This is a genomic window from Acidobacteriota bacterium, from assembly GCA_016716905.1.
In the GTDB taxonomy this organism is placed as follows: Bacteria; Acidobacteriota; Vicinamibacteria; order Vicinamibacterales; family SCN-69-37; genus SYFT01.
Genome location: JADJUS010000004.1, coordinates 1,095,058 through 1,556,430 on the forward strand (window position 1 = coordinate 1,095,058; position 461,373 = coordinate 1,556,430).

The window sequence follows — 461,373 nt, forward strand, 5'->3', positions numbered from 1 at the left end:
CACCAAAGGCGTGCACCGGTTATTCAAGAATGTCGCCCAGTCGATGACCGGCGTGTCGGCCACCACCGCCTTTTCCAGTGTCGTGATCGGCGCCATGGGCGTGATCATCATCACCATCGGGGGCGACGCCATTGTGGCCGGCACGATGACGGTTGGCGACCTGATCGCCTATATCTTCTTCACAGGCTTGATGGCCGCCCCGATCGTGCAGATCGCGTCGATTGGTACGCAGATTACTGAGGCCTTCGCGGGACTCGATCGGATTAGGGAACTGCTCGATACACCGCGTGAAGACGCGGCCGACGCCTCCAACGCCGGCGTCTCCGAATTGCGCGGCGAGGTCACGTTTGACGATGTCTCGTTCGAGTACCAGCCGGGCGTGCCCGTGTTGAAGGCCATTTCGTTCACGGCGCCCGCCGGCAGCACCACCGCGCTCGTCGGATCGTCGGGCTCGGGCAAAAGCACCTTGTTGAGTCTCGTGATGGCGTTTAACCGGCCGACCAGAGGGCGCGTGATGGTGGATGGGCGCGACCTGAATGGCCTGCGTCTGGGCGAATACCGCCATCACCTGGGTGTGGTGCTGCAGGATAATTTCCTGTTCGATGGTCCGGTGGCCGACAACATTGCCTACGGCCGGCCTGATGCGACAGACGACGATATCCGCCGGGCGAGCCAGGTGGCGCATGCCGACGAATTCATCGAGGGTTTCGAGAAGAAGTACCAGACGGTGGTGGGTGAGCGCGGCGTGCGGCTCTCAGGAGGGCAGCGGCAGCGCGTGGCGATTGCGCGCGCAATCCTCGCGGACCCGCGCATCCTGCTGCTCGATGAGGCCACCTCGAGCCTCGACAGCGAGAGCGAGGCCATGATTCAAGACGGCCTAAGGTCATTGCGTCGCGGCCGTACAACCTTCGTCATTGCACATCGGCTGTCCACCATCCAGTCGGCCGATCAGATTCTGGTGCTCGAACACGGCGAGATTGTGGAGCGCGGCACACACACTGAGTTGCTGGCGCGCCAGGGCCGCTATCGCCAGTTGTACGACAAGCAGTACCATTTCGAAGCCGATCGTTTCATCAATCCTGGCGAAGACTTCACACCAGAGCCACCCAAGGCGCCGGTGGAAAAACCGCCCGCATCCCGGGGCTTCCGGGCAGAATAGAGCACGCGTCGCGTTATGGCCCAATTCATCTACACCATGAAGGGCCTGGGCAAGGTGTACCCACCTGACCAGGTCGTGTTCAAAGACATCTGGCTCTCCTTCCTGCCCGGCGCGAAGATCGGCGTCATCGGCAGCAACGGCACCGGCAAGTCCACGCTGCTCAAGATCATGGCGGGCATGGACCCGCACTATCTCGGCGAAGCGTTTCGTGCCGAGGGCACCACCGTCGGGTTCCTGCAGCAGGAGCCGCAGCTCGATGAAACCAAGACGGTGCTCGGCAACGTGGAAGAGGGCGTGGCGTCCACGCGAGCGTTGCTGACACGCTTCGACGAGATCAACGAAAAATTCGCGCAGGAGATGTCCGACGAAGAGATGGACAAGACCCTGGCGGAGCAGGCGCGCGTGCAGGACGCCATCGAAGCCGCCAATGCCTGGGATCTGGACGCGCGCGTGGAGCAGGCCATGGACGCCTTGCGCCTGCCGCCGCCCGACGCCGACGTCAGCAAACTCTCGGGTGGCGAACGCCGTCGGGTGGCGTTGTGCCGGCTGTTGCTGCAGTCGCCGGACCTGCTGCTGCTCGACGAGCCGACGAACCACCTGGACGCCGAATCAGTCGCCTGGCTCGAACATTTCCTGCACGCCTATCCCGGCACCGTCGTGGCAATCACCCATGACCGGTACTTCCTCGACAACGTGGCGGGCTGGATCCTGGAACTCGACCGTGGCAAGGCCTATCCGTGGGAGGGCAACTACTCGGGCTGGCTGGAGCAGAAGCAGGCGCGATTGGCGCTTGAGGAAAAACAGGAGTCCAAGCGGCAGCGCACCCTGCAGCGCGAACTCGAATGGATTCGCATGTCGCCCAAGGCTCGCCACGCCAAAGGCAAGGCGCGCCTGAACGCGTATGAACAGCTGCTGGGCGAGGACACGACCGACAAACTCGAGCGCGTGGAAATCTACATCCCGCCCGGCCCCCGTCTGGGTGACGTGGTGGTGGAAGCGCGCGATCTGAAGAAGGCCTACGGCGACCTGCTGCTCATCGAGGGCATGAACTTCACGTTGCCGCGTGGCGGCATTGTGGGCGTGATCGGGCCCAATGGCGCCGGCAAAACCACGCTGTTCCGCATGCTGGTGGGGCAGGAGAAACCCGATGCCGGCGTTCTGCGCATCGGGGAGACCGTCCAGATCGGTTACGTAGACCAGTCGCGCGATGCGCTTGTGGCCGACAAAACCGTGTATGACGAAATTTCCGAAGGCAACGATGAAGTCGCCCTGGGGAAACGCACCGTCAACGCGCGCGCCTATTGTTCGTGGTTCAATTTTCGCGGCAAAGATCAGCAACGAAAAGTGGGCACGCTCTCAGGCGGCGAACGCAATCGCCTGCACCTGGCCAAACTGCTGAAACGCGGCTGCAACCTGCTGCTCCTGGACGAACCGACGAACGACCTCGACGTTGACACCTTGCGCGCGCTCGAACTGGCGCTGGATGAATTCGCCGGCTGCGTGGTGGTCATCTCGCACGACCGCTGGTTCCTGGACCGCATCGCCACCCACATGCTCGCATTCGAAGGCGACAGCCACGTGGAGTGGTTCGAGGGCAACTACCAGGAATACGAGGACGACAAGAAACGCCGCCTCGGTGTGGACGCCGACCAGCCCCACCGCATCAAATACCGCAAGCTGACACGATGATCACGACGGATCACAGGAGGCGCCGAGACGCCGAGTTCTTTTTCTTGGAAGACCTTGCCCTCCATACCTCAACGTCTCCCTGTGATCCTGCGTCGATCATGATCACGACGGATCACAGGAGGCGCCGAGACGCCGAGTTCTTTTTCTTGGAAAATCTTGCCCTCCCTATCTCTGCGTCTCCCTGTGATCCTGCGTAGACATGTTTACTGACCTGCGTGCATTCCTCGATCAGCTGCGCCGCGACAACGATCTTGTCGAAATCGATGCGCAGGTGGACCCCGTGGAGGAAGCCGCCGAGATTCATCGGCGCGTGATCGCCGCCGGCGGGCCGGCGTTGTTGTTCCCCCGCGTCAAGGGCGCGGCGTTTCCGCTGGTCACCAATCTCTTCGGCACCCCGCGCCGCGCCGAGATGGCCTTCGGGCCCAGGCCCCTCCACTTCATCAAGCGTCTCGTGCACCTGGCCGAGACGATGCTGCCGCCCACGCCCGGAAAACTGTGGGACGCGCGCGACGTGGCCATGCAGGCCCTTCGCGTCGGGATGAAGCGGCGATCACACGGGCCAGTCACCGAGGTGGTGACGAACGACGTTCGCCTCGATCAACTCCCGGCGCTCACGTGTTGGCCCGAAGACGGTGGCCCGTTCGTGACGCTGCCGCTGGTCTACACCACTCACCCGGACAAAGGCGGGCCGAACCTCGGGATGTATCGCTTGCACGTGCACGACCGCACGTCCACCGGCATGCACTGGCAAATCGGCAAGGGCGGCGGTTTTCACTACGCCATTGCCGAGGCGAAACAGCAGTCACTGCCGGCCACCGTCTTTCTGGGCGGTCCGCCGGCGTTGATGCTGGCGGCGATTGCGCCGCTGCCCGAGAACGTACCCGAGATGTTGCTCGCCTCACTGATCGCCGGTGAGAAGATCGCGCAGGTGCCGGGGCCCAACGGCCATCCGCATCCGCTTGTCGCGCGTGCGGAATTTGCGCTGATGGGCTCGGTCGCGCCGGGCGTCCGCAAGCCCGAAGGGCCGTTCGGCGATCACTACGGCTACTACTCACTCGAACACGACTATCCCGTGTTCCAGGTCTCCCAGGTTGCCCATCGGCGCGACGCGATCTATCCGGCAACGGTGGTGGGAAAGCCGCGGCAGGAAGACTTCTTCATCGGCGACCTGTTGCAGGATCTGTTGTCGCCGCTGTTTCCGCTCGTGATGCCGGCCGTCACCGAGTTGTGGTCGTACGGGGAGACGGGTTACCACTCACTCGCTGCCGCGGTTGTGAAGCAACGCTACCGGCGCGAAGCGATGGCCAGCGCCTTCCGTATCCTCGGCGAGGGCCAGTTGTCGCTGCAGAAGTTCCTGCTGGTCACTGACCAGGCCGTGAACCTGCGCGACTTCCGCGCGACGCTTGCACACGTGCTTGCGCGCACGAATCCCGAGACGGACCTGTACGTCTTTTCGAACTTGTCCATGGACACGCTCGACTACAGCGGTCCGTCGGTCAACGAAGGGTCCAAGGGCGTGTGGCTGGGACTCGGCGACCCGGTACGCGACCTGCCGCGCGAATTCCGGCCGCCCGTGCCGCCGTCCTCAGACGTGCGCGACGTGCGCGTCTTCTGCGCCGGCTGCCTTGTGGTGAGCGGGCCGACGTTTGCCGCCGACGCCAGGGCCGCAGCCCGGTTGGCGGCAGACCCCGCATTCGCGGGATGGCCGCTCGTGGTGCTGACAGACGACGCGGATCGTGCGACGCGCAGTGACATGAATTTCCTGTGGACGACGTTCACGCGATTCGAGCCAGCTGCCGATATTCACGCGTCGGCGACGCGAGTGGTGCGAAACCACATCGCGTATCAGGGGCCGGTGCTCATCGACGCGCGAATGAAGCCCTGGTACCCGAAAGAGGTGACATGCCGGCCGGAAGTGGCGGCGACCGTGACCAGGCGGTGGCGCGAGTACTTCCCGCACCGCGACGTCCGGATGGGCGATGCAGAGAAGGGCCACCTTGATTAGCCGGGGGATGCGCCTTGTGGCCGCGTCGGGCCTGATCGCACTGGCAGCAGCCTGTGAACAATCGGGACCGCAGGTGCAGTTCCTCTCCATCGCGACAGGCGGCACCGGCGGCGTGTATTACCCGTATGGCGGCGCGCTGGCTCGTGTGCTCACGTCGAAACTCCCGAACACGCAGGTCACTGCAGAGGTGACGGGGGCGTCAGTGGACAACCTCAAACTGATGCAACAGGGCCGCGCCGACCTGGCTTTTACGCTGGCCGATACGCTGCATGAAGCCGCGAAGGGTACGGGACCATTTGCGGCAACCGGGCCCGTTGACGCGCGAACCGTCGCGGTGCTCTACACCAACTACACACATCTGGTGACTCGGCAAGGCAGCGGCATTGCGCGCGTGGCAGATCTGAAGGGGCGCGTGGTGTCCACCGGTGCGCCCGGGAGCGGCACTGAACTCATCGCGGACAGGTTGCTGCAGGCGGCCGGCATCGATCCGCGCCAGGGGATTACGCGCCACGCCTTGGGCGCCAGTGAATCAGCCGGTGCGCTCAAGGACGGCAAGGTCGACGCGTTCTTCTGGAGCGGCGGACTGCCGACGTCGGCCATTCAGGACCTGGCGGCGTCTGCTGGGCTGACGATCGCACTTGTGCCGCAGGATGATCTGTTGCCGGCTCTCCAGGCGCGTTACGGCAAGGAACTGTATCGCGCCGTCTCTCTTCCTGGCGCCACGTACCGCGGCAATGCCGATTCCGTGTCCGTGATCGGCGTCAGCAATGTGCTGGTGGCGTCGAGCCGGCTGTCGCCGGATCTGGTGGAGGCCATCACCGCCGCCTTGTTCGATGCCAAGGCCGACCTGACCGCCGCGCATCCCGAGGCACGGCACCTGGAGCGTGCCACGGGGCCTGACACCGCGCCCGTGCCCCTTCATGAGGGTGCACTCAGGTATTACCAGGCCCGGGGCTGGCGCTAGACGATTGACCGCCTCGTGACCTAGACTCTGGGGTCCATGAGGTCCGGAGCGCTCCTGACGGCTGTTCTTCTGACGACGGCGGCGTGTGGCCGGCCGACGAGCCCGAGCGAAGCTTCGCCCAATCGCTTCGCGATCATGGCTCCCGCCAGCGCGTCGTCGGACTTGGCCGCGATGTTTACTGAGAGCGGGGCCGCAGAGTGGGCCCAGGCCAGGGGCCGCCTGCGAGGTTTCCAGTTTTACCAGCAGATTCTGAGGGGATTCTGCCCGACGTGTGGACCCAACAACGGTGCGCGGCTGGTGGATGCGCGGCCCGAAGGCGCCTTTGCCTGGTTGTCGCGTCAGGGCATCCAGATTGGTGTGGAGGCCGGCGCTGTCAAGGAACACACCTGCGACGGACGCGAATTGGGCAATGTCGTCAACAACGACATGCGCGTGGTCTACAACTCGGGCAGTCACGTGACGTTCATCGCCATGGACGAGCCGTTCACAGCGGCGTTGCCGGTCCGGGAAGGCGGAACCTCCGCGCGTTGTGACTTCTCGGTCGATCAGACCGTGGTTGAGGTCAAGGCGTTTATCGACCGCGTGCACTCGATGTACCCGTTGATTCGGGTTGGACTCATCGAGCCTTATCCGTACTTCTCGGTAGACGACATCACCCTGTTCATCGAGGGGCTTGAGAACGTTGGTGTACGACTGCCGTTTTTCCGGCTGGACTTCGACCTGCGCCACCGGAGAAATGTCGATGCCAACGCCCCTCACGATTTGAAGCGCTTGCGGGCCTTCCTCGACAGCCGTGGGATCGACTTTGAGTTGATCGTGACCGGGTACGACGGCAAGACGGATGCAGGCGCCGTGGCGTCGGCGATGGCGCTGGCCTATGAAGTGAGCGGCGCCGTTGGCACGCCGCACAGCGTGGTGTTTCAGGACTGGTCGGCGGATCGACAAGGCGTCGGCAGCAGCGCCGTCAATCTGCCGGAGGATCAGGTGGGCTCGCTCGCGTGGCTCGTCAACAACGGCGTGACGGTGTTTCAGTGATGGAGATGACCTGGAGAACCGCCAGCGCGTCGGTGATGCTGGTGTTGGCGGTTGGCGTTCCTGCCGCCTTCGCCGACGACCCGCCGCAGGCCGTTGGTGATCGGGCGCCCCTTTGGCATCTGTCGGTGCGCGCCCTGAAGCCGGTCACGTCCACCGACCCACAACACACGGGCGTGGGCGTGGGGCTCGCTCGCACTGGCACTTACCGCGCGGCCGTTCATTTTCAGCCTGCGGAACGGGGCGGGCTCGGCATGGTCCACGGCGCGCTTGGGCTCCGCGTGTTCGATCGCGCCACCTGGCAATTGTCCATGGACCTGGAGCACACCCAGGTGCGTGCCAATCGGCGCCTGTTTGTCGGCACGGGGTGGCAGCTTGACGGGCACGACCGGCAGCAAGTGTCGCTGCTCACCGGCGCCGTCCAGTGGCATGAGAAGCGAGTCTGGGGCCTGATTCGCGGCATCGAAGCCGGCGTGGGCCGCATGCAGGTATGGCGACTGGTGTCGGCGCGCGCCGGCAGCGATTTGTTGAACTCGTCACCCGATCCGATTCTGGAGTCGGGAGCGCCGGTCGGCGTCCTGGGCATTTTCGCAGAGCGATCGCTCGGGTGGGGATTTTCCGCAGAGGCGCGCGTGCGTGTCATCGGCGCCGGCCACTCACCGGGCGGTGAGGTGCCGTTTGCGCACGTGGCTGCTCACTGGGACCTGACGCGGCCTGTCTTCGGTTCCGCCGGTTCCCGGCGGATGGAATTTGGATTGTCGGGCAGCCATGCCAGCAGCCCGCGCGCGGTGTCGTACTACCAGAACGGCCTCGGTCTCGCGCTGCGAGTCGTTTTTTAGCTCGTGTCTCTGGACAACCGTCTGCGCGGCGTTTCCTCCGCATCCGTCCTCGCGTTCCTGCTTTCCGCGCTGTCGCTGGCGTGGGTGCTCTTCGTCATTCCACCTCAGACCTATCGGCCACTGATGTTGCTTGTCGGCGTCTGGGCCACGCTTCGCCTGAAGCCATCGGCGGGGCGATGGGGGCCGGCGCTCGACCTGGTGTGGGTGGTGGTGACGATGTTCGGGTTGGGGTGGCCACTCGCGCAGGGTGAGGCGTTCTGGTACCGCGCGGCCAATCCGACCGGTGGCGACGTGGTGGCCGGCATGGCCGCGTTGCTCGTCATCACCGAGGCCGTGCGTCGCACCACGGGCTGGGCGCTGCCGATCGTCACCGTGGGTTTTTTGGCGTACGCCGTGTTCGGTCCAGCGCTTGCGTCCATCGGCCTGGCGGACATCGCCCATCGTGGATACGACCTGCCGCGGCTGGTGGGCAACCTCTACATGACACTTGAGGGCATCTACGGCGTGCCGCTCGATGTGGCGGTGACGTACATCACGCTGTTCAGCATTTACGGCGCCGTACTCGAAGCGTCTGGCGCCGGCACGTTTTTTCTGGATTGGGCGTTGTCCCTCTCTGGTGGTGCGCAATCGCCTGCGGCGACGGGCCGGTCCGTCTCGCTCGCGGGTTTTCTGCTGGGCACGGTGTCGGGTTCCGGTGTCGCCACCACCGTGACGCTCGGGTCCATGGCATGGCCACTGTTGCGCCGTGCAGGATTTGAAGCGAATACGGCGGGCGCGATGCTTGCCGCATCGGGCATCGGCGCGTTGCTCTCGCCGCCCACGCTGGGCGCCGCGGCATTTCTCATCGCCGAGTACCTGCGAGTCTCGTACCTCCAGGTACTGGTGATGGCCACCATTCCCACCGTGCTCTACTACGCGTCGATCGTGCTGATGATCGATGGCGACGCGCAGCGCATCGCGCTGCCTGCGACTGGTGTCGCGACTGGCGTACCACGCGCTCGATTGCCACTGCATTCGTACTGGCACTTCACCTCACTCTTCCTCGTGGCCGTGCTGATGGCGTTGAGCTTCACGCCGTTCCGCGCGGTGTTTTGGGCCACCCTGGCGGCGGTCGGCATCAGCGTGGTGACGCGCACACCGCTTGGGCCCAGGCGTCTGGCATCGGCGCTTTCGGAAGGCGGCAAGGACACCTTGTCGGTGCTTTCCACCACCGCCATTGCCGGCGCCATCGTCGGCGTCGTCACACTGACGGGGTTCGGCCTCAAGGCGGCGGGCCTCATCGTGGCGCTGGCGGGTGGATCGCTGCCGCTGACCGTGTTGTTCGGGGCGCTCGCGGTGTGGATTCTGGGTCTTGCCGTGCCGGTGACCGCGTCGTACATCATTGCGGCCGTGATGGTGGTTCCGGCGCTGACCACCGTGGGCGTCGCACCGATCGCCGCGCACATGTTCGTGTTTTATTACGCGGTGTTGTCGGAGGTCAGTCCGCCCACCGCGCTGGCGCCGTTTGCCGCCGCGGCGCTGACTGGCGGTCAGCCGTTCCGCACGATGATGCTGACGTGGAAGTACTCGTTGCCCGCATTCCTGGTGCCCATTGCGTTCACGCTTGAGCCGCGAGGCATGGGGATGTTGATGCAGGGGCCCTGGGGCGACGTAGTGGTGGGATCGATCACCGCGCTCGTGGGTGTCGCGGCGCTGGCGTTCGCGATGACGGGCTCCCAGGGCCTGCTGGCATCGCCTGGATCTCGCGTCGCGCTGGGGATTGGCGGCCTGTTTCTGGTGCATCCTGCACCGTGGGCCGACATGACCGGCACCGCTCTGGTAGCCGCGGTCGTGGTGGGACGCCGTGTTATCTTTAGCCCGTCCCGGAGGACGCACACATGAAAACTCTCAAACAACATTGGATTCTGGCCACGGTAATCGTGGCGGTCGCGGCCGGCTCCACGCTGGCCGCACAAACTCGACAGTCCCCAGCCCCGCGAACCGCTCCCCAGACGCTCGCCGCGGTCACTTCGCCGAAGGCGGAACTGGGCAATAACATTGGCGACGACTACTACCTCGCCAACTACACCCAGTTGATGGCGTACTGGCGCAAGCTCGAGAAGGAATCGCCGCGCCTGAAGGTGGTGGAGATCGGCAAGACCGCTGAAGGGCGGCCGCACCTGATGACCATCATCACGTCGCCCGAAAATCATCGCCGCCTCGATCGGTTCCGCGAGATCTCAGCCCGGCTGGCCACCGCTGAGGGCCTGACCGACGAGCAGGCGCGCGCGCTGGCGAAAGAAGGCAAAGCCGTGGTCTGGATCGACGGCGGCTTGCACGCCACCGAAGTCCTGGGCGCACAGCAGTTGATGGAAACGGTCTACCAGTTGGTGAGCCGCACCGACGAAGAGACGATGCGAATTCTCAACGACGTGATCATCCTGGCCGTGCACGCGAATCCGGACGGGATGGAACTGGTGTCCAACTGGTACATGCGGAATCCCGTCCCGGAGCAGCGCTCCACGGGCGGCATTCCGGTGCTGTACCAGAAGTACGCCGGTCACGATAACAACCGCGACTTCTACATGTCGGCGCTCGACGAATCCACCAACATGAATCGCGTGATGTACAAGGAGTGGTTCCCGCAAATCATGTACAACCACCACCAGACCGGCCCCGCCGGCACGGTGATGTTTGCGCCGCCCTTCCGCGATCCGTTCAACTACAACTTCCACCCTCTGATTCCTGCAGGGATTGACCTGGTGGGCTCGGCGATGGCGACGCGTTTCCTGGCCGAGAACAAGCCTGGCGTGACGTCTCGCGCGGGCGCGGCGTACTCGACGTGGTGGAACGGCGGCCTGCGTACGACCGCGTACTTCCACAACATGATCGGCATCCTGACCGAGACCATTGGCAATCCGACGCCGACGCAGATTCCGTTCACGGCGAGCAAGTTGCTGCCCAACTCGAGCCTCTGGTCGCCGATTGCGCCGCAGCAATGGCACTTCCGCCAGTCGATCGACTACTCGTTGACGGCGAACTACGCCATTCTCGATCTGGCATCGCGGTATCGCGAGACGTTCCTCTTCAACATCTACCAGATGGGCCGCGACAACATTAAGCGGTCGAGCGAAGACTCGTGGACGATGACGCCGCGGCGCGTGGCGGCGATTCAGGCGAAGATGGCGGCGGCCGGTGGAGCGGGCGGCGGCCGTGGTGGACGCGGTGGTGCCGCGGTGGCTCCGGCTGGCGCGGCTCCGGCTGCGGGCGGCGGTCGTGGTGCCGGTGCGGGTGCGGGCGCGCCCAATCCCTACTGGACAGAGTTGCACTCTCCCGAGATGCGCGATCCGCGCGGGTTCATCATGAGCGCGGACCAGCCGGACTTCGGCACGGCGACGCGTTTCATGAACACCCTGATCAAGACGGGCGTCACGGTGCATCGCGCGACCGCGGCCTTCACGGTCAACGGCAAGCAGTACCCGGCCAACTCCTACGTCGTCAAGACGGCGCAGGCGTTCCGGCCGCATGTGATGGACATGTTTGAGCCGCAGGATCACCCGGATGACTTCCCGTATCCCGGTGGCCCGCCGAGCCGTCCGTACGACAGCGCCGGCTACACGCTCGCGATGCAGATGGGTGTGCAGTTCGACCGTATCCTCGACGGCTTTGATGGTCCGTTTGTGAAGGTTGTCGGCATGGCCGTCACACCGGCAGGCCGGGTCATTGGCGGCACGACGGGCGCCGGCCAGGCCGCGGGTTATTACTTCACGCACAAGGCCAACGACAGCTACATCGCCGTCAACCGCCTGACGAAGGCCGGCGAAACGGTGTCGTGGCTGGCGGATGGCCCCATGGGCGCCGGCACGTTCTACGTCACGGCCAAGGCCACGACGCGTGCGACCCTCGAAAAGCTCGCGGTGGATCTGGGACTGACGTTCCAGGCCGCCACGTCGGCGCCCACCGGTCGCATGACCGTACTGCGCGCGCCGCGCATCGGCCTGTTCGATCAGTACGGCGGGCAGATGCCTTCTGGGTGGACGCGGCTCGTCTTTGAGAACTTCGAGTTCCCGTACACCGTGGTGTACCCGCCGATGCTTGATGCCGGCAACCTGATCGACAAGTTCGACATCCTCATCTTCAACGATGGCGGCATTCCTGCTGTGGGTGGCGGTGCGGGTGGCGGCCGCGGCGGCGGGGGTGGTGGTGGCGGTCGTGGCGGTGGCGCGGGTCCTGAAATCCCCGAGGAGTTCCGCAACCGGCAGGGCAGCGTGACTGCCGAGACGATGAACAAGATCAAGGAGTTCGTGCGTGCGGGCGGCACCGTGCTGACCATCGGCGGCGCATCGTCCAGCATTGCCGCGCACTTTGACCTGCCGATCGAGAGCCACCTCACCGAGCGTGGCGAAGACGGCCGCCTCGGCCCGCTGCCGGGAACGAAGTTCTACGTGCCTGGGTCGGTGTTGCGCGCGGCCGTGGAGCCCAACTCGATTCTGGGTCACGGCACCGGGCCGGAGATCGACGTGTTCTTCGACAACAGTCCGACGTTCCGTCTTGGACCGGCTGCCACCTCACGCGGCATCAAGACCATCGCGTGGTACAACACGCCGACACCGCTGCGCAGCGGCTGGGCGTGGGGACAGCACTATCTGGAGAACGGCATCGCGGCGTTCGAGGCCGAAGTGGGCAAGGGCCACCTCTACGTGTTCGGCCCCGAGATCGCCTTCAGATCTCAGCCGCACGGCACGTTCAAGTTCCTGTTCAACGGGATTCTGCTCAGCGCGACGGAAGGGCTGCGCTGAAGGAACACACTCGGGCTTGAGAACCAGCCCGAGCTACGTACCGGATCGATATGAACGTAGCTCGGTTCGATTCACGCGGTCGATGCAACGGCCGCCGCTAGTCTATCCGCAGGCGTTTCATAATCGAGCGTTTTGCGCGGACGCGTATTGAGCCGATCCGCAATCCGGTTGAGTTTCGCCTGGCTGAAGGTGCGCAGGTCCGTGCCCTCGGGGAAAGCATTGCCGGAGCAGCCCATTGGTGTTTTCGTGCCGCGCTGCCACGGGCTCTGCGGATCGCAGAGCTTACCTGGACGTTGGTGGCCATCGTAAATTGCCGATGGGCCGCCATCTCCGACCCTCGATCCCAGGTGAGCGAGCGTCGCAGTTGTGGCGGTAGTTGGCGAATGTGACGCGCGGTGCGCGCGACGCTGGGCGCATCGATCTGCGGCGTGCGCACCAGCATCACGAACCGCGAGTGCCGTTCGACCAGCGTGGCAATGTGGGAATGGTGCGCCCCGCGGAGCAGATCGCCTTCCCAGTGACCCGGACGGCGCGATCGGTCGCCTCGGCCGGCCCCGGAATCGAGACCAGATCCGCAATGCGCGAGTGCGTCAGGGCGGGCCGGCCCGTGGGCGTCGTAACGCCCCGCGCGTCGTAAATGCTGCACGAGGGCGCGCTTGAGGACGCCGCGGGCCTGGACAAACAGACTGCGATAAATCGTCTCGTGTGAGACTTGCATCTCGGGATTATCACGGTAGCGTCGCCGCAACCACGCGGCAATCTGCTGCGGCGACCAATCCTGCGTCAGGGCGGCCGCGACGACCGCGCGTAAGCGCGGCTGCTGGGCCAACCGACAGGGTTTCGGTCGCCGGGCCCGCCGCCACGCCGCGTGGTCGGCGGTGGCCGCGCGATACCGCGTGCGTCCGCCATGCCGATGCACTTCGCGGCTGATGGTCGACGTCGGACGGTGCAGCCGTCGGCCGATGGCCGCGAAGCTGTCGTGGGCCGCCACCCCACGCGAAATCTCCTCGCGCTCCGCCGCCGTCAGCGTCCGCGGGGCGCGACGCCGGGCGCGGCGGGATGCCGCCCCACTCGCGAATCACGCTATGGATCGTTTGGCCCGACGCGCCGACCGCCGCCCCATCGCCGCGACGTTTCGCCCCGCTGTCGCCGCGCCCAGATCTCTGCTTTCAGGACTTCGCTCATGTCGAATGCTTGCACGCTCCACCTCCGTGGACCGTTGCAATCACCGCTTGAATTCACCCGGGCTGTTCCTCAAGCCCGAGAAGCTGAACGTAGCTCGGCCTGTTCCTCAAGGCCGAGGCCGACCCGCACCGACCACAACGCGTGAAGGCCCTGAAGGATGAGTCATCCTTCAGGGCCTTCCGTCTTACTGGTTCGGAGCCCCGCCGCCTCGACCAGTACCAGGCGCGGCAGGCATCGCGGCCTTGTCGAAGCGCGGCAGCATCTGCTCGCGCATCGCGATGTGATAGACCGCCGACGCCACCGCAATCGCCGACTTCTTCACGTCGTCCACCACGATGCGCTCGTAGGTGTCGAGGTTGGTGTGCCACGTGTGGCTGTTAATATCAATCGGATCCTGGCTGGCGCCGATGCCGGGGATGCCGGCCGCGTTGAAGATGGTGCTGTCCGTGCCGCCCGCCGCACGGCTGGCTGACGCCGTGGCGCCATAGACGCCGAAGTCTTCAAACTCTTTCAAGTACGTTGCCACAATCCGCGCCGCTTCAGGCGGGCCAAACACGGACATGCCGCGGACGCGGCCGGTGCCCGAGTCGATGTTGAAGTAGCCGTTGAACTTCGAGAACTCGGGGAGCGGGTCTTCGGCGGAGCCGAAGTGCGCGGCCACGTAGGCACGCGAGCCCAGCAGGCCCTGTTCTTCGCCGCCCCAGAGCGCGACGCGAATCGTCCGTCGCGGCTTGACGCCGATGGCCTGAAGGATGCGAGCCGCCTCCATCATGATCACGCTGCCGGCGGCGTTGTCCGTGGCGCCGGTTGCCGAGTGCCACGAGTCCGGTGGCCGCCCAGCATCACCACTTCATCGGCTTTGTCCGTGCCGGGAATCTCGGCAATGGCGTTGTAGGACGTCCGGCCCGCCGGATAGTCGCGGTTGACGATGGTGAATTCGAGCTGCACCGGCGTGCCGTCAGCCATGATGCGCGTGATGCGGCCGTAGTCTTCGTTGCGCAGCACCACGGTGGGGACGGTCTTGGTCGTGTCGTACGCCGAGTAGTTGAACGCACGAATCTGGCCGTGTTCGCGAGCGGCGTCATTGACGCGCAGAGCGGCGCCTGCGGTCATCAGGAACGCGTTGACCCGTGTGGCCACGTCAGCCGCACTCAGTCGCGCTGGACCTGCCGGCGCCGCCGGTGGACCACCGCGTCCGGGGGCATTGCCGCCTCGCCCGCCTCGGCCCGCGCCACCAGGCGCCGCATTCGGATCCGGGTTGAACTGCGCTTTAGTCTGTTCGTCGTCCCGCCGTTTGGCGGGTGGGTTTTCCTGGAAGGCCACCTGCGTATGGGCACCCACAAACACGATGCCGCCGCGCACTTTGGCTTCGATGGACTTGAAATACGCGTTGAGTTCGTCCTCGGTCGGCCCCAGGCGCTGGGGCGCGTTGCCACGCCCGGCGCCGCCGCGGCCGGTCACGTCGGCCGCAATCGGAGCGTCGACCACGGGCCCCATGGGCGTGATGAGATGGACGCCTTCGGCGGTGACCGTGCCGTTGGTGGACGGCGTCCACGCGAGCACTTCAAACACCAGATTGTCTTTCACCGGCGAGAGGATGTGGCCGCTGGCCTTTTCGTTGAGCCAGCCGGCCCGGCCGAAGTCCCACGGCTCGAGCTTGCCGTTCTTGAACCCCCACTGTTCCATCTGCTGCACGGCCCACTTCGCCGCGTTTTCGTGGTTGGGCGAACCGTCAGCCTCGGTCCATACACGTCCGTCAGGAAATGCATGGTCCGCATGAGTTGGGAGTTGTCCCAGCCTTCTTTGCGAATTCGGGCGTTGACGTCCTTGTCAATTGTTTCCTGTGGGGCCTGGGTGGCCTGCGCGATGGGGTACGCCACCGCAAGACCGAACATGAGCAACGGAAGAAGCAGCCTGCGCCTCATATCTGAGCACTCCTCAAAGGTTGGGAATCGGACCCCTCGCCAGTCGTGTTCTGATAGGCGGTGAGCAAGCGGATCATACATGACGCACGAGACTTGGACCTATCCGGAGGAGCTGGCGCAGGCGCTGCTGATGTATGGGCTGAAACCCACGAGCGTGACGCCGCCGCTCATGGTGCGCGACGCCGTCAACGACCTGTACCGGTACGAAATCCGGCGCCTGCGGCAACGCCGTCACGACGGACTGGTGGAAAAATCGAGATACGTGGACGAAGTGATCCTGCTGCGCAAGCGCTACTGGCCGCTCACGCTGCAGCCGGAACACTGGGAGAAGATCTGCGCTACCCGTTCTTCTCGGGTTCCCAGCGCAGACCAGCCCTGAGAATGCGCTGAATCAGGGCCGGATAGTGGACCCCGGCCATGTCGGCCGACCGCGCGAAGTCTTCCCCGATGGCAATCTGGGGATTCGGGTTCGCCTCGATCACCCAGACGCGTCCCTGGGCATCAGTTCGCATGTCGATGCGCGCGTAGCCGCTCAGTTGCAGCGCCCGATACACACGCTTACACATCGCGGGATGCGTTCCTGCACACCTTCGGTCAACGGCTCGGCCACTCCCGTCATGATGCCGGCCTTCTCCTGATAACTGCCGCTCCACTTCACGCGCGAGGTCGCAATGCGATGTTGGCGGTCGGTCATCTTCTGGAAGAACATCTCCCAGACCGGAAACACCTGCAACCGGTCGTTGCCGACGATGGCGCAGTAGAGTTCGCGGCCTTCGATGTATTGCTCCACGATGGCTTCGGTGTGGATGGAGTCGTGAATAAACTGGATGCGCTCCAGCATGCGCCGTTCGTCTTCCACCACCGAGGCCTGCGAAATGCCGATCGAGGCCTCCTGCGTCAGTGACTTGACAATCACCGGATAGGTCATCCGCTTGGGAAGCTTGAACTTTCGGCGCCGGTACGCCACGGCAAAATCGGGCGCGGAGATGCGGTGGTATTGCAGCAGTTTCTTCGACAAGGCCTTGTCGCGCGCCAGAATCATGCCCCGCGGATTGCAGCCGGTGTACGGCAAGCGCAGCAGTTCCAGGTACGACACCACGTTCTGGTCGTAGGTGCCGACCTCGTGAAACGCCTCGAGAAGATTGAAGACGATGTGCGGTTTGAATTCTTCAGCCGCTTGTTTGATCGGCGTCAATTCGTCCGCGATGCCAAGCACACGCACTTCGTGCTTGAGATCGTCGCGAAGCGTTTGAGAACGTCGTATTCCGTCCGCCATGGAGCTTTGTCGGTCTCAATACCCGACACGTCGTCTGGCGGGACGAGGTAATGATGAATAAGGAGGAGGACGCGAAGTCTCCTCATGCGCGGTGCCACCTCATTGCAGAGGAATCATAAACGGATCTCGCGCTGGAACAAAACGCGACGCGTGTTCCGACGTCGTCGTGAGCACATCGCGGAGGTACCAATCGACGCCGCGATCCTGATGCCAGTCGCGCGGATACCCGAGCGACACCTCTTCATGTCTGACGCCGTGTCTGACGATCGTCGTGCGCATGTGCAGGTGGCCCGATACAACTGCGCGCGCGCGAAAGCGCCTCGGCCAGTCTTCAGTGCGCGTCGTGCCGCACCAAATCGAGAAGCGCGGTACTCGTGGTGGACGAGCGAGGTCGTAGCGCAAGGGCCAGTGATTGATGAGCACCGTCTCGGCATCTGCCGGCAAGGCGGACAATCTGGCTTCTGTTTCGTCGCACCGCGCAGCACACCACGCCGAGCGCGATGGCCAGGGTGTGGGGTCAAGCATCTGTTCGTCGCCGCAGACCACGCCGCTCTCGCGGGCCCAGGCCAGCGCACCTTCGCGCGTCACGTCTGGCGGACGAAACGAGTAGTCATAGAGCAAGAACATCGGACAGATGTAACTGGCGGAACTGGCGGAACTGGCGGAACTGGCGGAACTGGCGGAACTGGCGGAACTGGTGGAACTGGGGAACTGGGCGTAGGGGTCTTCTGGGGTTAGTACCCCGTAGCTGCGGCAGGTTTCGACGAGTTGGTCGTAGCGGGCCTGGCCGCGGGTGCGGTCGGTGGCGTCGGGCGGGCACCAGAGGTCGTGATTGCCCGGAGTCCAGATGACCTTGGCGAAGCGGGGTGTGAGCTGATCGAGCGCGAAGCGCAGGTGTTCAACCCGTTCGCCCACGTCACCGGCCACGATGAGCCAGTCTTCGGGATACTGGCCCAACGCCTCGATCCCTGCGCGATTCAGCTTGTGGCTGAGGTGGAGGTCGCTGATGGCAAGGAGGCGCATCAGCGGGCGGTTAACGCGTCAAGCGTCACTTCGCTTACGGCAATGTCGGGCCGGGGCAAGCCGGCCGGCTGTGGCACGGCCACCGAGAGCAGATATCGAGGCGTCGGCTCAAACAACGCGAACGCCCAGTCCTGGCTGGTGCCCACGAGCGAGTCGCGGAAATGTATGGTCGGGTGCTCGCCAGCCACACTGAACTCCAGATCGGCCAAGTGGACGGCGATACCGAGGCCGCGCGCCTTCAAGTAGGCCTCCTTCAAGGTCCAGTAGGTCAGAAACCGGTGGGTCTGTGCGCCTTCCGGCTGCCGCTCGATGTCTGCGACTTCGGCCGGCGCGCAAAATCGCCGCGCCAGATCCCGCGTCAGCGGCTGGCGATCCAGATCCTCGAGATCCACGCCCACCGGGCCACCGACGACAACACACACGCCACCAGGTTGCCGGAATGAGCAAGGTTGAACGACCAGGGCGATGACGGCGCCGCAATTTCAGGGCGGCCCCGCTCGCCCTCCTTCAGTTCCCACACCGCCGCGGGCGTCCCCGACAACGCCTCGAGCCAGCCACGAATCAGCAGTCGACCGACCAGAAACTGGTGCGCAGAGAGCGGATGACGGTAACGGGTGTATCGATCGCGTTCGGTCTGCGGCAGACGCGCCACCCAGGTCGCCGCGTCGCCTGCGCTGACCGCCGACACGTCGACCCAACAGACGCTGACGGCGGAACCCGCAGGATGTGGAAAGGACACGTCTGGTGATTGTAGCAATGGCGCTTGGTGACTGTGGCAATGGCGAAATGTCACAAATGTCCGAAATGGCGAAGTGCGGACAAACCATTGCAGGGAAGAATGTTCGAATGTCCTTGGTCGTCTATGGTTGAATCTGCCGCTCCAAGGTCATTCGCTCATTGCGCGTCTTGGACATTCGAGGGATTTGGCCACTCTCGCATTGCAGACATTTCGCCATTTCGGGCATTTGTGACATTTCGCCATTGCCACGATCACCAAGCGTCATTGCTACAATCACCACATGGTCATCTGCTTGTTTCCAGGACAAGGGTCGCAGTCAAAAGGTATGGGCGCTGAGTTGTTCGATCGGTATCCCGATTGGACGGCACAGGCCGATGATGTGCTTGGGTTCTCGATTCGCGAGTTGTGTGTCGACGATCCGCGCGAGGAACTTCGGCGCACCCAGTTCACCCAACCGGCGTTGTTTGTCGTGAATGCGCTGACGTATCGGGCGCGGATCGACGACGGGAAGACGGTGCCGGACTTTGTGGCCGGGCACAGCCTGGGCGAATTCAACGCATTGCTCGCGGCAGGCGTATACGACTTCGCCACAGGGCTGGCGATGGTCAAGCGGCGTGGACAGATCATGGGGCAGGTGAGTGGCGGCGGCATGGCGGCGGTGATTGGCATGGAGCCGGCCGCGATTCAGGCCGTGCTCGAGACCACCGAAGCCGGGCGCCGGCTCGACGTGGCGAACTTCAATTCCTACGATCAGACGGTCATCGCGGGGCCGCAGGAAGACCTGGCCTCGGTCAAGGAGCAGTTTGAAGCCGCGGGCGTTCGCGCGGCCATCCCGCTCAATGTGAGCGCACCGTTCCATTCGCGGTATGCGCGCGGCCGAGGCGGAGTTCAGCGAGTTCCTCGCCGGCGTCGAATTCAGCCGCCCCGGGATTCCGGTCATCTCCAACGTCACCGGCAAGCCCTACGACGACGCGCGTGCGCGAGACCTTGTCAGAACAGATCGGTCACTCGGTCCGCTGGCTGGATTCGATGGAGTTCCTGCTGTCGCAACCCGAGCCTGCGTTCGAGGAAGTCGGACCTGGCACTGTCTTGTCAAAGCTCGTCGCGCAAATAAAGAAACGGCGACGAGCGTGAGGGCGATTCGCGTAATGGCGAAATGTCACAAATGTCCGAAATGGCGAAGTGTCTGCAATGGGTGAATTCTTGAATTGACGAATGGTCACCCATTCAATGAATGGCTGAATGTCTCACCCTACTTCGAGCTGCTTGGTTCCTTCTCCGGGAAATACCGCTCACGTGTCGTGGCGCGGGCCCGGCCAAAGATATTCCTGAGTTCAATGGCTTCCTGAAGCGCTCGCTCAATGGGGCCCCTGAGCTGCGCGTCGCGATTGGTCGCCTTGAGTTGTGCCAGCCAATGCGCGCTCTCATCGGCCTCTTCGTGAACGATTTGGAGCTTGGCCGCGAACTCCCTGGTTGAACGGGCGCGGCCTGCGGAGCGGTGGTTTGCGGCAACGCTCCCAGCCGCGCGGTTCAGCTGGTCGCAGGCCGGCCGGAGTTCCGGCTGCACACGGACTCTTCGCACGATATCCACAACATCAATCGCAAAGCGGCTGCTACGGGTCTCAAGGGCATCGATGCGGGCACGATCGGTCATGCCGCTCTGGGTGAGCAAGCGGCATGCCAGGCTGTTCTTGCAGGAAGTCAGGCCCTCGCACAGCGATCATTGCAGTTTCTTCAACGACCGCTCATTTGGCGGAAGCAGAATCTGCCAGACATTCAGCCATTCAATAAATGGGTGGCCATTCGTCAATTCAAGAATTCACCCATTGCAGACATTTCGCCATTTCGGACATTTGTGACATTTCGCCATTGCCACCGGCTGTCAGCGACCCCTGACAGTGATGGCGCCGTTCGTGGTCTCCAGCCGGATACGTGCGCCTCCAGTGCCCATGCGGCCGTCCAGGCGGCGGCGCGATTCTTCCGACACCTGAAGCGTCAGGTTGTCGCGTTCGATGGCGCCGTTTGTGACGCGGGCGGAGAAGTCGGCATTGGTGCTATTCGGCAACGAGAGCGTGATCATGCCGTTGGTGGTTTCGGCAGCAATGCCTTCGCCTGAGACCGACTCGAAGCCGAGATCGATGACCCCGTTTGTGGTTGAGACTTTCGCGCTCTGCTTCAGGCCAGTCGCGGTGACACTGCCGTTACTGGTTTCCGCCGAGAAGTGGCCGCCGATGTTTGTGACCACAATTTCGCCGTTGGAGTTGACCAGCGACAGCGAGGCGCCTTTCGGCATCGTGACCGTGTAGTTCACGCGGCGCGACACATTCATCATGATCCCGCGGCTGGTGCTGTCGATGCTGACCCGGTCGGGCTTCACATCTTCCTTCATTTCGAACAGCGCCAACTGCTGCTTCGCGACATCTTCGGTGCCGGCTTTGACGATGCGCTCGGCGGTGACGGTGACCGTGTCACCGTCCCCGGCCGTCACATTAATGCCGCCATTGGAGCTGTTGATGATCAGCTGGCCGGTGGGCGTCAGTGGATAGGACCGGGTCCACTGGTCCTTCGCTTCGACATCAGTGGACAGCTGCAGGTTGCAGGCGGCGAGGGGCGCCAGCGCGACGAGCAGCGCCGGGGGCGCCGAGCAAGGCCAGAGTGCGTGGAAAGCGGCGCGCGGGGAGTGTGCGATATCGCATGACGCATGATACGCGCGCAGGGCGCCGGCGGTTCGCGGCGCCGCGGGCGCCGCCGCCATTGCGCCCATTGCGCCCATTGCGCCGCTCTTGGCGCCGCTATTGGCGCCGCTTGTAATGGCGAAATGTCACAAATGACCGAAATGGCGAAATGCCGGACACACCAATTGCAGGGAAGAATGTCGGAATGTCCTTGGCCGTCAATGGTTGAATCTGCCGCTCCAAGGTCATTCGTTCATTGCGCGCCTTGGACATTCGACCATTCCCGGGATTTGGTTTGTCCAACATTTCGCCATTTCGGACATTTGTGACATTTCGCCATTTCAACCTGGGCCGTCAGCCGGGGCTCGTACCAGCTTCTGCCGTCAACGCATTCCGAATGTCCCAAAGTGGTTGGAAGTAGCGAACGTCGAGCCGCCGGCCCAGCACCTCGACTGGCGTTCCCTGAGTGCCAATGACGTGTCCCCCAATGACGCGCTCGACGAGCTTAAGGTGAAGCGTCCGCCACATGACCAGCCGCTGGTCCCAGTCCAGCATCCGTTCGGCCAATTCGAAGAGATCGACGTGCTCGTGGCTGAAGCGGTAGATGTCGCGCAACGTAATGCCGCGCTGGGCCACGAGTTCGTTAAAGGCCTGTGACAGGCGCGGCGAGAGTTCGTGGATCTGGCGGAAGCCAGGCGAATCAAACCCACTCCCATGTCCCAGCTGCGTGCGGACGCCGTGGTAGTCCCACGGCGCCAAATGCTCCAGCATCATCGTCGCACCCTGGACCTGGTCGAGCGCAGCCACAGCCCGGCGCATCAGGCCGGATGGCGTTCGACAGTCGGCCTGCCTGCACGTGGGTGATCACCGTGTCGAGTTCGAAACACGCGAGCTTCATCCACAGTTCCGATGATTGATGGATGGTCTGGAAGAGCAGTTCATCGCGGTGCGCCATCTGTGCCGGAGTCTTCTGCAGCGCCAGGAGTTCGTCGGTGCGCAAATACCGTTCGTAGTCGGTGGCGCCGGGGCCCGGCAGAATAGGGTCGTTGAGTCCGCTCATCCGGTGAGCGTAGCAGAGGCCGGATGCTTTCGTAAGAACGCGAGCATGCGCTCGCGGTGTTCGATGCTGCGAGCGGTCGGCATCGTTCGAGCGGCACTCAACCGTCGAGCAAATTGATCCGGGCGATCAAGGTGATCAAGTAGCGGCATCGGCCGGTCGCTTGGCCTCGTGGCCCGAAACGCAGCGATCGACACAATCTTGCCCTGGGTCTCCGTCTGAGTCTCTGTCATGCATCCAGCATCTCGCGCGGGTGTGACAGGCCAGGTCACAGCCCTGTAAGATGGCCGGGCATGTCGCGCCAACAATTTGACGAAACGGCAGCGCTGGTCGGTGCGCTGCAGCGGGAAGTGGAACGAGTGATCATCGGGCAGCGTCAGGTGCTGCGCGAAGTGCTGATTTGCCTGCTCGCCGGTGGCCACGTACTCCTACGGGGTGTGCCGGGACTGGCCAAGACTCTGCTGATCAAGACCCTGGCCCAGGCCGTGGATCTCAAGTTCAGCCGCATCCAGTTCACGCCAGACCTGATGCCGTCCGACATTCTCGGCACCGACATCATTGAAGAGGACGTGGCCACAGGCAAGCGCGAGATCCGATTCATCCCCGGACCCATCTTCGCCAACATCATCCTGGCCGACGAGATCAACCGCACCCCGCCAAAGACGCAGGCGGCCCTGCTCGAAGCGATGCAGGAGTATCAGGTGACGATCGGCGGCGTGCGATATCCGTTGGCGCGACCGCTGTTTGTGCTCGCCACGCAGAACCCGATCGAGCAGGAGGGCACACACCCGTTGCCCGAGGCGCAGCTCGACCGGTTCATGTTCAACGTGGTCATCGACTATCCGGCGGCTGATGAAGAACGACGAATTCTGGCAGAGACCACATCGCGCGCAGCGGCCGAGATCACGCCAGTGGCCGCCGGCGCGCAGTTGGAGGCCGCTCGTACGCTCGTGCGCGATCTGCCTGCGGCCGACAATGTGGTGTCATCGCCCTGCGACTGGTTCGCGCCACGCGACCTGCGGACGAGAGCGCGCCTTCGGTAATACGCGAGTGGGTCAAGTGGGGCGCTGGTCCGCGAGCTGGACAGGCGCTGCTGCTGGGTGCCAAGGCGCTCGCCTTGATTGACGGCCGGAGTGTGCCGGCGCCCGAAGACGTCCGCGCGATCGCTGCCCCCGTGCTCCGCCATCGTCTCCTCCTGAACTTCCAGGCCGAGGCAGACGGGATTGATACGGACACGGTTGTGACACGGCTTCTGGAAAGCGTCGCGCCGTAGGCACCACTGGTAATTGAGGATTGAGCGGTTGATGCCTAGCGCTCTCTCGCCCGCACTCGTCGCTGCCGTCGACGACCTGGAGGTCGTGGCGCGGCTGATTGTCGAAGGCATGCGCAGTGGGCAGCATCGCAGTCCGTTCCACGGCTTCAGCACCGAGTTCAGTCAGTGCCCGCGCGTATCGTCCCGGCGACGACCTGAAGTATCTGGACTGGAAGGTCCTCGCGCGCACCGACCGTCTGTATACCCGGCAGTTCCGCGAGACCACGAACATGTCGGCGGTGATCTGTCTCGATAGCAGTGCGTCGATGGCCTATCCGGACACCGGCCTTTCGAAATTCCGCTACGCGCAGATGATGGCCGCAGCGCTGTCGCATCTCATCGTGACCCAGGGCGACGCTGTCGGGTTGATGACGATGCAGGCGGGGCGATTGGTGTATGTGCCCGCCCGGGGTGGGCGTGGGCACCTGCGCACGGTGCTGGCGCAACTTGATCGGCTCGAGCCCGCAGGGGCGTGGGAACCACAAACCGTGATTACGCGCGCGGCAGACTTGCTGCGGCGCCGTGGGTTGGTGTGTGTGATCTCCGATTTTTACGATGCGCCCGAGGCCACGCAGGTGGAACTGCGCAGGGCCAATCGACGCGGGCATGACGTCGCGCTGTTGCAGGTGGTGTCGAAGCAGGAAGTGGATCTGCCGTTTGTGGGCGATCTTGACTTCGAGGATCTTGAGACGGGCGCGCGTGTGTTGCTCGACCCTCGCGCCACCAGAGCAGCGTATCGCGATCGCATGGCGGCCTTTCTGCAAGGGTGGCGCTCAGTCTCGAAGCGCGACGGCTTCGACTATGCGCTGATGACGACGGATGAGTCGCCGGCCGAGGCGTTGCGTGGCTACTTGCTCCGCCGCGGGGCGACGCCATGATGTGGATGGCGCCCTGGGCGTTTGCCGGACTCGTCGCCGTGGCCGCACCGGTCCTGGTGCACTGGCTCGCGCGACAGCAGGCCGACCGTTTGGCTTTTCCAACGCTGCAGTTCCTGGTGCGCACGCCGCCGGTGTCTGTGCGACGACATCGTTTGCGCGACCTGCCGCTGCTGCTGGTTCGTGTGTTGATCGTGGTGTCAGCGGTCGCCGCGCTCGCGCAGCCGGTGTGGGTGCGGCCGGCCGCGCCTGCGGCGCGACCGGCCCGCGCCATTGTGGTGGACACCAGCGCGAGCCTCGGGCGCGCGCTGGCAGATGGGCGCGTGGGCCGGGACGTGGCGCGTGAGGCGGCGGCGGCGTTCGCCGCCGAGGCCGGCGAGCCACCCGCGATGGTGATTCCGGCGGAGCAGCTCGCGGATGGTGTGGCGCAAGCGGCGGGGTGGCTGGCACGCGAGGAGGCGCCGCGCGAATTGATGGTGGTGTCGGATTTCCAGACAGGTGCGCTGGTGGCGTCCGACCTGGACGCGGTGCCGCCGGATGCGGGTGTGCGCCTGGTGCCGGTGGCTGTGAGCGGGCCGGTGCCGGCCGAGCCGGCACCGGCCCGCGGACGATTGCGGGTGGTCGCGGGCGCCGCTGGTAGCGAGGCCGCGCGCCGTGCGGCGGCGTCCGAAGTGGCCGCGCGCGGACTTATGACCTCTGAGGTCGTTTCCGGTGATCGCGCCGGAAACGACCTCAGAGGTCGTTTTGAGATCCCGCTGATCTTTCGCAACGCACCGGACCATGCGGCGTTGCGGGCCGCCAGCCGCCCGATCGATACACCTGAACTATTCGGCTGGGTTGCTGACATCCGTCACGAACTGCGCCGCGCCGGCTGGGCTGCGGAAAAGACGTCGGGTGTCTTTTTCGCGAAAAAGACACCCGACGTCTTTTCCGAGACCGGTATCGCCGTCTTCACCGACGCCGACCCCGGCAGCCTCGAGGCCGCCACCTTGATGGCGGCCATCCTCCGCGTCGCCGGGCCCCAGGCCCTGACACCCGCCGAGCGCGAGCCCGACACCCTCGCGCCTGCCACGCTCCAGGCGTGGCAGCGCGATCCCGCGCCACGGCCGGCGCTCGGCCGCAACAGCGGCCGCAGCGACGGCCGCTGGTTCTGGGCGCTGGCGCTCGCACTGCTCGCGCTCGAAACAGGGATGCGGCGCTCGACCCGCGTCGCGTCATCCGAGGTGGCCCATGCCGACGCCGCCTGACGTCCGCGTCCGCGCGCTGCTCGCACTTGTCCCCAGGCGTCTTGGCCTGCAGGCTGCCGCGCGCGCCATCGCCCTCGGCGCTGCCGTCGCCGTCGTGCCGTTCGTCTTCACCCGCCACTTCGGAGTGACGATCGGTGTCGGCATCATTGCCGCCGCCGCGCACTTCTGGGCTACACGAGGGCGCGCGCCCACAGCGCGGCCCTCATCGAAGCCAAGGCACCCCAGTGCCGAAACGTCCTGGTCACCGCCGAGGCCCTGCTCGAGGGGCGGCTCTCGGCCATCCCCGCCGTCCAGGCCGTGGTGATCGATGATGCGGCGCGGCAGGCCGACGGAATCGCGCCGGCGACGCTCTGGCCCTGGGGGCGTTCGGTGCTCGCGGTCGCGGTCGCAGTCCTGTTGTGGGTGCTGGTCACGTTCCTTCCCGCCGATCGCCTCCCGGGTCTGGCGCCCGGTGCGGTCATCGCCTCTTCCGCTGCTGTCGTCGATCAAGTCGAGATCGTCGTCACGCCGCCCCCGTACACGCGTCGTGCGGCAGAGACTGTGCGCAATCCTGAGCGCATCTCCGTGCTCGTGGGCTCGCGCGCCCGCGTGCAGATCACATCAGGCGCGGCCGCTGTCACGATCGAGTCGAGTGCGGGGAGCCAGCGCGTCAATCGTGGAGACTCCGCAGTGTTTGTCGGCGACGTGATGGTGGAGAGCGATGGCTACCTGGCCATCACGCCACTCGATGCCACCGGCACCGCCGGGCCGCGGCGACTAATCGGTGTGACCGCGGTCGTGGATCGCGCGCCCGAAGTGCGCGTCACCGAGCCCGCCAAGGACTTGTATCTGACGGATGGCAATACGCGCATCACCGTCCGCCTCCAGGCTGGCGACGACCTGGCGCTGCAAAGCCTGCGGTTGGCGTATACCAAGGTTGCCGGCGCCGGCGAGTCGTTCACGTTCACTGAAGGCGAAGTGCCGGTGACGGTCACGCGCGCCAGCGACCGTGAATGGACGGCTGTTGGCGTATTGCCGCTCGACACGATGGCGCTGGATATCGGCGACATGGTCGTATACCGAGGTGTGGCGACCGACGGCCGGCCCGGCGCCCCGCCGTGGAATCCGATGCCTTCTTCGTCGAAATCGTTTCGGCGAGCGACGCCATGGCGGAAGGGTTCTCGATCGACGATCGCCAGGACAAATACGCGCTGAGTCAACAGATGGTGATCATCAAGACCGAGCGCCTGATCGCGCGTGCGCCCGGCCTCTCCAGGGACGCGTTGATCGATGACGCCATGTCGATTGCCGCCGAGCAGCGGTCGGTGCGCGCCGAAATCATGTTCATGATGGGCGGCGAGTTCGAAGACGAATTTGTGGAGGCCGAACACGAGCACGAAGTGACCGACGGCCGGTTCGACAATACCGGCCGCGCCGATCTGGCACTCGCCACGCGGTCGATGAGCCGCGCCGCCACGCAACTGACGGAAGCCGATTTGAAGGCCGCGCTCACCAGCGAGCGAGTGGCGCTCGCCGCCATGCAGCGCGCCTTGTCGCGCCGCCGGTTCATCCTGCGCACCCTCACTGAGCGCAATCGCATCGACACGGCCCGCCGGCTCCAGGGAAAACTGGCGGACCTCGGCCGCGGCATGCGAAGTGTTGAACCCGCCGAGGCCGGCACCCTTGTGGAAGCCGTTCGCGCGGCACTGCTCGCGGTGAGCGATGTCTCCCGCGCGGCCACGCTCACGCCGGCTCACGCGGATCTGCTGTCGAATGCGGCCGCGCGCTTGCTCGTGGCCGACGGGCGCGGGGCGCCCGTCGTGGATATCGCCTCCAGACTCAGTGCGGCCGCAGAGGCGATCGCCGCCGCCAACGCAGAGGTCGCGCGGCGCTCTCTCGGCGACGCGGCGGCCCGGCTGACGGCCGTCGCTTCGGCGGAACTCGCCACTGCGCCCGCCGCCGGGCCGGATTCCGCGCGCGCCCGCTTGCTCGGAGCCCTCGCCGACGCGCTTCGCTCAGGAGGCGGCCGGTGACGAGCGAGCGCATCCTTCGCGCGGCAGCCGTACTCATCGCCGTTGCCGCTGTGGTCGATCCCGCCTTCCTCAGGTCCACCCAGGTGCGACCGACGGTGGTGGTGGCGCATGCGACGGCGTCCGACCGCGATCTGGCCGCGCGGGTTGCCGCGGCGCTTGAATCGACATTTGCGGTTTCCCGAGTTGATGTGGCGGGCGCCGCCGCCTACGTCCTGGCTGGTTCCGACGTCCCCGAAGAATGGCGGCCTCCCCAGTCAGCCGTGGTCTTTGCGGTCACGCCCGGCGGCGGCACGCTCGGCCTGCGTGTGCTTGACCTCAAGGTCCCGGCACAGGCCTCGATCGATTCGGTGGCACCGGTCGTGGCGACGGTGTCCGTTGACGGCTCCGGCGATCGCGAAGTGACCGTCGCGCTCGTGGTTGATGGCCTGCGGATGCAGGAGGTGAAAGCGCGCGTCGCGGGCGATGACACGCGCATCACCGTGCCGCTGACGTTTGTCCCGGCACGGCCCGGGCTCGCGCGTGTGCGCGTGGAGGCCACCGCCACCGGTCGCACTGATGCCGCGGCCGATGCGGTGCTCGATGTGACCGCACGTGTCTGGCGCGTCCTCGCGTTTGACGGCCGTCCCACCTATGCCGCCACATTCGTGCGTCGGGCGCTCGAAACGGATGCGCGCTTCCAGGTCACCACTCGTATCGTCACGTCGCGCGCATCCGCGGTGCAGACCGGACCGGCACCGGCATCGCTGACAGACCCGCGCGCGCTCGACGGCTTTGATCTCGTGGTTGTGGGCGCAGCCGATGCGCTCGGAGCCAGTGAAGCGGCGTCCCTCGAGCGGTATCTGCGAGAGCGCCACGGCGCCGTCGTTCTTCTGCCCGAAGGCACAGACGACCCCGTCCTGTTTCGACTGACGGGTCAGGCCACGTGGCAGGAGGACCGTCGCGCAGAACCGGTTCGGGTTGAGGGTGGCGAGGGCTTCACGGCGAGCGAGTTCTTCTGGCCGTCGCGTTGGCCACCGCTCGCCGCACCGCTCGCGACATTTGGCCAGGCCGACCCATCAGCTGCTCGCCGATTTCCTGTGGCAGATGCCTGTCGGCAGCGGGCGAGTCGTGGTGAGCAGCGCGATGGACGGGTGGCGCGCGCGTGCGGGCGCCGCCATTGGATTCTCGGCGTTCTGGCGGTCCACCGCCGCCGCTGTAGCCAACGCCACACCTCCGCTCGTGAGCGTTGCACTGGCTCGGCGAGTCCTGGTGCCGGGGCAGTCGACGAGCGTCGGAGTTCTGTCGTTCTCGAGCGGTGTCCCCACCGCGCAGATGCGCGCCACCTCGGGCGCGGTGTCGCCTGTTCGGCTCTGGCCGTCATCATCGCCATCTGCGAATGGGGTCGCCGAGTGGCAGGGTGAATTCCGCGCGCCTGACGCGCCGGGACGGTACCGGCTCGACGTGACCACCGAAGGCGACGCCGCGGGCGCGGCCGAACTACTGGTGGTGGGCGCCGATGGCGATGCCGACGCATGGGTGGCGCCGGCGAGCGATGGGGACGGCCTGGCGGCGATGGCCGCCTCGGCCCATCGGGGCGGCGTGGTGCCAGAGGCGCAGTTGTCGGCACTACCCGCGCAACTGGCTGCCGCACTAAAGGTCGCGCCGGTGCAGCAGCCCTGGCGTCCCATGCGTTCAGTCTGGTGGCTCATTCCGTTCACTGCGTGTGCAGCGGGCGAGTGGTGGCTGCGCCGCCGCCGCGGACAGCGCTAGCGCACTCGGGCTTGAGGAACAGCCCGAGCTACGTACTGGTTCCCTGTGTTCCCAACGTAGCTCGGCCGTTCCCAACGTAGCTCGGGCTGATCTTCAAGCCCGAGGCCTGTGGCGTCAGCGCGAGGGCGCGCAGCATCTGACGGCGGATGACATGAACGTGTCGATCGTGTAGACCTGATTGCCGGCGCGTGGCCGCGTGTCGGCCAGAAAAACAGGTGTACTGACCTTCTGGTGGAACACCAGTGACGCGTCCGCCAGCCCGCCGAGCGGCGTGTTCTTGAAACGCGCTCGGAACCGCTCGACTTCCCACTCTTCAAGCAGGATGTACACGTCGTGGTTGCGGTCGTTCAACCAGCGCACCACATCGTCAAGCCGGTGGGGCTCAATCCAGTCATAACGCAGGGACCGGCGGCCGCCGTAATAGGTCACTGAGCCGGAATGCTGGCTCGAAAGAATCACGCTGCCCGGCCGCGTCATCGCGCGAACGGCGTGCGCGGCCGACACATAGCGAAGTTCGCCCCAGCCGACCCGGAATGAATCGTGTCCGTACGCGTATGCAGGCCCCAGCCTCCGCAGAGGACCAGCGCCAGAATTCCGGCGCGGCCGTATGCGCGGCCGGTGGTGTTTGTGGCGAGCCACGCGGTGCCGATGGCCAATGCCGGCCAGGCCGGAAGGAGAAACCGCAGGTACCACCAGTCGATAAACACCTGGTACGGCAAGTAAATCGCCAGCATGCACGCCGCAACACACACGAGCACGCTGGCCTGCATCAGGCCATGCGATTTTCGCAGCCATCCCGCCGGTATGGCCAACGCCGCCAGGCCCAACGCCACGAGCGGTGTGTGACTCTGCAGCAGCCAGGTCGAGTAGTTCCAGATGTTGGGGCGATATACGACCACGAAAAAAAGCCATCGAGGTCGCCATAGCCGGACGCCGTCGGTGATCCGTACACCGATTGGTTGAAGAGGGCCATGCCGATCGCGCCGGGCGCCGCGCCCGCGCAGAAGATCGCGCATCGCATGGCGCGAGCCCGCCAGGTGGGGACCTGACGATCGGCGAGAAGCAACCACACCCCGAGGACGCCGACCAGTGGCGTGAGATTCGGCCGCATGAGCACCACGACGGCCATGGTGATTCCGGCCAGCAGTGCGCGGGTGCGTGACGTGTGCAGGCACCCCAGAATCGCCACCGCGCACAGTGCCGCCGCGGGCACATCGCTCATCGGTGACGCCATCATGTGGATGACGACGGGGCTGGTGGCGACGATCCACGCGGCGGCCGCACCGACCTGCGGTGAGCCCATGCGCCGGCCGATCCTGTACGTGGTGGCCACCAGAAGGCCCGCCATCAGGGCCACCAGAGCCACGCTGCCGCATTGCCCGAGCAGCCACTTCGCTCCCGCGAAGAGCAGCGGCAGGCCCGGTGGATAGACCGGCACACTCGAGAGACCGCCGGCCGCCGGCCGGTAGCCCAGTGGCGCGGCGATGCGCGGCAGGTGCGGCCACGGCGCGTCGCGCAGCCACTCCTGATCGATGGTCAAGTCCCCGGCGAGCCATCCGTCGGCTTGTCTGACGTAGCCGAACGCGTCGGAGCCACCTGCGGCACCGTGGTTGATCTGGAGCGACGTCCCTACGATGAGCACGGTGAGGGCGGCCGCGATCACCGGGGGCCTGAACAGGGCCCGCATCGCTGTCACGTCGGTGTTGACGCCGTGCCACCGCAGTCCGATGAGTCGGATGACGAAGAGCGCCGCGGCCAGGCCCAGCGGTCTCAAGGGATCGGTGGCTCGAATAGGGAGGCCCAGTATGTCTGCCCTGATGCCTCCCGCGAGCCAGGCCACCACGCTCGCAGCCACGAGGACCACGCCCGCGAACGTACACCATGCAAGAACCGACCGCATCACGTTCTGGAGGATAGCCGATCGCAGTTGCGCCGACGCGGCGGACAGCGGTAACCTTCGCATCACCATGTATTCACGCGATCAGGTCAAGGCCATCACCGACAAGATCTTCAACATGTCCGGCGCGGACAACATCGAGGTGAATTTTTCCTCCTCGGAACGGTCGGGCACGCGCTTCGCCAACTCGTCAATCTCCGCCAATCTCGTGCAGTTCGATCAACAGTTGACGATCACGACGCACGTGGGCGCGAAAGTGGGCACGTCCGCCACGCGCGACTTCAGCGACACCTCGCTCAAGTTGACATTCGACGAAGCCATGACCAATGGCAGGGGCGCCCCCGATCGCGCCACACCACCCGTCCTGATGGGGCCGCAGGAGTACATTCCGGTGGACGCCGCGCTGCCGAGCGCAAAGAGTTTTGGTCCCGCCGAACGCGCGCGCATGGTGCGCACCAGCATCGACATCAGCAAAAAGATGGGCACGGTCGGGTCGGGCTTCATCCCGAAGAACCATCAGACGACGTGTGAAGCCAACACCAAGGGGCTGTTTGCGTTTTATGAAGTGGCGGACGCGAGCTTCATCCTGACGTGCCGCATGCCCGATGGCTCGGGCTCAGGCTGGGCGGGCATCACGGGTATCAAGGACATCGGCATGATCAACCCGGTGGAAATCACCGAGGTCGCGTCCAAGAAGGCGCTCGACAGCCGAAAGGCACGAGCGCTGGAACCCGGGCGCTACACCGTGATTCTTGAGCCGCGCGCGAACGCGCGATTCCTGTCGCTCATGACCGGCATCTTCGGTGGCGGTGGCGGCCAGTTCATGCAGGGGAAGAAGCCGGGCGACAAGATCTTCAGCGACTTGTTCACGCTCAAGAGCGACATCGGCAATCCGATCCTGCGGCAAACCACCATGCTGGGCGACAACACACCTGCGGCACCGGTGACCTGGCTTGAGAAGGGTGTGCTGCGTAACCTCACCGGCGGCCCCAATAGCACCAGCCCGAAGGCCAACGTCAACATGAGCCTGGTCATGGAAGGGTCTGACCTCAGCACGGCCGACATGATCAAGCAAACCAAACGGGGCCTGCTCGTGACGTTCTTCTGGTACATCCGCGGCGTGGACAACGCCACGCTGCTCAACACCGGCATGACGCGCGACGGGCTGTTCCTCATCGAGAACGGCGAAATCACCATGCCCGTCCAGAACTTCCGGTGGAACATGTCGCCGCTCGTGGGCTACAACAACGTGTCGCTTGTCGGTAAACCCGTGCCCATGTCGATGGGCGAATCGTACGACGGCGGCAACAGCGCGCTGATTCCACCTGTGCGCATCGAAGACTTCTACATGACGTCGATTTCACCGGCCGTCTAAGGACACCATCATGGCTTTCACCCGCAGAGACTTCATCAAAACGGTCGGCGCCTCGGGCGTTGTCCTCGCGTCCCATGACCTCATCGGCGATCTGCTCGCGCAGACGCCCGCAGGCAATCCCCTGCAGTCCAAGTTCAAGGGCCTTGGAGACATGGTCCTCGCGCAGGCCAAGCTTGCGGGCTGCACCTACGCAGACGTGCGCTTCACGCGCCAGGCATCGATGTCTGTCAACGCCAACGGCAGCAACAACGCCGGTCGCGGAGGCGGCGGTGAATTCGGCGGCCGCGGTGGCGGAGGCGGCGGCCGGGGTGGTGGTGGCGGCGGTCGCGGCGGCGGTCGTGGCGGTGGCGGCTTCGGCGGTCCGCAGGGGATTTGCGGCCTTCGGCGGGCGCGAAGGTTCGCGCGGTCCGGCGGGATTCGGCGTCCGCGTGATTCACAGCGGCGTGTGGGGCTTTGCGTCCAGCCCGATCGTGACCGAAGACGAAATTCGTCGCATCACGAACGTGGCCATCGACGTGGCCAAGGCGAGCGCGGTGGCCAAGACGTTTGATGTGCGGCTGGCGCCGGTGCCGGCCTACACGGCCCACTGGGTGTCGCCGATGAAGAAAGACCCGACCACGGTGCCTGTCACCGAGCAGCAGCAGCTCGTCCAGCGGGTCGTCGACATCGTCATGAAGAACCCGCAGGTCACGAACGTGAACTGCAGCGTAAATATGGGCTACGAGTGGAAGTACTTCGCGTCGTCTGAAGGGTCGTACATCGAACAGGAGATCTACGACACACAGCCGAGCTTCAGTGTGACGGCGCGGGTGGGTGAGGTGACGCAATCGCGGCAGTTCACGGCCGTGCCGAAGACCGCCGGCTGGGAAACCGCCGAAGAGTCGGAGATGATCGAAAACGCCGAGCGCATCGCGTCGGAAGCGGTTGAGTTCTGCACCGCGAAGCCGATTGGCGTCGGCGTGAAGGATCTGATCCTGTCTCCGTCACATGCGATGCTGACGCTGCATGAGATCGTGGCGCACCCCACCGAGCTCGATCGCATCATGGGGTATGAGGCCAACTACGCCGGCACGAGCTTCATCAAGGTGTCGGACCTTCGGCAAGCTGAAGTACGGCTCCAAGCTGTTCAACATGACCTGCGACCGCACCATGCCGGGCGCCATGGGCACCGTTGGGTATGACGACGACGGCGTGAAGACACAGAGCTGGCCGCTCATTCGCGAAGGCATCCTGGTGGGGCTGCAGACCAACCGTGAGACCGCGCACTACATCGGCGAGAAGGAAAGCCGAGGCTGCACCGGCGCCGGGTCGTGGCGCGACTATCCGTTCCTGCGCATGCCCAACGTCCATATGGACTACGACCCGAAGGGGCCCTCGCTCGCGGAGATCATCGCCGACACGAAGGACGGCGTGATGATCGACGGACGCGGCAGCTACTCGATTGACCAGCAGCGGTACAACGGGCAGTTCGGCGGCAACGCGTTCTGGGAAGTCAAAAACGGCAAGGTGACCCGCATGGCCACCAACGTCACGTACCAGGCCATCACCACGGACTTCTGGGCCAACCTCAACGCGGTGGGCAACCAGTCCACATGGAAGATGTTCGGCACGGGTGGCGATGCGAAGGGCCAGCCGACCCAGACCAACAGCATTTCGCACGGGTCGCCGTGGATGCGGATTGGGAAGATCCTCGTGGGCGCCGCGTTCTCGTAAACCGATCAGGACGGGTGATGCGCCTGCGCTGGCACCAGCCGATCGTGGCGCTTGGTGCCTATCTGGGCATCACCCTGGCCTTTCTCGCGCCCGTCCTTGGGCGCCTCGGCTCGGGGCTCATCACATCGCCGACGGCGATCCAGCCCATGGATCACCTGCAGGTGCTGTGGAATGCATGGTGGATCGAGCGGAGCCTCTTCGCCGGCGCCAACCCGTACTTCACCGACATGCTGTTCGTGCCGTACGGCACGCCGCTCGTCTTCCACTTCCTGACACCGATCCAGACGTCGGCGATCGTCCTGCTGTCGTCGGTCTTCTCCACTGGACTCTCGTACAACCTCGTAATCATCGCCGGCTTTCCCGTGGCCGGCCTCGGCGCGTACGCCCTGTGCCGCGTGGTCACCCGGCACCATTGGGCAAGCGTGGTGGGCGGGGTCGCCTTCATGTTGAGTCCGTTCATCGTGAGCAAGGCCGCCGCCGGCTGGACCAACATGCTCTACAGCGGGGTTCTTCCGTTGTATCTCGCGTGCCTGCTGCACGCCACGTCCGGCTACGCCGGCGCGGCGGCGACTGTCGAAGGTGCTGTTGGCGCTGAGTGTGGTGCTGTTGCTGTTTACCGGCGACGTCACTGTTGTGTTTGCCGCCAACGTCACCGTCTGCGTGTTTGCCTGGCGATGGTGGACGTCGGGGCATCTGGCGGCCACGGTTGCCGGATTCGGCCGTGCGCTTGCATTCTCAGCCCTCGTGGCGGTGCCGTATTTCGCCATGGTGGCGTACGTCTTCAGCTATGGCTTCGAGATTGATGTGGGGCGCAGGCTCGACTTCATTCCTGACCTCTGGTCATATCTGCTGCCGTTTTCGCCGACGTCGATCTACAGCGAATCGCTGAAGGGGCTGCACCTGTCCCCGACGGTGTGGACCGATCTCGGCCGTGTCGGGACGGCCTGTTATCTGGGGATCGTGGTCCTGCCCCTTGCGTTGGCGGGTTTCTGGTCGGGCCGCAAAGACCCAACGGTCCGATTCGTCGTGGTGCTGTTTTTCCTGTTCCTCGCGTTGTCGATGGGACCGCGGCTGCTAATCCTGCGAGAGGAGGTGCGGGTCGGCCCATTCCCGTTCGCCCTGCCCTTCATGCTGTGGGCAAAGATCCCGCTGTTGGGCTCGGTGGCCCAGTCTGGCCGCTATCTGGTGATTTCGTACATGGCGATGAGCGTCGGCGTCGCCGTGCTCACGGCCGCTGTCGCTGGTCGGGAGGGCCGGACACGGGCACTCCTCGCCGGGGCGCTCCTTCTGCTGCTCGTGTGCGCCGACTTTGCCTTCCAGATGGGAGTCAGGCCGCTGCCGCCCATGCCGAGCCTGGCCGGTACCGGCGGCGTTGTGCTTGACCCGCGCCTGCGAAGCAGTCAGACGATGTATTACCAGACGTCGCACGAACGGCCGCTCGCGGGCGGGTACCTCTCAAGGCGACCGGAGTTTGCGTTGCGAAAGTACCGTGAACTTCCCGGGTTCAATTGTTTGTACTTCGGCGTCCGTTCGGCCGATTGCGACAAGGACGCCATGTTGTCGTCGTTGCGTTCGCTGGATGTGACTAATGTCCTGCTCGACCCGCGTGACTGGCGTGGCGAGATGCTGGCGCGCTACGGCTTCCGCCAGCACTACGCCGATGTGTGGACGGTGGTGTGGGAGGTGCCGCGCTGACACGTGTCAGCGAGACAGCAGATGCACGCGCGCGACGTCATGCATGTAGCCGCCGACACGGGCGTAGGCGGCGGACGCCGCCAGACGGATTTCGGCAAGACCGCGCGCAGTGTCGCCCGTGGATTCCAGATACAGGCCGACATAAAGGTGAGCGTAAAACTCGGCTGACGGACTGCCAGCGGCCGCCTTCAGCACGTCGGCCGGATCGAGTCGCCCCCGAAACATCAGATCGATTTCACGCATCGGTACGCGCCCGTCGGGGCCCACCGGCAATATCTTCGCCCTCGCCGCAGCAGGTGACTCGGCTTTTGCGACGCACAGGAAGTGCCACGCCGCATTCTCGACGTCGGCGGGATTGACCGTGCGATGCGATTCGAACTGCAGCCGGCATGCCTCGAAGCGGCCCGCGTAGTACAGCGCGATGCCCCGTTGCCAGAGCTGCGGCGCTGCCTCCGGCTGGAGCGCCGCCACGCGATCGAAACCCGCCACGGCCTCGGTGATTCGACCGGCCCGAAAGTGCGCGACCGCCAGGTCCAGGACTTGCCCGACCGACTGGCCGCTTGCGGAAAGCGGTGCGGCGGTCAGCACCACCAGCGCGATGGCCATCGCCCTCATCGTGGGGCCCGCAGATCCAGGCACACCAGGGTGTCGTCGTTGCGCACGAAGAGAAACCCGCCCGCGATCGCTGGCAGCGCACGGACCGTACCGGGCAGGACGCGTGCTGACGCCTTCTGTCGGAATCCGTCCGGTGAGGCGTCGGCGATCACCAGTTCGCCCGATTCCCGCATCACCACCAGAAGGTCGCCGGCCAGCGTGATGCTTCCGGCGCGAAACTGATCGACCGTCCAGCGGACCTTGCCCGTAGCCAGCTCCACTGCGCGCAGGCTCGGCCCCTGTTCCTGGCGTCCGTGATAGCCGAACAGGATGCCGGAGTGGTGAACGCTGGTCGCGTAGTGCGTCGTGAGCGCGTCATTCGATGACCACAGTTCGGTGAGGGCCCCGTCGCCCATGCGGAAGACGCCCGCGCCAGGGCCGTACTCTGCCGAGATGAACACGCGGTCGCCAACAACGAGCGGTGAAGCGGCGTTGACCGACGACGCCGACCGCGATCGCCACGGCCGTTGCAGCACCACCTCGCCAGTGGCCGGCGCGAGACCAACCAGGCCCGCCCGGGTCAGGAACAGCGCGAGTCGTCGCCCGCCGACCGTCGTCATCACCCCGGACGAATAACTGGCCCCGTCCGTGGTGGCGGTCCAGAGTTCGCGCCCGGTCTTTGCGTCAAGGGCGACGATGCCGGCGTTGGGGCCACCGATGTTGGCGATGACGCGCCCATCTTCAACGACGGGTGATCCGGCGGCGCCGAAGAAGTTCTTGGGCACGTGATATCGCGCCATGGTGTCCACATGCCACAGCGCTTTGCCGCTCGCCAGGCTCACGGCGTGCAACTGGCCTTCAGCGCCGAAGGTATAGACCACGTCATCGGCCACCACCGGCACCGCCCGAGGGCCATCGTCGAACCCGAAGTCATCGCGGTAGGTGGTGGCATAGTCATGGCGCCACTGGGTGACGCCGGTCGTGGCATCCATCGCCTCGACCACCTCACGATTGCCGAGCCGCTGGAAGAGGATGACGCGGTTGGCCACGACGACTGGGCCGCTCAGTCCGTGTCCGACTGGTCTTCGCCAGACGGCCTTCGGGCCCTGGGCGCCCCAGCTTGTGGCAAGCGGCGGGCCGGCATACGCGCCATTCCTGGACGGGCCAAGCACCTGCGGCCAGTCTTGCGCCTGCACGGCAGACAGCATGGCCAGGGCCGCGATCGCCACCCTCGCTGTGTTTGCCATGCTGTTCCTCCCTGACATCGAGGCCGCAAGCGTAGCAGGGACGGCATTGGGGCGAAAGAGGCGCGGTAGAATCGCTCGATGACTCACCACATCCGTGGGCTGCACCATGTGACAGCAACCGTTGACGATGCCCAGAGTGACCTGAACTTCTGCCTCGACCTGCTGGGCATGCGGCTGGTGAAGAAGACCGTCAACTTCGACAATCACCACGTCTATCACTTCTATTACGGCAACGAGCGCGGTACTCCCGGCACGATCTGGACGACGTTTCCGTACAAGGGACACGGCGTGCGAGCGGGCGTCAAAGGCGTGGGCCAGGTGGTGACCACGTCGTTTTCCGTGCCCGCTTCGTCACTCGGGTTCTGGCGCGATCGCCTGAAGGCCTACGGTGCGGAGGTTCGTGACGTCACGACCCGATTTGGCGAAGACGCCGTGGCCACCGTGGATCCGTCGGGCTTGTGGTTCGAGCTCATCGGAACGGTAAATGACGCCCGTGCGCCATGGACCGGAAATGGCGTTGACGCGGCCGAGGCCATCTGCGGCCTTCATAGCGTGACGATGACTGTGCGCGCGGCTGGGCCGACGCTCGAACTGATGACCGGCGTGCTCGGCTACAAGGTGGTCAGTCAGGAGGGCACGCGCACGCGGGTGGCCGCTGGTGGAAACTCGCCAGGTCACTTCATCGACATTGTCGAACAACCCGATGCCGCAGCCGCGATCAACGGCATCGGGACGGTGCATCACGTGGCGATGGCGATCGCCACGAGCGACGAGCAGGTTCGACTGCGTGAGGAACTCCTCCAGATGGGTGTGCGAGTGACCGATGTGCGCGATCGTTGCTACTTCCAGTCGATCTACTTTCGCGAACCCGGTGGCGTGCTCTTCGAAGTGGCCACGATGCAGCCCGGGTTTGACGTCGATGAGCCGCTCGCCTCCCTCGGCCGCGACTTGAAGTTGCCGCCATGGGAGGAGCCATACCGGAGGCAAATCGAACCCGGCCTCGACACGGTGGAGTACTGACGTGTTGCCACACGAAGGTCAGCCCGTAGTCGAAGCCGGAAGCCCGCTGGGGCAGGCGCCAGGCGCCGTCATCATGGTCCACGGCCGCAACGCGGCTCCTGAAAACATCCTGGAGTTGGCCACTCGCTTCAATCGGCCTCATCTCACATACCTCGCGCCTGCGGCGGCCGGAGGCACCTGGTATCCGTTCAGCTTCATGGCCGACGTGGCGAGCAATGAACCAGGCCTGTCCTCAGCCCTCGACGTACTGGCGGGGCTGGTTCATCGGATCGAGACCGCCGGCATTCCGCGGTCACGCATTGTCCTGATGGGATTTTCCCAGGGCGCGTGCCTGACGGCCGAATTCGCGATTCGCCAGGCGTCCCGCTTCGGCGGCGTGATCATCTTCAGCGGCGGCGCCATCGGTCCGCCCGGAACGACATGGCACTCCACCGGACGGTTCGATGGCACGCCGGTGTTTCTCGGGTGCAGTGATCGTGACTCACATGTGCCTGAACTGCGGGTCCTCGAGACCGCTGACGTGTTCACGCGCCTCGGTGCGACAGTGACGACCCGGATCTATCCCGGCATGGGGCACCTGGTGAACGACGATGAGATCGAGTTCGCGCAGGGTGTGCTCGACGCCGTGGCGGTCTGAACATGTCTCAAACGCCCCCGCGCGTTGTGTTTGGCGCCGGGTCAATTGCGCGCATCACCGCCGAACTTGATGCGATCGGCGTTTACCGGCCGCTCCTGATCACAACGCCTGGGCGAACAGACACTCTGGAAACTGTCCGCCGCCACCTGGGCGATCGGCTGGCGGGCGTGTGCGACCGGGCGGCTCTCCACGTTCCCGTGGCGCACGTTCGCGAGGCCATTGAGGCCGCCGACCGGTCCAGGCCTGATGCGTTGTTGTCGATTGGCGGCGGGTCGGCGGTCGGCCTGGCGAAGGCCGTCGCCCTCGAGCGAGGCCTACCGATCGTCGCCGTTCCCACGACCTATGCCGGCTCGGAGATGACAAGCATCTGGGGCCTGACGGAGGGCGAGCACAAGCGGACGGGACGTAACCCCGCGGTGCGTCCCCGGCTCGTCATCTACGATCCCGAGTTGACGCTGGACCTGCCGGCCGGCGTAAGCGCGGCGAGCGGCATGAATGCGATGGCGCATGCGGTGGAGGCGATGTGGGCCGCCCGCGTCAGCGTGGAGGCTATCCTGGCGGCGGGCACCGCCATCCGGTCGCTGGCCCAGGCGCTGCCTCGAATCGTGGAGCAACCGTCTGACGTCGACGCGCGCCTGCTGGCGCTCCGGGGTGCGCACGCGGCAGGGGTGGCCCTTGAACTCGCCCAGATGGGCCTGCATCACAAGATTTGTCATGTGCTCGGGGGCACGTGTGGCCTGCCGCATGCGCAGACTCATGCCGCGGTCCTGCCGCACGTGGTGGCCTTCAATGCGCCCGCAGCGCCCGAGGCGATGGCGAGAATCGCGAGCGCGCTGGGAGTGGAGGACGCGGCTGTAGGCCTGACGGCCCTCAATCGTGCACTTGGCCTCACGGCCTCGCTCCGCGATCTCGGTCTTCGCGAAGCGGACCTGGACCGCGCGGCCGACCTTGTGGCCTCATCGTCGTATGGGAACCCACGGCCGGTGACCGTGGCCGACGTGCGGGGGGTGCTGGCACGGGCGCTTGATGGTTGACCAGAGTCAGCCGGTCACGGATAGGTATACGGTGTAGCCCATGAAGACTCCCTCTCGGTCCTTCGTGTTGACGATTCGCCTGTCAAATGAACTCGACCGCAGGCTCTCGGCAGAGGCTGGACGCCAAGGCCTGACGCGTAGCGCGACCGTGTGCGCGATTCTGGACCACGCGCTCCGCAAGCCGCTCCGAGTTCCGGCAGCCGCCGCGCGTCGCCAGTCGATCCTCGCCAGTGGCCACGGCGCCGATAGGGATACGGAGACCTTCATCGAACAGCTCGCCGACGACCGGGATTGGCGGTGAAACGCGGCGACCTACAGCGTTTTCCGTTTGCTGGTAGACCTCGGCCTGGAAAACCAGGCCGAGCTACGCACGGGAGCATATCGACCGGGCGTAGCTCTCGTGCCGTGCATCACCGCTTGAATTCACCCGGGCTGGTTCTCAAGCCCGAGTGTGCACTGCACACAAGCAAAAAACCTTCTAGTCGGTGAAGTGTGCCGCGATCGGCGGTGAGTCGGGCCGTTGGGCGGTGCGAGGGCGAGGAGCTGGGAGCCGTGACCGACGCCCTCAATCGCTGGCTCGACCCCTGATCCGCCATCGTCCTAAGGGCCGACTGAAGGATATGATTCCCCGGCCGCCACTGATGCACCTTGCCGCCGGTACGCGAATCGGTCCTTACGAAGTCACCGGCCTGCTCGGGGCGGGCGGTATGGGCGAGGTGTATCGCGCCCGCGATGCGCGCCTGAATCGTGATGTCGCCCTCAAGGTGCTGCCCGATGAATTCGCCGCCGATCCCGAACGGCTGCAGCGCTTCACCCGCGAGGCGCAGGCGCTGGCCGCGCTCAATCATCCGAATATCGCGGCGATCTACGGAATAGAAGAGTCCGGGGGCCAGAGTTCTGGGCCCAGGGTGCAGGCGCTGGTCATGGAACTGGTCGAAGGGGAGGACTTGTCGGCGCATATCGGTCGTGGCCCGGTCTCTGTGGCCGATGCGGTGTCGATCGGGCGGCAGATTGCGGATGCGCTTGAAGCCGCCCACGAGCAGGGCATCATCCATCGCGACCTGAAGCCTGCCAACATCAAGGTCCGCCCGGACGGGACAGTGAAAATCCTGGACTTCGGCCTAGCGCGGACGCTGGACCCTGGAGCCGGGACGCGGGACGTGTCGAACTCTCCCACCCTGACCGCCCGCGCGACGCAGATTGGGATGATCATCGGCACCGCTGCCTACATGGCGCCCGAGCAGGCCAAGGGCAAAGCGGTCGATCGTCGCGCCGACATCTGGGCCTTCGGCGTCGTCCTCTACGAAATGCTGTCCGGCCGGCGGGCGTTTGACGGCGAAGATGTGTCCACGACGCTCGCGGCCGTGCTGATGAAGGACCCGGAGTGGAGTGCACTGCCGGCCTCAACACCCGCGGCGCTGCGGCGCCTGGTCTTGCGGTGCCTTGAGCGCGACCCTCGGCTGCGGCTTCGCGATATCGGTGAGGCGCGCGTGCTGCTCAGTGACGCGGCTGCGGTTCGCGATCAACCCGCGAGCGCCGCGGCCACGCCCGGGCAGTCGGCGCGCCCATCAATCGTACCTTGGGCGATCGCCGTACTTGCGGCCGTGGCCGCTGCGGTGTTTGCGATCCTCCCGATGGTGGGCTCCGAACCCGAAGGAGTGCCGGTTCAGTTCAATGTGTCCTTTCCCCCTGGGATCCGTCCGTTGTCAGCCGGGAGCGACTATCACGGCGGCGCGATTTCTCCCGACGGGCACAACGTTGCATTCAGTGGCGCTGACGAGAAGACCGGTCGGGTCGCCATCTACGTCCGGTCCATCGATTCCGTGGAAGCGACGATGGTCAGGGGCACGGACGGGGGGCGATACCCGTTCTGGGCGCCGAACAGCCGGACCATTGCGTTTTATGCGCGGGGCAAGCTGAGTCGCGTGGACATCGATGGCGGATCGCCGATGGTGATTTGCGACGCGCCCAATGGCGGATGGGGCGGTGCGTGGAACCGCGACGACATCATCCTCGCCGGTGTCACCGACCCGGGCCCGCTCGTCAGAGTCTCGGCAAGGGGCGGAGATACCCCTGTGCCGGTGACCAAGGTCCTGCCAGGAGACAACGATCACGACTGGCCGCAGTTCCTTCCCGATGGCCGGCATTTTGTTTACACCGCCTGGGGCAACAGCTTCACCGGTGCCAACAATACCTACATCGGATCGCTTGATTCCCCCGACAGCAAACTGCTGGTCAAGGACCTGTTTCATCCGGCCGCGTATGCCGATCCTGGTTTTATTCTGTTCATCCGGGACGGAACGTTGATGGCGCAGGAGTTCGATCCTCGGTCGCTGGAACTCAAGGGAGTCCCATCGTCCGTCGCGAGCGACGCCAAGGGGCCCATCACCGTCGCCGCGAATGGCGCGCTGAGTTACACGTCAACGCTGATGGACAACACGAGCCGGCTCGAGTGGATTGGCCGCGACGGTACCGGTGGGCGGCCTCTTGCGCCGTCAGGGTTCTATGCCGATCCAGCGATTTCGCCCGATGGGACCAAGGTGGCCTATGGGAAGAAGGAATCCCTCAGCGGCACGTTCGATGTCTACATTCTCGACCTCACGACCGGAGCAGAGCGGCGACTCACGTTTGATCCAGCCGATGACCGATCCCCGGTCTGGTCACCTGACTCGAGGGACATCGTGTTCAGCGCCGGCCGTCAGCCCGTCGGCTTGTATCGAAGACAGGCGAACGGCGCCGGCGCGGAAACGATGATTTCTCCGAGCGGCACCAGGCAGGTCTGGTCGGGACAGTGGAGCAAGGATGGATTTATCCTCTCGTACGGCGACGCCGACGGGTCGTGGGACATCTTCACGCTCTCGCTTCCCGATCTGAAGTCGACGCGCATTCTGGGCTCGCCGACGCTGAACGAATCACGTGGGGCTGTGTCGCCCAATGGGAAATGGCTTGCCTACGACGCAAGAGAAACCGCCAGGTTCGAGGTGTTTCTGACGACGTTTCCGCCTTCGGTGGACAAGTTGCCCGTGACGACCGAAGGCGGAGCCGAGCCGAAATGGAGCCATGATGGTAAAGAGTTGTTCTACGTCAACTCCACGACCGGCGCGCTGATGTCGGTACCGGTGACACTCACTGACCCTCCCACGTTCGGCACCCGCCGGCAGGTCCATCCCGGTCCGCTCGATTGGGGCTGGAACTCCAGCCACAGCTTCGACCTCGATCAGAAAACTGGTCGCGCGCTTGTAGAGGTCGTCGAGGCAAGAGCCGACCTGACCTTGGTGCTCAACTGGCGGGCACTGCTGAAGAGGTGACCATGGACGCGCCGACAAAAAATAAGACATGGAGTGCTGCGGCACTCGGCATCGCGCTGATCGTCGCGGTGGCGATCGCGCGGCCGCTGTCGCAGGCCCCGCCGCGCCCGAACATCATCCTCATTCAGGCTGATGATCTGGGCTACGGCGACCTCAGTTCCTACGGCCAGGCGCAGTTTGCCACGCCGGGCCTGGACCGGCTCGCCCGCGAGGGCATTCGCTTCACGCAGTACTACGCGGGCAGCACCGTGTGTGCACCGTCACGTGCCGTCTTGATGACCGGGCTGCACACCGGCCACACGTGGATTCGTGGCAACGGCGAGTATCCCCTGCGCGCAGAAGACGTCACCGTCGGTATGTCACTTGAGAAGGCCGGCTATCGCACTGCGGTCATCGGCAAATGGGGACTGGGTACGCCAGGCACCACCGGTCAGCCAGACCGCAAGGGCTTCGCGTATTCATTTGGCATTCTCGATCACTCGCACGCCCATCGGCAGTTCACCGACCATCTTTACCGCAACGCCGAGCGTGTGCCGGTGGATGTTGAGAAGGACTACGTCAACGACCTGTTCACGGCCGACGCTGCGTCATTCATCGAGCGGCCCGATGCGCGACCGTTCTTCCTGTATCTCAACTACACCGTTCCCCACGCTGAACTCCGCGTTCCGGAGGATTCCCTGGCGCCCTTCCGAGAGCGGTTCCCGGAGACGCCGTTTGTGAACGCCATTGCGGACGCCAAACCCGTTGTTGGCCAACCCGACCGGCCGTCGCTTGGGTACCGTTCGCAGGCGAGTCCTCGCGCCACCTTTGCCGCAATGATCACGCGCATGGATCGCGACATCGCCAGGCTGACCGACCTTTTGCAGGAGCGAGGCCTCGATCGACAGACCCTGATCATGTTCATCAGCGACAACGGCCCGCATCGTGAGGGTGGTGCGGATCCCGTGTACTTCAAGAGTTCAGGTGGACTGCGTGGTATCAAACGCGACCTCTACGAGGGCGGCATCCGCGTGCCGATGATCGCGCGCTGGACGGGCACCATTCCCGCCGGGCAGGTGAGTGGACATCCCTGGGCGCATTGGGACATCTTCCCGACGCTCGCCGAGTTGTCTGGCGCATCCACGCCATCAGGTGTGGATGGCATGTCGATGGCCAATGCCCTCCGCGGCCGCGAACAGCCCGGTCACCCGTTCATGTACTGGGAGTTCCACGAACGCGGATTTCAGCAGGCGGGTCGCATGGGCTCCTGGAAGGCCGTTCGGATGGCGAAAGACGCGGCACTCGAACTGTACGACCTGTCAACGGACCCGTACGAACAGCAGAACGTCGCGGCAGCCAACCCTGAGGTGATTGCCCGAATGGAAGCGCACTTCCGGACCGCGAGGACCGACTCGGCCCTCTGGCCCGTGAAGTAGCCGCAGGTCGCGCGTCGCCTACCGGCCGTCGCCGTCGAGCAGTCCGCCCAGGGCTCCCAGCACTGAACCCTCTTCCTTGCGGCCGCCTGTCAGACCCGGCACCGCTGCCACGATGCGGTTCGCCAGCCGGCTCAGCGGCAGCGACTGCAGCCAGATCTTGCCGGGGCCCGTCAGCGTGGCGAAGAACAGGCCCTCGCCGCCAAACAGCGCCGTCTTGATCTTGCCGACGTACTGAATGTCGTAGTTCACCGACGGCATCATCGCCACGATGCAGCCGGTGTCGACGCGAAGGATCTCGCCCGGCTCGAGCGTGCGCTCGTGCAACGTGCCCCCGGCATGCACAAACGCCCAGCCGTCGCCCTCGAGCTTCTGCATGATGAAGCCTTCACCGCCGAAGAGCCCGACGCCCAACTTCCGCTGGAAGGCGATGCCGACGCTGACGCCTTTGGCTGCGGCGAGGAACGAGTCCTTCTGCGCGATGAGCACGCCGCCGATTTCAGACAGATGGACGGCAATGATCTTGCCTGGGTAGGGCGCGCCGAAGGCCAGCTTGCGCCGGCGGGTGGTGCGGTTCTGGAACACGGTCATGAACAGCGACTCACCGGTCAGCAGGCGTTTGCCTGCGCCCATCAGTGCGCCCATGATGCCGCTCTTCTGCTGCGCCGACCCGTCACCGAAAATGGTCTCCATCTCGATGCCGTCGTCCATATACATCATGCCGCCGGCTTCGGCCACGGTCGCTTCGTTGGGGTCCAGCTCCACTTCGACGAACTGCATGTCGTCGCCGAAGATCTTGTAGTCAATGTCGTGCATGTTTGCCATGTCTGCCCTTTACGCTCAGTTCTTCCAGATCGCGCCGTAGCCGAGATCCCACAGCTTCTTGTTCAACGCCGGAAGGTCGGTGCCGAGGATGTCTTCGGAGCGGCGCCTGAGCGCCGTCCATTCGGCGTTCATCTTCTCGAGCATGTCGAGTGACGACTGGTTCACCCGGGGCACATCGCTCTCGGTCTGGTTGACCAGGAACAGGTAGTTGGCCGTGAACATGTTCACAAAATTCTCCACGTCGTCGTAGGCCTTGGCTTTGCGCTGCACCATGGCGTCGTCCCACGCCTTCATCTTCTTGAGGAGCGCGTCGGCATCGCGCTTGACGGCCGCGAACTTGTCACCCGCGGGTAGTGCCGCGTGGATGGCCTCGAGCTGTTTCTGTTTCTCGTAGAGACTGTTGACGGCCTTGTGCATCGCGGTCACGTCAGTCTCCATCTGCGACATGATCGCGTGATACTCCCTGTAGCCGGAGGCGGTGGTGGGGTAGAGCGGATTGGGTTGGATCTCCGCTTCGGTGACGGCCGACTGCGTGCCCATCTTGAGGGTGAATCGATACGTGCCGGGAATGGCCTTGTGCCCGTCATAGCTCGCCTCGATGTAGACCCCAGGCACCCCGGGGATGAGGGGATACCGCATGTCCCAGACAAAGCGGTTCAAACCTTTGCCCTTGGGCAGCGTGGCATCAGCGTCGGGGCCGCCGTCCCATTTCTTAAAGTCGGCCTTTTTAGAGGAGAACGTGCGCACGGCCTTTCCCGCCGCATCCACGATCTCAAGTGTGATGTCGTCGGTCTTTGGCACTTCGGGCAGGTGGTAATAGAGCACGATGCCGTTGGCAGGATTCACGCCACGGAACTTGTTGGCTCCGGTGAACTCTTCGTCCGACTCATTGAGTTCGCTCCCGCCATTGGCGAGCAGCGCTGGGGCCGGCTGGAAGATCGAGAAGGCTGCCGTGTCCTTCTTGTACTGTCGAATCAGTGCGAGGTCGTCGAGGACCCAGAACGCACGGCCCGATGTGGCCGCGATCAGGTTCCCCTTGTGCACCCGCAGGTCGGTGATTGGCGTCACCGGCAGGTTCAACTGGAAGGGCGACCACTCCTTGCCGCCGTTCCACGAGACGAAAACGCCGAGTTCCGTGCCCGCGAAGAGCAGGTCACGTCTGACGTCGTCCTCGCGTACGACGCGGGTGAAGGCGTTGCCCGGGATGCCGTTGTCGATCTTCGTCCACGTCGCGCCATAGTCGGTGGTCTTGTAGAGGCCGGGCGCGTGATCGTTGAATTTGTATCGCGTGGTGGCGATGTAGGCCGTCGCTTTGTCGAACGGGGAGACCTCGATCGCATTGATCAGGCACTCGGCCAGGCCCGGCGGGGTGACGTTCTTCCATGTCGTGCCGCCGTCCCTCGTCACCTGCACCAGTCCATCGTCGCTGCCGGTCCAGATGACGCCTTTTTCGTGCGGCGATTCCATGACGTAGGCGAGGGTGCCGTAGTTCTCGGCTCCAACGGCTTCGTTGGTGTACGGGCCGCCGCCTTTGCCCTGCTTCTCTGCGATGTTGCGCGTCAGGTCGGGCGAGACTTCCTTCCAGGTCTTGCCCATATCCGAGGTCTTCAGCAGGAACTGTGCGCCGTGATAGTAGGTGTTCGGCTCGTGTTTGCTCCAGATGATCGGCGCGTTCCAGTTGTAGCGATACTTCATGTCCCTGGCGTCCATGCCAAGGTACTGAATGGGCGCCGCCATGACGTTTGTGCCGGCCGAGGCTTTTGTGTCGAGCACTTCAATCGTGCCCTGGTAGCTGCCGCCGAGCACGAATCTCGGGTTGTCGGGATCAAACGCCAGAAACGCGCTCTCGCCTCCGGCCGACGATGTCCAGCCAGCGGCGGTGATGCCGCCGGCGCCAAACTCCCGACTGGCAATCGACACCGACGAGTTGTCCTGCTGGCCCGCATAGATGCGGTAGGGGAACTGGTTGTCCACGTTGATGCGGTAGAACTGCGCGGTGGGCATGTTGCTTTGCACACCCCAGCTCTTGCCCCGGTCAAACGTGATCGAAGCGCCGCCGTCATTTGAGACGACGAAGTTGTCCGGGTTCTGCGGGTTGATCCACAGGTCGTGGTAGTCGCCATGCGGCGCCGACATCACGGTCCAGGTCTTTCCGCCGTCGTCTGAACGCAACATCGGCGCGCTCAGGACGTAGATGGTGTTTTCGTTTTTCGGATCGATAAAGAGTTCGATGTAGTACCACGCGCGCTGGACCAGGCGCGAGTCGCCCGAGACTTTACTCCAGCTCTTGCCGGCGTTGGTCGACACGTACAGGCCGCGCTCGTCCTTGTTCGAGTCGCTTTCGATCAGTGCGTACACCTTCTCGGGGTTGGACCGGCTGACGGCGATCGCCATCTTGCCCATTTCCTCTGGAAGGCCCTCCTTCATCCGTTCCCAGGTCTCGCCGCTGTCGATGGACTTGTAGAGGCCGCCACCGGGGCCGCCGCTGATGACTTTCCACGGCAGACGGCCGTATTCCCACATCGCCGCATACATGATGCGTGGGTTCGTCGCGTCCATCGAGAGCTCCGAGGAGCCCGTCCGCTCGTCGACGAAGAGCACGTTCTTCCAGGTGGTGCCGCCGTCCGTGGACTTGAACACGCCGCGCTGTTTCGACGAACTGTACAGCGCGCCCTGCGCCGCCACGTACACGATGTCGGGATTCTTCGGGTGCACGATGATGCGGGAAATGTGCTGCGTCTCGGCCAGGCCCATGTGTTTCCACGTCTTGCCCGCGTCGGTGGAGCGGTAGACGCCGTCCCCGTGGTGCGTCATGACGCCGCGCACGGCGTGTTCGCCCATGCCGACGTAGACGACGTTCACATCGCTTTCGGCCACGGCCACCGCACCGACCGATCCGGTCTTGAAGAAGCCATCCGACACGTTGCGCCAGCTGATGCCCATGTCGTCTGTCTTCCACAAGCCGCCGCCCGTCGTGCCCATGTAATAGGTCTTCGGGTCGCCAGGTACGCCGGTGCTGGCCACGGAGCGTCCGCCGCGAAACGGCCCGATGGACCGCCACTTCACCGGTTTGAAGAACGCGTTGAGGTCGTCGGCCGTGGGAGATGCCACCTGGGGAGGGGCCTGCGCTGACACCGTCACGGCCGCGCCACAGAGAACAAGAAGGAGCAGGAGTCGTTGAGTCATAGGTAACCGCCGCTCAGAATTATGAACGAAGACGAGGGGGAGGGGGACAGGTGAAATTGAGGATTGAGGATTGAGGGATTGAGGATCGGGATGGGTCGCAGCGATCGGCTATCCCCCGATCTCACAATTCGCCAATTCCCATCAGCGATCCTCAAGCAGCAATCCGTAAAATCCCGATCCTCAATCGCTCAATCCTCAATCCTGAATTGAACTGACGGGAGTTGGGCCCTCAATTGAATTGACGCGAATTGCCCGTCTGTTGCGGCGGTTGACCTGTGGCATGGCGGCGCCGACAATATCGGCGGGCCATGCTCAACGATCTTCGATACGCGTGGGGGCAGCTTCGACGGACGACGGGATTCACGGTGGTCGCCGTCGTCACGCTCGGGCTTGGGATCGCTGCCAACACCACATTCTTCGGGCTGATCGACGCGGCCGTGTGGCGGCCCATGCGCGCGATCAGTCTCGAGGATACGTATGACGTGCAGGTGGTCCGCCCACCTCGACCCCGTGTACCCGGCCAGAAGGGGTTCTTCGACTGGTCGCAGCGCCCCTTGACGTTGCCGCAACTGGAGTACCTGAAGTCGGTTCCCGAGTTGGGCATCGTCGCGGTCGGTGGCATCAGTGGGCGCAAGGTCACCGCGCAGACCGCCCACGACGCCGGGCGCCTGGCAATGGAGATCACGCGGGGTGACTACGCCGGCGTGACCCGTATGCGGCCGATCCACGGACGGCTCGCTGGCCTCGCGAATGATGGTCCGGGCACCGGGGCGCAGCTCGTGATCAGCGAGCGAATCTGGAGGCTGTGGTTCAGGGCTGACGTTGCGTCCGTTGGCCGCGACACGATCAGGATCAACCAGCAGGCGTTTACCGTGGCCGGCGTGGTGCCGGCTGCCCAGTCTCATCAGGGCACAGACATCTGGATGGCCGCAGAGACCTGGACGGGCGCTGACCCAACTATGGCAGATGGATTCGCCTCTTCGCTGGTACGGTTCCGCCCGGGCGCCGATCCCGAACGCCTGCGTCAGATGATTGACCAGTCGCTGGCGGCGGGCCCAGCGCCACCGCTGTCTGAATTCAGGACGCGCCTGGGTACTTTCGCTCCGGCGCTGGCGCAGGCGTCGACGGTGCGAATGACCTGGCTTGTGATGGCGCTCTCGATACTGGTGTTGTTCGCCGCATGCGCGAACCTGGCGAACATGCTCTATGCGCGTGCGGCGGCGCGGACCGGAGAGATTGCCGTTCGGCTGGCGCTCGGCGCCAGCCCGGCCAGGGTGTTCAGGCTCTTTGTGTTCGAGGCCGCCATCATCGCCGGCCTCGCGGCACTTGCCGGCGCGACGCTGGCCTGGCTGGGGCTGCGATATGTGAACAACGCCCTGCCAGGCGCGACGCTGGATCGCTATACCGGGATGCCTCTCGACATTTCACCCGACTGGCGCATGTTCGTGTATGCCGTTGCCGCGGGTGGCTTCGCGGCGCTCGTGGTGGGTGGGCTGACGGCGTGGCGGGGCAGCCGCACATCGCCCCTCCGCTTGTGTGGTTCGTCTGGCACCGCTCAAAGCACGAGTAGCGGCGGCACATGGACGCGCACAGCACTGGTCGCGGTGCAGGTCGGCGCAGCCGTCGTCTTGCTGCTTGGGACCGGGTTGTATTTGATTCGTGCGCTGTCGGAAGACGCGGCGTCCCATACGTTCGAGACCAGCAGACTTGCGACGGCGCAGATCGTGTTCGATGGGGATCGGTTCAATGCGACCCAGGTGCCGGATATGTTGCAGCGCGTGGTGACAGCCGTCGAGCAGCTCGAGGGAATCGACGCCGGCGCAATTGCCGATGGCATGTTCGGAGCGATGTATGCGCGGGCCAACGGCATGCTGAGTCTCACGGCCGAGGACGAGCGGGAACCGGGCACGCTGAGCCGTCGCCGGCTGTTGACGGGGTTGCAAGCCGCTGTATCTCCTGGTTTTTTGGACGTGCTTGGCCTCAAAGTGCTGAGTGGGCGCAATCTTCGCCCCACTGATCTTGATGGCGCACCCGAAGTCGTGTTGATCAGCGAAACCGCCGCCCGGACACTGTGGCCGGAGATGGACCCGCTTGGCAGGCGCGTTCGCCTTGCGGGCGATCGCCGGTGGTTCACCGTGGTTGGCACATTCGAAGATCCGATGCGTCAGGGGCAGGCGGCCTCGTCGACGTGCAGTCCGTGTGTGGCCCTCACGTCATGGGCGCAAATGAAGGGGCACCGGGAATGGCTCGTCGTCTTGCGAGCGGAACGGCCTGGCGTCGCGGTGCAGCAGTTGAGGCCGGCCGTGGATGCCATCAATCCGGACGTTCCCGTCTTCAACGCGACCGTGGCGGACCGTTCGATCTTCAGCGCAACCAATGCGGCGATTGCGCTCAGCGGCCTGGTCGGAGTGCTCGGACTGGTGTCGCTCGCCATCGCGGCACTCGGCGTCTACGGCGTCATGTCGTATTCGGTGAGCCGCCGCACAAAGGAGTTCGGCATTCGCCTCGCCCTTGGCGCCACGCCGTCTCGCATCGTGCGTGCGGTGGTAGACGACGCGGTGCATCTGGTGCTGGTCGGTCTGCTGCCGGGCGTGTTGCTGGCGAGCTGGGCCACACGTGCGTTCGAGGCGCGAATCGTGAATCTCATGCCGAATGACATCCCGACATGGTTCGCGGTGCCGACGCTCATCTTGATGATCGGCATCTTCGCCGCCTGGATCCCGGCGCGCCGCGCGTCGCGCGTCGACCCGAACGTCGCGCTCCGAGAGCTGTAGGCGGGCGGACGCCTCGGGCGCCCTCGGCGCCCGTCTCGCCCGCTTCAATTGAGGGTTGAGGATTGAGCGATTGAGGATCGGGATGGCACGGATGGCTGATTGCTGATGGTCGATCGGCAATTGTGGGATTGAGGGATCGCGGGATCTCTGGATTTCGAGATGGCGCGATCGAGCCATCGCACGATCGCAGCGATCAGCGATCCCGCGATCCCCCCATCCGCCAATTCCCATCAGCGATCCTCAATCAGCAATCCGTAAAATCCCGATCCTCAATCACTCAATCCTCAACCCTCAATTGCATGCCGGCTCCCGGTGTCATCGGCGCTGGATCGCGAACTTCTGCACCCGCCGCCCCGTGGACGCCTCGCCCACGTAAAGGTTGCCTTGCGAGTCCACGCTCATGCCGTGTGGGCGCAGCATCTGTCCCACTTGCCGGCCGCCGTGGCCGAATTCGCCGACGACCTCGAGCGTGGAACGCCGAAGGACCCACACTTTGTGATTCGTGCCGTCGGCCATGTAGAGCCACTGCTGTTGGGCATCCGGTGAGAGCACGATCACAAAGGCCGACCCAGACGAGAGCGTGGCAGGGGCGATCACTTTCTCGGCCAGGAACTTGCCCGACTGATCGAACACCTGGATGCGGTTGCCGCGACGGTCGGCCACATAGATCCGGCCGTCGTTTGAGCCCGTCAGACCGTGCACCGTCGAGAACTGTGTCGGCAGGGCGCCGCTCATCATGGATTTCGGGTCGAACTTCGCGGTGTCGTCGGGAGGCTTGCCGTAGGCGCCCCAGTGGCGGAGATACTTGCCCGTGGCGCCGTCCACCACAATCACGCGCCGGTTCCGGTACCCGTCGGCGATAAACGCCTCGTTGGTTTTCGGGTCCACCCAGATGCCGGCCGGACCGCCCATCAGGGTCGTGTCGGCGCTTCCGGCATTTTTGTCATGCTGGCCGATGGTGAGCAGGAGTTTGCCGTCGCGCGTGAACTTCATCACACGGTGGTGCTGATAACTGCCAATCCAGACATGGTCGTTGTGATCCACGAAGATGCCGTGCGGGTTGCGCGGCCAGTTTGACGTGTCGTCCATCGGACCCGTGCCCCAGCCCTGGACGATCTTCCCAGTCGCATCGAACTCCAGCACTGTGGGTGCCGCTTGGCAGCACGTGGCGATGGGCGGCGTCTGCGTCATGGACGTCTCTTCCTCGGTCAGCGTTTCGGGAAGGTGCGTCACCCAGACATGATTCTTCGCGTCCACGAACACGCCAGTGACGGCGCCAGGATCCAGTTGTTGGGCATCTCGAGCGGCCAGCTCGGATCCACCTTGAAGACCGGCGCCCCGGCCACCGGCTTGGCCTGGCCCGCAAGGGGAGGCCCCGTCAGGACGACGGCGAACGTGGCGGCACAGGCGACCAGCGCGAGCGAACGTGCAAGGGGGGTGGTTCAGCATGCGCACACGATACTCATTCACCCGCCCGGCCGCAATCGGTCAGCCGACCTTGCCAGGCCAGCCTGGAGGCGTATTATCTCGCCCATGACGCTCTTCAATCGCTTCCAGAGTCTTGACGCCCCATTCGCCTTCGTCGGCATGCTGGCGGTGGGGTATCTGTCGCTGTCGGGCCAGTACGTGATCATCGGCCGCGATACGCTCGCCACCTAGCCTCGTCGTGCGATCCCGGCGATCGGCCGGAATGGAATGGCAAGGCGTGGGAGTGCGAGCCCCGCGGCCTGGCGCCGCTCAAGCGGTCTGGCCCGGGCACCGTGTTTGAAGCCGGGTCAGAGGCCGAGCCGTCCACAGCCAAGTACGCCATGACGGTGGTCGATCATCCGTTCGAATCGCCGTTCCCCTACATCGACAAGACCATGCAGCTTGGCTACAACTCCAAAGACGGCCTCCGGAACAGCTCGACGGAGGCTGCGGTGTATCTGCAGTTCGAAAGCAAATACCAGCTCAACAATTCTCCCGACCCCGGCCAGAAGGTCTATGAGACGCACCTGACAGGCGTAGACACGAAGGGCGTGGAGCATCGCCACTACTCCAACGCATCCGCCTGGGATGGGTCGTTCGGCATCACCTCGATTGCCGCGACGACGCTGAATTTCATGAACTGGAATGACGTGCTGCTCGCACAACTGCTCGACAGGAGTTCGCCGCGAATGTGCCCCTGGTGAATGCGACCGACGCGAACGTGAAGTTCCAGGTGACCAACGCAGACCGGTCGGCCACGAATTTCCGGATCGCAGACTCGGGCAACTCCATGCGGCACGCGTTGACGATCGATGCGGGCACCAGGGACGCGCTGAACATCACCAACACGGATGGCAACTCAACCCACCTGACGATAAGGTCGGGCGCAAGCAACGCCAACTTCGCGCAGCTGGTGCAGGACGCGACAGCCACCGGCGACTTCGCCATCGTCACCGGCGTGCCGGCGGCCGCCATCAAGATGCTCACCGGCACGGCGGGTTCAAGGTGCAGACCCCGACGTTCGGCGCGGCGCTGGAAGTGACAGACGATGGCGTCACGCGGGCCGGGGCCTTGAGGTGACCGGGGCGGTCTATAGCGGATCCACCAGCGGGCCGTCGTGGACGTCGGGCGCCGGGAGTCCCGAGGGCGTGTTGGCCGCACCGGTTGGCAGCATGTATTCGCGCACGGACGGCGGTCCTGGTACCACGTTGTACGTCAAAGAGCAGGGCACGGGGAACACGGGCTGGGTGGCCAAGTAGAAACTTGTCAGCGCGTTACAGAATCGACGCTTGCCTCGGGTTGCCCGCGACATTAGAATGGCCGCCACCCTTTCCCGCAATCCGTAGGAGTCGGTCATGCGTAACAGGTTAGTTCTCAGCTTGGCGCTGGTGGCGGCAGCTCTGTTTACGAGCTCCAGCCTGCGGTCGGCCGCGTTTACAGGCACTATTGCCGGCACGGTGACGGAGGATAGCGGGTCAACGCCGCTGGTGGGGATCACTGTCACGGCGTACAACTCAAGCGGGAGCTGGATGGGCTCCGATACGACGATCGCCGGTGGTGTTGATGACATTCCCGGCCTGGCGCCGGGCACCTACTACGTCCGGACGTCCAACAGCGCCGGGTATGTGGACGAGGCGTGGGACGACCAGGAATGTGTGGCTTGCAACGTCCAGACGACCGGCGCGCCGGTCGTGGTTGTTGACAGCGCGACCACGACCATCGACTTTGAGCTGGCGCTGGGCGGCACCATCTCCCGGAACGGTGCTCGGCGCGGGAAACCCACTTGAGCAGAACGTCCCCGTGGGCACCAGCGTGTTTGTGACCATCGCCGATGCGGGGAACCAGTTCGTCGTCGGCGTCTCCACACCATTGCCGGCGGCCTGTTCACCACCCCGGCGCTGCCGGCGGGCACGTACTTCGCCAGAGTGTCGACCAACCTTGGCTATATCAATGAAATCTGGAACAACGTCCAGTGCCAGTTCAGCTGCCAGCTGACCAGCGCCGCCCCCATCGTCGTGACCGCGGGCGGCACCGCGTCGGGCATCAATTTTGACCTTGAGCAGGGCGCCCGGTTTTCGGGGTCCGTCGAGAACGGTGGGTCGACCGCACTGGCCGGTGTCCAAATCGACGTCCGGAATATCGCCAACCAGTCGGTGGCCTCAGCCACCACGGCCGCAGACGGCACCTTTACGACAAGCCCCGGCGTCCCGGCCGGCGACTACTTCCTGAAGACGTCGAACGCGCCGTCGTACATCAACGAAACCAACGACGGCCAGCCGTGTATCGGCTTCTGCGACCTTGAGGGCCGGACTCCGGTCACAGCGGCTGCAGGCTCCCTGACCACCGGCGTCGATTTTGTGCTCGACCCTGGCGGCAGCATCTCCGGCACCGTCCTCAACGCACTGTCAGCCCCGTTGCAGAACGTGACCGTCAACGTGGTGTCGATTACCGGTTCCACGATTACCTCTGGTTTCACGAATGCGGCAGGGCAGTTTACGTCGCGCGACGGGTTACTGCCCGGCACCTACTACCTGACAACCACCAACGGCCTTGGCTACATCAACCAGGTCTACCCGGCCATTCCGTGCCTGCCGAGCTGCACGGTGTCGTCGGGCACGCCCGTCAATATCGTGGGGACCGGCAGCGTGACCGGAATCAACTTCTCGATGGTGGCAGGTGGGCGTATCACCGGCCATGTCACCGGCGCCGGCGGCGTTGACCTGTCGGGCGTCACGGTATCTGTCATCAATGCGGCAGGCACCACGTTCTCAACCGGTTTCACGGACGCCAACGGCAACTACACCACCGGCACCGGGTTGCCGAACGGTTTCACTACCTCCGCACAGGCAACTCGCGGGGTCTGATCAACGAGGTGTACCCGGACGTCCTCTGCCAGGGCACGCTGTGTCCGTCACCGGTGGGCGTTGGCGTTCTGGTTGCGGTCACCGGAGGGGTGCTGCCGTTCGTCCCGGTCACCGTCGACATGGACCTCTCCGCAGGCGGCCGTATTTCCGGAACCGTTGCGGATGCGGGCTCATCGGCGGCAGTTGTCGGTGCTAACGTGCAGGTCTATTCGCTCACGGGGCAGTCACTCGGGTCGGCCACAACAGACGGCCTCGGTAACTACATCAGCAGCGCTGGCCTGACCACGGGGCAGTTCTACGTAAGAACCAGCAACGCACTTGGTTATATCGACGAACTCTATGACAACGTGGTGTGCGGCTTCTCGTGCCAGCTCAGCCTCGGCACCGATGTCGGCGTCACCACCGGCGCCGTGACGTCAGGCGTCGACTTCGGCCTCTCCTGGGCGGCACCATCACTGGCACGGTCACGACCGGCGGCGGGGCCACGCCGCTCGGCAACCTGAACGTGCAGATTGTGAACGCGGCGACCAATGCGATCACGGGTGATACGACCGACGCCTCGGGCAACTTCAGCGTGAAAGGCCTGCCCGACGGGCATACTACGCTCGCACAAGTAATGTGCAGGGCTACATCAATGAGGTCTACAACAACCTCCAATGTCCGCTCAACTGCACCAATATTTTGGCGCACCGCTCGTGATCGCGGGTGCCAACACCGTGGCGGGCGTGACCTTCGACCTTGAGGTCGGTGCGCGTATCGCTGGCGTGATTACTGATGACGTAAGCGGGCTGCCGATTCCCGGCGTGTCAGTCTCGATCGTTGAACTCTCGGGCTTGACGGTCGCGAACGGGACCACCAACTCGTTGGGCGAGTACATCAGCGGCGTCGGCCTGCCGACAGGCAGCTACTACGTCCGGACGAACAACAGCCTTGGCTATATCAACGAGCTGCATAACAACATCAGCTGCGCCACCGGGTGTTCCCTGGCAACAGGCGCGACGGTGCTCGCAACCGCTGGGAATGCACGACAGGCGTCAACTTCGGCCTGTCGGCGGGTGGCAGAGCATCGGGCCAGGTGATCGATGCCGGCACGGGTAACCCGCTTCAGGGCATCTTCGTGCAGATCTACGACGCCTCCGGCCGATCGGTCGGTGGCTCAAGCACTGATGCCTCGGGCAACTTTGTGACCGGCTCCGGCCTCTCCACCGGCACCTACTACGCGCGCACGACCAACAGTCAGGGGTACCTCGACGAGCTCTTCAACAACAAACCGTGCGTGGGTAGTTGTTCCGTGCTCGCGGGGGATGGCTTCGTGGTCACCGTGGGCGCGACCACGCCGAACATCAACTTCAGCCTGACGCAAGGTGGACGGATTTCAGGCACGATCACCGACGCCACGACGAGCGCGCCCCTCACCAGCGTCAGCGTCAGTGTGTATGACAGCACCGGCAGGTTCGTGGCGAGCGGTGGCACGAACTCGTTCGGCGTCTACACCACCAGCCAGGCCTGGCGACAGGCACCTACTACCTCCGCACGAACAACGGATTGGGTTATATCAACGAGCTGTTCGGCGGCACCGCGTGCGTGGGCAACTGCGTGGTCACGGCCGGCACGGCGATCTCGGTGACCAGCCCTGCGACCACAAGCGGTGTGAACTTCCAATTGTCGGCCGGTGGCCGCATCAGCGGCACCGTCACCGAGTTCGGCGGTGGAGTGCTCTCCGGTGTCTCAGTGACCATCTACAACTCCGCCGGTGTGGCAGTCAGCGGCAGCAGCACCAATGCGCTCGGCATTTACCGGACCACCGCTGGCCTGCCTGACGGGACGTATACCGCACGCACGTTTAATGGCCAGGGGCTCATCAACCAGCTCTACAGTGGCACGACCTGCCTTGGCCAGTGCGATGTGACACTGGGCGCCGGAATCACCATCGCCGGCCTTGCGGAAGTGTCGGGGGTCGACTTCGCTCTGACGCGGGGCGCCCGGGTTTCAGGCACCATCACGAACGGGGGCAATCCCGTTCCTGGGGCGTTGGGCTCGGTCTACAACAGCGCCAACGTGCGGGTGGCCACTGGCCAGGCCGACGGCAGCGGCAATTTCGTCACCAGTGAGGGACTGCCGCCTGACACCTACTTCGCGAGGTCCGACAACAGCGTGGGCCTGGTCAATCAGGTGTACTCCGGTATCGACTGCTTCGTGGTGTGCGACCCGACCACCGGTACAGGGATCGCTCTCTCCGGAACCGGCATCACGGGCGGCATCAACTTCGCGCTGACACCAGACGCCGACGGCGACGCAGACGGTATCGTCAACACCATCGACCCGCTGCCCGCCGCGTTCTCGAACGACTTCAACGACCTGCTCCAGGGCGGCACCAGCGACGGAACGATCTCGAACCGCGACACGTGGACCATCAAGGTGGGCGACGTTAGCCCGAGCGGTATCCAGATTGACCTGTCCGGGGTGGGCGGCGCCGCAGCCACCTTCGACGTCTGCGCCCTCAACGGGACACAGCGCATCCTGCTGGATGTTGCCGGTGAAAGCGCCGTCTACGCGTGCGACGCGACGACGGGCAGCACGTCGGTGCGCGCGCTCAATGCGCTTCCGATTGTCGAACTGCGCGACCCGGCTACCGGGCCGGGCATCATCATCCAACTGGGCACCGGACAGGGCGCAACGACGGGCAGCCCCGTGACGGCGCTCTCCAGCAACACGGACGCCATCACCGTCATCATCGTTGATGGCACCGGCTCGCCGATCGGGTCGTTCGAGCTCGACGCCGGCGAATCCGCGCTTGTGGTGGTCAATCCCGACGGCAGTGCTGATGCCGAAGTGATCGAGGGCGTCGTCGAAATCACCGTGCGTGGTGAATCGGTGGTCCTTGAACCTGGTGAGACGTACGACTTCCCGCCGCCGGTGGGACCGGGCTACACGTTCACCGGCTTCTTCTCGCCGCTGTCGAATCCGCCGGCCGTCAATATCGAGAACGCGGGCCACGTCATCCCTGTGCTCTTCAGCCTCGGCGGTCCGCAGGGGCTGGACGTGCTGGCGCCTGGATTCCCGAAGGCGCAGCCGATGTCGTGCACGGATTGGACACCGCTCGGGCCGGCCGTGTCGACGAATGCGTTCCTGGGTGTGGGCCTGACCTATCTGGCGGGACCCGACCGCTACGCGTACCTCTGGAAGACAGACTCGGCGTGGACGGGCACCTGCCGGCAGCTGCAGGTCATGCTCGACGACGGCTCGACGCACGTGGCGAACATCAAGTTCAAGGGCTTCACCTTCACGGGCTTCTTCTCGCCGGTGAAGAATCCGCCATTCCTGAACAACGAGAACGCAGGGTCCTTCGTCCAACTGCACTTCTCGCTGGGCGGCTTCGAGGGCTTTGATGTCTTCGCGGGTGGGTCACCGACGTCTCAGCAGATCAACTGCTCGACCAAGGCGCCCATCGGTGTACCTCAGGCCATCGGGTCACCAAGCGGCCTGCTGTACAACCCGTTCAACGGGCGCTACACCTACGTCTGGAAGACCCAAAATTCCTGGAAGAACACCTGTCGTGAATTCCAGGCTACGTTCGACGACGGCACCACCAAGACCGCTTGGTTCAAGTTCAAGTAGTCCGGAAGTGAGTCAACGACCCCGGTCGGGGCGGCACGCGCCGCCCCTTCCGGGGTCTTCGTTTGTACGGCCTACTCGCCCTGGCCCTTGAACTGATCCCGCTCGTCCGCAAACAACAGGTTAAAACTGGTGAGCGAGCCGTAGCAGCCGGTGATGTACGCCTGCAGCTTCACCTTCCCATCGTCGGGCAGGTCCGACGCATTGATGTGTTGTTCGAGCGTCCTGAGACGATTGCGAAGCATCACGACCTTGTGAAAGAACGTTTCGATCGGCCAGGTCTTTTCCTGAAGGGAGGCATCGGCCGGCCGAAGCACCATGGTGCCGCCGCGCCACTTGGCCGCCGGCGTGACGGTGGTGGCCCCGTTCTCCTCGCGAATCACACGACGAAGCAGCAGCTCCAGATCTTCGGGATGGTCGACGGGTGTCATCGGGAGGGTCCTTTCACGTTCACTGACGATGGGAAATGGGGCCGCGGCCGCGGCCGCGGTCGCGGTCCGTGGCGCGCCTGAGTGAGAGGGCGCTCGCGACGCCATCGCGCCGGTGTCGGCATCCACTCGCGGACCACCGCGGAAGTTGTGTTCGCTGTCGCAATAACCGCAGCGCACGCGCAACGGCACACACTGCCCGTCGGTGGCGACGATGGTGTGCATGCGGTCGGTCTTGCAGGCGCGGCAGAAGTCTTCGATGTCCTGACCAGCTCTGGGCACAATGATCAGATTGTAGAGGTATATTCACGTCCGATGACACGCCGTGCCTCGCTCCTGGCCGCAGCCCTGTATGTGGTGCTCGCCGTAGGGATGACGTGGCCGCTGGTCACCGTCATCGATCGCGAGATCGCCTGGGACATGGGGGATCCGGTGCTCAATGCCCGGATCATTCAGTGGACCGGCGGCCAGGTGCTGGCGTTTCTGAGCGGTGATCTCGGTGCACTCGGCCGCTATTGGCACGGCAACATCTTCTACCCGGAACCACTAACGATCGCCTACTCCGAGCACCTGACGCCGCAGATGCTGCAGGCGCTGCCCATCCTCGCAGCCACCGACAACGTGATTCTTGGGTAACCTGGTGTTCCTGGCCACGTTTGTCCTGTCAGGGCTCGGCATGTTTCTGTTGGTGCGCGATCTCACCGGCCGGCCTGTCGCCGCGCTCATCGCAGGAATCGCGTTTGCATTCGCGCCATCCGAATCTCACAGCTTTCCCACGTGCAGGTGTTGTCGGCCCAGTGGATGCCGTTTGTGCTCTACGGATTCCGCCGGTTTCTTGAGACAGGCCGACGGCGGTCGCTGGTTGGAGGATCAGCGGCCCTCGTCGCGCAGAACCTGTCGTGCGGCTACTACTTGTTGTTTTTCTCCCCGTTCGCGGCGGCGTATGTGGTGTACGAACTTGCGGCCAGACGGCGTCTTCGAGACTGGGCGACCTGGCGCGCGTTTTCAATCGCCGCAGTTGTTGTCGGAGCCATGACGCTTCCGTTCCTGCTGCCGTACCTCAGCGTCAGGGACAGCGGCGTCGGCGTCAGGTCGCTCGGCGAGATCTCGATGTTTTCCGCCGACGTGCACGCGTTCGCGACGGCGCCCGGCTGGTCGTGGCTCTGGGGTGAACGATTGGACACTTTTCTGCGGCCCGAAGGGGAGGCGTTCCCCGGATTGTCAGTGCTCGGCCTGGCTGCCGTCGGCATACTGGCGGGACTCGCCGGCCGGTGGCCGTCGATCCGCCAGGCTCTCGTGAGAGGCATCCGCCGGTCGACAGGTGGCAATCGGCGCGCTCCTGGTGTTGACGGCCGTCCATATCTTCGCCACGGTCATCGTCCTGACGACCGCGGGATTCCCGGTGCTGATCCAAGGCGTCTGGGCTGGAGTCTCGGGAAGCGGGCGGCGTGTTGCTACGCACGGTCCTGTTGGCGGCGGCGCTTGTGACCGTGGTCATGCATCCGTTCCGGCGGCGCGAAGGCATCGAGGCTTCTCCCTGGTTGTTTTACGCAGTGGCGGCTGTTGCAGCCGCGGTGCTGGCCCCTGGGACCCAACATCGCTGTCGCAGGATTGGTGGTCTCACCGGGACCGTACGCCTTGCTCATGCAATACGTCCCGGGCTTCGACGGCTTGCGGGTGCCGGCACGCTACGTGATGCTCGTTGCGTTGTTTCTGGCGGTATTGGCCGGCCTGGGCGCATCGGCGCTCATCGCCCGCGCGCGGAGGTTCGGCACCGCGTGTGTCATCGCCGCCGGTGTGTTCATGATGGTGGAGGGATGGGCCGGACCCTTCCAGACGGATGTTCCCATCGACGCGTACGACATGAACCTGACACCCCGGCCTCTGCCGGTTGGGCGGCGTATCCCGCCTGTCTATCGCATCATTCGCGATTCGTCCGAGCCCGTGGTACTGATCGAGTTTCCGTTCGGAGTCCCTGCGTGGGACCTGTTTGCCGCGTTTAATGCCGGGTATCACCGGAAGCCTCTGGTCAACGGGTATTCCGGATTTTTCCCGGAGAGCCAGCATCGGCTCATCGGTGCGTTGAATGCGAGGACCAGGGATCCCAACCCGGCGTGGCGTGCGCTGGTGGACACTGGTGTGACACACATTTTGGTGCACGAGGGGGCGTTCCCGGTTGAGCGGGGCGCCGGAGTGTCCGACTGGCTGAGGACATCCGGCGCGCGTGAACTCGTCACCGACGGCACCGATCGGCTCTTCGCCGTGCGATAGAGGCGCGTCCCGGGCTGAAGCCCGGGACCTCCGCCAGCTCGTGACCGGTGATCAGGGAGGGCATGCGGCTGCCTCAGCCCGTGCCGTGCGCTAACTCGTCATCGCGTAGACGACGACGTTGACGGCGAAGCGAGTGTTGTCGTCGGTCCTGAAGCGTTTGTTGCGCCAGTCGTAGTCCCACTCGCAGCCGTAGTCTTTGTTTGAGTACAACACCGCCACGCGGCCTTTGCGGTCCACGGCGCGCAGGTAGTCGTGTACGAGGTCGTCGCCCCAGCCGTTGAGTTCGTGGGAGGTCTGCGGGGACCGTCCGGAAAGTCGAAGAACGACGAATAGAGGGCGTGGCGGTTGGGGAGCTTTGGCATCGCCGCAGCCTTCGGGTCGTCGGCAAACACCCGGCGCATTTCTTCTTCGAAGGTCCTGGCGCACAGGCCGTCGATGTCGTGGTTGCAGTCGTCGGAAAACAACAGGCCGCCGGTGTCGGCGAAGTGCCGCAGGCCCGTGCGTTCGCGTTCGTTGAGCCGCACCAGTTTGTGACCCGTCATGAAGAGGAAAGGGAAGGCGAGCAACTCTTCCGGAGTCGAGCGTGATGACCACTTCATCGGGGTAGACCGGGATGGTGGTGTATTCCACCACCGAGTTCAGCACGTTGGCCGCCACCTTCGGGTTGTAGTCCCAGTCGCCGGAGTCGTAGCGCACGCGCGCGAAGACGAACTCCGAACCGCGCGGTCCGGCATTTCGCGGCTTGGCCGGAGGCAACTGAATCACGACCCGATCTTACTTCCTCAATTCCCATCCCCAAATCAGCCATCAGCAATCAGCCATCCCGACCCTCAATCCTCAATCCTCAAGCCTCCATTTCAGCGGGCCCCCGTCTACCTTTGTCCGGGCCTCGCGTATTAGCTGGCAGGAGATTCCTGATGCGACTGATGCGATCGACGAGACTGGCCGTGAGTGTGGGCGTGGTGATGCTGGCAGTGGGTGGCGGGTGGGTGACGACCGCGACGGTTGGGGCCCAGGCGCGCACGGCGGCGGCACAGGCCTCCCAGGAGACGCAGGGCGCCGATGATATCCGGCGCGAATTCAGGGCGATACTCGAGCAGTTTCCACCGGCCCTCGGCGTGGTGCTCAAATCCGACCCCACACTGTTGACCAACCCCGCCTATCTCACGCCGCACCCGGCGCTGGCGAAATACCTGTCGGATCATCCGGAGATTGCGCGCAACCCCACGTATTTCCTTGAACACGTCGAACTGGTCCAGTGGATGGACTCCCGGTATGGCGGTCGACGGGCTGCGACGCCGATGACGATCGACGAACAGATGAGGCTTGAAGCCATCAGCACCTGGCGCGAGACGATGAGTAGCTTCCTGTTCCTTCTCGGATTCGTCGCCGCTGCCTCGGCACTTGTCTGGATCTTCCGCTACATCGTTGAACACCGGCGGTGGCTGCGCGCCACCCGCATTCAATCTGAGGCGCACAACAAATTGCTGGAGCGCTTCTCGTCGAGTGCGGAACTGGCCGCCTATATGGAGTCGCCCGCCGGGGGCAGTTCCTGGCGTCGTCGCCGCTCTCGGTCGAATCAGCCACCCGCCGCGCGCCCGGTGCGCCGTTCAGTCGAATCCTGTGGTCGGCACAGGCGGGTGTCGTGCTGATCGCCGCGGGGGTTGGGTTCATGCTCATCCAGTGGCGGATGGTGGATCGGGCGGATGAAGTGGCGCAGATGCTGGGCGCCTGGGGCACGTTCTCCATCGCGGTCGGTGTAGGATTTGTGATCTCCGCCGCGATGTCTTACGTCATCTCTTCCAGAATGGGACTGCTGGGCGAACCAAAAGCATGAGCATCCGCCAGACCACCTTCGACGCGGCATCGACGGTTGATATCACCGCCGACGTGACGTTCCAGATGGACGAGGAGGCGTTTGGCGGGTTCTACAACCGGACCTCGCGCCTGCTGTGGGCTTACCTCGCGCGGATGACCGGAGACCGTCAACTGGCCGACGACCTGCTGCAGGAGTGTTACTACCGGTTCCTGCGCGCAGACGCGCGGCTCGAGACCGAATCACATCGTCGCCACTACCTCTTCCGCATCGCGACCAATCTGGTGCGCGATGGTGTGCGTCGCCGGCGCACGCAGCCGTCCCCGGTGTCACAGGAAGTCACGCCAGAGGCCATGGGCGACCCACAACACGTGGAAGAGCTGAACCGGCGCCTGGATGTGACGCGCGCCATGGACCGCCTCAAGCCCCGGGATCGCGCGATGTTGTGGCTGGCCTACGCGCAGGGCGCCTCGCACGATGAGATTGCCCGCATGGTGGGTGTGCGGCCGTCGAGCATGAAGGCGCTGTTGAGCCGCGCCCGTCGCAAACTCGCGAGTGCATTGGGTGCCGCGCCAGCCGGGGGAGGCAGCGCGTCATGATCGGCCCCACCTGCACGCATGAGCGCGACGTCCTTGATCTGGTGGCCGTGGGCCAATGGCCGCAGCGGGCCTCAACCACGCTTCGCGCCCACGTGACGTCGTGTTCCTCGTGCGCCGAGGTGGCAGCCATTGCCGCCGCCGTGCGGGAGTGGGACGACAGCGAAGCGATGCCGCACGTGCCGGACGCCGCGGTCGTGTGGCGCCGGGCGCAGATGCGGGCGCACGAGGCCGCGGCGCGCACAGCGTCGCGACCGATCTGGGCCGCGCAGGTGGCCGCGGTTGCGGGCTTTGTCGCAGCGCTTGTGTGGATAGGACCCAGTGCCGGCTGGTATGGATCGGCCTGGCAATCGCTCACCGGGGCCGTGCCGCAGATGGCGAGCATGCCCACGGTGTCGCTCTGGCCCGATGGACTCAGCCTGAGCAGTCTGATGTCGGGCTGGGGGCGCGTGGCGTTATTGACGCTCGGCGGCGTCGCCCTGCTCGCGTCACTCGTGGCCGGCGCCGTCAGAATGTCCGAGCGCGCCGAAATTTCAGACCGGTAGCGTTCCGTACGTAGCGCGGCCTGGGTCTCAAGGCCGCGGACACCGGCGCGCTTGAAGCCCAGCGCGCCCTACGAAATACCGGATGAACGAAACCGCCTTAGCACCGGTCGCGCATCGAGATTGAATTGAGCGTGATGCTGATGGCGTTGCCGGCATCATCCACGGCTGTCAGGATCACGCGGCCCGTGGAGTCTTCCACGTTGACGCCACCCGGGTAGCCCGACTCCACCGTCACCGTCCGGCTTGCGCCAGGGCCCACGATGTTTGAACCCGCGAGTGCCGACACGTCGGCCGCCGAAAGCGCGCGATGGTAGCGCTGCACGCCGTTGATGTCCGTCATCGTGATCTCGAGCAGCGTGATCCGGAACCCGATGTTGTTGCTCGATTCGCGGATCACCACAGCCATCTGCGCGCGATTCGGTGAACAGAGTCTGGCGAACGTCGGCGTGACCTCAGCCGTGGCGCGCATCGCCACGGTGGCGGCAAGCGAGCCGACCTGGCCCAGGTGCGTGGCCGTGATGGTGGTGGCCCCGTTGGTCAACGCGGTGACCAGGCCCGTGCCCGAGACTGTGGCAACCGTGGAAGCACTGGATGCCCAGGTGGCCGTGCCCGTGACGTCGGTGGAGGTCCCGTCGGTCAGCCGTGCGGAGGCCGCAAGCTGCGACGTCTGGTTGCGGTTGGCAAACGACACGGATGTGGCGCCGGCTGCCGCGGTGACCGTGACGGTTTGAACGGTGGGCGAGGGGGTGCCTTTGCTGGCCTCGCAGGAAGCCGCGATCAGTCCCAGCGCAAGAATGGTGAGCAGTTTTCGCGTCATGCGGAACATCGTATACTGGAGGTGCTTTTCCCTCCACCCCGGATTTCCCGGGGCACCCCCTCTCGGGATCCAAGAACATTCAGGGAAGTCAGGATACTCTTCGTGCCTTTTAGTGCTCTCAAACTTCACCCCAGCTTGCTCAAAAGCGTGAAAGAGATGGGCTTTGCCCGTCCCACGCCCATCCAGCTGGATGCCATTCCTCCCGCGCTCGAAGGGCGCGATGTGCTGGCCTGCGCCATGACCGGCAGCGGCAAGACGGCGGCGTTCCTGCTGCCGTTGATTCACCGTCTGATCGACACGCCCCGCGGCAACACGCGTGCGCTGGTGCTGACGCCCACGCGTGAACTCGCCGCGCAGATTCTTGAGGACCTCAAGGATCTGGCCGTGCACACGCCTATCACCGGGGCCGTGGTCATCGGTGGTGTGGGCATGGGCCCGCAGGAACATGCCTTCCGCAGCGGGGCAGACGTCATCATCGCCACACCCGGCCGGCTCATGGATCACATGCGCCAGTCTTACGCCAAACTCCAGCACCTGGAATACCTCGTGCTCGACGAGGCGGATCGCATGCTCGACATGGGGTTCCTGCCGGAGATTCGGAAGATCCTCAGGCAGCTTCCGTCCAAGCGCCAGACACTGTTCTTCAGCGCCACCATGCCGCAGCCGATCATTCAGCTCACGCATGAAATGCTGAAGGACCCGGCGCGTCTGCAGATCGAGCGCAAGGCCGCCCCAGCCGTGGGCATTACGCAGGCCGTGTATCCGGTGTCGCAGGAACTCAAGTCGCAGTTGCTGCTCACACTCCTCCAGCGCGGGGAGATGGACGATGCGCTGGTGTTTACGCGGACGAAGCACCGGGCGAACCGCCTGGCTGACTTCCTCATTCGCAACAAGATCAACGCGGATCGCATTCACGGCAACAGGTCGCAGCCCCAGCGCATGGCGGCGCTGGCGGCGTTCAAGAACGGAAGCGTGCGTGTGCTCGTGGCCACCGACATCGCTGCGCGCGGTATCGATGTGCAGGAACTGGGCCACGTCGTGAACTTCGACGTGCCGCTGGTGCCTGAGGATTACATCCACCGCGTCGGCCGCACCGCGCGGGCCGAAGCCACGGGTGATGCGTTCACGTTTGTGGCTCCGCAGGAGGAGTCGGACTTGCGCAGCATCGAAGCGGCCATCCACAAGCGCTTGCCGCGAGTGACGGTGCCCGACTTTGACTACAACGCGAAGCCGCCGGCGGCGCTTGAGATTCCGCTGGCCGAGCGCATCAAGGCCATTCGCGAGCGCAAGGCGGGCGAGCGCGCACGCGCGGCCGACAAGCAGCGGCGTCGCGGCGGCAGTGGTGGCGGCGCACCTGCGCCGCGGTCGGGCGGTCCCTCCGGATCGCGTCCGGGTGGCGGATCGTTTTCGCCCCGGCGTCCCGGCGGCGGTTCCTCACGCGGCCCGGCTCGGCGCAGGCCCTAACGAGTCCAGGGTCCAGAGTCCAGGGTCCAGAGTCCAGAGTCCAGAGTCCAGGGTCCAGAGTCCAGGGTCCGTACGGAGGCCGGGTCTTCAGACCCGGCTACATTGTTCAGGTGGTGGTTTTCAGCCTCCCGCCCAGAATGGTCATCGGCACGAGCGGCGCCGTGAAGACCACGTGATACCACAGCGGCACGTACGGCCAGGACATGCGGCGTCAGCGCGAGTGTGCCGAAGTGCTAATCGGGATTTGCCAGGGTGGCGAAGATCTTTCCGCCGACACGGAAATCCGGGTGACCCATGTGCGCCTTCTCCTCGGCACCCGGCAGCGCGACGGCCGCACGACGAAACTCGTTCGGAGTCATGACGGGCGAGTGAGCGGCGGCAACGCCGCCCTTCAGACCGGTGTCACCGAGCGCCGCCGCTTGGTGTAGTGGTAGGCGCTGAGGAAAACCGGAAACAACACGATTTGCGACATTCGATCGGCGGCTGATTCCGCGAGACCGAACATGCCGCCGACGAGTACGACCACGACGCTGAGGCTGACCGCTGGAATCAACGCAATCCCGACGATTTTCCAGTCAATGTTTTTCTTGAAGGTCATAGCGGCTCTCCCGTGATCTGACAGCTTAGCAAACACTCTCCCGGTGGTGGTCAACGTCAGGCATCAGCCGCGGCGGCACCAAATGCTTGCATTTGCCTGAAGTTCCTCGGGAGAGCGTCCTCCCCGAACATTTCTTGCCAGAAGTTGGCGTTCTGTGACGAATTTCAGTCGCCAAGGTGAAACCGTCGTGAAGGGAGCGCTGGCCCTTGTGGCCGACCAGGGCTTCGTGCGTGAGTGATCAGCGGAGGTGCGTGGACGATCTCAGGCGACCGCAGCCGGCATGACCAGTCGTTCACGATACTCGCGGCGAAGGAACCAGAGGTTCATCGCCAGCTGCAGCCCGATCGTGCTGACCGCGAGCCACCAGATCCACGTCAAGCTGAAGCCAGGCCAGCGCGAGAGCGTGACGATCAGCGCCACCTGAAGAATCGTGCGGGTGGCGGCAGAGATAAGAGGCGGCACACTGTTGCCCAGCCCCTGGAAGAGGCTCGACGTCACGAACGTGATGCCTGATGGCACGAAGCTGAACGACACGATGCGCAGGTATGTGACGCCCGCCGCCAGCACGAGCGGGTCTGTGGAAAACGGCCGGATGAACGACTCCGGAAAGAAGTGCGCGACCGAGGCGAAGATGAGCATGGCGCCGCCGGCCATGCCCGCCGCGTCGCGGAACGTGGCCTTCACGCGATCGAACTTGCCGGCGCCGAAGTTCTGTCCTGCCACCGGACCCACGGCAAACCCCAGCGCCACCACCGGCAGGAAGCCCGACTGGAGCACGCGCATGCCGATGCCGAATCCGGCTTGCGCCGCCGCGCCAAACGGCCGGGCCACCGAATACACCACCACCATGTAGGCGGCCAGGAACGCGAACTCCGCACCGGCAGGAATGCCGATCCTGAGGATCGCCCGCCACCGCGGCAGGTCGAGCTTCCATCGCACCGTGGCAAATCGCAGGTACGCGTCCTGCGGCAGGAAATACCACGCCATGCCGACCGTGCCGGCGGCCACAGACACCAGTGTGCCCAGCGCCGCACCCGCGATCCCCATCGGTTCACCAATACCCCAGCCGAACATGAAGATCGGACTCAGGATCATGTTGAGCGCCACCGAACCGGCGTGCACCCACATGCCGGGACCGAAGCGCCCGGTGCCGCGCAGCGCCGCGCCCATCGAGACCAGTGGGAACTGCAAGGCCATCGCGGGCAGGAAGAAGCGCAGGAACTCATGCGCCATCGCCGCGGTGGCCGCGTCGGCCGCGAGCAAGGTGACGTAGCTGTCAAGAGCGACGAGCGAGACCAAAAAAAACGCAGTGCCGATGAAGACGGCCATTAACTGCGACTGTCCGAACACATGCGTGGCTTCGACCGCATCCTTGCGGCCCGCCGCCTGCGCGATGAGTGACGTGGTGCCGACCCCAAGCGCCTGCGTGGCAGCCAGCACGATGAACGCCACGTTGCCTCCGATGCCGGCGGCCGTGACGGCGGTGGTGCCAAGGTGTCCCACCCAGTAGAGGTCCACCAACACGTACAGCGTCTGCAGGACCATGCCCACCAGCATCATCGCGGTGGTATTCAGCAGGTGCCGCGACACCGACCCCGTAGTCAGGTCTTTCATAAATGCACTTTCAAATCGGACTCTGGACCCTGGACCCTGGACCCTGGACTGTTACCGGGGTTCCAAATGCTTGCCCGTCACCAAGTGGTCCACCACGTATTCGCGCACCGCGTCTTCCACGCTCGTGGCCGCAGCCGTGTAACCCGCAGCGCGCAGCTTGGTCATGTCCGCGCACGTGTCGTACTGGTACGCCTTCGCGATGGCCTCCGGCATGTCGAAGTACTCGATGACTGGCGGCAGGTTGAGCGCCGCGAAGATGGCGCCCATCAACCGGTTCCAATCCGTGGACACGCCGCTGCCGACGTTGAAAATGCCGTGGTGTTCCGGATGGTCGAGCAGCCACAACGTCATGGCCACCGCGTCTTTCACGTAAAGGAAATCGCGTCGCTGGCCGCCGTCCGGGAACTCGGGCCTGTCGCTCTTGAAGAGCTTGACGCGCCCGGTGTCGCGAATCTGTTCATACCCCTTGCACACCATCGAGCGCATGTCGCCCTTGTGCCATTCGTTCGGGCCGTAGACGTTGAAGTACTTCAGCGATGCGATTGTGTTGAGCGCTCCGTTGTCGCGGGCCCACAAGTCGAACTCATGTTTGGACCGCGCATACAGATTCAGCGGCTTCAGCGCATCGAGCCCCGCGTGGTCGTCTGAGTACCCCTGTGCACCGTCACCGTACGTGGCCGCGCTGCTGGCCTGGATGAACCGCGCACCTCCCTCGAGCGCGGCCTGGCACAGCGTCTTGGAATACTCGAGGTTGTTCTCGCGAAGGTAGTCCCAGTTGGTTTCTGTCGTGCTGCTGCAGGCGCCCAGGTGAATCACCGCCGCCAGCCGGCCCTTGTAAGACCCTCGGGCCATGGCGCCCAGAAATTCGTCGTGGCACAGATACGCGGCATATCGCAGGGGCTTCAGGTTTTCGTACCGGTGGGCCGAAAGGTCGGTGTCGACACAGAGGATGCCGCGTTGCTCTCGCTGGTTCAGGCCCCAGATCACCGCACTGCCCAGAAAACCCGCCGCCCCAGTGACTGCAATCATGGCGTTGATTATAGGCGCGGGTGGCATGCTGAATCGGGCCGAATGGTGTCCAAGTGTGCGGCATACTGGCGGCCACTATTCGCGGTTGCTTGAGGTCCATCGTCTCGGGCGGGAGGTAGGCATGGTCAAGTCTGTGATCGTTGGTGCCGTGTTCATGTGCGCCGTTGTCGCGCCCATCAGCGGGGCCACGCAGGTTGTCACCATGCTGGACCTCGGCCAGCAGTCGCCCACCCCCCCAGAGGAACCGCCCTCGTCTTGGGGCAAGTGGTTGACGCCCACAGCGGCAGCCCGGCACCTGGGGCCTTCGTCCGCTTCGTCGTCCGGCGGCGGCCAGGACCAGGCGTCGCCCAGGAGCCCGCGAACATCAGGAGCGTCCTGACAAACGCCGAAGGCCGGTTCATGTTTCACGGCGTGCCAGCCGGGTATATCGGCCTGTCCGCGAACGCTTCAAGGTACATCTCCGCCAGTCCCGGGCAACGTCGTCCGATGGGGCCGTCACAACCGCTCCTGCTCGCCGACGGCGAAAGTCTCGCCTCTGTCACGATCAGGATGTGGAAGCACGCCGCAATTGAAGGGCGCGTGGTGGATGAGCACAATGAACCGCTCGTGCGTCGCAGCGTTCGAGCATTGCGCCGCGAATGGTCCGGTGGACAGGTACGCCTGACGCTCGGTCCGCAGGTCTCCACCGACGACCGCGGCACCTTCCGTCTCTGGTCGCTGGTGCCGGGCGACTACTTCGTGGTTGTCCCTTCGGCGCAGATCACGATGCCGGTATCTGTCGCCGCTGAATATCAGAAGCTGACTCGATGGACCCAAAGCTGCAAACCTGCAGACAGATCTGGTCCGCCGCCTAACGTTTTCAGGTGCACCATCGGCCGGCATCGGCGGTCAGCGCATTGGGGAGCATGTCCTTCAGGCCGGACGCGCGATTGCTGGACTTTCGAGGCCTGTTGGCGGCGGTCAGCGCGTGCTCGTGTATCCGACTGCGTTCGAGCCCCAACTCGATCAGGAGCCCATCAACCTGAATTCAGGTGACGAACGGCAGGGCATCGAGGCCATCGGTCCGCCTCGTTCCAGCGTCCCAGGTGTCGGGTGTCGCGACCGGCCCCGACGGGGCCCGTCGCATACCTGGGTCTGCGGCTGGTCCAAAGCCGCCTGGGCAACGGTCGACGCAGTGCTGGGACTCGAAGCGGCGATGACCGCGACCGACGCCGCAGGGCGCTTCACCTTTCTCGGCATTCCGGGAGGCTACACACTCCCCGGGCTGTATGTGCCCCGTGCCGACCTGGGTGGCGCCACCACCATCATCACCAGCGGCAGCGGGACGACGGCGCTCGTTCGCACCGGCTCAGGGGCGCCCGGCCGAACGATGCCACCCTCTTCGTCGAGGCCGAGATGGACTGGCGGTAGGGGACGACGATCTGGCGGCCTGATGTGCGGGTCATCGTGGGTGCCGGCATCTCAGGTTCAGTGGAGTTCGAAGGCGCCACGACGCCGCCCACCGCCCAACAAATTGCGAGGATGTCGATCAACTTCCGTTCCGTCGGAGGCACCGGCGATATCCTCGCCCGCCCGCGTTGAACGCGGGCAGGCAGATTCGGACACCCGGCCATCCCGCCGGCCGCTATTTCCTGACCGCGTCCTCGCAGGTGCCGGGCTGGACGATGGCGTCGGCGATGGAAGGTGCGCGCGACATCAGCCAGACCGGGGTCGAGCTTGAGGACGCCGATGTCACCAGCTGTGGTGGTGACATTCTCCGACAAGCGCACTGAAGTGCGGGCACGGTCCGCACCACCGAGGGTCGATGGGAGACAACGACGCGATCGTTGTCGTTGTTCCGTCTGACCTGCGTGGCTGGGTGACTGGAGGGATGAACTCGCGGCTGAGTGCGACTGTTCGTACCTCGCCGACCGGCAGCTACACCGTCGCTGGTCTACCGTCTGGTGACTATCGGATCGTTGCGCTCAGTGAAGACGTGGCCATTGAAGCGCGCGACCCTGCGTTCATGAAGCAATTGGCGCAACTGGGCGACGATCTCGTTGCGACAGGGGGACAGCGGACACAGGACCTGCGCACCGAGACGCGGCCTCTGGCGCGCCATTGGCGGCATCGCGTTCGCAGGATCAGACCGCCGCAGATTTCGGCCCAGCGGCGACGAGCGTGCTGGCGGCCCGCTTGTTCCGACTTCCCCTCGCCCCACCCAACCGCCACGCCCGAGGCGTCACGCACAGCCCGCCTACGACCGGCACAGGCGCGATCTGCGGAGTTGTTGTCCACCGAGGAAGCCATCCGGAAACCACTTCGTCGGGCCACGGTGCAGTTGAGCGGCGTGGGCCTCATCCCTTCGCGTGTGGCCACGACGGATGACGAGGGACGGTTTGTGTTTCGCGATTTGCCCGAAGGGCGCTTTAGTCTTTCAGCCAGCAAGCCACCATTTGTGGATGCCGCTTATGGCGCCACGCGACAAGGCCGCTCGGGTGCGCCTATTGCACTCACGGCCGGGCAGCACGTGACGGGAGTCTCCATCCGGATGATCCGCGGCGCGGTGATCGAAGGCACCGTACGGGATGGGTTCGGCTTGCCAGAGGAACAAGCCCAGGTATCCATCTTCCAGCGGCGGCCAGGCGCCAATGGCCCCCTGCAATTGGTATTGACGTCAGCGACGCCGCTGCCAAGTGACCGACGACCGCGGCCTGCAGGTTCTACGGGTTGCCTCCCCGGCGACTACATCATCGGGGCGTAAGCAACCGAAGCTCGGCCGGCCAGGACCTGAGGGCGCACACGGACGCAGAGATGCACTGGGCGGCCGCCGCCCTCACGCCCCCTGGACCACGGGCCACGCCACCGCCAGCATCTCAATCACTGGGCAGTGCGCCCGTGTATCTCCCGGGTGAGCCTCCGGCCAATGCGGCCCGACCACGGTGGCTGGCGGGAAAGAGCGGACCGGCGCGGACTTCACCACCATGGACCGTCCCGGCTGCCAGGGTCGGAGGACGCGTCGTTGGCCCGGACGGTGCCCCGGCGCGCGCAGTTGCAGATGAACATGGTCCGAGAGGGCGGATGGTGGTGATCCTGTTCGGAGCCGATGGTCGCCAGGCCGCTTCCCTGACGGGTCATTCTCAGCTGTCCGGTGTGCCTCCCGGTCGCCATGTCATCGCCGGCCCAGGCAATCGTCTCGTCGCCAGTGCCGGGGAGGGGGAGTGCAGCGCGTCTCGACCTATGGGCGATGGGAACAGTCGAGATCGACCAGGACACCACCGTGATCGCTGGCACTGGCGGCGGATGAGCGTGCGCGGACGCATCGTGTTTGAGAAGACGACCGCAACTCCGCCCAAGGACGGGTCGAGGCGTCTCGGTCCGCCTGCGCCCACAGCGACAACCAGGGTGTCTCTCGGCGCATCACCGGCCACCGCCGCACCTGACGCCACGTTTGTCTTGCCAGGCGTCCCGCCTAACGACTATCGAGTCAGCGTGAACGTGCCCGGCGGACGGCTGCGTTACCCACCTGGGTGATGAAGTCCGTGGTGGCGGGAGGTCGGGACCTCTCGGATGTTCCACTCAGAGTGCTCGCTGATTCCGGGATCGACGACCTCGTCATCACTCTCACCGATCGCGTGACTGAGATCACGGGATTGCTCACAGACGCCGTGGGGCGTCCGGCTCCAGAGTTCTCGATTCTTGTCTTTCCCGTCGATCGGACTCAGTGGGGGCAAGGGTCGCGTCGTCGCTTGCCCGCGACGCGACCGGCCAGTGATGGCCGGTATCGTGTGGCCGGCCTGCCTCCCGGCGAGTACTTCATGGTCGCCCTCACGGAAATTGATGCGAACGAGATGTACGACGTGGCGTTTCTGGAGTCTCTGATTCCCGCCGCGTTGAAGTTCGCGCTCGCAGAAGGCGAGAAGAAGGTGCAGGATCTGAAACTGTCCGGCCGGTAGAAAGCCTCTGCGTCTCTGCGCCTCCTGTAGTCCTGCGTGACTGCAAGCCTCAGTGCCTCCCCGCCTCCCGTGATCTTTCGTGCAACGTGCGATACATTCTCGGACACCATGAGAATGTTGCGGCAGATTGGTATGTGCGCGGTGATGGCCCTCGGGGCCATCGCGGCTGTGGGCGGCACCCAGGCCGCGCCGCCCCAGGCGACAGCCCAGGAATACCTGCTGAAGCCCGCGCGGGTCTTCGACGGCAACCGGGTGCGCGAAGGCTACGTGGTGCATGTGCGAGGCGAGCGGATCATCGCCGCGGGGCCGGAAGCCGAGGTGAAAGCACCAGGCGCGGAAGTGATGGACCTGCCCGGCATGACGCTGTTGCCGGGGTTGATCGACGCGCATTCGCACGTCCTGCTGCACCCCTACGACGAGGCCCCGTGGAACACCCAGGTGTTGAACGAGCCGCAGTCGCTTCGAGTGGCGCGTGCGGTCAATCACCTCAAAGCCACACTTGAAGCGGGCTTCACGACCGTGCGGGATCTGGGCACCGAAGGGGCCGACTACGCGGACGTGGGATTGAAGCAGGCCGTGGCGCAGGGCATCATCCCCGGCCCGCGGTTGCTCATCGCCACACGTGCGCTGATCGCCACCGGCAGCTATGCGCCAAAGGGCTTTGCGCCCGAGTGGTCCATTCCTCAGGGCGCACAGGAAGCCGACGGCGTGGATGCGCTCGTGCGGGCCGTGCGCGAACAGATCGGCAAGGGCGCAGACTGGATCAAGGTCTATGGCGACTATCGCTGGGGCCCGCGCGGCGAAGCCCAGCCCACCTACTCCCTCGACGAAATGCGCCTCATCGTCGAAACCGCCCGCAGCAGCGGCCGTGCGGTTGTCGTCCATGCGTCAACACCAGAGGGCATGCGCCGCGCGGTGCTGGCCGGCGCCGAGACCATTGAACACGGCGATGGGGGAACACCGGAAATATTCCGGCTGATGGCCGAGCGCGGCGTGGCTCTGTGCCCGACCCTGGCGGCAGGCGACGCCACGGCGCAGTACGCGGGCTGGAAGAAGGGCGCCGCACCCGAGCCTGCCGGCATCACGCGCAAGCGCGAAAGCTTCAAGGCCGCTCTGGCTGCCAAAGTGAAAATTGCCAGTGGCTCCGACGTCGGCGTGTTTGCCCATGGCGACAACGTCCGCGAACTGGAACTGATGGTGGCCTATGGCATGCCGGCGCTCGACGCGCTGCGCGCAGCCACGTCAGTAGACGCCGACGTGCTGCACATGGAAACCCAGATCGGCCGCATCGCGCCCACCCTGCTTGCCGATCTCGTGGCCGTGACCGGCGATCCGACGATGGATATCGGTGCGCTGCGGAAGGTGTCGCTTGTGATGAAAGGCGGGCGCATCGTGCGCCGATAGGATGGCCGTGCGCTTGCTGCTCGCCGTCGTGCTGTCGGCGATGATCCCGGCCTCGATCGGGGCCCTGCCGCAGAACCCGGTTGTGTGGTCCATTGAGCGCGCCGACACCGCGCTCCTCAAGCCCGGAGCCACGTTCACGGTGCTGGTCAAGGCCGAGATCGAATTCGGCTGGCATCTGTATGGCACGACGCAGCCCTCCGGTGGCCCGATTGCGACGCAGGTGTGGGTGGCCGACACGGCACCGTTTTCGCAGGCCGGCGCGCTCGGCGCCGAAACCACCATCGAAGGCTTCGATCCGAACTTCAACATCGTCACGCAGTACTACGACGACCACACGGTCTTTCGCGTGCCCGTCACGATTGCCGCCGGTGCGAAGGACGGCCGCTACACGCTGACTGTGAACGCACGCTACCAGAGCTGCAACGACACGTTGTGCATTCCGCCGCGGACGCAGGCGCTTCGCCTCGCGTTAGTGGTGGGCAACCCCGCAGCGTTGCCGCCGGCCGTATCTGCGCCCACCGCTTCCGAAGCCGCGCCGGCATCGGAGGCGGTATTGACTCCATCAACGGCTGCAGCGGCGGCTGTTGCCGCGGAAACGTCTGCGGCTCCGAAGCGGAAGGTGCCGGACCTGGCGGCTGCCGACGCGGCGACGACGCTGAGCGCGTATGTGGGGTTGGCGGCACTGATGGGCGCGCTGTCGTTGCTCACGCCATGCGTGTTTCCCATGGTGCCAATCACGGTGTCGTATTTCACGAATCGGGCGGGGCGAAGCCGTCGCGACTCGATCGCCCATGCTCTGGTCTATGGCCTTGGCATCGTCCTCACGTTCACCGCGCTCGGATTTGCGCTGGCCATTCTATTCGGCGCCTCAGGGCTGAATCGATTCGCATCGAACCCGTGGCTCAACATCGGCATCGCGCTGCTGTTCGTGACGTTCGCGTTCAGTCTGTTCGGTGTCTACGAAGTGGCGCTGCCGTCGCGGGTGGTCACCGCCGCGTCGAAGGCCTCCAGCGGCGGAGGATATGGCGGCACGTTGCTGATGGGCCTCGCGTTCACGCTGACGTCATTCACCTGCACGGCGCCGTTCCTGGGCACACTGCTGGTGGTGGCGGCGCAGGGAGACTGGCAGTGGCCGATGGTCGGCATGCTCGCGTTTTCAGCGGTGTTCGCACTGCCGTTCGTGGGGCTGGCGCTCGCGCCGCGGCTGCTGGCGTCACTGCCGCGATCGGGTTCCTGGCTCGTGGGCGTGAAGGCCACCATGGGCCTGCTCGAACTGGCCGCCGCGATGAAGTTCATTTCAAACGTCGATCTGGTGTGGGGATGGGGCGTGTTCACGCGCGATGTCGTGCTCACCACATGGATCGCCATCGCCGCCGTGCTGGCGGTGTACCTGGCGGGGCTCGTCCGGCTTGGCCATGCCCCTCGCATGAGCCGCCCGGGCGTGGGCCGGCTGGTGGCGACCGCCGCTGCGGTCACGCTCGGTGTCTGGCTCGCGCTTGGCGTGTCAGGCCGGCGACTGGGTGAACTGGAAGCATTCCTGCCGCCCGCTGACGCGGCGCACCTCGCGGAAGGTGGCGAGCTGCCGTGGCTGGTCAACGACTACGACGCGGCGCTTGCGCAAGCCGCCGCCACCGGTCAGCGCATCCTGGTGGATTTCACCGGCTACACCTGCACCAACTGCCGGTGGATGGAAGCCAACATGTTTCCGCGGCCCGAGGTCGCGCTCGAGATGTCGCGCTTCGTGCGCGTGCGCCTCTATACAGACGGCCAGGGGGAGTTGTACGAACGCTTCCAGAAAATGGAGGAAGACATGCTCGGCACCGTCGCGCTGCCGTACTACGCCGTGCTCGATCCAGACGGCCAACCTGTGGTGGCGTTCGGAGGGCTGACCCGCGACGCGCAGCAGTTTGTGCGGTTTCTGCAACGGGGGCAAACCGACACGATCACGCAGGATTACAGGAGGCGCTGAGGCACCGAGGCTTCGCAGTCACGCAGGATTACAGGAGGCGCGGAGACACAGAGGCTTTGGGTCAACGCAGGATCACAGGAGCCGCGGAGACGCAGAGCTTTGGATTTCAAAGAAAGAAGAAGGAATTCCTCCCTGTCTCGGAGTCTCCTGTGATCCGTCGTGGTCGCGGATGCGGCGTGTTATTGCCGCGCGCTGGCAGGCGCGGCGATTACGTCGGCTCTGGCAGCCTGCAGGATTTTCCTATTCGGCGCCTGCACGAATGCGACGGCGACGAGTTCCCCGGGATTGATCTTCGTCATCGCCTTGTCTTCGGCGGCGAATGTCTGGGGCGCGCCGGCTGCGGCGCCACGGCGGCGCGCGATGTCCGTCGCCAGGCTGCGCGTGATCGACTGGCCAATCGCAGCCAGATCAAACGTGTGCTGCACCGAGCCAGTCGCGGCGATCGGAAGTCCCTCGCTTTTGTCGCCAGCCACTCCCCGCACCACCATGTGGTGGCTCCTGATACCGTTCTCGCCGCCGAACATCAGCTGTTTCTCCGCCAGCACCACCACCAGCCTGAGGTCCGCGGTGTTCGCCGGCAACTTCGAGACGTCCGCGGTCACCATCACCTTGGTGCCCTGGATGGTCGCACGCACGGAGACCGCCGCGTCTGATGCCACTTCAAGCGCGCGGTCGATCAGGCCCACGTACTTCTCGTACACCTCGGGCGCGCGGTTCCTGCCGCCGCCACCCAGATTCTCTCCAGCCGGATTCGCCGCCATCGCGCCACTAATCTGCATCGTCGGCACGCCGTTCACGGCGTAGAACAGCCGCCGGGCATTGCTCTCGGGTGTGGTCATCGGATCCGGCCCCGGGATGTGCACGTGGTACGCAAGCGGGATGACGATGTCGGCGGGGTAGCGGTCGAGGGTGGTGTCAAAGGCGAGGTCGGCGGCCACGCAGGGAGGGCAGGCCGAGCCGGTAAACATCTCAAGGACCACGACGCGGTCGGTGCGGCGCGCGGTCGGCACGTAGGGTTCGGCCTTCATCATCTTCGGCAGGGCGCGATACCGTTCGTTGATGTCTGCGTCGAGCTTCGCCTCCAGCGCCGGCGTCATCACATCGGAGTTGCCGTGCTGCTTCGCGTACAGGGAACGCAGAGCCTCGCCATCGGCGCCGCGAAGGAATGAGAGCGCGGCCGCTTTCATGTAGTGGTCCAGCGCTTCGGCCACCGCGCCACGGTCATGTTCGAGTTTGGCCAGTGAGATCAGGGCGCCAGGCAACAGCGGATCGCGGCCGACTGCATCGAGCAGGATCGCTTCGGCCCTGGCCGGCTCGGCTTTGTACAGGTTCGTGAGTGAACTCAGCGCGGCCATGTTCACAGGGGCCGTTTTGATCACGTCGAGCAGGAAGCTCTCGGCGCGGGCCCGCTCATTGCGATCGACGTACAAGCTCACGAGGGCCGCGACGGCGGCGGGGGATTCCGACGCCGCTGCGCGGTATTCCACCTCGGCGCGCGCGGGGTCGCCCTTTGCCGCGTAGAGGCGGCCCAGCTGATAGCGGCCGGTCGCGCGGTTCTGGCTGGTGAGCGTGGGCGGCGCCATCGCGTCCACAAGCACGGCTTCAGCGCGGTCCAGCAGGACCTTGCGCGTCACCAGGCGCGCCGCCGCGCCGATGGTCTCGGTGAAACGCGCATCGGGCGTTGCGTTGGCCGGAATCCTGGCCAGCATGCGGTTGAGCACTTCGTTGGCGGAGCCTTCAGCATCGGGCATCTGCAGGACGGCCGAGAGTACCTGTGAATCAACGACATTCAACAGGGACGAACCCGGGTATCCAATCCGAATCTTCTCGAGTGCAGTGAGCCGATCGGCCAGTGTCGTGATGCGCAGCGCGGCGTCGAGCGCCTTCTGTTCGGGCAGCACCACGGCCGGTGCGGAGTCGTCGGACATTTCGCGCAACGACGGGTCCTGCGCCGGCGCCTGTTGTGCGCGGCCACTGGTCGTGACAAGGCCCATGCCGAACACGCCGGCAATGACGATCAGCGGCGCGACGATTCGCGAGACAGACATTCCGGCCCCCTTCAGGTCTACGTGATGGGCCTCATTGTAGATCACTCAGTTAGACTAGCCGGGCGATGTCTCTAGCCACCTTGCCCAGGCCGTTACGGCCACCGCTCAAGTGGGCAGGGGGCAAGCGTTGGCAGGTGCCGCACCTGCGTCCCTTGTGGGAGCCACATCGCCAGCGCCGCCTGGTCGAACCGTTCTGCGGCGGACTGGCTGTCGCGCTGGGCCTGATGCCGGAGCGCGCGGTCCTGAATGACGCGAATCCACACCTCATCAACTTCTATCGGTGGCTTCAGCGCGGCTTGCGCATCAAGCTGCCGATGGAAAACGATGAGGCGCTCTTCTATCAGCATCGGGAGCGCTTTAACGCCCTGTTGGAAGCGAACAAGAGCGACACAAGCGAAGCCGCGTCGCTGTTCTACTACCTCAATCGGACCGGCTACAACGGACTGTGCCGTTTCAACAGTCGTGGTTTGTTCAACGTGCCTTTTGGCCGGTATGCCCGCATCGGCTACGTCACGGATTTCGCCGCTTACAAGGAGACGTTCGCTGACTGGGTGTTCACCCTGGGCGATATCGAAGACCTCGCCTTGGAGCGCCGCGACTTCGTGTACGCGGACCCGCCGTATGACGTGGAGTTCACCACCTACTCCAAGGGCGGCTTCTCGTGGGACGACCAGGAGCGCACGGCAAGCGCGCTGGCGCGACATCGGGGTCCGGTGGTCCTGGTGAACCAGGCGACAGAGCGCATTGAACAGCTTTATAGGAAGCTCGGGTTCGCCGTCCGGTTCCTCGACGCCCCTCGCCGCATCAGTTGCACGGGGGACCGCACGCAGGTCCGGGAGATCCTGGCGACACGCAACTTGTGACGACGCGTGTCCACGACGGATTACAGGGAGGAAAGGAGGCCGGGAGTATCTTCCTTAGAAGGCGAAACCTCTGCGCCTCGGCGTCTCTGTGTGATCCGTCGTTGTCTCGTTCCCTCCGTGCCTCCTGTGATCCGTCGTGGCTGCGGTCGTGTAAGATTGCCCGTAATCCGACATGGTTGGGCACTCCCGGACCCGAATCTGGCGCACGCTTCTCTCGGTGGCGCTCGTGTGCTGTGTGGGAACCGGTGGCACAGGTGATCGCGTTTCCGCGCAGGCGCAGCCGCAGTTCGCGGACACCGGGACCATTCCCATTCGTGTCGTCAACGGCCGTGTGATCGTGCTGACGGACCTGGTGGGTCTGCGTTACACGAACGAAGCGAGCTTCGAGATTTCCTTCGAGTATCCGGATGCGCTGACGCTGCATCCGGATCAGTACGGCTGGCTGGGGCTGGATCCCAATGACCTCGGCCTGGGCGAGTCGCCACTGATTCACATCCTCATCTCGCCTGGGATCAAGTTGTCGATCCCCGCAAAAGAGGTGGTCGCCGAGACCTCAGAAGAACGTGTGGCGTTCCAGAACGCGATGACCAAGCTTCACTCGGCCGACATGGGTGAGCGCAAACTCAAGGGGACCATCGGCATTGGGTTGCTGAAGAAGTACTTCGTCACGCTCGACCTTGTGGAGAAGCAGCTCATCCTGGCGCCCCCCAAAGACACTGGCGAGGCGTCTGCCACGGCCGACCTCGCGGATGTGGTCATCACCCCGTTTGAGTACGCCAACAACCGTATCCAGGTCGGCCTCAGCTACGGCGACGACCGCCGCGGTGTTCTCGCCATCGGCGGCGCCAATTACGACACCGTGATCGATTCGCGCGTGACGAAGCCGCTGGGCAAGCCCGCCGGTGACGTCAGTCCGCTGTTCGTGGCGGACTCGGGCACCGCCGGCAAGCGCCTGGATCTGTCGCGGTCGCTGGCGTTCCGCCCGCGTGCGTTCGGGCTGGCCGCCACGCCCGGGGTCGATAGTCCGCTGGTCATCACCGGCGTCAACTTCCTTGAGCAGTTTCGCATCGAACTCGACTGGAACAACCAGCGCCTGGCCCTCACGCAGAAGGGCATCCCCAGGTATCCCCAACAGGACTTTGCGTTCTTCGAGGCTGAAAGCCGAGGCACGCCCGAGGCCCTGGAAGGCTACCTGACGAAGTATCCGAAAGAGCGGCTGAGCGCTGATGCTGCTGCGCTGCTGGTGAAGTCGCGGCTTGATGCCGCCGGGTCTGCAGACGCGGACGTCCTGAAGGCTATGCAGTGGGCTGTCAACACAGCCGGCGTCGGCCGCCGCACCGAGACGTGCCTCGAGTACGCGATGAGCTTTGGTGAAATGCCCGGCCGCACCGACCTGGCCATCGCCGCGGGGAAAGAGGGGTTGAAGTACTCGCGCGAAGCGTTTGACGCCCGCGTGGTGTACGACCTGCACCACCTGCTCGGGCAGCTTCACATGAAGCAGTCGAAGTGGACCGACGCCTGGAAGCACCTGCTCTCGGCGGCGTTCATGGCGCCTGACGATCTGGAAATCGCGCTCGATTTGGCGCGCGTCTATGACAAACAAGGGCAGAGCCGGCGCGCCTACGCGCGCTACAAGCGCGTGGCAGCCGCGGGCGGGGTGCCTCCCGAGATCGCCGTCGAAGTAAAAAGCGCGATGGACCGCATCCGCGTGTTGCTGCCGAAGGATGATCCTCTGCTGCGCGACGAAAAGGCTGCTGCTGGAAAAGGTGGAGGCGGCCGCTGATGGCGCAGGGACCGGTCCTTCAACAGCAACTCAATGCACTGGCCACGCGCGCTCAGCGCAGCCTCGGCCGGTGGGCGTTCGCGCGCGACCTTCGCATGACCGTGCGCGACTCACTCGTGTGGCTGCTGGTTGCACCCATCCTCCTGTTCAGCGCGCAAGTCGTGATGCTGCTCGTTGGTCGCGGGCCTCTGGCATGGCCCGCCATGGTGTGGGTGCTGCTCGCAGTGGCCGGACCGGTCGCCTATGTGGCCGTTCGCATGGCATCGCTCGCGAAGGGGCGGCACCTCGACCGTCGCGCGTGCCTTGGCGCGTTTGACCTGCAGCTCACCAGCAACGATCGGCTGGTGACCGCCGATGAATTTCTCGCCGCCGGCGCATCCGACCACTTCCGGCAGGCGGCGATTGACGATGCCGCGGATCACATCGCTCGGGCGGGCGCCACGACGCTCGAAGAAAAGGCGCTGCCGGCATGGGCCATCTCGCGGCGCAGTTGGGCGGCCACAGTCGCCGCCGCGGCTCTGATCGTCGGCGCGTTGTGGCTTGGTGATGTGGCGTCGGGCATCCGGAATGCACCGGATGCGGAAACGGTTTTGACCACCGCCGACCTGCAGACGGTACCGGCGCGTGTGGCGGCGGCATTGCTCGATCTGCGGCCCAATCCGCCGAGGCCCGATCGCCCCGAGGCCGCCGAGGCGGTGCCGGCGAACGCCTCGCAGCCCTCGGCTGATGCGTCGCCGAAGACGCCGAGGACGGATCAGGAGGCCGATGGCCAGTCACACGCCGGCGGTCAGGCGAGCAGCAAATCGGCGAGCCAGGCGATGAGCAGCAGCGGAACGCCGTCCAACCAGCAGACACCATCGCAGCCCCTTGAAGAAGACCCGCCACAGCCGCAGGACGCAGCGGCCACCACGCAGGCGAAAAAGGCCGAGGGGAAAAAAGGCCAGCAGCAGGCGTCGTCTGCCACGTCAGGCCAAGGCCAGTCCAAGTCATCCAGCAGCGATTCAAATTCCATCCCCGCCACCGACCAGCCCGATCGCGCCGGCGCGAACAAGGATGACGGGAAGGACGAAGAGGGGATGCAGGACGAGGAAGAGGAAGAGAAGACGAGCGGTGTGGAGCGGCCGTCATTGCGTCGCAACAAACCGCCGGTCGATCGCAACCTCTCGAATCGCCCTGCCACCGACCAGGCGGGTCCCAACGCGAACGGGCGTAGCGGACCCGGCGGTCGCAAGAAAACGCGCGGCGTGCCCGCGATGATCCTGGGTGTGCCAACGCCCGACCGCATTCAGGGGATGACCAACCCCGGCCGCTCGAAGGTGACACAGGAGAACTCGACGCCGAAGGAAGAACCGCAGTCGGCGCTGACCGCCGAGGAGCGGGCCGCGCGCGAAAATCCCTTCGGCTACATCGAGCACCCGGTGCTGCGGCCATGGATGCAGACCCTGGTCGAGAAGTATTTCCTGCAACTGCGTGGGAAGACTGAGCTTCCCCCAATCAGAAAAGAGTGACGTGATGACAACCACAACAGGCGCGGCCGAGGCGCGTGAAGCGGCGGCGCGGTTCCGCACGGTGTATGCGGATATCAAGCGGCGCGTGAACCAGATGATGGTGGGCCAGGACGAGATCGTGGACGGCGTCATGACCGCGCTCCTCGCCGGCGGCCACGTGCTGCTCGAGGGCGTCCCCGGGCTGGGTAAGACGATGCTCGTGCGGTGCCTGAGTTCGGCAATTGAAACCAAGTTTTCGCGCATCCAGTTCACGCCCGACATGATGCCCGCCGACATTCAGGGCACCTGGGTGCTGATGGAGAACGATCAGGGACGCCACGACCTGCGATTCCAGGAAGGTCCGCTCATCGCGAACCTGGTGCTGGCCGACGAAATCAACCGCGCCACGCCCAAGACGCAGTCGGCGTTGCTCGAAGCGATGCAAGAGCGTCAGGTCACCGTGGGCAAGCGCACGATCAAGCTGGACGAGCCTTTTTGCGTGCTCGCGACCCAGAACCCGGTGGAGCAGGAAGGCACGTATCCGCTCCCGGAAGCGCAGCTCGACCGTTTCCTGCTGAAGCTTGTCGTCGGTTACCCGAAGGAAGAGGACTACAGCGCCATCCTTGACCGTACGATCGGCGACCACGAAGTGACGATTGAGCCGGTGACCAATGCCGCGGAAATCGTGCGGCTGCGGCATATCGTCCGCGCGGTGCCGGTGCCGGCGCATGCGCAGCAATACGCCATTCAGGTGGTGATGGGCACGCAGCCTGGCAGCCCGTATGCGCCCAAGAAGGTCAACGAGTATGTCGCGCTCGGCTCCAGCCCGCGTGGCGCGCAGTCGCTGTTGCTGGCCGCCAAGGTGCGGGCGCTGGTCAACGGCCGATTTGCCGTGAGCATCGACGACATCAAGCACCTTGCGCTGCCGGTGCTGCGTCACCGGTTGCTCATCAATTTCCATGGGCAGTCCGATCGCGTGACCGATGCAGATATTGTGGCGGCGGTGCTGGCGGCTGTCAGAGAGCCGCTCGAAGTTGCTTCATGAGCGCGGCCCCCATTCCGTTCGACAAACTCTTTGACCCGGGTTTCCTCGCCTCGCTCTCGCACCTGAGCATCACCGTGCAGCGCGTGGCGGCGGGGGGCCGGTTTGGAGATCGCCTGTCGAAGGACCTGGGAGCCGGCATCGAATTCCGTGACTATCGCGGCTATTCCCCCGGTGACGACCCGCGCGCGATCGACTGGAACATCTACCGGCGGCTCGGCAAGGTGTTCCTGCGGCTGTATGAAGAGCAGCAGGACCTGCCGCTGTATCTCATGCCCGACGTCTCCACGAGCATGTTTCACGAGCCGGAGCCGCGCGCACTGACGGCGCTGCGCACGGCACTCGCGCTGGCGACCATCAGCCTGTCGCATCACGACTCGACGGCGCTTTTTCCGTTCGCGGAAAAAATGGAGATGCGCGTGAAGTCCATGTCCGGCAAGGCCAGCACCATGGCATTTGCCGAGCATCTGGCCCGGTTGTCGCCCCCGGCTGAGGCAGGCACGAATCTGTCGGCCGCACTTCGAAGGCTGGCCGATATGAACCTGCGCCGCGGCCTGCTGGTAGTGATCAGTGACTTCTTCGATCCGGCCGGCCTCGATGCCATCCGTGATGCGCTCAGGAGCATCCGGCACCGGATGTTGTTCGTGCAGCTCGTCCGCCCCTCCGATGAACAGCCCAACCTGGACGGCGATCTCAGGCTCGTGGACTGTGAGACGGGCGAGGCGGCCGAGATCACCATCACGCCTCATGTGCTGGAGCGGTATCGCGACGCGTACGCGCAGTTCAATCGCGACCTCGCGGCGCTTGTGAAGTACCACCACGGTGGGTTGCTGCGTCTTGATGTGGAAGAGGACCTGGTCACGCAGCTCAACACGCTGTTTGCCGCCGGAAGCCTCGTGGTATGACCTTCGCGAATCTGTCGGCGCTCGGGGTGGTGGCGGGCCTGGCCGGGCTGGCCGCGCTGCTGTTCGCGTTGCAGCAACTTCGCACCCGCTACCGCAACGTGACCGTCGTCACCACCTTGTTCTGGAAGCAGGTGGTGCACGAAGCGCCGGTCAGAAAACTGCGTGACAAATTTCGCCACCCGCTCGCCTACGCCCTGGTGCTCGCGATTTGCTCGCTCCTGTGGCTCGCCGTGGCCGAGCCGCAATTCGGTCGTCGGCCGGATCAGACATTCCACATCCTGGTGCTCGACGGATCGGCGGGCATGGCCGCCGGAAACCGGTTCGCCGACGCTGTGGACGCGCTCGAACGGCAGGTCGCCCGTTTGCCCAGCGACCGGCGCCAGGTGATCTGGAGCGGCGCGGACACTCGACCGTTGCTCAACCCTGGTGAACACGCGCTGCTCTTGCGCGCGCGCCTGGACCGGTTGGCGCCGCAGGCCGCCCCGGCGTCGCTTGAGCGGCTGCTGCGGCAGCTCAGTGCGACCTCGGCCAATGGCGGCAGTGAGTCGCCCACATCGATTCTGGTGTTTGGAGACGCCCCCGTTCGGAAACAGGTACTGGACCTGGTCCCCGCGTCGATGACGGTGAAGCGGGCCACCGCGCCGGCGCCGCTTGCGGGCAACAGCGGCATCACGGCGCTTGGGGTGTCTGATGCCGCTTCCGGCGCCTGGGACAAGGTGGACGTCTTCGTGCAGGTGCAAAGCACAGGCGACCGCCGCGCGGCACCGGTCGTGACGGCGGCGAATGCGCCCGGTGTCCGAATCGAAGTCAACGGACAGGCTGTGCCAGGCAACGCGATCGCGCGTGTCGGCCAGGGCTACGTTCTGTCTGACGTGCCGGCCGCGGGCGGCCTCCTGACCGCACGGGTTGTTGATGACCGATCAGGCGCCGACAGCCTTCCACTCGACGACGTGGCCCGCCTGCGATTGCCCACCAAGCCCATTCTCAGCGTGCAACTCTCGTCGTCATTGCAGGCCGTGCTCGGGCCGCTGCTTGAGGCGGACGCCGGCGTGACGCTCGTCGCGGAGCAGGCCGATGTGGTCATCCGGCGGAAAGGCGAGTCGGTGGGCGGCAACGCGCCCGCGCTTGAGTTCGTGCCTGCGGCGTCCCAGACCCAGGCGTTCCTGTTGACGCATCCGGATTCCCTGAGTTCGAGTGCGGTGTTCACCAACGCGGTCGCCGACATCGGGTTGCAGCAGATCGACGCGATGAGCCTGGCGCGCTCGTCTGGCCGTCCGATCGAAGTCTCAATCACGTCCGGCAGTCAGTGGCGCTTCTCCGTGTGGGAGGAACTGCTCGCGGACGAGTTCGACTTCACACGGTCTCGCGCCTTCCCGCTGTTTGTGGCCAACGCGGTGCGCTGGCTCGCCGATACGGAGAGCTGGCATCCGTATGTCGCCGCCGGCCGGCCGCTCATCACGTCTTCCACCGGTCGTAGCACTGAGATTCTCAACGCCGCCGGCCGCGTGCTGGATCCCATCGGCGCCAGTTTTGTTCCCGTCGTCGCAGGCGACCTCAAGGTGAACGGACGTGCGGCGCCGTTGTCGGTCTCGCTGCTCGACGCCGAAGTGACGACCGGTGCGCGCGACGAGTCATTGGCGATAGCGACGTTGGCGCCGGTCGATCTCACGCCGGCGACGGGGCTCGTCACGGGCCTGTTAATCCTCGCGCTGCTGCTCCTCGCGGCCGAGTGGTACTTCTTCCAGATGGGCCGGATGCCGTAGTGACGTCATGACGGTCAGCTTCCTGTATCCGTGGTTTCTCCTGCTGGCGCCCGCCATCGCGCTGCTGTGGTTCCTGCCGCGCCGCAGTAGGGGCCGCGATCGTACTCAGCGAATCTTGCGCACCGGCGTGTTCCTTCTTGTCGTGCTGGCCCTGGCTCGTCCGGTGTTGCTCACATCCGACAGCGAGACCTACCAGGTGTTTGTGGTGGATGAGTCCGGGAGCGTCAGCCCTGCACGGAGAGTCCGGCAGCGCGAGGCTGTGGCACAACTTCGCGGTGAATTCCCCGCCTCGACCTCGTCGCTTGTCGTCGTAGGAGCCGGCTTCGAGGATCGCACCGGGTTTGGTGCGGTCACTGAGATTCGCGACAGTCACAGCGGGTCGCCACTGGGTGCGGCTATCGGTGCCGCGGCACGACAGGTGCCCGAAGGCGCCCGCGGCGTCATTCATCTGTTCACAGATGGCCTGGCCACCGACCGGCGTTGGGCCCCCGAGGTGCAGCAGGTCATCGATCGCGGCATCACGCTGCACACCTACGATCTCGGATACGACCCCGCCGACGTGTACCCCGCCGGACTGACGGCCAGGGGTCTGTTGCGAGTGGGCCAGACAGCGCATGTCGAAGTGAGCGTGGCAGGCACCGGCACCGGGCTGCGTGTGCGTCTTGTGGGCGCCGGCGGTGAAGAGATCGCGGTCTCGGCCCCGTTTGACAGCGACGAACACGCAACAGTGCCGCTGACGTTCGAACCGAAGTCGGCCGGGTTCCTCAGTGTGGCAGCGCAGGTGGTTGACGCGGAGAAGGACTCGAATTCCAGCAACAACGAGTTCCGTGGAACTCTGGCCGTCCAGGATCCGCTTCGCGTGTTTTACCTCGGCGATCGGGTCCGGGGCGCAGCCTCCAGAATGGGCGGCCTGCTCGGTCGCGGATTTGATGTGGCCGATGGAAGCACACAGGCCCTGTCGCCAAACATCAATTTGTCGTCGTACGACATGGTGCTGCTCGACGACCGGCCGGCCAGCCTGGTGCCGGAGTCGTTTCAGCAGCACCTGGCGGATGCAGTGGCGCACCAGGGTCTTGGCCTGGTGTTCTCAGGCGGCAAATCCGCATTTGGCACGGGTGGCTACGACGGCACTCCCGTCGCGACCATCTCGCCTGTGGAGTTTGTGCAGCGGACAGAGAAGCGCGACCCCAGCACCGCGTTGGCGATCATCATCGATACGTCGGGGTCGATGACCGGCACGCGCCTCGAGTTGGCGAAGCAGGTGGCCCGCCTGGCCGTCAGACGCCTCAAGGCCCACGACCGCATCGGCATCGTCGAGTTCTACGGCAACAAACATTGGGCGGTGCCGCTGCAGTCGGCGGCCAACAAGATCACGATTGACCGCGCCATTGGCCGCATGCAGGCGATTGGCGGCACGGTGCTCCGACCGGGCCTGGAAGAGGCGTACTACGGACTGAAAAACGTGGACACGCGCTACAAGCACATCCTGGTCATCACCGACGCCGGCGTCGAGACCTCCGACTACGAGACCATCATCCGGCAACTGACGAAGGACGGCATCAACCTGTCCACAGTGCTGGTGGGCGCGCAGGCGCACAACCAGTTGCTCATCGACCTCGCGTCGTGGGGCAAGGGACGCTTCTACTCGGCCATCGATCGGTACAGCCTGCCGGAAGTCATCCTGAAGCAGCCGTCCACGATGAAGCTGCCGGCGTACAAGACTGGTGCGTTCGGCGTGCAGAGTCGCGGTGGTGAAGGCTGGTGGAGTGATATCGACCGCCGCGCGATGCCTGCGCTCAACGGCTACGTGGAAACCACGATGCGCGATGGCGCCGACGCCCTCATGGAAGTGGCGGGCAGCGGCGACCCCCTGCTGGCGACATGGCGCTACGGGCTTGGGCGCGTCACGGCCATGATGACCGAGCCCGTGGGTGAAGGCACCACAGGCTGGGCGAGGTGGCGCGACTACGGCCGTATGATGGCGCGCATCGTTTCTCGCACGGCCGACGACTCGCGGCTGTTCGACTACCAGGTCCAGCGAATCGATCACGAGGTGGAGGTCACCGCGCGGCGCACCAGCCGCGACTCCACGTTGTATCCGGAAGCTGCGGTGCTCGACACCGAAGGCCGCCAGACTGGAGTCGTCACATTACGTGAACTGGCGCCCGGCCATTTTTCCGGTCGCGTCGCTGTAGACCCGGCTGAGGCCGTGCGAGTGCTGGCCTCCGCGCATCACGTGAGTGGGGCGCAGGCAGGCCAGCAACCGACCCACCTCATCTCACCTGCACTCGACGATGTGGCTGGTGAACAGCAGGTTGATCCCGTGAAGGGCCTGGATCTGGAAGCGCTGGCGGCGGCCACGGGCGGTGCGTATACCGACCCCGAGCTGCTCACCGCCGGCACATTCACGAGCACCACCGCGCTTGGTCCTACGCAGGATGCCGGCGCGTCACTCTCGGCGGTCCGGTTGTGGCCGGTGCTGCTGCTGTTGGGTCTGTTGCTGTATCTTGCTGAAATCACCTATCGTCGCTGGCCGTCTGCCTCCACAGAAGGGAACTGATCATGAAATCACCATGGGTCGTGTTCACGAATGCCTTCGTGTTTTTCGGGACAACGCTGTATGTCGGCGTGCTCTGGGCGCTCCACTTCTTCTGGTTTCCCAGTTGGAACAACCTGAAGGTGGACAACTACTACGATCAGTTCATTCCACAGACGTCCACGGCCACCGAGTTCTTCACGGTGCTGGTGCCCCTGATGTTTCTGGGGCACGTGATCATGTGCTGGAAGGACTGGAAGACGCGGATGCGGTGGGTCAGCATCGGCGCGCTTGCCTGCCTGGGCGCGGCCACCTACGTCGGCACCCTGCACATCATTCCGGTGAACAAGATTCTGGCCGGCCGCCTGACCGACCAGGCCCAGGTGACCGAGTTGCTGCAGAAGTGGATGTGGCTCAACGACATCCGCATGGTGCTGATGACGCTGGGCTGGATTCTGTTGATGTACTACTTCGGGTCCAAAGCGTATCGCGCCGATCGAGCCGGACTATAACCGCATGCATGTGTTCGTAGTCGTTTCCCTGTTCGCCGGCCTGCTGGGCACCGTTCCCCAGCAGGCGCGGACGATCACCGTACCCGTGCGGATCGAGCCGCGGGTGGTTGAGCGGCTGTACAACGAGGCCATCATCAGGGACGGGTCCATCGACCCGCTGGTCGGGCAACTGGGCGCGCTGTGTGCGGATGTCGCGCGGCCGAAACGTTCGCGTGCAAACGCGTGCCTGCTGCGCAGCCACCTCGAGTGGCGGCACGGACGGATGGCGCCGGCCATGGCTGCGGCTGACGAGGGACTCGCCGTTGATCCGTACGACGACATGGTGTTTCACAAGGCGCGGCTGTTCGACGCGTCTGGCAAGATGGACGAGACGCGCGAGTGGTACCAGAAGGCGCTGTCGCTCACGACCAACCCGCAGCTGAAGGAGACCATCCGCCTCCGCCTGACATTCACTGAAGTCATCGCGAAGGATGTGCAGGGCCTGGTGGCGTTGGCGAAAGCCAGTCCGCGTGACTTCAGGAATCGCGCGGCGATCGCGCTCGCGATTCTCGACTTCGACAAAGAGGCGGCGGACCTGTACCAGGTCTTCGGTGAAGGCACCGACCGGTTTCGGCACCATATCCGGGTGGCCCAGTGGGCCATCCAGGCGGGCGACGCACCCAAGGCGCAGACCGAAAGCTGGCAGGCGGTACAAACCGCGACCTTCGATCGCGATCGCAACTATGGGCTGAGCCTGCTGGTGGAAGCCCACACGCTGGACAAATCACTCGACAAGCTCCTGGACCGGTTTGCGCAGCAGCCCACGCTTTCCCCGGAAGCCCAGAGCGTGCGCATCGATCTGTTGCGCCAGACGGGGCAGTACGACAAGGCCATCGAACTCTTCAAGAGTGCGAATGGCCAGCAGCTCGGTCCTGAGATGCGCCGCGAGTTGTTGCGGATGTACCGCGACGCCGGGCAGGATGCCGCCATGGTGGCCGAATATCGCCGCCTCATTTCAAGTGAGCCGGCGCTCACCGACTGGGTGGAGGGCCTGAGCCAGTACTACCTGGAGCAAGGCGACCAGCAAAGCGCACGCGCCTTGTGGAAGGACTTCCTCGATCGCAACACCGTGGTCGGCACGTTGCTCATCGGCAGCGATGCGATGACCGACTTTGGCCTGCACGATCTGGCGGTGGCCGCCACTGAAAAGGCCCTCGCCAACAGTCCAGGCATCGAAGACGCTGCGCAGGTCCGCCTCGCGCAATTCGAACTCCATCGTCAGCGCGGGGCCAACGCAGATGCCGAGGCTGCTCTGGCGGCGCTCGATGCGCTGCTGCCTGCCCAGTCACCCTTCAGAACGGAGTTGGCAGACGCGTACGAGCGCATCCAGAAACCACAGCTCGCCGCCACCACACTGGAGCGCCTCTCTGCCAGCAAGGGCGGCCTGAGTATTGACGAACGCATGCGCCTGGCCTGGCTCTTCGATTCAACCGGTCGGCGAGACGATGCCCTGCTGATCTGGCGGGAGTTGTGGAATAGCGAGAGCCTGGCGGCACGGCGCAAGCTGGTGGAAGAACGGCTGCTGATGCTGGCTGCGGAACTGGGCACGCTCGGCGAACTCGCGGTGGACCTGGAAGAGAAACTCGCGAATGGCACCGCCGTCCCTCGCGACGTCAGCTTGCTCGTGAGCATCTACACCAAGGTGGGCGACTCGGTCTCGGCCATCGAGGTGGTGACCAGCGCGGCAGCCCAGAAGGGCAATGCGAAGACCGAAGTCGAGAGTCTGAAAGAGCAGGCGCAAATCTACCTGGCGCTCGCCGAGTATCCCGACTTCACCCGTGTGACGCGACGGCTGATGGAGGTCGATCCCGACCGGAAGGTTGACTATCTCCAGTCGTTGTTGTTGAACCAGATCGAAGCCGGCGCCGATGGCGTGCAGGATGGCCAGGACGGCACCGTTCAGTTACGCGAGTGGCTGGGCCAACTCAGGAAAGTGGGCGGCGATGCCGTGGGCGCCGAGTTCGAAGCCGGCGTGCTTGAGATGGCGGGCTTCCGCGATCAGGCGCTGGAATCGTATCGCCGGGCGCTTGCGCAGCACCCCGAGCGCGCCGACGACCATCTGCTGCTCGCAGACCTGCTGCGCCAGGCCGGCCGTCAGGCCGAGGCCGTGACGAGCCTGCAGTACGTGACCGAAACGGCCGAGAGCGACGAGCTGTTCCTCGTGGCCATCGACGGCATCACCAACATGCGCGCCGGCGAGACCACCATCAAGTGGGCGCAGCGGCGCGCGCTGGAGCGTCTCACGTCGCGCGATGACAAGTTGTATCTCTACGAGATGCTGGCCGAGCTGGCCGAGGAGACCAAAGACGCCAAGGCCTACATCGCGACGCTTGAAACGTCGCTGGCGCACGCCGACAGCCGCCGGTCGCACGTGCTGCGCGAACTGCTGGCCGCCACGGCCGAGGTCACTACGTACGAAGCCAGCCTTCGCCTGGCCAATCCAGAGGCGGCACTCAACGTGGCGTACGCCAGGCGCCTCATTGCGCTGGGTGAAGAGCTGCCGCCCGACGTGTACGTGGATCTTGGCCGTACGTTCATCAAGATGAACGATCCGGCAGCCGCGAGACGGGCGTTCGACCTCGCCGTGGATCGCACCGGCCGGACGTCGGTGGTGGTGGACGCCGCCAAGTTGTTTGAGCGGGGCGGATTTGATCGCGAGGCCATCAGGGAATACGAGCGCGCGCTGGTGGCCAACAGTAGCGACCTCGAAACGATGGTGAGGCTGGCGCGCCTGCGTGAACGTGCCGGTGCGGTGGACACCGCCAACGAGCTCTACCTGCGCGCCCTCCTCGGCGTCCTGGGCCGTCAGAACCGGAAGATCGAAGGGAGCGGACCGGCCCCGGCCCTCGAGACTCAGGTGACGTTTGAATACAAGCGGTACTACCAAATCCTGCTGAGTGGGGTGCTCGCGACGCTGCCGCAGGCGACGGCGCCGGCCGGCGCCACCGTGGCGCGCCTGGCTCCGATTGAAGCGGCGTTCGATCAGGAACTGCGTCAGGTGGCCGCGTCAGAAACGACGACCGCGCCCCTCGGACATTTCCCGCGCCTGGCCGTGTATACCCAGACGTTACGCGCGTTGGCGTATGGCGCTGGCGTGCCGGCCGTGTCCGATCGCGCCGATGCGGCACTGCGCCGGCAGTTCAGCGCGGATCCGAGCGTGGCGGCGCAGGCCGTGCAGGAGCGCGAACGCTGGGGTTATTCGACGCCCGAAGCCGCGTCGGCGAATCGGCCGATGGACAGCGCCGACTATATGCGGGATGTCGGTGTGGCGTTGAGCGCCGGCGATCAGGACGCCGCGCTCACGGCCTACCGGCAGTGGGCCCGGTTCGCCGGCTCGCCCAAGCCGCCGATTTTCCTGGGCACCATTGAGTTGCCGGATCGATCGCCGGGCATTCCGGAAGTGGCGACCCACGCCTGGCAGCGTCTCGATGAACGTCACTTCGGTAGCCTCGCGCAACACATCCAGGGCATCATCGCCGACGACGACACGTACGCTGAGAAGCTCGTGCTCGATTTGATCTACCAGTACGAAGTGCCCGAGGTGCCGATCCTCACTCGCGTCGAGCAGGTGCTGGGGCAACCGTTGATCGCCGAGGAACGGTTGTGGCGGCTGGTCAATCAGCGCAAGGACTGGAGCCTGCTGAACGTGGCGTACGTCATCAGCCGTCTCGCTCCGGATCGCCAGATCGATTTCATCGATCGGTATGCGAAGGCATCCGAACTCAATTGGCTGACGTTGCTCAAGTCGTGGGGCATCGTGCTGCAGAAGCCCATGGACGCCCCGCGCGCCGCCCGCTTCATGACGGTGGTGAAAGCCGCGCTGGTGGGGAGTCTCAAGCGAGGCAGCGGCAGCGCGTTGCTGCCCAATTTCATGATCTATACGTTCTCGGCAGGGATTGCTCCCGTCAACGCGCCACTCGTGGAGGAGATTGAACAGTTCCTCGCCGAAAAGCATCCCCAGGTGTTCAAGGTGGGCTACTGGAAGGCGTCCCTTTTGCGCGACCTTGGTCGCGACCAGGAAGCCATTGCCGCGTTTGTGGACGCCGCGCTGCAGATGTATGTGCCGCTGCCGCAGCCGGGCACCGCCATCCCGCAAGGCGCTCCGAGTCCGTACGCGTACAGCGGCTTCGTCAGTGCGTTCGCACCATTCCTGCTGCCGAAGTACAGAGGGGAGTTGCTGGCGCTGCTGGAACAGAAGGAGTCGGCGCCGGCGGGCCTCACAGAGGCGCTCATCAGCCTGCGCATGGAGTTGAGCCGCTTCGACCCGACGGGTGACTCGCGACAGCTCATGGCCGCTCTGCAGGGGTTGGCCGATCGCCATCCGAAAAACGAGCAGGTGCGCAACCTGCTGCATCCGCTGTACGACCAGTGGGGGAACACGAACAAGGCGATTGAGGTACTGACCGAGTTGACGCGCCTGAAGCCCGACAATCGCGAGTACCGCTACAAATTGATTTCGCTGTGGCAGAAGCTCGACTACCCCGAGAACGTGGTCAAGGTCGCCGGCGCGCAGACCGTGGACGAACTGGCGCCGCCGGTGGTGCGCAACTACTACATGGAGTCGGTGACCGGTGCGCCGACCGTGCGTTTCCCGACGCTGAAACGCGCACTTGATCAAATTAAGGCGTTGGCAACCGGTGGTGATCCGAAAGAGGCGGCCATGGGGTTGCGGACGTTGCTGCAGACGCTGCCGCCGGCCGGAATGTCGATCAACGAGTTTGCCCAGGCGCGCGACCAGGCCGACCCGTATCTGTACATCCGCGACTTCCTCATGCTCGATGGCGAGCCGCATCCAAAGACCGCCGACGCGCCGGAGTCGTCGGCCCCCGCAGTCCCGGTTGCGGCTGGCGGGATGGTCGCATTGCGGCCGGCCGCTCCGGCCGGCACGCCGCCAACGGCGAGCCGGACGCTGAACACGTACGACCGCTTGATGAAGTCGCTCGAATTGACAACCGCGGAGGTGACGCCGCGGGCCGCCAAACTCACGGAGGTCGTGGGGCGATCGGGATTTGGCATCGCCGAGCTTGAAGCGTTTCTCAGCAATCTGCGGGCCGCGGACATCGACAAGCAGTACGTCTTCATCAACATGCTGGTGGACGCCTATGTCAGCGGCGGTCGGGCCGATGACGAACTGCAGCGGCGATCGGCCGATGCAGCGTCCGGCCAGATGGGCCAGAAGAACGCGACCGTCTGGCTCGGCCTCGCAGCGAGGCAGCCGGGCGCACGTGCGAAGGACCTGCTACAGACTGCCGAAGCCGGTGGTCTGTTGAGCCGCGCCCAGAGTGCGTTGTCACAGATGTTCCTGGCGCGCTTGTATGCAGCGGCGGGCCAGCCGGACAACGCGCTGAAGACCTACATCCGCGTGGCCACAATGGTGCTGGCGGGCGCCGCAAATAACGTGCAGCCGAACCTGACCCAGACCGATGCCTACGGTCGCGACAACGGGCTGATGTTGTTTACCGGCCTTGGGTTGTTCGACGAGGCGCGGCCGCGCCTTGACGCCGCCGGCCTGGACGCGCTTGTCGCGGAGATGCTGGCCCTGAGCCGGCCACCGGTCGGCCCGGTGGTGCAACAGATGCACGCGCGCTTCGTGAACATCTTGTATGTGCGTGCGACAGGAGCGGGCCTGAGCCTGCCGTCGCTGCAGAAGGAAGCCGCGGCCATGCAGGTGACCTCGGCGTGGCCCAGGGCCGAGGTGCTGCAGGCGTCGTTTGTGCGGGCGCACATGGGCTCGCTCGATGAAGCGCTTCGGTTATTGCAGACGACGCTGAGCCGCGACTTTGAGACGCGCGACATGATGACGAGCGCGCAATCAAACGCGCAGTTTGCCTGGCGGCAGTACCAGATCGCACTCGGACTAGCCGGCGACGCGCAGTTGCTGGGTCCATTCGGCACTAGCGGCGCCGGTGTGGAACAACTCAAGCCCCTGTTTCCGGTCAAGGCTGACGCGTGGCCGGGCGCCGGCGCGTGGGTGGCCGGTGTCGCGCGCGCGTTGCCTTTGTGGCTTGAGCAGGGGGCCGCCAACCCGGATGCCGGCATTCAAGCCTTGTCGCTTGTGGCCCTGCGCCTCCACCAGATGGGGGATCGAGAGGGCGCTCAGACCGCCGCGCGCCACCTCACGGCGGTGCTTCGCCGGAGTCCTGTCTCGTTGAAGGCGTCCACACTGGCGATGTCGGTGGGCGACCACGTGGGGGCGGCGGTTGATCTGCCCGTCCTGCAGGAACTGACGCGGCAAGGCCGCCTGGATCTGAGTCGCGTGCAGTTGGTCATCACGCGAACCGCAGCGGCCGACGGCGCCGAGGCCGCGCTTCGCCTGGGCGAGGTCGCCGCCCAGTCCACGTCCAACGCAGATCTGCTCAAGCAGCTCATCAGCATCGCGCAGACCGCCGGCAACGCCCAGGAAGCGCAGCGCTGGACCGCCCGGCAAGCCGAAGCCGACGCCGCCCGCGCCCAGTTGAAAAAAGCGCCACCGAAGTAGGCGCGTTTTCGAGAACGTAGCTCGGCCTCCGGAATTTCGTAGCTCGGCCTCGCGGGGTGGACACGTTGTGCGTGTTCATCGCGCGGCCTCCCGAATTTCGTAGCGCGGCCTGGGGGCGAAGGAATGGCGTGCGTGTCCTGAATTTCGTAGCGCGGCCTGGTTCTCAAGGCCGCGGCTCTTTCACCTGCGCGGAGCGCAGCGCCTTCAGCGGGGGCACGTCGTGTCGCCTCCGCGGAGTGAGGCGAGAAACGCGCGCCTCCGCCGGCGTGTCCTGCCGTCAGACCGCGTGGGGGCCCCCATCCCCACGCTTGGGGTCATCGACTCCGGCGCACGTTTCGACCTGTCGCAGTCGCCTCACTCCGAGTCGGCGTCACGACGTCCCCCCGCCGAAGCCGCCGCGGGTGTCCGTGAATGTCCTGTGGGTGACGTAGCGCGGCTTGTAAGGAGAAGGGACGCCGTGCGTGTCCGGAATTTCGTAGCGCGGCCTTGGGCGTGGACACGTTGGGGGGGTTCCGGGGGGGGGCGCCGGGATTCGTAGCGCTGGGTCTCAAGGCCGCGGCACTTGGGCCTGCGCGGAGCGCGTCGCCTTCTGCGGGTCACCTAATGCCAATTGCGCGGACCAAAGGGAGAGACCCGCGCCTCCGCCGGCTGTCTTGGGTTCAAAACCTCCGCCGAAAACGCCGCATGTGTCTTCGGCCCTTGCAGTTCTTCGTGCTAGGCTCGGCCCGTCAGTGAGCGGAGGCCGTGGATCACAAGTCGGCGGCATGACCCAGCACGCTGACGAGGGGGATGCAGATTATGGTTCGTCAGACGGTGGTCGTCTTCGTGCTTTCGGTCTTGTTTGCAGGTGCTCGAAGCGGCGCAGAGGTTAGAGACATGGTCGGTACACCCCAATCAACTCAGGAGACTCTTGGGCTGAACAACGGACGTTTTTGGGAACTGTTGCCCAACGACCCAGGTGTTCGAGCCCTCACTTGGCGGGGATCTTGATGGGTGGAGGCCGGGGGGGGCGAACAGGATGTTGCGGCGAGTTCCACTCTGGCCGTCATGGCAGCCGGAGGCACGTTCACCCTCGGTGAATTGGTGGCATTTACTAACGGCGTTTACGCGCAGCCTGAGAACCTGAGCCTCCCTGTTGGGTGGGTCTTGATGACCGCATTTGCGGTTCAGAGAGGAGAAGCGGCGAAGGAACCACTTCTGACCGCGCTGCGAGCTCATCTGGCGGCCCTTTTTTCAAGGAATCGGACCCCAATGCCGTCCGAGATCCGTCCAACGCCCTGATTCTCAGCTTCAAGAAGATTCGGTAGTGTTGAGTTTGAAATTCGCCGGGCTTCCAAGTCGCCGATTCTGACTGGCTTACTGGGCTAGAATCACCGCCCATGACCCAGCACCGGAAGACGTTCTTTCAGTGGGCCTCCGCTTTCGTTGGACTGTCATCGTCGATTCTTTTGGCGGCTGGAAGTCTGGGGTCGTCTGCAGCCTCAATTGCAGGTATTGCCTCACCCAAGTGGGACTACAGCCCAGAACTAGCCAGATCCTGCGGAGCACCGCAGACGGCACGGTAGGCTTCTTCCTTTTGACGATTTCCTTCGCCATGGCCATTCCCGCCTGATCCCAGATGCCAGGACCGAGACGCAGGATGCCGACTTAAGGCTCGCGAGGGCCTTCGGAGTGATTGTCGGGGTGTCTCTCCTCGCGGTCGGATGCTTTATCTGGGATCTACGCTGACAACATCACGGCTGCCTCAGCGGCGATGGCGGCTTCGCCTGCTGGGTGATGAACGCTCACCGCGCACAAAAGAATGGGTACCTTCTGATTGTTAGGCATGGGCAAAATGGTCATCGTTTTGCGATAACCACTCCCGACAACTTAGTGGTGTACTCGGACGGCTATCCGGCCTACGAATCAGACCTCGAGGCCCGGAAGGCAGCCGTGGAGTTCCTGGAATCTAGCTTTGGCATCGCCGCCGAATACGAGTCCCTTCCCTGGACGCCAACGTCCATTGAATCGCTTGCGGTTACGCCCAGTGACTAAAACTGAGACCAGACCGAGAGGCGTCCAAGCAGTGGTTGGCCTTTGCCAGCGGTAGGTAGTTGGGACTCGAAGAAGATGCCATCACAGGGCCTGACGACAGGCAAAGAGAGACTCCGGCGGGATTGCGGGCAGCTCGTCAGAGAGCTGGAGGCCGTCCTGTGCCTCTCGTGTGCTCTGGACCAGCCCGGGCGCGCAAATCGAAAGGCCGACCTGGCCTTCATTGAGACCGCCACCAAGAAGGAGTTGCAAACCTTCTTCAATGCGGCGGAAGGCCGCCTGTTCGAGGTTCGCCAGTACTTCAGGGTGACCGCCAAGTCGCGCGAAGTCCGGCAGCTTTACAAAGACATGAAGGATGCCGGCGCTGAGCGAGTCTCTTGGCTGCCGCTTTTCACGCTTCGATCGATGTTTGTCGACTATTCGCAAATCCTTACGGGATCCGAGCGGTTTCCCGCTCACGCGAGGGTTTCATTCGACCCAGACGGAACTCACTATCCTGAAAGTCCGCACCCTGAGATTTTTCTCTTGGAGGCGAGTCTTTTCGAGGACATGGCAGCTCTCTACAACATGGCTGGCACTGAGCCGCGGTGGACTTCCGGCGGAAGCAAACAGCTGCTCAAGCAGGAGATTGCACTGAGTCGGGCAACAGTTTTGGCGTCCTTGCACTTTGTTGAGGCCTATCTCAATGGTGTCGCATTTGACTGCCTGCGCGCAGGAGGCGGCGGGCTGTCGCCGAAGCAGAGGGACGAATTGGCGGATTGGGACACAGGGGACCGGCCGATGCCCTCTGAGCGAGAAATTTCTCGCCTATCAGCGAATAATCTTAAACGTGAAGCATGCGCCCTTGCAGGAGAGCAATTGTCACGAATGGCAGGCGATTGCCAAGTTTGCAAAACAACTGCGAGACGCATTGGCACACCCCTCTGCTGGCGTCGACCCGCGGACCCGTCGCCAGGAGAAGGAGCTTGCGATCTTGTCGCTTTCCTTGGAGCAGGTGACAGAAGTGGTGGACTCAGCGGTCGGAGTGGTCCGTAGGTTGAATCACGTCCTGGCACGGGCCGGCACGGAACTGTGGTGGTTACACGATCGCGATGCATCAGGGCGTTTCCCTGTCGGAGCGTTCGATTAAACAGAAGCCCGAGTGAGCAAGCGTCTGACTACTGGCGGAAATTCATCACGGCTGCCGTTCTTGTGCGCCATATCGTGATCAGCGAGCAGGTCTGGTCGGCCAAGGTGGCCCCGCAGACGTCGCCAGAGTTTCGCGATGCCCAGGTGCCCCCGGAACGTCTCGGCTGACGACACTCGATCTGGCTTGTCGAACAATCCCGTCTTCAGAGCCAAATCGCCGTTATTGTCGATTCGGAGCGCGAAGAGTTGGCGGCGCTACCGCTTTTGGGCACCTCCGGCCTGAGATATTGCGCGCAGATCCCCGTAGATCACCATGCCCCGCATGGTGTACCTTTGCCGCGTCTGTCCCACCATTCAGCGAGGCTCTAGTCTTATGGCCGATCAACCCACTCGTCGTGACTTCGTGAAGACCGCCGCCATTGCCGGCGCGGGGTTCACCATCGTGCCCCGCTCCGTGCTGGGCCGCGGATTCCAGGCGCCCAGCGACACCCTGAACATCGCGGTCGTCGGCGTCGGAGGCATGGGCTCCAACAACACCGCCGCGTGCATGAGCCAGAACATCGTGGCCATCTGTGACGTGGACGACGTGCTGCTCGAGAGGTCGCTGACGCGATGGAAGGACCGGATCTATCCGCCCGCGCCGGCGGCTGGTGCGGCCGGCGGTGGCGGCGGCCGTGGGGGTGGCGGAGGGGCCGCGCAGGCCCCGGCGGGTCCGCCGCGCCCAGTGTGGAAGGAATTCGGCAAGTCGAAGCTGCAGGCCGAGGCCGACGCGAAGTGGACCCCCGCCGGCGGCACGGCGGACATGAAGAAGTTTGTGGACGAGCAGATTCCGAGAGTCGCCAAGTATCGCGACTATCGCGACATGCTCGCCAAACAAAAAGACATCGACGCCATCATCGTCGCCACGCCTGACCACATGCATGCCGTGATCGCGTCCAACGCGATGGACATGGGCAAACACGTGTACGTGCAGAAGCCGATGTGCTGGTCGGTGCACGAAGCGCGACACCTGGCGAAGAAGGCCCTCGAAAAGAAAGTCGTCACGCAGATGGGCAACCAGGGCCATTCGCAGGACGATGCGCGGCGAGGGCAGGATTATCTGGCGGGTGCCATCGGCGACATCAGGGAAGTGCATGTGTGGACGAATCGTCCGCTGGCGTTCTGGCCGCAGGGCATTCCTCGGCCCGCTGCCATGACCGGCAACCCGCCGACCAACTGGAACAACAGCGCGATCACGCGCCGGCTGGCCGCCACGATGGCCGCCAGTGGCGTCGCCGCACCGGACACACTGGCCTGGGATCTGTTCCTGGGCGTCGCGCCCGACGTGGAGTATCACCCCGTCTATCACCCGTTCAACTGGCGCGGTTGGGTGGACTGGGGCCAGGGCGCGCTGGGCGACATGGGCGCGCACCTGATCGATCACCCGGTGTGGGGATTGAACCTCGGGCTGCCGACGATCATCGAGACCACGTCCACGCCGTTTGAACGCCGGCCGACGGCGGGCCTGGTGAGTTATCCCAATGCCACCACCACGTACTACGAGTTCCCGGCGCGCAACGGCAAGCCGGCCGTGAAAATGATTTGGTACGACGGTGGGCTGACGCCGCCCAAGCCGGAAGAGATCGGCGAGGAACGGCTCAGTGGCGAGGGTGGCGTGCTCTACATCGGCTCCAAGGGCAAGATGTTGCAGGACACCTACGGCGCCAACCCGCGGTTGCTGCCGGCCGACAAGCACAACTCGTATGGCGCGCCGAAAGAGAAGATGGTGCGCGTGCCGCATCAAGCGCACGAAATGAACTGGGTCAACGCCATCAAGGGCAAAGACACCATCTCGTCGCCCTTCTCCTACGCCGCACACCTGACCGAGATCATGCTGCTGGGTGTAGCGTCGCTGCGCGCCAACACCAAGATCCACTACGACGGCGCCAATATGCGCATCACGAACAACGACGCCGCGAACGAATTCCTTACTCGCACCTATCGCGCGGGGTATTCGCTTTAGGAAGGTTTTGGGGGCGGCCCGGGCCCGGGCGCGGCCCCCGGGCGGGGTTTTCGTAGCGGGGCGCCGGGGCCCGGGGGCGCCCCCCGGCGCTGGGGAACTTAGGAACTGAGGAACTGGGGAACTGATGACGAAGTGTCTCGCCGCAGCGGCGATCAGTGTAGCGCTCGCGGCTGCGGCGCCGGTGTCGGCTCAGTCGGGCTGGGTGTCGCTGTTCGATGGCAAGGATATTTCGACGCACTGGCGCGGGTTCAAGCAGCCGGGCATGCCGGCCGGGTGGGAAATCGTGGACGGCACGATCACCTGGACCGGGGCAGGACGGCCCACCGGGCGTCCGGTCGATTCGGATCTGGTGAGCCTCGAGCAGTACGCCAACTTCGAGCTTGAGTGGGAGTGGAAACTGCCGCCCGGGGGCAACAGCGGCATCATGTTCCGCGTGTCAGAAAATCTTGAAGCCACGTATCACAGCGGTCCCGAGTATCAGCTCCTGGATAACGCGCGTCACCCCGACGGCAAAGATCCCCGGACCTCCACTGGTGCCAACTACGCGATTCAGGCGCCCCCTCACGACATGTCGAAGCCCATCGGTGAGTGGAACCAGAGCAAGCTGGTGGTCAACGGCGCCCACGTCGAGCACTGGCTCAACGGGATGAAGGTGGTGGAGTACGAGTTGTGGACGCCGGAATGGACAGCGCTGGTGAAGAAGAGCAAGTTCAACCAGTGGCCGGCGTACGGGATGAACAAGTCAGGACACATTGTCATTCAGGAGCACGGGGCACGCGTGCAGTACCGCAACGTGCGTGTGCGGAGACTGCAGTAACCATGAATACACGCCAGCGCTTGTTCGTGATGATGGTGCTCGAGTTTTTTATCTGGGGCGCCTGGCTTCCGTTGATTTTCGGGTACCTGCCGAGTCTGGGCTTCACCCCGCTTGAGCAGTCGCTGATTCTCAGCGCCTTCCCCGTGGCGTCCATCATCGGCATGTTCTTCAGCAACCAATGGGCGGACCGGTCGGCATCCCCTGAGCGCGTATTGGCGTTGTCTCACCTAGTCGGCGGACTGGCGATTCTGGGCTGTGGGTTCACCCGCTCCTTCCTGCCGTTCTTTGCGCTGATGTTCGTGCATTGCCTCCTCTACGTGCCGACGATCTCGATCACCAACTCGATCGCGTTCGCCAACATGAAGAACCCCGACAAGGAGTTCGGTATCGTGCGCATGGGCGGCACCATCGGCTGGATCCTTGCCGCCTGGCCGTTCACGTTCATTTTCGTCAACTGGGCGGCCGTGGATGCCGCGCAGCCGATTGGCCTGGTGAACTGGCTCGGCACCGCACTCGCGAATCCGCTCACCGGTGATGCCGCCAAAGCCGCCACCCGCTGGACATTCATCGTTGCCGGGCTCGCGTCACTCGCGCTGGCAGCATTCAGCCTCGTGCTGCCGAAATCCGCGCCGCAAACTCGCCCGGCCGGTGCCGGCGGCACGGCGTGGTCGGAAGCCTTCGGCCTGCTCAAGCATCCGTTCATCCTGGTGCTCTGGCTGGTCACTCTGGTTGACTCGTTCGTGCACAACGCCTACTTCAACTGGACTGGCGTGTTCCTCGGCACCGCGCGCGAGGCAGGCGGCGTGGGCATCGCCTCCAACTGGATTACGCCCGTGATGAGCATCGGCCAGGTCGCCGAAATTCTGACGATGCTGGTGTTGGGCGCGACGCTGGTCAAACTCGGCTGGCGGACGACGATGGTGATTGGCATCCTGGGGCATGCGGCGCGGTTCGCGGTGTATGCGTTGTTCCCGGCCAGCGCCGCCATGATCATCGCGGTGCAGATCCTGCACGGCATCTGTTACGCGTTCTTCTTTGCCACGGTCTACATCTTTGTGGATGCGTACAGCCCGAAGAACATCAGGGCGAGCGCGCAGGGATTGTTCAACCTGCAGATTCTGGGCATCGGCGCGCTGTTAGCCAACTTCATCTGTCCGTGGCTGATGCAGAGCGTCTACACCACCGGCGGAGTCACGGACTTCAAGGGCCTGTTCATGGTGCCGCTGGCGGCGGCGTCCATCGGAGCCATTGCACTGGCGCTGTTCTTCCGGCCCCCTGCTTCGGGACCCGCGGCCACGTAGATCGGCGCGCTTGAGACCCAGCGCGCCCTACGAAAGGCGGTTTCGTAGCGCGGCCTGGGTCTCAAGGCCGCGGCTTTTTGACTGGGCAAGGCCAAGGAGAAACGCATGATGAGAGTGTTGTGCACTGGTCTGCTCGTCGTCCTGGGCGCGGTCACGTCGGCCACGCCGGCGCAGACGCCGCGCGGCGGCCGTCCGAACATCATTTACATCATGACCGACGACCATGCGGCGCATGCCATCAGCGCCTATGGCTCGAAGGTGAACAAGACGCCGCATCTGGATCGCCTGGCGCGCGAAGGCGCGTTGCTGACGTCGGTGTTTGCCACAAACTCGATCTGCACGCCAAGCCGGGCGGCCATCCTGACGGGGCAGTACGCGCATATCAACGGCGTCACCATGTTCAATCGGTTCGACAGTTCGCGCATGACCGTGGCGCGGCTGCTGCAGCAGGGCGGGTATTACACCGGCATGGTGGGCAAGTGGCATCTGGGCAGCGACCCGGTGGGATTCGATCGCTGGGAGATTCTGCCTGGGCAAGGGGTGTATCGCGATCCGGTGTTCTACACGGCCACCGACGAGAAGGTGTACAAGGGCGAGTACGCCACCGATGTCATCACAGACCGCGCGCTGGATTTCTTGCAGAACCGGGCGCGGGACAAGCCATTCTTCCTGATGATGCATCACAAGGCGCCACATCGCCCGTGGCAGCCCAACGACGAACATGGCGCGCACTTCGCGGCCCAGCGAATTCCCGAACCGGTCACGTTCTGGGATTCGTACGCCACCAGAACGGACGCGCTGCATGAGAACCAGCAGCGCGTGGCAGAAGACCTCACGAATCGCGACTTGAAGCTCACGCCACCGGAGGGCCTGGTGGGCCCGGACCTCACGCGGTGGTTCGGCACCAAACCCCAGTCGGTGACGATCGTGCGTGACGGCAAGGACGTGACGCTGACGGGCGAGGAACTCACGCGCTGGAAGTATCAGCGCTACATGCAGGACTACCTGGCCACCGTGCAGTCGGTGGACGACAGCGTCGGGCGTGTCCTTGCGTACCTCGACAAGGCCGGACTCGCCAGAAACACCATGGTGGTCTATACGAGTGACCAGGGCTTCTTCCTGGGCGACCACGGCATGTTCGACAAGCGATTCATGTACGAAGAGTCCATTCGCATGCCGTTCCTGGTGCGCTGGCCGGCGGGCATCAAGCCGGGCACCCGGAGTGACGCCCTCGGCCTCAACGTGGACTTTGCCCCGACGTTCCTTGAGGTGGCCGGCCTCCCGGCATCTGCGGAGATGCAGGGCCGCAGCCTGGCCCCAGTGCTGCGCGGCCGCACTCCGGCCGATTGGCGCAGCTCGATGTACTACCGCTACTACCACGACCCCGGCGACCACAACACGCGGGCACACTACGGTGTGCGCACGCGGACGCACAAACTGATCACCTTCTGGAAGAAGGACCAGTGGGAGCTGTACGACCTGGTCAACGATCCGTACGAACTCCACAATCTGTACGGTCAGCCCGGCCAGGAAGCCCTGACGGCCACGTTGAAAGCCGAGCTTGTGCGACTGAAACGGGAGCTGCGAGACGACGACCAGTTGGCCGACGTGCAGCTGCCCAATGGTGTGGACGGGGCGGTGGCCCGGCTCAGGGGGAAATAGGCACGTGCCGGGTGCCGTGGCGCCTTCGGTTGAGGACGTGGAGCAGGTCTCCCGGCTGTCAGACCCTGTCCTTCGCAATCTCTGGATCACGAATCACTATCACCGCCTCGCGGTGAGTTTTCCTCCCGGTGCCGGCGGGGGGGCGAACTGGTGCACGTTCGCCGTGTGGGCGTCGCGGCAGGCGGGGCAGACCATCCGCGGCGAGGATGTGCTTGATGTGATCGAGCGGCGCCTGGGGCGCGAGTCCAGGCTCATCAACGGGATCAACCGATTGTGGCGCGGTGTCTTCGTCTACGCGATGGAACATCCGGAGTCGAAACGCGCACGAGCGCTCCGGATCGTGACAGCCGGGCCTTTGTCTCGCGCCAGCGATGCCGTCGCCCGTGGCAATCGCAAGGTCTATGAAGAAATCGCGCGCGAGTTCGCGCGCTTCCTGCCGCTCTGCAGGAACGGAGTGATCGCCCCCAATGAACTGGCCGTGTTTCTGGCCGGCCTGCGACCGGGTGACGCGCCCGAAGGCCAGGACTATCTTCGGCGGGCGTTCACGCACTACGCGGCCGCACTGGAAACGGCCGACCCTGTGGCCCGCGCGGAGTTGGTGCTGCTCTCCAATCTGATAATCGGGTTGCATGAGCAGACGCGGCTCCAGCCTGAGATTCTCGAAGCACTGGAGGTGCCATTCGCCACGTTCGATGACGTGGGTCGCCGCTTGCTGCATGTGTTCGTGCCCGGCTGCATGAAGTGGCACTGGACGGTGAAAACGCCGATCGCCGTAGCCGTGGGGGCAGTGGCGCGAACGGCAGGACTCACGCTGCGTGGCGCGACGCGCTTTCTCATCACGGAGCGGATGATGACGTTATCTTTCCCCGACGCGATGATCCATCTCGGCCGGGACCTCCGCGGGGATTACCCGGCGCCGTTGCGTGATCCGCGCAACGCCGATCTCGTCGAACTGCTCAACCGCTTCCGGCCGCCCGGCCATGATCCCAACGGCGTCGGCGCGTGCGACTGGTCTGTGCTCGAGCAGCGGATGTGCCTGATTGCGCAGCTGTTCCGACTTCGTCAGACCGACCCCGTACTGTTCAACGCGCCCTACAACGCCGATCAGGTGACGGCGTTCGAGGCGGGCCGCCTGCCTGAGGGAGAGCTGTGAAGGATACACATGACCAAACACGCCAGCGACGTTGACGCCTTCTTCTCGACACTGAAACACCCGCATACAGATGCCCTGCGCGCTGTGAGACAAGTGATCCTCGATGCCGACCCGAAGATCACCGAAGGCATCAAGTGGAATGTGCCGAGCTTTCAGACGACCGAATATTTTGCGACCCTCCACGTGCGCACAAAGAAGGGCATTGGCGTCATCCTGCACTTCGGCGCGAAGAAGCGTGCCGGGCTCACCGCCCGCGCCGAAATCAAAGACGCGACGTCGGCGCTGGCGTGGCTGGCCGACGACCGCGCCGTCGTCGCGTTTGCGGATCTGAAAGACGTGAAGGCAAAGAAGCCCGCCTTCACCGCGATCATCAGACAGTGGATTACTTATCTGTAAAGCGTCATTCCGTCATGGCAGTTCGCCATTTCGGACATTTGTGACATTTCGCCATTCCCTAGGCCCAATAGGCTTCGCCCTTGGGCTGCGAGATGACGATGGGGCGGAGGAAGTCGATGGCTTTGCGCAGCCCCTCGGCCGGTGACATCAGGCTGTCTTCGTGCTCGATGCTGATGACGTGGTCGTAGCCCACCAGGCGCAGGTTGGAGACGATGTCTTTCCAGACGCGCGGGTCGTGACCGTAGCCAACCGTGCGGAAGATCCAGGAGCGGTCGAGCTCTTTTGTGTAGGGCTTGGCGTCCAGCACGCCGTTGAGCGCGGTGTTGGCCGCGTCAATCCGGCAGTCCTTGGCGTGGACGTGGAAGATGCGATCGCCGAGCGCGCGGATCGACTGCACGGGATCCGCCTGCTGCCAAAAGAGGTGACTGGGATCGAAGTTGCAGCCGATCACTTTCGGAGCGATCGCTGACAACCGCAGCATCGTCTCGGCGTTGTACGCCACGAAGTTCGGATGCATCTCGACTGCGACCCGTACGCCTGCCGACCGGCATTTCTTGGCCGTCGCAGTCCAGTACGGCACCACGCGCTCGGTCCACTGCCATTCGAGGGCGGCCGCAAACTCGGGCGGCCACGGAGACACGATCCATGACGGCTGCTGCGCCTTGCCGTCGCTGCCGGGGCAGCCGCTGAACGTGATGACCGTCTGCACCTCGAGCTTCGCGGCGAGCTGCACCGTCCGCTGAAACACCTCGTCGTGTGCCTTGGCGATGCGGCGATCGGGGTGCAGGGGATTGCCATGGCAGCTGAGTGCGCTGATCGTGAGACCCCGCGCGCGGATGGCATCGCGAAACGCCTTGAGCTTACGGTCGCTCGAGAGCAGTTCGCCCGGATTGCAGTGCGCGTTCCCAGGATACGCGCCCGTGCCCAGTTCCACGGCGTCAAGACCGAGTTCGACCACCGCATCGAGCATCGGCTCGAGGGGACGGTCGGATAACAAAACGGCAAACACTCCTAATTTCACGTCCTCACCTCAGTCCTCGTAGGGCGCGCTGGTTCTCCTGCCGAGTCCCGCGGCCTTGAGACCCAGGCCGCGCTACGAAATGCAGTTCCCCAGTTCCCCAGTTCCTCACTTGACTACTTCCCAACGACGCGATTTCGAGGCGCGTTCGATTGCCGTGAGGACGCGCTGGTTCTCGACCCCATCCGAGAAGTTCGGTGATGGCACCTTTTCATCCGCGATCGCTTCAAGGAGGTCGTATACCGTATGCACAAACGTGTGCTCGTAGCCGATGACGTGCCCGGGCGGCCACCAGTGCCCGATGAACGGGTGCGAACTTTCCGTGACCATGATGGTGCGGAAGCCCCGCAGGTGGGGCGGATCGTTGTCGAAGTAGACCTCGAGCTCGTTCATCCGTTCCAGGTTGAACGCCACGCTGCCCAGGCGGCCGTTGATCTCAAAGCGGTTGTAGTTCTTGCGGCCGTTGGCCATGCGTGTGGCTTCGATGGTGCCCGTCGCGCCGCCGGAAAAATGCACCAGCGCCATCGCCGCATCGTCTACCGTCACTTCGGCCAGTTCCGTCAGTTCCGTCAGTTCCGTCAGTTCCGTCAGTTCCGCCAGTTCCGCCAGTTTCCTAGGGCGCGTCTTCACGAACGTCGTGAGATCTGCCGAGACCTCGGAGATCTCGCCCACCAGGTACCGTGCGAGGTCGATCGAGTGCGACGCGATGTCGCCCAGAGCCCCCGACCCGGCCTTGGTGCGGTCGAGCCGCCAGTTGAACGGTGCGGCCGGGTCCGACATCCAGTCCTGAAGGTAGGTGCCGCGATAGTGGCGGATCTCGCCGAGTGCGCCTTCGCTGATGAGTTGCCGGGCCAGCATCACTGCGGGCGCGCGCCGGTAGTTGTGGCAAATCATGTGCGCCACACCGGCCTTTTCAACCGCGGCCAGCATGCGCTCGGCGTCCTTGAGCGAGTTGGCGAGCGGCTTTTCGCAGAACACGTGTTTGCCGGCGCGTGCGGCCGCGATGGCGATTTCTGCGTGACTGTCGCCGGGCGTGCACACATCCACGAGATCGACGTCTTTGCGGCGCACGACCTCGCGCCAATCGGTGGCGCCTTCGTCCCAGCCGAGCGTCTGACGCGCGCGCTCCACCTCGGTGGCCGTCCGGCCACAGATGACCTTCATTCGGGCAGGCCGACGCGGCGAAAAAAACGCCGACGTCTGGCGATAGGCGTTGCTGTGCGCCCGCCCCATGAACGCGTAGCCGATGAGCGCAACGTTGATTGGAGCCATAAAGTCCTGAGCGTCCGTTACTTTTCGGGAGGCAGCGTCTTGTCGAACGAGCGGACATGGGCGGCCAGCGCCTTGATCTCGTCGGCTTTGAGTTTGCCCTTGAACGACATCATCGGCGTGCCTTTCACGCCGTCCGTGATGACCTTCACCATGTCCGTGGACTTCGTGCCGTGTTTCCACTTGCGTCCGATAAAGGCCATCGTGGGAATCGCGGCTTTGCCCATGGGGCCGTGGCACATCACGCAATGCACGCGATAGAGCGTGGCGACGTTGGGCGCGACTGAGAAGTGGCGGAACTGACAGAACTGGCGGAACTGGCGGAACTGGCGGAACTGGCGGAAATGGCAGAACTGATGGAAATGGCCGTAATCAGCAGAAAGACTCGCATTGGGCTATTTTCCCACGCCAACGGCGGAAAAAGACCTGTGTACACGAAACGACCTCAGAGGTCGTTTTCCTGGATCGGCTATGAAAACGACCTCTGAGGTCGTTTCGTGTACACAGGTCTTTTTCATTCGCGCGGGCGGGCAATCAACGCTCCCGCATAACACAGGGCCACCAGGCCGATGAGGGCGCCGTAGCCGGTGATCAGCGCCAGATACTCCGCCACGCCGCCGGCCATCGCCCCCAAAAGGTTGGTGCCGTAGTCGCGAGGGAGAGATGTTGATCGCTTGATCGCGGAGCCGAACAGCAGGCCCGCGCAGAAGATGGGGCTGAAGCCAAGCAGGACATAGGTCAGGGACTCAGCGGCGAGACTGTCGAAGGCGAGCCGGCCCACAGGCACCATGTAGCTGAGGCCGAGCAAACCGAGGAGCACAGCACCAATCATCCAGGGCCGGCGAATCTCCCACCGCGACACCACAAAATTGGCCGCGAGTGCCATCACCAGCACCGAGACAATCGCCAGCGATGCCACCACCCAGGTTGAGCCCCACAACAGGGCAAACTGCGTGATGGACTTCGTTTCCAGCAGCATGAACCCGGCGCCCAACAGGAAGAATTCCCACGACCATCGTCCCGACGCCCTGCGGACGACGGGCGCGACAACCAGTAGTGAGGCGCCGAGGATCAGCAGGAGCGTGTAGATGTAGTGGCGCGGGATGTGACGGTCGCGCAGGTAGAGGAACGGCCAGTCATCCGACGCAGGCTCGATGTTGCGATCCCGCTGATGCAGGCGCGCCGGGCTCGGTGCGTGCGACTGGCCAAAGGCCGTCACGCGCTCAGGAATCGCCGGAGAGGCAGGCATCTGCGCCACACGCGGTCCCGCCAGCATGACGCCCAGGAACGACCGCGCCTCGTGCACGTGCACGTAAGGCTCGGTCCCGAAGGCCACAGCGGCGCTGTTGGCGAGCCGATCGACCAGCCACGGTTCGCGGAAGTAGTTGTAGACCGCCAGCACCCCGTTGTCGGTCAAGCGGTCGCGGACATCCGCAAACGCCTCCTGCGTGAACATGTAGCTCTCGAGGCGCACGCCTGAAAAGCCCGACTGCAGCGTCAGCGAGTCTATGAGCGCAAACACCACCATGTCGTACTTCTTGGTGGTCGTCCTCAGGTAATGCCGCGCATCGTCATTAATCACCGTCACACGCGGGTCCGAGAAGGGTTGGTCCGGATGCAACTCCCGCCCAAGCCTGATGATGGTGGGATCGATTTCGACGGCATCAACGTGTTTGGCGCCATGCCGCAAGGCCGCTGACACGTCGCTGCCCGAGCCGGCGCCAAGCACGAGCACGTTTTCGAACGTGTCGCCGAAGACGGAGTAGGGCCACTGGTAGAAGTACTCCTTCTGATCGAGTGACGCCATCGACTGGTGGAAGATGTTGTTGACCTCCACCACCGTGTCTCCGCCCTGCTGGCGAACCACGATCTTGTAGTACGGCGACCACAACGTGTTGGCGGAGATCATGTGCACCAGCACCACCGTGGCGGCGACGAGAGTGACGCCGACCGCACCCAGCACGCGGCTTCTGCCGGATGTGGCGCCTGGTTCCGCAGACAAGAGCAGCGGCGTGGCCACCACGGCACCGATCCCGAACCACACCGACGGTGGCAGCTCGAACCACGACATCACGCCCAGCATCAACACGCCGGCCAGGCTGCCCGCCACGTTCCACGTGTAGGCCGGCAGTGAGGGAAGCGTGCTCATCTCGCGGCCCATGCGCTGCGCCAGTGCCGTGAAGAGCGCCACCACCACAAAGAAGATCGCGGGCAGCAACAGCACGCTTTCGATCTGAAGAATGTCTTCGTTCGTGCCGCTGGTGAAGTAGATGGCGCCTGTGGCCACCACGTTGACCTCGAGCCGGAAGAAGGCGGCGCCGGCGACGATGGCGAGGAGGATGAACGGGAACCACGCAAAGAGCCGCGTGCGCGCATCAGCGAGCAGGCAGCCCAGGCCGATGCCGAGGAAGCTGGCCAGCAGGATGAAGTTCGAGAAGAACGAGAGCAACCGGATGTTCGCCGGGAGCCAGCGAATCAACGCGATTTCCAGAAAAAGAACGAGGAACGAGACCGAGAAGATCTTCAGGGCAGCCATCAAGTGCTACTCGCCCGCCGACAAGAGGCCGAGCTTCTTCAGCACGTCGTCTGGACAGCCGTTCCATGTGGGCACAAACGTGTTGCCCATGTACTGAAGGTCTTCGATGCCCATCTGGCTCGACCAGAAACCGCTGGCGGTGAGGTCGCGGAAGCTGTTGAAAAAGGGAACGCCGTGCGAGGTTGCGGGATTCACACGCTGGGGCCACGCGATGTCATCGAGGACGGCGCGCCGCTGGGCGTCGGAACATCGCACGAAGTCGAGGTCGAACCGCCGATGGCACTCGAGGTCGAGCCAGGCGAGTCCGCCGCGCATCGCGTTCTGGCGGTTGAGTCTGCTCGTTGAGGATGAAGTCCATGAACTGGGGCACGCCCGCGTCGGTCGCGCTGCCAGACTTGGCGTCCTTCGGAATGATGAGATCCACCAGCACCTTGACGGTCTCGTATTCGTGCGCGGTGAAGAACACCGGCTTGAAGGGCGCCTGCGCGGTTCGAGTGAGGATGCTGGCATGGACCACTTCTTCGCCGGTCCAGGAAAACGCCGCGGCCATCGGCGCCGCCGCCGCCAGTTTGAGCAATGCCCGTCGATTCATCGTCGCCATTACAGTGCGCCCCGTTTCCGTTCTGCCGCGATGAAGTCGCTCGTGCGCCATGACAGCGCGAGGATGGTCCACGTGGGGTTTTTGTCCGCCTGCGACACGAACGGTCCACCGTCGGCCACAAACAGATTCTTCACGTCGTGCGCCTGGCAGTTCTTGTTGACCACCGACGTCTTGGGGTCGTTGCCCATGCGTGTCACACCCAGTTCGTGGATGATGCTGCCGCCGGTGGAGATGCCATAGCCGCGTTCCTTGCTCGGCATCGCCGACATCGGTGTGGCGCCCATCTCCGCAAAGATCGACCGGAAGGTCTCCTGCATGTGTTTGACCTGGTTGTGTTCGTGGTCGGTCCAGTTCCAGTGGAACCGCAGCACCGGGATGCCCCACTTGTCCACGGTGGTCGGGTCAATCTCGCAGTAGCTCTTGTCGTTCGGAATCATTTCGCCGCGCCCGGCCAGACTGACCGTGGCGCCGTAGAACTTGCGATAGTCGGCCTTGAGCCTGGCGCCGTATCCGCCGATCTCGCGTCCGTTGTCGAAGCCGCTGAAGCGCTGAATGCCGCCGCCGAAACCCGAGCCCGGCATGCCCAGGCCGCCGCTGATTTCGATGTGGTAACCACGCGGGAAGTCGAGCTTGGTGTTGTCGAGCACCCACGGCATGTAGAGGTGCGCGCCCCCCACGCCATCTTCGTTGTGGGGAATCTGATCCATCAACTGGGGCACAAACGCCGACACGCTGCCGCCGGTGCTGTCGGTGATGTATTTGCCCACCACGCCGCTGGAGTTGCCCACGCCCTGCGGGAACTGCGACGACTTCGAGTTCAGCATGATGCGCGCGGTTTCGCAGGCGCTTGCCGCCAGCACCACCACGCGCGCCTGCACGTGATTCTCGCGGCCGGTTGTTTTGTCGATGTACGCCACGCCCGTCGCCAGCCCCGCGCTGTTGACGGTGACCTCACGCGCCATCGCATCGGTGATGATCGTCAGCCGGCCGGTGGCCATGGCCGGTGGCAGCAGTACCGAAGGGGAAGAAAAGTTCGAGTGCATCGCACAGCCGCGGAAGCACTGGCCGCAGTAGTGGCAGGCCGAGCGGCCGTTTAAGGGCTGCGTGAGAATCGACAGGCGATTCGGGATGCACTTGATGTTGAGACGATCGGACGCGCGCTTGATGAGCTGTTCGTAGCAGCGCGGCTTGGGCGGCGGTTGGAAAATGCCGTCCGGCTCATTCGGTATCCCTTCCACCGAGCCAAACAACCCGACGAACCGATCCACCTGGTCGTAGTACGGCTTCACATCGTCGTACGTGATGGGCCAGTCGTCGCCCAGGCCGTCAAGGCTCTTGCGCTTGAAGTCGTTGGGACCGAAGCGCAGTGAAATGCGGCCCCAGTGATTGGTGCGGCCTCCCAGCATGCGCGTGCGGAACCACTGGAAGCTGTTGCCGGGCGCGGTGGTGTACGGTTCGCCGTCGATCGCGAAGCCGCCGATCCAGGCGCCAAATTCGCCCCACGGCCGTTCGGGTGTGCCGCCGCCTCGGCGTGGTGAGTCATACGGCCACGCAAACATCTGGCTGTCTTTGACCGGGTCCCAGTTCACGCCCGCTTCCAGCATGACGACCTTGGCGCCCGACTCTGTCAGCACCTTGGCGGCCATCCCGCCACCGGCTCCAGACCCGACAATACAGACGTCGTACGTTTCGCGGCTTCGAATGATTTGCACGCGGGAATTGTAGCGTAGGATACGGCCATGAGACTCAAACCCGCCCTTCTCGTTGTCGGCGTCCTGCTCGGGCTTTCGGTGTTCGCGCCTGCGGTTCGTGCCCAGCAATCACCGTTTGTGGGGGCGTGGAACTTCACCGGGACGGGGCCGGACACGGCGTTTGTGTACTGGGTCGAGATCAAAGAAGAGAACGGGCAGCTCACCGGCCGCTTTCTCAACCGTACGGGCAACCCGATTCCGCTCGGCGCGGTGAAAGTGGAGAACGGCGAGTTGATCTTCCAGGCCAGCCGGTTCGACCGGGTCACGAACAAGATCGAGCCCACTGGCCCAGAGTTCCGCGCGCGTCTGGAAGGGGACCGTCTGGTGGGCCGCCACATGCTGCGAACCGGTGGACGAGGCGGCGCGCCGGCGGTTGAGCGCGAGGTCAACTGGGCCGGCGCCCGGCGTCCCGCATTCCCGGCGTCGAACGCGAATGCCGCGCACAAGTATGGCGCTCCCGTCGTGTTGTTTGATGGCACCTCCCTTGATGCGTTCGGTGTCCAACATGCCGATCGGCCGCTCAACTGGGCGGTGGCCGATGGCCTGCTCGTGAATACGCCGCCGTCCAACAACCTCGTGAGCAAGCAGAAGTTCGCCGACTTCAAGGTCGACCTGGAGTATCGGCTCGAGGCCAACAGCAACAGTGGCCTCTATCTGCGGGGCCGGTACGAGCTTCAGCTCCTGGACGACTTCGGCAAGCCGACCCAGATTCTGGGCCACGCGGCGGTCTACGGTCGCGCGGTGCCGATGGTCAACGCCAGCAAGCCCGCCGGCGAATGGCAGCAGCTCACCGCGGTGCTCGTGGGCGATCGCGTGACGGTGACGCTCAACGGCCAGAAGCTCCACGACAACGTGGCCATCGACGGCATCACCGGCGGCGCGCTCGACAACGCCGAACTCACGCCGGGACCGATCATGATCCAGGGCGACCATTCTAAAGTGGCGATTCGGCGCCTCGTCGTGACGCCCATCGTGAAGTGACGCAGGGCGTGGCGCTCACTGCGCCCATTGCGCCCATTGCGCCCTGGCGTAATGGCGAAATGTCACAAATGTCCGAAATGGCGAAGTGCGGACAGACCATTGTAGGGAAGAATGCCGGAATGTCTGCCCTCCAATGGTTGAATCTGCTGCTCCAAGGTCATTCGTTCATTGCGCGCCTTGGACATTCCAACATTCTTCCCTGCAATGGGTTGTCCGGCATTTCGCCATTTCGGTCATTTGTGACATTTCGCCATTACACGCGCCAGCACCGCGGCGCCGATTTCGCGCGAGCGGTGTCTCAGTAGATAGGGAAGCTTCTCCAATTTGTTAACCAAGCCGCGTGAGCGGCCTTGCGAGAGCCGCGCGGTGTCTCGCGCAATAGGAGAGGTGCCATGCCCCGAACGTTGTTTGAGCAAGTGCTCGTCACAGAAACACCCCGGAAGGCGCCGCGCTGGATGAGGCTCGGGTCGCTGGTGCTTCACGTCGTCGTTGTCCTCGTGCTGCTCGTGCTGCCGATCACCGCAGCGCTTGATCTGCCTGGGATCCAGACGCGGCTGCCAACGGTCATGCTCGCGTCGGTGCCCTCGCCGCCGCCACCGGCGAGTCAACCGGTTGCCACCACCGCGTCTGTCCCGACGACGGCGCCGAGTGTGCCGCTAGCGCCACCAGACGGGATTACACCCGAGGTGGCTCCGCCCGCCCCGGCCGCACTCGGGGTCCCCGGAGGCGTCGGCACCGGAGTCCCGTATGTGGGCGCCCTGAATACGTCGGCGCTCGGCCCGCCGCCTCCGCCGATGGCCGTGCCCGAACCCCCGCGTCGCGTTGGTGGAATCATCCGCCCGCCCGAGCGCACTGTCTTCAAGGCGCCCGAGTACCCGCCCGTTGCGAAGGCGGCCCGCATCGAGGGCACAGTGGTGCTCGAAGCCACGCTCGATGAGCGCGGCGTCGTGCAGAACGTCACCGTGCTCAGGTCTGTGCCGCTCCTCGACCAGGCGGCCATCGACGCCGTCCGCCAATGGCGCTACTCTCCGACGCGACTCAACGGCGTCGCGATCCCCATCATCATGACCGTCACCGTGACGTTCTCGATTCGTTAGAGCTCTGCGAGAACGTCGCGTGACGATGCGCGACGGCGTAATGGCGAAATGTCACAAATGTCCGAAATGGCGAAATGTCTGCAGTGCGGGAATCCTCGAATCCTCGAATGTCCAAGGCGCGCAATGAACGAATGACCTTGGAGCAGCAGATTCAACCATTGGAGGGCAAAGACATTCGGACATTCTTCCCTGCATTGGTTTATCCGCAGTTCGCCATTTCGGACATTTGTGACATTTGTCCATTGCGAGCGTCAGCGCCACGTGTTACAGTGCGTAACATGACAGCGCGTAACACATCGAGCCTGACCCGACTGCAGCAGGCGATTCTGGACTACGTGGCCTCCAAAGGGCCGGCGACCGCCGATCAGGTTCGAGAGGCGTTGCGATCGGACCATCCGCTCAAGGACTCGAGCGTACGGACGCTCCTGCGTCGGCTTGAGGCGCGAGGGCTTGTGAGCCACGTGGTGGAGGGCAAGACCTTTGTCTATCGCGCGGAGGTGGCGTCCACGAGTGTGGCCGCAGCGGCCGTGCGACGGTTGATCGATGGGTTCTGGAAAGGGTCGGCAGAGCAGTTCCTGACCGGGTTGGTGGACGAGAAGGTGCTGTCGGCGGCCGATCTGCGACGTCTTGCGAAAAAAGTGGGAGGACGGAAATGACCGCTGCCGTGATTCTCGACACTCTGGTCGAAGCGTCCACCCGGGCGCTTGTCGTCGCGGCCCTTGTCGCCCTCGCCCTTGCCACCTTCCGCGTAAAGGTACCGGCCATTCGGCATGCGGCCTGGACAGCCGCGCTGGTCGCGATGCTTCTACTGCCGGCGGTATCGGGCTGGATGCCCACATTGCCGTTACCCGCCTGGGTGCCTGACGTTCGGGTGCTTGGCCCTGCCGCGGTCTCAACGCCTGCGACGGCCTCTGTGGTTGCGTCACCCGTGGCCGCGCGGCTCGCTGAGCGTTCGGCTGGCTCGGTCGAGGAGACAGGTGCAACCGGGCGAGCGGTGACGACCCTGGCCGCGGATTCGTCTGGCCCGTCGGCGTCAGCTCAGGTGCCGCCGGCCGCACGCGCATCGACATGGCGCGAGTGGACTGTGATCGCCTGGCTCGTGGTGGCGTGCATCCTTCTCCTGCGGGAACTGGCCGGTGCGTGGGTGGCGCATCGCCTCGCCAGCAGCGGCGTGCCGGTTGACGGCGAGGGCCAGGTGTTCGAATCGCCCCGCATCATTTCGCCGGTCGTCGTCGGTGTCCTCGCGCCTCGTGTGATGGTGCCCTCGTCATGGCCGCAGTGGGGAGCCGGCGTACGCGAAATGGTCCTGCTCCACGAACGCGCCCACGTCACGCGAAGGGACCCTCTCGTGGCGTGCCTCGCACGCGTCAATCGCGCGGTGTTCTGGTTCCATCCCGTCGCCTGGTGGCTCGAGCGCCATCTCAAAACCGTCTCGGAAAAAGCGTGCGACGAAGTGGTGGTGCGCGCCGTGCGCGAACCACGACTGTATGCGGCGATGCTCGTCGAGATGGCCCGGCGTCTGCAGCGCGACGGCCGACGCGTGGCGTGGCAGGGCATCGGCATCGTCGACAGCCGCAGGTTCGAAGACCGCGTCGATCGCGTGCTTGCCGGGCCATCGCCGGAATTGTCCCGTCTCCGGAAGGCGACTCTGACCGGTCTGTGTGCGCTGCTCGTCGCCGTCGGCGTCGCGTGTGGCACGCCCGTGCCGCCGTTGGCCGAAGACCCGGAGCTTGCGAAGTCCATCACCAGGCAATACGCGCGGCTGGCTGACTATGAAGCGGCGCAGAAGCTGACGCTCGAACAGGTGGCCGAACTGGAGCGGGTTGTTGCCGCAAACCCAGACGACCTCAGGGCCACCGAGAAGTTGATCACGTTCTACAGCCAGCGCGGCCAGAAACTGATGGGCTGGAACGAGATGCTCGCCGCACGGCGGCCGCACATCCTGCGCATGATTGCGCAGCACCCAGAGTCGGGCCTCGTCCGCTGGCCGTACGTCCGTCGCCTGGACCCGGATGGGTACGACCAGGCCAGGGCGTTGTGGCTGGCGCACACCGAACGTCCCGATGTCAGTACCCACGTGCTCTCGGAAGCCGCAACATTCTTTGAACGCTCCGAAAAGCCACTCGCGGAGCAACTGCTTCTTCGGGCCCAGGCGGCAGATCCCGACGGTCCGACACCACGGGTGGCCGTCAGTGGTGTCTATCGCCTTCCGTGGGCGCGCCGACTCGGCGCCCTCTACGCCATGGCGATTGTCGGTTCCGACGGCGACTCGTCGTACGACACCGTGACGACGGTGAGCACTGAAGTGATGAGGAGCCCGTTCGCAAAACACGCGAGGCAGAAGCTGGATGAGTCAACGGACTCGGACATGCTTCTGGGTGCGAGCGAATTCCTTTCTCGCAACGCGGCCAATGCGAAGGTGGACTTTGTTCCAAAGGACCTTGGGCTTGTCTACGCCGAGCGACTGCTGAAACTCAATCCGGCGTCAGAGACCGCGCGCCGGATTCTGGCAGGGCCGGCGCACGACGCCGAATATGCCCGGATGGTGAAACTGCTCGGCCAGACGGCTCCGGGATTGCCACTGAAGTCACCAGCGTCAACGCGGCCTGATGAAAACGCGGCGTTTGAGCAGTTATCCGACGCGCTGAAGCTTGAATACGCGCACCAACTCTTGTGGCAGCCGTACGGCCTGGCAATGCGGGCGTATGACCAGAACGACGAGCCCGCAGCGAAGGCCGCGCTGGAGAACTTCAAGCGGCGTGCCGAGGTCATCGAGCGTCTTGCAGCGGCCGCCCCCGCATCCGGAGCCACTGCCTCGATCGTCGCCGACCTGCACATTGCGTTTGGTACCTACGCGATGCGCCAGGGCGACCGGCGCGAAGCCGTGCGCCGGTTGACGATGGCGACGACCGCGGCTGCCACGGCGCCGGCCCAGGCGGACTCTGTGACGGGCATTAGTGCCGGCGCCACGCGTCTGACCCACGACTTGCTCACCGCAGGCGAACGCGAATCAGTGGCGGCGTTTTACGACGCGGTCTCTAAGAACGTCGAGCCGTGGCAACGGCGCGTCTTCGAGGACGCCGCCGCGGCCATCCGCGCCGGACGCATGCCGCGCGAGTACCAAAGCTATCTCGCGCACATGCGCTGAAGGACGCAACGCGCGCGCGCTCGCCGCGTTGGGCGTAATGGCGAAATGTCACAAATGTCCGAAATGGCGAAATGTCGGACAAACCGATTGCAGGGAAGAATGACCGAATGTCTTTGCCCTCCAATGGTTGAATCTGCTGCTCCGAGGTCATTCGTTCATTGCGCGCCTTGGACATTCCCAGATTCTTCCCTGCATTGGTTTATCCGCAGTTCGCCATTTCGGACATTTGTGACATTTCGCCATTACGCGGCGCATCGCCAAGCGCCCTGCCTAGACGTCGTGCCCTTTCACCTCATGCGCCGTGTAAGGCGCTTCCAGCGCCGCGCACTCTGCGGCGTCCAGCGCGATCGACGTGCCGCTGATCGCGTCGTCGAGGTGCGTCATCTTGGTGGCGCCGATGATTGGCGCGACGACGCCGGGGCGTGAGAGGAGCCAGGCGAGCGCGACCTGGGCCATGGGGAGGCCACGCGCGGTGGCGACGCGCTCAACGGCATCCACAACAAGCCAGTCCGCCGGATCGCCGTAGAGGGTGGGGGAGTAGGTGTCGGACAATGACCGCGGTGTGCCTGGGCCCTTCACGTGGCCGTCGGACGGGCGCGGGCGCGTGAGCAGGCCGCGGCCAAGCGGGCTCCACGGAACGAGGCCGACTCCGGCATCGAGGCAGAGCGGGATCATCTCGCGTTCCTCTTCGCGATAGAGCAGGTTGTAGTGATTCTGCATGGAGATGAAACGCGCCCAGCCATTCCGCTCTGAGATCGACAGGGCTTGCGCCATCCTCCAGGCTGAACCTGAACTTGCGCCCAGGTAACGGACCTTGCCGGCGCGCACCAGGTCGTGCAGCGCCTCCAGCGTTTCCTCTATCGGCACATCCCGATCGAAGCGGTGGATTTGGTACAGGTCGATGACGTCAACGCCAAGGCGCCTGAGGCTGGCGTCGCAGGCCTGCAGGATGTGTTTGCGCGACAGGCCGCCCATATTGGGCGTATCCGCACTGGCGCCCATGGGGAAGTTGACCTTGGTCGCGATCACCAGTTCTTCGCGGCGCCCCAGTTCCTTCAGCAGGCGCCCGGTGACTTCCTCGCTGGCGCCCATCGAGTACATGTCGGCGGTATCGAAGTAGTTGATTCCGGCTTCGATCGCCCGCACAAAAAACGGCCGCGCCGCATCTTCATCCAGCACCCACGGCCGCCACGCCGAGGAGCCGTAGCTCATGCACCCGACGCCGATGCGCGACACCTTCAGGCCGCTTCTTCCTAACCGCTCGTATTTCATTGCCACAGTCTACTTGCTGCTCCGTGCGGTATTTCGTAGCGCGGCGTGAACCTCAACGCCGCGATGTACGGCGGCCTTGAGACCCAGGCCGCCCTACGAGGTCAGGCCAATGCACGAGTGCCCAAATCCTCGAATGTCCAAGGCGCGCAATGAACGAATGACCTTGGAGCGGCAGATTCAGACATTGGAGGGCAAAGACATTCCCACATTCTTCCCTGCAATCGGTTTGTCCGACATTTCGCCATTTCGGACATTTGTGACATTTCGCCATTACCGCGTGGCAAACTTTTCGGCGCTCCGCACGTCTATTACTCCTACGGAGCAGAGTAAATGCCACGAACAGAGTCCTTGGGCGAGTTTGAACAGTCTGTCCTGCTGGCCATCGCGCACCTCATTCAGGCCAACGAGGACGTGTATGGCGTGAGTGTCCGGCAGGTCATCGAGTCGCGCACCGGGCGCAGTGTGCCCGTCGGCGCCCTGTATACGGCCCTCGATCGCCTGGAGCGCAAGGGCTACGTCTCCTCGGAGATGGGTGACCCCACGCCGTCGCGCGGCGGCCGCGCCAAGCGGCATTTCGTCCTTCGCCCGGCAGGCGCCGCCGCCCTTGAACGCTCGCGCGACTACCTCGCCAGGATGTGGCAGGGCCTGGCCCCCATCTCACGGCGGACCCGCGCATGACGCCGACCCCCCCACGCCTGGCCCGGTGGCTGCTTGAGCGCTTCACCATTGCCGCCGACCGTGACGCGGTTCTTGGTGACCTGAACGAAGAGTTCGAAACGCGCGCCCAGGTGTCGCCGGCCGATGCCGCCCGGTGGTACCGGCGCCAGGCCATCCAATCACTCGTGCCGGTGTTGCGCCGACGCTGGCCGGCCAGCATCTCTCCCACACCCTCAGGAGCCCTCATGGATTCGTTGTGGCAGGACGTCCGGTTTGCGTTTCGACTCTCGCGGCGCAAGCCGTTGGTCTCAGTGGTGGCGATTCTGTCGCTCGTCATCGGCATCGCACTGGCCACCGTCGTGTTTTCCATCCTGAACGCCGCAGTGCTCAGGCCGCTGCCGGTCTCGGCGCCCGACGATCTGGTGGTGGTGCTCGAGCAGCGCCCCACCAGCATCCAACACCAGATGTCGTATCCCGACTACCTCGACATCCGCGCTGAACAGCGCGCGTTCGTGGACATCTTCGGGTGGAGCCCGCGGCAAATGGTGGCGACCGTGGGCAACGCCACCACCATCGTGGACGCGGAGCTTGTCACCGGCGGCTACTTCACCACCCTCGGCGTGCGAACCATCTCCGGTCGTCCCATCGGTGACGATGACGATAAGCCGGGGCAGCCACCGGTGGCTGTGGTGAGCGAACGATTGTGGCGGGCGTGGGGGCGCTCCCTGCCGCTCGAATCCGGCGCGACCGTGGTCTTCAACAACGCGCCCTTCGCCATCGTGGGTATCGTGCCCAACACCTTTTCGGGAGTTGAGATCGGCCGCAGGGCAGACGTGTGGGTGCCTGTGGTGCAGCGAGCGATCGCCACTGGAAACCCGACCGATGCGGCCATCTCGTCTCGACGCACGAGCTGGCTGACGGTGATGGGCCGACGGCGCCCCGGCACCAGCCACGCCGCGCTCACGAGCGACCTGATGCAAATCGAGCAAGGGCTGTATCCCAAGTGGGAACGCACCGAGCCGCGACGCCTCTATGCCGGACCTGGGTCTCACGGTGACTTCACCGTGCCTGAGTCGGTTGTCTCGACGCTGCAGGCGCTGTTGATAGCCACCTTCGTTGTGCTGCTTGTGGCGTGCGCCAATGTGGCGAACCTGCTGATGGCCCGGGCGGCCGATCGGAGTCGTGAACTGGCGCTCCGGCTGGCGCTGGGGGCGGGTCGATGGCGGTTGTTCCGTCTCATCGTGGCGGAAGCCGTGTTGTTGTGTGTGGGCAGTGCGATCCTCGGTCTCGGGCTTGCCAGCGCAGGCGCCACCGCGGCCTCACGCCTGATGTTGCGGTTTGGCGAACCGGTCGCGCTTGATCTGTCGATCGACTGGCGACTGGCGCTGTTTGTGTCGGGACTGGCGTTGGCCTCAGCGCTGCTGTCGAGTCTCGCGCCTGCGGTTCACGTGTTGCGATCCACCCGCCTGGCCGCGATGGCTGATGGTGGCCGCGGCGGCACGGCCACTCGCCTTGCCGGCCTCCTGCGATCGGGAATGCTCGTCGGTCAGTTCGCGCTCTCACTTGCGCTGGTCGTCTCAGCGCTGTTACTCGTCAGGACGGTGGGCAATCTCAGGAACGCGCCCACCGGTTTTGCCACGAATGAAGTGGCGCTGCTGGCCGTGGCGCCGGGCGCGGCGCAGTTCAGTGAGAGTCGCGCGGACGCGTACGTCACCGAAGGCATCGATCGGCTATCGGCGATCCCCGGCGTTCGGGCAGCGGCCTTCGCGCGCGTTCGCCCCGTCAACACGGGCGGCTCACGCATGACCATTCATGTGTCCGGCTATGCGCCGCAGCCCGACGAGGACATGGAGATCAACTACAACTCGGTGACCAGTGCGTACTTTGAAGCCATGGGCATTCGGTTGCTTGATGGCGCGGCGCTTCGCGCACGACCGGTCGCGGCTGCGGCGCCCGCCGCTTCCCAGGCGGCAGCGACGGCCGCAGGTCCTCAGGCTGCAGGCCCACCGGCTCCGCCGCCGTTGATCGAGGGTGTCGTCAACGAGACCATGGCCAGGCGCTACTGGCCCAACGCACGCGCGGTCGGCCAACGGTTCTACCTCGGCGACGACACCACGGGCCAGCCGGTTGAAGTGGTTGGAATGGTGGCCGATGCGAAATATCGCGAGGTGCGCGAGGAGCCGCGACCCAGTTTCTACGTGCACATGTCGCCCAGGCACGCGCTGGACGGTGTCTTTCACGTACGCGTCGCCGGGGCACTGTCAACCACGATGCCGGCGCTCAGGCGGGCGCTGGTGGATCTGGCGCCCTCCGTCCCCATCACCCAGACGCGCACCCTGCGCAATCAGATCGACGTGAACATCACGGACGATCGCCTGGCGATGACCATCGGCGCCGTGCTGGCGGGTGCGGCAATCTTCCTGGCCGGCGTCGGGCTCTTCAGCGCGATGGCACACATGGTGGGCCAGCGCACCAGGGAGATCGGCGTGCGCGTGGCTCTGGGCGCAACCGCGCTCGGCATTCAGGGGCTCGTGTTTCGCCAGGCCCTGTCGATCACCCTGCTTGGCGCGGCGATTGGATTCGGACTGGCGATGTGGGCCACTTCTGTCACCGCGAGCCGACTCTACGGCGTTGACCGATTCGACGGGGCAAGCTTCGGCGGAGCCGCGCTGGTTCTGGCGGCGGTCGCCCTTGGGGCGGCGCTCATTCCAGCGCGACGCGCATCGCGCGTCGATCCTGTGGACGCGCTGCGACGCGACTAGGGCGCCGCGGGCGTAATGGCGAAATGCATTTCGTAGCGCGGCGTGAACCTCAACGCCGCGATAAACGGCGGCCTTGAGACCCAGGCCGCCCTACGAGGACAGGCCGCCCTACGAGGAGGGCAGAGACATTCCTACATTCTTCCCTGCAATCGGTTTGTCCGACATTTCGCCATTTCGGACATTTGTGACATTTCGCCATTACACGCGGGAGCGCGCCTAGCGCCGTGCGAGAATGCGCTCCCGCACCATCGCCGCCACCGTTTGTTTCTCGCCGGCGATATCCACCGAAACCGCGTAGGTTCCAACGGCGAGCGGACCACTGGCCGCAGCGCCACCTGGAGCGCCCCCGCGCCCAGCGCCGCCACCTCGACCGCCACCGCCTCCCGCCAGAGGGACGTTCACGCGATTGAGCCCGGCGCGCGTCGGGCCGGTCAGTTGCCGCACGGTGCGACCTGCCGCATCGGCCAAAGTGATCTGTGCCTGACCGGTGCCGGCCGCCGCGAGGTGATACTGCACGACAAGCGCTTCCGGCTCATTAGGCACCTCGAGGTATTTGTCGCCGAAGAGGTGATAGTTCATCCCCTGCAGGCTGAATCCGTAGCGTGCTTTCGGCTCCACGGCGAACAGATGGAATTTCTTCGCGAGCACGTCGGCGGACAGTTCCTGCAGCGGTGTGATGTCGCCCGCCCAGATCGCACGCCCGTAGGTGGCGATCACCAGATCGTTCTCGCGAGGATGGACGGTCAGGTCGTGCACCGCCACGGTGGGGAGGTTGGCCTTCAGGCGCGTCCACTCACCGCCGCCATTGATCGAGACGTATACGCCGATGTCGTTGCCGACGATGAGCAGGTTCGCGTTTTTGCGATCCTGCACCACTACGTTGATCGGAGACGCGGGCAGGTTGCCGCTGACAGACGTCCACGTCTTGCCCAAGTCCGTCGTCTTGTACAAGAACGGCCGGAAGTCGTCGTTGCGAAAGCCGCTCTTCGACACAAACGCCGTGGCCGCATCGTGTGACGACGCGTAGACGCGGCTGACCCAGCGATCCACCGGCGCGCCCACTGCGGTCAGCGCGGGCGTGAGATCCGTCCACGCTCCACCGTGATTCTGCGACACGTGCACTTTGCCGTCGTCGGTTCCGACCCAGAGGACGCCCGCCTTCAGCGGCGACTCGGAGATCGACGTGATCGTGCAGTACGGCACGTTGAGGCCGATCTTCGCCGGGTCGTTGGTCGTCAGGTCGGGACTGATCTCTTCCCATGTGTCGCCGCGGTTCAACGAGCGGAACAGCACCTGTGCGCCCGCGTACAGAATCTGCGGGTTGTGCGGCGAGAGCGCGATCGGCGCAATCCAGTTGTAGCGCAACCGCGGCGCACTCGCATCACGCCGGGGTCGGATGTCGGTGCGGACGCCGGTCAACTGGTCCATACGTCCAAGCTGGTTCAGCTCGCGCGTGTTGTAAACCCAGCGGCTGTCGGTGGGGTCGATGACGTTATACATGCCGTCACCGGGGCCCACGGTCGTCCAGTGCTCCAGCGTGATGCGCCCGGTCGTGCTGTTGCTGGGGCCCTTCCACGAGTCGTGATCCTGGAAGCCGGCATAGACGTTGTACGGGTCGTCCATATCCACGCCCAGCGCGTATGCCTCGCCGATCCCCAGGTTCGGGAAGTAGTCGGACGTGCGGCCGCCGTCATACGACACATTCACGCCGCCGTCGCTGCCCAGCATGATGCGCTGCTCATCCAGCGGATCCCACCACATGCTGCGGAAGTCGCCGAAGACGCCGCGGAAAAAATTGCTGTCCCACGTCTTGCCGCCGTCTCGTGAGATGTACATCGAGTCGCTGGTGACGATGACCGTCTGGTCGTTGTGCGGATTGATGCGCACCTGGTTGAACGAATACGGCGCTTTGCCGCCCGCGACGTTGACGTCGGTGACGCTTCGCCACGTCACGCCGGCGTCATCGCTGCGATAGAGCTGGTTACCGATGATGCCGCTCGCGAGTGGGCTCGTCGGATTCGCGCCACCTACGCGACCTGCTGCACCTGGGGCTGGGTTCTGATTCTCCAGCAACGCGTACAACACGCGCGGGTTGCGCTGATAGATGTCGATGCCGATGCGGCCAATCTTCCCTGTCGGCAGTCCGCCGGCCAGTCGCGTCCACTTCGTGCCGCCATCAGTGGTCTTGTAGATGCCGCTCTCAGGGCCGCTCTCGATGATCTGCCACGGCTTGCGGTCTTTCTCATACATCGCCGCGTACAACACGGTGGGCGTCTGACGGTTGATCACGATGTCGATCGCGGCCACACCGTCGTTGATGTAGAGCACCTTGTCCCAGGTCTTGCCGCCATCCATCGTCCTGAACACGCCGCGTTCTTCGTTGCGTGAAAAGAGATGGCCGATCGCCGCCACATACACGACGTCCGGATTTTTCGGATGAATGACGATGCGGGCGATGTGGTGGGAGTCGGGCAGGCCCATGAACTGCCAGGTGGCGCCGGCGTCCACAGATTTGAAGACGCCCTTACCGGAGTAGGAGGAACGCGCCACGTCCTGAGCGCCCGTGCCCATCCAGACCACGTTGGGGTTGGATGGGGCGATGGTGACTGCGCCCACGGCGGCCGCGTCCACGCTGTCGGAGATGGCATTCCAGGTGATGCCGTTGTTGGTGGTCTTCCAGAGGCCGCCACTGCGGGTGGCGGCGTAAATTGTGTAGAGCTGGTCGCGGCCGGTGGTCTCGGGCACGGCAATTTCGGTGACCCACGCCGACGAGCGAAACGGGCCGAGGTTACGGAAGGTGAGCGCATTGGCCACCGCCTCAACGCCGGCAGCCGACTGCGCCTGCAGTGGGGTGGAGGGAATCAGAGCAGCAACGTTGAACAGCACCAAGCCGGCTGCAAGAACGGAAATACGGGAGATACGAGACGTCATGTGGACCCTCCGGAACGGGGCAATTGTACTTGCGCCGCGGGTGGAAGCACTGTGGGAGATTTCCGCTACCACCGCGGGATTTCGCCCGTAGTTCCGCGGCCTTGAGACCCAGGCCGCGCTACGAAATGCGCGTCACTCGTAGTTCCGCGGCCTGGGTCCGTCCTCGTAGGGCGGCCTGGGTCTCAAGGCCGCCGTGTGCCGCGGCGTTGAGATTCACGCCGCGCTACGTTAGGAGGACCTGTCGGCACAGGGTGTGCAAGAGAACCCGACGCCGAATGCTCACCCTGGCCACATTGCGCGAGAACTCTGCGCTTCTGAAGCTCGACCTGTACTGCAAGGGCGCGCGCCTGGACGAGTCGTGTCTGGACGGCGAGGGCACCGGTCGCGGGCTGCTGAGGACGCGGGCAGGCCTCGGGTCGGGCCTTGAAGTGGTGTTGCCAGGGGGATTCTGGACCAACGTGCCGGTGCTGGAGGCCTTCGCCCAGCGGTCGCCCTATGTCATTCGCCGCGAGGCCGGCGGCCTCACGCTTTATCGCAATGACGAGGCGGTCACGTCCCTCACGTTGTCGCCCAGGCCGGCGTGGTACGACGCCAAGACCCGATCCGGCAAACCGATGACGCGCGTCGGCACCCTTCAGGGCACCTACCTCGGTGTGTATCCCGCGAAGGTCTGTGACTACTGGGTGGCCGAACCCACGAAGACCAATTGTCACTTCTGTTCGGTGGGGCTGAACCTCGGGGTAGACGACGCGTCGGAGAAGTCCGTGGAGGAAGTGCTGGAGGTGGTGCGCGCGGCGCGCAATGAATCCGGCATCACGTACGTGGACTTCAATACCGGGCACTACGAGGGCGACACCTACCTCGATATTCTGGAGCCCTACCTTCGGCGCATCAAGAAAGAGACGGGCCTGCTCGTGGGCGTGCAGACGCCGCCGCATCACGATTTGTCCCGCTACGATCGCCTGCGCGCGATGGGCGTGAATCGCGTGTCGTTTTGTTTCGAGATTTTTGACCGGGACGTGTTTCGCGACGTGTGCCCAGGCAAAGACGCGCAGTATGGACTGGATCGCTACCTGGATGCCATCCGGTATTGCGCCCGGCTGGGAGCCCAGGGACCGGCGTCTGAGCCGTGGGTCACCAATGGCGAGATCATCGCGGGGCTCGAGCCGCCGGAGTCATCCATCGCAGCCATCAACTGGATCACGGCCGCCGGCGCCATTCCCACGGTGTGTGTCTTCCGCCCGCTGCGCGGCACCGACTACGAAGACCGCGAGCCGCCCGACACCGAGAGCCTCATCCCCGTGTTCCGCCGGCTCTACGAGGCGTGTATGGAGGCAGGCTTGCCCATTGGCTGCGCGCCCGACGTCCATGTCTCGCTCGTGCTGTTGCCCGAGGAGTGCGAGTCACTGTCCACACGTCAGTTCCGGTGGCACCGGATGAAACTCGCCGTCATGAAACGCGTCTTCGCCGCCCAGTTCGCGCGCCGCCTCCGGCGCCACGCGGTGTAGCCAGGGTGTCAGTCCTCGTAGGGCGGCCTGAATCTCAAGGCCGCCGAAGGGCCGCGGCGTTGAAGTGCACGCCGCGCTACGAAGACCGGAACTCTGGACCCTGGACCCTGGACTCTGGACCCTGGACTAGTGCGCGTTGCGCATGAGCACGAGCACCGTCTGGTCGTCGATCTGGGGCCCGTGTTTCTCGCACGCTTCAAACACGGCGGTCTCGATCGCCTCGAGCGATCCCGACGCGGCGGCCGTCGTCACGGCCGCCTTCAGACCATCCAGTCCCAGCTCGCGGTCCTGCCGGTCGAACACCTCAAGCAGGCCGTCCGTCACGATGACCAGGACGTCGCCGTGAGCCAGCACCAGCTCGTGGCTCCGGTAGACCGTGTCGTCGAGCAGTGCGAGCGCCAGTTGTGATTGGCCGACCCAGACAGACGTGCCAGTGGCGCGCGAGTAGTGCAGCATCGGCGGATGACCGGCCAGCAGGTACGCGAGGCGCCCCGGCGCCGTCTGCTGAATGCACGCGGCCGTGATGAACATGTGGGGCTGCCGCAACGGGCTGATGACCCGGTTGATGTGCGTCACCACCTCGCCGACTTCGCGCCCATCGTCGAGCGCCGAGCGGAACGCGGTCTTGAACATGCCCATGAGCACGCCGGCGGCCACTCCGTGTCCGCTGACGTCGGCCACGGTGGCAAACCATCCGTGCCGGGCATCCACTTCGTCCACCAGATCGCCGCCCACGTCGCCGCTTGGACGAGAACGCCCGACCCACGTGATGTCGCCATTGCGGCCCGCAAGACGCGGCACGAGCGCGGTGTGAATATCGCGCGCCAGTCGAATCTCGGCGTGGGCGCCCGAGAAGCGCAGTCCTTCACGGCGGATGAGATAAAAGAATGACGAATACGCGCCCATGAGGCTCGTCACCGTCAGGCCTGCAAGAATCGTCAGCCGTGTTTTCAGGGCCTCAAGCCCGCCTGCGTCGAGTGCCGTCGGGGCGGGGTCCGTCACCGTGACCGTGAGGTTGAGCAGGTACGTCACTCCGAGCTGCACCGCGACAGGAATTGGAAACCAGCGGGGGTAGTTGATGATGGTCCAGGCGTAGGTCACGGCGATCCCGCCAGAGAACAGCGTCATGGTCACCACCACCCACCAGGGACCCACATTGAGGGTGACCGATTCCTGCAAGAGCCCGATCGGCGCGAAGCAGAAGAAGATGCCCGCATAAAAGGCGACTTTCGCGCCTGTGGGCATCGTGCGGAAAAACTGGGCGATGAGTCGTTTACGTCGTTCGGCTGACATCGGGGCGAACCAAGTCTACAATCGCCCCTGTCATGGTGATTCGAATTCTCGTCTTGTTGTCTCTTCTCGCGTGGCCGACCGTTCCGGCTCAGACAAACGTACCGCTCACGGCCTTGACCTGGCGCAACGTCGGACCGGCCGTGACCGGCACGCGGATTGTGGAACTGGCGGTCGTCGAACGTGACCCACGCACCTTCTACGCCGCCACGGCGTCGAGCGGTGTGTGGAAGACCGGCAACGCCGGCACCACGTGGTCACCGGTGTTTGAGCGAGCCGGCCGCATCTCGATCGGCGGCATGGCCGTGGCGCCGTCGAATCCCGACATCCTCTGGGTCGCCACCGGTGAACCGAACATGCGCAACCTGCGCAGCACCTCGCCCGGCGATGGGATCTATCGATCCGACGATGGAGGCCGGTCGTGGCAGCACAGAGGCTTGCGCAACAGCCAGCACATGGGGCGTGTGGTGGTGCATCCCACCAACCCCGACATCGTGTACGCGTCGGCGGTTGGGTCGATGTGGGACTCGAACAACGAGGCTCGCGGCCTGTGGAAGACCACCGACGGCGGCTCGACGTGGAGGAACGTGCTGGCGCCTGGTGGGCGCACGGGCGTGGTGGACATCGCCATGGATCCGCGAAATGCCAGTGTGCTGTATGCGGCCGCGTGGCATCGCGAGCGCCGCGATTGGAGCTTCATCAGCACGGGCACGGGAAGCGGCGTCTACAAGTCCACGGACGCGGGCGAAACATGGTCCCGCCTCGCCGCCGGACTTCCAGCCGGGCCGATGGGACGCATCGGTCTTTCGGTCTGCCGCTCACAGCCGGCAACAGTCTTCGCCGCTGTTGAAGGTGACGCGGCCACTCGCGGCGTCTATCGCTCCACCGATGCGGGCGCCACGTGGACCCGCCGCGCTCCCATCAGCGCATCGTCGTACTACTACGGCCAGATTCGGTGTGACCCAGGCGACCCCCAACGTGTGCACGTGTTGCAGACGGAGATTGCGACGTCGAGTGATGGCGGCGCCACATTCCGTACAGAGCTACCAGGTCCGGGTGTGCATGTGGATCACCACGATCTGTGGACGAACCCGTCCAACCGTGAGCATCTGATTCTCGGCAATGACGGCGGCGTGTATCAGTCGTACGATGCGGGCCGCAGCTGGCGTCACATGAGCCAGATGGTCACCACGCAGTTCTACACGGTGGCCACCGACATGCGCGAGCCCTTCTATTACGTCTACGGAGGGACCCAGGACAACAACTCACTGGGCGGTCCGAGTGCGACCCGCAACAGCGACGGCATCGTCAACGACGACTGGTACGTCACGGTGGGCGGTGACGGATTCTCGGTGCAGGTGGAGCCCGCAAATCCGAATGTGGTCTACACCGAGTCGCAGTACGGTGGTCTGGTGCGGTTCAATCCATCGACGGGCGAGCGGCGCCGGATTGTGCCGCAAGCGCCCGCAGGCACGACGTATCGATGGAACTGGAACGCGCCCATTCACCTCTCCGTGCACGACGGCTCCACGGTGTACTTCGGGTCGCAGTTCCTGCATCGCAGTCGGACTCGCGGCGACAGTTGGGAGACGGTCAGTCCTGATCTCACGAAGCAGGTCGCGATCGATCCTGCCAATCGCATCTCCGACTACGGCACGTTGCGCTTCATCCACGAATCACCTCGCCGCGCGGGACTGATCGCCGTCGCGACAGACGATGGGCTGGTGCAGGTGACAGAGGATGGCGGTGTCACCTGGAGGAAGATCGAGACGTTTCCGGGTGTGCCCATCGGCACGCAGATCGTGCGCGTGTTCTTCTCCGCGCACGACGACAAGGTGATGTATGTGGTGCCGGCCGGTCATGAAGACGACGACTTTGAGCCGTATCTGTTGAGGAGCGCTGACCTTGGTATGACGTGGACGTCGGTGGCGGGCGACCTGCCGCAAGACAGTCCGGTCTTGTCTTTTGTTGAAGACCCGTCGAATGCCAAGCTGCTGTTCGCGGGCACCTATACCGGAGTCTTCGGCAGCCTCGACGCGGGGCAGACGTGGCGACCGGTGGCGGCGGGCCTGCCGACGGTGCCGGTGCACGACATGGTGATTCATCCTCGCGAACGCGATCTGGTGATCGGCTCGCATGGCCGCGGCATCTGGATCCTGGATTCGATCCGTGGCCTCGAGGCGCTCACCGGAGACGCGCCCTCGTCGTCTGCGGTGGTGGTGGCCGCGCGGCCCGGTACGCAGTGGACCAGGTTCCAGCGTGGGCGCGATGCCATCGGGCAGACATACTTCCGCGCGCCGAATCCCGAAGATGGCGTCTACATCGACTACCGGCTGTTCACCGGTGCGGGAGACGGCCGCCTCACCATTCACAACGCGGCCGGTGAGCTTGTGCGCACGCTGCCTGTGCCCGCCGATCCGGGCGTCACGTTGCGACGCGTGGTGTGGGACATGCGCGGCGAAGCGGTGGCCGGCGGTGGTCGTGGGGCTGGCGCGGGCGGGGCGCCCGGGGGCGGCCGCGGCGGCGGGCGCGGTGCGCTCGTCGCGCCGGGCACGTATCAGGCCCGGCTGACCGTAGGCGGACAGACGGTCACGACCACGGTGGAGGTGCGCGCCGATCCGGGTAGGTGACTGGGGAACTGGGGAACTTGGGAACTTGGGAACTGGGGAACTGGGGAACTTAGGAACTGGGGAACTTCCTCGTAGGGCGGCCTGAACCTCAAGGCCGCCGAACTCCGCGGCGTTGAAGCGCGCGCCGCGCTAGAATGCTTGTTCGGCAACAACCTGTTTTTTGTGGAGGATGCATGAAGAAACTGTCTCTTGGTGTGGGTGGTGTGATGTTGGCGATGGCCATGGCGCTGCCGGCGTATGCGGCCGACCCGGTCAAAGTCACCGGTGAGTTGATTGATGTCATGTGCGGCGCCACCAAGAAGGGGCCCGATCACAAGGCGTGCGCCGAAAGCTGCGCGAAGCGCGGTGAGCCGGTGGCGGTGTTCGCCAAAGACGGCATGTACGTGATCACCGGCAAGCTGACGGCCGAGAAGAACGCCAAGCTCATCGAGTTCATGACCAAGCAGGTCACGGTGACTGGCGAAGTGACGAAGGACAAGGACGGCAAGCTCTCGATCGCCGCCGATTCCATCGTGATCGCGGCCGCCAAGTAAGGACGCCGAGAACCCCAGGACCTCTGAGGTCTGACCTCAGAGGTCGTTCTTGATATGCGCACTCCCTTGCGGCTGCTCTTCCTCCTTGTCTGCCTCCTGGCGGCGCGTGGCCTCACGGCCCAGCAGCCCCCTCCGCTCGACGCCGCCCTGACGGCGCTCACCCAGACCAACGTCATTCGCGCGGGGGCCACCGCGCGGCTCGCCATGCGCGTGGTGCTCGACAAGTCGCTGCACGTCCAGTCCAACACGCCGAGTGACCCGGGGTTCATCGCCACGGTGCTCACGGTGGATCCACCTGCGGGCGTCACGGTGGACGAACTGGTGTATCCGGCGGCCACCGCCCTCAAGCAGTTTGGTCAGCCTGAGCCGCTGTCGGTCTACGGCCACGACTTCGTGATTGGTGTGCAGGTGACCCTGGCGCCCAACGTGGCGCCAGGCACGCTCGTGATCAGCGCGCGCCTGCGGTATCAGGCCTGCAACGACACCGTCTGCTTCCGTCCGCTCACCGAGGCCGTGCCGTGGATTGTCGAAGTCGTGCCCGCGGGCACAGCAGTGACACCGCAACACCAGGCCGTCTTCGCGGGGATCGCATTTGGCAAGGGCATCAAGCCTCCGCCGCGCACCGCAGAAGCGGCTCCAGCAGCACCTGCGCCAACACCCGCTGGGGGCGGCGCGGACGGTGTAGCGGCCCTCGACAAGTTCACGCTGCAACTGGCCACCGGCGGCTACCTCGGGACAAACGACTTCCTCACGTTCATCAAAGATGCCGAGTCTGGAACGAAGCCGTCCGGACTCTTCGACAATCGCGGCCCGCTGGCGATTCTCCTGATCGTGCTCGTGGGTGGTCTCGCGCTGAACCTCACGCCATGCGTGTTGCCCATGATCCCGATCAATCTGGCCATCATCGGCGCGGGGGCCAAAGCCGGGTCGCGCAGTCGCGGGTTCATCCTGGGCGCAAGCTACGGCGCGGCCATGGCGGTGGTCTATGGTGTGCTCGGTCTCGTGGTGATTCTCACTGCCGGCACGTTCGGTGCGATCAACTCATCGCCCTGGTTCAATCTGAGTATCGCTGTGTTGTTTGTCGCGCTCGGCCTGGCGATGTTCGACGTCCTCATGATCGACTTTTCGAAATTCTCCGCAGCGTTCCAGCCAACCTCCACCCAGCAGGGGAGCGTGGCCCTGGCCTTCACGATGGGCAGCGTCGCGGCTCTGCTGGCCGGCGCCTGCGTGGCGCCTGTCGTGATTCAGGTGGTGCTCTTCGCGAGCGACCTGTATGCAAAAGGCAACGGCGTGGCGCTCGCGTTACCGTTTGTGCTCGGACTTGGCATGGCCTTGCCATGGCCCATCGCCGGTGCGGGCATGGCGGCCCTGCCGAAACCCGGTGCGTGGATGGTCCGCGTCAAGCAAGTATTCGGCGTCGTCATCCTGCTGACCGCCGCCTACTACGGCTACCTCGCGTACACGTTGTTCGATGATCGATCCGCTGACGCCACCGAAGTCTCGTCCTCCGTCAGCGAGATGCTGGCCAGCGGCTGGCACTCGTCACTGGCGGTCGGGCTTGCCGAAGCGGAGCGCGACAACAAGCCGGTCCTGCTCGACCTCTGGGCCACCTGGTGCAAGAACTGCTTGACCATGGATAAGACCACGCTGAAGGATCCGCTTGTGACGGCGGCGCTTTCGGGATACGTGAAGATCAAGGTGCAGTCTGAGGATCTCGACGACCCGGCCACGGCGGCGATCATGAAACGCCTCGGCGCCGTCGGGCTTCCGGCGTATGCAATTCTTCGACGCTCGTAGAGCCGCGGCGTTGAGGTTCACGCCGCGCTACGAAATGCGCGTCCTGATCGCCCTCGTAGCGCGGCCTGGGTCTCAAGGCCGCGGCTTTTTTTGAAATGCGATATTTTTCTCGTAGCGCGGCCTGAATCTCAAGGCCGCGGCTCTTGGGGGAACTGATGACTGAATATCGAAACGCCCTGTTGCGAGTAGCCGCGGTGCTCCTTGTGTCGGCCGCTCCCGCCGCGGCGCAAACAACCGCCGCAGATGGCGTCACCGTAAACGCGGCCGGCGATCCGCAGTACTCCACGTTTTCGCTGTGCGCGATTGACCCGGCCACAGGGCAGTCGGGCGCGGCGGTGACCACGCGGGTGCCGTTTGTGGGCCGCGCTGTGCCGCATGTGCGCGCACGTCCCGACAAGGGTGTGGGCGCCGTGTGCACGCAGGCCTCCACCATGGTGGAGTTTGGCGCGCGTGGGCTCGACCTGATCGAAAAGGGCGTGGAGCCGAAGGACATCATCACGCAGTTGCTGGCCACCGATGAACGCCGCGAGTCGCGGCAGGTGGGCGTGATCGACATGCAGGGTCGCTCGGCCGCCCACACCGGCAAGCAGAACGGCGTGTGGGCCGGCAGCAAACAGGGCCTCAACTACACGGTGCAGGCCAACATCATGGTGGGGCCTGAAGTCATCGAGGCGGTGGCCGCCACGTTTGAGGCCACCGACGGCGTAGGCATGCCGCTGGCCGAGCGGATGATCCTGGCGCTCGAGGCGGGCTACGCCAAAGGCGGAGACAGGCGATGGGGATCACTTGCAGTCGGCGGCGATCAAGATCGCCGACCCGAACAACCCCGGCCGCGGCGGCGATCACATCGCGCTGGCCATCGAGGTGGGCGAGCATCCGAACCCCGTTGGCGAGATGAAGCGCATCTACATGACCACGGCCCGTCGTCTTGGCTATCGCGAGTTTTCGCGCGTGGAAGGCGCCGACGTCATCGAACTCAAGCGGATGCTGCACGCGCTCGGCTACTGGCGCCCCACGCTGGCGGCGTTTCCTGATCCCGCGCCTGCCCGCGAGTACGGCGTGTTCGACGAAGAAGCGATTGCCGCGGTAGACAAGTTCCGCGCCGACAACGCGATGACCTATCAGGGCAACGCGCCCGGCCTCGTGGACGCGCGCTTCATCGACGCTCTCCGCGCCGCGTATTTCAAGAAGCGCAAAGGCGGCTAGCGCGCATTTCGTAGCGTCGAAAGCGGGCGAGCATTTCGTAGCGCGAGGGAGCGGGGCGCGCATTTCGTAGCGCGAGGGAGCGGGCGCGCATTTCGTAGCGCGGCGTGCACTTCAACGCCGCGGAACTCGGCGGCCTTGAAGTTCAGGCCGCCCTACGAGGAAGGTCCCCCAAGGACCCCGGGACCCCAGGACTCCTGGACCCCGATACGCTCACTTTTCTTTCTTATAAAACGCCGACTGGAACTCCTCGATCAGGCGCTTCATCTCGATCGCGTCGCGCTTGCTGTGACCGTGGCAGACCACCGGGTTGTGGCCGCCCGTGGTTTCAATCATCACGTCCGAGAACATGATGTTCGTGTCGATCTTGATCGACGACACGTGCGACAGGTGGATGGACGCTTCGAGCTTGCCAATCCACTGCGGTGTGAAATGCGTGACGCTCGATTGCGAGATCACCACCTGGGTGGGGAACAGCCGGTTGCCCTGGCTCAGGCGGCTGGCGCGGAACACATGTTCGCCCGGCAGCGCGCGGCCCTTCCAGAGGATGTACCAGGCCAGTAGCAGCAGGAACACGGCCAGGCCGATGGCGATGAGAGCGGGGGTGGAGAGCGAATCCGTGGGAAGGGTATCCATAGCGGTGTGGCGGCCAATTATTGCGCATAATGGGCGCGTGTTTCGCCGCCTTTTCCTGCCCCTTCTGTTGTGTCTGCCGGCCTGCACCTCCTACGGCCCGGTGGACGTCGTCGAATTCAGCGCCCAGGATGCCCAGGTGGCCATGGCCGCCGGCACCCTGTTGTCGCGGACGCTGACCCAGTCATACCTCGACCGCATTGCGAGGGTAGACGACGCCGGGCCGATGCTGAACGCCGTCATCGAGGTCAATCCCGCAGCGCTCGCCGAGGCCGACGCGCTGGACGCCGAGCGGGCCGCGGGCCACGTGCGGGGCCCACTGCACGGCATCCCGGTGCTCCTCAAAGACAACATCGATGTGGCCGGGCTGGTGAATTCCGCAGGCTCCCTCGCGATGGCCACCCATCGTCCCGCCAAGGACGCGTTCCTGGTGACGCAGTTGCGCGAAGCCGGCGCGGTCATTCTCGGCAAGACCAATCTCAGCGAATGGGCCAACTTCAGGTCAACCCGCTCGTCGTCGGGCTGGAGTTCGCGCGGAGGCCAGACGAAAAATCCCTACGCACTCGATCGCAATCCCTGCGGTTCAAGCTCGGGCACGGGTGCGGCCATCGCCGCAAGCCTTGGCGCCATCGGTGTCGGCACTGAAACCGACGGCAGCATCATTTGCCCGGCGTCGGTGAATGGTCTGGTCGGATTGAAGCCCACAGTGGGACTGATCAGCCGTGGCGGCATCATTCCCATCTCGATTTCTCAGGACACGGCGGGGCCGATGGGACGGACGGTGTCGGACGTGGCCATGCTGCTCAGCGCCATCGCGGTGGTGGATGATGCGGATCCCGCAGGGCCGGCGTCTGTTGACCATCGCCCCTCCGACTACTCCGCATTCCTGTTGTCGGATGCGCTTCGTGGCAGGCGCATCGGCGTGCTCCGCCAGGCGATGGGGTATCACCCCGATGTGGATGCCGTCATGGCGAACGCGCTCGATGCCGTGCGAAAGTTGGGCGCCGAAGTGATCGACGTGAAGATCCCCACCTACAACCAGTGGAATGACCCGGAGTTCGAGGTGTTGCTCTACGAGTTCAAGGACGGCCTCAATGCGTACTTGAAGTCATCCGGTGCGCCGGTCGCGTCGCTTGAGGCGTTGATGGCGTGGAACACGGCACACGCCGCCGAGGCGATGCCGCTCTTCGGCCAGGAGATCTTCGCGCAGGCGCAGGCCAAAGGGCCGCTGACCGACGCGGCCTATCTGAAAGCGCGAGACGATGCGCGAAGGCTGGCGGGGAAGGACGGCCTGATCGCGGTGATGGATCAGTTGACGCTCGACGCCGTCATTGCGCCGAGCATGTCGCCCGCGTGGACCACCGACCACGTGCTGGGCGATCACTTCGTCGGCGCGGGATACGGTGTGGCGGCCGTTGCCGGCACGCCGAGTCTGACCGTGCCTGCCGGTGAGGTGGCGGGCCTGCCGGTGGGCGTGACATGGATGGGCCGCGCGTGGAGCGAGGCCGACCTCATCAGTTTCGCCTATACGTTTGAGCAGGCCACTCAGGCACGGCGGGCGCCGAAGTTCGCAAGAGGGGGCCAGCGATGAGGAAGGCATGGTTCGTCTCCCAGGCACTGCTCGTCGCAGGCGCGCTGCTGTCCGGATGCAACGGGCAACCGTCAGAGCCGCCGCCCGACCGCGTGTTCATCAACGGCCGCATCTGGACGGGCGATGCTCGGATGCCCGAGGCGCAGGCGATTGCGACGCGGGGCGACCGCATCGTGGCGATCGGGCTGAACCAGAGTATCCGGGCGCTTGCGGGCGACGCCACCGAGGTGATCGATTTGGGCGGCCGGCGCGTGGTGCCCGGTTTCAACGACGCGCATTGGCACTTGCCGACCCGGCGCACGGCGGATCTTGTGGACGCCGGCAACGTGCAGGAGATTCAGCGCCGCCTGAAGGAGTTCGCGGCCACGCTCGGCCCGGACGAGTGGGTCACCGGCCGCGGGTGGGGGCCGTCGGATTTTCCAGACAATCAGGCCCATCGCCGCTACCTCGATGAAGTCTTTCCTGACCGTCCGGTGCTCCTGACCGATCGCGACGGCCATCAGACGCTCGCCAACAGCCATGCTCTGACCCTGGCCAAGGTGACGCGCGCCACAAGCGATCCCGCGAACGGCCGCATCGATCGTGCCACTGACGGCGAACCCACAGGTCTGCTCAAGGAAGCCGCGTCGTCGCTCGTGCGCCGGTTGATTCCACCTGTGAACGCCGACCAGGTCTATCGAGCGTTGCTCGCTGAAATGGACAAGGCGGCGTCGTTTGGATTGACGTCGCTGCAGGTGGCCTCGGGAAGCGGGGCTTCCGGCATCGAGTACGAGGCGTATCAGCGCGCGTTGCGCGAGGGGACGCTGAAGGTGCGCGTCAGGCTCGGTGTGCCATTTGAGCGCGATGTGACCCCGGCGCAGTTGACGGAGTTTGTCGCGCTCCGCGATCGGCACCGTGGCGGCCTGCTGGCCTACGGCATTGCCAAGGGCATGCTCGACGGCACAGTGGATGCGCACACGGCGGCGATGCTGGAGCCCTACGCCGCAAGCACCGACACCGGTTTGCCGATGTGGACGCAAGCCGATCTCAATCGCGTGGTCGCCGCGTATGACAAAGTCGGACTGCAGATTCAGCTCCACGCGATTGGTGACCGCGCGATCCGGATGGCGCTTGATGCCTTCGAGCAGGCCGCGAAGGACAACGGCACCACCGGCCGCCGCCATCGAGTGGAGCACATCGAAGTGCCGGCACTTGCGGATTTGCCGCGGTTCAAGACCCTGGGCGTGATCGCTTCCACGCAGGCGATGTTCGCCAGTCCTGACGCCATCACCCTCACCAACTATGCGCCGGCGCTGGGGCCGGCCCGCGCCTCCCGCTCCAACGCATTCAAGTTGTTTGACGATGCGGGGGCGGTGCAGGCGTTTGGGAGCGACTATCCCGTGTTCACGATGGAGGTGATGCGCGGAGTGCATGCCGCCGTGACGCGGGAGATGCCTGATGGCACGCCGGCGGGTGGGTGGTACCCCGACCATCGGATCTCGGTGGGCGCGGCCGTCCAGCACTTCACGAAGGATGCAGCCTTTGCGAGCTTCGACGAAGCCGACAAGGGCACCCTGGAAGTGGGCAAACTCGCGGACTTCGCCGTGTTGTCCGACGACATTTTCGCGATTCCCCCCGCGCAGCTGCACAAGGTGAAGGTTGTGCTGACAGTGATGGGGGGCCAGACGACTCACACAAGACCGAAGTAGGGTAGAGATGCCGTCAGGGCGCAAGACTGGATACCCGGTGGAGCGCTATGATGGCGGACCATGCCGGAGAGGTGGATTTTGTTCGGAAGGCTCACATCTTGGCGTTTAGGAGGGTGGACGAGATGAAGTCCGACGAGCAGCGAGAAGACCCGCCGCCGGACTTCCGTGACACAAACCAGAGACGAGATGTGAATCAGGCTCAGTGGCTGGCTGAAATTGCGGCGCAAATTGCCGACGGTCGGCTTATCGACTGGCCTGCCGTGGAGGCGCGTGCCCAGGACGATCACGACCGCGGGATGATCCGGCGTCTGCAGTCCATTCAGCGACTGGCCCACGCACAAACGGCCTTGACCGCACCCGGCCGTGAAGAAGAGGCGGTGCTGTCCTCGTGGGGGGCCCTCACGATCCTCGAGAAAGTTGGCCGAGGTACGTTCGGCGATGTGTATCGCGCGTGGGATCCGCGCCTCGACCGCCATGTGGCGCTGAAGATTCTCCGCCGGAGGGAAACTGCGGGGCCTGGAGCCGAGTCTGCAATCATCGAAGAGGCGCGCCTTATGGCGCGCGTGCGCCATCCCAACATCGTCACGGTCTACGGCGCCGAACGCATCGACGGGCGCGTCGGCATCTGGATGGAGTTCGTCGAGGGCCTGACGCTGGAACAGGAACTGCGCGACAAGGGCCCCCTCAGTGGCGACGATGTGCTGGCGGTGGCGGTAGATCTCTGTGGCGCGTTGGGTGCAGTCCACCAAGCGGGATTGTTACATCGGGACTTGAAGGCGCAGAACGTGATGCGCGCCACAGATGGGCGGATCCTGCTCACGGATTTCGGCGCGGGCCGCGACGGTGCTCAGAGCTCGGAAGGCGATGAGATAGAGCTGGCCGGCACGCCGCTCTATCTGGCGCCAGAACTCTTCGCAGGACAGCGGCCAACCATTGTCAGCGACCTCTACGCCCTGGGAGTGCTGCTCTACCATCTCGGGACGGGAGAGTTTCCGGTGCGCGCGCCATCGCTCCGCGCATTTCGCGATGCCCACACACACCCACGAGTGCCCACGCGGAAGGTTCGGGCGGATTTGCCTCGATCACTCGCCACGGTGATCGATCGACTGCTCTCCGTCAATCCACCCGACAGATACCTCACCTCCGCGGAGGTGACCGGAGCCCTGAAGGGACTGATGCCGCAGACGGTCTGGATGATGGCCGCCGGCGTGGTCGTTACCCTCGTATCATTGGCCGTCCTTTTTGATGTTGGATCCGTACGGAGTCGTTGGTTCGGCGAAGTTGGCACGGATACCGCTCCTGTTGGCATCGCGGCTTCAGCGCGCACTCGTAAGCTGAATCCTCCGGCATCTCAGTGGTTAGGCCAACCCTCACGCGACGGGCGGTACTTTGCCGTACGTCAACGCCGGTGGGGGTGATTTTCCTGAGGTGACCTTTGGCATGGGACTTCGCCACGGGCGCCGCTCATCAGGTGACGAGCAAACCCGTGGACAGTGTGGAGCACGCAGGATGGTCGGCCATGTCGCCTGATGGGGGTCGCATTGCGTACCAGTGGTGGGTTGGTGACGAGGAGTACGAGCTGCGAGTCGTCGCCGCCGGCGGCGGCGAGGAACGGGTCATCGTTCCGCGGACGGCGAACCACTACTCCTTGCGGACGCCGCTGGAATGGTCCGCGGACGGTTCGCAGATCTTGTGTCTGATGGAACAAGTCAATGGCCACTGGGTAGACCTTGCTCTCATACCGGCAGATGGCGGTGCGCCGAAGCTCTTACATTCGTTCCCAGAGGAGGACCCGGGCCATGTGAGCCTATCGCCCGACGGCCGCTTTGTAGCCTATGATTTTCCTCGCCATTCGGGCTCAGTCACTGGAACCCAACTCATCATTCTCCCGACAGACGGGTCGCCACCACGGTCACTGATTGATGGATCGGCGAACGATGGAAGCCCTTTGTGGACACCGGACAGTGCGCAGATCTTCTTCACCAGCGATCGATCTGGCGAGTCAGACGGGTGGATCGTCGATGTCTCCGACGGTGTGTCGCGGGGCCAACCTCGATTGGTCTCAAGGAACATGGAGTTTGCGCGGCCTGTGGCCCTGACAAGTGACGGAAGGTACCATTACAGGCTGGACACAAGCGCCCTTCATGTCTATGTCGTCCCTGTCGATCTGGCCGGCGGCAGCCCGCAGGGCAAGTCTGTTCGGTTTCCACTTGGTGCTGTAGCTGCGTATTCCTTGCCGGGCTGGTCTCCCGACTTCAGATTCCTGGCCTACCTGACCGGGCCGTCAAGCCCTGGCCCCCCAGTCATTCGCGATGCCAGCGGGATTACGATCGTCGATACGTTGTCCGGGACAAGACGCGACATCGTTCCGCAGCTTTCTGCGCTCAGGGACCGCCTTCCGCTCTGGTCACCCAGCGGCGACAGCATTTTCGTTAAGGGCACAAGCTTGGAGAATCGGACGGGCTATTTCCGGGTCGACGTCGTGTCCGGCGAGACCGCACCAGTCATGTTTCTTGACTCTCCGGACCGCTATTCTGCGTTCCGCTGGTCAGTTGATGGGCGTGCACTGCTCTATATGGACGCTGAGCGCGGGATCGTGGCTCACGACTTGGCGAGCGGTCGGGAAGCGATCGTGGTGGACTGGAAGGCGAACAAGTTTCTTGGGTTCTTCGGGTTTGCGGCGTCGCCGGATGGCCACTCTCTGGCGTTTGGCGCACAGGGCGCTGGAAGCTTTGCCCCGGCCGTATTCGCGCAGGCCTTCGGTGGGGCGCCCATTGATCTGTTTCGATTGGGAAGCTCGGAACCTGGAAATAGGAAATTGCTCAACGTTCTGGCGTGGACGCCTGATAATCAGGAGATCTTGTTCGCCACATTGAAGTTCGGATTGGCCGTGGGCTCTGATGTACCTTACCAACTCTGGAGAGTCCCCGCGGCAGGTGGTGAGCCTCAGAATGTCGGCGTGCGTATACCTGGGTTTGCACCTCCGTACGCCACCTCCCTGAGTCCAGACCTCAAGTTCGTCGCATACAGCGTTGTCGAGAGGGCCGACGAGATGTGGGTCATGGAGCAGTTCCTTCCTCCCCGAGGCAGCGAGATCTTTCGGCCGAGACGATAGTCAGCGGCGGGTCGGTAATGATTTGAGGACGTTCACCAGAAAATTTGCGCCGCAATCTCCGCCAGCCACCGGTGAGGACCAGCGACGTTGTCGCCACTCACTTTGTCTTCTCCTCCGGGGCTTTGGAGCTCGCCGGCATTGTCAGCGTCCAGACTTCGATCGGCGTCCTGCTGACGCGACGGTCGGAGAAGACCATCCTGTTGGCACCCGCGTTGATGCGCGGATCTGAGATTGCCGCAGGTGCCCAGAACAGGTGTGTGGAAGCACCAGAGCCGATGTCGATCGCCCAGGTTCTCGACTGTTGAGTTGCCGGCATTCCCTTGAGCGGTTCGGGAGCCAGCAAGTAAACGAGCGTGAGCCAGCGGTCGTTCATGGCCCAGCCACCGACTTGTAGTTGTTGAGATCCCGGTGTCGGGTTCGGGAACGAAGCCAGAGTTGTGACGTGTCCACTGGACACGTCCATGATTCTGACGCTCACTGCAGTTGCGCCTGCAGTGAGGAATGCCAGCCGCTGTCCATCCGCAGACAGCGCGAGGCCAGTTTCCAGTTGTCGCTCATCCCCGAGAGTCGCGTCCGAACTCGAGTAGACGATTGCATCTCTCTTCGAATCGATCGAGAGCTTTCGAATATCCCCAGTGCCAACGGCATAGAAAACGGTCGTGCCGTCAGGAGAGATGGCGACGTTCTGGGGATTCAAGTCGCCGCTGTCCCCGCCGAGGGCAAACTGGCGACTCACCGTTCCATCGCCCCTGTTGATGATGCTCCAGATTGCACCCTCTTGAGACGGTTGGCAACAGACCGCGAGAGATGAGCCGGATCGCGACCAATGAACGTAGATAGGGGCGGTTCCTGGCGGAAGCGGGAGCGTCTCTTCGCGGCCGGACGAGAACTCTCGGAGTGTCAGAAACGGCTTTGCTTGCCCTACGCCGAAGATCCGGCTGAGCGGCTCCTCGGAACTGAACGCCAGCCACCTGCCGTCTGGTGACCAGTCTGCGGCGACAGCATACAAATCAGCCACTGAAATAGTGCCGAACACCTTCGGCACGGCTGTGTAACTTGCGGTGAAATCGATTCCTGCAACGTAGGTTTCCCAGCGGGCAGAATGCACGCTGAAGAACATCGTCCCATCCTGAGACATTCCCAACGGTTCAACGCCCTGCCTGGCGTACGCCTGGACCACAGTTACGTGTCGATCAATGACCCGGACCCTCATGAACGACGAAATGCCTGCTCGGTCGCCCATGTAATGCAGATCCTCGCCATTTGGTGCCCAAATGGGGGCGTAACCGCCTCGAACGACCAAGACATCCTCGCCTGACTGGGTATCGATCTTCCTCAAGTCCAGCTTCCTCAAGTCCAGGTGCCCCCCATCCGAGTCTGTCGAGTAGGCCAGCCAGCGTCCATCCGGAGAGAGGTTGAATCCAGCGAGGTGGCCGGAGACTCGACCTAACGATCGATGACTCTTGTCCTCTTCGACAACCAGGAAGTCATGTTGGGCCAGGGCTGACCCGGTTGATGCCGCCACTGCTAACACGTGTTCGGACAGGCTCAGATACTCGATACGAGACTTCGACTCCCCAAGCATCGCGAGAGAAGCCACCTCGTGGTCGTTCATTCCATCAACGTCGACCATCCGAACCGACTGCCTGTCGGTCGCGACGTAGGCGATCCGCCGCCCGTCAGAGCTCAGTTGAGGGATCGCCGCGCCAAGCCTGCGACCCGGACCCGGTTCCCCAATTGGGGTCACATGCCCCGTCTCGACGTCACACCGCGCCAACTGTCCAAACCGCAGTCTCGACGTAGCGCCCGACGCCACCTCTGCTTGGTCGAGACAGACCAGCCACCGGCCATCAGGCGAGGGGTTTCCCGGTGCGACGCCTGACCCCCACTCCGGGCCGACCCTGCGGAATCCCTGTGCATTTGCATGGCGCGTCTGAGAGGGCGCCAAAGGGTTGATCAGAAAGAACAGGGCAACGGCACCCAGCGCGAGGCCTGCCCAGAGGCGGAGTCTCCTCTGCTTCCCGTGGGCAGAGGCCGACAGCAACGCGCCTCTTGCCTGATCGGCATCGGCAGGCCGATGGTCAGGGCTGGGATCGAGCAAGCGATGAATCGTCGATGCCGTGGAGCGGGAAAGCGGCGCTGGTAGTAGGATGACGGCAGGGCCGCGGTCCTTGTGTGCGGCCCGAATCTCGCGCAGTGTCCGTCCAGTCAACGGGTAGGTGCCGGTGCTCAGATAGAACAGCAGCACGCCAAGGCTGTACAGGTCACTTCGAACGGAAGCAGGTTCGCCGTTCAGCACTTCTGGCGCCAGATAGAGCGGTGTGCCAGCCAGTTCCACCTGCTCGCCCTCAGCGCCAAGCGCCCGCTCCCGTCCCGCTCCAAAATCAGTCAGCAGGATTCGGCCGTCGTTCGACCGCATCACATTCTGCGCCTTCAAGTCCCGATGGAGCAGCCCCGCTTGATGCACGGCGTGCAACGCTGCACACAGGTCCGTGGCCACAGACACCACATCGTCAGGACTGAGGGGGCCCTTGTCGCGCAATTCCTGCTCAAGCGTCCGTCCCTCGACGAACTCCATCCAGATGCCCACGCGCCCGTCGATGCGCTCTGCGCCGTAGACCGTCACGATGTTGGGATGACGGACGCGGGCCATCAGCCGCGCTTCCTCAATGAGCGCGGACTCTTCGCCAGGCGTGCTGATTTCGCGTCTTCGGAGGATCTTGAGGGCGACATGGCGATCGAGGCGCGGATCCCAGGCGCGGTACACGTCGCCGAATGTGCCCCGGCCCACCCGCTCGAGAATCGTCAGGGGGCCCCACGACGAGACCAGTTCCTCCTCAGCGGGCGCGGCAGACAGCGCGGTCTGCGCGAGGGTGAGGCGCTGAATGGACTGCAAACGGCGGATGACCTCGAGGTCGTGCTCGTCGTGCGCGCGCGCCTCCACCTCCGGCCAGTCAATCGCCTGGCCATCCGCAATTTCCGCCGCAATCTCAGCCAGCCACCGGTGGTGCTCCATCCATCTCCTCTGCCAGGCGCACCAACGCGCGCCCCAACGCCATCCGCGCCGCATCCGGCGACGGCTTGCCGACCGCGTCGGCAAGCTCCGCATACGTCAGCCCCATCTCCACGCGCGCGACGATCAGCTCTCGCTCGGCCTCCGACAATCGCTGCAGCGCGGCCTCATATCGCTCGACCGCCTCGACCCCGATCGCCGCTTCGAGTGGCGACAGGCCGGGATCGGGCGCGCCTTCTGGCAGGGACTCCGGCGCCGGGCGCCGACCCGCCCGCCGCAACTCGTCCCGGATCTTGTTCATCACGGCCTGGCGGAGGTAGGCGTGCAAGGCGCCCTCGCCGCGATGCTCGAAGCCGTCAATCTTCTTAAACGTCTGAACCAGGGTCTCCTGAACAAGGTCCTGTGTTTCGGCCATGTCCCGGGCCCATTGGGGCAGGCGACCGCTGGCCCAACGCTGGAGGGTTGGCAGGTAGCGGGCGAAGAGGTCGTTCAGGGCTTGTTCGTCGCCCGCCCGTGCGCGCGTGAGGAGCGTGAGCGTCGAATCCCAGGAGTCATCCATCTGTGGCGGCGTCACAAGCAGCGGAATCATACCGTCTTTGTTTGGTGCGCCGCCGTATGACGGTCGTCATACGGCGGCGCCTGACGGGGCGAGTATGTTGCGCCGTCGAACACCTTCAGCGCAGTTCTTGGGCCGCAGAAACCCCAGGCGGTGTCCGTCCTTCTCTGGGAATGAGTCGGGGTGCGTTCGGTTCGGCGAGCGCCGACGTTTAGCTGGGTAGGCCGAGAACCGTGTCCGGGAGATCTTTCATGTCAAAAGCTCGTTCGCTCCGTGCGTCCGTCACCGCGACCTCCTTTGTTGTGCTTGGCACGTTGGTCCTGGCCCTCGGCCTGCTCCAACATCGCTGGGCCGCACCCGGCTACCGAGCGGACGCCAAATCCCAGGTCTCTGACACGAAGCTGGGCTCAGATGCCGGCAAGGTGCGAATGGCCGAGGCCTACGGCAAGTTGCCCCTGAGCTTTGAAGCCAACGTCGGGCAGGCGGACACTTCGGCCCGCTTCCTGGCGCGCGGGCCCGGCTATGCCGTGGCCCTGGAGCCGACACAGGCGGTGCTGGCGCTGCGGAGCGCCGCCAAACCCTCGACGGGTCAGGCCACGCCGGACAGGCCGGGCATCGAGCCGGTCCCGGCCTCGCCAGAGAACACCACCACGACGAGGCTGGCACTACAGTTCGTGGGCGCGAATCCCGCGGCGGCCGTGGCGGGCGAGTCCCAGTTGCCCGGCATCGTCAACTACTTCATCGGCAGCGACCCTGCCCAGTGGCACAGCAATGTGAAAACGTTCGGGCAGGTGCGTTACCGGGACCTCTATCCCGGCATCGACCTCGTGTACTACGGCAACCCTCAGCAACTCGAACACGACTTCATCGTCGCACCCGGCGCCGACCCGTCCACGATTCGCCTGCGGTTCGACGGCGCCACGGGCGTGGCGCTGGCGGACAACGGTGATCTGGCAGCGGCGGTCGATGGACGTGAAGTGCGACTGCAGGCACCCGTGGTCTATCAGGAGAATGGGGCGGTGCGGCAGCCCGTCCAGGGGCGCTACGCACTCGACCAGGAGGGAGCCGTGCGCTTTGCGCTCGGTGAGTACGACCGAACGCGCACGCTCGTCATCGACCCGGTGCTGGTGTATTCGACGTATCTGGGGGGCAGCGCACACGATTACGGCCGGGGCATTGCGGTAGACAGCACTGGTGCGGCGTATGTCACGGGCGACACCCAGTCGGCGAATTTCCCAACGACGAATGCGCTGCAGGCCGCGAAGGCGGGCTTTCAAGACGTGTTTGTCGCCAAGCTCGCCTCGGACGGTTCGGCGCTCGTCTATTCGACGTATCTAGGGGGGGGGGCCATTGAGTATGGACTGGGCATTGCGGTGGACAGCGTTGGTGCTGCGTATGTCACGGGCCAGACTTCTTCGACGAATTTTCCAACCGTGAATGCCCTGCAGGGGGCGTTGGCAGGCTCGTCTGACGTGTTCGTGGCCAAGATTGCCCCGGATGGTTCGGCCCTTCTGTATGCGACGTATCTCGGAGGCGATTCCGTTGACGTCGGCCGCGGCATCGCGGTGGACGGCGCTGGTGCTGCGTATGTCACGGGCCAGACGTATTCGACGAATTTCCCAACCGTGAATGCGCTGCAGGGTGCAAACGCTGGAAGTGGGGATGCGTTCATCGCCAGGCTCGCGACGGACGGGTCCGCACTCGTGTTTGGAACGTATCTCGGCGGCAGCGGCAGTGACAATGGCAATGGCGTTGCGGTGGATAGTATCGGTGCCGCTTATGTGGCGGGGGGGACGGACTCAGCCAATTTTCCAACGACGAATGCGCTGCAGGGGGCGAGAGCCGGCTCGGAGGACGCGTTCGTCGTTAAGGTCGTGGCCGGCGGTTCAGCGCTTGTGTATGCGACGTACATCGGGGGCAGCGCCACTGACCGAGCTTACGGCATCGCGTTGGACAGCGTTGGTGCTGCGTATGTCACAGGCATTACGGGTTCGACGAATTTCCCAACCGCGAATGCGCTGCAGGGGGCGTCGGCAGGCAGTTCCGAGGTGTTCGTCACCAAGCTGGCCGCGGACGGTTCAGCGCTTGGATATTCGACGTATCTAGGTGGGGGGAGCGGTGACGTCGGCTATGGTATCGCGGTGGATAGCGTTGGTGCGGCGTATGTCACGGGCGAAACGGTTTCGACGAACTTTCCAACCGTGAATGCGCTTCAGGCGGCCTTCGCTGGAAGTATTGACTCTTTCGTCGCCAAGCTGGCCGCAGGCGGTTCAGCGCTCGTATATTCGACGTATCTAGGGGGGGGGGGCGATGAGTATGGATTTGGCATTTCGGTGGACAGCGTTGGTGCTGCGTATGTCACGGGCCAAACAACATCGACAGGTTTTCCAACCTCGAATGCCCTCCAAGTAGCGAAGTCTGGAAGCAACGACGCTTTCGTTGCCAAGATTGTCGAGCCACCAGACCTGGTTCTCAGTGGCGTGAGTAATCCGCCTGCTGCCGTCAACCAGGGCGACACTTTCGTCGTCACGGACACCACGGCGAACAACGGTTCGGCTGCGGGCGCCTCCACGACGCGCTACTACCTGTCCACCGACAACACAATCACCGGTGGTGATGTGCTCCTGACGGGTACCCGGAGCGTGCCGGCGCTCGGCGCAGGTCTCGAGTCCACTGACACCGTCAACGTGACGGTGCCACTATCGACGACGCCGGGCGCGTATTACCTTGGCGCGTGCGCGGATGACCTTGCGGTCGTTACTGAATTAAGCGAGACAAACAACTGCCGCGCATCCACCACCACGGTGGACGTCACCGCAGCGCTGCCCGACCTGACGGTGATGAGCCTCAGCTCTCCGCCGGCGTCCGTCGAGCAAGGCAACAGCTTCAGTGTGACGGACACCACCGCGAACATCGGCCCTGTGGCGGCAGGCGCCTCGACGACGCGGTATCGGCTGTCGAGCGACAGCACCATCACCGGCGCTGATCCCCTCTTGACGGGTACTCGAAGTGTGCCAGGCCTGGGCGCGGGTCTCGACTCGAGCTTCGGCATCATCGTCACGGTGCCTGGGGCGATCACGCCGGGCACGTACTATCTCGGCGCCTGCGCGGACGATTTGGCTGCGGTCAGCGAGTCAAACGAGACAAACAACTGCCTCGCTTCGCTCTCGACGGTTGTCGTCACTGTGCCGAATTCCGCTCCGACGGCGACGGGCGTGAGCATCACCGGCACGCTGACCGTGGGTCAGGTGCTAACCGGGGCATACACCTACAGTGACGCGGATGGCGATGCCCAGGGCGCCTCCACCTTCCGTTGGCTGCGCAATGGGACGACGGTCATCGGCACGAGTGCGACCTACACGACCCTCGCGGCCGACACCGGCCAGACGCTCAGCTTCGAGGTCACCCCGAAGGCGGCGACTGGCATCACGCCGGGAACAGTCGTGACCAGCAGCGGCGTCGTCATTTTGGCGCCGGTTGCCGAGGGCGCAGGTGTCAACAAGTGGTCAAGGCTGGGGCCCACCGCTCGGCAGAGTCCGGCGATCGCGGAAATCAACGGGATCCTGTACGCCGTCGGCGGCGCAAACGGCAGCCCTCTCGCGACGCTCGAGGCCTACAACCCTGAGACGAACACCTGGACGACGAAAGCGCCCATGCCAACCGCGAGGCAGGACCTGGCTGTGGGAGTGGTGAACGGGGTGTTGTATGCCGTCGGCGGCGCAAGCGGCAGCCCTCTCGCGACGGTGGAAGCCTACGACCCGGCCACGAATACGTGGACGACAAAGGCGTCGATGCCGACGGCGAGGCGCTACCTCGCCGCGGCGGTGGTGAACGGCGTGCTGTACGCCGTGGGAGGCCAAGGCGCCAGCGGGCTGTTGACCACCGTGGAAGCGTACGATCCGGTTGCCAATACCTGGAGCGCGAAGGCCGCGATGCCCACGGCGCGGCGCGAACTCGCGGCGGGTGTGGTGAATGGTGTCTTGTATGCCGTCGGCGGATATAACGCCGGTCACCTTGGGACCGTCGAAGCGTATAACCCGTCGACCAACGCCTGGACGACGAAGACGGCGATGCCAACCCCGCGCGATAGCCTCGGCGTTGGCGTTGCGGGCGGGGTCCTGTATGCCATCGGCGGCTGGAACGGCAGTTATCTGAACACGACGGAAGCCTTTGACCCAGTTGCCAATACCTGGACCTCGAAGGCGGCTATGCCAACGCCGAGATACTACGTTGGGGTGGGAGCGTCGAACGGCGTGGTGTTCGCCGTTGGGGGCTTCAACAGCGGTGTATCACTCGCCAACGTCGAGGCCTACAACACGCTGACCAATGTCTGGACGAAGAAAGCGCCAATGCCCACGGCGCGGTACGCCCACGCCACTGGAGTGGTCGGTGGTGTATTGCATGCCGTTGGAGGCTACAACGGGAGCTATCTTGCAACGGCCGAGGCCTACGACACCGTGGCACGTACGTGGACGACAAAGGCCTCCATGCCCACCGCGCGGGCTGGGCATGCCGTCGGAGTGGTGGGCAGTATCCTGTTTGCCGTCGGCGGGTCCAGCGCAAGCGGCCAGCTTGCGGTGGTGGAAGCGCACGACGCGGTGACGAACACGTGGTCGACGAAAGCCACGATGCCGACCGCGCGAGGCAATCTTGCTGCGGGGGTGGTGAACGGCGTGTTGTATGCCGTTGGGGGCTTCAACGGCACCGGCCAACTCGCCACAGTGGAGGCCTACGATCCTGCGACCAATACGTGGGCGACAAAGGCCGCGATGCCGACCGCCCGGTCTGCGTCCGCAGTGGGCGTGCTCAACGGGGAACTGTACGTCGTCGGCGGGCACAACGGCAGCAGTTCCATCGCAACGGTCGAGGCCTACGATCCGGCGACCAATACGTGGACGACGAAGGCCGCGATGCCGACCGCCAGGCACTTCCTTGGAGTCGGCGTGGCGAACGGCGTGCTGTATGCCGTCGGTGGCTACAACGGAAGCGGCAACCTTTCGACCGCGGAGGCGTACGATCCGGCGACCAACACCTGGAGCGCGAAGGCGGCGATGCCCACCCCGCGGCAGCACCTTTCGGCCGACGTGGTGAACGGCCTTCTGTACGCCGTCGGCGGCACCAACGGCACCGCGCTGGCGACAGTGGAAGCGTACCAGGCGATGAACTTGGCGCCGACGGCGACGAGCGTGAGCATCACCGGCACGCTCACGGTCGGGCAGGTCCTGACCGGGCAGTACACGTTCGGCGATCTGGACTCCGACACGGAAGGCGCGTCGACGTTCCGGTGGCTGCGCAACGGCACGACGGTGGTGGGGACAACCGAGACGTACACGCTGGTGGCGGCGGATGCGGGCCAGACGATCACGTTTGAAGTGACGCCCGTCGCGTCGACAGGGACCTCCCCCGGCGCACCCGCGACCAGCAGCGGGGTGACGATTCTCAACTCCGCCCCGACGGCCACGGGCGTGAGTATCACGGGCACGCTGACGGTCGGACAGGTCCTGACCGGGCAGTACACGTACGGCGATGTGGACTCCGACACGGAAGGCGCGTCGACCTTCCGATGGCTGCGGGGCGGCTCGACGGTCGTCGGCACCAGCAGCACGTACACGCTGGTGGCCGCCGATGCGGGTCAGACGATCACGTTCGAAGTGACGCCGGTGGCGGCCACGGGCACGTCACCCTGGCGCGCCCGCGACGAGCAGCGGCGTGACGATTCTCAACTCCGCCCCGACGGCGACGGGCGTGAGCATCACGGGCACGCAGACGGTCGGTCAGGTGCTGACCGGGGCATACACCTACGGCGACGTGGACGGCGATGCGGAAGGCGTCTCGACGTTCCGGTGGCTGCGCAATGGGGCTACGGTCGTCGGCACGAGCGGCACTTACACGCTGGTGGCGGCGGATGCGGGCCAGACGATCACGTTTGAAGTGACGCCGGTGGCCGCAACGGGCACGTCACCTGGCGCGCCTGCGACGAGCAGCGGCGCGACGATTCTCAACTCGGCCCCAACGGCGACCGGTGTGGGCATCACGGGCACGCTGACGGTGGGCCAGGTGCTGACCGGGGTGTACACCTACGGCGACGTGGACGGCGACCTCGAAGGCGTCTCGACCTTCCGGTGGCTGCGCAATGGGACGACGGTGGTTGGCACGAGCAGCACGTACACCATCGTGGCCGCAGACTCGGGCCAGGCGATCACGTTTGAGGTGACACCGGTCGCGGCGACAGGGACCTCACCTGGTGCGCCGGCCACGAGCGGAGCCGCAACCATTCTCAACTCCGCGCCGACGGCGACGGGCGTGAGCATCACCGGCACGCTCACGGTCGGGCAGGTCCTGACCGGGCAGTACACGTTCGGCGATCTGGACTCCGACACGGAAGGCGCGTCGACGTTCCGGTGGCTGCGCAACGGCACGACGGTGGTGGGGACAACCGGGACGTACACGCTGGTGGCGGCGGATGCGGGCCAGACGATCACGTTTGAAGTGACGCCCGTCGCGTCGACAGGGACCTCCCCCGGCGCACCCGCGACCAGCAGCGGGGTGACGATTCTCAACTCCGCCCCGACGGCCACGGGCGTGAGTATCACGGGCACGCTGACGGTCGGACAGGTCCTGACCGGGCAGTACACGTACGGCGATGTGGACTCCGACACGGAAGGCGCGTCGACCTTCCGATGGCTGCGGGGCGGCTCGACGGTCGTCGGCACCAGCAGCACGTACACGCTGGTGGCCGCCGATGCGGGTCAGACGATCACGTTCGAAGTGACGCCGGTGGCGGCCACGGGCACGTCACCTGGCGCGCCCGCGACGAGCAGCGGCGTGACGATTCTCAACTCCGCCCCGACGGCGACGGGCGTGAGCATCACGGGCACGCAGACGGTCGGTCAGGTGCTGACCGGGGCATACACCTACGGCGACGTGGACGGCGATGCGGAAGGCGTCTCGACGTTCCGGTGGCTGCGCAATGGGGCCACGGTCGTCGGCACGAGCGGCACTTACACGCTGGTGGCGGCGGATGCGGGCCAGACGATCACGTTTGAAGTGACGCCGGTCGCGGCCACGGGCACGTCACCTGGCGCGCCTGCGACGAGCAGCGGCGCGACGATTCTCAACTCTGCGCCGACGGCGACCGGTGTGAGCATCACGGGCACGCTGACGGTGGGTCAGGTGCTGACCGGGGTCTACACCTACGGTGACGTAGACGGCGATGCGGAAGGCGCGTCGACGTTCCGGTGGCTGCGCAACGGCACGACGGTGGTCGGCACGAACGCGACCTACACGCTGGTGGCGGCGGATGCGGGTCAGACGATCACGTTTGAGGTGACACCGGTGGCCGCGACGGGCACGTCTCCGGGTGCGCCAGCGACGAGCAGCGGCGCGACGATTCTCAACTCCGCGCCGACGGCGACGGGCGTGAGCATCACGGGCACGCTGACCGTGGGCCAGGTGCTGACCGGGGTGTACACGTACGGCGACGTGGACGGCGACCTCGAAGGCGTCTCGACATTCCGGTGGCTGCGCAATGGGACGACGGTGGTTGGCACCGGCGGGACGTACACGCTGGTGGCGGCTGATGCGGGCCAGGCGATCACGTTTGAAGTGACGCCGGTGGCCGCAACGGGCACGTCACCTGGCGCGCCGGCGACGAGCGGGGCCGCGACCGTTCTCAACTCCGCCCCGACCGCGACGGGCGTGAGCATCACCGGCACGCTGACCGTGGGCCAGGTGCTGGCCGGGGTCTATACGTACGGCGATGTGGACGGCGATGCCGAAGGCGTCTCGACGTTCCGGTGGCTGCGCAATGGCACGACGGTCGTCGGCACGAGCGCGACCTATACGCTGGTGGCTGCGGACGCGGGCCAGACGATCACATTTGAGGTGACACCCGTCGCGGCGACAGGCACGTTGCCGGGCACGCCGGCCACGAGCGGAGCCGCGACCATTCTCAACTCCGCGCCGACCGCGACGGGCGTGAGCATCACCGGCACGCTGACGGTGGGCCAGGTGCTGACCGGGGTGTACACCTACGGCGACGTGGACGGCGATGCGGAAGGCGCGTCGACATTCCGGTGGCTGCGCAATGGCACGACGGTCGTCGGCACGAGCAGCACGTACACCATCGTGGCCGCAGACTCGGGCCAGGCGATCACGTTTGAGGTGACACCGGTCGCGGCGACAGGGACCTCACCTGGTGCGCCGGCCACGAGCGGAGCCGCAACCATTCTCAACTCCGCGCCGACGGCGACGGGCGTGAGCATCACGGGCACGCTGACGGTCGGTCAGGTGCTGACCGGGGCATACACCTACGGCGACGTGGACGGCGACGCGGAAGGAACGTCGACGTTCCGGTGGCTGCGGAACGGAACCACGGTGGTTGGCACGAACGCGACCTACACGCTCGTGGCGGCTGATGCGGGCCAGGCGATCACGTTTGAAGTGACGCCGGTCGCGGCAACGGGCACGTCGCCGGGAGCGCCGGCGACGAGTGGGGCCGCGACGATTCTCAACTCCGCCCCAACGGCGACCGGTGTGGGCATCACGGGCACGCTGACGGTGGGCCAGGTGCTGACCGGGCAGTACACCTACGGCGATGTGGACTCCGACGCGGAAGGGACGTCCACCTTCCGGTGGTTGCGTGGCGGATCGACGGTCGTGGGTACCAGCAGCACGTACACGCTGGTGGCCGCCGATGCGGGTCAGACGATCACGTTTGAAGTGACGCCAGTCGCGGCGACCGGCACCTCTCCTGGCGCCCCAGCGACCAGCGCAGGCGTGACGATTCTCAACTCCGCCCCGACGGCGACGAGCGTGAGCATCACCGGCACGCTCACGGTCGGGCAGGTCTTGACCGGGCAGTACACCTACGGCGATGTGGACGGCGACCTCGAAGGCACGTCGACGTTCCGGTGGCTGCGCAACGGCTCGACGGTGGTCGGCACGAGCAGCACGTACACGCTGGTGGCCGGCGATGCGGGTCAGACGATCACGTTTGAAGTGACGCCAGTCGCCGCGACGGGGACGTCGCCGGGCGCGCCGGCCACGAGTGGCGGCGTGACGATTCTCAACTCCGCTCCAACGGCCACGGGCGTGAGTATCACCGGCACGCTCACGGTCGGGCAGCTTCTGACCGGGCAGTACACGTACGGCGACGTGGATAGCGACCTCGAAGGCACGTCCACGTTCCGGTGGCTGCGCAACGGCTCGACGGTGGTCGGCACGAGCAGCACCTACACGCTGGTGGCGGCGGATGCGGGCCAGACGATCACGTTCGAAGTGACGCCTGTGGCGGCCACCGGCACGTCACCCGGTGTGGCTGCGACGAGCGGGGGCGTGACGATTCTCAACTCCGCCCCGACAGCGACGAGCGTGAGTATCACGGGCACGCTCACGGTCGGGCAGGTGCTGACGGGACAGTACACGTACGGCGATGTGGACTCCGACGCGGAAGGGACGTCCACCTTCCGGTGGTTGCGTGGCGGCTCGACCGTCGTCGGCACCGCCAGCACCTACACGCTGGTGGCGGCGGATGCGGGCCAGACGATCACGTTTGAAGTGACACCCGTGGCGGCGACGGGCACGTCACCCGGTGTGGCTGCGACGAGCAGCGGTGTGACGATTCTCAACTCCGCCCCGACGGCGACGGGCGTGAGCATCACGGGTACGCTCACGGTCGGGCAGGTCCTGACCGGGCAGTACACCTACGGCGATGTGGACGCCGACCTCGAAGGGGTGTCGACGTTCCGATGGTTGCGGAACGGCACAACGTCGGTCGGCACGAGCAGCACCTACACGCTGGTGGCGGCGGATGCGGGCCAGACGATCACGTTTGAAGTGACACCGGTCGCGGCGACCGGCACCTCTCCTGGCGTCCCAGCGACCAGCGCAGGCGTGACGATTCTCAACTCCGCGCCAACGGCGACGAGCGTCGGGATCACGGGCACGCTGACGGTCGGGCAGGTCCTGACCGGGCAGTACACGTACGGCGATGTGGACTCCGACACGGAAGGCGCGTCGACGTTCCGATGGTTGCGCAACGGCACGACGGTGGTGGGGACAACCGGGACGTACACGCTGGGGGCGGCCGATGCGGGCCAGTCGATCACGTTTGAAGTGACGCCGGTGGCGGCGACCGGGACCTCCCCTGGTACGCCGGCGACCAGTGCGGGCGTGACGATTCTCAACTCCGCCCCGACAGCCACGGGCGTGAGTATCACGGGCACGCTCACGGTCGGGCAGGTGCTGACCGGGCAGTACACGTACGGCGATCTGGACTCCGACTCGGAAGGGACGTCCACCTTCCGGTGGTTGCGTGGCGGATCGACGGTCGTGGGCACGAGCAGCACGTACACGATGGTGGCCGCCGATGCGGGTCAGACGATCACGTTTGAAGTGACGCCAGTCGCCGCGACCGGCACATCCCCAGGATCGCCGGCGACCAGCAGCGGGGTGACGATTCTCAACTCCGCCCCGACAGCGACGAGCGTGAGCATCACGGGCACGGTCACGGTCGGGCAGCTTCTGACCGGGCAGTACACGTACGGCGACGTGGACGCCGACCTCGAATGGGTGTCGACGTTCCGGTGGCTGCGCAACGGATCGACGGTGGTCGGCACGAGCAGCACCTACACGCTGGTGGCGGCGGATGCGGGTCAGACGATCACCTTTGAGGTGACGCCCGCCGCCGCGACCGGCACATCCCCTGGCGTCCCAGCGACCAGCGCAGGCGTGACGATTCTCAACTCCGCGCCAACGGCGACGAGCGTCGGGATCACGGGCACGCTGACGGTCGGGCAGGTCCTGACCGGGCAGTACACGTACGGCGATGTGGACTCCGACACGGAAGGCGCGTCGACGTTCCGATGGTTGCGCAACGGCACGACGGTGGTGGGGACAAACGGCACGTACACATTGGTGGCCGCGGACGCGGGCCAGACGATCACGTTCGAAGTGACGCCAGTCGCGGCCACGGGGACGTCACCTGGCGCGCCGGCGACGAGTGGCGGCGTGACGATTCTCAACTCCGCGCCGACGGCGACCGGTGTGGGCATCACGGGCACGCTGACGGTGGGCCAGGTGCTGACCGGGCAGTACACGTACGGCGATGTGGACTCCGACGCGGAAGGGACGTCCACCTTCCGGTGGCTGCGCAACGGCTCGACGGTGGTCGGCACGAGCAGCACGTACACGCTGGTGGCCGGCGATGCGGGTCAGACGATCACGTTTGAGGTGACGCCCGTCGCGGCCACGGGGACGTCACCTGGCGCGCCGGCGACCAGCAGTGGCGCGACGATTCTCAACTCCGCCCCGACGGCGACGGGCGTGAGCATCACGGGCACGCTGACGGTGGGCCAGGTGCTGACCGGGCAGTACACCTACGGCGACGTGGACGCGGACCTGGAAGGCGCGTCGGCATTCCGGTGGCTGCGCAATGGGACGACGGTCGTTGGTACCGGCGGGACGTACACGCTGGTGGCCGCAGACGCGGGCCAGACGATCACGTTTGAGGTGACGCCGGTGGCCGCGACGGGCACGTCACCAGGCGCGCCGGCGACCAGCAGCGGCGCGACGATTCTCAACTCGGCCCCGACAGCGACGAGCGTGAGCATCACCGGCACGCTGACGGTCGGCCAGGTGCTGACCGGGGCATATTCGTATGGCGATGTGGACGGCGATGCGGAAGGCGTCTCGACATTCCGGTGGCTGCGCAATGGGACAACCGTCGTCGGCACGAACGCGACCTACACACTGGTGGCGGCCGACTCGGGCCAGACGATCACGTTTGAAGTGACCCCCGTCGCGGCAACCGGGACGTCACCAGGCGCGCCTGCGACCAGCAGCGGCGTGACGATTCTCAACTCCGCGCCGACGGCGACGGGCGTGAGCATCACGGGCACGCTGACGGTCGGGCAGGTGCTGACCGGTGCCTACACCTACGGTGACGTGGACGGCGACCTCGAAGGCGCGTCGACGTTCCGGTGGCTGCGGAATGGGACCACGGTCGTCGGCACGAGCGGCACTTACACGCTGGTGGCGGCGGATGCGGGCCAGGCGATCACGTTTGAAGTGACGCCGGTGGCCGCAACGGGCACGTCACCTGGCACGCCGGCGACGAGCGGGGCCGCGACGATTCTCAACTCCGCCCCGACGGCGACGAGCGTGAGCATCACCGGCACGCTCACGGTCGGGCAACTCCTGACCGGACAGTACACCTACGGCGACGTGGACGGCGACCTCGAAGGCGTCTCGACGTTCCGGTGGTTGCGCGGCGGCTCGACGGTCGTCGGCACCGGCAGCACCTACACGCTGGTGGCGGCGGACTCGGGTCAGACGATCACCTTTCAGGTGACGCCGGTCGCGGCAACGGGGACATCCCCCGGCGCGCCCGCGACCAGCGCGGGCGTGTCGATTGGAGGGGGGGCGCCCACGCTCTTGTCCATAGATGTCACGCCAAGATATGCCTCGATGCTGAAGGGCGCCACGATGCAATTTGCGGCGATGGGGCGCTACAGTGATGGCAGCACGCAGGACATCACTCTCAGCGTGACCTGGTCGTCTTCGAGGGAATCGGTGGCGACAATTGACAACACCGGGCGAGCATCTGGCGTCGGCATCGGCTTGGCGAATATCAAGGCGAAACTCGGCGCAATCTCGGACTCGACACTTCTGTTCGTGTGGCCGCCCACGCTTGTGAGTGTCACCGTCACCCCCACAAACCCATCAATCCGCAGTGGCGCTTCTGAGCAGTTCAGGGCGACAGGGACGTACTCGGACGGCAGCACCAGAAACATCACAAGGGACGTCACATGGTCATCGTCAAACACATCCGTTGCGAGGATCAATCGCGACGGCAGGGCCACGGGCGATCGAACGGGCACAACGACCATCAAAGCGGCGTCAGGTGGGATTTCAGACTCGACGGTTTTGACGGTGACCAGGCGGTGAAATAGCACCGGCATCGCCCTGGGAACGGGGCGATGCCGCACTGCCACCCAGGCGCGACGCGTGCCGAAGTTCACAGGATTGCACACGCGATGAGGAAGGTCTGCCGTGACCCCGTCCGGGTAGAAAGGTCACGGTCAGGACAAAAGTTCCGGCAGCCGAGTAGTTCCTACGCGTACCGGTCCGTCGGTGAGTCCCACGCCGTGGGACGGCCCCGTGTACCGGGCCGATCCCGACGGCAAGAACCTTGCTGCGGCTAGGCCGCATGAGCGCACCAGGTCAACCAGTCGGCGTGTTGATACCCGTGGGCCGCAACGCCCTGCGGGGCGATCTGGCCATCCCGCGAAGTGCCCGGGGGGTTGTCATTTTTGCACACGGGAGCGGCAGCAGCCGCCACAGTTCGCGCAACCAGTATGTGGCGCGGTATCTGACGCGGTGCGGCTTCGCCACGCTGCTGATCGACCTGCTGACCGAAGATGAAGAGGTGGCTGATACGCCCAGCGGCCACCTTCGATTCGACATCGCCCGGCTCGCGCTGCGGCTTGTGGCCATTCTGGATTGGGTGTCGTCTGAGCCGGAGCTGGACTCGCTTCCCGTCGGCCTGTTCGGCGCGAGCACCGGTGGCGCTGCCGCGCTGGTGGCCGCGGCCGAGCATCCCCATCAGGTGGCGGCGGTGGTGTCGCGCGGAGGCCGGCCGGACCTGGCCGGGGCCGCGCTTTCGGGTGTGATGGCCCCGACCCTGCTTCTGGTGGGGGCCGATGACGCGGCGTTGATCGCCCTGAACCGCGAGGCCATGTCCCGGATGCATTGCACCGTGTCGCTGCAGCCCGTCGAGGGAGCGACGCACCTGTTCGAGGAGCCAGGACCGCTCGAGGCCGTCGCCACCGCCGCCGGGCTATGGTTCCAGCGCTTCCTGAGCGAAGCGTCAGAAGACCGCTTTCTTCCCAGTTCTCCACAGGTGTATTGCGACCGATCAGCACGCGTGATTCTCCCGGCGCCCCGGCGATAGATTCGTGTCCTCGTAGGGCGGCCTGGGTCTCAAGGCCGAGGCGCTCCTTCCGTACGTAGCTCGGCCTGCTCTTCAAGGCCGAGGCCGTTCCCCTCGGGCTTGAGGAGCAGCCCGAGCTACGTGCGGTTTCGCGCTGATCGCCATCATCCCGTCCGTAGCTCGGCCTGTTCTTCAAGGCCGAGGCCCTCGATTGGCGCGGCAGGTATAATCCGCGCACCCTATGCCCCTGCCGTCCGGCACAAAAATCGGTATCTACGCGATTGTCTCGAAACTCGGCGAAGGCGGAATGGGCGAGGTCTACGTCGCGCGCGACACCAGGCTCGACCGCGACGTGGCGCTGAAGGTCCTTCCGGAACTCTTCACCAGCGACCCCGATCGCCTCGCGCGCTTCGAACGCGAAGCCAAGGTGCTGGCGTCCCTCAATCACCCGAACATCGCGCAGGTGTACGGGTTCGAGGGGAACGCCATCGCGATGGAGCTGGTGGATGGCGACACCCTCGAAGCCATGATATCGGGGTCCCGGGGTCCCGGAGTCCAGGGGTCGACTAGTCCCGAGGTCCAGGAGTCCGTCGGACTGCCACTGGACCGCGTCCTGCCGATCATGCGGCAGATTGCGATTGCGCTTGAAGCGGCGCACGACCAGGGCATCATCCACCGCGACCTGAAGCCGGCAAATGTGAAGGTCCGCGAAGACGGCACGGTAAAGGTGCTGGACTTCGGACTCGCGAAAGCGTTCGCCGCCGATGCGGAGAGCGCGGCCTCTGTGTCCAATTCACCCACGCTCACCGCGCGCTCGACGCAGATGGGGATGATTCTCGGGACGGCCGCCTACATGGCGCCAGAGCAGGCGAAGGGCCGCCCCGTCGATAGACGCGCCGACGTCTGGGCCTTCGGCGTCGTCTTCTTCGAGATGCTCGCGGGTCGTCGTGCGTTCGAGGGCGACGATGTGTCGGAGGTGCTGGCGTCGGTGCTGAAGACGGAGCCGGAGTGGAGCGCATTGCCGGCAGACTTGCCGGGGCCCGTGCGGCGACTGCTCAGGCGCTGCCTCGAGAAAGATCCGAAGAAGCGGCTCCGTGACGTTGGCGAAGGCATGTTGCAGTTGGAGGAAGGCCTCGCCACCGGATCCACGTCGTCAATCATGATGCCGGCGGTTGGCGATGCCAGTGTGTCGGGTGCGATGCCGGCAGCGCCGAGTCCGTTATGGCGACGGATGCTGCCAGTGGCCGCCGTGGTGGTGCTGACTGCCGGCGCCTACGCGGGCATCAATGCGTGGATGGCGCCACCGCCTGCCGATCCTCCGAGGCCGGTCAGATTCCAGCACGAGATTCCGCCGGCCTCTCCGATGTGGGTGTCCGGTGATCTTCGCGATCTCGCCGTGTCACCGGACGGAGGGGTGATTGTGTATGCCGTCCAGGAGCGATCCGGGTCACCCGAATTGTGGGTGCGACGGCTCGACCAACTTGAGGGTGCGCCGCTACGTGGTGCCGAGGGCGCCGGTGGTCCGTTTGTATCAGCCGACAGTCAGTGGGTCGGATTCGTCGACTCGAGCGATCGGGCAGCGGTGAAAAAGGTCTCGATTCTCGGTGGCCCGCCGGTGCCAGTGACGCGCCTCGCCGCAGGCGTTCATGGGGCGGCATGGATGACTGATGGCACCATCGTGTTTGGTATGCGAGGTGGACCCCTTCAGAGCGTCGGCCAGGCAGGCGGTGAGCCCGTGGCCCTCACGACCCTCGACAAGGAAGCCGGGGATGTGGAGCATCTCTGGCCGGCTGAGGTCCCCGGCACGTCGGTGGTGCTTTTTGTGACGGGGTCTGGAACCACTCCAGCGCTTGGCGGTCAGTTGGCGGCGTTCGACCGCGCCACCGGCCGCATTGCGCGCCTCAAGCTCGCGGGAGTGCACCCGCGGTACTTGCCGACGGGGCACGTCGTGTATGCCGTCTCCGACGGATCACTGAGGGCCGTGGCATTTGATGTCAGCACGATGACCGTGGCGGCGAATTCGGTGCCGGTGCTGGAAGGTGTGGCAATCAAGCCTACCGGCGCCGCGAATTTTGATACCTCTCGCGATGGCGCACTTGTGTACGGCGGAGGCGGCAATACGATGGCCGCCCTGCGGACGATCAACTGGACGAGCCGAACCGGGAAAGAGACCGCGATTCCGGCGGCCCCCCGCAACTACTACTACGCCCGCATTTCGCCTGATGGCAGTCAGCTGTCACTTGATGCGCGCGACCAGGAGCAGGACATCTGGATCTTTGACATTCGTCGTGAACATCTTGACCGGCTCACAGACACACCAGGCGCCGACCAGTACGGCCTCTGGGCCACGGGCGGGCAGCGCGTGGTGTTCAACTCCGAGGTCAAGGGCAAAAGCGAAATCTACCAGATGCGCCCGGATGGGACGGGTGGAATGGAGCAGTTGACCGACGCCTCGAAGGAGAAGGTCACCCCGTATCCCAATGCGATTACCCCGGATGGCAAGCAGGTCATCTTTCGGGCGGCGTCTGGTGTCGGCAAGAACGACTTGTGGATCTCATCCGCGACCGGCGACCGGTCCGTCAGCAAACTCCTGGCCAGTGAACATGATGAACGGAACGCCACGCTCTCGCCCGACGGCAAATGGATGGCGTATGAGTCTGACGACTCGGGGCGGTACGAGGTGTACGTGCGGCCGTTCCCTGACGTCAACAGTCGCAAATCGCCGGTCTCCACGAGCGGTGGCACCGAGCCCCTGTGGTCGCCCACCGGCAAGGAGATCTTCTACGTGTCTGAAGACAACCGGATGATGGCGGTGCCCGTATCAACCGCAAGCGGCTTTGTGGCCGAGAAACCCGTCGTGCTGTTTGACGCCATGCCGTACTACTTTGGGGGCCAGGGCCGGAACTACGATGTGACCAAAGATGGCCTGCGGTTCGTCATGGTCAAGAATCCCCCCAGCCTCGTCGGCCGGTCCATGCCGATTCTCGTGGTGCTGAACTGGGCCGAAGAACTCAAGTCGAAGATCAAGTGAGGCATCCAAAACAGTGCGCATCCTCTTCATCTCTTTCACAGCCGTCCTGACCGCCGCGGTTCAGGGGCCGCCAACTCGGCTCTGGATCGACGCCACAGCCACCACCATTGGTGATACCGGCAACTGGACCAATAAAGTCGAGATTGCCGACATCAATGGCGATGGTCGCCTCGATCTCCTGTTCGCCAATGGCGGCAACTACTCGGAACCCGGGCCGCCAGAAGCGAACGTCGCGTTCATCAATCGCGGGCAGGGCCAGCGATTCGAAAACGTCAGTACAAAGGTGTTTGGTCCCATCCCCGACATCGCCAGGGTGATTAAGGCGCGCGACATCAACGCCGACGGGCTCACCGACATCATCGTCGGAACCACGTATCAGACGCAGAGCCGGCTGTATCTGGGCACCGGCGAGGGCGCGTTCACTGAAGTGACGGCCACGCACCTTCCGCAGGGGCCGGCCAGCATCGGTGACCTCGAGGTGGGCGACGTCGATCTCGATGGCGATCTGGACATGGCGCTGGCCGACTGGGGCCCGGGCAACAACATGACAAACGACGGTGGCCGCACGAGGCTGTGGCTCAACGACGGCACTGGCCACTTCTCGGACGCGACCACGGCGCAGATGCCCGCACCTCTGGTCCGCTTTTCATGGGACCTCGAACTGGCGGACGTGGACAACGACTACGACCTGGACGTGCTGGTGTCATGCAAGCGCTGCACAGGGGGTTACCTGTTCCGCAACGACGGCAAAGGCAAGTTCACCGACGACCCCCGCGCGCTGCCGCAATACACGAACAACTACGAATACGAGCTGATGGATCTGGACGGCGACAACTTCCTCGACATCGTCACCATCAACGACGGCGAGATTGTGAAGGAAGGCGGCTCGAATCGTCGCGAGCATGTCTTCAGGAATGACGGCAAGGGACGTTTCCGCGATGCCACAGCCCAGTGGTGGCAGCCGAGCGAGAACATCGGCGAAGACGACAACATGGTGGCGTTCCTCGACTACGACTCGGACGGCGATGCCGACTTCGTCATCGGCTCACTTAGCGGTCCCGATCGGCTGATGATGAACGATGGCAAGGGGCATCTCACGGTCGCGTTGGATGTGTTTGTTGGGGCGGACACACCGGGCACGCTCGGCCTGTCGCTCGGCGATCTCGATGGCGACGGCCGCATGGACGTGGTGCAGGCGCAGGGCGAACATCCCACGGCGATTCAGGAACGCGTGTTCCTGGGCTCGGGCCTCAAGCCCGACACCGCGCCGCCTGTTGTCTCGATGGTGAGCGCGGTGACGCCCGCCACCGGAGGGCGCACCACCATCCGCGCCCGTGTGCACGATCGCAAGAGCCCGACGCTGCCGACCGAGTGGAAACGCGTCGTGGTTGAGTGGACGTCGGCCGTCGGGCCGCAGACGACGCCGCTGCGTTGGTATGGCGAGTATCTCTGGACGGCTGAGTTGCCGGCTGCCATCGCCGCCGGCGCAACCTATCGCGTCTGCGCCACAGATGCTGCCGGCAACAGCGCTTGTTCGATTCCAAAGTAACGCGGATTGGTGGTTATCTCGGCCTTGAGGAGCAGGCCGAGCTACGTTCGGAGTTACCAGGAAGAGCTACGTTCAGGATTTGAGGGTTAGCACGTAGCTCGGGCTGTTCCTCAAGCCCGAGGCCGCAGTTCGTCGTACGTGCAACTCCAACTGAACGGATAGTCCACCGCTTGGTCCACCAGACCGGCCCGGACGGGATTGGTCAGAATGTAGTCGATGACCCTTTGTGTCCCTTCGGTTCGCCGCAGCACGCGTTCATGGTACCCGTCCTGCCAGAGCCCCTGTGGACAGGTGAACTTCGTAGCGGTGGTTGTGTAGCGCCGGAACACGTAGACAAAGCGGCGAAAGTCGGCTTTCTCGCTCACGCCTTCCACCAGCGCGTGGACATGATCTGGCATAAACACGTACGCAAAAACTGCAAACTGATGGCGCTCAGATGTGCGCAGCAATTCCAATCGGCAGGCCTCGACAACCGCCGCCTGCTCAAACCATCGACGCCGGTTCCGCAGCACATCGTCAGGAAATATCGGGCCGCGCCCGTGGGGTCCCGAGGGCCCCAGGGGCGGGGGGGGCGGTGCGGCCGTCAGCGCCGGGGGGGGTGCGGGGCAACTCCCCGCGGCTGGAGGAACAGCCCGAGCTTGCGGTCGCCTCCTCGGGGCCGGGAACAGCCCGAGCCACGGGCCGCGGGCTTGAGGACCGGGGACGGAGGGCTCTCGGGCTGTTCCTCACCCGGGACACTTGGATGATGTCGTGGATGACTTTGCCGGCGACATCCGTCAGACGGAAATCGCGGCCGCTGTAGCGGTAGGTGAGCTTGGTGTGGTCGATGCCCATCAGGTGGAGGATCGTCGCGTGCAGGTCGTGGACGTGCACAGGGTTCTCCACGGCCTTGAAGCCGAAGTCGTCGGTGGCGCCGTAGGTCATGCCGCCCTTGATGCCGCCGCCGGCCAACCACATCGTGAACCCGAAGGGGTTGTGATCGCGGCCGTTCTGCGTAGTGCCCGCACCGCCGCCCACTTCCACCACCGGCGTCCGGCCAAACTCGGAGCCGCACACCACGAGCGTGTCTTCGAACAAGCCGCGTGACTTGAGGTCCTTGATGACCGCCGCGAACGGCTGGTCCGAATCCTTCGCGTTCTTGCGGTGCAACTGAATGTCGCTGTGGTGATCCCAGGGGTCGCCGGCCGCGTAATACACCTGCACCATGCGCACGCCGCGCTCGACAAGCCGCACGGCCATCAGGCAGCCGCGTGCCGTGCTGCCCATGCCGTAGAGCTTCAGCGTCGCTTCCGACTCCTTGCGGATATCAAACACATCCGGCGCTTCCGTCTGCATCCGATACGCCACTTCCATCGAGCTGATGGCCGCCTCCAGCTGCGGGTCGCGCACCTCACCGGTCTGCCGCATCTTGTCGAGCTTCGCGAGCAGGTCCAGTTCGCGCCGCTGCTCGGGCAGCGTGAAGTCCTTGTTGTGGATGAACGACACCAGCTTCTTCGGGTCGAAGTCTTTGCCGATGATCTGATCGGGCCGTTCCACCTTGTCGGCGATGAACGTGCCCTGGTGCATCGCCGGCAGGAACGCGTTGTTCCACAGCGGCGGCCCCACCGTGGTGGGCACCTGCGGACACAACACCACAAAGCCGGGCAGGTTCTTGTTGTCCGACCCCAGGCCGTACGTGAGCCACGCGCCCATCGACGGCCGGCCCGCCTGCGTGTGGCCGGTATTCATCATGAGCATCGACGGCTCGTGATTCGGAATGTCGGTATGCATCGATCGCACGAAGCAGATGTCGTCGGCGCATTCGCCCACATGCGGGAACAACTCGCTGACCTCGATGCCGCTCTTGCCGTAGCGCTTGAACTCAAACGGCGACTTCAACAACATCCCGGTCTTGCGTTCAGTGGCCACCTCGCCGCCCGGCAGCGGCTGTCCGTGATACTTCGCCAGCATCGGCTTGGGATCGAAGCTGTCCACCTGCGACACACCGCCGTTCATGAACAGGAAGATGACGCGTTTGGCGCGAGCCGGATGGTCCAGCTTCCGCGGCGCCTGACCAGGCAGGCGATCCTCAAACGCCCCAACGGTGGCGAGTGATTCACCGACAAGGCTGGCAAACGCCAGCATGCCGAAGCCGTTGCCCATTTTGCAGAGGGCATCGCGGCGGGTGACGGGGCGCGTAAATCGGTGAGACATGGGGGCCACAGCTAATTCAGGAACAGGAACTCATTCGAACTGAGCAGGATCTTCACGTAGCGCCCGAACGCGGTCACGGGCTTCTTCTTCTCATCCGGCGGGCCAGCCGCACCGGGCATCACGCCGGCCATCATGCCGTCGGGCGCCGGGGCCCCGGGCGGCGCCGCCACCACAGGTGACGATGGTGGTGCTGGCGCCGTGGCTGCCGGGGCCGCTTGCGGCTTCGCGCCTGCGCCCATCTTTGCCGCAGCCGCCGCATCCTCAGCGTCCTTCGCGTCTTTCAGTTCCTTCGCCTTGCGCTCTTCGTACTGGCGCATCGGCTCGGCATCCAGGAACTCCAGCCCGGCCGCCAGTTCAGGCGCTGTCGGCGTCCTGCCAAAGATCAGCCGATACGCCTTCCTGATACGCGCGTCGTCAGTCAGTTCGCTGTTGACCCGCTCGGCGATGCGTTCGGCCTGCTGCTGCATGAAGTCGCTGTTCATCAGGAACAGCCGCTGCAGCGGCACGTTGGTGTTGAAGCGCTTTTCCGCCGACTGCATCGGACTGGGGAAGTCGAACAGCTGCAGGAAGTCGTCCAGCCGGTAGCGGCTGATCTTTCCGTACACCGTCCGGCGTCCAGAGAGCGGCGTCAGCACCGTGGACGGTCCACCCATCTTGTCTTCGAGTGACCCGGCCACAAACAGCACCGAGTCGCGCAACTGCTCGGCACTCAGACGCGCGCGATTGCTGCGCCAGTACAGCCGATTCCCCGCGTCCTTGTCGAAGTTGGCCGCGTCATGTGTGGTGCTGAGCTGGTACACCGCGCTGCGCAGAATCTCGCGATGCAACGCCTTGATCGATCGCCCGTTGGCGATGAAATACTGCGCCAGGTAGTCGAGCAGCTCCGGATGACTCGGCTTCTCAGCGTTCCACCCAAAGTTGCTGGGCGTATCCACCAGGCCCGTTCCGAAGTGACCCTTCCAGATGCGATTGACGATGACGCGGGCGGAGATGGGTTGGGCGATGATGGCGTCCGCCAGTTCCAGGCGGCCGCTGCCTTTCGAGAAGGCCTGGCGTTCGGGTGTGCCGAGCACCGACAGGAAACCGCGCGGCACTTCCGGCCCCGAGCGATAGGCGCTGCCGCGAATGGCCACTTTCAGGTTGACCGGGGGCGTGGGATATTCGCGGACGCCGTGCACGTACGGATACGGCTCTGGCAGCGCCTTCTGCATCGCGGCAATGTCATCGCGCAGGCCCTGAACGAGTGCCCGCCGGTCGGGTCCCAGCTGCCGCTCGAGTCCCCATCCACGGAACGCGAGCAATCCGGGTGTGGGCATCATGCCCGACCCGGGATTATTCGGGCTGTCGAGATCGCGCGAAAACACATCCGTCCACAAACTGGTCCGATCAATCGGCATTGTCTTCAGCTCGAGACCGCAGCCGGGGCAGAAGTCGTCGTTGGTCACGAAGGCGTTTGGTTTGTTCAGGCGCTCTTTGGGCTTGGTGCCGGGCAGCGCCTTGGCCGCAATGATGTCGTTCTCGATCTTCACTTCGCGACGTGCGAGCAGCACGTCGATCACCAAATCCTGGAACTCGCCGGCCAGGCGCTTCGCCTGGTCTTCCGTGCCGCCGCTCTTGACCATCTCCTGCCACGGTGTGAGGAACGGATAAAACGTGGGCGGCTTCCCAAGAAATCTCAGCCAGCGGTCGAACAGCTCATGGTCCAGCTTCTGGGCCTCAACGACTTTGGCTTTCTCGTCCTTGGGCTCGCCCGTCACGCGCCACGCCGCCACCATGTATTTCGACGCCTGGAACGCGAGCGTCTCCGCCAATTGCTGTGATTCGTTCTGCAGATACTGCCCAAGCAGTTCCTGCTTCTTTTCAATCTTCTTTTCCTGCGCCTTGAACTCGTCCACCACCGCTTTGGGCGCCTGCGGATACTCGTGGTATTCGGTGTTCAGGAAGACGCCGCCGAGGGCGTAGTAGTCCGTGGTCGGAATGGGATCGTACTTGTGGTCGTGGCAGCGCGCGCAGCCCACCGTGAGGCCCAGGAAGCCGCGGCTCACCGCGTCCACGCGGTCGTGCCGTTCGTCCGCGCGCGTGATTTCCACGGCGCCGTTGTCGTAATACCAGGGGCCCAGACCGAGGAAACCGAGCGCCGGCAAGTTGCGCACGCGCACCGTCTCGTCCATGAGGTCGGCCGCCAGTTGCGCTTTCACGAACTGGTCATACGGCATGTCGCTGTTAAACGCCTTGATGACCCAGTCGCGGTAGAGATACGCGTGGGGATACGGATTGAAACCCCGTCCCTCCGGATCCAGACTCCGATAGTCGTCTTCGCCGTAACGGGCGACGTCCAGCCACATGCGTCCCCACGTCTCGCCATACTTCGGTGATGCCAGCAGGCGATCCACAAGACGCGCGAAGGCCGTGGGCGAGTTGTCCTTCAGGAACCCGTCCACTTCTTCAGGTGTGGGCGGAACGCCCGTCAGGTCCAGCGTGGTCCGTCGAATCAACGCAAGCTTGTCGGCTGCGGCAACGGGCCGCATGCCTTCCCGTTCGAGGCGTGCCAGCACAAAGCGATCGATGTCGGTCTTTGCCCAGGACGTGTTCTTGACCACCGGCACGGCCGGACGCGCCAACGGCTGGATGGACCAGAACGCGCGATGCGCCGGCGTGATCTCCATCACGCGCGGCGCGGCAGGCGCGGCGGCAGGTTTGGCGGCGCTTGCCGGCCATTGCGCACCGGCGCGCACCCACTCGGCCAGCACTTCGATATCTTCGGGCTTCAGCTTCGACTTGCCCTTCGGCATGCGTGGCGCCGACGGGTCCGCTTGCCGCACGGCCTGCACCAACAGACTCTGGTCCGGATTGCCGGGCACAATCGCCGGCCCCGACTCGCCACCGCGAAGCAGCGCCTCGCGCGAATCCACGCGCAGGTCGCCCTTGGCCTCTTCAGCGTGGCACTCGTAACACGCCGCCGCCAGGATCGGCCGCACCCGCGTTTCGAAGAACTCCGGCGTTTGCGCGGCCGCTGCCAATTGCTGGTCGTCGGCCCGCACCGTGACCACCGTGACAAGCAACCCGGCGGTGAAGACGCAGCTCGCGATGAAGCGCGCGCGCAAGAATATTTGACGCATTCAACAGCACCCCATTGGTAGGTGGCCTATTATGGACGCCGATGCGTACTACGGGCAAACGGGTTGTGGCAGGTCTCGTCCTTGGGTTTTCCGCGGGGGTGATGGCGCAATCCACCCCGCCATCGGGTCCGCCTCCGCTGAAAATTGCGCTCTCCAGCCTCAAGCCCGACGCCGTCATCGACGCGGCCGGCGACCGCCAGGTCGCCGTGGCGCCCGATGCCGTGTGGGTGTCGAACCGGACGGCCGGCACCGTGACGCGAATCGACCCCAAGACCAACGCGCCTGGCGCCCCGATTGTGATCGGTCAGGGGCCGTGCCGGTCACTCATCCTGGCCTTCAAGAGCGTCTGGGCCCCCCTTTGCGACGGCCCGGCATTGGCACGCGTCAATGCTGAGGCTGGGGCCGAGGGCGGGAAGACGCCGCCGGTGCTGATCAAGGTTGGCGTCAGCACCGCCGGCCCGATTGTGACGGCCACCGGCAGCATCTGGATGGTCACCGACCCTGCCGGCACGCTGGCGCGCCTTGACCCCGACACCAACGCGGTGGTGGCCGAGGTGGCAGTGCCCACGGGCGCGAGCGCCCTCGCCGCCGGCAATGACGCCGTCTGGGTGACCTCCGTCACGAAGGACGTCGTCACCCGCATCAACGGCCACACGAATGTATTGGTCGAGACGATCAAGGTCGGCCGCGGCCCCGTGGCGATTGCGTTCGGCGAAGGCAGCATCTGGACACTCAACGGGGGCGACGGCACGGTGTCGCGCATCGATCCCGCCACCAACAAGGTGACCGAGACGATCAAAACCGGCGTGACCAGCACCGCCGGGGCAGTGGTGGTGGGGGAGGGCTCGGTCTGGCTCAGTGCGCCAGGCGCGCCGCTCACCCGGATCGATCCCGTGACCAACAGTGTTCGCCAGCAGTTTTCCGGCACCGGCGGCGGCGCGCTGGCCATTGGCCTGAAGTCGTTGTGGCTCACCGCCACTCCCACCGCGATCTGGCGCATCGATCCCAGGCGTGTGGAAGCCACGAGAAAGTAGCCGGTGACTGATTACGGCTCACTGAGGGTCGTCGGGGTCATCCTGGCGCGCAACGAGGAACACACCATTGGCGAGGTGGTGGCCAAGACACTGAAATACGTCCATCACGTCTGCGTCATGGACGGGCGCTCCACCGACGGCACGGCTGCCGCAGCCCAGCGTGCGGGCGCCACCGTCCATCAGGACCCCGGCAAGGGAAAGGGATCGGCCATCAGGCAGAGCCTGGATGTGGTGGAAGCCGACGTGGTGGTGTTCATCGATGCCGACGGCTCTCACGACCCCGCCGACATTCCCAGACTGGTGGCGCCGCTCGTGCGCGGCGAGGCGGACTTGTGTATCGGCAGCCGCTTCTCGGGAGGCAGCGAAGAACTCTCGGTCAGCGTGGGACAACTCATCAGGACTATCGGCAACATCCTGATGAACATCGCGATCAACAAGCGATGGGGTGTGGAGCTGACCGATACGTTGAACGGATTCCGGGCCATTCGCCGCCACGAGGCGAAGCTCGTGAAGATGACCGAAGACACGCACACCATTGAGCAGGAAATGGCGATGAAGATGCTGCGCCATGGGTATCGCGTGATGAACGTGCCCACGCACGAGTACGCGCGCACCTACGGCACCAGCCACATCCGCATCTGGCGCGAATGGCCCACCTTCGTCTGGTGCGTCGTCGTCAATCTGCTGCCGTCGGACGTGCGCAAATGAGCGGATCGCGCGCCGCGATCGTCGCGTGTGGCGCGCTGCTGCTGTTGTCGGGCCTGTTCCTGCCGCCGGAGTGGTTCGTCCCGCTCCCGCGCAACAGCGCTCCGCCCCCGCCGCCCATCTCCGGCTTTACGCTCGTACAGATCACGCTGTTCGTCGAAGGCCTTCTGGTGATGTGGCTGGGGCTCAGGCGGTGGCCACAGCGCGTGAGCAGTGCGGTGGGCGATTACCTTTTACCGGATGCCACGCGCGAGAATGACCTCGATGGACGCCTCAGCCTCTGGTTGCTCGGCGCGATCACGCTGGCCGCGCTCGTACTGAGAATCGTGTCGTTGAACAACGACCTGTGGATCGACGAACTGACGCCAGTGCGCGCGTATCGCGATGCGTCGATGTTGCAAGTGGCGGTCACCTACACCAGTTCAAACAATCACCTGCTCAACACCTGGCTCGTGAATGCGTGCATCAGGCTCTTCGGCCAGCACGAGTGGGCCATTCGCCTGCCCGCCATGCTCTGGGGCACCGCCACCATTCCCGCGCTTTACTGGGTGGCGCGTCAGGCGATGTCACGGTTCGCCAGCCTCAGCGCGGCCCTGCTGCTGGCGGTGTCGTATCACCACATCTTCTTCTCGCAGAATGCACGAGGGTATTCGGCCTACTTGTTCTTGTCGCTCGTGTCATCGGTGTTGCTCGTCAAGGCGCTCGGCAGCGATCGTCGCAGCACCTGGGTGGCGTTCGTGGTGACGACGGTGGTGAATTTTGCGGCGTTGCTGATCAGCGGGTTTGTGTTTGCAGCGCATGTGATTGTGGGCGGGCTGGCCGTGCTGACCGTGAAACGGCAGGGTGGGCCGTGGGCGCCATTGCTGCGGCGGCTGGTGGGAGTATTTGGCCTCATCACGTTTCTGGGGTTTCAGCTGTACGCGGCAGCGATCCCGCAGATGTACGTGTTGATGCGCACGGTTTATACGGAATCGACAAGCGGCTATTCGTTGTTCTCACTCGAACTCGTGACCGAAATCACGCGAGGGCTGACCGCGGGGTTCGGCACGGGGCTGCTGCTTGGCGCCATCCCGTTTCTGGGCCTGGCGGTGGTTGGCTACGTCATCCTCATGAGGCGCCACTGGATTCTGGCGCTCGCATTGACCTTGCCGTGCGTGCTGCAAACGGTGTTGCTCATCGTCCAGGGGCTGACGTTCTCGCCGCGGTTTTACATTCTGGCGTTGCCGCTGGCGATCATGGTGGTGGTGCAGGCGCTGACGAGTGCGTCGGAAGTTGTGGCGCGCTGGCTCAGACGGTCCGACAACTTCGCGTGGTGGTGCACGGTCGCGGGCATCGTGGTGTTGTGCCTTGCGTCGATCGCGGCGTTGCCGCGGTACTACACCGTGCCGAAGCAGCCGTACCGTGCGGCTCTGGCGTTTGTGGAGGAGTCACGCGAACCCGGAAGTGCGGTGATCGTCATTCACTACGCGTCTGCCGGGGTGCGGTACTACATGGAGCAGACGAGCATCTCGAACTCGGACTACGAACCGAACGTCCGCACTGTTGAGGAGCTTGACGAGGCCCTGGCAACTCGTCAGGGGCAGCCCATCTGGCTGCTGACCACGTTCCCGAGGGCACTGCGCCTTGGCGTTCCCGATCTTGACGCGCGCATCAAGCGCGATTGGGAAATCGTCAGAACGTTTCCAGCGACCATCGGCGACGGCCAGATTTCCGTGTGGCGCCAGAAACAATAGCGCCCGGTCGAGCGGCCCGTCGTGGCCGTACAGATCGGTGGCGAAGTGCAGGGTGCCTTCGGGCGTGACCATGGCCGTAGAGTAGAACAGCACCACCCGGATCGGCCGGGCGAGCGACACCGGGCGGGAGTCGGCCCCCAGTGTCGCGTTGCGAATCGCTTCCGCAGACCATGCCGGGTCGTTGAGCGCCCACTGGGCGAGCGAGACAGGGTCTTCGACGCGAACGCAGCCGTGGCTCAGGTCGCGTTGCGCGCGGCTGAAGAGATCCACCGCAGGCGTGCCGTGCAGGTAGACCGAGTACCTGTTGGGAAAATCGAACTTGATCAGGCCCAGCGCGTTGCCCTGTCCGGGCCGTTGACGTAACCGCAACGCGCCTTGCGCCAGCTGGCTGATGGCCTCTGGCGTGGGCGGCACCACCGCGCCCTGGTCACTCTCGCCCCGCACAATCTCGAAACCGTTGCGCGCCAGATAACCGGGGTCACGCTTGATGCGGGGCAGGATCTCGCCGTGGATGATCGACCTGGGCACGTTCCAGTAGGGTCTGAAAATGACCCGGTCCAGATCTGCGGCAAATACCGGCGTCTCGCTTCGCTCCGCGCACCCGGCAATCACCTTCATGGTCAATTCGGCGGCATCATTCGGAGGCAACGCCTCGGTGCCCCACAGATGGAACATGGCGATGTTGACCGCGAGCGTCGGCCCCTGACTCTCGCGCGGCAACCACCGCACGCGTTCGAGGGCCAACTCGATCTGGCGAACGCGCCACGTGAGCGGCACCTGCAACGCCGCGACCGTACGGCGGCCGATGATGCCATCCACCTCCAGCCCGTGCCGTTCCTGGAAGCGCGTTACGCCTGCGACCAGGGCCGGGTCGTACACGCCGTCACTCGACGGCAACGCGCCTGGCGGAATGTCGCCGAGCGCGATCAAGCGGGCGTGGAGGGCGCCGGCGCCAGCAAGGGGATCTCCGGGATGGACTGCACGATCGTCCAAGGCCGGCAGGGGCGGCAGCGTGGGGTCGGCCGCTAGCGAGCGATACCGGCTCAGGGCGGCCCGCAGCGCGTCGTACTGACGTGAACTCGGCGCCAGGTCTCGCGCGAGATCGTGAAGGCGCCCTGTCACGACGGCCTCGCGAACGGTGGCCGGCAGGTTCGGGTCTTCAGCCGGCGCCGGCAGATCCAGGCCCAGCGACCGCGGATCAACCCGACCCCTCTGCAAGTCGCGCAGGTAGCGCAGCAGCGCACGATTCAGTTCGGTCTCGAAGTCAGGACCGGCAAACGCCACCTGGCTGAAGCGATATGAGGCCGGGTCCAGCCCGTGACCGGCAGCTTCAGCGATCACCGCCAGTGCCTCGGTCGCGCGACCATTCGGTGCGCCTGTCGCGTCGATGAACAACGGCGCGTCGGGCGTCTGCGGGGCCGGGATCTGCACCACGCTGCCGGGCAGCATCATGAGGCACAGGGTCACGAGCACGGCACCCATACCTTCTATTGTGCGCCCGAATCCGAACGGTTGCTCGTGGCGTTGAAGTCGCACTACCGTAACGCATGTTCACGACTCCTCGTCTGCGCGTGTCCGCGCTGATCCCTGCGGTGCTGATGCTGTTGATGTCAGCCCCAGCCCTGGCCCTGGCCCAGGCGCCTCCGCCTGCACCTTCTGCGAAAGAGCAGGCGGCCGCCGCCCTGCTGAACCCGTCAAGCTGGTCCGCCGCAGTGGTTGCGTATCGCGAACTCGTCGAAGCCGAACCCACCAACCCACGCGCGGCCTTCGGACTGGGCGTGGCACTGCATGAGACCGGGAAGTACGCCGACGCCATTGAGGCGCTGACGCGCGCCGAGCTTCAGGGCTACCAGCCCGTCAATCAGGTCCGCTTCCGGCTCGCGCGTGCAGAGGCGCGCGCCGGCAAGGTGGAAGAGGCGTTGTCGCGACTGGAGCGACTGGCCGCCGCGGGTTTCGCCAACACCGCGGTGCTGCAGCTGCCCGACCTCGAGCCTCTGCGGGCGCAGGCACGGTTCCAGGCCTTTGAACGCCGGGTGCAGACCAACGCGCATCCGTGCTCGGACGACCCGAACTTCCGCGCCTTCGACTTCTGGATAGGGCAGTGGGACGTGCAGCCCACCGGCTCAGCGCGCGGGCCCATCGGCACGGGATCATCCAGCGTGATTGAGAAACAGCTCGACGGCTGTGTGATTCAGGAAAACTGGCTCACGCCAGGCACCCCCGGCGAAGGCAAGAGTTTCAACATCTACAACACCGCGCTGAAACGCTGGGAGCAATACTGGGTGGACTCGCGCGGCACCATCACGCACTACGTCGGCAACTTTCGCGCCGACGGCGCGTTGTATTACGAGGCGGACCAGTTCGGCACCACCAACAAGATTCGCATGACGTTCTTCAACCAGGGCCCCAACCAGGTCCGCCAACTCGGCCACACGTCCACCGACGGCGGCAAGACGTGGACGGTGTCGTTCGATCTCACCTACGTGCGCAAACCGTAGCGCTCGGCGTGACGCGCATTTCGTAGCGCGGCGTGGGTCTCAACGCCGCGGCTCTTCGGCGGCCTTGAGGACCAGGCCGCCCTACGAGGACAGGAAGGCCGCCCTACGAGGAGCGCCAGACGGCGTGACGGGCATTTCGTAGCGCGGCGTGGGTCTCAACGCCGCGGAACGTGGCGGCCTTGAGGGTCAGGCCGCCCTGAGGGAGATGGCGGCCTTGAGATGCAGGCCGCCCTACGAGGAGAGTCAGCGCCACGGGATCGTGCGCGCGGCGATGGAAGGCGCGTCGCCGCCCGTGGACCACACCGCGAGGATGCCCGCGGCCGTGGCGGCGAGCACGGGGTACGTGGAGGGACCGGCCGGCGTGATCCGAACGACCGGCCCGAACTCCACTGGCCGGCCCTGCGCGACCGTGACCTCGCGCGCGAGGGCGGCGCGCATGCCGTCGGTGAACTCGTCCCAGGCCACCATCATCCGGCCCTTGGCGTCCACCACGATCTGCGGATGCTGCGGTTTGCTCTGCCCGAGTGTGGGCACGCGCGTGCGCTCGGCATACGTCACGCCGTCGGCACTCGACGAGTAGAACAACGCGCCTTCGGGCTCGGCCCCCTCAAGCATGGTGGGCCACACCATGTGCACGGCGCCCGCCTGGTCCACCGCCATCGCCGGCCCATCGTCTGGGCAACCGCTGATCGCCCAGCGGTCTTCGCTGACGCGCACAGGCTCGGAGAAGGTACGCCCGCCGTCGCGCGACACGATGGACGCCATGTCGCGGAGGTTGCCCGCGTAGACGTGTCGCCACGCCGCATGAATGGCGCCGTCCGGCGCGACGACGATGGTGGTCTTGCAGCAGTAGCAGACGCCCTTCGCGAGCTCGCGCTCGCTCTGCACCGTGGCCCCCGCGCTCGCGTAGTACAGGCCCGACTTCTGCGCCATCGCCACGCCGTCATAGGCGGCGTCGGTCTTCTTGTGCGCCGCGTGTGTGGCGTCGGCAGTCTTGGCCGGCGCCATTCCCCGGTGGTCCAGCCAGATCGCATGCGCCGCGCCCTGCTGATCCAGCGCAAGGGCAGGCCAGCCGCGCTGGCCAGGAGCAGCCGCAGCCTGCAGCGTGGTTGGGGCGTCGAACGTGGCACCTCCGTCGCGCGAACGCGCCGTCTTGATCGCGGTCGTTTCACCGCGCGCGGTCCACAACACTGCGATCTCCGGATCGGCCACCCCTTCTCGTGCTACCAGTGCCACTCGTGGCGGAAACTCTCCGCCGAGTTTGGCTTCGCCCGCCGCCGCATTGACCTGGACGGGCGGGCCGAACGTTTGCCCGTTGTCGCGGCTCACCGCCACGAACACGTCGGTGGCGCCGGGCACCGACGCGCCCCACGCCACCGCCACAAACGATCCCGCCGCCGCCGCCCACGGCGTGCTGTTGGTTCGGCCTTCAACGCCAAGCGCCACAAGCGTGGTGGGCGCAGGCGGGCGCGAAACCAGAAACAGACTCGACACACCGGCAGTCACCAGCACTGCTCCGGCCCAGAAGATGATTCGACTGCGAGCCATCAGAACCTCACTCGCAGGCCGAACTGGAACGACCGCGGCTCCTGCAGCGCCGTGATCTGGCCGAACGTCGATGACGGATTGGTGGGGTAGGCCCCGGCGCCGAAGTTCGTGTTTCGCGTCGCCACGTTTCGCCGGTTCGTCAGGTTGAATCCTTCCGCCAGCGCCTCCACGTCCGCGCGACCGGCCACCCGGAACGCCCGGCTCAACCGCAGGTTCGCTGTGAAGAAGTCACTGCCCACGCCGGAATTGCGCTCGATGAACTCGCCGTTCACCACCGGCCGCCCCGTGGTGCCCTGCAACGTCGTCACGCCCGAGCTGATGTTGAATGGCAGCGCCGAATACGTCTGCAGCAGCCCGCTCAACTGGAACCCGGCCACCCGCGCCGCCCCACTCACGGTCAGCCTGTGCCGCTGGTCGTCGTCGGATCGGCCCCAGTCCTTCGACAGGTCAAACGGATCGATCGGGCCACTGAAGAAGAACTCGCCCAGATTGTTCATCGACTTGGACAACGTGTAGGACACGCGATAGTCGCCCCAGCGCTCGGACCGCTGGAGGAACGAGACATGCAGCCCGTGATAGTTGGACTCGCCAACCGACGAGTACTGGCCGTTGTTGGCGTAGGACGTAACCGGCCGGCACCCATTGTTGGTGCCCGCGGCCACACAGGTCGGCACGTTCTGGTTCACCGACATCAGCAGGTTCTGGCCACGCAGATACGAGTACCCCACGCTGACCGTGGTCCTCTCACCAAGCTGATGCTCCACTTCGGCGCTGGCCTGTCGCGACGATCCGTTCTGCAGGTTGCGGTCCATCGTGGTGAGGTTCACGAGTGCAACCGAGGGAAGCGCGTTGGCCAGGATGTTCGGGAAGACCGGCGCGCCCGCCTGCGTGGGCGAGAGACTGAGCGCGAGCTGCCGCAGTTGCGTCAGGTCCGTGGTGTTGTTCGCCGAGAGCAGCGCGTTCGCGAGCGCGCGCAGAGGCACGCGATCGTAGAAGAGGCCGGCGCTGCCACGCACCACCGTGCGGCCCGAGTCAAACGGTGACCACGCCACGCCAAGACGAGGCGAGACGTTGTTCTTGTCGGTGGTGATGGTCTCAAGCCGCTGCAGGTCGTATCGCACACCGAGATTTACCGTCACCTGCGGGCGTACCTTCCACTCGTCCTGGACGTAGACACCGAGGTTCGGATTCGTCTGCGACACTTCCGTCTCGCCGAACGTCTGCGTGAACCCCGCGTTGTTGTAGGTGCCGCTCAGGAAGTTCGCGAGCGATGAAAAGGTGTAGGAACCGCGGACGGCGCGGGGGAACGTGATGCGGTCGTCGTTGTAGAGGAAATCGACGCCAACCCGGAGCGCGTGAGCGCCTGCCTGGTGCGACAGGTTGTTGACCACCTGATACAGACTGTTCACGCGTCCGAGCGGGCTGCTTGAGAGTCGGCCGAACGACCCCACGCCGGCAATGCTCACCGCGGGGCCCACGAGGTCCGCCGGCGGCGCCTGAAGGTTGCCGTGCGCGAACTGCGCGCGCGTTTCAAGAACGGTCCTCGCGTTGAGCACCAGGGTATTGCTGACCGCAATCGCCTGGTCCACATTGTCCAGACCCTGCGACGCGCTGGGCGCGCTGAGGCCGCCTGCGCCTCGAGAGTTCGAGGACGTCACACCGTAACGGCTGTAGCGCAGGCCGAGTTGATCCCGGCTGCTGACCTGATGATCGATCTTGGCCAGCACGTTCGTGGAGTCCACCGGATTTGCGTATTCGCCGGTGGTGACGAGGGGGCCCTGATAGCCCACAGCCGTCAGCCGCGCGTTGATCGACGCGGCATTGGCGGGCGAGATGGTCACCAGACCCGTCTGGTCCAGCCGCCGCTGTTCGATGTTGGCGAAGTAAAACGTCCGGTTGGTCACAATCGGCCCGCCGAGGCTGGCGCCGTATTGCCACTGGCGCATCGGCAACTTCGTGCCCGACAGCGCATTCTTCGCGTTGAAACGATCGTCGCGGAAAAAGTCGTACGCCGTGCCATGCACCACGTTCGTTCCGCTCCGCGTCACCACATTCACGTAGCCGCCCAGCGCGCGTCCCAGTTCGGCCTGGCCGCCCGACGTCACCACCTGGAATTGGCCGACGGCATCCACGCCGTACGTCATCCCGCTCAACCCCGCCGCATCGTCATTCGCCGACAACCCATCCACGATGAAGTTGTTGGAGAGATTGCGCTGGCTGCCCACAGACAGCGTTACGCCGGGGACGGCGGATGTTTCCGGAAAGAGCTGGGTGCTCGCGACGTTGGTGGGTGAGACGCCGGGAATCAGCAGCGCCAGCTCCAGGAAGTTGCGGCCGTTGAGCGGCAGGTTCTGCACCTCGGTTTGCGAGACCGTGCCGGCGATTTGGCTGCGCGCGGCTTCCAGCACCGTGGCGTTCGCGCTGACGATGACGCTTGTATCGATGCCGCCGACCGCAAGCGGCACGCGCAACTCAAACGCGGCGCCCACGGTGAGCGTGAGTTTCCTGACGTCGGCCTTGAATCCCTGCTGGGTCACCGTCATTTCGTACGGGCCCACCTTCAGGTAGGGAAACCGGAATCGGCCTTCATCGTCGGTGACGGTCGTGCCCGTCACATTCGTTTCCGTGTGGCGGATGACGACTTGCGCGCCTGCGAGCACGGCGCCGGATGTGTCGGATACGCGGCCACTGACGCTGGCGTAGTCCACCGACTGTTGAGCAAAAACGTTTTGACTGAATACGAGCACGCAGCTCGCGATAACAAGCACCCTCAGGAACTTCACAGCAGCACCTCCCACGAAAAAGAAGCGATCACGGATAGGCCCAGGGCACACCTGTGTCCTGGGGCCGACGATGTGAGCGGTTCTTACGCGCGGGGTGGTGGCGGTTCGGGCGAGGCGAGGCGGCTCAGCAGATGTTCCGGGGCGGATCCGGTGACAAGAGCCGAGCTGACGTACGGGACGAGACTGAAAATGTTGCTGGGGGGCACCCCCTGGGTTGAGAGCACGGCGAGCACGGCAGCCATGGGGCCGTCGCATGTGCCGCGCATCACGCATCCGCGTGCTGGTGTGGCGTCGGCGGGTGGAGCTTCAGGCTGAGCCGCCATCTGGTGCCCGTGGTGGGCGTGGTCGTCGGAACTGGTCGCCGCTGCCGGGATGGCCTCGGCCGGCACCGCCGCCGGCGTCGCGTGGTGCGCCGCCGACTGGTGGTCTTCTCCGTGTCGATGTGCAGCGCAACAGTCGCGCGGCACGAGCGCGTATAACGCGGACCCCTGGAAAATCAGCCAGGCGGCCACCCAGAATTGGGGGCGACGTCTTAGGGTCAGCATCGAAGGATGCGGCATTCTAGCGCATTCCGGTTTTCGTAGCGCTGCGTGACAGGCATTTCGTAGCGCGGCGTGGGCTTCAACGCCGCGGAACGTGGCGGCCTTGAGATTCAGGCCGCCCTACGAGGACAGGAAGGCCGCCCTACGAGGAAGGACACGCATTTCGTAGCGCGGCGTGGGCTTCAACGCCGCGGCTCTTGGCTGGCGCCACCCCCGCTGAGTTGATGGTGGGCGGTCTCGAGCATGCTCCGCATTTTCAGTAATTCCACCGCGTCGAGGTTCGTGATGCTTGCCGGCACGGGGCGGCCCATCTGCACGGCGTATTCGATGGCGCCGGACGTGTTGCTGTACGCGACAAACGACAACTGGCCCCGTGTGGCGAAACGCGCTTCAAATTTTTTGAGTGGCGTGGGGTTGCCCCGGATCGACAAGAGGGCGTCGAGGTTCCTCAACACGTCCGGGATTTCGTCGAGGTCCACAAACGCGCGTTCAAGCCGCGTCGGGCTCTCGTTCACCAGCACCGCCACGCCGCTGGCGCTGTTCCCTTTGCTGTCGCGCACGTGCCTGACCTCCACCGTGATCCGGTTGCGGCCGAAGACGCCCAGTTCTTCGAAGCCCAGGGTCATGACCGATCCCGGTTCAGGCACAAACGACTCCAGCCGCGTGGCGGGAGACGGGGCCGGCATCACCAGCGTCGGTAATGTGGTATTCAGTGGCGCTGTGACCTGTGCTTCCGCAGGCGCGGCTGCGACCGCCGATAAGACGACGAGATAGACGAGACTACGGACAAAACGCATAACGCCTCCCTGGATGTGGACTGCCGTTTGGACTCCGGGGGCCGGTCTTTGGACGCCCGGGCGCGTGTTAGTATCCGCCCGTCATGTGCAAGACCATCAAGCAAAAGGTGAAGTTCAAGGCCGCGCCTGCGGCCGTGTATGAGCTTCTGGCGGACTCGAAGAAACACACCGCTGTGACCGGCAAGAAGGCCACGATCAGTCCGAAGATCGGCGGCGAGTTTTCGGCTCGTGCAGATGACGTGACCGGCATCAACGTCGATCTCGTGCCCGCGCGACGCATCGTGCAGGCATGGCGGCATCGCTCGTTCCCCGAGGGGATCTACTCAATGGCCGCCGTCACCCTCACGCCCACTCCCACGGGCGGCACAGAACTCGTGCTGACGCACCGAGGCGTACCGAAAGCGCTCATCCCCGAGACCGAGCAAGCCTGGCGCGAGCTGTACTGGCAACCCATGAAGGCGCACTTCGACCGCGACTGAGTTCCCAGCACCAAGCACTGAGCACCTAGCACCCAGCACCCAGCACTTCATTTAAATAGGTCGTCGAACGCCTTGCGGGCGCTTGACTCGGGCGTGGTCGAAGGCGTGGAGCCCGTGGCCTTTTCGACGCGGGTGACGCCGACGAACTTGGGGCAGTCGTTGCGGACGTCTTTCGGGCTCATGCGGGCGGCGATCGTTTCGCGGCATTCGAAGCGCGCGCCCGGGTCGAAACTCTGGCACTGGATGCAGGCGTGCAGATCGACGCCGCACTTGGCGCAGGTGCTGAGTGTGCCGATGAAGCCGCCCTCAATCGTCCCGCACCGCGCGCACCTGAAGACCTCGGTGAACGCCATCATGTTCATCTTTTTCGGATCGCGGGGAAGGCGCGGGTCGATCGGCTCGCGCGGCTTCTGCGACGACATCGGCCGCCGGTCGGAACTGCCGCTGTCCTGATATCCCCGCTGCCGGTATTTCTGATCGGACATGTCGCCCCCCCCCTCTTGTCCTCGTGCCCTTGTCCTCGTAGGGCGGCCTGGTTCTCAAGGCCGCCGAACGCCGCGGCGTTGAGACCCACGCCGCGCTACGAAAAATGCCGGCCGCCGAAAGCCTTTGTGCTGTATAGCACTCCAGCCGACCACCGCGGATGTTATCAATGATCAGTATCGGAGGATCGTGTGGCGAAGAAGACAGCTGACAACATGCTCGTGAAGACGGCGGTGAAGGTGGGGCGTACGCTTGGCCGCGTGGCCCGGGGAGTGGACAAGGTGAAAGCCGTGGCCACAAAGTCCGGCCGCGCCAAGGCCGCCGCCAAGAAGAAGAAAAAAGGGCCGCCGAAGGATCCCGTGGCGGCGGCCAAGCGCGCGAAAACGCGCGCGTCCTGGAAGCGCGCCGAAAAGAGCACCACGGCTGTGGAGCAGGCGCAGCACGGCGCCGTGGTGGACGAACGCGCCCTCGTGCGTGCCACCGCCGGCAAGCGCTTCGCGAATCGCAAGCCGCGCTAGCGGCAAAGCGAAAGGTCAAGAGCCGCGGCCTTGAGACCCAGGCCGCGCTACGAAAATGCCTGCCGCGGCGTTGAAATTCACGCCGCGCTACGAAATACGCGCGGCGTAGGGCGGCTTGTCCTCGTAGGGCGGCTTGTCCTCGTAGGGCGGCTTGTCCTCGTAGGGCGGCTTGTCCTCGTAGGGCGGCCTGAACTTCAAGGCCGCCGTTTGCGCCGGGGCTTTTCCGGCGCTTGTGGCAACTGAGAGAGCGCCGCGCGCGTGTCCGCGGCCGCCTGGCGCAGCCGCTCGACGAGCGCCTGCTGCTCGGGCGACAGCGACGTCGCGAGCAGGGCAGTGACGTCGCGCTCGATGACGGCCGTGGGCGCGTGCAGCGTGCCAACGGCGCGCACCACGCGCTCCAGTTCAAGCGCCTGATCGCGCGCCTTCTGCAGCATCGGCCGCACGTCCGAGTCGCCCAACAGCCGCTGCAGCACGATGAGTCGCTGGTCGTGTTGCGCAATGGCCACTGCGCGCAGCAGCACCTCGGTGCCCTTCACCGTCGCCACAAACGGCTCGGAGCTGCCGGTCGCGGGATGTCCCTCGTACCAAACCTCCTCGGCCTGCGTCAGGAAGTGCTCCAGGAACGGCAGCGTCTCGCCCAGCGTGGGCACGGCCTCGGGCGCAGCCGCGAACGCACTGGCCAGCCACTCGGGCACGGGTGTCAGGAGCCGCAGCGTGCACGCGCTGTGCGTCTGCCCCTCGGGCGGGCGCGAACACTCGATCACGCACAGGTTGAACGTGCGCACGATCGCCGGCAGCAGTTCATCCATCAGCATGGCTTTGGCTCCCCCTTGGATGGCGGCTCGGGGTCGAGCATGGCCCGCGCCAGAAGTTCAAACGCCGACTCCACGCCTTCGCCCGTCTTCGCGCTGGTGCGCACCACACGCCAACCTTCTTCCACCAGTGCCATCAGCCCCTTCTCGTCCACTTCCCAGTCAGCCGCGAGGTCGGATTTGTTCAGCAGCAGGATGAATGGCACGTCACCCGCCACCGACGTGGCCTTCTCCTGCAGCTGGCGCGCCACTTCGAGCGTCATTCGACGCGTGCCGTCCGCCACCAGCAGATATCCGGCCATGCCGCGCAGGTGCGAGGGCTGCACGGTCTGATAGTCGTCTTGCCCGGCAATGTCCCAGAGCATCAGCGTGAGCTCCTGGCCATCCACGGTGATGGGCTTCTTGTCGATCTTGACCCCCACCGTGGAGAGGTATTTGTCCGAGAACATGCTGCTCACGTAGCGGGCCACCAGGCTGGTCTTGCCAACCGCGAAGGCGCCGAGCATGCAGATCTTTTTTTGAATCATGGCCAGTGACGCTTCAGCGCGCCGGCCGAATCACCCGGATGGTGACGCGCCGGTTCTGCTGTTTGTCTTCTTCATTCTGACTCAAGACCACCGGCACGCGGCTGCCAACGCCCTCAACCACAATCTCCAGCCGGCTGGACGCGTCGCGCCCAATCGCCGCCTGCACCACCTCGGCCCGCGCCCGGCTCAAGGGAAGGTTCGATTCCGCCGGGCCATCGGCGTCAGTGTGGCCCATGACCTCAAGGCGAAACCGCTGGCCCGTCGCCTCCGCCAGCGCGTCCAGTTCCCGCACATCCTGCACGACCCCCCGCACCGCATCGTCTTGCCCCGCAGCCATCACCGGCGCGCCTTTGGCGAACAGCACCCTGCGGCCCTCGAGCCTCGCGATGACCGCGCTGGTCGTCGCCCCAAGCGCACCGGCCGCATCAAACGACGTGACGCCGGGCACCAGCGGCGCAAGGCGGCGCGCTTCGCTGACCCATGCGAGCGGCGGCGTGCCGGTGGCCGAGAGCACACCGTCGGTCAACGCCAGCGTGGTGCCCGCCGGAGGCTGCAGCACGTCAGTCGCCCGCGTGACAATCAGCGACGGCTCCAGCGCGTAATACGCCGCCCATCGTCCCACCACGTTGTCGGCGGTCAGGCCCGTGCCCGAAAGCAACGCCTGCGGATCGCGGGCGCGTGGATCGCGGAGTCCCGACACCACGAACTTGCCGCCCTCATGCGACGTGGAAACCACGGTGATGCCCGGCTCGGCGCGAAGCGCGTCAATGTACCGGCCTTCGCGCGCCGAGGCGCGGATACGCCAGGACGGCCAGCACCACGAGCGCGATCACCCCGGCAGCGCCCAGCACCATCGCGGCTCGCGATCGCCCTTTGCGTTCATCGGCGCGGTACTCGGTCTGAAGACAGTCTTCGAGGATCGACAGGCTTCCGTCGAGCGTGCTCGCATCGCCGTTAAACGATTCAAGCGCTTCGCCAAATTCGAGGTGAATCGTCTCTACGGTCTGCTGAAGCACACGCCGGAAGTCGCGCGGGGCAGTGCCGCGAATCACGGCTGCGAGGATCGCGTGTGGTCCTGTTTCGATCCACACCGCCAGGTCGCCCACCTTCAGCGACTCCATCGTGTCGTCGCTCACTCCCGCGCCGCCCGCATCACCTTCGACCCGGAATGAGTCCTGCACAAAATCCCGGATGGCCGTGAGCATGCCCGACACCATGTCGGCGTCTTTCATGCCGGCCGCGCCCGTGTGCGCGTGTTGCAGCAGCAGTCCGGTGTTCCTGTCGATGAGCAGGACCTGCTCCACGCGAAAGAGCAGCGTCTTGAGCAGCACGACTTCGGCGAACGACTTGCCCGTGCGCATCGCTTCAAGGCGCCAGTGAATGGACTGGCGCGAGAACGCGTGTTCCAGCGTGCGGTTCAGCGACTCGATCATGCCGGCGAGGCTCGCGGCCACGGCTTTGCGGATCGCCGGGCCCATGATCGGGAACAGCGCGTCGGCCAGCGGCTTCGGGTTGCGCCGGACAGACGATGTGACGGCGCGTTCGACGGCGGGTGTCAGTGCGCGGGCCACCGCCGGGTCGTGAGAGTGGCGCAGCAGGACTTGTGGGAGGACTTCGCCCACCTCGTGCGCGCGTACGTCGAGGTCATCCAGCCGATCTTGCAGGTCGGCCAGTTGACGCCGCTCGGGGTGGACGAGGATGGCCCTGAGCGATTCGAGTTCGTCTGTCGGGTCAGCCCTTTCGTCCATTGTCGGCGCCTGGAGCGGGCTGGTCGCTGGAGAGCCGCAACGCCATCTCGTTCAGCAGGGCAGCAATCGTCGCCCGGTCGGCCTTGTCGTGCCGCAGGTCCGACGCCTCCTGGCTCAACCTCGCCAGCACATCGTCGATCTTCCCGCGAATGTCGTCGGTCACGCGTTTGTGCAGGTCCAGGATCTGTTTGCGCAGTTCGCCCTGCAGCTTCTCGATCTGGCCGTCGATCTGTCCGGTCTTTTTCTCGGTGGCCTTCGCGTTGTCGCGCACTTCGCGCGACAGTTCCTTGGCGGCGGAGACCCGGTCGCTGTTTTCGGCTTTGATCCGGTCCGCGAGCGAAGCCGTTTCCTGCTTCACAAATTGTTCGAGCGCCAGCAGGCGCTTGCGCACGTCTTCTTTGAGTTCGGTGGACTCCTGCACCAGGCGTTCTTCGAATCGCGTGAACCGCCGATCGTAGTCGCGCATCTGTCCGCCGAACAGGAGGTCGCGGACCTTGTCGATGTTGCCCGGGTTCTCTTCGGCCTGAGCGTTCTTGGCGTCTTTTTTGGGATGTTTTTTGGTATCCACGGGGCCGAGGCTATCACAGCCGGGGCGCGGCTCGGCGTGTCGGGGTTGGTCCATAATCGCCGCGTGAAGTACAACCCGGCGCTCGACGCGATCAGAGCAGTGGCGGTGATCGCGGTCGTCGCTTTTCACAGTGGCCTGCCTCTGGCGACAGGCGGGTTCATCGGCGTTGATATCTTCTTTGTCCTCAGCGGCTTTCTGATTACCACGCTTGTGCGCGCGGAGATCCGGCAGACGGGCACCCTGGCGATCGGGCGTTTCTACTGGCGGCGGGCGCTGAGGCTGTGGCCGCCGTTGCTGTTGATGCTCGGGGCGTATGCCGTCATCGTGCCCGCCGTTTTCCCAGACACCCCGGTGGTTCGGGACGTCCTGATCACCGGCGTCTACTTTTCCGACTACTCGCGCGCGCTCTGGGGTTGGCCGGACCTGCTGAACCACACGTGGTCACTGTCGGTGGAGATGCACTTCTATCTCATCTGGCCGCTGGTCATCCTTGCCGCCGCGAGATGGACCGACCGCAGGGTCGCCGCGCTCTTTGCGCTCCTGTTCGTGCTGGCGACCGCATGGCGGGTCCTGGATCTGTGGGCGTATCGTGACTGGGCCCACACCTACTATCGGTTCGACACGCGGCTCAGTGGCTTGTTCGCCGGTGGGTTTATCGCCGTGGTGCCGTGGCGCCTGGGGTCGGCCATGTCGCACACCGTGACCGCGTTGGCGGTGCTCGTTCTGGGCGCCTGCGTGGCGATGCTGCGCTGGAGGATGTTTGATGCCCTGACGTGGGTCGGCATCATTGTGGACTTCGCTTCCGCCGGGCTGGTTGGCTCCATCGCCTCAGGCGCGAGCGCCCACGTGGCACGCGCGCTCTCGGCGCGGCCGTTGGTGTACGTCGGCCTCATCTCGTATGCGGTGTACCTCTGGCACTATCCCATTGCCCGCCTGGTGCGTGAGCACTTCGACCCCGCGGTGACGTTCCTCATTGTGGCGTCGCTCTCAATCGCCATGGCGGCGCTGTCCTACGAGTTCCTCGAGAAGCCCCTCCGCGCCCGCCGGCTTCGCTATGGGGAAGGGCCGCGGCGTTGAAGTGCACGCCGCGCTACGAAATGCGTGTCGAGTCCTCGTAGGGCGGCCTGGGGTCGGTCCTCGTAGGGCGGCCTGGGGTCGGTCCTCGTAGGGCGGCCTGGGTCTCAAGGCCGCCAAGGGCCGCGGCGTTGAAGTGCACGCCGCGCTACGAAATGCGTGTCCGTGTCCTCGTAGCTCGGGCTGCCTTCCGAACGTAGCTCGGGCTGTTCCTCAAGCCCGAGACGATCGCCCAGAGGAAGCAGGCCTATAATTCGGGCGATCATGCCAGTGACGGTCGCGATCCTTATCAGCGTTGCGGTAGGCGTCTTCACATCGTTGCCGGAACCGGCCTGCTCACGTCGCGATGCGGCCATCATGGGCGCGCTCGAACGCTCGGCGGCCGCGGACCCATCCTCACTCCTGCTGCAAGTCAGTCTCGCCAGCTGTTACGACCAGGCGTGGCAGTTTCAGTCGGTGGGTCCAGCGATAACAAAAGCGATGCTCATACTCGATGCCGAGCCGCCGGCGGCAGGCACCGGTGCGCCCAGGGTGGTGAGACCGGTGGCAGGAGCCGACGTGCCTGTACCGCGGCGTACGCGCGACAAGCAGGCCGAATATCCTCGTGAGGCATCGGCGGCCGGCCTCTTCGGATTTGTCGTACTCGAAATCGTCATTGACGCCCAAGGGGCCGTGAGTGAGGCCGCTGCCGTAAAGTCGGTGCCCGGCCTGGACGACGCGGCACTCAAGGCGGCTCGCCAGTGGAAATTCGCGCCGACCGTGGTTGGTGGCACAGCGATCGAAGTTCTTGGTTATGTTCCGGTGCGGTTCGGTCCCACGAACGAGCCGGCCGCTTCGGACTGGCTCGAAGTTGCCGTCTTTCACTACCGGAAGGGCGAAAGAGATCGGGCGCGCTCCGCGTTGAAGGTCGCGCTGTCGTTGGCGCAGACGGACATGGACCGATTCGGCGGCTACGCAGACACCGAGGTGAAGGGCACGCTCGCAGGCTTCACGCGGCCGACCGTAAAGAAGCAAGTGGATCCGCGCTACCCACGGCGTTCGATGTCTTCGAACGCGCGGGAGGGCACGGTGACAATCGAGGCTCTTGTGGATCGCCTTGGGAACATCGGACGGCCTCGGATAGTGGGGGCCTCCTCCCAGTTCGACGGCGCGTCCATGGAGGCCGCGCTGCAGTGGCGGTTCACGCCGGCCTTGAAGGAGGGCAGCCCCGTGCCGTCACGCGTTCTCTTGCAGATGGACTTCGCCCGGCACTCCCCGAGTCCGCGCTGAGCGGCCGCCAAGGGCCGCGGCGTTGAAGTGCACGCCGCGCTACGAAATGCGTGTCCGTGTCCTCGTAGGGCGGCCTGAACCTCAAGGCCGCCGTTTCCCGCGGCGTTGAAGTTCACGCCGCGCTACGAAATGCAAGGCCGCCGTCAGCGTCAGCCCCTCGCCGAGAAGATCGTGCCATGGTCCTCGCGACAGCGGGGGCTGCGCTACTGCTCCCGCAGCAGCTCCTCCAGCCGTTCCGGCGAGAGGTGCGACAGTCGCGTCAGGACGTCCTTCTGCCGGCGCTCGTCGATGGCTCGGTGTCGTGCGTTGGTGTACTTCAGGGGCCGGAGTTTCAGCATGAAGTCGCTCGGGTTGGCGCGATCGAAGTCGAAGGGGTACAGGCCAATCGCCTTGCACACCGACTCCCGTTTCAGTAGCGTGACCAGCGCCTCCAGGCGCCGCTCAAGTTCATCGATACGCGCCGCCTGTGTGTCCATGATGTCTTCGTTCACCTGCACCCTCACTTCGTCCATCTCGCCTCCGTTCTCTATGGGAGGACGACGGTAGCATCGTCGACCGCGACTGCGTTTGACCAAATGTGGAGGGAGCCCAGATAGGTGAGGTGCCTATACGACCTTCTGACTTCGGGACTCTTTCTTCAATATCTTCCAGCGGCTGGAAGATATGTTCCGAGAGCCGCCTTGCCGCGAAGGTGATGCTACCGCGGGCGCTGACGAAGCTCCGTGAAATACGCCGCGTCTGATCCTGATCGCGACGAATCAGCTCGCGCACGTACTCGCTGCTCGTCTTGGACCCCGCGACCCCAGGACTCTGGACTCTGGACTCTGGACCCTGGACTCCTCAGTCCAGCCGCAGCGCCAAGTCAGGCCAGTCCCAGTAAGGGCTTCAGCCGTGCGCGAACTTCCGCCAACGTCGCGGCAGGGGATTGAGCGATGAAGGCCGCGTTCCGTGCGCGCCAATCGAGATTCTTGATTTGGTCGGCCAGAACGACGCCCTGCACCGGTCCGGAGGTTGGCAACGCAACCTCGAATGGGTAGCCCTTGATTCGGGTCGTCACCGGGCAAATCACAGCCATTCCGTTTGCCGCGTTATAAGAGCGGGGCGATAGGACCAACGCCGGCCGGTGTCCCGCAAGCCACACCAGGTCGCCGCTCTCCGGCACGTACGCCTTCACCACACTTCGCGCCCCTGCGGAGCGCCGGTCGAGACTTCCTTGTGTCGGTTCTTCGGCGTGATGCCCTTCACGAGTTCGTCGAGCGTGTACACCGGCCCCTGCGCGCGTACCACCACCGCGCCGTCAGCCACCATCATCTCAACGGCAGCGCCTTCCACGAGACCGGCCTGTTCCGCGAGGGCCTTCGGAATTCGAACGGCCAGACTGTTGCCCCAGCGGGATACCGTGTGTGCCATGTATCTATTATGTGTATACACAGTGGATTGTTCAATAACTTCTGGCATGGATGTTCCTCCGGTTCTGGGTTACAGCAAGCGCCATGCCCAGTGTTTAGCTCAGGAAAACCAGTTGTCGGGGCCGAGTGGTTGTAGTTTCTGCAATGGTCTGTAGTGCGACCGTGGCAAAAAGCGCGTGGACGTAGAATGGCGCCCATGAACCCCGCCATTCTGGACACCATCGGCCACACCCCGCTCGTCGAGCTCCGTCACATCGTGCCTGCCGGCAGCGCGCGCATCGTGCTGAAGCTCGAGTCGCACAACCCCACCGGCAGCATGAAGGACCGGATGGCGCGGGCGATGATTGAGGGCGCCATCGCGTCTGGCGCCCTGGCGCCGGGGCGCGAGGTGGTGGGGGTCACGGGCGGCAGCACCGGCGTCACTCGCGTTTGTGTGCGCCTCCCTCGGCTATCCGCTCTCCATCGTCACCTCCGACGCGTTCAGCATCGAGAAACGCAACCACATGAAGGCGTTTGGCGCCCGGATGACCATCGTGCCCAGCGACGGCGGTCGCATCACGCCGGATTTGTTTGTGACGATGAGGGGGATGGTGGAGGGGATGGTGGCGGAGCGCGGTGCGTTCTGGACCAATCAGTTTGTGAACCACGACCAGGCGAGTGGGTATGGGCCATTGGCCGATGAGGTGTGGGCGCAGACGGGCGGCAGGGTGGATGCGTTTGTGCAGGCCGTGGGGACGTGCGGCTCGTTGCGGGGCACGTCCACGGCGCTGCGTGCGCACAATCCGCGCCTGCATGTGGTGGCGGTGGAGCCGGCTGAGTCTGCGGTGATGTCTGGCGGCGCGCCAGGCGCGCATCGCATCGAGGGCACTGGCACCGGTCGCCTGGTGCCGATGTGGGATCCGTCGCTGGCGAACGAGATTGAGGCCGTGTCTACAGACGACGCCGAAGCCATGGCCCGCCGGCTGACGAAGGAGGAAGCCATCTTCGCCGGCACCTCGACCGGCGCCAACGTGACGGCGGCGTTACGACTGGCGAAGCGCCTCGGCCCCAGCGCCACGATTGTGACTCTGGCGTGTGATCACGGGCTGAAGTACATCAGCACGGATTTGTATCGGTGACGCACCCGGTCGGTGAGTGCTACGCCGGCGGGTACCACAGCTCGACTCGCCCCAAAGCCTGCGCGTTTCGCGCGAGTTCGCGCGGCGTGGCGCGGTAGACCTTCCCGATAACCGGCGGTTCATGGGATGCGAGAAACGCTAGCACGCGAGGAACGGTGACCACGAACGACTTCGCGAGGTCTGGATATGGCGCCTTGCCCATGACGACCAGAAGGGTCACTCGATGCCGAACGACCTCGGCGAGCTCGTTTGGCTTGTAGCGGATACGGGCGTCGTGCGTTAGAGCCACCCATTGCTTTGCCGCGACCGCTGCAAGCCAGGTTGAATCCGGGCACGTGGGAGGGAAGTGATCGCGGTGGGTTTCCACCGTCAGACCCGCTTCCCGCAGGGTTGTCGGGAACTTCAGCCCAAGGTCTCGGTCTGTGAAGAAGACAACACTCAAGCCGCTCGCTCGTAGACGATCGCGTCCGTGATGGCGGCCTCGCTGATCCTGTAGTCAGCCGCGAGGTCGGCAGGGCTTTCTCCCGCATCGATGCGGGCGACGATGGCCGCGGTCGAGATGCCGAGGTCGCTCAGGACCGGCCGTCCGGAATGCGATCTTCCGGTCGATCGCGATCGGCCGGTTCTCCGCCGGGGCCTCGTGCATCACGAACGGGTGCAGGCGGATCGGGAATTTGGCGCGATCCCAGGTGACTCGGTCCAGATGCTGTTCAAGGACCTGGCGCATCGCCAGTTGGCCCGAGGCCGAGAGGTTGATGAGCTGTCCGTACCGGGCGAGGAATACTTGTCCCGCCCTGGATTGCAAATCCCGGCGAAGCAGCAATCGCTTGATGTCCAGTTCCCGTTCGGCGAATTCCAGCGCCTGGCGTAGTTCCTTGAGCGGCACACCGTGCTCGGTGCGAAGCGCCCGCAGCACGTGGGCCTCGATGAGGTTGGAGAACGACAGGGTAGGCGGATCTCCCTGTGCTGGGCGAATCAACGGCTTGAACTGGCCGCCCCCCCGGCTGGTGGGATACGCCCGGCCGAGCGTCCAGGCGCGCAGCGTCGCGGCGGGCACACGCAGGTAGCGAGCGGCCTCGCTCAACGGATACGCCGGTTGTTCCCGTGGATCCAGTTCGGTCACAGCTCGCCTCCTCGATCGCATGCCCGATTCTAGCAGCGCAGACCGCCTACGCTGTCTGACGACGTTGCCATCGTCTGGGTCATTCTGCAAGGCAACTTTGGTTGACAACACCCCTCGGACCCCGGGACCCCAGGACCCGCCTCCGCGCGTTGCGCTACGGCGGGGCAAGCCCCGACGAGTGATGCAGGACCCTGGACTCTGGACCCTGGACCCTGGACCCGAAGTTGCTGGCGTCTGCGCAGGCGAACCCGAAGAAGGCCATTGCGGCCTATCGCGATGCACTGCGTCTCGACGGCTGGCGTTACGAAACGGGATCGAATGCCGCGATCCCGGCCGGGGGGCGGGGCATTGTTGAAGAGGCGGCGCGTTCCCTCGTGCCCCTGCTCGATGCGGAACGTGATGCGGCTGAGATCGCGCACCTGCGCGACCGTATCAAAAAGCTCGAGTCCGTCCCTCGCTGGGTCACTCTCACTGACGGCGTTGGACCTGGTGGACGACGACGCACCCCCTAAGCGGGCTGGCGTTGTGGCACGACCGGAACCGCAATGGCGTCAGCGAGCATGGCGAGGTCCGTCCCGTCACCGCGTGGGGCATCGCCGCGCTCTCGACGGGCTACGACCTCGACGCGACGCACCCGCACGAGATTCCCTGGTCGAGCGCCGGGGTGCGGTTTACGGACGGCACGGTCAGGCCGACCTTTGACGTGATGCCGCGGCGAAGCTACGGCGGCGGGCTGCTCTGGGTCGCGACGATACTCGGACCAGATCAGGTGCCCGTCGGTTCTGGCCGACTCCGGACACACCATTCCATCTGGGATTGACCCGACAACCGCTTCCGGCTAGTGTCTGGCGGTTTCAAAATGCGGCGAGTTTCCTGGGGTCGGGAATCTCGGTTGGGCGTCCGTCTGATTCTTCATCGGAGAAGGATGGTCTATGCGAACTGCAATCGTGATGGCTACTTGTGCGGTGTGTCTCCCGCTACCGGCGTTCGCGCGGCAGGCGGAGCAGCCGGCGGAGAAGCAGGCGGTGGTGTTTTCAGCCTCAGGTGGCACATCGAAAGGCTCCTTTCAAGCCGGCGGCGACTGGGTCATTTCCGAGTTCCTTCGGCGACAGCGCGCTGACCCTGCGTTCAGATCGCGCGCGCTGCTGACGAAGGAACTGGAGCTCAAGGCGGTGACTGGAGCCTCGGCCGGCAACGTCAATGCGCTAGTGGCGGCCGTCAACTGGTGCACTCGGTCGGCCCAGGGAGAGACCGAGATTCCAGCTGAAAAGTCTCTGTTTTGGACCTTCTGGGTGAACACCGGCGTTGAAGAACTGATGCCTGCGGTTTGGAAAGACAATCCCGAACCGGCCATCTTCGACCGGCGGTTTTTTCTTGATAGGCAAAGGAAGCAGTTGGACGAATTCCTGATCGGGGCCACGCTCTGGAGTCGTTGTGGGCTTCCGGTCGGCTTGACCATGACAAAGCAGACTCCGGCAGAACTGCGCCTCTCAGAGACTGGTGGGGCCACTCGGGTGCAGCGCTTTGCTGGGGTCTTCGAGATCAACACCATTGGCAACAAACTGACTGTTATGGCGCCGGTCGACGCGGAGGGAGCGGCCGGGGCCTTGGGTGCCCTCGCCATGCCGCCCAAGGATGCCAACTGCGCCGGCGAGGCCCATGGGTTGGACTGGGCATTCAACACGATGATGGCTTCAAGCTCATTTCCGGTGGTGTTTGCGCCTCGACGTGTGTGTTACGAGGCCAGTGGACTCAACGCAGAAGGCGTCCAGAGAGATCTCTTCGCAGATGGGGGAGTGTTCGACAACAATCCGGCAGGTTTGGCCTTGGGTCTCGGTGACACGTACTCAAAAGCCCAATTTTCTCGGTTGCCGTTTGCCAGCCAGCAGGTGGTGAAAGAGCTCAAAGACGTCGATGTCTTCTACACCACTGCAACGAACCCAAGAGGGCCGCTTAGAGAGGCACGACGGTCCACGGCACCCCAGCAGGACGTGTTTGGCCTGGCCGGGACGTTGAGGCTGTTCTCGGGAGGCGTCTCCGCGGCGCGGGAGTACGAACTTCAGACCCTGATGCGTCAAGTTCAGCGTGACGAACGCCTGCTGAAGCTGCCGCGCACCGTCAGGTTCTTTCCTTCTTCACGAAGCGGCGAGATCGTGGGAGAAACGCTGGCGGGGTTCGGCGCGTTCCTTGGCCGCCCCTTTCGTGAATACGACTTCTATTCGGGCATTTATGATGGCCTGTATTTCATGGCGAAGTACGCCTGCGGAGAGGAGCCTGAGTGCGATCCGAAGGACGCTGTCAGAAATTGGATCTTCAGCGACCTGTTGAAACTCAGCGAAGACGCCCGCCTGGTCGTCGAGTGGCGGAAGGCACTCGAAGAGTCGCCGGGTGTCCCAATGCTGTATGAAGACTGGAAGGGCAGGCTCAAGACACCGGCTCAGAAGCTCCTCTTTGCGATTCACACCCAAATCTCGAACCTCGCCGCGCGGCGCGGTGTTCAGGACGCCCAGTCATGTTCGGGGCCTCGCGACATGATTGGCGGGATCCTCTGTGGCGGAGGCATGGACCGAATCCTGGGCGGCCTCGCGAACGACAAGCGCATCGAATCCGTTCTTGAGGACAAGAAGTCGGGGGTCGCGCCGGCGTTCGTCGAGTTGTTGAAAGCACCGCGGCGCACGGTGAATTCCCTGATCGAAGAGGCGATGGGCAGGCTGCACTATCAGGAGACGGAGCTGCGTCGTGAGCAGGCCGAGTACGGCTCGTGGGTGGAAGCAGCGCTGCTCGTTTATCGAGGGCAGTCCTATCGCTACCGCACAGGATTGAAATGGAACCCGTCGTCTGGTCACGTTGAGGGAGGCTCATTCCAGGGTTTTGCCGCCTCTGCCGCGAATATTGCGCTGCCCAATTACGTGACGGTGGGAATGTTCGGAGACAAGGAACGGCGCCCGCAGCTGACGTTCGGCTGGCGTCCCCTCGTATGGCGCCCCAGTGAGAAGTTCTACCTGGGAAGCGTGGTGGAGTTCGCCAATTTGGATGAGCGGACCCTGCAGTGGAGGCAGAATACGTATGGCTTCACGCTTGGCTCATATGCAGTCCCCCTACCTGTTGCCAAGTCCCTTGAACTTGGATGGTTGTCCACGAGGGTGGCTGGCGGTGACCGGGATCACTTTCTTAGCGCCACGTTCCGGATGCTGGCGGACAAGGTGCATGTCAATGTGAGGGTGAAAACGGCGCGCCCAGGTCGGGCCGTTTACGTTAATGCCGGTATCAGTGACGTCAACGGCCTCTTCTTCTGGTGGTTTCGCTGACCGCAGCTGGCTGAGGCCGCGAACCCCCTTTTTTGATGTGGTGCGGCGACGAAGGTAGGGCCGACAGCCAACGGCGTCCTAAGTCAGCCCGCGCCTCTTCAAGATCGCAGAGGGGGATTGTGGAGGGGATGGTGGCCGAGCGCGGTGCGTTCTGGACCAATCAGTTTGTGAACCACGACCAGGCGAGTGGGTATGGGCCGTTGGCCGATGAGGTGTGGGCGCAGACGGGCGGCAGGGTGGATGCGTTCGTGCAGGCCGTGGGGACGGGCGGCTCGTTGCGAGGCACGTCCACGGCGCTGCGCGCGCACAATCCGCGCCTGCATGTGGTGGCGGTGGAGCCGGCCGAGTCTGCGGTGATGTCTGGCGGCGCGCCGGGCGCGCATCGCATCGAGGGCACCGGCACCGGTCGTCTGGTGCCGATGTGGGATCCGTCGCTGGCGCACGAGATTGAGGCCGTGTCTACAGACGACGCCGAAGCCATGGCCCGCCGCCTGACGCGGGAGGAAGCCATCTTCGCCGGCACTTCGACCGGCGCCAACGTGACGGCGGCGTTACGACTCGCGAAGCGCCTCGGCCCCAGCGCCACGATTGTGACCCTGGCGTGTGATCACGGGCTGAAGTACATCAGCACGGATTTGTATCGGTGAGGCGCCGACGAAACCCCTAGTTTCTATACACGTCCAGCCTCACATGTATACAAAAAGCCATTTTTCTATACATGTCATCCCGTTTAAACGGACCAGGCTAGTCCCGCCAGCAAGGAGGTAGCCCGATACCGGCAGGCGCTCAGGGTGGGCTTCGAGGAGGTCTCGAGCCGGCGACTATTGACCAACAACCACATCATCAGGATTCAGGGCGAGCTTGAACAGAACGATGCCGGATTCCGGCGTGTGCCTGGCACCTCCCACACGCCACCGCAAGACGCCGCGGAAATCGTTGCCCTGATGGCTGACCTTGAACGTTTCATCAATAACGACGTGCGCTACGACGCAGACACGTTGATCAAGATGGCGCTGATTCACCATCAGTTCGAGAGCATCCACCCGTTCTACGACGGAAACGGTAGGACCGGTCGAATCATCTGTGTGCTGTATCTCGTCAAAGAGGGGCTCCTCGATAGCCCCGTGCTTTACATGAGCCGTTACATCGTGCGGACGAAGGCCGAGTACTACCGGTTACTACAGGACGCGCGTGACAAGGACGCCTGGGAGGCGTGGGTGATTTACATGCTGACGGCAGTGGAGCAGACCGCGAGGCAGGGCATCACTGTGATCGACGCGATCAAAGGGGCGCTCCTCGACGTCAAGCACCGGGTGCGTCGGCAGTACCCGCGTTTCTACAGTCAGGACTTGATTAACAACCTCTTCACACATCCGTACACCAAGATCGAGTTTGTGATGAACGATCTGGGCGTCTCGAGGCTGACGGCCACGCGGTACCTGAACGCGCTGGTTGAGGGCGGCATCCTGACGTCGCGGAAGGTGGGCCGCTGGAAGTACTTCGTGAATGAACCGCTGTGCGCGATTCTCACCGGCGATGCGCTGACGACGACGCGGTAGGTAGCCTCACTCCAGCAGCAACGCCAAGTCAGGCCAGTCCCAGCAAGGGTTTCAGCCGTGCGCGAACTTCTGCCATCGTCGCATCCGGGGATGCGGCGATAAAGGACACGTTCCGTGCGCGCCAATCGAGATTCTTGATTTGGTCGGCCAGGACGACGCCCTGCACCGGTCCGGAGGTTGGCAACGCAACCTCGAACGGGTAGCCCTTGATTCGGCTCGTCACCGGGCAAATCACAGCCATTCCGTTTGCCGCGTTATAAGAGCGGGGCGATAGGACCAACGCCGGCCGGTGTCCCGCAAGCCACACCAGGTCGCCGCTCTCCGGCACGTACGCCTTCACCACACTTCGCGCCCCTGCGGAGCGCCGGTCGAGACTTCCTTGTGTCGGTTCTTCGGCGTGATGCCCTTCACAAGCTCGTCGAGCGTGTACACCGGCCCCTGCGCGCGCACCACCACCGCGCCGTCAGCCACCGTCATCTCAACGGCAGCGCCTTCCACGAGACCGGCCTGTTCCGCGAGGGCCTTCGGAATTCGAACGGCCAGACTGTTGCCCCAGCGGGATACCGTGTTTGCCATGTATCTATTATGTGTATACACGACAACAAGCGCCATGCCCAGTGTTTAGCTCAGGAAAACCAGTTGTCGGGGCCGAGTGGTTGTAGTTTCTGCAATGGTCTGTAGTGCGACCGTGGCAAAAAGCGCGTGGACGTAGAATGTCGCCCATGAACCCCGCCATTCTGGACACCATCGGCAACACCCCGCTCGTCGAGCTCCGTCACATCGTGCCTGCCGGCAGCGCGCGCATCTTGCTGAAGCTCGAGTCGCACAACCCCACCGGCAGCATGAAGGACCGGATGGCGCGGGCGATGATTGAGGGCGCCATCGCGTCTGGCGCCCTGGCGCCGGGTCGCGAGGTGGTGGAGTTCACGGGCGGCAGCACCGGCCGTCACTCGCGTTTGTGTGCGCCTCCTCGGCTATCCGCTCTCCATCGTCACCTCCGACGCGTTCAGCATCGAGAAACGTAACCACATGAAGGCGTTTGGCGCCCGGATGACCATCGTGCCCAGCGACGGCGGCCGCATCACGCCGGATTTGTTTGTGACGATGAGGGGATTGTGGAGGGGATGGTGCGCCGCGGTGCGTTCTGGACCAATCAGTTTGTGAACCATGACCAGGCGAGTGGGTATGGGCCGTTGGCCGATGAGGTGTGGGCGCAGACGGGCGGCAGGGTGGATGCGTTTGTGCAGGCCGTGGGGACGTGCGGCTCGTTGCGGGGCACGTCCACGGCGCTGCGTGCGCACAATCCGCGGCTGCATGTGGTGGCGGTGGAGCCGGCCGAGTCTGCGGTGATGTCTGGCGGCGCGCCGGGCGCGCATCGCATCGAGGGCACGGGCACCGGTCGCCTGGTGCCGATGTGGGATCCGTCGCTGGCGAACGAGATTGAGGCCGTGTCTACAGACGACGCCGAAGCCATGGCCCGCCGGCTGACGAAGGAAGAAGCCATCTTCGCCGGCACCTCCACCGGCGCCAACGTGACGGCGGCGTTACGACTGGCGAAGCGCCTCGGCCCCGGCGCCACGATTGTGACCCTGGCGTGTGATCACGGGCTGAAGTACATCAGCACGGATTTGTATCGGTGAGGCGCCGGCGAACACCGGGCACGCCGGGTCGTCCTGGAAGTGCAAGACTCAGCCGTTAGTGAGAATCGCCGCGAGAACAGCGACGAGGATCGTCAGCGTGGCGCCGCCAATGCCGCCCATGACCCAGCGGAACTGGGTGTTCATTTCGCCCCGGATTCCCCTCATCTCGGCGCGAACCTCGGCAAACCCGCTCCTCACTTCTGCGCGCAGTTCGGCGACCTCGATCTTCAGCTCGGCAATCGCGCTGGTCATACCGTCGAACCTCTCTTCGAGTCGAGGATGCCATCGTCTGGCGTGATGAGGAAGCGAGAAGATCGTGCCAGTTTTCAGCCACGGCGGCGGCCGGTCCTCTATCGCTCCCGCACCAACTCGTCCAGCCGCTCCGGCGAGAGGTGCGACAGTCGCGTCAGCACGTCTTTATGCCGGCGCTCTTCGATGGCCCGGTGTCGTGCGTTGGAGTACTTCAGGGGCCGCATCTTCAGCAGGAAGTCACTTGCGTTGCCGCAATCGAAATCGAAGGGGTACAGGCCAATCGCCTTGCACACCGAGTCTGGTCGAGCGCCGGCGTACGGTTTGTGGTCAGACCGACGTTCGTGGTGCTTCGGCGGCGGTAAGGCCGACGCCTCACCTAGTGCTGCCGGTGCCGGCCGTTGTGTTTTCGATATCTTCCAGCCGCTGGAAGATATCTGGGCGCCCACCAGCAGGTCCCCGTCGATTCGGGTGCCCCGAACCACCGCCACTAGAACGGAAACGCAGCGTACAGCCGGAGGCTGAACTTGTCCGACAGGCTTGAGTGCGAGCCGTTCGCGTTGGTGACGTCGCGCAGTTCCAGCATCAACGCTCCCTGGACCTTGCTGGGACTTCCTTTAGGATGGAGAGTCGGCCCCACAGCGAGGTTCATCACCGAGTTCAGCCCGGTTCGAAGGACTACAGAGGCGCTGGCGAGGATACCCAGCTGGACACGGTCGAGGTGTTTGCCTGGCTGGAGCTTGCTGGCAAAGTCCATGCGCAGCGTGCCCACGCTAAAGTCTGCCAACGGCTTCGCGAACCGCGCTTTGCAGGACTCGACACGCACCACATTGCCTTTCGCATCCGTCCCGGTTGTGTCCACCACGCATACGTTGCTTGCACTCGCCTCGCCTGGGGAGTCGCGCTCAATGCCTGCGGTCGCGGCAAAGCCGAGCACTCGCGTGTCTCCGAACGCCCGGTTGAAGGCCATCTTGATGCCCATCGTCTTTCCGGTCTTGCTCGAGAGTGCAGCTTTGGTAGTGCCGCCGCCCTCCACGATGTCCCGGCTGACCACCGTGCCAGTCACGGCGAAGAAAAGGGCGCGGTGCCCATTGCTCCGGACATCGTAATTCTCTGCTGCGCATTGCTCGGGTGTCGGAGCTGGGGCACCGAGCTCCCACACACGCGCCACGCCAAACTCTGCTTCGAGGCCTGGCGTGAACTCGCCGCTCTCGAACAGGGTGCGTTTGCCCTTCTGTGCCGAGAGGGCCGTGTTCAGGCTCGTCTCGTAGTGGTCCTTGATAATCGGCACCTGTTTGTTGCCGCAGATGACCTTGGTCTCCGGACTTTCTTTCGGCAGCGCGATCAGTACATCGCGGAAGAGTCGTGTGCCGATGGTGCTTTCCTTGAAGTCCACAGCAAGGAAACCGTCCTTGACGGGAATGATCGACGAGCGACCCTCCGCTGTGCTGAGGATCGTCTGCGCAGTCGCCGCGGCCGGCAGGACGGCCAATCCGAGGGCCAGCGCAACCGCTGCCATTATCCGCAGACGGCCTCTCTCGTCACTCGAACTCGGCAAGCGGGATGTCATAAAAGCGGTATCCATAGTCATTTGTCAGTTTCCCCTTTCGCACGGCCGAGCCGACCTGGTTAATGGTGATGGTGGTTTCGAACGCCGCCCCGGCTTCGTCGCTGAGCGTCAGCGCCACGTGGACCGGATCAACAACAGCCATCGTCTTCGAGCCCTCCAACGCTCCGGCAGCGTTCAGCGTGAGATCGACCACGGCTGTCTCGACAATCGCGGCAGCGCGCCGCACACCCTTTACTGCAACCGTTACCTTTGGCATATCTGCAGCCCCCTTGCTGTTGAAGGATAGACGGACAGGCTCGCAGAATTCCCGCACGCCAGGCCCCCTCCGAATCACACCGAAACCGGCCCTCCGGGTGAGTGGGGAGCGAACAGACCGCGTAGGAACTACCCTGTCACCCGTTCAGAGTAAGTTAGGCGCGTCGCATGGATCCCTTTATTGACCACTTGAAGTCGTTGTGCCGGGAGCACCCCACGCTTTCGAAGTGGGTGTTCGTGCCCACGACGGCACCTCCGAAGGTCTTGCTGGCGAGTACGCAGGCCAGATGCCCGCCTACGAAGTCGCGTGGTGCAACGTCAGCGGCGTAAGAGCGGCAGCCACATTCGTACCCGCTCGAGGGTGATGGCGAGAATCCGACGGGCACATAACCGGTTGAAACGCGACCGTATCTGATGAGGTGATCCGATGAGTGCAAGTGAGTCAGCGCTTCGTGAGGTCTTTGACAAGACCGGAGGGGTATGCCATTTGTGCGGTGACAAGTTGAGCTTCGAAAAGCGCGGCCGTGGCGGCAAAGCTAAGGGTGTTTATGATGTGCCGAGCGGATTTTGGGAAGTTGATCACGTGCATCAGAGAAGCCGCGGTGGTAATGCGGGCTTCAGCAACGCTCTGCCGGCCTGCACCGCCTGCAACCGGATGCGCTGGCATCGGTCCGGCGGCTATACGCGACAAACGCTTCTTTTGGGCCTTGCGGCCCGCGAGCGAATTCGGCGCGGTAGTGATCTTGGCGACCGGCTGCTGAAGGACGCCAAGCAGCGCTGGCCTCTTGTCTCCAAGTGGCCGCGGCTCGGCGAACGAACGAAGAAGCGCGCACGGTAGTGCTACCTGCAAACTGCAAACGGGCGTGTTAGCATGCGCCACTCCGTTGACTCGTGCTAGCTGTGGACCGTCGAGCTCGGTGCTTGGCGTCACGTGGCCGACGGTACTTGATCATCGCTGGGAGGATTAAATGACCGACTGGACTAGTCAGCTGGCAGGCACATTTGGCGCTGTCGATGGTGAATTTGCGGTACACAAAGCCGACCGAGCGCGCGCCGTTGCCATGCTTAAGGCGGCAAAGAAGGCCGGAGCTGAGTTGGGGGACGTTCTAAATGCTCTGAGGACCTTTGCCGATGGGAAGGCCTGGTCTCCTGAGCACACTGATAGACAGATAGGCAGACTACATGCGCTCCTGTTCGAGGAGTTTCCTGCTTAGCAGCCTGCTCAGGTGTGCGTCGGGAAAACCACTTGTCACCAGTCACGGCACTTGGTGCGTGACCAGACTTCTACCGTTAGAACACTTGTTGTTAAAAGCAGACAGAGTCCGCGTAGTCTCAGCGAGGCAGCGAGGTGGCAATGACATCCGTTCCTTCATCCGATGTTGAACTCCAGGCGCTGAAGCACCTGAAGAACTGGGGTGGGCTAGAGCGTCTTGACGCGATACTCAAGGCTCTCAGGAGGCAACCGAACTTTTTCGTGGTCGCTCCACGGGTCCTTCGGGTCGAGGGAGTCCATAGCGACATCCTCGCATGGCTGTTGGACCCTCAAGGCTGGCATCGACTTGGTGACGGATTTGCCCGCCGGTTTCTTTCCGAAGTGCTGGCGGGCTGTGGGGTGACGGTTTCGGAGTCTCTGAGAGTCGATGAGGTCCACCGGGAGTTCAGCACAGGCAGGGGGCCAATTGACGTTTTGGTCCTTGGGCGATCCGGCGATGTCGATCTCGTTGTCGGTATCGAGAACAAGATCGACTCACCCGAAGGCGACGATCAGTTGGTTCGATACGCCGAAGGCCTGACGGCCCGTTTTCCGCGGTGCCGAGTTGTTCTGGCTTTTCTGTCGCCCACCGGGCAGCACCCCGAAGCAAAGCCGTGCTGTCCGCTCACGCCCGTGTCATATAGCCGTGTGGCCACTCATATCACCGCAGCCATCGATGCTTCGTCGGAATCTACTAGCGAGACCGGAATGTCGCTGGCCCGGCACTACGCCGCAGCTTTGAGGAGCCACATCATGCCAGAATCAAATCCCGAAATAGACGAAATTTGCCGGCAACTGTACGAGGAGCATCAGGAGGCGTGGCGGGCGATCAGGCGCCGCCTCCCCTCGAAACGTGACGAGTCCCACGCCTGCGTCGGCGCCAGAGTAGCTGAGCATCTCGAAACCCTATATGAAGGAGAATGGCAGTTCGTTGTTCGTCGCGACAGGTATGCCTGCGTGTTTCGACCGGATTGGCTCAGTCTGGGCTCCTACGAAACAGGCGAGATTAGCGGCTTGCGCCAAGACCAGGACTCGCCCCGCATCCTGCCTCGCGTTCACTTCCGTCTCGTGGTCGACACGGGAGAATCAGACGCGGAGGAAAATTGTCACTACCGGGTGCGCCTGAAGGTTGACACGTTGAAGAATCCGTCACTCGGGAAGAGCCTTGTAGGCGCCCTGCAGACGATCGCCTCGATTGGGACCAAAATGCCCAAGAGACGACAGTTTACGTTGTCGCTGAAATCAACTTCGCAGTTGCCAGCTATCGGTGACGATCCAGAGGATGTGCCAGACAGCGTGGTTGACTGGTTCGCCGCGCACACCGCGGAGTTGGTCCCGGTGTTGGATTCCGTGCTTAACGGCAAGAAGTGACGCGCAAGATCGCGAAAACCACGTAACCTCCATGCCAACGATCGGCCGACATCTCGGCGCTGAGCGCCCTGTTCTATGCAGCGAACAGAGCGTGCAAGAACTGGCCTGCCACACCCGTGACGGAGCATTGCCTAAAGGGATTTGGGCGCCCGATTTGCGACGACTGAGCCACGCCGGCGCTGTAGAATCCGCGCAGACGTTTCATGAACCTCGAGAATGCATCCACAACGCGGCCGCCCGATGAAGCCGACCAATTAGTCAACAAGGCATGGACAAGAAGACCCTGACCGAAACGGACATCCGGACCAAGTTCATCACTCCCGCCATTGTCGGCGCGACTGGCGAGAAGTGGAACCTGTTAACGCAGGTCCGTGAGGAGGTCTACTTCACGCGCGGTCGGGTGATCGTTCGCGGCAAGACGGTCAAGCGGGGGGAAGCCAAGAAGGTCGATTACATCCTGTCCTACAAGCCGAACCTGCCGCTGGCGATCGTCGAGGCGAAAGACAACAGCCATTCAGTGGGGTCGGGAATGCAGCAGGCGTTGGCCTACGCGGAGTTCTTAGACGTTCCCTTCGTGTACAGCTCGAACGGCGATGCCTTCCTCGAACACGACCGCACAGTGACGGAGGGCGTGGCTACTCGGGAGATTCCGCTCGATGAGTTCCCGTCCGCTGAGGAACTGTGGACCAAGTACCGCGCAGCCAAGAGATACACGACTGTTCAGGAGTCGGTCGCGACTCAGGATTACTACGACGACGGCTCACAGAAGACGCCCCGGAACTACCAGCTCGTCGCCATCAACCGGACAGTGGACGCCATCGCGAAGGGGCAGGATCGCATTCTGCTGGTGATGGCTACGGGCACAGGCAAGACCTACACGGCCTTCCAGATCATCTGGCGGTTGTGGAAGGCCGGGGCCAAGAAGAGGATTCTGTTTCTGGTTGATCGGAACATCCTGGCCGACCAAACGAAGACGAATGATTTCAAGCCGTTCGGCCAGGCGATGACTAAGATCACGAATCGCACGGTCGACAAGGCGTTTGAGATCTACCTCTGCCTTTACCAGGCGGTGACCGGAACTGAGGAAGACCAGAACATCTACAAGCAGTTTTCGGCAGATTTCTTCGACTTGATTGTGGTGGATGAGTGCCACCGTGGTAGCGCGGCTGATGACGCGGCGTGGCGACAGGTCCTGGAGTACTTCTCTTCCGCAACGCAGATCGGTCTAACGGCGACGCCGAAGGAGACGAAGGAGATTTCGAACATCGAGTATTTCGGAGATCCGATCTACACGTACTCCCTGAGGCAAGGAATCTCCGACGGCTTCCTTGCTCCGTACAAGGTCGTTCGAATTGGCCTCGACAAAGACTTAGACGGGTGGCGTCCCGAAGCCGGACAGGTCGACAAGTACGGACATGAGATCGAAGACCGTGAGTACAACGACACTGACTACGATCGGAACTTGATCCTGGAGAGGCGAACGGCTGTTGTCGCGTCGAAGATAACGGAGTTCCTAAAGGCGACCGACCGGTTTGCCAAGACAATCGTCTTCTGCGAAAACGTCGACCACGCGGAGCGTATGCGTCAGGCTTTGGTGAATGCCAATCCTGATCTGGCGGCCGCCAACAGCAAGTACGTCATGCGTATCACAGGCGACAATGACGAGGGCAAGGCTCAACTGGACAATTTCATAGACCCGGAGTCGGTGTACCCGGTCATCGCGACGACCTCCCGGCTCATGTCGACGGGGGTTGACGCTCAAACGTGCCACTTGATCGTGCTGGACCGGCGCATTGCGTCCATGACCGAATTCAAGCAGATCATCGGCCGGGGTACACGAATCAACGAGGACTACAACAAGTTCTACTTCACGATTATGGATTTCCGTCGGGCGACGGCGCTGTTTGCGGATCCCGACTTCGATGGGGACCCGGTACAGATTTACGATCGGGACCAAGGCGAAAGCCCGGTTCCGCCAGATGACTATCCGCCCCTTGAGCCTGAGACGCCGGTCGCCAGGGATGGGCCACCTGGCGACGAATCCGATGAAGAGGGTGTCAGGCGCCCCATGAAGTATTTCGTCAACGACGTGGAGGTAAGCGTCGCGACCGAGCGCGTCCAATATCTGGACGCGCATGGGAAGCTCATTACAGAGTCGCTCAAGGACTACTCACGCAAGACGGTCCGACTGGCCTACGCTTCCCTCGATGCCTTTCTCACCGTGTGGAATGAGGCTGACAAGAAGCAGGCCATTCTCGATGAATTGGCGACAAGGGGAGTCTTCCTTGAAGAATTGGCCGAACAGGTGGGCCGCGACTACGACGCCTTTGACCTGGTGTGCCATATCGCCTTCGATCAACCCCCGCTGACCCGGAAAGAACGCGCTGACCAAGTCAAGAAGCGGGACGTCTTCGCCAAGTACGGTCCTCAAGCGAGGGCGGTGCTAGAAGCTCTGCTTCAGAAATACTCCGACAGCGGGATTGGTAGTGTTGAATCTCTCGAGATTCTCAAGGTTGACCCGCTGACAGAATTTGGCACGCCAATCGAAATCGTCCGCCTCTTCGGTGGAAAGCCCTCGTACGTAGCGGCGATTCGAGAACTTGAAGACGCCCTGTATCAGATTGCAGCCTGACAATGCCTAACGTATCCAACCTCGTCAAGTCTATCCAGGACATCATGCGCAAGGACGCCGGCACCTATGGCGATGCGCAGCGCCTGGAGCAGCTCGGGTGGATGTTCTTCCTCAAGATCTTCGACGACCACGAAAAGGAAATGGAGGTCCTGCGCGACGACTACAAGTCCCCGCTCCCGCAGCACCTTCGCTGGTCACAGTGGGCCAGCGACAGCGAAGGCATAACCGGCGACGGCCTGCTGGACTTCATCAACAACACGCTTCTGCCGAAGCTAAGGGCCCTCACGAGCGGCGGCGACAAGATCACCACGCTCATCCGCTCCGCCTTCGAGGATGCCAACAACTACATGAAGAATGGCACGTTGATGCGGCAGGTCATCAACAAGATCAACGGCATCGACTTTAACGCCTCCGATGACCGCCACATGTTCGGCGACATCTACGAGAAGCTCCTTAAGGACCTCCAGTCCGCAGGCAATGCCGGCGAGTTCTACACCCCGCGAGCCGTTACCCAGTTCATCGTCGAGCAGGTCAATCCGCAGTTGGGCGAATCGATTCTCGACCCTGCCTGCGGTACAGGCGGCTTCCTGGTCTGCGCCATTGAGCACCTACGGAAGCAAGCGAAAACCCAGGCCGACGAGCGCACGATCCAGGACTGCTTCGCCGGCATCGAGAAGAAGCACCTCCCGCACGTCCTATGCATGACCAATCTCCTCCTGCACGGCATCGACGTTCCCTCGAATGTCAAGCACGACAATACGCTCAAGCGTCCACTCATCAGTTGGGGGCCTAAGGAGCGGGTGGACGTTATCGTCACTAACCCGCCCTTCGGCGGCATGGAGGAGGATGGCATCGAGTCTAACTATCCGGCCGAGTTCCGCACGAGAGAGACTGCCGACCTCTTCCTTGTCCTTCTCATGCGGATCCTCAAACCCGGCGGCCGCGCCTGACTCGTGCTCCCTGACGGCACCCTGTTCGGCGAAGGCGTGAAGACCCGCATCAAGGAAGCCCTCCTCACCGACTGCAACCTCCACACCATCGTCCGGTTGCCCAACGGCGTCTTCAATCCCTACACCGGCATCCGCACCAACCTCCTTTTCTTCACCAAGGGTTCGCCCACCACGCACGTGTGGTATTACGAGCACCCCTATCCGCCCGGTGCCAAGAGCTACAACAAAGGCAAACCCATCCGAATCGAGGAGTTCGAGGCCGAGCGCGCCTGGTGGGGCGAGGAAAAGGACGGCTTTGCATCCCGCGTGGAAAACGAGCAGGCCTGGCGCGTCTCCATCGACGCCATCAAGGCCGGCAACTTCAACCTCGACCTCAAGAACCCGCACAACCCAAACACCGGCCCTGGCGACGTGGACCACCTCCTGCCCGAATACGAAAAGCTCCTCGCCCAGATCGCCGCCACCCGCGCCACGCTGAGACAGGAACTCCATAACGCCCTCACCGCCACCGCCGGGGCTGTTGAATGAGGCGGGAAACCTTCTTTGAAAAGTTCGACCAGTTTGCCGACGCGCCCGACGCGGTTGCGAAGATGCGCGAGTTGATTCTTCAACTCGCCGTTCAAGGAAGGCTCGTCGGTCCCGCCGACAACGATGAACCAGTGGAAGACTCTCTGAGGCGAATGTGGGCGGACAAGAGTGGGAACCGTGCTGAGATCACCGATGCGGAAAAGGCACAGCCGTTCGAGTTGCCTGCCCACTGGCGTTGGGTGGTATTGGCCGAGGTCGCCGAGTTCTCGATTGGGAAGACGCCGCCGCGGGGCGATTCGAGTTACTGGTATCCGGAGGACCACAGCTGGGTGTCCATCGCGGACATGAAGCACTACGGCACCATCACTGAAACGAAAGAGAAAGTGTCAACGTTGGCCGCTCAGGAAGTCTTCCGCCAGCGCTTCGCGGAGCCTGGAAGTATCTTGATGAGTTTCAAGCTGACGATCGGCAAGGTAGCGCGCGCAGGGATTCGTTGTTTCCACAACGAGGCGATCATTTCCATGCAGCCGCCGGAGCCCGAGTTGCTCGATTATCTGTTTCGGTTCCTCCCAATCTTCGCCGCGCTCCAGACGAGCAACAACGCGATCAAAGGCAACACCTTGAACAAGGGCTTGCTGACGTCGCTCCCAATCGCCTTCCCACCTCTCGCCGAACAGAAGCGGATCGTGGCGAAGGTGGATGAGTTGATGGCGTTGTGTGATCGGCTGGAGGCGCAGCAGCAGGAACGGGAGACGCGGCACGCCGCGCTAGCCCGAGCGTCGCTGGCCCGCTTCGCCGATGCACCCACTCCGGCCAACCTCAATTTCATCTTCCACAAGTCCTACGCCATCCCCCCCGCCGACCTCCGCAAATCCATCCTTGCTCTCGCCGTCCAAGGCAAACTCGTCCCCCAAGACCCCAACGACGAATCGGCGGAGAGTTTGCTTGCAAACGTTAATCAGGAGAGGCTCGCTGCCGTCAAGGCAAAGCGCATCAGTCCGATGAAGCTATTGCCGCCGGTCGAGGACGACGAAGTTGCCTACGTCGTTCGCCCTGGATGGGCGCTGGCGCGTCTGATTGAATTGGTGCTGGAGATTCAGACCGGCCCGTTTGGAAGTTCGTTGCACCAGAGTGACTATCAAGTCGGTGGGACGCCGGTCATCAATCCTGCTTCACTGAAGGACGGAAAGATCGTGCCGATTGAAGAAATGGCGATAGGCCCAGACACCCTCAAGCGTCTCGCCGTTTTTCGACTGAACGAGGGCGACATAGTGATGGCGAGACGAGGTGAAATGGGTCGCTGCGCTATCGTCACCAAGACTGAAGATGGTTGGCTGTGCGGTACCGGAAGTTTGGTGCTCCGGATGCCTGCGGGACTGTATGCGCCGTTTCTGGCCCTGCTTATCGGAGCACCAGAGGCACGGGCGTATCTCGGTGGCGCATCCGTCGGGGCGACGATGCAGAACCTCAATCAGGGAATCCTCGCCAAGATGGCGTTGGGAGTCCCACCCCTCGCCGAACAGCGCCGGATCGTCGCCAAAGTGGAGCAGCTGATGGCCTTGGTAGGCGAGTTGGAAACCCAGCTCGTCGCCTCCAGCGCTACTGGCGCGAACCTCCTCGCCGCCGTCGTCGGGGAACTCACGAGCAAGGATTGATCATGCCGCCTTCCCAACCCTCCTTTGACCACGAAGCGACCCTCGATGAACTCGCTGGCGTTGGCAAGAACCGTCGCTTCGACGAAGTGATTGACGACGTGGAGTCCGAGGAAATCCAGGTCATTTGCAAGCGCGGCGACGAAGAAATGTCGCTCGCTAAACCCAGCCGGGCCTTCTATTTTGGCGACCGCAATCTGTACGATCAGGAAGCCAAGCGCTTTGACCAGGAGGAGAAAGCCCGCATCCTGAACACTGACCAATTCTCGCGTAATTTGGTCCGGTTCGACGAACTGAAGCGATCTTGCCAGCGTGGCTTTGTCATTCCCTTCGTCGGTGCCGGCATGTCCAAGAGCGCGGGGTGCCCGGAGTGGAAAGAATACCTGCTTCAACTGTGCGGCGAGGCTTGCCTCGATGCGGCTGCGATGCGAGTGCGCCTTGAAGAGAGTGGCGACTACGAAGGTGTCATGAACGACGTTGTGGCGGCTCTTGGGGAAAATCGCTTCAATCTCGATTTCGAGCGCGACTTCAAGACTCCAGAGGAGATCGGCGGTGCTGTGAGCCTGCTGCCCACCCTCTTTGATAACTCTGCTGTGACGACGAACTTTGATCGGGTGCTCGAAGACGCCTATCGGTTCGGAGGAAAGGCATTCGTCGAGAAGGTGACCGGACGAGGGCAGCCGGCTGCATTCTTTCGCGCGATCCCGGCCGGTGAGCGCTACCTCCTGAAGCTACATGGCAACCTCGATAGTCCCGCGGAACGCGTGCTGAATAGGGCGGAGTACGACCTCGCCTACGGCAACGATGGGAATATCCATTTCGACCAGCCACTCCCGAAGTTACTCAGGCGTCTGTTCACGAGTTACAGCTTCCTGTTTCTGGGTTGCAGTCTCTCGGCTGACCGGACAGTCCAGACGTTCATGAAGGTTGGACAGCAAGAGGGCCAGGAGAGTCTGCCGCACCACTATGCATTGCAGTGCTGCCCGGCGGATTCAGAGAAGCGGCAGGTCCTGGAACAGCGCCTGGCTGATGCCCACATTTCGCCAATTTGGTATCCAGATGGGGCACACGAGCACGTGGAGCAAATTCTCCGCCTCCTTCTGGACTAGGCCTCGCTTGAGTGAGGTCCGGCTCCTGAATTGCCTCGAGAGAACGAAACAGACGGGGAGACAGCAACATGGCCGCAGCAAAAACCGCGCAGCTTGAAGAAACGTGGGATGCATTCTTGGCCGAATGGCCGATTGCGCGCCTGCGCAGGATGACCCTTCAGGAATATACGGCGGTGGGAGAGGGTCGCACGTTCACCGCCTGGATGGAGCGGCGGCTAGACAAGTTGGGGAGCATTTGGGGCGGGTCATCCTTCAAGTTTGGGATTTTTTCTCGCAAGGATAAGACGCCAAAGACCGGCGGCGGTGGTGATTCCTACACCGACGACTATGGGTGGTACACGAAGTACGGAGCGTCGCCAGAAACTGCGTTCAAGAAGATACGATCAATCGTCGTCAGCGTCGCCGAAGCTTCAGCTCGGGGCGACTACGCTGCGATTGATGCGGCAGACCTCGGAGAGAGTTACAAGTGGAAGATAGCGTTTCACTATCAAGATCGGGCGCAACCGGGTGTGGTCGCCGTGTTCAAACGGGCAATACTGAAGGCCTGGCTCAAGGGAAGAGTCGGGACGATCCCGGCGGAAACCTCGGCGCTGCATCGAGCGATTCTGTCGTTCCGCGGCGATCGAGACCTCATGGAGCTCTCTACCGAGGTCTGGGAGCAGGTCGCTGGCGTGGAATCCGACGATCCAACAGTGTCTTCAGACTCTGGGGGCGACCACGATCAGCCGCTGAATCTCATTCTGTTTGGCCCGCCAGGCACGGGGAAGACTTACCTGACGTCGGAGTTGGCTGTCAGAATCTGCGACGGGGTGGTTCCTGAAAGCCGGGAGGCTCTTACAGCCCGATACCGCGAGCTCAAGAATCTCCGCCGTATTCGATTTGTCACCTTCCACCCTTCGTTCAGCTACGAAGAGTTCGTTGAGGGCATCCGGCCGTCAACGGAAAATGGCCAAGTTACGTACTCGGTTCGGCCCGGAGTCCTCAAGCAGGTTGTTGCCGAGGCTCGCAAGCTTTTCGAAGGCAAGGATCTGTCGAGCGTATCCGTGGATGTGAAGAGCAAGAAGCTCTACAAGATGTCCCTTGGCGACTCCACAAAAAGAGAAAACGATTGGGTCTACCTGGACTGCCTGGAGAACGACTACATCTGCCACGGGTTCGGAGACGGTATCGATTTCTCGAATTGCGCCGACCTGAAAGCGATTCGCCGGCAATACAAGGCCGCGAGGCCCGACGGCAAGGACGACGACTTTGCCATCACTGCGGTGAATCGCTTCAAACACGAGGTCAAGACAGGTGACTTGGTACTCGTGTCGGATGGGAATACTCACTTCCGAGCCATCGCTCAGGTTACAGGGCCGTACGCCTATTTGGCACGCGAGGAGGGATATGAGCATCGTCGGGCCGTGAAGTGGCTCTGGACGTCTGCTGACCGCGTGCCCATAACGGCCGTATCCACGAAGCGTTTGTCGCAGATGACGATCTACCTGATTGACCAGGCGGCCGTGAAGTGGGCCGCGCTCCAGGAGTTAGTGACTCCAAGCCGAGAAGGCGGCAAGGCGCCCAATTGCGTGTTGATTATCGACGAAATCAACCGGGCGAACCTGGCCAAGACGTTTGGGGAACTTATCACGTTGCTGGAGCCGAGCAAACGACTAGGGGAGTCGGACGAGCATGAGACCGAGTTGCCGTACAGCGGCGAGTGGCTGGGCGTGCCACCGAACCTCTATGTAATTGGAACAATGAATTCCGCCGACCGGTCTATCGCGCTCATGGACACCGCGCTCCGACGCCGGTTCAACTTCAGAGAGATGACACCTCGACTCGACTTACTGAGGAAGGACGTCGAGGGCATTGATCTGCAAATGCTCTTGGAGGCGATGAACATCCGAATCGAAGATCTCTTTGACCGTGATCACGTCATCGGCCATTCCTATCTAATGGAAGTCGATACATTCGACGAGCTGGTGATTCGTTTTCAGAGCCAGATTATTCCACTGCTTCAGGAATACTTCTTTGAGGACTGGCAGCGCATCCAGCGCGTATTTAATGACATTGGAGCCCCGGCGGACTTGCAGATCGTTCAGGTGTTCCAGGCGTCCAAGAACTCCGGCACGACTCAGGAGAAGGGACGTCGGTTCAGGGTCAACCCGGTCATCTCGCCGGCAGCGATCCAGAAGATCTATTCGTGAGACTGACCGTCGTCGAGCAGCGTGAGCTGAAGGTCGGTGCGTCTGGCGGCGAGGAGCTCGGGGCGATCAGCCTGGGGGCTGCTGGTGCGCTCATGGACCTAGCAGAGCGAATGGGCACCAGGATTGCGGTTTGGCAAAGTCCAAGCGCGCTCCGTCTCCAGCAGTACGTTGGGTTCGTCCGAGTTGGGGACCTTCAATTAGAGATTCTTCCAAAGCTGGACGCGCTTGCGGACCCGGTCAGCATCCGGCGGAGCCTCCTTGGCATGCTTGCCGTGACACAGGTCCTGGAGGTCCAGGCGTCAGAGCTCGTCGACTTCTCCGAGAGCGACGAGCCGTTCATTGGAGCGGTCGCTCGGCTCTACTGCCGTCGGCTGGCTAGTGCCGTGCGGCGGGGCCTTAGACAGGAGTACGTTGTTTGCGCAGAAGTCATCCCTCGAGTCCGCGGCAAGATTGATTGGTCTGCGCAAGCGAGAGCGCAAGCCAAGCAAACACTGGAGTTCAACTGCATCTTCGATGAGCGTTCAGAGGATACGCCATTGAACAGGACTCTGAAGGGGGCGCTACTCGAGGCAGGGCGCTTGCTTGAGGGAAGCAAAACAGCGAGTCTTGTCAACGAGCTTCGATACGCAATGGCTGGGATCTCTGACTCTGGTCCAACCGCGGAGCAGCGCGCTCGAATTCGTACAGATCGAACCAGTCAGCAGTTGAAGCCCCTTCTGACACTCGCGAAGCTAATTCTCGGTAGGCACAGTCCCGATCTGGGGCGCTCAGCCCAGGGCGACCGAAGTTCGTATGCGGTCGTCTGGGACATGAATGTCCTGTTCGAGGAATACGTCGGGCGGCTCACGCGCGCGGCGTTGGAACGAAATGGGCGCGAAGTCGAGTTGCAGGAGAGCACTCACCTGGCGACAGATATGAACCGCAAGAAGAAGACCTTCTTCTTCAAGCCAGACATCGTGGTCCGTCTTGACGGGAAGCCCGAAGCGGTGATCGATACAAAGTGGAAGGAGCTCGACCCAAAGGCCGAGAATCTCGGTGTCTCCGTGTCAGACATCTATCAGGTGCTGGCATATGCCCATCGATATGCCACGAGCCTGGCGGTACTCATCTATCCGCACCGCAGGGTTCTTGGCCCTCCGGGCCTTCAAAGAGAATTCCTGGTCCGGGGCGAGGACGACGACGCGATACGAGTCCGTGTGTTCACCGTGGACCTTAGTAGCCTTGAGGCAGTTGCATCGCAGTTGGGGCGGATCTGTACGGACAGCGGTGATGGAGCGCATTGATGTGGCGTTGGGTTAAAGTGTCTGCCCGGCACCGAAGGATCGCCGTGTTCGCGCCTCGTCCGGGGGTTCTACGGGCTTGGCAGGCCCCCCAAGTGACAGGAATCCGGAGGCTGGACTCACATGGATGAAAGCATTCGGCACCTCTTCGACAACCGTCCAATCCACGTAGTCCAGACGCTCAGTGGAACCTACGGCGTATCGGCGACTGCGTGGCTGTCAAGTCAGACACGAAACGGCCTCGAGACCGTACTCGTCGAGGCACGCCTGCCGCCGGACCTCGAAGTGGAGAGAACCATCGAGCCTCCCTTCGGGTCCACTTTGATCGCTCGCCACTTTGTTCAAGGTCCAGCCGACTCTCGCTATACCGTTCGAACTGAACTCAGTCAGGACGGAATCAACGTCCCGTACCAATTCAGTGAGGTTGGAATCCTCGGCGCGAAGGAAGAGGCCGAGCACTTCTCCAAAATCGTTGGCGACGACGCGCCGGTTCGTTGGAAGATGGAGGTATCGAACATATCGGGGCGGATCCCGCACGAACTTCCCAGAGGGGGAGAACGGCTTCAAGCGGAGAAGGGTCGCTCCCATGTGCAGAGGGAGATTCGAGACTACACGGTATGGTTTGGAACGAATCGGACGCCAATTCTAAGGGCCGGGACCGTCGTAGATTTCGGAACGAATCGAAGTGACGTGGTCCGCTTGGGAACTTGTCGAGTGTCAATTCCGAAGAGTCACCAACTAGGGTCGATCGGGAGCAGCAAATGGACGCGGCTGCGGTCTGGGGTAGATGACCGACTCGTCGTCTGGGACGTGGCTGTGTTAGCGGCAGAAGAATATTGGCACCAACTGCGCTCGGCTGTGGCAGGCGCACTCGAAGATGAGCGCGACGCCGTGGTCTTCTTGCACGGATATCGAACGACGTTTAGGGATGCGGCCAGGCGCGCGGCCCAACTGGGCGTTGATCTTGGAATTTCAGGAGTGATGGCTTTCTACAGTTGGCCATCGAAGGGTAAAGTCCTTGGCTACGGCGCGGACGTTGCCAGTGTTGAGGCCAGCGAGAACTCGATTGCCGACTATCTGACTAGAGTCGCAAGGGACTCGAGCGCGAAGAAAGTTCACATAATCGCGCATAGCATGGGCAATCGGGCGCTCTTGAGAGCAGTCAACAGAATCGCTTCAACTGCTGGAACAGCGTCAGGAGTGCGATTTAGCCAAATTGTCATCGCGGCCGCAGATGTGGATACTGGCCTGTTCGAGAATCTGAGTGCGGCGTATGCTCTGGTGTCCGAGAGGACCACGATGTACGTGTGTCCTAGGGACGTGGCGCTCGGTCTCTCACGATTTCTTCACCAGCCCCGCGAGCTGGCTTCACGCCGCCGGTAATCATTGTCAATGGTGTGGATACAGTGAGTGTGGAGAATCTGGACCTGACGAGATTCGCGCATGGTTATGTCGCTGACGCAAGGGAACTACTGGGCGACGTCCATTCACTGTTCCGACATGGCGCCGCACCTTCGGATCGTTTCGGGCTTCGACAAGTGACGGTGCCTAACGGGAATTACTGGGAGTTCGCGAAGTGATTTAGATGTGGAGTGGATACCACGGAACACGCGCGCGATTCAATGAGAGTGACCGGCTGTCACATCTCCGAGGGCATCATCGGCGGAATCCAGCAGTAGCAGGAAGGCCTCCTCGGGGCCGAAGTCCTTTCCAGGGACCAGAAACAGGCGTCGGTCGCTCTTCTTTGTCACGGCGCCAAGAGTCACCCTCTTGTCCCGGCCTGCGACGTCCGAGAACGGCACCATGACGCCTTTCTCAGTCCAGGCATTCGAGAACGCCACCACCGGCGCGCTCAGCCGCTTCGGTTTCCAGTAGAGACCAAGCGAGAGCCATACTCGCTCCTTGGTCTCGCTCAGACGTGGGAGTGCGCCAAGAACCCAGGCTTGGATGTACCGGTCTCCTGAGCCAATCACTTTGCCGGTCTCCATGTTGCCTTCTGCGTCACGCCTTGGTTGGAAGTTTTTCCACGTTGTCTTCTCGCTGAATGCCGAAATGATCGCATCCACGACGGACGCCTGGAAATAATCGACCGTATCTCGTGCGTCGGGATACCGCTCCAAACCAACTCGGAGGAATTGTGCTTTGCCTGTTTCATCGAGCATCAAAAACACCCCATCTAGCGAAATAGGGCCACGGCGACGCGCAGCCCATGAAGACTCAATGAACGCGGCCACTGTGCAGCCGCTGTGCAGGAACTCACCTGGAGCAGGTCTTGCTCAATGGCGCCACAGAAAGCATGCGCCCACACACGCCACCGTGTGGATTCACCTACATCCAAGGGTAAGGCACGCCGGAGGGCCTTGGCGACGTGATGCCAACTGAGACAGTGAACTCGATCGTGCATGCCCGGCTGGACACCACACGCCGCGCTCCAAGCATCTTCTTGAGTGGGGAGCAGAAGTACGACGTCGGACCGTCGCGCTAATGATGTGAACCGCCGCTGCATCTTGTGGGCGGTTTCAAACGTCTTGCCAAGGTTCGGGTCGCCGACCTTGACTTCAACGTGTGTGTACGACGAATCCGGCCACTGGATAACAAGGTCGGCGCGATAGCCTTCATGAAGAACCTCGCGGTGAATGTCCGGTCGCACGTACGATTCTGGACCGCGGCCCTCGAACGAGCCGAACAATGCGACCGCAAGCTGACCCGTGTTGGATTCCATGAGGAGCTGCGCAAGCCAGTCGGACCAGTCCTCCTCACGGTCGCGACGCAGGGGCAGGAATGATGTCCAATCGCTTGCCGTAGGATCGCCCCCGAGATCGGCGAGCAGCTCATCGGATTGGGCGCGGCGCTGGCCAAGCCAGTCGCGTTCCACACCGAGGTGTTTCTCAATTGCAGCTGCCCACTCGTTGACGCCCACCCAAGACATCAAATTTGTCTCCACTGGGCGCGTGAAGTCATCAAAGGCAGACCAGTCGCGGACATTGCTGGGAGTGTATCTGCGGGAGGCGCCCGTGTCGACAAGCATCAAAATGGTTTCGTCAATGTTGACGCCCATCAGTCTTGGCAGTACCTTTTCTGAACCTGATGACCGGCTACATCGCCAACACCGACAGAAGCTGGTTCGACTTCCTCCGATCGCAGGGGCCGCAGGAGGAAGTGAACTTCTGGAGCCCGTCGGCCCACAGCGTCTTCAGAGGCCCTGTTGGGAGTCCGTTCTTCTTCAAGCTGAAGTCTCCCGACAACGCGATCGGCGGATACGGTGTCGTGTCGTGGGCTGACCGGATGCCGGAGTGGCTGGCATGGGAATGTTTTGGGCAAGGCAACGGCGCCCCTAACCTCGCTGCGATGCAGGCCCAGATCGAACGACTCCGAAAGAGCAGCGACATTCAGGGCCGAGACTCCCTCGACCAAATCGGGTGCATCATTCTTTCGCGTCCGGTCTTCTTCCCGCCCGAACTCTGGATTCCACAGCCGACTGATTGGAAGAAGAACAACCTGCGCTACGCGGGCTATGACCTGACGACTGGCGAGGGTGCCCGCGTGTGGCGCGAATGCCAGCTGCGCGTTGAAGGGTTGGCGGTTGTCGCGGGCGCGGACCGATACGGACAGCCGGTGCTGGTGGCACCAAGGCTTGGGCAAGGCACGTTCCGCCTTGCAGTGACAAAGGCTTATGGCGGAGCGTGTGCGATGACGGGGGAGCATTCCTTGCCGGCGCTCGAGGCCGCCCACATCAGGCCGTATGGAGACGACGGCGAGCACGAGGTGCGCAATGGCATCCTGCTTCGATCCGACATGCACAGACTGTTTGACCGCGGATACATGACGGTGACGCCGGAGCACCGAATCGAAGTGAGTCGGCAGTTGAAGGAGCACTTTAGCAACGGCAAGTCGTACTATCCACTGCACGGAACGGCGGTTGCCTTGCCAAAGCGGCAGGTAGATCTACCGGATGCCGCATTTCTCCAGTGGCACAACGAGCACGTGTTCAGGGCATGAGGATTGACTGGACGCAGGGTGAAGTCGAGTTGGTCGTCGCTGGCTACTTCGCCATGCACTTTCACTCCCCAGGCACCCTAAAGTCGCTCCGCAGCCGTTCAGGCACTTCCTGACGAAGGCGCCACTTCACCGTGATCGGCCCATCGCCGTCCCAGCTCATGAACTCGACCGGGCCACAGTACACGAACGGACTCGCCTTGCCCTCTTTCGTCTTCGAGCGATAGCGGACGAACAAGAGGACTTCAATGGCAAGCGCCTGGTGGTCGCGGATGGACCGGCCAGGCTTGCTGTCTTGGCTCGTCTGGTTCTGACTCTGCCACTCAAACTCCGTGGGCGACAGGAAGCGATCCTCGTACCTGTGCTGGTCAGCCGCTGTGCTCTTGTCGAGCGTCACCAGGAGGAAGGTCTTGTCGCCCCGTGGGACGAAGCCCTGCTGCCACACGGCCGTGTTGAACTCCAGTCCGAAGAGACGAGGAATCTGTTCCCTGGAGTAGCTCTTCCACAACACGGGAGACACGACCCCGGCTCCCGTGGGAGACATCGTCCAGGTGTCGCCAGCCTTGGTGAGCAACACCTGATGGCGAGTGCCCGGCGCGCCGGCATCAGCGCCAAACCAACCGCGCAACAGGGCCGGCAGTTCGTTGCGCTCGGCTCCCTGTCGTGATGCGGTATTCAGGGCGATCTTCGCGAAGTTGCCTCGATAGGTCGTGCGGTCCGCAGTGAAGTCCGTCCATCCCTCAGGCATGCCAGGATGGCTCTCACGATTGAGCGGCATGAGTATGGGGTTGCCGTTCGCCTGATTGACCTTGATGAGGTAGCTGCCCTCCGCCACCTCGGGCCTGGCCAGATACTCCGCAAGGCGCCACTCCACGAGTTCTCGCGTGAGCTCCTGCAGTGCCGACCGAGACTGGGCGGGGACATTCACCGTCGATGCAAACACCGCGTCGTCTACGGTGAAGAAGGGCTGGCCGTCATGGTCGGCGCCGGATGTCCACGCCTTGACGGGATTCTCCTTGAGGTGCGCGCGAAGCGACACGTCGGTGGCGAGCGCACTGCCGAAATCGGCGAAGACATCTGCCTGACGCTCGGCCACCTGGCGAACCGCTGCCACCAGGTCATCAAGACGAATGGACCCAGGAAACGCATCCCGATTGAGCATCGCAAGGAGAGTGACCATCTTGAAGCTCCTGGTCATCCGAGTCACTTCAAGCGCGTCGAGAAACGCTGCGGCCTCGGCTGCAGCTCGCTCATGATCTGGCGCAAGGCTCTTCAGAGTTCTCAGGAACCCGAACCACGACCCGAAGTTCCCTCGCACTGACCGAGGCAAATATCCATCCCTGTACGCTTCGAGCGCGGTGGGACGGACACCGTGGATGTCCACAAAGTCTTGCACGTAGATTCGCAGTGCTTCTGATGGCGTCGGCGTAGACCTCAGAAGGCCCTTGAGAATGTCGATGGCCGCCAGGTCGTAGGTCACCGAACAGCCTGGCGGTATCTGGGCTGTGCCGGCCTGGTACTGCTCGATGAGATTCTGGATGTTCTGATCGCCCGGTGACAGGTTGAAGAGGGTCTGAGGCTTCAGCAGGAACGTTCGGTGATTGCCGATGTAGTCGATGACGGCCAGGCGTTTGTCGGGCGACGCCTTTCGCAATCCGCGACCGAACTGCTGCAGCCAGAGAATCTTGGACTCCGTTGGCCGGAGCATCATCACCGTATCGAGGTCGGGCAGGTCGACGCCTTCATTAAACATGTCCACCGCGCAGACGACATCCAGCTCGCCGGCTTGCAGACGTTCCAGCGACAGTGTCCTGGGGTCGCTTGTGGGGCCGGAGTGAACGGCCGCCGCCCGCTTGCCGTGCCGCCGAAGGAACTCGGCCATGAAGTCGGCATGCCGCTGCGATACGCAGAACGCAAGTGCCCGTCGACCACCGCGCAGGTTCAACTGCTCAAGCGCATTGTCAGCCCGGGAAATGGTGGCAACCGCCGTTGTGAGAGCTTCTTCGTCAAACCTGCGGCTTCGCCAGGGAATGTTGGTGTAGTCAACTTCGTCCGGCACCCCGAAGTAATCGAACGGGCACAGAAGGTCGCGCGTGATGCCCTGTCCGAGGTCGCAGCGAAAGACAAGGTTGCCGCCGCAGAGCTCAAGCAGGTCGGCCCCGTCGCTCCGCTCAGGCGTGGCCGTCAGGCCAAGCAGGTACTGAGGCTGAAAGTGCTGCAACAGCCGCCGATAGGTGGCCGCTGAGGCGTGATGGAATTCGTCGATGACGACGTAGTCGAAATGATCCTCGGGGAAACGATCGAGATGCGTTTGCCGGCTGAGCGTTTGAATGGACGCGAAGAGCACATTGGCGTTGGGATGTTTCTCATCGCCGGTGTAGTGACCGAGATAGTCCTCTGGCCGAATGCGACGATACGTCGCCATCGCCTGGTCCAGGATTTCCTCTCGATGCGCAACAAACAGGACGCGCTTGAATTCGCGGGAATCAAAGGCGCTCAGCCACGTCTTGCCAAGACCCGTGGCCAGCACCACGAGGCCGGCTGTGGCTCCATCGCGCCGGCTGGCTTGTAGGGCCACAAGAGCATCCCGCTGGATGGAATGAGGGTCTGGGATGTTCAGGGGCTCAGCGGCTGGTGGAGCTGGTGCGTCAGGCAGAATGGCCATGGGCCGAACCGCACGCCTCGCCTTGTACTCGTCCACCCATTCATTGGTGAGAGCCGTCGTTGCCGGATCGTGAAAGAGGGCGTCGAAGGCTCTGCGGATCTCCCCAAAACCCTCTTCGTCACGAGATTCGACGACGCGGTAGTTCCATTCGACGCCGTCCTGAAGTGCAGACCGGCTCATGTTGGAACTGCCGACAAATGCCGTGTCGGTGCCATCGGCGTGGCGAAAGATGTAGGCCTTCGGGTGGAAGGCCGTGGGCAGGCCGGCCCCACTGGTCCACCCGGCGGTCGTCTGATACACGCGGCGAGCGATTGAGCCCGAACCCGGGGAGAGGTCAAGGAGTTGCAGGAGGGCCACGGGATCTGTGGCGTCCATGTAGTCGCCGGTCAGCAGCCGGACGTGGCCGCCGCGACTGAGCGTCTCGGCCATCGCACTTCGAAGCAGGTCAACGCCGCTCTTCATCACAAAGGCGACAGCAATGTCGACGTTAGTGGCCGTTGCCAGCTGAAGCTTCAGCTGAGGGAGCAACGGATCGGTGGCGCCGCCGGTCGTTAACAGGACTCCGGCCTTGGCGTTTGGAGGCACAGCACTGGGCGTGGCGCCGAGCAGGTAGTTCCCCTTGGCGGGGATGACGTGACGCACGCCGCCGCGTGGGTCGGGAACGTCGCCCTCGTACCTTGGGATCACGTGCACATGCAGGTGGAAGATCGTCTGCCCAGCCGCGCGGCCGGCGTTGATCCCGATGTTGTAGCCGTGCGGGGCAAAGCGCTGCTCGAGCATTGCCTTCGCCCAGTCCATCGCCTGGACCAGGGCCAGCTTCTCTTCGTCAGTGGCGTCGAACCATGAGGCGACATGCCGCCTGGGCACAAGCAGTGTGTGACCTGGGGAAACCGGGAAGCCATCCCACATCCCGATGACCAGAGGCGATTCGTAGATCACCTGGTCCGTGCTGGGCGCACAGAACGGGCACAGTGAGTCTGGAGCGATGGGGGCCGTCATCGCGCGCGCGTCGTCCTCGTGATGTCGAGCGCGCCATCGAGGCCCACCTCTGCACAGGCCCGGCACCGCCAGCCGGTCACCGGTCGCTTTGCGATTCGAACCATGTGGCACACCGGGCAACGGTGCTCGTATCGCGTAGACGTGGCCCCTGTTCGCTTGGCGACGGGGACTCGGGCAGTGGTCATCTTCGCTCGAGCCGCCACTCCAGCCGCCTTCACCAGGGCTTGCCATTCCTCGCCGTGAGCCGATGCGCCGTGGCCATGTCGAATGTGTACGGCGGCGTGCGCCAGCTCGTGTGCCAGCACTTCGCTCCGGCGCGACCGAAGGGCGAGGAACCGGACGCCGACTTCAATTGTTCTGGTATCTCGCTTGTAGCGGGCCAGTGTGGTTGTGAGCCGGCGATTCAGTCGGATTGAGACGCGGTCTGGTAGCGAGGGCACTGACCACAGGCGAGCCAGGGCGTCCGCTTCGTTCTTCAGTTGCGCGGTAATCGTCTGGCTCACCGCGGCGATCGTGCGCAATGGCGCGGGCGGTGTCAACTCTGGGAGCGCAGATTGTTCAATGCATCCCGGCGTGAGTACGCAGAAACTGCGCCGTGCTGAGGTCGGGCTGCGTCGAAAGCAAACAAATCGCGGCCCAAAGAGCTGGCCCAGTCCTTGCGCTGAAGGCTGCTCGTGAAGGTCCGCGAGATTATTGAGGAGTTGGAGTCTCAGGGTTGGTACCAAGTCGACCAGACGGGCAGCCACCGCCAATTCAAACATCCGAGTCGGCAGGGTCGCGTCACTGTTGCAGGGCGGGAGAGTGCCGACCTGACTCTGACCACCCTGCGCAGCATCTATCGCCAAGCCGGTTTAGACTGGAGCAGGAGGAAGCGATGACATACGCCGTGCTCATCGAACAAGGGCCCACCAGCTTCGGGGCCACCGTGCCGGATCTGCCTGGCTGCGTGGCGGTGGCGGATACCCGCGAAGAGGCCGAGCGCTTGATCCAGGAGGCCATCGCCCTCCATCTCAAGGGCATGCGGGAGGACGGTCTCCCAGTGCCTCGACCCACGACCCAAGTGGCCACGGTCGACGTCGCGTAGCCACTGGCTTGCGGCACCTCGGCCGGATGTCACGTGCCCGCTGGCCCTGACGACATGACGACCGCCGAACTCGTCCCCACGCCGGACCTCTTCACACACCCGAGCCACCTTCACGGACAGCGCCATGTGGCGCGCGTCATGATTCACGCGTTCCGGCTGATCGAGGCCACCGGGTGGACGCACCTGGCCACCCGGCTGTGGGGCGCGGTGTATCTGCACGACCTGGCCCGCACGCACGATGGCGTGTGCCACCGGCACGGCGCCGACGCGGTCGAACGGTGGCGCACGTCAGCGGCGCTCGCCCAGACCCTGGCCTCTCGGGGGCTTCACTACGCTGAGGAACCCGGCCTGCAACGGGCGGTGACCCTGCACTGTAAGCCGAATCACTTCGAGCCCGACCGGGCCGACCCGGATTGGCCGCTCATCGCCCTGCTCAAGGACGCCGACGGCCTGGATCGGGTGCGCCTGGGCGACCTCGATCCGTCCTACCTCCGTCTCCCCGAGTCACTAACGATGGTGGCCTTCGCGCAGCGGCTGTTCGATGACACCCATTGGTCGATTCCCGAAGGGCCGGGGCTCTTCGGCGCGCTGCTCGAGGCTGCCGGCGCGATTGGGGGACGTCCGGTGGCGCTGCCGGCTGGACTGTAGGGGCTACCGTCCTCGTAGGGCGGCCTGGGTTTTAAGGCCGCCAGGACCGCGGCGTTGAGGTGCACGCCGCGCTACGAAATGCGCGCCTGCTGCGGCTATCCGCCACGCGCTTGGTTTTGACGTCGATGAACCGAGATCAATCCCAAGTGGGCTCAACCGGCACGGTCGCCCGGCAAACACGCGTCAAGAACTCGCGCTCGTCGCCCCGGCGCGCTGGACGTTGGCTTTCGTCGTGCGCCAGAAACGCCGGAGCCGGGCACGACGTTTGCACGCGAAGAGGGAATGCCGGATACCGCCATGCGGCCTGAACGCGTTGCCTCGGCCATCGTCGTGATCCGACGGCACCAGATGCAAACGACGCCACCTCGGTCGAAGGTAAGAAACGGCGCATGGATATCGGTCCGGGGTCATGACTTACCCACCGCAACGGTGAATTGAGCGACATTCCAATATGTGGATACTGGTATACTTGGCGCCGCCGCCGAGCGACGCCACCATGAGAGGCAGAAGGCCAATGAAGAAGACCACCCGAATCAAAGTTGAACAGAGCAGTGGGAACGTCTTCGCTGATCTTGGCTTCCCTGACCCCGAACTTGAGCGCTTCAAGGCCACGCTCATGCTGCAGATCTATCGCATCATCACGGCGCGAAAGCTGACCCAGGCAGAGGCGGGCAAAGTGCTGGGGATCAGGCAGCCCAACGTGTCTCGATTGATGCGTGGCAGTACGGGCGCCTACTCGGTGGAGCGTCTGATTGAATTCCTGACCGCCCTTGGCCAGGACGTCGAGGTCGTCATCACGCCGACGCGCAAGAAACAGGGCGCCATGTCCGTCGTCGTCGCGACCTGACCGATAATCACAGGTAACGCCATGCCGAATCAGGACCGACAGACTGACCGCGCCGCGCTTGCCGCGTTTCTCGCTGATCCAGAGCGGCCTGTCGGCACTCTGACGTATCACGAACTGCAAGGTTTTCTGTTCGCGGTCGCTGCGGCGCCGGAACTAGTGCCTCCATCCGAGTGGATAGTCGAAATCTTTGCCGGTGCCGCCCCTGCGTTCGACGACCATGCCGAGGCGGACACCGTCCTGCGGGCATTAACGACGGTCTACAACGACATCAATACCTCGGTCGCGGCCGGGCACGCGGTGCTGCCGGCTGACTGCCCGTTCCGAGATGATGTGCTGGCCAATTTCGACGCGGATGCGCCAATCTCGTTGTGGGCGCGCGGTTTCCTTGACGGGCATGACTGGCTGGCGGAACTGTGGGAACCCTACATCCTGCCAGAGGTAGACAACGACTTCGGCATTCAACTGATGGTGCTGACGTTTTTTGCCTCGCCGAAGCTGGCGAAAGCGTATGCCAAGGAGCTGCGTCGGCGTAATCTCCGCGAGGTGGCAGAGGCGATGCGCGAAGGGTTTCCGGACGTGCTTGCGGACTATGCGCGACTCGGCCGTGCGATCGACCAGGCGCTTCTCAAGCCGGTCACAGCCACGCACGATTGATGTACCCTCCCTGCCGCAGTCGTCCGACGACGATGCTAGACTCGCCAGACGGAGGGGTGATCGCGATGTCAGAGCAGGTGCCAAAAACGATCGACGAGCAGTTTCACGATGTGTCCATCGCGTTCGCGGAATCGCGTGATTTTACGGAGTTCTGCTTCACCAAATTGGAGTCTCGGGTCGATCAGCTCGAAGCCAAAGTCGATGGTCTGGCGCTGACGATCGACCGTCGATTCACGCACCATGGTCTGCTGCTCACCGAAGTCCTGAACGAAGTGAAAGCGATCAGCCGAGCAACGCGTCCAGATCCTCATTAAGGCACTGGCGGGGCTGCTTTGTTCGGCACGGTGAAACGCATGGTAGGCGCTGACAAGGCCAAGGTCGGCCAGCGCACTGACGATGCGTGAATGGCCCTTGCTGGCGGGCTGCTGTTGCCTGAGATCCGAGCCGCTGTTCAAATCGCCCATGACCACCGCCGGTCCTGAGGCGAGGACGTCGGTATATGCCCCTATCGCGTCCATGACGTAGTCCGGTGGCGCTGCCGGGTGGACCGTAGGGGCCACCGTCCTCGTAGGGCGGCCTGGGTCTCACCCCTCGACCAGGCTCGGGGTGACCTGAGCGCCGTCGAAGGTCAAGGCCGCCAAGGGCCGCGGCGTTGAGGTTCACGCCGCGCTACGAAATGCGGTGCACGCCGCGCTACGAAATACGCGCCTGCGAACCCTTGCGGCGTCATACGTCATTGACGTATGGTCATGCTTACGTCTATCGACATAAAGCTGGTCAAAGGAGGAGATCGATGGTGACAGCTAAGCGTTCGCGAAACATCGGTCTGGAAATCCTCGAAGGCATTCGTCAGCTCAAGCGCGGTAAGCACGGACGCATCACAAACGTGCCCTCGGTGGCCGCGGTTCGGGAGACGACGGGGCTGTCGCAGTCCCGCTTCGCCGAACTCCTGGGCGTGTCGGTGCGAACGCTCCAGGAGTGGGAACAGGGCCGCCGGGCACCGTCTGGCGCCGCTCGGACGTTGCTGATGATCGCCGCGAAGAACCCTCGCGCACTGCTCGACGTGGCTTGAAACGCCGGTTGGAAGCCGTGCGCGTGAAGAAGTTGCCCGCCTGACTGTAGAGGCCATCACTGAACATCTGGCCGTCCCTGGAGGCCCGCGGCGAAGTGGCACCTCCACCGGCAACACGCGTGGCGACGGTCACGGTCGGCTGACCGTCCTCGATACATGTCAAAAAGGTCACTTAGTGTGCTATAAGTGGGGAACACGCTATGGACATAGGTCACGTTCTCGGCGCTGATGGCGGGATTTCCGTCCAAGCGCTGACTCTTTACGTGCCGAACAAGGACCGTGACGGCAGAGAGTTCGGTGACCAACGGCGATGGGTGTTGGCTGCGGCTCAGCTCCTGGCGCGTATTGGAGGTGGCGTCACGATCCTGCCGGCTGCCGAGGGCGGCTGGCAGAACCCGGACGGGGGGTTGGTGTGGGAGAGCCCTGTTCTGCTCTACACCTACATTCGACCCACGGAATTCAGGCTTCTGATGCCCGAGCTTCGCGAGTTCCTGCACAAACTTGGGCGCGAGACGAATCAAGGGGAAGTGGCTGTCGAGTTTGACGGCCGCCTGTATCGGATTACCACTTTTGACGAGGATGGGGACCCGTCATGGCCAAACAAAACAAGACCTCTCGGAAGATCAAAGACTCGTCGCCGACGTACGACCGAGTAGGGCACCACGAATTGCAATCGGCGCTCGGCGTGCGGGCTGCCGGCAAGGCAGCACCAAGTCTGCGATCCCGGCCCGTCTCTCTCGGTGCTGCGCAGGCAACTCCAAGGGGAATTGGTGTCTGCGGGTGGGCGCCCAAGGCGGGCCGGCACGGTGGTCACCAGACGTGTGCCGATGACCGAGGCGGAGGCGCGTTCACTGGATTCGCTGACCGACGATCTACGGGAAAGCGGGTTGACCGTCACCACCGGACAGGTCGCCGGCGTCCTGCTCCGAGAGAGGCTGGGCACAGCGTATGGTGAGGCACCGGCACCAGACGAGGCGGACGCGGGACACGTCATCTCGCAGATGGAGGAAGTCTTCGACCGTATTCTTGCTGCGGCTGCCAGTGCGAAAGAAGAGCTCGAGGCTTTGAGGCCGCTCGCCAAGGAGCTACTCGAACGTATGAAAGCAGGTCGCGGCGTTTAGGTTTCGCGGCGTAGAGCGCCCGAGCGCGCGCCTCGCGCGCGAGTTCAGCCCCTTCGGCTTGGGCAACTGAGCGAGGAAGTCCTGCACCGCGCCTGCGTCCATGCGCCCCAGCAGATCCACGCGTTCCCACTCGCGGCCCGACGATGCGTTCGGGACAGTCACGCGAACGGCACAGTCGTCTCGCAACAGGGCCACCGCAGGACCGCTGCTGCCGCCGAATCCCAACGCACAGCCACCACTCCACGCACGTCCAACGAGCTCGTCGTCAACGTAGATGCGGACGTCCCTGAAGCCAAACCCAGGTCCGCCCCCAATGCCGCCAAACGCCTCAAGGTCAATGCGCTGCTCGTTGACGATGAAGCGGCTGACCCTGCGCCAGGTGGACCGAAGGCGAACGCCGTCAGCGGTGGAGCGCCGGCGGAGGGTGCTGTCGTACGACCAGCCGATCGGCAGGCGGGCCGCAGCCAGAGGGAGAGACGCCGCCCGCGTGCGGTGGACCTCCATGCGCGCGAGCAGGTCGGGCGAGAGCCGGCCATGCGGGCAATCCATCAGGCCCCAGGTCAGCCAGTCATAGGTGGAGTCAGTCACGATCATTTGCCACATCCTTCGTGCTTCGTACTTCGTGGGCCACATCCGCACAGGGTGTGCGATGGCACCGCGGCGAGGTCATCCCGCTCGGTTGCCGGCCCCGCACTCGGCGGGGCACTCTTGATGCTGGAAATATTGTAACAAGGCCGCGAAGGGCCGCGGCGTTGAGGTGCACGCCGCGCTACGAAATGCGCGGCCACCGTCCTCGTAGGGCGGCCTGGGTCTCAAGGCCGCCAAGGGCCGCGGCGTTGAGGTTCACGCCGCGCTACGAAATACGCGCCTGCGCGCATGCGTTTGTGACGATGCTAGACTCGGAGGTCTTGGAGCCATGCCGAAGACCCTTGACGAACGGTTTCGCGACTACACGACCTTCTGCTTCGACAAGCTGCGGCGAGACATGCGGCAGGAGATCAAACAGTCCGAGGGCCGCCTCGCGCGCCGCCTCGATCGGCAAGACCTTGTCCTCGTCGAGATCCTGACTGAGGTGAAGGCCCAACGACGTGCTGACTGACCGATTCGACCGCGCGCTGATCTATGCCACGGCCGTCCATGGCGGCCACGTGCGGAAGGGCACGGCCACTCCCTATGTGGCGCACCTCCTGATGGTGGCCGGCAAATGCTCGAACATGGCGGCTCGGAAGACGAGGCCATCGGCGCGCTGTTGCACGACGCTGCCGAAGACATGGGCGGAGAAGGGCGGCTCAACGACATCGAAGCCCGATTCGGACGCGCGGTCAGAGACATCGTCCATGGGTGCTCAGACACATTCGAGACACCGAAGCCGTCCTGGCTTGAGCGCAAAATCGACTATGTGTCGCGGGTTGAGAAGGAGACGTCAGCGTCCGTGATTCTGGTTTCGGCCGCCGACAAACTGGCGAACGCGAGCGCGATCCTGTCGGACTACCGGGAATGCCGCGAGGCCCTCTGGGCGCGCTTCAACAAAGACGCCGGTAAGGACGGCACGATTGGCTATTACCGCGGCCTGGTCACCGCGTACCAGGCCATCGGACTCCACCCTCGACTCGTCAGCGACCTTGCCATCGTCGTCGCTCAGATCGAGTCCGTCACGGGGCACAGGGGGCAGTGGCCGCCGGTGCGCAGATAACGCGCTTGGTTTCTCCTCGTAGGGCGGCCTGGGTCTCAAGGCCGCCAAGTTCCGCGGCGTTGAAGTTCACGCCGCGCTACGAAATGCGCGCCTACGCGCCGGTCGCCACCGCTCTTTAAGGTCACAATTTGTGACCTTAGACAGCCAGTGGCTTACGCAGGTGAACTTGAGATGCCAGATTGGCATCTCAAGATCCAGGGCGTGGTTGCGCGTCAGGATGCGCGCTTGGCCGAGCCCGCCTTCTTCTGCGAGCGCGACACGACATTCCGGCTGCCCTTGGCCTGGCGCGCCCGTGCGGCCTCGACGATCTTGCCCAGGTCGTCGCCTGATTTCCTGGCGATCGCCTTGCGTGCGGCTCGGACCTCGTCCACGATGGCGTTGTCTGACTTCATGGCGCTTGCTCCTTCGCCAGCTCAAGGGGCGTACAAATCAGCGGTGGAATAAACCCCGCGGCCCGGCAGATGGTTTCGATCCGTCCACGCATCGTGGCATTTGCGATGTGGGTGCAGTTCCAACTCACAAGATAGTCCATCCCGTGAGCGGCCGCCACGGCGATGTGGAGGGCATCAATTTTCGCGGCCTGCGGCACCCCACCCAGTCGGAGGAGTTCAGCCGCCAGCGTGGTCGTCTCGTTCGTGAGATCGAGAAATGGGAGTTCCCGAAGAACCGCCAGGCGACGCTCAGCTGCCGCAGCGGCGCCGGCGGAGGCCTCGTCCCACACGAACTGGGAGACGAAGAGGGAAAACGCAGCGCGGCCGGCCCACCAGTCTCGCGTCACCTGCTGATGCGCTGCCAGTAGCAGGTCGCGACTCGGAAACGCCGTGAGGTAACTGACGACGGTTGTTTCCACGTACACCTTTGGCTTCATCCTGCTTGCTCCACCCTGCAGGGTAGAACGTCGTGAAGTGTCAGGGTTGCGAGTGGCATCAAAATGAACGCCTCGGGGTGACCTGAGCCCCGACGAAAGGTCAATGCGGCAATAGCCGCGGCGTTGAGGTGCACGCCGCGCTACGAAATTCGCGCCCACCGCAGGCCGACACCGCTCTCTAAGATCACAATTTGTGATCTTAAACAGCTCGCCCGGGGTACGCAGTTCCTGCAATCCGATCCGGTCATGGAAAGAGCCTCAAGCCGATTTTCGAGGCCTTTGCAGCGGCCCAGCAGTTGCAGATGTTTTCTTCGACGGTTTGGATTATATAAAAATATATATAATCAGCCGTGACGCGAAGCCGATCGTGGTTCTAACTCCCTCTGACTGGAAGCCGACGGGGACCGTTGGGGACTTCGTGCCGAGAGGGAAGGGAAGTCATGACACGAGTAAGCAGGAAGCCAGGGCGGGCGACTACAGACGTGTTTCGTGATCTGGGCTTCTCATCGGAGGAGTCCAAGAACCTGGCGATGAGGTCGGAACTCATGATTCGCTTGAGCCGCGTCATCGAGGACAAGGGACTGACCCAGGCCCAGGCGGCCACCGTGTTTGGCGTCAGCCAGCCGAGGGTGAGCGACCTGGTGACGGGAAAAATCGACCGGTTCAGTGTCGACACCCTCATCGCCATGCTCGGCCACGCCGGACTTCGGGTCCAACTGCGGATATGGGCTGAGGCTGGCTAGTCCGACCTAGACTGGAGCGGGAGGAAGCGATGACCTACGCCGTTCTCATCGAGAAGGGACCCACCAGTTTCGGGGCGACGGTGCCGGACTTACCGGGTTGCGTGGCTGTCGCCGATACGCGCGAAGAAGCCGAACGTCTAATCCAAGAGGCCATCGCCGAGCACCTGAAAGGTATGCGCGAAGACGGTATTGCCGTGCCTCCGCCCGTGACCCAAGTGGCAACGGTCACGGTCGGCTGATACGAGAAGCAGCACCGTCGGCTGGGAGCACTTGAGATCACAAATTGTGATCTCAAGATCCAGCTATGTCGCGGGGTAACGCCCTTAGCTGCTCCTCGTAGGGCGGCCTGGGTCTCAAGGCCGCCAAAGTCCGCGGCGTTGAGGTTCACGCCGCGCTACGAAATGCGCGCCTACGGTCGTGTCGAAACGGTTGAGGTCACAATTTGTGACCTCAAACGGCACGCGGGTGTGGGCATCCCGTTCCCGTGCTCCGAGCGAGCTGGAGTCTTCGCGCATTTTGATGTACCACATCGCTTGTGATCGACCTTCGGGTTCGCTATGGTTCGGGGAAGGGGAGAGACATCATGACCTCGCGAGCCCAATCCGTGCTTCAACAGGCATTGACCCTGCCCGCCGACGAGCGCGCCGATGTGGCGGCCGAGTTACTCGCGAGCCTGACGGACGACTCGGTCCCGATCTCCGACTGGCACCGGGAAGTACTTGAGGAACGGCTGGCCGAGCTGGCCGCCAATCCTACCGCCGGCAGATCCTGGGATGCCGTGCGCGCCGACCTCACTCGAACCTCAACCAGCAAGTAGCGGGTCATGATCGACCTGACGGTCCGGCCTCTCGCCGAGGCGGACATCGCCTCCGCACACTTCCTCGTAGGGCGGCCTGGGTCTCAAGGCCGCCAAGGTCCGCGGCGTTGAGGGTCACGCCGCGCTACGAGATGCGCTGCACGCCGCGCTACGAAATGCGCGCCCGTGCTCCCCGTAGGGCGGCCTGGGTCTCACCCCTCGACCAGGCTCGGGGTGACCTGAGCTTCGTCGAAGGTCAAGGCCGCCATTATTCGTGACAGTTGACAAAGACAGTTTAACTGTCTAGTATCGCTGGCGTGGATAGCGCGAAGACCTTCACCCTGGACGAAATCGCCGCCCTGGCCGAGCTGCCGCGGCGGACGGTGCGGTATTACATCCAGTGCGGCCTGATCGATCGCCCGCAGGGCATCGGCAAGGGCGCCTCCTACACCCACCACCACGTCGAACAACTCCTGGTCGTACGCAAGTGGCAACTGGCCGGGCTGTCGCTGGAACGGATTCGCGAAGTCCTCGAAGCGCCCACAAGCGGCGTGCTGCCACCGGCACCGCGGCGCGCGGGCACGGTGGAAGTCTGGAGCCATCTGGTGGTGGCCGACGGCGTGGAGGTGACCCTTGAACCGGGTCGAGCCGGACTGACCCCGGAACAAGTGCGCGCATTCTTCCGCGCGGTCACGCGCGCGTACCAACAACTTCACGAGAGCGAGGACAAGGAATGACCCGTGCCACCCTGTATGAAACGTCCATCGACGCGGTCCTGCAAGACCTGCTCTCCGAAGTCACCGTGCGGCAGGTCTACTGCAACGACGAACCCGTCAATATCGAGGCGGTCTACACGTTCCCGCTGCCCCTCGACGCCGTGTTGCTTGATTTGCGTGTCGAGATCGGCGGCCGCCTGCTGACCGGAGTCGTCGTCGGCAAGTCGTCGGCAGAGAAGCAGTACGAAGACGCCATCGAGGCCGGCGATTCCGCCGTGATGCTCGAAGCGATCGAGCCGGGCCTCTACACGATCAACGTCGGGAACCTCCTGCCGAAAGAGACGGCCACGATCACGTTCCGCTACGCACTGGTCTATCGCTGGGTGGGCGATGCATTACGCATCTCGATTCCGACGACAATCGCGCCACGGTTTGGGGAAGTCGCCTCATGCGCCGCATCAGGCGCCGGAATCTTCGCTCCTGGTCGAGAACAAGTTTTCGCTCAAGGTGGTGGTGCACGGCAGCCTGCGCGACGCGCAGTTCACATGTCCGTCGCATATGGTGACGCTCACGTCGCTGCCCGACCGCACGGAAATTGCGCTGAAGCGGGGCGAGGCCGTGATGGATCGCGACTTCATTCTCACCGTGAAGGCTCCCCAGTCCACACGCAGCTTCGCGATGAGCGGCGCAGACGGTGACGGCACCGCCGCGATCGCCAGCTTCCAACCGCTGTTCCCAGGTCTGCGACAGCCGCGCGCGCTGAACCTCGCGATCGTGATCGACTGTTCCGGATCGATGCAAGGCGACTCCATCACACAGGCCAGGCTCGCGTTGGACGGCATTCTGCGCGCCCTGCAACCGCGCGACCGAGTGGCCATCGTGGCCTTCGGCGAAAAAACCAAAGTCCTCTCGGATCGGTTGCTTCCGTGCAACGAGATCAATCTTGCCGCCGCCAGGCAATTTGCCGCAGAACTTCAGGCGGATATGGGCGGCACTGAAATCAGCCACGCACTTGATGTGGCTCGTGCGGCGACGATGGATTCGGAGCAGGCGGATTTGTTCGTGGTCACCGATGGGGAAGTGTCAGCGTGGGAAGGGGTCGTGGGGCAGGCCAGACACTGGAAACGACGGGTGTTTACGGTGGGCGTCGGGAACTCGGTCACCGAGGCGTTTGTGCGACAGTTGGCCGAAGTCACCGGCGGCGCGTGTGAACTGGTGTCGCCGCAGGAGGGGATGGCGGACCGCGTGATTCGCCACTTCGAGCGCATGCGGGCGCCGCACGCGAAACGCGTGGTGGTGCACTGGCCCGAGGGCGCGCATGGCATGACCCCGAAGCAATTTGGCGCCGTCTTCGAGGGCGACACCGTGATGGCCAGCGCGCAGTTCAGCCGCGCTGTTGTTGCCGGCGCTGTGGCGCTGGAGATCGAAACAGACGACGGCGACGTGTTCCGCCAGGAAGTGGCGATGGCGCCGGCCGCACAGTCAGCGGAGTCTGCGGGGGGCATCTCGACCGTGGCTCGACTCGCGGCGTCAGCGCGGCTGGGTGAACCGGGGCCTGCAGACCCGGCGAACACTGCGGTCCGTTATCAACTGATCAGTGACTGGACCAACTGGCTCGTCATCGCCGAGCGGGCTGAGGGCGAGAAGGCACAGGGCATCCCCGCGATCCGCAAGGTGCAGCAGACGATGGCGGCTGGGTGGGGTGGGGTTGGGTCGGTGATGTCTCGGCGGTTGCAGGTGCCGATGATGGATTTGGCCGACGAGGCTTGCATGCTCATCGAGCCGACCATGAGCGCCCCAAGTCCCCGGAAGCCAATGGTGGCTTCTGCGACGGCTTCCAAGCTTCGCAAGCTGTTCACGAGGGCCCCGCGTGACCGCCGGCCGAAGGCGTTCCGCCTGCTTCTGGATTTGATCGAGAGCGATCCGTCCAGGCTGGATCCGCATCGCGCGCTCCAATTGCTGCACGACGCCGGCCTCTTGGACGAATGCCAGGACTTGCTGCAACGTGCCGCCAGTCTCCGCCTGGACCCCGAAGTCATCGCTGCGCTCTTCCTGGCTCGCCTGGTTGGTGGTCCACTGCGGGAGTTCCTGTCGCCATCGGCGCAACGTGGCGCCGCCTCGCTTCAGGACTACGCCGAGGAATGGCTCATGCGCATCGCTGCGAGCCGAGACCTCTTCGCGCAAGTCGAGCAACGGGTGCACGACCTGAGCGCCACCCCGGCCGGGCGGCGGTCCTCGTAGGGCGGCCACCGTCCTCGTAGGGCGGCCTGGGTCTCAAGGCCGCCAAGTGCCGCGGCGTTGAGGTTCACGCCGCGCTACGAAATGCGCGTCCGCGCCCCTCGTAGGGCGGCCTGGGTCTCAAGGCCGCCAAGTGCCGCGGCGTTGAGGTTCACGCCGCGCTACGAAATGCGCGTCCGCGCCCCTCGTAGGGCGGCCTGGGTCTCAAGGCCGCCAAGTGCCGCGGCGTTGAAGTGCACGCCGCGCTACGAAATGCGCGTCCGCGCTCCTCGTAGGGCGGCCTGGGTCTCAAGGCCGCCAAGGGCCATCTCGAGCGCGTCCAGGATCCTGACCATCGCCAGGGTGTCGAGCGCGCAGTACGCCTCGAGGTCCTGGCGGACCTTGGCGACATCGACGGGAGGCTCGTGGCCCGGCGCGGGCCCGAAGGCCATGCGCAGGAACGACTGCGAGGCCGTGGCGCCGTCGCCGATCGCCATCCCCTCGTAGCCCATGCCGGTGAGCGCGGGCAGGACGGCCTTGATCGACGTGCTGCCGTGCTGCAGCGGGTGATACACCTCAAACGCCTTGAACGGCGCGTGCAGGTCCACCACGCGCGCAAGGATCTGCTCGATCCACGGCGCCTGCGCGGGGAAGTCACGCGCCAGTTCGGCCAGCCGCCCGGTCTCGAACCCCGCGAAGTAGACGACGATGGAGCCGGCGGACTCGAGGTAGTGGCGCATCCACTGCAGAAGCTGCGGGCGCGGATCAGAGGCGTCGTCTGCCAGGAAACCGTGGTGCGTCATGGCCCCTCCGGGCTCGCGACGGATATGCAGCGAGAACTGAAACGGCACCTGCTGGTATGGCCTCGTGCCGTCGAGCAGCGGGACGGCTGTGCCGAACGTTTCGAAGTCCAGAAAGAACAGCGGGTAAGTCAGGCCGTCGAGGAAGCCTCGCACCTGGGGCTCGGCCACGTGGACGTTTTGCGATTCGTCCGCCGCCACCTGAATCGCTCGGCGGTCAGCGCCACGGACGACCTTGGTCAGGTGTCCTTCCGGCAGCGCGCTCCAGCACACGGGCTTCAGTGGACAGTCATACGGCTTCGAGCAATGCGGGCCGATCGCGATCTCGGGTGACTCCGACTGGCGGATCACCGACGCCAGCGCCTCGATCCTTCTAGGCACGTCGGGAAGCCGGTCGGCCACCTCGCTTGTGACGTCCACCGCGCGAAAGAGCTTGTGGTTGTCCACGTCGCCAGACCGCACGTACTCGCGGTCAATGTGCACCACATAGCAGTTGCGCACTGGCGTGCCCGAGCTCTCCACCGCAAACCGCTGCACCGCCACGTCGTCCAGATAAACGCTCTTGACCGACGTTGAACTCTTGACCTCCACGATGTCCCAGCGCCCGTCGCCGGTGGGGACGAGGATGTCCACCTGCGCGTAGACGCCGCCACCCAGGAATGCCGCTTCGTAAATTGCCCCGCCCTGATGGGGGCTGCTCGCAGCGAGGGCTCGAGCCGTGTCCTCCAACAGGCCATCCATGTCCCAACGCTCCCGCTCGACGAGCACCCCGCCCGGGTAGAGCTGACGCGCGCGCCGGCCCACTTCATGTCCCTGGTTGAAGACCGCCTGCTGCGATTCGTCTACCGGCGGGATCAGTTCCTTCGCGTTGTACTGATGCCAAAGGAGCTTGTGGCACTGCAGCCCGCTGATGTACTTGGACTTCGAAATCGCGCGCTCCACTCGCGTGGGCGGTTCGAGCAGCTGAAGGGGTTCGGGCACGGCACAGTATCACCCCAGCCTGTGACAGGGTGGGTCCACGGTCGGGGTACCCTTAACCCATGAACTCCCTGCTCGTGCTGGCGCGGCATGCTGAAAGCGAACGCAATGTCGTAAAACGGGGCCGGCCGTTTTTTGCTAGCGAGGCTGACGCGGGACCGTTTCGCGGACAGGCCGACCGCTCGACCGTTCTCACCGAAGCCGGGCGCGCGATGGCCAGGGCGCTCGGTGAGCGACTACGCGAAGAGCACGAAAGTTTCGACGTCATCGTGGACTCCGGCTTTCGCCGAACACAGGAAACGGTCGAGCATCTGCTGGAAGCGTGGCCCGTAGAGGAGCGCGACGCGATTGAGCGCCACTCAAACGACCTGCTCCGCGAGCGGGACGCGGGCTACGCGTTGAACATGACCGAGGAAGAAGCCGCATCGGCGTTTCCCTGGCTGCAGGAATACTGGCGGACGGAAGGGCCGTATTTCGCACGCCCGCCCGGTGGCGAGAGCCTGGCGGACCTGGCCTTGCGGGTGAAGCTGTTCCTGGAATCGGACCTCAAGGCCTTCGCCGGCCGACGGCTGCTGCTGGTGACGCACATCGGCACGATGCAGATGCTGCGCATGCATCTGGAAGCGTGGCCATTGGCAGAGATCGATGCGAAGCTGCGCGGAGAGCCGATTCGCAACTGCGATACCTTCGCCTACACACTCGACTCTACCGCCGCGTATACCACCACGCCCACGCGATGAACACCGCCTGCAGGGGCAGTCGCAGCCACAAGACCGTCGGCGATATTGATGGATACAGCTCGGGGTGAAGTGTCATGTTCACGTTGGCGGGAAAGATCGCCACGAGCAGCGCAATGAGTCCCCATCCCGCCCACACCGCCCATCGCCTGAACAGCAGGAGCGCCCCAAGCGCGATTTCGGCAACGCCGCTCAGAAAGACCAACTCCGAGTGCCACGGCAGATACGCCGGCATCATCGCCAGATAAAACGCCGGGTTGACGAAATGGTTGGCGCCCGCCGCAATGAACAAGACGCCGAGCAGGTATCGCGATGTCGTCTTCAGCATTCAGGCTTCGCCATCCATTATCCGCTGGAACGAAACTGGCACTGCAGCCTCGGCCTTGAAGAGCGGGCCGAGCTACGTTCGGAAGGGCCGAGCCGTCACGTAGCTCGGGCTGTTCCTCAAGCCCGAGTGCGCGCGCTCAAGCCACAGTAACGGGCGCGGCCAGCGCCACGTCGATCACGAAGACGCAGCCCTTCCCGGGGAGGTTCTCCATATGGATGTCCCCGCCGTGGGCTCTAACCGCTTTGCGCGCAATCGAAAGCCCAAGACCCAGTCCTGTGCGGTCACGGCCGCGACGCACGCCAAACGCCTGGAACGGGTCGGCTTCGGTGGAGGGGATGCCGCCGCATTCGTCGGCCACCTCAATCAGCAAACGTGCCTCTTCGTTTGTGCGCGCACGCAAGACCACATGCCCGCCGGCGGGCGTGAACTTGAATGCGTTGTTGAGGAGGTTGGTCACCGCTGACGCCAGGATCTGCGGGTCTGCCGTGACCGCCATCGCCGGGTCACCGAGCTCCGTGGTGAACCTGATGCCGCGGGCCTCGGCATGCAGGTTTCCGGCGATCGCGATGTCCTTGAGGAATGGCACGACCAAAATGCGATCGCGCCGCTGCTCATTCGCGGCAATGCGAATGTCAGAGAGCGTGCTCTCCACGAGATCGCGCAAACCCATGAGACTGCGGCCCAGGACGGCGCCCGTGCTGCCGTTGATGCCCACCAGGCCGCCCTTCAACGATTGATACGCCAGCAGCGCCGTATTGAGCAGGTCGCGCGTCTCGTGCGCGATATGGCCCGAGCGTTCGGATTCCTCGGTGGTCCTCGCCTCGGCAGTGATGCGCGCATGTTCAGTCACGGCTTCGGCGGTGGCGGTGTCCAGACAGCGATTGAGCGTCTTGAATTCGTCGGTGGTGATGGGCGCCATCTGCTCGATGGCGATTTCGGTGACGGCCTGACAGATGTCGCCGTAGTCATGCACGACCTGCGACACGGTGAACCCCAGTGCCAACAGCTCGCGCCCGTGACGCGTGGCGGTGGAGCCGATCGCGTGCGGCGAATGCGGCGTCCCGGTGGACTCCGCCCGCAGGGTTTCCGAAAGCTGGGTCAGGAAGAGCGGGACGCCGTTCTTGACTTCGTCCTCCGAGGCGGCCGGCCACGGCCGTGCCGTCAGTTTCTCCCTGGCCCTCGTGATGATCGCATCGCGATAGGTCGTCACGAACTCATAAAGCATGGGCAACCAGTATGAGGATCGCCAAGCCGGCTGGCTGTTCAAGTTTGAACGTTAAAGGGGGATTTTGGAGCCGGCGATTCGCCTTCGCAAGGGAACTGCGGAGGCGAATGGAGCCGGCGAGCGGGCTCGAACCGCTGACCTGCTGATTACGAATCAGCTGCTCTACCAACTGAGCTACGCCGGCACAGGCAAGACCTGAAAGTGTAGCACGCCCAGTCCGGCATTTCCGTCCCCAGTTCCGTCAGTTCCCCAGTCCCCAGTCGAAGACCTCGCCCGGGCCGGCAACCGTGTGGATGGCCACGGCCGCCGACCCGGACGTCTTACACTTCCGCTTACGACAGGACCCGAATCACCACGCGACGGTTCTGGGCACGGCCTTCGCGAGTCTTGTTCGGCGCGACGGGCTTGTTCTCGCCGAAGCTGATGATGTTGATCTTGTGCAGCGGAATCTGGTGCGACTCATAGAGATACCGCTTCACCGCGTCCGCGCGCTCGAGGCCGAGCTTCTCGTTGAGCGTCGGTGATCCGGTTGAGTCCGTGTGGCCTTCGATCTCGAAGTAGACGCCCTTGGGGTCTGCCTTGAGCTGGTTGACGAGGTCGTCGATGCGGGTCTTGACGGGATCGGGCAGGCCAGCCGAGTTGAGCTTGTACTGTCCCTGATCTTCGCTGAGGACCACTTCGTAGATCATGCGACGTGACGCAGCCGCCACGGCTTCAGCACGCGCATCCGCGGCCCTGGCCGCATCCGCCGCCGCCCCAGCCTTCGCATCCGCCGCGCTGGCCGCGCCAGCCGCCGCCTGCGCCTTCGCATCGGCCGCGCCAGCCTTCTGGTCCACTTCCGTAATGCGGCCTTCCGCCTTTGTGGTGCGCGCCTGCGTCTCTTCGACGGCGCCCGTCAGTGAGTCAACCTTCGTGTTGACCTCGCCGACGCGTGTATTGACGAAACCTTTCGACGCACAGGCCGAACCTGTGGCGGTAATCAGAGCGAGCGTGGTAGCCAGAATCAGTGGTCGCATTGTGTTCTCCTATCGAGTGATATAACCGGCGCGCGCGCGCGCGGTCAGTCGGGGTTGCCGGGTTCGTACCGTCAGGCGATGCCAGCCCTGCCGTGGATCCGGGACGAAGGCCAGCAGGTACTGCTGGCGCAATTCAGTGACGATGGTGCGCGCGGCCAGACTCATCTGGCTGGGCGTGCTGGCCACAAAATGCTGCCCGCCTGTCCACGCGGCAAGTTCCGCCAGGTGGGGCTGCGCCGAACGATTGCCCACACCCGTGGTGGGATGATCAATCGGCATCGTCACAGAAATGATGTAGACCGGCACGTCGATGGCCGCCGCACGGCCGGCCACTTGCGACGGCGTCAGGAGGCTGGCGTTGTCGGTGCCATCGGTGAGCGCGACCACCGCGCGGCGCGGCGAACCCTCGCGCCCCAGCGCAGCACTTGTTTCATCCAGCGCGTCGTAGAGGGACGTGGCGCCGAAGGGCGCAACCGTCGCCATGTCGCGCAGTGAATTGGCCGACACGGCCGCGAACGCGCTGGTCTGCGTGAGATTGGTGTCGAAGGCGAACAGGCCAAGGCGATCGGTGACCGGCGACATCCAACTCACCAGTTGATGCGCGGCGTTGGACACGTCTGCCGCACGCGATGACACCCGCATGCTGCCGCTCTTGTCGATCAACAACGCCGTGGTGATGGGCGAGGCCTCGGAACGGAAGTCGGTGATGGGTTGGAGCGTGTCGTCCGAATACACTTCGAAGTCTTCACGCGAGAGGCCCACCACGGGCCGGCCGCGTTCGTCGCGCACACTCACCGAGATCGGCACCAGGCTTGCGGTGGCCGAAAACATCGGCGGCTGCTGAGGCGGCTGCTGTGCCCAGAGGACAGGCGGGCTGCCCATCGCCATGGTCATGGCGGTCAGCATCGCGGCCCCCGTGCAGATACGTTCCATGCCTTCCTTCATATCAATTTCCTTGCCAACTCCGGATCGCGCGGATCCCTAGGTTTATGGGCCCCCGACGTGTAAGAGTTACCCGATTTACCCAACAGGTCGGCCGCTACGTTAGGTAAGATGGCCCTGTGCCTACCTATCGTACCCTGCTGACGGCGACGGTCGTGGTCACCATCGGGACGGCCACGCTTGCCGCGGCGCCCCAGGCCGACCCGCTGACCCGGGCCCGCGAGGCCTATAACCTGCAGCAGTTCGACCGTGCGCTCCAGTTGGCTGGGGAGGCGGGACGAGCGCCAGCGTTGGCGCATTCGGCGTCGCTGGTCTCGGCACGCGCCCTGCTCGAGCGATTCCGCCGCACCGGTGACGTGGTGGACATCGCGAGCGCGCGGCAGGCGTTGCTGTCGGTTGATCCGATGCGCCTGCTGCCGGCCGAAGGCCCCGAGCTGCATCTGGCGATGGCCGAACTCCTGTATGTGGACGATCAGTTCGGCGCGGCGGCTGAGATGTTTGAGGCCGCGCTTGACCGGCCGGGTCTGGTGACCGCGGCTCAGCGCAGCCGGATTCTTGAGTGGTGGGCGATTGCGCTCGACCGCGACGCGCAACTGGCGCCCGATGGCGAGCGCCAGGCGCGTTATCGCCGGTTGCTTGCGCGACTGGAACGTGAAAGTGCGCGGGGCACCGCGTCTGCCGTGGTGGCGTATTGGCTGCCGGCGGCCACGCGCGGCGTGGACGACCCCGAGCGCGCCTGGTCACTGGCCATTGCCGGCTGGATTCAGGCGCCGGCCATCGCGGGCGCCGACGGCCCGGCCCTTCGCGCCGATCTGGATGAACTGATGACGGTGGCGATCATCCCTGAGCGCGCGCGGCGCGCCGCACCGCATGCAGACCCCGTGGCCTATCACGTGGCGCTGGTGGCCGAGTGGACCAGCATCAAGGAGCGGTGGTCGCGATCAGGGATTGAGACGCCGTAACAACGCCGCCATCGTGGCCGCCTTGTCGGCGAGCTGACTCGCATACACCAGGTTCTTCACCTTCAACGCTTCTTCCGACTGACGGATGAAGCGCAGCGCCGAGTCGTACTGCCCACGCGCGTCGGTGCCCAGGTTCAAGCGGTTGATTTGCCCCAGGTCGGCGGTGGCCTGCAACAACTTGTCGCGCACACGTTTTTCAAGATTCGTGGTGTCGGCCGACGTGCTCAGCACAGGCGGCGGTGGGGGAGCCACGACGGGCGGTTCCACCACGGGCGGATCGGTGGGCGGCGGCGTGGCCGTGCGCGGCGGCGGTGTGTCGCGCGGCCGCGTCGGCTTGATCTCCGAGGTGGCCGGCGGCACGTCCTCCACCGGCGGCACGACATCCGGTTCGGTCGGCGGCACCACGAGGCGCGTCGGCGGCTCTGGCACGTCCAGCGCAGGCAGGCCCGTGGGCCCCAGCGGCGCGGCCTTGGCCGCACAGCCGGCCATCAGTGCTGATAGCGCCAGGCCGATGACACGTGTTCGAAGCCCCATGGTCACCCCCAATTATGACGCCTTCTGCGGCTCGGCGAGCGGCAGGGTGATGCGAAAGGTGGTGCCGTGGCCGGCCAGCGACTGCACCTCGATATCGCCGTCGTGCAGGTGCACCGTGCGGTAAACCAGGGCCAGGCCCACGCCGCTGCCCCCCGGCTTGGTCGTGAAATACAGGTTAAAAATCTTGTCGAGATTTTCCGGCGTGATTCCTGCGCCCGAATCTTCAAAGATCACTTCCATCTGCCGGGGGTCCAGGCGCTTCGCGGCGATGCGCAGGCGGCCGCCGTCGGGCATGGCCTGGCACGCGTTGATCGCCAGGTTGAGAAACGCCTGGTGCAACTGGCCGGCGTCGCCCAGCACCGGCGGCAGGTCTGGCGGACACTCCACATCAACTTTGACGCCGGTCTTGCCCGCTTCGGCGGAAATGACCGGCAGCATGTCATCGATGAGCGAGTGCAGGAAGACCGGCGCCAGCGCCAGTTGATCGGGCCGCGCAAATGTGAGGAAGCCGCCCACCACTTCGTCCAGGCGCCGCATTTGCTGCGACAGAATGTTGAGGTGCTCGCGGGCTTCCTTGCCCGCATCGGGACTGCCGTCGGCCATTTGCATCTTCAGCAGCTCAAGATGGATGCCCATGGCGTTGAGCGGGTTCTTCACTTCGTGGGCGATGCCTGACGAGACGCGGCCGAGCGCGGCCAGGCGTTTTGAGATGGTGGCGCGCGACAATCTGCCAGCCGCTTCTTCCTTGGCCAACCGCGCACTCACCACGTTGAATGATTCGCCCAGGTCGCTGTATTCGCCCTCCTGCGGCAGCGTCAGCGTTTCACCGCGGCCGAGGCGCGCCAACCCGGCGCGAATGAGCAGGATCGGCCGCAACGTCCACCGCGCCAGAATCGTCGCCACAATCACCGAGGCCAGCAGCAGGATGGCGGCGCCCGGCGCGGCATCACGCAGGGCGATTTCGAGATCCTTGCGAATCAGCAGCGTGGACACCGCCACGCGGATGGTGCCGAAGTCGGCCTTGTCGAGCACCAGCGGCAGGCTCACTTCGCGCGTCAAACCCCCGGGCGTGAACACGGCGCGAAGTCTTTCAACCGCCCCTGCGTCCACCAGCGAGTCGAGGCTTGGGTGCGTTGGCGCCTGGTAGCCGGCCAGTTCGGGGTCGCTGTGGGCAATCATCAGCCCCTGCGTATCGACCACCGCCACATACATCACATGCGGCGTCATGCCCGAAAGCTGCAGCAACGAGCGCACACCGGAATCACGCGCCAGCGCGTCACGAAGGTCGCCACCTTCAGTGGCCAGCATGATGGCGCGGCTCGCCACGCCGCTCGTGAGCATGTCGGCGCGCGTCCGTGTTTCCTGCAGCAGGATTCCGGCGATCGACAGCAGATACAACACGCCCATCACCGCCACTGCGGTGAAGACGATGGCCGTGACGGCGATGATCTGCCTGGTCTTGATGCTGAGCCTCATAACGGATCAGATGCCGGCTTGGCCGCCTCCCGCGAGAGTTTGTTGTGCAGCGTCTTCAGGCTGATGCCCAGCATGGTGGCGGCCTTGGTCTTGTTGCCGCCCGTGTGGGCCAGGGTGATGTTGATGAACTGGCGCTCGGCCTCGTCCACCGTCATGCCGGCACTGAGCACACCTGGTGCGCCTGTGCCGCTGTGCTCCGCTCCGGTGGTGCTGCTGCGCTCTGGTGCTGCGGTGCTGGCCGTTGATGGTGCTCCCGCAGTGGCGAGGTCGCCACCGAGCGTGGCGCCGAATCCGGCGAGGTCCGCCGGTGCAATGAACTTGTCGCGCGCCACGATGGTGGCGCGCTCCATCACGTTGCGCAATTCGCGCACGTTGCCGGGCCACCGGTGTGCCTGCAACACGGCGAGCGCGGCTTCAGAGACGCCGACCACGGCCTTGCCCAACTCGCGGGCGAATTCGGTCACGAACGCCTGCGCGAGCAGCGGAAGGTCGTCCATGCGCTCGCGGAGCGGCGGCAACTGCACGGCGAACACGTTGAGCCGGTAGTACAAGTCCTCGCGGAGCCGGCCCTGGCGCACCGCGTCAAGAGGCGAGACGTTGGTGGCGGCGATGATTCGGATGTCGATCGGCCGGTCGCGATCCCCGCCCACCGGGCGCACCACACGTTCCTGAAGCACGCGCAGCAGCTTGGCCTGCGTCGCGGGTGTCATTTCCGCCACTTCATCCAGGAACACCGTGCCGCGATCGGCGAGTTCAAAAGACCCCTGACGACGCGTGATGGCGCCGGTGAACGAGCCCTTCTCGTGGCCGAACAGTTCGCTCTCGAGCAGGGCTTCGGGAATGGCCGCGCAGTTGATCGGCACAAACGGCCGTGGCGCTCGTGGGCTCAGCCGATGCAGCGTCTGCGCCACCAGTTCCTTGCCGGTGCCGGATTCGCCGGTGATGAGCACCGAGGCGCCGGTCGGGGCGGCTTGTTCAATCAACTGATACACCTGGCGCATCGCCACGCTGGTGCCGATCATCGTGCCGAAGCGGCCGTGGTCGCGCAGCTGCCGGCGCAGCACCGTCACTTCCTGCTGCCGCGCGTGGCGCTCAGAGACCTGATTCAGCAGGATGCGCAGGCGCTGCGGGTCGATGGGTTTGGCGACGTAGTCGTACGCGCCGAGCTGGATGGCCTCCACGGCCGTGTCCACCGTGCCCTGGGCGGTCAGGATCAGGATGGTGATGTTGTGGTCTTGCTGCTTCAGGGCCCGCAGCAGGTCCAGGCCGCCCATCTTCGGCATGACCAGGTCGCTCAGGATGACGTCGGGCGGCGACTGCGCGATCTGCGCCAGTGCGGCTTCGCCATCGGGCGCGCTGCTGGCGGAATATCCCCAGCCGGCCACCAGCTGCGAAAGCCCTGTCCGCTGGGCGGGGTCGTCCTCGACGATGAGCACCCGGAGTTTTGCGTCGGTGGAGGCCGTGTCGGTCATACCCTCCACTGTAGCAGCCGTTCGGGCCGCTTCGTGTTATCGTCCGCAGCATCTATCGGAGGACCCATGCCCACCCTACGCCTGTTCGCCCGCATTGCGCTGATTCTGCTTCTGGCCGTTGTGCCGTACTCGTTGATGGCCCAGAGTGCGCCACTGACGCAGGCGCCTGCGCAGGCCCCGGCTGCGGCAGCCCCGGCACCGCGGGCTCCGCTCAGTTGGGCCGACCAGGTGCTGCAGCAGGAAACGTACGCCACGCCGCCGCCCGAACTGGCGTCGGCCGTGCTGGCGCCGCGCCACCTGAACACCACGCTCGGGAGCCTCAGCCCCGACAAGAAGTGGTTCCTCAGCGAAGTGGGCGATGGCCCGGTGGTGATGGCCACGTTTGCGCGGCCGTATGACGAGCTTGGCGGTGTGTTTATTGACGCCAGGGCCAACCGGACGCACGCGTTGACCACCCGGAACAATGTGGCGATCCAGATCATTTCCGCGGCGGATGGCACGAGGCAGTCGCTGCCCCTGCCGGCCGGGGCCAGGGTGTCGGGCGCCACGTGGTCGCCCGATGGAAGTGCCATCGCGTATTACGTGCACGGCGCGGATGCCACGCATATCTGGATTGCGGATGTGGCCACGCTGAAGTCGCGCCAGCTGACGAAGACGCCGGTGCTGGCCACGATGGTGACGAGTTTTGAATTCACCAACGGCGGCAAACAGATTGCCACGGTGCTGGTGCCTGATGCGCGCAAGCCGCGCCCGGTGCGTCCGTTGGCGCCGCAGGGGCCGGAAGTGAGTTTGGCGGAAGACGCGGATCGCAACCGCCTCCGCACCTACGCCAGCCTGATGAAGTCCACCCACGAGTTCGAGTTGCTCGAGTGGCACGCCACCGGCCAGTACGCGCTCGTGGACGTGGCGACGCAGGCGGTCAAGAAGATCGGCGCGCCCGGGATGATTCGCTCCATCGACCCGTCCCCTGATGGTCAGCACGCCCGCGTGACCCTCATGACCAAACCCTTCTCCTACATCGTCCCCGTCAGTTCCTTCGGACAGGTGGAACAGGTGTGGGACGCGACGGGCACGTCGCTGGTGCAGTTGTCGGCGCGGCCGATCAATCTCGGTGTGCAGGCTGCGAATCCGGATCCGACGGCGGCCCCTGCGGCCGGCGGTGGACGCGGCGGCGGCGCGAATCAGACCGGGCGCCGGGAGCTTGCGTGGCGGCCGGATGGCCAGGGCTTCACGTATCTGCGACAGGAAGCGCCTCCGGCGCCGGCAGGACGTGGCGCAGACACGGCCGGCGCTGCGGGTACCGGTGCCGCAGCGCCGCCCGCCGTAGCCGCCAGAGGCGGCGGAGGCGGGGGTGGTGGACGTGGGGCCGGGCGCCAGGGGGGAGGCGCGGCTGCACCAGCGCGTCCGGATCGGCTCTACCAGTGGATGGCTCCCTTCACAGATGCCACCAAGAAGGTGATTTACGAGAGCCAGACGCGGATGACGGGCCATCGCTTCTCGAGCGATATGCAGATGTTGTTCTACCGCGAGACGGCCAATCAGCAGACGGCCGATTACGCCATTGACCTTTCGGCGCCCACCGAGCGGCATCGCCTGGCGCAGTACCGCACGGATGACTTCTACGCGAACCCCGGCACGTTGATGAGTGCTGGCGGCGGCGGCGGAGGTGGTGGTGGCCGCGGCGGCGGGGCAGGCGCAGGTGGTGGTGGCGCGGTGCTGCTTTCGGCAGACAAAGCCAACGTGTTTTATTCGGGCACCGTGTACGACAAGACTCCCGCCGAGACGGGGCCCAAGACGTTTATCGATCAGGTGGCGATCAAGACCGGCGCAAAGCAGCGCATCTTCGAGAGCAATAACAACAACCTGTGGGAACGCGTCACGAGTGTGCTCGACATCGATGCGAAGCGATTTGTGTTGGCCGTGGAAGGCCCGAAGCAGCAGCCGCAGCAGTTCCTGATGGAGAACGGCGCGCGCAAGCAGTTGACCAACAACGAAGACATGCATCCCGACCTGACCAACGCGCCGCGCGAGCGGTTTGTGGTGGAACGGGCGGATGGGTTCAAGTTCCGAGTGGTGGTCAACCTGCCGCCCGGCTATGTGAAGGGCACGAAGCTGCCGGCGTTGTTCTGGTTCTACCCGGCGGAGTTCACCACGCAGGAGGCGTACGACCAGCCCGATCGCACGTTCAACAAGAACGCGTTCCAGAACTTCGGCGTGCGGTCGATGGAGTACTTCGTGCGGCTCGGCTACGCCGTGGTTGAGCCTGACGCGCCGATCGTGGGACCGGCGGGGCAGATGAACAACAACTACGTGCATGACCTGCGCAACAACCTGGCGGCGACGATCGATGAGTTGGACCGGCGCGGCCTGGCCGATCGTCATCGCCTTGCCATCGGCGGGCACAGCTACGGCGCGTTCTCCACGGTGAACGCGATGGTGCATACGCCGTTCTTCAAGGCCGGCATCGCCGGTGACGGCGCGTACAACCGCACGCTGACACCGCTGGGCTTCCAGTCTGAACAGCGCGACCTGTGGACGGCGCCCAACGTGTATCTGGGCATGTCGCCGTTCCTGAACGCCAACAACCTGACTGGCGCGTTGCTGATGTATCACGGCATCCACGACCAGAACGTGGGCACGGATCCCGACAACTCGATCCGCCTGTTCCACGCGCTCAACGGCCTGGGCAAGACGACCGCGCTCTACATGTATCCGCTTGAGGATCACGGCCCGGCGACGAAAGAAACGTTGCTGGACTTGTGGGCTCGGTGGGGCGCGTGGCTCGACAAGTACGTCAAGAACCCGCAGAAGCCCGACAACAAGCCCGCACCTGCCAGCGGTGCCGGCGGTGGGGGACTGTGACGCTGTGACTGAGACTCCGTCGTTGCAGGTGGTCGCGCGAATCGTCGCGCGACCAGAGACCGTGGACGCCGTCAAACGCATCCTGGTGAGCATGATCGAGCCGACCAGGAACGAGCCCGGCTGCCTGGTCTACGAACTGTTGCAGTGCCGTGAGGACCCGACCGACTTCACGTTTGTGGAGGAGTGGACGGACGCCGCGGCGCTGGCCCAACACGCCGCCTCACCCCACATCGCCGGCGTGCAAGGGGAGCTGCGGGCGCTGGTGGCGGTGCCGACATCGGTGCGCACTTACGCGCTGATCGAAGACCTCTGAGGTCAGACCTCAGAGGTCCTTGGTGAGGGGGCCGGGCGTCGATCTCTGGAAAACGACCTCTGAGGTAGTTTTCCTTCGTTTGATTGGGAAAACTACCTCAGAGGTCGTTTTCGACTGATCGACGCCCGGCCCCCTCGAAGAGCTTCTCGGTGTCGCCGCTGAACAGCACCCAGAGGCCGTAGCCGCCGAGGAGGGTGCCGAACGGGAACTCGATCAGGCGGAGGGCAGACAGCACGATGCCCACAATACGCGCCCAGCGCTTGAACTTCAGCAGCCCGATGCCCGTGATGATGCCCGGGATGCCGATACAGAGCCAGAACGCGAACGCGACCATGCCGGTGATGCCCAGGATGGATGCCCCGAGGGCGGCATCCTCCCCGCCCTCCGAGCCGACAATCCCCGCGATGATGCTGAGAATGGCCGTGGATCCGAACGCCAGCAGGACGTAAAACGCCCCAAAGACGATGAAGAGCGTACCGAGCACTTTGACGTGAGTTGTCATCGGTACGCCCTCCCCCGAAATCTACTCGTCGTCGTCCTTGGCCGTGGCGGCCGGGTCGTCGAAGTCCGACAGGGTGGACGGGCCGTCTTCGTTCTCGTCGTAGAGGCCGCCGAGGCGTCCGCTGAATCGCTCCTTGAGCGGGCCTTTGGGGCCTTTTTCCTTGGCGTCCCAGCGCTTTTCGGAGCCAGCGCCCTTGCGCTTCGGCGGACCGAAGTTGCGTCCGGCTGGTGAAGGCGGACCCGAGCTGGGTCTGAAGCCGCCACCACCACCGCCGCCGGTAAAGCCGCCGCCCGCGCCTGGTGGCCGGGGCGTGAAGCCCGCACCGGGCGGGCGAGGTGCGAAGCCGCCAGGCGGACGTTCCTCCCTCGGCCGGGCCTCGCTCACCGACAGCGACCGTCCCATGAACGGTTGCTGGTTGTACCGGTTCACCGCCTCCTCGGCCTTTGCGCGGTCGATGTACTCGACAAACGCGAAGCCTCGAGGGCGACCGGTTTCACGGTCAACGGGAATGACGACCTGTGACGGATCACCTACCGGCGCAAAATGCGCGCGGAGGTCCGCCTCAGTTGCCCCGTAGGGCATGTTGCCGACGAACAAACGAACTGCTGCCACTTTCTCGGTCCTCGTTATCTGGATCTGAATGACGCAATCGTCCGGTCAGGGGACTCGGGCGGTGCAGGGGGAATCGGTCGCAAAGGCGTCAAGGCAGAAACAACCAGGGGATGGTGTCTGAATGGTTGGAAGATTAACAAAGCTGCCCGCAGATCGCAAATGGGATTACGCCGATGGGGTAACATGGGCGGCTTGGCGCAGCCTTTCTGACGGCCGCCGTGCAACCCATGTCCGACGAGACGCCGACGCCTGCCTCGCGCCCCCCCCGAGCCCTGGTTGTGCGCGGGGCCCGCACCCACAATCTCAAGGGTGTGGACCTGACGCTGCCACACCGCCAGCTTGTGGTGTTCACCGGCGTCAGCGGGTCCGGCAAGTCGTCGCTCGCGTTCGACACCATTTACGCTGAAGGCCAGCGCCGGTACGTGGAGTCGCTGTCCGCCTATGCGCGGCAGTTTCTTGAGCGCATGGAAAAGCCCGATGTGGACAGCATCGAGGGCATCGCGCCGGCCATCGCCATCCGCCAGAAAAACAGCGTCCGGAATCCCCGATCCACCGTCGGCACCACCACCGAGATCCACGACTACCTTCGGCTGCTCTGGGCCAGGGTCGGACACACCATTTGCCGGCAGTGCGGCAAGGAAGTGGAGCGCGAGAATCCCGAGGTGGTGGCGGCCGCGTTGCTTGGATTGGCCGAGGGCACGCGGCTGCTGGTGGGGTTTGACCTGCCGCTCATGTCCAGCGACCTCCACTCGTCGTCTGCCGATCTGGACCCGGGCGAAGAATTCACGTCCGAGGATGTGGTTGATGCCGCGGCGCCCGCCGAGGATCCGGCCCGCTCGGCGCTCGATCGGCTGCGGCGACGGGGGTTCGGACGCCTGTGGCTCAACGGCCAGGCGGTGGGCCTTGAGGAAGTTGATGCCAGCCGCCTGCGGGGCGTGACGACGCTCGCTGTGGTGGTGGATCGCATCAAGGTGGAGCCATCCGTCAAGACGCGTCTGACAGATTCCATCGAGACGTCTTTTCACGAAGGCGCAGGCGCGGCGTTCGCCATTGAAGTGGATGCGGCCGGCGCGGCCGTGACCACGCATCGGTTCAGCGAGCGCTTCGAGTGCCGCAACTGCGGCATCGCGTATGAAATTCCGCAGCCGCGGCTCTTTTCGTTCAACAACCCGTTTGGCGCGTGCCAGACGTGCCATGGGTTCGGCAACGTCATCGAACTGGACATGGATCTGGTGGTGCCCGATGCGACCAAGTCGGTCAACGACGGCGCGATCGAGCCCTGGACCAAGCCGCATTACCGCGGGTGCCTGGTCGATCTGAAACGATCGGCGAAAAAGTCCCACATTCGGCTTGATGCGCCGTGGCGCGACCTGACGGACGAGGAACGCCGCTTCATCATCGAAGGATCTGGCGAAGACGCTGAACCTGACGAGGATGGGTCTACGGGCTCGTATCCAGGGATTCGCGGCTTCTTCCGGTGGCTCGAGAAGAAGAAGTACAAGGTCCACGTCCGCGTGTTCCTCAGCCGCTACCGCGGCTACCAGACCTGTACGTCGTGCGGTGGCGCCCGCCTGCGTCGCGAGGCCCGCGACGTGCGTGTGGGCGGCGAGACCATCGACACCGTCTGCGCGCGCACGGTCAAAGCGGCGCTGCGGTTTTTCGAAGAGTTGCCGCTCACTGAAAAGGAAACGGTTGTCGCGGACAAGATCCTGCGCGAAGTGCGCCGACGCCTCGGCTTCCTGACTGATGTCGGCCTCGACTATCTGGCGCTGGACCGGTTGTCGTCCACGCTTTCAGGCGGCGAGTCGCAGCGCATCAATCTGGCCACATCGCTCGGGTCGGCGCTGGTGGACACGCTCTACGTGCTGGACGAGCCGTCAATCGGCCTCCACTCGCGCGACAACGAGCGGTTGATCTCGATCCTTCGCCAACTGCGCGATCAGGGCAACACGGTGCTGGTGGTGGAACACGACGAAGACATGATTCGCGTGGCCGACATGGTCGTGGACCTGGGTCTTGGTGCCGGGGAACAGGGCGGGCGCGTGCTTTATGCCGGGTCCCTTCCGGGTTTGCTCGAAGACCAGCGGTCGCTGACCGCCAAGTACCTTCGTCGCGATCTGGCGATTCCGCTGCCGAGCAGTCGCCGCAAGCCCACGGCGCAGCGCATCAAGATTCGCGGCGTGACCGAACACAACCTCAAGGGGATCGATGTCGAGATCCCGCTCGGCCTCCTCACCGTGGTGACCGGCGTGAGCGGCTCGGGCAAGTCCACACTGGTGCACGACGTCATTTACGCCGCTGCGAAGCGCGCGAAGGGTGATTGGGACCGGCGCGTCGGCGCCTACGACCAGCTTGAAGGCATGGAGTACGTCACCGATACGGTGCTCGTGGACCAGCAACCGATCGGGCGCACACCGCGCTCGAATCCTGTGACGTACCTGAAGGCCTTTGATCCGATCCGCGAGTTGTTTGCGGCCACTAAGGACGCGAAGGCGCTCGGATTTACGTCCAGTCATTTTTCCTTCAACGTCCCGGGCGGCCGTTGCGAAACGTGTGAAGGCGCCGGCGTGGTGCGGGTGGAGATGCAGTTCCTGGCTGATGTGTTTGTGCCGTGCGACGACTGCGACGGCAAACGCTTCAAGCCGCAGGTGCTGGAGGTTCAGTACAAGGGCCGCAACATCGATCAGGTGCTCGACCTGACGGTTCGCGAGGCGCTGACGTTCTTTGGCAACACGCCGAAAGTGTTGCGTCGCCTGCGGGTGCTCGAAGAAATCGGCCTCGGCTACCTTCGACTGGGTCAGCCGGCTACGACACTGTCAGGCGGTGAGGCGCAGCGCATCAAGATCGCATCGCACCTGAGCACCCAGGGTGGTGAGCGGATGCTCTACATCCTGGATGAGCCCACCACGGGCCTGCACTTTGACGACATCGCGAAGTTGCTGGCGGCGTTCCGCAAACTACTGGCGGCGGGGCACACGTTGCTGGTCATCGAGCACAACCTCGATGTGATCAAGACCGCTGACTGGGTGATCGACCTCGGGCCCGAAGGCGGCGACGCCGGCGGGGAAGTGATTGCGGTCGGCACGCCCGAGCAGATTGCCGCCAACCCGAACTCCTACACCGGACACTACCTCGCACCTGTGCTTGAGGCTGGGCGCGACGACGAGCCGCTTGAACGATAGACGTGCCGCGTGGACCGCGTGGCATCGCGCGCCCACGCTCACGGTGCTGCGCGCTATCCTCGGAAAAGTCCTGGTTCACGAACGCCGAGGCCGCCGCGTCTCGGGCATCATCGTCGAGGCCGAAGCCTATATCGGTGAAGACGACCCCGCGTGCCACGCCGCCGCTGGGCCAACGCGCCGGAACGCACCACTGTACGGCCCGCCCGGGCGCGCGTACGTGTACCTCAACTACGGCCTGCACTATCTGGTGAATGCGGTGACGGAGCGCGAAGGGATGCCGGCCGCCGTACTCATCCGCGCGCTGGTGCCGCACGAGGGCGTGGACCTGATGCGCCGGCGCCGACCCGGTGTCGCGCTATCTCGTCTCTGCGCTGGCCCGGGCAACCTCACGAAGGCGCTCGGCATCGACCTGCGCCACAACACCGGCGACCTCGCCACCGGCGCGGTGCGCCTGGAAGACCACGGCTTCGCTGTGCGCGACGTGCGCTACTCGCCGCGGATTGGCATCCGCGTAGGCACGGAGGAGCTCTGGCGCGCGACGGCCTCTGGCGTGCGGCTGGGGTCCACGTAGCTCGGCCTGTTCTTCAAGGCCGAGACCCTCGGGCTTGAGGAACAGCCCGAGCTACGAAAAGCGGACCCTGGACTCTGGACCTTGGACTCTGGACTCTAGCGCCGTGACGGCATTTGCTCGATTGGCACGTCGAGTGTGAGGCGGCGGTTCTGGCGCACGACGTCCACCTTGGCTGTGGTGCCGCTCTGTTCGGCGGCCACCAGGCGCGAGAAGCTGGCCAGATCCGTGACGTCGCGGCCGTTGACGGCCACGATCAGGTCGCGGGGCCGCAAGCCTGCCCGGTAGGCGGTCGAGTTCCGGTACATGTCATAGATGTACACGCCGGGAATGGTGGCGATGCCCGTTTGGCGAGCCTCGTCCGCGGTGTACGTCAGCAACCGTCCGAGGCCGAGGATTGACCCGCGGCGGACTTCGCCGTACTTGATGAAGTCGGCCATGACATCGCGCGCCAGGTTCGAGGGAATCGCGAAGCCGATCCCTTCATATCCGCCCGACTGCGAAAGGATCTGCGTGTTGATGCCCACCAGTTCGCCGCGCGCGTTCACGAGTGCGCCGCCGGAGTTGCCGGGGTTGATTGCCGCGTCGGTCTGGATGAAGTCCACGAATTGATCCGGTCGCGCGAGTGCCGACACGATGCCCAGAGAGACCGACTGGTTGAACTGATACGGGTTGCCGATGGCCAGCACCCACTCGGCGAGGCGCAGCTTGCTGGAGTCGCCCCAGGTGAACGGCGTGAGACCCGTCGCGTTCACTTTGACCAGTGCCAGGTCGGTGGCCGCATCGGTGCCCACGATGGTGCCGTCCAGTTCGCGGCCGTCGGGCAGCGTGACCTTGATCTTGAGTCCTTCCACGCGCAGGCCGCGATCGTCGCCAATCACGTGGTTGTTCGTCAGCACGTAGCCGTCGGCCGACACGATGACGCCCGAGCCGAGGCTCTGCGACGGCTGCACCATGTCGCCGCCTCGGCGACCAAAGAGCATGTCTTCAAACGGGTTGGACTGCACACGGACGAATTGTGTGGACGAGATGTTGGCCGACGAGAGCACCGCGCGCTCGGCCACCGAGGAGAGATCGGGCAGCGCGCCAGCCGCGGCGACTTGCGGACGAGCCACGGCGCCCGGCATCGCCTGCGGCGGCGCGGTTTCGGTCGGCGAGGTCGAGACCAGCTTGCCGGCCAGGATAAACCCGCCCATGACGCCAAGTCCGAGAAACGATCCGAGGACAATCGCTCGTTTGATGCGGTTCACACGTGCTCCTTGCTACGTAATTTCGATGGTCGAAGGGCGCCGGCCGGCGGGGGCCTTCGGAATGGTGACGGTCAACACGCCGTCAGCGAGGTCGGCGGTAATCTGGTCGGGTTCAATCGGCACCGCGAATCGGAAGCGCCGGGCGAACGCGCCCTGCGCGCGTTCGAATTGCTGATACCGTTCGCACGCTCCGGGCGTGGGGCGCCGGCCGGCGACGGTCAGGGTGTCGGCCGCGTACGCGAGATTGACGTCCGACCGTTCCAGGCCGGGCAACTCCACGGTCAGGACGAACCGATCGGCGGTTTCGTACAGATCGGCCGCGGGAATCCAGCCAGGCGTCGCCTCTCCGAAGAGGTTCTCTAGCCGCTCCTGCATGGTCAGCAGGTCCCGGACCGGATCCCAAGGCATAGAAACGATGCTAGCAGAACTGGTAGAATTTCGAGTTCCCTCGATTCAGGACCAGACACACATATGAGTTCCCTGCAAGCGTCACGCCTCAAGAAGGGCATGTTGATCAAATTCGACGGCGCGTTGGTGCGCGTGCTTGAAATCCAGCACATCACCCCCGGCAATCTGCGCGCCCACGTGCGATCGAAGATGCGCGATATTGGCAACAACCGTCTGGTGGACCACAAGTTCAGGGCCGACGACATGGTGGACCGCGCCATTCTGGACGAGCGGCAGATGCAGTACCTCTATCGCGAAGCCGACATGTTCGTGTTCATGGACACCGACAACTACGAGCAGGTGCATCTGTCCCTGGAAGTGCTCGGTGATGCCGCGCAGTACCTGTTGCCCGAGGCCGTCATCAGCGTGGAGTTCTACGGCGAGGCGCCGGTGGGCATCCATCTGCCGGCCACCGTGGACCTCAAGGTGGTGGACACCGCGCCGGGCATCAAGGGCGCCACGGCCTCAGCACAGGTGAAGCCGGCCACCGTGGAGACCGGGTTGGTCGTCACCGTGCCGTCGTTCATCAACAACGACGACCACATTCGGGTCAGCACCGAAACGGGCGACTACCTGTCGCGCGTGTAGGACGAGCCGCCATGGATCACACACGCACCGCGCGACCCGGCTGGCTCGAGGTGGTCACCGGCAGCATGTTCAGCGGCAAGAGCGAGGAACTGATTCGCCGCTTGCGGCGAGCCCAGATCGCGCGCCAGCGGGTGCAGGTCTTCAAGCCGGCCATCGACCGCCGCTTTGATGCCGAACACATCACGTCGCACAGCGAGATGCGCATCCCTTCCGTCAACGTCACCACGTCGCGTGAGCTGTACGAGTTGGTGCTGCCCGACACTGAAGTGGTGGGTGTTGATGAAGGGCAGTTTTTTGATATCGAGTTGCCGGCGGTGTGCTCGGCGCTGGCTGACCAGGGCAAACGCGTGATCGTGGCCGGCCTCGATCAGGACTACCTGGGCAAACCCTTCGAGCCGATGCCGCAACTGCTGGCCATTGCCGAGTACATCACCAAGACCCTGGCCATCTGCATGGTCTGCGGCGGCCCTGCCAACCACACGCAGCGCCTGGTCGCGTCACGCGAACGCGTGCTTGTCGGCGCCGGCGACTCGTACGAAGCCCGCTGCCGCCACTGCTTCGACCCCTCGCTCGGAACTTAGGAACTGGGGAACTTAGGAACTGGGGAACTGAATTTCGTAGCGCGGCCTGGTTCTCAAGGCCGCGGTGCTCGGCGCGCTTGAGACCCAGCGCGCCCTACGTTCGGAGCATTGCCGCGTTGCCCCATTGCCTCATCGGCCCAGTGTCATAAGCCACCCAATCAGTCCCGGCTCTCCCATCGCCATGGGGTCTCCGAGCCAGCTGGGTGGGGTGAGCAGGATGAAGCCGAGGATGAAGAGCACCCAGGCGTCATACGGCACCGTGGCGCGTTCGTCGGTCCAGTAAAACGCGCGCCACAAGACGCCGGCGACCCCGGTGGGCTTCGGATGGGTTTTCCCTTCCAGCTCGATGTACGTGTAGTAGATGCGGTTGGCCACGGTCACGATGGACAACACGCCCATCACCCACAACACGGCGGCCATCCGGTTCGTGAACGCGCCCACCATGAAGAGAACGATGCGCTCGGGGCGTTCCATGAAGCCGACTTTGCATTTGGTCAGCAGGCTTTCGGCGCGCGCGCGCGTGTAGCTGGTCATCGTCGCAAAGACCATGGCGATTGAAGTCACGAGCACGTAATCCGTGCTGCCCAGCTTGGCGTACAACACGATGAGGCCGACCGAGAGCGAGAGATCCGAGAAGCGGTCGATCACCGAGTCCCAGAAGCCCCCGAACTTGGTGTCGGCGCCCGACTGGATGGCCACTTTGCCGTCGATGTAGTCGAACACGCTGGCCGCGAGCATGATCACGCCCGAGAGGGCAAATTGGCCCTTGGCCAGCGCGAAGCCGGCGGCCAGACTGATGAGCACCCCGAGGAACGTGAGAAGATTTGGGTGTATCCGAAGCCTGATGCAGGTGTTGATGATCAGCCGGAGGGGAAAGTTGAACGTGGCGCCGACCGCGCCCGTGAAGGTCACGGCGGATGTTAACTGATGGCCATTCACGAACTCAAGGCCCAGATCGGACGCCTCCCCGAGCAGCCGGGCGTTTACATCTTCTACAACCACGCCGGCGACACCCTTTATGTGGGCAAGGCCAGGGTGCTGCGCGACCGGGTCAAATCGTACCTGGGGGCCTTCGGCACCAACCCGCGGATTGACGCCCTCCTTCGCGACGCCTCTCGCCTCGAAACCATCGTCACCGACTCTGTGGTTGAGGCGCTGGCGCTTGAGAATCACCTGATCAAGCAGCGCAACCCGCGTTTCAACGTGTTGCTGCGCGATGACAAAACCTACCCGTACTTGCAGTTGACGACGAACGAGGCCGCACCGCGCGTGCTGGTGGCGCGGCGGGTGGAACGCGATGGTTCGGTCTATGCGGGGCCGTTCATGCCGGCGTCATTGGCGCGGCAAACGATGAGGCTGACGCACCGGTTGTTTGGGATTCGATCGTGCAACGAGGTGATTGACGGCAAACGCGACCGGCCGTGCCTGGAATACGACATCAAGCGCTGCCTGGCGCCGTGTGTGGAATCGGTGTGCACGCTGGAGCAGTATGGGCGTGCGGTGGGGCAGGCGCGCCTGTTGCTGGAGGGCCGGCAGGCGGAACTGATCGACGGCCTGCGCACGGAGATGGTGGACGCGTCACTCGACGAGCGCTTCGAGCGTGCGGCGACACTACGTGACGCCATCCGCACGCTCGAGACCCTGCGCGACCGCCAGCAAAAGATGTCCACGCCGGCGCTGGGCGACCGCGACGCCTTCGGCGTCAAAGTCGGCCCCGCCGGCGCCGTGGTGCAAGTCTTCCAGATGCGCCGCGGTCGGGTGGTGGATCGGATTGAAATGACCTCTGAGGTCGTTTCCGCAGCCATCGATGGAAACGACCTCAGAGGTCTTTCCCCCTCTGAAGTGACCGAAGCGGCCCTGCAGCAGTTTTACGCCGAGCACGAGCCGCCGCCCGACGTGCTGGTGTCTGAGGAGCTTGCGGCTGATGTGCGCGAGCCGCTGGAGTTGTGGTTGAGCGAGCGGGCGGGGCGGCGGGTGCGCATCGTGACGCCCAGCCGCGGCGACAAGCGCGGGCTTGTGGATCTGGCGCTGCGCAATGCAGCGCTGTCGTATGACACGCACTTCGGTGATGGCGCGGTCGTTGCCTTCGAGGCGCTGGACACCCTCCGGCGCGTGTTGGACTTGCCGACGTTGCCGCGGCGCATCGAGTGTTTCGACATCTCTACGTTGCAGGGCACGAACACCGTCGCGTCCATGGTGGTGTGCATCGAGGGGCGGATGCGCCGAGGCGAGTATCGCAAGTTTGCCATCCGCGGCGTGACGGCGATGCCCGACGATTTTGCGTCGATGGAGGAAGTCGTCCGGCGCCGGTACCAAAAGCTGCTGGAGCTGGGCGGACCGTTCCCCGACCTGATTCTGATCGACGGCGGCAAGGGGCAACTGACGGCCGCGTACACGGCGTTGCGTCAGCTCGGACTCGACCGCCTCGTGGCGGTGGGCCTCGCGAAGCAGGAGGAGTTGCTGTTCCGCCGCGATCGCATCGAGGGCATCGCGCTGCCACACCAGACACCCGCGCTCAGGCTCGTGCAGCAGATCCGGGATGAAGCGCACCGGTTCGCCGTGACATTCCATCGCGCCAAGCGCACCAAAACGGCCCTCAGGTCCGAGCTGGACGACGTCCCCGGGATTGGCCCCCGGCGCCGCAAGCAGCTGCTGACCACGTTCGGGTCGCTGGCCGGCGTCCGTCGCGCCAGCCGCGAGGAACTCGATCGCGTGGTGGGCCCCAAAACCGCCCAGGCCGTCATCGACTACTTCGCAGGGAGGTAGCCTCCCTGGACCCTGGACCCTGGACCCTGGACTCTGGACCCCGTGATATCTTCGTTTCCTTGTCGCTTGAAGCTGTTGTCCCCGCATTCATCATCCTGATTGCGTCGTTGTCCTTTCACGAGGCAGCGCACGCGTGGGCGGCAGACCGTTTGGGGGATCCGACCGCACGCATGTTGGGGCGGCTGACACTGAATCCGCTGGCGCATATCGACTGGATCGGCACGGTGCTCTTTCCGCTGGTGGGCATGTTGTCGGGCCTACCCCTGATTGGCTGGGCCAAACCGGTGCCGGTGGACACGCGAAATCTCAAAGCGCCGCGGCGTGACTTCGCCCTTGTCGCCCTGGCGGGGCCGGTCAGTAACGTGTTGCTGGCGTTTGTGGCAGCCGTGCTGCTGAAGGCGCAGGGCGGACTGGTGCCCGACGAGGGGCAGACGGTCGTCACGGTGACGCTCTACACGGCGGTGATTCTGAATACCCTGCTGGCGGTGTTCAACATGTTGCCGGTGCCGCCCCTTGATGGGGGTAACGTGCTGGCGGGCATCGTGCCAGAATCAGTAGCGCGCCTGATCGACCAGATGAGGCCGTATGGGTTCTTCCTGCTCTACGCGCTGCTGTTGTTGGGCGTGTTGGACTTGTTCGTGTGGCCGGTGCAGCGGTTCCTGGGTTCATGGCTGATCTGATGTCGAAAAAACGCGTGGTATCGGGAATGCGGCCCACCGGACGCCTGCACCTGGGGCATCTGGTGGGAGCGCTCGAGAATTGGGTGGCGCTTGAGCGCCAGTACGACTGCTATTACTTCGTCGCCGACTGGCATGCGCTGACCAGTCACTACGCGTCCACGGAAAACATTACGGCCGATGGGTTCGACAACGCGGCCGACTGGATCGCGGCTGGGCTTGACCCCGAGCGCAGCACGCTCTTCATCCAGTCCATGGTGCCCGAACACGCCGAGCTCTATCTGCTGCTGCAGATGGTCACGCCCATCTCGTGGCTTGAGCGCGTGCCCACCTACAAGGAACAGATCGAGCAGATGACCGACAAGGACCTCTCGAACCTGGGGTTCCTCGGCTATCCCCTGCTGCAGGCCGCCGACGTCATCATCTACAACGCGCACTTTGTGCCCGTGGGCGAGGATCAGGTGCCGCACCTGGAGCTGTCGCGTGAAGTGGTGCGCCGCTTCCACAATTTTTATGGCGAGGTGTTCGTGGAGCCGCAGCCGCTGCTCACGCCGACGCCCCGCCTGCCCGGGCTCGACAATCGCAAGATGAGCAAGAGCTACGGCAACACCATCGACCTGTCGGACACCGCCGAAGATGTGGTGAAGAAGATCCGCCAGATGTATACGGACCCCAAGCGGGTGCGCGCTGATATCCCCGGCACGGTCGAAGGCAACCCCGTGTTCATGTATCACGACGTCTTCAACCCGAACGTCGCCGAAGTGGATGACCTCAAGGCGCGCTATCGGGCCGGCAAGGTGGGCGATGTCGAGGTGAAAACGAAGCTGGCCGCCGCTGTGAATGCGCGCCTGGAGCCGATCAGGGAGCGTCGTGCCCAGGTGCTGGCGCGTCCCGGCTACGTACGTGAAGTGCTGGTGGAGGGCTCGCGCAAGGCGCGTGTGGTGGCGCAGGAGACGATGGCGCGTGTGCGGGCGGCGGTGAAACTTGAGTACTGAGCGCACGTTCACGTCAGCGGATGCGCCGCCGGACTTCGAGCCGGTGCTGGGCGCCTATCCCGTCCGCCTCGAACGGTTCGAGGGGCCGCTGGATCTGCTGCTGCACCTGATCAAAAAACATCAGGTCAACATTTACGACATTCCCATCGCGCTCATCACCAAGCAGTACCTGGACTACCTGGATCTGATGCAGGATCTGGACCTCGATATCGCGGGCGACTTCCTGGTGATGGCCGCCACGCTGATCCACATCAAGTCGCGCACGTTGCTGCCGCGCCCGGATCCGACGCAGGACGACCCGGAAGAAGACCCGCGCGAAGCGCTGGTGCGCCGCCTGCTTGAGCACCAGCAGTTCAAAGCGGCCGCCGAGTTGCTGCACGATCGCGAAATTCAGCGCAGCGCCCAGTGGGGGCGTCCGGATGGGCGCGTGGCCGAGGTGGTGGGCGAGGCGCCCGAGCCCGAGGTGGAAGTGGACCTCTTCAGCCTGATGGCGGCGTTCCGGCAGGTGCTGGAGCGCGCACGGAAACGGCCCAAGGTGTATCTGCCGGCCGAGCATATTTCCATTGAGAGCCGCATCGAGCTGCTGCTCGCACGGCTCTCGGTCACCGAGGCGTGCGGGTTTGAGGATCTGTTCGCCGATGTGCAGACCCGGCCGGGAATCGTCGTGACGTTCCTGGCACTTCTCGAGATGATTCGCCTGAAATTGGTGCGAGTCTTTCAGCAGGCGAACTTTGGCGCCATTCGCGTTTACAAACGCGAGCCGCTGCAGGGTGCGCCCGACTTTTCGCATGAGTGAGGCCCGTCGTCATGTCTGAGTTGAAGGCCATTGTGGAAGCCCTGATCTTTGCGTCACCCGAACCGGTGACGTTCAAAGCGCTGGGCAAGCTGCTCGACAGCGAGCCGAAGGAAGACATCGCGGCCGCCGTGGATGCGGTGAGGCAGGACTACGGCCGCCCCGGGGGCCTGCAGTTTGTGGACATCGCCGGTGGGTTCCAGATCGTCACCAGACCCGAACTGCACGAATGGGTCCGCCGCCTCTTTCACGAACGCACCAGCCAGAAGCTCTCGGTGGCCGCGCTGGAAACGCTGGCCGTGATTGCGTATCGGCAACCCGTCACGGCGCCTGAAATCGCGGAGATCCGCGGCGTCAACACCTCCGGCGTGCTTGGCACACTCGCCGACCGCAAGCTGGTCAAGATCGTCGGCCGCAAAGCCGTGGTCGGTCGTCCGTTCATGTACGGCACCACGCGCGAGTTCCTTGAGCGCTTCGGCCTCAACGACGTGACCGACCTGCCCAAGGTGGAAGACATGTCGGAACTGCTGGGCTTCGATCTGCCCACCGGTCTCGGTGAGCCAGAGCCGCAGACCGCGCTGCCCTTTGAAAATGGGGAACTGGCGGAAGCGACAGAACTGACGGAACTGCAGAGCAGTGCAGAGGTTCCCAGTTCCGACAGTTCAGCCAGTTCCGACAGTTCCGACAGTTCCGACAGTTCCGACAGTTCCGACAGTTCCGACAGTCCCCCAGATGACCCGATCCAGTAAGCCGCCTGCGAGCGGGGTTCGCCTTCAGAAAATTCTCTCTCATGCCGGCGTGTCGTCGCGCCGGGTCGCCGAAGAACTGATCACGCAGGGCCGCGTGGTGGTGAACGGCCATGTGGCTGACGAACTTGGCACCAGGGCCGATCCTGATCGCGACGACATTCGCGTGGATGGCCGCCGCCTGAAGCTCAAAGGCGACCGCCGTTATTACCTGATGTACAAGCCGCGCGGTGTAGTCAGCACCCGTTCAGATCCGCAGAACCGGATGACCGTGATCGATGTCCTCTCGAAGGCCGGCCTCCGCGGATACTTCTACCCGGTCGGGCGCCTCGACTATGACTCGGAAGGTCTGATCATCCTCACCAACGACGGCAGCTTCGCCGAGAAGGTGACGCATCCCAAACACGAACTGGAGCGCGCGTACGAAGTGCTCGTGACAGGTCTGCCCGACGACCGCGATCTCGAACGCCTCTCACGCGGCATCGTCATCGACGGCCGCCGCACCCTGCCCGCCAAGGTGCGCGTGATTCGTTCCTACCCCAGCAAGAAAGAGCCGCAGACGATGGTGGAGATTGTCATTCGCGAGGGGCGCAATCGGCAGGTCCGCAAGATGTGCGAACTGACGGGCCACCACGTGATGTCGCTCCGCCGCACGCGCATCGGCGCCATCACCGACCGCCGCATCAAACCAGGCCAGGTCCGCGAGCTCACGCCCGATGAGGTCAAGAGCCTCATCAAGGGCTCGAGTCTTTCGTAGCGCGCCCAGGCCGCGCTACGAAATGCCTGCCGCTACGAGATGTTTGTATTTCGTAGCGCGGCCTGAACCTCAAGGCCGCGGCTCTAGTCGAAGATCCTCTTCCAAAATCGCACAAGCGCCCAGACGTCTGACGCCGTGACGCTGGTGGTGGCATCGGCGTGAGAGACCGCGGGCGTCAGGAGCCAGTTCACCTCAGCCGCGCCGGAGCGTTGCAGGAACGCGGCCAGGGCCGGCGTTTCTGTTTGCGGGATGACGGTGTCCACAGCGCCGTGCACCAGAAACACACGCGCCCGCGTGGCCGGCGAACGTTCCGGTGACAGCGCGGGATCGCTGGCCACCTGCTCGGCAAGGTCCAGGAGTCGCGGGCCGAGGCGCGTGGCATCACGCGCGCTGACGTCCGCCATCACCGAACGCGCCGGCTCGGCGAGCGCGGCACCCAGATCGCGAGCCTCGCGAAACAGGTCGGCGGCGCGCGCCGGCTCCGAGACGTCCACCATCGACGCGTCGAGGAAGACGCGCACAGCCCGGTCGAGGGGCGCCACCTGCTCGGCCGGCACCAGGTGCGGCAACGCCGCCAGCAGGAACAGCACGGTGCCGTAGTCGTGGGCGGGCTGGCGTGTGCCGTCAGGCAACAATCCCGAGCACAGGTATCGCACCACCCTGGGCAGGTCGCCGTGCCCTCCGAATGACACCACCATGTCCAGCTTGCCTGCGAGTGATGGCCGTCCGGCAGCGACAAGAGCCAGTCCGCCCCCAAAACTGATTCCGATCAGGCCGATGCGTCCGGTGGATGTGATTGCCGACTGGCCGGCCAACCACAACGCCGCGTCCTCGATCACGTCCGTCGACCGCGCCGTGACCAGGAACTGCCGCAGGTCGGGCAACGGCAAGCTCAACACGGTGACGCCCTCGCCGGCCAGTCGCCGGCTGAGGCGATCCAGTCGCGGCTCTTCGACCCCCGCCGCATGTAATCCAGGCACCACCATGACGGTTCGAGTGGAGGCGCGTGTTGTGCCCGACGGTCGGTACAGTCGCCCCACAACCGCGCCGTGGCGCGTGGCCACCGAGATATCCGTCGCGTCCACCGGCTGCACGCGCACAGGCAACCAGCTGCGTGCCGCCACCTCGCGGCCCGACACGTCGATGACCAGCGCCAGCGCGCTCACGTATGGCGCGGCCATCCACACGAGGCTGGCGATGGCCGCGATGATCACCACGCCGACACGCACCCACCGCGGCATCAACATTTCCGGTGTTGTCCCACGCAGTGAATAATAGTGGTTGTGTTAATCGCCATCGACGGCCCATCCGGTGCGGGCAAAGGCACCGTGGCCAGAACTATTGCCACCCAGTTGAAGTTTCGGCACGTGGATACGGGCGCGATGTACCGGGCGGTGGCCTGGCGCGCCGAGCATCTGGGCATCAATTTGGCGGACGGCCTCGCCGTAGCCGGTGTCGCCGAGCGCGCGGTCTTCGATCTCGACGGGCGCGTGGGCATTGATGGCCACGACGTGACGTCGGCCATCCGGACCACGGACATGGATGCCGCGGCGGCGACCGTGGCCCGGCACCCCGACGTGCGACGCGTACTCGTGGCGCGCCAGCGCGACATGGGTCGCGCGGGGGGCGTCGTGATGGAAGGCCGAGATATCGGGTCCGTGGTGTTTCCTGAAGCGCCCGTGAAAATCTATCTTGATGCGACGCCCGATGAACGCGCGCGACGCCGGGCGCGGGATACGGCGCATGGAGCGGGGCAGGCGGGCGCTGCGCCAGACCGCGTCGGCCAGGTGGCCCAGGCTCTGGAAGCGCGTGACTTGTCCGACCGCACCCGCGCCGCGTCACCGCTCATGCTTGCGCCCGATGCGGTCTACATCGACACCACGGGCGTGTCGATCGACGAGGTCGTGGCTCAAGTGATGGACCTCGTCGCTACTCGTCGTCGTCTTCCTTAGACTCCGGATCGAGCTCCCAGCGGTGTTCGTCGCGCTCGGCGATTTCTTCGCCCCCCATCAGTTCCTCGTCGTCGGCGTATTCCACGCCGAGCGCCTTGCCGATGTCGTCCACGCGATCCTGATCCGGGGTCATGTTGTCGCCGCCGGGCGCTTCGTCGCCCAGCGCGTAGGCGTCCTGCCACTTGGCGTCCACGTCGCCGGCCGTGAGTTCGGGGCCGGCTTCGGTGTGCTGCTTCAACTCTGCGCGCAGTTCGTCGTGCCCCGCTCGCGCTGAACTCAGGAGGCGCGAATCGTCACTTTCTCCGGTGAAGGCACCGGCCTCGGCCTCGGGAAGCACACGCCGCTCACGCTGCAACCGGGCGGGCGGCGGCACGACAACTTTCTTCGCGGGCGCGGCCTTCTTGACCACGGCGGCCTTCTTTGCAGGCGCTGGCTTCCTGGCGGGCGCGGCAGCTTTCTTCACGGGCGCTGCCTTCTTCACGACCTTTTTCACAGCCGTGGCCGGCTTGCGGACCACCGCCTTCGCCTTGGGCCTGGCCATGGCCTTTGCCGCCTTCTTCGCTTCTTCACGGCCTTCTTGACGGTCTTTTTCACGGCCTTTCGAGGCGAGGGCTTCGGCGCCTTGCGCGACTTCGCAGGCTTGGCGGCCTTGACCACCTTGCGGGACTTGAGTGTTTTCGCCGGCTTTCGTGCCTTGGAAGGTTTCTTTGCTGGTTTCTTGGCCATCACGGGTTCTCCTGCGGTACTTCGAGCGTCGGTGTTTGACCTATGGTGCGGCAGTGACGGATAATCGTCTGCTGTCCGCAATCCCGCGGGCACACACCGACAGCCCGTCGAAGCTGGAAATTCGACATAGGGCCGCCCAGGAGGCCCCAGAACTCAATGAGTAATGTAGACGAAACAACGACAAAGACGCACGGCCATTCTGGCCAGAAGCCGAAACCGGGAAATTCAGGCTTTTCCGCAATGCACACCGACCTTGATGTCGACCAGCAAGAGTACGCGCGAATGCTGGACCTTTACGATACCAGCTTCCGGAATCTCGCGGAAGGTGAAGTCGTCAAGGGCACCGTGGTGAAGGTCACCCCGACCGAAGTTGTGGTGGATGTCGGCTTCAAATCCGAAGGCATCATCGCCATCGAAGAATTCATCGACGAAAACGGTCACATCGCGGCGCAGGCCGGCGACGTGGTGGACGTGCTCCTGGAGCGCACCGAGGATCGCGAAGGCTACGTCGTGCTGTCGCGCGAAAAAGCCGAGAAGATGAAGATCTGGGACGAGGTCGAAAAGGCCTTCCTCGATCGCCGCGTGGTCATCGGCCGCGTCATCGAACGCATCAAGGGTGGACTCGCCGTCGACATCGGCGTGCGTGCCTTCCTCCCGGGTTCGCAGATCGACGTGCGGCCCGTGCGCAACCTGGATGCCCTCAAGGGCCAGGAACTCCGCATGCGCGTCATCAAGGTCAACAAGAAGCGGGGCAACATCGTGTTGTCGCGCAAGGCGTTGCTTGAAGAAGAAAACGCCGAGAAGAAGAAGGTCACGCTCGATACCCTCGCCGACGGCAAGGTGTTGCGCGGCTCGGTCAAGAACCTCACCGACTACGGTGCGTTCATTGACCTGGGCGGCATCGACGGCCTCCTGCACATCACGGACATGTCGTGGGGCCGCGTCACGCACCCCTCGGAAGTGGTCAAGGTCGGCGACGACATCGACGTCATCGTCCTCAAGTACGACCCGGCCACCGAGCGCGTCTCGCTCGGCCACAAGCAGCTGGTACCGGATCCGTGGAGCAACGTCATGGAGCGTTACCCCGCCAGCATCCGCGTGACCGGCAAGGTGGTCAGCCTGACCGATTACGGCGCGTTCATCGAACTCGAGCCCGGTGTCGAAGGCCTGATCCACGTCTCGGAGATGTCGTGGAGCAAGCGCGTGAAGCACCCCTCGAAGGTGCTCAACCAGGGCGACTCGGTGGAAGCGATGGTGCTCGGTGTGGATCCGGGTGCGCGGCGCATTTCACTGGGCCTCAAGCAGGTGGAGAACAACCCGTGGAACGAACTCACGGACAAGTACCCCATCGGCACCACCATCAACGGCAAGGTGCGCAACCTGACCGAGTTCGGCGCGTTCGTGGAAGTGGAAGACGGCATCGACGGCCTGATCCACATCTCCGACATGTCGTGGAGCAAGATCAAGCACCCGTCGGAAGTCCTCAAGAAGGGCGACGATGTGGAGGCGCAGGTGTTGAGCATCGACGCCGAGAACCAGCGGCTGTCGCTGGGCCTCAAGCAGCTGCAGACCGGCATCTGGAAGGAGTTCTTCGACAAGAACCACGCCGGCGATGTGGTCGAGGGCAAGGTCGTGCGTCTCACCAACTTCGGCGCGTTCGTCGAACTGGCGGAAGGCATCGAAGGCCTCATCCACGTGTCGGAGTTTGACGCAGCCGCCGGTGGCGAGAAGCTGGAACTCAAGACGGGCGAGAACTACCAGATGAAGATCATTCGCCTGGTGCCCGAAGAGCGGAAAATCGGCCTGAGCATCCGCGCGCTCAAGGACGAACAGTTCCGGGCGGATTGGGAAGCCTACACGGATTCCACCGGCCGGCCTGAGGCCACACTGGGCGATCACTTCAAGCACCTGAAGTAAGCGCCGTTTGCGCAAGACCGGGGCTGTTGCGGCGTTCGCGCCGTGACAGCCCTTTTTTTTGTGGCCTGTGCAATCCCGTACGTTTTCCCGCTTGACGCCTGGGACATGATCGAACGGGTGTTTTCCGTGAATCAGGTGCAGACGTCTCATCGCTGGTGCGCCGCCGTCCTCGTGATGGCGATCGGGGCATCGGCCGTCGCCTCGGCCAGGCAGGAGCGGCCGGAGGTGAAGGTGAAGGCCCTGTCGTTTGTGGGCAACACGACGTTCCCGGAACCGGTGCTGCGCGCCGTCATGCGCACTCGGAAAGCCAGCCGCTGGCCCTGGTCGAACTGGGCGCCGTTTGATCAGCGGATTCTTGATGCCGACCTCGAACGGCTCAAGGCCTTTCACATCGATCAGGGATTTCCTGATGTGAAAGTGCGCCTTGACGAGGTGAAGCTCAGCGCCGATGGCAAGTCCGTTACGCTGCGCGTGGCCATCGACGAGGGGGTGCCGCTGACGGTAGGACGCGCGTGGATTGAAGGCCTCGACGGCCTGCCTCCGGTCATCACCCAGCCGGCGAATGATCTTGGGATTGTGCCCGGCGTCCGTCGGGATAGCGCGGTGCTCATCAGGTCGCGCGACCGCGTGCTGGGCGTGCTGCGCGAACACGGCTACCCCTACGCCCGCGTGAGCATCGAAGAGCAGCCGGTGTCGGCCGGTGTCGTCAACATTCGAATCATCGCCGTACCTGGGGGCGAGGCTCGGTTTGGCGAGATGATCGTCAACGGCCTCAATCGGACGAAGCAGGTCATCATTCGCCGCGCCGTGACATTTCGTGAGGGCGATTTGTACCGCGAGAGTGCCGTGACCAGGAGCCAGCGCCGGCTGGCCGGTATCTCGGCGTTTGAATTTGCGAATCTGACGCCGGAGGTGACCGCGCGTGAGGCGCAGGTGCCCGAGTTGCCGATGGTGGTGACGGTCACGGAAGCCAAGCGCCACCGGTTTGAGTTCGGCGTCGGGTATGGCACCGAGGACCGTGTGCGAGGCACCTTCGAGTGGCGCGACCAGAATTTCTTCGGCAACGGGAGCCAGCTCATCGCCAACGCGAAGTACTCCAAAGTGCTGCGCGATGTCGGGTTCGGGTACGAACATCCGTATTTGCTGCCCTCCGGCGGAACGTTGAGCGTGCAGGCCTCTTCCAAGTGGAGAGAAGAAACGCTGTTTTCGTCACGCAGTGCCGGCGGCAGTGTCGCTGTGCGGCACGCGTTCGGGGGCACGAACACGCCGTCCGCGGTCATTGTGACCGGCTGGGAAGCCACCGGCACCTACCGCAATGAACTGCTGACCTATCAAGTCAGGGACGCGGCGCTTGCCGATCTGGGGTCAGTGGATGAGCGCATTGCGCTTGGCCTTGACCCCGTGACCGGGCGCGGGGATGGGACCATGGCGGGCCTGGAGCTTGACGTGAGCCGCCGGTCGCTGGACTCACCGGCGGACCCGTCGAAAGGCACCACGTTCGCGTTTCGGGCGGTGCACGTGGCGCCGTGGCTGGGCGGCACGTTCAAATTCAACGAACTCGCCACGGAGGTGCGCGGATACCTTCCCGTGCGTGGCCAACTGCGCGTGGCGGGCCGCGTGAGGGCCGGCACGCTCATCGCCAAAGACACCTCTCGGTTCCCGTTCTCACAACGGTATTTCCTGGGCGGTTCCAGCAGCGTGCGCGGCTGGAGTCGATTTCAGATCAGCCCCACCAGCGCGTCGGGTGTGCCGATCGGTGGCCGCAGTGTGCTTGAAGGATCGGCAGAGGTCAGGTTTCCGATCTGGAGCGTACTTGGCGGCGTCGCATTTGTTGATGCGGGGCGCGTGGGCTCGGACCAATGGGACTTTTCGACGCGCGAGATGTCGTACGCCGCCGGTGGCGGACTGCGATACCTCACCGTGGTTGGCGTGGTGCGTGTGGACGTCGCGTTCCAGCTCAATCCCATCGAAGGTCTGCGCGTGCAGGGGCAGCCGCAAAAGCGGTCGTACCGCATTCACTTGAGCATTGGGCATGCCTTCTAGGAATTCGCGTTGACGGGCGCCACGGTGAGGCGTTGGATCCTGCGCAGCCTGCTGTTTGTGGCGACGCTGATTCTGACCGTCTGGCTCGTGTTGCAGACGTCGTGGGGCAAGGCGCGAGTCAAAGACATCATGCTGCGCCAGGTCGCCTCTGCGTTTGATGGCGAGCTCACGATTGAGCGCCTGGAAGGTGGCCTGTGGTCGTCCGCTTCGCTGCGAGGCGTTCGTGTGAGCCAGGCCGGAGTGGTGGTGTTTGCCGTAGACCATTTGGCGGCCACCTACAACTTGATGGGCTTGCTGGGCGGCGACATCACGCTGTCGCGGCTCGATGTGGACGGCCTGATCGTGACCGTCGAGGAGGGCACCAACGGCTGGGCCGTCAAAGGTCTTTCCGAGTCGGACAACCCCGACTCAGGTGGCGGCGGTACGTTCGCGTTCCCCAAAATTCATCTCACCAATGGCCACGTTGTGGTGGCGCCCGCCGTCTCGACGCGGCGCGAACTGGTGGACGTGACGCTTGATGGCGCGGTCATCGTGTCCGACGGCGAAATCACGGTGACGTCGAGCGGGTTTTCGGGCAGGGAAGTCACCGGTGGCCTGGTCGTCCGTCAGATGACCGGCCAGCTGGAACTGCGCGACGACGCGATGTCGATCGCCGACCTCACGCTGGAAACGGCCAACAGCCGTGTGACGGGCCGCGCGCAAATGTCTCTGGGGACAACGCCGGCCACGACCGAGGGGCACCTGATCAGTGACTCGGGGCTCTCGCTCCCTGAGTTCGCGCCGTACCTGGGCGCGATCGGCACCCGGACAATGAAGCCGGCGTTTGACCTCACGTGGACGGGCCCGATGGCGGCCATGCACGTGAAGGGCACCGTGCGTTCAGAAGCCGGGGAAATCACCACTGATGCGGTGGCGAACCTCACCGAGGCGAAGACAGTGGTGGGCACCGCGCACGTCGTGCGCCTGGATCTGGCGCCCATCATGTCGGATCCGGAATTCAAAAGCCGGTTCACCGGTGATGCGTCGTTTGACCTCACGTTCGTCGAGTCGGCGGTGTATGGCGTGACCGGGGCGTTTGATGCCCGGCTGGATGACGCGCAAATCTCCGGCTATGCCGCATCGAAGCTCAAGGCGAAGGGGCGGATTGATGCCAAAGGCGTGAGCGCCACGGTTGATGGCGCGGCCTACGGTGCCGCGACGCAGGGCGACATGCGCTGGACGGCAGCCACCGAAGAGTTCACCGCCAAAGGCGACGTGCAGAACCTTGATGTCAGGCGGCTGCCCGCGGTCCTCGATTTTTATCCGGCGCTCGAGACCTTGGTGGCTGCGAAGTATCAGCTCACCAAGACCGGCAGGGACTGGTCGGTGATCGCGACGTTGCAGGAGAGCATGGTCGAGGGCGCGACGATTGCGGCCGGAACCACGCTGGACGTCAAGGCCCGCGGCGAGGACCTGACGTACCACGCCATCGGAAACGTCACGAATCTTGACACGCAGCGGCTGGCGCCCTCGCTCAAGCTCGAGTCCGAGTACCTGCGCGACACGCCCCTCAGAGTGAACACCTGGTTCGACGTCAGCGGCACGGGCCAGACGGAACTCAAGTCCCACGACATGACGTTCGCCTTTCGCGATCTCGCCGCCAACGTGGATGGTGCGCTCATGGAGGGCATGGCGGGCCACGGCACGCTCGTCTTTGGCCGCTTGAGCCTCACAGGTGAAGGCCGCGTGGCCGGAGGGCAATGGGAACGACTCCTCCTCTTGCCGGAGTACGACCTGCAGCCCGTGGGCCACGTCGTGCTGGACGTGGTGATTGACGATGCCACTGCGGAGGAGATTCCATTCGAGTCCATGACGGGGACGGCGCGCATCACGCTGGAACCGTCCAAGCTCGCTGGACTGGACGTCGAGCATGCGCTCGTGAATGTGCGCTTTGCGGGTGGGGCTGCGACGTTCACGGACACCAGCGCCAAGGGCCACGGGCTTGAGGCCACCATCAATGGTGACCTGGCCGTCAGCGGCGCCGGCACCTCCCGGCTCAACTTCGTGATCGACGCGCCGGACCTGACACCAGCCAGTGAGTTCGCCGGCGCCACACTCGGCGGCGCCGCGCATGCAGAAGGTGTGATCACGGGAACGGCGACCGCGCCTGAGATCACCGGCAACGCGCGGGGCACCCAACTGGCGTACGACACGGTGCGCCTGCTCGGACTCCAGGGCACATTCCAACTCCTCGCGCCCGAGTGGGACCTGACGAAAATGCGCGGCGATGTGAAGGCCGACGGTGTCTTCATCGAAGTGGCCGGCCAGACCCTGCAGCGTGCCGTGGTCACCGCGAAACTTGATGGCGCGCGTGCGGATGTGGAGAGCGTGCTTGAGCAGCCCGACCGAAAGCTCACCGCCAATGCCAGCATCCTGATGGACCCCGACACACGCGAGGCCTCGATCACCCGGGCCGATCTCGTGAGCGCGGGCGAGACCTGGCAGCTGGCGCCCGGCGTGACAGGCCGCATCCGGCAGACCACCGGTGGGCTCGCCATCGAAGACCTCAGGCTGGTGAACGGCGACCAGCAACTCAGCATCGCCGGCGCGCTTGCTAACGACGAGTCGAGCCCCGCAGCGGACGGCATTGTGGTGCGCGCCGAACGTGTGTCCGTGGGCGGACTCTTCAAGATCCTGATGGGTGAAGAGCGCGTGAAGGGACTGCTTGGCGGCGAGGCGCGGATCACAGGTTCGCTGGCCGACCCGCTGGTCACCAGCCGGTTTGATATCGGCGAAGGCACGGCGGATGGCGTGCCGTTCCGATCGTTCAGCGGCAAGGCCGACTACAAGTCAGGTCAGGCGGTTGTTGATGTGGCGCTCGAGGTGGACGAGTCGGCCCGGTTGTCGATCGTCGGCACGGTGCCGGTGGCTGCGGCTGAAGGTGGCGGCGAAACGCCGCTCAACGTTCAGGTGTCCGGCAGGATCCCCAACGTCGCGGTGCTTGGGCCCTCACTGCCATGGGTGCGCGATTTGACCGGCGCCGCCGATGTGGATGTCGTGCTGAGCGGCAGCATCGAAAAAATGCTCGCCACGGGAACGGCGGCGATGCAGGACATCGCCTTCCGCGTGCCCGAGCTGGGCGCGAAGTACAAGGGCCTCAACGCCGCGCTGCGGTTCGACGAAACCGTGATGGTTGTCGATCGCTTCGTGATCCTCGACGAGGACGGGAACCAGTTGCGGATGGAGGGCAGCCTCGACGTACTGGCGAGCGGCGCATCCAAGGCCGTCAATCTGCGCGCGCGCGCCGACGAGTTCATCCTGCTGCGCAACGAGTACGGCGAACTTGTGGTCAGCGCCGACCTGACGGCCGGAGGCGATCTGGTGACGCCGAATGTGCTGGGCACCATTCGCGTCGAGCGCGGCCGCGTGGAAGTGGATCGCCTGCTCCGCGAGTTCGTCGTCGCGCAGGGTTATATCGCCATCGGGCCGGTGGGCACGCCGCCGCCGACCAAAGATGCGGACGTGCCGCCCGTGCCGAAGATGTTCGTGGAGTCAGCGGTGAGCATCGAACTCTCGTTGCCCGACAACGTCGTGGTGCGGGGTCGCGGCATCCAGACCGAAGAGGGCGTGATTGGACTTGGGGATGTGAACCTCACCGTGGGCGGCCGGCTGAGCATTCGCAAGACGCCGGGCCAGGAAATTGCGCTGTTCGGCGAACTGGCCGCCGTGCGCGGCACCTACGAGTTTCAGGGGAGCCGCTTCGACATCGCGCGCGGCAGCTTGCTGCGATTCCGCGGCGACGACATGACCAACCCGACGCTCGACATCATCGCCGAGCGCGAAATTGCCGGTGTCGACGTCACCGTTCGCATTCGAGGCACCGCCGCCGAACCCATCCTGACGCTCGCAAGCCAGCCGCCGCTGGACCAGGCCGACATCCTCGCGCTGGTCGCGTTTGGACGGCCGATCAGCCAGTTGGGCACGGGCGAACGGACGTCGCTGGCCGCGCGTGCGACCACGGTGGCGGCGGGCGCGCTCGCGACGCCCATCGCCGACTCGGTGGCCAGGGCACTGGATCTGGATGTGTTCGAAATTCAGGCGGGCGAAACCATCGGGGCCGGACCCACGGTGGTGGTGGGCCGGCAGGTCAGCGACCGGCTGTTCGTGGGGTTCAAGCACGAGTTCGGCACCGCCGGAGCCCAGCGCCTGTCGTTTGAGTACCGCCTGACCCAGTTCCTCAGGATTGTTTCCACGATTTCGACCGGGGGCGACGCCGCAGACCTCTCGGCACGAACCGAGGCGGCCGGCCTGGATTTAATCTTTGTGATCCGCAGGTAGGGTTGGCGTTGACCGATTCCCCTAAGTGTCCGATAATCCAGTGCTTAGCGTCCATAATGGGCACGCGCTGACCATGACAAAAGCCGAACTCGTCGAAGAAGTGTCCCGCGTGTCGGACCTCACCAAGAAACACTCCGAGGTCATCGTGGACAGTGTGTTCCAGACGATTATTGACGCCCTGCACCGCGGCGAAAAAATCGAGCTGCGCGGGTTCGGCAGCTTCCGGCTCCGCCAGCGTGAACCGCGCAAAGGGCGCAATCCGAAGACCGGCGACAAGGTGGATGTGCCGCCGAAGAAGGTGCCGTACTTCAAGCCCGGCAAAGAACTGAAAGACCTGATCAACCAGACTCCGGTGCCCCCCGATGGGGAACTTGGCGCGTAGCGTCTGGTCATGGAACGCCTCTGGACGCCGTGGAGGCTGGCTTACGTGACTGCGGCCAGCAAAGACGCTCCCGGGTGTGTGTTCTGTCAGGCGCTGGCCACCGGCGCGGATGATTCGCTCATCGTGTATCGCGGCACCGCGTGTTTCGTGATTCTGAACCTCTACCCCTACAACAACGGCCACCTGATGGTGGTGCCCAACCGGCATGTCGGGCGCCTGTCGGGCCTCGAGTCCGACGAGGCCGCCGAGATCATGCGCCTGACGCGGGTGGTGGAGATGGCCCTGCAGGAGTTGTATCAGCCACACGGCTTCAACATGGGGCTGAACCTGGGCAAGTCGGCCGGCGCCGGCGTGCTCGATCACCTGCACATGCACGTGGTGCCGCGCTGGAACGGCGACACCAACTTCATGACGGTGGTGGGCGACACGCGCGTGTTGCCCGAAGATCTCGCCCGCACGGCCGAACGGCTTCGGCCGATTCTGTCGCGCCTGGCTCACAGTGTTTGACGGGTACGAAAGGGTCCATGGAGTTCTCTCGCAGTACTGACGACGAAGTGTTTCTCGAGACCGTGCGTACGTTTGCCCGCGATCGGGTGGCGCCGCGCGCCGCCGAAATTGATGTCACCGGGATCTTTCCCCGCGACGTGATCCGCGAAGCGGCCGCCCTCGGGCTGACCGGAATGACCTTGCCGAAATCGGTGGGCGGGTTGGCGCTCAGTTACGCCACGTATGCCGCCGCGCTCGAGCTGGTCTCGGCCGCAAGTGCCACGGTGGCGGTCATCCTGTCGGTCAACAACTCGCTGGTGGCCGAGCCGCTGCACGAGTTCGGTACTGATGTGCAGAAGGAAAACTGGCTGCGTCGCCTCGCGACGGGCGAAGCGCTGGGGGCGTTCGCGCTGTCAGAGGCGCAGGCGGGGTCGGACGCCCGCAATCAGCAGACCTTCGCGCGGCTCGATCCCCAGGGGTACGTGATCTCCGGCCGCAAGGTCTGGGTGGCCAACGCCGACGTCGCCGACGTCGTCATCGTCTTTGCCGCCACGCAGCCGGACGTGCGGGGCCGCGGGATCTCGGCGTTTCTCGTGCCGCTCGATCGGCCCGGCATCAACCGCGTGCCCTCGCCCGATTCGCTCGGCGTGCGGGGCCTGGGCTGCATGGACTTACATTTTGACGAGGTGCGCGTGGGTGCGGGTGCGCTTCTGGGCGAACAGGGCCGCGGTTTCAAGCTGGCGATGCGCGCGCTCGAGGGCGGCCGGGTGGCAATCGCCGCTCAGGCACTGGGCGTGGGACAGGCGGCGCTTGATGAGGCCGTGCGGTATTCGCGCACACGCGTGGCGTTCGGCCAGCCGGTGGGAAACTTCCAGGCCATTCAGTTTCAGCTCGCGGACCTGGCCACGGATCTCGAAGCGGCGCGCCTGCTGATGTGGCGCGCGGCTGATGCGCGCGACCGCGCCCCGAAGGCCACCACTGAAGCCGCGATGGCCAAGCTGCAGGCGTCGGAAGCCGCGCACCGCGCCGCCGACCGCGCCATGCAGATTCTGGCGTCGGAAGGGTACCGCCGCGGGTCTACGATTGAACGCTTGTTCCGGGACATTCGCGCCGCCGAGATCTATCAAGGCACGTCAGAAGTGCAGCGCATGATCATCGCCGCCGACGTGTTGGGATAGAAAACGACCTCTGAGGTAGTTTTCGTGGGTTCGTTTGGGAAAACTACCTCAGAGGTCGTTTTCGGTCCTCGTAGCGCGGCCTGGGTCTCAAGGCCGCGGCTCTTCTCAGGTCCTCGTAGCGCGGCCTGGGTCTCAAGGCCGCGGCTCTTATCCCAGCAGGTGTTTGGCGATCGTCTGCAGCTGCAGGTTGGACGTGCCTTCGTAGATCTGGCCGATCTTGGCGTCGCGGTACAACTTCTCCACGGGATAATCCCTGACGAAGCCGTTGCCGCCGTGCAGATTCACGGCCAGTGACGCCGTGCGCTCCGCGGCTTCCGAGGCGAACAGCTTGCACATGGCAGCCTCGGCCAGGAACGGCTTGCCCGCGTCACGCAACCGCGCGGCGTTGTAGACCGACAGCCGCGCGAGTTCCACTTCCATGGCAGCGCGCGCCAACTGAAACTGGACGCCCTGATAGTCCGCAATCGCGGCGCCAAACTGCTTGCGTTCCTTGGTGTAGCGAATCGTGTGGTCCAACGCGCCCTGCGCCAGACCCACCATCTGGGCGCCAATGCCGATGCGCCCCTCGTTGAGCGTCTCGATCGCCACCTTGTAACCCTTGCCGACGTCTCCCAGAACAGCGTCGGCGCTCACCAGGCAGTCTTCGAAGATCAGCTCACACGTGCTTGATGCCCGGATGCCGAGTTTGTCTTCCTTCTTGCCCACCGAAAATCCCGGGGCGCCCCGCTCAACAATGAATGCCGTGATGCCCTTGTACCCGAGCTGATGGTCGATTGTGGCAAACACGATAAACAGGTCGGCCTCGTTGCCATTCGTGATCCACAACTTGCGGCCGTTGATCACGTAGCCCGCGTCGGTCTGCCGGGCGCGTGTCTGCAGCGCAAACGCGTCGCTGCCAGATCCGGCCTCCGACAGCGCGTAGGCGCCAATTGTGGAGGAGGCGAGGCGCGGCAGTATCCGCTGATGCTGCTCGGGCGTGCCCCAGCGGAGGAGCGCGTTGATCACGAGAGTGTTCTGGACGTCCACCATCACGCCCACCGAAGGGTCCACGCGTGAGAGTTCTTCCACCACCAGGACTGAATGAAAAAACGTGCCGCCCGCACCACCATGGGCTTCCGGGATCTCCACCGACATCACGCCGAGCTTGAACAACTCCTCGATCAGGCGTGGTGAGAACTTGGCTGCGTCGTCCATTTCGCGGACGAGGGGGCGCACCTGAGCTTCCGCGAACTCGCGCACGCTCTGTCGCAGCAGAACCTCGTCTTCACTCAGAACCGTCAGTGGGGGCATAGCCGAAGTGGCGGCGGGTGTCATCGCGGTTACTTTATCACCGGCGCCCCCGGGACCCGGCCTCTCGGGAGGCGGGTGTTATGATGGCGGAACCCTGTGATGACACGCCGCCTTCTTCTCCTGGGCATTGGTGTCTGTGGCTGGGCCGTGTCCGGCTCAGCGGTGACCGCCACAGCCTCCGGCCAGAATCCGCCCTCGCAGGCCCCCCAGCGGCCCACCTTTGTCAGTCGAATCGACACCGTCCGCGTGGACGTCATCGTCACCGACAAACAGGGCCGGCCCGTGGTGGATTTGACCGCGGCCGACTTCGAAATCGAGGAGAACAAGAAGCCGCAGAAGGTGGACTCCTTCAAGCTCATCCAGATTGACGATGAGATGGATGTGGACCCCGCGCAAAACCGCGAAATCCGGTCGCTGGAGCAGCAGGCTCGCGAGGTGGCGCGCGACGACGTGCGTGTCATCGTCATTTTTCTGGACGACTATCACACGCGCATCCTCAATTCGATGGCCGTGCGCGAGAAGCTGGCGCGGTTTGTCCGAGAGCTGAATCCGCGCGACGTGGTGGCGCTGATGACGCCGCTGCTGCCAACGGCGGGGATCACGTTTTCGCGAAATCACGATGCCACCGCACGTCAGATCATGGCGTTCCAGGGCCGGAAGTTCGACTACACGGTGAAGCACCCGGTCGAAGAGATCTACATGTACATGCAGCCGCCGCAGATCGAGATGCTGCGCAACCAGATCGTGACGACCGCGCTGGAAGGGCTGTGTGTGTATATGGGCACGTTGCGGGAAGGCCGCAAGACCATCCTGTACGTCAGTGAAGGCCTGACCAGTTCGGTGCCCTCGGGGGCGCGCACCACCGGGATGTCGCCAGGGACGGGGCGGACGCCGACCCAGCCGCCGGCGTCGGGCCTGGCCCAGCAGATGGAAGCTGAACGCGCGACGCAGTCGCAGCAGACAGTGCTGCTGGACTACCTGCGCTTCATTTTTGCGGCGGCGAGCCGCAGCAACACGTCGATCTACACCCTGGACCCGCGGGGTCTGGCCGCGTCGGAGTTCGACATTGCCGACACCGTCAGCCTGGAAGACGACCGGCGCGCGCTCAACGAATCTACCGACGTATTGCGGATACTGGCCGGCAACACCGACGGCCGCGCGATGGTCGGCAGCAACGACCCGCTGCCGGGACTCAAGCAGATGCTGCGCGACAGCAGCGCCTACTATCTGCTCGGCTACACGTCTACGGAAGCGCCGCGCGACGGCAAGTTCCATCCCATCAAGGTCAACGTGAAACGCCGCGATGTCGAGGTGCGGTCGCGCAGCGGCTACTGGGCGTACAGCGACGATGATGTGGCGCGGGCGTCGGCGCCGGTGTTTATGCGTCCGCCCGAGGTGGTCAAGGCGTTCGACGCGATTGCGGAACCGGCCGCCGGCCGGTTGATTCGCAGTTGGTTTGCGGCAACCCGTCGGCCGGATGGCCGAAGTGATGTGACCCTGGTTTGGGAAGCCATCAGGCCCAGCGGCCCGGAAGTCCCGGCGCGAGTGGCGGTGACCGCGAGCACGCCTGCCGGTAATCTGGTGCATCGGGGCCGCGTGGAGAAATCCGTGGACCCCACGGGTCGGGTGGCAGGGCAGGTGACGTTCGCGGCGGCGCCGGGGCCGTTGGTGGTGCGGCTTTCGGCCGAGAGCGTCGGCGGCGATGCGCTCGACACCGACTCCCGCGAATGGGTGGTGCCCGACTTCACTGGTCCTGACGCGTCGATCAGCACACCGCGCGTGTTCCGCGCCCGGACGGCCCGCGACATTCAAACGCTCAAGGCGGCGGCCGCCCCTGTGCCTGCCACGGAGCGTGCCTTCTCGCGAATCGAACGGCTGCTGATTCGGTTCGAGGTCTACGGCCCCGGCGTCGCCTCGCCCACGCTGCGCCTGCTCAATCGCAATGGCGACGTGATGTCGAGTTGGCCGGTGACCGCGAGACCCGACGGCGGGAGCGAAGCCGAGGTCGCACTCGCCGGCGTACCTCCAGGCGACTATCTGCTGGAAGTGAAGGCGTCGAAAGACGCCGTCGCCGCGACCACGCTCGTCGCCTTCAGGGTCACGGGGTAGAACGGTATCTCGTAGGGCGGCCTGGGTCTCTGTCCTCGTAGGGCGGCCTGGGTCTCTGTCCTCGTAGGGCGGCCTGGGTCTCAAGGCCGCCAAGTGCCGCGGCGTTGAGGTTCACGCCGCGCTACGAAATGCAGTTCCCCAGTTCCTCACTTCCCCAGTTCCCCATTCGGCATGTGGTAGCATCCGGCCCCATATGCTGACACCGCTTCTCGCACTGCAGTCGGCCCTGGCTGCATTCACTGTGTATTACCTGGGCGCATGGTTCATGGGCGCCCGAGCGGCGCAATCCGCGCCGGGCGTTCCCGCCGAAGCGCGTGACACTGCCGCACCGTCGCCCGCCCATCTGGGGATCGGTCTCGTCACCAACTTCTTCGACACGCTGGGCATCGGCTCTTTCGCGCCGACCACGGCCATCTACAAGTTCTTCAAGTTCGTACCGGATCAGTTCATCCCCGGCACACTCAACGTCGGTCACACCATCCCGACCATCATCCAGGCGTTCATCTACACCGCAGCGATTGACGTGGATGAAAAGACACTCATCCTGATGATTGGCGCCGCTGTGGCGGGCGCCTGGCTGGGTGCGAGTGTGGTGGCGAGCTGGCCCAAGCGGACCATTCAGGTCGGGATGGGTTTCGCCCTGCTCGTGGCCGCGGGGCTGTTTGCCTGGCGGAATCTTGGTGGGGGCGGCACCGAGGTTGGCACCACCGGACTCGAAGGGACCAAGCTCATCCTGGGGCTCGTGGGGAACTTCGCGCTGGGTGCGCTGATGACGCTCGGCATCGGCATGTATGCGCCGTGCATGATCCTGGTGGGCTTGTTGGGGATGAATGCGGCTGCCGCCTTCCCAATCATGATGGGGTCATGCGCGTTCCTGATGCCCGTGGCCAGCGCACGATTTGTCCAGAAACACGCGTACGCCAGGCGGCCGGCGCTGGGCCTTGCGATTGGCGGCATCCCCGGCGTCCTTGCCGCCGCCTACATCTTCACCTCACTGGACATCTACTACGTCCGGTGGCTGGTGGTGGGCGTGGTCCTGATCGCGGCCACGATGATGCTCAAGTCGGCGTTCGTCGACAAGGACTAGAAGAGTCGGCAATCGAATCGGGGAACCCGCTGGGCATCGAATCCCGGTTGGTTCCCCGATTGCCGTTTAGGGACAGCCCGATCTGGCGATATATTTATCCTCATGACCTGGCTCCGCGATTCCATGGCCCCCTCCTTCTTCAACGCGATGGCCGACGAGCCCGAGGCGCTCGCGATTCTTGAGCGGGAAGTCGAGACGCTCAAGACCAACCAGAACCTGATCCTGGCCGATCGCCCGGGCACGCTGATCCTGGCGACTCGCAGCCTTCCAGGTTCCCTGTATGAGGGCGTCACTCGTCGCGCCGGTGTGGAGCGTCCCATCTCGTATGCGATGTTTGCGCATTCGCAGACGCACATGCCGGGCATGGGGCAGTCACTTGAAATTCAGCGCTTCCAGTTTGACTGCAAGACCGAAGCGCACGTGCAGGCGGGCCTGGCCGCCGGCGTGACCCTCCCCGAGGATGTGCGAACGGCCGCCCAAAATGTGCTCTCGAAGGACGCCAGATTCGACATGGGCGAGTTCGACCGGCTGCTGTCGATCCTCTGGATCAATCACGCCGCGTACGTCCGCGTGTCGCCACCGGAGAAAACGGCTGAAGCCCTTGTGATGCTCCACCTGTGTGAGGGGCTGAGCGGTCTGTATTTTGACTTCACTCCGCTGGGCGAAGGCTCAAAGGAAATGCGTCTGCTGTTTGGCACCGCGAACCCTCCGCACAACGGGTACCTGGCGCAGGTGGTGGAGATTCTGAATCGGTTCGACCTGGGCGTTCGCAGCGGCGACGTGCTCGACGTCTCCACCGGCGTGCGGCCTTACGCGCTGTTCTCGCTGTGTGTGCGTCCGCGCAACGGCCAGACCATTCCGGAAGGCCAGGGATTCGGCGATCGACTGCAGAGCGAGCTGTTCAATACCCAAATCCTGGCTGCCAATTCGCCCGAGTACCGCGAGTTTGTCACCACCGGCGTGATGAGTGGCGAAGACGCTGCGCTCACGCGCGCACTGGTCGCGTTTTGCCACACGCAACTGGCGCATGCGCAGCCCGACCGCTTTGACTGGGAGGAAGTGCAGGGCGCGATTCATGCGAATCCGGCACTCGTGGCGCAGTTCGTGGCGCTGTTCCGTCTGCGGTTCAGCCCCGAGGACCGGGATCGCCGGGCGTCGTTCAAGACCATGCGTGAGGCCGCCGGCAAGGCGGTGGCCGGCTACGACACCGGCCACGCCCATCTCGACGAGATTCGTCGCGTGGTCTTCCGCTGCTGCCTGACGTTTGTGGATCACGTGCTGAAGACCAACTTCTTCGTCAAAGAGAAGCAGGCGCTCTCGTTCCGCCTGGATCCGTCGTATCTGGCGGATCTGGGACCCGGCACCACGGGGCTGTTGCCCTCGGGCACGCCGTTCCGCATCACGTTCTTTTTTGGCGGCGAGGCCTTCGGGTATCACATCGGGTTTTCGGATATTGCGCGCGGCGGATGGCGCACTGTTATCTGTCAGACCCACGACGACTTCCTCACCAACGCGTCCACGTTGTTCCGCGAGAACTTCGTCCTGGCGCACACGCAGCACCTCAAGAACAAGGACATCTACGAAGGCGGGTCGAAGCTGGTGTTGCTGATGGATGCGTCGGCGTATGCCAAGGCCCCGAAGGGCGTGCAGGATCGCATTCTGAGAAAGGAACAGCGCGATGTCTTCAGCGCCTTCCTGGACATCTACGTCACCGAAGGCGGCGTCGCGAAACATCCGGCGGTGGTGGACTACTACCGGCAGGATGAGCCGATTGAGCTGGGCCCTGACGAGAACATGCACGACGACATGATCGAGGAGATCGCGGTCACGTCGAAGCGGAGGGGCTACATCCTCGGCACCGGCGTGATTTCCTCGAAGAAGATCGGCATCAATCACAAGGAGTACGGCGTCACCTCCACCGGCGTCGTGAAGTTTGCCGAAATCTCGATGCAGGAAATCGGGATCGACATCACCAAGGATCCCTTCTCGGTGAAGTTCACCGGAGGACCCAACGGCGATGTGGCCGGCAACGCCATGCAGATCATGCTGAACCGATGCCCGAAGATGCAGATTCGTCTCATCCTCGACGGCACGGCAGCGCTCCTCGACATGGAAGGCGCCGACGCCACGGAACTGCGCCGCATCCTGCTCAAGGATGACCTGCACGCGTTTGATCCCGCGGCGCTGCACGTGGGCGGATTCATCCTGTTCCGCGGTGCGCCAAAAGACGACGGCATGCGGAAGGTCTACCGGCGGGTCAAGCGCACCGCCGAGGGCGTGGTTGAAGAGTGGGTCTCGGTCGACGAAATGTCGCGGGAGTTTGGTGACCTGCCATTTTCTGTGGCGGCGGACCTGTTCATCCCTGGCGGCGGCCGGCCCGAAACAATCAACGACGCGAATTGGGAGCGCTTCCTGCTGCCGGACGGCTCGCCCTCGTCGCGGGTCATCGTGGAAGGGGCCAACTCCTTCATCACACCCAAAGCCCGTCTGGAGCTTCAGAAGAAAAACGTCGTTCTGATGCGCGATGCGTCGGCCAACAAGTGCGGCGTCATCTCGTCCTCATACGAGATCATCGCGAATCTGCTGCTGAGCGAAGAGGAGTTCCTGGCGCACAAGAAGCAGTACGTGGCCGACGTCCTGAGCATCCTCGAGCGCCGGGCCGAAGACGAGGCTCGCCTCCTGGTGCGACGGCACAAGGATGGCGTGAAGCCGTGGACGCAGATCTCGGACGAGGTGTCGGTCGAGATCAACAGCAACTACAGCCGCCTGTTTGAGTTCTTCCAGAAGAACCCCGACATCGGCAAGCAGGAACTGTTTGAGCGTGTGATTCTCAGCCACCTGCCGACACTGTTGCGCGAGGACCCGGTGTTTCGTGCGCGGCTGGGCGTGTTGCCTCCGAAGTACCGGTCGGCCATTCTGGCGGCGGAGATTGGCTCGTCGATGGTCTATCGCGCCGATCACGACGCCGAGTTCGAGGATTCCATCCGGTTGCACGTGGGGCGGCGATTCAAGTGAGGGCGCCATATATAATTGACGCCTATGAAGTCCCCCGCTCCCGGCACCACGACTGAGACCAACAAGGCCCGTTGGGAGCGCGAGGTCCTGGAGCCCACGCTCAAGCGGTCTCCCGAGCGCGCCGGGGAGTTCACGACGATCTCGGGCCGCCCGATCGATCGCCTCTACACACAAGATGACGTGGCGGAAGGGGAAGCGCCCGCGCCGGGTGAGTTCCCCTACACCCGCGGCATTCATCCCACCGGCTACCGCGGCAAGTTGTGGACGATGCGGCAGTTCGCCGGGTTCGGCACGCCCGAAGAAACCAACGAGCGCTACAAACAGTTGTTGCGCGCCGGCGGCACGGGGCTGAGCGTGGCGTTTGACCTGCCGACGCTGATGGGGCGCGACCCCGACCATCCGCTGTCGCTCGGCGAAGTGGGCAAGTGCGGCGTATCGATCATGTCGCTGGCCGACATGGAACGGCTGTTTGAAGGCATCACGCTGGCCGACATCACGACGTCGATGACGATCAACTCGCCGGCGCCGATGATCTTCGCCATGTATCTGGTGGTGGCCGAACAGCAGGGCGCGGACTGGAAGACGCTGTCGGGCACGATCCAGAACGACATCCTGAAGGAGTTCATCGCCCAGAAGGAATACATTTTCCCGCCGCGGCCGTCGATGCGGCTCATCACCGACATTTTCCAGTTCTGCGCGAAGGACGTGCCGAAGTGGAACACGATTTCGGTGAGCGGATATCACATCCGCGAGGCGGGCTCCACCGCGCTGCAGGAGTTGGCGTTCACGTTGCGTGACGGCATCGAGTACGTGCAGTGGGGCATTGATGCCGGCCTTGATGTGGACGAGTTCGTGCCGCGCATCTCGTTTTTCTTCAACGCACACTCCGACTTCTTCGAGGAGATCGCGAAGTATCGGGCGGCCAGGAAGATCTGGGCGCGTGTGATGCGGGAGCGGTTCGGCGCCAAGGACGAGCGCTCGTTGAAGCTGCGGTTCCACAGCCAGACGGCCGGTGTGTCGCTCACCGCGCAGCAGCCCTATAACAACGTGGTTCGCACGGCGCTGCAGGCATTGTCGGCGGTGTTGGGCGGCACCAACTCGCTGCACACCAACTCGCTCGACGAGGCGCTGGCGTTGCCAACCGAGGCGGCGGCCACACTCGCGCTGCGCACACAGCAGGTGATTGCGTGTGAGAGCGGCGTGACGAACGTGGTGGATCCCCTGGGCGGGTCCTACTTCATCGAGAAGTTGACGCTGGATATGGAAGAGGGCGCCTACAAGTACTTCGACGCCATCGACCGCATGGGCGGCATGGTGGCGGCAGTGGAGGCCGGCTTCCCGCAGCGCGAAATCGCCGAGGCGTCGTACCGGTATCAGCAGTCGGTGGAACGCGGCGAGAAGATCGTCGTGGGCGTCAATGGGTATGTGGACCGCGATGAGCCGCCGTTCCCCATTCTCTACATCGACGACCAGGCGTCCGACATGCAGATGGCGCGGCTCAAGACGCTGCGTGAGACCCGCGATAACGCGCGTGTGGCTGTCACGCTGGAGGCCCTCAAGGAGGCCGCGCGCGGCGCCGACAACACCATGTATCCGCTGCTCGATTGTGTGCGGGCCTACGCGACGGTCGGAGAGATGTGTGATGCGCTCCGCGAGGTGTGGGGCGAATACGAAGAGGTCCCGTCAATCTAATGCGAACTATTCGTGTCGTGATCGCCAAACCCGGATTGGACGGCCACGACCGTGGCGCCAAGGTCATCGCCCGTGCGCTGCGTGACGCGGGCATGGAAGTGATTTACACCGGCCTGCGCCAGACGCCGGAAAAAATCGTGGCGGCCGCCTTGCAGGAGGATGCCGATGTCATCGGACTGTCCATCCTCAGCGGCGCGCACATGCACATCTGCCCGCGCGTCATGGCCCTGCTCAAGGAAAAGGGCCTGGACCACGTGAAGGTGGTGGTGGGCGGCATCATTCCCGACGTGGACCGCGAAAAACTGCAGGCCATGGGCATTGCTGGTATCTTCCTTCCGGGCACCCCGATGCAGACGATTGTGGATTTCATCAACCAGCATGTGCAGCCGCGGGCCGAGGTGGTGTAGCCGATGGCCACGCTCTTGCTCGCCGACGATAGCGTGACGATTCAGCGCGTCATTGAGCTGACGTTTGCCGACGAGGGCATTCGCGTCATCTCGGTCAGCGACGGCCAGAGCGCCATTGCGCACCTCAACGCCGAAAGTCCGGACATCGTGCTGGCGGATGTCGGCATGCCCGACGTCGATGGGTACCAGGTGGCCGCGCACGTCAAACACACACCGGCGCTGGCGCACGTGCCGGTGCTGCTGCTGACCGGTGCCTTTGAGCCGATCGACGAACCGCGGGCCCGCGCCACCGGTTGTGAGGGTGTGCTCGTCAAGCCGTTTGAACCGAGGCATCTGATACGGACGGTGCGCAGCCTGCTGTTTGGGCAGAAGCCCGCCGACTTGTGGCCGGCAGACATGCCCAGGGTGGAGATTCGCACCGAGCGCCCCGCGCCCGCGCCCGCGCCGGCGCCAGAACCGCCGGCGCCCACGCCGGAGCCGCCGGCCCCTGCGCCCGTGCCCATGCTCAGAATGGTGCCGCCGCCAGAGCCTGCGCGGGTGGAGGAGAGTGAGCCGATCTCCGAGCCAATCCCTGAGCCGATTGAAGAACCGGCGCCGATCACGTTGTCTGTGCCCTACGAAGCGGATTCGGATCCCGATCTCGCCATCGCGCTCGCGCGACTGGAGTTTGTGGCCGCGCCCGACCCTGACCTTCCGCCAGACATTCACGTGCTCGCCGCTTCGCCCGACGGTGATGCGGCGCCAAGTGTGGAGTGGGACCTTTCAGCCGCGACCACACCCATCGTCGCTCCGGCCGCTGCACCCGTGCTGGTGATGTCGTCGCCGGCTCCGGCGCCCGGGCGCGAGACGCCGACGCCCCCGGCCGAACCGATGTCACTGGCGGCCGTGTTTTCCGCGCTGCTCGCAGCCGAACGCAAAGGTACCGACACGCGTCCCGAGCCGATTGTCGGCGCAGCGTTGTCCGAGGCCCACGTTGAAGAAGTGGTGCAGCGCGTGGTCAGCCGTATGACCGATGAACTGGTACGGAAGATCGTGCTGGAGACCGCCGAACGGCTCATCCGCGAGGAGATTGATCGGATCAAGTCGTAGCCGGCTGTCCTCGATAAGTTCATGGTTCCTGAAAAACCCGTCCTTGAAGGACTTGAAGAGAAGTGGCGCGTCCGTTGGGATGCCGGCGATACCTATGGGTTCGATCGGCAGGCCCCGCGCGCGTCGGTGTTTGCCATCGACACGCCGCCGCCCACCGTCAGCGGCTCGCTGCACGTGGGGCATGTGTTTTCGTACACGCACACCGACGTCATCGCGCGATATCAGCGCATGCGCGGCAAGGCCGTGTTCTACCCAATGGGGTGGGACGACAACGGGCTGCCCACCGAACGGCGCGTGCAGAATTACTATGGCGTGCGATGTGATCCCGCGCTGCCGTACGACCCGTCGTTTACGCCGCCGACCACACCGGGCAAACAGCCCATCTCGGTCTCGCGGCCCAACTTCGTGGAGTTGTGCGAACGCCTGACCGGCGAAGACGAAGTGGTCTTCGAACGTCTGTGGCGGCACCTCGGCCTGTCTGTGGACTGGTCGATGACCTACGCCACGATCAGCGCGCCCACGAGGCGCGTGTCGCAGCTCGCGTTTCTGCGATTGGTGCAGCGCGACCTGGCGTACCAGCTCGAAGCGCCGACGCTGTGGGACGTGGACTTCCGCACCGCCGTCGCGCAGGCCGAACTCGAAGACCGCGAAATGCCGGGTGCGTACCATCGCATTCGTTTCGCGCGCGCTGACGGCGGCTTCGTCGAGGTGGATACGACCCGGCCCGAGTTGCTACCCGCGTGTGTCGCCCTGGTCGCGCATCCAGACGATGAGCGGTATCAGGCGCTGTTTGGGAAAGAGGTGCTGACACCGTTGTTTGGTGTGCCGGTGCCTGTGAGAGCACATCCGCTGGCCGACCCGGAAAAGGGCAGCGGCGTGGCGATGATCTGCACCTTCGGCGACATCACCGACGTCACATGGTGGCGCGAGTTGAGCCTGCCCGTGCGCGCGGTGATTCAGGCAAACGGCACGTTCCGCCCGGTGACATGGGGCGCCGACGGTTGGGAATCCCGCGACGCCGCTTCGGCACAAGCACGCTACGACAAAATTGCCGGGCTGTCGGCGGTCAAAGCCCGCGCGGGTGTGGTGGAGTTGCTGCGCGAGAGCGGCGACCTGCTGGGTGAACCGCGACCGATTACCCACCATGTGAAGTTTTTCGAGAAGGGCGACAGGCCGCTCGAGATCATTACGTCGCGCCAGTGGTTCATCCGGACCATGGCGGAGCGCGAAGCGCTGCTGGGGCGTGGCCGCGAACTCAAGTGGCACCCCGAATACATGCAGGCCCGGTTCGACAACTGGGTGAACGGGCTCAACGGCGATTGGTGCGTCAGTCGCCAGCGGTTTTTCGGCGTGCCGTTTCCGGTGTGGTACCGCGTGCGCCAGGACGGCACCACCGATTTCAGCGCGCGGTTGCTGCCGGCAGAGGCGGACCTGCCCGTGGATCCGTCCACCGATGTGCCGGCCGGATATTCCGCGGATCAGCGCGGTGTGCCCGGAGGGTTTGTCGGCGACCCCGACGTCATGGACACCTGGGCCACGTCGTCGCTCACGCCGTTCATCGTGTGCGGATGGGAACGTGACCCGGCGCTGTTCGCGCAGACGTTCCCGATGCACCTGCGTCCGCAGGCCCACGACATCATTCGCACGTGGCTGTTTTCCACCGTGCTGCGGTCACATCTCGAAACCGACAGGCTCCCCTGGGAGCACGCGGCCATCTCGGGCTGGGTCCTCGATCCCGACCGCAAAAAAATGTCCAAGTCCAAAGGCAACGTCGTCACACCGATGGCGCTGCTTGAGGAACATGGTTCGGACGCGGTGAGGTACTGGGCTGCCAAGGGCGGACCCGGTGTGGATACCGCGTTTGAGCCGGGGCAGATGAAAGTCGGGCGGCGCCTGGCGATCAAGCTGCTCAACGCGTCGAAGTTCGTGCTGGCGCGGACCGAGCCGACCGGACCGGTGACCGAAGCGATCGATCGCGGGATGCTGGCCGACCTGGACGCGCTTGTTCGCAAGGCCACCGCACAGCTCGAGGCCTTCGACTACGGCGCGGCCCTGCGCGATACGGAAAGTTTCTTCTGGACGTTCTGCGACTACTACATCGAACTCGCAAAGCGCCGGCGCCAGGGTGACGACGAGGCTGCGAGATCCGCGATCGCCGCGTCCCAGACCGCGTTGTCGGCGTTGCTGCGACTGTTCGCGCCGTTCATGCCGTTTGTGACCGAGGAAGTCTGGTCGTGGTGGCAGAGCGGGTCGGTGCATCGGGCATCGTGGCCCTCTGCAGCGGCGGATCAACCGGCGCCATCTGAAGATGCCCAGCGTGCGTACGCCCAGGCGTGCGAGGTCACCAATCGCATTCGCGAAGAGCGATCGGCGATGAAGCTCGGGTTTGGTGTGCCGGTGCATGCCAGCGTTCGTCTGCACGCCGTTCATGAGCCGCTGTGGGCGTCGATCTGTGCGGACGTGTGCAGTGGCAACAACGTGACTGACGCCGCGGTGAGTTTCGATGTGGCCGCCGACGCGCCCATCGAAGTGCGCCTGACACCCCTGACCGCACCGGAAGTCTGACAATGACACCTGACCTGGTCCCCGCCGACGTGGCTGCGGCCCTGTCGGCTGCGGGCCTGCCTCCCGTGGTGTTTTTCACGGAAGTGGACTCCACCAACGACCACGCGCTGTCGCTGGCGGATCTCGATGCCCCGGAGTTCACCGCGGTGTTGGCCGACGTGCAGCGAGCGGGCCGGGGCCGCAGGGGGCGCACCTGGTTCTCACCACCGGGCGCGGGCATGTATCTGTCTGTGGTGGTCCGAGGTGGCGGGCTGGAAGCGCAGTTGCCGCTCCTGACCATGGCTGCCGGTGTGGCCGTCGCTGACGCGGTGACCGCTGTGAGCGGCCTGCCCGTGGAACTCAAGTGGCCGAACGACCTTGTGATCGGCAGGCCATGGCGCAAGCTCGCGGGCATTCTGTGCGAGGCTTCAGCGTTGGGCACGCCAAAGGCGGCGGTGGTGGTGGGCATCGGGGTGAACCTCGATCGCGCCGCGTATCCACGGGAGGTCGCGGATCGCGCCACATCGCTGGCCGCCGAGTGCGACCTGCCGGTGTCACGCGCGGATCTGGTGGCGGCCTGCCTCGTCCAACTGCGCGCTCGTGTGGCAGACCTCCGCGCGAGTGAGACCACCACGGTGCTGGACCGCTGGCGTGCGCTTGGCCGCGCGGGTCTGGACCAGGCGCCAGTGCGATGGACCGATGAGCGCGGGGCCTGCCGGGGCATTGCCTACGGGGTTGATGATCGCGGCGCGTTGCTCGTGCGTCGCGCGGGTCCGGTGGCGCACCCGCCCGCTGGCGAGTCGCTCGAGCGACTGATCGCGGGCGATGTGGAGTGGGAGTTGTTGTCTCGTGTCTGACGTCGCTGACTACTGCCGCCAGGTGGAAGCCCATCTGACCCGCACCAACGGCGGTCACATGGTGCGCGTGGTGGGCGCCGGTTTCGCTCTCGTGAAGCAATGGGCCGACGATGGGGTGCCGCTGTCGGTGGTGTTTCGAGCGATTGAACAGAAGGCCGAGCGGCACAAAGCGGGCACGTCGAAGCGTCCCCTTCGCATCGAGTTCTGCGAAGCCGACGTGCGTGAACTCCACGCGGCCTGGCGACGCGCGGTGGGCCTGACCGGCGGGGCTGAACTTGCCCCATCCGAACCGGTCGTCGAGGCATCAGCGGCCGCTGCCGAGCCGAAACGGCGGTCTGTGTCGAAGGTGATCGAGCGTGCGATTGAACGGCTGGGCCGGCTGGCGGGCAGGCTCGAACTGCCTGGGGAGTTTCGTGACGCGGTGAGTCGGGCCATTGAGCAACTCTCGGTGCTGCGCGAGGAGTTGTCGCGCACGCGTGGGGCGGCGCGAGAGCCGTTGCTGGAGCGACTCGCGCCGATCGAGCACGACCTTCTCGCGCAGGCGCGTCACGCCGTGGCGTCGGATAGGTTGCGCGACTTCACCAGTCAGGCGGAGCAGGAACTGGCGCCCTACCGGGATCGCTTGCCTCCCGAACAATGGGCGCGTGCGGTGTCGGTCACTGTGGATCGCAGCGTCCGCGATCATCTGGCATTACCGGTATTGGAGTTGTGATGGCCGATTCGTCCCTCGTGGAATTGCAGGTCGAGCGGCCGGTGGCCGGCGGCCGTATGTTGGCCCGGCTCGATGGCCGTGTGGTGTTTGTGGCCGGCGCGGTGCCCGGCGAACGGGTGCGCGCACGGATAACCAAACGCACCGGCAAGGTGGTGTGGGCCGACACCGTCGAAGTGATCGAGGCGAGCGCGGATCGCCGCGAGGCGAAGGGGGACCCGCGATGTGGGGGCGCGCTGTATGCGCACATCGCCTACGAGCGCCAACTTGCGCTCAAGGCCGAGGTGATTGCCGATACGTTTCGGCGCATCGGTAAACTCACGCTCGATCGTGCGGTCGTCGTGGCGGCATCGCCCGAAGAGGGCTACCGCCTGCGCGCGCGCCTGCATGTGCAGGGCACTCGCGTCGGGTTCCTTCTGGAGGGGTCGCACGCACTGTGCGACGCCGAGGTGACCCGGCAGCTGGGGGCGGGCGCGTTCGAGGCGGTGGGCCGCTTGCGCGAGGCTCTCGGGCCCGCCCTGGGCGCGTGCGAGTCCATCGTGGTGTCGGAGAACATCAGTGGCCTCGAGCGGGTCGCGCTCTGCGAACTGCGTCCCGACGCCGACCCGGTCCGGTTTGCCGGGCTGCCCCTGACGGACGGGTTGTCGGGCGTTGCGGCACTGACGCGCAAGGGCATGTTCACGTGCGCGGGCCACGACAGGATTGTGGAGCACGGCCGTGAACTGCTGGGAGTGGAAACCAATCTCCAGTGGACGCGCCAGGCGGCGTCGTTCTTCCAGGGCAACCGTTTTCTCGTCGGCACGCTCCTGCAACGCGTGATCGACGCGGCCGGTAGCGGCTCTTTTGTGGACCTCTACTCGGGCATCGGGCTGTTCGCCGTCGCGTTGGCGGACCGCGGCGCCACCGGTGTGGCTGTCGAGGGAGATGCGGCGAGTGGACAGGACCTGACGCTCAACGCCGCGCAGGCAGACGGGCGGCTGACGGTGCAGTTGGGGCCGGTGGAAGAAGCAGCGGCGTCGATCCCCGCGCGGCGTCCAGACGTGGTGGTGGTGGACCCGCCCCGCACGGGATTGTCCGCGGAAGTCGCTGATGGACTGTTGCGATGGGAATCAGCGCGCGTGGTGTATGTCTCCTGCGACGTGCCTACGCTGGCGCGCGATGCGGCCAAGTTCGTGGCCGCCGGCTATCGGCTCTCGTCGATCGACGCGCTGGACATGTTCCCGAACACGCCCCACGTGGAATGCGTGGCGGTCTTCGACCGGTGACCCCCGGATCACCATGAAGTTCCATGAAGATCCATGAAGAAATTCATGGGTCTTCTGGGGGTCGTCAAAAAGCGCGGGGTTGGGGGCCCGGCTACGCCGGGGCCGCACGATCGAAGGGAAGGCGGGAGAAAAAGACGTCGGGTGTCTTTTTGGAGGCGGCAGGCAAAAAGACACCCGACGTCTTTTTCTCCGGCCCTCCCTTCAATCGCGCGTGCCGCCGAAGGCGGCACCCAACCCCACGCCTTCATGGAACTTCACTCCTTCATGGTGAATCTTCCGGCCGCAGCCACGAAGCTTGTGAACAGCGACGCTGTCTCCCCGGTGCGCCAGAAGTTCTCGGGGTGCCACTGGACGCCGACACAAAAGCCCGCGCGTGGGGCGCCGGTCGCATCTACCGCCTCAATGGCTTCAATCGTGCCGTCAGAGGCGGTGGCCGACACGACAAAACCCGGCGCGACGACGTCGACGGCCTGATGGTGGCGGCTGTTGACGTCGAGCCGGCCGTCTCCTTTCAGGCTGGGCGCGACGACCTCGGCCAAGCGTGAGCCCGGGACCACCGCCACGTCGTGTGAGATGGCTGTCCTGGGCGTGAGCACGGAGTGATTGAGGCCACCCGGACGTTCAGACGGCAGGTCCTGGACGAGCGTGCCACCGGCCGCGACGTTCAGGACCTGAACACCGCGACAGATGGCGAGTAGCGGAAGCCCGCGTTCGAGCGCGGCTCTGGCGAGCGGCACCTCAAACCCATCCCGCTCGTCGTCAATTTCAACGGTCGGATGTGTCTCGTCCGCGCCGTACAGTGACGGCCGCACATCGGGGCCGCCGGTCAGGAGGATGCCGTCAAGCCCGTCGAGGGCTTCGCGCGCAGGGCCAGCCGCCGGCGACAGCTCGCGCACCTCAGCTCCGGCCGCCTCAAGCGCCGCCGTATAGTCTTCCCTCGCAAACGCCACCCCAATCACCGGTCGCTTCACAATGCCTCCTGGACGCTGGACGCTGGACTCTGGACTCTGGACTCTGGACCCTGGACTCTGGACTCTGGACCCTGGACTCTGGACTCTGGACTCTGGACCCTGGACTTTCACATCCTGATTGGAACCGAGCAACCCATCAGTTCCAGGGAGCGGGTGAGCTGCCGTTTGCAGTACGCCACGGCGGCCGCGCGCCACAGGCGGACGTCCGCGCGTTCTTCGCGCATGATCGGCTGCCGGTGATAGAACGTGTTGAACGACTGCGCAAGTGTGAACGTGAACTTTGCCAGGTGCGAGATCTCGAGCGCGCGCACCGCGGAATCCACAATTTCGTCCAGGCGGGCGGCCTCAAGGACCAGGCCCCACAATTCGTCGGCTTCCTCGCCTTCGACCAGGGCGGCCGGTGAGAGCGCATCGAGGTGGTCGGCGATCGTCTCTGCGGTCACGCCATCGCGCTCACGCAGTTTGCCGAAGATGTTGTTCGCGCGTACGACTGCGTACTGGAGATACGGGCCTGTGTCGCCCTCAAAGCTCAGCGCTTCCTTGATGTCGAACGCGATGACTTTGCCTCGCGAGAACTTGACAAGGAAGTAACGAACGGCCGCGACGGCGATGGCTTCGGCGATGCCTCGTGCGTCGGCTGCCGGCAGGTCGGGCTGCCGTGACATCACTTCGCCGGTCGCGGTTGTGATGAGGCGGTCCAGCAGGTCGTCGGCCTTCACGCCGCGGCCTTTCCGGCCCGACACCTCCACAAACGGCTTGCCGAGGCCTTCTTCATCCGCGTAGCCCAGCTCGCGCGCGGTGGCATGCGACAGCGCGACCATCTCGTAGGCGAAGTGCGTCGATGCTTCTGCCTGCTTCGCGAAGCCCATCGCACCAAGCGCTTGCTTCAGCAATTCCTGAAGGTATGCCTGTCGCGAGTCGATGACGTTGTAGACCGCCGACGCGCGTCCAAACGGCGGTGGCGCTGGGCCATCTGTCTGCGGCGTTGAGGTGGTGGCCCACAGCGGCCGGCCGCCGCGGTCGTCGAACACGCGATAGTGGAAGTCGCGCCCGAGCAGCCCGAACTTCCAGAATTGGTTGGCGATGTCCTTGCCGACGTAGGTGACGGTGCCGTTGGAGCGCACGATGACCTTCTCGCGGGACTCTGCTTCATCTTCGCTCGGCTCGTCGGACTCGGCGGTCTGGCCGTCCTCGATCTTCATCGCCCAGCATCCGGCGAGCCGGCCTTCGGTCTGCAGAAACACGGCGCCGAGGGCCTTCAGTTCTTCGAAAGCCTTGGTCCAGAACTGCAGGCGCAGGATGTCGCCTTCCCACGTCAGCAGGTCGTAGTCCACATTCATGCGCGCCATCGTGCGCAGGTGGCAGCGCACAATCCGATCGGCGATGAACGCGCCCATCTCCGCCATCGCGTTTCCGCCGGCTTCGATGCTGTGCATCGCGGCGGCGCGCACCTTCAGCCGCTCGGCGTCACCCTCGTACCACTCGGTGACCTTCGCGTACAGGTCCCAGCAGTAGTAGTCGAAGCGGACACCCGGGTCGTCCGCGAGCGCCCTGACGCCGGCCAGATCCCGACCTTCGAGCTGTGAGAAACCCACCACCACGTCGGCCACCTGCACGCCCGTGTCATCAATGTAGTTCTGCACTTCCACCGGCCGGCCCTGGAATCGCAGCAGCCTGGCCATGGTGTCGCCGAGGGCCGAGTTGCGCAGGTGCCCGATGTGCGCGGCCTTGTTGGGATTGATCGCCGTGTGCTCGACGATGACCTTGCCGGCGCCTGCGGTCTGCAACGACTTGCCCTGCTTCTGTTGCGCGGCATCCCTGAGGCGCGCCATCACGAAGGTCCGGCGGTCGAGATAAAAATTGAGATACCCGTTCGGCGCGGCTTCGACCCGGTCAACGCCGGGGATGGTGCCGAGCGCGGCCGCCAGTTCCTGTGCGATCGCGCGCGGCGCCTTGCGCAGGCGTCGTGCCAGTTCAAACGCGACCGGCACCGCCAGATCACCCAACGCGCGTCGCGGTGGCGTCTCGATGACGATGGGTGGTTGATCGTTGTCGGGCAGACCGAACGTCTGCGAGAGCGTGTGTTGCAACCGGCTTCTGACGAGGGCGTGAACAGGCAGGATCATGCGAACCGTTATTGTACCCGGGCGTAGTCCTCGGGCGTATTGAGGTTGGCCAGCATGTGACCGGGATCGCCAAATGCCGCCACGTCCTGTTCCGACAGCTCACCAATGTTGAGCGTGAGCCCCAAGTCCGCCGCTTTGAGGTGCCCTGCGGCGATGGCCTCGTGGATGCGTTCGCGCGCCGATTGCCGGTAGCAGGCCACGAGTGGCTCAGGCCCCCGGCTGGTTCTGACCCAGGCGCCGTCTCCCGACTCGGCGAGTGCAAGCAACGCTCGCAGCAGTGGTTCCACGAGGAAGGGCATGTCGCAGGCGATCACCAGCACGCGATCGGCAGTGGTGGAGGCAAGCGCGGTGTAGATGCCTCCAAGCGCTCCGGCACCCAGCACCCGATCCCCCACCACTGGCAGGCCGAGATCGGCAAATCGATCCGGGTCGTGACCGACCAGGAAGACCTCGTCGGTGACACGCTGCAGCAATTGGACCTGACGGACGATAATGGAGGTACCGTCAATGACGAGCCGACTCTTGTCGCGTCCGTCGAATCGGCGAGCCCGGCCCCCGGCCAAAATGGCCCCGGCCGTCGTCTGCACAGACATCTTGCGGAGAATGATGACACGGCTACACGACTATCAAGTTCGCCGCTTCCTGACAGCGGGTGTCATTGTGGGTGCGCTGCTGTGGCCGGCAACGGGCAAAGCACAAATTGGTCCGTCCGCGCGCGCGCTGGTGCTGCCGTTTTCCGTGATTGTTGAAGCCAATGTGCCTGGCGGGGAAGGCGCGGCGTTCTGGCTTGGAGAGGCGGCGGCCATCCTGCTGGCCGACGAACTTGACGCCCGCGGCGCGGCTGCGCTGTCACGAGCGGACCGGCTGGATGCGTTTTCGCGATTGCAGTTGCCGATGACACCGACGCTCACGCGAGCCACCATGATGCGGGTGGCTGAGTTGGTCGGCGCCAGCGAACTGGTGATTGGCGAGGTTCGTCTGGGAGCGCGGATGACCGTCACCACGCGTGTCATCGCGGTGGACTCTGCGCGGCAGCGTCCAGAAATTGTCGAAGAAGGCCAGGGCACGCAGATCTATGCCGTGTTTGAACGCATCGCCGCGCGCCTGGTGCCCGGCACCGAAGGCGCCCCGCACCGGCCGCACTTGCCACTCGGGGCGTTTGAGCAATACGTGAAAGGCCTGGTGGCGCCCACACCGGCGGCCCAGGAGCGTTTCCTTGAGCAGGCGCGGCAACAGGCGCCTGCCGACGACCGAGTCTTGCTCGCGCTGTGGGATTTGTATGCCTCCCAAGGCGCCGACGCCAAGGCACTGGCCGCTGCACAGGCCGTGGGCCGCAACGCGCCGCTCGATCGGCAGGCACGTTTCTCCGCGGCCTTGTCGATGATCGCGCTTCGTCGCTACAACGACGCCTTCGCGGTTCTCCAGGCCTTGCATGGCGAGACGCCCTCGCCGGTGTTGTCCAACGCGATGGGTGTGATTCAGCTGAGACGAGGCAGCACGCCCCAGACCGGCCTTCCGTCGTATTTTTTCAACCGCGCCGCCGACGAGGCGCCCGACAACGCGGACTACCTCTTTAATCTCGGGTATGCCTACGCGCGCAGCCGCGACGTGGACGCCGCGCTGTATTGGTTGCGGGAAGGGGTGCGTTTCGCGCCCGCTGACGGCGAGGCGCATCTGCTGATGAGCCAGATGCTGATGATCGGCGGCAGGAAGGTGGAAGCCCAGCGGGAGTTTGATCTGGCGAAGCAGCTCGGCACCAGCCTCGAACCTGAAGGCCTGGCGCTCAGTGATGCGGTGCCCGCCGGTCTGGAACGCCTGGTGGGCCGGCTCGATCTGCGCCCCCACGATCGCGTCAACGCCGCCATCGCCAATCCGGCCCAACGCGAACAACTTGAACTGGCCGCGTTCCATGTGGCCCGAGGCCGCCGCCTGTTTGAGCAGGAAGATGACCGTGCGGCCGCCAACGAGTTGCGCCGCGCGATCTACCTGCGCCCGTATGACGATGAGCCGCATTTGTTGCTGGGTCGTATCTACCAGCGGGGCGGCCGGCTCAGCGAAGCCATCGATGAGTTTCGCATCGCGGTGTGGTCGCGCGACTCGGCAGAGGCCAGGGTGCGGCTGGGTGAAGCGTTGCTTGATAGCGGCGATCGGCCGGGTGCCAGAGAGCAGGCGCTACTGGCAATCGCGCTCGTGGCCGACCATCCCGAGGCGAAGGCGTTGCTCGCGAGGATCGGCGGAAAGGCTCCATAGTGCGTGCTAAGATCGAGGGCGAAATCATGTCCGATCAGGGTTTTCACGAAGTCCAATTGAGCGGAAAACAGCTGGTGTTTCTGTTCATGTCCGCTGTCGTGCTGGCGGTCGTGGTGTTTTTGCTGGGCGTCAACGTTGGGCAGGGTGTGCGTTCGGCCGTGGGTGACACGGAAAGCACCACTGCCGAGGCAACGGTGCCCGAGACCCTGGTGCCGTCTGACCCCGCCGTGGGCGAAAAGGCCGAGAAGCCTGCCGAGCCCGAGCTGAGTTACCACGAGATGCTGGTGGGTTCAGCCACGCCTCCGGCTGTGGCTGAGGTCGCGCCACCCAAACCTGAGGTGACCGCAACGGCGGCGCCTGTGGCTGCCGCGCCGCCGACTGCCGGTGCAGGCGACTGGTTCCTGCAGATGGGCGCCTACTCCACGCGCGGCGTGGCCGACAGCCAGGTGGAGAAGCTCAAGCAGTTGAGCGTGCCGGCGTTTGTGCTTGTGCCTGTCGCGGGTTCTGCGGACAAGTTGTTCAAGGTGCGCGTCGGCCCCTACAAGGACCGCGCCGAGGCGGAGCAGATCAAGATCCGCCTCGAACGGCAGGGCACTTCATCGCGAATTACGCGCTAGTGACCACGTTACTGGCACTGCTGTCCGGCGGACTCCTCGCCGCCAGCTTTCCGAAGTACGGACATCCCGCCTTCGCATGGACGGCGCTCGCCCCATTGTTCGTGGCGGTCGCGCTGCGCGCCACGCGATCGCCTGCCGCAGGTAGCCGCGGCGTGTTCGCGCTGGGCTGGCTCACCGGCATCGTACATTTCAGCCTGACGGTGTCATGGGTCGTGGAAGTCATGAACCTGCACGGCGGCCTGCCGCTGCCGGTGGCCTGGGCGGTCATGCTGTTGCTGGCCAGTTACCTGGCGCTCTATCCGGCCCTGTGCGCGGTGTTGGTGGGGCGTGCGGTCAGACAATTTGGCGTCACAGGGTTGTGGCTCGCGCCGGCGTGCTGGGTGGCCACGGAGTGGCTGCGCGGCTGGGTGGGCGGCGGCTTTCCGTGGGCGCTGCTCGGCACATCGCAGGCGTCGGTGACGCCCGTGATTCAACTCGCAAGTGTCACTGGCGTCTTTGGCGTCTCAGCACTCCTGGCGCTGGTGTCGGCGGCAGCCGCTGTCGTGACCGTCACGCGTCGGCCCAGGCATCTGTGGGCAGCGGGCGGCGTGATGGCGCTGGTGGCGCTGGTGACGGCGCTTGGGGCGTGGCGTGTGGCGGGTGGCACGCTTGTGCTGAGCGGTCCGGTTCTGAAGGTGGGGCTCGTGCAGGGCAACGTGGCCCAGGGCCAGAAATGGGATCCGGAGTTTCGACAGGAGATCATTGATCGCTACCTGCGCTTGAGCCGGCAGGTGATCGACGTCGGCGCGCGGTTCGTGGTGTGGCCTGAAGCGTCGACGCCGTTCTTTTTTGAAGCGGAGCCGTTGCGTGCTGAGCCGATCCGTGCGCTGGCCAGAGAGACGCGCACGGCCATCCTCATCGGCAGCGACCTGTTCGAGCGCGACGCCGCGGGCGACCGCATCTATAACTCTGCGGTGATGGTGGGCGAGGACGGCACCTCGCGGGGTTCGTATTCGAAGATGCAGCTGGTGCCCTTTGGCGAATACGTGCCGCTGAAGTCACTGCTGTTCTTCATTGGTCCGCTGGTTGAGAAGGTGTCGGACTTCACGCATGGCACCGATCCCACGGTGCTTGAGGCGAGCGGCGTCAAGACGGGCGTGGCCATTTGCTACGAGGTGGTCTACCCGTGGATTCCGCGGGCGTTTGCCGAGCGTGGCGCCCAGTTGCTCACGACCATTACCAATGACGCGTGGTTCGGCGTGTCGTCGGCCCCGTATCAGCATTTTGAGCAGGCCAGTGTGCGCGCAGTGGAACAGGGGCGCTATCTGGTGCGGGCTGCCAACACCGGCATCTCCGGTGTGGTGGACCCGTACGGGCGGACCATCGTGACGACCGGGTTGTTTGAAGAGACGGCGATCACCCAGGACGTGCGGTTGATCCAGTCGCGCACGATCTACAGTTATCTGGGCGACGTGGTGGCGTGGGTCTGTGCACTTGCCGCTGCCATGGTCGCGGTGACAGGCCGCCGGCGTCGCCAGACGGCGGCGCAGAGCGCCGCAGGTGGGGAGCAGTTATGAGTGAACGAGAAATGACCATCGAAGAGCAGGCGCGCTGGTACGCGGACCTGGCCGACCGCGCCGCCGATCTCCGGAGGGGGCTTTGACGAAGCACGGCTCGAGCGTGAACTAGGACAGATCGAAGCCCAGGTCTCTGAACCCGACTTCTGGAAAGACCAGGAGCGCGCACAACAGACACTCCAACGACGCCGGCGGCTCGATGACGACCGCGTGATCGCGGCGTCCGTCCGCACGCAGACCGACGACTTGGCGGTGCTGATCGAGTGGGGCCGGCAGGGAGAAGACGTGTCGGCGGACCTCGCGAAGGGGTTGACCGCGTTCGCTGCGGCCATTGAGGCCGGTGAAGTGCGCACCATGCTGTCGGGGCCCATGGACAGCAACAACGCCATTGTCACCATCCACCCTGGCGCGGGCGGGACCGAGTCGCAGGACTGGGCCCAGATGATCATGCGCATGTACATCCGCTGGAGTGAGCGTCGCGGCTTCAAGCGCGAGGTGGTCGATCTGCAGCCCGGTGACGAAGCCGGAATCAAAAGCGCGACCATGACCATCTATGGTGAAAATGCGTACGGTCTGCTCGCCGCCGAAGCCGGTGTGCACCGGCTGGTGCGGATCTCGCCGTTTGATCAGGCCGCGCGCCGGCACACGTCGTTTGCCTCGGTCTATGTCTGGCCCGAACTGCCCGACGACATCGACATTGAGATCGATGACAAGGATCTTCGCGTGGATACCTTCCGGTCCAGCGGCGCCGGCGGTCAGCACGTCAACGTAACGGACTCGGCCGTGCGCTTGACCCACTTGCCGACCGGTATCGTCGTGTCGTGCCAGAACGAACGGTCGCAGCACAAAAACCGTGCGTCGGCGATGAAGGTGCTCAGGTCACGGTTGTACGACGTCAAGATGAAGGAACAGCAGGCGAAGCTGGATCAGATTGGCGGCGAGAAAAAAGACATCGCCTTCGGCAGCCAGATCCGCAGCTACGTGCTGGCCCCGTACCGCATGGTGAAAGACCACCGCACCAAGTATCAGGTGGGTGATCCAGACCGCGTGCTCGACGGCGACCTGGAGGAGTTCATCCGGGCGTACCTGTTGAAGAAGGGCAGCGGCAACCTCGCCGCCACCGACGAGGCCGACGACCTCTAGGGTCCAGGGGCCAGAGTCCAAGGGGCTTCCAGGATTTTCACCATGGAGATCCATGAAGATCCATGAAGGCGCGGTGCTGGGTGCCGCCTTCGGCGGCACGCAGGATCGGAGGGAAGGCGCGAACGAACGCAGGCGAAACCCAAAACGACCTCTGAGGTAATTACCGCCGACAGTTCCCGGTAATTACCTCAGAGGTCGTTTTGCTCTCCACCTGCGTTCGTTCGTGCCTTCCCTCCGATCCTGTGGCCCTGGCGCAGCCAGGCCCCCAACACCGCGCTTTCAGACGGCCCCATGCAACATCATGAATTCCTTCATGGAACTTCATGGAGCTTCATGGTGAATGAAGCGATGAACGCTTTCAGCGAATCCCTGGCTCGGTGCCGGCGATGAACGCTTCGAGGCCTTTGCTGGTCATGACCATGATGACGTTGCTCGGGCGTTCGAAGGACGGCGGGGCGGGGAGTTGGGCGCGACGGCGTGCGACCCACGGTTTCATGATGTCGATCCAGATCGGCAGCGCGGCTGCGGTGCCCGTCTGGCCGGGGCCGATCGGCTTCTTCTGATCGCGGCCCACCCACACGCCGAGCGTGATGTCGGGATCGAACCCGATGAACCAGGCGTCAGTGTAGTCGTCGGTGGTGCCCGTCTTGCCGCCCACGGGCCAGTCCAGCACCTGCGCTCTGACAGCAGTGCCGTGTTGAACCGCGCCTTGCAGCAGGTGCGCCATGACAAACGCGGTGTCGGCGCGTAACGCGTCGTGTGGCACCGGCCGGCGGTCTTCGAGGATGTTGCCATCACGATCGAGGACTTGCGTATACGAGAGTGGTGTGACGCGCACGCCTTGATTGGCGAACGCCGAGTAGGCCGACGTCATCTCGATGAGCGTCGCTTCGGCGGCGCCAATGGCCACCGGCAGGAACGCCGGGAGGGGAGATGTGATGCCCATGCGCTTGGCCGTGCCGATGACTTGCGGCGGACCGAGCGCGTCCATCAGCTTGATCGTCGGGATGTTGCGCGACCCGGCGAGTGCGTCGCGCAGCATGACCTGCCCGAGGTATTCGCGGTCGTAATTTTGCGGCTGCCACAGCGGCTGGTTCGGGCCGGCGACAAAACTCACGGGACTGTCGTCGATGAGCGACGTGGCCGTGTAGCCGCGGTCGATCGCGGCCGTGTAGACAAAAGGTTTGAACGTCGATCCCACTTGCCGCAGCGCCTGCGTGGCGCGGTTGAACTGGCTGCGTCCGAAGTTGTGGCCGCCCACCATCGCCAGAATCTGTCCGGTCCGGTTCTCGATGGCCACCACAGCGCCTTCGATAGACGGCGTCTGCTCGAGGCTTGCCACAAACTGTTTGGACTCGTCGACGCGGCTGATCACCCGCACTTCGATCAAGTCTCCACGCCGTACCAATGTGTCTGACCGTCGTCGGGTCCACGCGTAGCCGGCGGCCGCGATGGTGCCTTCCCACGCGCCGGCGCGCACACGGATGGTGCCCTTATCCATGTTCAGCACCAGCGCGGGAATCACGTCGTTCACCGTCGGCGGACGCGACCAGCGCGGCACCCTGAACGTGTCGAGGTCCACCTTCTCGGCCACGAGGTTGCGTGCCGGCCGCCGATAGCCGCCCAGCCGATCGATCCGTCGCAGTTCGCGGTCCAGAACCTCGATGGCCGTGCGCTGCAACTCCGCATCCAGTCCCGTGCGTACCGTCAGGCCGCTTTCGTAGATCGCCTTGGCGCCGTAGCGGTCCTGCAGCTCCTGCCGGATGGTCTCCGTGAAGTGCGGTGCCAGCGTGGGACCACCCAGCGGCGCTCCGGAGGTGACAATGGGCCGGGCTTTGGCGGCGGTGGCTTCCTCTGGCGTGATGAAGTTGTTGGCGGCCATGCGGTCCAACGCCAGGTTGCGCTTGCGCCTGGCCTCGGCCATGTTCACGTAGGGACTCTGCCGCTCGGGTGTCTGGATGATGCCCGCAAGCATCGCCGCTTCTTCAAGCGTCAGGTCCGTGATTGATTTGTCGAAGTACAACCGCGACGCGGCCTGCACGCCATACGCGCCGTGGCCCCAGTAGATCTGGTTGCAGTACATCGTGAAGATTTCAGACTTGCCGTAGCGCCGCTCGATTTGCAGCGCGACGAGCGCTTCCTTGATCTTCCGCTCCCAGCCGCTGACGTCCACCCAGGCGTTCGGGTCGCGCCTGAATCCAATCGTGTCGCGAAACAGGTTGCGCGCCAGCTGCTGGGTGATGGTGGACCGGCCCGGCGTGCGGCCAGTGCCCGTCAGGTCGCGAACGACCGCCCAGACCATGCGGGTAGGCTGCAGCCCCATGTGGTCGTTGAAGCCGGCGTCTTCCACCGCCATGATGGCCTGGCGCAGCACGGGTGGAATCTGCGCGTCGGTGATGATTTCGCGGCGCTCGGTGGCGAACTCGCCGACCACGCCGCCGTCTCGCCCGACGACCCGGGTGATCGTGCTGGGCGCGTAGCTATCGAGCGCGCTAATCTGCGGCAGGTCGCCGACAAACGCGAGCACCACACCGCTCGCAATGCCGAACAACGCTGCCGCAAGGAAAAGCGCGACGAGACCGAATCCACGGACGAGACGGATCGTGACGACAGCCATGAGCTGTCTGTAACGATATCAGCCCCCGCTGCGGCCGCGACGGACCGCGGTGCCCGATCCGCCTCCCGATCGCCCGCCCGACTGGCCTGTGGATGGGGTGCGCGAGCCCGAAGGTGCCCCGGATCGAGGCGGCGACTGTACGCCGGACCCCGAGCGTTGCGGCTGCGACGGCCTCACCGACTGCGTGGGCCGCTCGGAAGAGGGCGACTGACGCGTGGTCGGCGGAGCCGGTCGCGATTCCTGCGGCGAAGGCCGTGAGATCGACGGTGCACGCCGATCCGTCGGCCGCTCACTCGGTCTCTGACGTTCCTGCGGCTCAATCCGCTGATTCGAGGGCACCTGAGGCCTGGTCGCCATCGGTGTGTTACGCGACGGGAACGGTGATTGGCTCGTCTGCGGCGACTGCGACGGGGCATTGCGCGGCACACCGCGCGGAACCGCTCTCTGTTGCGGCTCGGGGCGCTGCTGCTCCGGCCGGGTTTGCTCGATGCGGCGCTGGTCAATCACTGGAGGCCGCGTGCCTCCGCCAGTGGGCCGGCTGGATCCGTAGTTCGTGTCGCGCTGATCGCGCTGGTTGTTCGGCGATGGCCGTCCAGTGAACGGGCGCGAATTGTTCGGTCGCGAGTAGTAGGGCACTGACGCGTTGAATGACGGCCTCGGCGCCGCGTATCCGACGCGCCTGGCCTGCACGGGCCGCTGCGGCACCCAGAACCACCGCGACCCGCCTCGCTCCCATCGCCCGTAGTGATGCGTCGGCCACTCCCAACGCGACCCACCAATCCAGCTGTAGCCAAAGTTCACGACGAACGACCAGCGACCGGTGCGATACGGCTGCCACCCCACCGACACTCGGGGATACCAGACCCACCCGTACGAGCCGTAGCGCCCCCACGAGCCATGCCGATCGAAGTCGCCACCATACGCGCGCAATTCAACAGGCAGGTACCGCACCGATTCCACGCCGTAACGATCGGCTTCGAGCGACTCAGTCCAGCGTTCGAAGTCGTCACGTGGCGTGGTGTAGGCGTACGGCACCGACGGTGCGTAGCTTGCGGTCGTTAATGCGCGGGTGCCGGCACGCACCGACGTGCGGCCCAGTGAATTTTCGAGCTCGGCCAATCCACGTGAAACGGCGAGTTCCAGTTCCGCTTCGCCTCGTCGGTTGTCAGAGAGGGTGATGCGATAGTCGCCGCCGGCCCGCACGAGCGCCGCGCCTGCGGGCCGCGCATCAATATCAAACGATCCGGCGCGCCACGTCACTTTCAGTCGTCCGGCCTGCAGCCGCCACGCGGCGGAATCGTCAATCGTGATGTCGGTGTATTCGTCGAGGGCAATGACGCTGCCGTCCGAGAACAACACTTCGACGCGGCCGCGCGATGTGCTCAGGCGATCGCCCACTTCAAGCGGCACCTGCTCGAAGTCGCGGACGCTGTCGCCGCCACGGTAGAGCTGCGCACTGCCATCAACCGCCGAGACATACGCCGGCACGTCCTGGTAGTACTCAGCGTCGCCCGCGTAGGCCGGCTGTTCAGAGTCGCGCCCAGGCACGTACTGCTGTCCCGGGTCGTCGCGATACTGCGCAATGAGAGAGGGTGACCAGACGAGGGCGCCGGTCGTGAGGACGGGAATTACAAGAAGCCTGACTGTGCGTGCAAAGGTCATCGGACCCTCTAAGTCAGACAGTGAGCTGGCAAAATCAGTATAGCGCGCATTTCGTAGCGCGCGTCCGGCGGCCTTGAGACCCAGGCCGCCCTACGAGGAAATTGAGCCCCAGGCCGCCCTACGAAATACGGTGACGGGGCCGGTATTTCGTAGCGCGGCGTGAACCCCAACGCCGGGCCGGCGTAGCCAGGCCGCCCCAGGAAACAGCGGCCTGGGTCTCAAGGCCGCGGTTCTATTGACAAACACACACTCATCTTTCTATAATGTCTGAGACTAAGGTTTGGCCATTTTCCTGCCCCATGCGGCAGAGGAGCAACGGACATCATGAGCAAGATCATTGGAATTGACCTGGGCACCACGAACTCTGTCGTCGCCGTTATGGAAGGTGGCGAGGCGGTGGTCATCACCAACTCAGAGGGCGGGCGACTGACGCCGTCGGTGGTTGGGTTTGCGAAGTCGGGCGAGCGCCTGGTGGGCCAGGTCGCAAAGCGCCAGGCCGTGACCAACCCCGAGAACACGGTGTACTCCATCAAGCGTTTCATGGGCCGCCGGTTCGACGAGGTGGGCGAGGAACTGAAGATGGTGCCGTATCGGGTGACGGCAGAAGGTGGCCACGTCGCCGTGAAGGTGGACGGGCAGGACAAGCCGTTCACGCCGCCGCAAATCTCCGCGATGATCCTCGGCAAGCTGAAACAGGCCGCCGAAGATTACCTCGGCCAGCCGGTGACCAAGGCGGTCATCACGGTGCCGGCGTACTTCAATGACGCACAGCGTCAGGCGACGCAGGACGCCGGCAAGATCGCCGGCCTCGAAGTCATGCGCATCGTCAACGAGCCCACGGCGGCCGCGCTGGCCTATGGACTCGACAAAAAGAAGGACGAAACGATTGTCGTCTATGACTTCGGCGGCGGCACGTTCGACGTGTCGATCCTCGAAGTGGGTGAGGGCGTCGTTGAGGTGAAGTCCACCAACGGCGACACGCATCTGGGCGGTGACAACCTCGACCAGCGCGTCATTGACTGGATTGTCGCGGAGTTCCGCAAGCAGGAAGGCATTGACCTGTCGAAAGACCGGATGGCTTTGCAGCGCCTGAAGGAAGCGGCGGAGAAAGCCAAGATGGAACTCTCAACGCTGGTGGAGACCGAGATCAATTTGCCGTTCGTGACGGCGGATGCCACCGGTCCCAAGCACCTGGCGATGAAGCTGACGCGCGCCAAGTTCGAGTCGCTCGTCGAGGACCTGTTGCAGAAGACGATGGGACCGTGCCGGCAGGCGTTGCAGGATGCGGGCCTCTCGGCGAAGGACATCGACGAAGTGGTGATGGTCGGTGGTTCCACTCGTATCCCCCGCGTGCAGCAGCTCGTGAAGGACCAGTTCGGCAAAGAGCCGCACAAGGGCGTGAACCCCGACGAAGTGGTGGCGATTGGCGCCGCGCTGCAGGCCGGTGTGCTCTCGGGTGAAGTGAAGGACCTGCTGCTCCTCGACGTGACACCGTTGTCACTGGGCATCGAAACGCTGGGCGGCGTGATGACGACGCTGATTACGCGGAACACGACGATCCCGACGCGCAAGAGCGAGACGTTCTCGACGGCGGCCGACGGCCAGACGAGCGTGGAAGTGCATGTGCTGCAGGGCGAGCGCCAGATGGCGCGCGACAACCGGCCGCTCGGCAAGTTCCATCTCGACGGCATTCCGGCGGCGCCGCGTGGTGTGCCGCAGGTGGAAGTGACCTTCGACATCGACGCGAACGGCATCGTGAATGTGTCGGCCCGGGACAAGGGCACCGGCAAGGAGCAGAAGATCACCATCACCGCGTCGAGCGGCCTGTCGAAGGACGAGGTCGAGCGCATGGTGAAAGACGCCGAAGCGCACGCCGAGGAAGACAAGAAGCGCAAGGAAGAAGTGGAGACGCGCAATCGCGCCGACCAGGCGGTGCACGCGGCGTCCACGTTCCTCAAGGAGTCGGGCGACAAGGTGCCGGCGTCCGATCGCATGGCGATTGAGTCGGCGGTCAACGATGTGAAGCAGGCGCTTGAGGCCAATGACGCGGCCGCCATCAACCGCACACTGGACGCGTTGATGCAGGCGCAGGGCAAGGCCGCGCAGGAACTGTACAAACAGGCCGGGCCTGATGCCGCGGCGGGTGCGGCCGGCGGGGGCGCGCAGCCTGGCGCTGATGCCGCTGGTGGCGATGTCATCGACGCGGAAGTGATTGAAGACGAGAAGAAGTAATGGACCTGTATGGCGCGCTCGATTTGACGCCGGCGGCCACGCCAGCCGATATCGAGCGCGCGTATCTGCGGCTCGCGAGGCGGTATCACCCGGGCATCAACCCGGGTGACCGCCTCGGCGCCGAACGTTTTCGTCAGGTGCAGGAAGCCTACGAAGTGTTGGGCGACCCCGCGCGTCGTCGTCAGTACGACGAGGGGCAGCACCGGCATCAGGGCGTAGTCGAAACGACCATCGCGTTCGACGGGTTCGATTTCACGGCTGCGGCGCAGGGCGCGGAGGCGGCGACGTTCTCTGAACTCTTCGCCGACGTGTTTCAGGATGCGGCGCGCCGGGCCATGGCGCAGGACCAGGGCGCGTCGCTTGAGCTCACCATGCAGTTGTCGTTCGAAGAAGCGATGCGTGGTGGGGCGGTGCCCGTTTCGGTGGTGCGCCGGGAACGGTGTCCGGCGTGTGGCGGCGCCGGTGTCATCGCGCTCGAGTCAGAAGCGTGCTCCGCGTGCCATGGCCAGGGGGCCGTCAGATGGGCTCGGGGCCACATGATGTTCACCAAGGCTTGTGAACCCTGTGGCGGGACTGGGCGACTGACGCGGGCGGGATGCCGGATGTGCGCCGCCACCGGCGTGCAGACTCGCAGCGAAGTGGTGACGGTGCATGTGCCGGCGGGCATCGAGTCGCAGGCGCGGCTGGTGGTGCCAGGGCGCGGGCACGCCGGCGAGCGAGGCGGGCCGGCCGGGGATTTGTATGTGACCATCGAGGTGGCGCCCCATCCGGTGTTTCATCGCGACGGCTTGGATTTGCACGTGAAGGTGCCGGTCGCGATTCACGAAGCCGCGCTCGGGGCCCGCATCGACGTTCCAACGCTGGCGGGTCCAGTGAAAGCCCGGGTGCCACCGGGAACGGCGGCAGGCACCCGTCTTCGCCTCCGCGGCCACGGCGTACCGAGCCAGCTCGGACCCGACGCCGCCGGCGACCTCATCGTCGAGCTCCAGATCGTGTTGCCGCCCGTCCAGGACGAGCGGTCGAAAGCACTCCTGCGCGAGTTTGCACGGTTGAATCCCGTGGACGTACGCGCACACCTGTTTGACTCGTGAAGTAGAAAGGCGGGAGTAAGGCCATGACCAGACGCACGGGCACCGGCAAGGGTTACTACATGATTAGCGCGGTGTCGACCAAGTACGACATCCACCCTCAGACGCTGCGACTCTACGAGCGCGAGGGCCTGCTCGCTCCCTCTCGCACCGAAGGCAACACGCGGCTCTATTCTGATGAAGACCTGCAGCGCCTCGAAACGATCCTGGCGCTGACGCGCGAACTCGGCGTGAACCTCGCCGGCGTCGAAATCATCCTCAACATGCGCCAGAAAATGGAGCGCATGCAGAGTGAGGTCAACGAGTTCATGGCGTACGTCAAGACCGAACTCGCTCGTGGGTTGGGCGACTGGGAACAACGGCTGAACACGGCGCTCGTGCCCGCTGGAGACAAAGACGCGGGCAAGGACGCCGCCTTGTAAATGGCGAAATGTCACAAATGTCCGAAATGGCGAAGTGCGGACAAACCATTGCAGGGAAGAATGATCGAATGTCTTTGCCCTTCAATGGTTGAATCTGCTGCTCCAAGGTCATTCGCCAATTGCGCGCCTTTGACATTTGGGCATTTCGCCATTCCCGCACTGCAGACATTTCGTCATTTCGGGCATTTGTGACATTTCACAATTACAGAATTGCTGCTACGCTTAACTCCCCGTGGAGTGCGCAATTTGTAACGGAACCGGATGGAAGCCGATTGTTGTCGGCGAGATTCGGCGCGTTGAGCGTTGTGAGTGCTGGCGCGCGCAGGCATCGTCTCGTCTGATGCACGATGCGCGGATTCCGCCGCGTTACGCGCGATGTGATCTCTCGAATTTCGTGACCTATCCGAACGAGAAGCTGCAGCTCACGCTCACGCGGGCCCGGAAGTTTGCCGAGACGTTTCCGGCCGTGACAAAGGGCTTGTGCCTGATCGGTCCGCCTGGAATCGGCAAGACCCACATCGCGGTGGGCGTGTTGCGCCAGTCGATTCAGCGCACCGGCGTGCGCGGGTTGTTCTACGACGTTCGCGAACTGCTGAAGATGATTCGGTCCACGTACAACCCGGTGGTGCGCACGGCCGAGATGGACATCCTGCGTCCCGTGATGGATGCGGAACTGCTGGTGCTTGACGACCTCGGCGCGGAAAAGCCCTCCGAGTGGGTGGAAGAAACGATGAACCTCATCGTCAACACCCGGTACAACGAGCGGCGTCCGACGATTTTTACCACCAACTACGAAGACACGCCTGACGACAGCAATCTTGATTCGCTCAAGGTGCGGGTGGGGTTCCGGATGCACTCGCGGCTTCACGAGATGTGCGAGTTCCTGGAGTACGAAGGGCCCGATTTCCGGATGCTCGGTCCGGGCAGCGGCGCCGAGGAATTGGCGATCCTCTGGAAGGATGGCAAGGGCCGTCGCACGTTGCCGCCCAAGGCCCGTAGCCAGGCGCGCGCCCAGTTGCGCGAGAACGACCCGCTTCGCTCACTCAAGCAGCCCGGCCCCTCGCGCGAGCTCAAGTGGCCCGGCGGCAAGGCCGGCCGAGGCTAGCCTGGACCCCAGAACCCCGGCGGACTCCGGGACTCCAGGACCCCGGGACCCCAAGCCCCAGGACCCCAGGACCCCAGGACCCCGGGACCCCAATCTGGGTCTCTACGTCCACATCCCCTTTTGCCAGGCGATTTGCTCGTACTGCAACTTCAACCGCGGCCTGCTTGATGACGACCTCAAGGGCCGATACGTCACGGCCCTTGAAACGGAGATCCGGCGAGCGCCTGGTGGCAAGGCCGACACGATCTTTTTCGGCGGGGGAACGCCCTCGCTGCTGGCGGCTGAAGAGGTCGCTCGCCTCATCCGCGCATGCCGAGAGACATTCGATCTCGCCGCCGACTCCGAAATTACGCTCGAGACCAATCCAGAAACCGCCTCGGCTGAACGTCTCGCGGCGTTTCGTGATGCCGGCATCAATCGCGTCAGCTTCGGCGTTCAATCTTTTGATGACGATGAGTTGAAGCGCCTCGGGCGCATTCACTCATCGGCCAGAGCGGTCGAGGCCATTGGCGCGGCGCAGTCTCTGGGGTTCAGCAGTGTGTCGTTCGACCTGATGTTGTGGTTGCCGCAGCAATCGCGCGAGACGTGGCGGCGCACAGTGGATCAAGCCGTGGCGCTCCGGCCCGACCATCTGTCGCTGTACCTGCTTGAGCTCTATCCCAACGCGCCGCTCAAGGAAGACATGGCTCGCGCCGGCTGGTCCTTGGCGCCGGATGACGATGCGGCGGAGATGTATCTGGAGGGGTTGGATGTCCTCGAGCAGCACGGCCTGGAGCAATACGAGATTTCAAATGTGGCCAGACCCGGCCATCGCTCGCGCCACAACGTCAAGTACTGGCAAGGGAGCGGTTGGTTCGGGTTTGGGTGCGGCGCCCATTCCACGGTGGCCGGTGAGCGGTGGAAAAACGTCTCGGCCACAGAAGAATATGTGTCGCGTGTGATGTCGGGGGCGTCGGTGGCGCTCGATCGCCATCATCTGACACCGCAAGCCCAGGTCGAAGAGGCCCTGTTTATGGGGCTTCGGCTGACTGACGGACTGGACAGGTCCGAATTTGCGGGTCAGTTTGGTCTTGATCCGTGGGAGCAGTACGGCGAGGCCCTGGCGCCGTTTGTCGAAGGCGGACAGGTGTGGCAGCGGGGTGGGCGATTTGGTCTCACCCGAGAGGGTATGCTGGTGGCGAACAGTGTCCTTGAAGTGTTTGTCTAAGAGTGGACTTGCCATTCAAGGTTGGTACGGTAAAGTAGGGTCTCTTTTTGGACGAACGCCCCCGTGGCGAGGAGGAGTTTCATGCGGTTGTCAGGAGTCTTGCCGGTGATGGGCCGGCGCGTGGTGGTTGCGCTGGGCGTGGCCGGGTTGTTGATGGTGGCGACGTCGGTTCAGGCCCAGACGGCCGCACCGGCGCAGGCGGCGGCTCAGCCTGAGCCACCGGATCCTCTGAAGTTCAACGGCGCCACATCGATCATGGTGTTGCTGTCGGTCAAGCAGGGGCAGGAAGCCACGTTTGAATCGGCGTTTAATGAGATGAAGGCGGGCCTCGCCGGAGCGGCGAAGCCTGAATTCCAGGCTCAGGCCAAAACGATGCAGTTCCTGAAGGTGGACGCCGTTCCGCCGCCTGACCAGCCGGTGCTGTATTTGCTGTTCCTGGACCCCCCGGTCACGGACCTGAGCTACAACATCACCCAGATTCTGTACTACGGCGGCGCCTTCGATGTGGCCACGCCGGAGGCGCGGAAGAAGGTTGATGACCTGTACGCGAAGTTCACAGCGTCGTTGGCCAATCAGAACATCTGGCCGATCGTCAAGAAGTAGCCCGACGCTCCGGCGTCTGAATGAAAGTGAACGGGACGTCCTCGCGCAAGCGGTGACGTCCCGTTCGTTTTTGTGGCAACCAGGGAAGGCAAACGTGACACACACACTCCATCGATTGGGTGGCATCGCACTGGCGAGCGCGCTTGTGCTGATGCCGGCGCGATCGGCAGCCCAAGTGCCGCCGCCCGTACCGCCACCGGTGCCGCCAACCACTACACAGGCGCCGCCGCCCGGCGCCAAGCCTCTGCCCGGTGCGAAGCCGCCGGCAGGGACCGAAGAGGAAGAAGAGGAGCCCGGCGTCCCGGCCGACTACACGTTTGCGTCTGGCGCAGGCATGTTGTTCTTCCATGTCCAGAAAGCCAGGGCCGCAGACTTCGAGGCCATCCTCGGACGCATTCGCACGGCGCTGGACCAGGCCGAAGTGCCAATGCGCAAGCAGCAGGCGCTTAACTGGAAGATCTACAAATCGGCGGAGGCATCAAAAGACGCAGCCATCTTTGTCTTCATGTTCGACCCGGCCCTCACCACGGCCAACTACGATCCGTTGCTGCTGCTGGCCGAGGTCCTGCCAGCCGAAGTGCAGCCCATCTACGATCGGCTCAAAGAGGCGGTCATTAAGATCGAGCGGATGGGGCTGACCAAGATTCGGTAAAGAACTGCATCGGGGTCCCGGGGTCCTGGGGTCCTGGACTCCTGGACTCCTGGACCCCGACAATCGTCAAAACGCTGCGTTCACCCCAGCGTAGACCCGGTGAACGGTCTTGAACAACGGCTCTCCGCGGAGACGGAAGAGCCGGTAGTCCACCCGGAGCTTGAGTGGACCGAGCAGGCCCATCTTGAGGCCGCCGCCGAGGTTGAGGCCGACGTTGGTTTCCTGGAACGTCCCGCGTAGCGATTCGCGATAGCCGCCGGCGCCGACGGTGCCGTACAACTGCACGCCTCCGGTAGGCGTTTGCACGATGGCGTTGATCATGCCGGTACGCAGCCGGGGCGCCGAGTCGGCGTCCTTCTCCGAAATGTCGGAATATTCCACTTCAAAGCCCACAACGAGGAGCGTCACGCCAAACGCCACGCCCTTGGCGGTGCGCGTGGTCGGATTCCGGCCGGCGCCGAAGAAGGCGGTGATGTCGGCGGCCGCCGCGGCCGGTGTGGCCACGAGAATGACGGCCGTCAGCATGCCGATGATCAGGCGGCGGCCATGCCGCACGAGCGAAAAGGATGTGTTCATACCCTTCCGTATCGGCCGCCCAGGCGCAATCGTGCACGGGTGACCGGGGGCCAACGTGATATTTTTCTCCTGATGGACCTGCGCCCAACCAGCGAACAAGCGATTCTCCGCCGTACGGTCAGAGAATTCGCCGAAGCCGAAATCGGCCCTCATGTCATGGAATGGGACGAGGCCGAGGCGTTTCCGGACACGCTGGTAGCCAAAATGGCCGCGCTTGGCCTGATGGGCATCCAGTTCCCCGAGAGCCTGGGCGGCGCCGGGATGTCGGCCATCGAATACTGCATCTGCATCGAGGAACTGGCGCGCGTCTGCCCGTCGGTGTCGCTGTCTGTTGCCGCGCACAACGGCTTGTGCACGTCGCACCTGCACATGTTCGGCAACGATGCCCAGCGGCAGCAGTACGTGGTGCCGCTCATTCGCGGCGACTACCTTGGCGCATGGGGACTCACCGAAAGCGGCGCCGGCAGCGACGCGGCCGCGATGCGGTGTTCGGCGCGCCGCGATGGCGACGGCTGGGTCATCAACGGCTCCAAGCAATTCATCACCCACGGCGCCGTCGGCGGCGCCATCGTCGTCATGACGGTCACCGATCGGGCGAAGGGGAACAGGGGCATCTCGGCCTTTGTGGTCCCTCGCGGCACCAAGGGGATGAAGGCCGGGAAGAAGGAACACAAACTCGGCATGCGCGCGAGCGATACGAGCGAAGTGCTGTTTGAGAATTGCTGGGTGCCGGCGGATGCCATGGTTGGCGACGAGGGCCAGGGCTTCCTCAACACCTTGCAGGTTCTGGACGCGGGCCGGATCGGAATCGCCGCGCTGGCCGTCGGCCTGGCGCAAGGCGCGTACGAAGCAGCGCTGCGGTATGCGAAGGAGCGCCGGCAGTTTGGACAGCCGATCGCGACGTTCCAGGCGATTCAGTGGAAGCTGGCCGACATGGCCACCCGCATCGAGGCGGCTCGGTTGCTGACCTATCGCGCGGCGTGGCTCAAGGACCAGGGCGTGACCAGGACGGGGCGCGAGTCGTCGATGGCGAAGTTGTACTCGAGCGAAATCGCGGTGCGCGCCGCTGAAGAATCCGTACAGATTCATGGCGGCTACGGATTCATGAAGGACTATCCGGCCGAGAAGTTCTTCCGCGACGTGAAACTCTGCACCATCGGCGAGGGCACAAGCGAAATTCAACGGCTGGTCATCGCCCGCCAATTGCTGGGACGATGATGGCGTTGCAGCCGTTGTCAGACCGTGTGCTCGCGCGCGACCCAAGGGCGATTGCCCGGGGGATCTCGCTCATCGAAGACGAAACACCCGAAGGCGCGCTGCTCGTCGGCCGCATCTTCGCGCACACGGGCCGCGCGTATCTTGTGGGCATAACGGGCCCTCCGGGCGCGGGTAAGAGCACGCTCGTGGACCGGCTTATCTCGAATCTTCGCAAGGAAGGGAAAACGGTCGGCGTGCTGGCCGTGGATCCGACGAGTCCGTTCAGCGGCGGCGCGATCCTCGGCGACCGCATTCGCATGCAGGCCCACGCTGAGGACACCGGCGTTTTCATTCGCAGCATGGCGACGCGCGGCCATCTGGGCGGGCTGGCCCGCACGACCGCCGAAGCGGCCATTGTGCTCGACGCGGCCGGATACGACGTGGTGATCATCGAGACCGTCGGCGTCGGCCAGGACGAAGTGGACATCGTACGCATGGCCGATGTGTCGGTGGTGACGCTCGTGCCGGGGACCGGTGATGAAGTGCAGGCGCTCAAAGCCGGCATCATGGAAATTGCCGACATCTTCGTGGTGAACAAGTCCGACCGCGAGGGCGCAGACCGCACCGCCGCGTCCATCGAGATGATGCTGGCCACAGACGATGCGATGGGCGAGGGCTGGCGGCCGCCGGTGTTGCGCACCGAAGCCACGAGCGGTCGTGGCATCGACGAACTGCTCGCGATGATCGAGCGCTTCCGTGTGCAGTCATCTGACACGCTCGGCGCGCGACGCCGTGCGCGCGGGGAGTGGCGCCTGCGCGAAATTCTCAGCCGCCGGTTTATGCACCACCTCGAGCACAACGTGCTCGCCCCCGGCGAGTTCGGCCAGTGGCTGGACCGCATCAGCGCGCGCGAGACCGATCCCTACTCGGCGGCCGCTGAAATGACGTCGGGTGTCTTTTTGACGCCCGACGTCATTTCAGCGGCCGCCCCAGTCGGGGGTGTTGAAACGACCTCTGAGGTCGTTTCCGCTGGGAAGTTGCCGGAAACGACCTCAGAGGTCGTTTCACTCGTCATCGATCACGTCGGCATCGCCGTCGCCGACGTGGACGCGTCGCTGAAGTTCTTCACCGGCGTCCTCGGTCTGACGTCGGGCGAGACTGAAGACATCAAGAGCCAGAACAGCCGGGTGCGGTTCATCGATACCGGTGATGCGAAGCTCGAGCTGGTGGAGTCGCTCGCGCCGGATTCCGCGATTGGCAAATACATCGCCAAGCGCGGGCCGGGGTTGCACCATGTGGCGCTGCGGGTGCCAGACATTCAGGCTGCGATGGCTCGAGTGGTGGCCGCGGGTGTGCGGATGATCGACCATGTGCCTCGACAAGGCGCCCACGGCTCATTGATTGCGTTTGTGCATCCAGGCGATACCCACGGAGTGCTCGTGGAACTGAAGCAAGTGGCTGTCGCGCCGGAGGGGCACTGACGTGAAGTTCGGCGACTTTGAACTGATTTCGCTCTCCGACGGCACGTTTCGTCTCGACGGTGGCGCCATGTTCGGCGTGGTGCCAAAGACGATGTGGCAGAAGAGGACGACGGCGGATGAGAAGAACCGGATTCCATTAGGCTTGCGGCCGTTGTTGGTGCGGACGCCGGAGCACACGGTGCTGATTGACTCCGGCGTTGGCGACAAGATGCCGCCGAAGTTAGCGGACATCTATGCCATCGATCGGACGCGCCATCTGGACCATTCGCTGGCGGATGCGGGCCTGACCTCCGACGACATTACCGTGGTCATCGCCAGCCACCTGCATTTTGACCACTTTGGCGGTTCTACGAAACGCGAGGGCGACACGATTGTTCCGCGTTTCCGGAATGCCCGTTACCTCATTCGGCGTGATGAGTGGCACGACGCCACGCACACGCATGACCGCAACCGCGCCAGCTACATGCCTGAGAATTTCCTGCCGCTCGCCGAAGCCGGCGTGGTGGATTTCATCGAAGGTGATGGCGAGGTGCTGCCGGGCATCAGCATCTGGCAAACCGGCGGCCATTGCCTGCACCATTCGTGGATTCGCATCCAGTCTGGTGGCCGGACGGCCGCGTTTGTGGCCGACTTGATCCCGACGACGGCGCACCTGGACGAGCCCTGGATCATGGGCTACGACCTCTATCCGATGGACACGTTTTATTACAAACAACGGTTCCTGCGCGAAGCCATCGACGGCGAATACGTGGTGTTCTTCGAACACGACCCGGCCATTCCCGCAGGCATCATCCGCGAAAAAGACGGCCGCCGGTTTATCGATACGGAGCTTGTATGACGATCGTCCAGGGTCCAGAGTCCAGGGTCCAGGGTCCGGAGTCCAGCGTCCAGAGTCCTGAATCGGTGAGCATTGGGATCATCGGCGGGTCGGGCCTGTACGACATGGGCGAACTGACCGACCGCGAGTCGCGGGTGATCGAGACGCCGTTCGGATCGCCGTCGGGGCCCTACGTGATCGCGACACTGCGGGGGCGGCGGGTCGCGTTTCTCGCGCGGCACGGTGAGGGGCATCGGTTCACGCCGTCTGAGCTGAACTATCGCGCGAACATCTTCGGCTTCAAGACCCTGGGCGTCGAGTGGATCCTCTCGGCCAGCGCGGTCGGCAGCCTGCGCGAAGACTTCAAGCCCCTGGATTTGGTCGTGCCCGATCAATTCTTCGATCGCACGCGTGGTCGAATCAGTACGTTCTTCGGCGAGGGCCTCGTGGCTCATGTGGGATTCGCGCATCCATTCTGCGGACCGCTGTCGTCCATCCTGACCGCGTCGGCCAAATCGGTCCACGCCACGGTTCATGAGGGCGGCACTTACGTGTGCATGGAAGGCCCGCAATTTTCGACAGTCGCGGAGTCGGAGTTCTACCGCAAGCAGGGATGGGACATCATCGGCATGACCAACCTGCAGGAGGCCAAACTCGCGCGCGAAGCCGAGATTTGTTACAGCACGCTCGCCCTTGTGACCGACTACGACTGCTGGCATCCCGAACACGACTCGGTCACGGTCGAGATGATCGTGGCGAACCTCATGCAGAACGCGAAAACGGCGCAACAGGTCATCGCCGCCGCCGTCGAACGACTACCCATCGAGCGCACCTGTGAGTGCGCACGCGCGCTGGCCACCGCGCTTATCACCCGGCCCGAGGCGATTCCCGCCGCGCGCAAGGCCCTGCTTCAACCTCTCATCGGAAAATACCTCTCATGAAGATCATCGTCACCGGCTCCATCGCGTTCGACTATCTGATGTCGTTTCCCGGCAAGTTCACGGAACACCTGCTGCCCGAGCATTTTTCGCGGGTGAGCCTCAGCTTCCTGGTGGACACCATGGACAAGCGCCGCGGCGGGTGCGCGCCGAACATCGCGTACACGCTGGCGCTGCTGGGCGAGCGACCGAGGCTCATGGCCACGGCCGGCCAGGATTTTGGCGACTATCGGCGTTGGCTCGACGGGGCCGGGGTGGATACGTCGCTTGTGCTCGAGATTGAGGGCAAGTTCACCGCGTCGTTTTTCTGCAACACGGATGAGGCCAACAACCAGATCGCGTCGTTCTACACCGGTGCCATGGCGGACGCCTCGCAGCTGTCGTTCCGCACGGTCGAGCGTCCTGAGCTGGTGATCATCTCGCCGAACGACCCGGCGGCGATGGTGCAGTACGCGGAAGAGTGCCGGGCGCTGGACATCCACTACATGTTCGACCCGGGCCAGCAGTGTGCGCGCATGTCGGGTGACGAACTGAAAGACGGCATCAGAGGCGCGTCCTACGTGATCTGCAACGACTACGAGTTCGAACTCATTCGCCAGAAGACCGGCATGAGTGAAGCCGACGTACTCGACGAGTCTGGGGTCCTGATTGTGACCAAGGGCGAGAAGGGGTCGTCGATCCTGCAGAAGGGCCTGCAGATTGATGTGCCTGCCGTGGAGCCCACGCGACTGGCGGACCCGACCGGTGTCGGTGACGCGTATCGCGGCGGATTCCTGAAGGGACTGGCTGTGGCCGCGCCATTGGACGTGTGCGCGCAGATCGGTTCGGTGGCCGCCACCTACGCGCTTGAACACCTTGGCGGATCCAGCCATGCCTACAGCTGGACCGAGTTCGAAGACCGATACGAAACCCACTTCGGTCCGCTGATCCTGGTGGACTGATGCTGACTCGGCTGCTGGTCGCGGCGGCCGTCGCGTGGCCACTGGTTGCGGGTGCCGCGCTCTGGCACCGAGTGACCCACCCGCACGATGGGCCGGGATGGGCGACCGTGGTGTACCTGGCCGCGGCGCAGGTCTGTCACCAGCGGCCCGAACGGTCGTTCGAGACGGCCGGTGTGCCGTGGCCCGTCTGTGCGCGCTGCACGGGGTTATATCTCGCCGCGCCTTTCGGTGCCTTCCTCGCGCTTGGGCGCGCAGGAAAGAGCCGCGGCCTTGAGACCCAGGCCGCGCTACGAGGACAGGACGGGCTACGAGGACAGGACGATCGCGGCCTTGAGGTTCAGGCCGCGCTACGAGGACAGGACAGGCATTTCGTAGCGCGGCCTGGGTCTCAAGGCCGCGGCTCTTGGATGGCGCAGCCGTTGGCGTTGGTAGCGCTGGCCGCCGTGCCCACCGCGCTCACGCTCGCGTGGGAGTGGGGTGGCCTGGGAACGCCGTCGAATTCCTGGCGATTGGTCACGGCCCTGCCCCTGGGAATGGCCGTTGCGTTCGTCGTGATTCAAGTGACGCGGCCCAATCAGGTACACTGACGCGTTATGTCGGCGCCCCGTAAACCCATCAGCAAGGCCTCGATGCCCGCAATCGCCCGACCCAGCGTTGTGCTGACGTGTGTGCTGGCCTGGGTGTTTCCCGGAGCCGGGCACATGCTGCAGGGCCAGGCCGGCAAGGCGTTGGTGTTTGGCACGATGCTGCTGCCGATGTACGTCCTGGGGTTGGCGTTCGGTGGGCGGCTCTTCCCGTTCCAGAGTGTTGAGCCCTTGATGCTCCTCGCGGCCGCCGCCCAGTGGATGATTGGCGCAACCCGGTTGGTGGCGGGCTGGGCCGGCTACGGACTCGGCGACGTGGTCGCCGCTTCCTACGAATACGGCAACACGTTTCTCATCGTGGCCGGACTGATGAATGTGCTGGTGATCTTCGACGCCGCCGATGTGGCCCGCGGTGGGAAGGTGGAAACGCCATGACCAGTCACCTGGGCCTGTTGATCCTGTTCGCGGCGCTGGTGTCACCGGTGTTTGCGGCCCTGCATCGCGACGACCTCCAGACGGGGCTACGGTTTGCCGCGCGGCTGTTCGGCGCGCTTGTGGGTGGCGCGCTGCTTCTCGGCTGGCTGCTGTATCTGGGTTTTGGTTAAGCCCGCTCAGTCGCGGGCGACAAGACTCGCGTGGAGCTGGGGGCCTGCTGTCCTGTGGATGGCTGCGACCTTTGCGGCCTCCCATCGATCGGCCATCCCCATCCCGTTCGGCGCGCCCGACTATGTGGCCCATGCGCTGGGCTATGCCGGACTCGGGGCTTTGCTCGTACGGGCCCTCGCGGGCGGACCGCTCGGATCCATGACTCCCTCGCTGATCCTGCCTGCCGCGCTCATGGGCGCCCTCTACGGCTTGAGCGATGAATTCCACCAATCGTTTATCCCCGGACGCTTCGCCTCTGCCGGTGATCTTGCGGCCGATGCCATCGGGTCACTGGTGGGTGCCGTCGCGGCCGCCGCCATGGGCGCGTTCGTCCGGCGTATAAGGTGGCGGGTATAATCACGGGTGCATGTCCTTTGAAAACCTTCTGGTCGAGCGCGACGGCGGCGTCACCACCATCACCCTGAATCGCCCCAAAGTCCTGAACGCGCTCAACGCGCAGACCCTTGATGAATTGACGACGGCCTTTGACGCGGTTGCGGCAGATGCCGACACGCGCGTGGTCATCCTGACGGGCGCCGGCGATAAATCCTTCGTGGCCGGGGCAGACATCAACGAACTCGCAGTGCAGACGCCCGTGGGTGGGCGCGATCATGCGCGTCGTGGGCAGCGGTTGTTCGATCGCATCGAGCGCCTGGGAAAACCAGTTGTGGCCGCCGTCAATGGGTTTGCCCTCGGCGGTGGATGTGAGCTCGCGATGGCCTGCACGATGCGTATCGCAGCCGACACGGCCCGCTTCGGCCAACCCGAGATCAACCTGGGGATCATTCCCGGGTACGCAGGTTCACAGCGGTTGCCGCGACTCGTGGGCCGTGGCCGCGCGCAGGAGTTGTTGCTGACCGGCGACATGATTGGCGCCGACGAGGCGCACCGCATCGGCCTGGTCAATCGCGTGGTGCCCGCCGCGCAGTTGATGGACGAGGCGCGCAAGCTGGCGCAGACGCTGGCCACCAAAGCGCCGGTGGCTGTGCGCTACATTCTCGACGCGGTCGCCAGCGGCGCCGATATGGCGTTTGCCGAGGCCGAGGACCATGAGGCCACGTTGTTTGGCCTGGTCTCCACCACCGACGACATGCGTGAAGGCACGCGGGCGTTTCTCGAAAAGCGCAAGCCGACGTTCACCGGAAAATAGCGGATGCCGACCCGAGTCGCCCTGGTCGTCTCCCGGTACCACGACTTTGTCACCAGCCGACTGGAGGCGGGCGCGCGCGCAGCGTTGCGCGAGGCCGGCGTCCTTGACGACGACATCGTGACGTTTGTGGTCCCCGGCGCCTATGAGTTGGCGCAGGCGGCACAACGCGTGGCCGAAGCGGAGCGGTGGGACGCGGTCGTGTGTCTTGGCTGCCTCATCCGCGGTGAGACACCGCACTTCGACTACATCGCCACGGCCGCGGCCGAGGGCATCATGCGCGCCGCACAGGCCACGGGTGTGCCCATTGCGTTTGGCGTGTTGACGACCAACACGGCCGAGGAAGCGTTGGCGCGTGCCGGCGACGGTCCGGCGAACAAGGGGCGGGAGTCGGCCACGGCCGCGCTTGAGATGGCGCAGTTGTATCGATCGCTGCCGTCACGCAACGGAGCCGCGTCGTGAACACGACGCCCCGTCATCAGGCGCGCGAAGCGGCCCTGCAGGCGCTGTACTTCTGGGAGGTTGGCGGCACCGCGCCCGACGAGGCGCTGGATGGCGTGTTTGCCGAACACCTGCCGGAGGCGACCGACGCCGTTCGCGCGTTTGCCGAGGTGCTGATGCGGGGCGCGGTGGCGCACCATCAGGAAATTGACGCGCTGATCGAGAAACAGGCGAGTCACTGGCGTCTCGAACGGCTGGCGCTGATGGACAAGCTGATCCTGCGCCTCGCCGTGTGGGAATTGCAGCACCAGCCCGAGACGCCGCCGGCGGTGATCGTGAACGAGGCGCTTGAACTTGCCCGTACGTTCAGCGCCGACGAATCGGTCAAGTTTGTTAACGGAGTCCTGGACGGGATTCGGCGCTCATTGTTGGTGGGGTAATCGTTGTCATGGCGAACGAAGTAGAGCAGATCGCGCAGCGCAAGGCCAAGCTTGAGGAACTGGTAGCCCTTGGTGTGCCGCCGTATCCCGTGCGGTTCGATCGCACTGCGACCATTTCGGAAATCGTCGCCGCGTTTACCGACACCACCGGCGAGGTGCTGGAAGCGGACAAGCCCCAGGCGCGCGTGGCCGGTCGCATTCTGTCGATCCGGAGTTTCGGCAAAGCGAATTTCCTTGTGCTCTCGGATGGCCTCACTCGCCTGCAGGTGTACGTGCGCGCAGACTCGATGCCTGAGCGCGACTTCGAGATCTTCAAGCGCCTGGACTTCGGCGATCACGTGGGTGTGTCGGGCCGGGTGTTTCGCACCAAGACCAATGAGCTGACGATCTTTGCCGAATCGATCGTGTTTCTCGCCAAGTGCCTCCTGCCACTCCCCGAGAAATGGCACGGGCTTACCGACGTTGAGATTCGCTACCGCCAGCGCTACCTCGACCTCATCGTCAATGCTGAGGCACGCAAGGTGTTCGAGACGCGCGCCAGGGTCGTGGCGGGCATCCGTCGTTTCATGAACACCCGTGGGTTTCTCGAGGTCGAGACGCCGATGATGCAGCCCATCGCCGGCGGCGCATTGGCGCGGCCCTTCGTGACGCATCACAACACGCTCGACATGCAGCTCTACCTGCGCATCGCGCCGGAGTTGTATCTGAAGCGGCTGACCGTGGGCGGCTTTGAAAAGGTCTACGAGATCAACCGGAATTTCAGGAACGAAGGCATTTCAACGCAGCACAATCCTGAATTCACGATGCTGGAGTTCTACGAAGCGTACGTGGACTATCAGCACCTGATGGCAATGACTGAAGAGATGCTGGCCGACGTCGCGCTGGAAGCCACCGGCGGGCTCGAGTGCCAGTTCAACGGCCACACAATTTCGTTTGCTGCGCCGTTCCGCCGCCTGTCGTTGCGTCACGCCGCCGCCGAGGCGGCGACCGAGAAGCTGGGGCGCCCGGTCACTGAGCCCGACCTGCGCGACAGGGAAAAAGCCGCGGCTGTGGCGAAGGCCTTGGGCTTTGAAGTGAAGGCGTCTCACGGCGCCGGCAAGCTCGCCACCACGATCTTTGAGGGGCTGTGGGAAGACCAGCTCGTGCAGCCGACGTTTGTGTACGACTTTCCGACCGAAGTGTCGCCGCTGTCCAAGCAAAAGCCGGACGATCTGGACACCGTTGAACGGTTCGAAATGTACGCCGGCGGTTTTGAAGTGGCCAACGGGTTCAGTGAGCTCAACGACCCGGCAGAGCAACGCCGCCGGTTCGAAGGCCAACTGAAGGACCGCGCCGCCGGCGACAGCGAGGCGCACCAGATGGACGAAGACTACGTCCGCGCCCTCGAATACGGCATGCCCCCCACAGGCGGCGAGGGCATCGGCATCGACCGGCTCGTGATGCTCCTCACGGGGAGCCCGTCGATTCGGGATGTGATTCTGTTCCCTCTGATGCGCCCTGTGAAAATTGAGCCAATTGGGCAATAGGCAATGTCTTTCCCCTGGTTCATCGCCCTCAGGTATCTGACCGCCCGCCGGAAGCAGGCGTTCATCTCGCTGATCTCGCTGGTGTCGATCCTCGGCGTGGGCGTGGGGGTGATGGCGCTGATCATCGCGACGGCGCTGATGACCGGCGTGCAGGGTGAACTGCGGGATCGCATCGTCGGCGCCACAGCCCACATCAATGTCTACAAGACTGCCGATGGCGGCCTCCTGGATGTGGAGGCCGAGGCGCAGAAGATGCAGGTGGAGGGCGTGGTGGGTGTGGCCCCGGTCGTCGCGGGGCAGGGCATGATCGTGTTCAACGGTCTGCAGGCGCCTCTGCAACTGAAAGGGGTCGACCCCGTACGCGAGGTGCAGGTCACCGATCTGGGGTCATCGATGACCGCAGGCGGCCTCTCGAAGTTTGTCGCCGCCCCTGAGACGGGACCGGAGGATGAGCCCATCTACGACCCGATCCTGCTGGGTCAGGATCTGGCCGACCGCTTGCGCGTGACGGTGGGCGACCACGTGCAGATCATGACGCCGGAAGCTGTGATGACGCCGCTGGCCTTGATGCCGCGGATGCGCCGCTTTCAGGTGGTCGGCATCTTCAAACTGGGGTTCTACCAGTTTGATGCGAACTACGGGCTGATCCCGATGTCTGTGGCGCTCGACTTCCTGAGCCAGCCCGGGCCCGACGCGATGCAACTCAAGGTGGCCGACCTGGATGCAGCGCCTGCGATCGCCGAGCGCTTACGGAACGCGTTGGGCGATTCGTACGCCACGGAAGACTGGACCGAAACCAACGCGTCGCTGTACTCGGCGCTCCGCCTCGAGAAGGTGGCCATCGCGCTCACCATCGGGCTCATCGTCATGGTGGCCGCGCTCAACATCGTGGCGTCGCTCGTGTTGCTCGTGATGGAAAAAAGCCGCGACATCGGCATTCTGCGCACGATGGGCGCGCCGGCCTCGGCCATCAGGCGCATCTTTCTGCTGCAGGGCCTGACGATTGGCGCCATCGGCACCGGCGCGGGCACGCTGATGGGCCTGCTCGTGTGCTGGGTGTCGGAGCACTATCGCTTGTTTGAATTGCCGGGCGACGTGTACCAAATCACGCGCCTGCGGTTTCAGGTGGTGCCGCTGGATGTGCTCACCATCATGGCCTCGGCGATGGTGATTTGCCTGGTCGCCACGTTGTACCCATCCCGCAAAGCCGCGTCGCTCGATCCGGCCGAAGCCCTGAGGTATCAGTAGCCATGGGCGTCATCGAGGCACGTGGCGTCGTCAAGTCGTATCAGACCGCCACGCGGCGTCTTGAAGTGCTGCGCGGCGTCGATCTGGACGTCAGCCCCGGGGAGATGGTGGCCATTGTCGGGGCCTCGGGCGTCGGGAAGAGTTCGCTGCTGCACGTGTTGGGCGGTCTGGACGTGTTCGACGCCGGCACGATTCGTCTGGGCGACGCCCAGATCCACGAGATGACCGACGCGGCCCGCGTGGCGTTTCGCAATCGGCACGTCGGCTTCGTGTTCCAGTTCCACCATCTGTTGCCCGAGTTTACGGCGCTTGAAAACGTTGAGATGCCCCTGCGCATCGCGGGCGCGCCGGCCGCCGAACGGCGTGCGCGCGCGGAAGAGTTGCTTGAGCGAGTCGGCCTGGCCGACCGGGCGTCGCACCGGCCGTCGGCGCTGTCCGGCGGTGAACAGCAGCGCGTGGCGATCGCCCGGGCCCTGGTGTCGCGCCCCACGGTGCTGCTGGCTGACGAACCGACCGGCAACCTTGACGAGGCCACCGCGGCCGACCTGCACCGGCTGATTCGCGACATGCACGCCGAACACGGCCTGACCTCACTCATCGCCACTCACAATCCGCTGCTCGCGGCGGCCTGTGATCGCATCCTCCGGCTCGAGGCCGGGCGGCTGAGCCCTGCCTGATCCACCGTATAATTGAGCCTGATGTTTGAGCGCTATACCGAACGTGCGCGGCGGGTGCTGTTTTTCGCCCGGTACGAAGCCACGCAACTGGGCAGCAACTCGATCGAGACCGAGCACCTGTTGCTGGGCCTCATCCGGGAAGGCAAGGGCCTGACGAGCCGGATCTTTGCCCGGTCACATCTGTCACTCGAAAGCATCCGCAAGGAAATCGAAGCCCGCACCACGTTCCGCGAGAAGGTCTCGACGTCGGTGGATATTCCGTTCAGTACCGAGACCAGGCGCGTGCTGCAGTATTCAGCCGACGAAGCCGACCGGTTGCTGCACACGTACGTCGGCACCGAGCACATCCTGCTGGGCCTGCTTCGCGAGGAGCGCTCCGTCGCGTCCTCGATTCTGCATGAAAAGGGCATGCGGCTGGTGAGTGTGCGCGACGACATCGTGCAGTTGCTCAACGAAAAAACCACGCCGGTCCGACCGAAAGAAACGCCCCTGCTTGCGGAGTTCAGCCGCGACCTCACGGACGCCGCCGCGCGGCATCAACTCGATCCGCTGGTGGGACGCGGGCTCGAACTGGAGCGCGTGCAGCAGGTGTTGTGCCGCCGCACCAAGAACAACGTCGTCTTGATCGGCGAGCCCGGCGTGGGCAAAACCGCCATCGTCGAAGGGCTGGCGCAGAAGATTGTGGATGGCGAGGCGCCGCACTTTCTTGCCGACAAGCGCGTGCTGGCCCTGGACTTGTCGTTGATTGTGGCGGGCACCAAATATCGCGGCCAGTTCGAAGAGCGCCTCAAGGCGATCATGAAGGAACTGATCGACAACCCGAACATCATCGTGTTCATCGACGAGTTGCACACGCTGGTGGGGGCGGGCTCGGCGGAAGGTTCACTGGACGCGGCCAACATCCTCAAACCGGCGCTGTCGCGCGGCCAGATTCGCTGCGTGGGCGCCACGACGCCGGCCGAGTACCGCAAATATATAGAGAAAGACCGGTCGCTTGAACGGCGGTTCCAGGCCGTGAAGGTGGACCCGCCCTCGGAAGAAGAGTCGCTGCAGGTCATGCTCGGCGTGAAGGACCGCTACGAGGCGTTCCATCACGTGGAGTACACCCCCGAGGCGCTTGAAGCGGCGGTCTATCAGTCCAGTCGATACATCACCGATCGATTCCTGCCCGACAAGGCCATCGACTTGATCGATGAGGCCGGGGCACGCGTGAAGTTGCGCGAAGCCAAGCTGCGCCAGGAAGCCGGCGCGTACACCAAGCAGGTCGTGACGCCGGTGCCGCTGGCCGAGGCTGAGGAAGACCTGAGCCTGGACGACAACGCGGTCGCGGTGGTGCGCGAATCGTTGATCGTGCATCCGCGTGGCCGCCGCGTGGTGGTGGGGCGCCAGGAAATTGACGAGGTCGTGTCCAAGTGGACCGGCGTGCCGCTGACGTCGATCAACGAAGACGAAGGCGACAAACTCCTGCGAATGGAGGAGGAACTCCACGGGCGGGTCATCAGCCAGGAGCGCGCGATTTCGGCGCTGTCTCGCGCCATTCGACGGTCACGCGCGGGTTTGAAGAACCCCAACCGCCCGGTGGGCAGCTTCGTGTTTCTTGGGCCCACAGGCGTGGGCAAGACGGAACTGGCGCGCGCGTTGGCCAGTTTCCTGTTTGGGTCGGATCAGGCGCTCATTCGTTTCGACATGTCCGAGTACATGGAGAAACACGCCGTCTCGAAGCTCATCGGGTCGCCGCCCGGCTACGTGGGCCACGAAGAGGGTGGCCAGCTGACCGAAAAGGTGAAGCGGCATCCGTACTCGGTGGTGCTGCTCGATGAAATTGAGAAGGCGCATCCGGACCTCTTCAACATCCTGCTGCAGGTCTTTGAGGATGGGCACCTGACCGATGGGTTGGGCAATCGCATCAACTTCAAGAACACGATCATCATCATGACGTCCAACATCGGGGCCCGCTTCATCCAGAAGAAGGCGTCGATGGGCTTCCAGGCGCAGGACAGCCGCGAAGTGCAGCGAACGGTCACCGAGATGGTGCTGGGTGAGGTCAAAAAGACCTTTAATCCCGAGTTCATCAACCGTGTCGATGAAATCATCGTGTTCGAGCCGTTGTCTGACGATGACCTGAGGCAGATTACGGTGTTGCTGGTGGATGGCCTGAATAAACACCTGGCGCAGCGGCAGTTGTCGATTTCGCTGGCGCCCGAGGCCGTAGACTGGATTATCGACGTCACCTGCCGCGACCGGACGTACGGCGCGCGGCCGTTGCGGCGGGCGATTCAGCGATACATTGAGGATCCCCTGTCCGAGGAACTGATTCGGGGTCAGTTGCGGACCGGGCACGTTGAGGTCTACCTTGACCACGGGACGCTGTCGTGGCGGTCCGCGGGTGGATCTGAGACCGGCCGCCCGCTGGCGGCGACCGTCTGAACGGAAAGCAAATACTCCCGCCCCCGTTTGGGCGGCTTTTGGGCCAGGTGCTGTGTTGACCCTGATCAAGCGTGTGTGTGTGGTGTTCGTCCTGATCGCGCTGACCGGCTTTGTGCCGGCATTGGTGCATGGCGCGGCGGGCCAGACGCCTCCCCCGGTGGCCCAGCAGGCCCAGCCGCCCGCCCAGCCGCAGGCGCCGGCGCTGCCCCCGACCGATATCGGCCCGGTACTCCGGAGTATCGAACTGAAGCTCGTCCCCGAGAACGTGTTCACCACGGTCCCGTCCGAGACCTACCTCTACTACGTGCGCACGGAGGCGTCCCGGCCTCTCACGCGCGGCACGTGGGTGCCCTACAACGCGGCGACCGAGGCGTCGCTGCTTGCGGACTTCGATCGGCTGTTTGCGACGCCTTTTGTTGACGACATGAGGATCGAGGTCGTGGACAGCGTCTATCCGAACGGTGTCATCGGCAAGCAGGTGGTGTTCCTGATCGAAGAACGGCGCCGCATCAAGATTGTTGATTACCCTGGCTCAAAGGAAGTGGCCATCGCCGACATCGAGAGCAAGCTGAAGGAACTGAGCCTCGACCTGAGGCTGGATTCCCCGGTGGATGACGCCGTGGTGCGCCGCGTGGCGGGCGTGGTCAAGACCCTGTATGCCGAAAAGGGCTATCAGTTTGCCACCGTGACGCCGACGACGAAGCCCGTGGCCGGCGGTCCGAAGCTGGTGCATCTGTCGTTCAACATCGATCAAGGGCCGAAGGTCAGGATTCGCGAGGTGGTGTTCGACGGCAACAACGAGGTCAGCGACGGCGCCCTGCGCAAGCGGATGAAGGTCAACAAGGCGCGCGGGCTCCTGGGCTTCATCAGCGGCGGCGGCACCTATCAGGACGCCAAGTTTGCCGAGGATGCGCAAGCGCTTGAGGCGTATTTCCGTGAACAGGGGTACGTGTTCGCGAAGGTGGGCCAGCCGCAGATTGAGCCGATTGAAGACTCGGCCGACGGCAAGAGCCGGTGGGTGCGACTCCGGATCCCCGTGGACGAGCGGACGCGGTATCGCGTGAAGTCGGTGTCGGTGGCGGGCAACGAAAACGTACCGACGGCGGCCATTCTCTCCGTGTTCGAGAAGCTCAAGGTGGGCGACTACTACTCGGAGAAGCCCGTCCGAAAGGGTTACGAAAAGCTTCAGGAGTTTTACGGCAGCGCGGGGTTCTGGGAATTCACCATGGACCCGGAAGTGAAGCCGAACGACTGGAATCTGGACACCGGCGAACCGATCCCCGGGTTTCAGGGCACGCCCGAAGTGGACGTGGTCATCAAGATCCAGGAAGGTGTGCGTTACTTCCTCAACCGGCTGACGTTCCTCGGCAACACCACCACGCGCGACTCGGTCATCCGGCGCGAGATGCGGTTGGTGGAAGGCGGCGTCTTCAACATGGAGTCGCTGAAGTTCAGCGTGCGCCGGTTGAACCAACTCGGCTACTTCAAGCCGCTCGAGAGCGAAGACTCGGTCAAGATCGAAAAGACTCCGAACGCCGACGGCAAGGTGGACGTGCGGCTGAAGTTTGAAGAGCAGAACCGCAACCAGTTGAGCTTCGGCGCCGGCATCTCGCAGTTCGAGGGTTTCTTCGGACAGCTGGGCTTCCAGACGTCCAACCTGATGGGCCGCGGCGAGACACTGTCGATTTCAGCGCAGAAGGGTTCGCAGGCGAAGAACTATCAGATCGCCTTCACCGAGCCGTTCCTGTTCGACCGCCCGATTACCGCCGGCATCGACTTGTATTCGCGGGAGGTGAACTATCTCTTCCAGTTCACCCAGGGGTCGACCGGTGCCAACCTCCTCTTCGGGTTCCCGGTAAAGAGCTGGTCGCGGTTTTATATCGGCTACAGCCTTGAGAATGTGTCGGTCTCGAATATCTCCGACATCTACAAAGACCCGAACGTGCTGGCGGGGAACCCGCTGCTGAGTGAATCACTGCTCATCAACTCGAACGGCAAACGAGTGATCAGCAAGATTTCGCCCAGCATCATGTACAACACGATCAACGAGCCGATCTTCCCGAGCAGCGGCACCAAGTACACGGCGGCGTTTGACATCGCGGGTCTGGGCGGCGACACGTCGTTCCTCCGCGGACGACTTGAGGGCACCTGGTATCTGCCGGTCACGCCCCGGACGTCGTTCGGGTTCCGCTTGCAGGGTGAATACGTCAGGCCGTACGGCGACACCACGACCCTGCCCATTTTCGAAAAGCTTGTGCTCGGCGGCGAGTACAGCATTCGCGGGTTCGACCTGCGCAGCGTCGGCACGCGTGACGAGCGCTCGGGCCTGGTGCTGGGCGGCAACAAGACGCTGCTGTTCAACGGCGAATACATGATTCGCGTCGGCGGCCCTGTGCGCCTCGTGTTCTTCTATGACGCCGGTCAGGTGCGCGACATCGGCGAGCGGTTTGTGTGGAAGGAAACCGTGTTCGAGACCGTGGCGGCCACGCCGCCCCTGCTGGCAGACCCTGGACAGGAAGTGGAACTGACGCCGGAAGGTTATGTGGCGCCCACGCCCACGCTTCGGGAGATCGGCAAGAGCTACGCGTTCAAGACGTCGATGGGCAGCGAAATCCGCTTCTTCATGCCGGTGCTCAACGTACCGTTCCGGCTGATCTTTGCGTACAACCCGCAGCGTGGCCGGGTGTTCAACAACAACCTGCGGCCGCAGCCGAAGTTCACGTTCCGGTTTGCTGTGGGAACGACGTTCTGAGGAAAGAAAAGGACCTCTGAGGTTCAACCTCAGAGGTCCTGGTTACCTCAGAGGTCTTGGACGCCTAGAAATGAACGACCGAGACCGTGAACTTCACGGGGGTGGTGACGCCGCCGACGTCGTAGACGCGCAGGCACAAACGGCCAGGGCCGCCCACCGTGCCGGTCAGGGTGGCAAATTCGAAGGCGCTGTCGTTTGAGATGACCGTCTGGCACCCAAGGCCGTTCCAGGTGCCCATTGCGAATCCGATGGGCTCAATCACGGGCACCAGGGCGGCCATCGTGGCGGTGGCCGTGCCGGCCGCCAGGGCCTCGAACGGGAAGGTCACGGCGCCGTTTTGGGCGAGCGTGCCGGTAAATGTCTCGGTAAATGACACCGGATCTTCCGTGGTGTCAGTCGGGGCCACCGGTCCGGCGTCGTCACAGGCCGCCGCAGTGGCTGCGAGCGTCAGAATAGCGAGGCTTCGGGCCAGGAAAGTTCGGGTCAGGAAAGGGCGTCTGAGCACAGCGGGGCGCATGGCGTCTAGTTTACTCGGACTGGCCTCAGCGGCACGTTCTACGTTATCGTTTCTTTTGGAAAGGTGTAGGTATAGACCACTCATGAGTAGACAGACGATCACTATGGCCATCTTGGCCGTTTTTGTGGCGGGCAACGCCCTGGCCCAGACAGCCCCTCCCGTACAGAATCCGCCGGTACAGAACCCGCCGGCGACAACGGCCAAACCACCGGCTCAGGCGGTTCCGGCGCCCCCCGCGGCTCCGGTGCAGCCGCCGTTCCCGGTTGAATCCAAGATCGGCTTCGTGGACCTTCAGTCGGTCGTCGCCCAATCGATTCTGGGCAAGGCCGGCTCCCAGCAGTACGAGGCACTTGGCAAGAAGCTGGAAGGCGAACTGACCGGGCTTCAGACCAAGTTGAAGGATGCCCAGACCCGGCAGCAGACGCAGGCCAACCTCCTGAGCGAAGTGGCCGCTGCCAACCTGGCGAAGGACATCGATCGGCTCACCCGTGAGCTGACGTTCAAGCAGCAGGAAGCCCAGTCCGAACTGCAGACGCTGCAGCAGGACCTGCTGGGTGATTTCGAGAAGAAGGTCATGCCGATTCTCGAGAGCCTTGCCAAGGAGCGCAACCTCCACATCGTGTTCAACGTGGAAAACAGCGGCGCGGTCTACGTGTTCCCGGGACTCAACCTCTCGCCGGAACTCGTCAAGCGCGTCGACGCGCAGTACTCGGCGAAGAAATAAGGCCCTCAGTCCTATGGGTCGGGTAGTCGGGCGCCGCCCGATTACCCGATTCGATTCCAGGTTCAAGATTGCCGATGTTTGCCTCCGTCCTAGACCGCCTGTCCTATCGCTATCCTTCAGTGCTGGTTGACGGCGTTCTGTCGCACGAACCTGGCGTGCGGATGGTGGCCGTCAAAAACGTCACCGTCAACGAAGAATTTTTCCAGGGACATTTCCCAGGCACACCTTTGATGCCGGGCGTGCTGCTCATTGAGTCGCTCGCTCAGGTCGCCACGCTACTGCTGGCCGACACCCTGCCGGGCCGCGGTGACCGCGTCGCGCTTCGCAGCGTAGACGATGTGAAATTTCGCAAGCAGGTGGTGCCGGGAGACCGGCTCGAACTGGATGTGAAGCTTGGCGCGCGGCGAGGGCCATTGGTGCGGGCTGAAGCCATTGCCACGAACAAGGGCCAGGTGGTGGCTGAAGCCCGGCTCCTGCTGGTGGTGGAGCCGGAGGTGGTGGTGCCGGAAGCCGACATCCACCCGACGGCCGTCATTCATCCTGGCGCCGTCATCGGCGAAGGCACGGTGGTCGGGCCCTACGCCATCATCGGCCCACGCGTGACCGTGGGCAATCACTGCCGCATTGGCGCCTCGACCGTGATCGACGGATGGACAGATATTGGCGACCATACCGAAATCTTTCCCCTCGCCTCGATTGGCCTCGCGCCCCAGGACCTCAAGTTCAAGGGCGAACCCACGCGACTCACGATTGGCACCAACAACGTCTTCCGTGAGTTCGTCACCATTCACCGGGGCACGGCTGGTGGCGGCGGCGTGACGACGATTGGCGACCACAACCTGTTCATGGCGTACGCCCACGTCGCGCACGACTGCCATGTCGGCAACCACACCATCTTCGGCAATGGCGCCACGCTGGGCGGTCACGTGACGGTTGATGACTGGGTGACGATCAGTGCCTTCTCGGGCGTGCACCAGTTCTGCCGCATCGGCAAGTTTGCGTTCATCGGCGGTTACACCGTGGTCACGCGCAACGCGCTGCCGTATGCCAAGACGGTGGGCAACCGCGCCCGCATCTATGGCCTGAACTCGATTGGCCTGGAACGCCGGGGCTTCTCGCGCGAACTGATCGGCAAGCTGCGCCGCGCGTATCGGCACCTCATCCAGCACAACACCAGCCGCGCCATCGAGTTGATCGAGGGCGACCCCACGCTGGCCGCTCCCGAAGTGGCGTTCCTGGTGGAGTTCATCCGGCACGCCGGGTCGCGTGGTGTCATTCTCAGGCGGCCCTCCCGCAGGGCTGGCGACGAGACCGGCGGGGAGTAAGATCTCCACCAGATGCCGCTGGGCCTGATCGCCGGGAACGGAACGTTTCCTTTTTTGATTCTCAGAGCCGCCCGCCAACTGGGCCACGAGGTCGTGGTGGTGGCGGTGGAGGGCGAGGCCTTTCCGGCGCTTGAAGACCTGGGCAAAGAGCTGGGCGGCGTGCAGCATTCGTGGGTGGCGCTCGGCCATCTCGGCACCTGCATCAAGACGCTGCAGCATGCCGGCGTGACCAAAGCCATCATGGCCGGCCAGGTCAAACACACGAAGCTGTTTGGCGGTGTGTTGCCGGACCTGACCATGCTGTCGGTCCTGGCGCGGCTCAAGTCGAAGAACACCGACGCGCTGATTGCCGCCATCGCCGATGTGCTGCTCAAACACGGCATCACCTTGATGGACTCCACAGAGCTGCTGGCAGGCTTGCTCGCGTCACCCGGTGTGCTCACGACCGCGCAGCCGACAGAATCCATGCAGGCGGACTTCACGTTTGGCTACGCGGTGGCCGACGCCGTGGCCGGCCTCGACGTCGGCCAAACCATCGTCGTCAAAGACCGCGCGGTGGTGGCGGTTGAAGCGATGGAAGGGACCGATGCCGCGATCGAACGAGCAGGGGCGTTGGCGGGCCCAGGCACGCGCGTGGTGAAGGTGGCCAAGCCGAAACAGGACATGCGCTTCGACGTGCCGGTCGTCGGTGTGGCCACCATTCGTGCCATGCAGGCCGCCGGCGCCGACGCGTTGTCCATTGATGCCGGCCGGACACTGGTGCTTGATGGCGCGGCGTTTCTTTCGGCCGCAAACGAGGCCGGCGTGGTGGTGGTGGGCCGGCCGCAGGGGACCAAATGAGCGCGGATGTGCGAATCGGGGTTGTGGGTGTGGGGCACCTTGGGCGTCACCACGCGCGTCTGCTGGCAGCGGCCTCCGGCGCGCGCCTGATGGGCGTGGCCGATGTGTCGGCGGAGCGGCGTGCCGCGGCGGCGTCCGCACAAGGCGTGGAGACGTTTGCCGACTATCGCGAGCTCATCGGCCGCGTTGACGCCGTCAGCATCGCGGTGCCGACCGTTGATCACTTTCGCGTGGCCCGCGATTTTCTCGAGGCGGGCGTTCACGTGCTCGTCGAGAAACCGATGACGGCTACGCTTGCCGAGGCCGAGGAGTTGATCGCGCTTGCGGACCGCGTTGGGCGTCGGCTGGCCGTCGGTCATACCGAGCGGTTCAACCCAGCCGTGGCTGCGGCAATTCCTCTGATCTCGGCGCCGCGGTTTATTGAGGTGCATCGGCTGAGCGGTTTTCCCGACCGCAGTCTCGACATCGACGTGGTCTTCGACGTGATGATTCACGACCTCGATATCGTGCTGGCGATCGACCACACCGAAGTCATCGCCGTTGAGGCCGTGGGTGTGCCGGTGCTTTCACACAAGGTGGACATTGCGAACGCGCGTCTGAAGTTCGCCTCGGGATGCACCGTGAACCTGACGGCGAGTCGCATCAGTCGCGACCGCGTGCGCAAGGTGCGCTTCTTCCAGCCGGACTTGTATGTGTCGGTGGACTACGGCGAGCAGGAGCTTGAAGCGTATCGCGTGATCCCGCGGCCGGGTGACCGACCGGCCATTGAAGGCGGCGCGGTGCCGGTGGAAAAAGGCGAGCCCCTCGGGAGAGAATTGCAGGATTTTGTGGATGCCATACGGGAAGATCGGGCGCCTCGCGTGACCGGCCAGGACGGCTATCGCGCGCTGGTGCTGGCCACGCGCGTGGCGGCAGCTATCGACGCGAATGACGCGAACGAAAAGGAGACCGGCACTCGCGTGTCGGGGTTGTGAGTATGTTGCAGGATCTGGAATCCAAAGCCTCGTCAGGTGAGTCGTTTTCCCACGAGGAGGCCGAGCGCGTGCTGGCCTGCGCCGACCTCGTCAGTGTTGGCACGCTTGGCGAGCTCGCACGCCGGGCCCGCCACGGTGAAGTTGTCACCTACGGCCACGTACTTGTGGTGGACGGTGACGCGGTGCCATCGGAACTGGGGGACGCGCGCGAGGTGCGGATCACCACGCGGCCCGAGTCGGTGGCGGCGGGTTGCGCGCTGGTGCGCGAGGTTGTGGCCGCTTCAGGCGATGTGCCAGTGACGGCATTCTCGGCCGCAGGCCTCCTGGACCTCGTCGGTGGTGACCACCTGGCTCTGGCTGATGCCGCCCGTGAGTTGCGTGAAGCTGGCCTGATGGGTATCGCGTTTTTTCCAGTGGATCGATTTGACGAACCGGCCGAACTGGTGCGGGCCCTCCGGCATGGTGGGCTCGAAGTCACGCGCGCGACCGTGGATCACGCGAGCACCCTGGCGGCACGTCTGGTCTGCATCGAACGGGTCGCTGCGCTTCAGCGTGAGGTAGGGGGGCTGCTCGCGTTCGCACCGTTACCGCGATTCGACGAGGTCGAAACGCCGTCCACCGGGTACGACGATGTGCGGACGATTGCGGTGGCGCGACTGGTGTGCGGCGAGGTGCCGTCCATCCAGGTGGACTGGGTGATGTACGGACCCAAACTCGCGCAGGTGGCCATTGCCTACGGCGCCAACGACATCGACAATGTGCCCGCGACCGATGCCCTGGGACTGGGTCATCGCAGGAGCCCGCGCACCGACATCGCGCGTCAAATCTCTGCGGCGTTCGCGACCCCGTCGGCCCGCAACAGCCGATTCGAACGGGTGTCGTGAGTGTCGAAAATTCGTCTCGGCTCGGTCAACTATCTCAACTGCCGGCCGCTGGTGCATGGACTTGGCGGTGACGCCGATCCGCTGTTTTCGCTGCGTTTCGACCCGCCCGCCGAGTGCGCTTCGCTCCTGTCATCCGGAGAGATTGACCTCGGGTTGATTCCGACAATCGCGTACGCCGATCGGCCCGGCGACCTGGTGGTGCCCGGTGTGTCGATCGCGTCCGAGGGCCCAGTGGCGTCGGTGGCTCTGTTCACACAGAAGCCCCTGTCCGAGATTCACACCATCGCGCTCGATACCAGTTCCCGCACTTCAGTGGCGTTGACGCGCATCCTGTGTGCGCGACGGTTCGGCATTGCGCCCACGTTCGTGCGCCACGCCCCGGATCTTGAATCCATGCTGGCCGGCCACGACGCAGCGTTGCTGATTGGCGACCCGGCGTTGTTTGTGGACCACCGCGCGCTTGGTGCCGAGAAGATCGATCTGGGCCAGGCGTGGACCGACATGACCGGGCTGCCGTTTGTGTGGGCGTTCTGGTCCGGGCGCGCCGATTGCCTTCCGCCGCACGCCGTCAGGCGCATGCAGGCGGCGAAAGAGGCGGGCGTGTTGGTGTCCGACGCCTTGGCCGATGCCTACATGGCGGACCGGCCGCAGTACCAGGCCATCGCGCGCCACTATCTGCGCGAACATATCCTCTTTGACCTGACGGACCGCATGCTCCAGGGACTGCAAACGTACTACCGTGAGGCCGCGGCCGTGGGCCTGATCGCGTCGCCTGTTGAGCCGCGGTTCTTCGCGTCGGCCGCGTTGGCCACAACGGATCGGTGATGGCGGCCGACGGTCCTCGCCGACCCGCCATCATCTTCATCTTCATCACCGTCGTCCTCGACGTCCTCGCCCTCGGGATCGTCATTCCCGTGTTGCCTCTGCTTGTTGAGGAGTTCCTGGGCGGAGACACCTCGCGCGCGGCCACGATGTTCGGGTTGTTTGGGACAGCGTGGGCGTTGATGCAGTTTGTGTTCGCGCCTATCCTCGGCGCGTTGTCCGACCGCTTTGGCCGTCGGCCGGTCATCCTCATTTCATGCGCGGGCCTGGGGCTGGACTACGTCCTGATGGCGCTGGCGCCGAGCCTGTCGTGGCTATTTGTCGGGCGCGTGATTTCGGGAATCACGGCCGCCAGTTTCTCAACGGCAGGCGCGTACATTGCCGACGTCACGCCTGTGGAGAAGCGGGCCGCCGGATTTGGCATGATTGGCGCCGCGTTCGGACTGGGGTTTGTCCTTGGCCCGGCGATGGGCGGCATTCTCGGTGCCGTGGATCCGCGACTACCGTTTTGGGTGGCGGCCGCACTGGCGTTGGCCAACGCCGCGTATGGCTACTTCGTGTTGCCCGAGTCTCTGCCGCCTGAAGCGCGGAAAGCGTTTTCGTGGGCACGCGTCAATCCGCTCGGGTCCTTGCGTCTGCTCCGATCGCACAAGGAGCTGTTCGGCATCGCCACCGTCACGGTGTTTTACCACCTGGCGCACCATGTGTTGCCCAGCGTGTTTGTGCTGTACGGCGCATACCGGTATGGGTGGGACGCACGCGCCACGGGGCTGACCCTGGCCGTGGTCGGTGTGGTCAGCGTCATTGTGCAGGGCGGCCTCGTGCGGCCGCTGGTCGCTAAATTCGGTGAGCGGGCGATGCTGCTGACGGGGCTCGCGTGTGGCGCGGTGGGGTTTGTTGTGTATGCGCTGGCTGAGACCGGCACCGTGTTCTGGCTCGGCATTCCAGTGTTTGGGCTGATGGGCTTGTATGGGCCGTCAGCACAGGGCTTGATGACTCGCCATGTTCAGCCGTCGGAGCAGGGGCAGCTACAGGGCATCAACAGCAGCTTCATGGGGCTGACCGGCATCATCGGTCCAGGGCTGTTCACGCTGACGTTTGCGGCGTTCATCGGCCCGTATGCGAGCTGGCACGTGCCGGGCGCCCCGTTTCTGCTGGCCGCCGTCCTGATGGTTGTTGCGTTCACGATCGGCTGGCGGGTGACGAAGGACGCGTGACGCCGCCGTGTGTGGGCGAGGCCACGGGCGGCGCGGTTGAAGTAGCATTTGAGAAGGCTTTGTGATGACTGTAGCGGCCATTGCTGACAAATTGCGTGCGGGCGGGCGGCTGACTCGCGACGAGGCGCTGGAGTTTTACCTTCACGCGCCCACATCCCTGCTTGGTGGGCTTGCGGATCAGGCGCGTGCGCGCCGGCATCCGGAAGGGGTGGTGACGTACATCATCGACCGCAACGTCAACTACACCAACGTCTGTGTGGCGCGCTGCAAGTTCTGCGCGTTTTACCGGCCTGTGGGGTCGTCGGAAGGCTACACGCTGGGGTTCGACGAGATCTTCAAGAAGATTGAAGAGACCATTTCGCTTGGCGGCGGGCAGCTGTTGCTGCAGGGCGGACACAATCCCGACGTTCCGCTGGAATGGTACGAAGATCTGTTTCGCCAGGTGAAGAGCCGGTATCCGGAGTTCCGGCTGCACGCGTTGTCTCCACCGGAAGTCATTCACATTTCGCGGCTGTCGGGGCTGCCGACGGCGGAGGTCATCGATCGCTTGATCGCTGCGGGTCTTGATAGCGTGCCTGGTGGCGGCGCCGAGATTCTGGTGGACCGCGTGCGCAAGATCCTCAATTGCTACACCAAGGCCACTGCCGACGAGTGGCTGGGTGTCATGCGCGAGGCGCACCGCGCCGGGCTGCGCACCACCGCCACGATGATGTACGGCACGGTGGAAACGGTCGAGGAGCGGCTCGAGCATCTGTTCCGCCTGAGGGACCTTCAGGATGAGACCGGCGGGTTCACCGCGTTCATCGCGTGGAGTTACCAGCCCGAGCACACGGAACTTGGTGGCACCGAGGCGACCGGCATCGACTATCTGCGCACCCTGGCGCTCTCGCGCCTCGTGCTCGACAACTTCGACAACCTGCAGTCGTCGTGGGTGACGCAAGGTGGCAAGGTCGGCCAGCTGAGCCTGGCGTACGGGGCCAACGACATGGGCTCGGTGATGATCGAGGAAAACGTCGTACGCGCGGCCGGTGCCGAGTACTGCATGGACGAGTTTGAAGTGGTGCGCAACATCGAGGGCGCCGGCTTCGTGGCCAAGCGTCGCAACATGCACTATGACGTTCTGGGCGCTCCGGTATTTCGCGAGCGCGACGTGCCGCGGATGCGCGAGCTCGCCGTTGCGCGCGACGATGGGCGCGCGGGCGAAGCACCGGACCTGCGCGACTACGAAGCTCGCTCGGCTGCGGGCAAACGCGCTCGACAATGAGCTGAGTGGCTCACTGCAAATGACTTCTTATCGCGCGAGTTGGGTACTGCCGATTAGCGGCCCGCCCCTGCGAGATGCCTGGGTGTCGGTCAGCGACGGCCTTGTGACCGAGGTCGGGACCGGCCGCGCGCCGAGTCCTGTCGTTGAATTGGGCGACGTCGCCCTGTTGCCAGGACTGGTCAACGCGCACACACACCTCGAATTGAGCTGGATGGCTGGGCTCGTGCCGCCGGCGGGGGCCATGGACGAGTGGATCAAGACGCTCCTGAGCGTGAGGCGCGCCGGGCCTGCCGGGGGAGACGAAACGGTCGTGACCGCCATGACGCGCGCCGTGGGCGACATCCTCGACACCGGCACGGCCCTGGTGGGCGACATCTCGAATTCGCTGATGTCGGTGCCCGTCTTCGCGGCGCGGGAACTGGCCTGCGTCGTCTTTCACGAGATCCTCGGCTTCAACCCCGCGGACCCGCAGGCAATGGTCCGCGACGCCCAAGAAAGACGTCGGGTGTCATTAAAACGACCTCTGAGGTCGTTTCAGGATAGCGACTCGCTGAAACGACCTCAGAGGTCGTTTTCAGACACACCCGACGCCTTTTCTGCGGTCGTCGGGCACGCGCCCTACTCGACGGCGCCCGCGCTGTTCGCAGAAATCGCCGCGCAGCATCAGGGGCCGGCGCCCCTCTCCGTGCACATCGCCGAATCGGCCGAAGAAGTGGAGTTTCTTCACACCGGCCAGGGACCGATGCGCACGCTGCTGGAAACACTCGGGGTGTGGACCGGTGCATGGCAGGTGCCACGGTGCGGCCCGCTGGAGTTCCTCAAGCGGCTGGGGTACCTCAAGCCAGGCACCTTGCTGGTCCACGGCGTCCACTTGACCGTTCGGGAACTCGAGCAGGCCCGCGACGCCGAGGCCGTCATCGTGACGTGCCCGAGAAGCAACACGTGGGTCGGAGGCGGTGTGCCGCCCATCGCCCGGTTTTATGGTGCGGGCGTGCCCGTGGCCATCGGCACCGACAGCCTCGCGTCCGCCGAGACCCTCAACATGTTCGACGAATTGGCAGCGCTCCGACGGCTCGCGCCGGAAGTGGATGCCGCGCAACTGCTCGACAGTGCCACCAGGGTGGGAGCCGAGGCGCTCGGGTTTGGTCAGCACTACGGCACCATCAGCCCTGGACGTCAGGCCCAGCTGGTGTCCGTCGCGTTACCGGCCGGCGTCCGGGGCCGTCCTGAGGATGTGGAAGAATACTTGGTGAGTGGAGTGTCAGCCGCTGACGTCTCACGGCTGAACGTTCCGTCCCACTAAATGTTTGACCGCCTCCGCACCTACGCCTCGTTCGTCCGCATCAGCCACTCGGTATTCGCGTTGCCGTTTGCGCTGGTTGGGGCGCTGCTGGCCACCGAAGTCGAGCCCTGGAGCTGGATGCGCGGCCTGTGGATTGTCGTGTGTATGGTGACCGCCCGCAGCGCGGCGATGGGGTTCAACCGGCTGGCCGACGTCGCGTATGACGCGCGTAATCCCCGCACGGCCATGCGCGAACTGCCGCAAGGACGGATGAGCCGCCGCGAAGCGATCGCCTTTGTCGTCGTCTCATCCCTGGCCTTCGTCTACGGGGCCTCGCACCTCGGCTGGATCTGCCTGGCGCTCTCGCCGGTCGCGCTCGCCATCGTCTTCTGGTATTCGTTCGCCAAGCGCTTCACCTCGTACGCGCAGCTGTTTCTTGGCTGGCCATGGCCGTGGCGCCGGTGGGTGGATGGCTGGCCGCCGGGGGCAGGGAAGGGTGGGAGCCCTGGCTGCTGGGACTCGCCATCGGCGCGTGGGTCGGCGGCTTCGACGTGCTCTACGCCTGTCAGGACGTGGACGTGGATCGGCGCGAGGGGTTGCACTCCATTCCCGTGCGGTTCGGCATTGCGCGCGCGCTCAGCATCTCGCGGTTCATGCACGTGGTGGCGGTGGTGACGCTCGCCGCACTGGGAGTGGTGGCCGATCTGGGCACAGTCTACATGGCGGGCGTTGTGGGTGTGGCCGCGTTGCTCGTCTATGAGCAGTCGCTCGTGCGTCAGGACGATCTCTCGAAGGTCAAACTGGCCTTCGACCTCAATGGCTGGGTCGGGTTGTTGTATCTGGCCACGACGGCGGCGGATTTGTTTTTATGACTCCGACGCCTGCCACCTCTCGTCCCCACATCGCCGTGGGCGTCACCGGCGCAAGCGGCGCAATCTACGCCATGCGCACGATTGCCGCCCTGCTCGAAACCGGGTGCCATCTGGAGATCGTATTTTCCGACTACGGCAAACGTCTGCTGATGGACGAACTCGGCAGCGACGCGAAAGTGGATCGCCTGCAGGATTTGCTCGAACGCAAGTACGGGCCCGCCGTACAAAAGGGCACGTTTGTGGTGCACAGCAACAAGGACCTTGGCGCCACGCTGGCGAGTGGCAGCCATCGCTGCAGTGGCATGGTCATCGTGCCGTGTTCGATGAAGACCCTGGCCGGTGTGGCGCTGGGCCTGTCGCGCAGCCTCATCGAGCGCGCGGCCGACGTGATGCTCAAGGAGCAGCGCAAGCTCATCCTCGTGCCGCGTGAAACGCCCATGAGCCTGCCGGCGTTGCGCCATCAGGTGGCTGCCGCCGAAGCCGGCGCGATGATCCTGCCTGCGATGCCGGCGTTTTACCAGAAGCCCCAGACCATTGACGACCTCGCCGATTTCATCGCGGGCAAAATCCTCAACGGGTTGGGCTTCGACCAGCACCTGTTTGCCCCATGGAAGGGCGAATAGTGGTCTCCACGTCGCGTGACCCGGCGCGCATTGCCGGGATGTTTGACCGGATTGCGATCCGCTACGACACACTCAACCGGCTCATCAGCCTCGGGATGGACAAGGGCTGGCGCGCCCGTGGTGTTCGCGAACTCCATCTCACGGGCACCGAACGGGTGCTGGACATGTGCACAGGCACAGCCGACTTCGCGGTGGAAGCCGCCACGTCGGCGACCGGTCACGCTCGGAAGGTGATCGGCATCGACTTCGCAGGCGAGATGCTGCGCATTGGCCTGGCCAAGATCCACAAGGCCGGCCTCGCCGATCGCATCCATCTGGTGCGGGGTGACGCCACGAATGTGCCGCTCCCCGATGCCAGCGTTGAAGCGGCTATGGTGGGGTTCGGTATTCGCAACGTGGTCGATCGTGAGCGTGCGCTGCGCGAGTTCGCTCGTGTGCTCACACCCGGCGGGAGGTTGGCGGTGCTTGAGCCTGGCGCACCGCGAATTCCCGGCGTCAAGACCCTGCACCTGTGGTATCTCCGGTATCTCCTGCCGTTTGTCGGCCGCCTGCTCTCGAGGCATGGCGAGGCATACTCCTACCTTCCCGCGTCGGTGGAGCAGTTCCCCACGCCCGAGGCCTTTGCCACGCTGCTGAAAGAAAACGGCTTTGCCTCGGTTCGCACCGTCCCTTTGACCTTCGGCATCGTCTACCTCTATGTAGCGACCAAGGGGCAGAGCCACTAGATGTATCTGGATTTCGACGACCACCGGCCGGACACGCCCCATTTACCGCCCGCCTTCACACGGCTTGAGCGCATGCTGGCGACCGCGGTGGCGTACCTCGTCCTGGTGATTGCGTACCTCGTCATGCCGGCCTCATGGTTCGCGCCGAACGAGCTGGTCAACATGACGCCGGTTCCACCAAAAGATGATGTGACGTTTGTGATGATGGAGCCGCTGCGCGACATGCCGGCGCCTCCGAAGGTGACGGCTGAAGCATCAGATATCGATCGACAGGCTGCGACGCGTGACAAGGCGCCCGTGCCCGCGAACCCCGAGCCGTTCTCACGCGGTAATACGCCGGAGAAGGTGGAAGGCGCTCCGCCGGTGGAGCCGCCCAAGGGCGCGAATGGCGCCACCGCCAACGCGCCGCCGCCCCCTGACGCGCCCGTCGTGTTGCCGCCGACGGAGACCGTTGCGCGAACGCCTGGCGAGGGGCTGGCCAACTCGTTGCGCAACCTGCAAAAGTACCTGCGCGACGACAACTTCTCGAACGAAAACGGGGGCCAGACACAGCAGGACGCCCAAATCAGCTTCGACTCGAAGGGCGTGGACTTCGGATGGTGGCTGCGGCGGTTCGTAGCCCAGGTCAAAGGCAACTGGTTCATCCCGCAGGCCGCGATGGTGCTCAAGGGCAAGGTGGTGGTCACGCTCATGATCCACCGCAACGGCACCATCTCTGATGTGACATTGATTCAGTCGTCCGGCCACACCTCGCTCGACGTCTCGGCGGTCAACGCGTTGCGCGGGTCCAACCCCACCGTCGCCCTCCCGGCCGAGTACCCTGAAGACAAGGTGCTCTTCACGGTGACGTTCTACTACAACACGCGCTGACGCAGGTCGATGACGAGCACGCTGGACCCTGGACCCTGGACCCGGACTCTGGACCCTGCACTCTGGACTCTGGACCGATGAAAGTCGTTGCTGTCGTGGGGCCCACTGCCACCGGCAAGACGGCCCTGGGTGTGGCGCTGGCCGAAGCGATCGACGGCGAAATCGTCTCGTGTGATTCGACGGCCGTCTACCGAGGCATCGACATCGGCACCGACAAGCCAACGCCGCAGGAGCAGCGCGGTATTCCACACCATCTGATTGACGTCGTGAATCCGACCGAGACCTATTCGGCCGCACGGTATGCGATTGATGCCGCAACGGCTGTGCGCGATATCCGGGCGCGCGGACGCTGGCCTATTTTGGTGGGCGGCACCGGGTTCTACTACCGCGCGCTGGTGCGCGGTCTGTTTCCAGGGCCGCCGCGCCACGACGAACTGCGTGGGCGCCTCGCTCGTGTGGCGGAACGTCGCGGAGTGGAGTCGCTCCATCGATGGCTGGGTCGCGTCGACCCGGAGTCGGCGCTGCGGATTCAGCCGCGCGACCAGATGCGGCTCATTCGCGCGCTGGAGGTCTACCTGCTCACGGGGCAGCCACTGACCGCGCATTTCGCCGCAACGCAGTCCGCGCTGCCTGGGTTCCAGGTGCTCACGCTCGGCGTCGTGGATCCACGGCCCGATCTGGAGCGACGGGTCGCCGCTCGTGTGGATGCGCAGTTCGGCCGTGGTGTGGTGGCCGAGGTCGAGCGCCTGATCGCATCCGGCGTGCCGGAGTCTGCCCACGCCTTTAGCGGCCTCGTGTACCGTCAGCTCATCGAGATGCGGCAGGGGGTGCGCGACGAAGCCGCCACGCGGGCGTTGATCGTCCGCGAAAACCTGCAATACGCCAGGCGCCAGTTGATGTGGTTCAGGAAGGAACCTGACGTACGATGGTTGCCAGGCCCGGGCACCGACCCGGCGGTGCAGGCCGCAGCGCTCGCCCAGGTTCAGGCCTTCATCACATGATCACACGCGTCATCCTCATCGTCATGGACTCGGTCGGGTGCGGCGAATTGGCCGACGCGGATCTGTACGACGATCAGGGCAGCGACACGCTGGGACATATCGCAGACGCTGTGCCGTTGCGTGTGCCGACGCTTCGGTCGCTTGGTCTGGGGCGCGTCGCTCGAATCGGCGGCAATGCTCCTGCGCCGATTGGCGCAGCGGGACGGATGGCCGAGGCGTCGCCCGGCAAAGACTCCGTCACGGGCCATTGGGAGCTGATGGGCATCGTGCTCGATCGGCCGTTTCCCACGTTTCCCCAGGGGTTCTCGAAGGAGATCATCGCCGAGTTCGAGCGGCGTATCGGCCGCACGTCGATCGGGAACGTGGTGGCGTCGGGCACCGAGATTATCGACGCGCTTGGGCCCGAGCACATGCGTACGGGTGCGCCGATCATCTACACGTCGGCCGACAGTGTGTTTCAGATCGCGGCGCACGAACGCATCGTGCCGATCGACGAACTGTATCGCTACTGCGATGAAGCGTTTGACCTGGTGGGACGTGGCATGGGTGTGGGGCGTGTCATCGCCAGGCCGTTCGAGGGCGAGCCTGGCAGCTTCGTGCGGACGTCGAACCGGCGCGACTACGCGCTGGATCCATTCGAGGACACGCTGCTGGATCGCCTTTCCACCGCCGGCCAACCGGTGGTGGGTATCGGCAAGATCGAAGACTTGTTTGCGGGCCGCGGCCTCACGCGCGCGATTCACACACGTTCAGACGACCACGGTATGGACGTGGTGATGGAGGAACTGGCGACAACCGATCGCGGCCTGATCTTCGTCAATCTCGTGGATTTCGATACCAAGTACGGGCATCGCAATGACGTGCCTGGATACGCGGACAACCTCGAACGCTTCGACGCGCGGCTGGCGCAGCTGCTGCCACAGCTTTTCCCCACGGACCTTCTCATCGTGACCGCCGACCACGGCAACGACCCAGCGACCCCGTCCACCGATCACTCGCGCGAACATGTGCCGCTGCTGGTGGCCGGCGCCTCGGTGAAGGCCGGTGTGGACCTGGGCACGCGCACCACGTTCGCCGATGTGGGCCAGACGCTGGCGGCAATATTCGGGTTGGCGCCCATGGCCGCCGGCACGAGTTTTCTTGGCGAAATACTGCGCCCGTCTCGGTAAGATTGCCATTCCCATGTCCACCATTCGCGAACAACTGGAAGCTCTGGAAGATGAAACGCTGGCGCCGCAGGCGGCGCGGAGCCGCGCCAGCAAAGGCCGGCTTCGCCAGGAAACACCCGATCCCATTCGGCCCAACTTCCAGCGCGACCGCGACCGGGTGATTCACTCCAAGGCGTTCCGGCGGCTGAAACACAAAACCCAGGTCTTCTTCGCACCAGAGGGCGACCACTACCGCACGCGGCTGACCCACACACTGGAGGTCTCGCAAATCGCGCGCAGTATCGCGAAGGTCCTGCGCCTGAATGAAGAACTGACCGAAGCCATTGCGCTCGGCCACGATCTCGGGCACCCACCGTTTGGCCACGCCGGCGAACGGGTGATCGACAAGCTCGTGCCGGGTGGCTTCAGCCATCACGAGCAGAGCCTGCGGATCGTTGACGTGCTCGAGAACGACCGGCAGGGACTGAATCTGTCGTGGGAGGTTCGTGACGGCATCGCGCGTCACTCAAAAGGCAAGCACGGGCTGCCCGTCGGCGCGCCACCCGAACATCGTGCCAGCACGATTGAAGGGCAGATTGCGCGCGTGGCCGACATCATCGCCTACGTGAACCACGATATTGACGATGCCGTGCGTGCGGGCGTGCTCGACACGCGCGACCTGCCGCAATCAGCCGTCGCGGTGCTTGGCGGCAGTTCGTCGCAGCGCATCAACTCCATGGTGACCGACGTCGTGACCGAGACGCTTGGCGGCGCCCTCACAGAGATCCGCATGAGCGATCTGGTGCTGCAGGCCACGCTGGAACTGCGCGAGTTCCTGTTCCGGGCCGTGTACGAAAATCCTCGGGCCACCGCCGAGTTCGACAAGGCGGCCGGGCTCCTGGGCGGGTTGTGGGACAAACTGCGGCAGAAGCCCGACCAGTTTCTGGACCAGGCGACGATTGAGTCAGAGGGGCTGGACGCGGCCGCCCGCGACTTTCTCGCCGGCATGACCGATCGCTACGCCGTGGCGCTCTTCGAGGACCTGTTCGTGCCCCGGTCCTGGAGCGTCTGAGAGGCCGCCCAGGGGCGGGCCCGTCGACCACGGGGGTCGTGGTAGAATCTTCGTTTGCACTACCGGCCTGGGCCGGTAGAGGGAAGTCATGCTGCTCGATATCAGCCGGCTGCGGACAGTGGTGGTGGACGTCAACCGCCGGGTTGAGCCCGAGGCGTTTGCCGACCTGACGGACGATTTCAAGGTGGTCGGCCCCACGGAAATTGCGGGGACGGTCCGGCGCGAGAAGGGCACCCATGTGGTGCTGCATTCGCGGGTGACGTCGGCCATGGAGGTGACGTGCGGTCGGTGCCTGGAGCCGTTTGTGGTTCCGGTCAGCGCCGACGTCGAAACGCGTTTTGTGCCTCCGGCGGAGTTTGCGAAGGTGACGGCTGAGACGGCCGCGAAAGCGGGGTTGTTGACCGCCGGCGCCGTGGCAGACGACGAAGACGAAGAAGTTGAACACGATGCCGAGGGGCATGTGGTGGGGTTGGCGGAGTATCGCGACGAGGCGATTGACCTGGGCGAAGTGATTCGCGAACAGTTGTACCTCGCGCTGCCAATGAAGCCCTTGTGCCAGGAGTCGTGCAAGGGGTTGTGTGCGGTGTGTGGCGCGAATCGGAATCGCGAGACGTGCCAGTGCCAGCAACAGTGGGAAGATCCACGCATGGCCGCGCTTGCCGAGTGGAAAAGCCGTAACGAGAAGACCTAAGGGGTAGAGACCGTGCCGAATCCAAAACGACGCCATTCCAAATCACGCACCGCCAAGCGCCGCACGCATGACACGCTGGTCAAGGTGCAGTCCGGGCGCTGTCCGCAGTGCCAGGAAATGAAACTGCCGCATCAGGTGTGCAAGAACTGCGGCTTCTACAACGGCCGTCAGGTTCGCGCGGTCAAGGAAGATTAGTCGCGAGCGCCACCAGGCCCGTCGCGTGACTGGTCCGAGAATCGCGGTGGATGCCATGGGGGGCGATTTCGCCCCTCGCGAGGTCATCGCCGGAGCCGTCGCGGCGGCGCGTGATACCGGCGTGTCGGTCATCCTGGTTGGCCCCGCCGATCAGGTGTCGGCCGAGGCCCTTCGTGTGGCCCAGGGCCGCTTGCCGGACTCCCTGTCCATCTTCGACACCCCAGACTTCATCGCGATGGACGCAGCGCCGCGTGAGGCGCTCAGGCGGATGCCCCGGGCCTCGGTCAAGGTGGCAGCCGAGATGGTCTCGCGCGGGGAGGCAGACGGCGTCTACAGCCTCGGGCACACAGGGGCGACCGTGCTGGCCGCGCACGCCGCGTTCGGGATGCTGGACGGGGCCGAGCGGCCCGCCATTGCGGTGCTCGTGCCGACGCTGGCCGGGTCGGCGGTGCTGCTCGACACCGGCGCGACGCTTGATTGCCGGCCCGTGCACCTGCGGTCGTTTGGCCTGATGGGCGCGGCGTATTCGACGATTGCGCTCGGCATCGAGCGGCCCAGGGTCGGGTTGCTGTCGGTGGGTGAAGAGGCCGGCAAAGGCACCGAATTGGTGCGCGAGGCGCACGGGTTGCTGGCCGCCTCGGGTCTGAACTTCGTCGGCAATCTCGAGGCCCGCGACTTTTTCAGCGGGCGGGCAGACGTCATTGTGTGTGACGGCTTCACCGGCAACGTGGCCCTGAAGGTGGGTGAGGGCCTGGTGGACGCGATGGAAGTGCTGTTGAAGAAGGAACTCGCCAAGTCCCTGGCGGCGCGTTTGGGCGGGCGGCTTGCGAAGGCCGCATTCCTGCGCGTCCGGGATCGCGCGGATTCGGCGGAGTATGGCGGTGCGCCCCTGCTGGGGCTCAAGGGGCTCGCGCTGGTCGGGCATGGGCGTTCCGACGCCCGCGCGGTGCGCAACGGCATTGCCACCGCGGCGCGATTGGTTGAGGGGCAGTTGGTGCAGCGGTTGCGCGATGCGCTGGTGAATCCATGACCGCATTGCGCGACCCCGCGTACGTGTGGTGAAGTAGGCGATGCTGTCATGTTGATGTTGACGGGCCGTGTGGCCCTGGTGACCGGGGCGTCACGCGGAATCGGAAAGGCGATCGCCCTGTCGCTCGCGTCGGGCGGTGCCACGGTCATCGCGGCCGCGCGCGGCACCAATGCGCAGTCCACCGTGGACGCCATCGTGGCCGCTGGCGGTACCGCAGAACTGGCTTCCCTCGACGTGACCGACCCCGCCAGCGTGGAACTGGTCACGAAGGACGTGCTCGCGCGGCACGGCCGGATCGATGTGCTGGTCAACAATGCCGGTGTCACCCGCGACCAGTTGTTGCTCCGGATGAAGCGCGAAGACTGGGACGCCGTGATTGGGGCGAACCTGACAGGCGCGTTCACCTGCGTGCAGGCGGTGCTCAAGTCGATGGTCAAGGCCCGCCACGGCCGCATCATCAGCATTACGTCGGTGGTGGGTGAAGCCGGCAACGCCGGGCAGGCAAATTATGCGGCGTCCAAGGCCGGGCTGATTGGGTTTACGAAGGCGCTGGCCCAGGAAGTGGCGTCGCGCGGCATCACCGTGAACGCGGTGGCGCCGGGCATGATCGAGACCGACATGACGAAGGCGATTTCCGAGGGCGCGCATGACGAGTGGGCGAAGAAGATTCCCCTGCAGCGCCTGGGGACGCCCGAGGATGTTGCGGCTGCCGTCCGTTTTCTGGCATCGGACGAGGCAGCGTATATTACGGGACACGTACTCGCCGTCAACGGCGGGATGCGCATGTAAGATGGCGTCGGGCGCAGGTGCGTCGCGACACGAGGAGGATGAATGGCCGTTGCAGATCAGGTAAAGAAGATCATTGTGGAACAGTTGGGCGTGGATGAGGACGAAGTGACGTCCGATGCGTCGTTTGTGGACGACCTCGGGGCGGATTCCCTCGACACCGTCGAGCTGGTCATGGCCTTCGAAGAAGAGTTCAGCATCGAAATCCCCGACGAGGATGCCGAGAAGATCACGCGCGTCAAGGACGCCGTGAGCTACATCGAAACGCACACGAAGAAAAAGTAGCCATCGGCACGTCTCACCCTGGCGCAGCCCTTCGGCTGCGCTGTGTGTCAGTGCCTTTGGGAGGAAACGTGACGAGACGAGTAGTCATCACCGGTGTCGGCCTGATTTCATCCGTGGGAATCGGGAACGATGCGAACTGGGAGGCGATGTGCGCCGGCCGGGGCGGGATTGGTCCGATCACCCGCTTTGACGCCACAGGATATTCCGTGCGCATTGGCGGCGAAGTCAAAGGGTTCGACCCGCTGAACTTCGTCGAGAAGAAAGAGGTCAAGAAGATCGACGTCTTCATCCAGTTCGCCATCGCGGCCTCCCAGTTTGCGATGGACGATGCGAAGTTGCAGGTCACGCCGGAGATTGCCGACCAGACCGGCGTGTTCATTGCGTCGGGCATCGGCGGATTCAGCACGATTCAATCCGAGCATCTCGAACTGGTCAACGGCGGCCCGCGCCGGGTCTCGCCGTTTTTCATCCCGGCGTCCATCATCAACCTGGCCGCCGGGCACGTCTCGATCCGATTCGGGGCGAAGGGACCGAACCTCGCCACGTGTACGGCGTGCACGGCGTCCGCTCACTCGATTGGTGAGTCGTTCGAGATCATCCGGCGGGGTGATGCCGACATCATGATCGCCGGTGGCTCCGAGGCCGCCATCACGCCGCTGAGCGTGGCCGGGTTTGCCTCGATGCGCGCCCTCTCCACCCGCAACGACGAGCCGGACAAGGCGTGCCGGCCCTTCGACAAGGACCGCGACGGCTTCATCATCGGCGAAGGCGCCGGCATCCTCATCCTCGAGGAACTCGAGACCGCCAAACGCCGTGGCGCGAACATCTATTGCGAGCTGGCCGGGTACGGCCTGTCGTCGGATGCGTTTCACCTGACGGGCCAGCCGCCAGATGCCGATGGCGCCGTGCGGTCGATGAAGATGGCCATCCGCAAGGCCGGGATCCGCCCCGAGCAGGTGGACTACATCAACGCCCACGGCACCTCGACACCGATCAACGATCCCACCGAGACACTCGCCGTGAAGCGCACGTTTGGTGAGCACGCGAAGAAGTTGGCGATCTCGTCCACGAAGTCCATGACCGGGCACCTGCTTGGCGCGGCCGGTGGCCTGGAAGCTGGCATCACAGCCTTGGCGATCAGGCACCAAATCGCGCCGCCGACCGCAAACCTCGATTCGCCCGACCCGGCCTGTGACCTTGACTACATCCCGTTCAAGGCCCGGCCCATGACCATCAATTACGCGTTGTCGAATTCGTTCGGGTTCGGCGGCACCAACGGCACGCTCCTGCTCAAGCGGTACGAAGGCGACTGACCCACATGAAGATTGCCGTTTGTATCAAGCAAGTCGTCTCGCGTGAGTGGCAGGTTCGCATCAACGATCAAAAGACCTGGGTGCGTGACCAGGACGCCGCGTGGGAACTCAACGAACCCGACGCGTACGCGCTCGAGGAGGCCCTGCGCCTCAAGGAAAAACACGGCGGGGAAGTGGTCGTCATTTCGGCCGGCCCCGCCCGCGTGACGCAGGTCATCCGCGAGGCGCTGGCCCGCGGCGCCGACCGCGCCATTCACGTCGAAGGTGACCACCTGGCAACCGCCGACGCCTTCACCGCTGCCGAAGCTCTGGCTGAGGCAGCCAAGACTGAACAGTGTGATCTGATCTTGACCGGACTGCAGTCCGACGACCAGGGCTTCGCGCAGGTCGGCGTCATCATGGCCGAGCGTCTGGGGATGTCGCACTCCACGATCATCATGGAAGTGCAGGTCACCGGCACGACCTTGCGCGTGAAGCGCGAGCTTGAAGGCGGCTGGTTCCAGTGGATGGAGATGCCGCTGCCCGCGGTATTGACGATTCAGAGCGGCATCAACCAGCTGCGGTACGCCACGCTCAAGGGCATCATGGCGGCGAAGAAGAAAGAGCTCAAGACCATGCCCGCGCCGACGGCGGCGCCTGCCCGCCAGCGCATCGTGTCCATCTACGTCCCGGAAAAGACCAAAGCGACTCGCATGATCGACGGCACGCCGGCCGAAGCCGCGGCCGAACTCGTGCGCGTGCTGCGCGACGACGCCCGAGTGTTCTGATTCGTAGGGCGGGGCTTCAGCCCCGCCGTGAGGGAAACATGATTTTCGTGATCGCGGAACAAAAAGACGGCGCCCTCAACCGCGCATCATGGGAAGCCGTGGTGGCCGCGCAGCAACTGGGTGGGCCCGTCACGATCGTGCTGCCGGGTGCCTCCGTGAGTGCAGCGGCCGCGGAACTGTCGGCCGCTGATGTCGCCGGAGTCATCGCACTCGAACACGACGCGTTGGGCACGTACACCCCGGATGGTTTCGTGGCAGCGCTGGCGGCGCTCATTACGGCTGAAGCGCCCTCGCACGTGGTGTTGCCGCACACCTACCAGACGCGCGATTTTGCGCCCAAGCTGGCCGCGCGCCTGAACGCGCCGCTGGCGGCCGACTGTGTGGGCCTGAAGCCCGCCACCGACGGAGGCCACACCTACGTGCGCCTGATGTTCCAGGGCAAGGTCAGTGCAGACGTGCAGCTCGTGGGTGACGCGCCCCACGTCGTCACATTCCAGATCGGCGCGTTCCGCGTAGACGCCGTGGCGAAGGGCAGCGCGCCTGCGCCTGTGCGGCAGGTCGCTGCCACGGTGGACGCGTCGGCCATTCGTCAGAAGCCTGAAGCCCCATTTCGGGAAGCGAAGCAGGCCGTGGACCTCACGCAGGCCGCGCGCATCGTTTCTGTCGGCCGCGGCATCAAGGGACCCGAACACATCGAACTGGCGAAACAACTTGCCGAAGCTCTGGGCGCGGAGCTGTCGGCCTCGCGTCCGATCTGCGACGCCGGTTGGCTGCCCATGGAACGACAGGTCGGCAGTTCCGGCCAGACTGTGGCGCCGAAACTGTACCTCGCCCTCGGCATCTCCGGTGCCATCCAGCATGTGGTTGGCATGAAGGGCTCCCGCACCATCGTTGCGATCAACAAAGACGCCGAGGCGCCCATCTTCGAAATCGCCGACTACGGCATCGTCGGCGATCTCTTCGAAGTCGTGCCGGCGATGATCGCCGCGCTCAAGTCCTAAAATCTGTCCAGAGTCCAGAGTCCAGAGTCCAGAGTCCCAAGGTCCAGCGTCCTGGGTCAGGACTGTGAAGCTGCGCGCTGAATCTCGATGAGCCCATCGTGAGTGCGTTCGGGATCTGGGGCGCCAGGCGGTGGTGTCCAGACCAGGTCTGCCCCGCCGCGATCAGCAGGCGCGCGACGCCGACATGATCCGCACCTGGCTGCGCGTGACCCCGGCCTTCCACAGCCCAGACGAGCGGCGAAGCGGCGAACATGCCGTCCAGCGCATTTACCGGTGCGCCATGTTCCAGAAGAACCCGCACGGCATCAACGCGCCCGGCCATCGCCGCGCGGTGCAACGGAGTCACCTGGTCCTTGTCCGCTGACTCCACGTCGAATCCACGCGCCAGCATCGTCTCAAGCACCAGCGCGTCCCCCCGTTCGGCCGCATTGTCCAGTAATCGGTGGTGCGCTGGGCGCAGTTGCTCAGCTAGGGTCGAGTCGATTTGCAGCAGGGCGTCGGCGCCGGCCCGGTCGCCGCGTACGCAACAAGCGACGAATCGTTCGAGCGTGGACAACTCGTCTGTGGCGCCGCGGGCCAGCAGGACCGATCCAACGTCGGGTTTGCCCGAGAGTTCCGCCAGCGTGTGGGGTGTCAGACCGTCGGCGCGCCGCTGAAGGGGATCGGCCCCGTGTTGCAGGAGGTGCTCGACCATCGTCGTGTCCCATCGACGCGCCGCCACGTGCAGGGGCGCCTCTCCGTCGGCGCCCCACGTGAGGTTGGGATCCGCGCCGTGTTCGAGCAGCCACCGCGGTCCGTCAGGGTTCGTGGCCCACTGCATCATGTAGACGAGGGGAGGCACGCCTGCCGGAATGCCGTTCAGGTTGGCGCCGAATCGGTGCAACAGCTCAAGCGCCGGAATGTTGCCGCCGCCACCGGCAATGTGCACCGTGACGCCGTCGGTGGGGACGGCGCCTGCTTCAAGCAGGACCTCTGCCAGCGGAAGGTGCCCCACTGCGCAGACGGCCGCCCACAGTGCCGTTCGCGGCAGTTCCGGATGCCAGTTCCAGTGGTATTCCGCATTCGGGTTGGCGCCAAGCGTGCACAGGCGGCGCGCGATCGAGACGAGGTCATCCACCTGCGCAATGGCGTCGCGATGGAGGCACGTGTGGCACACGTAGAGCAGCGGTTCCCATTGCTGCGGTCCGGCGGCCTCGGTGGCCAGTGCGGGCTGTTCGGCGAGGCGCCGCTCGACGCCGGCCACGTCACCCAGTACCAGTGCGGTGTGCAACGAGGCCGACTTGATGCCGGGGTGCCGGTCGAGAAGACGGAGCGCTCGCCCGGAGGCGCCGCCCGTGGCGCACCGGACGAACTCATCGACGGCGTCGCGGAACGACATCGTTCGCGTCTCAACCTCATCGCGCAGGGCGTTCCACGACGCAAAGCCGTGTTCACGGGCGATGACCGATTGCGCGTCGTGAAGCGCGAGGGACGTGCCGTTCTGCAGCGGCCGACCCGCGAAGGCCGGGAGCGCGGCGAACCGCTCAAGTGCAGACAGGTCACCCTCACGCGCGGCGTGAAGCAGCGACTTGGCGAGTTTCTTCAGATGATCGAGATTCGGACGATCGGGCAGTTGCGCGGACATACGGCCTCCATGCTTGGGCCCGTGGTTCGCAAACGGGTAGCACGGCGGTGTATGTGCCGTTGGTCCAATTCGTTGAAAGTGGGCTTGGCCCTTCGCGCGAACCCGCCGGCGCCTTGAAGCGCGCACGGTAACGGTAATCGTGCGTCTGCCTCGCTGTCAATTTGTCGTCCTGCGGTGCCTTGACGCCTCTAGGCATAATGCATATAGTCAGCGCATGCCGCCCACCCGCCAGTCCACCGCCGCGCTGCCGCTGGCACCCGCCGTGTTCCACATCCTGCTGGCGCTCGCCGATGGCGACGCCCATGGCTACCGCATTCGCGCCGACGTCATCGAGCGCTCCAACGGCGCTATCAAGCTCGACCCCGGGTCCCTCTACCGGCTGATTGCACGGCTGTCCGACGACGGGCTGGTCGTGGAGTCCCCAAGCCGTCCGAAGGCGGACGATGACGATGAGCGGCGGCGGTACTACCGGCTCACGCCGATGGGCAAGCGGTTGCTCGAAGCAGAGACGAATCGAATGGCTGACCTGGTGGCGCTGGCGCGCGCTAAGGCCGGCAGGCGTGTGCGGTCGGTTTAAGACGTCGTCATGGCTGCGGCGCCTTCTCGTCGATTGATCGCCCTGTATGCGTGGACCACGCGCCTCATGCCGGAGTCGCACCGGTGGAGGTATGCGGATGAGCAGGTGCGCCTGTTCGAACAGGTGTGGATGGAGGAGCGCCCGGACGGGGGCATCGCACAGCTCCGTTGGGCATGTGTGCTCATCGTGCAATCGGTGCTGGCGGCGATCGGCGCGCGCCTGGACGTGAGTCGGCGCGGTGGCTATGCGCGGAATGTGCACAGACGAGGAGGAGCCGGGATGGGCAGTGATTTTCGATTCACCCTGCGTTCGGTCAGGGCATCGTCTTGGTACGCCGTCGCAGTGGTCGGTGTCATCGCCGTCACGATGGCGCTCGCGACCACCGCGTTTGCGATTGTCGATGGCGTGCTGTTCCAGCCGTTGGCGTTCCAGCAGTCCGATCGCCTGTTCAGGATCGAGCCCGGGTTCACGAACATCGGCCAGGCCGCCGCGGTTCCGGGTGGCGCGGTGCCAACCTTCGGCGCGAGTCATATCGATTTGCTGAACTGGCAGTCGGCCGTGCCGGAGGTGCCAATGACGGGGTTCCGTGCGCAGCCGTGGATGGGACTGGGCGCCGGCGTGAACGACTCCACCGCCGGCGTGGCACTCATCCAGCCGAACTTCTTCGACGTGTTCGGCGTGGCCCCACTCTTCGGAGGATTCTCGGCACAGGACTTTGTTGACGAGCCTCGCCTGCGGCCGGTGCTTGCGAGCTACGACGTGTGGACGTCGCGGTATGAGAGCGCACCCGACATTGTGGGCCGCGAGATCATCACCGATCGCGCAGGTGGTTACGGCGTACGGATCGTGGGTGTCATGCCGAAAGGCTTCGTGTTTCCCACAGCCAGGGCAGAGGTCCATTTCCTGTCCCCGCTGGTGAGTCCGGCCGCGGCCAGAAACGACCCGGGGGTGCGTTTCATCAGCGAGGTGGTGGTGCGGCTGCCCGAGGGGCTGACCCCCGAAGTGCTGAGGGAGCGCCTGGCCCCGGCCTTGTCTGCCACCGCTCGGCAGTTTCCCGCACGTGGACCGAAGCCCGATGGCTGGTCCGACGCAGGCTGGCGTCGCCAGGGGCCGTTCGACGCGGTGTCCATTTCCACTTTGGCCGAGTCGCTGGGCCGTCGATCGCGGCCGTTGTTCATGGCGGTGTTCGCCGCCGTGCTGCTGTTGCTGGCCATCGCCGCCGTCAACGTGTCGAGCCTGATGACCGCGCGAGCCCTGGAACGCCAACATGAAATTGGAGTGCGGCGCTCGCTTGGGGCCGGGCCGTGGGCCATTGCCAGGCTGTGGACGGTGGAGGCGGCCACGCTGCTCACCCTGGGCGGTGTGGCGGGTGTGCTGGCGTCACCGCTGTTGCTTGACCTGTTCCTGCGACTGCTGCCGAGCGACGTGGTGCTGCTCAAGCCGGCGCGGCTCGACTGGCGCGTGGCGGGCTTCGTGGCCATGACGCTGGCGCTGTTGTCGGCGCTGGTCGCCGTGGCTCCGATCCGTCGTTCGTTGACACGGCGATCGCTCTCGGCCGCCGGCAGCCAGACCAGAGGCGCGAGCGAACGTGTCCGCACGCCCGGCCGTCGTCTCGTCGTGGCGCTGCAGGTCGGCGTGGCGTTTGTGCTGACTGTGGGCGGGGCATCGCTCGTGGGCTCGCTGCTGACCGTATACGCGCACGAGTTGCCGATTCGCACCCGCGGCATCGTGGTGCTGAAGGTGATGCTCCAAGGGCCTGGAAACGGCGGCATGGACCTGTCGCCGGAGCGGGCAGAACGCGAGAGGGCGCTTCGGACTCGCCTGGCGAGTGTGCGGGGTGTGTCCTCGGTGGCGTCCACAGCGGCCCAGGTACTGGCGGGCGGGGGAAACATGACGTGGTTCCTGCCGCCAGCCGGGACGAAGCATCCGGCGAACATCGATACCTGGCCGGTCACCGAGGGCTTCTACGACACGCTCGCGCCCGAGGTGATCGAAGGCCGGCTTCCGAGCAATGACGAACTTCGAGCGTCCGCACCGCTCGTCGTTGTCAGCCAGCGGGCCGCGCAGGCCTATTGGCCAGGCAAGTCGGCGCTCGGCGCCACGCTGACAGACCAGCAGTCGAAAGTGGCATTCACCGTGGTGGGAGTCGTCAAGGATGTGCGCTGGCTTGCGTGGGATATCGAGACGCCAGTCGTCTACGGGCCCTACGCCGCTGTTGGGCGCGCGCCATGGCTGACGTATTTCCTGCGCACGGACGGCAACACCGGGAGTGTGACCGCAGATGCCCTGCGCGCCATCGAGGAGCGTGATCCGCTTGCCGGCGTGTCTCGCGCCGACACGCTGGATTCGGTGTTCAGGGATTCAGTGTCCATCCGCCGCTTTCAGTCGTGGCTCTTCGGCGGCTTCGCCGCCGCTGCCCTCGTTGTGGTGGGCGTTGGCATCTTCGGGCTGATCGCCATGGCGGCGGCGCGACGGACGAAAGAGGTGGGCATTCGTTGTGCCCTTGGCGCCACGCCGGGAGCATTGACGACACTCATGGTGCGCGAACAACTGGGCGCCGTTGCCGTCGGACTCCTGGTGGGCGGCCTCGTCGCCGCCTGGGCGGTGCGGTTCGTGGAGAGTTACCTCTTCGAACTGACCACGGCTGATCCACGCATCTGGCTAAGCGCCACGGTGCTGGTGCTGCTCACCGCCTGCGCCGGCGCGCTGATCCCCGCCTGGCGCGCGAGCCGGATCGATCCGCTCAAGGCGCTGAGGGTGGAATAGAACAGTCCGGGGTCCGCAGGTCCGGCAGGTCCCAAGGTTCGCGGAGCCGCGCCGTTTGGCGCGGGGCTTCATGTGGAGACAAGATGGCGCGCAGCGCCCACCGCGAACCCACGCACCTATCGGACCTGCGGACCCACGGACCCTATGGAGCGCGCAGCGCTCCGAGTATCGCGTCGACGCTCTTCTTCGCGTCGCCGTAGAGCATCTTTGTCTTCGGCTTGAAGAAGAGCGGGTTCTCGACGCCCGCATACCCCGCGCCCTTGCCACGTTTGAAGACGATGCAGGCCGCCGCTTCCCAGGCGTGAAGCACGGGCATGCCGGCAATGGGGCTGGAAGGGTCGTCGAGCGCGCTGGGATTCACGATGTCGTTCGCGCCGATGACGAGCACGACGTCCGTGGTGGGGAAGTCGTCATTGATCTCGTCCATCTCGAGGACGATGTCGTAGGGGAGGTTGGCTTCGGCCAGCAGCACGTTCATGTGGCCGGGGAGGCGGCCCGCGACCGGATGGATTGCGAATCGCACGGTCTTGCCTGCGGCTCGAAGCACATCCACAATCTCGCGCACCGGATGTTGCGCCTGGGCCACGGCCATGCCGTAGCCCGGCACGATGATCACCGAGTCGGCTGCTTTCAAAAGATCCACCACCTCGGCGGCAGTGGTGGCAACCAGCTCGCCCTCGACGACCGCGCCACCCGCAGGTGCCGCACCTTCCTCCGCGCCGAAGCCCCCGAGGATGACCGAGAGGAACGAGCGGTTCATCGCCTTGCACATGATGTAGCTCAGAATCGCGCCCGAAGAGCCGACGAGCGCGCCCGTGATGATGAGCAGGTCGTTCGAGAGCATGAAGCCTGCCGCTGACGCCGCCCAGCCCGAGTAGCTGTTGAGCATCGACACCACCACAGGCATGTCGGCGCCGCCGATAGCCATCACCAGGTGAATGCCGATGACGCCGGCGATCGCCGTCATGATCAGGAGGTGGGGCAGCGCTTCATGCCCGCCACGCAGGTACATCGCGCCGAGCCAGACGCAGGCGACGATCATGCCGATGTTCAACAAATGGCGACCGGGCAGCATCAACGGCTTGCTGCGGATGACGCCCTGCAGTTTGCCCCAGGCCACGATCGATCCTGTAAACGTGAGTGAACCGATGAAGACGCCGAGGTAGGTCTCGACGTCGTGAATGGTCCGTTCGACCCCCGTCAGTTCAACGGCAGGCGCCAGGTGGTTGCTGATGCCCACCAGCACAGCGGCGGCGCCGACGAAGCTGTGCAGGATGGCCACCAACTGCGGCATGGACGTCATCGCCACGCGTGAGGCCACCAGCGCGCCGATGATGGCGGCGAGCGTGAGCGCCCCCAGCAGCGTGGGGGACGTGATGACGCCGGCATGCAGCGCGACGGCGACCATGGCGATCAACATGCCGATGGCGCCGAACTGATTGCCGCGGCGTGCGGTGCTTGGATGGGCGAGCCCCTTCAGGCTCAGGATGAACAGAACTGCGGCGGCGATATACGCCGTGACCAATAGCGACGTTGTCATCGGCGGAACATCTTGAGCATGCGGTGGGTGACCAGGAAGCCACCGGAAATATTGAGTGTGGCCAGGAAGATGGCGGCGACGCCGAGCACGCTCGCCGCAGACGTGAGCCCGCCGCCAATCTGCAGCATGCCGCCCACAACGATGATGCCGCTGATGGCGTTGGTGACGCTCATGAGCGGCGTGTGCAACGCCGGCGTCACGCTCCAGACGACCTGGTAGCCGATGAAACAGGCCAGCACGAACACAGTGAGGTGGGTCAGGAACGACTGTGGCGCGCCCAGGCCAACGCCAAAGAGCACGAGTCCCGCAGCCAGTAACGGCCACCAGCCGCCAGACGACGAGGACTCATCGGCGGGAGCGCCATGGCCGCCGCTCTTGCCATGGCTAGAAGGCTTCTTCGTGGCCGTCGCCTTGGTTGCCTTCGTGGCTACCGCGGCCGAACCAGAGGCCGAAGCAGGAGCGGGAGGAGCGGACTTGTCCGCCGAAGCTGAAGCCGCAGGCTTCGGGAGCGAAGGCGGAGGTGGCCACATCATCGCCCCGTCCTTCAGCACCGTCATCGGCCGCACGATGTCGTTCTGTTCGTCGATGGTGAATGCGGCCGCGCCGCCCATCTCTTCGAGCAGGTGCACGATGTTCGTGGCGTAGAGCGTTGAGGCTTGCTGCGACATGCGCGACGGCAGGTCGGTGTAGCCGATGACCGTCACGCCGTTCACGTCTACAGCCTGGCCGGGTTGCGTCAGTTCGCAGTTGCCCTGCATCTCGGCCGCAAGGTCCACCACCACAGACCCGCGCTTCATCGAGTGGACCATGTCGGCGGTGATGAGGATGGGCGCGCGCTTTCCGGGAATCAGCGCCGTCGTGATGATGACGTCCACCTCTTTGGCCTGCGCCGCGAAGAGGGCCATCTCGGCGGCGATGAATGCCGGGCTCATTTCCTTGGCGTAGCCGCCCTGGCCGCTGCCGTCTTCGTCGAGTTCCACTTGCAGGAACTCGGCGCCCATGGACGCCACTTGTTCTTTGACGACAGGCCGCGTGTCGAAGGCGCGGACGATCGCTCCGAGCGACCGTGCGGTGCCGATGGCCGCGAGCCCGGCGACGCCGGCGCCGATGATGAGGACCTTGCAGGGCAGGATCTTGCCGGCCGCCGTCGTCTGGCCGCCAAGAGGACGCTGCAGCGCGGCGACGGCCTCGATGACCGCGCGATAGCCGGAGAGGTTGCCGGTGGACGAGAGCGCGTCCACTTTCTGCGCGCGCGTGGTGCGCGGCACCTGGTCCATCGCGACGGCGCTGATGCTGCGGTCGCCAAGGCGGCGGACCAGGTCGGTGTTTTGTGCGGGATACAGGTAACTGACGAGCGTCTGGCCGCGGCCGAGGCGCGCGGCTTCCTCATCAAGTGGCGGCCGCACCTTGACGACGACCGGCGCGCTCCACGCAGCGACGGTGTCGCCAATCGTGGCCCCCGCCGCCGCATATGCCGCATCGTCAAATCCAGCGGCGAACCCGGCGCCTGACTCGACCGTGACGCTGAAGCCTAGTTGTGTGAGTTTGGTGACTGAATCCGGTGTGGCGGCAACCCGTCGTTCCCCGTGGGCTGTCTCCTTCACGATGCCGACGATCATTCAGTCATTGTACTCCGGCTCGACTCGACGCCTGGCGATTGCGCGGTTCAGTCCAGCGTCTCCTTGAGCGTTCCGGCTTCCATTCCAGCTTGGGCCGACATCTTTGGTCGCCTCCTGACCACGTGGCCCACCTCGTGTGTGCCGGTGTCTCCAAGGCCGCCGGCAACCTGCTCGAGGGCGTCGTCGCTGAGTGGTTCCGGGCTCCCCGGCTTCGGGTCCGGCTGTGCCTTCTTGTCGCTCATGTGACCTCCTGCGCTGGGGGTGTCCGCGTGACGGCCAATGATCAGGCAGGGGCGGCCAGAGGTCAAGGAGACATCCGCGAATCGGATCGGCGAGGCGTTGGACCCGCGAGACAGCGTGACAGTCGATCTGCAATCCACAATCAGCAATCACTCCATCCCGATCCTCAATCCTCCATCCTCAACCCTCAATTGGGGCGCCCATGGAGGGAAGCGCCTCACAGTAATATGGTGGGCGTATGAACTGGGAGGTCTGGGCGTTCCGTCTGGTGTTTGTCGGGTTTGTCGCCGGGTTTGCGGCCCAGATGGCGACGCGGTGGCGGTTGATCCAGGCGGCGCCGAACAACTTCACCTTTGACCACCTCGGCACGCGCCTGGACCGCTTCATCGCCGAGGTCGTATTTCAGTCGAAGGTGATTTCGGCGCGCAAGGCCGTCGGTATTGCGCACCTCGCAGTGTTCTGGGGCTTTGTCGCGTTCGGCGGCTTCACCACGGTGGAGATGTTACGCGGCCTGGGTGTGGTGGACCTCACCCATACCACCCTGTTCACGATCTACAAATGGGCCCTGATGCCGTTCGCGTCCGGCGTGCTCATCGGCATTGTCGGTCTCGGCATTCGCCGCGCGTTTGTGCGGCCCGCCGGTTTGGGTGCGACGGTCTCGAAGGAGTCGCTGCTCATCGCGTCGTTTATCGCCCTGCTGATGATCACGTACTTCGTGAGCTTCTTCTTCGAGCAAGGCCCGGTCGGACGCGTGAATTGGTGGGTGCACATGCTCATCATTCTGGCGTTCATGGTGCTCGTGCCCAATTCGAAGCACCTGCATCTGATCCTGTCTCCGGCGACGGTGTTCCTGAAGTCACCGATTCTAGGCACGGTGCCGAATCTGGATTTCGAGAAAGAGGAAGTGGGCCTGGAGACGGTGAAAGACCTGCCTTCCAAAGCCGTGCTCGACGCCTTCACCTGCGTAGAGTGCGGACGATGCCAGGACAATTGCCCCGCGTTCGGTACGGGGAAACGGCTGAATCCGAAGACGCTGATCCTGCAGAACGAAGATGCGTTGCTGGCGGGGGAGCGCGACAAGAAACTGGTCGATGTCTACGATCAGGACGTGTTGTGGCAGTGCACCACCTGCGGCGCCTGCGAGCAGGCCTGCCCGGTGGGTGTCGAACACCTGCCGACGATTATCGGAGCCCGGCGAGGCCTCGTCTCCAATGGCGAAGCGCCCGAGTTCCTGACGCCGCTGTTCACCAATCTTGAACGTCGGCAGAACATCTGGGGCCTCATGTACGACCAGCGCGCGAAGTTCGTGCAGGCGGCCACGCTCGAGACCTTCGACCCCACCAAACACGAATACCTGATCTGGCTCGGGTGCGCGGGCGCGTTCGAAGCCGACTACCAGAAGTCCATGCGCTCGTTGTTCGACCTGCTGCGGGCGAAGGGAAAGACGTTCGGCGTGTTGTCCAAGGAACGCTGCACGGGTGATGTCGCAAAGCGCACCGGCAACGAGTACATGTATCAGGAACTGGCGACGCAGAACATCGCCGACCTGCGGGCATCAGGCGTGAAGAAGATCGTCACGTCCTGCCCACATTGCGTGAAGACGATTGGGCACGACTACAAGATGATGGGGTACGAGGTGGAAACCGTCCACTCGGCCTCGCTCGTCGAAGAACTGACGCGCGACGTGATGCTCCAGTGGCGCGAGCGAGAAAACGTGACGTATCACGACCCGTGTTATCTCGGACGATACGCCGACGTCCACGCGGAGCCGCGGGCCTTGCTGGAACGATTTGGCGCGTCCATCACCGAGCCGGCGCGGCACGGCGACAATCCCTTTTGCTGCGGCGCAGGCGGTGGCTTGTTGTTCGAAGAGCACGAGTCAGGCAAACGCATCAGTCAGGAGCGGTTTGAACAACTGCAGAACACCGGCGCCGGCACCGTGGTGATGGCGTGCCCGTTCTGTTCAATCATGCTCAAGGGCGCGCAGGCGAGCACAAACGCGCCCGTGCAGATGGTGGACCTGATGACCTGGGTGGACGGCAAGATGAAGGCAGTCAAGCCGCGGTGCGCGCCGGCTGAGGCGGGACAGCCGCAGGCCGAGACACATTGATGGCTGCCACCGAGTCGTCGTGGCGGCAGTCGCGACTCAAACGCGCCCAGGTGCGCGCGATCGCGTCCGTCGGGTGGCCGGTCATCGAGGGGTTGGGCGGCACCTACACGTGGCGGGTGCTCGGGCAGCAACATCTGGACCGCCTGGACGATGAGGGGGTTGCCCCGATCCATGCGTTCTGGCACGGCCGGGTGCTGGCCGCTACACTGTTCTTTCGCGACCGCGGCATCGTGGTGATCACGAGCGAAAACTTCGATGGCGAGTGGATCGCGCGCATCATCGCGAAGTTCGGCTACGGCACCGCCCGCGGCTCATCGTCGCGCGGTGGCGCGCGGGCGCTGGTGCAACTGCGGCGCGATCTTGCGGCCGGCCGGCCCGTTGCCTTCACCGTGGATGGCCCTCGTGGCCCTGCGCGGGTCGCACAGCCAGGGGCCCTGTGGCTGGCCGGCGCCACCGGTCATCCCATCCTGCCGTTCCACATCGAGGCCGACCACGCGTGGACCGCGCGAAGCTGGGACCGCCACCAGATTCCCAAGCCCGGCGCCACGCTCAGCGTGGCGATAGGCGAGCCGATGTATGTGGACGGCACCGATGACGAAGTGGTTGAGGCCGCGCGGGTGGACCTGGAGTTGCGCCTCCGCGCGCTCGAACAGTCGCTAAAGGCGTAAATGCTGCTGTTTTCTTCTCCCCGATTTTCCGAACATTCACCGCCCCCCGGCCACCCCGAACGAATCGAGCGCGGGCAGGTATTCGAGGCGGTTGCTGAGTCGTTTCGCGCCGGTGGCGGGGCGATCGGGCCGTCGCGGATGGCCACGCGCGAGGAACTCGCACGAATCCACACAGCCGCGTACCTCGACACGATCGAGTCGTTGGCCGGACGCGCGGCCACGCTTGATGCCGACACGTTTACCAGTCCGGAGTCGTGGGACGTCGCGCGTCTGGCTGCCGGCGCGGCCATAGACGCGGCGCGCCACGCCTGGGCGACTGGCGAGGCCGCGATGGCCCTGGTGCGCCCTCCGGGGCACCACGCCGAACCGGACAAGGCGATGGGCTTTTGTCTCTACAGCAATATCGCGATTGCGGCTGCGGCCCTCCGGGCCGACGGGGTCGAACGCGTCGCGATCGTGGACTTTGATGTCCACCACGGAAACGGCACCCAGGCCGCCTTCTACGACGACCCGAATGTGTTCTTCGCGTCCAGTCATCAATACCCCTACTGGCCCGGCAGCGGAGCCGCGACCGAACGGGGCACGGGTGCAGGAGAGGGCACCACGCTGAACCTGCCTCTGCGCGCTGGTGCGACGGATGCGGACGTGCTGAGGGGCTATGAGCAGCACCTCCTGCCGTCGCTGCAGGCCTTCTCGCCTCAGGTGCTGTTGATCTCGGCCGGTTACGATGCGCACCAGTTCGACCCGCTCGGCGGCCTCCGGATGACCACCGAGGGTTTCCGCTCACTCGTCCGGATACTTGCCAACGTCGGCCGCCGCACCTGCGGTGGCCGGATCATGGCCATCACCGAAGGCGGCTACCACCTCGACTCCCTCCGCGCGGGGGTCGAAGTCACGATCGACGAATTGAAGTAAGGGGACGGGTGTCGATCTGTGGAAAATTCCGGAACCGGAAAAGACGTCGGGTATCTTTTTCGTTGCCGGTGAAGCGAAAAAGACACCCGACGTCTTTTCCGATGCGCGAGTTTTCCACAGATCGACACCCGTCCCCCTTAAAATATCGGTGTGAGTTACCATCCGCAAGACATCGAGAAGAAGTGGCAGAAGCACTGGGCTGACACCCGGGCGTTTGAGGTCACCGAAGACCCGACCAGGCCGAAGTTTTATTGCCTGGAGATGTTCGCGTATCCGTCCGGGCACGCGCATGTCGGCCACGTCCGCAACTACATGATCGGCGACATCATGGCCCGGTCCATGCGGATGCGCGGGTTCAACGTGCTGCATCCCTTCGGGTGGGACGCGTTTGGCCTGCCGGCGGAAAACGCCGCCATCAAGAACAACCTGCACCCGGAACAGTGGACGCTCGACAACATCGCCCACATGAAAGGGCAGTTGCAGCGTCTGGGCATCAGCTACTCGTGGGAGCGCGAGTTGGCCACCTGCATGCCCGACTACTACCGCTGGAATCAGTGGCTGTTCACACGCATGTTCGAACGTGGGCTTGCCTATCGCCGGCGCTCGAACGTGAACTGGTGCGAAAGCTGCCAGACCGTGCTCGCCAACGAACAGGTCGTTGATGGCGGCTGCTGGCGTTGCGGCACGCCCGTAACCCAGCGGGAGTTGGAACAGTGGTGCCTGCGCATCACCGCCTACGCCGATGAACTCCTGAAGGCCGCCGAAGGTCTGACGCAGTGGCCCGAGAAGGTGCTGACGATGCAGCAGAACTGGATCGGGCGCTCCGAAGGCGCCCGCGTCAGTTTCGCCCCGACCCCAGGACCCCAGGACCCCGGGACTCCGATCGAAGTCTTCACGACCCGCATCGACACCATCTTCGGCGCGATGTTCGTGCTGCTCGCGCCAGAGCATCCGCTGGTCGAACAGTTCGCCGCCCAGTCGGCAGACCCAGCGGCCTTCCGTGCGCAGGTCGCGAAGTTCCGCGGTCAGGATAAAACTGCGCGTATGAGCGGCGAAGTCGAGAAAGAAGGCTTCGATACCGGACGCACGGCGGTGAATCCCTTCACAGGCCAGCCCGTGCCCGTGTGGGTGGCCAACTTCGTGCTCGGCGAATACGGCACGGGTGCGGTCATGGGTGTGCCCGGCCACGACCAGCGCGACTTCGAGTTCGCCCGCAAGTACAACCTCCCCGTGCGCATCGTCGTCCAGCCTGAAGGCGAGTCGCTTGACGCGGACACGATGACTGCCGCCTACGACGGCGACGGCGTGCTCGTGGAGTCGGGGCAGTGGAACGGCCTGGCGTGGCCCGAGGCGAATCGGAAGATGACCGCCGAAGCGAAGGCGCGCGGCATCGGCGAAGGCACCGTGCAGTATCGGCTGAAGGACTGGGGCATTTCACGGCAGCGTTACTGGGGCACGCCGATCCCGATCATTCACTGCCCGTCGTGTGGAATGGTTGCGGTGCCAGACGCAGACCTCCCAGTGGTGTTGCCCAAGGTCACGGAGTTTACCGGCCGCGGCAGCTCGCCACTCGCGCACGTGCCCGAGTTCGTGAACGTGGCCTGCCCCAAATGCGGCGGCGCAGCCAGACGCGAGACGGACACGATGGACACGTTCGTGGACTCGTCGTGGTACTTCTATCGCTTCTGCGATCCGCATAACGATCAGTTGCCGTTCGATCCGGCCAAGGTGGCGTATTGGGGCCCGGTCGATTTCTACAGCGGAGGCGTGGAACACGCCATCCTCCACCTGATCTATTCGCGGTTCTTCAGCCGCGTGTTCCGTGACATCGGGCTGGTCACCATCGATGAACCGTTCACGCGCCTGCTGACGCAGGGCATGGTGCTGAAAGATGGCGCCGTCATGTCCAAGTCCAAGGGCAACGTCGTGGATCCCGACGACATGATCGCGTCGTTTGGCGCCGACGCACTGCGCTTGTACGTGATGTTCGTCGCCCCTCCCGAGAAGGAAGTGGAATGGACCGATACCGGCCTTGAAGGCGCGTTCCGTTTCCTCAATCGCGTGTGGCGCGTCGTGGTGCATACCTCCGCAGCTGCACAGCAGGCGCCAGCCACTTCGGGTCTGGTGTTTGACGATGCGGAACGGGCGATGCGGCGGAAGACGCACAGCACCATCCGGCGCGTCACGCAGGACATCAACCCCCGTGTGCATCTGAACACGGCGGTCGCCGCGTTGATGGAACTGGTGAACGAGCTGTACGCCTTCTGTGAGCTGCGCGGTGCGCGTCCGCTGGGCGTGGATGATGAACCGCCGGCCGTCGTGGAGAGGCCAGAGACCGCAGCGGTGTTGCGCGAGGCGACCGAGGCTCTGGTCCTCATGTTGTCGCCCTTCACCCCGCACATGTGCGAGGAACTCTGGGAGCACCTGGGCCATACGGACGGTGTGGTGGCGGCCGGGTGGCCATCGTGCGACGAGGATGCCGCGCGCGAGGAATCGATTGAATTGCCCGTCCAGGTCAATGGCAAGGTGCGGGGACGCATCCTGGTGCCGGTGGATTCCACCGTTGAAGCCAATATTGAGGTGGCCCTGGCATCGCCGGGTGTGATGCCCTACCTCCAGGGCAAAACCATCGTGAAAATTGTCCACACCCCGGGCCGGCCGGTGAGTATCGTGGTCAAATGACAGGACAGACTGTGAGGGTGAAGATGACCACGATGAGACGGGTGCTGGCCGGGATGATGGCCGTGGCCTGTGTCGCCGCCTCCGGATGCGGATACGCACTCTCGGGCCGGGGGTCGTTCCTGCCCGACTACATCCAGGTGGTGGGCGTACCGGCGTTCATCAACAATTCATCGGTGTTTGAGATCGATCGCGTCCTGACCGATCGCGTTCGCACGGAGTTTGGCGGACGCGGCAAGTACCGCGTGCAGCCGGATACCAACAACGTGGATGCGATCCTCATTGGCACCATCACCAGTGTGCGAACGGACGGCTCGTCGTTCACGGCCGACAGCCAGGCGTCCCGGGTTCGACTCACGGTCACCGCGTCATTCCAGTTTCGGGATGTTCGCGACAATAAGGTCCTCTGGTCCAACCCGTCGATGCGTTACACGGAAGAATATGAGACCGCCAGTGCCGGCAGCACGGCCGGGGATGCGACGGCGTTTTTCGGACAGAACGCCAATGCCATGGAGCGCATGGCCCAGAACTTCGCTCGTTCCGTCGTGACCTCCATCCTCGAGGCGTTTTAGGACACACCCGTGCCCAATCTTGACGTGGCCGCCCTTCGTAAACATCTGGCGGCCCGGACGCTGAGCCGCGTGTACGTCTTCCTCGGCGAAGACGTGAAACTTGTGGATGCGATGGTGGATGCCGTGGAGGCCACCGTGGACGTCGCTGACCGGCCATTTGCCGTAGACCGCGTGTATGCCGGCGAAAACGGCGGCGCGCCGGTGGACATCGCGGCGTCCTGCCGCAGCCTGCCCATGCTCGGCGATCGCCGCCTCGTCATTGTCATGCGTGCCGAACGGTTGTTGAAGCCCAAGCGAGCCGGCAAGGCGACCGACGAGGAAGAAGAGGTGGAAGACACGCCCGCGGACGGGGAGAGCGCAGCCACAGACCTCACACCGCTGGAAGACTACGTGGCCGCTCCCTCGGAGTTTGCGACGCTGGTGTTTGTGGCGACTGAAATCGATCGGACGCGCCGGTTCACCAAGAAACTGATCGAGAAGGCGCAGGTGGTGGAGTTCAAGGGGATCCGCGCCGAGGCACGATCCGGTCCCGCTGGAGCGAATGCCGCGATGGCGCAGGCGCGGACGTTTGTGCAGGACGAGATGACACGCGAGGGCCGGACCATGGAACCGGCTGCCGTGGCAATGCTCACCAGGCGCTCGGGCGCTGACATCTCCAAGTTGAGAGGCGACATCGAGCGGCTGCTGCTCTTTGTGGCCGGGCGGAAGGCCATCACCGTGGCTGACGTGGAGAGTGTGGCGTCCGACGGCGCCACGGTTCAGGACGACTGGGCCGTGACCAACGCCATCAGCGCCGGTGATGCGGCGCTGGGGTTGAGGGAGTTGGCGCTGCGTTTCGAGCGCGGCGATTCGCCTCACGGCATCGTGGGGCAGTTGCGGTGGTGGGTGTCGAACCAGTTGGCGTCTGGCGCGCCCGATCGCGTCAAGCCTGCCCTGGATGCGCTGTTGCGCACCGACCTGGCGCTCAAAAGCTCAGGAGGGGAGGACCAGGTGCTGCTTGAGCGCCTGGTGGTGGAACTGACCGGGCGACCGCTTACGCGGTCGCGGTCTTCTTGGTGAGCTTCTTGACGATCCGCGACTTGTAACGGCCGGCCGTGTTGTCGTGGATGATCTTCTTCGCCGACATCTTGTCGATCAGCGAGAAGGTCTTGCTGAGCGAGGCCTTGGCGGCTGCGGTGTCGCCCGAGTCAATGGCCGCGCGGATGGCCTTGAGGCCGCTCCGGAGCTTCGATCGGAGTTCGCGGTTGTGTTCGGTGCGCTTGATGGTCTGGCGATTGGCTTTTACCGCCGATTTGTGTCGAGTGGCCACTGCTGGAAAACCTCACTTATTGGGATCCTGACGTGGACCCGAAACATCGAAGTATACCATTGCTGGCCCCACTCCTAGCCCCACCCGGACCCCTCGCCGCCCTCCTTGGCCTGGCGTAGGCGCCGTTTCTCGCGTTTTCCAGGGGCCACCTCCGGGCCGCGGGTGCGCTGGGGGCCGGCCAGCCGGGCCATTTCCAGCATGGCCTTCACCTGGGGTGAGGGCTCGGGTGTGACGTCTTCGTAGAGCGCCCTGGCCAGAGCCTTGGCCATGTGGTGGCTGGCCAGGCCCAGCACGATCACCCGCTGGCGCACTCCGCGGGGCCGCGAAACCTCCACCACGTCGCCGAGCCTGAGCGGCCGCTGCGCTTTTGCCGGCTGGCCGTTGACCTCCACCTTGCCGCCCTTGCAGGCCCGTTGCGCTTCCGACCGCGTCTTGCACAAACACGCCACGTCCAGCCAGACATCGAGGCGGCAGGGGGTGCTGATTTCGGGATCGGGGCTCATAAGGGGACGGGTGTCTACCTGTGGAAAACTCCCGGAACAACGTTACCCGAGTTCCCGGAGTTTTCCACAGGTAGACACCCGTCCCCCTCTCATTCGAGATCCAGGAAGAGAGGGGGACGGGTGTCGATCTGTGGAAAACTCGCCGGTTGAAAACGAGTTTCCCACAGATCGACACCCGTCCCCTTTATCATTTGGGTCATGGCCAAGAGACTGCTGCTCGGACTGCTCCTGATCGCAAGTTCTTATGGCGCCACCCCGCAGGCCCAGACGCGACCGGCGTCAGGAATCACATCTCCGGCGGCCGAGTTTGGCCACGCGTTTGGCGACGACTACTTCCTGGCCACCTACCGGCAGATCGAGGCGTATTGGCGGAAGCTCGACCGCGAGTCGGACCGGATGGTTCTTGAGGACATCGGCAAGACGGCCGAGGGCCGCTCGCAACTGATGGCCATTGTCACCTCACCGGCCAATCACAAGAACCTCGCGCGCTACAAAGAGATCTCGCGTCGCCTGGCGTTGGCCGAAAACCTGACCGATGAACAGGCGCGCGCCCTCGCGAAGGAAGGCAAGGCCGTGGTCTGGATTGACGGCGGCCTGCACGCCACTGAGACACTCGGCGCACAGCAACTGGGCGAGATGGTCTACCAGATGGTCAGCCGCAATGACGAGGAAACGCTGCGGATACTGGACGACGTGATCATTTTGTTTGTGCATGCGAATCCGGACGGCAACGATCTTGTGGCCGACTGGTACATGCGGGCATCCGATCCCAACGAGCGCAGCCTGGCGAATCTGCCGCGGCTCTACCAGAAGTACATCGGACACGACAACAACCGCGACTTCTTCGCGTCCACGCAACCCGAAACCGAGAACATGAACCGCGTGCTCTATCACGAGTGGTTCCCGCAGATTCTCTACAACCACCATCAGAGCGGGCCGGCGGGCACCATTCTGTGGTCACCGCCGCTGCGCGATCCGTTCAACTACAACCAGGATCCGCTGCTGGTGCTCGGCCTGCAGACGGTCGGGCTTGCGCTGCACACGCGCCTGGCCGCTGAAGGCAAGCCGGGCGCGACCATGCGATCGGGTGGTCCGTACGACGGCTGGTGGAACGGCGGCATCCGCAACACCGCCGCGTTCCACAACACCATTGCGATCCTCACGGAGATGATCGGCAGCCCCACGCCGATGCGCGTGCCGCTCGTGATGGAGCGGCAGCTGCCCACCAGTGACCTGACGTTTCCCGTGGCGCCGCAGGAATGGAGATTCCGACAGTCGATCGACTATTCGGTAGCCTGTAACCGCGGCGTGCTCGACAGCGCATCACGGATGAAGGAAAACTATTTGTACAACCGCTACGTGATGGGGAAAAACTCGATCCAGCGCGGCAGTGAGGATTCGTGGACGCCGCGGCCTCACCGGTATGCGGATGTCGCGCGCGAATTCGCCTCGAGTCCGGCCGGGCGAGCGGCTGGTGCCGGCAGAGGTGGCGGACGCGGCGGCGCCTCGCCCGAGGCTGATGCAGCGCTCTGGGCCGCGCTCCGCAAGCCCGAATACCGCGACCCGCGCGGTTACATCCTGCCCTCGAACCAGCCGGACTTTCCGACGGCCGTCGAGTTCATCAATGCGCTGCGCGAGGTCGGCATCAAAGTGCATCGCGCGACATCGTCGTTCACGGTGGCCGGCAAAACGTATCCGCCAGGTTCCCTCGTCGTCATGACCAACCAGGCGTTTCGGCCGCACGTGATCGACATGTTCGAGCCCCAGGATCATCCCGACAATATTCCGTCTCCGGGCGCGCCGCCCACGCCGCCGTATGACAGCGCAGGATGGACGCTGGCGTACCAGACGGGCATCGAATTCGATCGCATCCTCGACGGATTCACCGGGCCGTTTGAAGAAGTCAAAGACTGGAACATCGCGTTTCTCAAGGGGACGATGCCGGCTTCCCTGGCCGGCGGATACCTGCTGAGCCGCGAGGTGCTTAATTCATTTGCCGCCGTGAATCAGTTGACCGCCGGAGGCGCCAGTGGCGTGTCAGTCACGACGGGGCCAGTGACGGTGGACGGCAAAGTGTTTCCTGCAGGCACGTTCCATGTGGCAGAGAGCCAGCGCACGAGATTGGAAGCAGTCCTCGGGCCCCTTGGGATGCACGCGGTGCCCTTCGGAATGAAGATGAACGTTCTGGCGCCAGTGCGCGCCCCACGCGTCGGACTGTGGGATCAATACGGCGGTTCGATGCCTGCCGGATGGACGCGCTGGATTCTGGAGCAGTTCACGTTCGACTTCACTCGAGTGTTCGCACCTCGGCTCGACGCGGGCAATCTCAACGCCGACTTCGACGTGCTGGTGTTTGTGTCCGGCGCCATTCCGGGAACCGGTGCCGGCGGAGGGCGCGCAGGCGGGGCGGGCCGCGGCGGTGCCGCAGGGCCGGCGCCAAACATCCCGGCAGAATACCGCGATCAAGTCGGAAGCATCTCGGCCCGCACCATTGCGCAGCTGCGCCAGTTTGTCGAAAACGGCGGTCGCATTGTGGCGATTGGCAGTTCGGCGACCAACCTCGCGCAACATCTCGGCCTTCCCATTGAAAACCACCTGACCGAGCCTGGAAGCGCGCCCGGCGCGCCGCCGCAAGCGCTGCCACGCACCAAGTACTACGTGCCCGGATCGGTGCTGGGAGCGCGAGTTGACACGACGAGTCCGCTGGCCGCCGGCATGAAGGAGCGAACCGACTTCTTCTTCGACAACAGTCCTGTCTGGAGACTGGCTCCCGACGCCGCCTCAAAGGGCGTGATGCCCGTCGCGTGGTTCGATTCGCCGGCGCCCCTGCGCAGCGGCTGGGCATGGGGCCAGGACTATCTCGACAAGGGCGTCATCGCGATAGACGCGCAGGTGGGCAAGGGGCGTGTGTTCCTCTTTGGCCCCGAAATCCTGATGCGCGCGCAGCCCCGTGGTACGTTCAAGTTCCTCTTCAACGCGATCTATTGGGGGCAGTGATGATTGTCAGGCGAGTCTTTCAGGCGGCCGTGGCCGGCGCGATCTGCGTTGCGTTGGGCGCGTGCGACCAGCCGAAGCCGCGCACCGACATCGCCGACCTCGGCTTCATCGTCAAGGACATGCACGGCACCGAGGTGAAGCTGTCGGACTATCGGGGCCGGCCGCTCATCGTGAATTTCTGGTTCGTCAATTGCCCGCCATGCCGCAAGGAAACGCCTGCGTTTGTGGACCTGGTGAAGAAGTACGGCGACAAGGGATTCACCGTGCTGGGTCTCTCGGTGCAGGATTCGCCGGAGGCGATGCGTGCGTTCGCTGAGGAGTTCAAGGTCAACTATCCGCTGTTCGAAGCTCAGGGCCGCGACGACATCACCGAGGCGTATCGTGCGACGTTTGCGTACCCCGTGTCGTGGTTCGTGAGGCGCGACGGCACGGTGTTCCTGAAACACCTGGGCACGGGCACTGCCGAGTGGTTCGAGACGCAGGTGCTGGCGATCCTGGATGAGAGTGTGCCCTGATGACCACACAAACCCTGCTGTCCTCCATCTTCGTCGCCATCGCATTTGCTGCGTGGCCGCTCATCGGGCGCCAGGCCCTGGTGTCAGGGGCCTGGATGGCGACCGTCGTGATGATTGGTTCGGCCATCTCGGTCACGCTGCTCTCGTCCACGCAACTGACTGGATGGCCCTCGACACGTGCCTTGTGGATTCTGGGGGCCGCGGCGATCGTGAACGGCCTGGCGGTGTTTGTCTATTCGGCGAGCGTGGCCAATCCGGCCGTGCCCGCCGGCCCATTTATCGTGGTGGTCTCAGTGCTGCAGGTGGCAGCCGTGCCATTTCTTGCCTGGGTCATGCCCGACGGCCAGGCGCCATCCCTGCGGCAGGCTGCGGGGTTTGCATTCGCTGCGGTCGCTGTCTACCTGCTCGCAAAGAACTGAACGGAGTCCTCTGTTGTCGCTTCCGGAAGTCATCCTGTTTTCCACTGCGATGCTCGCCATCGTCAATCCCCTGGGATCGGCGGTGCTGTTTGCGGCGCTGGCAGGGAAATTTGATCCGGGCATTCAGCGGCGCATGGCGAATTCGAGCGCGCTGGCGGTCCTCATCATCCTGCTGGTCTGCGCGTGGCTCGGCAACTCCATCCTCGGCTTGATGGGGTTGACGACGCCGATGTTGCAGGCGGCGGGCGGCATCATCCTGCTCAACTACGGCCTGCGAATGGTGACGGTGGAGGATGTGAAACTGACGCAGAGCGAACGCGACTCTGCCGGCGACATCAGCGAGGAACACTGGAAGGCGCTGGCCGTGGTACCGCTGGCGATTCCTGGAACCGTGGGCGCCGGCACGATCACCACGGTCATCATTCAGGCGAGCACGTTTGACAGTGCGCGCGACCTGCTGGTGATCTCTGGCGTGTCCCTGGGCATTGCGCTGTTGATGTGGATCACGTTCCACTCGGCCGGTCCCATCGCGCGCAGACTCGGCCCGATCGGAATGAACATCATCTCGCGCGTGATGGGCATTCTGGTGACCGCCACCGCCTTCGGCTTGCTGGGCAAGGGGGTCGGCGGCCTGTTGCCCGGTCTGGCAAAATAGCGAGAACGACCTCAGTGCCAAAACGACCTCTGACTGGCAAAACGACCTCTGAGGTAATTACCGACGACAATTGCCGGTAATTACCTCAGAGGTCGTTTTGGTTTCAGAGGTCGTTTTGTTTTGAGCCATTTTCGCCATTTTGATGTACCCAACGGCCCACCGCCGGCGGGTGTCTGGGTATCGTCGTCGGGGAGGTGTGCCTGGGATGCGCAGTCGGGTTGAGGCGGGATTCACACTCGTCGAGTTGCTGGTGGTGGTGGCCATCATCGGCATTCTGGCGGCCATTGCGGTGCCCAGCCTGTTGCGCGCGCGAATGTCAGGCAACGAGGTGTCCGCGGTCAGCGCCATGAGAGTCATCAACCTCAGCCAGCTGCAGTACACGTCGAGTTGTGGCAACGACGGATACGCCGTGTCGTTTCCAGCCCTGGCGGCTATCCCGCCTGGCGCGACACAGGCGTTCATTCCGGGCGAACTGGCGGCGCCAGTGCCACTCAAGGCGGGCTATACGTTTGCCCTCGCTGCTGGTGTGGGGGCGATAGCCGGCGTCGCCGACTGCAACGGCACGCCGACCCAGACGGCCTATTACGCCTCTGCGGTGCCCCAGCTATTTGGTTCTACGGGCGGGTGGTCGTACGCCACCAGCCAGGACAACACAGTCTGGCGCGCCTTCGCGGCCATCGCGCCGGCGGAGCCGTTCGGAGCGCCGGCCGTTCCGATTGGATGACACGAGCTCATTTGCTTCCCATGGCCTCATTCACGAGCGCGCGTGCGCGTGCCAGCAGCGCGTCGACGCCTGAAGCGTCTGAGCCTCCGGCCTCGGCGAAGTCCGGGCGGCCGCCGCCTTTCCCGCCGATGAGGGGCGCGAGGTCCTTGACCAACTGACCCGCTTTGACGCGGTCGGTGAGGTCTTTCGTCACCGCCACCAGCAGATGCACCTTGCCGTCGTTGTCGGCGGCAATGACGACCACGCCGCGCTTGAGCCGGTCCCTCAGCGAGTCGGCCAGGCCACGAAGCGCGCCCTTCTCAAGGCCGGTTACCCGCCGAGCCACGAACTGCGCGTCGCCAATCGACTCAAACCCCTCGTCGTCGCCCTTGCCACCGCCCCCGATGGCGAGCTTCATCTTGAGCTGCTCGTTCTCACGTGCCAGGCGCTTGGCGTCCGCCTGCAACCGCGCAACGGCGTCCGGCGCCTGGTCGGCTGGGACGTTCAGCAACTGCAGTGTGCGCGCGAGCACCGCCTGTGTGTGCTGCAGGTGCGCCACCGCGCCTGCGCCGGTCAGTGCTTCGATGCGTCGAACCCCGGCAGCCACGCCGGACTCTTCGGTGATGACAAACGGGCCGACGTCACCCGTGGCGCTCACATGGGTTCCGCCGCACAACTCCGTGCTGAAGCCTTCGATCCCGACTACACGAACCTTGTCGCCGTATTTTTCGCCGAACAGCGCCATGGCGCCGCCCTTGATCGCGTCGTCGGTGCTCTTCACTTCGGTCCTGACCGGCGTATTGCGGAAGACCTGCGCCGAAACGATGCGCTCCACGGTGGCGCGTTCATCGTCGTGCATCGCCGAGAAATGCGCGAAGTCGAAGCGAAGGCGGTCGGGCGCCACCAGCGAGCCGGCCTGCCGCACGTGCGTGCCCAGCGTCTGCCGCAGCGCGGCGTGCAACAGGTGCGTGGCCGTGTGGTTGCGCCTGATCGCGTCGCGGCGATCGCGGTCAACCACCGCGCGCACCTTGTCGCCCTTCTTCAACGAACCAGCCAGCACCACAATCCCATGCTTGCGCGGGCATCCCGTCGGCGCAGGTTCGACGCTGACGACGTCGGCGGCAAAGCCATCGGGGTTGAGCAGTTGCCCCGTGTCTGACTCCTGACCACCGGCATGGAGATAAAACGGGGTGCGGTCCAGGTGCACCCAGTACTCACCTCCGGGCGTGGCAGCATCGACTGGTTGATCGGGTTTCTCGGGGCTGTCTGATACCGCCAGAATCTCCAGCACTGTCGCCGACGGCTCCTCAAGTGCTTCGTATCCCGTAAACGTCTCGGCGACAGACTTGAGGCGTGCGGTGACCTCCGCCGGGTACGCCGCCACACTTCCGCCCTTGAACTTGGTATTGGCGCGCGCGCGTTCCCGCTGGCCCTGCATGGCCGCGTCCACGGCCTCGCTGTTGATGGCCAGACCCCGCTGCTCGGCCAGGTCCTGTGCGAAGTCCAGCGGCACACCGAGCGAGTCGTAGAGCCGGAACACCTCGTCGCCGGGCACCACCGTGGCTCCCGATGCCTGCACTCGATCGAGCAGCGCCTCGAGTTTCGGCAACCCCGTCGTCAGCACCACCTCGAACCGTTCTTCCTCGGCTTTCACGGTCCTGATGATCGACTGCCGCTCGGTGTTCAGGAGCGGGTATGCGTTCCCCATCTCACCGATGACGGAATCAACGAGCGTGTGCAGCGTGGGTCCGGTGAACCCCAGCTTCTTGCCGTGGCGCATGGCGCGCCGCATGATCTTCCGCAGCACATATCCACGCCATTCATTCGACGGCACCACGCCATCACCGATCAGGAACGTCATTGCCCGCAGGTGATCGGCGATCACCCGCATCGACACGTCGGGGTGATCGGTCTCGGTGCTTGCGGTGTATGGCCGGCCCGCGCGCGCCGCGATGGCCGCGAGAATGGGCGTAAAGAGGTCCGTGTCGTAGTTGGAGAGGTGACCCTGGATCACCGCCGCGATACGTTCGAGCCCCATCCCCGTATCAATGGACGGTGCCGGCAGGGGTGTCAGCGTGCCTGAGCGATCCCGCTCGAACTCCATGAACACGTTGTTCCAGATCTCGACGTAACGCTGACAACTGCACTCGACACCGCGACAGACGGGCTCGGCACAGGGAATATCAGCGCCACGGAAATAGTGGATCTCCGAGCATCGTCCGCATGGACCGGTGTCGCCCATCTGCCAGAAGTTTTCCTCCAGGCCCAGTTCGGTGATGCGGCTTGCCGGCACAAAGGCCGTCCAGAGCTCAAATGCCTCGGCGTCGCGCGGAATACCGTCCGTCCCTTTGAAGATCGTGGGGAAGAGCCGGTCTTCGGGCAGGCCCCAGACCTGGGTCAGCAGATTCCAGGCCAGCGGAATGGCGTCGGCTTTGAAGTAGTCGCCGAACGAAAAGTTGCCCAGCATCTCGAAGAACGTGTGGTGGCGCAACGACGGCCCGACGTTGTCGAGGTCGTTGTGTTTGCCGCTCACACGCATGCACTTCTGGACGGTCGCGGCCCGCGTGTACGCACGCCGGTCCTTGCCCAGAAAGGCATCCTTGAACTGGTTCATTCCGGCGTTGGTGAAGAGCAGCGTCGGATCTTCCACGGGAACGAGCGACGAGGACGACACGACCTGGTGGCCGTGCGAGGCGAAATAATCGAGGAAACTCTGGCGGATTTCTCTGGCGGTCATGGCGACACGCCATTGTACAAGGTGCGTGGCGGCGGGGGCCGCTTTCTAAGCGTCCAGGTCAGAGCCGCGCGATCTGAGCGCACTGGCGATGAGATCGGCGGAGAAGCCACGGCGCATCAACTGGCCGAAGGTCCGGCGATGTTCGGCCGGGCTGAGACGGGCCGGCAGGCGCTTGCGCTCAAGGAACCGGCGGATGGACGCCGTCTCGTCGGCCACGGGCAGGCCCGCCAGCACCTCGCGGATGATGCTGCGGTCCACTCCGCGTTGCTCGAGCTCCCGTTCGATGCGGTGCCGGCCCCGGCCTTTCAGGTTGGACGAGACCCGCACAAACGACTCGGCCACGCGGCGATCGTTGACGAACCCCTCATGCGCGAGGTCGGCAATGGCTGTTTCGACCTCGGGTTCCGGAAACTCCCGGTCCAGTAACTTCGTACGCAGTTCGGATGTGGTGTAGTCGCGCCGGGTCAACAGGCGCAACGCCGTCACTCGGGCCCGGCTCATGGGTGGCTCGCTATCGGCTGAACGACCGGCTGCCCGGTGTGATGCCGCGCAGGCGCATTCTGAACTCTTCCACGTTGGTGACCCAGTTGGCGGCTTCCTCCACCGACACCGCTCCGCTTTGCACGAGCGCGAAGATGGATTGGTCGAAGTTCTGCATCCCGTACGCGTGTTCCCCCGACGCGATGGCGCCGGCAATGAGCGACACCTTGTCGATGTCGGCGATGCAGTCACGGACGTACGGTGTGGTGACCAGCACTTCGGTGGCCAGGGCGCGGCCCTTGCCGTCGGCACGCGGCAGCAGGCGCTGAGAGATCGTGGCCCGCAGCACGCGCGCCAGCTGGTTGCGCACTTGCGGCTGCTTGTGTGCCTCAAAGACCGCCACGATACGGTTGACCGTTTCGGGCGCGTCCAGGGTGTGGAGCGTTGAGAGCACAAGGTGCCCGGTTTCTGCCGCGACCAGGGCGGTTTCGATGGTTTCCGGATCGCGCAACTCGCCAAGCAGGATGACGTCCGGGTCCTGTCGCAACGCGCTCAAGAGGCCCCTGGGGTACGACTCCACATCCAGCCCCACTTCACGCTGGCTGATCACGGCCATGATGTCTTCATGGATGAACTCGATGGGATCCTCGATGGTGAGGATGTGCATCGACCGCGTCTTGTTGATCTCAGCCACCAACGCCGCCAGTGTGGTGCTCTTGCCGCTGCCGGTGGCGCCGGTGATGAGCACCAGGCCGCGGGACTCGTGCACCAACGCCAGCACCGACGCGGGTAGTCCCAGATCTTCCAGCTTCGGCGGGTTGGAGGGTATCAACCGCAGGGAAATGGCCAGCGTCCCCTTCTGACGAAAGACGCTCGCGCGACAGCGACCCAGTCCCTCGAAGACAAGCGCGGCGTCCACTTCCTGCCTGCGCGTGAGCTTCTCCATCTGGTCGGCGGTCAGCAACTGCCGGGCCGCGCCTTCGATGTCTTCGTGGCTGACCAACGGAAACGTCGTCAGGCGCTCCAGCGTGCCGTGGACGCGGATCAGCGGAAATTGGTGGGCGCGCAGGTGGATGTCAGACGCCTGCCGGGCGACCGCGATGGCAACGAGAGGATCGACGGTCATCAATGGTGTGCTCAGCGCGCTGCGGCCACAGGCATGTCCACGTAGGTCAGCCACCCGTGACGGTCAGGGACAGCCCCATTAATGTAGTCGAAGAAAGCCTGCTGGATGGCCGTGGCAATGGGGCCCCGTTTACCGGAACCCACCGCGATCTTGTCGACCGAACGGATGGGGGTGATCTCGGCCGCGGTGCCGCAGAAGAAGACCTCGTCCGCCACGTACAACATTTCGCGCGGCAGGTCCTGCTCTTTGACCTCAAAGCCCATTTCCCCGGCGATCGTCATGATGGTGTCACGCGTAATTCCCGGCAGCACCGAGGCAGAGAGGGGCGGCGTGTAGACCACGTCTTTCCGGATCACGAACAGGTTCTGGCCGCTGCCTTCGCTCAGATTGCCGTCGGGATTGAGCGCGATGCCCTCGCTGTAGCCTTCAACCATGGCCTCCATCTTGATCAGGCCCGAGTTCGCGTAGTTGGCCACCGACTTGGCCATCGAAGGAAAAGTATTCGGTGCGCTCCGCGTCCAGGAACTCACGCGCACGTCCACGCCCGCTTCAAGCGCGTCGGGTCCGAGGTAGGCGCCCCATTCCCAGACCAGAATCAACGCTTCCACGGGGCAGGGCAACGGGTTCACGCCGAGCGCGTTGTAGCCGCGGTAGATCAGGGGACGGATGTAACAGGCCGCCAGGCCGTTGGCTTTGATCGTGTCGAGCACCGCGGTGGTCAGTTCGGCCTGATCGAGGTGATACGACATTCGGTAGATACGCGCCGAATCGTACAGGCGCCGCATGTGGTCGTCGAGGCGGAAGCACGCGGACCCTTTGGGAGTGTTGTAGCAACGGGCGCCTTCAAACACGCCGGACCCGTAATGAATGATGTGCGACGCCACATGCATCGTGGCATCAGCCCAATCCACCAGCGTGCCGTTCATCCATACCTTGCCGGTTCCGCTGAATGCCATGCTGGACTCCTCTATGACTCGGGTTGATTTTATCAGTACGATCTACTGCGTTTCACCACAAAAGGGGCACGACGTGCCGCGTGCAGGCAGCGGCTTCCGACACTGCCGACAGAACCGCGCCACTGGCGCATCGCGCGTGCGAAGGCGCGTGGGCGTGGGAGCGGACCGCATCGGTGCCGGTCGTGATTCCGCGCCTGCGCCGGCAGGGGCGGCGACGGTGGCCACCACCGGCGGCGGACGCCGCACCAGATCACGGCGGGCGCTCAACAGATCGTTAAGCAAATCGTCTGCCTGTTGATAACGCGTCCCCACGTCGGCCGACAGCGCTTTCATGACGATGTCGTCGATCGCTTTCGGGATGGCAGGATTGCGGGTGCGCATCGAGGTGACGAGTTCGCCGCGTTTGAGTCTGGGAATGTCGGAAGGGGCCGGCGTGTCGTAGGGCAATGTGCCCGTCAGCATCTGGTAGGCCGTCACGCCAATCGAATAGAGGTCCGACGCAAACACTGCGCGGCCATCGAACTGTTCGGGCGCCATGTAGGGCGGGCTCCCGATCACGGTGGTCCCGTGCGCGGCAAGTTCAATCACGCGAGCCGTTCCGAAGTCACCGACCTTGACCAGTCCCTTGTCGGTGACAAACACGTTGGCCGGTCGCAGGTCGCGATGCAGCACGTTGTGTTTGTGCGCGTGCTCCACTGCATTGCAGATCTGCGCCGTATAGTCGAGCGCGCGCATCATCTCGAGCGGGCCACCCTCGATGATGATCGTCTCCAGCGTATCGCCCGGGACGTACTCCATGACGATGAAAAACACGTTGTCCTGTTTTTCCGCCGTGATCACGGTGACGATGTTCGGATGCCCGAGCGACGCGAGCAGGCGCGGCTCTTTCAGGAGTTCGCCGAAGTCCAGATTCTGGCGATGGGGCACCTTGAGTGCCACCCGTTTGTCGATCCAGGTGTCTTCCGCCAGGTAGACGGTGGCGAATCCGCCACTCCCGAGGGGCTCGATGACCTTGTACTTGCCGAGCGTCTGGCCGCGAAACACCATTTCCGAGGTTCAGAATACCACCGCGCTGTCTGCAATAGCGCTATTGAGGATGGGAGCGCCTGGAAATTGAGGGTTGAGGATTGAGCGATTGAGGATCGGGATGTGACGGATTGCAGATGTGGGAGTGAGGATGGCAATTGTGGGGTTGGGGGATTGAGGAATTGTCGGATTGACGATGGTGCGATTTCGGGATGGACCGTGTCTGAAGTGTGGAGAGTGCGTGGGGAGCCCGCGTCCCCATCTCGCGATCGCGCCATCGGCAATCTAACGATCCCGCCATCCCTCAATCTAACGATCCCGCCATCCGCAATCTAACGATCCCGCCATCCCTCAATTGCCGATCGACAATCAGCCATCAGCCGTCCGTCCCATCCCGATCCTCAATCGCTCAATCCGCAATCCTCAATGGAGGCGCAGTACACTGTGGCGTGTCCTGTCCCCGCGTGTACTGGCCCATGGGCGAACCGCACGCTGGCGGCATCGAGCTGTCCGGTGATGAAGCGCATCGGATGCGCCACGTGCTGCGGGTTGCGCCTGGTGATGCGGTGGCGCTCTTTGATGGCCGAGGCCATGAATGGGCGGGCCGCGTGGGCGCGGTGACACGACAGGGCGTGGCCGTAGTGGACCTCCAGCCAATCACGCCGATCCCGGAGGCGCGTGTCCCGATCACGCTGGCGATTGGGGTGCTCAAGGGCGATCAGATGGATGCGGTGGTTCGAGACGCCACAATGATTGGCGTGTCAGCCATCCAGCCCCTGCGGACCTTGCATGTGACGGTGCCGCCGAAGGCCTGGCAGAGCGGCGCGGCGCGTGAGCGCTGGCAGCGTGTGGCGATTGCCTCGGCCACGCAATGCCGAAGGGCCGTGGTGCCCGAGGTATTGCCGGTGACCGATCTCGACGCGTGCCTGCGCGCACCGTCCGCGCTGCGCCTCATGTGCGCCGAACCGGCCCTCGGAACGCAGGCCGCCGATTGGCGGCCTGCGGCGCCGCCAGAGTCTGTGCTCGTGTTGATTGGTCCCGAGGGCGGGTGGGCGGCGGTGGAAGTGGAGCAGGCGGTTGCGGCCGGAGCGCGGCTCCTCAGTCTCGGGCCGCGCACCCTGCGCGCCGAAACCGCGCCTGTGGTGGCTCTGACCCTCGTCTCGTCGGCCTGGGGCTGGTAGCGGCGTCAGAGAGACGCGCGGTTCAGCAGCCGGTTCTTCACGACGTGCCAGAGCGCCGGACCTGGAGGGCCATCCCCGAACTCGCCCAGGAAGAACGTCACGTCGTCGTGCGCCAGTTCATCGGTGCCCGCGTACGCGTGCAGTGCTGTCAGCAGGCGCTCGGCCACGTCCTCGCATCTGCCGGCGCTCGCGTTGAGCAAATTCTCGATCCCCAGTCGATCAAACTGATGGTCCTCAGGTGAGGCAGTTTCGAGGACCCCATCGGTGATGAGCAAGATGCGATCGCCGCGGGCCACGGTGAAGCGATGGCGGGTGAACTCTGGCGTAAATCCGACCCCGAGCGGAATATCGACGAAGGCCGGGCGGCGCTGCGGGTGTGACGTCTCTGACTGGAGTGACACCCATTGGTGACTCCCGGCGCGATAGAGCCAGCCGACCGGATGCCCGGCATAGCAGACCGTCAGGCGGCGCCGCGGCGGATAGTACGTCAGGAGCACCGCCGTCGTCATCGCACGTTCAGCCTGCTTGTTCAGACGATCGTTGAATCGCGAGAGGACCTTGCGTTCGTCAACCACGTCCACGCTGCGCCGAAGATGGTCGTGAATCTCGCGTCCGATCACCGACACCGTCTCTCCGTGTCCTGCGACATCGGCCAGACACACCCGCGACATCAATCCGGATCCACACACCGACAGGTAGTGAATATCGCCGCCGTGTGCCCCGTCACAGGGACGCGAGTAGAGCACTCCATGCAGGCCGGGCAAGTCCACAAGAGTGTGGGTGACGCCATTGCCTCCGCGGACTTCGCCGCAGGTAAAGCCTTCGCCCAGACGGATTGATGGTTCGGCCATTTGCGTGGAAGTTCTCCGGCGGCTCAGCGCGTCACCGAGCCGAAGCCGCCGCTTTCACGAACGCCCCAAAATCAGCCAACGTGGAGACAGCAGGGTCGAGCACCACGGCCGCCGGCTCGCTGGCGGCGGTGAATCGCATCGTCGTTTCGCGCCCGTCGATCGCCATCTGGCGGACGTTCGGGAGCGCGCCCGCGGCCGACACCAGGCCCACGCCGAGCGACAGCCGGTACGGCTCCGCAGTCTGCGTCTGCCGGACGGTGACCACCACCTCTTTGGCCGTGGCGTCGTAGCGCCACGTGCCGGACAACGCAGGTACGCCTGGGCGGTTCAGCCACTGCCGGAAGAACCACGTCAGGTCCTGGCCGGATGTCTGTTCCATGACCCGGCGGAAGTCATCCGTTGAGGCCGTCGCATTCATGTGTCGCCGGTAGTAGTCGCGGATGCCGCGCCAGAACGTCTCGGTGCCCACCTGCTCGCGCAGCATGTGCAGAATCCACGCACCCTTCTGGTAGACGAGCGCGTTCGTGGGCTCGCGCACCGCGTCGTCATGGTTGACGTGTACGACCGGCGTATTCGGCAGGCTGGTTTCCATCCTGAGAACGGTGGCCCGGCTGCGCCGCAGCCCCTCGGCGAATGCATCGCGCCCCTCGGCGTGTTCGGTGTAGAGCAGCGTGAAGTAGGTGGCGAATCCTTCGCTCAGCCAGATGTCGTTCCAGTCATTCTCGGTGACGGCGTTGCCGAACCACTGGTGCGCCACTTCGTGGACGACCGGGCCGTTGCCGGCCGTGATGCCCTTTTCGCCATAGAAAATGCTGCTGGCATGTTCGGTGCCGCCGCCCATACCGGCCGCTTCCACGTGCGCGAGCTTTTGGTACGCGTACGGCCCCACGTAGTCTGCGAAGAACTCGAACGACCGACGCGCGTCCTTGTCGAACAGCGCAAAACCCTTCTCGGCGTCCTGAGGAAACACCCAGTATTCAAGCGGGACGCCGCGAACGAGGCCGGCGTGCCTGACGGCAAACCGGGCGATGCCCACACTGTAGAGCCACGAAGAAATCGGCACGTCCTGTCGCCAGTGCGTGCGACGCCGGCCACCTTCGAGGTCTGTCTCTTCAACCAGGGCGCCATTGGCGACCACCTGATAATCAGCCCGTGTGGTGATGATGAACTCGCCCGTGGCTTTGTCGGCGACATGGTCGATCATCGGCAGCCACTGCCGCGCGCGGTTGTACCAATTTTCACTGAAGGCGGTGCGCTCCCCGTGGATGTTGTTGATGAGGCGCAGGCCATCGGCGGGAATGCCGCGATACGTGATGGTGAACGTCACATCCTGGCCGGCCGCCACTCCGGCCGGAAGCGTGAGGCGCAGCCGATTCTCGAGATGGGTGAAGGGGACGGGGCCGGCCTGTGACGTCACCGTCGCCACGGTCATGCCTTTGCCGTCGGCGCGCGGGGTGGCCAGGTCAAGCGCGATCTCGCGCAGACCCGCCGTGAGCACTCTTAGCGTGGTCGTGGCTTCGCCCTGGATCTCGTTCGAATCACCGGTCAGCAGCGTGAGACGAAAGACGTAGTGGCGAGCGTCGACGCCGGGCTGGCGTGGGTAGGTGTCTGCGTGTGCGCCGACAGTTCCCGCAAGGGTCAACGCCAGAGCTATGGGGCCGTGCCATCTCGTGTGTCGCATGATCCACCGATCGCAAAAAAAGTGAGGAGTGAATTTAGTCAGGCGCCTGGAGGGGAGCCGTGAACCGAAGGCCGACCCATTCATCTTCAGAGAGACGCGCGTCCAGTTGAGCGCCGAGGTCGGCAAACGCACGCGTGACGGCCTCTTCTTCTTCGCGCGTCACGCCACTGACGATGAGCGTGGCAGAGGGAACTGCCAACTGCAGCAGGCGGCCGGCCATCCGCACCAGCATTCCGCCGGTCAGGTTTGCGAGGACGAGCGTGAAGGGCTCGCCGCGCACCGCAGGCTCACGCTCGATGTCGGCCTGACGGATGTCGATTTCGTCGGAGATGTTGTTGAGTTCCGCGCACTCGCGAGCGGACGTGACGGCGTCGGCATCAAAGTCCACCGCGACCACCGACGCTGCGCCCAGCATCCGCGCGGCAATCGCCAACACTCCCGACCCGGTGCCGACATCAAGCGCACGAGCGCCTGCCATCGACAACTCCTGCAGCAACCGCAGGCACAACCGGGTGGAGGCGTGATGTCCGGTGCCGAAGCCCATCGAGGGTTGAATGACAATGACACCGGCACGATCGGCCGGCAGGTCCCAGGGCGGCGCCACAGTGAGCCGCCCGACCGTGACCGCGGTCAGCGACGCCTGACTGCGTTCGGCCCATTGTTCGTCGGGCACGTCCACCGGTTCAGCGCCACAGGCCAGTGCCGCACGCACATGCGTCGCGGCCGAATCGCGGTCTTCCATCGAGCCAAAAAACACACGGAGGCCTGACGGCACAGACTCGGCTGCGACCGGGCCGAACTCATCCAGTTCGGCCAGTACGCGATCCGGCATCTCGTCGGCGTCCGCCGCGGGATCGCCTGGCCACGTGACATCGAGGCCGGGATACACGCGGGCGGACTCAGCCAAACAGATCCTTCACTCGTTCAAAAAACGGCTTGTCATCGTCCGCCCCTTCGGTGGAACGTGCCTCAAGCGTCTCGATCGGCATCGTTTTGCCGAGTTGATCGATCAGCTTCTTCTGTTCCTTGCTGATCTTCTTTGGCACGTCCACGACGAGACGCACGTGCAGTGCTCCGCCGCCGCGGCCCGACACATTCGGCATGCCCTTGCCTCGGAACGACACGAGCGTGCCGTTGGCCGAACCTGCCGAGACGTTGACGTCGACGGGACCGGCCGGGCCATCCACCTTGAAAGAACCGCCCAGAGCCATGGTGGGGAAGGGCACGCGCACTTCCATGTAGAGATCGTCGCCCTCGCGCATGAATTTGGCGTGCGCCTTCACGTGAATCACCACGTAGAGGTCGCCCGGAGGGCCTCCGGCGGCGCCGTGTTCACCCTCGCCGTGCAGCCGCAGCCGCTGGCCGTCAGAGATGCCCGCGGGAATGCGCACGGTGACGCGCCGGTCTTTCACTACACGGCCGGTGCCTCGGCAGGAAGGGCACGGCTTCGGGATGATCTGGCCGGTGCCACGGCATTGGCTGCAGGGCCGCGAGACCACGAGGAAGCCCTGCTGATATCGCAGTTGGCCGCGTCCGCCACACTGCTGACACGTCTCCCTGCTGCTGCCGGGCGCCGCGCCGGTGGCGCCACACGGTTCGCACCCTTCTTCGCGTGGAATCTGGATCGGCGTCTCTGCGCCTTCGAATGATTCCTCGAAGGAGATTTCGAGGTCGAAGCGCAGATCGCTGCCGCGCACGGGGCCGCCGCGGCGCGCGCCGCCTCCACCAAAGCCGAAAAAGTCTCCCAGGATGTCGGAGAAATCAGAGAACGTTTCGGGGTTGAACCCCTGGCCTCCGCCCTGGCCCGCGCCGTTGACCGCGGCATGTCCGAAGCGATCGTAACGCGCACGTTTGTCGGCGTCGCTGAGTACCGAGTAGGCCTCGGCGCCTTCCTTGAATTTTTCTTCCGCGTCGGCGTTGCCCTGATTGCGATCCGGGTGGTACTTCAGCGCGAGTTTCCGATAGGCGCTCTTGATATCGCTCTCGCTGGCATCGCGCGCTACGCCGAGTATCTCGTAATAGTCACGAGCGCTCACGCTTTCGCCACCTTGACCATGGGAGCCCGAAGCAGCTTTGATCCGATGCGGTAGCCGCGCCGCAGTTCCCCGGTGATTTCACCGTCGGGACGCCCGTTTGCCGGTTCGTCAGCCACCGCCTCGTGCCACTCGGGGTCGAAAGGTTGGCCGATCACGTCCATCACTTCGACGCCGCGCTTGCGCAAGAGCTCGAGCCACTGACGATGGATGAGGGTGACACCCTGAAGGAAGGTGGCCAGTCCGGGATTGCTCCCCGTCGCGGCGGCCGCACTGATCGTACGTTCGAGGTCGTCGAGCACAGGCAGCATCTCGCGCATCAGGTCGGACGTGATGAAGTCGTGCAACTCGCGCCGCTCACGGTCGGTCCGCTTGCGGTAATTGTCGAACTCGGCCGCGGTGCGGAGCAGGCGGTCCTGAAGTTCGTCGCGCTCCTGCTGCAGCGGGTTCTCGGTCGCTGTCGCGGCTTCGGCCGCGCCGTCAGTCATCTCGTCGTTGGTCATCACGAATGTCCTAATTTCCCCAGTTCCCCAGTTCCTAATTCCCCTCGAGCACTCGCGTGACGGCCTGCGAGACGCCGTCCACCACGGTGATGGCGCGCTGATACCGCATGCGGGTGGGGCCGATCACGCCGACGGTGCCGGTACGCTGGCCGTCATGAAACGTCGACGCGACCAGGCTGAACGGATGCATGTCGGGCGACGAATGTTCCGACCCGATCACAACCGTGAGCCCGTCGGCGTCGATGTAGGACGTGAGCAGTTCCACGAGGCGGTGTTTTTCTTCGAGGAGCCTGAAGAGGGCACGCAGCGTCTCGAGCGTGACGTGTTCACGATCCATGGATCCGCCCAGCGCGCCGTCGAACAGGAACGAGACGCCTTGCACGTGCAGGGTGTCTTCGGGCGCCACCTCGTCCAGGCCGCTCTGGGCCAGTCGCAACGCCCGGCTCAGCAGGACGTCGTACAACATCCGCTCTTCGTGCATGCGCGCCAGGATGGCTTCGCGCGCTTCGAGCAGGGTCAGGCCCGCGAATTCCGCGTTGATGTACTGTGCTGCGCCCTCGAGCACCCCCACATCACACGGCTCCTGGGTTTCCACCACCTTGTGGGTGATCTGGTTGCCGGTGGCGACCACGATCACCAGCACCCGATGGCTGTCGAGGCTGACGAAGCTGATGTGATGCAGCCGAGCGGTTGCGCTGGCCGGGGTCATGGCGAACGCGATTTGATGGGAGGCCAGGGCCAACTCGTGCGAGACGTTTTCGAGCAGGCCACCGGCGGCATCCGCGCGCCGTAGCCGATTTTCCAGGTCACCCGTGGATTTGAGCCGGCGCCGCGCCTGCAGCAACGAGTCCACGTACAGCCGGTAGCCCGCATCCGTCGGGATCCGGCCGGCCGAGGTGTGCGGCTGGTGCACCAATCCCTGTTCCTCAAGGCGGGCCAGCAGGTTCCGCACCGTGGCCGAGGAGAGACCCAGGCCCGAGTGTTCGGCGAGCCACGCCGAAGACACAGGTTCCCCCTGCTCGATGTATTCCGAGACAAGGCGCGCCAATATGCGGCGCTGACGGTCTGTCAGGTCGGCAGCCATGGAATCAGTTCTTAGCAGTCCCAACGTGAGACTGCTAATGCAGTATAGCGCAGTCGCCCGTGCTGATCCCTCGGGGTCAATGGTCGTGCTGGTCGCAGAACTCCACGGGAACGGTGCCCACCAGGAACGCCTCTGTGATTTTCTTGGGGCACAGCGGGCCGGCAAGCAGGCCGGTATCCGGGTCGATTTCGGCAAAGACCACGCCGTCGGGCGCGGAAAAACCGACGTTGCCGCGGCCGGCCAGGGCGTTGCGCATGAAAGCCGTCCACATCGGCAGCGCCGCCTGCGAACCGCCAAGGCCAATGGGCTGGTTGTCGTCGAACCCGACCCAGACCACCGTCAGCAACTCGGGCGTGAACCCCACGAACCAGGCGTCACGCAGATCGTTTGTGGTGCCCGACTTTCCTGCGGCGTCGAGGTGAAACCCATTGCTGCGCGCGCCGGCGCCCGTGCCTTCATTCATGACGGCCCGCATCATGTTGGTGACCAGGTACGACGTGTCTGCGCGCGCCACCGCGCGCGACGGGCCGGCAGTCAGCTGTCGCTGTTTTCCGTCTTCAACAATGCGGGTGAGCGCGCGAAGGGGACGGACGGTGCCGCCATTCGAGAAGAGGGTATAGGCCGTGGCAATTTCCACCGGCGACGCCTCGAACACACCGAGGGCGATTGACGGGTAAGCTTTGGCCGGCGTGCCCACGCCAATGCGGGTCCACAACGCGGCCACCTGCTCATAGCCGGTCTGCTCGGCAATTTTGATCGCCACGATGTTGCGCGAGCGCGCCAGCGCACGGCGCAGAGAAATCATGCCGTCGTATTCGTTCTGGTAGTTGCCGGGCTCATAGGGCTGGTCGCCATCCATGAAGATGGTGGGCTCGTCCATGACAAGCGTTGCCGGTGTGGGTTCACTGGCGCCTTCAGCAAACATCCTTTCAAATGCCGCCAGATACACAAACGGTTTGAAGACCGAGCCTGGCTGGCGCCGCGTGGTGACCGCGCGGTTGTATTGCGAGACGTTGTAGGCGCGCCCGCCGACCATCGCCAGGATTTCACCAGTGCGGGGATCGACCGCCACGAGTGCCGCCTGGGCCTGGCCCTTGCGGCGCCGGCCCGCCAATTGCTTGTCCACCTGTGCCAGGCCATCAGCGACGGCTTCCTGTGCCACGCGCTGCAGATGCAGGTCGATGGTGGTGAATACATCAACGGCCGCGCCCTTCTGCAGGAGTCCGGCATACCGTTCGTCCACGAGCTGGCTGACGTAGTCCACGAAGTAGGGCGCCTCGTTCTCGAGCGCGCGCGTGGCCAGGCCCAGCGGAGCCCGCCGCGCGGCAGCAGCCTCGGCTTCCGTGACGTAGGCGGCCTCGACCATCGCCCCGAGCACCACATTCCGGCGCTCGAGCGCGCGTTCAGGATTGCGAAAGGGCGACAGCCGCGACGGCGACTGGATGACGCCGGCGATGGTGGCGGCTTCGGCGAGCGTGATGTTGCGCACATCCTTGCCGAAGAAAATTCGCGCGGCTTCGGCGACGCCGTGAATGGCAAACGGGCCGCGCTGCCCGAGCACCACATCGTTGAGGTAGAGCTCGAGGATCTGGTCCTTGGTGAACCGCGACTCGAGGACCAGCGACATGAACTGTTCCTGCACCTTCCGGCGCATCGTCTTTTCCGGCGTGAGGAACGTGTTCTTGACGATCTGCTGGGTGATGGTGCTGCCGCCCACCAGGTATTCCTTGTCGCCGAAGAGGTTGGTCAGTACGGCGCCGCCCGATCGGATGACGTCAACACCGGGGTGGTCGTAGAAGCGGCGGTCTTCAATGGCGAGCACCGCCTGACGGACGCGGCCGGGAATGGTCGCGAGCGGCGTATACCGCCGCTTTTCGCCGGTGGCGATCGCGGTGAGCATCGGCGCCTCGAGCGTCAACCGCGGAATGGCGCGACCGGTCTCCTGATTGATCAGTTTGGCGATGACGGGCATCTTGCCCTTGGAGAACTCCACGCGGGCCGTGATCGGCTCGTCGTCACGGGTTCGCAGCACCACCACGCTGCTGCCGATCGAAAACTCTCCCGGCTTTTCGGCCACTGTGCGCGAGGCATATCCGACGTCGTTGAGCCGCTGTTCAAGCTGGGCGGGCGTCAACGCCTGATTCGGGCGCAACTCAAATGGCCGGCCGAAGATGCGCGGAATTGCCCGTTGTTCGCCCCCAAGGCGTGCGTCGATCTGGGTGGCGTACGTGGACCAGAGGTAGCCGGCGAAGATCAGCCCGAGCGCGGCGATGCCGCCGCACACAAAAATCACCATGCGCCAGAATCGGCGCCGGGAGTCGTGGGCGGGTTTTCCAGTTTTACGGGGTGCGACCGGCCTGATCCGGGCGGGAGGGCGAGCGTCCATTTCTTGTCAGAAAGTCTACGGCAGAAGGGACCGGTCGCGCCGGGGCTTCGCTTGACACATCACGGCTCGGGACATATTTTCACTTTGTTAATCCGTTGAACGAAGTGTATCCGTGACCATACCACCCGAATTTGCGACTGGCGAGGCTGCCAGCGGAAGTCTCAACACGCGGCGCGTGAATCGACAGCGCTTGCTGGAGGCCGTCCGTCGCTCGGGACCCATTTCACGCGCCGATTTGGCCAAGGCGACACGCCTCAGTCCACCCACCGTCTCCGCGCTTGTGGAGGACCTGCTCCACGAAGTGGGATTAATGCACGAAGTGGGCATGGGGACGTCCCGGGGCGGACGCCCGCCGGTGTTGCTGCAGTTCAACGGCGAATTTGGCTATCTGGTGGGGGTGGATGTGGGCTCGCGCACGCTGCGCGTGGCACTGGCTGACCTGCAGGGCAAGGTGCTGGCCCGCCGCCAGGTGCCCACGGACCCGGCTGGAGGCGTGGCGATCGTCGATCAACTCTGCGCCGTCGTGCGTGAAGTGTTTGCGACCACGCGCCGCGACCCGGCCAAGTTGTACGCCGTCGGTGTCGGCGCCCCGGGCATGACCGACGTCCACGCCGGCCGTGTCATCAGAGCCGTGAATCTGGCCGGATGGGTGGACCTTCCGCTGCGCGACCTGGTGGAGGCGCGACTGGGTGCTCCGGTTCGCGTGGACAACGATGCGAATATGGCGGCGCTGGGCGAACGATGGCAGGGATCCGCGCGGCGGGTCAGCGACTTCGTCTTTCTCGCGCTCGGCGCCGGCATCGGTGCCGGTGTGGTGGTTGGCGGACGGCTCCACCGCGGCCATCACTGGTACGCCGGGGAAATCAGCCACATGAACCTCGACATGCGCGAGTGGCAGGCCGACTTCGGCGACCGTGGCTACCTGGAAAGCCACGTCGGCGCCGCGGCCATCGCCGAATCGCAGCACGCGGACGCCGCCACCATCATCACCGCCGCGCGCGCGGGTGATGCGCGGGCCATGGCCGTCATCGATCAACTGGCCGTCTACCTCGGCACCGCCGTCGCCAACATCGTGGCCGTGCTCGACCCCGCGCTGGTGGTCTTTGGCGGCGGCCTCAGCCACGCAGGCGACCTGCTCATCGAACCGGTGCGCCGCGTGGTGGCGCGCATCGTGCCGAACATGCCCGCGATCGGCATCTCGTCGCTCGGCGACGATGCCCAGTTGATGGGCGCCGTCTACTCGGCGGTAGAGACCGCAGAAACCCGTCTGGCCGCCTGGCTCGGCGCCACATCATTTCCCTCCCGTGCGGTCGGCCGCACGGGCACCCGATAGGACCCCATGCCGTTTTCTCCAGACTACGTACGCATCGTGCTCAACGACAACTTCGAGGATGCCAAGACGCTGTTTCTCGATCCCCTGATGGCGATTCACTACGCGCATCTCGTGATGCTGCACGACACCGGCATTGTGTCGCTCGATGATGCCCGCACGATTCGGCGCGCGCTCGACGGGATCGATCTCGCGGCGGTGCGCGGCGCCGTGTATGACGGATCATGCGAGGATTTGTTCTTTTATCTGGAACGTCAGGTCGTGGCCGCGTGTGGCGATGCCGTCGCAGGCCGGCTCCACACCGCGCGCAGTCGCAATGACATCGACATGACGATGTACCGGATGCGGTTGCGTGAGTGTGTGCTGGGGCTGATCGCGGCGACGGTGCAGTTGCGGCAGTCGCTTGTCGGTGTCGCAGATCGGCATCGGCATACCGTGTTTCCGGCGCACACCCACACACAGCCCGCGCAACCCTCCACGGTGGCGCACTACCTGCTGGGCGCCATTGAGCAGCTCGAACGCGACACCGCCCGTCTGCGGGCCGCGTATGTCTCGGTGAACGTGAACCCTCTCGGCGCATGTGCCATCACCGGTACGGGGTTTCCCATCGATCGCGATCGCACCAGTGCGCTGCTGGGTTTCGACGGCACCACGGGCAACACCTACGGCAGCATCGCAACCGTGGACTACCTCCTGGAAGCGGCAGGGTCGGCGGCGGTCACACTGGTCGGCGTGGGCCGCCTCGTGCAGGACCTGTTGCTGTGGTGCACGATGGAGGTCGGGTATCTGCGGCTCACCGACGGGTTCGTGCAGGTCAGCAGCATCATGCCGCAGAAGCGTAATCCTGTAGCGCTCGAGCACGCGCGTGCGCTCGCATCGAAGGCCTTTGCCCAGGCGGGCGCCATTCCGGTGGCGGTGCACAACACGCCCTTCGGCGACATCGTTGACACCGAGGACGACCTGCAGCCCCTCGTGGCCACGATGTTCAAGGACGCCATTCGCGCGGTGTCGTTGGTGGCCGTCGCGCTGGAAGACGCCGACTTCGATGTGGAGAAGATGCGGCGCCGGGCCGGCGAAAACTGGATTGCGGTGACCGAGTTGGCCGACACGCTGGCGCGAGAGCGAGGCCTGCCGTTCAAGGCCGGTCACACGATTGCCGCGCGCCTCGTCCGCGAGGGACACGGAGATTCTGGCCGGTCGATGGCCCAACTCGTCGCGGAAATTTCGAAGGACGTCACCGGTACCGCGATCGAGTACACCGACGCCGAACTGGCCACGCTCCTCAGTCCCGAGCACTTCGTCGCGGTGCGGCGCACACACGGCGGTCCGGCGCCGGAAGTCACGGCCGCGGCGATTGCCGTGTCACGCGGCCTCCTGGTCGAAGACCTCGCCTGGATTGCGGCCGCGAAGAGCCGCCTGCTCAACGCGGAATCCGCGCTGAAAACCGCGGCGGTGGCGATGGGCTAAAGCTGCACGACGTAGTGCTGGCCCATGTCGAGCGGGAGGCCTTCGATGAGGCGGTCGCAGAGGGCCTGGCCGTAGCGATTCAGGAAAAACGCGAGATCCACGATCCGTTCCTGCGGGTGGCCTTCGGGAAACGCCAGCGCCTGGGTGCGCGTGAATTGACGATGCAGGGTGTCGTGCTTCCGCTTGCTCGCGTGAATGATCTTGGTATGCAGGTGTTTGAGTGTTTCCTGCATGCGTTCGAGCGTGGTGTCGGCGGCGCCAACCAGTGTCGGGTCGATGGAGGGCATCGTGGCCTTGAGCGCGCCGATGCGCGCGCCGATTTCCTGTGACGCGGCGTGTAACGCTTCCTCGACGCCGGCAGGCAGCTGGTGCTCGAGCAGGCGATTGAGGGCCGCCTCGTCGTGCGGCTGCAGCGCTTCAAGCGCCAACTGATACTTCTCGAGGAACCTGACGGCGGCTGAGTCGAGCAAGGTCGCGTTGGCTCGCGGGTACAGCAGCGGCACCTCGACGCCGAAGTCCTGATAAATGGCGCCAAGCTGTGCCTGGTACGCCAGTTCACTCGGCCCCGCGACATAACAGATTGTCGGAAAGAGCCGGTCCTGCACCACAGGCCGCAGGAGCACATTGGGGCTGAAGCGTTCCGGGTGTTCGGCGGCTTCGCGCCGCACGTCCTCCTGCGGGCGCACCGTCTCTCCCATGGCATAGCCGTCGTCTCTCCGCTTGATCGCCACGCGATCGCCGCCGCCGAGATAAAACAACGCCACGCTGTCTTCGCCAGGCTGCACTTGCGGCTCGTGGCCGAGCGCGCGCATGGCTTCGCCTGTGGCTTTCGCGAAGTGCGCGGTGCGACAGGGCGCGTCGAGTTCGCGCGAGAACAGGGACGCGACCAGAGGCTTGGCCGCCGGGTCGGACGCTTCGAACACGACGAGGCCGTACCGGCCAAGCAAATCGTCCAGCCACGACGCGAAGGCCGTGCCCATGCGCTGACCTGGCCGGTAGTGCGCGCGGATTCGCGCCATGAGCTCCGCCGTAAATTCGGTGGTCGGCAGTGCGGCTTCGAGCGCGCCGAGCGCATCTCCGATCCCCTCGTCGAGCACGAGAGCGGCCACAGGCTTGACGCCGGCGCCTTCGAGGTCGTCCAGCGTGATTTCACGCAGCGCCAGATCGGCATCGAGTACGCGCGCGGTGCGTACTTCATCCCAGTCGTGGTCTTCGGCTTCAACCCAGAAGACCGGGATGGCCGCGATGCCGTGCTTGGCCGAGACCTTGCGAGCGAGGCGTATGGCGGTCACGGCCTTTAACAACGTGTAGAGCGGACCGCCGAAAAGTCCGGCCTGCTGGCCGGTGACCACGGCCACCGTGGTGTCGTCACCGAGGCGCGCGGCCGCAGAGCGCGCATGGGCCGGCGCGGCGCGCCGCTCGAGTTGCGCGGTCAGGACTTTGCTGAGCGCGGCGCGGTCACGCGGCGTTTTCTGCACGCGCGAAATCGCCTGCGTCCACGCGTCGGGATCGGCAGGGTTGCCGGCGAACAAACTGGACACACTGGAAAAATCAGAGGAATACGCCGCCACCAGCGGCCGAATCCAGGGAAAGCGCCGGAGATCGATCGAGGCGCGGACCAGTGTGTCGGTAGTGGAATCGGATTGCGCGGGCACGGCAGTCAATTTACTACAGTGGGTCTGTATCGCGTGCTAAAGTGTCATGATCGTTTCAGGAGTTTTAGCGCTGCCATTCGACGACTCCGCCGGATTTACCGCGCCGCCCGCTTTCGGCCCCTTTCGCGTCCTGCACCAGATTGGCAGCGGCGCTCTGGGGCCTGTTTTTCGGACGTTCGAACCCCAGCTTGAGAAACTCGTGGCCGTCAAGGCGTTCCGCCTCGATGTGGTGCCGGAGGTCACCTCGAAGTTGGCCGACGCGCTGCGGCGTTTTGCGGCGACCCCGATCGAGCACCCTGCTGTGGTTTCGGCCCTCGATGCCGGACTGGAGGGAACCACAGCGTTCCTGGCCACCGAGTACGTGGCGGCCGAGACGCTCGACGGAAGGCTTCGGCAGATGGCCCCGGCGCGAATCGAGGCCGCCCTTCCGCTGCTGCACCAGATGGCCGGCGCGATTGAGGCGGCGTGGGCGATGGGCGTGGGGCACGGCTCCCTGCACCCCCGGGACATCTTCGTGCTGTCAGCCGCGCGCGGCAGCGGGCCCAGCGCGACGCGTCTTCGTGTGGCGGGATTTGGCGTGGTACCGGCGTTGGAAGCACTACGCATCCCGGCGCCCATCCGGCGGCCGTATACCGCGCCGGAACGGGCCGAGGGCGGCGACTGGGACATCCGCGCGGACGTGTACTCGCTGGCGGTCATCGCCCACGAACTTCTGACGGGACGCCGGCCCGGCGCTGCCGACGAGCAGGCGGGCGAACTGGCCGCAGGAACATCGGACGAACTGCGCGTCGCGATCCGCCGAGCGCTGTCGGGTGGCTTGGCCGCGGACCGGGGGCTGCGGTTCGCCACGCCGACCGCGTTTGTTGAGGCCTTGACCTCGGGAGTAGAGGTGGGCCCGGTCGTGGTCCCTCTCGGGCATACGCCCTCGTTGTTTGATGTAGATCCGGAGCCTGAGGTGACGAGCGTCAGCGACTCCGTGGCTCACGCCGAGCCGGAGCCCGTGGTTGTGGTGCCGGTGGCGCCGCTGCCGGAGCCCATGTCGTTCCGATCAACGGAACTGCGCCGCCCGACGTTGCCGGACCTGGCCGCGTGGAATGACTCGGCGCCGCCGCGCGGCCGCGGTCTGGTCGCCGTGATCGTGGTCACAGCGGTGTTGGCCGGCACTGGCCTCGGGTACTGGTGGCGAGGACCGGCTGTGGCCGACGCCCCCGTCGCGCAGGAGGCGCCTTCGACGCCGGCCGACGGTCCCGTTGACGCAGGGGGGCCCGCGGCTGCACCGACGCCTTCTGGCGCTGCCGTCGCGGTGACGGCTCTGCCAGCAATGTCGCCCGCGCCGGTCGCCGATGTGCGGCGTGGCCGGCTGCTGGTGCGGTCGATACCGGCCGGCGCATTGGTGTCGGTCAACGGGCGGGCTCGCGGCACGACGCCGGCCACGATTCGTGACCTGTCGTTTGGCACGTACAACGTCGCGGTGTCGCGGTCGGGTTATCAGCGGCGTACGCAGCGCGTGACCGTCAGCAAGGGCTCGCCGGCACGTGACATCACGGTGGAGTTGGTGAGTACGGCGCCGCTTGCGCCGGTGGCCACCACCGGCGCGGTTTATGTTGAGACACGGCCGGCGGGCGCCTCCGTGTCCATCGACGGACGAGTGGTGGGCACGGCGCCGATGCGGGTGCCCGAGTTGTCGCCGGGTCCGCATAGGATTCTTGTGGACATGGCCGGGCACAAGAGCGTGACGACCACCGCCGTGGTGCGGGCCGGCCAGCAGACGCTGGTGCGCCTGTCGTTGGAGATTTCCGTAAGGTAAAGGGTTATGGACGCATTGTTAGCGCTGGAGAACGGCAAGTGGTTTCGTGGGCGGTCTGCGGGTGCTGCCGCTGATACCGCAGGCGAAGTGGTGTTCAACACGAGCCTGACCGGGTATCAGGAGGTCCTCACCGACCCGTCCTATGCCGGGCAGATCGTCACCATGACCTGCCCCGAGATCGGCAACTACGGTGTGAGCGAGGAGGACGTCGAATCCCGCACGCCGCAGATCGCGGGGTTTGTCATTCGCAGCGAGTCGCCCATCGCCAGCAACTGGCGGTCGGAAGGCACGTTGCGCGACTACCTCGTGCGTCACAACATCGTGGCCATTGCCGACATCGACACCCGCGCGCTGACTCGTACGTTGCGCTCGGGCGGTGCGATGCGTGGCGTGATCGCCACCGGCAACGGCCACAAGCCGGAGGATTTGGTGGAGCGCGCTCGCGCCATTCCGAAGATGGAAGGGACAGACCTCGTGCGCACGGTGACGTGTGCCGAGGCATTTGACTGGGCCGGCGGCACCGGACCCGACGGGTTCGTGGTGGCGTCGGGTCACAAGGTCAAGCGGCCCCTGCGCGTGGCCGCGTATGACTTCGGCATGAAATGGAACATCCTTCGCCGCCTGACGGCCCACGGCTGCCAGGTGCGTGTGTATCCGGCGACGGCGCCGGCCAGCGAGCTCCTGGCCTCGAAGCCGGATGGGATCTTCCTCAGCAATGGCCCCGGAGACCCCGCCGTGCTCGACTACGCCATCGCCAATACGCGGGCACTCGTGGATGCCGGCGTGCCGGTCTTCGGCATATGCCTGGGCCATCAGGTGCTGGGCCTCGCTCTGGGCGCGCGGACGTTCAAGCTCAAGTTTGGTCACCGCGGCGGCAATCATCCCGTCAAGGACCTGAAGTCAGGCAAGATTGAAATCACGTCGCAGAACCATGGGTTTGCGATCGATCCTGAATCGATTCCCCCCGACGTGCAGGTCACGCACCTGAACCTGTACGACGGCACGATTGAAGGCCTGCGCCACACCACGAAACCGGTGTTCTGCGTGCAATACCACCCTGAAGCGGCTCCCGGGCCGCACGATGCCGACTACCTGTTTTCGCAGTTCGTAGATGCGATGGAAGCCACGGCCTGAGTCAAGCGATGCCCAAGCGTACAGATCTCAAACGTATCCTCGTCATCGGCTCCGGGCCGATTGTCATCGGCCAGGCCTGCGAATTCGACTACTCAGGCACCCAGGCCTGCAAGGCGCTTCGCGATGAAGGCCTCGAAGTGATTCTCGTCAACAGCAATCCGGCGACGATCATGACCGACCCCGAGCTCTCGGATCGCACCTACGTCGAGCCACTCACCGTGGCCGCCGTGGAGCAGGTCATCGCGCGTGAACGCCCCGATGCCATCCTGCCGACTGTGGGTGGGCAGACGGCCCTCAACCTGGCAATCGATCTCGATAAGGCGGGCGTGCTCAAGAAGTACAACGTCGAGCTGATCGGTGCGTCGATTAACGCGATCGAAGTGGCCGAAGACCGGCTGAAGTTCAAAGAAGCGATGCGCTCCATCCAGATTGATGTGCCCGACAGCCGCTACGCCGGGTCGATGGAGCAGGCACTCGCTGCGGTGCAGGAACTCGGGTTCCCCAGCATCATCCGGCCGTCGTTCACCCTGGGTGGCGTGGGCGGAGGGATTGCGTACAACGTGGAGGAGTTCAAGGAGATCTGCTCGCGCGGTCTCTCGATGAGCCCGGTCCACGAAATCCTGGTGGAGCAGTCGGTCATCGGCTGGAAGGAATTCGAACTCGAGGTCATGCGCGACTGTGATGACAACTTCGTGGTCATCTGTTCGATCGAGAACATCGACCCCATGGGCGTGCACACCGGCGACAGCATCACCGTGGCGCCCGCACTGACTCTGACCGACCGCGAATACCAGCGTATGCGCGATGCCGCGCGCCGCATCATCCGCCGCGTCGGCGTGGAAACGGGCGGGTCCAACATCCAGTTCGCCATCAATCCCGCCGACGGCCGCATGGTGGCCATTGAAATGAACCCGCGCGTCTCGCGCTCGTCGGCGCTGGCTTCCAAAGCCACGGGCTTCCCGATTGCGAAGATCGCGGCCAAGCTGGCCATTGGCTACCGCCTCGACGAAATCAAGAACGACATCACCCGCCTGACGCCGGCATCCTTCGAGCCCACCATCGATTACGTGGTGGTCAAAGTGCCGCGGTGGGCCTTTGAAAAATTCCCGATGGCCGACCGCACGCTCACGACGCAGATGAAGTCGGTGGGCGAGGCCATGGCCATTGGCCGTACGTTCAAGGAAGCCTTCCTCAAGGCGTTCCGCTCCCTCGAGCTCGGCCGCAGCGGCCGCCTCTTCGGGCAGATGGCGCCGGGCGGCCCGTACGAGGATGAAGACGATGCGGCGCTGCAGCGGGCGTTGGGCATTCCCACCGACCGTCGCATGTGGGCCGTGTTCCGTGCACTCGAAAAGGGCTGGGACCTGGACGACATCCAGCGCCTGACCAAGATGGATCCCTGGTTCCTCGTGCAGTTCCAGCAACTGACCGAGCTGGCGCGATCGGCCCGAGCGGTGGGGGCGCGCGACCTCTCACGCGAACTGCTGCGCGATCTCAAGCGCGCCGGTTTCTCGGACGCCGAACTGGCCGCGTTGCTGGGGGTAGACGATGACAGCGTCACGGCGCGGCGGCATGAGGCCGGCCTCGTGGCCGCGTACAAACGCATTGATACCTGCGCGGCGGAATTCGAATCATTCACGCCGTACATGTACGGCACGTTTGAAGACGAGTGCGAGTCCGACCCGTCGTCCCGGGCGAAGGTCGTGATTCTGGGATCGGGACCGAATCGGATTGGACAGGGCATTGAGTTTGACTATTGCTGCTGTCACGCGGCGTTTGCCCTTCGCGAAGAGGGCTTCGAGACCGTGATGATCAACTGCAATCCTGAGACGGTCTCCACCGACTATGACTCGGTGGACCGCTTGTACTTCGAGCCGCTGACATTCGAGGACGTCTCGGCCGTGGTGGCGCGTGAGCGGAGCGCGGGTGGCGATGTGGCGTGTGTGGTGCAGTACGGCGGGCAGACGCCGCTCAAGCTGGCACGCCGACTGGAGGCGGCGGGTATTCGCATCATCGGCACGTCGCCCGACTCGATCGACCTGGCCGAGGACCGCGAGCGGTTCTCGAAGTTGCTGTGGGAGTTGGGAATCCCGCAGGCCGCGAGTGCCATGGCGCACACCGAAGAAGAAGCGCGGACCGCAGCCACCACGATCGGCTTCCCGGTGATTGTGCGGCCCTCGTACGTGCTGGGCGGCCGCGCGATGGCGATTGTGTATGACACCGGTTCGCTGGACCGGTACATGCGACAGGCGGTGCAACTCTCGCCGGAACATCCGATCCTCATCGACAAGTTCCTGGAAGACGCATTCGAGATCGACGTCGATGCGCTCGCCGACAACACCGGCGCCGTCGTCATTGGCGGCATCATGGAGCACATCGAGCAGGCGGGCATTCACTCGGGCGACAGCTCATGTGTGGTGCCGCCCTATCAGCTGAGCGAGAAGCACATCGCGACCATCCGCGACTACACCCGGCGTGTGGCGCGCGGACTGAAGGTGATCGGGCTGATGAACGCACAGTTCGCCATCAAAGACGATGTGGTGTACGTGCTGGAGGTCAATCCGCGCGCATCACGCACGGTGCCGTACCTGTCGAAGGCCACCGGCGTGCCGCTGGCCAAGGTGGCGGCCAGGATCATGGTCGGGCGCAGCCTCGCGGATCAGGGGCTCACTGAAGATCTCACCGTGTCAGGGTTCTTCGTGAAGACACCGGTCTTCCCGTTCGTGCGGTTCCCTGGAGTTGATACGTTGCTGGGGCCCGAGATGAAATCCACCGGCGAGGTCATGGGCGGCGCCGAGTCGTTTGGTGTGGCGTTTGCGAAGGCGCAGATGGGCGCCGGACAGATGCTGCCGCAGGGCGGCACGGCGTTTATCAGCGTGAACAACTACGACAAGGCCAATGTGGTGCCTATCGCGAAGGGGTTGGTCGAGCTCGGGTTTGCGATTATGGCCACGCGTGGAACGGCGGTGTACCTGCGTGCGCACGGTGTGGACGCCGAAATCGTGTTCAAGATCAACGAGGGCCGGCCGCACGTGGGCGACGAAATGGTCAACAAGCGCATTTCGCTGGTGATCAACACGCCGCTGGGCCGCGAGTCGTTTTTTGACGATCGCGCGGTGCGCCGCGCCGCCATGCTGCAGGGCATTCCCGCGATCACCACGCTCACCGGCGCGTCAGCCGTGGTCAGCGCCATCAAGGCCCTGCGCACGGAAGGCCTGACGGTGAAATCGCTGCAGGAATATCACGCCAGGTGAATGGGGAACTTAGGAACTTAGGAACTGGGGAAATTAGGAACTGGGGAACTGGGAACACTCATGGATAACGTCACACTCCTGAAGAATCTGTATAACGCGTTTGGCAGCGGGGATATCCCGACGGTGCTTGGGGCGATGAGCCCGGGCATCAAGTGGTATCAGGCTGAGAGCAATCCGTACATGCCCAGCGGAGAGCCCTGGGTGGGACCCGACGCGATCGTGAACAACCTGTTCAGGAAACTCGGCGAGGAGTGGAATGGCTTCACCGTCCATCCAAAGTCATTCCACGGCGCCGGCAACAGCGTCATCGTCGAAGGCCGCTACACGGGTACGTTCAAGGCGACCGGCAAGAGCATGGACCTTCAAATCTGCCATATCTGGGACGTTGAGGATGGCAAGATTACGCGGTTCCAGCAGTACATCGACACGGCGAAGTTCCGCGACGTGATGGGAGTGAAATAAGCTCCGGCGGCTGAGGCCGCAGGCTACCTCGTGCGCTTCGGCTTCGTCTTGCCTGAGCTATTGAGGGCGATCGCTTGACGAATCAGCGCTTTGAAGGCGGACTCGTTCACAGTGTCCTGCTCGCGAATGTCGATCGCGCGGCGGACATTCCCTTCGAGGCTGGAATTAAAGAGCCGGTCTGGATCCTTGAGCGACGCGCCCTTGGGGAACGTGAGCTTCACCTTGTCCTTGTATGGTTCGAAGGTGCAAATGATGCCGTCGTGCGACCACACGGGCGTGTCCCATTTCCACTCCTCGACCACGCTCGGGTCGGCTGCCGCCATGAGCGCGCGCATGTTGGCGAGGGTGCGCCCCCGCCAGTCGCCGAGTTCTTCGATTTTCCTGGAAATGAGCACGGGCGCCGGCTGGTCCTGATCTTTGCCCGACTGCTTCATGGCCGCCATCCTATTACGAGTTCGACACCGATGGCGATGCTGCGGGTTGCGGACGAGACGGGCGTATCATGCACACATGTGGAGGGCATCCGTTCGGCGGTGGTCCTGCTATGTCCTCGGCTGTGTGGCCGTCAGTGGCATCGCCGCCGGCGCCGCGCAGCCCACGCCGACGCTTGGCTTCCTGACCGTTCCGTCTGGGAGCCTGCCGAGTGGCTGCGCACTCAAGCCGGCGGATCCAGAGCCATCGCCTGTGCTTGTGACCGAACTCGGCAACGCAACAGGGACCACCGTGGTCGTGGATTCTCGCGGGCGGCACGTGGTGCGGTTTCCGTATCCGTTTCCGAGTAACCCGTGGTTTGGTTCGGATTACAGATTCAGGCACATGCTGCGAAGACACGTCGACCAGGCCGGACCGCCTCGCGTCCCGGATGCACCGCCGTTGAGCCGCCGCGAAGTGGCGGCGCTCCAGTCGTCATGGGCCGACGATGTCGCGGAAGCCTACCGGGCGACATATCTGAGCGGCGATGCCGGGCTGGTCGAAGTGTCGGCCGTTCGTTTCGTTGACGCGAAGTGGGCGGCTACTGATTGGCCGCGCGTTGCGCCCGGCGGTTCACGATCCACATCCCTTCGGATCGTGCACGGCGCAACGGCCATTTTGCTCTCGGGTCCCCAGGGCAGCGCGTGTTTCGACGCCGTCAGCCGCTACGTTCAGTCACTGCGAGGCCTGAAGTAATGTCTCTTGACCATCTTCCCATCGAGGAGCGCTTCGTCCGCGCGTCAGGCCCGGGCGGGCAAAACGTCAACAAGGTCTCCACCGCCGTCGAGTTGCGTTTGGACGTCGGGCGCGCCGACCTGCCGGCCGCCGTCAAAGCACGGCTCAGAGTGCTGGCGGGGCGGCGGATGGTGGGTGAGGACATTCTGCTGATCGACAGCCGGGTACATCGCACACAGGCGCAGAATCGTGATGCGGCCCGTGAGCGGCTCGAGCAGCTGCTTGCGGAAGCCGCCGTGCGCCCAAAGGCCCGGCGCAAAACCAAGCCCAGCCTGGCCTCACGTGAACGGCGGACCGACGCCAAGGTCCTGCGGGCGAAGGTGAAGGAAAGCCGTAGAAAAGTGGGGAAACTAGAAACTTAGGAAATGAGGAACTAAGTTCCCCAGTTCCCCAGTTCCTAATTTACTTAAGTAAAAATGTGCGTCGCTGATCGGCGAACGCCTTGAGACTTGCCGTCTCGCCGTCGATGCTGCTCGTAAATTGCTCGTTGGTCGTGAGCTTCTTCGTGTCACGCATCACCTCGGCTTCGATGAGCGCGCGATGTTTCGCCACCATCGGGCCCAGCACCTTCCAGTCGAGCCACCGCTGGGCGATGTCCTTCACGTATCCGGCGTAGCGCGCCTTGAGCGCTGGGACCGCCAACAACTTCGACAACAGAGGCCGCGCGGGGTTGTTGATGCCGGTGAACATGTCGAGGTTCACGCCACCACCTCCGCCGCCGCGACCACCGCCTGGCGGCATCGGCATTCCCATTGGGGGCATGGGCTGGCCAACGCCGCCTTGGGGAGGAGGCGGCATCATCATGCCGCGCCCGCCACCTGGGCCACCCGGGCCGCCTGGACCACCCGGACCGCCGGGGCCACCGCCGCTCGAAAACGTCTCGTTCGTGTCGTGCGGCAGGATGTGAAAGCGTCCCTTCGGGTCCTGATAGATGTTGTAGTCGCTCGCGCGCACCCAGTAGCCGTCGGAGTTGACCAGGGCCACGTCGAGTGCCAGAAACTTCAGCGCGCCGTCGATGTCGAGGATGGGAGAGAGCGCCGCCTCGAGTGTGTCGGCGGGTGTGGTGTTGAGCACCTTCGTCATCTGGATGAAGTCGGCCCACGCCTTCGGCGTGTCCTTGCTCTTGATCTCGTAGTGCACCTTGTATGCGGCCACGTCATCGCCGAGGTACTCCAGCCCGCCACGGCCTCCCGGGCTTCCGGGCACCGTCCAGCGCACACCTTCGGTGGTGGAGAAGTGATCGCGCAGCCACTCCTTGTTGAATTGCTGGGTGCTCGGATACACGCCCCAGTTTTCGCCGTTGATCACTACACGCACGAAGTTGGCGTGTCCGGCCTGAAGATACTGCCGGGCAATCTGCTGATACAGCACCGCCCGCATGAGCGTGGGGTCGCCGTTTGAGTTGAGCAAGTTCAGCGTGCGATACCCACCTGGGACTGCCTGGTTCTCGTGAACAAAATCAATGGCGACGTTGAGTGACCGCTTCGACGCCGCGGGCACCATCATGAATGACGACATGCCACGGAAGTGGACGCCGACGTCGCGATACGTCTTGCCATCAACCACCAGGGTTGCCGGTACCTCCACGTCAGTGTTGTTGAACGCAGCAAGCTCTTCTTCCCAGTCCGCATTCTCGAACGTGAGGAACACTGTCCGCATCGTACCCAGGTCATAAAACGGCGTGGTCGCCGGTTTCACATCGGCGGGGCTGACCTTGATTCCGGGCGTGGCCGGTGCCATGCCGCGTCCCCCGAAGCCGCCGGGCATCGGCCCACCGCGGCCGCCGCGTCCCTGCGGAGCGTTGGTCGCCATGAACTCGCGCGCAGCCTGGCGCTCTTCGGTGTTGAGGCGTTTGTCGCCGTTCTTGTCGAACTGGTCCACGAGCTTGCGCTCGGACATCTGCATGCCACCGGGGCCCTGCGCGGTCAGGGGGCCGGCAGTCACGGCGGTGATGAGGAGCGCGAGAAGCAGGAAGAGGCGTTTCATGGCGATGTTCCTTTTAGCTAGTCCGTCTCAGGTGAATCCCGGAAGAGATCGATTTCCTGGACGCCGTCGATGCGGTTCAACGACTTCACGAGCTCATCAGGCGAGCAGCCCGGTTTGAGCCGCGTGGTGTACGACACGTCAATGGCCATGCCCTGGCGAGCGGTCTTGATCGATCGCAGGTGCCGCTGCTCAAGGTGGGTGTCGAGCAGCCCACCCAGCAGCGGCTCCAGATCAACGCCGGTGGCAATGCGAATGGTCAGCGTGAATGAATCGAGCGGACCGACACCGCCGGCCACCGCGTCTTTAGGCCGCATCAACGCCGCCGCCGAGCCGACCACGACCAGGCCGATGCCGGCCACCCAGTGGTCGTTGGCGCCCACGGCCATGCCGACGACAACCGCGAAGATGACGAATGCAGTGTCCTGGGTATCGCGGACGACGGTGCGGAAACGTACGATGGAGAGCGCGCCGACGAGGCTGAATGCGCGCGCCACGTTGTCACCGATCACCTGCGTCACCATCGCAATCAGCACGGACAACAACACGAGGGTGGCAGGGAAGGTGGGCGAGGCGTCGGTGAGGTCGCGCGTATGCCGGTAGGTCCAGGCGACCACCCCGCCGAGCAACGCGGCAATCACCAGCCGGAAGAACACATCAAGCGGGACCAGGGCCGGCCCCGGCTGCAGCACATTTGTCAGGAAGCTCGGCATGCGGTGCTCTCCTCGGACGCGGGATCCGACGCCAAACCGAGCGCGGCCATGGAGAGCCGGTACTTGGAGACTGGCGCCGGTTGCAGACCGAACTCTTCAACGAGCGCCTTGAACACGGCGGGCATGCCCACCCGGTACTTCAGTTCGAGGATGACCTTGCCTGCGAGCACCGGTTGGCTCGCGCCATCCTGGAACTCTCGGCGGTTGGTCGGCCACGCTTGAAGATGTTCATCCATCGTGAGCCGAGCGAAGCCGTAAGGCGTGTTCGCCAATCGGGCGACGCGGTCGTACGCCACCTGGCAGACCGGCGCGAGTCGTCGCGCCGCGAGCCGATGGCCAAACCAGGTACCTGGCCAGCCGTCGGGCCACGATTCAGGACCGGACTCGATGAACGCCAGGTCGCCGATGGGGACCAGCGTCCGTCGCTTGGTCAGCAGGTTCTTTGTCCGGAGCTTCCGCTCGAGGAAGACCATGTCCGAGTCGGCGTAGCGGCGGATGCGGTATTTAGAGCGCCCGAAGGACCCACGGCGGAAAAAGACGTCCTGAGCCGCCGTGTCGGCATACAGGCTGGTGATGCGGTAATAGTCGGCGTCTTCACCGGCTCCGTGGGGGTCGGGGGGCAACCGGCCCCGCGCCCAGGCCCGGACGGCGTCGGCTTCGGACGGTGCGAGGAGGAACTTGACCTCGGCGGCGAATGGGCGGTGTTCTCGGGATTCTTCAGACATCGGCGCGGCTGAGAGCTTAGACCGAAACCTGCAGCCGTTTATTCCCTTGTTACACGAAACCCCCGAAAAATTAGGGGGGGGGCGGAGTATGCCCCCGCTCCCCCCGGTTTTGTTGTGGTGCTACTTGAGCCGCAATCCCACCATCACCGCAAAGGTGCGGTTCTTGGCGGTTTCGCCGGCTGTCGTTGAGAAGTTCGTGAATCCGTGTGAATAGCGCGCGTCAACGCTGACCCGGCCCATTGCCACGCCGACTCCAACCACACCGCTGAAGTCCAAATCCTCCACCTCGTCATCAAGGTCCTCGGTCAGGCCAAGGGAGGGAGCGCTGGCCTCAGCCTTGAGCTTGTAGCTGGCCATCGGTCCGCCAAACACGCGAAACTGCATGTCGCTGTCAGTGCTGCTTCCCAGCACCAGCAGCACTGGCACATCGATGTAGTGCGAGCGATACTCAAGTTTGAACCCGGCCGAGTCGTCGGTGGCGCCGCGCTGGCTGAACAGCCCTTCGAACTGCAGTCCGATGGTGTCCGTAATCCGGGCGCCCACAAACACCCCGCCCACGCCGCCCAGCCGGCGGTCGGTCTCGACATCCGTGCTGACTGCGGCGGAGTTCACGCCGCCCTTGATGCCGAAGGTGATGGACGGCTCTGATTGCGCGGCCGAAACCGCAGGCGCCATCACGAGGATGGCGAGAACGAGTGAAAGGCTCCGAAGTCGGACGGTCATAAGGTCTCCTTTTTAGTCACGGTGGTAAGAGGCTGCGGATTCACAATACCTGAAGTCCGATGAGGCCGTACAAGACCACTGGCGTCCACGCCGATGACGACGAGGACGCCAGTGGCAGGTGATCGTCTGGCTGTTACTTCTTGCCGAACAGGCCGCCGATGGAGAACGTGAACGACAGCGTGTTGCCGCCGCCATCGCTGTGGTGGGTCAGGCGGCCATCGGCGCGCATCGCCAGCCGGTCGCCCGCACGAATGCGGTAACCCACGCCGCCGCCGACGTTCGTGGTGCTGTCCACGTCCGTCGCCGAGGCGATTCCCACGTTACCAAACACGTAGAGCGAGTTCACGTCCGCGTCCTTCAGGAAGTAGTTCACCTGAGCGTTCAGGTTCGTGAGGGTCTCGGTGTCGCCACCGGCCGACAGCACCTGGATGCCCGCCTGGGGTTCGACGGCGATCTTCGGCGTCACGAAGATGGTGGCGTAGAGGCCGGGGTTGAACAAGCCAAGGCCGCCCGCCGGCACGCCGAACGTCTTGAAGTCGTTGTCTCCGAGGCCAATGACGGCACTCGCGAGCGACGTCCCAATCTCCACCTTGGATTCCTGCGCGCGCGCCACGGAGGCTGTGCTCACAAGAACCGCCAGCGCCGCGATTCCCACCTTGATCAATCTGCTCTTCACAATAGCCATCGTCATATCCTCCCGAACTACCTTTCTAAACCGCACTACAAGCGAGACTCGCATCGGTGGGGCGGTAAACCACCACGAGCTTTGACGGAACGAGTGTAACAACGGTTTCGTCGTGGCGAAACATTCACGTTTCGTGTCGCGCATACGGACAGTGATGTGCACGAAATACTGCGAGGGAGGACCGCGCAGACATGGCAAATTCTGCAATGCGCGTGACGGATTTGGCGCTTCTCGGCCGGTTCACGCGAGCCTGCATCTTGCATAGCGAGTGGCATGTCTTTCGGGCCACTGCTCTCCCTGGTCGTACTGGCGGGCGTTACTGCGGGTCTGATCTCGCAGGTGGAAAGCGCTGCCGCTGCGGCTATCGCCACGTTCACTCTGGTTCTGGCAATTGCCCTTGCGTGGGGCGATGGACGATGGGGCTCCCGGTGCGCCTGGTGTGCGGTTGGGGCGGTAGCGCTTACCGCCGGAGCGTTCGCGCGTGATGCCGCGCTCGCACCGGTGCCGTCGTGGATCGTTGACACCGTCGAACCCATCCGTCTCGATGGCCGCCTGCGGCGGGATGCGTCGATCGTAGAGTCTGGAGTTCGTCTGGAACTCGACGATGTGTGGGTGCACGGGCCCGGGGACTCACGGGATTCGGTGGACCAACTTCAGGTTCTCACCATCGTCAATGGGGCACTCGCGACCGGGTCGGTTGGGGAATGGACTGCGGGGCGCCGCGTCAGCATGCCGGTGCGCCTTCGGGTGCCTTCGGTGGTACGCAATCCGGGCTCGCCGAGTCCAAGGTGGCAGCGACTCACGCGCCCGTTTGACCTGGTCGGCACCGTGAAGAGCGCCGCATTGGTGCAAGTCGAGCGCGGCACGGCCTGGCAGGAGGCCGCTGCCGGCGTGCGCCGCCATGTGCGTGCCGTCGCAGCGCAGTGGCTCGTGCCCCTTGGTGGCGACAGTGCCGCCGTGGTGACTGCCATCCTCATCGGCGATCGCGCCGGCCTTGACGAGTCCGTCACTCGGCGGCTGCAGGTGGCAGGCACGTTTCACGTCATTGCCATCTCCGGCGGCAACGTGGCCATCCTCACGGCGCTGTGCCTGTTTGTGTTCCGCCTGTTCATGCGCCGCGATCAGATCCCCGTGGTGCTCACGCTGGTGACCGTGGTCGCCTACGGGCTGGTCGTGGGACGCGACGCGTCGGTTGTCCGCGCCGTCATCGCCGCCACCTTGTACTTGGGGCTGCGGCTGACTGGCGTCGCTCCCCAGCCGACCCATGTGCTGACGCTCACCGCGCTCATTTCAATGGTGGCCGACCCCATGGTGGTGCTGGATGTGGGCGCGTGGCTTTCGTTTGGCGCCACGCTTGGCCTCATCACGATTCTGCCGCGCCTGATGGGGAACACGCCGCCGGGGCCGCACCGCAACTGGGTGACGGCCTTGCGCGTCGTCAACAGTCTGTTTCTTGCCACTGTCGCAGCAGAGATCGTCATCCTGCCGGTGGCCGCATCGGTCTTCATGCGAGTGGGTGTGGCGGGACTGCTGCTGAACTTTGTCGCCATTCCCGCCATGGTGCTGGCGCAGTTGTCGGGCCTGCTGCTGATCGTGCTGGGGTCGTGGCCCTGGCTCCAGGGGCCAGCCTCAGTGCTGGCGTTGACCGCGCATGAAGCGACCCGGGCCCTGACCGGCTCAGCGGGACTGGTGGATGTGGTGCCATGGGTGTCGTGGCGTGTGCCGCCCCCGCCTGTGGTGCTGACGATGGGGTATTACGCGGTGGTGGTGCTGGCACTCGCGTGGCGTGGCCGTCGTTGGGTCAAGCGCGGCGCCGTCGGTGCCGCGATGGTCTGCGCCTGCCTGATTGTCACGGCGCCCTGGGCGCCGTGGCAGCGGCCGGCCCCGGGTTGGGTGCGCGTCACAATGATCGACGTCGGGCAGGGCGAGGCGATTGTCGTGCAGTTCGCGACCGGCCACGTGTTGCTCGTGGATGCCGGGGGATCGGCCGGGACGTTTGATGTGGGAGGTCGCGTCGTGACCCCCGCCCTGTGGGCGTTGGGCATCAGAAAGATCAATTGGCTGGCGGTGACCCATGCCGACGTGGATCACGCCGGTGGTGCGCCGCGTGTGGCCGGCGATCTTTCGCCTGTGGAAATTTGGGAGGGCGTCCCTGTGCCGGCGCATCCGCTGATGGGCGAGTTGAGGAGTGTCGCGCAGGCGAAGGGCGCAGCCTGGCGGCGACTGCAGACGGGACATCAGGTTGAACTCGACAACGCCGTGATCGACGTGTTGCATCCACCCATCCCCGACTGGGAACGTCGCGACGTGCGCAATGACGACTCGATCGTGCTTCGCCTGCGAGTTGGACAGGTGGAGGTCCTGTTGACCGGTGATGCGGGCCCGGAGTTCGAGCTGCCGTTCACCCGCGGCGAACCATCACCGCCGATTCGGGTCCTCAAGGTAGGGCACCACGGCAGCCGGACGTCCTCCGCGGATCAGTTTCTGGACCGGTATGCGCCGGTGATTGCGCTGGTGTCGGCGGGCCAGGGCAACTTGTTTGGTCATCCCTCGCCAGTGGTCATGGCCCGGATGGCGCGCCGAGGGATCGACGTGTTCCGGACCGATCGCGACGGCGCTGTGGTCATCGAGACCGACGGGCGCGAGGCGCACGTGCGGACCGTGACCGGGCGGTCCTTGGTGGTGACGACCGTTTCACCCGCTGCCACGCGGCCTCCATCTCTTCGGTAGTGGCCGCGTGGACGCTGGAGCCGCGCCGCTCCAGGTCGGCTTCGACCGCCGCAAACCGGGACGAGAATTTTTCGTTGGCGGCGCGCAGGGCACTCTCAGGCTCGAGCTTGAGCTTGCGGGCGAGGTTGGCGATCGAAAACAACAGGTCGCCCAGTTCTTCGGCCGCCCGTTCCGGGTTCTCGGACAGCGCTTCGCGCAACTCGCGCACTTCCTCGTCGATCTTGTCCACCACCCCGATGGTGTCGGGCCAGTCAAAGCCGACGGCCGCCACACGCGTGCCGATTTCGTAGGCACGCAACAGGCCCGGCAGGGCTCGGGGCACGCCCGACAGCAGGCGCTTTTTCGCGCCCGCGCTGTGCTGCTCGGACGCCTTGATCTGCTCCCACTGGGTCAGCACGGCGGACGGCGTCGTGGGCAGGCGCCCACGCCCCTTTCGACCGCGTGCAAGCGGCCGGCCTGAGGGGGTGAAGACATGCGGATGGCGCCGCACCAGCTTGGCGGTAATGGCGTCGAGGGCATCCGCCATTTCGAAACGTCCGGCTTCAGCCGCGATCTGGGAATGGAAGACACACTGGAACATCACATCGCCGAGTTCGCCCGGGAGCGCGTCCAGGTCGCCCCGGTCCAGGACCTCGAGCGCCTCGTAGGTTTCCTCCAGCAGAAAGGGGCGCAGGCTGGCGTGCGTCTGCTCGCGATCCCACGGACACCCGCGCTTGGAGCGCAGCGTGGCCATGATGCGCACAAGCCGCGCCATGGATCTACCCGCGCGTGCCGCGCGGGCTGAAGAAGACGTGACGGCGCGTTTTGCTGTGGGCATTGCTGTCATTTATAACCAACCGCAAGCGCGAGATGGCAAATAATCCTTGGTGATGCAGGTGTTGTTTCTCGGGACGGGCACATCACACGGGGTGCCGATGATCGGCTGCGACTGCGCGGTGTGCCGTTCGCAGGACCCGCGCGACTCCCGCCTGCGTCCATCGCTGTACCTGGAGTGCGACGACGGGATGAGGATTCTGGTGGACACGACACCCGACCTGCGCCAGCAGGCGTTGCGCCACAACCTGAGGAAGGTTGACGCGGTCATCTATACGCACTCACACGCCGACCACATCCTCGGGCTCGACGAGGTGCGTCGCTACAACCACATGACGCGGGCCCCGATGCCGCTGTACGGCGACGCGGCGACGCTCGCCGACATTCGCCGGGTGTTCAGCTACGTCTTCGAGACCGGCGGGTCCGCTGGCGGTGGGGTACCCGACCTGCGTCTCAACACCATCGTCGGGCCGTTTTGCCTGGGGCGGACGGAAATCCAGCCGCTCAGGGTCCTGCATGGCGGACGGCCGGTGCTGGCCTTCCGCATCGGCACCTTCGCCTATCTGACCGACTGCAATGAAATCCCTGACGAGACGATGGCCGAACTCCAGGGGCTGGATGTGTTGGTGCTGGATGCCCTGCGCCGGAAGCGCCACCCCACGCACTTTTCGATCGACGAAGCGGTGGCGGTGGCCCGCCAACTTGGCGCGCGTCAGACGCTGTTCACGCACTGCTGCCACGACCTTGGCCACGCCGAGACGTGCGCGTCACTTCCCGACGGCATGGCGCTCGCATACGATGGTCTGCAGGTCGCATGCATATAGCGCACTTTCCGGCAGACGCGCCGCCGCACTGGCCTCGTCCCGTCGCCGCACTCGGAAATTTTGACGGAGTGCACCGCGGACACCAGAAGATCCTGGACCGCGTCAAGGCCCAGGCGGCCGCCTGCGGGGGCAACCCCGTGGTCGTCACGTTTGATCCCCATCCCCCGCGTGTGGTGCGGCCCGACAAGGCGCCGCTGATGCTGATGACGCTCGCGCAGCGGCTCGAGACGTTCGAACGCGCCGGTGTGTATGGGGTGGCGGTGGTCCATTTCACCCCGGAAATGGCGCGTTGGGAACCCGAAGCGTTTGTCGATCGGGTGCTGGTGGACTGGTTGCAGGTGGCCGAGGTGTGGGTGGGCGCCAACTTCCTGTTTGGCCGGGAGCGCCTCGGCACGTTCACGCTCCTCAAAGCCCTTGGCGAAGACCGCGGGTTCCTCACCGGGAACATCGAGCCGGTGCGGTACCGCGATTTTGTCGTCTCGAGCACGCGGATACGGCGCCTGATTGGAGAGGGCCGGGTGGGCGAGTCGGCCGAGTTGCTGGGCCACTACTACTTTCTGGACGGTGTGGTGGTGCATGGCGAAAAACGCGGGCGGCTCCTTGGATTTCCCACCGCGAATCTGCATGTCGCCAACGAACTGCTTCCGGCCTACGGCATCTACGCCACCATCGCCGTCGTTGACGGCGTCCGGCACCCGGCCGTGACCAGCCTCGGCGTCCGTCCTACGATCACCGGCGACGGCCCGGTCACCGTTGAGACGCACCTGCTTGATGGGGCGATGGACCTGTACGGCTCATCCATGCGGCTGGAATTTGTGGAGTGGCTGCGGCCTGAAGAAAAATTTGACAGCCTGGAGGCCCTGAGCGCGCAGATCGGCCTCGACTGCGAGGCCGGACGCCGTGTGATCGAGCGTGAGGGCCTGTGAGGGCTGGGGGTTACGGCGCCCGCGTCCTTGCGGGTAGAATTGGGGCACGATGGCGGATCCGGTGAATTTGATAGTCCCCGCGGACGAACGTTTTCGGAATTTGGCGCCCGAAGTGGGTGGCCGGTACGTGGTGGCCGCAGGCGGTTCGGAAAGCGACGCGAGCGCGCTCGTGGGCGCCTTGACCGAGGCCATTGGGGCGCTGACCGCCGGGACGCTCGCGGCCGATGCCGGATTGGAACTGGACTTCCGATCGCCGGGCACCGCCGTGGAAATTACGGTGCGCTGCGGCGAGAAGTCGTCAGTCGTCACGCATCCCCTGCCAGCAGCCAGGGTCTGATGCGCCTTTTTAATACCCTGACTCGAACCGAAGAAGACTTCGTGCCCGCTGATGGCACGACGGTCCGGATGTACACGTGTGGCCTGACGGTGTATGCCCGCGGCCATATCGGGAACTTCCGCACGTTTATCAGCCTGGATGTGTTACGCCGCGCCCTCCGTCATCAGGAGGGTTATGGCATGCGCCACGTCATGAATTTCACCGACGTGGACGACAAGACCATCAACGCCTCGCAGCAGGCCGGCATGTCGCTGCGCGACTACACCGACCTGTACATCAAGGCCTTCCGCGATGATTGCGCGACCCTGGGCCTGGAACCGGTGGAAGAAAATCCGCGCGCGACCGATGAGGCGAACCTGCGCGCGATGGTGGACATGATCGCGCAGCTCAAGACGCGTGGCCACACCTACGAGTCGGACGGATCGACATATTTCCGCATCGCAACCCTGCCCGACTACGGCAAACTCGCGCGGCTCGACCACGAGGGCATCCAGGCCGGCGCCCGGGTGGATACCGATACGTACGACAAGCAGGATGCGCGCGACTTCGTCTTGTGGAAGGCCACTAAAGCGGGCGAGCCCACCTGGGACTACGGTTGTGGTCCGGGACGGCCGGGCTGGCACATCGAGTGCTCCGCGATGGCGTTGCGCCTGCTGGGCGACGGGCCCATCGATATTCACGGCGGCGGTATCGATCTGATTTTTCCGCACCACGAAAACGAGATCGCCCAGGCCGAAGGGGCAACCGGACGGCAGTTCTCGCGGTTCTGGGTGCACGTAGAGTTCCTGAACCTCGACCACGAGAAGATGTCGAAGTCGCTCGGGAACGTCTACAACGTGCAGGACATTCTCGACCGTGGTTTCAAGGCGTCGGCGCTCCGCTACGCCTTGATTTCCGTGCACTATCGCAAACAGCTGACGTTCAGCTTCGAGATTCTGACCCAGGCCGACGCCGCGTTGACGCGCCTCACGGACTTTCTGGCGCGCATCGACCGTGTGACCGGGGGCGACGCGCATCCCGAAATCGCGGCGCGAGTTGCGGCGGCGCGTGATGAGTTCCGCAGCAAGATTGCTTCGGACCTGAATGTGCCCGGCGGCCTCGGGGTGATGTTTGAACTCCTCCGCGAGATGAATGCGGCCATGGACCAGGACGGGGGCCGGGCGCTTGGCGCCGCCGACGCGGCGCTCATTCGCGACGCGTTCGAAGAGTTCGACAAGGTGCTGGGCGTGGTGGCGTTGCGACGCCGCGAAGAAGCCGCGCCCCCCGTGCCCGAAGAGGAAATTCGCGCGCTCATCGACGAGCGCCGCCAGGCCCGGCGCGATCGCCAGTTCGCGAAGGCCGACACCATTCGCGCAGGTCTCGAGGCGCGCGGCGTCATTCTCGAGGATTCTCCCACCGGCACCAGGTGGAAGCGAAAGTAGCTGGCCATGATCACCACACCGAACATCAAGACCGCGCTGCCGGGCCCCAAGGCCGCAGCGATCATCGCGCGCGACGCCAAGCGCGTGTCCACGTCCTACACCCGCGACTATCCGTTTGTGATGGCCCGGGGCGAAGGGGCCGTGGTCGAAGATGTGGATGGCAACGTGTTCCTCGACTGCGCGGCGGGCATCGCGGTGACCAGCACGGGCCACTCCCATCCCGACGTGGTCAAGGCCATCGTGGACCAGGCCCACAAGTATTTGCACATGTCGGGGACCGACTTCTTCTACGAGCCCCAGGTGCAGCTGGCCGAAGAGATGGCGGCCATCGTGCCGATCGATGGGGAGGTCCGTTCGTTCTTCGGCAACTCCGGCACCGAGGCCAATGAAGCGGCCCTCAAGCTGGCGAAGTACCACACGAAGCGGATGAACATCATCGCGTTCCTGGGCTCGTTCCATGGCCGCACGCTGGGGTCGCTGGCGGCCACGTCCAGCAAGTTCATCCAGCGCCGGGGCTTCGGTCCGATGATGCCGGGCGTGTTCCACGCGCCCTACGCCAACTGCTACCGCTGCCCGGTGGGCCTCAAGCCTGAGTCGTGCCAGGCCGAGTGCCTCGGCTTTGTCGAAGAGCAGATCCTGGTGCACCTGGTCTCGCCCGATGAAGTGGCGGGCGTGCTTGTGGAACCGATTCAGGGTGAGGGCGGGTACGTTGTGCCGGCGCCGGTGTTCCACCAACGGCTGCGCGACCTCACCACCAAACACGGGATGATGCTCATCATGGACGAGGTGCAGTCCGGCATGGGCCGCACCGGCCGGATGTTTGCCGCCGAACACTTCGGCGTCAAAGCCGACATCGTCACCATCGCCAAAGGCATTGCATCGGGGTTGCCGCTGAGCGTCACCGCCGCCCGGGCCGATGTCATGAACTGGCCGCCAGGGGCGCACGCGAGCACGTTTGGCGGCAATCCGCTGAGCTGCGTCGCGGCGCTCGAGACCATCAAGGTGCTCCGTGCGGGACTGATCCAGAACGCGGAAACAGTGGGGAACCACCTGCTCGACCGCCTGCTCGCCCTCAAGGACAAATACCCGCTCATCGGCGATGTCCGCGGCAAGGGACTGATGGTCGGCGTGGAGCTGGTGCGCGATCGCCAGACCAAAGAGCGCGCCACCACCGAGCGCGACCGCATAGTGCAAGCCATGTTCAAACGTGGTGTCCTCATCCTCGGCGCCGGCCGCAACGCCCTCCGTTTCGCCCCCCCGCTGGTGATCACCACCGCCCAAATCGACTCGGTCCTGGACGTCTTCGAACAGGCGGTTGGGGAACTGGGGAACTGAGGCCTGTCCGCCGTAGCTCCGGAGGAGCGAAGGTGGAAACTGGGGAACTGGCGCCTTGTAAAAAAGTAAGGGTGGGCTTGCCGGGGACGTAAGAAGTTCCTGGTCGAGAGCAGGGTCCTCGGGAACGCCCGGAACTGCGGGATCACAAGAGTGGTACCCGATTTGCTAGTCATCAGGTCGTGCGACTTCTCTACGGTAACTACGAGGCCGGAAAAACTGGCGAAAACCTCGCGGCTGAGGAACTTCGTCGCCAAGGGTACGTAATTCTTGCGCGCCGCTACCGCACCAGGTTTGGAGAAATTGACATCGTCGCCCAAGACGATGGGACGCTGGTGTTTGTGGAGGTGAAGGCCCGCCGGACCGACCGGTATGGCTCAGCCGCCGAGAGCGTCACCGATTGGAAGCAGCGGCGCATCGCCGCCATGGCGCTTGATTATCTTGGGTGGGTGGGTCGCCTGGAAGACCCGTGCCGGTTCGACGTGGTGGCCATCGACGGCCTCGGCACCGGCGACACCAAGGTCAAGGTCATCAAAGAAGCCTTCCTCGCGCACTGAATTGAGAAAACGACCTCAGAGGTCGTTTTCCAGGAGTGCGCCGGAAACGACCTCTGAGGTCGTCTTCTCAATTCAGTCCCGGAAATTTCCAAACTGAAGTTCAACGCCGAAGTCCTGCGCCCGCAGGATTTGGATGGCGTTCTGCAACTCGTCCTTTGAGGACGAGGTCACGCGCAGTTGGTCGCCTTGGATGGTGACCTGAATCTTCTTCAGCTTCTGTTCCTTCACGAACTTGGTGATGTCGCGGGCTGCATCCGAGCTGATGCCCTGCTGCAGCTCCACCTTGCGCTTGACGAGCGCGCCACCGATGGGCTCAATGTCGCCGGGCTTCAGGTTCTTGGTGGGAACGCCCCGGCGAATCAGGCGGGTCAGCACGATCTCCCAGACCGCCTCCATCTTGAAGTTGTCGTCGGCAACCAGCTCGATCAGGTTCTCTTTGGCCTTCAGCTCGATCGTGGACTTCGACCCTTTGAAGTCGTAGCGCTGGGCGAGTTCCTTCTTCGCCTGGTTGATGGCGTTGTCAACTTCCTGGAGGTCAACCTTTGAGGTGATGTCGAATGATGCCTGGGCAGCCATGGGAGAGATTTTAGCCCATGGGCTTGACGTCCACCTTCTCGCCGCGCACGGTCTTGCCCTTCATGGCTTTGACGACCTTTGTCGCCAGGGCTTCCGAGACCTCCACGGTCGAGAACTGGTCGTTGATGCGGATGGCGCCGAGGTCGCGTGAGGTGATCCCGGCCTCGCCGGTGATTGCGCCCACCAAATCGGCCGGTCGCACCCCATCGTCTTTTCCGACGCTGAAGGCGAGGACGACACGACTGCCGCCGCTATCACCGCGGTCTGCGCGGTCTGCGCGGTCTGCGCGGTCGCGCGGCGGCCGCGGGCGATCGCTTACCGCCTCTGCCGCGTCGTCTGGTGCAGCGCTCGCTTTGGCTGGATAGGACTTGGCGGCGTAGGGCTTGTCGCCGTAAGGCTTATCGCCGTAGGTCTTCGTGCCATACGGCCTGGGCCGGTCCGAAGACGCCGCGCCGTAAGGACGCGACGAAGGGGCGCCGTACGTGCGCGCCGGCCGGGACGGAGGCGGCGGTGGAATCTCGGTGTCGGCGGCCTTGGCCGTCGGCGAATCTGACTCAGCCTGGAACATCGCAAGCGCGGCCGCCGCGATGTCCACCATCTCGAAGTCTTCAGCCAGTGACTGCACGAGTGCGCGCGTCTCGTCGAGGTCGCCGGCCGCAATGCGCGTGACGAGCGCTGCGCGGGTGGTGTCCAGCCGCTTGGCCTTGAGTGCCGCCAGGGTCGGCAGTGTGCCGATCTCGATCTTCTGCTTGATCAGCGTCTCGATGTAGCGGAGCGTGCGTTGTTCGCGCGGGTCCACGAGCGTGATGGCCACACCTTCGCGCCCGATTCGTCCCGTGCGGCCGATGCGGTGGATGTAGACCTCTGGCGCCGTGGGAATGTCGTAGTTGATGACATGCGACACGTGATCGATGTCCAGGCCGCGCGCGGCGACGTCGGTCGCCACCAGCACGTCGGACTTGCCGGTGCGGAACAGTTGCATGACGCGATCGCGCTGTCGCTGATCGAGGCCACCGTGCAGCGCCTGTGCGCCGTAGCCGTGTGACTTGAGCGTGTCGGTCAGTTCGTCCACCTCGATGCGCGTGCGGCAGAACACGATGGCCGACGTCGGATCTTCAAACTCCAGGATGCGGCCCAGCGCAAAGCCCTTCTGCTGGCGCGACACCATGTAGGCTACCTGCCGCACGAGCGGCATCTTGCCCGGGGCGCGCTTTTCGGCCTTGATCGTGATGCGCTCCGGCTTGCGCAGGTGGCGCTCGGCAATCGACGCGATCCGCGGCGCCATCGTGGCCGCAAACAATGCCGTCTGCCGCGTTTCAGGCGTGGACGTCAGGATGGCTTCAAGGTCTTCGGCGAAGCCCATGTCCAGCATCTCGTCGGCTTCGTCGAGCACAAGAATTTCAAGCGACGTCAGGTCGAGCGTCTTGCGTCGAAGGTGATCGAGCGCGCGGCCGGGCGTGGCCACCACGATGTCCACACCGCGACGGAGGGCGCGAATCTGCTGATCCATCGGCGCGCCGCCGTACAAAGGCACCACCGCCAGGGTCGTCTTCTTCGCGTACTTGTGGATGGCCTCAGCCACCTGCATGGCCAATTCGCGGGTCGGCACAAGAATCATGGCGCGCACGGCGCCCTTCTTCTCGGCGGGCGTTTCGATCAGCCGGTGCAGCAGGGGCAGCGCAAACGCCGCCGTCTTGCCTGTGCCGGTGCCGGCCTGGCCGATGATGTCGCGGCCCGACAGCAGGACCGGAATGGCTTCGCGCTGAATCGGGGTGGCTTCTTCGTATCCGAGGGCGGCGACAGCCTTGACGAGTGCGTCAACAAGCCCAAGGGCGGCAAAACCAGAAGGGGAAGGGGTAGAGGTATCGGGATCTTTCTCTTTGCTACTCACCGATCAATTGTACTGCCTGAGGGCTATTCGTGCCTGAGGGCCTGAATGGGGTCCAACCGGGCCGCGCGCCGGGCTGGGTAGCTCCCGGCGACAAGGCTGACGACCAGCGCGAAGGCCATGGCGCCCAGGATCAGCCACCAGGGGAGAGAAAACAGGTCGCCGGCGGTGCCGCCTTGTCGTTCGATGTAGATATTCGCGCCGATGTTGATGAGCCGGCCCACGCCCCAGCCGAGCACGATGCCGGCCACGCCGCCGATGAGGCCAATGGTCGCGGCTTCAACCAGGAAGATGCCGCGCACGTCGCGGTCGCTGCCGCCGATGGCTTTCATGATGCCGATTTCACGCGTGCGCTCGAGAATCGACATGACCATCGTGTTGACGATACCGAGCGACGAGACAGCCAGCGCGATGGACCCGACGAGTGCGAGCAGGATGTCGAGCAGCAGGAACGCGCGTTTGGCGCCTTGCAGCGCATCGTTCAGCGAGAACGCCGTGAATCCCATCGCCTTGATCTGATCCTGCACATCCTGGGTGTTCGCCGCGGAGTTCACGCGTACCGTGACACCGGTGTAGCGACGTGTCTGGGGCGCCGCGCCCTGGAGGAAGGCTTGCGGGTTCGCGATGGCGCGGGCATTAATCGCCTTGGCCTGCTCGAGGGGGATCATGACGGCGGACAGGCCCAGGTTGGCGCCCGGCGCGGGATCGCGCTCAACGATGCCGACGATGGTGAACGGCAGGCTGACGCGTGTGACCTGGACACCGGCCACAAACTCCGGTGTGCCTCCGGCATTGGGTGCGCTGTCGGCGTACGACAACTCGAGTGTCTGGCCCACCAGTGACGCCGGGGCATCAGCATTCAGTTGCTGGGCCATTTCAAGGGTGAGCATCACGGACGCGCCTGTGGCGTCAGGGAAAAACGTTCCGTGGGTGATCGACTGGAACGCGCCTTCACCACGTGACGATTCCGGAATGCCCGCGGCCAGCGCCGCGTTTGTGCGTCCGTCGTACTTGTAGGACATCGGGATGCGCAGCGTGGGGTAGGCGTCGCGCACATGGGAGAGCGCGGCGAACCGCGCAACCGCCGCGTCGTCGAGTGGAGCGGCGGGTGTTGTGGGGGTCGTGCTGCCCTGGCCACCTTGTCCGCCACGGCCGGCGGCGCGTCCGCGACCCATCCCGCCCAAGCCAGGTATGTTCGCGCGGCCCGAGGTCACCGTAATGCTGTCGAACACGCCGGACTGGGTGAGCCGGCCGACCACCTGCTCCTGTAACCCCACGCCGAGTGAGACCATGCCAGCGAGTGACGCGATCCCAATCGCCACGCCAAGCGTGGTGAGGCTCGTGCGCAGCCGTGACTGACGCAGGTTCCTGAATGCGAGCAAGAGGGTGTCGGTGAACGTCATGCCCGCTCCAATTCGGCAGCGGTATCAGAGATCACGTGCCCGTCCAGAAGCGTGACTGTGCGGCGTGCGTAGGTCGATGCGAGCGCGGCGTCGTGGGTGACGAGGATGATGGTTTTGCCGTCGCGCTCGTTCAACGTTCGGATCAAATCCATGATTTCACGTGAGGTGCGGCTGTCGAGGTTGCCCGTCGGTTCGTCGGCGAGCAGAAGCGGTGGCTGGTTGGCCAACGCGCGCGCAACAGCGACCCGTTGTTGTTCGCCGCCTGAGAGTTCCTTCGGCCGGTGGCGTTGACGCCCTCCAAGTCCCATCGCTTCGAGCAACGCCGACGCGCGCTGATCGCGTTCGGCTCGAGGCACGCCGGCGAACATCAGCGACAGCGCGATGTTCTCCACGGCGGTCATGGACGGCACCAGGTTGAACGACTGGAAGATCATGCCGACGGTGTTGCGCCGATGCAGGCTGAGTTCGTCGCGGGTCATGCGCGCCAGATCGCGGCCTCGCACCTCAAGGGATCCGGCACTGGGCTGGTCGAGTCCGCCGATGAGATTCAGCAGGGTGGACTTGCCCGATCCCGATGTGCCGACCAGCGCCACGAATTCGCCTTCGGCGACGTCCAGCGTCAGGTCATCGAGAGCCTTCACGATGGTGCCGCCCATCGGGTAGTGGCGGCAGAGGTGTCGCGTGTGGAGCATGACCGCCGAATGTACACCAGCCGTCCGCGCTTCACGAAAAGTGGGACAATTGGACCTGAGAGGGTCTTGCACATGCCTGACTATCTGACTGAACGTTTTCGTGCCCTCCACCGCCTGATTGGCAACACGCCCCTTCTGGCCATTGACCTCATCTACAAGGGCGAGCCTCGGGTCATCTACGCGAAGTACGAGTCGCTCAATCTCACCGGCAGCATCAAGGACCGGATGGCGTTGCACATCCTCGAACACGCCTATCGCCTCGGCACGATTCAGCCTGGTGACCTGATCGCCGAGGCCACCAGCGGCAACACGGGCATTTCCTTCGCTGCCGTGGGGCGCTCGCTCGGCCATCCCGTCACCATCTTCATGCCCGACTGGATGAGCACCGAGCGCATGTCGCTGATTGCGTCATTTGGCGCGTCGATTGTGCCGGTCAGCAAGGCCGATGGCGGATTTCTGGGCAGCATCAGCCGCAGCGAGGCGCTGGCGGCATCCACGCCGCGCGTGTTCCTGCCGTGCCAGTTTTCAAACGCCGCAAACGTCCAGGCGCACTTCGAGACAACCGGGCCCGAGATCTGGTCGCAGCTGGCACAGGTGGGCCTCATGCCAGACGCGTTCATCGCGGGTGTCGGCACGGGCGGCACCGTGATGGGAGTGGGCCGGTACCTGCGGCGCCGCAACCCGTCGGTGCGCATTCATCCCCTCGAACCCGCCGAGTCGCCGACGATGTCCACGGGTCATAAAGTCGGGCATCATCGCATTCAGGGCGTCTCCGACGAGTTCATCCCCGCCATCGTCAAGCTCGACGAACTTGATGAAATTGTGGCGGTGCCCGATGGCGACTCGATCCTGATGGCACAGCGGCTGGCGCAGCACGGACTGGCGGTGGGCATCTCGTCGGGGGCAAATCTGCTGGGCGCGCTCAAGGTGCAGGACTCGCTGGGAGCGCAGGCCGTGGTGGCAACCGTGTTTGCCGACAGCAACAAGAAATACCTGAGCACGGACCTGCTGCGCCCTGAACCTGTTCGGAATGACTACATGTCGCCGCAGGTGGAAGTGGTCGGTTTCCGGGCATGTCAACGGGTATGCGCCCTTTGCATTGATCAGCCAGTTGCCATGTAATTGGTTTGGGAGACCTTTCATGACTGCATGTATCCGCCGGTTCGTCGTGGGCATCGCCTCGGCTGTCGTTCTCGCCGCCGCGATTTCGTCCACGCCACACACAGCCCTGTTCGCACAGGCGGGAGCGCCGCCCCTGACGCAGGCGCTGCCGGTGGACCCGGACGTCACCACCGGGCAATTTGAGAACGGCCTGAAGTACATGATTCGCAAAAACGCGCTGCCCGCCGGGCGCGCGGAGTTGCGGCTGGTGGTCAATGTCGGGTCGCTGGTTGAAGACAACGATCAGGTGGGCCTGGCGCACTTCGTCGAGCACATGGCATTTAACGGGACGAAGAACTTCCCGAAGCTTGAAACGGTGGCGTTCCTCGAGTCCATCGGCATGCGATTCGGTCCGAGCATCAACGCGTCCACGAGCTTCGACGAAACGATCTACATGCTGCAGGTGCCGACCGACAAACCAGAGGTCCTCAGCCGATCCATGTTGATCCTGGAGGACTGGGCCCGGAACGTCAGTTTTGATCCGGCCGAAATCGACAAGGAGCGCGGCGTCATCATCGAAGAGTGGCGCCTGCGCCGCGGCGCCGGTGCGCGGATGCAGGACCAGCAGTTTCCCACCCTGCTGAAGGGCTCGCGATATGCGGAGCGCCTGCCGATTGGCACCGTGGAGAACCTGCAGACGTTTAAACACGAGAGCCTGACGCGGTTCTACAAAGACTGGTACCGGCCCGACCTGATGACGGTGATTGCGGTCGGCGATTTCGACGTGGCGGCGATGCAGAAGCTCATCACCACACACTTTGGCGCAATGCCGAAGGCGACGAATCCGCGTCCGCTGCCCACCTATGCGGTGCCGCCGCAACCAGGCACGCTGTATGCCATCGCGAGCGACGCCGAAGCGCCGATGACCACCGTGAGTGTCTACGGCAAGATGGCCCTGCGCGATCAGTCCACCGTGGGCTCGTACCGCCGTCAGATTGTGGAAGGCATGTTCGCCGGGATGCTGAACGCCCGGTTTGGTGAGATGTCGCAGAAGCCCGATGCGCCGTTCATGGCGGCGGGTGCGGCGCGCGGGTTGTTCGTCAAGAGCGCCGAAGCCTCCATGCTCAACGCCATGGTGAAGGAAGGCGGCATTGAGAAGGGCTTGACCGCGCTCTACGCCGAGGCCGAGCGCGTGGTGAAGTTCGGGTTCACCCAGTCCGAGTTCGATCGGCAGAAGACCAACTTCCTGCGTGGCCTTGAGCAGGCGCTGGCCGAAAAAGACAAACGGCCGTCGGGGCAGTTGGCCGCTGAATACATTCGCGCGGTGACACAGGGTGAGCCGATTCCTGGACTCGCGTTTGAGGTCGATCTCACCAGGAAGATGGTGCCGACGATCACGCTTGCTGAGGTGAACGGCCTGGCGGCGGAGTGGGTGCCTGAGGGGAATCGGGTGGTGCTGGTGAGCGCGCCCAAGAAGGAAGGCGTGCCACTGCCGACAGAAAGTCAGCTGGCGGCGGCGATTGCAGCCGGTGCGTCCGCGCCTCTGACCGCCTACGTGGACACCGTGACCGCCACCACGCTCATGACGACCACGCCCACGCCCGGCCGGGTCACCAAAGAGACGCCCCGCGGATTCGGCGTGACCGAGTGGGACCTGTCCAACGGCATCAAGGTGGTGCTCAAGCCGACCGACTTCAAGGAAGACGAGATCCTGTTTCGCGCCTTCAGTGCCGGCGGCAGCTCGCTGGCGAGTGATGCGGACTTTCTCTCCGCCGGCAACGCGTCAACTCTGGTGGGCATCGGCGGCCTGGGCAAGTTGAGCAACATCGAACTGGGCAAGGCCATGGCCGGAAAAGTCGCCTCGGCGTCAGCCTCGATCGCGGAGCTTGAAGAGGGCCTGTCCGGCCGCGCGGCGAAGAAGGACCTGGAGACGATGTTCCAGTTGGCCTGGCTGCGGGTGATGGAGCCGCGCGCGGACCCGGTGGTGTTCGGCGTCATGATGAGCCAGATGAAGTCGATGCTCGCGAACCAGCAGGCGTCGCCCGAGTTTGCCTTCGCCGAGATGGTCAACAAGACCATGACGCAGGATCATCCACGGTCGCGGACGCTCACCCCCGAGCAGGCCGCCACGATCAACCTCGACACGGCGATGGCGTTCTACAAAGATCGGTTCGCCGACATGGGTGACTTCACGTTTGTGTTTGTCGGCAGCCTTGATCTGGCCGTCATGCGTCCATTGGTGGAGCGCTACATTGCCAGCCTGCCCTCAACCGGCCGCAAGGAGACCTGGAAGGACATCGGCGAGCGCACACCCGAGGGTGTGGTCGAGCGCGAGGTCAAGAAGGGCATCGAACCCAAGAGCCAGACGGCCGTCATCTTCAACGGACCATTTCAGTACAACCAGGAGCAGCGCGTCGCCATCCGCGCGATGGCCGACATCCTGCAGACCCGGCTGCGCGAGACGTTGCGGGAAGAACTCGGCGGCACCTACAGCGTTGGAGTAGGCGCCAGCTACGAGGATCGGCCGCAGGAACAGTACCAGGTGTCGATCAGTTTCGGCAGCGACCCGAGCCGCACCGAATCTCTGGGCAAGCGCGTGTTTGCGGAAATCCAGGCGTTTGTCGCCGGCGGACCCACTGAGAAGCAGGTGAGCGACGTGAAGGCCGCGATGCTGCGCGATTTCGAGACCAACATCAAGCAGAACGCGTATGTGCTGTCCCAGACGGCGTTTAAGTACCAGCATGGCGAGGCGCCCGAGACGCTGCTCGACATTCCCTCGTATTACGAGAAGCTCACCGTGGCCAGTATTCAGGCCGCCGCCCGCACCTATCTCAACATGTCGCGCTACGTGAAAGTGGTGCTGCTGCCGGAGAGATGATGTTGGAAACGACCTCAGAGGTCGTTTTCGTGGGTGCTAGCGTGAAAACGACCTCTGAGGTCGTTTCCCGTTCCGTGTCACGACAGCAACAAATCCAGATCGTCTGTGCTGAGGCCGCGCAGGCCGACCGGGTTGGCTGAGAGCACGGCCTCGGCAAGCGCGCGCTTGGTCTGCTGCAGCGCCAGGACCTTTTCCTCCACCGTGTCTTCCGCGATCAGGCGGTAGGCGAAGACTTCCTTCGTCTGGCCGATACGGTGTGTGCGGTCGATGGCCTGTGCTTCCACGGCGGGGTTCCACCAGGGATCGAGCAGGAACACATAGTCGGCTGCGGTCAGGTTGAGGCCGACGCCGCCGGCCTTCAGACTCACCAGGAACACCTGGCACGACGAATCTTCCTGAAACCGCGTGACGGGCGTGGCGCGGTCACGCGTCTTGCCATCGAGATACTCGTAGGTGATCTTCGCCTGGTCCAGCATCGGCCGTACGAGCGCCAGGAGGCTGGTGAACTGCGAGAACACCAGCGCTTTGTGGCCCTCATCCACCACCTCGCGCAGGTTCTCGAGGAGCAGGTCGAGCTTCGAGGACGGGTCGGACTGCCGTGCCGGAGAGACGAGCCCTGGGTGACACGCCGCCTGGCGCAGGCGCAACAGCGCCTCCAGAATCTGCAGCCCCGATTGCCCGAGACCGACTTTCGAGACGCGCGAGAGCAGGGAGTCGCGATAGTGCCGGCGCAGCGCGTCATAAAACCCGCGCTCGCGTGGCGTCAGCACACACGTCAGCGTCTGCTCGGTGCGCGCTGGCAACTCGGTCGCGACCTGCGCCTTGGTCCTGCGCAGCAGGAACGGTTTCAGGCCGCGCGCGATCAGAGCAACGGTGTCGGCATCGGGCTGCGACGCGGACGTGGCGCGCTGGAACATCGATGACCGCCCGAGCAGCCCGGGGTTGAGGAACTCGAACAGGCTCCACAACTCGCCGAGGTGGTTCTCAATGGGTGTGCCCGACAGCGCGAGTCGATGCCGGCTCTTGAGCAGCCGCACGGCCTTGGACGCCACGGTCGCGGCGTTCTTGATCATCTGCGCTTCGTCGAGAATCACGTATTCGAACTCGACGTCTTTGAGCCGCTCGATATCGCGCCTGACGGTGCCGTAGGTGACAAGCACCAGGTCGTAATCCCCAATGTGTCCCTCGACCAGGCGACGGTCGCTGGCGGAGTAGTCGAGCACCCGCAGTGTTGGCGTGAACGTGGCGGCCTCGTTCATCCAGTTGTGGATGACGGATCGCGGCACGACGACCAGCGATGGTCGAGGGCCGCGGGATTCTTCCGGAGCATTTGCCCGGGCGTCGGAGACCCGCGCCAGTTCCGCGAGCACGGTGACCGTCTTGCCCAGACCCATGTCGTCCGCAAGGCAGCCGCCGAACCTGAAGTGACGCAGGAACTGGATCCAGCCGAGGGCTTCCCGCTGGTAACTGCGCAGTGTGCCCGTGAAGATCGCCGGCGGGTCCAGCGCTTCTGCGCGGTCAAATGTCGCCAGCCGCTCCCGCATCTGCGCGAACGCGTCGTCTACCTGGACGTCCGCATAGGCGGCCTGCGCGGCGAGCATGGCGTCGAGCAGCGCGGCCTGCGACGGCTGATACCTGATCGAGCCGTCGTCATTTTCGATGCCCGCCGCGGCGAGAGGCGCATACCGCCTGAGCCATTCGTCGGGCAGCATGCCGACCGACCCGTCGCCGAGCGTGATGGTCTTTTCCCCGCGGCGCAGCGCCGCCAGCAACTCCACGAGTGAGGCCGACGCGTTGCCGAACGGGACTACCGCCGTGAGGTCGAACCAGTCCACACCCGAAGTCACCGTGAGGCGTGCGGGGCCTGCCGCTTTATAGGGCACTCCGCCGGCTTCAACGCGCCAGCCTTCCTGAATCAACGTGCGGACGAACGCGCCCAGGTCTTTCGCCGGCACACGCCACGCGCCGGGATCGTTGAGCGTTGCGCGCACTGCATCGAGGCTCAGCAGTTGTTCGAACGCCTCCTGCTCAGCTTCCGGATCGCGATGGATGATTCGCTGGCGGTCCGTGTCGAAGAACGTCTCGGCCGGCGCCGCCGGCACGTGGGTGCCGTCATAGTCGAATGACAGCGTGGCTTCGACGTGCGAATCGGCTGGCGCCGGGCCGGCTCCAGCCGGTGCGCCGACCGGCGGCTCCACCGGCATGAGATGCAACCGGGCGGACGGCGCCACACGAAGCGGTGCAAGAATCAGCGACTCGGGCAGCGTGGCCGGATCCACGCCCAGCCGGTTGAGCATCTGCGCGAGACGCGCGGTGTCTGCGGCCGGCACCAGGACGTGGCCCTGTGCGCGGAGCAACGACAGCACGCCGAACGATGGACCTGGATCAAACGCCGCCACGCGTTCGTGCGTGAAGAGCAGGCCCACTTCCAGCAGCAGCACCGGGTCGGTGACCTTCAGCCGGTCTTCGCGCCGGGTCAACACGCCCGACACCCAATGGCCTTCAGGGTCGTCCTCTGGAAGTGCCTCCACCGTAAACCGCCACACCGGTCCGTCGTCCCACTGCAACGGCCGGATGGACGTGGACTCGGGGCCGTCGCGCAGGATCAGGCGCCCGGCCCGTGCCGCGAGCGGCACCCACTCGAGTGCGAGGGCGCCGGGCAGGATGAAGCGCAGGCCGCTGTCGGGTCGCGGTTGATCAGCCTGGTCGGATTCACGCGCCGTGGCGCCGAGGAGCGACGCGAGCAACCGGCGGTCTGTGGGAGCCGCGGCCAGCGCCTCGTGAGGGCCGGCGGCCGCCGCTGTGGGGCGATCCCACGTGCCGTCAGCGCGCCGCGTACGGGCCAGCAGGCGCACCACCAGGGCACCTTCCTCGCGGGTGGCCGTGCGGTCCACGGCAAACAGATATTCGACGCGGTGGCCCGCCCCCGGCGGCATGGCATCTTCCGCATCCCGCCGAAGTTGGCGGTCCATTTCGGTCAAAAATTCATCAATCGTCACAAATAAGCCCGGCAAAGACGGCAATCGTCCATCATGTGCGATCGAGCGCGATCTGTCGAGCTTTGATATCGTTAGAGGCTTACAGGAGGCCCTATGTCAGTTCGCTTGGGAGACGTTGCACCAGATTTCACCGCAGACACCACGCAAGGCACCGTCAATTTCCACGAATGGAAAGGCAACGGCTGGGCGATCCTGTTTTCGCACCCCAAGGACTTCACGCCCGTGTGCACCACTGAACTTGGCGCCGCGGCCGCGCTCAAGGGCGAGTTCGAGAAACGCAACTGCAAGATGATTGGCCTGAGTGTGGACGGGGTCGAATCCCACCATCGCTGGGAAGGCGACATCAAGGATGTGACCGGCCATCAGGTCAACTTCCCGATGATTGGCGACCCCGAAAAGAAGGTGGCCGATCTCTACGACATGATCCACCCCAACGCCAACGACACGCAGACCGTACGGTCGGTGTTTATCATTGGGCCCGACAACAAGGTCAAGCTCACGTTGACCTATCCCGCATCCACCGGCCGGAATTTCATGGAGTTGCTGCGCGTGCTCGACTCGCTGCAACTCACGGCCAAATACTCCGTCTCCACCCCTGCTGACTGGAAGCCGGGCGAAGACGTCATCATCGTGCCGGCCGTCTCCGACGCCGACGCCAAAACCAAGTTTCCGAAAGGCTTCGAAACCAAGAAGCCCTACTTGCGGGTCACCCCGCAACCGGACAGATAACCGAGGAAGATGTCCACGACCGATCGACTCCGTATTGCCGTATTTATCGACTTTGACAACATCGAAATTGGTGTGAAGAACACCCTCGGGGCCGCGTTTGACGCCGGCCTCGTGCTCGAAGCGCTCAAGGAGCGCGGCGAGGTCGTCTCCAAAATGGCCTACAGCGACTGGCAACGCGCCGGTGGCTACAGCCGTGCGCTCACGCAGCACGCCATCCGCATGGTGCAGCGCAACCTGACGCCGGGCGGCGACAAGAACGGGGCCGACATCAACCTCGCCCTCGACGCGCTGGAGATGGCCTTCACCCATCCCCACATCAACGCCTTCGTCATCGTCGGCGGCGACAGCGACTTCATCAGCCTGGTGGAGAAGCTCAAGCAGTACGACAAGAAGGTGTTTGTCGTGGGCGGACAGCAGTTCACGAGCATCATCATGCAGCGCAACTGCCATGAGTTCATCGCCTATGAGAACCTCATTGGCGGCGGCCGCCGGCAGGCGGGGCCGCGTGCCGCGAGGAGCGAGCGCGCAGAACTGGGTGACGTGATCCCGCTTGTGAAACGCGCGATGAAGGTGCTGATCGAACGCGACGTGGACCCGCAACTGGGTCTGCTCAAGAGCACGCTGTTGCAGCTGGACTCAACCTTCTCAGAGCGGAACTACGGCGCAGGTTCGTTCCGCGACTTTGCGCAGAAGCTTGAGAAGGCGGGCGTGTTGCGTGTGCATCAGGCCAAGGGCGGCTGGCTCGTGGCGCCGGCCGAGGGCGTGAACCTGTCAGAGGTCACCGCCGCGGGAGAGGCAGAGGCCCCAGCGGGTGCGGCTGCATCGGCGCAGGCGACTGACCGACCAGAGCAGCAGGGCCGGCACGACCGCCGCGACAGGCACGACCGCGGGCAGCAGCCTCAGCAGCAGACACAGGCGTCGCAGCCGTCTTCACAGACGGGCGCGGAGCCGACAGGCCCTGTGCAGGTGCTTGGCACACCCGCCGAGGGCGTCAGCGAGATGTATCGGATTATCACGACCTCCGACGTGCGCAAGTGGCCGCTGTATCTGCGCACAGTGAAGCAGGTGCTGCGGGCGCAGACGCCGCCGTTCGACGAACGTGCCTATGGATTCGGGTCCCTCGTCGATCTGCTGCGCGCATCGCACAAGGAAGGCGCGTTCCGCGTGGAGCGCGACCGCCAAGGTGTGATTCGCGTGTTCCAGAGCGGCAGCGCGGGACTGCCGTCGGCCCAGACGCCCGACGTGAGCGCCGCAGCCGAGTCGGACGAGCCGTCAGCGATGGTGGCTGCCGAGGTGGAAGTGCCTGTAGTGGAAGTGGTGGACGCGACGCCGGCTGTCGAGTCCGAAGCGGCCGCCGAAGCCGCGCCCGCAAAGAAAAAGCGCGCGACCGCCAAGCCGAGGGCTTCCGCGGCTGCGAAAAAGCCGGCGCGGAAAAAGAAGCAGTCCTGAGTCCAAGGTCCAGTGTCCAGAGTCCGGCAGACTCGGAACGCTGGACCCTGGACTCTGGACCCAGGACGATTTGTTACTTCTTCACGAAGTTGGAGACGATGACCTCGACGTTGTGTGCGGCGCGGATGCCGTAGACGCCGTTGAGTGACTTGAGCTTGCCGGCCCCGACGAGCTCGGCCGTGTCATAGCCGCCGACCACCGCGCCGTTGATCGAGCACTCGGCGCGACCGCCCTTGACCGACCACGCCACTTCCTGCGTGACGGACTGGCCCTTCTCGGCCTTCTTCACCGATTCAGCCGGTGCGCCGCGGCGCCCGTTCATCTGGAACGTCACGGCCTTGCCGTCAACGCTGCCGCCGAATCCGCGAATGATGACCGTGCCCGAACCATAGGGCGCGCAATACAGCAAGCTCGCGTCCGCCGTTCCGAGGTCGTTGCCGCCAATGAACACGCCGTACGGGTGCGGGTGGTCATTGAGGTTCATGTACTGAGGCTCGGTGAACGTGGCCGAGACCGTGTAGTCGCCCGAGGCCGTGTTGGCCGGGTTCCAGTAGCTGATGGCCGGCCCGGTCGTGATGGTGAACTTGCCCGCGGCCAGCACCAGCTTTGCGTCTTCAACCTTGCCCGCGCCGTCGGCCTTGCCGGCCCAACCTGCCGCCATGATGCCGCCACCGACGACCTTGCGGTCCGCGTCCTGCGCAGCCGCGGCCGCCTGCTGCGCCTGCATACCGCTTGTCACTGCCAGGGTCACGGCCAACGCCGCCACCGATACATACACTGCTCGCATGTCGAAACTCCTTGGGAAAAACTGGGAACAGTCATTCTACACGCTTGGGCCACCCAGCCAATGAGCCAATGGGCCCATGGGGCGACACTGAACTACGGCAGCCGAATCCGGACATCCTGGCGGGTTGTGGCACCGTCCTTGACCGTTACCGCGAGGGATGCGCCGAGCAGGGATTCCAGGAACGCCGCAGACTTCCACTCGTCGTCTTCCACGTCGCTGAGTGCTGCGAGGCGGTATTCGCCGGCCGGAAGGCCCTGCGCGCTGAAGAGACCATCGGCTGCGGGCCGAACTACCTTCACGCGCGGTGACGCCGGGTGCCACAGGGACCGGTCTGCAGGGAACAGCACCACGTAGTAGTCGGCGGCCGGTGTGCCTGCGGCGGCGGAGAGCGTGCCGGTGACGATCGAGGGCTGGTCGGTCAGCGTAATCGACGCGCCTTCCACGTTTCCGTCCTCGAAGGTCAACGGCGCGTCGCGCAGGTCGCGAGTACCTAGCATCATCGACTGCACCTTCCACGCGCTCAGGGCCGCTGGTGGTTGCACCACGATCTCGAAGTCGCCCGGCTGAATCCCAGTCACCACAAAAGCGCCATCAGCCGCCGACATAGCACTTCGTGTCGTCATTGCCGACATCGGTGTTCCGTTCATGACCACGTTCCCGCCGGACCGTCGCACAGGCTGCACGCTGATGCGCGTGTCCGCCCATGAATCAGGCGGCGTGCCTGCACCAGGCGCCGTCAGTTTTCCCGACAACGTCAATCCGGGTCGCAAGGCGAGCGTCAGGCCATCAATGTTTTCACCCGTCACCGCAATGTCAGCCACGGCCCATTCGGTCTGCCTGTCGCCCATGATGGTCTGCATGGCGCCATCCGCACTCCGGGTGACACCGCCCGCGCGCGCCATGACCCGCAAGCTGCCTGGAGGCACGTTGGAGAGAGTGAACCTGCCCTCGGCATCCGGAACACTGACGCGAATGCTCAAGGCTGAGGTAAGTGGCAACGTTGGACCAACGCCCTCAGTGGTGATCGACACGTCTCGCGTCGGTGCGCCATTGGTGCCGATGACGGTTCCGATGATCGTGCTCATCCGAAACATCGTGATCGGGATATCGATTCCGTCTTTTACTTCGCCGGCGGCCACGCTGACAGGCAGGCCCTGAGTGGGAACGGGAGTGCCGGGATAATAGGTCGGGGCATACCCCGTCGTCGCGATTGGCGAAGCCGGTGCCGTGTTCGGTTGCGCAGCAGTGATGACGATCCCCTGGCCGAGCGCCCTCACGATCGCCTCATACTCGGCTTCGCTCCGATCTTCGACCTCGCCTCTGCCCACAGCCGGGAGTGCGGCTACGAGGTAGTCCCCAGGCATCAGTCCAAAGATGCGATACACGCCCTGGTCGTCGGTCGAGAACTCGGCCGGCCCCGTGGAGCGTCCACCAGCGGTGGCCTGCGCGACAGGAACTGCCATCACCGGAGTGTTGGGCATCGGTTCGTCGCCTGTGGTGGTCAACCTGCCGGTAATCACGCCGCCGCGCGGCAATGTCAGGCGAACATCGCTGATCTGTTGTCCCTCCACCACGACGAGTGCCGTGCCAGGTCGGCCCGGCCGTCTCGCGCCGTAACTATTCTTGAGGTGCGCGGGCTTCTCCGCGCTCAACGCATAACGCCCCGCTGGCAGCGCGCGAAACGCAAACTTCCCTTCATCGTCGGTCACCACGCTGCGATGGTCGGTGCCGTCGGGAGACGTCAGCGACACCACGGCGCGGCGGACAGGAGTGTCGGCGTCGGCGGTTAGCGTGATGCGGCCGGCGATTCCGGCTGTCCCAGTCTTGACCGCCGCCACGACGGGGACGGGCCGGTCGCGCTGCTGCGCGAAAGCGCCGACAGCAGGCGCCCCGAGGATCGCGACGACCACGACGCCGATCATTCGTTGCATCATCGCCCACCCACGATCATTCGCAGGTCCTGGGTTATGTTGCTACCGGGCGAGAGCGTGATGCGCGAAGCCTGGCTGATGAGCGTAAGGAGAAAGTCGGGGTCCAGGGAGCGCTGCCGGTCGGCGTCGGGTACGGCGGCAGCGTAGTACTCGCCCGGCGGTAGTGTTGGTGCTCGATACGATCCCGAAGCCGTGATGCTGGCCGTGCCGAACCGCTGCGCGGTGATCCCATTGTCTTGCCACTGGGCGCGGTCGGTTGGAAAGAAGATCACAGCGCCGCCATCGGCAAGCGCCCCAGCGGCGCTTCTGATGAAGCCCGTGACAGACATCGTTTTGCTCGAGAGGCGGACGATGATGCCGGTGATGTCTTTGTCGCCGTCGACCACGAGCGGCGTGCTCAACAAGTCGCGACCGCCGTATTCGATCGCCTCGACGACGTAGTTCGCAGCGAGAATATTGGCGCCGAACGTGTATCGGCCGGGCAGGACCGAATTGAAAGAGAAGGGCAGTGGCGCCGCCATCGGGTCCGGCAGGCGGCCCATTCCACCGATGGGTATCCCGAGAACGAGATTGCCGTCGGCTGGTTCGAGGCGAACGAGCGGGACATTCCGAACGGCCTCTGGTGGCGACGGGCTTCCATCCCAGAGGAAGTGACCCGACACCACAACGCCCGCCACAAGAGGCACGGCCAGATCCAGAACGTCCCGGTCACCGACGCTCACCAGCGCGCGGCCCAGAGCCCAGGTGCCACTGGTGGCGCGAGCGCTGTAGTTCAGCCCGTTCGCTCCTGGAACCGTTCCGCTACTCATGCTGCCGGAGAAGAAGTTGGCTCGCGCAGGAAGCAAACCGCGTGACGCATTGTTCGAGGAGGCGTAGCCACCCTGCGTGTTCGCGGCGACAACCGTGTACTCCCCGACCGGGACGTTCAGAAAGGTAAATGCGCCCCCAGCATCGGTCATGGTCAAGGCGGCTTCCGCTCCGGTGCCCAGGTCTTCGGCGCCGACCGGCACCAGCCGCACAGGGAGTTTGGCTAGTGCTTCGCCGGTTCCGAGAACGCGCCCAGACACTCGGAACGACGGGACGAGCATCAATTGCACGTCGATATTCGTCCGCTGCTCGCCGAAGTCCACCGAGACCGGCGCTGCTTGGTCCATCGAGCGTGCGGACGGGTGATACATCATCGGGTAGGCCGTCGCGCTGGTTCCGGGCGGGGGCGTTGGGAAATAGCCCACGAGTACACCCAACCCATCGCTTCTGCCCGCTTCGGTCGAGCGCATCAGATTGAGTGGGGGAGTGGGCGTGCTGGAAGGGTTCGTGGCCGCCAGTCCGACGGCTGCCGTTCCGTCTGGAAGCGTGACCTGCACGTTTGGCACGTGAATGAGGTATCGGCCTGGGCGCAAGTTGCCGAGCCGATACATACCGCGATCATCAGTCACGGCCGACGGCCCCGACGCGCGTCTGGTGCGGCCCGCGATGCGCGCATCGAGCAGGGCCTGAACCGGGACGCCGACCACTGGTTCCCCTCGTTCGTCGCGCACCGTGCCGGTGATCGCAGCCGGCCGCTGCAGCGCGACGTCGACCTTGGCAAGCCACTGGCCATCGCGCAAGTCAATGCGTGACGAGGTCATCGTGCCGGGCGCGCTCTTGAATGCGCCGTCAAAGTAGCCCTGACGTGCCGCGCTCACGCCGTACGCTTCGGACGCGGGCAACTTCGTGAAGAGGTAGCGGCCGCGCGAGTCAGTACGCTGCCGTGTTCGTGGCGGCGCGGCACCGCGCGCCGTGCCACCGCCAATGAGCTGCACGAGCGCCCCCTGAAGCGGCTGCCCCGTGGCCGCATCCGTGACCACGCCGCTGATGGCACCCGTGCCTGTCGTTGCCGGAGCCTCGGGCGTTGTAAACGACGTCGTCACATCGCCGCCCCGGCCACCGCCCTGGCTGCTAGCGGACCCCACCTGGCGAGCTGCGCTCATTGGCGCGCCTGTCAGCGCGAAGGCGGCCACACCGACGACGACGCATAACGGCAGGACACATCGCTGCATGGGACACCTCGATTCATTCACGGTGGGGAAACTCTACACCCGAAGGGCGGTGCTGGGTGTCGGGTGTTGCGTGCTGGCGTGCTGCTGTGCTTGGTGCTGGGGTGCTGGGTGCTCGGTGCTGCAGTGCGTGCTGCGTGCTGGGTGCTCGGTGCGGGTGTTCACTTGCGTGGGGGCGTCACGGGCCGGGAGAGGTGCTCCTTTGGGGTGGGCGAGTGGTGCAAGTATCGGCGCAGAGCGTTCGCTGAGGCCATGGCCTTCCTGATGGCTTGATCGAGGTCTTCAAATTGCCGACGCTCAACGTAGTGCTTCGCGAGTGCCTCGTCGAGACTGTCGAGCAATTCACCGAGAGAGGCGCGGGCGATCGTGACGAATCGGGCGAAGTCGGGGTGGCGATATCGAGAGAACCCTTCGGCGAGGTTTCGACACGCGGACGCCGCAGCGCGATCTGCCTGGTCACAGAACCCGAAGTCCCGTTTCACTTCGGGCTGGGCGCACAACTCCACAACGCGACGGCGAATGGCATCGGCCTGCTGCCACGCGCGTAAGTCACGATGAGAACGGATGCCCACAGCAGGTCTAGCTGCATGAACTGTTCCACGCGCAGACGAGCCTGGAATTGCGAACGGCTCGGTGAAGATGGCAGTTTCTGCGTACCAGCCGAACCAGCGATCTGGCAGAAACTGTCAGCACCGAGCACCGAGCACCGAGCACCGAGCACCGAGCACCGAGCACCGAGCACCGAGCACCCAGCACCGAGCACCCAGCACAGGAGCACCAAGCACAGCAGCACCCAGCACCAAGCACATCAGCACCCAGCACAGCGCGTAGAATGTCCCGCATGCCCCGAACGTGTTCCCTGTTCGTGCTGAGCTTGGTGTTCGCATTGGCCCCGTCCCTGTCTGCGCAACGTCCGCCGGTGATGGGCCGGAACGCCGGCGTGTCGGCTGGGCATCCGCTGACGACCGCTGTGGCGATCGAGATCCTGCAGAAGGGTGGCAACGCATTTGATGCGGGTGTGGCGGCGATGCTTGTGGGCGGCGTGGTGGAGCAGGACCTGTATGGGTTTGGTGGCGAGGGCCTCGTCCTTGTGTATCCGCAGAGCGAACGTGCGGTGACGTCGGTGGTGGGGCAGGGGTGGGCGGCGAGGGCCGCGACGATTGACTGGTTCACGTCGCGCAACAAGACGCTGGCTGGCGCGGGGCTGGATCCGGTGGTCGTGCCAGGCGCCCCGCATGCCGCACTGACAGTGCTTGAAAAGTGGGGCACGTTGTCGTTTGCACAGGTCTCTGCGCGCGCCATTGAGTACGCACGCGACGGCTTCCCGCTGCGTCCGCGCACCGCGTCCACCATTGCGCGCAACCAGGACTTCATCAAGGCGTGGCCCACCAATCAGAAGATGTGGCTCAAGGCTGACGGATCGCTATACGAAGCGGGCGACACGATCCGGATGCCCGACCTTGCCGCCACGCTCCAGAAGATGGTGGACGCCGAACGGGCGGCGGTGATTGGTGGACGCGCTGCGGGCATCGCGGCCGCGCGCGATCGGTTTTACAAAGGCGACATCGCGCGCGAGATCGTCTCCTTCCTCAGGCAACACGGCTCGCCGTTCGACGAGGCGGACTTTGCGGAGTTCTACGCCCGCGTGGAGCCCGCCACCTCGGTGACATATCGCGGCTACCAGGTCTACAAACAGGGGTTCAACAGCCAAGGCCCCACGCTGCTTCAGGCGCTCAATATTCTCGAAACGTTCGACCTGCAGAAGATGGGGCACAACTCGGCGGATTACCTGCACGTGGTGACCGAGGCGCTCAAGATGGGGTACGCCGATCGCGACAGTTACTACGCCGACCCCTCGTTTGTGGACGTGCCGGCCACGGGGCTGCTTTCGAAGGCCTACGCGAAGCAGCGCGCATCGCAGATCGACATGGCGAAGGCCGAGGCCGCGCAGGTTGCCGGCGATCCGCTGCCGTTTGATCCAGCCGTGAAGTCGTGGCCGTTCTGGAGGGCGACTGGCGGAACTGGCGGAACTGCCGGAACTGACGGAACTGGCTGGATCGAAGGTGGACGGCCGATGCCTGGCGATGCCGATCCGTCGCTGAAAGACACCACGCACATCGCCATCATCGACAAAGACGGCAACGTATTCGATGCCACACCCTCGGGTGGCTGGATCACCGGCGGTGTGATCGCGGGCAACACCGGCGTGGGGCTTTCCACGCGTGGCGAACAGTTCTGGTTGGACCCGACGAAGGCCGGGCAGATCCGGCCGCGGTCACGGCCGCGTTACACGCTGACGCCGAGCATCATCCTGCAGAACGGGGAACCCTTCCTCGCGCTGGGGACGCCTGGCGGCGACAACCAGGAGCAGACGATCCTGCAGGCACTCTTGAACGTGCTCGAGTTTCGATCGGCCTGGTATCCCAACCTGCACGCGGCGTTTGAGCTGCCGCGCATCCAGACCTTCCACTTCCTGGGATCCTTCTGGCCGCACCGCATTGACGCCAACCGGCTCGATCTGGAAACGGGCATCCCGCAGGCCGTGCTCGATTCACTCAAAGCGCGCGGCCATGACGTCCGCTTCGTGCCGCCGTTCTCCATCAGTGGTTGCGCCACGGGCGTCATGATCGACCCTCGAACGGGGACGCGCATCGCAGGGGCCGACCCGCGACGCGATTGTTACGCGAGCGCTTACTGAAGGAACTCTCCGAGGGAAGCCTAGTCGCCCGGCAGTTCGCGCTTGACCAACTCCGTCACCGTCCGTGCGTTGTGTTCACGATCGCGGCCGAGGATGAGGCGGTAGACCTTGGACCGGGCGAACAGGCGGCGGGCGTTCCTCAGCCGTGACACGCCGACCCTCGCCTTGCCGGCGAGTTCAGACGGATTGGACCGGAGGACGAATTCAAGACCCTGGAACAGGCCGAGGCCGACGACGCAGTCGGCGACTATGGAACGGTAGCGCTCCTTTGTGCTCGCCAGTTCGATCCGGCACTCCCGCGCGAGGCTTCGGTAGCCGATGAACACGATGCCTGGTTCAGCCCTCGGCGCCACCCGGTGGGCGAAGTACGAATAGTTGGCCAGTGACTTCGGCCCAAACTCCATCCGGTTAATCGTTCGGAGATGTTCCGGAGGAATCGAGGCTTCGAAGCCCGGTAAAAAACCGAGTCTCAACGGGAACGCACGCAGGGACCCATCCGTGTCGATAAACGGAGAGTCATCTGACAGGAAGTCGTAGCACGGGTCCTGCAGGAGTTCCGCCACGAGGGTGCTCTTGCCGCCGCCCATGGGCAGAATCGCCAGTACGCCCCGGCCGTGATAACTCAGCGCCATCGCATGGATGCGATGGAGGTGCCGGCCATCAAGGAATTCACCAATCCGCGAGAGCAGAAAGAGATACGACGCCTCATAGAGGACGTCGTGATTGCGCGAGTAGATTCGAAACGACGGCTTGGAGCGATCGTAGATGGCGAGGGAGTTCCCGCTGTAGTCGATGTAGGTGCGCGGCCCTTCCGAGAAGGCAATGTTTCGAGGCGTATAGACGGTGGCCGTACGGGGCGGGACCTCGTCATACGGCGGGTCCTGGGGGCTGAGCCGGAGTGTCAGTCCGCCGTCGCCGGTGTCGGGGCAGCGGAAGTGGGCGAAGTCGTTGTCCAGTCCCGCGATGGCCTCGGTCGCCGAATCTGCCTGGACGCTGAAGCGAAAGCCGTACACGTCATAATGTGTTGCCGCGGATGTCACGCGCCACAAGTCTACACGGGGGTTGGGTTCTGGAAATCAGTCGGATAGTGCATGTGGTGTTCCCCTGGGTCAACGGCGGGGCGCTTGGCGAACGGCAGGATCTCTTTCTCCAAAGTGTTGACGGCGCGCGGCGCAGCCATGTGGTCAACGTGGCCGTGGCCGACCAATGGGCGCGCACGGGGTGGGTGACCAGGCCGGTGCGGCGCACGGCGGCGCAGTTGGGCGATTCCCCATACAAGCCGTTCCTGCGCGACCTCCTCGACCAGGCGCTGGAACTGGCCGAGCCGGGCGATTGGCTTCTCTGCGGCAACGTGGACTGTTCTCTGTCGCCTGATTTCTACGACAACCTGGGCGCTCGTCCAGGAACTGTTGTGGAGTATCAGCGTCAGGACGTGTTGAACAATCCCGCCACGCTCGCCGAACTCTACTCGTTTCCTCGCACGCCCTTCCCGATCGGGATGGACGCCTATGCCATCCGGGCTTCGCTCTACGCCGAGATGCGGCCACATTTTCCGGACTTCGTTTTAGGAGAACCACACTGGGACACGGCCCTCACCGGCCTGTTGCGCAACCTCCTGCCCATTGAACGAGACACGACGCGGCTCTTCCATCCGAAACATGTGCAGGCCTGGGACCTCGGCAATCTGACCCCGGCCGGCGCGCACAACAACAAGCTCTACGTGGACATCCTCACCTACGGCCTTGCCGAGGACCACATCATCCGGGAAGCCAGCGACCAGACCGACACCGCCGTGATTGTCGCGGTCTTCGGTGACAGTCCTCTGCGTGTGGAGGCGCACACCGAAGGCCTGCGGCGCCAGCGTCGGCAGGACCTGCTGGCTGATGTGTACCTGGTTGAGATCACGGACGGAGGCGCGTCGCGCTACCCAGCCGATGTGCTGGCAGGCGTGACCCATGTGCCCGTGCCCGGTGGTCCCGCGAACGCAGACTTGTTTCAGAAGGAGCCGATGTTCAATATCGGCTGGCGGGCCGCGCTGCAGCACCATCAGTACGACTACTTTCTCTTCATCGACGCGGATGTCTACTGCGAGCGGCCCGACCTGTTCCGGCAGATTCGTCAACGGCTGCGCGACAATCCCGCGCGGGCGGTCCATGGATTCGAGGTGGTGGCCGACACGGTTGATCCCGACTGGAAGTGGAGTTCCCTCGCCTCGTCATATCAGCTCGCCCGTCCAACGGATCTCAATTTGAACCCGGGCATCTGCTGGGGACTTCATCGCGCGATGCTCGAAGCCGCGGATGGGTTTAATGCCTTTTCGTTCGGCGGCTGCGGCGACAGCATGTTCGTCTCCGAGTTCCTGAATCGCCCCGAGTTGTCCTATGACCCCTGGCTCTATCAGTTCAGGTTTTTCCAGGACATCTACCGGGACCTGCCGTTTCGCGCCGCATTCGACTTCGTGCCGTTCGACCTGAAGCACTGTTATCACGGGCCGCTGGCGGATAGAAACTACGACGGAGTTCGCTACGCCGCTGATGGTCTTCCGCCAATCCACACGTGGCTGCACCTCGACGACTCGGGCCTGTTGGCCTGGACCGATCCGGATGGGCTGCCCCGACGGATTCTCCGTGACCGGAGCCGGATGCACACTCGAGAGAGTGTGGACGCCGTGTTCAGGGAGTTGGGTCTTGCGCGTGTGCCGCACCCAGGATTCGACGGGCGGTTCACGCCACGCGAGAAACCGGAGTTCCAGATGCCGGGGTGGACACGCCCTGCAAGTCTGAGCCGGCTTTCCACGGTTGAGCACGAAGAGGCCGGTGGACCGCGCCAACTCAACCTCTACAATCCCTCCCGCATCTTTCGCTCGTCGTTTCCGTTTTCCTGGTGTGGCAACGTTCGCAAAGATGCGTCCAATCACATCCCGTCTGAGGTGCGCGACGGACATCCGAGGCTGGTGCTGGACGGACTGCCAGGAGTCCCCTGGGTCACTGCGGTGCTGGCCATGGAGACCAACTGGCAGTGCGTGGACCTGAGCCCGTTCACGCAACTGCACTTCACGCTGCTGGTGACCGGCGAAGAGTTGCCGTACCTCACCGTGGGATTCGTCATGGCGGCGAAGGACGGCGTGGAAACCGACACTCCGGCCGTCCAGTTGCGCGAATTCGGCCTGACCCTGGGCGAGCGCCGCGACTACGTCATTCCGCTCTCCGCCTTCTGGGCCGATGGCATCGATCAAACCAGAATCCGCCTGGCGCGGTGGTCTGGCGGAGGCAGCTTCTCCATGGAGATCTCGCGGATCTACATCGATTGAGCGGCCGCGACCAGGCGCTCGATGTTGATGGCCGCGCGGCGGCACAGCGCAAACCGCTCCTCGCCCGACAGGGGCAATGACGAGCAGGTCCGACCGGTGCCGCCGAAGTACGCCTCGAGCGTGGGGAAATCCAGATCAACCTCGCCGTCCTCCAGATACCGAAGCGTCCGGAGAATCCAGCCGAGATACAGATCGCGGAACGCGTCTGGCGCAAGCGGTTCCAACGATTCCGTGAAGGGGAAGATGTAGGTATCGGAAGCCGACCGCCGAAGGGCCGCGTCCACCAGATCGCGGCTTGGCGCCTCGACCTCCGGAATGGGATCATCGTCGCCCCAAACCACACGGCTGCGGAGGAGGTTGAAGTACAGGAACGGATCAACCAGGTGCACGAAGTCGGTGAATGCGCGACGTGTGAAGACAATCGGCTCGTCAAACGCCAACGCTGCGGCGGTCATGACGTCCTGCACGCGCGCGAGCGGCAGGTCGTCTGCAAGCATCACGTACGGGTGATCGAGGTCCCACGGACCGGCAGCCACTCCGAGGAGGTCGGCGGCCACGCCTGCCATCGCGGGCGGCAATGGCCGACGGGCCACATGGTTGGTGTCCGTCTGTAGTGGACGTACCGGTGGGGCCGCGGTGCCGATTGCCGGCGAACCGGTTCGGTAAGAGGAGATCGCGGCCAGTGACGGGGCCATGAACTCGGCCGCCGTCGCATCGCGAGAGAGCGAAGTCTCAGAAGCGTCCAGCGCGCGATGGATCTTCCGATACAACCGCAGCCAGGTCTCCGCTGCGCCCCGGCGCGACTGTCGAGGGAAGTGATAGCGATAGAACCTCAGCACATGGCGCAATCGCTCCGTCCGAAGTCGTTCCGGCGAAACTGTGGCAGGGGCAAACGGCAGCGGCGATCCGTAGAGTCGGCGCCAGTGCCGCATTTCGTGCCCGGTGAAGCCGTGGCGCGAAAAGGTCTCGGCCTGATCCTCCGGGAGAATCTCCAGTTCCCCCAGCATGGGAAACCAGCGCACGCGCCGGCGATACTCCCGCCACAGATCCTGCAGGAACGTGAACTCCGCGCGCGGGTCCAGGCCGGTGCGAACCAGCACGCTGAAGTCGATGTCGCTCAGGCCCGGGGTCCAATCGTTTCTGGCGAAACTGCCTGTCACGTGCAGCGACGCAATCTCGGGATAACGCCGGCAGAGTGTCGTGACGGAACGGACCGCCAGGTGATACGGAATGCGGTTGATCCAGCCAACCACCGGCCAGCGGTTGGCCGCAATGGCCACGCGCCGGATGGTCTGCCGCGAGGGAATCATGAAAACGTTTGACGCTGCCACAGTTGGTGAAACAGACCCTTTCGCTCCAGCAATTCGGCGAGCGTGCCGGCCTCGACGATCCTGCCGCCGTCGAGGACGGCGATGCGATCGGCATTGCGGATGGTGGAAAGCCGATGGGCGATGACCAGAGACGTGGTGCCATCAAGCGCGCGCTCAATGGTCTGTTGCACGGCCGCCTCTGTCATCGAATCAAGAGCGCTCGTGGCCTCATCCAGGATGAGGAGCGATGCGTGTTTCAGCATCGCCCTGGCAATCGCCACCCGCTGCTGCTGGCCGGCGGAGAGTCGCGACCCGGCCTCCCCAAGCGGCGTATCGAGGCCATGGGGCAGCGATTCCAATACATCGTCGAGCTGCGCCGTCCGAAGCACGGCCCTAATCTCATCGTCGTGCACGTCGCGAGTGAGCCCAATCACCAGGTTGTGGCGAAGGGACTGATTCAGGAGCATCACATTCTGGCTGACGATGGCGATGCCACGGCGAAGAGACTCTATCGAATAGTCGCGAATGTCGATGCCGTCGATGAGGATGGAGCCTGGCGCGACGTCGTAGAAGCGCAGGAGCACGTGGGTGAGCGAAGATTTTCCGGCGCCGCTTGGGCCGACTATGGCGACCGTGGAGCCGCGTTCAAGTGTCAGATTGATATCGGACAGAACATCCGGGCCATCGGGGTAACGAAAGGTAAGCCCGCGAAACTCAATCGCCGTGTGCACCCCGGCAAACGGGCGCCGGCCCGACGGGACGATGAATTTGTCCCGGTCGTCAAAGAGCAGGGCAAACTCTCTGGCCTTCGGCAACTTCTCAAGGACGTCGGCCTCAATCGCCTGAAAGCGGGCCAGTTCCGGCATCGCGAGCCGAACCACAAAGAAGAACACCAGCATGCCTGCCATTTGGGAAGGGCTCGTGCGTCCGACGGCGAAAGCCATCGTCAACATCGCGAGCAGCGCCACCAATGTTCCCGAACTGAGCAGGCGGGCCGTGACGCTGCGCAGTTTCCAGAGACGCAAGCTGGCCTGGCGAAGGCGTTCGGTTACGCCGCGATAGTCTGCCAGTGCCCCTTTCTCAAAGGCGAACGCCCGATACAGCGGCAGGGCAGACATCATCTGCCACTTGTGATGGCCGGCCTCGAGGTTCGCCGCGTTGATCTCGCCTGCGGTTTCCGTGCTGCGGCGCAGGAACCAGCGCGACGCGGCATGCACGAGGGGAAACAGGATGAGCGCCACGAGTGTCAGCCGCCAGGAAATGAAGAGCATCACCGCCACGTAGGCGCACACCACCAGCGTGGTTGACAGGGCACGGAGCACGCTTTGATACAGGTTCAGTACGTCGTGGTGATAGTCGATGAGGGCGTTGAGCCGGCCGGTGACGTTGCGGTCGAAGTAGCTTTTGCCGAACGAAAGGTAGCGCTCGTACGCAAATATCGAGAGCGCCTGGGAGAACCGGCCATAGAGCCATCCTTCCGTCATGTCCAACCCGAACTGTGAGGCGTTTCGCAGCAGTCCGGTCAGAAATACAAGTCCCGCCAACGTCAGGAACGCACGCGCGAAGGTGGCGCCGCTGGTGAGGGAGCCCAGCAACGGCGTATTCGCCAGGAACTCGAAGCTCCCTCCAACCGCGCCCTGAATCATCGGCACCAACAGGACCAGCATCACGGCGTCGAGCGCCGCCGTGACGAGCGACAGGCCGGTGAGCGCTGCGACGTGTCTGGGGCGCAAACCCATCACGCGCGAGCAGGCACGGATCGGCAATGTCGGGACGGCTGGCTCGACCCACTCATATCCCTTCTCCCGGGCATCAACCAGGAAGCCTCGTTCGAAGTTCGCCGCGAATCGTTCGTGCCCGTCCGCAAGCCAGGCGAACCAGCTCACGCCGATACGTTCCATGGTCTGCGAGCCCCACTCGTCGCCGTCCATGGGCTTCACCTTGTCGGCGTCGTCATGGGGCACGAGAGCGCAAACTTCGGTGTTGATGACGGGGACGCGTTCCCGCAGTGACAGGATCGGAGCGCTGGTCCCGCCGGTGTAGTAGGCGTGAAAAGCGACCGAGGCGTTACTCCAATCAGGCGCGGTGAGCTGTTCGACAACGGTTGTCATGGTGCATCCGTCCACGAAGCCGGCGGTGTTCGGGAACGTGAGCAGGACCAGATGCGTTTCGGGCGCAAGGGTCCGCACGGTCCGGTACAAGCGTTCCTGGTACGCGATGACTTCCGGCGTGTAGTGTTCGGGGAACCACTGCACCGGTTCGTTGAGAAGTTCGTAAAACACGTGGGGCAGGTGCGCGTAGCGCGGTGCAACGGCTTGCCAGAAGGCGTCGGCAGCGTCCTGGTCCACGCGACCCACGTCGTGGTAGTTGATGAGGGCGTACAGCCCGGCCTGGCCGGCCAGGTGGACGATGCGATCGAGCCGCTTCAGCAGACGTTTACGATCGTGTGGATTCGTGACGTCGTAGCAGGGGAAGTCATGGGACTTCTGCCAGGGGTCAAAGCAGATGACGCGGACGGCATTCACGTGGGCGCGTCGGAGGCGGCGGTAGTACGCTGGATCCGACGCGTAGCGGGTCACGCCTGTGTCATCACCGTATTTGTAGACCCACACGGCTCCGCCGCGCAGCAGTTCGCCCGTGTCGGTGCGAACGGTGCCCCGATCGACGCGCACGCGCCCACGCGGAGCCCCCAACGCGAACAGGCTCATTGCGCCCAAACCGCCGCCGGCGTCCGAATTGATATCCTGATGCGGCTCCCGCGACGGTGCATTAGTCAATTCTAGTGCCGCCGCGCCGGGAGAGTGGAGAGGCCAGCCGGACATGAAGGCATTGATTACAGGATCCGGCGGGTTGATCGGGTCGGCGTGTGCGAGGACGTTCGGCGCGTGTGGCTGGGAGGTAACCGGCATCGACAACGACACCCGCGCGCAGCTCTTCGGGCCGGCTGCGAGTACGAGGGCCGTCGTGGAGTCGTTGACCCGGGAGGTGCGGGGCTACCAGCACCACGCGCTCGACATCCGCGACCGGGCAGCGATGCGCGACCTGATGCGGGCCACGCGGCCGGCGCTGATCGTGCACGCGGCGGCGCAACCCTCACACGACATGGCGGCGAGCATTCCCTACGAGGATTTTGAGATTAACGCCGTGGGGACCCTGAATCTGCTGACCGCGGCCCGGGAGTTCGCGCCGGAGTCGCCGTTTTGTTTTGTCAGCACCAACAAGGTCTACGGGAGCCATCCGAACGATCTGCCGCTCATCGAGACACCCACGCGCTGGGACTACCGTGACAACCCCAACGGCGTGGATGAAACCATGAGTGTGGACCAGTGCCTGCACTCGTTGTTTGGCGCCTCGAAGCTGTCCGCCGACATTGTGTGCCAGGAATTCGGCCGGTATTTCGGGATGCCCGTGGGGATCTTCAGAGGTGGGTGCCTCACAGGTCCGCATCATGCCGCCGTGGAACTGCACGGGTTCCTGAACTACATCGTCAAGTGTGCCGTTCGTGGTGTGCCGTATGTGGTCAACGGCTACAAAGGCAAGCAGGTACGCGACCAGATTCACGCCAGTGATGTGGCGGACCTGTTCCTGGCGTTTCATGCCGCGCCGCGCGCTGGCGAGGTCTACAACCTTGGTGGCGGGCGCGAAAACAGCGTGTCGATCCTCGAAGCGATCGCGTTCCTGAAAGGCGCGGGGCACAACCTGGAATGTTCCTACCGTGAAGCGCCGCGCGTCGGAGACCATGTCTGTTACATCTCGAACATCACAAAGCTCCGAAGTCACTTTCCGGCGTGGCAGATCCGGCACACCCTTCCCCAGATCCTCTCAGAGCTGATTGCCCACTACGAGCAGGCATCCTGACCTTTACGGCAGAGATGCCGCGACCAGGACGAGCAGCACGAGGAAAGCGGCGGGGAAGGCGAGCGCCAGGGAGAGCGCGGCGCCTGGATAGCGTCTGCCGCGAGCCAGCAGGAACGCCGGCAGCGTGGTGACTGCCAGGAGCAGGGTGACCGCAACCACGGCGGCGGTATCGAGTCCCCCCGTGGCCGGATCCGAGCCCGACGTGACCAGCACGATCGTGATCACCACCCAGATGGCCAGGTCAATTGCGCAGACGATGACCGCCGCGCGGTGCTTCATTTCGTGACGAAAATCGCCTTGGGGAGCTTCACGTGGACACCCAGATTGGGTTTGTCCACGAGCTGCGTGATCGCCACATGTCCGGCGATGCTCACCAGTTGATAGGCCTGGTGCTTCGTCAGGCCTTTGGCTGACGCGAGGAAGTCCACCATCTCCTGAATGGCGAGCGTGGTGGCCACGGTCAGATCTGGGTCGGTGGCCATGGCGATGTAGTCGGTCGCAGTCTCCGCGCGCGGCCAGGTCAGGCGCATGTCTTTGCGAACGGTCAGCTGCAGCTTTCCGCGCAGCGACGTCTCGATGGCGGTCTGGTCTACTTCGCCATCACCCTGTGCCGCGTGGCCGTCGCCGACTTCAAACAATGCGCCCGGCACAAACACGGGGATGAAGAGCGTGGACCCAGCCACCAGTTCACGGTTGTCGAGGTTGCCGGCGTGCCGGCTCGGCGGATTGCTGCTGACGCGGCCCACTTCCGGCGCCGGCGCCACACCCATACTCCCGAAGAACGGCTTGAGCGGAATCACAATCCCCGGCAAAAACTCAGCCGTCATCGTCTTGCGATCGAGCTGGATGATCTTCGTGCCCTGAGCACGGTCGCAGTTGGCCGGGATGAATCCGCTGCATCCGTTGTAGCCGTAGTCGATGGGGAGATCGATCGACAGGACCTTGACCTCGAGCACATCGCCAGGCTCAGCGCCTTCCACGTAAACCGGGCCTGTCAGAATGTGGCCGCCGGGTCCCCGGCGATCGCCGGTGACCCCGGCCACGATCGCCTTGAGCGACTCCTGGATCTTCTCTGCCGGCACGCCCGCGCGCGTGAGGCCGTTCGGCGTGTTCGTCAGCAGGGTATCGACGTCGATGATGTCGCCCGACGCGATCCGCAACACCGGCTTCGCCTCCGACCAGTAGTACCCATACGCCACCGTCTCAGGCGTCGCCTCAAGCCGATGCGTTTTGGGCCCCTGCGCCACCAGCGCCGGCACACCAATGGCCATCGCCGCCATCGCCGCCATCAGCCCAATCGAGCGCACCACTTTCCGCATTCTCATTCCCTCCAGCACTTCAGCACCTCAGCACCCTGGACCCTGGACCCTGGACCCTGGACCCTGGACCCTGGACCTATTTCCCCCGGTATTGGTACAGCCCCTCTTTGAGCATCCTGAGTACCTCATCAATCGCCGCTTTCAGCTCGCGATCGAAGCCGGCGAGTTCGTCTTCCGGCGTGTTCTCGGCAAACACGTCCGGCGCCACGCCGTAGTTTTCGAGGTTGATGCCCCAGTTGTTCGGCCGCTCGGGGTCGTAGGTGACGACGAGGGAGCCGGGCGTGCGGATGGAACCGCCGTTGATGAGCGCGTACGAGCCCGTGGCGATGACGGCGGCTGCGGTGGGGTTGCCCACCACGCGTCCAAGGCCGAGTTGCTTGAACGCCATCGGCGTTACTTCAGAGTCGGAGCCCGATCGCGCGTTAACCATCATGACCTTCGGCCCCGCGATGGCCTGACGCGGCCGCCGGCCCCATTCGGGCGCGCCCCAGCGGCTGTTCCAGTATTCGTAGGGCCGCCGCTCGAGGATGTCGATGATTTCCTGGTCGGTGTTGCCACCGCCGTTGAAGCGGATATCCACGATGATGCCCTTCTTGTTCCAGAACTGGTTGATCTCGTTCTGAAACTTGACCAGCGACGGCTGATTCATCGACTGAATGTGGACGTACGCAATGTCACCATTGGTGGCCTTGTCCACCACCTCACGGTTGTGCGCGACCCACGCGTCGTATTTGATCGCGTTGAGTGAGGCCACAGACCTGATGCGGGCCTCGCGCGTGTCAGCTCCGGCGGCGGTGGAGGCCACCGTCAGGTCCACGTATTCGTTGAGCGGACTGTTGAGCAGTGGCCAGTAGTTCTCACCGGCTTTCACCTGCACACCGTCGATGGCCAACACGTAATCGCCCACCTTGAGGTTCAGCCACTCCTTGTCAGCCGGCCCGTCGTTGTAGACATGCGTGATCTTGTAACGGCCGGCGTCTGGCGCCATTTCGAAGCCGAGGTATCGCGTCTGATACTCGTTCGGCTGCGGGTCGCTACCGGGTCCGCTGACACCGGTGTGCGAGGCGTTCAGTTCGCCGATCATCTCGTTGGCCAGGTCATAGACGTCTTCGTTGGCGCCCACATACTTCAGCAACGGCTCGTACTTCGCCCGCAGGGCGTTCCAGTCCTTGCCGTGCATCTTTTCGTCGTAGAAGCGGTATTTCATGACCCGCCACGACTCGTCCAGAATCTGCGCCCACTCCTGCCGTTGATCGACGCGGACGTTGACCGTGAACGTCACGCGCGTCCGACGACGCTGGCCGGCCATCTCCATGCCGAACAGTTCGTTGTTCTCGGTGAAAAACACCTTGCGGCGATCGGCTGTCGGCACGAGGCCGGCAAATGCACCAGCGACCAGCCGTTGCCGGTCGCGTCCGTCAATCGCGACCGAAAACAGCGCGGGGCCCTGGTCGTCACGAGACCGGAAGTACACCGTGCGGCCATCGGTGGAGAGGAAGAAACCGAGCACCGGATTCGCGCCTGATGTGATCGCCACCGCGCGCCGGTCGATGCGCGCGATGTCCGGCCGCGTCAGGGCCGGTGCAGCGGCAGCTTGCCCTGAGCCCGCCCCTGCGCCACCTCCTCGTCCACCGCCTGCGGCCGCGGCCGCTTTCCTGATCCGCTCCTTGACGAGCGGGTCGTTCGGGTCTTCGGTGAGACGGGCGAGCGGGACAACGAACACCTGATTGATACCGTCAACGCGGTTGCTGGTGAACACCACGCTCTTGCCGTCGGGCGTGATGACCGCCTGTCCTTCGTTCCACGGGTTCTGCGTGACGTTGTGCTCGGCTTTCGTGGCGACTTCCATCAGGAAGACATCCGCGTTCTGATCGCGATCGCGCTTGGTGTAGACGAGCCAGTTGCCGTCGGGCGACCATCCGGTCACCGTATATCCGCCCGCAAGGTTGTAGCCGAGTTCTGTGGTCGTCCCACTCTCGACAGCCGTGACGAACAGCCGGTTATTGCCCACCCACGCCAGGCGAGTAGAGTCGGGAGAGAACCCCGCGATCACCTTGAACGACGGGTGCGTCGTCAACTTCCGGCTGGCGCCGGAGTCACGATCGTGCACCCAGATTTCTTCTTCCTTCGATTCATCCGACGTGTAGGCGAGCCACTTGCCGTTGGGCGAGAACTCCTGGTTGCGCTGACGCCACGAATTGCTCGTGACCTGTCGCTTCTCGCCGAATTCTGGGTCGGTGGGGACGATGAAGATTTCGCCGCGGGTGTCGATCGCGGCGTAGTCACCATCTGCCGTGATCGCGAATCCGTCAGGCCGGTTCTGCGTCTCCACCGTGCGAGTCAGATTGGTCTTCGGGTCAAAGGCCAGGTCGATCGTCACGCGCGTCGGCGTGGTCTGGCCCACCTTCAGCGTCCACACTTCAAATTCGTTCTCGTACGCGATGGTCGATCCGTCAGGACTCATCGACGGAAACTGCACCCCGTCGTCTGCATGACGGGTCACCTGTTGGGGGGCGCCGCCGCTGGCCGCGATGCGGAAAATGTTGAAGTGACCGCTGCGTTCCGACGCGAAGTAGATCTGGCCGTCTCGGCCCCACATCGGGTACACGTCCTGCGTGAAGTCTTTGTAGTCGCGCAGATTGGTGTCGGTCAGGCGCGTGATCTTCTGCGTCTTCGTGTCCTGCAGCCAGATGTCGTCTGTGCGGTTGCCGCGATAGCCTTTGCGCCAGTAGGTGGCGCCCATCCGGTTGAAGGCGAGCGTCGAGCCGTCCTGTTTGAGCATGCCTTGGACGCCGCCGTCGATAGGCATCGGCGTCGGCAGGCTGCCATCGATCGGCACGATGTAGATCGGGCTGCGCCAGGGGCTGACGGCGCGGCTGGTGGCCACCATGATGCCCTTGCCGTCGGGCGTCCAGTTGAGGACCGTGTCCGGCGTGGTGGCGTACGTCAATTGTTTCGGTTCACCTCCCGCAGCGGGGATGATGAACACGTCGTTGTTGCCGTAACGGTCCGACGAAAACGCCACCCATCGGCCGTCTGGCGAGAGACGCGGAAAGACATCCCGGGCGACATGGGCTGTGAGTCGCGTGGCGTTGGAGCCGTTCTCGTTCGCGATCCAGATGTCGCCGTGGTAACTGAAGACGAGTTTGCCCTGGCTCACATGGGGGTAGCGGGCGAACTTGATGGGTTCGGCAGAGGCCAGCCCAGCCACTGCCAGAAAGGCCGCGAGCGCGAGAGTCAGTGTGGATCGCATAGCCCGTGACTTTACACCAGGCCCCCGGCAGAGCCGGTGGTATAACTTGCGGTCATGACCTCAACTCGACGACTGGTGGCTGGTGCGGTGGTGTGTGGCGTGGCCGCGTGGGCTGCGGCTGGAATTGCGGCGGGTCAAGGCCGCGGCGGCCAGTTTCCCGGCGGCACGAACCCGGATGGCTCGTTGCGGCCAACCGCGCCGGTCAGAAGCCTTTTCACGCAGGAGGCCTACACCGAGTACGAAATTCTGGCGCCCGGCAGCGAGTCGTTCCGCATACGATTCCTGACCGAAAACGGCCGCGCCGGTGCGACGGAGATTGTCAACGCCACACGCGGCGGCAGCGAAGGTTCGGGCATTGAGGTCTACGACCCTCGCACGGGCAACCCCATCAAGTTCACGTACGAGGTCGGCGCCACGCCGGACGAACATGCCATTCATGCGCCGTTGCCGTTCCCTGTGCCTGAGGGGGGCATCGGCCGCGTGGTGATCTTCAAAACCTACAAAGACGCGCGCACCTACATGATGAATGGCGAAGATATTGTCTGGGTCCGCAGCCTGAGTGGATATCGGCTCGGCGTCCTGCTGCCCAAGGGCTTCGCGTTCCTGTCATCAAACGTCGCAGCTCAGGTCTCCACCACCGCGAGCGGCCAGCTGCGCCTGGCCTTTGCGAACCCCAGCGGCCAGAGCAATCCCGTGACCATTCACGCGCGCAAGACCGCGGCGACGTTCACGCCGGCGCCGTACACCGACATGTTCTTTGACGACATGAAGACGTTGTATGACCTTGGCGATCCCTCCGCAGGCACGTTCAGTGTGCAGCAGACGTACAGCGACTATCGCAAGGGCGATGGTGTCCTCCTCGACAGTCTCTCGTACCTGGCGTTGAAGGACCTGAAGGTCATTGACCTCGATACGGCAAAAGCCCTCCCATTGTCTGGTCAGGGCCCGTCCTTGAGTGCGCCGCGATCGGTAGCCATGGCCAAACTTGAAGTGCCGATCACCAAAGAGCACCAGAGTGCACACTTGCGGTTGACAGGGACTATCACCGACGGCAGTTACAAGCTTGAAGGTGGCGACCTCGTGCTTACCCGAACCATGCGCGGCCTGCGCAATACCGTGCTGTTGCCGGCTGGATGGGAAGTGTCGGCAGTGTCGCAGTCAGGCACGATTGGCCGCACGGCAGAAGGCCGCGCGTTTGTCGCACTGATCAACCTGAACGGCGAGAACTCCTACACCGTGACCGTCCGCGCCCGAAAGCCGTAAGGCGTGTAGCCGGGTCTGAAGACCCGGCGATTTCAGCTACTGGCCGCGTCTTTTTCACGTCTTGATGCGGGCGATGCGCGCTTTGAGCCCGTCCGACAGGGTCTGCCGATCCGCAGCCGAGAGGCTCGAGTCGCCCGGCAGCGCGGCCAGCGCCTTCTCGGCTGCCGTCAGAGCCTCGCCCCGGCGTCCGGCACGTTCCAGCGTCTCCGACAGCGAGTCGAAGGCCTGTGCCGATTTCGGCGCGGCCTCGGTCGCCAACGTGTAGACGGCAATCGCGCGGTCGGTCTGCCCGCGAATCACCGCGTCATTACCCAGCGCGCTGAGCCATGCCGCATCAAACACCTGGGCCTTGGGGTCGCGAGCCAGATCCTCGCGGGCACGGGCCAGCGCGTCGGTCAGATTCGCGTCAAGCAGTGTCCTCAGCGCGGTCCGGGTCATCGCCGGCGTGGCGGCCGGCAAGGCCGTGAGTTCAATCATCGCGCCGCCAGACCGAGGCACCGGCACGGTCTCGAGCGTCGCTCGCGCTGCGGCGTCACCTTTCACAAACGCGTCCAGGAAGCGGCGCTGGTACAGGTGCGTGGCCAGGAATACGCGCGTGACACCGTCGCGCGCGGCCTTACGTCGCTCCATGATGGATGCGAGCACCACGCCTTCGGTGGCGAAGTCCAGTGGCGTGATCCGGGGCTCGCCGAAGTAGAGCAGGTACCGCGACGCATAGCGCATGTCTTCAATCTCGCCCACCTGCTGCAGCGTGTTGCGCCCGAGGTTCTCGCTGTACGCAAAGAACAGCGGAACGCGCAGGGCCGTCGGGTCAAAGGCGGCGACCTTCTGATAACTGCTCACTCCCGTGGGCAGCCAATTGGACTCGAACTGCACCACCGCATCCACATCGGGATGGCGCATCGCCAGCGGCAACTGCGCCAGGCCGTCAGTGGCGAAGCCCGCAAGCCCAAGTCGGCCGGCGTCCACATTCGGCTCGTCCTGCAGCCGCGCGATCGCCAGCTGCATGTCGCGTTGATGTTCGTTGAGAATCAGCCCTTCAAGGATGAGTCCCTCGGCGGCGAATGGTTCGGAAGGCTGGCGTTCGACATACGCCACGACGTACCCGTGCGAGGCCAGGTGCTCTGCACCGACAGCCACCGATACGGGCCGCAGGATGCCGACAACGAGTGGGAAGCGTTGCGCCACCGGCGGGGCATTGAGGCGCGCCTGCATCCCGAACGCCAAATACTGCGCCCACTCGTCGTCACTCGGAGCGAGCGCCAGAAGGCGCGTGACGTCTTGCCGGTGAGCCGTAACGACGCCCGGAGCGTTACCCTGATTGCCAGTGGCGAGATAGCCGGCAATGGTGAGTGGGTCGCCGGCACCCGACGCGGCGGGGTACCAGACGTGCAGCCGCAGTTGGCGCGCGCGGCTCGCGATAGTCGGGCGCGACGGGTCGCTGACCGTGATGACCCGAAACCCCACGGCGTGAGGCCCGGCATCAAGGCCTGCCGGCAACGGTGTTTGAGCAGTCGCAATGGTGGTGGCGGTGGTCAGTGCCAGCGCGATGCAAAGAGTGGTCAGACCCCAGCGAAGCCGATGTGCGTACATGCGCGGTGATCGTAGTCCCGTCGGGACCGGTCCTCAAGCGATCTGTGACGAACGGCGTTCGAGCAGGAGCACGTCCCGCCACACGCCGTCCATTTTTCCCAGCCGCTCGCGACGGCCGACGATGCGGAAGCCGCAGCGTTCGTGGATGGCAACGCTGGCCTCGTTCTCCGGGAGGATGCCGGCCTGGAGGGTCCAGAGGCCCTTGGCCTCGGACGCTTCGACCAGCGCCGAAAGCAGCGTGCGCCCAATGCCGCGGCCCTGAGCGCTGGCCGCCACGTAGACACTCACCTCTGCCACGCCCGCGTACACACACCGGCTGGAAACCGGGCTCAGTGCCGCCCAGCCCAGCACTTGACCGTCGGCTGTCGCGACGAGGCGGCAGGTGGGAAGGTGGCCACTGTCCCATTCCGGCCACTCGGGGGATGAGGTGATGAACGTCGCATTGCGCGTGGCGATGCCTTCGTCGTAGATCGCCCGCACTGTTGGCCAGTCGTGTTCGGTCATCGGCCGCACGTCCATTGCGATCCACTCCTTCATCGTGATGGCCCCTTTCGAGGCGACCGTCTGTCCGAAACCAGTGACGACAGCAATTGTCGGCAGGCCTCAATGTCTCTCGATGGCAGAGCATTCAAGAGTCGGGTGTGCTCCTGCTCAATGTCTGCATGAATACGCCGTGACAGCGCGCCGCCGGCGCGGGTGGGCGTCACCCGCTTCGCCCTGGCGTCGCCTGGCGCCGGCGCCCACGTGACCAGCCCCAGGCCACGCAGGCTCTCGACGACCCGGCTGGCCGAGCTCTTGTTGAGGGCCAGTTCGTTCGCCAGTTCAGTGACGCCAATCTCGCCGGCCGCCACGATGGTCTCAAGGGCGTAACACTGACTGACGGTGACGCCGTGCCGGCAAAGGTCATCGCGCCGGCGCAACTGATAAAAGCGTGCAAACGACTGAATCAGTTGCGAGACGTCGGTGATCGTGCGCTTGCGGGCAGTTGAGCGCGGCATCCGGCGAAGATTGTTGCACAACGCAACTATATGGGCAACTACGTCACCACTTTCCTACTTCACCACTTTCCTACTTTCCGATCACTCTCTGAGCGTCTCGACCGGGTCCACACGACCTGCGCGCCGCGCAGGGAGGTAACAGGCGACAAGGATTGCAGCGCCGAGGGCGGCGGGCACCGAAGCAAACACCAGCCAGTCGGCCTGGGGGATGCCTTCGGCCATGTGTGCGGTGTAGCGGAGCGCGGCGATGCCGCCGGCGAACCCAAGCACGGCGCCGATGGCAGCCATGCGCCCGCCTTCCTCAAGAACGAGGCGCACGAGGTCAGCAGGCCGTGCGCCGAGCGTGGCGCGAATCCCAAGTTCGCGCAGCCGGCGTGCGACTGAGAACGACACCACGCCGTAGAGTCCGACGCACGCGAGTCCGAGGCCCACAAGTCCGGAAACGCCGAGAATCGCGGCAGCCAACCGGCGCGGATAGAGCAGTTCGTCCACGTAGGCCGTCATTGGCCGCACCTGCGTGGCTGCAGTGAAGGGGTCGACGCCTCCGATCTTCGCCCGGAGTGCAGTAATCGTGTCCGGGCCGGCGCCTCGCACCACAAGGTTCCACGCCCATGGCCGCCAGTCTTGCCCGAGTGTCATGTAGATACGACCGGCGTCCGTCGCCTTTGGCAGGACAGCGGTGGTGTCGTTGACGACGCCGATGACTTCAAACCACTCGTACTTGGCGTTGCTCTGTTGAGGAGACATGGCCGCGATGCGCTCGCCGACGGCTCGCCTGTCGGGCCACAGACGGCGCGCCACGGACTGGCTAACGACCGCGACGCCTCGTACTTGTCGTGTGTCGCGCTCGTCGAAGTCGCGACCGTCGAGCACCCGCATACCCAGGGCCTCAAACGTCCCCGGAGAGACATCGAACCGTTGAACGGGCAGGTCGTCGGTGCGGCCCGTCGCGTATGCGACCTCGGAAGTCGCGACATCAGGCGTGGAAGTGGACCGCGTCGGAAGGTACCCGATCAAGCCGGCGTGTACGCCAGGCATCGATGTAATCGTGTTGTAGAGCGTTCGGTAGAGCGCCTGGTGCTCCGCCGCGATTACGGCATCGGGCCGGCGGGTGGTCCTGTCCTCGTCTTCAGGCCTGACGCGCGACAGTGTCAGCACGGTGGCCTGGTCCGGCTCATATCCGAGGGGAATGCCCTCCAACTGACGAAGGGACCGCACATGAACGCCAGTGACGATGAGCAGGAGGAGAGAAAGGGCTACCTGCGGCACCACCACCCAGTGGCGAAGGCGACGCTGGTGCCGGCCGGAATCACGGTAGCCGCCGGCGAGGGCGGAAAGGACATCCACCTTCAAGGCCTGTCGCACCGGCGCGAGTCCGATCAGCAGGCCACTGCCCAGACACACAACAGCGGTGAACCCCACCATGCGGAGATCAAAGCCGGCATCAATCGTGAAGTTGTCCGGCGTGAGCGCGGTGAACAGGTTGACGAGATTCCACGCGAGCAATAGCCCGAGCGCGCCGCCGGCCGACGTGAGCAAAATGGTTTCGGTAAGCAGTTGTCGTGAGAGCCGGAGGGGCGTAACGCCAAGCGCCCGCCGCGTTGCAATTTCGTTCGTGCGCGTCATTCCGCGCGCGAGGAGCAGGCCGGCGATGTTCACGGTGGCAATGACGAGCACCATCACGACAACTACAGACAGTGCGGCGGCGACACGTTCAGGGACGATCGTGCTGCCGAACTCGTGGGGAAGCCGGACGTCGTTCGCAGACCTGACGAGATAGTACGGCACGCCTGGAGGTAAGGCATACTGCGGCCGCACGAGCCGGCCCGCTTCATTCTCCCGATCACCCAGGATGTTGGCGCTCAGTTGCGCTTGTTCCGCCGTGACACCGGGCTTCATGCGGAAGAACGCGCTCAAGCCCGCGCGAGGGCTGACCTGCTCGCCAACCATCCACCAGCGGGAAGGAGTCCACACGCCGGTGAGCCCCCGGAACTCCGGTCCCGTGACTCCAACGACCGGCACCTCGCGTTTGTGAATGCGGAGCGTACGGCTGACCACACCAGGATCTCGGCCAAATCGCTCGCGCCATAGCGCATCGCTGATGACGATGCCGGCGTCAGGATTCGTCTGGTTGTCGTCGGCGGTGAACGTGCGCCCGATGATGGGGCGCACGCCGAGCACGTCGAAGTAGTTCGACGAAACCCACTCGCCCCATGTGCGCTCGGTCAGGCCCTCGACTTCGATATCGCGTGCAATGCCCCAGTAGGAACCGAGCGCGGTAACACCAGGATTGCTCTCAAGGAATTCCTGTCGCTTCGGCCCGTAAAACGAGACGGGCCAGACCGTGCGGTTCCATTGATTTCGATAGATGAACGCGACCTCTTCCGGTTTCTCAATCGGCCACGGTTTGAAGAACACCGTGTAGACCACGCTGAAGATGGCGCTGTTGATGCCGATGCCGAGCGCGAGCACGCCGACCGCCAGGGCCGTGAACGCGCGATGGCGCTGCAACTGCCGGATGCCGGACCGAATGTCGTACCAGAAGCCGCTCATCGTTTCCCCCTCACCCCGCATTGCAGTTTCTGCGCAGATCCGGACACCCGGCCGGACGCCGACGATACCATCGCTGTGACGGAAGACAAGTGAGAAGATGATGCCATGTTGATGTCTGTGATTTCGGTTGTGATGGTGTCCTTGCTATCGGTTTCGCCGGCGGTTCAGGCTCAGGCGCCGCGCCTTGTGTCTGCCGCCTGGCTGGCCGAGCATCTGAACGATGCGGACCTTGTGTTGTTGCATGTGGGCACCGCGCGCGACTACCCAACCCACATTCCAGGCGCGCGCCTGATCACACTGGCGGATGTGTCGGTATCGGACGCGAGCGCGACTGGGCTCACGCTGCAGATGTTGCCCGCCGATCAACTGAAGGCGAAGCTCGAATCCCTCGGCGTGTCTGACTCGTCCCGCATCGTGGTCTACCCGGCGATCAATTCAATCCAGTCGAGCACACGCGTGATGCTCACGTTGGACTATGCGGGCCTGGGCAGCCGCGCGTCGTTGCTTGATGGTGGCCTCACCGGATGGGTGGCCGCGGGCCGGCCCACGTCCGATGTGACGCCGCCGGCCACGCAGGGCAGCCTGAAGCCGCTGCAGATCCAGCCACTGGTGGTGGACGGCGCGTTTGTGCGGGAGCATCTGACGAAGCCCGGCTTCAAGATCGTGGACGCGCGCGCGAAGACGCTCTACGACGGCATGACCACCGGCGGCAGCGCCGAGCGCCCGCACAAGACCGGCCACATCGAAGGGGCCGTGAACGTGCCGTTCAGCGAGATCACGAACGGCGCATCGCAGTTCAAGACGGTGGATGAACTGCGCGCCTTGTTCACCGCTGCGGGCGTCAAGCCCGGCGACACGGTGGTGGCGTATTGCCACATCGGTCAGCAGGCCACCGCCACCATTTTCGGCGCGCGACTGCTCGGGTTCCCCGTGCTGCTCTATGACGGGTCGTTCGAAGAGTGGTCACGGTTACCGAACGCGCCGGTGACCAATCCGTCAGTCAAGGGTGGAGGAAAAGACGTCGGTGTCTTTGGGTGGTGAAAAAACTATTGTCGGGAAATCAGGGAGTCCTGACGAATCGTCAACGGCTCGTCTGCGCGCCCTGGCAGGCGCACGGTGATGGACGCCTCGAAGAGGGAGCCACCAACCGCAAGCGACGGACTGACCAGCGTCGCGTCCGACGGCGCAGTGATGCCGAGGTCTGCCAACGTCAATGCAAAACGGCCGCGGGTCTTCCGGAACGCCATCTGCGCGTCGTAGACCTCGTGCAACCAACGCCGTGCCGGCCACGTGCCATCTGGGCGGAAGGTAGCGCTCCCTGGCTTCGCACTGGAGAACTGGACGTATCCCCAGCGCTCAGGGCGATGCATGTTGATCACGTGCTGGGGCGACCACACCCAGTTGTCTTCTTTTGTGTCGGGGATCTTCGCGTACGCCCCGGTCGATGGATGAGGCGGCTGTAGCTGCCACTCAACGCGCGAGAAGTTGACCCGCCACTGATCGCCGTCAACCGGCGGCGAGGCCCGGCGCGCCAGTTCGCCGAGCGCCGGCCAGGGCAGCGCGAGTTCCACAGACCATCCCCGGTCGATATCGCGCCCGTCATTCAGCGTGCCGTCCAGATGCACCGCTGACTTCAACCCCGCAATCTCCCACCCATTCACCGCCTTCCCGTCGTCTTTGTACGGCTTCGGCAGCAGCAAGTCCCACGTGGTTCCGAGTGCGTTGATCTCAAGCTCGTAGTACTCGTGGTTGTCGCCGTTGGGATCGATGAAGATCTCGAAGTCATGGTCGCGGAAGATCACCGAGTCGTGTGTGGTGAGCGTGGCCCAGAGGTGTGGCTCCTTCATGTCGGCGCCGACATAAAAGTACGCGTCGTCCCACAACATCTTCACGCGCGTGTCGAAGCGCGGCCGCGGCCGCGCTTCGCCCTCAATGTCCACGAAAGTCTCTGACCACGGTGCGTCGCGCCAGGGGCCATCGTCGAGACGGCCATCGATGGTGAGCGGGGCAGTGGCGCGATACGCCACGTAGCCCCGGGGATGGTCCGACGGCGTTTGCCCGGCGGACACAAGGAGACCCGACAGCATGACTGGGAGCAGGACCACCGCCTTCTTGGTGGCCATCACCTGCGAGGCTGTCATCCCCGTGCCACCTTCGCGAAGAGCTTCAGTTTCTCGTCGCTGAGGGCGCCAAGGTCAAAAAGCGACACGCCCGCCGCGCCGCCGCCCAAGGCCATCTCGACACTACGAGT

At 64.5% G+C, this 461,373-nt stretch carries 379 protein-coding genes, 1 tRNA gene, 25 pseudogenes and 1 riboswitch (2 of these 406 cut by a window edge); of the genes and pseudogenes, 261 read left to right on the forward strand and 144 right to left on the reverse strand.

All coding sequences use genetic code 11. The features are described from left to right. The 8 genes from IPL75_08870 to IPL75_08905 form a co-directional block, all read left to right on the forward strand. A protein-coding gene (locus tag IPL75_08870) for an ABC transporter ATP-binding protein (GenBank protein ID MBK9240371.1) crosses the window boundary here: on the forward strand, positions 1–1,159 show its 3' portion. It extends 587 nt beyond the left edge of the window; 1,159 of the gene's 1,746 nt are visible here — the last part of the coding sequence; its start codon lies off the left edge, out of view; the stop codon is at positions 1,157–1,159. Between the two features lie 15 nt (positions 1,160–1,174). Next, positions 1,175–2,848 carry an energy-dependent translational throttle protein EttA gene (gene ettA / locus IPL75_08875; protein ID MBK9240372.1) on the forward strand — a complete coding sequence of 558 codons (1,674 nt, stop codon included), beginning with the start codon at positions 1,175–1,177 and terminating at the stop codon, positions 2,846–2,848. Between the two features lie 199 nt (positions 2,849–3,047). Further along, positions 3,048–4,853, forward strand: a complete 1,806-nt coding sequence (locus tag IPL75_08880) for a UbiD family decarboxylase (GenBank protein MBK9240373.1) — start codon at positions 3,048–3,050, stop codon at positions 4,851–4,853. A gap of 7 nt (positions 4,854–4,860) precedes the next feature. Further along, positions 4,861–5,817, forward strand: a complete 957-nt coding sequence (locus IPL75_08885; GenBank protein MBK9240374.1) for a TAXI family TRAP transporter solute-binding subunit — start codon at positions 4,861–4,863, stop codon at positions 5,815–5,817. A 36-nt stretch (positions 5,818–5,853) separates the two neighbouring features. After that, positions 5,854–6,852 carry a hypothetical protein gene (locus IPL75_08890; protein ID MBK9240375.1) on the forward strand — a complete coding sequence of 333 codons (999 nt, stop codon included), beginning with the start codon at positions 5,854–5,856 and terminating at the stop codon, positions 6,850–6,852. A gap of 5 nt (positions 6,853–6,857) precedes the next feature. Next, complete coding sequence (locus IPL75_08895) at positions 6,858–7,688, forward strand: hypothetical protein (protein ID MBK9240376.1); 831 nt, start codon at positions 6,858–6,860, stop codon at positions 7,686–7,688. A 3-nt stretch (positions 7,689–7,691) separates the two neighbouring features. Further along, positions 7,692–9,569, forward strand: a complete 1,878-nt coding sequence (locus IPL75_08900; protein ID MBK9240377.1) for a TRAP transporter fused permease subunit — start codon at positions 7,692–7,694, stop codon at positions 9,567–9,569. Beyond that, positions 9,566–12,466 carry a peptidase gene (locus IPL75_08905; GenBank protein ID MBK9240378.1) on the forward strand — a complete coding sequence of 967 codons (2,901 nt, stop codon included), beginning with the start codon at positions 9,566–9,568 and terminating at the stop codon, positions 12,464–12,466. Before IPL75_08900 ends, IPL75_08905 begins: the two co-directional genes overlap by 4 nt. A 71-nt stretch (positions 12,467–12,537) precedes the next feature. Here the strand turns inward: IPL75_08905 and IPL75_08910 are convergent. Together IPL75_08910 and IPL75_08915 are read right to left on the reverse strand one after the other, a co-directional pair. Next, a pseudogene (locus IPL75_08910) lies at positions 12,538–13,651 on the reverse strand (IS30 family transposase). Positions 13,652–13,835: 184 nt separating this feature from the next. Next, positions 13,836–15,546, reverse strand: a pseudogene (locus IPL75_08915) (M20/M25/M40 family metallo-hydrolase). A 109-nt stretch (positions 15,547–15,655) separates the two neighbouring features. Between IPL75_08915 and IPL75_08920 the strand changes: the two are divergent. Continuing rightward, on the forward strand, positions 15,656–15,955 hold the full coding sequence (locus IPL75_08920) for a hypothetical protein (protein MBK9240379.1): 300 nt from the start codon (positions 15,656–15,658) through the stop codon (positions 15,953–15,955). Here the strand turns inward: IPL75_08920 and IPL75_08925 are convergent. From IPL75_08925 to IPL75_08940, 4 genes and pseudogenes are all read right to left on the reverse strand, one after another. Further along, a pseudogene (locus tag IPL75_08925) lies at positions 15,915–16,938 on the reverse strand (ATP-grasp domain-containing protein). The gene IPL75_08920 and the pseudogene IPL75_08925 sit on opposite strands and share 41 nt — an antisense overlap. 13 nt (positions 16,939–16,951) lie before the next feature. Further along, positions 16,952–17,875: a metallophosphoesterase gene (locus IPL75_08930; GenBank protein MBK9240380.1), complete on the reverse strand. Its 924-nt coding sequence runs from the start codon at positions 17,873–17,875 to the stop codon at positions 16,952–16,954. Then, positions 17,875–18,297 (reverse strand): 4-phosphopantetheinyl transferase family protein, encoded by a 423-nt coding sequence (locus IPL75_08935; GenBank protein ID MBK9240381.1) that lies wholly within the window; start codon positions 18,295–18,297, stop codon positions 17,875–17,877. The genes IPL75_08930 and IPL75_08935 overlap by 1 nt, the downstream gene beginning before the upstream one ends. Further along, complete coding sequence (locus IPL75_08940; protein ID MBK9240382.1) at positions 18,234–18,614, reverse strand: hypothetical protein; 381 nt, start codon at positions 18,612–18,614, stop codon at positions 18,234–18,236. The genes IPL75_08935 and IPL75_08940 overlap by 64 nt, the downstream gene beginning before the upstream one ends. Before the next feature lie 280 nt (positions 18,615–18,894). Here IPL75_08940 and fabD point away from each other — a divergent pair. Next, positions 18,895–19,748 (forward strand): annotated as a pseudogene (gene fabD / locus IPL75_08945) (ACP S-malonyltransferase). A 118-nt stretch (positions 19,749–19,866) separates the two neighbouring features. Here fabD and IPL75_08950 read toward each other — a convergent pair. From IPL75_08950 to IPL75_08970, 5 genes are all read right to left on the reverse strand, one after another. Then, positions 19,867–20,268, reverse strand: coding sequence for a four helix bundle protein (locus tag IPL75_08950; GenBank protein ID MBK9240383.1), 402 nt, complete (start codon positions 20,266–20,268; stop codon positions 19,867–19,869). A gap of 228 nt (positions 20,269–20,496) precedes the next feature. Next, the gene (locus IPL75_08955; GenBank protein MBK9240384.1) at positions 20,497–21,369 is read right to left on the reverse strand and encodes a DUF4097 family beta strand repeat protein; all 873 of its coding nucleotides are present in this window, start codon (positions 21,367–21,369) and stop codon (positions 20,497–20,499) included. 274 nt (positions 21,370–21,643) lie between these two features. Continuing rightward, on the reverse strand, positions 21,644–22,063 hold the full coding sequence (locus IPL75_08960) for a hypothetical protein (GenBank protein ID MBK9240385.1): 420 nt from the start codon (positions 22,061–22,063) through the stop codon (positions 21,644–21,646). Continuing rightward, complete coding sequence (locus IPL75_08965) at positions 21,990–22,349, reverse strand: hypothetical protein (GenBank protein MBK9240386.1); 360 nt, start codon at positions 22,347–22,349, stop codon at positions 21,990–21,992. Before IPL75_08965 ends, IPL75_08960 begins: the two co-directional genes overlap by 74 nt. Continuing rightward, on the reverse strand, positions 22,346–22,579 hold the full coding sequence (locus IPL75_08970) for a hypothetical protein (GenBank protein ID MBK9240387.1): 234 nt from the start codon (positions 22,577–22,579) through the stop codon (positions 22,346–22,348). The genes IPL75_08965 and IPL75_08970 overlap by 4 nt, the downstream gene beginning before the upstream one ends. A gap of 60 nt (positions 22,580–22,639) precedes the next feature. Here IPL75_08970 and IPL75_08975 point away from each other — a divergent pair. The 8 genes and pseudogenes from IPL75_08975 to IPL75_09010 all read left to right on the forward strand — a co-directional run bounded on the left by IPL75_08975 (position 22,640) and on the right by IPL75_09010 (position 29,541). Further along, positions 22,640–23,619: pseudogene (locus IPL75_08975) on the forward strand (AAA family ATPase). A 116-nt stretch (positions 23,620–23,735) separates the two neighbouring features. Then, entirely contained in the window at positions 23,736–24,536 is an 801-nt protein-coding gene (locus tag IPL75_08980) for a DUF58 domain-containing protein (protein ID MBK9240388.1), read from the forward strand. Positions 24,537–24,541: 5 nt separating this feature from the next. Next, on the forward strand, positions 24,542–25,780 hold the full coding sequence (locus tag IPL75_08985; GenBank protein MBK9240389.1) for a BatA domain-containing protein: 1,239 nt from the start codon (positions 24,542–24,544) through the stop codon (positions 25,778–25,780). Further along, entirely contained in the window at positions 25,764–26,084 is a 321-nt protein-coding gene (locus IPL75_08990; protein ID MBK9240390.1) for a hypothetical protein, read from the forward strand. The genes IPL75_08985 and IPL75_08990 overlap by 17 nt, the downstream gene beginning before the upstream one ends. Further along, the gene (locus IPL75_08995; protein MBK9240391.1) at positions 26,078–26,974 is read left to right on the forward strand and encodes a DUF4175 family protein; all 897 of its coding nucleotides are present in this window, start codon (positions 26,078–26,080) and stop codon (positions 26,972–26,974) included. The genes IPL75_08990 and IPL75_08995 overlap by 7 nt, the downstream gene beginning before the upstream one ends. After that, entirely contained in the window at positions 26,878–27,792 is a 915-nt protein-coding gene (locus tag IPL75_09000) for a hypothetical protein (GenBank protein ID MBK9240392.1), read from the forward strand. Before IPL75_08995 ends, IPL75_09000 begins: the two co-directional genes overlap by 97 nt. Then, complete coding sequence (locus tag IPL75_09005) at positions 27,789–29,192, forward strand: hypothetical protein (GenBank protein MBK9240393.1); 1,404 nt, start codon at positions 27,789–27,791, stop codon at positions 29,190–29,192. The genes IPL75_09000 and IPL75_09005 overlap by 4 nt, the downstream gene beginning before the upstream one ends. A gap of 40 nt (positions 29,193–29,232) precedes the next feature. Further along, positions 29,233–29,541, forward strand: a complete 309-nt coding sequence (locus tag IPL75_09010) for a hypothetical protein (GenBank protein MBK9240394.1) — start codon at positions 29,233–29,235, stop codon at positions 29,539–29,541. A gap of 114 nt (positions 29,542–29,655) precedes the next feature. On the opposite strand, the gene IPL75_09015 is transcribed toward IPL75_09010, so the two are convergent. From IPL75_09015 to IPL75_09025, 3 genes are read right to left on the reverse strand one after another with little or no spacing between them, the layout of a single operon-like run. Further along, positions 29,656–30,045: a hypothetical protein gene (locus tag IPL75_09015; protein MBK9240395.1), complete on the reverse strand. Its 390-nt coding sequence runs from the start codon at positions 30,043–30,045 to the stop codon at positions 29,656–29,658. Then, positions 30,015–30,311 (reverse strand): hypothetical protein, encoded by a 297-nt coding sequence (locus IPL75_09020; GenBank protein ID MBK9240396.1) that lies wholly within the window; start codon positions 30,309–30,311, stop codon positions 30,015–30,017. Before IPL75_09020 ends, IPL75_09015 begins: the two co-directional genes overlap by 31 nt. Beyond that, positions 30,311–31,315, reverse strand: coding sequence for a glycosyltransferase family 39 protein (locus IPL75_09025; GenBank protein MBK9240397.1), 1,005 nt, complete (start codon positions 31,313–31,315; stop codon positions 30,311–30,313). Before IPL75_09025 ends, IPL75_09020 begins: the two co-directional genes overlap by 1 nt. A 31-nt stretch (positions 31,316–31,346) precedes the next feature. On the opposite strand from IPL75_09025, the gene IPL75_09030 reads away from it, so the two are divergent. The 4 genes from IPL75_09030 (at position 31,347) to IPL75_09045 (ending at position 36,221) form a co-directional block, all read left to right on the forward strand. After that, entirely contained in the window at positions 31,347–32,813 is a 1,467-nt protein-coding gene (locus IPL75_09030) for a hypothetical protein (GenBank protein ID MBK9240398.1), read from the forward strand. A 269-nt stretch (positions 32,814–33,082) separates the two neighbouring features. Then, on the forward strand, positions 33,083–33,994 hold the full coding sequence (locus IPL75_09035; GenBank protein ID MBK9240399.1) for a hypothetical protein: 912 nt from the start codon (positions 33,083–33,085) through the stop codon (positions 33,992–33,994). Next, entirely contained in the window at positions 33,945–34,526 is a 582-nt protein-coding gene (locus tag IPL75_09040; GenBank protein MBK9240400.1) for a hypothetical protein, read from the forward strand. The genes IPL75_09035 and IPL75_09040 overlap by 50 nt, the downstream gene beginning before the upstream one ends. A 585-nt stretch (positions 34,527–35,111) precedes the next feature. Next, entirely contained in the window at positions 35,112–36,221 is a 1,110-nt protein-coding gene (locus tag IPL75_09045) for a hypothetical protein (GenBank protein MBK9240401.1), read from the forward strand. Between the two features lie 6 nt (positions 36,222–36,227). Here the strand turns inward: IPL75_09045 and IPL75_09050 are convergent, their stop codons facing one another. Continuing rightward, positions 36,228–36,827, reverse strand: a complete 600-nt coding sequence (locus tag IPL75_09050; protein ID MBK9240402.1) for a hypothetical protein — start codon at positions 36,825–36,827, stop codon at positions 36,228–36,230. A gap of 5 nt (positions 36,828–36,832) precedes the next feature. Further along, complete coding sequence (locus tag IPL75_09055; protein MBK9240403.1) at positions 36,833–38,062, reverse strand: PQQ-binding-like beta-propeller repeat protein; 1,230 nt, start codon at positions 38,060–38,062, stop codon at positions 36,833–36,835. Between the two features lie 78 nt (positions 38,063–38,140). Here IPL75_09055 and IPL75_09060 point away from each other — a divergent pair, with 78 nt between their 5' ends. From IPL75_09060 to IPL75_09085, 6 genes are all read left to right on the forward strand, one after another. Further along, positions 38,141–39,082 carry a ring-cleaving dioxygenase gene (locus IPL75_09060; GenBank protein MBK9240404.1) on the forward strand — a complete coding sequence of 314 codons (942 nt, stop codon included), beginning with the start codon at positions 38,141–38,143 and terminating at the stop codon, positions 39,080–39,082. A 73-nt stretch (positions 39,083–39,155) separates the two neighbouring features. Further along, on the forward strand, positions 39,156–39,719 hold the full coding sequence (locus IPL75_09065; protein ID MBK9240405.1) for a dienelactone hydrolase family protein: 564 nt from the start codon (positions 39,156–39,158) through the stop codon (positions 39,717–39,719). 2 nt (positions 39,720–39,721) lie between these two features. Next, positions 39,722–40,753 carry a maleylacetate reductase gene (locus IPL75_09070; GenBank protein MBK9240406.1) on the forward strand — a complete coding sequence of 344 codons (1,032 nt, stop codon included), beginning with the start codon at positions 39,722–39,724 and terminating at the stop codon, positions 40,751–40,753. A 40-nt stretch (positions 40,754–40,793) separates the two neighbouring features. Next, complete coding sequence (locus tag IPL75_09075) at positions 40,794–41,054, forward strand: hypothetical protein (protein MBK9240407.1); 261 nt, start codon at positions 40,794–40,796, stop codon at positions 41,052–41,054. A 319-nt stretch (positions 41,055–41,373) separates the two neighbouring features. Further along, positions 41,374–44,061, forward strand: coding sequence for a protein kinase (locus IPL75_09080; protein ID MBK9240408.1), 2,688 nt, complete (start codon positions 41,374–41,376; stop codon positions 44,059–44,061). Positions 44,062–44,063: 2 nt separating this feature from the next. Beyond that, positions 44,064–45,476 (forward strand): arylsulfatase, encoded by a 1,413-nt coding sequence (locus IPL75_09085; GenBank protein MBK9240409.1) that lies wholly within the window; start codon positions 44,064–44,066, stop codon positions 45,474–45,476. 18 nt (positions 45,477–45,494) lie between these two features. On the opposite strand, the gene IPL75_09090 is transcribed toward IPL75_09085, so the two are convergent. Next, positions 45,495–46,298: a TIGR00266 family protein gene (locus tag IPL75_09090; protein MBK9240410.1), complete on the reverse strand. Its 804-nt coding sequence runs from the start codon at positions 46,296–46,298 to the stop codon at positions 45,495–45,497. A 15-nt stretch (positions 46,299–46,313) separates the two neighbouring features. Then, positions 46,314–49,484, reverse strand: a complete 3,171-nt coding sequence (locus IPL75_09095) for a glycosyl hydrolase (protein ID MBK9240411.1) — start codon at positions 49,482–49,484, stop codon at positions 46,314–46,316. 308 nt (positions 49,485–49,792) lie between these two features. Here IPL75_09095 and IPL75_09100 point away from each other — a divergent pair, with 308 nt between their 5' ends. Further along, complete coding sequence (locus tag IPL75_09100) at positions 49,793–52,258, forward strand: ABC transporter permease (protein MBK9240412.1); 2,466 nt, start codon at positions 49,793–49,795, stop codon at positions 52,256–52,258. Positions 52,259–52,573: 315 nt separating this feature from the next. On the opposite strand, the gene IPL75_09105 is transcribed toward IPL75_09100, so the two are convergent. Continuing rightward, positions 52,574–53,491: a hypothetical protein gene (locus tag IPL75_09105; protein MBK9240413.1), complete on the reverse strand. Its 918-nt coding sequence runs from the start codon at positions 53,489–53,491 to the stop codon at positions 52,574–52,576. A 6-nt stretch (positions 53,492–53,497) separates the two neighbouring features. Here IPL75_09105 and IPL75_09110 point away from each other — a divergent pair, with 6 nt between their 5' ends. The 10 genes from IPL75_09110 to IPL75_09155 all read left to right on the forward strand — a co-directional run bounded on the left by IPL75_09110 (position 53,498) and on the right by IPL75_09155 (position 60,207). Next, positions 53,498–53,917 (forward strand): hypothetical protein, encoded by a 420-nt coding sequence (locus IPL75_09110; GenBank protein MBK9240414.1) that lies wholly within the window; start codon positions 53,498–53,500, stop codon positions 53,915–53,917. A 101-nt stretch (positions 53,918–54,018) separates the two neighbouring features. After that, positions 54,019–54,429 (forward strand): hypothetical protein, encoded by a 411-nt coding sequence (locus tag IPL75_09115; protein ID MBK9240415.1) that lies wholly within the window; start codon positions 54,019–54,021, stop codon positions 54,427–54,429. Further along, positions 54,426–54,767 (forward strand): hypothetical protein, encoded by a 342-nt coding sequence (locus IPL75_09120; protein ID MBK9240416.1) that lies wholly within the window; start codon positions 54,426–54,428, stop codon positions 54,765–54,767. Before IPL75_09115 ends, IPL75_09120 begins: the two co-directional genes overlap by 4 nt. Before the next feature lie 34 nt (positions 54,768–54,801). Further along, a complete protein-coding gene (locus IPL75_09125; protein MBK9240417.1) occupies positions 54,802–54,984 on the forward strand; it encodes a hypothetical protein in 183 nt (60 codons plus the stop codon). A gap of 96 nt (positions 54,985–55,080) precedes the next feature. Continuing rightward, positions 55,081–55,512, forward strand: a complete 432-nt coding sequence (locus tag IPL75_09130; protein ID MBK9240418.1) for a hypothetical protein — start codon at positions 55,081–55,083, stop codon at positions 55,510–55,512. Between the two features lie 138 nt (positions 55,513–55,650). Further along, on the forward strand, positions 55,651–56,589 hold the full coding sequence (locus tag IPL75_09135) for a carboxypeptidase regulatory-like domain-containing protein (GenBank protein ID MBK9240419.1): 939 nt from the start codon (positions 55,651–55,653) through the stop codon (positions 56,587–56,589). A 364-nt stretch (positions 56,590–56,953) separates the two neighbouring features. After that, positions 56,954–57,331 (forward strand): carboxypeptidase regulatory-like domain-containing protein, encoded by a 378-nt coding sequence (locus IPL75_09140; protein ID MBK9240420.1) that lies wholly within the window; start codon positions 56,954–56,956, stop codon positions 57,329–57,331. Further along, entirely contained in the window at positions 57,246–57,668 is a 423-nt protein-coding gene (locus tag IPL75_09145) for a carboxypeptidase regulatory-like domain-containing protein (protein MBK9240421.1), read from the forward strand. The genes IPL75_09140 and IPL75_09145 overlap by 86 nt, the downstream gene beginning before the upstream one ends. Next, on the forward strand, positions 57,665–58,216 hold the full coding sequence (locus IPL75_09150; protein MBK9240422.1) for a hypothetical protein: 552 nt from the start codon (positions 57,665–57,667) through the stop codon (positions 58,214–58,216). Before IPL75_09145 ends, IPL75_09150 begins: the two co-directional genes overlap by 4 nt. Further along, the gene (locus IPL75_09155; GenBank protein MBK9240423.1) at positions 58,135–60,207 is read left to right on the forward strand and encodes a PxKF domain-containing protein; all 2,073 of its coding nucleotides are present in this window, start codon (positions 58,135–58,137) and stop codon (positions 60,205–60,207) included. Before IPL75_09150 ends, IPL75_09155 begins: the two co-directional genes overlap by 82 nt. Positions 60,208–60,278: 71 nt before the next feature. Here the strand turns inward: IPL75_09155 and IPL75_09160 are convergent, their stop codons facing one another. Then, entirely contained in the window at positions 60,279–60,914 is a 636-nt protein-coding gene (locus IPL75_09160; GenBank protein MBK9240424.1) for a hypothetical protein, read from the reverse strand. 33 nt (positions 60,915–60,947) lie between these two features. Here IPL75_09160 and IPL75_09165 point away from each other — a divergent pair, with 33 nt between their 5' ends. The 3 genes from IPL75_09165 to IPL75_09175 all read left to right on the forward strand — a co-directional run bounded on the left by IPL75_09165 (position 60,948) and on the right by IPL75_09175 (position 62,903). After that, positions 60,948–61,268, forward strand: coding sequence for a hypothetical protein (locus tag IPL75_09165; protein MBK9240425.1), 321 nt, complete (start codon positions 60,948–60,950; stop codon positions 61,266–61,268). 141 nt (positions 61,269–61,409) lie between these two features. After that, on the forward strand, positions 61,410–62,120 hold the full coding sequence (locus IPL75_09170) for a hypothetical protein (GenBank protein MBK9240426.1): 711 nt from the start codon (positions 61,410–61,412) through the stop codon (positions 62,118–62,120). A 156-nt stretch (positions 62,121–62,276) separates the two neighbouring features. Beyond that, positions 62,277–62,903: a hypothetical protein gene (locus IPL75_09175; protein MBK9240427.1), complete on the forward strand. Its 627-nt coding sequence runs from the start codon at positions 62,277–62,279 to the stop codon at positions 62,901–62,903. A 90-nt stretch (positions 62,904–62,993) separates the two neighbouring features. On the opposite strand, the pseudogene IPL75_09180 reads toward IPL75_09175, so the two are convergent. Further along, positions 62,994–63,659 (reverse strand): annotated as a pseudogene (locus tag IPL75_09180) (DUF4159 domain-containing protein). 161 nt (positions 63,660–63,820) lie between these two features. Here IPL75_09180 and IPL75_09185 point away from each other — a divergent pair. From IPL75_09185 to IPL75_09200, 4 genes are read left to right on the forward strand one after another with little or no spacing between them, the layout of a single operon-like run. After that, positions 63,821–64,555, forward strand: a complete 735-nt coding sequence (locus IPL75_09185; protein ID MBK9240428.1) for a hypothetical protein — start codon at positions 63,821–63,823, stop codon at positions 64,553–64,555. Beyond that, the gene (locus IPL75_09190) at positions 64,549–64,740 is read left to right on the forward strand and encodes a hypothetical protein (GenBank protein ID MBK9240429.1); all 192 of its coding nucleotides are present in this window, start codon (positions 64,549–64,551) and stop codon (positions 64,738–64,740) included. Before IPL75_09185 ends, IPL75_09190 begins: the two co-directional genes overlap by 7 nt. Then, positions 64,737–65,318: a sigma-70 family RNA polymerase sigma factor gene (locus IPL75_09195; GenBank protein ID MBK9240430.1), complete on the forward strand. Its 582-nt coding sequence runs from the start codon at positions 64,737–64,739 to the stop codon at positions 65,316–65,318. The genes IPL75_09190 and IPL75_09195 overlap by 4 nt, the downstream gene beginning before the upstream one ends. After that, entirely contained in the window at positions 65,315–65,860 is a 546-nt protein-coding gene (locus tag IPL75_09200) for a hypothetical protein (protein MBK9240431.1), read from the forward strand. The genes IPL75_09195 and IPL75_09200 overlap by 4 nt, the downstream gene beginning before the upstream one ends. Before the next feature lie 97 nt (positions 65,861–65,957). Here the strand turns inward: IPL75_09200 and IPL75_09205 are convergent, their stop codons facing one another. Beyond that, positions 65,958–66,677 carry an Ig-like domain-containing protein gene (locus tag IPL75_09205; protein MBK9240432.1) on the reverse strand — a complete coding sequence of 240 codons (720 nt, stop codon included), beginning with the start codon at positions 66,675–66,677 and terminating at the stop codon, positions 65,958–65,960. Positions 66,678–66,779: 102 nt separating this feature from the next. Here IPL75_09205 and IPL75_09210 point away from each other — a divergent pair, with 102 nt between their 5' ends. Continuing rightward, complete coding sequence (locus IPL75_09210) at positions 66,780–68,141, forward strand: DEAD/DEAH box helicase (protein ID MBK9240433.1); 1,362 nt, start codon at positions 66,780–66,782, stop codon at positions 68,139–68,141. Positions 68,142–68,389: 248 nt separating this feature from the next. Here the strand turns inward: IPL75_09210 and IPL75_09215 are convergent. The 4 genes and pseudogenes from IPL75_09215 to rfaD all read right to left on the reverse strand — a co-directional run bounded on the left by IPL75_09215 (position 68,390) and on the right by rfaD (position 71,382). Beyond that, positions 68,390–68,500, reverse strand: a pseudogene (locus IPL75_09215) (MmcQ/YjbR family DNA-binding protein). A 32-nt stretch (positions 68,501–68,532) separates the two neighbouring features. After that, the gene (locus IPL75_09220; GenBank protein MBK9240434.1) at positions 68,533–68,739 is read right to left on the reverse strand and encodes a hypothetical protein; all 207 of its coding nucleotides are present in this window, start codon (positions 68,737–68,739) and stop codon (positions 68,533–68,535) included. A gap of 261 nt (positions 68,740–69,000) precedes the next feature. Next, on the reverse strand, positions 69,001–70,353 hold the full coding sequence (locus IPL75_09225) for an MATE family efflux transporter (GenBank protein MBK9240435.1): 1,353 nt from the start codon (positions 70,351–70,353) through the stop codon (positions 69,001–69,003). Between the two features lie 51 nt (positions 70,354–70,404). Then, positions 70,405–71,382: an ADP-glyceromanno-heptose 6-epimerase gene (gene rfaD / locus IPL75_09230; GenBank protein ID MBK9240436.1), complete on the reverse strand. Its 978-nt coding sequence runs from the start codon at positions 71,380–71,382 to the stop codon at positions 70,405–70,407. A 121-nt stretch (positions 71,383–71,503) separates the two neighbouring features. Between rfaD and IPL75_09235 the strand changes: the two genes are divergently transcribed. After that, on the forward strand, positions 71,504–71,761 hold the full coding sequence (locus IPL75_09235) for a hypothetical protein (protein MBK9240437.1): 258 nt from the start codon (positions 71,504–71,506) through the stop codon (positions 71,759–71,761). A 928-nt stretch (positions 71,762–72,689) separates the two neighbouring features. Here the strand turns inward: IPL75_09235 and IPL75_09240 are convergent. Further along, the gene (locus tag IPL75_09240) at positions 72,690–72,935 is read right to left on the reverse strand and encodes a hypothetical protein (protein ID MBK9240438.1); all 246 of its coding nucleotides are present in this window, start codon (positions 72,933–72,935) and stop codon (positions 72,690–72,692) included. A gap of 24 nt (positions 72,936–72,959) precedes the next feature. On the opposite strand from IPL75_09240, the gene IPL75_09245 reads away from it, so the two are divergent. The 6 genes from IPL75_09245 (at position 72,960) to IPL75_09270 (ending at position 78,690) form a co-directional block, all read left to right on the forward strand. Further along, positions 72,960–73,154: a hypothetical protein gene (locus tag IPL75_09245; GenBank protein MBK9240439.1), complete on the forward strand. Its 195-nt coding sequence runs from the start codon at positions 72,960–72,962 to the stop codon at positions 73,152–73,154. Positions 73,155–73,186: 32 nt separating this feature from the next. Further along, complete coding sequence (locus IPL75_09250) at positions 73,187–74,125, forward strand: carboxypeptidase regulatory-like domain-containing protein (protein MBK9240440.1); 939 nt, start codon at positions 73,187–73,189, stop codon at positions 74,123–74,125. A gap of 539 nt (positions 74,126–74,664) precedes the next feature. After that, positions 74,665–74,895, forward strand: a complete 231-nt coding sequence (locus tag IPL75_09255) for a hypothetical protein (GenBank protein MBK9240441.1) — start codon at positions 74,665–74,667, stop codon at positions 74,893–74,895. Next, positions 74,895–75,317, forward strand: a complete 423-nt coding sequence (locus IPL75_09260; GenBank protein ID MBK9240442.1) for a carboxypeptidase regulatory-like domain-containing protein — start codon at positions 74,895–74,897, stop codon at positions 75,315–75,317. The genes IPL75_09255 and IPL75_09260 overlap by 1 nt, the downstream gene beginning before the upstream one ends. A 132-nt stretch (positions 75,318–75,449) precedes the next feature. Beyond that, positions 75,450–76,721 (forward strand): amidohydrolase family protein, encoded by a 1,272-nt coding sequence (locus IPL75_09265; protein ID MBK9240443.1) that lies wholly within the window; start codon positions 75,450–75,452, stop codon positions 76,719–76,721. Between the two features lie 7 nt (positions 76,722–76,728). Next, entirely contained in the window at positions 76,729–78,690 is a 1,962-nt protein-coding gene (locus IPL75_09270) for a thioredoxin family protein (GenBank protein ID MBK9240444.1), read from the forward strand. A 179-nt stretch (positions 78,691–78,869) separates the two neighbouring features. Here IPL75_09270 and IPL75_09275 read toward each other — a convergent pair whose 3' ends face one another. Then, positions 78,870–80,738: a hypothetical protein gene (locus IPL75_09275; GenBank protein ID MBK9240445.1), complete on the reverse strand. Its 1,869-nt coding sequence runs from the start codon at positions 80,736–80,738 to the stop codon at positions 78,870–78,872. Positions 80,739–80,803: 65 nt separating this feature from the next. Between IPL75_09275 and IPL75_09280 the strand changes: the two genes are divergently transcribed. The 9 genes from IPL75_09280 to IPL75_09320 all read left to right on the forward strand — a co-directional run bounded on the left by IPL75_09280 (position 80,804) and on the right by IPL75_09320 (position 98,146). After that, positions 80,804–81,601 carry a Dam family site-specific DNA-(adenine-N6)-methyltransferase gene (locus IPL75_09280; GenBank protein ID MBK9240446.1) on the forward strand — a complete coding sequence of 266 codons (798 nt, stop codon included), beginning with the start codon at positions 80,804–80,806 and terminating at the stop codon, positions 81,599–81,601. A gap of 172 nt (positions 81,602–81,773) precedes the next feature. Continuing rightward, positions 81,774–83,384, forward strand: a complete 1,611-nt coding sequence (locus IPL75_09285; protein MBK9240447.1) for a hypothetical protein — start codon at positions 81,774–81,776, stop codon at positions 83,382–83,384. Beyond that, positions 83,384–84,892: a hypothetical protein gene (locus IPL75_09290; GenBank protein MBK9240448.1), complete on the forward strand. Its 1,509-nt coding sequence runs from the start codon at positions 83,384–83,386 to the stop codon at positions 84,890–84,892. Before IPL75_09285 ends, IPL75_09290 begins: the two co-directional genes overlap by 1 nt. A gap of 4 nt (positions 84,893–84,896) precedes the next feature. After that, positions 84,897–85,916 carry a MoxR family ATPase gene (locus IPL75_09295; protein MBK9240449.1) on the forward strand — a complete coding sequence of 340 codons (1,020 nt, stop codon included), beginning with the start codon at positions 84,897–84,899 and terminating at the stop codon, positions 85,914–85,916. Further along, positions 85,913–86,818, forward strand: a complete 906-nt coding sequence (locus IPL75_09300) for a DUF58 domain-containing protein (protein ID MBK9240450.1) — start codon at positions 85,913–85,915, stop codon at positions 86,816–86,818. Before IPL75_09295 ends, IPL75_09300 begins: the two co-directional genes overlap by 4 nt. Beyond that, positions 86,815–88,581: a hypothetical protein gene (locus IPL75_09305; protein MBK9240451.1), complete on the forward strand. Its 1,767-nt coding sequence runs from the start codon at positions 86,815–86,817 to the stop codon at positions 88,579–88,581. The genes IPL75_09300 and IPL75_09305 overlap by 4 nt, the downstream gene beginning before the upstream one ends. 7 nt (positions 88,582–88,588) lie before the next feature. Further along, on the forward strand, positions 88,589–91,141 hold the full coding sequence (locus IPL75_09310; protein MBK9240452.1) for a VWA domain-containing protein: 2,553 nt from the start codon (positions 88,589–88,591) through the stop codon (positions 91,139–91,141). Between the two features lie 2 nt (positions 91,142–91,143). After that, complete coding sequence (locus IPL75_09315; GenBank protein ID MBK9240453.1) at positions 91,144–91,629, forward strand: DUF1772 domain-containing protein; 486 nt, start codon at positions 91,144–91,146, stop codon at positions 91,627–91,629. A 4-nt stretch (positions 91,630–91,633) separates the two neighbouring features. Then, positions 91,634–98,146 carry a hypothetical protein gene (locus IPL75_09320; protein ID MBK9240454.1) on the forward strand — a complete coding sequence of 2,171 codons (6,513 nt, stop codon included), beginning with the start codon at positions 91,634–91,636 and terminating at the stop codon, positions 98,144–98,146. A 2,115-nt stretch (positions 98,147–100,261) separates the two neighbouring features. Here IPL75_09320 and IPL75_09325 read toward each other — a convergent pair. Continuing rightward, positions 100,262–100,603: a hypothetical protein gene (locus IPL75_09325; protein ID MBK9240455.1), complete on the reverse strand. Its 342-nt coding sequence runs from the start codon at positions 100,601–100,603 to the stop codon at positions 100,262–100,264. Between the two features lie 1,075 nt (positions 100,604–101,678). Between IPL75_09325 and IPL75_09330 the strand changes: the two genes are divergently transcribed. The 6 genes from IPL75_09330 (at position 101,679) to IPL75_09355 (ending at position 108,636) form a co-directional block, all read left to right on the forward strand. Next, positions 101,679–103,307, forward strand: a complete 1,629-nt coding sequence (locus tag IPL75_09330) for a Gfo/Idh/MocA family oxidoreductase (protein MBK9240456.1) — start codon at positions 101,679–101,681, stop codon at positions 103,305–103,307. 124 nt (positions 103,308–103,431) lie between these two features. Beyond that, a complete protein-coding gene (locus IPL75_09335; protein MBK9240457.1) occupies positions 103,432–104,124 on the forward strand; it encodes a DUF1080 domain-containing protein in 693 nt (230 codons plus the stop codon). Between the two features lie 2 nt (positions 104,125–104,126). Beyond that, complete coding sequence (locus IPL75_09340; protein MBK9240458.1) at positions 104,127–105,425, forward strand: MFS transporter; 1,299 nt, start codon at positions 104,127–104,129, stop codon at positions 105,423–105,425. A gap of 108 nt (positions 105,426–105,533) precedes the next feature. Continuing rightward, positions 105,534–107,087 carry a sulfatase gene (locus tag IPL75_09345; GenBank protein MBK9240459.1) on the forward strand — a complete coding sequence of 518 codons (1,554 nt, stop codon included), beginning with the start codon at positions 105,534–105,536 and terminating at the stop codon, positions 107,085–107,087. A 4-nt stretch (positions 107,088–107,091) separates the two neighbouring features. After that, positions 107,092–108,240 (forward strand): hypothetical protein, encoded by a 1,149-nt coding sequence (locus IPL75_09350; protein ID MBK9240460.1) that lies wholly within the window; start codon positions 107,092–107,094, stop codon positions 108,238–108,240. 9 nt (positions 108,241–108,249) lie between these two features. Beyond that, entirely contained in the window at positions 108,250–108,636 is a 387-nt protein-coding gene (locus tag IPL75_09355) for a DUF1801 domain-containing protein (GenBank protein ID MBK9240461.1), read from the forward strand. A gap of 58 nt (positions 108,637–108,694) precedes the next feature. Here the strand turns inward: IPL75_09355 and IPL75_09360 are convergent, their stop codons facing one another. From IPL75_09360 to IPL75_09370, 3 genes are all read right to left on the reverse strand, one after another. Further along, positions 108,695–109,657: a sugar phosphate isomerase/epimerase gene (locus IPL75_09360; protein MBK9240462.1), complete on the reverse strand. Its 963-nt coding sequence runs from the start codon at positions 109,655–109,657 to the stop codon at positions 108,695–108,697. Between the two features lie 105 nt (positions 109,658–109,762). Then, entirely contained in the window at positions 109,763–110,926 is a 1,164-nt protein-coding gene (locus IPL75_09365; GenBank protein MBK9240463.1) for a Gfo/Idh/MocA family oxidoreductase, read from the reverse strand. A gap of 17 nt (positions 110,927–110,943) precedes the next feature. Next, a complete protein-coding gene (locus IPL75_09370) occupies positions 110,944–111,165 on the reverse strand; it encodes a cytochrome c (GenBank protein ID MBK9240464.1) in 222 nt (73 codons plus the stop codon). 48 nt (positions 111,166–111,213) lie between these two features. On the opposite strand from IPL75_09370, the gene IPL75_09375 reads away from it, so the two are divergent. After that, positions 111,214–111,411 carry a hypothetical protein gene (locus IPL75_09375; protein MBK9240465.1) on the forward strand — a complete coding sequence of 66 codons (198 nt, stop codon included), beginning with the start codon at positions 111,214–111,216 and terminating at the stop codon, positions 111,409–111,411. A 26-nt stretch (positions 111,412–111,437) separates the two neighbouring features. Here IPL75_09375 and IPL75_09380 read toward each other — a convergent pair whose 3' ends face one another. From IPL75_09380 to IPL75_09390, 3 genes and pseudogenes are all read right to left on the reverse strand, one after another. Further along, positions 111,438–113,459, reverse strand: coding sequence for a spermidine synthase (locus tag IPL75_09380; GenBank protein MBK9240466.1), 2,022 nt, complete (start codon positions 113,457–113,459; stop codon positions 111,438–111,440). A gap of 6 nt (positions 113,460–113,465) precedes the next feature. Further along, positions 113,466–114,060, reverse strand: a pseudogene (locus IPL75_09385) (gluconate 2-dehydrogenase subunit 3 family protein). Then, positions 114,060–115,706, reverse strand: coding sequence for a GMC family oxidoreductase (locus IPL75_09390; protein ID MBK9240467.1), 1,647 nt, complete (start codon positions 115,704–115,706; stop codon positions 114,060–114,062). Before IPL75_09390 ends, IPL75_09385 begins: the two are co-directional and overlap by 1 nt. Positions 115,707–115,799: 93 nt before the next feature. Here IPL75_09390 and IPL75_09395 point away from each other — a divergent pair, with 93 nt between their 5' ends. The 4 genes from IPL75_09395 (at position 115,800) to IPL75_09410 (ending at position 121,037) form a co-directional block, all read left to right on the forward strand. Further along, positions 115,800–116,792 (forward strand): DUF1080 domain-containing protein, encoded by a 993-nt coding sequence (locus IPL75_09395; protein ID MBK9240468.1) that lies wholly within the window; start codon positions 115,800–115,802, stop codon positions 116,790–116,792. Positions 116,793–117,184: 392 nt separating this feature from the next. After that, the gene (locus tag IPL75_09400; protein ID MBK9240469.1) at positions 117,185–117,889 is read left to right on the forward strand and encodes an energy transducer TonB; all 705 of its coding nucleotides are present in this window, start codon (positions 117,185–117,187) and stop codon (positions 117,887–117,889) included. Positions 117,890–118,167: 278 nt separating this feature from the next. After that, positions 118,168–118,545, forward strand: coding sequence for a BlaI/MecI/CopY family transcriptional regulator (locus tag IPL75_09405; GenBank protein MBK9240470.1), 378 nt, complete (start codon positions 118,168–118,170; stop codon positions 118,543–118,545). Further along, the gene (locus IPL75_09410) at positions 118,542–121,037 is read left to right on the forward strand and encodes a M56 family metallopeptidase (GenBank protein ID MBK9240471.1); all 2,496 of its coding nucleotides are present in this window, start codon (positions 118,542–118,544) and stop codon (positions 121,035–121,037) included. The genes IPL75_09405 and IPL75_09410 overlap by 4 nt, the downstream gene beginning before the upstream one ends. Positions 121,038–121,307: 270 nt before the next feature. Here the strand turns inward: IPL75_09410 and IPL75_09415 are convergent, their stop codons facing one another. Next, positions 121,308–122,309, reverse strand: a complete 1,002-nt coding sequence (locus tag IPL75_09415) for an aldo/keto reductase (GenBank protein MBK9240472.1) — start codon at positions 122,307–122,309, stop codon at positions 121,308–121,310. Positions 122,310–122,639: 330 nt separating this feature from the next. Between IPL75_09415 and IPL75_09420 the strand changes: the two genes are divergently transcribed. After that, positions 122,640–122,987 (forward strand): helix-turn-helix transcriptional regulator, encoded by a 348-nt coding sequence (locus IPL75_09420; protein MBK9240473.1) that lies wholly within the window; start codon positions 122,640–122,642, stop codon positions 122,985–122,987. Beyond that, positions 122,984–125,728: an ABC transporter permease gene (locus IPL75_09425; GenBank protein MBK9240474.1), complete on the forward strand. Its 2,745-nt coding sequence runs from the start codon at positions 122,984–122,986 to the stop codon at positions 125,726–125,728. The genes IPL75_09420 and IPL75_09425 overlap by 4 nt, the downstream gene beginning before the upstream one ends. Positions 125,729–125,944: 216 nt before the next feature. On the opposite strand, the gene IPL75_09430 is transcribed toward IPL75_09425, so the two are convergent. Next, complete coding sequence (locus IPL75_09430; protein ID MBK9240475.1) at positions 125,945–128,659, reverse strand: hypothetical protein; 2,715 nt, start codon at positions 128,657–128,659, stop codon at positions 125,945–125,947. A 275-nt stretch (positions 128,660–128,934) separates the two neighbouring features. Here IPL75_09430 and IPL75_09435 point away from each other — a divergent pair, with 275 nt between their 5' ends. Next, entirely contained in the window at positions 128,935–130,167 is a 1,233-nt protein-coding gene (locus tag IPL75_09435) for a radical SAM protein (protein MBK9240476.1), read from the forward strand. A 126-nt stretch (positions 130,168–130,293) separates the two neighbouring features. On the opposite strand, the gene IPL75_09440 is transcribed toward IPL75_09435, so the two are convergent. After that, positions 130,294–131,460, reverse strand: a complete 1,167-nt coding sequence (locus IPL75_09440; protein MBK9240477.1) for a serine/threonine-protein phosphatase — start codon at positions 131,458–131,460, stop codon at positions 130,294–130,296. 32 nt (positions 131,461–131,492) lie between these two features. Between IPL75_09440 and IPL75_09445 the strand changes: the two are divergent. From IPL75_09445 to IPL75_09465, 5 genes and pseudogenes are all read left to right on the forward strand, one after another. After that, positions 131,493–132,224: pseudogene (locus IPL75_09445) on the forward strand (glycosyl hydrolase). 2,036 nt (positions 132,225–134,260) lie between these two features. Then, entirely contained in the window at positions 134,261–134,620 is a 360-nt protein-coding gene (locus tag IPL75_09450) for a hypothetical protein (GenBank protein ID MBK9240478.1), read from the forward strand. 54 nt (positions 134,621–134,674) lie between these two features. After that, positions 134,675–136,417 carry a thioredoxin family protein gene (locus tag IPL75_09455; GenBank protein MBK9240479.1) on the forward strand — a complete coding sequence of 581 codons (1,743 nt, stop codon included), beginning with the start codon at positions 134,675–134,677 and terminating at the stop codon, positions 136,415–136,417. 155 nt (positions 136,418–136,572) lie between these two features. Continuing rightward, positions 136,573–137,451: a DUF1028 domain-containing protein gene (locus IPL75_09460; protein MBK9240480.1), complete on the forward strand. Its 879-nt coding sequence runs from the start codon at positions 136,573–136,575 to the stop codon at positions 137,449–137,451. Continuing rightward, positions 137,402–137,623, forward strand: a complete 222-nt coding sequence (locus tag IPL75_09465; GenBank protein ID MBK9240481.1) for a hypothetical protein — start codon at positions 137,402–137,404, stop codon at positions 137,621–137,623. Before IPL75_09460 ends, IPL75_09465 begins: the two co-directional genes overlap by 50 nt. Before the next feature lie 210 nt (positions 137,624–137,833). Here the strand turns inward: IPL75_09465 and IPL75_09470 are convergent, their stop codons facing one another. Further along, entirely contained in the window at positions 137,834–138,256 is a 423-nt protein-coding gene (locus IPL75_09470; GenBank protein MBK9240482.1) for a hypothetical protein, read from the reverse strand. On the opposite strand from IPL75_09470, the gene IPL75_09475 reads away from it, so the two are divergent. The 4 genes from IPL75_09475 to IPL75_09490 all read left to right on the forward strand — a co-directional run bounded on the left by IPL75_09475 (position 138,213) and on the right by IPL75_09490 (position 144,647). Next, positions 138,213–139,844: an amidase gene (locus IPL75_09475; protein MBK9240483.1), complete on the forward strand. Its 1,632-nt coding sequence runs from the start codon at positions 138,213–138,215 to the stop codon at positions 139,842–139,844. The two genes, IPL75_09470 and IPL75_09475, sit on opposite strands and share 44 nt — an antisense overlap. Further along, a complete protein-coding gene (locus IPL75_09480; GenBank protein ID MBK9240484.1) occupies positions 139,841–141,532 on the forward strand; it encodes an amidohydrolase in 1,692 nt (563 codons plus the stop codon). Before IPL75_09475 ends, IPL75_09480 begins: the two co-directional genes overlap by 4 nt. A 122-nt stretch (positions 141,533–141,654) precedes the next feature. Further along, positions 141,655–142,950, forward strand: a complete 1,296-nt coding sequence (locus IPL75_09485; protein MBK9240485.1) for a serine/threonine protein kinase — start codon at positions 141,655–141,657, stop codon at positions 142,948–142,950. 101 nt (positions 142,951–143,051) lie between these two features. Then, on the forward strand, positions 143,052–144,647 hold the full coding sequence (locus tag IPL75_09490) for a PD40 domain-containing protein (GenBank protein MBK9240486.1): 1,596 nt from the start codon (positions 143,052–143,054) through the stop codon (positions 144,645–144,647). Positions 144,648–144,744: 97 nt separating this feature from the next. Here the strand turns inward: IPL75_09490 and IPL75_09495 are convergent, their stop codons facing one another. Continuing rightward, a complete protein-coding gene (locus IPL75_09495; GenBank protein MBK9240487.1) occupies positions 144,745–147,663 on the reverse strand; it encodes a protein kinase in 2,919 nt (972 codons plus the stop codon). Next, a complete protein-coding gene (locus tag IPL75_09500; GenBank protein MBK9240488.1) occupies positions 147,638–148,249 on the reverse strand; it encodes a sigma-70 family RNA polymerase sigma factor in 612 nt (203 codons plus the stop codon). Before IPL75_09500 ends, IPL75_09495 begins: the two co-directional genes overlap by 26 nt. Before the next feature lie 893 nt (positions 148,250–149,142). Here IPL75_09500 and IPL75_09505 point away from each other — a divergent pair. The 15 genes and pseudogenes from IPL75_09505 (at position 149,143) to IPL75_09575 (ending at position 166,729) form a co-directional block, all read left to right on the forward strand. After that, positions 149,143–149,454 (forward strand): annotated as a pseudogene (locus IPL75_09505) (SBBP repeat-containing protein). A gap of 111 nt (positions 149,455–149,565) precedes the next feature. Next, positions 149,566–149,838 (forward strand): annotated as a pseudogene (locus IPL75_09510) (SBBP repeat-containing protein). 288 nt (positions 149,839–150,126) lie between these two features. Continuing rightward, positions 150,127–150,414 (forward strand): annotated as a pseudogene (locus IPL75_09515) (SBBP repeat-containing protein). 129 nt (positions 150,415–150,543) lie between these two features. Beyond that, positions 150,544–151,008, forward strand: a pseudogene (locus IPL75_09520) (hypothetical protein). 258 nt (positions 151,009–151,266) lie between these two features. Next, positions 151,267–151,878, forward strand: a pseudogene (locus IPL75_09525) (hypothetical protein). Then, positions 151,870–152,154 (forward strand): annotated as a pseudogene (locus IPL75_09530) (galactose oxidase). Before IPL75_09525 ends, IPL75_09530 begins: the two co-directional pseudogenes overlap by 9 nt. After that, positions 152,149–152,292, forward strand: a pseudogene (locus tag IPL75_09535) (galactose oxidase). Before IPL75_09530 ends, IPL75_09535 begins: the two co-directional pseudogenes overlap by 6 nt. Beyond that, positions 152,287–152,571 (forward strand): annotated as a pseudogene (locus IPL75_09540) (galactose oxidase). Before IPL75_09535 ends, IPL75_09540 begins: the two co-directional pseudogenes overlap by 6 nt. Further along, a pseudogene (locus IPL75_09545) lies at positions 152,566–152,709 on the forward strand (galactose oxidase). The pseudogenes IPL75_09540 and IPL75_09545 overlap by 6 nt, the downstream one beginning before the upstream one ends. After that, positions 152,704–152,850, forward strand: a pseudogene (locus IPL75_09550) (galactose oxidase). The pseudogenes IPL75_09545 and IPL75_09550 overlap by 6 nt, the downstream one beginning before the upstream one ends. Further along, positions 152,845–153,273, forward strand: a pseudogene (locus IPL75_09555) (hypothetical protein). Before IPL75_09550 ends, IPL75_09555 begins: the two co-directional pseudogenes overlap by 6 nt. A gap of 652 nt (positions 153,274–153,925) precedes the next feature. After that, the gene (locus IPL75_09560) at positions 153,926–161,164 is read left to right on the forward strand and encodes an Ig-like domain-containing protein (protein MBK9240489.1); all 7,239 of its coding nucleotides are present in this window, start codon (positions 153,926–153,928) and stop codon (positions 161,162–161,164) included. 262 nt (positions 161,165–161,426) lie between these two features. Continuing rightward, entirely contained in the window at positions 161,427–162,170 is a 744-nt protein-coding gene (locus tag IPL75_09565) for an alpha/beta fold hydrolase (protein MBK9240490.1), read from the forward strand. 220 nt (positions 162,171–162,390) lie between these two features. Further along, on the forward strand, positions 162,391–165,180 hold the full coding sequence (locus IPL75_09570) for a serine/threonine-protein kinase (GenBank protein ID MBK9240491.1): 2,790 nt from the start codon (positions 162,391–162,393) through the stop codon (positions 165,178–165,180). Positions 165,181–165,193: 13 nt separating this feature from the next. Further along, complete coding sequence (locus IPL75_09575; protein MBK9240492.1) at positions 165,194–166,729, forward strand: VCBS repeat-containing protein; 1,536 nt, start codon at positions 165,194–165,196, stop codon at positions 166,727–166,729. 110 nt (positions 166,730–166,839) lie between these two features. On the opposite strand, the gene IPL75_09580 is transcribed toward IPL75_09575, so the two are convergent. Genes IPL75_09580 through IPL75_09590 form a run of 3 tightly spaced genes read right to left on the reverse strand, consistent with a single transcriptional unit; the run spans position 166,840 to position 172,041 of the window. Next, a complete protein-coding gene (locus IPL75_09580; GenBank protein ID MBK9240493.1) occupies positions 166,840–167,241 on the reverse strand; it encodes a transposase in 402 nt (133 codons plus the stop codon). Positions 167,242–167,245: 4 nt separating this feature from the next. Continuing rightward, complete coding sequence (locus IPL75_09585) at positions 167,246–168,922, reverse strand: DUF1501 domain-containing protein (protein MBK9240494.1); 1,677 nt, start codon at positions 168,920–168,922, stop codon at positions 167,246–167,248. An 11-nt stretch (positions 168,923–168,933) separates the two neighbouring features. Continuing rightward, entirely contained in the window at positions 168,934–172,041 is a 3,108-nt protein-coding gene (locus IPL75_09590; GenBank protein ID MBK9240495.1) for a PSD1 domain-containing protein, read from the reverse strand. Between the two features lie 41 nt (positions 172,042–172,082). Here IPL75_09590 and IPL75_09595 point away from each other — a divergent pair, with 41 nt between their 5' ends. Continuing rightward, positions 172,083–173,075: a YncE family protein gene (locus IPL75_09595; protein ID MBK9240496.1), complete on the forward strand. Its 993-nt coding sequence runs from the start codon at positions 172,083–172,085 to the stop codon at positions 173,073–173,075. A 3-nt stretch (positions 173,076–173,078) separates the two neighbouring features. Beyond that, the gene (locus tag IPL75_09600) at positions 173,079–173,783 is read left to right on the forward strand and encodes a glycosyltransferase (GenBank protein MBK9240497.1); all 705 of its coding nucleotides are present in this window, start codon (positions 173,079–173,081) and stop codon (positions 173,781–173,783) included. Positions 173,784–175,207: 1,424 nt separating this feature from the next. On the opposite strand, the gene IPL75_09605 is transcribed toward IPL75_09600, so the two are convergent. After that, a complete protein-coding gene (locus IPL75_09605) occupies positions 175,208–176,995 on the reverse strand; it encodes a L,D-transpeptidase family protein (protein ID MBK9240498.1) in 1,788 nt (595 codons plus the stop codon). A 65-nt stretch (positions 176,996–177,060) separates the two neighbouring features. Here IPL75_09605 and IPL75_09610 point away from each other — a divergent pair, with 65 nt between their 5' ends. After that, the gene (locus IPL75_09610) at positions 177,061–178,011 is read left to right on the forward strand and encodes a hypothetical protein (protein ID MBK9240499.1); all 951 of its coding nucleotides are present in this window, start codon (positions 177,061–177,063) and stop codon (positions 178,009–178,011) included. A 243-nt stretch (positions 178,012–178,254) separates the two neighbouring features. On the opposite strand, the gene IPL75_09615 is transcribed toward IPL75_09610, so the two are convergent. The 3 genes from IPL75_09615 to IPL75_09625 form a co-directional block, all read right to left on the reverse strand. Beyond that, on the reverse strand, positions 178,255–179,559 hold the full coding sequence (locus tag IPL75_09615) for an exo-alpha-sialidase (GenBank protein MBK9240500.1): 1,305 nt from the start codon (positions 179,557–179,559) through the stop codon (positions 178,255–178,257). Continuing rightward, the gene (locus IPL75_09620) at positions 179,559–182,597 is read right to left on the reverse strand and encodes a TonB-dependent receptor (protein MBK9240501.1); all 3,039 of its coding nucleotides are present in this window, start codon (positions 182,595–182,597) and stop codon (positions 179,559–179,561) included. The genes IPL75_09615 and IPL75_09620 overlap by 1 nt, the downstream gene beginning before the upstream one ends. A gap of 469 nt (positions 182,598–183,066) precedes the next feature. Beyond that, positions 183,067–183,681, reverse strand: coding sequence for a hypothetical protein (locus IPL75_09625; protein MBK9240502.1), 615 nt, complete (start codon positions 183,679–183,681; stop codon positions 183,067–183,069). 83 nt (positions 183,682–183,764) lie between these two features. On the opposite strand from IPL75_09625, the gene IPL75_09630 reads away from it, so the two are divergent. Then, positions 183,765–184,160, forward strand: a complete 396-nt coding sequence (locus IPL75_09630) for an SRPBCC domain-containing protein (protein MBK9240503.1) — start codon at positions 183,765–183,767, stop codon at positions 184,158–184,160. Between the two features lie 47 nt (positions 184,161–184,207). Here the strand turns inward: IPL75_09630 and IPL75_09635 are convergent, their stop codons facing one another. After that, complete coding sequence (locus IPL75_09635) at positions 184,208–184,645, reverse strand: hypothetical protein (protein MBK9240504.1); 438 nt, start codon at positions 184,643–184,645, stop codon at positions 184,208–184,210. Between the two features lie 189 nt (positions 184,646–184,834). Between IPL75_09635 and IPL75_09640 the strand changes: the two genes are divergently transcribed. Continuing rightward, positions 184,835–185,161, forward strand: coding sequence for a hypothetical protein (locus IPL75_09640; GenBank protein ID MBK9240505.1), 327 nt, complete (start codon positions 184,835–184,837; stop codon positions 185,159–185,161). A 194-nt stretch (positions 185,162–185,355) separates the two neighbouring features. Here the strand turns inward: IPL75_09640 and IPL75_09645 are convergent, their stop codons facing one another. Genes IPL75_09645 through IPL75_09665 form a run of 5 tightly spaced genes read right to left on the reverse strand, consistent with a single transcriptional unit; the run spans position 185,356 to position 188,816 of the window. Then, on the reverse strand, positions 185,356–185,976 hold the full coding sequence (locus IPL75_09645) for a hypothetical protein (GenBank protein ID MBK9240506.1): 621 nt from the start codon (positions 185,974–185,976) through the stop codon (positions 185,356–185,358). After that, entirely contained in the window at positions 185,970–186,500 is a 531-nt protein-coding gene (locus tag IPL75_09650) for a GTP-binding protein (protein MBK9240507.1), read from the reverse strand. The genes IPL75_09645 and IPL75_09650 overlap by 7 nt, the downstream gene beginning before the upstream one ends. A gap of 13 nt (positions 186,501–186,513) precedes the next feature. Then, entirely contained in the window at positions 186,514–187,236 is a 723-nt protein-coding gene (locus tag IPL75_09655) for an OmpA family protein (protein MBK9240508.1), read from the reverse strand. Between the two features lie 28 nt (positions 187,237–187,264). After that, on the reverse strand, positions 187,265–188,248 hold the full coding sequence (locus tag IPL75_09660; GenBank protein ID MBK9240509.1) for a hypothetical protein: 984 nt from the start codon (positions 188,246–188,248) through the stop codon (positions 187,265–187,267). Next, complete coding sequence (locus tag IPL75_09665) at positions 188,232–188,816, reverse strand: hypothetical protein (GenBank protein ID MBK9240510.1); 585 nt, start codon at positions 188,814–188,816, stop codon at positions 188,232–188,234. The genes IPL75_09660 and IPL75_09665 overlap by 17 nt, the downstream gene beginning before the upstream one ends. A gap of 63 nt (positions 188,817–188,879) precedes the next feature. Between IPL75_09665 and IPL75_09670 the strand changes: the two genes are divergently transcribed. After that, positions 188,880–189,893 carry an acyltransferase gene (locus tag IPL75_09670; GenBank protein MBK9240511.1) on the forward strand — a complete coding sequence of 338 codons (1,014 nt, stop codon included), beginning with the start codon at positions 188,880–188,882 and terminating at the stop codon, positions 189,891–189,893. A gap of 261 nt (positions 189,894–190,154) precedes the next feature. Next, positions 190,155–191,159: an energy transducer TonB gene (locus IPL75_09675; GenBank protein ID MBK9240512.1), complete on the forward strand. Its 1,005-nt coding sequence runs from the start codon at positions 190,155–190,157 to the stop codon at positions 191,157–191,159. Between the two features lie 203 nt (positions 191,160–191,362). Here the strand turns inward: IPL75_09675 and IPL75_09680 are convergent, their stop codons facing one another. The 3 genes from IPL75_09680 to IPL75_09690 all read right to left on the reverse strand — a co-directional run bounded on the left by IPL75_09680 (position 191,363) and on the right by IPL75_09690 (position 192,569). Beyond that, positions 191,363–191,671: a hypothetical protein gene (locus IPL75_09680; GenBank protein ID MBK9240513.1), complete on the reverse strand. Its 309-nt coding sequence runs from the start codon at positions 191,669–191,671 to the stop codon at positions 191,363–191,365. A gap of 350 nt (positions 191,672–192,021) precedes the next feature. Further along, complete coding sequence (locus tag IPL75_09685) at positions 192,022–192,333, reverse strand: type II toxin-antitoxin system PemK/MazF family toxin (GenBank protein ID MBK9240514.1); 312 nt, start codon at positions 192,331–192,333, stop codon at positions 192,022–192,024. Continuing rightward, positions 192,330–192,569 (reverse strand): AbrB/MazE/SpoVT family DNA-binding domain-containing protein, encoded by a 240-nt coding sequence (locus IPL75_09690; protein MBK9240515.1) that lies wholly within the window; start codon positions 192,567–192,569, stop codon positions 192,330–192,332. The genes IPL75_09685 and IPL75_09690 overlap by 4 nt, the downstream gene beginning before the upstream one ends. 186 nt (positions 192,570–192,755) lie before the next feature. Here IPL75_09690 and IPL75_09695 point away from each other — a divergent pair. Then, a pseudogene (locus IPL75_09695) lies at positions 192,756–193,686 on the forward strand (cysteine synthase family protein). Positions 193,687–193,705: 19 nt separating this feature from the next. On the opposite strand, the gene IPL75_09700 reads toward IPL75_09695, so the two are convergent. Together IPL75_09700 and IPL75_09705 are read right to left on the reverse strand one after the other, a co-directional pair. Then, entirely contained in the window at positions 193,706–194,128 is a 423-nt protein-coding gene (locus IPL75_09700; protein MBK9240516.1) for a hypothetical protein, read from the reverse strand. Beyond that, the gene (locus tag IPL75_09705) at positions 194,125–194,262 is read right to left on the reverse strand and encodes a DUF433 domain-containing protein (protein MBK9240517.1); all 138 of its coding nucleotides are present in this window, start codon (positions 194,260–194,262) and stop codon (positions 194,125–194,127) included. The genes IPL75_09700 and IPL75_09705 overlap by 4 nt, the downstream gene beginning before the upstream one ends. Before the next feature lie 771 nt (positions 194,263–195,033). On the opposite strand from IPL75_09705, the gene IPL75_09710 reads away from it, so the two are divergent. From IPL75_09710 to IPL75_09730, 5 genes are all read left to right on the forward strand, one after another. Next, entirely contained in the window at positions 195,034–195,321 is a 288-nt protein-coding gene (locus IPL75_09710) for a hypothetical protein (protein ID MBK9240518.1), read from the forward strand. 11 nt (positions 195,322–195,332) lie between these two features. After that, positions 195,333–195,629: a hypothetical protein gene (locus tag IPL75_09715; protein ID MBK9240519.1), complete on the forward strand. Its 297-nt coding sequence runs from the start codon at positions 195,333–195,335 to the stop codon at positions 195,627–195,629. A gap of 352 nt (positions 195,630–195,981) precedes the next feature. Beyond that, entirely contained in the window at positions 195,982–198,117 is a 2,136-nt protein-coding gene (locus IPL75_09720) for a patatin-like phospholipase family protein (GenBank protein ID MBK9240520.1), read from the forward strand. Positions 198,118–198,152: 35 nt separating this feature from the next. Beyond that, positions 198,153–198,764 (forward strand): pyridoxal-phosphate dependent enzyme, encoded by a 612-nt coding sequence (locus IPL75_09725; GenBank protein MBK9240521.1) that lies wholly within the window; start codon positions 198,153–198,155, stop codon positions 198,762–198,764. Positions 198,765–198,908: 144 nt separating this feature from the next. After that, positions 198,909–199,676, forward strand: a complete 768-nt coding sequence (locus tag IPL75_09730; protein ID MBK9240522.1) for a Fic family protein — start codon at positions 198,909–198,911, stop codon at positions 199,674–199,676. Positions 199,677–199,704: 28 nt separating this feature from the next. Here the strand turns inward: IPL75_09730 and IPL75_09735 are convergent, their stop codons facing one another. Beyond that, positions 199,705–200,016 carry a type II toxin-antitoxin system PemK/MazF family toxin gene (locus tag IPL75_09735; GenBank protein ID MBK9240523.1) on the reverse strand — a complete coding sequence of 104 codons (312 nt, stop codon included), beginning with the start codon at positions 200,014–200,016 and terminating at the stop codon, positions 199,705–199,707. After that, complete coding sequence (locus IPL75_09740) at positions 200,013–200,252, reverse strand: AbrB/MazE/SpoVT family DNA-binding domain-containing protein (GenBank protein ID MBK9240524.1); 240 nt, start codon at positions 200,250–200,252, stop codon at positions 200,013–200,015. Before IPL75_09740 ends, IPL75_09735 begins: the two co-directional genes overlap by 4 nt. Before the next feature lie 137 nt (positions 200,253–200,389). Between IPL75_09740 and IPL75_09745 the strand changes: the two are divergent. Further along, positions 200,390–201,316, forward strand: a pseudogene (locus tag IPL75_09745) (cysteine synthase family protein). A gap of 48 nt (positions 201,317–201,364) precedes the next feature. Here the strand turns inward: IPL75_09745 and IPL75_09750 are convergent. The 4 genes from IPL75_09750 to IPL75_09765 form a co-directional block, all read right to left on the reverse strand. Continuing rightward, positions 201,365–201,568: a hypothetical protein gene (locus IPL75_09750; GenBank protein MBK9240525.1), complete on the reverse strand. Its 204-nt coding sequence runs from the start codon at positions 201,566–201,568 to the stop codon at positions 201,365–201,367. A 98-nt stretch (positions 201,569–201,666) separates the two neighbouring features. Then, positions 201,667–201,861, reverse strand: a complete 195-nt coding sequence (locus IPL75_09755) for a hypothetical protein (GenBank protein ID MBK9240526.1) — start codon at positions 201,859–201,861, stop codon at positions 201,667–201,669. 194 nt (positions 201,862–202,055) lie between these two features. After that, entirely contained in the window at positions 202,056–203,084 is a 1,029-nt protein-coding gene (locus IPL75_09760) for a hypothetical protein (GenBank protein ID MBK9240527.1), read from the reverse strand. A 22-nt stretch (positions 203,085–203,106) separates the two neighbouring features. Beyond that, the gene (locus tag IPL75_09765) at positions 203,107–203,361 is read right to left on the reverse strand and encodes a hypothetical protein (protein ID MBK9240528.1); all 255 of its coding nucleotides are present in this window, start codon (positions 203,359–203,361) and stop codon (positions 203,107–203,109) included. A 456-nt stretch (positions 203,362–203,817) separates the two neighbouring features. On the opposite strand from IPL75_09765, the gene IPL75_09770 reads away from it, so the two are divergent. The 9 genes and pseudogenes from IPL75_09770 to IPL75_09810 all read left to right on the forward strand — a co-directional run bounded on the left by IPL75_09770 (position 203,818) and on the right by IPL75_09810 (position 217,736). Continuing rightward, positions 203,818–204,228, forward strand: coding sequence for an HNH endonuclease (locus IPL75_09770; GenBank protein MBK9240529.1), 411 nt, complete (start codon positions 203,818–203,820; stop codon positions 204,226–204,228). A gap of 516 nt (positions 204,229–204,744) precedes the next feature. Further along, complete coding sequence (locus tag IPL75_09775) at positions 204,745–206,013, forward strand: PD-(D/E)XK nuclease family protein (protein MBK9240530.1); 1,269 nt, start codon at positions 204,745–204,747, stop codon at positions 206,011–206,013. Between the two features lie 268 nt (positions 206,014–206,281). Then, the gene (locus tag IPL75_09780) at positions 206,282–208,645 is read left to right on the forward strand and encodes a DEAD/DEAH box helicase family protein (protein MBK9240531.1); all 2,364 of its coding nucleotides are present in this window, start codon (positions 206,282–206,284) and stop codon (positions 208,643–208,645) included. 2 nt (positions 208,646–208,647) lie between these two features. Continuing rightward, positions 208,648–210,123 (forward strand): annotated as a pseudogene (locus tag IPL75_09785) (SAM-dependent DNA methyltransferase). After that, complete coding sequence (locus tag IPL75_09790; protein ID MBK9240532.1) at positions 210,120–211,778, forward strand: restriction endonuclease subunit S; 1,659 nt, start codon at positions 210,120–210,122, stop codon at positions 211,776–211,778. Before IPL75_09785 ends, IPL75_09790 begins: the two are co-directional and overlap by 4 nt. Positions 211,779–211,780: 2 nt before the next feature. After that, positions 211,781–212,884 (forward strand): SIR2 family protein, encoded by a 1,104-nt coding sequence (locus IPL75_09795; protein ID MBK9240533.1) that lies wholly within the window; start codon positions 211,781–211,783, stop codon positions 212,882–212,884. 68 nt (positions 212,885–212,952) lie between these two features. After that, positions 212,953–215,073 (forward strand): AAA family ATPase, encoded by a 2,121-nt coding sequence (locus tag IPL75_09800; protein ID MBK9240534.1) that lies wholly within the window; start codon positions 212,953–212,955, stop codon positions 215,071–215,073. Beyond that, on the forward strand, positions 215,070–216,356 hold the full coding sequence (locus IPL75_09805; protein MBK9240535.1) for a hypothetical protein: 1,287 nt from the start codon (positions 215,070–215,072) through the stop codon (positions 216,354–216,356). The genes IPL75_09800 and IPL75_09805 overlap by 4 nt, the downstream gene beginning before the upstream one ends. 120 nt (positions 216,357–216,476) lie before the next feature. Continuing rightward, a complete protein-coding gene (locus IPL75_09810; protein MBK9240536.1) occupies positions 216,477–217,736 on the forward strand; it encodes an alpha/beta hydrolase in 1,260 nt (419 codons plus the stop codon). A 236-nt stretch (positions 217,737–217,972) separates the two neighbouring features. On the opposite strand, the gene IPL75_09815 is transcribed toward IPL75_09810, so the two are convergent. After that, positions 217,973–218,518 carry a hypothetical protein gene (locus tag IPL75_09815; GenBank protein MBK9240537.1) on the reverse strand — a complete coding sequence of 182 codons (546 nt, stop codon included), beginning with the start codon at positions 218,516–218,518 and terminating at the stop codon, positions 217,973–217,975. A gap of 11 nt (positions 218,519–218,529) precedes the next feature. After that, positions 218,530–219,411, reverse strand: coding sequence for a hypothetical protein (locus IPL75_09820; protein ID MBK9240538.1), 882 nt, complete (start codon positions 219,409–219,411; stop codon positions 218,530–218,532). 29 nt (positions 219,412–219,440) lie between these two features. Here IPL75_09820 and IPL75_09825 point away from each other — a divergent pair, with 29 nt between their 5' ends. Further along, the gene (locus tag IPL75_09825) at positions 219,441–220,352 is read left to right on the forward strand and encodes an HNH endonuclease (GenBank protein ID MBK9240539.1); all 912 of its coding nucleotides are present in this window, start codon (positions 219,441–219,443) and stop codon (positions 220,350–220,352) included. A 61-nt stretch (positions 220,353–220,413) separates the two neighbouring features. Here the strand turns inward: IPL75_09825 and IPL75_09830 are convergent, their stop codons facing one another. Next, a complete protein-coding gene (locus tag IPL75_09830) occupies positions 220,414–224,013 on the reverse strand; it encodes a DUF3427 domain-containing protein (GenBank protein MBK9240540.1) in 3,600 nt (1,199 codons plus the stop codon). Beyond that, positions 224,010–224,516, reverse strand: coding sequence for a SprT-like domain-containing protein (locus IPL75_09835; protein ID MBK9240541.1), 507 nt, complete (start codon positions 224,514–224,516; stop codon positions 224,010–224,012). The genes IPL75_09830 and IPL75_09835 overlap by 4 nt, the downstream gene beginning before the upstream one ends. Before the next feature lie 171 nt (positions 224,517–224,687). Here IPL75_09835 and IPL75_09840 point away from each other — a divergent pair, with 171 nt between their 5' ends. The 5 genes from IPL75_09840 (at position 224,688) to IPL75_09860 (ending at position 227,246) form a co-directional block, all read left to right on the forward strand. Beyond that, positions 224,688–224,891 carry a type II toxin-antitoxin system HicA family toxin gene (locus IPL75_09840; protein ID MBK9240542.1) on the forward strand — a complete coding sequence of 68 codons (204 nt, stop codon included), beginning with the start codon at positions 224,688–224,690 and terminating at the stop codon, positions 224,889–224,891. Then, positions 224,888–225,097, forward strand: a complete 210-nt coding sequence (locus IPL75_09845) for a type II toxin-antitoxin system HicB family antitoxin (GenBank protein MBK9240543.1) — start codon at positions 224,888–224,890, stop codon at positions 225,095–225,097. The genes IPL75_09840 and IPL75_09845 overlap by 4 nt, the downstream gene beginning before the upstream one ends. Before the next feature lie 33 nt (positions 225,098–225,130). Continuing rightward, a complete protein-coding gene (locus IPL75_09850; GenBank protein MBK9240544.1) occupies positions 225,131–225,745 on the forward strand; it encodes a hypothetical protein in 615 nt (204 codons plus the stop codon). A gap of 514 nt (positions 225,746–226,259) precedes the next feature. Beyond that, positions 226,260–226,592 (forward strand): XRE family transcriptional regulator, encoded by a 333-nt coding sequence (locus IPL75_09855; GenBank protein MBK9240545.1) that lies wholly within the window; start codon positions 226,260–226,262, stop codon positions 226,590–226,592. 21 nt (positions 226,593–226,613) lie between these two features. Beyond that, the gene (locus IPL75_09860) at positions 226,614–227,246 is read left to right on the forward strand and encodes a UPF0149 family protein (GenBank protein MBK9240546.1); all 633 of its coding nucleotides are present in this window, start codon (positions 226,614–226,616) and stop codon (positions 227,244–227,246) included. 68 nt (positions 227,247–227,314) lie between these two features. On the opposite strand, the gene IPL75_09865 is transcribed toward IPL75_09860, so the two are convergent. Beyond that, positions 227,315–227,764, reverse strand: a complete 450-nt coding sequence (locus IPL75_09865; protein MBK9240547.1) for a hypothetical protein — start codon at positions 227,762–227,764, stop codon at positions 227,315–227,317. A 275-nt stretch (positions 227,765–228,039) separates the two neighbouring features. Between IPL75_09865 and IPL75_09870 the strand changes: the two genes are divergently transcribed. From IPL75_09870 to IPL75_09880, 3 genes are all read left to right on the forward strand, one after another. Beyond that, entirely contained in the window at positions 228,040–228,318 is a 279-nt protein-coding gene (locus tag IPL75_09870; GenBank protein ID MBK9240548.1) for a helix-turn-helix domain-containing protein, read from the forward strand. A gap of 200 nt (positions 228,319–228,518) precedes the next feature. Further along, positions 228,519–228,974: a hypothetical protein gene (locus tag IPL75_09875; GenBank protein MBK9240549.1), complete on the forward strand. Its 456-nt coding sequence runs from the start codon at positions 228,519–228,521 to the stop codon at positions 228,972–228,974. 150 nt (positions 228,975–229,124) lie between these two features. Continuing rightward, positions 229,125–229,439, forward strand: a complete 315-nt coding sequence (locus IPL75_09880; protein ID MBK9240550.1) for a hypothetical protein — start codon at positions 229,125–229,127, stop codon at positions 229,437–229,439. Here IPL75_09880 and IPL75_09885 read toward each other — a convergent pair. Continuing rightward, positions 229,404–230,033, reverse strand: a complete 630-nt coding sequence (locus IPL75_09885; GenBank protein MBK9240551.1) for a hypothetical protein — start codon at positions 230,031–230,033, stop codon at positions 229,404–229,406. The genes IPL75_09880 and IPL75_09885 overlap by 36 nt on opposite strands. Continuing rightward, positions 230,020–230,159, reverse strand: a riboswitch (SAM riboswitch). It overlaps the preceding gene by 14 nt. 196 nt (positions 230,160–230,355) lie before the next feature. On the opposite strand from IPL75_09885, the gene IPL75_09890 reads away from it, so the two are divergent. Together IPL75_09890 and IPL75_09895 are read left to right on the forward strand one after the other, a co-directional pair. Continuing rightward, on the forward strand, positions 230,356–230,538 hold the full coding sequence (locus tag IPL75_09890) for a hypothetical protein (GenBank protein ID MBK9240552.1): 183 nt from the start codon (positions 230,356–230,358) through the stop codon (positions 230,536–230,538). Then, a pseudogene (locus tag IPL75_09895) lies at positions 230,528–231,132 on the forward strand (HD domain-containing protein). Before IPL75_09890 ends, IPL75_09895 begins: the two are co-directional and overlap by 11 nt. 212 nt (positions 231,133–231,344) lie before the next feature. Here IPL75_09895 and IPL75_09900 read toward each other — a convergent pair. Further along, on the reverse strand, positions 231,345–231,524 hold the full coding sequence (locus IPL75_09900) for a hypothetical protein (GenBank protein MBK9240553.1): 180 nt from the start codon (positions 231,522–231,524) through the stop codon (positions 231,345–231,347). Next, positions 231,521–232,000 carry a type II toxin-antitoxin system VapC family toxin gene (locus IPL75_09905; GenBank protein MBK9240554.1) on the reverse strand — a complete coding sequence of 160 codons (480 nt, stop codon included), beginning with the start codon at positions 231,998–232,000 and terminating at the stop codon, positions 231,521–231,523. Before IPL75_09905 ends, IPL75_09900 begins: the two co-directional genes overlap by 4 nt. 440 nt (positions 232,001–232,440) lie before the next feature. Between IPL75_09905 and IPL75_09910 the strand changes: the two genes are divergently transcribed. The 5 genes from IPL75_09910 (at position 232,441) to IPL75_09930 (ending at position 236,496) form a co-directional block, all read left to right on the forward strand. Next, complete coding sequence (locus tag IPL75_09910) at positions 232,441–232,743, forward strand: XRE family transcriptional regulator (GenBank protein ID MBK9240555.1); 303 nt, start codon at positions 232,441–232,443, stop codon at positions 232,741–232,743. A gap of 29 nt (positions 232,744–232,772) precedes the next feature. Next, positions 232,773–232,982, forward strand: coding sequence for a type II toxin-antitoxin system HicB family antitoxin (locus IPL75_09915; protein MBK9240556.1), 210 nt, complete (start codon positions 232,773–232,775; stop codon positions 232,980–232,982). 344 nt (positions 232,983–233,326) lie between these two features. After that, on the forward strand, positions 233,327–233,560 hold the full coding sequence (locus tag IPL75_09920; protein ID MBK9240557.1) for an addiction module protein: 234 nt from the start codon (positions 233,327–233,329) through the stop codon (positions 233,558–233,560). 296 nt (positions 233,561–233,856) lie between these two features. Further along, positions 233,857–234,276, forward strand: coding sequence for a MerR family transcriptional regulator (locus IPL75_09925; protein ID MBK9240558.1), 420 nt, complete (start codon positions 233,857–233,859; stop codon positions 234,274–234,276). Between the two features lie 537 nt (positions 234,277–234,813). After that, a complete protein-coding gene (locus IPL75_09930; GenBank protein ID MBK9240559.1) occupies positions 234,814–236,496 on the forward strand; it encodes a VWA domain-containing protein in 1,683 nt (560 codons plus the stop codon). 242 nt (positions 236,497–236,738) lie between these two features. On the opposite strand, the gene IPL75_09935 is transcribed toward IPL75_09930, so the two are convergent. Continuing rightward, on the reverse strand, positions 236,739–238,253 hold the full coding sequence (locus IPL75_09935; protein MBK9240560.1) for a DUF2779 domain-containing protein: 1,515 nt from the start codon (positions 238,251–238,253) through the stop codon (positions 236,739–236,741). Between the two features lie 59 nt (positions 238,254–238,312). Here IPL75_09935 and IPL75_09940 point away from each other — a divergent pair, with 59 nt between their 5' ends. Continuing rightward, positions 238,313–238,990, forward strand: a complete 678-nt coding sequence (locus tag IPL75_09940) for a histidine phosphatase family protein (protein ID MBK9240561.1) — start codon at positions 238,313–238,315, stop codon at positions 238,988–238,990. Here the strand turns inward: IPL75_09940 and IPL75_09945 are convergent. From IPL75_09945 to IPL75_09965, 5 genes are all read right to left on the reverse strand, one after another. Further along, on the reverse strand, positions 238,956–239,315 hold the full coding sequence (locus IPL75_09945) for a DoxX family membrane protein (GenBank protein MBK9240562.1): 360 nt from the start codon (positions 239,313–239,315) through the stop codon (positions 238,956–238,958). The genes IPL75_09940 and IPL75_09945 overlap by 35 nt on opposite strands. Before the next feature lie 136 nt (positions 239,316–239,451). Continuing rightward, positions 239,452–240,540, reverse strand: coding sequence for a HAMP domain-containing histidine kinase (locus IPL75_09950; protein ID MBK9240563.1), 1,089 nt, complete (start codon positions 240,538–240,540; stop codon positions 239,452–239,454). Positions 240,541–240,648: 108 nt separating this feature from the next. Beyond that, a tRNA-Thr gene (locus IPL75_09955) sits at positions 240,649–240,724 on the reverse strand. Between the two features lie 148 nt (positions 240,725–240,872). Continuing rightward, positions 240,873–241,556 (reverse strand): OmpA family protein, encoded by a 684-nt coding sequence (locus IPL75_09960; protein MBK9240564.1) that lies wholly within the window; start codon positions 241,554–241,556, stop codon positions 240,873–240,875. Between the two features lie 9 nt (positions 241,557–241,565). Beyond that, positions 241,566–242,489: a VWA domain-containing protein gene (locus IPL75_09965; protein MBK9240565.1), complete on the reverse strand. Its 924-nt coding sequence runs from the start codon at positions 242,487–242,489 to the stop codon at positions 241,566–241,568. 128 nt (positions 242,490–242,617) lie between these two features. Here IPL75_09965 and IPL75_09970 point away from each other — a divergent pair, with 128 nt between their 5' ends. Beyond that, a complete protein-coding gene (locus IPL75_09970) occupies positions 242,618–243,460 on the forward strand; it encodes a hypothetical protein (protein ID MBK9240566.1) in 843 nt (280 codons plus the stop codon). Here the strand turns inward: IPL75_09970 and IPL75_09975 are convergent. The 3 genes from IPL75_09975 to IPL75_09985 are packed head-to-tail and all read right to left on the reverse strand — an operon-like array spanning position 243,440 to position 246,942. Further along, a complete protein-coding gene (locus tag IPL75_09975; protein ID MBK9240567.1) occupies positions 243,440–243,994 on the reverse strand; it encodes a hypothetical protein in 555 nt (184 codons plus the stop codon). The two genes, IPL75_09970 and IPL75_09975, sit on opposite strands and share 21 nt — an antisense overlap. Positions 243,995–244,006: 12 nt before the next feature. Next, the gene (locus IPL75_09980) at positions 244,007–245,470 is read right to left on the reverse strand and encodes a hypothetical protein (GenBank protein ID MBK9240568.1); all 1,464 of its coding nucleotides are present in this window, start codon (positions 245,468–245,470) and stop codon (positions 244,007–244,009) included. Next, positions 245,467–246,942, reverse strand: coding sequence for a sigma-54-dependent Fis family transcriptional regulator (locus tag IPL75_09985; protein ID MBK9240569.1), 1,476 nt, complete (start codon positions 246,940–246,942; stop codon positions 245,467–245,469). The genes IPL75_09980 and IPL75_09985 overlap by 4 nt, the downstream gene beginning before the upstream one ends. Before the next feature lie 66 nt (positions 246,943–247,008). Here IPL75_09985 and IPL75_09990 point away from each other — a divergent pair, with 66 nt between their 5' ends. Together IPL75_09990 and IPL75_09995 are read left to right on the forward strand one after the other, a co-directional pair. Beyond that, positions 247,009–249,804 (forward strand): prolyl oligopeptidase family serine peptidase, encoded by a 2,796-nt coding sequence (locus IPL75_09990; GenBank protein MBK9240570.1) that lies wholly within the window; start codon positions 247,009–247,011, stop codon positions 249,802–249,804. Positions 249,805–249,808: 4 nt separating this feature from the next. Then, entirely contained in the window at positions 249,809–250,117 is a 309-nt protein-coding gene (locus IPL75_09995) for an antibiotic biosynthesis monooxygenase (protein ID MBK9240571.1), read from the forward strand. Positions 250,118–250,214: 97 nt separating this feature from the next. Here IPL75_09995 and IPL75_10000 read toward each other — a convergent pair whose 3' ends face one another. After that, positions 250,215–250,619: a hypothetical protein gene (locus IPL75_10000; GenBank protein MBK9240572.1), complete on the reverse strand. Its 405-nt coding sequence runs from the start codon at positions 250,617–250,619 to the stop codon at positions 250,215–250,217. A gap of 21 nt (positions 250,620–250,640) precedes the next feature. Next, on the reverse strand, positions 250,641–251,231 hold the full coding sequence (locus IPL75_10005; GenBank protein MBK9240573.1) for an RNA-binding protein: 591 nt from the start codon (positions 251,229–251,231) through the stop codon (positions 250,641–250,643). A 227-nt stretch (positions 251,232–251,458) separates the two neighbouring features. Here IPL75_10005 and uvrA point away from each other — a divergent pair, with 227 nt between their 5' ends. Both uvrA and IPL75_10015 read left to right on the forward strand, forming a co-directional pair. Then, on the forward strand, positions 251,459–254,413 hold the full coding sequence (uvrA, locus tag IPL75_10010) for an excinuclease ABC subunit UvrA (protein MBK9240574.1): 2,955 nt from the start codon (positions 251,459–251,461) through the stop codon (positions 254,411–254,413). Beyond that, complete coding sequence (locus tag IPL75_10015; GenBank protein MBK9240575.1) at positions 254,403–254,984, forward strand: DNA-3-methyladenine glycosylase; 582 nt, start codon at positions 254,403–254,405, stop codon at positions 254,982–254,984. The genes uvrA and IPL75_10015 overlap by 11 nt, the downstream gene beginning before the upstream one ends. Positions 254,985–255,079: 95 nt before the next feature. Here IPL75_10015 and IPL75_10020 read toward each other — a convergent pair whose 3' ends face one another. After that, positions 255,080–256,231, reverse strand: coding sequence for a trypsin-like peptidase domain-containing protein (locus tag IPL75_10020; GenBank protein ID MBK9240576.1), 1,152 nt, complete (start codon positions 256,229–256,231; stop codon positions 255,080–255,082). 12 nt (positions 256,232–256,243) lie between these two features. Next, positions 256,244–256,639, reverse strand: a complete 396-nt coding sequence (locus IPL75_10025) for an Hsp20/alpha crystallin family protein (GenBank protein ID MBK9240577.1) — start codon at positions 256,637–256,639, stop codon at positions 256,244–256,246. Positions 256,640–256,702: 63 nt separating this feature from the next. Between IPL75_10025 and efp the strand changes: the two genes are divergently transcribed. Further along, positions 256,703–257,266 (forward strand): elongation factor P, encoded by a 564-nt coding sequence (efp, locus tag IPL75_10030; GenBank protein ID MBK9240578.1) that lies wholly within the window; start codon positions 256,703–256,705, stop codon positions 257,264–257,266. 11 nt (positions 257,267–257,277) lie between these two features. Further along, positions 257,278–257,847, forward strand: coding sequence for a thymidine kinase (locus tag IPL75_10035; GenBank protein MBK9240579.1), 570 nt, complete (start codon positions 257,278–257,280; stop codon positions 257,845–257,847). 129 nt (positions 257,848–257,976) lie between these two features. Here IPL75_10035 and IPL75_10040 read toward each other — a convergent pair whose 3' ends face one another. Continuing rightward, the gene (locus IPL75_10040) at positions 257,977–258,759 is read right to left on the reverse strand and encodes a CDP-alcohol phosphatidyltransferase family protein (GenBank protein ID MBK9240580.1); all 783 of its coding nucleotides are present in this window, start codon (positions 258,757–258,759) and stop codon (positions 257,977–257,979) included. 15 nt (positions 258,760–258,774) lie between these two features. Between IPL75_10040 and uvrC the strand changes: the two genes are divergently transcribed. The 6 genes from uvrC (at position 258,775) to IPL75_10070 (ending at position 264,581) form a co-directional block, all read left to right on the forward strand. Continuing rightward, positions 258,775–260,613 (forward strand): excinuclease ABC subunit UvrC, encoded by a 1,839-nt coding sequence (gene uvrC, locus IPL75_10045; GenBank protein ID MBK9240581.1) that lies wholly within the window; start codon positions 258,775–258,777, stop codon positions 260,611–260,613. A gap of 170 nt (positions 260,614–260,783) precedes the next feature. After that, positions 260,784–261,293 (forward strand): site-2 protease family protein, encoded by a 510-nt coding sequence (locus IPL75_10050; GenBank protein ID MBK9240582.1) that lies wholly within the window; start codon positions 260,784–260,786, stop codon positions 261,291–261,293. Continuing rightward, positions 261,293–262,285 (forward strand): tryptophan--tRNA ligase, encoded by a 993-nt coding sequence (trpS, locus tag IPL75_10055; protein MBK9240583.1) that lies wholly within the window; start codon positions 261,293–261,295, stop codon positions 262,283–262,285. Before IPL75_10050 ends, trpS begins: the two co-directional genes overlap by 1 nt. A 43-nt stretch (positions 262,286–262,328) precedes the next feature. Beyond that, positions 262,329–263,081: a segregation/condensation protein A gene (locus IPL75_10060; protein ID MBK9240584.1), complete on the forward strand. Its 753-nt coding sequence runs from the start codon at positions 262,329–262,331 to the stop codon at positions 263,079–263,081. Positions 263,082–263,092: 11 nt separating this feature from the next. Further along, the gene (gene scpB, locus IPL75_10065; protein MBK9240585.1) at positions 263,093–263,827 is read left to right on the forward strand and encodes an SMC-Scp complex subunit ScpB; all 735 of its coding nucleotides are present in this window, start codon (positions 263,093–263,095) and stop codon (positions 263,825–263,827) included. Further along, positions 263,811–264,581 carry an rRNA pseudouridine synthase gene (locus IPL75_10070; GenBank protein MBK9240586.1) on the forward strand — a complete coding sequence of 257 codons (771 nt, stop codon included), beginning with the start codon at positions 263,811–263,813 and terminating at the stop codon, positions 264,579–264,581. The genes scpB and IPL75_10070 overlap by 17 nt, the downstream gene beginning before the upstream one ends. Positions 264,582–264,664: 83 nt before the next feature. Here the strand turns inward: IPL75_10070 and IPL75_10075 are convergent, their stop codons facing one another. Beyond that, positions 264,665–265,828, reverse strand: a complete 1,164-nt coding sequence (locus IPL75_10075; GenBank protein ID MBK9240587.1) for a hypothetical protein — start codon at positions 265,826–265,828, stop codon at positions 264,665–264,667. Between the two features lie 36 nt (positions 265,829–265,864). Between IPL75_10075 and IPL75_10080 the strand changes: the two genes are divergently transcribed. Next, the gene (locus tag IPL75_10080) at positions 265,865–266,533 is read left to right on the forward strand and encodes a (d)CMP kinase (GenBank protein ID MBK9240588.1); all 669 of its coding nucleotides are present in this window, start codon (positions 265,865–265,867) and stop codon (positions 266,531–266,533) included. Here IPL75_10080 and IPL75_10085 read toward each other — a convergent pair. Continuing rightward, complete coding sequence (locus IPL75_10085; GenBank protein ID MBK9240589.1) at positions 266,511–267,074, reverse strand: hypothetical protein; 564 nt, start codon at positions 267,072–267,074, stop codon at positions 266,511–266,513. The two genes, IPL75_10080 and IPL75_10085, sit on opposite strands and share 23 nt — an antisense overlap. Before the next feature lie 425 nt (positions 267,075–267,499). On the opposite strand from IPL75_10085, the gene IPL75_10090 reads away from it, so the two are divergent. The 6 genes from IPL75_10090 (at position 267,500) to IPL75_10115 (ending at position 277,582) form a co-directional block, all read left to right on the forward strand. Next, positions 267,500–269,176, forward strand: coding sequence for a 30S ribosomal protein S1 (locus tag IPL75_10090; GenBank protein ID MBK9240590.1), 1,677 nt, complete (start codon positions 267,500–267,502; stop codon positions 269,174–269,176). 42 nt (positions 269,177–269,218) lie between these two features. Beyond that, a complete protein-coding gene (locus tag IPL75_10095) occupies positions 269,219–271,219 on the forward strand; it encodes a BamA/TamA family outer membrane protein (GenBank protein MBK9240591.1) in 2,001 nt (666 codons plus the stop codon). Between the two features lie 9 nt (positions 271,220–271,228). Continuing rightward, on the forward strand, positions 271,229–275,536 hold the full coding sequence (locus tag IPL75_10100) for a translocation/assembly module TamB domain-containing protein (GenBank protein MBK9240592.1): 4,308 nt from the start codon (positions 271,229–271,231) through the stop codon (positions 275,534–275,536). Positions 275,537–275,609: 73 nt separating this feature from the next. Further along, the gene (locus tag IPL75_10105) at positions 275,610–275,918 is read left to right on the forward strand and encodes an integration host factor subunit beta (GenBank protein MBK9240593.1); all 309 of its coding nucleotides are present in this window, start codon (positions 275,610–275,612) and stop codon (positions 275,916–275,918) included. A gap of 9 nt (positions 275,919–275,927) precedes the next feature. Next, positions 275,928–276,425, forward strand: a complete 498-nt coding sequence (locus IPL75_10110) for an HIT domain-containing protein (GenBank protein MBK9240594.1) — start codon at positions 275,928–275,930, stop codon at positions 276,423–276,425. Positions 276,426–276,442: 17 nt separating this feature from the next. Next, positions 276,443–277,582, forward strand: a complete 1,140-nt coding sequence (locus tag IPL75_10115) for an acyl-CoA dehydrogenase family protein (protein MBK9240595.1) — start codon at positions 276,443–276,445, stop codon at positions 277,580–277,582. A gap of 147 nt (positions 277,583–277,729) precedes the next feature. Here IPL75_10115 and IPL75_10120 read toward each other — a convergent pair whose 3' ends face one another. After that, positions 277,730–278,872 (reverse strand): acyl-CoA dehydrogenase, encoded by a 1,143-nt coding sequence (locus IPL75_10120; GenBank protein MBK9240596.1) that lies wholly within the window; start codon positions 278,870–278,872, stop codon positions 277,730–277,732. Positions 278,873–278,971: 99 nt separating this feature from the next. On the opposite strand from IPL75_10120, the gene IPL75_10125 reads away from it, so the two are divergent. The 10 genes from IPL75_10125 (at position 278,972) to IPL75_10170 (ending at position 293,646) form a co-directional block, all read left to right on the forward strand. Beyond that, the gene (locus tag IPL75_10125; GenBank protein ID MBK9240597.1) at positions 278,972–280,981 is read left to right on the forward strand and encodes a VWA domain-containing protein; all 2,010 of its coding nucleotides are present in this window, start codon (positions 278,972–278,974) and stop codon (positions 280,979–280,981) included. Between the two features lie 343 nt (positions 280,982–281,324). Beyond that, a complete protein-coding gene (locus tag IPL75_10130) occupies positions 281,325–282,068 on the forward strand; it encodes a sulfite exporter TauE/SafE family protein (protein MBK9240598.1) in 744 nt (247 codons plus the stop codon). A 102-nt stretch (positions 282,069–282,170) separates the two neighbouring features. Further along, entirely contained in the window at positions 282,171–285,083 is a 2,913-nt protein-coding gene (locus tag IPL75_10135) for an NAD-glutamate dehydrogenase (protein ID MBK9240599.1), read from the forward strand. Positions 285,084–285,107: 24 nt separating this feature from the next. Then, positions 285,108–286,775: a methylmalonyl-CoA mutase family protein gene (locus tag IPL75_10140; GenBank protein MBK9240600.1), complete on the forward strand. Its 1,668-nt coding sequence runs from the start codon at positions 285,108–285,110 to the stop codon at positions 286,773–286,775. Further along, positions 286,775–287,182: a cobalamin B12-binding domain-containing protein gene (locus tag IPL75_10145; protein MBK9240601.1), complete on the forward strand. Its 408-nt coding sequence runs from the start codon at positions 286,775–286,777 to the stop codon at positions 287,180–287,182. The genes IPL75_10140 and IPL75_10145 overlap by 1 nt, the downstream gene beginning before the upstream one ends. A gap of 3 nt (positions 287,183–287,185) precedes the next feature. Further along, complete coding sequence (locus tag IPL75_10150) at positions 287,186–288,271, forward strand: response regulator (GenBank protein MBK9240602.1); 1,086 nt, start codon at positions 287,186–287,188, stop codon at positions 288,269–288,271. Between the two features lie 21 nt (positions 288,272–288,292). After that, positions 288,293–290,836: a valine--tRNA ligase gene (gene valS, locus IPL75_10155; protein MBK9240603.1), complete on the forward strand. Its 2,544-nt coding sequence runs from the start codon at positions 288,293–288,295 to the stop codon at positions 290,834–290,836. A 2-nt stretch (positions 290,837–290,838) separates the two neighbouring features. Next, positions 290,839–291,672 carry a biotin--[acetyl-CoA-carboxylase] ligase gene (locus IPL75_10160; protein MBK9240604.1) on the forward strand — a complete coding sequence of 278 codons (834 nt, stop codon included), beginning with the start codon at positions 290,839–290,841 and terminating at the stop codon, positions 291,670–291,672. Beyond that, complete coding sequence (locus tag IPL75_10165; protein ID MBK9240605.1) at positions 291,665–292,384, forward strand: hypothetical protein; 720 nt, start codon at positions 291,665–291,667, stop codon at positions 292,382–292,384. The genes IPL75_10160 and IPL75_10165 overlap by 8 nt, the downstream gene beginning before the upstream one ends. Continuing rightward, positions 292,384–293,646 (forward strand): class I SAM-dependent RNA methyltransferase, encoded by a 1,263-nt coding sequence (locus tag IPL75_10170; GenBank protein ID MBK9240606.1) that lies wholly within the window; start codon positions 292,384–292,386, stop codon positions 293,644–293,646. The genes IPL75_10165 and IPL75_10170 overlap by 1 nt, the downstream gene beginning before the upstream one ends. Positions 293,647–293,900: 254 nt before the next feature. Here the strand turns inward: IPL75_10170 and IPL75_10175 are convergent, their stop codons facing one another. The 3 genes from IPL75_10175 to IPL75_10185 form a co-directional block, all read right to left on the reverse strand. Beyond that, positions 293,901–294,617 (reverse strand): gamma-glutamyl-gamma-aminobutyrate hydrolase family protein, encoded by a 717-nt coding sequence (locus IPL75_10175; GenBank protein ID MBK9240607.1) that lies wholly within the window; start codon positions 294,615–294,617, stop codon positions 293,901–293,903. Between the two features lie 107 nt (positions 294,618–294,724). Next, a complete protein-coding gene (argS, locus tag IPL75_10180; GenBank protein ID MBK9240608.1) occupies positions 294,725–296,743 on the reverse strand; it encodes an arginine--tRNA ligase in 2,019 nt (672 codons plus the stop codon). An 8-nt stretch (positions 296,744–296,751) separates the two neighbouring features. Further along, entirely contained in the window at positions 296,752–297,336 is a 585-nt protein-coding gene (locus tag IPL75_10185; GenBank protein ID MBK9240609.1) for a molybdenum cofactor guanylyltransferase, read from the reverse strand. A gap of 10 nt (positions 297,337–297,346) precedes the next feature. On the opposite strand from IPL75_10185, the gene IPL75_10190 reads away from it, so the two are divergent. From IPL75_10190 to prfB, 4 genes are all read left to right on the forward strand, one after another. Beyond that, on the forward strand, positions 297,347–298,993 hold the full coding sequence (locus IPL75_10190) for a hypothetical protein (protein ID MBK9240610.1): 1,647 nt from the start codon (positions 297,347–297,349) through the stop codon (positions 298,991–298,993). Then, on the forward strand, positions 298,993–299,610 hold the full coding sequence (locus tag IPL75_10195; protein ID MBK9240611.1) for an SPOR domain-containing protein: 618 nt from the start codon (positions 298,993–298,995) through the stop codon (positions 299,608–299,610). The genes IPL75_10190 and IPL75_10195 overlap by 1 nt, the downstream gene beginning before the upstream one ends. Then, positions 299,610–301,166 (forward strand): apolipoprotein N-acyltransferase, encoded by a 1,557-nt coding sequence (gene lnt / locus IPL75_10200; GenBank protein MBK9240612.1) that lies wholly within the window; start codon positions 299,610–299,612, stop codon positions 301,164–301,166. The genes IPL75_10195 and lnt overlap by 1 nt, the downstream gene beginning before the upstream one ends. A 66-nt stretch (positions 301,167–301,232) precedes the next feature. Next, entirely contained in the window at positions 301,233–302,309 is a 1,077-nt protein-coding gene (gene prfB, locus IPL75_10205) for a peptide chain release factor 2 (protein ID MBK9240613.1), read from the forward strand. Positions 302,310–302,667: 358 nt separating this feature from the next. On the opposite strand, the gene IPL75_10210 is transcribed toward prfB, so the two are convergent. After that, on the reverse strand, positions 302,668–304,926 hold the full coding sequence (locus IPL75_10210) for a PBP1A family penicillin-binding protein (GenBank protein ID MBK9240614.1): 2,259 nt from the start codon (positions 304,924–304,926) through the stop codon (positions 302,668–302,670). A gap of 18 nt (positions 304,927–304,944) precedes the next feature. Then, the gene (locus IPL75_10215; GenBank protein ID MBK9240615.1) at positions 304,945–306,588 is read right to left on the reverse strand and encodes a hypothetical protein; all 1,644 of its coding nucleotides are present in this window, start codon (positions 306,586–306,588) and stop codon (positions 304,945–304,947) included. 324 nt (positions 306,589–306,912) lie between these two features. Here IPL75_10215 and dnaK point away from each other — a divergent pair, with 324 nt between their 5' ends. From dnaK to IPL75_10250, 7 genes are all read left to right on the forward strand, one after another. Then, positions 306,913–308,820, forward strand: coding sequence for a molecular chaperone DnaK (gene dnaK, locus IPL75_10220; protein ID MBK9240616.1), 1,908 nt, complete (start codon positions 306,913–306,915; stop codon positions 308,818–308,820). Next, complete coding sequence (locus IPL75_10225; GenBank protein MBK9240617.1) at positions 308,820–309,911, forward strand: J domain-containing protein; 1,092 nt, start codon at positions 308,820–308,822, stop codon at positions 309,909–309,911. The genes dnaK and IPL75_10225 overlap by 1 nt, the downstream gene beginning before the upstream one ends. A gap of 23 nt (positions 309,912–309,934) precedes the next feature. Continuing rightward, positions 309,935–310,330, forward strand: a complete 396-nt coding sequence (locus IPL75_10230; GenBank protein ID MBK9240618.1) for a helix-turn-helix transcriptional regulator — start codon at positions 309,935–309,937, stop codon at positions 310,328–310,330. A gap of 340 nt (positions 310,331–310,670) precedes the next feature. Next, positions 310,671–311,435, forward strand: coding sequence for an ATP-binding protein (locus IPL75_10235; protein MBK9240619.1), 765 nt, complete (start codon positions 310,671–310,673; stop codon positions 311,433–311,435). Between the two features lie 457 nt (positions 311,436–311,892). After that, positions 311,893–312,642 carry a coproporphyrinogen III oxidase family protein gene (locus IPL75_10240; protein MBK9240620.1) on the forward strand — a complete coding sequence of 250 codons (750 nt, stop codon included), beginning with the start codon at positions 311,893–311,895 and terminating at the stop codon, positions 312,640–312,642. An 81-nt stretch (positions 312,643–312,723) separates the two neighbouring features. Continuing rightward, complete coding sequence (locus IPL75_10245; GenBank protein MBK9240621.1) at positions 312,724–313,245, forward strand: hypothetical protein; 522 nt, start codon at positions 312,724–312,726, stop codon at positions 313,243–313,245. A 94-nt stretch (positions 313,246–313,339) separates the two neighbouring features. Continuing rightward, positions 313,340–313,897 (forward strand): hypothetical protein, encoded by a 558-nt coding sequence (locus tag IPL75_10250; protein ID MBK9240622.1) that lies wholly within the window; start codon positions 313,340–313,342, stop codon positions 313,895–313,897. A 66-nt stretch (positions 313,898–313,963) separates the two neighbouring features. Here the strand turns inward: IPL75_10250 and IPL75_10255 are convergent, their stop codons facing one another. Next, on the reverse strand, positions 313,964–314,473 hold the full coding sequence (locus IPL75_10255) for a hypothetical protein (GenBank protein ID MBK9240623.1): 510 nt from the start codon (positions 314,471–314,473) through the stop codon (positions 313,964–313,966). A 72-nt stretch (positions 314,474–314,545) separates the two neighbouring features. Between IPL75_10255 and IPL75_10260 the strand changes: the two genes are divergently transcribed. Genes IPL75_10260 through bamA form a run of 17 tightly spaced genes read left to right on the forward strand, consistent with a single transcriptional unit; the run spans position 314,546 to position 331,734 of the window. Then, positions 314,546–315,691, forward strand: a complete 1,146-nt coding sequence (locus tag IPL75_10260; GenBank protein ID MBK9240624.1) for an acyl-CoA dehydrogenase — start codon at positions 314,546–314,548, stop codon at positions 315,689–315,691. Beyond that, positions 315,688–317,151: a methylmalonyl Co-A mutase-associated GTPase MeaB gene (gene meaB / locus IPL75_10265; protein ID MBK9240625.1), complete on the forward strand. Its 1,464-nt coding sequence runs from the start codon at positions 315,688–315,690 to the stop codon at positions 317,149–317,151. The genes IPL75_10260 and meaB overlap by 4 nt, the downstream gene beginning before the upstream one ends. Before the next feature lies 1 nt (position 317,152). Beyond that, positions 317,153–317,989 carry an MBL fold metallo-hydrolase gene (locus IPL75_10270; GenBank protein MBK9240626.1) on the forward strand — a complete coding sequence of 279 codons (837 nt, stop codon included), beginning with the start codon at positions 317,153–317,155 and terminating at the stop codon, positions 317,987–317,989. After that, positions 317,986–318,909 carry an S-methyl-5'-thioadenosine phosphorylase gene (gene mtnP / locus IPL75_10275; protein MBK9240627.1) on the forward strand — a complete coding sequence of 308 codons (924 nt, stop codon included), beginning with the start codon at positions 317,986–317,988 and terminating at the stop codon, positions 318,907–318,909. The genes IPL75_10270 and mtnP overlap by 4 nt, the downstream gene beginning before the upstream one ends. After that, positions 318,906–319,847, forward strand: coding sequence for a carbohydrate kinase family protein (locus IPL75_10280; GenBank protein MBK9240628.1), 942 nt, complete (start codon positions 318,906–318,908; stop codon positions 319,845–319,847). The genes mtnP and IPL75_10280 overlap by 4 nt, the downstream gene beginning before the upstream one ends. After that, the gene (locus IPL75_10285; GenBank protein ID MBK9240629.1) at positions 319,847–320,434 is read left to right on the forward strand and encodes a DUF2085 domain-containing protein; all 588 of its coding nucleotides are present in this window, start codon (positions 319,847–319,849) and stop codon (positions 320,432–320,434) included. Before IPL75_10280 ends, IPL75_10285 begins: the two co-directional genes overlap by 1 nt. Positions 320,435–320,440: 6 nt before the next feature. Further along, positions 320,441–320,866 (forward strand): hypothetical protein, encoded by a 426-nt coding sequence (locus IPL75_10290; protein ID MBK9240630.1) that lies wholly within the window; start codon positions 320,441–320,443, stop codon positions 320,864–320,866. Further along, complete coding sequence (locus tag IPL75_10295; protein ID MBK9240631.1) at positions 320,863–321,036, forward strand: hypothetical protein; 174 nt, start codon at positions 320,863–320,865, stop codon at positions 321,034–321,036. Before IPL75_10290 ends, IPL75_10295 begins: the two co-directional genes overlap by 4 nt. Before the next feature lie 58 nt (positions 321,037–321,094). Next, the gene (vanZ, locus tag IPL75_10300) at positions 321,095–321,433 is read left to right on the forward strand and encodes a VanZ family protein (protein MBK9240632.1); all 339 of its coding nucleotides are present in this window, start codon (positions 321,095–321,097) and stop codon (positions 321,431–321,433) included. A 10-nt stretch (positions 321,434–321,443) separates the two neighbouring features. Beyond that, positions 321,444–322,226, forward strand: a complete 783-nt coding sequence (locus IPL75_10305; GenBank protein MBK9240633.1) for an enoyl-CoA hydratase/isomerase family protein — start codon at positions 321,444–321,446, stop codon at positions 322,224–322,226. Between the two features lie 3 nt (positions 322,227–322,229). After that, a complete protein-coding gene (locus tag IPL75_10310; protein MBK9240634.1) occupies positions 322,230–322,685 on the forward strand; it encodes a 6,7-dimethyl-8-ribityllumazine synthase in 456 nt (151 codons plus the stop codon). After that, complete coding sequence (gene nusB / locus IPL75_10315) at positions 322,682–323,104, forward strand: transcription antitermination factor NusB (GenBank protein ID MBK9240635.1); 423 nt, start codon at positions 322,682–322,684, stop codon at positions 323,102–323,104. Before IPL75_10310 ends, nusB begins: the two co-directional genes overlap by 4 nt. Before the next feature lie 8 nt (positions 323,105–323,112). Continuing rightward, positions 323,113–324,630, forward strand: coding sequence for a lysine--tRNA ligase (lysS, locus tag IPL75_10320; protein MBK9240636.1), 1,518 nt, complete (start codon positions 323,113–323,115; stop codon positions 324,628–324,630). A gap of 3 nt (positions 324,631–324,633) precedes the next feature. Then, positions 324,634–325,878, forward strand: a complete 1,245-nt coding sequence (locus IPL75_10325; protein ID MBK9240637.1) for an ABC transporter permease — start codon at positions 324,634–324,636, stop codon at positions 325,876–325,878. Between the two features lie 2 nt (positions 325,879–325,880). Next, positions 325,881–326,555: an ABC transporter ATP-binding protein gene (locus IPL75_10330; protein ID MBK9240638.1), complete on the forward strand. Its 675-nt coding sequence runs from the start codon at positions 325,881–325,883 to the stop codon at positions 326,553–326,555. Positions 326,556–326,576: 21 nt separating this feature from the next. Then, entirely contained in the window at positions 326,577–328,982 is a 2,406-nt protein-coding gene (locus tag IPL75_10335) for an ATP-dependent Clp protease ATP-binding subunit (GenBank protein MBK9240639.1), read from the forward strand. Positions 328,983–329,037: 55 nt separating this feature from the next. Then, a complete protein-coding gene (gene bamA / locus IPL75_10340) occupies positions 329,038–331,734 on the forward strand; it encodes an outer membrane protein assembly factor BamA (GenBank protein ID MBK9240640.1) in 2,697 nt (898 codons plus the stop codon). Positions 331,735–331,798: 64 nt separating this feature from the next. On the opposite strand, the gene IPL75_10345 is transcribed toward bamA, so the two are convergent. Next, complete coding sequence (locus tag IPL75_10345) at positions 331,799–332,239, reverse strand: hypothetical protein (GenBank protein ID MBK9240641.1); 441 nt, start codon at positions 332,237–332,239, stop codon at positions 331,799–331,801. A 94-nt stretch (positions 332,240–332,333) separates the two neighbouring features. Here IPL75_10345 and IPL75_10350 point away from each other — a divergent pair, with 94 nt between their 5' ends. From IPL75_10350 to IPL75_10465, 24 genes and pseudogenes are all read left to right on the forward strand, one after another. Next, entirely contained in the window at positions 332,334–332,975 is a 642-nt protein-coding gene (locus IPL75_10350) for an OmpH family outer membrane protein (protein ID MBK9240642.1), read from the forward strand. A gap of 74 nt (positions 332,976–333,049) precedes the next feature. After that, complete coding sequence (lpxA, locus tag IPL75_10355) at positions 333,050–334,300, forward strand: acyl-ACP--UDP-N-acetylglucosamine O-acyltransferase (GenBank protein ID MBK9240643.1); 1,251 nt, start codon at positions 333,050–333,052, stop codon at positions 334,298–334,300. Between the two features lie 12 nt (positions 334,301–334,312). After that, positions 334,313–335,140, forward strand: a complete 828-nt coding sequence (gene lpxI, locus IPL75_10360; protein ID MBK9240644.1) for a UDP-2,3-diacylglucosamine diphosphatase LpxI — start codon at positions 334,313–334,315, stop codon at positions 335,138–335,140. Further along, entirely contained in the window at positions 335,137–336,114 is a 978-nt protein-coding gene (locus tag IPL75_10365) for a Gfo/Idh/MocA family oxidoreductase (GenBank protein ID MBK9240645.1), read from the forward strand. Before lpxI ends, IPL75_10365 begins: the two co-directional genes overlap by 4 nt. A gap of 2 nt (positions 336,115–336,116) precedes the next feature. Then, a complete protein-coding gene (locus IPL75_10370; protein ID MBK9240646.1) occupies positions 336,117–336,998 on the forward strand; it encodes a hypothetical protein in 882 nt (293 codons plus the stop codon). Next, a complete protein-coding gene (locus tag IPL75_10375; GenBank protein MBK9240647.1) occupies positions 336,999–337,823 on the forward strand; it encodes a menaquinone biosynthesis protein in 825 nt (274 codons plus the stop codon). After that, positions 337,823–339,037 carry a TCR/Tet family MFS transporter gene (locus tag IPL75_10380; protein MBK9240648.1) on the forward strand — a complete coding sequence of 405 codons (1,215 nt, stop codon included), beginning with the start codon at positions 337,823–337,825 and terminating at the stop codon, positions 339,035–339,037. The genes IPL75_10375 and IPL75_10380 overlap by 1 nt, the downstream gene beginning before the upstream one ends. 64 nt (positions 339,038–339,101) lie before the next feature. Then, positions 339,102–340,301 (forward strand): dehypoxanthine futalosine cyclase, encoded by a 1,200-nt coding sequence (mqnC, locus tag IPL75_10385; GenBank protein MBK9240649.1) that lies wholly within the window; start codon positions 339,102–339,104, stop codon positions 340,299–340,301. Positions 340,302–340,320: 19 nt separating this feature from the next. Further along, positions 340,321–341,604, forward strand: coding sequence for an amidohydrolase family protein (locus tag IPL75_10390; protein MBK9240650.1), 1,284 nt, complete (start codon positions 340,321–340,323; stop codon positions 341,602–341,604). Beyond that, positions 341,605–342,455, forward strand: a pseudogene (locus tag IPL75_10395) (UbiA family prenyltransferase). Further along, positions 342,452–343,078, forward strand: a complete 627-nt coding sequence (locus IPL75_10400) for a UbiX family flavin prenyltransferase (GenBank protein ID MBK9240651.1) — start codon at positions 342,452–342,454, stop codon at positions 343,076–343,078. The pseudogene IPL75_10395 and the gene IPL75_10400 overlap by 4 nt, the downstream one beginning before the upstream one ends. Then, a complete protein-coding gene (gene ubiE / locus IPL75_10405; GenBank protein ID MBK9240652.1) occupies positions 343,078–343,803 on the forward strand; it encodes a bifunctional demethylmenaquinone methyltransferase/2-methoxy-6-polyprenyl-1,4-benzoquinol methylase UbiE in 726 nt (241 codons plus the stop codon). The genes IPL75_10400 and ubiE overlap by 1 nt, the downstream gene beginning before the upstream one ends. Next, positions 343,804–344,673, forward strand: a complete 870-nt coding sequence (locus tag IPL75_10410; GenBank protein MBK9240653.1) for a TonB family protein — start codon at positions 343,804–343,806, stop codon at positions 344,671–344,673. It begins immediately after the preceding gene. A gap of 77 nt (positions 344,674–344,750) precedes the next feature. After that, entirely contained in the window at positions 344,751–345,674 is a 924-nt protein-coding gene (miaA, locus tag IPL75_10415; GenBank protein MBK9240654.1) for a tRNA (adenosine(37)-N6)-dimethylallyltransferase MiaA, read from the forward strand. Beyond that, a complete protein-coding gene (locus IPL75_10420; protein ID MBK9240655.1) occupies positions 345,671–346,843 on the forward strand; it encodes a phosphopentomutase in 1,173 nt (390 codons plus the stop codon). The genes miaA and IPL75_10420 overlap by 4 nt, the downstream gene beginning before the upstream one ends. A gap of 13 nt (positions 346,844–346,856) precedes the next feature. Further along, positions 346,857–347,894, forward strand: coding sequence for a deoxyguanosinetriphosphate triphosphohydrolase (locus IPL75_10425; protein MBK9240656.1), 1,038 nt, complete (start codon positions 346,857–346,859; stop codon positions 347,892–347,894). Between the two features lie 88 nt (positions 347,895–347,982). Continuing rightward, entirely contained in the window at positions 347,983–348,585 is a 603-nt protein-coding gene (locus IPL75_10430; GenBank protein ID MBK9240657.1) for a DUF177 domain-containing protein, read from the forward strand. A gap of 12 nt (positions 348,586–348,597) precedes the next feature. After that, the gene (gene rpmF, locus IPL75_10435; protein MBK9240658.1) at positions 348,598–348,780 is read left to right on the forward strand and encodes a 50S ribosomal protein L32; all 183 of its coding nucleotides are present in this window, start codon (positions 348,598–348,600) and stop codon (positions 348,778–348,780) included. A 55-nt stretch (positions 348,781–348,835) separates the two neighbouring features. Continuing rightward, positions 348,836–349,810, forward strand: coding sequence for a phosphate acyltransferase PlsX (gene plsX / locus IPL75_10440; GenBank protein ID MBK9240659.1), 975 nt, complete (start codon positions 348,836–348,838; stop codon positions 349,808–349,810). Positions 349,811–349,858: 48 nt separating this feature from the next. After that, positions 349,859–350,599, forward strand: coding sequence for a 3-oxoacyl-[acyl-carrier-protein] reductase (gene fabG / locus IPL75_10445; protein ID MBK9240660.1), 741 nt, complete (start codon positions 349,859–349,861; stop codon positions 350,597–350,599). Positions 350,600–350,641: 42 nt separating this feature from the next. Continuing rightward, positions 350,642–350,881, forward strand: coding sequence for an acyl carrier protein (locus tag IPL75_10450; GenBank protein MBK9240661.1), 240 nt, complete (start codon positions 350,642–350,644; stop codon positions 350,879–350,881). Positions 350,882–350,949: 68 nt separating this feature from the next. Next, positions 350,950–352,194, forward strand: coding sequence for a beta-ketoacyl-ACP synthase II (fabF, locus tag IPL75_10455; GenBank protein MBK9240662.1), 1,245 nt, complete (start codon positions 350,950–350,952; stop codon positions 352,192–352,194). Between the two features lie 5 nt (positions 352,195–352,199). Next, on the forward strand, positions 352,200–352,961 hold the full coding sequence (locus IPL75_10460) for an electron transfer flavoprotein subunit beta/FixA family protein (GenBank protein ID MBK9240663.1): 762 nt from the start codon (positions 352,200–352,202) through the stop codon (positions 352,959–352,961). A gap of 38 nt (positions 352,962–352,999) precedes the next feature. Continuing rightward, on the forward strand, positions 353,000–353,962 hold the full coding sequence (locus IPL75_10465) for an electron transfer flavoprotein subunit alpha/FixB family protein (GenBank protein ID MBK9240664.1): 963 nt from the start codon (positions 353,000–353,002) through the stop codon (positions 353,960–353,962). Here IPL75_10465 and IPL75_10470 read toward each other — a convergent pair. Further along, positions 353,952–355,586 carry an ankyrin repeat domain-containing protein gene (locus IPL75_10470; protein MBK9240665.1) on the reverse strand — a complete coding sequence of 545 codons (1,635 nt, stop codon included), beginning with the start codon at positions 355,584–355,586 and terminating at the stop codon, positions 353,952–353,954. The genes IPL75_10465 and IPL75_10470 overlap by 11 nt on opposite strands. A gap of 214 nt (positions 355,587–355,800) precedes the next feature. On the opposite strand from IPL75_10470, the gene IPL75_10475 reads away from it, so the two are divergent. Together IPL75_10475 and IPL75_10480 are read left to right on the forward strand one after the other, a co-directional pair. Then, entirely contained in the window at positions 355,801–356,163 is a 363-nt protein-coding gene (locus IPL75_10475; protein ID MBK9240666.1) for a helix-turn-helix transcriptional regulator, read from the forward strand. A gap of 9 nt (positions 356,164–356,172) precedes the next feature. After that, positions 356,173–358,929: an ABC transporter permease gene (locus IPL75_10480; GenBank protein ID MBK9240667.1), complete on the forward strand. Its 2,757-nt coding sequence runs from the start codon at positions 356,173–356,175 to the stop codon at positions 358,927–358,929. Positions 358,930–359,071: 142 nt separating this feature from the next. On the opposite strand, the gene IPL75_10485 is transcribed toward IPL75_10480, so the two are convergent. Genes IPL75_10485 through IPL75_10495 form a run of 3 tightly spaced genes read right to left on the reverse strand, consistent with a single transcriptional unit; the run spans position 359,072 to position 362,330 of the window. Further along, positions 359,072–360,469 carry an NAD(P)(+) transhydrogenase (Re/Si-specific) subunit beta gene (locus IPL75_10485; protein MBK9240668.1) on the reverse strand — a complete coding sequence of 466 codons (1,398 nt, stop codon included), beginning with the start codon at positions 360,467–360,469 and terminating at the stop codon, positions 359,072–359,074. Then, on the reverse strand, positions 360,466–362,088 hold the full coding sequence (locus IPL75_10490) for a Re/Si-specific NAD(P)(+) transhydrogenase subunit alpha (protein MBK9240669.1): 1,623 nt from the start codon (positions 362,086–362,088) through the stop codon (positions 360,466–360,468). The genes IPL75_10485 and IPL75_10490 overlap by 4 nt, the downstream gene beginning before the upstream one ends. Before the next feature lie 47 nt (positions 362,089–362,135). Further along, a complete protein-coding gene (locus tag IPL75_10495) occupies positions 362,136–362,330 on the reverse strand; it encodes a hypothetical protein (protein MBK9240670.1) in 195 nt (64 codons plus the stop codon). Positions 362,331–362,566: 236 nt separating this feature from the next. Between IPL75_10495 and IPL75_10500 the strand changes: the two genes are divergently transcribed. The 6 genes from IPL75_10500 (at position 362,567) to IPL75_10525 (ending at position 370,331) form a co-directional block, all read left to right on the forward strand. Beyond that, entirely contained in the window at positions 362,567–364,438 is a 1,872-nt protein-coding gene (locus tag IPL75_10500; GenBank protein ID MBK9240671.1) for a 4Fe-4S dicluster domain-containing protein, read from the forward strand. Beyond that, a complete protein-coding gene (locus IPL75_10505; protein ID MBK9240672.1) occupies positions 364,438–365,106 on the forward strand; it encodes a lysophospholipid acyltransferase family protein in 669 nt (222 codons plus the stop codon). The genes IPL75_10500 and IPL75_10505 overlap by 1 nt, the downstream gene beginning before the upstream one ends. Next, positions 365,107–366,021, forward strand: coding sequence for a histone deacetylase (locus tag IPL75_10510; protein ID MBK9240673.1), 915 nt, complete (start codon positions 365,107–365,109; stop codon positions 366,019–366,021). Positions 366,022–366,165: 144 nt separating this feature from the next. After that, on the forward strand, positions 366,166–368,703 hold the full coding sequence (locus IPL75_10515; GenBank protein ID MBK9240674.1) for a leucine--tRNA ligase: 2,538 nt from the start codon (positions 366,166–366,168) through the stop codon (positions 368,701–368,703). A gap of 23 nt (positions 368,704–368,726) precedes the next feature. Beyond that, a complete protein-coding gene (locus IPL75_10520; protein MBK9240675.1) occupies positions 368,727–369,272 on the forward strand; it encodes an LptE family protein in 546 nt (181 codons plus the stop codon). A gap of 9 nt (positions 369,273–369,281) precedes the next feature. Then, positions 369,282–370,331, forward strand: a complete 1,050-nt coding sequence (locus IPL75_10525) for a hypothetical protein (protein MBK9240676.1) — start codon at positions 369,282–369,284, stop codon at positions 370,329–370,331. Here the strand turns inward: IPL75_10525 and rpsT are convergent. Together rpsT and IPL75_10535 are read right to left on the reverse strand one after the other, a co-directional pair. Continuing rightward, positions 370,306–370,581: a 30S ribosomal protein S20 gene (rpsT, locus tag IPL75_10530; GenBank protein MBK9240677.1), complete on the reverse strand. Its 276-nt coding sequence runs from the start codon at positions 370,579–370,581 to the stop codon at positions 370,306–370,308. The genes IPL75_10525 and rpsT overlap by 26 nt on opposite strands. A gap of 74 nt (positions 370,582–370,655) precedes the next feature. After that, positions 370,656–371,030, reverse strand: coding sequence for an RNA-binding S4 domain-containing protein (locus IPL75_10535; protein ID MBK9240678.1), 375 nt, complete (start codon positions 371,028–371,030; stop codon positions 370,656–370,658). A 252-nt stretch (positions 371,031–371,282) separates the two neighbouring features. Here IPL75_10535 and IPL75_10540 point away from each other — a divergent pair, with 252 nt between their 5' ends. From IPL75_10540 to IPL75_10560, 5 genes are all read left to right on the forward strand, one after another. Further along, positions 371,283–374,081, forward strand: coding sequence for a peptidase (locus IPL75_10540; protein MBK9240679.1), 2,799 nt, complete (start codon positions 371,283–371,285; stop codon positions 374,079–374,081). Continuing rightward, positions 374,081–374,596, forward strand: coding sequence for a TlpA family protein disulfide reductase (locus IPL75_10545; protein MBK9240680.1), 516 nt, complete (start codon positions 374,081–374,083; stop codon positions 374,594–374,596). The genes IPL75_10540 and IPL75_10545 overlap by 1 nt, the downstream gene beginning before the upstream one ends. Continuing rightward, positions 374,596–375,015, forward strand: coding sequence for a hypothetical protein (locus IPL75_10550; GenBank protein MBK9240681.1), 420 nt, complete (start codon positions 374,596–374,598; stop codon positions 375,013–375,015). The genes IPL75_10545 and IPL75_10550 overlap by 1 nt, the downstream gene beginning before the upstream one ends. A gap of 13 nt (positions 375,016–375,028) precedes the next feature. After that, positions 375,029–375,670: a MarC family protein gene (locus IPL75_10555; protein MBK9240682.1), complete on the forward strand. Its 642-nt coding sequence runs from the start codon at positions 375,029–375,031 to the stop codon at positions 375,668–375,670. A gap of 205 nt (positions 375,671–375,875) precedes the next feature. Further along, positions 375,876–376,394, forward strand: coding sequence for a type II secretion system protein (locus IPL75_10560; protein ID MBK9240683.1), 519 nt, complete (start codon positions 375,876–375,878; stop codon positions 376,392–376,394). 7 nt (positions 376,395–376,401) lie between these two features. On the opposite strand, the gene alaS is transcribed toward IPL75_10560, so the two are convergent. Genes alaS through IPL75_10585 form a run of 5 tightly spaced genes read right to left on the reverse strand, consistent with a single transcriptional unit; the run spans position 376,402 to position 382,719 of the window. Beyond that, positions 376,402–379,110: an alanine--tRNA ligase gene (gene alaS / locus IPL75_10565; protein MBK9240684.1), complete on the reverse strand. Its 2,709-nt coding sequence runs from the start codon at positions 379,108–379,110 to the stop codon at positions 376,402–376,404. A gap of 45 nt (positions 379,111–379,155) precedes the next feature. Then, positions 379,156–379,611 (reverse strand): regulatory protein RecX, encoded by a 456-nt coding sequence (locus tag IPL75_10570; GenBank protein ID MBK9240685.1) that lies wholly within the window; start codon positions 379,609–379,611, stop codon positions 379,156–379,158. A 10-nt stretch (positions 379,612–379,621) separates the two neighbouring features. After that, positions 379,622–380,716 carry a PilT/PilU family type 4a pilus ATPase gene (locus IPL75_10575; protein MBK9240686.1) on the reverse strand — a complete coding sequence of 365 codons (1,095 nt, stop codon included), beginning with the start codon at positions 380,714–380,716 and terminating at the stop codon, positions 379,622–379,624. Between the two features lie 11 nt (positions 380,717–380,727). After that, complete coding sequence (locus tag IPL75_10580; protein MBK9240687.1) at positions 380,728–381,672, reverse strand: branched-chain amino acid transaminase; 945 nt, start codon at positions 381,670–381,672, stop codon at positions 380,728–380,730. Positions 381,673–381,714: 42 nt separating this feature from the next. Further along, positions 381,715–382,719 carry a serine/threonine protein kinase gene (locus tag IPL75_10585; protein ID MBK9240688.1) on the reverse strand — a complete coding sequence of 335 codons (1,005 nt, stop codon included), beginning with the start codon at positions 382,717–382,719 and terminating at the stop codon, positions 381,715–381,717. Between the two features lie 428 nt (positions 382,720–383,147). Between IPL75_10585 and IPL75_10590 the strand changes: the two genes are divergently transcribed. Next, on the forward strand, positions 383,148–383,879 hold the full coding sequence (locus IPL75_10590; protein ID MBK9240689.1) for a 16S rRNA (uracil(1498)-N(3))-methyltransferase: 732 nt from the start codon (positions 383,148–383,150) through the stop codon (positions 383,877–383,879). Positions 383,880–383,884: 5 nt separating this feature from the next. Here IPL75_10590 and IPL75_10595 read toward each other — a convergent pair whose 3' ends face one another. The 7 genes from IPL75_10595 to IPL75_10625 form a co-directional block, all read right to left on the reverse strand. Beyond that, complete coding sequence (locus tag IPL75_10595) at positions 383,885–384,730, reverse strand: serine/threonine-protein phosphatase (protein ID MBK9240690.1); 846 nt, start codon at positions 384,728–384,730, stop codon at positions 383,885–383,887. Positions 384,731–384,761: 31 nt separating this feature from the next. Next, positions 384,762–386,411 (reverse strand): M1 family peptidase, encoded by a 1,650-nt coding sequence (locus IPL75_10600; protein ID MBK9240691.1) that lies wholly within the window; start codon positions 386,409–386,411, stop codon positions 384,762–384,764. Between the two features lie 34 nt (positions 386,412–386,445). Beyond that, positions 386,446–387,318 (reverse strand): 50S ribosomal protein L11 methyltransferase, encoded by an 873-nt coding sequence (locus IPL75_10605; GenBank protein MBK9240692.1) that lies wholly within the window; start codon positions 387,316–387,318, stop codon positions 386,446–386,448. Continuing rightward, complete coding sequence (gene dnaJ, locus IPL75_10610; protein ID MBK9240693.1) at positions 387,311–388,447, reverse strand: molecular chaperone DnaJ; 1,137 nt, start codon at positions 388,445–388,447, stop codon at positions 387,311–387,313. The genes IPL75_10605 and dnaJ overlap by 8 nt, the downstream gene beginning before the upstream one ends. Further along, complete coding sequence (locus IPL75_10615; GenBank protein MBK9240694.1) at positions 388,444–388,947, reverse strand: nucleotide exchange factor GrpE; 504 nt, start codon at positions 388,945–388,947, stop codon at positions 388,444–388,446. Before IPL75_10615 ends, dnaJ begins: the two co-directional genes overlap by 4 nt. Before the next feature lie 34 nt (positions 388,948–388,981). After that, positions 388,982–390,031, reverse strand: coding sequence for a heat-inducible transcription repressor HrcA (hrcA, locus tag IPL75_10620; GenBank protein ID MBK9240695.1), 1,050 nt, complete (start codon positions 390,029–390,031; stop codon positions 388,982–388,984). 76 nt (positions 390,032–390,107) lie between these two features. Then, positions 390,108–392,327, reverse strand: coding sequence for a PBP1A family penicillin-binding protein (locus tag IPL75_10625; protein ID MBK9240696.1), 2,220 nt, complete (start codon positions 392,325–392,327; stop codon positions 390,108–390,110). A 265-nt stretch (positions 392,328–392,592) separates the two neighbouring features. Here IPL75_10625 and IPL75_10630 point away from each other — a divergent pair, with 265 nt between their 5' ends. Both IPL75_10630 and argH read left to right on the forward strand, forming a co-directional pair. After that, positions 392,593–393,750, forward strand: a complete 1,158-nt coding sequence (locus IPL75_10630; protein ID MBK9240697.1) for an ROK family transcriptional regulator — start codon at positions 392,593–392,595, stop codon at positions 393,748–393,750. Positions 393,751–393,756: 6 nt separating this feature from the next. Further along, entirely contained in the window at positions 393,757–395,214 is a 1,458-nt protein-coding gene (gene argH, locus IPL75_10635) for an argininosuccinate lyase (protein ID MBK9240698.1), read from the forward strand. On the opposite strand, the gene bshC is transcribed toward argH, so the two are convergent. Further along, entirely contained in the window at positions 395,211–396,869 is a 1,659-nt protein-coding gene (bshC, locus tag IPL75_10640) for a bacillithiol biosynthesis cysteine-adding enzyme BshC (GenBank protein ID MBK9240699.1), read from the reverse strand. The genes argH and bshC overlap by 4 nt on opposite strands. Before the next feature lie 46 nt (positions 396,870–396,915). Here bshC and IPL75_10645 point away from each other — a divergent pair, with 46 nt between their 5' ends. The 4 genes from IPL75_10645 to IPL75_10660 are packed head-to-tail and all read left to right on the forward strand — an operon-like array spanning position 396,916 to position 403,523. Then, on the forward strand, positions 396,916–398,676 hold the full coding sequence (locus IPL75_10645) for a PEGA domain-containing protein (GenBank protein MBK9240700.1): 1,761 nt from the start codon (positions 396,916–396,918) through the stop codon (positions 398,674–398,676). A gap of 6 nt (positions 398,677–398,682) precedes the next feature. Further along, positions 398,683–399,810 carry a glutamine-hydrolyzing carbamoyl-phosphate synthase small subunit gene (carA, locus tag IPL75_10650; protein ID MBK9240701.1) on the forward strand — a complete coding sequence of 376 codons (1,128 nt, stop codon included), beginning with the start codon at positions 398,683–398,685 and terminating at the stop codon, positions 399,808–399,810. An 8-nt stretch (positions 399,811–399,818) separates the two neighbouring features. Next, positions 399,819–403,061 (forward strand): carbamoyl-phosphate synthase large subunit, encoded by a 3,243-nt coding sequence (gene carB / locus IPL75_10655; GenBank protein MBK9240702.1) that lies wholly within the window; start codon positions 399,819–399,821, stop codon positions 403,059–403,061. Between the two features lie 60 nt (positions 403,062–403,121). Beyond that, on the forward strand, positions 403,122–403,523 hold the full coding sequence (locus tag IPL75_10660) for a nuclear transport factor 2 family protein (GenBank protein MBK9240703.1): 402 nt from the start codon (positions 403,122–403,124) through the stop codon (positions 403,521–403,523). A gap of 23 nt (positions 403,524–403,546) precedes the next feature. On the opposite strand, the gene IPL75_10665 is transcribed toward IPL75_10660, so the two are convergent. Further along, entirely contained in the window at positions 403,547–403,957 is a 411-nt protein-coding gene (locus IPL75_10665) for a DUF1801 domain-containing protein (GenBank protein ID MBK9240704.1), read from the reverse strand. 76 nt (positions 403,958–404,033) lie between these two features. Here IPL75_10665 and IPL75_10670 point away from each other — a divergent pair, with 76 nt between their 5' ends. Next, positions 404,034–404,690: a hypothetical protein gene (locus IPL75_10670; GenBank protein ID MBK9240705.1), complete on the forward strand. Its 657-nt coding sequence runs from the start codon at positions 404,034–404,036 to the stop codon at positions 404,688–404,690. Next, entirely contained in the window at positions 404,690–405,091 is a 402-nt protein-coding gene (gene arfB, locus IPL75_10675) for an aminoacyl-tRNA hydrolase (protein ID MBK9240706.1), read from the forward strand. The genes IPL75_10670 and arfB overlap by 1 nt, the downstream gene beginning before the upstream one ends. Positions 405,092–405,131: 40 nt before the next feature. On the opposite strand, the gene IPL75_10680 is transcribed toward arfB, so the two are convergent. From IPL75_10680 to IPL75_10700, 5 genes are all read right to left on the reverse strand, one after another. Then, the gene (locus tag IPL75_10680) at positions 405,132–406,715 is read right to left on the reverse strand and encodes a CotH kinase family protein (protein MBK9240707.1); all 1,584 of its coding nucleotides are present in this window, start codon (positions 406,713–406,715) and stop codon (positions 405,132–405,134) included. A 17-nt stretch (positions 406,716–406,732) separates the two neighbouring features. Then, positions 406,733–407,425, reverse strand: coding sequence for a DUF4956 domain-containing protein (locus IPL75_10685; protein ID MBK9240708.1), 693 nt, complete (start codon positions 407,423–407,425; stop codon positions 406,733–406,735). Next, positions 407,410–408,150 (reverse strand): polyphosphate polymerase domain-containing protein, encoded by a 741-nt coding sequence (locus tag IPL75_10690; GenBank protein MBK9240709.1) that lies wholly within the window; start codon positions 408,148–408,150, stop codon positions 407,410–407,412. The genes IPL75_10685 and IPL75_10690 overlap by 16 nt, the downstream gene beginning before the upstream one ends. 120 nt (positions 408,151–408,270) lie before the next feature. Beyond that, positions 408,271–408,873, reverse strand: coding sequence for a PorT family protein (locus IPL75_10695; GenBank protein ID MBK9240710.1), 603 nt, complete (start codon positions 408,871–408,873; stop codon positions 408,271–408,273). 133 nt (positions 408,874–409,006) lie between these two features. After that, on the reverse strand, positions 409,007–409,549 hold the full coding sequence (locus tag IPL75_10700; protein ID MBK9240711.1) for an outer membrane beta-barrel protein: 543 nt from the start codon (positions 409,547–409,549) through the stop codon (positions 409,007–409,009). Between the two features lie 282 nt (positions 409,550–409,831). Between IPL75_10700 and IPL75_10705 the strand changes: the two genes are divergently transcribed. Then, the gene (locus IPL75_10705) at positions 409,832–412,288 is read left to right on the forward strand and encodes a DNA internalization-related competence protein ComEC/Rec2 (GenBank protein MBK9240712.1); all 2,457 of its coding nucleotides are present in this window, start codon (positions 409,832–409,834) and stop codon (positions 412,286–412,288) included. Here the strand turns inward: IPL75_10705 and mazG are convergent. Next, entirely contained in the window at positions 412,182–413,042 is an 861-nt protein-coding gene (mazG, locus tag IPL75_10710; protein MBK9240713.1) for a nucleoside triphosphate pyrophosphohydrolase, read from the reverse strand. The genes IPL75_10705 and mazG overlap by 107 nt on opposite strands. 115 nt (positions 413,043–413,157) lie before the next feature. Between mazG and IPL75_10715 the strand changes: the two genes are divergently transcribed. The 6 genes from IPL75_10715 (at position 413,158) to IPL75_10740 (ending at position 418,498) form a co-directional block, all read left to right on the forward strand. After that, positions 413,158–413,925 carry an MBL fold metallo-hydrolase gene (locus IPL75_10715; GenBank protein MBK9240714.1) on the forward strand — a complete coding sequence of 256 codons (768 nt, stop codon included), beginning with the start codon at positions 413,158–413,160 and terminating at the stop codon, positions 413,923–413,925. After that, positions 413,916–414,851, forward strand: a complete 936-nt coding sequence (locus tag IPL75_10720; GenBank protein ID MBK9240715.1) for a bifunctional riboflavin kinase/FAD synthetase — start codon at positions 413,916–413,918, stop codon at positions 414,849–414,851. Before IPL75_10715 ends, IPL75_10720 begins: the two co-directional genes overlap by 10 nt. Positions 414,852–414,900: 49 nt before the next feature. Beyond that, a complete protein-coding gene (locus IPL75_10725) occupies positions 414,901–415,188 on the forward strand; it encodes a hypothetical protein (protein ID MBK9240716.1) in 288 nt (95 codons plus the stop codon). Beyond that, positions 415,188–416,609 carry a cysteine--tRNA ligase gene (locus tag IPL75_10730; protein MBK9240717.1) on the forward strand — a complete coding sequence of 474 codons (1,422 nt, stop codon included), beginning with the start codon at positions 415,188–415,190 and terminating at the stop codon, positions 416,607–416,609. The genes IPL75_10725 and IPL75_10730 overlap by 1 nt, the downstream gene beginning before the upstream one ends. A gap of 6 nt (positions 416,610–416,615) precedes the next feature. Continuing rightward, on the forward strand, positions 416,616–417,944 hold the full coding sequence (locus IPL75_10735; GenBank protein ID MBK9240718.1) for an acetyl ornithine aminotransferase family protein: 1,329 nt from the start codon (positions 416,616–416,618) through the stop codon (positions 417,942–417,944). A 179-nt stretch (positions 417,945–418,123) separates the two neighbouring features. After that, positions 418,124–418,498 carry a YraN family protein gene (locus tag IPL75_10740; GenBank protein MBK9240719.1) on the forward strand — a complete coding sequence of 125 codons (375 nt, stop codon included), beginning with the start codon at positions 418,124–418,126 and terminating at the stop codon, positions 418,496–418,498. Positions 418,499–418,570: 72 nt separating this feature from the next. Here the strand turns inward: IPL75_10740 and IPL75_10745 are convergent, their stop codons facing one another. From IPL75_10745 to IPL75_10760, 4 genes are read right to left on the reverse strand one after another with little or no spacing between them, the layout of a single operon-like run. Further along, a complete protein-coding gene (locus IPL75_10745; GenBank protein MBK9240720.1) occupies positions 418,571–419,074 on the reverse strand; it encodes a YajQ family cyclic di-GMP-binding protein in 504 nt (167 codons plus the stop codon). A 10-nt stretch (positions 419,075–419,084) separates the two neighbouring features. Next, complete coding sequence (locus tag IPL75_10750; GenBank protein ID MBK9240721.1) at positions 419,085–420,965, reverse strand: DEAD/DEAH box helicase; 1,881 nt, start codon at positions 420,963–420,965, stop codon at positions 419,085–419,087. Between the two features lie 23 nt (positions 420,966–420,988). Beyond that, positions 420,989–422,365 (reverse strand): ABC transporter permease, encoded by a 1,377-nt coding sequence (locus tag IPL75_10755; GenBank protein ID MBK9240722.1) that lies wholly within the window; start codon positions 422,363–422,365, stop codon positions 420,989–420,991. Beyond that, positions 422,362–423,057 carry an ABC transporter ATP-binding protein gene (locus IPL75_10760; GenBank protein ID MBK9240723.1) on the reverse strand — a complete coding sequence of 232 codons (696 nt, stop codon included), beginning with the start codon at positions 423,055–423,057 and terminating at the stop codon, positions 422,362–422,364. The genes IPL75_10755 and IPL75_10760 overlap by 4 nt, the downstream gene beginning before the upstream one ends. Positions 423,058–423,129: 72 nt before the next feature. Between IPL75_10760 and IPL75_10765 the strand changes: the two genes are divergently transcribed. Both IPL75_10765 and IPL75_10770 read left to right on the forward strand, forming a co-directional pair. Further along, positions 423,130–424,179 carry a PLP-dependent cysteine synthase family protein gene (locus IPL75_10765; GenBank protein MBK9240724.1) on the forward strand — a complete coding sequence of 350 codons (1,050 nt, stop codon included), beginning with the start codon at positions 423,130–423,132 and terminating at the stop codon, positions 424,177–424,179. A gap of 19 nt (positions 424,180–424,198) precedes the next feature. Continuing rightward, positions 424,199–427,036 (forward strand): insulinase family protein, encoded by a 2,838-nt coding sequence (locus IPL75_10770; protein MBK9240725.1) that lies wholly within the window; start codon positions 424,199–424,201, stop codon positions 427,034–427,036. A gap of 77 nt (positions 427,037–427,113) precedes the next feature. On the opposite strand, the gene IPL75_10775 is transcribed toward IPL75_10770, so the two are convergent. After that, positions 427,114–430,008 (reverse strand): DEAD/DEAH box helicase, encoded by a 2,895-nt coding sequence (locus tag IPL75_10775; protein ID MBK9240726.1) that lies wholly within the window; start codon positions 430,006–430,008, stop codon positions 427,114–427,116. A 120-nt stretch (positions 430,009–430,128) separates the two neighbouring features. On the opposite strand from IPL75_10775, the gene IPL75_10780 reads away from it, so the two are divergent. Beyond that, a complete protein-coding gene (locus IPL75_10780) occupies positions 430,129–430,764 on the forward strand; it encodes a peroxiredoxin (protein ID MBK9240727.1) in 636 nt (211 codons plus the stop codon). A 9-nt stretch (positions 430,765–430,773) separates the two neighbouring features. Continuing rightward, on the forward strand, positions 430,774–432,213 hold the full coding sequence (locus tag IPL75_10785; protein ID MBK9240728.1) for an NYN domain-containing protein: 1,440 nt from the start codon (positions 430,774–430,776) through the stop codon (positions 432,211–432,213). 73 nt (positions 432,214–432,286) lie between these two features. Here IPL75_10785 and IPL75_10790 read toward each other — a convergent pair whose 3' ends face one another. The 4 genes from IPL75_10790 to IPL75_10805 all read right to left on the reverse strand — a co-directional run bounded on the left by IPL75_10790 (position 432,287) and on the right by IPL75_10805 (position 437,539). Beyond that, entirely contained in the window at positions 432,287–433,000 is a 714-nt protein-coding gene (locus tag IPL75_10790) for a hypothetical protein (GenBank protein MBK9240729.1), read from the reverse strand. A 92-nt stretch (positions 433,001–433,092) separates the two neighbouring features. Beyond that, positions 433,093–434,934 carry a carboxypeptidase regulatory-like domain-containing protein gene (locus IPL75_10795; protein ID MBK9240730.1) on the reverse strand — a complete coding sequence of 614 codons (1,842 nt, stop codon included), beginning with the start codon at positions 434,932–434,934 and terminating at the stop codon, positions 433,093–433,095. Further along, entirely contained in the window at positions 434,931–436,970 is a 2,040-nt protein-coding gene (locus IPL75_10800) for a carboxypeptidase regulatory-like domain-containing protein (GenBank protein MBK9240731.1), read from the reverse strand. The genes IPL75_10795 and IPL75_10800 overlap by 4 nt, the downstream gene beginning before the upstream one ends. A 158-nt stretch (positions 436,971–437,128) precedes the next feature. Further along, on the reverse strand, positions 437,129–437,539 hold the full coding sequence (locus IPL75_10805; protein MBK9240732.1) for a four helix bundle protein: 411 nt from the start codon (positions 437,537–437,539) through the stop codon (positions 437,129–437,131). A 269-nt stretch (positions 437,540–437,808) separates the two neighbouring features. Between IPL75_10805 and IPL75_10810 the strand changes: the two genes are divergently transcribed. After that, positions 437,809–439,665, forward strand: coding sequence for a gamma-glutamyltransferase family protein (locus tag IPL75_10810; GenBank protein MBK9240733.1), 1,857 nt, complete (start codon positions 437,809–437,811; stop codon positions 439,663–439,665). A gap of 20 nt (positions 439,666–439,685) precedes the next feature. Here the strand turns inward: IPL75_10810 and IPL75_10815 are convergent, their stop codons facing one another. Next, on the reverse strand, positions 439,686–440,705 hold the full coding sequence (locus tag IPL75_10815) for a hypothetical protein (protein MBK9240734.1): 1,020 nt from the start codon (positions 440,703–440,705) through the stop codon (positions 439,686–439,688). Between the two features lie 56 nt (positions 440,706–440,761). On the opposite strand from IPL75_10815, the gene IPL75_10820 reads away from it, so the two are divergent. Next, positions 440,762–442,975: a hypothetical protein gene (locus IPL75_10820; protein MBK9240735.1), complete on the forward strand. Its 2,214-nt coding sequence runs from the start codon at positions 440,762–440,764 to the stop codon at positions 442,973–442,975. Here IPL75_10820 and IPL75_10825 read toward each other — a convergent pair. Further along, positions 442,963–444,285, reverse strand: coding sequence for a nucleotidyltransferase domain-containing protein (locus tag IPL75_10825; protein ID MBK9240736.1), 1,323 nt, complete (start codon positions 444,283–444,285; stop codon positions 442,963–442,965). The two genes, IPL75_10820 and IPL75_10825, sit on opposite strands and share 13 nt — an antisense overlap. Beyond that, complete coding sequence (locus tag IPL75_10830) at positions 444,282–446,993, reverse strand: ATP-binding cassette domain-containing protein (GenBank protein MBK9240737.1); 2,712 nt, start codon at positions 446,991–446,993, stop codon at positions 444,282–444,284. Before IPL75_10830 ends, IPL75_10825 begins: the two co-directional genes overlap by 4 nt. Before the next feature lie 112 nt (positions 446,994–447,105). Here IPL75_10830 and IPL75_10835 point away from each other — a divergent pair, with 112 nt between their 5' ends. After that, positions 447,106–448,143: an NAD-dependent epimerase/dehydratase family protein gene (locus IPL75_10835; GenBank protein MBK9240738.1), complete on the forward strand. Its 1,038-nt coding sequence runs from the start codon at positions 447,106–447,108 to the stop codon at positions 448,141–448,143. Between the two features lie 3 nt (positions 448,144–448,146). On the opposite strand, the gene IPL75_10840 is transcribed toward IPL75_10835, so the two are convergent. The 3 genes from IPL75_10840 to IPL75_10850 all read right to left on the reverse strand — a co-directional run bounded on the left by IPL75_10840 (position 448,147) and on the right by IPL75_10850 (position 452,715). Then, a complete protein-coding gene (locus tag IPL75_10840; protein ID MBK9240739.1) occupies positions 448,147–448,422 on the reverse strand; it encodes a hypothetical protein in 276 nt (91 codons plus the stop codon). Then, a complete protein-coding gene (locus IPL75_10845; GenBank protein MBK9240740.1) occupies positions 448,419–449,462 on the reverse strand; it encodes an acetamidase/formamidase family protein in 1,044 nt (347 codons plus the stop codon). Before IPL75_10845 ends, IPL75_10840 begins: the two co-directional genes overlap by 4 nt. Positions 449,463–449,538: 76 nt before the next feature. Continuing rightward, the gene (locus IPL75_10850) at positions 449,539–452,715 is read right to left on the reverse strand and encodes a PD40 domain-containing protein (protein MBK9240741.1); all 3,177 of its coding nucleotides are present in this window, start codon (positions 452,713–452,715) and stop codon (positions 449,539–449,541) included. 54 nt (positions 452,716–452,769) lie between these two features. Between IPL75_10850 and IPL75_10855 the strand changes: the two genes are divergently transcribed. Further along, the gene (locus IPL75_10855; protein MBK9240742.1) at positions 452,770–453,978 is read left to right on the forward strand and encodes a hypothetical protein; all 1,209 of its coding nucleotides are present in this window, start codon (positions 452,770–452,772) and stop codon (positions 453,976–453,978) included. Positions 453,979–454,032: 54 nt separating this feature from the next. Here IPL75_10855 and IPL75_10860 read toward each other — a convergent pair whose 3' ends face one another. The 4 genes from IPL75_10860 to IPL75_10875 all read right to left on the reverse strand — a co-directional run bounded on the left by IPL75_10860 (position 454,033) and on the right by IPL75_10875 (position 459,122). Continuing rightward, positions 454,033–455,571: a hypothetical protein gene (locus IPL75_10860; protein ID MBK9240743.1), complete on the reverse strand. Its 1,539-nt coding sequence runs from the start codon at positions 455,569–455,571 to the stop codon at positions 454,033–454,035. 33 nt (positions 455,572–455,604) lie between these two features. Continuing rightward, on the reverse strand, positions 455,605–456,090 hold the full coding sequence (locus IPL75_10865) for an N-acetyltransferase (GenBank protein MBK9240744.1): 486 nt from the start codon (positions 456,088–456,090) through the stop codon (positions 455,605–455,607). A 14-nt stretch (positions 456,091–456,104) separates the two neighbouring features. After that, positions 456,105–456,569, reverse strand: coding sequence for a winged helix-turn-helix transcriptional regulator (locus IPL75_10870; protein ID MBK9240745.1), 465 nt, complete (start codon positions 456,567–456,569; stop codon positions 456,105–456,107). Between the two features lie 81 nt (positions 456,570–456,650). After that, positions 456,651–459,122 (reverse strand): ABC transporter permease, encoded by a 2,472-nt coding sequence (locus IPL75_10875; protein ID MBK9240746.1) that lies wholly within the window; start codon positions 459,120–459,122, stop codon positions 456,651–456,653. 105 nt (positions 459,123–459,227) lie between these two features. Between IPL75_10875 and IPL75_10880 the strand changes: the two genes are divergently transcribed. After that, positions 459,228–460,163, forward strand: coding sequence for a sulfurtransferase (locus tag IPL75_10880; GenBank protein MBK9240747.1), 936 nt, complete (start codon positions 459,228–459,230; stop codon positions 460,161–460,163). A 5-nt stretch (positions 460,164–460,168) separates the two neighbouring features. On the opposite strand, the gene IPL75_10885 is transcribed toward IPL75_10880, so the two are convergent. Both IPL75_10885 and IPL75_10890 read right to left on the reverse strand, forming a co-directional pair. Further along, positions 460,169–461,245 carry a carbohydrate-binding family 9-like protein gene (locus IPL75_10885; GenBank protein ID MBK9240748.1) on the reverse strand — a complete coding sequence of 359 codons (1,077 nt, stop codon included), beginning with the start codon at positions 461,243–461,245 and terminating at the stop codon, positions 460,169–460,171. Positions 461,246–461,259: 14 nt separating this feature from the next. Then, positions 461,260–461,373, reverse strand: partial view of a family 10 glycosylhydrolase gene (locus IPL75_10890; GenBank protein MBK9240749.1) — the 3' portion only. It continues 987 nt past the right edge of the window; the window shows 114 of its 1,101 coding nt (coding positions 988–1,101); its start codon lies beyond the right edge, outside the window; the stop codon is at positions 461,260–461,262.

Coding starts and splice junctions, on each gene's coding strand:
- IPL75_09345 (MBK9240459.1), top strand. CDS start 105,534: ATGAGAGTGTTGTGCACTGGTCTGCTCGTCGTCCTGGGCGCGGTCACG.
- IPL75_10540 (MBK9240679.1), top strand. CDS start 371,283: ATGGCCAAGAGACTGCTGCTCGGACTGCTCCTGATCGCAAGTTCTTAT.
- IPL75_10025 (MBK9240577.1), bottom strand. CDS start 256,639: ATGCCTTGGGATCCGGTCCGGGACCTGCTGACCATGCAGGAGCGGCTA.
- IPL75_10865 (MBK9240744.1), bottom strand. CDS start 456,090: ATGGACGTGCGGCCGATGACCGAACACGACTGGCCAACAGTGCGGGCG.
- IPL75_09300 (MBK9240450.1), top strand. CDS start 85,913: ATGAGCGCGGCCCCCATTCCGTTCGACAAACTCTTTGACCCGGGTTTC.
- IPL75_09605 (MBK9240498.1), bottom strand. CDS start 176,995: ATGGGTGCCGTGCTCGTGACCCTGTGCCTCATGATGCTGCCCGGCAGC.
- IPL75_09400 (MBK9240469.1), top strand. CDS start 117,185: ATGCCCCGAACGTTGTTTGAGCAAGTGCTCGTCACAGAAACACCCCGG.
- IPL75_10830 (MBK9240737.1), bottom strand. CDS start 446,993: ATGAGCCTGTTCGCGTTGGGGGCTCCGCGTGGGCGCGTGCGCGTCGAT.
- IPL75_10505 (MBK9240672.1), top strand. CDS start 364,438: ATGGCTGCCACCGAGTCGTCGTGGCGGCAGTCGCGACTCAAACGCGCC.
- IPL75_09885 (MBK9240551.1), bottom strand. CDS start 230,033: ATGATCGTGACTGACTCCACCTATGACTGGCTGACCTGGGGCCTGATG.
- IPL75_10035 (MBK9240579.1), top strand. CDS start 257,278: ATGGATCACACACGCACCGCGCGACCCGGCTGGCTCGAGGTGGTCACC.
- IPL75_10755 (MBK9240722.1), bottom strand. CDS start 422,365: ATGACGTTCACCGACACCCTCTTGCTCGCATTCAGGAACCTGCGTCAG.
- IPL75_09975 (MBK9240567.1), bottom strand. CDS start 243,994: ATGGGGCTTCGAACACGTGTCATCGGCCTGGCGCTATCAGCACTGATG.
- IPL75_10000 (MBK9240572.1), bottom strand. CDS start 250,619: ATGACAACTCACGTCAAAGTGCTCGGTACGCTCTTCATCGTCTTTGGG.
- IPL75_09680 (MBK9240513.1), bottom strand. CDS start 191,671: ATGGACGAAGTGAGGGTGCAGGTGAACGAAGACATCATGGACACACAG.
- IPL75_10850 (MBK9240741.1), bottom strand. CDS start 452,715: ATGCGATCCACACTGACTCTCGCGCTCGCGGCCTTTCTGGCAGTGGCT.
- IPL75_10330 (MBK9240638.1), top strand. CDS start 325,881: ATGGGCGTCATCGAGGCACGTGGCGTCGTCAAGTCGTATCAGACCGCC.
- IPL75_10365 (MBK9240645.1), top strand. CDS start 335,137: ATGAGCGCGGATGTGCGAATCGGGGTTGTGGGTGTGGGGCACCTTGGG.
- IPL75_09630 (MBK9240503.1), top strand. CDS start 183,765: ATGTGCAAGACCATCAAGCAAAAGGTGAAGTTCAAGGCCGCGCCTGCG.
- IPL75_09085 (MBK9240409.1), top strand. CDS start 44,064: ATGGACGCGCCGACAAAAAATAAGACATGGAGTGCTGCGGCACTCGGC.
- IPL75_10600 (MBK9240691.1), bottom strand. CDS start 386,411: ATGCGACACACGAGATGGCACGGCCCCATAGCTCTGGCGTTGACCCTT.
- IPL75_09165 (MBK9240425.1), top strand. CDS start 60,948: ATGACACGCCGTGCCTCGCTCCTGGCCGCAGCCCTGTATGTGGTGCTC.
- IPL75_09490 (MBK9240486.1), top strand. CDS start 143,052: ATGTCGCCTGATGGGGGTCGCATTGCGTACCAGTGGTGGGTTGGTGAC.
- IPL75_10495 (MBK9240670.1), bottom strand. CDS start 362,330: ATGAGCGACAAGAAGGCACAGCCGGACCCGAAGCCGGGGAGCCCGGAA.
- IPL75_09565 (MBK9240490.1), top strand. CDS start 161,427: ATGAGCGCACCAGGTCAACCAGTCGGCGTGTTGATACCCGTGGGCCGC.
- IPL75_09465 (MBK9240481.1), top strand. CDS start 137,402: ATGCTGCACGCGCTCGGCTACTGGCGCCCCACGCTGGCGGCGTTTCCT.
- IPL75_10255 (MBK9240623.1), bottom strand. CDS start 314,473: ATGAACACATCCTTTTCGCTCGTGCGGCATGGCCGCCGCCTGATCATC.
- IPL75_10765 (MBK9240724.1), top strand. CDS start 423,130: ATGCCTGACTATCTGACTGAACGTTTTCGTGCCCTCCACCGCCTGATT.
- IPL75_09610 (MBK9240499.1), top strand. CDS start 177,061: ATGTTCACGACTCCTCGTCTGCGCGTGTCCGCGCTGATCCCTGCGGTG.
- IPL75_09095 (MBK9240411.1), bottom strand. CDS start 49,484: ATGACTCAACGACTCCTGCTCCTTCTTGTTCTCTGTGGCGCGGCCGTG.
- IPL75_09175 (MBK9240427.1), top strand. CDS start 62,277: ATGCAATACGTCCCGGGCTTCGACGGCTTGCGGGTGCCGGCACGCTAC.
- IPL75_10120 (MBK9240596.1), bottom strand. CDS start 278,872: ATGCCCCCACTGACGGTTCTGAGTGAAGACGAGGTTCTGCTGCGACAG.
- IPL75_09440 (MBK9240477.1), bottom strand. CDS start 131,460: ATGTCAGCCGAACGACGTAAACGACTCATCGCCCAGTTTTTCCGCACG.
- IPL75_09225 (MBK9240435.1), bottom strand. CDS start 70,353: ATGAAAGACCTGACTACGGGGTCGGTGTCGCGGCACCTGCTGAATACC.
- IPL75_09890 (MBK9240552.1), top strand. CDS start 230,356: ATGCCGAAGACCCTTGACGAACGGTTTCGCGACTACACGACCTTCTGC.
- IPL75_10125 (MBK9240597.1), top strand. CDS start 278,972: ATGACACGCCGCCTTCTTCTCCTGGGCATTGGTGTCTGTGGCTGGGCC.
- IPL75_09050 (MBK9240402.1), bottom strand. CDS start 36,827: ATGGCCATCGCGCTGGTGGTGCTGACCGCCGCACCGCTTTCCGCAAGC.
- IPL75_10870 (MBK9240745.1), bottom strand. CDS start 456,569: ATGCCGCGCTCAACTGCCCGCAAGCGCACGATCACCGACGTCTCGCAA.
- IPL75_09450 (MBK9240478.1), top strand. CDS start 134,261: ATGAAGAAACTGTCTCTTGGTGTGGGTGGTGTGATGTTGGCGATGGCC.
- lysS (MBK9240636.1), top strand. CDS start 323,113: ATGGCGAACGAAGTAGAGCAGATCGCGCAGCGCAAGGCCAAGCTTGAG.
- IPL75_08890 (MBK9240375.1), top strand. CDS start 5,854: ATGAGGTCCGGAGCGCTCCTGACGGCTGTTCTTCTGACGACGGCGGCG.
- IPL75_09650 (MBK9240507.1), bottom strand. CDS start 186,500: ATGATTCAAAAAAAGATCTGCATGCTCGGCGCCTTCGCGGTTGGCAAG.
- IPL75_09780 (MBK9240531.1), top strand. CDS start 206,282: ATGGACAAGAAGACCCTGACCGAAACGGACATCCGGACCAAGTTCATC.
- IPL75_09205 (MBK9240432.1), bottom strand. CDS start 66,677: ATGACGCGAAAACTGCTCACCATTCTTGCGCTGGGACTGATCGCGGCT.
- IPL75_10470 (MBK9240665.1), bottom strand. CDS start 355,586: ATGTCCGCGCAACTGCCCGATCGTCCGAATCTCGATCATCTGAAGAAA.
- arfB (MBK9240706.1), top strand. CDS start 404,690: ATGTCTCTTGACCATCTTCCCATCGAGGAGCGCTTCGTCCGCGCGTCA.
- IPL75_09855 (MBK9240545.1), top strand. CDS start 226,260: ATGAAGAAGACCACCCGAATCAAAGTTGAACAGAGCAGTGGGAACGTC.
- IPL75_09355 (MBK9240461.1), top strand. CDS start 108,250: ATGACCAAACACGCCAGCGACGTTGACGCCTTCTTCTCGACACTGAAA.
- IPL75_09475 (MBK9240483.1), top strand. CDS start 138,213: ATGAGAGCGGGGGTGGAGAGCGAATCCGTGGGAAGGGTATCCATAGCG.
- IPL75_09870 (MBK9240548.1), top strand. CDS start 228,040: ATGGTGACAGCTAAGCGTTCGCGAAACATCGGTCTGGAAATCCTCGAA.
- IPL75_10715 (MBK9240714.1), top strand. CDS start 413,158: ATGCAGGTGTTGTTTCTCGGGACGGGCACATCACACGGGGTGCCGATG.
- IPL75_10880 (MBK9240747.1), top strand. CDS start 459,228: ATGTTGATGTCTGTGATTTCGGTTGTGATGGTGTCCTTGCTATCGGTT.
- IPL75_10585 (MBK9240688.1), bottom strand. CDS start 382,719: ATGGTGTTTCGCGGCCAGACGCTCGGCAAGTACAAGGTCATCGAGCCC.
- IPL75_09635 (MBK9240504.1), bottom strand. CDS start 184,645: ATGTCCGATCAGAAATACCGGCAGCGGGGATATCAGGACAGCGGCAGT.
- carB (MBK9240702.1), top strand. CDS start 399,819: ATGCCCAAGCGTACAGATCTCAAACGTATCCTCGTCATCGGCTCCGGG.
- IPL75_10720 (MBK9240715.1), top strand. CDS start 413,916: ATGCATATAGCGCACTTTCCGGCAGACGCGCCGCCGCACTGGCCTCGT.
- IPL75_10615 (MBK9240694.1), bottom strand. CDS start 388,947: ATGACCAACGACGAGATGACTGACGGCGCGGCCGAAGCCGCGACAGCG.
- IPL75_10325 (MBK9240637.1), top strand. CDS start 324,634: ATGTCTTTCCCCTGGTTCATCGCCCTCAGGTATCTGACCGCCCGCCGG.
- lpxI (MBK9240644.1), top strand. CDS start 334,313: ATGCCGCTGGGCCTGATCGCCGGGAACGGAACGTTTCCTTTTTTGATT.
- mqnC (MBK9240649.1), top strand. CDS start 339,102: ATGACTGTAGCGGCCATTGCTGACAAATTGCGTGCGGGCGGGCGGCTG.
- IPL75_10840 (MBK9240739.1), bottom strand. CDS start 448,422: ATGAAGCACCGCGCGGCGGTCATCGTCTGCGCAATTGACCTGGCCATC.
- IPL75_10225 (MBK9240617.1), top strand. CDS start 308,820: ATGGACCTGTATGGCGCGCTCGATTTGACGCCGGCGGCCACGCCAGCC.
- IPL75_10280 (MBK9240628.1), top strand. CDS start 318,906: ATGAAGATCATCGTCACCGGCTCCATCGCGTTCGACTATCTGATGTCG.
- IPL75_09485 (MBK9240485.1), top strand. CDS start 141,655: ATGAAGTCCGACGAGCAGCGAGAAGACCCGCCGCCGGACTTCCGTGAC.
- IPL75_08920 (MBK9240379.1), top strand. CDS start 15,656: ATGACGCACGAGACTTGGACCTATCCGGAGGAGCTGGCGCAGGCGCTG.
- IPL75_09195 (MBK9240430.1), top strand. CDS start 64,737: ATGAGCATCCGCCAGACCACCTTCGACGCGGCATCGACGGTTGATATC.
- IPL75_09305 (MBK9240451.1), top strand. CDS start 86,815: ATGACCTTCGCGAATCTGTCGGCGCTCGGGGTGGTGGCGGGCCTGGCC.
- IPL75_09100 (MBK9240412.1), top strand. CDS start 49,793: ATGCTCAACGATCTTCGATACGCGTGGGGGCAGCTTCGACGGACGACG.
- IPL75_10135 (MBK9240599.1), top strand. CDS start 282,171: ATGACCTGGCTCCGCGATTCCATGGCCCCCTCCTTCTTCAACGCGATG.
- IPL75_09570 (MBK9240491.1), top strand. CDS start 162,391: ATGCCCCTGCCGTCCGGCACAAAAATCGGTATCTACGCGATTGTCTCG.
- IPL75_09620 (MBK9240501.1), bottom strand. CDS start 182,597: ATGCGACGGCCCCATGGCTGCCGTGCTCGCCGTGCTCTCAACCCAGGG.
- IPL75_08880 (MBK9240373.1), top strand. CDS start 3,048: ATGTTTACTGACCTGCGTGCATTCCTCGATCAGCTGCGCCGCGACAAC.
- IPL75_09255 (MBK9240441.1), top strand. CDS start 74,665: ATGAGCGTGCGCGGACGCATCGTGTTTGAGAAGACGACCGCAACTCCG.
- IPL75_10705 (MBK9240712.1), top strand. CDS start 409,832: ATGTCTTTCGGGCCACTGCTCTCCCTGGTCGTACTGGCGGGCGTTACT.
- IPL75_09590 (MBK9240495.1), bottom strand. CDS start 172,041: ATGCGTCAAATATTCTTGCGCGCGCGCTTCATCGCGAGCTGCGTCTTC.
- IPL75_10150 (MBK9240602.1), top strand. CDS start 287,186: ATGGCCACGCTCTTGCTCGCCGACGATAGCGTGACGATTCAGCGCGTC.
- fabG (MBK9240660.1), top strand. CDS start 349,859: ATGTTGATGTTGACGGGCCGTGTGGCCCTGGTGACCGGGGCGTCACGC.
- IPL75_09845 (MBK9240543.1), top strand. CDS start 224,888: ATGACATACGCCGTGCTCATCGAACAAGGGCCCACCAGCTTCGGGGCC.
- IPL75_09265 (MBK9240443.1), top strand. CDS start 75,450: ATGTGCGCGGTGATGGCCCTCGGGGCCATCGCGGCTGTGGGCGGCACC.
- IPL75_10410 (MBK9240653.1), top strand. CDS start 343,804: ATGTATCTGGATTTCGACGACCACCGGCCGGACACGCCCCATTTACCG.
- IPL75_09675 (MBK9240512.1), top strand. CDS start 190,155: ATGCCAGTGACGGTCGCGATCCTTATCAGCGTTGCGGTAGGCGTCTTC.
- IPL75_09200 (MBK9240431.1), top strand. CDS start 65,315: ATGATCGGCCCCACCTGCACGCATGAGCGCGACGTCCTTGATCTGGTG.
- IPL75_09900 (MBK9240553.1), bottom strand. CDS start 231,524: ATGAAGTCAGACAACGCCATCGTGGACGAGGTCCGAGCCGCACGCAAG.
- IPL75_10305 (MBK9240633.1), top strand. CDS start 321,444: ATGTCCTTTGAAAACCTTCTGGTCGAGCGCGACGGCGGCGTCACCACC.
- IPL75_10485 (MBK9240668.1), bottom strand. CDS start 360,469: ATGACAACGTCGCTATTGGTCACGGCGTATATCGCCGCCGCAGTTCTG.
- IPL75_09310 (MBK9240452.1), top strand. CDS start 88,589: ATGACGGTCAGCTTCCTGTATCCGTGGTTTCTCCTGCTGGCGCCCGCC.
- IPL75_09830 (MBK9240540.1), bottom strand. CDS start 224,013: ATGACGGCCCCCATCGCTCCAGACTCACTGTGCCCGTTCTGTGCGCCC.
- hrcA (MBK9240695.1), bottom strand. CDS start 390,031: ATGGCTGCCGACCTGACAGACCGTCAGCGCCGCATATTGGCGCGCCTT.
- IPL75_10680 (MBK9240707.1), bottom strand. CDS start 406,715: ATGAAACGCCTCTTCCTGCTTCTCGCGCTCCTCATCACCGCCGTGACT.
- IPL75_09795 (MBK9240533.1), top strand. CDS start 211,781: ATGCCGCCTTCCCAACCCTCCTTTGACCACGAAGCGACCCTCGATGAA.
- IPL75_10215 (MBK9240615.1), bottom strand. CDS start 306,588: ATGACCTTTGCACGCACAGTCAGGCTTCTTGTAATTCCCGTCCTCACG.
- IPL75_10230 (MBK9240618.1), top strand. CDS start 309,935: ATGACCAGACGCACGGGCACCGGCAAGGGTTACTACATGATTAGCGCG.
- IPL75_09950 (MBK9240563.1), bottom strand. CDS start 240,540: ATGCTTTATGAGTTCGTGACGACCTATCGCGATGCGATCATCACGAGG.
- IPL75_10090 (MBK9240590.1), top strand. CDS start 267,500: ATGCACACCGACCTTGATGTCGACCAGCAAGAGTACGCGCGAATGCTG.
- IPL75_09220 (MBK9240434.1), bottom strand. CDS start 68,739: ATGACCTTCAAGAAAAACATTGACTGGAAAATCGTCGGGATTGCGTTG.
- IPL75_10760 (MBK9240723.1), bottom strand. CDS start 423,057: ATGCTCCACACGCGACACCTCTGCCGCCACTACCCGATGGGCGGCACC.
- IPL75_09910 (MBK9240555.1), top strand. CDS start 232,441: ATGACACGAGTAAGCAGGAAGCCAGGGCGGGCGACTACAGACGTGTTT.
- IPL75_09090 (MBK9240410.1), bottom strand. CDS start 46,298: ATGGCAAACATGCACGACATTGACTACAAGATCTTCGGCGACGACATG.
- IPL75_10560 (MBK9240683.1), top strand. CDS start 375,876: ATGCGCAGTCGGGTTGAGGCGGGATTCACACTCGTCGAGTTGCTGGTG.
- lpxA (MBK9240643.1), top strand. CDS start 333,050: ATGTTTGCCTCCGTCCTAGACCGCCTGTCCTATCGCTATCCTTCAGTG.
- IPL75_10400 (MBK9240651.1), top strand. CDS start 342,452: ATGACTCCGACGCCTGCCACCTCTCGTCCCCACATCGCCGTGGGCGTC.
- vanZ (MBK9240632.1), top strand. CDS start 321,095: ATGGCTGCGACCTTTGCGGCCTCCCATCGATCGGCCATCCCCATCCCG.
- IPL75_10260 (MBK9240624.1), top strand. CDS start 314,546: ATGGACCTGCGCCCAACCAGCGAACAAGCGATTCTCCGCCGTACGGTC.
- IPL75_10370 (MBK9240646.1), top strand. CDS start 336,117: ATGTTGCAGGATCTGGAATCCAAAGCCTCGTCAGGTGAGTCGTTTTCC.
- IPL75_10790 (MBK9240729.1), bottom strand. CDS start 433,000: ATGCGAGCAGTGTATGTATCGGTGGCGGCGTTGGCCGTGACCCTGGCA.
- IPL75_09750 (MBK9240525.1), bottom strand. CDS start 201,568: ATGACCAGCGCGATTGCCGAGCTGAAGATCGAGGTCGCCGAACTGCGC.
- IPL75_09760 (MBK9240527.1), bottom strand. CDS start 203,084: ATGGCAGCGGTTGCGCTGGCCCTCGGATTGGCCGTCCTGCCGGCCGCG.
- IPL75_09395 (MBK9240468.1), top strand. CDS start 115,800: ATGAGACTCAAACCCGCCCTTCTCGTTGTCGGCGTCCTGCTCGGGCTT.
- IPL75_09130 (MBK9240418.1), top strand. CDS start 55,081: ATGCGTAACAGGTTAGTTCTCAGCTTGGCGCTGGTGGCGGCAGCTCTG.
- IPL75_09800 (MBK9240534.1), top strand. CDS start 212,953: ATGGCCGCAGCAAAAACCGCGCAGCTTGAAGAAACGTGGGATGCATTC.
- IPL75_10290 (MBK9240630.1), top strand. CDS start 320,441: ATGTCGGCGCCCCGTAAACCCATCAGCAAGGCCTCGATGCCCGCAATC.
- IPL75_10465 (MBK9240664.1), top strand. CDS start 353,000: ATGATTTTCGTGATCGCGGAACAAAAAGACGGCGCCCTCAACCGCGCA.
- IPL75_10885 (MBK9240748.1), bottom strand. CDS start 461,245: ATGGCCACCAAGAAGGCGGTGGTCCTGCTCCCAGTCATGCTGTCGGGT.
- IPL75_10075 (MBK9240587.1), bottom strand. CDS start 265,828: ATGTTGATGCCGCGGTGGGTGCGTGTCGGCGTGGTGATCATCGCGGCC.
- IPL75_08985 (MBK9240389.1), top strand. CDS start 24,542: ATGGCGCCCTGGGCGTTTGCCGGACTCGTCGCCGTGGCCGCACCGGTC.
- IPL75_09390 (MBK9240467.1), bottom strand. CDS start 115,706: ATGGCCGCCAAGGTGCTGACAGAGTCGGGCGCCAAGGTCGTCATGCTG.
- IPL75_09960 (MBK9240564.1), bottom strand. CDS start 241,556: ATGCGACCACTGATTCTGGCTACCACGCTCGCTCTGATTACCGCCACA.
- IPL75_10770 (MBK9240725.1), top strand. CDS start 424,199: ATGACTGCATGTATCCGCCGGTTCGTCGTGGGCATCGCCTCGGCTGTC.
- IPL75_10775 (MBK9240726.1), bottom strand. CDS start 430,008: ATGGACCGCCAACTTCGGCGGGATGCGGAAGATGCCATGCCGCCGGGG.
- IPL75_10170 (MBK9240606.1), top strand. CDS start 292,384: ATGGCCGATTCGTCCCTCGTGGAATTGCAGGTCGAGCGGCCGGTGGCC.
- IPL75_10735 (MBK9240718.1), top strand. CDS start 416,616: ATGATCACCACACCGAACATCAAGACCGCGCTGCCGGGCCCCAAGGCC.
- IPL75_09020 (MBK9240396.1), bottom strand. CDS start 30,311: ATGCAGGCCAGCGTGCTCGTGTGTGTTGCGGCGTGCATGCTGGCGATT.
- IPL75_08990 (MBK9240390.1), top strand. CDS start 25,764: ATGCCGACGCCGCCTGACGTCCGCGTCCGCGCGCTGCTCGCACTTGTC.
- IPL75_08930 (MBK9240380.1), bottom strand. CDS start 17,875: ATGCGCCTCCTTGCCATCAGCGACCTCCACCTCAGCCACAAGCTGAAT.
- IPL75_09985 (MBK9240569.1), bottom strand. CDS start 246,942: ATGACCGACACGGCCTCCACCGACGCAAAACTCCGGGTGCTCATCGTC.
- IPL75_09595 (MBK9240496.1), top strand. CDS start 172,083: ATGCGTACTACGGGCAAACGGGTTGTGGCAGGTCTCGTCCTTGGGTTT.
- IPL75_10285 (MBK9240629.1), top strand. CDS start 319,847: ATGCTGACTCGGCTGCTGGTCGCGGCGGCCGTCGCGTGGCCACTGGTT.
- argH (MBK9240698.1), top strand. CDS start 393,757: ATGCCGTTTTCTCCAGACTACGTACGCATCGTGCTCAACGACAACTTC.
- IPL75_08955 (MBK9240384.1), bottom strand. CDS start 21,369: ATGGCGGCGGCGCCCGCGGCGCCGCGAACCGCCGGCGCCCTGCGCGCG.
- IPL75_09875 (MBK9240549.1), top strand. CDS start 228,519: ATGGACATAGGTCACGTTCTCGGCGCTGATGGCGGGATTTCCGTCCAA.
- IPL75_09435 (MBK9240476.1), top strand. CDS start 128,935: ATGCTCACCCTGGCCACATTGCGCGAGAACTCTGCGCTTCTGAAGCTC.
- ettA (MBK9240372.1), top strand. CDS start 1,175: ATGGCCCAATTCATCTACACCATGAAGGGCCTGGGCAAGGTGTACCCA.
- IPL75_10845 (MBK9240740.1), bottom strand. CDS start 449,462: ATGCGGAAAGTGGTGCGCTCGATTGGGCTGATGGCGGCGATGGCGGCG.
- carA (MBK9240701.1), top strand. CDS start 398,683: ATGGACGCATTGTTAGCGCTGGAGAACGGCAAGTGGTTTCGTGGGCGG.
- IPL75_10545 (MBK9240680.1), top strand. CDS start 374,081: ATGATTGTCAGGCGAGTCTTTCAGGCGGCCGTGGCCGGCGCGATCTGC.
- trpS (MBK9240583.1), top strand. CDS start 261,293: ATGTCGAAAAAACGCGTGGTATCGGGAATGCGGCCCACCGGACGCCTG.
- IPL75_09790 (MBK9240532.1), top strand. CDS start 210,120: ATGAGGCGGGAAACCTTCTTTGAAAAGTTCGACCAGTTTGCCGACGCG.
- IPL75_09055 (MBK9240403.1), bottom strand. CDS start 38,062: ATGGCAAACACAGCGAGGGTGGCGATCGCGGCCCTGGCCATGCTGTCT.
- IPL75_10645 (MBK9240700.1), top strand. CDS start 396,916: ATGATCGTTTCAGGAGTTTTAGCGCTGCCATTCGACGACTCCGCCGGA.
- IPL75_09420 (MBK9240473.1), top strand. CDS start 122,640: ATGCCACGAACAGAGTCCTTGGGCGAGTTTGAACAGTCTGTCCTGCTG.
- IPL75_09060 (MBK9240404.1), top strand. CDS start 38,141: ATGACTCACCACATCCGTGGGCTGCACCATGTGACAGCAACCGTTGAC.
- IPL75_09940 (MBK9240561.1), top strand. CDS start 238,313: ATGAACTCCCTGCTCGTGCTGGCGCGGCATGCTGAAAGCGAACGCAAT.
- IPL75_09645 (MBK9240506.1), bottom strand. CDS start 185,976: ATGCTGATGGATGAACTGCTGCCGGCGATCGTGCGCACGTTCAACCTG.
- IPL75_10745 (MBK9240720.1), bottom strand. CDS start 419,074: ATGGCTGCCCAGGCATCATTCGACATCACCTCAAAGGTTGACCTCCAG.
- IPL75_09070 (MBK9240406.1), top strand. CDS start 39,722: ATGTCTCAAACGCCCCCGCGCGTTGTGTTTGGCGCCGGGTCAATTGCG.
- IPL75_10795 (MBK9240730.1), bottom strand. CDS start 434,934: ATGATGCAACGAATGATCGGCGTCGTGGTCGTCGCGATCCTCGGGGCG.
- IPL75_09315 (MBK9240453.1), top strand. CDS start 91,144: ATGAAATCACCATGGGTCGTGTTCACGAATGCCTTCGTGTTTTTCGGG.
- IPL75_09365 (MBK9240463.1), bottom strand. CDS start 110,926: ATGGCTCCAATCAACGTTGCGCTCATCGGCTACGCGTTCATGGGGCGG.
- dnaK (MBK9240616.1), top strand. CDS start 306,913: ATGAGCAAGATCATTGGAATTGACCTGGGCACCACGAACTCTGTCGTC.
- uvrA (MBK9240574.1), top strand. CDS start 251,459: ATGTCCGACGAGACGCCGACGCCTGCCTCGCGCCCCCCCCGAGCCCTG.
- IPL75_09945 (MBK9240562.1), bottom strand. CDS start 239,315: ATGCTGAAGACGACATCGCGATACCTGCTCGGCGTCTTGTTCATTGCG.
- IPL75_09820 (MBK9240538.1), bottom strand. CDS start 219,411: ATGGGCGTCAACATTGACGAAACCATTTTGATGCTTGTCGACACGGGC.
- IPL75_09920 (MBK9240557.1), top strand. CDS start 233,327: ATGACCTCGCGAGCCCAATCCGTGCTTCAACAGGCATTGACCCTGCCC.
- IPL75_08905 (MBK9240378.1), top strand. CDS start 9,566: ATGAAAACTCTCAAACAACATTGGATTCTGGCCACGGTAATCGTGGCG.
- IPL75_09775 (MBK9240530.1), top strand. CDS start 204,745: ATGACATCCGTTCCTTCATCCGATGTTGAACTCCAGGCGCTGAAGCAC.
- IPL75_10825 (MBK9240736.1), bottom strand. CDS start 444,285: ATGATTCCCTCGCGGCAGACCATCCGGCGCGTGGCCATTGCGGCCAAC.
- IPL75_10580 (MBK9240687.1), bottom strand. CDS start 381,672: ATGGCATTCAGCGGAACCGGCAAGGTATGGATGAACGGCACGCTGGTG.
- IPL75_10855 (MBK9240742.1), top strand. CDS start 452,770: ATGACCTCAACTCGACGACTGGTGGCTGGTGCGGTGGTGTGTGGCGTG.
- IPL75_09865 (MBK9240547.1), bottom strand. CDS start 227,764: ATGGACGCGATAGGGGCATATACCGACGTCCTCGCCTCAGGACCGGCG.
- IPL75_09330 (MBK9240456.1), top strand. CDS start 101,679: ATGGCCGATCAACCCACTCGTCGTGACTTCGTGAAGACCGCCGCCATT.
- rfaD (MBK9240436.1), bottom strand. CDS start 71,382: ATGATTGCAGTCACTGGGGCGGCGGGTTTTCTGGGCAGTGCGGTGATC.
- IPL75_09335 (MBK9240457.1), top strand. CDS start 103,432: ATGACGAAGTGTCTCGCCGCAGCGGCGATCAGTGTAGCGCTCGCGGCT.
- alaS (MBK9240684.1), bottom strand. CDS start 379,110: ATGACCGCCAGAGAAATCCGCCAGAGTTTCCTCGATTATTTCGCCTCG.
- IPL75_10105 (MBK9240593.1), top strand. CDS start 275,610: ATGACAAAAGCCGAACTCGTCGAAGAAGTGTCCCGCGTGTCGGACCTC.
- IPL75_10625 (MBK9240696.1), bottom strand. CDS start 392,327: ATGGTGATTTTTGTGTGCGGCGGCATCGCCGCGCTCGGGCTGATCTTC.
- IPL75_09770 (MBK9240529.1), top strand. CDS start 203,818: ATGAGTGCAAGTGAGTCAGCGCTTCGTGAGGTCTTTGACAAGACCGGA.
- valS (MBK9240603.1), top strand. CDS start 288,293: ATGGTTCCTGAAAAACCCGTCCTTGAAGGACTTGAAGAGAAGTGGCGC.
- IPL75_09290 (MBK9240448.1), top strand. CDS start 83,384: ATGGCGCAGGGACCGGTCCTTCAACAGCAACTCAATGCACTGGCCACG.
- IPL75_09455 (MBK9240479.1), top strand. CDS start 134,675: ATGCGCACTCCCTTGCGGCTGCTCTTCCTCCTTGTCTGCCTCCTGGCG.
- IPL75_10190 (MBK9240610.1), top strand. CDS start 297,347: ATGATGACACGGCTACACGACTATCAAGTTCGCCGCTTCCTGACAGCG.
- IPL75_10520 (MBK9240675.1), top strand. CDS start 368,727: ATGACCACGATGAGACGGGTGCTGGCCGGGATGATGGCCGTGGCCTGT.
- IPL75_10500 (MBK9240671.1), top strand. CDS start 362,567: ATGAACTGGGAGGTCTGGGCGTTCCGTCTGGTGTTTGTCGGGTTTGTC.
- meaB (MBK9240625.1), top strand. CDS start 315,688: ATGATGGCGTTGCAGCCGTTGTCAGACCGTGTGCTCGCGCGCGACCCA.
- IPL75_09380 (MBK9240466.1), bottom strand. CDS start 113,459: ATGGCTGCCCTGAAGATCTTCTCGGTCTCGTTCCTCGTTCTTTTTCTG.
- IPL75_09690 (MBK9240515.1), bottom strand. CDS start 192,569: ATGGCACACACGGTATCCCGCTGGGGCAACAGTCTGGCCGTTCGAATT.
- IPL75_10810 (MBK9240733.1), top strand. CDS start 437,809: ATGCCCCGAACGTGTTCCCTGTTCGTGCTGAGCTTGGTGTTCGCATTG.
- IPL75_10390 (MBK9240650.1), top strand. CDS start 340,321: ATGACTTCTTATCGCGCGAGTTGGGTACTGCCGATTAGCGGCCCGCCC.
- plsX (MBK9240659.1), top strand. CDS start 348,836: ATGGGGGGCGATTTCGCCCCTCGCGAGGTCATCGCCGGAGCCGTCGCG.
- IPL75_10835 (MBK9240738.1), top strand. CDS start 447,106: ATGAAGGCATTGATTACAGGATCCGGCGGGTTGATCGGGTCGGCGTGT.
- IPL75_10235 (MBK9240619.1), top strand. CDS start 310,671: ATGCACGATGCGCGGATTCCGCCGCGTTACGCGCGATGTGATCTCTCG.
- IPL75_10335 (MBK9240639.1), top strand. CDS start 326,577: ATGTTTGAGCGCTATACCGAACGTGCGCGGCGGGTGCTGTTTTTCGCC.
- IPL75_09965 (MBK9240565.1), bottom strand. CDS start 242,489: ATGGAACGTATCTGCACGGGGGCCGCGATGCTGACCGCCATGACCATG.
- IPL75_10350 (MBK9240642.1), top strand. CDS start 332,334: ATGAGTAGACAGACGATCACTATGGCCATCTTGGCCGTTTTTGTGGCG.
- IPL75_09260 (MBK9240442.1), top strand. CDS start 74,895: ATGAAGTCCGTGGTGGCGGGAGGTCGGGACCTCTCGGATGTTCCACTC.
- IPL75_08965 (MBK9240386.1), bottom strand. CDS start 22,349: ATGAGCGGACTCAACGACCCTATTCTGCCGGGCCCCGGCGCCACCGAC.
- IPL75_09905 (MBK9240554.1), bottom strand. CDS start 232,000: ATGAAGCCAAAGGTGTACGTGGAAACAACCGTCGTCAGTTACCTCACG.
- IPL75_09825 (MBK9240539.1), top strand. CDS start 219,441: ATGACCGGCTACATCGCCAACACCGACAGAAGCTGGTTCGACTTCCTC.
- mtnP (MBK9240627.1), top strand. CDS start 317,986: ATGACGATCGTCCAGGGTCCAGAGTCCAGGGTCCAGGGTCCGGAGTCC.
- IPL75_10695 (MBK9240710.1), bottom strand. CDS start 408,873: ATGACCGTCCGACTTCGGAGCCTTTCACTCGTTCTCGCCATCCTCGTG.
- IPL75_10875 (MBK9240746.1), bottom strand. CDS start 459,122: ATGAGCGGCTTCTGGTACGACATTCGGTCCGGCATCCGGCAGTTGCAG.
- IPL75_09915 (MBK9240556.1), top strand. CDS start 232,773: ATGACCTACGCCGTTCTCATCGAGAAGGGACCCACCAGTTTCGGGGCG.
- IPL75_09320 (MBK9240454.1), top strand. CDS start 91,634: ATGCATGTGTTCGTAGTCGTTTCCCTGTTCGCCGGCCTGCTGGGCACC.
- IPL75_10690 (MBK9240709.1), bottom strand. CDS start 408,150: ATGTCTGAAGAATCCCGAGAACACCGCCCATTCGCCGCCGAGGTCAAG.
- IPL75_09990 (MBK9240570.1), top strand. CDS start 247,009: ATGCCCACCCTACGCCTGTTCGCCCGCATTGCGCTGATTCTGCTTCTG.
- IPL75_09660 (MBK9240509.1), bottom strand. CDS start 188,248: ATGGACGAAAGGGCTGACCCGACAGACGAACTCGAATCGCTCAGGGCC.
- IPL75_09615 (MBK9240500.1), bottom strand. CDS start 179,559: ATGGCTCGCAGTCGAATCATCTTCTGGGCCGGAGCAGTGCTGGTGACT.
- IPL75_09415 (MBK9240472.1), bottom strand. CDS start 122,309: ATGAAATACGAGCGGTTAGGAAGAAGCGGCCTGAAGGTGTCGCGCATC.
- IPL75_09740 (MBK9240524.1), bottom strand. CDS start 200,252: ATGGCAAACACGGTATCCCGCTGGGGCAACAGTCTGGCCGTTCGAATT.
- IPL75_10665 (MBK9240704.1), bottom strand. CDS start 403,957: ATGAAGCAGTCGGGCAAAGATCAGGACCAGCCGGCGCCCGTGCTCATT.
- argS (MBK9240608.1), bottom strand. CDS start 296,743: ATGATCCTGCCTGTTCACGCCCTCGTCAGAAGCCGGTTGCAACACACG.
- IPL75_09040 (MBK9240400.1), top strand. CDS start 33,945: ATGACCTGCGACCGCACCATGCCGGGCGCCATGGGCACCGTTGGGTAT.
- IPL75_10310 (MBK9240634.1), top strand. CDS start 322,230: ATGCCGACCCGAGTCGCCCTGGTCGTCTCCCGGTACCACGACTTTGTC.
- IPL75_10660 (MBK9240703.1), top strand. CDS start 403,122: ATGGATAACGTCACACTCCTGAAGAATCTGTATAACGCGTTTGGCAGC.
- IPL75_09980 (MBK9240568.1), bottom strand. CDS start 245,470: ATGAGGCTCAGCATCAAGACCAGGCAGATCATCGCCGTCACGGCCATC.
- IPL75_10295 (MBK9240631.1), top strand. CDS start 320,863: ATGACCAGTCACCTGGGCCTGTTGATCCTGTTCGCGGCGCTGGTGTCA.
- IPL75_10210 (MBK9240614.1), bottom strand. CDS start 304,926: ATGGCTGTCGTCACGATCCGTCTCGTCCGTGGATTCGGTCTCGTCGCG.
- IPL75_10160 (MBK9240604.1), top strand. CDS start 290,839: ATGACACCTGACCTGGTCCCCGCCGACGTGGCTGCGGCCCTGTCGGCT.
- IPL75_09030 (MBK9240398.1), top strand. CDS start 31,347: ATGTCTGCCCTGATGCCTCCCGCGAGCCAGGCCACCACGCTCGCAGCC.
- IPL75_10475 (MBK9240666.1), top strand. CDS start 355,801: ATGCCGCCCACCCGCCAGTCCACCGCCGCGCTGCCGCTGGCACCCGCC.
- efp (MBK9240578.1), top strand. CDS start 256,703: ATGAGTTCCCTGCAAGCGTCACGCCTCAAGAAGGGCATGTTGATCAAA.
- IPL75_09500 (MBK9240488.1), bottom strand. CDS start 148,249: ATGATTCCGCTGCTTGTGACGCCGCCACAGATGGATGACTCCTGGGAT.
- IPL75_09185 (MBK9240428.1), top strand. CDS start 63,821: ATGCGACTGATGCGATCGACGAGACTGGCCGTGAGTGTGGGCGTGGTG.
- uvrC (MBK9240581.1), top strand. CDS start 258,775: ATGGCCATTCACGAACTCAAGGCCCAGATCGGACGCCTCCCCGAGCAG.
- IPL75_10550 (MBK9240681.1), top strand. CDS start 374,596: ATGACCACACAAACCCTGCTGTCCTCCATCTTCGTCGCCATCGCATTT.
- IPL75_09285 (MBK9240447.1), top strand. CDS start 81,774: ATGGTTGGGCACTCCCGGACCCGAATCTGGCGCACGCTTCTCTCGGTG.
- IPL75_09725 (MBK9240521.1), top strand. CDS start 198,153: ATGTGGTGCGGCGACGAAGGTAGGGCCGACAGCCAACGGCGTCCTAAG.
- mazG (MBK9240713.1), bottom strand. CDS start 413,042: ATGGCGCGGCTTGTGCGCATCATGGCCACGCTGCGCTCCAAGCGCGGG.
- IPL75_10570 (MBK9240685.1), bottom strand. CDS start 379,611: ATGAGCCGGGCCCGAGTGACGGCGTTGCGCCTGTTGACCCGGCGCGAC.
- IPL75_09080 (MBK9240408.1), top strand. CDS start 41,374: ATGATTCCCCGGCCGCCACTGATGCACCTTGCCGCCGGTACGCGAATC.
- IPL75_10070 (MBK9240586.1), top strand. CDS start 263,811: ATGACCCGATCCAGTAAGCCGCCTGCGAGCGGGGTTCGCCTTCAGAAA.
- IPL75_10140 (MBK9240600.1), top strand. CDS start 285,108: ATGAAGTCCCCCGCTCCCGGCACCACGACTGAGACCAACAAGGCCCGT.
- IPL75_09295 (MBK9240449.1), top strand. CDS start 84,897: ATGACAACCACAACAGGCGCGGCCGAGGCGCGTGAAGCGGCGGCGCGG.
- IPL75_09110 (MBK9240414.1), top strand. CDS start 53,498: ATGATTCTTCGCGTCCACGAACACGCCAGTGACGGCGCCAGGATCCAG.
- IPL75_09495 (MBK9240487.1), bottom strand. CDS start 147,663: ATGGAGCACCACCGGTGGCTGGCTGAGATTGCGGCGGAAATTGCGGAT.
- miaA (MBK9240654.1), top strand. CDS start 344,751: ATGAAAGTCGTTGCTGTCGTGGGGCCCACTGCCACCGGCAAGACGGCC.
- IPL75_10085 (MBK9240589.1), bottom strand. CDS start 267,074: ATGGCCAGGCCCAAGGCGAAGGCGGTGGTCCGCAAGCCGGCCACGGCT.
- IPL75_10670 (MBK9240705.1), top strand. CDS start 404,034: ATGTGGAGGGCATCCGTTCGGCGGTGGTCCTGCTATGTCCTCGGCTGT.
- IPL75_10780 (MBK9240727.1), top strand. CDS start 430,129: ATGTCAGTTCGCTTGGGAGACGTTGCACCAGATTTCACCGCAGACACC.
- IPL75_08885 (MBK9240374.1), top strand. CDS start 4,861: ATGCGCCTTGTGGCCGCGTCGGGCCTGATCGCACTGGCAGCAGCCTGT.
- IPL75_10595 (MBK9240690.1), bottom strand. CDS start 384,730: ATGGCCGAACCATCAATCCGTCTGGGCGAAGGCTTTACCTGCGGCGAA.
- IPL75_10490 (MBK9240669.1), bottom strand. CDS start 362,088: ATGATCGTCGGCATCGTGAAGGAGACAGCCCACGGGGAACGACGGGTT.
- IPL75_08960 (MBK9240385.1), bottom strand. CDS start 22,063: ATGATGCTGGAGCATTTGGCGCCGTGGGACTACCACGGCGTCCGCACG.
- IPL75_09340 (MBK9240458.1), top strand. CDS start 104,127: ATGAATACACGCCAGCGCTTGTTCGTGATGATGGTGCTCGAGTTTTTT.
- IPL75_09145 (MBK9240421.1), top strand. CDS start 57,246: ATGTCCGCTCAACTGCACCAATATTTTGGCGCACCGCTCGTGATCGCG.
- IPL75_09430 (MBK9240475.1), bottom strand. CDS start 128,659: ATGACGTCTCGTATCTCCCGTATTTCCGTTCTTGCAGCCGGCTTGGTG.
- IPL75_10785 (MBK9240728.1), top strand. CDS start 430,774: ATGTCCACGACCGATCGACTCCGTATTGCCGTATTTATCGACTTTGAC.
- IPL75_10430 (MBK9240657.1), top strand. CDS start 347,983: ATGCTGCTCGATATCAGCCGGCTGCGGACAGTGGTGGTGGACGTCAAC.
- IPL75_09065 (MBK9240405.1), top strand. CDS start 39,156: ATGGTCCACGGCCGCAACGCGGCTCCTGAAAACATCCTGGAGTTGGCC.
- IPL75_10730 (MBK9240717.1), top strand. CDS start 415,188: ATGCGCCTTTTTAATACCCTGACTCGAACCGAAGAAGACTTCGTGCCC.
- IPL75_08895 (MBK9240376.1), top strand. CDS start 6,858: ATGACCTGGAGAACCGCCAGCGCGTCGGTGATGCTGGTGTTGGCGGTT.
- IPL75_09370 (MBK9240464.1), bottom strand. CDS start 111,165: ATGTGCCACGGCCCCATGGGCAAAGCCGCGATTCCCACGATGGCCTTT.
- IPL75_10510 (MBK9240673.1), top strand. CDS start 365,107: ATGCTGCTGTTTTCTTCTCCCCGATTTTCCGAACATTCACCGCCCCCC.
- IPL75_09625 (MBK9240502.1), bottom strand. CDS start 183,681: ATGCGTTTTGTCCGTAGTCTCGTCTATCTCGTCGTCTTATCGGCGGTC.
- scpB (MBK9240585.1), top strand. CDS start 263,093: ATGTCTGAGTTGAAGGCCATTGTGGAAGCCCTGATCTTTGCGTCACCC.
- IPL75_10450 (MBK9240661.1), top strand. CDS start 350,642: ATGGCCGTTGCAGATCAGGTAAAGAAGATCATTGTGGAACAGTTGGGC.
- IPL75_10575 (MBK9240686.1), bottom strand. CDS start 380,716: ATGACCGTCGATCCTCTCGTTGCCATCGCGGTCGCCCGGCAGGCGTCT.
- IPL75_10685 (MBK9240708.1), bottom strand. CDS start 407,425: ATGCCGAGCTTCCTGACAAATGTGCTGCAGCCGGGGCCGGCCCTGGTC.
- IPL75_10050 (MBK9240582.1), top strand. CDS start 260,784: ATGTTGGGGCGGCTGACACTGAATCCGCTGGCGCATATCGACTGGATC.
- IPL75_10145 (MBK9240601.1), top strand. CDS start 286,775: ATGCGAACTATTCGTGTCGTGATCGCCAAACCCGGATTGGACGGCCAC.
- IPL75_09585 (MBK9240494.1), bottom strand. CDS start 168,922: ATGTCTCACCGATTTACGCGCCCCGTCACCCGCCGCGATGCCCTCTGC.
- IPL75_10800 (MBK9240731.1), bottom strand. CDS start 436,970: ATGCAGCGATGTGTCCTGCCGTTATGCGTCGTCGTCGGTGTGGCCGCC.
- IPL75_09075 (MBK9240407.1), top strand. CDS start 40,794: ATGAAGACTCCCTCTCGGTCCTTCGTGTTGACGATTCGCCTGTCAAAT.
- IPL75_10860 (MBK9240743.1), bottom strand. CDS start 455,571: ATGTACGCACATCGGCTTCGCTGGGGTCTGACCACTCTTTGCATCGCG.
- IPL75_09860 (MBK9240546.1), top strand. CDS start 226,614: ATGCCGAATCAGGACCGACAGACTGACCGCGCCGCGCTTGCCGCGTTT.
- IPL75_10185 (MBK9240609.1), bottom strand. CDS start 297,336: ATGTCTGTGCAGACGACGGCCGGGGCCATTTTGGCCGGGGGCCGGGCT.
- IPL75_09275 (MBK9240445.1), bottom strand. CDS start 80,738: ATGTCTGTCTCGCGAATCGTCGCGCCGCTGATCGTCATTGCCGGCGTG.
- IPL75_09930 (MBK9240559.1), top strand. CDS start 234,814: ATGGTGACGCTCACGTCGCTGCCCGACCGCACGGAAATTGCGCTGAAG.
- IPL75_09405 (MBK9240470.1), top strand. CDS start 118,168: ATGACAGCGCGTAACACATCGAGCCTGACCCGACTGCAGCAGGCGATT.
- IPL75_09470 (MBK9240482.1), bottom strand. CDS start 138,256: ATGGATACCCTTCCCACGGATTCGCTCTCCACCCCCGCTCTCATCGCC.
- IPL75_09410 (MBK9240471.1), top strand. CDS start 118,542: ATGACCGCTGCCGTGATTCTCGACACTCTGGTCGAAGCGTCCACCCGG.
- IPL75_10245 (MBK9240621.1), top strand. CDS start 312,724: ATGCGGTTGTCAGGAGTCTTGCCGGTGATGGGCCGGCGCGTGGTGGTT.
- IPL75_09280 (MBK9240446.1), top strand. CDS start 80,804: ATGTCTCTAGCCACCTTGCCCAGGCCGTTACGGCCACCGCTCAAGTGG.
- IPL75_09250 (MBK9240440.1), top strand. CDS start 73,187: ATGGGAGACAACGACGCGATCGTTGTCGTTGTTCCGTCTGACCTGCGT.
- IPL75_09235 (MBK9240437.1), top strand. CDS start 71,504: ATGGTCAAGTCTGTGATCGTTGGTGCCGTGTTCATGTGCGCCGTTGTC.
- IPL75_10110 (MBK9240594.1), top strand. CDS start 275,928: ATGGAACGCCTCTGGACGCCGTGGAGGCTGGCTTACGTGACTGCGGCC.
- IPL75_08970 (MBK9240387.1), bottom strand. CDS start 22,579: ATGACAGAGACTCAGACGGAGACCCAGGGCAAGATTGTGTCGATCGCT.
- IPL75_10115 (MBK9240595.1), top strand. CDS start 276,443: ATGGAGTTCTCTCGCAGTACTGACGACGAAGTGTTTCTCGAGACCGTG.
- IPL75_10420 (MBK9240655.1), top strand. CDS start 345,671: ATGATCACACGCGTCATCCTCATCGTCATGGACTCGGTCGGGTGCGGC.
- IPL75_10380 (MBK9240648.1), top strand. CDS start 337,823: ATGGCGGCCGACGGTCCTCGCCGACCCGCCATCATCTTCATCTTCATC.
- IPL75_09810 (MBK9240536.1), top strand. CDS start 216,477: ATGGATGAAAGCATTCGGCACCTCTTCGACAACCGTCCAATCCACGTA.
- IPL75_10425 (MBK9240656.1), top strand. CDS start 346,857: ATGTCCACCATTCGCGAACAACTGGAAGCTCTGGAAGATGAAACGCTG.
- IPL75_10460 (MBK9240663.1), top strand. CDS start 352,200: ATGAAGATTGCCGTTTGTATCAAGCAAGTCGTCTCGCGTGAGTGGCAG.
- IPL75_08950 (MBK9240383.1), bottom strand. CDS start 20,268: ATGACCGATCGTGCCCGCATCGATGCCCTTGAGACCCGTAGCAGCCGC.
- IPL75_10480 (MBK9240667.1), top strand. CDS start 356,173: ATGGCTGCGGCGCCTTCTCGTCGATTGATCGCCCTGTATGCGTGGACC.
- IPL75_09425 (MBK9240474.1), top strand. CDS start 122,984: ATGACGCCGACCCCCCCACGCCTGGCCCGGTGGCTGCTTGAGCGCTTC.
- IPL75_09480 (MBK9240484.1), top strand. CDS start 139,841: ATGAGGAAGGCATGGTTCGTCTCCCAGGCACTGCTCGTCGCAGGCGCG.
- IPL75_10725 (MBK9240716.1), top strand. CDS start 414,901: ATGGCGGATCCGGTGAATTTGATAGTCCCCGCGGACGAACGTTTTCGG.
- IPL75_09460 (MBK9240480.1), top strand. CDS start 136,573: ATGACTGAATATCGAAACGCCCTGTTGCGAGTAGCCGCGGTGCTCCTT.